The following is a 461,373-nucleotide window of genomic DNA, read 5'->3' as shown; positions in this document are numbered from 1 at the left end:
TATCGTACAGATGATGCGCGATTAACAATTGAAGTTATGAAACGTGCACGTGAATTTGGTGCTGATATCATTAACTATACAAAATCTAACCAATTCTTATACAACAAGAAAAATAAAGTTTCAGGTATTGAAGCTACAGATTTATTACAAAATGAAATTTTCGAAATTAAAGGTAAAAGAGTTATTAATGCAGCAGGACCATGGGTAGATGAAGTAAGAGGTAAAGACTACTCTACAAATAATAAACAACTTAGATTAACTAAAGGTGTACACATTGTTATTGACCAAAGTGTATTCCCATTAAAACAAGCAGTATACTTTGATACTGAAAATGATGGCAGAATGATCTTTGCTATTCCTAGAGATGGTAAAGCATATGTAGGTACAACAGATACTATTTACGATAACGATAAATCATCACCAAAAGTAACTGAAGAAGATCGTTCATATTTAATTGACGCGATTCACTATATGTTCCCAACTGTGAAAGTAGAAGATAAAGATATTGAATCTACTTGGGCTGGTGTAAGACCACTTATTTTCGAAAAAGGGAAAGACCCATCAGAAATTTCTCGTAAAGATGAAATTTGGGAAGGTGATTCAGGATTACTAACAATTGCTGGTGGTAAATTAACTGGATACCGTCATATGGCGCAAGATATCGTGGACTTATTAAGTAAACGTCTTAAAGAAGAATACAAATTATCATTCAAACCATGTGATACAAAAGGTACACATATTTCTGGTGGTAATGTTGGCGGAAGTAAAAACTTCGAAACATTCGTTGAAAACAAAGTTAAAGCAGCAAAAGACTATAATCTTTCAGAAGATGCAGCACGTTATTTAGCTAGAAAATATGGTTCAAATGTTGACGATGTATTTGAAATTGCACATGCTACACAAGTTGCAGATGTTAACTTACCAATCGAAGTGTATGCTGAAGTTATTTACAGCATTCAAAAAGAAATGGTTCATAAACCAACAGACTTCTTAGTAAGACGTTCTGGTCGTTTATACTTTGACATCAATTATGTAATTGAACATAAAGATGCAATTGTTGAAGTAATGGCAAAAGTATTAAACTATGATACAGATACTACACGTGTTTACAAAGATGAATTAGAAAGAGCAATTAAAGAAGCAGTTAATCCTAATGATCAACCTGCAATCGTTAAATAATTTAATTGTTAATCACACGTTTTAAGCATAAGAGAGGCTGGGACATTAATAATGTCTCAGTCTCTTTTAGTATCTTGGCAGTAGATGACTGAGTTAGAAATGCGCTTGTACCAAGTTTTTTTAAACTCTAGTCATCCTTGCCGGGGCGGGACTACGAAATCTTTTTTATAAATTAGATTTCTGTCCCGCTCCCTTTTTTATTGATATAAATATGAAATGATTAAATGAGACTTTATGAATGTTTAAGCGTTCTTGAATTTGATATAATGTAAAAGAATGGAGGCGTATGACTTTGAGAAGAATTAATCATAAAATAACTTTATCAACAGAACAAACTTTAGAAATAACAATTGATAAAACTGATGAAGAACCAATTGGTATCATACATATTCTGCATGGTGTTTCTGAACACAAAGATCGATACGACCTTCTTGCAGAGTATTTATGTAAACGTGGATTTCATATATTAAGACATAATCACCGTGGTCACGGTATAAATATAGAACCTTCTACTAGAGGGCATTTTAATTCGATGCAAGAATTAGTAGATGATGTTAAAGAGATAAATGAAACATTTAAATCTGAACTTAATCCGGATTTACCATATATTTTACTTGGGCATTCTATGGGTTCGCTAGTAGCAAGAAAATATGTTCATGATTATCCTGAAGATGTGGATATTCTTATGTTATCAGGTACGGTTATTTATCCGAAACTTCAAGGTAAATTTAATTACAATGCTTTAAAAGTAGTCAATTTATTTTTAGGAAGTCGTGTGAAGTCCAAATTTATAAATAATATTGCGTTTAAAACGATTAATAGAGAACATAAATCGCTAAACAAGGATCATAATTGGTTGAGTGAAAGTGATGATAATCGAGAATCATATGAAAAAGACCCTTATGCAGGTTTTCCAGTTTCGCATAAAGTATTATACGAAATTGTAAAAGTAGCTGAGCAATCTAAAAAGCGAACATATATTAAAAAACAAAATTCAAAAATGCCAGTGTTATTCGTTTCAGGTAAAGAAGATCATTTCGGTGGATTTGGCGTAGGAATTAAACGTCTCGCATCTTTATATAAACGCGCTGGTGTTAAACACGTGACAGTTCAATTATATAAAAACAAAAGGCATGAAGTGTTGTTCGAAACAAACCAATATGATGTATATGAACACTTGTATCATTGGTTAAATCTACAAATTAAACATTTAGAAAAAGAGGAAATAAAAAATGAGCAATAAACCTTTGATCGCAATAGTTGGACCGACAGCAGTAGGTAAAACAGAGTTAAGCATTAAATTGGCTAAAGCATTGAACGGTGAAATTATAAATGGAGATGCCTTTCAAATTTATAAAGGTCTAGATATCGGAACTGCAAAAGCTACCGAAGAAGAACGTGAAGGTATTCCACACCATTTAATTGACGTTTATGAACCGTGTGAAACATATTCAGTTTATCAATTTAAAAAGGAATTTTCAGAAATTGTTGATGATATTCATAATCGTGGAAAAATACCGATTTTAGTAGGTGGGACAGGTTTATATGTACAATCTGTATTATATGATTATCAATTGGAAGAAGAAGAGATAGATTCTGAAAAAATGGAAATTATTCAAAATAAATTAAAAGAATTATCTAAATTAAATAATATCGAAATGCATGAACATTTAAAGTCGTTTGATCCAGAAACGGCGTCATCAGTGCATCCGAACAATCGCAAAAGAGTTGAACGAGCAATTGAATATTACTTAAAAACAAAAAAAACTTTAAGTGAACGCAAGAAAAGCCAGACTTTTTCTGGAAAATATAGTACAATATTAGTTGGGATAGAAATGTCGCGTGAAACATTATATGAAAGAATTAATATGCGCGTCGACATGATGTTGGAGCGAGGATTATATAAAGAAGTGTCTAATCTTGTTGAGATGGGGTATGAAAATTCACAAAGTATGCAAGCAATTGGATACAAAGAATTAATACCAGTTGTAAGGGGAAAGATAGATATAGAAACTTCTAAAGAACAAATCAAGCAAAATTCTAGAAGATATGCCAAGCGTCAAATGACATGGTTTAAAAATAAAATGGATGTAACTTGGTTTCAACGGGATAAACAGACTTTATCAGAAATCGCGGACAACGTAATCCAATTATCCGAGTGAAGGAGAAAGTCATATGGCAGAGAAAGAAAATATTCAAGAAGTATTATTGGAGAAATTTAAATCAGAAGGTACTGAATTAACAATCTTCTTATTAAATGGTTTCCAAATGAAAGGCAAAATCGTCAATTTTGACGACAAAGTTGTATTATTATATATTGAAGGAAAAGAAAATCTAATTTACAAACATGCTATTTCAACTTTCGTAGATGCACAAGACGAAGAAGAAACTAAAGAAGAAGCTTAATCGTCACGGTGTATAATGTCTAAGAGGTTCTATACGTGTAGTTAAACTACACGTATAGAACCTCTTAAATGTTTATAACAATTCTTCAATTGCACTTCTTAATTGATCTGGACTTTTTTGAGGAGCAAAGCGTTGTACGACTTCACCATCTTTATTAACAAGGAATTTCGTGAAATTCCATTTGATTGCCCCGTTTAATATACCTTTTTTCGCACTCGTTAAATAATCATATAATGGATGTTGTTCAGATCCTTTAACGTTGATTTTCTCGTGCATAGGGAAAGTTACACCATAGTTTAATTTACAATTTTGATATGCTTCGTAAGAATCTCCAGGTTCTTGATTCCCAAATTGATTACAAGGAAACCCTAATACAACTAAGCCGCTATCTTTATAATCTTGATAAAGTGATTCTAATCCTTCAAATTGAGGTGTAAAACCACATTCACTTGCTGTATTTACGATTAATATTACTTTATCTTTATAATCAGATAATGAGTATAGCTCACCATTTGTTTTTGCTACTTCAAAGTCATAGATTGTCATAACGCTCACTCCTTTTCTTAAATTCATTATAATAAAAAAATATTCAATCGCATATTAATATGCATAATCGTTTCTATGTTAAAATAAAATCAAAGAGAGCGTGATATAAATGAAGAACAATTTGAAATCAACAATCAATAAAACAGAAAGAGTCATCTTATTAGCTTATCATGATAAAAAAGTAGACGAAACGACTTTTCAATCAACAGTAGATGAGTTGGCTTCATTAGCGAAAACAAGTCAGCTTGAAGTAGTTGAGATTTTTACACAAAAAAGAGATCGCCCAGATCAACAATATTATTTTGGGAAAGGCAAGATTGAAGAAGTTATAGAATATATTGATTTAAACGAATTAGACGTCGATGCTATTATAGCGAACGATGAGTTGACGACTGGTCAATCGAAGCATCTCGATGAATTGTTTAATACTAAAATAATAGATAGAACGCAATTGATATTAGAAATATTTGCTCAACGTGCATCTAGTCGTGAAGGACAATTACAAGTAGAATTGGCGCAATTAGATTATTTATTACCAAGATTATCTGGCCACGGTAAAAGTTTATCCCGATTAGGTGGCGGTATTGGTACAAGAGGTCCTGGTGAAACAAAATTAGAAACGGATAGACGACATATTCGTACGAGAATGAATGAAATAAAACATCAATTAGAAACGATTGTTTCGCATCGATTTAGATATAGAGAGAGAAGACAGCATAATCAAGCATATCAAGTCGCACTCATTGGTTATACAAATGCAGGGAAATCATCATGGTTTAATCAATTAACCAATGATTCAACATTTGAAAAAGATTTGTTATTTGCTACGTTAGATCCTAAATCAAGAGCAATTTCAATCAATGATGGATTTAATGTCGTTCTATCGGATACAGTGGGATTTATTCAAAAGTTACCGACGACTTTAATTGCTGCTTTTAAATCAACGTTGGAAGAAGCGAAATATGCACAATTACTGATACATGTTGTTGATGCCAGTCATCCACACTATCAAGAACAATATGAAACTGTAATGACTTTAGTGAAACAGTTAGAAATGGATCATATACCAATGTTAGTTGCATTCAATAAGAAAGATAAAATAGATAGTAAAGATATAGCTGTCTCAGAACATTCTATCTTTGTATCAGCAAAATCTAAAGATGATAAGGCGGTATTTAAAGATAAATTAGTGGAAATGATTAAAGAAACAATGTCGTATTATGAAATGACATTACCATCTACAGATTCGGACCAAATTTATTGGCAGAGAACACATACTTTGGTCGAATCAATGGACTTTGATGAAATAGAAGAAGCGTATTTAATAAAAGGATATAAACAAAAATAAGAGGTAGAATAAATGGAACAGAAATTAGAGCAATTAATTAAAGAAGTTGAAACAACTTTAAGACCTTATTTTGATAAAGTTGAACAAAATGCATTTATAGCACAAACACGCGTACTAGATGCATTCCATAAAGTGAAAATTACTGAATCAGATTTAATTGGAACGACAGGATATGGATATGATGATATTGGTAGAGATCATTTAGAAGCTGTTTATAGTGAGGTATTTAGAGCAGAAGATAGTCTTGTTAGACCACAAATTATATCAGGTACACATGCGATTACATTGGCACTAAATAGCCAACTTCAAAATGGAGATGAATTATTATATATTACTGGTACACCATATGACACGTTATTAGAAGTAATTGGCGTTAACGGTAATGGCATTGGAAGTTTTATTGAACAAGGTATTAAATACAATGAAGTTGATTTGAAGGAAGGCGACATCGATATTCAAACTGTATTGGAGAGTATCAATGCACAAACGAAAGTCGTCGCTATACAACGTTCTAAAGGTTATAGTTCAAGACCGTCATTAACAATCAATAAAATAGAAAGTGCAATTAAACAAATTAAAGAAAAATATCCTAATGTGATTATATTTGTCGATAATTGCTATGGTGAATTTGTTGAAGATAAAGAACCAATTGAAATTGGTGCAGATTTAATTGCTGGATCACTAATTAAAAATCCTGGTGGTGGCTTAGCTAAAATTGGTGGATATATTTCTGGGAATGCGGATTTAATAGAAAGATGTGCGTATCGATTAACTGCACCAGGTATCGGTAAAGAGGCAGGTGCTTCACTGGGTAGTTTACCTGAAATGTACCAAGGTTTCTTCTTAGCGCCACATGTTGTGAGTCAAAGTTTGAAAGGTGCATTATTTACGTCACTACTTCTAGAAAAATTAAATATGACAACTACACCACATTATCAAGATGCACGAACAGATATTATACAATCAGTTACTTTTGATAAAAAAGAACAAATGATTGCATTTTGTCAGTCTATTCAACATGCTTCGCCAATCAATGCGCACTTTAGTCCAATGCCGAGTTACATGCCTGGATACGAAGATGATGTCATTATGGCTGCTGGTACGTTTATACAAGGTTCATCAATAGAGTTAACTGCAGATGGCCCAATTAGAGCACCTTATGAAGCTTATATTCAAGGTGGATTAACATATGAACACGTCAAAATTGCAATTATTAGAGCTGTTGAAAATTTAATATCGAATGAACTTGTGCAATTATAATTCTATGTCAGGTTTCCTAACATTTATTTGTTTTCTGAAAATTTGTATGCTAAATTTATTTTAAGTTCTTAATTTAGAGGAGGCGGTCGTGCTGTCAAGAGACATTATTAGAAGAAACATGGCCGTGTTTCCAATTGGTGTAGTCATCAAGTTAACAGAGCTAACAGCTAGACAAATCAGATATTATGAAAGCAATGAGCTTGTCTCGCCAAAAAGGACTGAAGGTAATCAACGGTTATTTTCATTAAATGACCTTGAAAGGTTGCTGGAAATTAAAAATCTTATTGAAAAAGGATTCAACATGAAAGGGATAAAACAAATTCTATTACAAGAACAGAGTGACCTTTCTGAAGATGAACTTAAGATGAGAGAGCGGGTAATTAGAGGAACTTCTAAAACAGAAGGACCACTTAACCGTGGAGATTTATCAAGATTTTTTAAATAAAAACTGGAGGATAATCACATGGCTAAACAATCATTTACAAAAGAGGACATTTTTCGTTTTGCTGACGAAGAAAACGTACGTTATTTAAGATTACAATTTACAGATATTTTAGGTACAATTAAAAACGTTGAGGTTCCAATTGCACAATTGGAAAAAGTTTTAGACAACGAAATGATGTTTGACGGTTCTTCAATTGAAGGATTCGTGCGAATTGAAGAGTCGGATATGTATTTATATCCTGATTTAGATACTTGGGTAATTTTCCCATGGACTGCTGGTAAAGGAAAAGTTGCACGATTAATCTGTGATATTTATAGTCCTGATGGTCAACCATTTGATGGAGATCCACGTACAAACTTGAAACGTGTCATCAATGAAATGAAAGAATTAGGATTTACAGATTTCAACTTAGGGCCTGAGCCTGAATTCTTCTTATTCAAATTAGATGAACAAGGGGAACCAACATTAGAATTAAACGATAATGGCGGATATTTCGATTTAGCACCTACAGATTTAGGTGAAAATTGTCGTCGTGACATCGTATTAGAACTTGAAGACATGGGCTTCGATATTGAAGCAAGTCACCATGAAGTGGCACCAGGTCAACATGAAATTGATTTCAAATATGCAGATGCAATTACTGCATGTGATAACATTCAAACATTCAAATTAGTTGTTAAAACTATCGCACGTAAACATAACTTGCATGCAACATTCATGCCAAAACCATTATTTGGTGTGAACGGAAGCGGAATGCACTTTAACGTATCATTATTCAATGGTAAAGAAAATGCATTCTTCGATCCAAATGGCGAAATGCAATTAACTGATGATGCATATCACTTCATCGCTGGTATCTTGAAAAATGCACGTGGATTTACTGCAGTATGTAACCCATTAGTAAACTCTTATAAACGTTTAGTACCAGGTTACGAAGCACCATGTTATATTGCATGGAGTGGTAAAAACCGTTCACCATTAATCAGAATACCTGTATCACGTGGACTTTCAACTCGTGTTGAGATTCGTTCAGTAGATCCATCAGCAAATCCATATTTAGCGCTTGCTACAATTTTACAAGCTGGATTAGATGGAATTAAAAATAAATTAACTCCACCAGAATCAGTAGACCAAAATATCTATGAAATGGATAGAGAAGAACGCGAAGCAGTAGGTGTACAAGACTTACCGTCAACACTTTATACTGCAATTAAAGCAATGAGAGAAAATGAAGTCGTTAAAGACGCATTAGGTACTCATATTTATCGCCAATTCATTCAATCTAAATCATTAGAATGGGATTATTACAGAACTCAAGTTTCTGAGTGGGAAAGAGAACAATACATGAAGCAATATTAATTGCTTTAACCCTCAAAGCTATATGCTTTGAGGGTTTTTTGATTATTAAATGAGTTTTATTCGAAGTATAGTTTGTGGAGTTCATTTACATTTATCGTATCAGATAAATCAATAAAGTATTTTATTTGCCATTTTTGTGTTTTTATCGCTGTTGGATTTAAATCATCTTCCCATGTTGGATAGACTCTCATAGCCATTTTTCCTGTTGATTGTTCATGACTGATTATTTTTTTCTCTAAAAGTATTTCTTTAGGAATGATAAATTGACCGATATGTTGTTCGTCGTGAACAGTGATAATCAGTTTGTCTGGTGTTTCGCTATATGTATAAGGTCTGTTTTTATTTTCTTCATCTTTGATCCAAAATACGACGAAATATCCTTTTTTATTTGGAGTTTTCTTTGCACGTCTACTTCTATAATAGATGTTATTTATTTCAAAATGACTGCTTTCATACTCTTTATTTAATGGTTCTATTTCGATATTATTTATTGAGGCTGATAAGTGAGATTGTAATAATGTTTGTGTGAATGTTATGGATGAAAACATATTATTATCCTTTCATATATGGTATTTTAATTATAAGTAAACCTTTGACTAATATTTAATTATAGGATATAAATAATCAGAAACGTTCAAAAACGTTTAAAATCATTTAAATTTGTTTTGTTATTTTACAATTAAATTGTACTAATGTCTTTTAGTTATTTTATTACATCAATTCCCTCTAGATTCAATGAATATAGTTTTGTAATATTTATATATTAAGTTTTTTTGGAGGCCGTTATGTTTTTTGATAAAAAGATATTAGTATTTGAGAACTTAGATAATGAATTCAATCAAGAAGATGCGAAAAATATATTTCTCAAACATTCCATTGATTATGATTTTATTACGGTGAGCAGTCAGTCAGTGATATTAGGTGGATTAACTTATCCTACAACGAATGATAAAAAACAATTTATTGCCGAGTTCAATGAATACTTAGGAAATTAAAAAGTTTAATGATATTTACTAAATAATATCATTTTAGACCAATATAAAAAGCTTGAATTATCGTAAAGATGATTCAAGCTTTTATTTGTATGGAATTGTTACAATTTTGTCATTAATTCATGGGAATTATTCTCATTTTTCGGGTATATATAAAGAGAAATTGAATTATTTATGATCATGAAGGAGGGTTACAATGAAAGTAAACAAGTGGATATATATTGCCTTAGCTTTATTACTAGGTGGTTTTGGTGTACATAAATTTTATGCACAAAAACCAATATCAGGATTACTTCATTTAGCATTTGTTTGGACGGGAATTCCACATATTATTGCGATTATTAGTGCAATATTAACGATATTTAAACCTGGAGATGCTCAAGGAAATATCAACGTTTAATTAATAAACCAAGCATTCGGATAAAATCCGAATGCTTGGTTTTTGATTGGTGACAAGCAACATTGAGCATGGCTAACGAGATAGTTCCGCGAAACAATCCTCTTAGAAAATCTAACGAGATAGAAAGTAAAAACAATCTCGTTAGAGCGGAAATGTACACCTCAATATCCCGAATTTTCTACAAAAAATGAGAAAACATGACTCTAACGAGATAGTTCTGAGAAACAATCCGTTAAAAAATCTAACGAGATAGAAAGTGAAAACAATCTCGTTAGCGGGTAAAGAACCCGCACAAAACCCCAAATTTTCTACAAAAAATGAGAAAACATGACTCTAACGAGATAGTTCTGGAAAACAATCCCGTTAAAAAATCTAACGAGATAGAAAGTGAAAACAATCTCGTTAGCGGGAAAAAGGACACCTCAAAAGCCAGTATTTACTACAAAAAGTGAGAAATGAACACGCTAACGAGATAGTTCTGGAAAACAATCCCGTTAAAAAATCTAACGAGATAGAAAATAAAAACAATCTCGTTAGCGGGAAAAAGGACACCTCAAAAGCCAGTATTTACTACAAAAAGTGAGAAATGAACACGCTAACGAGATAGTTCTGGAAAACAATCCCGTTAAAAAATCTAACGAGATAGAAAATATAAACAATCCTGTTAGCGGGACCATTAAATATATTAAGTGTTTAATCATATAATAAACTAAACATTCGGATTTTATCCGAATGCTTGGTTTTAATTTGCATTAATGTCTAAGTACATCATTTTAATTTTGTTTTTTAATAACTTAACTTCAATTGGAGTATTGTTGATGATTTCACCATCAATATCGAGCTTAGCTTCTGGATCAGTAGACAATGATGCAGTTTCACATGCAATGTGCGTGATGCTATTGCTAATTTCATTCCAATTTAAACTATCTTTTACTTTAAAGAAATCATTGATAATACTGAAGTTTTGTTTATCGAAGATGAAGATATTCATTTTTCCATCGTTTGCTGATAGATCTTCTAAAGGTATTTTACTACCTCCAACATGTTGTCCATTAGCAATTAATATCATTGAAGTTTCGCCTGTATATGTCTCACCGTCCGCAGTTAGTTCATAGTTGTAAATTTCAGGACTAGAGACAGTTTTTATAGTTGAGAACACATAGCTGAATTTTCCTAGTAATTGTTTTTGATTGGACTCTACGTTTTCTGCATTTTGAACCATTAAGCCAATGCCTGTAAAGTTCAGCGCATATTTACCATTTACATCTAATACATCAAAAGATTTAATCTGACTATCAAGTAAATCTTGAGATGCTTGCATTGGTTTAGGTGATAAGTTTAATGTTTTTGTGAAGTCATTAAAAGTACCTCCTGGTAGTACGCCAATAGGGATTTGTAGATTGTTTTCTACAACACCGTTAACCAATTCATTTAACGTACCATCACCGCCGAGTATAAATAATACATCATATGCATGTTGTTCAGCTATTTCTTTACAAAGAGATTTGATTTCTCCTTCTTCTTTACTTAATTTAATTGTTAAATCATCGCATAACTGAGTTAGATTTTCTGTAACTTGTCCAAGTTCTTTATATATGTTACCTTGACCAGCTGCGTTGTGATAAAATAAAATTCCTTTATGAAAATGTTGTGCCATTAGTATTTACCTCCTGATTGCTTCCTTCTATTAAATAACCATTTTTAAGAAAATATAAACAATTTCAAGTATATAACTCATGTGTGTTAATATAAAATTAAATAATTTAGTGTTCGTAAAGGGGAGGATAAAGATGAGTGAGAGAAATGATTATATTCATTATGAAATGGATCAAAGAACCAAACCCTTGCTAGGCGTAGTGATTCATAATGACGCAAGTGAATTGAATGCAGATGAATGGAGAGAAACCTTAATAGACGCTCCAGAAAGCCGATATATACAAGGTATCGCGCATTATTATATTGATCGAAATCAACAATGGCAAGCTATAGATACAGAAAATATTGCTTGGCATACTGCGAATCAAATAGGAAACGAACAATATTTAGGATATGAAGTGTTAGAATCACTTTCTAGCACTGATGAAGAATTCTTATTGAATGAACAAGAAACCTTTAGAGTCGTAGCTTCAGATATGTTAGATTACAATTTAACACCAAATAGAGATACAGTTAGATTACATTTGGAGTTTAGTGATACAGAATGCCCACATCGATCAATTGAGCTACACACGAATTGGAGAACAACTGTGGATGGTATGCCAGATGAGTGGATAATAAATGAACTTAAAGATTACTTTATAGAACAAATTAATCAATATATGATGAATTAAAGCAATAGACAGTCAATATATCAACATGATAATATATAAGTGTAAAAAATAAAGAAGGGTAACATGCGCTAACATGTTACCCAAAATGAGCCCGTTAAAAAGACGGTGACTTAGTTTAATTGTTTAAAAATAACCATAACAACCTGGTCAAAGTTGGGAATGGTTATTTTTTTTGGCTGTTGCTAAATAGAACTAAACCGATGATTGATATAACAATCATAAGTAATTCATAATCAGTCATACTATTCCTTTCTAGGAGTAGAAACCAAAATCATAGGCATCACCCCAATTAATTGAGATTAGCCACCATCTATCCAACTTGCTCAACAAATATTATACCAAATTATAAGTGCGATAATGTGTGAACAAATATTGTATTTTACTTATATAAAATGTCATGATAATATATATATGTAGAAAATAAAGAAGGGTAACATGCGCTAACATGTTACCCGAAATGAGCCCGTTAAAAAGACGGTGACTTGTACTATAAGAAGTGAAAAATAACCTCTAGTGACTTGTCAAAGTATAAACTAGATGGTTATTTTTTTTGGCTATTACTAATTAAAAAACGCCTCAAAAGTTAGAATGTTAAATCTAACTTTTGAGGCGTTTTATATTATTATTATAGTTTCATGAAATAGGGTGAACTATAATTATTGTGCGTATTGTTGTTGAATTTGTACTAAAGCATTGTAGAATAATTCTGGTTGTTCAGGGCCGTTATATGTTCCTTGTTCTAATGCAGTTAATGAAGCTTTCTCAGGGTCTGTTAATCCACCTTGATATTTTTGTCTCCAACTAGCATCCATAGAATTTAAGTAAGGGTTAACGCCTGTTTCATTATACATTTGTTGTGCTTGGCTTGCTCCAAATGCAGATGTTGTAGTTGCGTTAGTATTACTTGAATCACTATTACTATTTGCTGCATTGCTTTGATCTGCATTGTTGCTTGAAGTTGCTTGATCTGAATTCGATGCAGCATTTGAATTAGAGGCATCTGAACTGCTTGAATTAGAGCTGTTTTCATTTGAGGCACTGTTAGTTCCATTTGAACTGTTAGAGCTATTAGAGCCATTATTATCAGAATTAGCACTATCTCCACTTGTACTATTTCCGTCTGAACCAGCACTATTTGAAGAACTTCCATTACTATTGCTAGCATTTGAAGAAGAATCACTATTAGCACTGTCATCAGAATTAGCGTTACTATCTGAAGAACCGCCGCTACCATCTTTAGAAGCAGAGTCACTGCCAGAACCGTCTTTACCGCTACCATCTTTAGAAGCAGAGTCACTGCCAGAGCCATCTTTACCGCTACCATCTTTAGAAGCAGAGTCTTTGCCAGAGCCATCTTTGCCACTGCCATCTTTAGAAGCAGAGTCTTTGCTATCTCCTGATTTAGAATCGGATGAATTCTTGCTTGATGAATCATCTTTTTTGCTTTCGTCATCTCCATTACCACATGCACCTAAAACTAGGAATGAAGATAAGAGTAAAGTGTACATTTTCTTCATGTTATAACGCCCCTTTGTAGTTGTATTGTTTGACACTTATGTATCAACAGTTATTCAATACCACTAAATATTAATATGAAACCGAATATATTTAAAAATATTTTAACTTTTCAAACAATTTTTATTAAGAATGTTAATTATTTAGATTTGGATGTTAAACTTTTGTAATTTTTATAAGAAATTATTAGGTTTATTCTTTTAGATTTTTTAGGCAAATAGATATAATGGGGATAATGAGATGAATAATGGAGGGATTTAGATGGTGAAGAAAACGATTGGGTTTGTAGGAACTGGTGTCATGGGTAAATCAATGGCTGGGCATTTATTGAATGCTGGTTATGAAGTAAATGTATACAATAGAACTAAATCTAAAGCGGATGAACTTGTGAATCAAGGTGCAACTTGGTGTGAATCGGTGGCTTTATTATCACATAAGAGTGATGTAATTATTTCAATTGTTGGATATCCAAGTGATGTTGAGTCTATTTACTTAGATGAACAAGGAATTTTAAATCATGCTCAAAGTGGAAGTATTGTAATAGATATGACAACCTCAAGTCCAGAATTAGCAAAGAAGATTTATGAAGAAGGGCTTGCTAAGGGGATTCATAGTCTAGATGCTCCTGTTTCAGGTGGGGATATCGGTGCTAAAAATGCCACACTTACAATTATGGTGGGTGGAGATAAAGATATTTATAACCAAATCGAAGATATATTTAAAGTAATTGGTAAAAATGTCGTATATCAAGGTCAGAGTGGAAATGGACAGCATACTAAATTATCTAATCAAATTGCTATTGCAGCAGGTATGCTTGGTGTTGCTGAAGCTATTATTTATGCAGAAGAAGCTGGATTAAACATTGATCATGTATTTGATTCAATTGAACATGGCGCAGCTGGAAGTTGGTCACTTTCTAATTTAGGACCGAAGATGGTAGAAGGTAATTACGCACCAGGATTTTACGTCAAACATTTTATAAAAGACATGAAAATCGCAATTGAGGAAAGCGAACGCATGGGTCTTTATATGCCAGGATTGCTAAAAGCGAAATCAGTATATGATGCTTTAAGTGAAGCAGGATATGAAAACGAAGGTACGCAATCGGTCATACAGTTATTAAAAGATGCGATCAAAAAGAATTAAATAATTAGATAATAAAGATTATTGAAATAACTTCATAATTTATGTTGGATTAAGTACGTAAAACTGTTAGAATTAATATATGAAAACGTTTTCTTGGGAGGTACTGAATTTGGAAGTAAGCGAACAATATTTACCTTTAGAAGATTTAAAACACTTGATGTCTGACTATCCTTTACAATATATTGTTTGTGGTACTTGTGCGATTGATTTGTTTCTTGATGATTATACGCATACGAGAGAATTAATGGGCCTAACAGTAAGTAGAGATGAGGCTGAAATGTTAGGTGATTATTTTATTTCTAAAAATTATGGTTTGTTTATACAAACGCCATTAAATACTTTTGAAGAGATAAATGTAGATGATATTAAACAATACAATAAATATTACGTACTTGATAAAACAAATAACAGTAAAATTATAAAAGTTTATATTTATGAAACGAAAGATGAAAAATGGCAATTTAGACATGATCAAAACATAGAAATAGAAGACTATAAAATTTATTTCCATTGTTTAAATTATGATGTGGAATATTTAAGACCAGAAATACAAATGATGTACAACCTTTATCACGAATTACGTCAAGACGACATATACCGATACCAACGCTTAGTTCAACACTTAAGTTATTATCAATTCTTTATGTTAAGAAAAGTAATCGGTAAAGAGAAGTTGAACCAAGTAATATTGTCAGATACTTAACTGAGTTCTGTATAACAAAGCAAAATAATAAAACCACTAGAAATGATTAAACATGAACCGTTTCTAGTGGTTTTTATTTTAATTAAAGTTGTGCAGTTTCTTTAGCAAAATACTCATTATAAATTGCTTGTACTGCAATATCAGAGTACTGTTCATTAATGCCGAACATCATTGAAATTTCTGATGATCCTTGGTTAATCATGTTTAAGTTGATGTTATTTCTACTTAATGCAGATGTTGCTCCAGAGGCTGTTCCAATTGCTTTATTCATACCTTCACCAACAATCATTAATATTGCTAAATCATATTCGATTGTAAGTTCATCAACTTTAATTTGTTCTCTAATTTTATTTAATACACGTTTCTCTTTTCCTTCAATTTGGTTAGAACGAATGATAATACTTAAATTATCAATTCCTGAAGGGATATGTTCAATTGAAATATTTTCTTCTTCTAGAATACTTAACACTTTTCTTGTGAATCCAACTTCTCTATTCATTAAGTATTTTTTAATATTGATTGTTGTAAATCCTTTATCACAACTTACACCAGAAATAATGTGAGATAAGTTAGATGTATCTCTTTCACTGAGAATAAATGTACCTTTATCGTCCGGCGCATTTGTATTCTTAATCACAACAGGAATGCGATCTTTATAAAGTGGTTCTAATGCTTCATCATGAAAGACACCGAATCCTGCATACGATAATTCACGCATTTCTCGATAAGTTACTTCCGGAATGACTTCTGGATGGGAAACGACCGTTGGATTTGCACGGAATATGCCAGACACATCTGTGAAGTTCTCATATAAGCTTGCTTTTATTCCTCTAGCTAGAATGGCTCCAGTGATATCCGAACCACCACGAGGGAAAGTGACAATATCATCGTTCTCAGAATATCCGAAAAATCCTGGAACAATAAGTGTTTCTTCATAATCACGTAATTTATAAATCTGTTCGTAAGAAGACTCGAGAATCATTGCATTTCCAGGTTCATCAGTTACGAGGATACCGGCTTCTTTAGGGGATAAATAACGTGTTGGATAACCTAATTGCGTATTATATTGTGCAATAATTTGCGCATTAAAATCTTCACCACAACTCTTTAATGCATCCAATAAACGTTCGGGTTTGTTTTGATAAACGTCAATAAGGCGAAGGATATCATTTCTTAAATTGTCTAATATCTTATCATCCATTTCTAATGCATGAACAATTTCTTCATAACGTTCAATAATTTGTTGAAGTTTATGTGCATAATCAAGTTTGTTTATAACTTTGTCGTATAAACGGATCAGTAGATCAGTTGTCTTAGTATCTTCTTTAAATCGTTTACCAGGGGCAGAGACAACTACAATTTTTCTTTCATCGTCACTATTAATAATGTTTAATACCTTTTTAATTTGTTCACTGTTAGCGACGGAACTTCCGCCAAATTTTGAAACTTTCATTTTATCAGTCCTTTTACTGGGGGTAATGTAATTGTAACTCTTTACAAAGCGCGAAATAGTGATAATATTACTATTAATTCTAATTATTCAAACTTTACAAAAAACTTTAATGAATTTATACTATAATAAAGTTTCGTCTATTTCAAGTAGACATTTGTATTTTTAACAAGAACATTATATTTAAGGTGAGTGAGAAAATGAAAGTATTAAATGTAGCAGTATTAGGATTGGGCACAGTAGGAACAGGTGTCGTGAAGATTATTGAAGAGAATAAGAAACAAATAGAAGACACGATTGGTAAATCTATACATATTAAACATATACTTGTTAGTTCTGTTAACAAGAAACGAGCAATTAATACTTCAAGCTATCATTTAACTGAAAATATTGACGATATTTTAAACGATGATGACTTAGATATCGTAATTGAAGTCATGGGTGGTATTGAACCAACAGTAGAATGGTTAAAAGGATTTCTTTCTAAAGGGATTCATGTAATTACTGCAAATAAAGATTTATTAGCAGTTCATTTGAGAGTATTAGAAGATTTAGCTGAAAAGAATAAAGTAGCTTTAAAATATGAAGCTAGTGTTGCAGGCGGTATTCCTATTGTGAACGCAATAAACAATGGATTGAATGCGAATAACATTAATCAATTCATGGGTATATTTAACGGCACATCGAACTTCATTTTAAGTCAAATGACTAGAGAAGGTAAGACTTATGATGAAGCGTTACAATTAGCAACTGACTTAGGTTATGCTGAAGCTGATCCTACAGATGATGTTGAAGGTGTGGATGCGGCACGTAAAGTAGTGATTACAAGTTATTTATCATTTAACAGAGTGATTTCATTAGATGATGTTGAACGTGTTGGTATATCTGACGTATCTATTGAAGATATTACTGTTGCTGAAAAGCTAGGTTACAAGATCAAATTAATTGGTCAAGGTAAGTATGAAAATGGTAAAGTCGTAGCAAGTGTTAAACCAACATTACTTCCAGACAGTCATCAAATGGCTCATGTCGAAGATGAATATAATGCGATTTATGTTATCGGTGATGCAGTGGGTGACACAATGTTCTATGGTAAAGGTGCAGGTAGTTTAGCTACAGGTAGTGCAGTTGCATCAGATTTATTAAACGTAGCATTACAATTTGAATCTGATTTGCATACATTACCACCACACTTTGAATTGAAGACAGATCGTACAAAAGAAATTGTCGAAGAAGATGTCGTTAAATTCCCATTGAAAAATAGTCATTTTGTTATTGTAGAAAGTAACAATGAAGCAGACGAAATTAAAGAAGAAATAAAATCAACGATCGAATTCCATAGAAGCGTTAAAGTTGAACAAAGAACTGAAAATACTTATGGCGTTGTTATTAGAGGTATTGATGAATTACCTATAGCGCAATTAAAAGAAAATGGCGTAAATATCATCAAATATTATCCAATCGAAGGAGACAAGTAAAATGGGAAGATGGCAAGGACTAATCCACAACTATAAAACATATTTACCAGTTAATGAGAATACACCAGCATTAACTTTAAATGAAGGTAATACACCTTTAATACATTTACCTTACTTATCCGAACAGTTAAATATTAATTTATTTGCTAAATTCGAAGGACTAAATCCTACTGGATCATTCAAAGACAGAGGTATGGTCATGGCAGTGGCTAAAGCGAAAGAAGAAGGTAAAAAAATAGTTATTTGTGCTTCTACAGGTAATACATCAGCATCAGCTGCGGCATATGCAGCTCGTGCAGGTATGAAAGCAATTGTAGTAATACCTGAAGGGAAAATTGCTTTAGGTAAACTAGCACAAGCAGTGATGTATGGTGCCGAAATCGTTTCGATTAAAGGTAACTTTGATGAAGCGTTAAATATTGTTAAGAAAGTAGCTGAAAAGGGTGAAATCGCACTTGTAAACTCAGTGAATCCATATAGAATTGAAGGCCAAAAAACAGGTGCCTTTGAAATTGTTGAACAATTAGACGGACAAGCACCTGATTTATTCGCTATTCCAGTTGGTAATGCAGGAAATATCACTGCATATTGGAAAGGTTTTAAAGAATATAATCAATTAAATCAATCAGGACTACCTGTTATGTGTGGATTCCAAGCTGAAGGCGCTTCTCCAATTGTACAAGGTAAAGTGATTCCGCAACCTGAAACGGTCGCTACAGCGATTAGAATAGGTAACCCTGCAAGTTGGAAATTAGCTGAAGAAGCGAGAGACGAATCAAATGGTCTTATTGATAGCGTGACAGATGAAGAAATTTTAAAAGCCTATAAATTAATGACAAGCAAAGAAGGCGTATTTAGTGAACCAGCAAGTAACGCATCAATTGCCGGTTTAATTAAACTTCATGAAGTGGGCAAGTTAGAGCCGAATCAAACAGTTGTTGCTATTTTAACAGGTAATGGATTAAAAGACCCAGACACAGCAATCAGTTTATTAGACGCACCAATTACGCCATTAGAAAATGATGAACAAGCAATTGTTGATTATATTGAGCGTGCTTTAAAATGAAGAAATTAAAGCTTAAAGTACCTGCTTCAACAGCTAATTTAGGTGTGGGTTTTGATTCTATAGGTATGGCTCTAGATAAATATTTAGAGGTAGAGGCAATACTTTCAGAAGATGGTCAATGGCATTTTGAACATATTGGTCCACATTTAGTAGGTCTACCAAATGATGAGAGTCATTATATAACTAAAATTGCTCAAACAGCCACGCAAAAATTTGATAAAGAGATGCCTGCACTTTCATTAAAAATGTACAGCGATATTCCTTTAGCAAGAGGTTTAGGAAGTTCTGCATCTGCGCTTGTGACGGGTTTATTTTTAGCTAATTATTTTGCAAATTTAAAGTTATCTAAATATGAATTGTTGCAATTGGCGACTGAAATTGAAGGTCATCCAGATAATGTTGCACCAACAATATATGGCGGGTTGGTATTAGGTGTCTATGATCCAGAAGTGAAACAAACAGATGTTTCTTATATCGATATACCAAAAGTAGATGTGATTGCAACTATACCGGAATATGAATTATCGACTAAAAAAGCGCGAGAAGTATTACCAGCATCGTTGTCACTTAAAGAGGCTGTTAAGTACAGTGCTATAAGTAACACGATGATCAGTGCATTGATACAACACAATTATGAACTGGCTGGTAAAATGATGATGAAAGATGGTTTTCATGAGCCATATAGACAACACTTAATTCCTGATTTTCATGAAATTAAGAAATTGTCCTTAAATTATGGTGCATATGCGACTGTCATTAGTGGGGCTGGACCAACTGTACTCACTTTGATTAAAAAAGAGTTAAGTGGTAAACTAGTAAGGGAATTGCAAGAAAAATTCCCTCAATGTGAATCAGAACTTGTAACGATTAATCGTTATGGTGTAAGTCAAAAAATTATTAATTTATAATATTTTAATGAGGGTGAATCAGAGGTCTTTTTTTAACTACATAGACAACTGATTCACTCTTTATTAATGTTAAGGAGATAAATATGTCATATAAATATATTGTAATGGATATGGATGATACATTGTTAACATCTGATAACGAAATAAGTGAAGTCACACTTTCTTATCTAAAAGAAAAACAAAAAGAAGGATTTAAAGTAATCTTAGCATCTGGAAGACCTACAGCAGGTATGATGAAACATGCAGATTTATTAGATTTGAAAAATTATGGTGGCTATGTAGTAAGTTATAATGGTGCATTTGTTATCGATGCAACAAACAATGAAGTTGTGTTTAAACAAACGATAAGTAAAGAAGATGCATTAGAAATTATTGATTTCTGTCGTGAACAAAACTTCTTCTATTTAACTTATTTAGATGACAAAATTGTTCATGATCGCTCACATGAATATATGAATATTGAAAGTGAGTTAACGGGTTTGCCTATGGAACGATTTGAAGATTTAAAAACAGTCATCAAAGAAGATGTACCAAAAATGATGGGTGTAGATTATGAAGAGAATATCGCTAAAATAAATCAAGAACTAGATGGTAAATTTAATGAACAAATTAGTTCAACAATTAGTAAACCTTATTTTCTAGAATTTATGGATCAAAAAGTATCAAAAGGAAAAACATTAAAAAAATTATTGGATACATTAGGTTCAGACTTTTCTGAGGTTATTGCATTCGGTGATAGCTTAAATGACTATGATATGTTAGAGAATGCTGGTATTGGGGTAGCGATGGGTAATGCGAATGATACGATTAAAAATATCGCAGATGTTGTAACAGACGATCATAATCATGATGGCATTGTAACAGCTTTAGAGAAATTATTGATTAAAGAAAAATAATTTTGTACATACAATAAAAACAACTCATTTCACTGATTGATTCAGTTAGAAATGAGTTGTTTTTTTATGTTCTTATACTTGTTTCTTAATGATGTCTATCTTCGTTGAAAGCAATAGAGGTCATTTCAATTACTAATATCGATTTAGCACCAAGTATTTTTAATTGTTGTACTAAATCATCGATTTCTGTTTTATGTCTTAATCTTTCAACAAATACAATGATTTCATCGTATTGATCAATTTCTAAATTATATAAATAATGCGTAATTGTTCTTTCCAATGGTGACATGAAACTGATTTTTTTATTCGAATGTTTAAGCGTACTTGCTTCGAAATTAAAGCGTGTTGTACCTTGGACATTGATTTCTTTTCCTGGTAAGTAACGTGCAATTTGTAATGGAACATATAGGAATTCACCCACGCCAATAACTAGCTTAGGCTTATCGTCTAATAAATCATTGAGTAATTCACCCATTCGTTGGAACAATGACTCAGATATTTGTTGTTCTTTACCGTTTAAAGTAAATCTACCTGTCGAGATAAAGTAAGGATTATCATGAATTGTACCATCTCGTAACATGTTCTGTGCTTTTACAATAAAGTGATCATTAATGATATTTCTAAGAGAGTGATATTGAACTTTCGTTTCATGATTTTCATTAGTTAATAATTCATTCTGAACTAAATTTGCTGTTGATTGTTCTTTATCTTGTATTTCTACATCAAACGTCATTAAAGAGATAATATTGATTTTAATATTTAATGATTGTTCTAAATCTGCAAATGCATCTTGGGCGCTTTTTGATCTTAAGTCAATTGGCGTTAATACAGTATACGTTTCTCTTGATGGATATTTATCATGTATTTTTTTATTAAATTCAAAACTGAACTGCCGTTTAATAAATGATTATCAATAATTGCAATTCGTTCATCATTATCAAAGAAGTCTTTATCTTTTGTATAGAAGAACAAGCGCTCTTGAGAATCTACTAAATCATCATGATCAAGTAGCGGTGGATGAGAAATGACTTTATCTCTAGTTGAAGCTAAAAACATCACATCGTCATCAAATAAGCTAAAGATGGATTGCCCTAAATTGACAGCACGTTCACTAAGACCTATGAAACGCGTAGGCGGATAGTGCCCTAATTTAGATGCTTCGACTTTATTTAAAGCTTGAATCATTTTTCCACGGTTCTTACTGTTAAGTGCTTTTGCAATATTATAAATACGTTCATCTGTTTCGCCAGTTTGAGATTCATGATAAAGAAACCCTAAAAGTAATCCTATGAGCAATGGATGCTCTGGATATAGTCCTCTTGAATAGCCTAAACAAGGGGAAACAGGGATAAATGGGAACTCGGATTGTTCTTCTTGTGTAATTGCAAGCATTTCATCAATTTCGAAATCAAATCGATTTTTTTCTACTTTTACTTCAACTTGCTTTAATTGATCTAAAGGAAATACTTTGCTTATATGAGACATTTGGATGCTCCTTTATTTACTTGTATGTGTCCATTCATGGCTGAATTTTTTGCGTTTAATATGCGCATAAATTTGGTCAGCGGCATAGTCTTGGTTTGTATATACGGTAATATCGAAGAATGCTTGGTTTTCTTCAAAAGGTTCACTTAAATATAAGTCTTTGAGATGATCAAATAATGATTGCATCTGTTCTCTTGTTAAACTTGTATATTCTCGTAAGGTTTTTTTGACAAGTTGCGTATGGGCATCATAAACACTTTGAACAACAATAACAAAACGTTCATCTTGTTCCATAACATCATCGAATAAATTTGTTTGACCAGTCATAGTTACACCTTCTTTATTAATTATTAAATATTTACTTTTATTATACTATATTCATCCTCATAAGAAAAAGTTGATTTCTCTTTTAACAAAATAAAAACACCAACTCATTCTGAAGGCACTGCACCCTTACTAAGGGAGCTCAATAAAAACACTATTTTCTAGGCTGCTAATTTCCTATATTCTATAGGGGATAAGTAGCCTAGTTTTTGTTGAATTCTAACTTTATTATAGTTTTCAATGTAATTTTCGACAATATCTATTACAATAGTATTAGAGCTTCTAAGCTCACTGTTTAAGTAGAATGTTTCACACTTTAGAGAGGCATGAAAACATTCTATTGGGGCATTATCAGCTGGCGTTCCCTTACGGGACATGCTTCTGGTAATGCCTTTTTCTGTACATAGGGCATAGTATTCATAAGAAGTATACACACTTCCTTGATCACTATGTAATATAGCTCCTGGTTCCAATTGAAGTTGTTTTAATGTCTCATTTACTAATTCTTGATTTTGGTTTTTACCAATTTTATATGCCACAATTTCACCATTGTAAGCATCCATGATAGATGAAAGATACAACATTGTATTCCCGAAGGGTAAATAAGTGATATCTGTTAAAAGTACTTCTAAAGGTTTCTCTGCCTTGAAATTTCTATTCAATAGATTATGTGTCTTATAATATGGGTTTCCTGGTCTTTTCGATTTCTTCACGCGTACTTTACAATTTAATTTATGTTTTTGCATAATCCTTTGTACTTTCTTGTGATTAATTTTTTTATTATTTTTTCTATTTAACAAGGCAGTTATTTTTCTATAACCATATGTAAAACGATGTTTCTTACATAGTTCTATAATTTCTCGTTCATCCTCAGATATACTGAAATCTTTGTTTTTCCATCTGTAATAATTTGATTTTGGAATATCTAAAGCTTCTAAAATGACTTTCACTGTATATTTAGATTTCAATTCATTTACTAATTCAACAACTACTTCTGGGACCACTTCCTTTCCAATTCCTTGTACTTTTTTAAAATTTCATTTTCTACTTCTTTGCGCTTTAATTCAATTTTTAGTGTTTCAACAGTGCTAAATTCTTCATTTCCTTTTCCATAGGAATATTGTTTACCTACTTGTTGATTGAATCTATGTGTTTCCCCATTTCTATACCATTTCCACCACACTTTAACTTGAGATTCATTTTTAATATTTAAAGCATCCATTATTTCTCTTGCGCTATATCCTTTAAGTTTCATTTCTACTACTTTATATTTTGTTTCAACTGAATATGCCACTCTTTTCATAGAAAAAACACCTCCGTATAAATTCATTTTAATATGAATTCAACGAAAGTGTTTTTATTTTACTCCCACATCCTGGGGTTAGTGCATGAATGAAGAGTTGGTGTTTTTATATAAGATTATGATTTATTGTTGTATTGATGCTTTGATAAGTCGATATCTTCAAGTTTAATGACTTTTGTTTTCGTAACAAATTTATGAATGAAGTAAACGACGATACCTATGATGATAGGTAAGAATGACTCTATGAGTACTGGATAATTTAATGTGATAATACTATCAAAAGACTGACCTATGATTAAAAATGCAATAACGGCTATGACTAGGATTGGACCTAGTGGATACAAAGGTGCTTTATATTCTAAAGTCTCCGATGCTGAACGGTTTTGCTTTTTAATCGCCATTCTTAGACGAATATGACTGATGATACTCATTAGCCATACGAGTGCAATAAGTGCACCTAACATATTTAATAATCTATAATAACCATCTTCATTTATTGTTGCATAAACAATAGAAACAAAGATAAGCGCAATTGTTACACATAAGGAAACGAAAGGCATATTATTTTTATTTAAATGATTTATAAATTTCGGTGCTTGCTTATGTTGTGCTAATGAATAAAGTAAACGACTCGTTGCATATAACCCTGAATTACCCGCAGAGATTAATGCAGTTAATATAACAGCGTTTATAATTGAAGCAGCGAAGGCAATTCCCACACGGTCAAATACAATTGTAAATGGACTTTGTGTAACTGAATTCGATTTATTCAATAATAAAGGATCTGTATATGGAATGATTGCTGCAATAACAGCAATAGCTAAAATATAAAATAGTAAGATTCTCCAAAATACTTGTCTAATTGCTTTAGGCATTGATTCTTTTGGATTTTCAGATTCGCCTGCTGTTACAGCAATGACTTCTGTTCCTCCAAAGCTAAAGCCTGCGACTAATAATACACCTAAGAAACCTGATATTCCATTTACAAATGGAGCATCTTTAAAAGTATAATTACTAAGTCCTAGTGGCTCATTTCCACCAAGTATACCGATGATTAGAAGTACACCTACGATTAAGAAGATGATGATGGTTGCAACTTTAATGAAACTTAACCAATATTCTGCTTCTCCAAATGCTTTAACAGTAAATGCATTCAATAAAAATAATATAACTAGGAAAATAATGCTCCATATAAATGGATTCACACCATTGAATACATCCCAATAAGTAATAATCTTCGCTGCGGTTAGTATATCTACACTAGTTACAAGCGCCCATATAACCCAATATAACCAACCAACCGTAAAGCCAGCTGACCGATCTATAAATCTACTTGAATATGCGCTAAACGACCCAGAAACAGGATAGAATGTTGCAAGTTCACCAATAGCTGTCATTAGAAAATAAAGCATAACACCAATGATAGAATAGGCAATAAGTGCGCCGCCTGGGCCTGCTTGTGTAATTACGGCACCACTTGCCATAAACAAACCAGTACCAATGGATCCGCCAATTGCAATCATTGATATATGTCTTGTCTTCAATCCACGTTTCATTTCCTCCATAAAACTCACCATACTTTCTTCTTTTACAATGCGATTGAAATTAAAATATACATTACATTTTATTAGTATTTAAGGAAATAAGCAACATAAATTTTAACGCATAAATGCTTTAAAGTGATGAAATATCAAAAATGAATTCGTGTGTACAGTTCTTTCCTATATAAAATAGAGACTAAAACAAATGAATGTTTTAGTCTCTTACTGTATGATATGGAGTGAATAAGATATTATTTCGTTTCACGATGTAGCGTATGGCGACCTAGACGAGGGCTATATTTCTTCATTTCAATACGCTCAGGATTCGTGCGTTTGTTTTTTGTTGTTATATAGTTTCTGTCGCCAGATTCTGTACATGCCAAAGTAATATTTACACGCATTTTGATCAACCTTTCTAGTTAGTAATGATTACGTTTTATAATTTACCATAAATTTTGAAAGTAATCAATAAAGAAATAGCGTTTAGCGTGATTGCGATTTTCAAGATAAAAGCGTATATTTATATAATTGAATTAAGACAAAAGGAGATAAGTAATGAAGAAATCTTTTAAATTAACAGGTATATTGATGGCTTCTATGATTGTAATTTCAGGTTGTGGTAACCAATCATCTAAAAATGATAAATTAAAAATATATGCAACAAATTATCCATATGAAAGCTTTGTTGAACAAATAGGTGGAAAATATGTCGATGTAGATTCGATTTATCCGAGTGGTACAGACTTACATAATTATGAACCGACACAAAAAGAAATGGTGAACGTCGCTAAAAGTGATTTGTTTATTTATTCTTCGGATGAATTAGATCCAGTAGCTAAAAAAATTAGTTCTACTATTAAAAGTGATGATCATAAGTTAGAAACACTGTCAAAATTAAAACAGTCAACATTATTAGAACACCATCACGATGAAGATGAGTCACATGAACACGAATCCGAAACAGAAAGTCATCATGACCCACATATATGGTTAGATCCTATCGTGAATAAAGAAGCGGCTAAATCTATTAAAAATAAATTAATATCTAAAGATGCTAAACATAAAGAAACGTATGAACAGAATTATAAAAAGCTAATCAAAGACATTGATGGTATAGATCATGATCTTAAACAAATTACCGCTCATCCAAAAAGAGATAATGTATTTATTTCACATGATTCGTTAGGATATTTGGCACAAAGATATCATTTTAAACAAACGAGTGTTACAGGAATGAATAACGAAGAACCAAGTCAGAAAGAAATTTTAAATATCATTAAAGAGATTAATAAAACGAAACAACCCTATATATTATATGAACAAAATGTAAGTTCTAAAATCACAGATATTATTAAAAAAGATACGAAAAGTAAACCGCTCAAATTTCATAATTTAGAAGTGTTAACAAAAGATGAAGAAAAAGAAAAAAATATTAGTTATCAATCTTTAATGAAGGAAAATATAAAATCGCTTGACCAAGCTTTGAATAAATAATTATTTAGGTATATTTCGTTTACTTTTTTCATCTAACACTGTATAGTAACTAATGGATTATTATTAATAGTTGTGAAAGAGGTCATTGTTATGAAAATTTTTGATTATGAAGATGTACAATTAATTCCAAATAAATGTATTGTTGAAAGTAGATCTGAATGTGATACGTCTGTAAAATTCGGACCAAAAACGTTTAAACTACCTGTTGTACCTGCTAACATGCAAACAGTTATGAATGAAGAATTAACTGAGTGGTTTGCTAGTAATGAATATTTTTATATTATGCATCGATTTGATGAAGAAGCTCGTATACCATTTATTAAAAAAATGCAAAGTCAAAACTTATTTGCTTCAATATCAGTTGGTGTAAAAGACAATGAATATACTTTTATAGAACAACTTTCAAATGAAGGTTTAATTCCTGAATATGTAACAATTGATATTGCACACGGACATTCTGAACAAGTAATTAGAATGATTAAACATATTAAACAACATATACCAGAAACATTTGTTATTGCTGGTAATGTAGGTACGCCTGAAGGTGTGCGTGAATTAGAAAACGCTGGTGCAGATGCTACTAAAGTAGGAATTGGACCTGGTAGAGTGTGTATCACTAAAATCAAAACAGGATTTGGTACAGGTGGTTGGCAATTAGCTGCAATTAATGCTTGTAGCAAAGCAGCTAGAAAGCCAATGATTGCTGATGGTGGTATTAGAACAAATGGCGACATTGCAAAATCAATTAGATTTGGTGCAAGTATGGTAATGGTAGGTTCATTATTTGCTGCACATGAAGAATCACCAGGTGAAACAGTTGAATTAGAAGGTAAACTTTATAAAGAATATTTCGGAAGCGCGTCAGAATTCCAAAAAGGCGAACGTAAAAATGTTGAAGGTAAAAAAATGTTTGTTGAACATAAAGGATCTTTAAAAGATACTTTAATTGAAATTCAACAAGATTTACAAAGTTCTATCTCATATGCAGGTGGAACAGATTTACATTCAATAACTAAAGTAGATTACGTCATTGTAAGAAATTCTATATTTAATGGTGACCGTGATTAAAAAGTTGTGAGGTGAATGACTTGAGAAAAGTATATTACCTGTTTATATTATTGTTACTGATCACGCTCATCGTACCTGTTCCAGATTCTGACTTGTCTAGACAACTACAACAGAAAGTTATAAACATTCAACATGAATTGTTAAATGAACAAACTGTTAAAAATGTTGAATTAAAGACACCGAATGACCAAGAATTTGCGATTAATAATATTCAAATCAATCAAACAAAAAGTGATGTTGAAAAGCATCTTGGTAAGCCAAAACGCGTAACAGTCAATGAATATAATGAAAAATGGCATACGTATCATAACCAATACCACGAATTTGTAATGGTGAGTTATGATCATGGAAGAGTATCGGGACTATATACAAATCAAGATTTAATCACTTCACAAAAAGGTATTACAAGTAAAATGGACAAAACAAAAGTTCGATCCATTCTTGGAAAGCCTGTTAGTGAAATACAAAAAGATAAAGTAAAACTTATTCAAAATGATCAAGACTATGATGTGTTTAAATTTGATAATATTTATACAACCATTTTTTATGATAAATATGAAAATAATCAAATTAAAGGAATTATGCAAATTGCTGCGAATACTGAGAACAAACGTACAAATCAGTATCGTCCGGCATCTAAAGACTATGAACGTGCTTTAGAATTGCAAAATTATGATCTTGTAAATGCAGAACGGGTTAATTTTGATTTGCCGACACTGACTTATAATGGTGGTGTAAGTCAAACTGCTAGAAAACATAGTCAAGATATGGTCGAAAATGATTATTTTGATCATACGAATAAGCAAGGCTTATCTCCATTTGATAGATTAGACCAAGATGGATTTAATTATATAGCTGCAGGAGAGAATTTGGCTTTTGGTCAAATTAGTAGTGTATATGCACATCATGGACTGATGAATTCAATGGGACACAGAGAAAACATTTTAAATAAAGATTATAAAGAATTAGGTGTAGGCGTCGATATCGGAGAAGATTTACAACCGTATTGGACTGAGAACTACATTACACAACAATAGAAATTAAATAAAATAAAATTTTATTTAAGCAACTTTGATATTATGTAATCAAGTAGCATTATTATTTCATATTTCCTTAAATGTTTAACATGTGTTGTTTCAATTGTACTTTGATTGGTGGAATAACATTTAAAGGGGAAGTTTTACATGGAAAATAAAGAAATAAAACACAAAAATCCAGACGTTTTAGAACGTATAAAAGAATTATTAAATAAAAAAGATGTATCGTAAGATAATGCTAATTAAGAATTAAAGGGAATATGAAAGATGTTGAGAATAATACGCTCAACGAAACAGCCAACAATGTCATTGTTGGCTGTTTTTTATTTTTATGAATAAAAATAAAAAACCACCCCGAACAATTCGGGGTGGTTAAATGTAATTTCATTTACATCTCTCTAAATAGCCCAACAACTTTACCAAGTACAGTAACGTTATCTAAATATATTGGTTCCATTGTACTATTCTCAGGTTGTAATCTATATCTTGTTTCTTCTTTATAAAAACGTTTAACAGTTGCTTCATCTTCTTCAGTCATTGCTACGATGATATCACCATTCTCGGCAATGGATTGACTACGCACGATTACTTTGTCTCCATCTAAAATACCGGCTTCTATCATACTATCTCCGACAACATCTAATATGAAAATGTTACTATTATGTGTTGATGTGAAGTGTGCAGGTAATGGGAAGTACTCTTCGACGTTCTCTACAGCAGTAATCGGAATACCAGCTGTTACTTTACCAATTACGGGAACATGAATGGTATTTTCTTGATTTATATTCTCGCCAACCGTTTCTGTAATTTCAATTGCACGTGGCTTTGTAGGATCACGTTTAATATATCCTTTTTCTTCTAATCTTGAAAGATGACCATGTACTGTTGAACTTGATGCAAGACCAACTGCTAAACCAATTTCACGAACACTAGGTGGATAACCTTTCGTTTGTACTATATGTTTGATGAATTGATATATTTCAGATTGACGTTTAGTTAATTCTTTCATAGTCGCACACTCCCAATTAATTATTTATTTATATTATAGCACATACGTTTCCGGCGAACAAACATTTGTTCGTATTTTTGTTGACTACGAACAGTTGTTCTGTTATTATAAAAATACAAACAAACGTTCTAGGAGGAGTTATTTATGACAATTACAATAAATAAGACGATTTTAGTCTATGTGGCAGTATTCTTATTGACAATTTTAATTGGATATTTATATTTGGCTCAGGCAAATGACATATATAATACAGAACAGACGTACGAAATGACAGATCATCAAATACAACAACACGATAAACACGAAACGAAACAAGTTGCGGATTCTAATACATTAGTAGGTACAATTGAATAATAAAGAAAACACGAGTAAATCCATTTGGATTTACTCGTGTTTTTTGGTATCTTTTAATTATATAGAAAGTGGGGATAGTATGTTAGAAAAAGCAAAAATTGATAGAATAAATGCGCTAGCAAATAAAAAGAAAAGCGAAGGATTAACTGAGTCTGAAGCTAAAGAACAAACTAAATTACGCGCAGAGTATTTACAAGCTTTTAGAGGAAACTTTAAAAGTACAATTGAAAACACAAAAGTGATTGATCCTGAAGGAAATGATGTAACACCTGATAAAGTTAAAGAAATCCAAAAAGACAGAAACATTCGAAAGTAAATATAAAATAAGTAAGAATAATTAATTTTCGGAATATTTTCATGTATAATGGAGAAGGATTATAAGAATAAAGGAGACTACATTTATGTTTAACGAAAAAGATCAACTTGCAGTAGATTCAATTCGCGCCTTAAGTATTGATGCTATCGAAGCAGCAAACTCAGGCCATCCAGGTTTACCAATGGGCGCTGCACCAATGGCGTATGCATTATGGACGCAACATTTAAATTTCAATCCTCAATCAAGCAACTACTTTAACAGAGATCGTTTTGTATTATCTGCTGGGCACGGTTCAGCATTATTATACAGTTTATTACACGTATCTGGCAGCTTAGAACTTGAAGAAGTGAAGAACTTCAGACAATGGGATTCAAAAACACCAGGACACCCAGAATTCAAACATACTGAAGGTGTTGAAGTTACAACTGGTCCACTTGGTCAAGGTTTTGCAATGAGTGTAGGTATGGCTATGGCTGAAAAGCATTTAGCGGGTAAATTTAATAAAGAAAATTATAATGTAGTTGATCATTATACTTATGTATTAGCAAGTGATGGCGACTTAATGGAAGGTATTTCACATGAAGCTGCTTCATTAGCTGGACATTTACAGTTAGATAAATTAATTACACTTTATGATTCTAATGATATTTCACTTGATGGTGAATTAAATAAATCATTCTCTGAAGATGTGAAATCAAGATTCAAAGCATATGGTTGGAGCTACATTTTAGTTGAAGATGGTAATGACTTAGAAGCAATAGATAAAGCAATTACTAAAGCTAAAACATTACAAGGACCAACAATCATCGAAGTTAAAACGGTAATTGGATATGGTTCTCCTAATAAAGCAGGTACAAATGGTGTTCATGGTGCGCCACTTGGTGAAGAAGAACGTGAATTATCATTGAAAGCATATGGATTAGATCCATCTAAACGCTTTAATGTACCACAAGAAGTTTATGATGTATTTAGCCAAACAATGCTTACACGTGCTAATGAGGCTGAAGAAGCTTGGAACAAATTAGTTGAAGATTATTCTAAAGCACATCCTGAATTAGCTGAAGCATTCAAACAAGCAGTATCAAATGAATTACCTGTCGACTATGATAAAGAATTACCTGTATATGAACCAGGTAATAGCAGTGCAACACGTGCTGACTCAGGTGAAGTGATTCAAGCATTAAGTAAATCAGTACCTGCATTCTTTGGTGGATCAGCAGACTTAGCATCATCAAACAAATCAAATGTTAAAGGTGAAGCTGATTTCGATAAAAATACACCTGAAGGACGTAACGTATGGTATGGCGTTCGTGAATTTGGAATGGCAGCTGCTGTGAATGGTATGGCAGTACATGGTGGTGTTAAACCTTATGGTGCAACATTCTTCGTATTTAGTGATTATTTAAAACCAGCAGTTAGATTATCTGCAATTATGGGTGTACCAGCTACATTCGTATTTACACATGATTCTATCGCTGTCGGTGAAGATGGTCCAACACATGAACCAGTTGAACAATTAGCTGGACTAAGAGCAATTCCTAATTTAAATGTGATTCGTCCTGCAGATGGTAACGAAACAAGAGTAGCATGGAAAGTTGCATTAGAATCTAAATCAACACCAACTGCATTAGTTTTAACTAGACAAAACTTAACTGCTTTAGATGTTGAAGAGTCAGAATTAGAAGAAGGTGTTCGTAAAGGCGGATATATAGTGTACCGTTCAAAAGTTGAACCAGAATACTTATTAATCGCTTCAGGTTCTGAAGTATCATTAGCAGTTGAGGCAGCTAAAGATATAGAAGCACAAGGTAAAGGGGTTCAAGTAGTATCATTACCTAACTGGAATGCTTTCGAACAACAAGATGACGCTTATAAAGCATCAGTATTACCACCATCAATTACAAAACGTGTTGCTATTGAAATGGCTTCTTCACTTGGTTGGCATAAATATGTTGGCCTAGAAGGTAAAGTGATTACAATAGATACATTCGGTGCAAGTGCGCCTGGCGACTTAGTAGTTGAAAAATACGGTTTCACTAAAGAAAATGTATTAAACCAAGTATTAAGCTTCTAAATTTAATGTATATAAAGAAGTAAAGCTGAGGTATGTACGAATACCTCAGCTTTATTTATGAAAGATGAAGTTTCATCTTGATAAAATGAAATGAATTTAGTAAACTTTTATAGGATACAGAAAGTGGGTGAAATAATGGCAACGTGGTTAGCAATTTTATTAATCATCGTGGCATTAATAGGTGGAGCTGCACTAGGATTCTTCCTTGCTCGTAAATATATGATGGATTACTTGAAAAAGAATCCTCCAATTAACGAAGAAATGTTACGTATGATGATGATGCAAATGGGTCAAAAGCCATCTCAGAAGAAAATTAATCAAATGATGACAATGATGAACAAGAATATGGATCAAAAAATCAAATAGTCTTTAATCGTTGATATTAAAAGGATTGTCACGCTTTTTTGAAAAGTGTAGCAATCCTTATTTTTTTATTTTATATATTGTCATATAATCATTCACGTATTGTTCAAATTAAGGTAGTTTCATTTCGATGTTATTTGATAAAATAGAATCAAGAGTAGGAGGGATTGAATGGAGTTAACGATTTTTGTTGCGTTCGGAGCAGGAATATTGAGTTTTGTATCTCCTTGCGTATTACCGATATATCCTGCCTTTATTTCATATATTACAGGTATGAGTTATGATGATTTGAAGAATAAAGGTCTTAATCGTAATGCAATCATACATACAGTCATATTTTTGATTGGGTTTAGCTTTATTTATATGATACTTGGTATGAGTATTGGTTATATTTCTAATATATTTATCAGTTACCAAACGCTTATACGACAAATCGGTGCAATTATAATAATTATATTTGGGTTAATGATATTAGGTATATTCCAACCACAATTTTTAATGAGAGATCGAAAGATTAATTTTAAAGTGAGACCATCAGGTTATATTGGAACGTTCTTAATAGGAATGGCTTTTGCTGCAGGTTGGACACCTTGTAATGGACCGATTATTGCAGCAATTGGAACATTAGCTATCACACATTCTTCCCAAGCGATGTTATACATGTTGATGTACGTCCTTGGATTTAGCATACCGTTCTTTGTATTGACTTTCTTCATCACACGTTTACAAGTCATTAAAAAGTACAATGTTGCTATCATGAAGATTGGTGGTATAATTATGATAATTATGGGAGTTTTATTATTTTTCGATTTATTAACAGAAATAACGATTTTCTTCCAATCATTAGGATAAATAAAATATAAATGATTTTGTACTTAAAGGGGTTTTAAACATGTATGTCCTTTTTTCAGTAGTAATCGCTGCATTGATGGGATTAGCTGTAATTGTAGTAAGGATGAAAGCTCAGAATTATCCAACGAATACTAGAAAAATTGTGTTACCACCATTCTTTATGGCAACAGGTGCATTGATGTATGTAGTTCCATATTTCAGATTAGATGGTGGAGAAATTGTAGAGGCAATGTTAGTAGGATTGTTTTTCTCATTATTCTTGATATTTACTTCGAATTTTGAAATTAAAGATAATCAAATTTATATGAAGCGCTCAAAACTGTTCCCGTTTATATTAATTTCATTACTGATTATAAGAACGGTTGGTAAATTTTTCTTGAGTGATTCCATAGATCCAGGTCAACTGGCTGGCATGTTCTTCTTGCTTGCATTCAGTATGATTGTTCCATGGAGAATTGCTATGTATTTCAAATACAAAAAGTTAAAAGATCAATTAGCGATTGTACAATAAAAAATAGAGTGGCTGAGACATTGAATGATGTCCAAGCCACTCTATTTTCTTTTAGCATCTGTGATTGCTTCTTTATGATCAAATATTGAAAATTTGTTTTTCTCATCATCTGCTAATTCGAACAAATTTAAATATGGTGTATAATCAATATTAAGTTCTGTTAACTTCTTCTTCATGAATTTGTGGTCTCTTTTAGGTGTTGCTACGATATATCCACGCATAATATGATCGAGTTCGATTGTAGTTGCATGTTCTTCTAATGCAATTTTAGAAACTCGGCCGCCGATTTTTTCTTTGGCAACATCTCTAAACAATTCCGGTACGGGTGACACTAATTCATTTAAAAGTTCGCGCGCCTCATCGTTCCATAATGGGAGTGCTTTTTGTATATAATAGTCTTGCCAGTCAAGCTCACTCATGCCATTGTCTTTTGGCATACGCTTTAAAAACTTACGGAACATAAAGAATCCACCGATTGCTAGTAATACCATAAAGACAATGCACCAAATCACAATAAAAAATATAAATACATTACTCAATGAAATCACTCCTTAAAGTAAGTATAAATGAAGCTTTTTAACCTGTCTAACACTATTTGTAAAGGAGCAATAATATGAAAATTTTACATACTGCAGATTGGCACATAGGTAAAACGTTAAATGGCCAATCATTAATAGAAGATCAAAAGTATATCTTAAATCAAATATATGAAGCTATAAAAGAACAACAACCGGATTTAGTTGTAATTAGTGGAGATTTATATGATTTACATTATCCAAATAAAGAAGCAATGGTCGTATTGGAAGATGCATTATCGACGATAAACTTAGAACTCAATATACCAATCATCGCAATTAGCGGAAATCATGATGGTAAAGAAAGATTAAATTATGGAGAGAAATGGTTTGAAAAATCAGGTCTAAAAATCGTAACGGGTTATGAACATTTATTAACGCCGATTAGAATCAATGATATTAACTTTTATATAATGCCTTACTTTACACCAGCAGATGTGCGACAAATGTTCAAAGTAAAGGGAATACATACACATCAAGAAGCAACTGAATTTCTGATGAATGAAATAGAAGCGGTTATAAACAAAGATGAAACGAATGTACTCGTCGGTCATTTATTTGTGGCAGGAGGCGCTTCAACGGATTCAGAGAGACCATTATCTATAGGGACAATAGAGACGGTAACAGCACAAACGTTTCAATCATTCGATGCAGTGTTACTTGGTCATTTACATCATCCGTTTGCGATTCAATCTGATTATATATTTTATGCGGGTACACCAATGCAATATTCATTTTCAGAAGCAAATCAAGCTAAAGGTTATCGATTGTTTGATATTGAAAATAAGAGAGTTAAACAATCGTTTATACCTTTACAACCATTACGTTCTTTCCAAGTGATTCAAGCGAGCTATGAAGATGTTATACATGAGAAAGTAACTATACAAAATAAAGAAGATTATTTTCATTTTAAGTTAACGGAAATGGACCGCATTACAGATCCACTCATGAAATTGAGAAGTATCTATCCGAATACATTACAAATATCAAGACAAGACTTCGAAGTGGAACACGATGAAATAAATGTGGATGTACACGCTTTAAGTGATATTGAGATCGTTGATGCATTTTATACACATGTCACGGAAGAACCATTAGATGGTGTGAAGCGGGAGAAAGTTGTTCAATTGTTAGAAGCACAATTAAATCAAGGAGCGGATGAATAAATGAGACCTTTAGCATTACATATGCAATATTTCGGACCGTTTATGAATGAGAAAATTGACTTTACTCAGTTATCGAAGTCACAGTTATTCTTAATTTGTGGTAAGACAGGGTCAGGTAAGACGATGATCTTTGATGCGATGGTTTATGCTTTGTTTGGTAGAACGTCGACAGAATCAAGAGAAGAAGTAGATTTAAGAAGTCACTTTGCAGATCCTAACGAACCAACTAAAGTAGAATTTGAATTTGAAATTAAAGGACATCAATACTTAGTAACTCGTACAGTGAAATATATTAAAGCTGGAAATAAAAATGCTACTAATCCCACGGTTGAAGTTTATAAAAAGAAAGATGATGAATGGGAATTAGAAACAAAAACAATTAACACGAGTAATGATTATTTGAAATCACTATTACATATGAACGTTAAGCAATTTAGACAAATATTGATTTTGCCACAAGGGGAGTTCAAACAATTTCTAGTTTCTAATAGTACAGATAAACGAAGTATATTAAGAACGTTATTTGATAGTGATCGCTTTGAAACGTTGCAATTACGACTAGAAGAGGAAATGAAGAAGGAATTATCTGTTATAGAAGGATACTATCAAACAATAACGCAATACATGAGTGAATTACATGACTATGAAGAAGATGCCCTAATTGAAGTTAAGGATATAGAAGGACATCGATATGAAAAAATATTAAATGCTTTACCACAATTTAAAGAAGTAGGAAATCGTAGTGTAGCGCAAGTTCAAAAGCAAAAAGATGAACAAGAGAAAGCTTTAAGTGATGCTGAATCAAAATTAGCACAGGAAAAACAATTAAAAGAAGACTTTGAAACTTTAGATATAAAGAAAAAAGCATTCGAAACATTAAAATCGGATAAACAAACGATTGATAAAGATAGAGAAACATTGAAATATTTAAAAACAGTTAAATCGATGACTTATCAATATGATCAATTAAAAGAAAAAGAAAGTCATTTACAACAATCACTGAAACATGAAACAGACTTACGTGAACAAATTGAAAAAGTAGAGAAAGCGTATAACCAAGTTATTAATCAGCAGAAGGCAATGGAAGAAAAAGCATCTCATATAGATAGAGATAGAAAGTATGTGCAACAAACGAATCATATCCAAGTGAATGCTGATAAATACAAAGGGATAGAAGCACAGTTACCAGATGCAAAAAAACAAGAACAACAATTGCGTACTTCACTCGATTCAATGCATACCCTATTGAAAGATATACGTAATGAAAGAGATACAATGCATATCGATGAAGCGGAAGCACAAAAACAAATCAAGCAACATGAAGATTTAAGAATTCATGTACAAGATCTGAAGAATAAACAAGTGCAATATAATGAGAAGTGTAAGTTACAGCAAAAACTTGAAGAGACAGAAACGCTAATTAACGAATCTGCAAAAGAGAAAAAGGAATTAGAAGAACAAGTACTACCAAATGAGACTTATGATATTTTAAATGTTAAGGATGAGATATTAAAAATAAAGCAGCATATTCATCATGGAGATGATTGTCCTGTATGCGGTTCTACTGTTAAGCAACTAGATGACGTTATTGATTTTGATATATTAAAGAAAGAAAAAGCATATAAAGAAGAGATTGAAACAAAAATTCAACAAGTAACCAATCAATTAACAAGCTATCAAGAAAGACGCAATATGACAAATGAGCAATTGGAAAAGTATGCTACTATCGTTGACGTAGAAGCGGATATTAAAACGACAGAAAAACAAATTGAACAATTAGCAAGTGATATTCAAATATATCATCAACGCAAAGATAAACTTAATCAGTTGAAAGAACGTATATATGAGAATGAAAAACAATTGTCTCAACAAGAACTTGAATTAAATAATATTAAGCATCAAATCGTAAATGATGAATCAGATATTGCATATTTTAAGAAAGAAACTGGTTTTGAATCTGTAAATGAATTTATGACTCAATATAATGAATATCAATCGAAAGTTGAGCAATTTGATAAAGAAAGTGAAGCGTTAAAATCAAATGCCTCAGAACTTAATGACAGTCGTACAGAGTTACAAATGAAGCAGGCAACCATTCAAGAGAGAAAAACGATGCTAGAAGAACAAATTGTTGTTACACAATCTTATTTAGATTCAGAGATGAAAGAACATAATATATCATCTTATGAACAATTAGATACATTGTTGGCTCAAGTAAAGGATATAGATGAAATTGAATTGCGTATTCACCAGTTCGATAAGAAATATATTGAACATGAAGCGATTGTGACTGAACTAAGTAAAAAGATGAAAAATCAAACTTTACCAGATTTGCAAAATAGTGAAGAAGCAGTAGCACATATTAAGCAATTGTTTAATACGCTTGTTAAAGAGTTGAATCAACTCCAATTAAAAATTGAACAAAACGAAAATAAAATCCATATGATACATGAAATCACAAATAAAATTGAACAAGATTTGAAGGATCAGCAACAAATGATTGCTTTATCTCGTGTGATGAACGGAAAGAATAGTCAAAAGATTTCATTAGAAAATTACGTACTCATATATTATTTAAATCATATACTTGATAATGCGAATTATCATTTTCTTAAAATGACGAATAATCGATATCAACTTGTGCGTAGAAAAGAAAAGTCACAAGGATTAAGCGGACTTGAGATTGAAGTGTTTGATCGATTCTCAAATAGAACAAGACATATTACTTCGTTGTCTGGTGGTGAAACGTTCCAAGCGTCATTATCATTAGCAATTGGTTTATCTAATATAGTGCAGCAAGAAGCGGGTGCAATTCATTTAGAATCGATGTTTATTGATGAAGGTTTTGGAACACTTGATTCGGAAACTTTAGAAACAGCTCTAGATACACTTGTTAATATTCAAATGTCTGGAAGATTAGTGGGGATTATCTCGCATGTGTCAGAATTAAAGACAAGAATACCGAAGATATTAAACGTTAACAAGAATGGATTCTTAAGTACAACTGACTTTACAGATGATTAATTGACACATCAAAGACATAAAATATTTTCATATTGTATTTAAGTTCCGTTTTTTATTTGATATATTTTAGTTAACAGAGTTTTGGGAGTGTTGTTATGAAAAAGGGTATGATATTTAGTTTGTTTATAGTTTTAGCCATGATTGTCAGTGGGTGTAGTAATAATGCGATTGAGCCAGATAGTCAATTCGGCAATAAAATGCAGCCATTTAAAGTAACAGATCAAAATGGAAAACCATTTGCTCAAAAAGATATGAAGGGGAAAGTTTATATCGCAGACTTTATCTTTACAAAATGTGAAACGGTTTGTCCACCTATGACTTATAACATGAGTTCGGTCATTGATGAATTAGAAAAAGATGGCGTTAAAGATTATGGCGTAATCAGCTTCAGCGTTGATCCAGAAAATGATACACCGCAAAAATTAAAAGACTATGTTAAACAGTACAATGCGCCACAGGACAAATGGACATTGGTGACAAATTACGACTTTAAGTTTATTAAGCAATATGCAGAAGATAACTTTAAGTCAATTGTGGCACCTCCACCGAAGGGCAGTACACAAGTGACACATGGGACAAGCTTTTATTTAATAGATCAAAACGGTAAAATAATCAAAACATATAGTGGTCAAGATGCAGGGGATAAGAAATTCCCGAAATCAGAAATTGTATCAGATGTAAAAACACTTGTTGAAGATGGACCTGTTAAGTAAATATAAATAAAAACACCGATTCTATATTGCACTAACCCCAGGATGTGGGAGTAAAATAAAAACACTTTCGTTGAATTCATATTAAAATGAATTTATACGGAGGTGTTTTTTCTATGAAAAGAGTGGCATATTCAGTTGAAACAAAATATAAAGTAGTAGAAATGAAACTTAAAGGATATAGCGCAAGAGAAATAATGGATGCTTTAAATATTAAAAATGAATCTCAAGTTAAAGTGTGGTGGAAATGGTATAGAAATGGGGAAACACATAGATTCAATCAACAAGTAGGTAAACAATATTCCTATGGAAAAGGAAATGAAGAATTTAGCACTGTTGAAACACTAAAAATTGAATTAAAGCGCAAAGAAGTAGAAAATGAAATTTTAAAAAAGTACAAGGAATTGGAAAGGAAGTGGTCCCAGAAGTAGTTGTTGAATTAGTAAATGAATTGAAATCTAAATATACAGTGAAAGTCATTTTAGAAGCTTTAGATATTCCAAAATCAAATTATTACAGATGGAAAAACAAAGATTTCAGTATATCTGAGGATGAACGAGAAATTATAGAACTATGTAAGAAACATCGTTTTACATATGGTTATAGAAAAATAACTGCCTTGTTAAATAGAAAAAATAATAAAAAAATTAATCACAAGAAAGTACAAAGGATTATGCAAAAACATAAATTAAATTGTAAAGTACGCGTGAAGAAATCGAAAAGACCAGGAAACCCATATTATAAGACACATAATCTATTGAATAGAAATTTCAAAGCAGAGAAACCTTTAGAAGTACTTTTAACAGATATCACTTATTTACCCTTCGGGAATACAATGTTGTATCTTTCATCTATCATGGATGCTTACAATGGTGAAATTGTGGCATATAAAATTGGTAAAAACCAAAATCAAGAATTAGTAAATGAGACATTAAAACAACTTCAATTGGAACCAGGAGCTATATTACATAGTGATCAAGGAAGTGTGTATACTTCTTATGAATACTATGCCCTATGTACAGAAAAAGGCATTACCAGAAGCATGTCCCGTAAGGGAACGCCAGCTGATAATGCCCCAATAGAATGTTTTCATGCCTCTCTAAAGTGTGAAACATTCTACTTAAACAGTGAGCTTAGAAGCTCTAATACTATTGTAATAGATATTGTCGAAAATTACATTGAAAACTATAATAAAGTTAGAATTCAACAAAAACTAGGCTACTTATCCCCTATAGAATATAGGAAATTAGCAGCCTAGAAAATAGTGTTTTTATTGAGCTCCCTTAGTAAGGGTGCAGTGCCATATAGAATCGGTGTTTTTATTTATATAGTGATTTATTCAAATCACTATATTAAAGGTTAATCAATATGTAGAACTTACTTTTCACGTAAAGCGTCACGGATTTCTGTAAGTAATACAGTTTGTTCGTCAAGTTCTTCTTCAACTTCACCTTTTTTCATTACAGTATTTGCAATTTTGATAAAGATAAATAATGCAAATGCAACGATGATGAAATCAATGATTGATTGAATGAATAAACCATATTTAATTCCCATAAGTGACCATTTTTCAGCGAAGTCTACTTCACCAAAGATTAAACCAATTAATGGCATGATTACATTCTCTACTAAAGATGTAACAATTTTGTTAAAGGCAGCACCAATAACAACGGCGATTGCTAAATCTAAAACGTTACCTTGTAAAGCAAAGTCTTTAAATTCTTTTAATAATGACATATTAAACACCTCCTCATCGACATTATCATACAGTAATATTTATAAAAATGAAATAGTGAATTTGATTTTAATTATATAATTTGGTAAAGTATTGTCTGTTGTTTTCTATAAATGTATATATATAGGATTAAAAACAATGAAATCGGGAATACATATTTGGACTATGAAAATTGAGAGGAGAATGAAAATGTCTAATTTGCCATCACAACCTAATGGCAGGAAATTATCAAGTGTTTTCACAGCAGCGCTCATTGTAATTGCCATTATAGTAGGCTTAGGTGCAATTTTCCCAGCGAAATTCGGTGAAGTTGCGAGTGATATTAGTAATTGGATTTCTACATATTTTGGTTGGTACTACATGATTATTACAATTGGTATGGTATTTTTCTGTATTTTTATTATTTTTAGCCCAATTGGTAAATTGAAATTAGGTAGACCACAAGATAAACCGGAATTTAATACAGTATCATGGTTTGCAATGTTATTTAGTGCTGGTATGGGGATTGGTTTAGTATTCTATGGTGCAGCAGAACCAATGTCTCACTATTTAACGCCGCCAACAGCGACGCCAGAAACGAAAGCAGCAATGACAGAATCAATGCGTTCTACATTCTTACATTGGGGATTTCATGCATGGGCAATTTATGGCGTAGTTGCATTAGCACTTGCATATGCTCAATTTAGAAAAGGTGAACCAGGATTATTATCAAAAACGTTACGACCATTATTAGGTGATAAAGTTGATGGTCCTATCGGTACGATTATTGACGTATTATCAGTATTCGCAACTGTTGTAGGGGTAGCAGTATCACTTGGTATGGGTGCTTTACAAATTAATGGAGGATTAGAATATTTATTTGGTGTTCCGAATAATATTTTTGTCCAAGGTATCATTATTGTAATTGTTACAATCCTATTCTTAGCTAGTGCTTGGAGTGGATTAAGTAAAGGGATCCAATATTTAAGTAATACAAACTTAGTATTAGCATCTATATTATTAATTGTTACTTTAATCTTAGGTCCGACAATCTTAATTTTAAACATGTTAACGTCTTCTACTGGTGCATTATTTGATACGTTCTTGTTTAATAGTTTTGACGTTGCGCCATTAAATGAACAAAAAAATAAATGGCTTAATTCATGGACACTATATTACTGGGGTTGGTGGATGAGTTGGAGTCCATTTGTTGGTATCTTTATCGCACGTGTTTCTCGTGGACGATCTATCCGTGAATTTATTTTAGGTGTTATGCTTGTACCGACAATCATTAGCTTTATTTGGTTTAGTGTATTTGGTGTAACAGGTATTGAAGTAGGTAAAAAAGTGCCTGAAGTATTCAAAATGTCGACTGAAACACAATTATTCGGTGTGTTTAATGAAATGCCAATAGGAATTGCATTGTCAATCTTAGCTTTAGCATTAGTATGTGTATTCTTTGTTACTTCTGCAGATTCAGCTACATTTGTATTAGGTATGCAAACAACTCATGGTTCATTAAATCCATCGGGAATGGTAAAAGTTATCTGGGGTATCGCACAATCATTGATTGCATTTGTATTATTATTATCAGGTGGAGACACTGGTTTAGGTGCATTACAATCAGCAGCAATCATTTCTGCTTTCCCGTTTAGCTTTATCATAATATTAATGATTATCGCATTCTATAAAGATGCGAACCAAGAAAGAAAATATTTAGGCTTATCAATCACGCCAAACAAGCATCGTATGAAAGAATACGTTGAAAAGTCAAAGCGTGAATATGAACAAGAATTAAAAGAACAAAGACGTTTAGAACGAGAAATGGAAGAATAATGATTGAAGCGTTTATCTTGAGGAAAGGATTCCTTAAGATAAACGCTTTTTTTATTTTGCGAATATTAAAGATTAATTATCAAACAAATCAAAATATAGTTGATAATCATTATCATTTAATAACTAAATTTTATGAATTTCCAAATATACATAAGAAAAACTTATGGTTCCGTATTATAAACTTGAATGGTAAATATACTTATTTTTAAGGGGAATGTGTTGTTTTACTAAAGTATTGATTATACAATTGTAATCGAAGCATTAACTTGCACAATTTTAAAGGGGGAACAAAAATGAGCTCAAGTTTAAAAGAACAATCTAAGAAATCTTTTGAATTGAACGGTAAAACATACACGTTTTATAGCTTGAAAACGTTAGACGAATTAGGATTATCAAACGTTGAAAAGTTACCATATTCAATTCGTGTATTATTGGAGTCAGTTTTAAGACAATTCGATGGACGTGTTATTAAAGAAGAACATATCATGAATTTAGCTAAATGGGGTAAATCAAACGATGCAAATGCAGAAGTACCATTTAAACCATCTCGTGTAATCCTTCAAGATTTCACTGGTGTACCTGCAGTAGTTGATTTAGCATCATTACGTAAAGCAATGAACGATGTTGGTGGAGATGTATCTAAAATCAATCCAGAAGTACCCGTTGATTTAGTAATTGACCACTCAGTTCAAGTAGATAGCTATGGTTTACCAAAATCATTAGAAATGAATATGAAATTAGAATTCGAACGTAACATTGAGCGTTACCAATTCTTAAATTGGGCAACAAAATCATTCGATAATTATCGTGCCGTACCACCTGCAACTGGTATCGTTCACCAAGTAAACTTAGAATATTTAGCAAGTGTTGTACATGTTCGTGAAGAAAACAATGAACTTGTAACATTCCCAGATACATTAGTTGGTACAGATTCACATACAACTATGATTAACGGTATTGGTGTTCTTGGTTGGGGTGTTGGTGGTATCGAAGCAGAAGCAGGCATGTTAGGCCAACCTTCATACTTCCCAGTTCCAGAAGTTATCGGTGTTAAATTAACAAATGAATTACCTCAAGGAACTACAGCTACAGACTTAGCTTTACGTGTTACAGAAGAATTACGTAAAAAAGGTGTTGTAGGTAAATTTGTAGAATTCTTTGGCCCTGGCGTTGAGAAATTACCATTAGCAGATCGTGCAACAATTGCTAATATGGCACCTGAATACGGTGCAACTTGTGGTTTCTTCCCAGTTGATGAAGAATCATTAAGCTACTTACGTCTTACAGGTCGTTCAGAAGAACAAGTAGAAGTTGTTGAACAATACTTAAAAGAAAATAACATGTTCTTTAAAGCTGAAAATGTTGAGCCAACATACACAGATGTTGTGAATTTAGATTTATCAACAATTGAAGCATCATTATCAGGACCTAAACGTCCTCAAGATTTAATTACATTAAGTAACATGCAAAAATCATTCGTTGATTCAGTTACTGCTCCAGCTGGCAACCAAGGTCATGGTTTTGACAAAGCTGAATTTGATAAGAAAATTGATATCGCATTACCAGACGGTAAAAATACTTCTATGACTACAGGTGATATTGCTATCGCAGCAATCACTTCATGTACAAATACTTCAAATCCTTATGTAATGTTAGGTGCTGGTTTAGTAGCTAAAAAAGCAATTGAAAAAGGATTAAAAGTACCTGAATATGTGAAAACATCACTTGCACCAGGTTCTAAAGTTGTAACAGGTTATTTAAGAGATGCTGGATTACAATCATACCTAGATCAACTTGGCTTTAATCTTGTTGGTTATGGTTGTACGACTTGTATCGGTAACTCAGGTCCATTATTACCTGAAATCGAAAAAGCGATTGCTGACGAAGATTTACTAGTAACTTCAGTGTTATCTGGTAACCGTAACTTCGAAGGTCGTATCCATCCACTAGTGAAAGCAAACTATTTAGCATCACCACAATTAGTAGTTGCTTATGCATTAGCAGGTACAGTAAATATTGATTTACAAAATGATCCAATTGGTAAAGGATCAAATGGCGAAGATGTTTATTTAACAGATATTTGGCCATCAATTGAAGAAGTTAAAGATACAGTATTATCTGTTGTAACGCCTGAACTATTCAGAGAAGAATACAATTCAGTATTTGAATCTAATGAAATTTGGAATCAAATTGAAACAACAGATCAACCATTATATGACTTTGATCCAACTTCAACTTATATCCAAAATCCAACATTCTTTGAAGGGTTATCTAAAGAACCAGCGGATATCCAACCTTTAAGCGACTTACGCGTTATGGGTAAATTTGGTGACTCAGTAACAACTGACCATATTTCTCCTGCAGGTGCGATCGGTAAAGATACACCAGCTGGTAAGTACTTACAAGACCATGATGTTGCAATTAGAGACTTTAACTCATACGGTTCTCGTCGTGGTAACCACGAAGTAATGATGAGAGGTACATTTGCTAATATTCGTATTAAGAACCAATTAGCGCCAGGTACTGAAGGTGGTTATACAACTTATTGGCCTACAGAAGAAGTAATGCCAATATTTGATGCATCTATGAAATACCAAGAAAATGGTACTGGTTTATGTGTATTAGCTGGTAATGACTATGGTATGGGATCATCTCGTGACTGGGCAGCTAAAGGTACAAACTTATTAGGTGTTAAAACAGTTATTGCACAAAGTTACGAACGTATTCACCGTTCAAACTTAGTGATGATGGGTGTACTTCCATTACAATTTAAACAAGGTGATTCTGCTGATAGCCTTGGATTAACAGGTAGAGAAGCCATTTCTGTTGATATTCATGAAGGTGTTAAACCACGTGATATTCTTAAAGTGACGGCTACAAGCGAAGACGGTAAAGTAACTGAATTCGAAGCTTTAGCACGATTTGATTCTGAAGTTGAAATTGATTACTACAGACACGGTGGTATATTACAAATGGTATTGAGAAATAAATTAGCATAATACATTATTATGTTGTTATGTAAAAAAGCCAAACTGTGAAAACAGTTTGGTTTTTTTATTTATGTTATGATATGAATAATGATATGAGAAAGAGGGATAAATGAATGATTTATAGTGAAACACCGATAGATGTAAGATATGCAGAAACAGATAAAATGGGTGTTGTATATCATGCGAATTATGCAATTTGGTTTGAGGTAGCACGTACGGATTATATATATAAAGCCGGGTTTAGTTATGCAGATATGGAGAATGCGGGAATCATTTCGCCAGTCGTAGATTTGAATATTAAATATAAACAATCCATCACGTATCCAGAGCGAGTTATTGTGAAGACATGGATTTCTCATTATTCACCGATAAGATCCATTTATTCATATGAAGTGATAAATGAAAATAAAGAAGTCGTTTGTACCGGTACTACAACGCATGTATGCTTGAAAAAAGGAACAAACAGACCTATTAGATTAGATAAAAGCTTCCCAGAATGGCATAATGCTTATTTGAAAATTCATGAAGAAACAGAGCAAGGTATTGACCGTAAATTATAAAAAAAGCAGATAAATGTCGGATGTGTACGACGTTTATCTGCTTTTAAAATTTAATTTGAAGTTCTTGCTACATATTTTATTTCATCGTTATCATTTAAATCAATAACTAAATCATTGCCTTCGAAATACCATAAATCTTTTTCATCGATGAAAAAGGGAATATCGTCCTTCTCGTCTTTAAAGCCTATTTCTGATGTGCTTAGTGGTTCAACTGTAAAAGCAGGTGAGAACCCTTGTTTTAATTGAAATTCGCCACCATAACGTACAAAGAATCTAAGTGCTTGATCATCAGTAAAATCTAATTCATTCTTAAACCAATTCATAGCTTTATCTGTAATTTCTAGATTCATAGTGCATGCTCCTTTACATCCATTTGATTTTTGGTTCATTACCTGCAAATATTCTAACAATATTTGAGCGATGCCTTACAATTAATATAACCATTATAGCGAAAGAAACAATTATAAATGGTATATCTCCTATAATAATAGCACCTATTAAACAACATATACCCGCAATCATACTTGATAATGATACATATTTTGTAAAATATAATACAAGTATAAAAATAAGTGCAAGACTTAAAAGTAATAATGGGTGTACACCAAGTACAGCTCCAGCACTTGTTGCTACGGCTTTACCACCTCTAAATTTCAAGAAAATCGGATATACATGACCAATAACTGCGCATATACCAACGAATATACTTGGTACATCTACGTTAAACCATAACGGAAAGAATACTACAATAAATCCTTTAAAAATATCTAGGAACATAACAATAAATCCGGCTTTTTTACCTAAAACTCTAAATGTATTTGTGGCACCTAGATTGCCACTTCCAAAATTTCTAATGTCTTTTTTATAAAATAATTTACCTAATACAAGGCCACTAGGGAAACATCCAACTAAGTAGCTAAGTATAATAACAACAAATGTCATTATTGAAACACTCCTTTATAGCAGGTACTAATAGTTTACCATAACTGCAATTACGTTACTATTTAAAATATACCCGAATGACCATATTATAAAGTGAAATTGTACCCCTATTACGGATAGGACTTGCATTTTCTAGGGATTTATAACAAAATAACTAATGTATAGCAAAAGAAACGAACGTACGTTTGTAGGAGGAGTAATATTGAATAAACAAGCAAAGGTTCAATATGGTGAAGATTCAATACAAGTACTTGAAGGGTTAGAAGCAGTTAGAAAAAGACCTGGTATGTACATTGGATCAACAGATGTTCGCGGACTTCACCATTTAGTATATGAAATCGTAGATAACTCTGTTGATGAAATTTTAAATGGATTTGGTACAGAAATAGAAGTTACCATCCATAAAGATAATAGTATTTCTATAAGTGATAATGGACGAGGGATGCCAACGGGATTACATAAGACTGGGAAACCAACTCCTGAAGTAATCTTTACAGTTCTACATGCAGGGGGTAAATTTGGCCAAGGTGGTTATAAAACATCAGGCGGATTACATGGTGTAGGTGCATCAGTAGTAAACGCTTTAAGTGAATGGTTAGAAGTAACGATTTATAGAGATGGTCATATTTATAAACAGAAATTCAAAGATGGCGGGACGCCTGTAACAACATTAGAGAAAAAGGGGAAAACACGTAAAACAGGTACTACTGTGCATTTTAAACCAGATGCAAAAATCTTCAAATCAACAACGCATTTTAATTTTGAAACGTTAAGTGAGAGATTACAAGAATCTGCTTTCTTATTAAGAGCGTTAAAAATTAAAATTACGGATTTAAGAGAAGATGAACCAAGAGAAGTCGTCTATCATTATGAAGAAGGTATTAAAGAATTTGTTAAATATTTAAATGAAGGTAAAGATGTACTACATGATGTGGCGATGTTCAGCGGTGAATCGAATCAAATAGAAGTTGATATAAGCTTCCAATTTAACGATCAATATTCTGAAACAATCTTAAGTTTCGTGAATAACGTACGTACGAAAGACGGCGGTACACATGAAACAGCATTAAAAGCTTCTTTCACAAGAGTATTTAATGAATATGCTCGTAAAATTGGGGAGCTTAAACAAAAAGACAAGAATTTAGATGGTAGTGATATCCGTGAAGGATTAACTGCAATCATTTCAGTAAGAATACCTGAAGACTTATTACAATTCGAAGGACAAACGAAATCTAAACTGGGTACTACAGAAGCACGTGCTGCAGTTGATTCAGTTATGTCAGATCAACTTCCATTCTATTTAGAAGAGAAGGGTCAACTTTCTAAATCATTGCTGAAAAAAGCAGTTAAAGCATCACAGGCACGTGAAGCTGCTAGAAAAGCACGTGAAGAAGCACGTAACGGGAAAAAGAATAAACGTAAAGAGACTTTACTTTCTGGTAAATTGACACCAGCTCAAAGTAAAAACACCGAAAAAAATGAACTTTATTTAGTTGAGGGTGACTCTGCAGGTGGTAGTGCTAAACTTGGTAGAGATCGTAAATTCCAAGCTATTTTACCATTAAGAGGTAAAGTAATTAATACTGAAAAAGCGAAACTCGAAGATATATTTAAAAATGAAGAGATCAACACAATTATTCATACAATTGGTGCAGGTGTAGGGGCTGACTTCAATATTGAAGATAGTAACTATAACAAAGTAATTATCATGACCGATGCTGATACAGATGGTGCGCACATTCAAGTCTTATTATTAACATTCTTCTTTAAATATATGCGACCACTGTTAGAAGCTGGAAAGGTTTATATCGCTTTACCACCATTGTATAAGGTAGAAAAAGGTAAAGGTAAGAGCAAACAAGTTGAATATGCTTGGACAGACGAAGATTTAGATGCACTGATGAAGAAAATTGGTAAAGGATTCACCTTACAACGATACAAAGGTTTAGGGGAAATGAATGCTGATCAATTATGGGAAACAACGATGGATCCTGAAACACGTACACTTATTAGAGTGAGTATTGATGATGAAGTGCGTTCTCAACGACGAGTAACAACATTAATGGGTGATAAAGTAGAACCACGTCGTGAATGGATTGAAAGACATGTTCAATTTGGTATGCAAGAAGATCAAAGTATACTTGAAAGTGATGATGTTCAAGTATTAGATGATGAAATTGATAGAACAGAGGAGGAAGTTAAGTAATGGTTGAACAAATACAAAACCTTCCTTTAGAAGATGTAATTGGAGATCGCTTTGGTAGATATAGTAAGTATATTATTCAAGATAGAGCGTTGCCAGACGTTAGAGACGGCTTGAAGCCAGTTCAACGAAGAATATTATTTGCTATGTATAAAGATGGGAATACGTTTGAAAGAAATTTTAGAAAAAGTGCTAAAACAGTTGGTAACGTAATCGGTAACTATCACCCACATGGCGATACTTCCGTTTATGATGCTATGGTTCGTATGAGTCAAGATTGGAAGTTAAGACATGTATTGATAGAAATGCATGGTAATAACGGTAGTATCGATAATGACCCACCAGCAGCAATGCGTTATACAGAAGCGAAGTTAAGTAAATTAGCAGATGTCTTGTTACAAGATATTGATAAAGAGACAGTAGAACACGTTCAAAACTTTGATGATACTGCAATGGAACCAATGGTATTACCAGCTAGATATCCTAACTTATTAGTGAATGGTTCAACAGGTATTTCTGCAGGATATGCAACTGACATTCCTCCACATAATTTAGGTGAAGTTATAGATGCTACATTAAAGCTAATTGATAAACCTAGTGCATCTATTGATGAGTTACTTGAATACATTAAAGGACCTGATTTTCCAACTGGTGGTATTATTCAAGGACTAGACGGTATTAAGAAAGCATATAAAACCGGTAAAGGTAAAATTGTAGTACGTAGTAAGGTAGAAATTGAAACAATCAGAGGCGGTCGTGAACAAATCGTCGTTACGGAAGTGCCTTTTGAAGTGAATAAGGGTACACTTGTCAAAAAAATTGATGAGTTACGTGCGGATAAGAAGATAGAAGGCATTATGGAAGTTCGCGATGAGACGGATAGAGAAGGTTTACGAATTGCAATAGAACTTAAAAAAGATATTAACAGTGAAGGTGTACTTAATTATTTATATAAAAATACAGACCTTCAAGTGCTTTATCATTTTAATATGGTCGCAATTAATAAACGTCGCCCTGAATTATTAGGATTAAAGCAGATTCTCGAAAGTTATATTGAACATCAAAAAGAAGTCGTTACTAAACGTTCTCGATTTGAACTATCTCAAGCAGAAAAACGTATGCATATTGTTGAAGGATTGATAAAAGCATTATCTATTCTTGATGAAGTAATCGAAACAATTAGAGCTTCTAACAATAAACGAGATGCTAAAGAAAACTTAATCGAAAAATATGAATTTACAGAAGCACAAGCAGAAGCAATTGTGATGTTACAATTATATCGCTTAACTAATACAGATATTGTTTCACTTGAATCAGAATACGATGAGTTACAAAAAACAATCGAAAAACTAAAAGACATACTTGGTAATGAATCTTCATTATTGAAAGTGATCAAAAGTGAATTGAGAGCAGTTCGTAAAGAATTTGCAAACGATAGATTAACAATTATCGAAGAGAAAATTTCTGAAATTAAAATTGAAAAAGAAATCCTCGTACCAAGTGAAGAAACAATCGTTTCTGTAACACATGATGGTTATATTAAAAGAACGTCAAATCGTAGTTATCAAGCGAGCGGTGTTGAAGAAGTCGGCTTGAAAGACGGCGATTATTTACTTAAACATGAGCGAATGAATACGCAAGATACGCTTATTGCGTTTACTTCTAAAGGTCACTACTTGTTTATTCCTGTACATGAAATCGTTGATTTGAAATGGAAAGAATTGGGTAAACATATATCTCAAGTAATTCCTATTAGTGATGATGAAAGAATTATTGACGTTTATAAGGAAACGGATTTCAAACCGTCAACGAACTATATCATTGCAACGAAAAATGGCATGATCAAGAAATCAACAAATGATAAATTTAAAGCGACGAGAATTACAAAACCTTTAGTAGCAATTAAATTAAAAGGTGATGACGAAGTTGTTTCAGTCTTGAAAATTCAAGAAGATGAAATCATTACGGTTATTACTGAAAAAGGCATGAGCTTAACTTATGACACAGACGAATTATCGGATATTGGATTAAAAGCTGCGGGTGTTAAATCGATTAATCTTAAAGATGACGATAAAGTAGTAATGACTGAAACATTACCAAGTGATCAATATGTCTTAATTGTTACTGACCGTGGATCAGTGAAACGAATGAAAGCAGACCAATTTGTTCCAGCTAAAAGAGCACAACGTGGTTTAATGATCTTAAAAGAATTAAAATCTCGATCTCATAAAATCGTAAATGCGTTAACAAGTTCTGAAGAAGAAAATTGTATTATTTCGTCAGAAAAAGATAAAACAAAAGTAAATACGAATGAATTTAATTTTAGTGAACGTTATACAAACGGTCGATTTATAGTCGATGAAAATGACTTTGGGCAAGTATTGAATGCATATTTTGAAGCAAAAACAATTGAATAAAAAGATATAGTCAGATGAAAAATCACATGGTAAAATCAGGATAGCGTTTTACTTTGATTATATTATTTAGAATTGAGGGATTTCTTTGAAGAACATTGATAGTTATATCCCAAGTTGGTTTACTAATTTTGTACAATGGGGTAATGATTTAATTTGGACTCAGAACTTAATTTTTCTTTTGCTATTAGCAGGTCTGTTTTTTACATTAAGTTCTAGAGTTGTTCAATTAAGATGGCTACCTGAAATGTTTAGAGTCATCTTTGAAAAACCTGAAACACTTGAAGATGGTAAGAAAGGTATTTCTTCTTTCCAAGCATTTGCTATAAGTGCAGCTTCTCGTGTTGGAACAGGTAATATCGCCGGTGTTGCTACAGCGATTGTATTAGGTGGTCCTGGTGCAGTGTTTTGGATGTGGGTTATTGCATTTATTGGTGCAGCCAGTGCTTTCTTTGAAGCAACATTAGCACAAGTCTATAAAGTAAAAGATAAAGAAGGCGGCTTTAGAGGCGGCCCAGCTTATTACATAGAACGTGGGTTAGGGCAAAAATGGTTAGGTGTTATTTTCGCAATATTAATCACTGTAACATTTGCATTTGTATTTAATACTGTTCAATCAAATACAATCGCTGCGTCTTTAAATGAGCAATATGAATTTTCAAATGTGGCAACAGGGGTAATTCTTGCGATTATTACTGCGTTAGTTATCTTTGGTGGTGTTAGAAGTATTGCTACAGTATCTTCTTTCATCGTGCCTATTATGGCAGTCGGCTATATTATTTTAGTAGGTTATATTCTATTCATGAATATCGATCAAGTTTGGCCAATGATACAAAACATCATTAGAAGTGCATTTGGTTTACATCCTGCATTTGGAGGGGCAATTGGTTTTGCTGTTATGCAAGGTATTAAACGTGGATTATTCTCAAATGAAGCTGGTATGGGTTCTGCAGCCAACGCAGCAGCAACTGCAGCAGTAAGTCACCCAGTGAAACAAGGGTTAATTCAAGCATTAGGTGTATTCTTTGACACAATGATTATTTGTACAGCGACAGCAATCATGTTGTTATTGTATACAGATTTACAATTTGGTCCAACTGCCGACCAAGGTGTAGCTGTTACGCAAAAAGCTTTAACAAACCATGTAGGTGATTTTGGTGGTATTTTCTTAACGATTGCAGTATTTATGTTTGCCTTCTCATCAATTATCGGTAACTACTATTATGGACAATCTAACATTGAATATTTAACAAAGAATAAATTTGTAATGTTCTTATTTAGACTTTTAGTAGTAGGTATGGTGTTTATAGGATCAGTTGTTCAAGTACAAACAGTTTGGGATACAGCAGATTTATTTATGGGTCTAATGGCTATCATTAATATCGTGGCATTATTTGGACTTGCAACTGTTGTATTTGAAGTTACTAAAGATTATAGAGCGCAAAGAAAACGTAAGCTCAATCCTGTATTCAAAATTGAAAACATAAACGCTAACTTCAGAAACATCGAAGCTTGGGGTAACAACCCATATAATAGAGATGAAAAACATAGTAATCAAACAGAAACGAACAAACAAGCAACAACTTTAGATAAAGAACCAAGTGAAGATCACAAAGATAAAGAATTATAAAATTCATATAATCTAAAAACAGCCATACACACTTTATTGTGTATGGCTGTTTTAAATTTATTATTTAAATAAGTTAGCAATTGCGTTGAAGATATCTTTAATTGCGTTTATGATTTTTTCCCAGAAGCTTTCATCTTGGAGTTTATCTTTTACGTTGTTTCCAAGATCTTCTGCTTTTTTCTTTGCATCCTTAAATTCACTTGATTGAGATAAATCACTCAAATATTGTTTTGAATTATTTATGATGTTTTTAGCATTTTGTCCACTAAATGCGCCATCTTGTTGGGCTTGATTAATCACATTAACTATCATGTCAACTTGATTGTTGTTAACGATATTTGTTAATCCGTTGTCTTCGATTTTTTGATTAACGATTTGTTTAATTTCATTTACGGAAACATTACCGGACTTTTCTGCAATCGCTTGTTTAGATTCTGCGATTGTTTTGTTTAATTGTGCTTGTGAAAATCCTTGTTGTTGGCTATTTTCGTCTGAAATTTGATTGATTGTTGATAATTCTTCTTGTGCAACTTGTGTTTTATTCGTATCGATAGACTCACCTTGAGCTTCGAATGCTTTATAAACACCGGCAAGTGCACTTTCACCAGTAACATCTTCACTAGATGCAATCGTTACATCAGCATCGTTTATACCAGCAGTCATTAATGCATTTTTATAAGTATTTTCACTTACTTTAGTGATTTGTCCTTGGTCTTGATTGATCGTTAAATTAAGTCCACTTCCTTTAGAAGTTTTAGTGATACGGATACTGGACTTTAATACATCATCTGAAGATTGCATATTTAAATATTTGTTAAGATCACTTGCGTGAACATACGTCGTTTTATCACTGTTTTTAGTTCCTAATAAATTAGACGTTGAATCTTTAGCTGATGGATTATTCTCAAGTGCAGCTCCATAAACTGTAACTGCATTATCCCATGCTTCTTCAGTTACTGCCTTTGCATGATGCCTAGGTATCAGCATCGTTGTAATAAATAATATAGATAAAACGGTTAATATATGTCGCTTAATGTGCTTCATAATCTTTCCACATCCTAAGGTGTATTGATATAAAAATATCTATCATTATATTAGCATCAATTGTATAATATGTAATAGGTCTTCAGAATGAGGTTTAATATATGGGAAAATACATTATAGAAAAAACACTCAATAATAATGTGTTAGTTGCTAATTATTATGATAAAGAAGTCATTTTAATTGGTAAGGGGATTAGTTTTGGCAAAAAACAAGGTGAAGAAATTAATACGAATTTAATTGAAAAGGTATATTTATTGGAATCTGAGAAAGATAAAGATAAATATAAACAATTAATGGACGGAACAAATGAACAAGTATTTAATATCGTATTAGAAGTTGTAAATGGTATTGATAAACAGTTAGGTGGGACTGTGAGTGAGAAAACGTTAATATCTTTAACGGACCATATCATATTTGCAATTAAGCGAATTAATGAAGGGATACATGTACATAATCCGTTCTTAAAGGAAACAGAGTTACTTTATCCTAGAGAATATCAAATTGCTGAAAAAGCAGTAAAAACATTAAATGAAAAGTTAAATTTACAATTCATTGAGTCAGAAGCAGGGTTTATTGCTTTGCATATACATTCAGCAGAAGTAAAACACTCTATGCATGATATATACAACATTAAGGAAATTATTCAAAAAGCAATTATAATAATAGAAGAAGGCCTAGACGTGAATATTAATAAAGATAGTATTAATTATAGTCGCTTTGTTAGACACCTTCACTTTGCCATTCAAAGAATATTAGCTGACGAAAGAATTCCAGATGCAACTAATATAGAAATGTTATTGAAAGCGCAATATCCATTATGCTATAATATCTCCGTAAAGATAGTGAAAATGATGCAAACACAGTTGAAAAAGCCAGTTTATCAATCTGAATTAGCTTATTTAACAATGCACATTCAACACTTTAATAAAAACTTATAAATCGCGTGTTACTGATACGATCAGGCATGAGCAAATAACTTATCTTAATCAGATATGTTTTATTTGCTCATGCCTTTTTTCATGCGACGATTTATAAGTAAAAAATGAGGAGGTATTTTTAAATGTTCAAGAAGTTTTTTGGTCAATTGCAACGTATTGGTAAAGCGTTAATGTTACCAGTTGCGATTTTACCAGCAGCAGGTTTGCTTTTGGCTTTTGGATCAGCGATGCAAACGCCAAACTTAGTTGAAGTCATGCCGTTTTTAGCAAATGACACAATCGTCATGATTTCAGATTTAATGAAGAGTGCAGGTAGTATCATATTTGATAACTTGCCAATGCTATTTGCTATGGGTGTAGCAATAGGTTTAGCAGGTGGAGATGGTGTTGCAGCAATCGCAGCATTTGTAGGTTATTTAGTATTGAATATGACTATGGGGCAATTCTTAGGTATTACGGCAGATGATATTAATGCTGAAAATCCAGGATATGCATCTGTACTTGGTATTCCAACATTACAAACAGGTGTGTTCGGTGGTATTATCATTGGTGCACTTGCCGCTTGGTGTTATAACAAATTCTATAATATAACGTTACCTTCATATTTAGGATTCTTTGCTGGTAAACGTTTTGTTCCAATTGTAATGGCAGCTTCGTCATTCTTATTAGCATTTTTAATGGCATGGATTTGGCCACATGTACAATTCGGTTTAAATGCATTTTCAACGAGCTTGATTGATGCAAACGGTGGATTAGCAGTATTTCTATTTGGATTTATTAAACGTTTATTAATTCCATTTGGTTTACATCACATATTCCACGCACCATTCTGGTTTGAATTTGGATCATATACAACTGCTGCAGGAAAAGTTGTTCATGGTGATTTATCAATTTTCCAAGCACAAATAGCTGATAACGTGAAGTTAACTGCAGGTAAATTTATGCAAGGTGAGTTCCCTGTAATGATGTTTGGTCTGCCAGCAGCAGCATTAGCAATCTATCACACAGCGAAACCAGAAAATAAAAAAGTTGTTGCAGGTTTAATGGGATCAGCAGCATTAACATCATTCTTAACAGGTATTACTGAACCATTAGAATTTTCATTCTTATTTGTAGCTCCATTATTATTCTTTATACATGCAGTCTTAGATGGGTTATCATTCTTAATACTTTATTTATTAGATTTACATCTAGGTTATACATTCTCAGGAGGATTTATTGATTTCTTCACATTCGGTATCCTTCAAGGAAAAACAGCATGGTGGCTCGTTATTCCAGTTGGATTAGTTTATGCTGTCATTTACTACTTTGTATTTAGATTCTTTATTTCTAAATTCAATTACAAAACACCAGGTCGCGAAGAGAATCAACAACAAGCAAAAGTTGTTTCTACAAGTGAATTACCATTTGATGTATTAGATGCAATGGGTGGAAAAGAAAACATTAAACACTTAGATGCGTGTATTACAAGATTACGTGTTGAAGTGTTAAATAAATCAGAAGTTAACAAAGAAGAGTTGAAAAGTTTAGGTGCTTCAGGTGTACTTGAAGTAGGTAACAACGTTCAAGCAATTTTCGGTCCTAAATCTGACCAAATTAAACATGATATGGCACGCATTATTTCAGGTGAAATCACAAAACCTGAAGAAACAACAGTGACTGAAGAAGGCGATCAAGAAAGCGCAGCAATCTTAGCAGAAGGTGGCGCAACGATTTATTCACCAATTAAAGGTGAAGTAATCAGTATTACAGAAGTACCAGATAAAGTGTTCTCAGAAAAAATGATGGGTGATGGTATTGCAATCATTCCTGAAACTGGAGAAGTTGTAGCACCATTTGATGGCAAATTAAAAATGACATTCCCTACAAAACATGCGATCGGTTTAGAATCAACGGATGGCGTAGAATTGTTAATCCACTTCGGTTTAGAAACTGTTAAACTTGAAGGTAAAGGGTTTGAAATTTTAGCTGAAGCTGATACAGACATCGTTAAAGGTCAACCATTAATGAAAGTTGATTTAGACTATATTAAAGAAAACGCAGACAGCACAGTGACACCAATTGTTGTCACAAACTTAAACGACGCAACATTAAATACACTTGTTATTGGTAAAGTAGAACAAGGTGACAAAATATTAGTCGTTAAGTAATATTAATCGTTTTATAAAGTAAAACAACGTTCACATAATGCAATTGTCATTGTGTGAACGTTGTTTTTAATTATTTTAAAATTCTTATTGTAAGCGCTATATTATATGTGGTATAATCTATCAGGAAAGTAAGTGTGTTTGATATTGGACAGTTTAAATGATGAAATCGAACACTTTAAAAATAACTTATAAATTGCGTGTTACTGATTCGATCAGGCATGAGCAAATAACTTATCTTAATCAGATATGTTTTATTTGCTCATGCCTTTTTTCGTGGCTAAATTTATAAAGTTAAACAAATTGGAGGGTTTTTATATGTTTAAGAAGTTTTTCGGTCAATTGCAACGTATTGGTAAAGCATTAATGTTACCAGTTGCGATATTACCAGCAGCGGGGATTTTACTAGCATTCGGGAATGCAATGCAAAATGATCAATTCGTAGAAATTGCGCCTTGGTTAAAAACAGATGCTATTGTAATGATTGCATCTGTCATGGAATCATCAGGTCAAATTATATTTGATAATTTACCATTACTATTTGCGATAGGTACTGCACTTGGTTTAGCAGGTGGAGATGGCGTTGCAGGTTTAGCAGCACTTGTTGGATATTTAATTATGAATACAACGATGGGTGTTGTAAAAGGTATTACAATTGATGATATCTTTAGTTACGCAGATGGCGTTAAAACTTTAGGTCAAACAGCTAAAGATCCAGCACATGCTTTAGTACTAGGTATACCAACATTACAAACAGGTGTATTTGGCGGTATTATCATGGGTGCACTGGCAGCTTGGTGTTATAACAAGTACTTTAATATTAATTTACCAGCATTTTTAGGGTTCTTTGCGGGTAAACGATTTGTACCAATCATCACTTCATTAGTAGCAATTGTGGCAGGTATCGTTCTTTCATTTGCTTGGCCACCAATTCAAGAAGGATTAAATAACTTATCTACATTCTTATTAGATAAGAACTTAGCATTAACGACATTTATATTTGGTGTTATAGAACGATCATTAATTCCATTTGGTTTACATCATATATTCTATTCACCATTCTGGTTTGAATTTGGTAGTTACGTCAATAAAGCTGGCGAGTTAGTTCGTGGTGACCAACGTATCTTTATGGCACAAGTTAAAGATGGTGTACCATTCACAGCAGGCGCATTTACAACTGGTAAATATCCATTCATGATGTTTGGTTTACCAGCAGCAGCATTTGCAATTTATCGTCAAGCACGTCCAGAACGTAAAAAAATTGTTGGTGGTTTAATGTTATCAGCAGCATTAACTTCGTTCTTAACAGGTATTACTGAACCATTAGAATTCTCATTCTTATTTGTAGCACCAGTTCTATACGGTATTCATGTATTATTAGCGGGTACATCATTCTTAGTGATGCATTTATTACATGTACAAATCGGTATGACATTCTCAGGTGGATTTATTGATTATGTATTATATGGTTTATTAAACTGGGATAGAACAAATGCATTACTTGTTATTCCAGTAGGTATTATTTATGCACTTGTTTACTACTTCTTATTTACATTTGCGATTAAGAAATTCAACTTAAAAACACCTGGTAGAGAAGTTGAAGAAACAGAAACACGTAACAGTACAGTTGCTGAATTACCATTCGATGTATTAGATGCAATGGGTGGAAAAGAAAATATTAAACATTTAGATGCATGTATCACGAGATTACGTGTTGAAGTGTTAAATAAATCAGAAGTAAATAAAAATGAATTAAAAAGTTTAGGTGCTTCAGGTGTACTTGAAGTAGGTAACAATATACAAGCAATCTTCGGTCCTAAATCTGACCAAATTAAACATGATATGGCACGTATTATTTCAGGCGAAATTAGTAAACCTGAGGAAACAACAGTGACTGAAGAAGGCGATCAAGAAAGTGCAGCAATCTTAGCAGAAGGTGGCGCAACGATTTACTCACCAATTAAAGGTGAAGTAGTTAGTATCACTGAAGTACCAGATAAAGTCTTCTCAGAGAAAATGATGGGCGATGGAATTGCAATCATTCCTGAAACTGGGGAAGTTGTAGCACCATTTGATGGTAAATTAAAAATGACATTCCCTACAAAACATGCCATTGGTTTAGAATCAAGTGATGGTGTAGAATTGTTAATCCACTTTGGTTTAGAAACTGTAAAACTTGAAGGTAAAGGGTTTGAAATATTAGCTGAACCTGATACAGACATCGTTAAAGGCCAACCATTGATGAAAGTTGATTTAGATTACATTAAAGAAAACGCAGACAGCACAGTGACACCAATTGTAGTAACAAACTTAAACGACGCAACACTAGAAACATTAGTCACTGGAAAAGTAGAACAAGGTGATAAAATTTTAGTTGTTAAGTAATCAAAACAAAACGCACCATAAAAGAGCGTATAATCTCTTTTATGGTGTGTTTTATTTTTGTATGATTTAAATCATTATAATTATATTATGTAAAGTGTTATTGTTAAAATTTGTTTTTAAAGTTCTGTGAATAGGGTATAATAACTAATACATGTTTATTAGGAGGTCATTTTTTGCAAAGAGATACAAAACAAAGTGATACACTCAATAAAACCACACGTTTTATGAAATTCTTTGGTGGTAGAGATATTTACTTTATATTAGGATTATTAATCTTAATTGGCTTAACAATTTTTATATTCCAAAATGTTTCATTTATTTTTAAACCATTAGTCACAGTAACTACAACATTAATTGGACCTATTATAGTTGCCTTTATAGCTTTTTATTTATTTAATCCCATTATTAATTTTATGGAGAAACTTAATGTACCAAGGCTATGGGGAATTATCATTTTATTACTTGCCATTATTGGTGCAATGACACTTGTTGTAACTTTATTAATACCAGTTGTTCAGGAACAAGTACAAAGTTTGACTAAAAATTTACCTACATATGTTCATGAATTTAGTTTGAAAATAGAAGAGTTTTCTCAGAATTCATTTGTAGCAGATTATATTACTCAAGCTCAAAACTGGTTACAACAAAACTTCAGTGATATTCCTAAAAAGATTTCTAATTCAGTTGGAGATTTTGGTAACAAATTTCATTCATTTGTATCTACGATCACGCATGTCGTTGTCGTAATCATTACATTTCCATTTGTATTATTTTTCTTACTTAAAGATGGAGAAAGATTTAGAAACTACATTATTAGTTTAATGCCTCCAAAGTTTAGAAAAGATACACACGATTTGATTGATAAAATGAATGTTCAAGTAGGTTCATATATTCAAGGACAGATGATTGTTGCTTTATGTATCGGTATATTATTGTTTATTGGCTATTCTATTATAGGTTTAGATTATGCATTAACATTAGCAAGTATCGCTGCTGTAACAAGTGTTGTTCCTTATTTGGGACCTATCATCGCAATTTCACCAGCTATTGTGTTAGCTGCGATTGATTCACCATTTATGTTGTTGAAACTAGCCATTGTATGGGCAGCTGTTCAATTTTTAGAAGGGCATTTTATATCACCAAATATCATGGGGAAAACGATGCAAATACATCCTTTAACAATTATATTTGTTCTTTTATGTGCTGGTAATTTAGTCGGCATATTAGGTGTTATCCTTGGTATTCCAACATATGCGATATTAAAAGTAATTGTTTCACATCTTTTCACTTTATTTAAACGTCGTTATAATAAGTATTATCAAGATGAAGCTGGGCCATATGAATTTGATGATGATGAAATCATAAACGAAAAAGTATAATAACAAACCTTGCTGTCTTTTTATTTGAATACAAAGATAGTAAGGTTTTTTGTTTAAAATTTAATTATTCTTTTAACTATGGTATTATTTGGTAGGGAAAGAAGCTTGAAAGGTGGTTGAGTCACATATTTAATCGAAAGAATCTATTTCAGTTTTTAAAATTTTTATTTATCTGTATTATTTTAGTAATAGTTATTTATACATTACATAACGAGCTTGATAAAATTGACTTTAAAAAGACGATCGTGCTATTAAGAGAAATGAATACTTTTTACTTTGTAGGTATAATCATTTTAGGTGTACTTTCAGTAGGGGTACTGTCTTTATATGACATTATGCTTAAGCAATCATTAAAATTAAAACTACCTATTTTAAAAGTACTTTCAATTAGTTATATCATTAATACATTTAATAGTATATTAGGGTTTGGTGGATTGATTGGTGCTGGTTTACGTGTGTATTCATATCGAAATGAAGCACAAGATAAAAAGGTATTAATCAAAAGTGTATCTTTATTATTAGTTTCTATGTTAAGTGGGTTGAGTTTGCTTTGTGTTTTAATCGTATTACATGTATTTAAAGCAGACTCGCTTTTGACTAATATTTCATGGGCAAAGATTGTGTTATACGTTGGTAGTTTGTTTTTACCTTTGTTTATCGTATTTTCATATTTAAAATCACCGACACCTAAAGATAAATTTTTAGGAATTAAATTTACGATTGTGTCTGCTTTAGAATGGTTAGCAGCGAGTTACTTGTTATATGTGATTTTATTAGCACTTCACATACAAGTGGATTATACACATTTAGTTGGTATTTTTGTTATCGCAGCATTATCAGGACTGATAAGTATGATACCAGGTGGCTTTGGTGCATTTGATTTAGTGATACTACTAGGTATTAAATCTCTAGGTGTACCGGAAGAACAAGTACTCCTTGCTTTACTATTGTATAGAGTAGCGTATTATTTCTTCCCATTTATTATTGCATTAGGATTGTCTACATTTGAATTTGGTAGTACAGCTAAGCAATATATTGAAGAAAGTAAATTTTACACGCCAGCAGTGGATACAACTTCGGTACTTAAATCTATACAAAAAGATTTTGTTGCAAAGATTCCAACATTGTCTTTAGGTTTGTTATCTGGAATAACTGGGTTTGTACTTTACTTTAATCATATCTTTATTTTATACGACGCCATTTATTCTCATCATTACACGTTTTATTCTGTTATTTTAGCATTACATACGGCAGCAACTTTAATGCTATTGATATGTGCAAAAGGTGTAATGTCAGGAACGATGAGATCTATTTTAATGAGTATTATATCTGTAATCATTATGTTAGTTGTTTCTATTATCACGAATAGTACCATAATCTCATTTATTTGGTTAACAATCTTATTAGTACTCTTATTTATTGGTTATAAAAAAGCAGTTAGGGTTAAAAAGATATTAACACCAGTTAAAATTTTGCTAAGTGGTATATTAATCATTACGATGTTTATTTTTAATCGTCTTATAACAATAGATTATTTGAAAATTTATCCACATGAGGTTACTAAGTTTGATAAATATGCTGTATTTTCAATGTTTTGGATTGTATTAGCGTTACTTTGTGTAATTGGTATATTTATTACTTTCGTCTTATCTAAAAAATATCATAAATTATTAGATACAAAAGTGGATCATGAAAAAATTGAAAGTATTATTAATGATTATCAAGGTTCATACGTAAGTCATCTTGCATTTACAGGTGACAAGTCATTTTATTTAAATGAAGACGAAGATGTGTTTCTTATGTATCGTCAGACCATGAATGCGATAATTGTATTAGGAGATCCAGTTGGTAACAGTGATAAATTTAATGAAACGTTAAGTACATTTTATGATCAAATGACATTTTTAGGTCATGATATTATTTTCTATCAAGTACAAAGTAAATTATTATCTATGTATCATGAGTACGGTAATGTATTCTTTAAACTTGGTGAAGAAGCTTTAATAGATTTAGAAGATTTTAGTCTTGCAGGCAAGAAAAAAAGGGGTATGCGTGCAACTTACAATAAATTAGAATCGGATGGTTATTATTTTGAAATGATAGAAGCACCATACAATCAAGAAGACTTTAAGATGTTAGAATCAATTAGTGAACATTGGTTAGGAGATAAGAAAGAAATGTGTTTCTCTGTCGGTGCATTTGAGAAAGATTATTTAAACAAAGCACCAATAGCAGTACTTCGAAATAGTAATCAAGAAATTGCTGGATTCTGTTCATTAATGTATACAAATTATAATCAATCTGTATCTGTTGATTTAATTAGATGGAACAAAGATCTTGATGTAGCAATGATGGATGCATTATATATTCATATGTTGTTATGGGCGAAAGAACAAGGATATCAACAATTTAATATGGGTATGGCTACATTATCGAATGTTGGGTTAAATAAACATGCCTATTTAAGAGAGAAGATAGCATCAAAAGTCTTTGAAAATATGAATGGATTATACAGTTTTCAAGGTTTAAGAAAATATAAACAGAAATTTCATCCTGATTGGGAGCCACGTTATTTAGTTTATAGAAAATATAGTTCACTACTTTGGAACTTGATTAGAGTTTCATTTACGATTAATCATAAATAAATTAATGAACAAAAAATAAGAAGCATTCAACATAAATAGTTGAATGCTTCTTATTTTGTTAACTTGCGTTAGTTGCTTTAATTCGTTTGAACCATAAGTATGCAACATAGATGAGTGCGATGGCAATAATAATAAGGAATACTTTAGAATACATACCAACATATAATAAGATTTCATGCCAGTGATTGCCTAATGCTTTACCTAGTAGAATTAAAAATATATTCCACATACCTGTACCAATTGCTGTTAAAAGAATAAATACTGGGATATTCATTTTAGTAATACCAGCTGGTAAAGAAATGAGCGTTCTAACTATGGGAATAAATCTTCCGATTAGGATCGCCCAATGACCATATTTATCTAACCATTTAATTGTTTTATCTAAATCACTTGTCTTGATTCCAATATATTTACCACGTTTATTAATGAAGCGATATAAGCGTTCTTCTCCAATTAATGCACCGATACCATATAATACGAGGGAACCCAATACTGCGCCGATAACAGCGAGTAAACAAACGATATATATATTCAACTCAGATTGTGAAGTCATAAATCCAGCAAATGTTAAAATGATTTCAGAAGGAAATGGGTGTATCACGTATTCTAAAAATACCAGTACAAAAATCCCTATATACCCATATTGAGTCATAAACTCGGTAATCCATTGTTCCATGTTGTGCTCCTTTAAAAAACTTATTCAGTTATTATTTTTTTAATTGATTTCTTATCTCTTGTTCTTCTTGATATCTTTCTGGGTTTTTCTTGTAGAAGTCTTGATGATAATCTTCAGCTTCATAGAAAGGTTTATATGGTAATAATTTGGTTACTACTGATTTACCTTCTGGAAGTTTCTGATTCAATTCATCGATATATTCTTCAGCAAGTCTTTTTTGATCATCATTAGTATAAAAGATTGCAGTTTGATATTGAGTACCACGATCCTGATATTGACCATACGCATCAGTTGGATCAATGATAGCAAAATAGATTTCTAATAATCTATTGTATGAGAACAATGCAACATCATATTGGATTTCTACAACTTCTAAATGACCTGTTTTACCTTCTTTGACTTCTTCATATGATGGGTTCTCAGTCGTGCCACCCATATATCCTGAAGTAACCTTGTCTATACCCTCATATTCATCGAATGGTTTGACCATACACCAAAAGCAACCACCTGCGAAATACGCTTTATTCATATTCATTATATTTTTACCATCCTTTATTCAGTCTCAAGTCCTATATTTTAAACAGTATTGCAATTTTTCTTGATTTTTAATGCATTAATTGGTTAACTTAATGTATGAGTTTCATTATAATATAATTAGACTCAATTTTGAAGATAAAAGGTTGGTAACAATGACTTCGCAAAATCAATCAGAATCAGATGACAATCGTCAAACAGGAATACCACGAAGAAATAAAAAGCGTAGAATCAAGAAGAGACCTTTTATTATTTTAGGTATTATTTTGCTTTTAGTGGCTTTAGGCATTTATATTAATGTTTCGTATAAATCTGGACTTAAGGTTTCGACAGATAACGGTAAAAAACATCAAATACATAAATTCCACAGTTCAACTAGAAATGATGGCAAAGTAAATGTTCTCGTGTTAGGGGAAGATCGTAAAGTTGATAGTTCACAGCCAAGAACAGATTCAATAATGATTGTTCAATACGATTATTTGAAAAAAGATCTCAAAATTGTTTCAGTTATGAGGGATATTTATTCTGAAATTCCTGGTGGATATCGTAACTATAAAATGAATGCTGCTTATTCTTTAGGTGGTCCAGAGTTGTTACGTAAGACATTAATTAAGAATTTAGATATTGATCCTGAGTACTATGCAATTATTGATTTTGATGGATTTGAAGAAATGGTTGATGAAATTGCGCCAAACGGTGTACCTATCAATGTTGAAAAGGATATGTCTGAAAAAATAGGCGTTTCTCTTAAAAAAGGTCAACATAATCTGAATGGGAAAGAATTATTAGGTTATGCGAGATTTCGACATGATGCAGAAGGTGACTTTGGTCGTGTGAGAAGACAACAACAAGTAATGACTGGACTAAAATCAGAATTACTAAGTTTTAATTCCATTGTTAAAGCACCAAAATTAGCTGGTATTGCAAGAGGTTATGTAAATACGAATTTAGATGACCAAACGATATATAAGACAGGAGCAAGCTTCATAGCTCGTGGCGATAAAAATATACAAACGTTAACAGTCCCAGTTAAAGGATCATACACGAATGCTACTGACATCGAGAGTGGCGATGTACTTAAAATTGATAAAGAAAAAAATAAAAAAGCAATTAAGGAATTCTTGGATGATTAATTTCAATGAATTTACAAGATAATAAGAAATTAAAATCTATGTAAACAAAGCGGCTAGGATACGATATACTAGCCGCTTTGTTTTATATTATTTTATGAATCTGATTTACGTACGCCTGCAACACCATAATGTTCAGGTTTCATTTCTTCAATGATAACTTGAATGCTTTCTTTAGGTGCATTAGCATTTTGATGAACTGCTTCAGTTACATCTTTTACTAATCCTTTAATTTGTTCGTCTGATCTACCTTCAATAAGTTTAATATTTACGATTGGCATTATAAACGCTCCTTGTCATAATTAATATTTGCTGAAGGGCCTGAATCACCATTCCAGTCTTGTTGTCCATCATCTTCAATGAATTCAATGTTTACATCTTCAACATGAGATAATGTTAACAGTTTTAATATAATCCGTTTTCGTATTTCTGACAACTGTTTAAGTGTAAAATTCTGATTTACTTCAAGTAAAGCCTCAACGTGTAAAGACTCTCCTTCTTTAATTACGGCAAGTCTTTTAATATCAGCGATAGATTTATCGTCAAGTATTACTCTAGATGCGTGAATTTCTGTTTCGTGGTCTGCAATACCTAACACACCTTGTGAATTTTCTATAAATATTATGCCAACGATGATGAACATCATAAGTCCGATTAATACAGAGGCAATACCTTCTAACATTCCTAAACCTGTAATTCTGGCGATGATAATAGATAAGACCGCAATCACACCACCACCAGTAGCAACTGTATCTTCCATGAATACTAATTTTGTGGCAGGTTTAGCTTTACTAATAAGTAAATAACTTTTAGTAAATGGTGCTAAAAATCCAGCATGACTTTCTCCAGCTTCTTCTAAAATTTCTTTACCAGCTTTTCTTAAGACCATACCTTCAAGAACAATCCCAATTGCTAGTACGCCAATATTGATCCAGAAAAATAATTGTGGACCGTCAGTGTTATTCGGATGCACAATGTGATGGATACCTTCTTTTACTGTTTCATAAGAAAGAATACCTACAATAATGACGGCGATTAAACAAACAAGGTTAATTAATCTACCATAGCCAAGTGGGAATTTCTGATTAGGGCTTCTTTTTGAGAATGCAGAACCTAAAAAGACGAAAAGTTGGTTTGCAGCGTCACCGAATGAGTGCATCATTTCTGCAAACATCGCAATATTGCCAGTGAAAATGAATGCTACCAATTTCAAACAACCTAATATAAAGTTAACAATGGCTGCAGAAAGGGACGACATACTTCCTTTTTTTAATAAACTTATCAAACTATTCATATGTAACTCCTTTATTTAATTTTATTAGATTATAACACGTAAATACCACAATTTCTCATGTATAACCATATTTTAAAACAAATCATAATATTATTATGTAAACTTTAAATGTTTTTTGAAAATAGCAAAACAAGCATTTAAGGAAATATGTTATACTAATGAAGTGGATATGTTAATTATGTTATACTTTTTAGCGACTAATTTAATGTAATTTAAGTATTATATTAAGAAATTACACCTCGAGAACTGATTGTCACTTTTTTAATGAATCTATAAGGTTTATAATAGAGTTAATACATAGAATATTTCAATAAATTTTATGGACATCTAAACAGTTGAATACGTTAATATTGAAAGGGGCTCTGTAGTTAATTATGAATGCTTTACATAAGAAAACAGATGTAATATTAATTGGTGGGGGCATAATGAGTGCCACTTTAGGTACAATGCTTAAAGAACTATCACCAAATTTGGAGATTAAATTATTTGAGAAATTGTCAAAACCAGCCGAAGAAAGTTCAAATGAATGGAATAATGCTGGTACAGGACACTCAGCATTATGTGAAATGAATTATACGAAAGAAGAGGCGGATGGATCGGTTAATATTGATAAAGCGATTAGTATCAATGAACAATTTCAGCTTTCAAAACAATTTTGGACTTATCTAGTTAATAAAGGTAAGTTGAAACAACCAGAATCGTTTATTCGTCCGGTGCCACATATCAGTTTCGTACAAGGTGAGAATAATGTACAGTTTCTTAAAAAACGTTGTGAAGCATTATCTAGTAATCCATTGTTTCCTGGCATGACTTTTACTGATGATTATGAGACATTAAAACATTGGATGCCACTTATGATGGAAGAACGAGCTAAAGATGAACGTGTTGCAGCAACTAAGATTGAGTCTGGTACAGATGTCAATTTTGGTAATTTAACACGTGCATTATTAGATGATTTAAATAACAATGGCGTTGAACTAAATTATAATCAGTCTGTACAGCATATTAGACAAAACCAAGATAAGACTTGGCAATTGAAGATTTATAATCATGAAACGAAAAAAACAGAATATCACAATGCTAATTTTGTGTTTATTGGTGCAGGTGGCGGAAGTTTACCATTATTGCAAAAAACAGGCATCAAAGAAGCATCTAATATAGGTGGATTCCCTGTAAGTGGTTTATTTATGGTATGTAATAACGAAGAAGTTATTGCTAAACACGACGCGAAAGTATACGGTAAAGCTAAAGTAGGTGCACCACCAATGTCAGTACCGCATTTAGATACACGATACATTGAAGGTAAACGATCATTACTTTTCGGGCCATTTGCTGGCTTTTCACCAAAATTCTTAAAGACAGGATCAAACTTAGACTTAATCGGTTCTGTAAAACCTAATAATATCTTTACGATGTTGTCTGCCGGGTTTAAAGAAATAGGATTAACTAAATATTTAGTAGAGCAAGTGATGTTATCTAATGAAAAAAGACTAGAAGAACTAAAAGCATTTATTCCTACAGCAAAACTAGAAGATTGGGATGTAGTTATCGCTGGACAACGTGTACAAGTGATTAAAGACACTAAAGATGGCGGAAAAGGTACATTACAATTCGGTACAGAGCTTGTAACAAGTGAGGACGGTACAATTTCAGCTTTATTAGGTGCTTCACCAGGTGCATCTACAGCGGTTCATGTCATGTTACAATTACTTGAAAAATGTTTCCCACAAGAATTTGCATCATGGGAAACTGAAATTAAGAAAATGATTCCATCATTTAGACTTAATTTAACAGACAATCCAAGTTTGTTTGATGAAATAAATACATCAACATCTAAGGCGTTAGGATTGTATAAATAAATAAGATATCAGTAAGTTACAATTAAAGAGCATATTTCATTTTAGAAAAATGAAATATGCTCTTTAAATTTTTAAATATAAAGGTTAAACTATCCTTAATGAACAATTAGGAGGATATGATTTATGTTTGAAAAATTACTTACCTCGATTGGTATCGGTAATTTAACCATCGATACACGACTAGAAAAAACTACTTTTAATGAAGAAGAACCTATTAAAGGTAAAGTAATATTTAAAGGTGGATCATGCGATTTAAAAGTCGAATATATTAAATTGTCTTTGATTGAACGTGTGAATAATCAAGATGAGGATAGTGACTTTTCAGAATTTGATCATATTTTACACGAGCATAAAATTAAAAAAGCTTTTCTAATAAAAAAGAAAGATCGTCAAGAGTATGAATTTGAATTCAAATTAGAACATATTGAATTTAAAGGAGAACCCGATGAAATCTTTTTAAAGACACATGTGCATATTGATCAATCCATGGGTGCTGATGACGAAGAAAGATTAGTCATACAGAGATAATATTTTCATTAAATAAATCAAATCTAGACATTTCGAATGCTAAAGGCATTTGAGATGTCTTTTTTTATGAATGAATTCTACTTGAAATAGAACGTATGTTCGTATATAATATAAATACAATTATTCGAAGATGGAAGGTGATTAAATGTATGATGATCGACATAACGTAGACCGGGATATTTTATGCATTAATCAAAAACAACTATTTGCAGATATGTCATGTATAAGTAAGGGGTTAAATCCACTTGAAACGAAATTAGCTGTTGTATCAGATACAAAGCGACAAGGTTCTATCGTGATAGCTGTAACAGAACCTTTAAAGGAAATAGGCGTTAAAGTAGGCTCGAGACTATTTGAAATACCTCATAGAAATGACATCTATATAATTAATCCAAATATGAAATTTTATTCAAACTGTTTTTCTAAAATAATGAAAGTATTATTTAAATACGTTTCCAGTAACGATATTCAACTTCATGATACGGATGAACTATTTATCGATATTACACAGTTTTGTAAGGAGAATAAAATAACTTCAAAAGCAATGTCATATAAATTAATAAAAGAAATTGAAAACGAAACACAGTTAAGTTTATCGATAGGTATTGGGTCTAATATTTTTTTAAGTAAGATGGCATTAAATATAGATGCTGTGAATCAAGATACAATGATTGCTGAATGGAGAACTAAAGAAATAAAATCCAAGCTTTGGCCTGTAAATTCTTTAAGTAAAATGTGGGGTAATAACGAAAGAATACAAAGAGATTTAAATCGTTTAGGTATATTTACAATCGGTGATTTGGCTAAATATCCAAAACAGAATTTAATAGAATTATATGGGGATATAGGAATAAAGTTGCACAGCTATAGTCATGGCATAGATAGTAATTCCATTAATGAAACGCATCCAATATATCAACCTTTGATTCATAATAAAGTTCAATTAGGCGATGGGTATCAATTGCACGAATTAAAAAATATCATACTTGAAAACGTAGAAAAATTATCCATGCAGTTGAGATCAAGAGATATCCTTGCGAAAACAATCATGTTTTCAATTGAAGGAGTAAATCAGGATACTATCGAAAAGAAATATACACTGAAAGATGGCACAAATATTGCGATGGATATCTTCAGAGTAATTTGGAGTTTCACTGAACAAATGTGCGATAAGCAAGCAAATTATCATACCATTTATATTGCACTTGAACAATTTGTTCCTGAACAAGCTAGAGAGTTGAATCATTTTAAACATGAATTTATAAAAGAACGAAATGATATCATTGAAAATTTAAAAATAGAAGAAGGGAATGATACTCGAACAAATCATTTCCTTAAAGTAAGTAATTTGTAAACTATATTAACATTTGACAAAATTTATATGCATTTATATACTTAATTTTGACCCACAATTAAATATAGGGAGTGGTGCATGGTGATTAAACAAGTTACACCTTATCTTTACTTTAACGGTACTTGCGAAGAAGCCTTGGCATTTTATAGTGAAGCGCTAGATGGAAGTGTAAGAGAATCACAAACATATGGAGATGCAGATGTGGGTGCTGCACAAGATTCTAATAGAATTATACATGCACAATTGGACGTAAATGGTCATTTATTAATGTTTTCAGATATTCCGAATGATGATGATTCGTTGCATAAGACGCACAATATATATGTCGTGTTGGAGTTTGAAACAGAAGAAAAATTAACTGAAGTGTTTAATATTTTCAAAGAAGGTGGCCAAGTATTAATGCCACTTGAGAAAACATTTTGGGGTCAAAGTTATGCAAAATTAATTGATAAATTTGGTATTGGTTGGGATTTATGTTTTACACACCAAGAATAAATTAATAATTAAATAAATTCGTTATGAAACAGGGTGCTTTTTGACTCTGTTTCTTTTTTATGACATCCCAATATAATTATATAAATGTTAAAATATTTACATAAATTATTTTACAAAGGGGTAGTTACGTTGAAAATATTAATAGCACCAGATTCATTTAAAGGTAGTTTAGATGCTTTGAATACAGCAAAATCGATTGAAAAGGGAATTTTAACAGTTGATGATACCGTTCAATCGACTTTACTTCCGATGGCTGATGGCGGAGAAGGTACAATGATCAATTTAGTTCAAGCAACAGAAGGAGACGTCGTTTCTGTTCAAAGTATAGATCCATTAGGAAGACCGATGATGGCTGAATACGGTATTACTGGAGACGGTAAAACAGCAATAGTAGAACTAGCAACAAGTTCAGGCATAGATTTATTGAAAATAGAAGAACTCAACCCGTTAATTACAACTTCCTTTGGGTCTGGTCTATTAATAAAGCACGCATTAGAAAGTGGAATTAAACATTTTATTATTTGTTTAGGTGGCAGTGCTACTAACGATGCAGGAGTAGGATTATTACAAGCACTGGGATATCAGTTTTTTGATGATAAAGGACATGAATTACTTTATGGTGGGCAATATTTAAATGATTTATCAACAATTGATGATTCACAAGTATTACCACAGTTAAAAGATGCACACTTTGAGATTGCTTGTGATGTAAAAAATCCTTTCATTGGTGAACAAGGTGCAAGTTATATATTTGGACCTCAAAAAGGTGCAACACCAGAAATGGTTAAACAACTCGATCAATCATTAGAGCATTTCGCTAATATTATTAAAAAAGAAAAAGGTATCGCGATACATCAACTAGAAGGTGCAGGTGCGGCAGGTGGAGCAGCAGGCGGCATGATTGCATTGTTGAATGCTGCATTAAAACAAGGTATCGAACTTGTAAGTGACTTTGTAAATTTAAAGACATTAATAGAGAATGAACAGTTTGATTATATATTTACGGGTGAAGGTAAAGTTGATGGACAAACTGCAGGAGGAAAAGTCATTTCTGGATTATGTCAATTGGCAAGTAAATATCAAATTCCTGTAATTGCATTAGTTGGAGGCGTTGAAAAAGACCTTCATAAATTATATGAGCAAGGATTAACAGCAGCATTTAGTATTACAAATGGACCGATGACTTTAGATAAAGCAATGACTGAAACAGAAATATTATTGGAGCAACAAGCAGAACAAATATATAGAATACTATCGATTAAATAAAAACTGCGATACGTGTTTCAAATTTTCAAACGGCAATAAAGTCATAGACTTTATTGCCGTTTTTTATCTTAAAGTTTATATTTTTGACAAAAATACGTTTAATTTTGACAAGTATAGTTGTCAAAATGACAATAATAATATATATTTAGGGATGTAGGTGGTGGAGAAATGAAAAATAGGGTTAAAGAGTTACGTGCTCGTGAAGGATTTAACCAAACAGAGTTAGCAAAAAGAGCAGGGATATCTAGACAAACAGTATCGTTAATAGAGAGGAATAATTTTATGCCTTCCGTTTTAACAGCTGTAAAGATAGCAAGAATACTTAAAGAAAAAGTGGAAGATGTGTTTATTTTTGAGGAGGATGAATTATGAAGAGAAATAAAATAATGTTTATAGGAAATTTCGTCTTATATTTAATAATCGGAGGCGTTTGTGGGGGATTATTAGCTAGTTTGCTAGATGGAACTTCTAATATATTTGAATTTAAATTGAATAAGTTACAAACAGTTACAACAATTTTAATACTTTTAGGTATTTATATCTTATTTTTATTGATGTTATTAAGTGTATATAAAAAAGCTGATAATTATAGAAAAGTTGAAACAACTACTCAAAATGAAGATGAAATAGAAATGAAATTAGAGAGAACACTCATATATCCTCCAGTTTTAATTGGTTTAATTATGACAGTGGGCCTAATCATGTTGAATATCATAATTAACGTCTCAACTGATTTTAGTGTTATTGCATATCTAATCACAATTATCGCATTAATTGTAACAGCGCCTATATCATTTCTACATATCAAAAAATTAAAGAAATTATATCCAGAACGCAACTATCCACATTTTACAGATAAAAAATTAAATGAAAAATTAATTGATATGATGGATAGTGGAGAACAATATATAACATTAGTAGCACTTCAAAAAACATATACGTTAAACCAGCAATTGATTGTCATCATGATAGCAATAGCATCAATTTTTTCAATGACATCAAATAATAATCAATTTTTCAGTGTCAGTCTGATGATCATATTATATTTAATCAATACGATGTACTACACTAAAAAAGTATCTGAAACTTTATAAAGACTTATTAATTATCACTATAAAAACACCCTTTATTTATACGGAAAAGTATAAATAAGGGTGTTTTTTTAAATATTGATTTTCTACAACGTATAAGAATCAAATGTATTTAATGCTTCTATTGCACGGTCTCTATCATTACTGGACTTAAAGCTTAATCTCAATGCCCCCATGATATCTTCTCGTACTTCTAAAATTCGAATGTTTGTAATTGATATTTCACTTTGACCTAATATTCTCGTAACTTCACTGATCATACCGGGTTTATCTGGGATATCTACATATAAATCGAAAGTCGATGTGAGTGCACCTTGTTCTTTAACGGGCAGTTGATCTCTATATGTCTTTGCTGATTGATAAAAATCATGGATGAGCGCTGGATTTCCTTCTTGAATAAGGTCTTTTGTTTGCTTCATTTGTTCTATCCAGTTCTCCATCAACGTGACTAAATGTACTTTGTTTTCTAATGTAATATCTCTCCACATATCTGCATTACTACTTGCTATTCGTGTAATATCACGAAATCCTCCTGCTGCAAGTGTCTTTACATTCTCGGAAACGTTCGTATTTTCTTGATTCATATGAATTAAACTAGATGCGATTACATGTGGGAAATGACTCACGACACCTGTCACATAATCATGTTCTTTAGCAGACATTTTTAAGAATTTTGCTTTTGTTGGTTCTAAAAGTAACTTAATTTCACTGTATGCTGCTTTATTTTCTTCTTTATCAAATATTAATACGTAGTATGCATTTTCAAACAAATGTTTCTTAGCATTGATTACGCCTGATTTATGACTTCCTGCCATTGGATGTCCGCCAATTAAATGAATATCCTTACTTAAAAGGGCGCATTCTAACGAACTGAGTCCAAGTTTAGTGCTACCTGTATCCGTCACAATTAATCCAGGCTTCGTTTCAATGTTAAGCAATCGTTTACCGTATTCAATTGATTGTTGAACAGGTGTAGCGAGTATAATTAAATCAGCTTGACTAGCCGCTGAATCAAAATTAGTTGCGATTTCATCGATCATGCCCATTGATAGTGCAATTTCTGAATGTTTGTCAAAATAATCATATCCTGTGATATGTATGTTTGGATGATGAAATTTAATATTCTGTATTAAACTTCCTCCAATTAAACCGAGCCCTACGATAAATATGCGTTGCATAAAAATCCCTCCAATACTTTAATAGTTTAAAGCAAGTTAGCGCATGAATGCAAGTGTTATTGATTTATTTTTTTAAAAGTTTAAAATATTAATTAAACTAAGAGGAGTGATTGAAATGACAATTAATATACAAGAAACAATTAAAATGATTGAAGAACTAGTACATATTAATAGTCCATCAGGTTTTGCAGATCCAGCAATAACATACTGTAAGCAATTTGCTGAAGATTTAAACTATGAAACAAGTGTAACAAATAAAGGTGGATTATTTATCAATGTTCCTGGGAAAAATGATACATCACAACGTTTGATTACAGCTCATGTTGATACATTAGGTGCGATTGTAAAAGATATCAATGAAGATGGCCGATTGAAGTTAGATTTAATTGGTGGCTTTAGTTGGAATGCAATAGAAGGTGAGTATTGCACTATTACAACACAAACTGGAAAAGAAATTTCGGGGACGATTTGTTTGCACGAAACAAGTGTGCATGTATATAGAAACAATACTAAAATTCCTAGAGATGCTGAACATATGGAAGTACGGATTGATGAAAAGACATTTAATGTTGATGATACAAGAAATTTAGGTATTGAAATAGGAGATGCTGTGAGTTTTTATCCACGTTTTGATCATACGGATAGTGGATTTGTTAAGTCACGTCATTTAGATGATAAAGCGAGTGTAGCGATCATATTACAATTTTTAAAATATGTAAAAGAGAACAATATTGAATTGCCACATACGACGCAATTTTATATTTCAAATAACGAAGAAATTGGATATGGCGCAAATTCTAGTATTTCTGAAAATATTGTTGAATTAATCGCTTTTGATATGGGTGCTTTAGGCGACGGACAATCATCTGATGAATATACTGTTTCTATTTGTGCGAAAGATGCATCTGGTCCATATCATGTTGGATTAAGAAACCATCTCGTCAATTTATGTAAAGAAAATGATATTAAATTTAAAGTGGATATTTATCCATATTATGCTTCGGATGCCTCTGCAGCATTAACCGCTGGTGCAGATATTAGGCATGGATTGTTTGGTCCCGGCATAGAATCATCACATGCTTTAGAACGTACGCATGAGGATTCTATTAACGAAAGTGGAAAGTTATTAACTGCATATTGTTTATCACCAATAAAACTTTAAATGAAATTGATGGGTTGACATACAGAAATATTTCTCGTATAGTGTTATTTAATTCATCCGAAACAATTATTCGGAATTTGAAAGATAAGTATCTCGTATCGTTTGTAGCAAATAGAAAGCTAATGGTTGATGAAAATTAGCACAGCGTACAATGAGAGAATTGGGCTTTCAAAATAACAATTATATAGTTTTTAAAGTGAACATAAGATTAAATGTTAACTAAGGTGGCACCACGGTAACGCGTCCTTACAGATTGCGTAATTGTGGTGTCTTTTTGTATAAAAAAATATAGTCGGAGTATGAATGATAGGTGTAGCAAATAGAAAGTTAGTGTCTGATGAAAACTAACACACATTCGTTCAGAATTGGGGACTGTATCGTAAGAAAATAAAATATTAAATGAGTGAATAAGTTTAGACTTATTAATCAAGGTGGTACCGCGCATAAGCGTCCTGTTATTTATGGATGTTTATGCGCGGTTTTTTTATTAAGGAGGAATAATGATGGATATTAAATATAAAAAATTAAATGCAGATATAACGCCCGAAGCATTGGGGCAAATTAAAAATCAAAAAATGATACTTGAAAGTGCAAGTACAGATCAAATGAAAGGAAGATTTTCAATTGTCGCTTTTGATGCGATAGGCAAGGTTCAATTATTTGATGAATACTTTAAAATCTTACTCAACAATGAAGAACATATACAATACGAAGCACCGTATGAATCATTAGAGAAATTTATTAATAATATGAAAGTTGAAGAAATACCAGAATCTTTAAGTCATTTGCCTTTCATTTCAGGAATGATTGGTTATTGCAGCTTTGACTTAATTAGATACCAAAATAAAATCTTACAACAAATTGCAGTGAAATCAGAAATACCGGATGCTTCATTTAACTTAGTAGAATCAGCTTATATTTTTGATCATTTTAAAGAAGAATTATTTGTTATTGCTACAAATTTATTTAGTGATAAAAATGAAAATCAATTAAACAACGAAGTAGATCAAATGGTTAACGCCTTGAAAAATGTACCTTTATTCCAAAATAAAATTGAACATCAACAAAGAGGCGAACTAGAAACAAATATTACTGAAGATGATTTCATGAAAGAAGTTGAGCATTACAAATCATTAATTGGAAAGGGAGATATGTTCCAAGTTGTCCCTTCAAGAATATATAAATACAAGCACTTTTTCGATGAAGAAAATCATGAAAATTTAAAACTTCAAATTTATAAAAATTTAAAAAGACAAAATCCAAGTCCATATATGTATTATGTTGACGATGAAGAAAGAACAATCATTGGATCTTCACCAGAAAGCTTTATAAAAAAACAAGGTGATGTTATTACAACGAATCCAATCGCAGGGACGAATAAGCGTGGTCAATCGGAAGAAGAAGATAAACAAAATGAAATCGCACTGTTAACAGATGAAAAAGAATTAGCAGAACATCGCATGCTTGTTGACTTAGGAAGAAACGATTTAAATATGATTGCTCAAACTGGAACGGTGTATATGCCTAAATTGATGACAATTGAAAGATTTGAACATGTTATGCATATCGTAACTATCGTTGAAGGTAAAATCAGACCTGAAGTCACACCGCTTCAAATGATTACCGCACTACTACCAGCCGGAACAGTGTCTGGCGCACCTAAAACTAGAGCAATTTCAAGAATTTATGAAAGTAGAAAACAAAAAAGAGGTATCTATGCAGGTGGCGTCGGTTACATTAATTGCAATCATGATTTAGACTTTGCATTAACGATTCGAACAATGGTTGTCGATAAAGAATATGTCAACGTAGAAGCTGGATGTGGTGTCGTTTATGATTCAAATCCAGAAAAAGAATTAAAAGAAACAATGATAAAAGCTAAAAGTTTATTGGAGGTATCGCCATGATATTAGTTATAGATAATTATGATTCATTTACGTATAACTTAGTTGATTTAATTAAACAATTTGATGAAGTTGTCATTTACCATCCAGATGAAGCACCATTAAATTTAAAAATTGATGGACTTGTCATATCACCAGGACCAGGTCACCCAGAAGATACTGATGATTTAAAGAAAATCATTAATGCTTACCATGATAAACCTATTTTAGGCATATGTTTAGGTGCCCAAGCTTTAACAACATATTATGGCGGAAAAGTTATCGTAGGACAAGAAGTGAAACACGGAAAAGTAGATCAAATCAATTTGATTGAACCATCTGTTTTATATAAAGCGTGTAAGCAACATTTCAATATCATGAGATATCATTCGTTAATTAGTGAAGAAGTAAGTTTTCCAGAAGAACTAGTTGTAACAGGTAGAACAAAAGATGCGATACAGTCATTTGAACATCGCAACAAACCACATTTTGGTATTCAATATCATCCTGAATCTTTTGCTTCTGATTATGGAAATGAAATTATTCATGCGTTTATAAATACGACAAAGGAAGGTGCAAACAATGGACACATTAAAACAACTCATTCAATATCGTAATTTATCACAAGAAGAAATGAAGACTTTTGTAGAAATGATGATGAACGATCAAGTCGATGTTTCATTGAAAGTGGCACATTTAGTTGCATTAAGCATGAAAGGTGAAACATCTGATGAGTTATCTCATTTAACGCAAAGTTTAATAGAAACAACATATAAAGATAGACCATATATAGAAGATAGTATTTGTGTTTGTGGAACTGGAGGCGATCATTCAGGTAGTTTTAATATCTCTACTACCGCTTCATTTATAGTTGCAGCAGCTGGATTGAAAGTATTGAAGCATGGTAATAAAAGCATTACATCTAAAACTGGAAGTATTGATATATTATCCGCTTTAAATATTCATACAACACCAATTGAAGAAGCAACTGATCGAGTAAATAAAACACATTTAGCATTTTTAAGTGCTACAGAAACTTATCCAATAATGAAAATGCTGCAACCTGTTAGAAAATCGATTCCTACGCCGACAACTTTTAATTTGTTAGGACCGATGATTCATCCTTATCGTTTGGATTATCAAGTTATGGGGGTTTATGATGAATCAAAACTAGATACCATTGCGGAGGCATTGTATAAGTTAGGCCGTAAACGTGCCATTGTCGTTCATGGTGCTGGCGGTATGGATGAAGCAACTTTATCAGGGAATAATCAAATCTTTGAAATTACGCAAAATAAAGGTATTGAGCATTATACTGTTCATGCTAAAGATTACGGACTTCAAACGGCAAGTAATGATGAATTAAAAGGTGGAACACCTGAAGAAAATAAAAAAATCACATTAGATATATTAGTAGGTAATGATCAAGGACCTAAAAGAGATGTTGTTGTATTAAATGCAGCACTAGCATTATATGTTGGTGAAAAGGTAGATAGCATTCAAGATGGTGTAACATTAGCTAAAGAAATAATAAATCAAAAAGAAGCATTAAAAATATTAGAATTAGTAGGAGGAACAGTTTATGACAATATTAGATGAAATAGTTGAATATAAAAAAACATTACTTGAAGAAGGTTATTATGAACAAAAATTAAAAACATTAACACCAGTCAATATTCAACATAAAACGACTTTTCTAGATAGAGTAAAAAATGATCAACAACTAAATATTATTGCTGAATTAAAAGCGAAAAGTCCTACGGTATCTGATATCCCTAAGAGAGATATGGAAACACAAATTAAATTGTATGAACAACATGGTGCTTCTGCTATTTCAATATTAACGGATGAGCAATATTTTGATGGTAGTTATGAACGCCTACAACGTTTAACAACTAAAACAACATTGCCAGTGTTATGTAAAGATTTCATTATTGATAAGATACAAATTGATTTAGCGTATCATACAGGTGCCTCTATCGTATTGCTAATCGTTAATATATTATCAAAAGAAAAATTATCAGAATTATATGACTATGCGGTCAGTAAAGGATTAGAAGTACTCGTTGAAGTACATGATCAAGAAGAGTTAGAAATCGCCCATGCAATTGATGCAGCATTAATAGGTGTAAATAATAGAGATTTAAAACGATTTGTAACGGATGTTAAACATACAAATGAAATATTGAAAACAATTAAACCAAATGTCACGTACATTTCTGAAAGTGGCATTAGAACATTAGAAGATGTTGAAAGTATTATTGCCAGTGGTATAGATGGAGCATTAATAGGTGAATCATTGATGAAACATCCACAATTAGATGGATTTCTTCCAAGTTTAAGATTAAATAAACAAGGTGAACATCATGTACATTAAATGTTGTGGATTCCAAGATTCAGAAACAATAACAACAGCAATTCAACATCACGTAGATGCAATTGGATTTATTACATATCCAAAAAGTAAGCGATATGTATCCATAAATGAAATAGCAATACTAACAGTGCAAATACCGAGTAATATAGATCGAGTAGCTGTCGTTGTAAATGTAACTATAGAGGAAATTGAGCGATTAATTGAACATACAAATATAAATACGATTCAATTTCACGGAGATGAAACTTACGATTTTATCAAACAAGTAAAAGAAAAGTATCCGAAGATTAAAATTTTCAAGGCATTGCCAGCAAACGCATCATTAATATCGAATATAAGCATTTATAAAGATGTCGTTGATATGTTCTTAATTGATACACCTTCAAAGGATTATGGTGGAACTGGTCGATCATTTGATTGGCAAATACTCAATGATATTCATGATGTTCAATATTTAATTGCTGGAGGATTAAACGAAGAGAAAATAAAATACATTGAAACACTTCATTTAAATCAATCTGGTTTCGACATATCCAGTGGTATTGAAACAAATGGTAAAAAAAATCACGAAAAAATTAAATCACTATTAAAAAATGTAAAGGGATGATTACTGTGAACAAAGATATTCAGCTAGAAGCAGATGACTTAGGTTTCTTTGGTGAATTTGGTGGACAATATGTACCAGAGACATTGATGCCAGCAATAGAAGAACTTAATGAAACGTATAACCAATTGAAAAATGATCCTGAATTCCATCAAACTTTAAATGCGTATTTAAAAGATTATGTTGGAAGAGAAACACCATTAACTTTTGCGGAACGTTATACAGAGGAATTGGGTGGCGCTAAAATATATTTAAAACGTGAAGACCTCAATCATACAGGTGCGCATAAAATTAATAATGCGCTTGGACAAGCGTTGATTGCTAAAAAAATGGGCAAAAAGAAATTAGTTGCTGAAACAGGCGCAGGTCAACATGGTGTAGCGAGTGCAACAATTGCTGCTTTATTTGATATGGAACTCATCGTATTTATGGGAGAAGAAGATATAGAAAGACAAGCATTAAATGTATTTAGAATGGAATTGCTGGGTGCTAAAGTTGTACCAGTAACAGATGGTCAAGGGACATTATCAGATGCGGTTAATAAAGCTTTACAATACTGGGTATCACATGTTGAAGACACACATTACTTGTTAGGTTCTGCATTAGGACCACATCCTTTCCCAACAATCGTTAGAGATTTACAAAGTGTAATTGGTAAAGAAATTAAAACACAAATTTTAGAAAAAGAATCACGCTTACCTGATGCTATTGTTGCATGTATTGGTGGAGGTTCAAATGCTATCGGTACATTTTATCCATTTATAAAAGATACATCTGTTAAATTATATGGTGTTGAGGCAGCAGGTAAAGGAGTAGATACAACTAAACATGCATTGGCTATTCATAAAGGTAAACCAGGTGTATTACATGGCTCTAGAATGTATTTAATACAAGATGACAACGGTCAAATTGAACTTGCACATTCTATATCAGCTGGACTTGATTATCCAGGTGTGGGACCAGAACATAGTTATTATAATGAAATTGGTCGTGTGAATTATCCGAATGCAAGTGATACAGAAGCTATGGATGCACTTATCAAATTCACGCAACTGGAAGGTATTATTCCAGCAATTGAGAGTGCGCATGCTTTAAGTTATGTAGAAAAGTTAGCACCAACTATGAGTAAAGAAGAAATACTCGTTGTCACTGTTTCTGGTAGAGGTGATAAAGATATGGAATCTATAAGAAATTATATGCAGAGTAAAGAAGGTGAGCAACATGAGTAAACTATTCATACCATATATTATGGGGAACGAAAATTTTATTAAATCTTTAAAATTAATGGATGAAAATGGCGCAGATTTTATAGAAATTGGTTTACCGTTTTCAGATCCAGTTGCAGATGGACCGACAATTATGCGTGCTGGACAACAAGCAATTAAACAAGGTATGAATGTTAACAAAATTATTGATCAATTGATTGAAAATAAAAATGATATCCAAACACCTTATTTATTAATGACATATTATAATTTGATCGATTCATATGGCGTTGATGCATTTATTGAAAGAATTTCAGAAGCAAATGTATATGGATTAATTATTCCTGATTTACCATTTGAATTAGGTGAACGTTTTAAAGAAAAACTGAAAAACACTCAGGTCAAATTAATTTCATTAATCGCAATGACATCAAGTGATAAAAGAATAAAGAAAATTGCCGAAAATGCTGAAGGTTTCATATATACTGTGACGATGAATGCTACAACTGGTGACGGAAGAGGATTCCATGAAGGATTAAAAGATCGAATGGAATTTATTAAGACACATGCCAATGTGCCAGTCGTATGTGGATTCGGAATCAAAACAGTTGAACATGCGAAAGAAATTAAAAGTTTCAGTGATGGAATAGTTATTGGAAGTGAGATTGTTCAAAGGTTAGAATTTGACTCGATTGATAAAACAATCGGATATTTAAATTCTATCAGAACCGCATTAGATAACGATTAAATGAACAAAAAAGCTTCTTAGAAGAATTTATATAAAACATCATGTATAATCGACACTACAAATGATAAAGGAGTGTTTCTAATGAGCAAAAAAGTTCTAATCGTAGTTACTAATGAATCGCAATTCAAAGATGGCAAACCAACTGGACTATGGCTTGAAGAAGCAGCAATCCCATATAAAATATTTATCAAGGCAGGTTTAGAAGTTGATATTGCTTCCGTTAAAGGTGGCAGTGTCCCTATAGATCCAAATTCCACTCAAAATGATGAAGCTAAAGAATACCATGATGTATTAGAGAAAATGCAGCATACACACAATATTAGTGATATTGTATTTGAACAATATGATGGCATATTCTTGCCAGGTGGACATGGTACAGTATTTGACTTCCCAAATAATAGTGATTTAGAAAATATGCTTGCATATTATAAAAATAATGACAAAGTTATCGGCGCAGTATGCCACGGGCCAAGTGCGTTTGTAGGTGCAAAGTTGCCTGATGGTAGCTACTTAGTCAATGATGTTAAATTAACTGCATTTACAGATAGTGAAGAAAAAGCAATGCAACTTGAAAATGATGTACCTTTCTTACTTCAATCTCAACTTGAAAAACAAGGTGCTAGATTTGTTCAAGGTACAGATTTTGAATCTCATACAGTTATAGATGGCAAATTCGTTACTGGACAAAACCCAAATTCAAGTCAAGAAGTTGCTGAAAAATTTGTAAATATTATAAAATAACGCAATAATATTAAAAAACCTACCAAATGGTAGGTTTTTTCTATGTGAAATAATGGTATAGTAATGAGTATTGTTTTAGAATAGAGATAAAATATTGTATAATTGAACAAAATACATAATATTAAGATTGGGAGTATTATATAAATGAAATTTACAAATTTAACTACTGGTGAATTTGAAACGTTTACTAATAAGATGCCTTATGCACATTTTACGCAGGCGGTAGGGAATTATGAATTAAAAGTATCAGAAGGTACATCAACGCATTTAGTTGGTGTTAAAGATGAAAATGAAGAAATTCTTGCTGCTTGTTTATTAACAAGTGTGCCTGTAATGAAAAAATTTAATTACTTCTACTCAAATCGTGGTCCGGTAATGGATTATGATAACAAAGAGCTTGTAGACTTTTTCTTTAAAGAAATTGTAAAGTACTTAAAAAGTTACAACGGATTATTCCTTAGAATTGATCCATACTTACCTTATCAAATGAGAGACCATGACGGTAATATCACAAAATCATTTAATCGGGACGGTTTAATCGAACAATTTGAGTCATTAGGGTATAAACATCAAGGATTTACGACTGGGTTCCATCCAATTCATCAAATAAGATGGCATTCCGTACTTGAATTAGATGGTATGAATGAACAAACACTTATCAAAAACATGGACAGTTTAAGAAAAAGAAATACTAAAAAAGTTCAAAAAAATGGTGTAAAAGTCCGTTTCTTATCTAAAGATGAAATGCCGATATTCAGACAGTTTATGGGTGATACAACTGAGAAGAAAGATTTCGATGATCGTGGAGACGATTTTTACTATAATCGCTTAAAGTATTTCGAAAACGTAAAAATACCATTAGCATATATTGATTTCGAAACGTACATTCCTCAACTTGAAAAAGAGCATGAGCAATACAATAAAGATATTGTTAAAGCTGAAAAAGAGTTAGAGAAAAAACCAGACAATAAAAAAACTGTTAACAAAATCGATAACTTAAAGCAACAAAGGGAAGCTAATGAAACGAAATTAGAAGAAGCGAAACAATTACGTCAAGAACATGGCGATACGTTACCAATAGCAGCAGGATTCTTTATTATTAATCAATTTGAAGTAGTGTATTATGCAGGCGGATCATCAAATGAATATCGTCATTTTGCTGGAAGTTATGCAATTCAATGGGAAATGATTAAATACGCTATGGACAATAATATTAAACGTTATAATTTCTACGGAATCAGTGGAGATTTCTCAGAAGATGCACCTGATGTTGGTGTCATTAAGTTTAAAAAAGGATATAACGCTGATGTGTATGAATATATTGGGGATTTCGTTACACCAATTAATAAACCCGCATATAAAGCTTATTCAACTTTAAAAAAAGTATTAAAAAAATAAATGATTTTCTGTAAGAGAGGGATTTTGATAATATGAAATTTACAGAGTTAACCGTTACTGAATATGATGAATTTGTTTCAGATAGTCAATATGAAAGTCACTATTTTCAAGTAAAAGAAAATATTAAAACGAGAGAAAATGATGGGTTTCAAGTCGTTTTACTAGGCGTAAAAGATGAGGATAATCAAGTTGTTGCAGCTAGTTTATTCTCTAAAATTCCAACGTTAGGTAGCTATGTTTATTACTCTAACCGTGGACCAGTGATGGACTACCGTAATCTTGAATTAGTTGAATTTTACTTTAAAGCACTTGAAAAATATTTAAAACAACATCAATGTTTATATGTAAAAGTTGATCCATATTGGATTTACAACATTTATGATAAAGACATTAAACAACTTAAAGAAGATGGAGCAAATGATGAAATTATAAATTTAATTAAATCATTTGGTTATAACCATCATGGCTTCACAACAAAATATGATCCATCGAGTCAAGTTAGATGGATGGGTGTATTAAATCTTAAAGATAAAACATTGGCAGAAGTTAAAAAAGGTTTTGACAGCCAAAGAAAACGTAATGTAAATAAAGCGCACAATTATGGTGTGAAAGTACGTTTTCTAGAAAGAGATGAATTAGACATCTTCTTTAAATTATATAGAGAAACAGAAGAAAGAGCTGGATTCATTTCTAAAACAGATGACTATTTCTTAAACTTTATCGATACATATGGTTCTAAAGCACTTGTACCATTAGCTTATATCGATTTAAAAGAGTATATAGAAACAACACAAGCAAATTTAAATGATTTAGAATCTAAAAGAGATCAAATGATGTCTAAAGAAAATAAATCAGAAAAACAACTTAAAAAAATTGCTGAAGCTGATAAGCAAATTGATCATGCGCAAAAAGAATTACTTGAGACAAGTGAGTTAATTAAGACAGATGGAGAAATCCTAAACTTAGCATCAGGCGTGTTCTTTGAAAATGCATATGAAATCAATTACTTCTCTGGTGGTTCAAGTGAAAAATACAATCACTTTATGGGACCATATATGATGCATTGGCATATGATTAATTATTGCTTTGAAAATGGCTTTGATCGTTATAACTTCTATGGAGTATCAGGAGACTTTACTGAAGATAGTGAAGATTATGGGGTTTATCGATTTAAACGTGGTTTCAATGTTCAAATTGAAGAATTAATTGGAGACTTCTATAAGCCAATTAATAAGAAAAAATACTTCTTATACAATACGATTCAAAAAGTAAGATCAAAAATTAAGAAATAGTAGCAATAGGGTGAAAGTCAATATTATCCTAAAAATTAACAAATAGTAATTGCGAGAAAATGTGTAAAATGCTATAATTATTTTGTAAACATATCCAGTATATTAACACCGAAGCCCTCACTATGGCAGTAGTGAGGGCTTTATTGGTGTGGCTAGTCGCCTTTATTTTTTTGTACCGTTACGTTTGCTTATTCATCAAGCAATTGTAACGGTTTTTTTATAATCAAGTAATAATACTACATTTTAGTGTAATAATATACCAAAAAATATATCTAAAAAGTAGGGCGCTAAATTTTTTAACTTTATAGCTAATTGAGCAGCAATTTAACTGCTAGAATTGCTTGTTAAGTTTAATGAATTTATAATGCATATGATGATTTGATCTACGTTTTAAAATTACATATCAGAATCAATTAAAATTGATTAAATAACTTATATAAACGTATAGCTAGAATGAACTTTTTAATTTTAGTTAATTAGAGATTTGATTCATGTAATTAAAGCTAAGTGAACAGTAACAATTTAAAACAAAGAATTAATAATAGTTAATTTAAGTTATAATAGCGAATAAAGCATATATGAACGAAAAATACATAAATAAGGCTAAATTCGAGGATATTTAAAAATTAGCATTAATTAGTTTACATAATATATATTATAGGAAGTTATGTATATTGTCTTTAGGGGACGCCTATTCAGTATGTTTATGTGTATTTTCTTTTTATTTTTCTAGATTAATTTATATCATTTGTTCTTTGTGATTTACTAACTTACGTGTCTGGTATTCTATCTAGTTTTTCCATTCGTTTAAACAAATCTGTTGATCAAAATGATTAATCTATAATATCGTTATATTTCTGTACTTAACAGCCAATGCTTAATAATTGGATTTAAGATGTTAATTAAGCTTAAAATCCTTAATTGAGTATCAAAATCTGGTTAGTAATTATATATACAATATAAAGTCTTTAATTGTCATTTAGAGTTCAAATAACTAAATATGTTTATAAACATCACTTAAAATGTGTTTGTTTAATTGATGAATGTACATAATTGTTATTTAAGATGTTTATTCATTATTTTTAGGTACGGATATTTAGTTTTGCACAGATTTATTATAAATAAAAAAACACTTTAAATCATAATTAATACGTTTTAAAGTGTTTTTCTTTCTTCTTAGCATCTATTCATAGTTTTTAACATAAATACTAATTGCTTTGCTAATGAATTCAGCAGTTCCTTCACCAAATTGATCTATATTCTTTGTAAATCTTTCATCTGCAGTATACATTTCACCGAGACTATTAAATATTTCTAATGTGTAATTATAATTGATATTACTATTTAAGTAGTTATACCATCTTTGTACGAGTAATTGTGCTTTTTCTGAATGTGCTGATTCTGTTCTGATTTCAGCAAATGATCTAAAGATATCGTTCATTTCTTCTTCTTTTGCTGACTTTTTATCATTAGACCATTGATTTATTTGTTCATTTGCTTTTTCAACAGTTTGTTCGCCCCACTTGCTACGTGCTTCTGTTTGATACTGATCATCATTGAAGTTAAATCCTTTAAATTTTTCTTCATTAGTCATGTTAATTTCTCCTTTTAAATGTTTTTCAGTTTGTTCTATCGTTTGAATGATTTGTTCTATTTGTGTTTTTTTCTCTAATAACATTCTTTTGTGCATGAACAACGCTTCTTGTTTATCAAACGATGGATCGTCGAGTATGCTTTTTATCTTTTTTAGAGGAAAATCAAGGGCTTTGAAAAATAATATTTGCTGTAGTCGATCTATATTGTCTTCAGAATATAGTCTATAGCCTGCTTCTGATATCATAGACGGCTTTAATAAATTGATTTTGTCATAGTGATGTAGTGTGCGCACACTAATACCTACGAGATTTGATACTTCTTTAACTGTCATTTTCATTTACTTAACCTCCTCATATGAATGAGTTTAATGTCTGACGTAACGTTAGAGTCAATTGTTTATATAAATTTTTTAAATCAAGTTCTAAAATTACATGTTATAGTAGTGATAAGATAATAAGTGAGACAGGAGTTTTAATATGAAGAAAGAACGTACGATTGATTTAACTTTGGAAACATCTCGTTTAATACTATTGGCCGGAGATCAAGTGTTAACATATAAAAGAACAATCATTGATGAAATTATGAAATCTGTAGATACATTAAGTAATTGGATAGCATTTTTTAATAATGATTTTGATTCAAATAAATTAGATGAATTTATTAAAAAAACAACAGATTTACATACTAATGAAAGATATTTGAGATACTTTATATTCGAGAAGGAATCTCATCGATTTGTTGGTTCTATTGTACTTCAAGATATAGATACAAGGCTACCATCTTGTGAAATTGGATATTGGACTGTTGCAGCAGCTCAAGGAAATGGTTACATGACTGAAGCCATTCGCTTTATAACACGTTATTTGATAGAAAAGCAGCACTTCGTTAGAGTTGAAGCATACATAGATGTGAAAAATGTTAAAAGTATAGCAACGATAGAACGATGCGACTTTGAACGTGAAGGTACATTGAAAAATGCAGATTTAAGTGCAGATCAATCTACTTTAATTAATGAAGCGATATATGCGATTACTACACCGGTTTATTTTAAATAAGGGAAATAAATATAAAAGCAGGAACAACACTTTTAGTTGTTCCTGCTTTTATATTGCTATTTATCACGTCGTTTAAGTTCGTTAAATTGACGTCCATCTTCTATTACTTCTTCTTGGCTTTGCTTTTCAGCTAATCTTTTTCGGTTTTTTCTCATTAAGTACCATGTTATTAGACTAACAACTAAACTAATGATTGCCATAAATGCTGCATAACCAAGTAGTGGTTCATATGTAATATCATAAAAATTAGGTAATATAAATGCTATTAGTCCTAATATAATAAATGTTAGCACTGCGCTTATGATATGCTTTTTTAGGATTAATGAAGCTAAGATTGAAAATACAATGACAATTACTGCAGAAATCCATAAATAGTTTGGGAAATCGAATATATTCAAGATGCACGCCTCCTTTATTTCTCTATTTATTATTATACCCGATTATTATTATATCAATTACATTAATTTGTTCAAATACGTAAATAAATTGGTAGATTGCTTTAGATAATTGTATAAAGAAAAGTTAAATATTATAATGAGTATAAGTAATTTTTAGAACATTACAAAATTTTGATTAAAGGGATGGTTGAATGGGACAAGTATTAAGAAATGAAGTACCTACACAGGAAACATGGGATCTTTCAAGTTTGTATCAAAATAATGATGGCTTTTATCAGACGTTAGATGAAGTCGTGAAGAGCGTGACTGCTTTTAACAATAAGTATGTAAATCAATTAACTGAAATTGCTACAATTGAATCAGCATTAAAAGAACAAGGAGATATTATTATTGATATCATCCATTTAAGTACATACGCAGAGTTGTTATATTCAACGGATACAACAGACACGAATAGCCAAAAAGTTGCCGCTCAATTTTCAACTTCATATGGAAAAATTGCTGGTCAACTGTCATTCGTGGAATCAGAAATTTTACAATTAGATGAAGATACATTTAATGCATTAATAAAGCAATCTGAATTCCCGAAATATTTAAGTTTACTCAAGCGTCAAAAGGCGCATACATTACACCCTGAAGTAGAAAAGACATTAGCAACTTTCTCACCTACTTTTGGTGCACCGTATGAACAATATAATATTACAAAGATGTTAGATATAGAATTTGGTACATTTGAAGCAAATGGCGAAGAAATTCCTTTAGATTATGTATCGTTTGAAGGCGATTATGAAGTTGATTCGAATACTGAAGTAAGACGAAATGCATTCAAAAAATTTAGTGAAGCTTTACGTCGATATGAAAATACAACTGCTGCAACATACAATGCACACGTACAAAAAGAAAAAATCGAATCAGAATTACGTGGATATGATTCTGTGATTGATTTCTTATTGGAATCTCATGATGTGACGAGAGAAATGTATGATCGACAAATAGATGTAATTTCTGAAGAATTAGCACCACATATGCGCCGATATGCACAGTTACTTAAACGTACAAATCAATTAGATACTTTAAAGTTTGAAGACTTACGTATTCCATTAGACCCTACTTATGAACCAGATGTGTCCATTGAAGGTTCAAAAGAGTATATTAAAGATGGTTTAAGTATTCTCGGCGAAGATTATATGAACATGGTGAATGATAGCTATGATAAACGTTGGATTGACTTCCCACAAAATAAAGGTAAACAAACTGGTGCATATTGTGCAAGTCCTTATGGAATTAATCCTTTCATCTTTATATCATGGACAAGTAAAATGACTGAAGTGTTTGTATTAGCACATGAATTAGGACACGCTGGTCATTTCAACTTGGCAAATGCATATCAAAATGTTTATCAAGCAGATTGTTCTATGTATTTTGTTGAAGCACCATCAACAATGAATGAAATGTTAATGGCAAATAGCCTGTTGAAGAAATCTGACGACCCTAAATTTAAACGTTGGGTAATTAGTTCAATCATTTCAAGAACGTATTATCATAATATGGTTACGCATTTATTAGAAGCTAAATATCAACGAGAAGTTTATGAAAAAGTAGATAACGGTGAGGCTTTGACTGCCCCACTACTCAATGAAATTAAACGTAAAGTCATTTCAGACTTCTGGGGTGACACAGTTGAAATCACAGAAGGTGCGGAACTTACTTGGATGCGACAACCACATTATTATATGGGATTATATCCATATACGTATTCAGCTGGATTAACAATTGGTACTGTGATGAGCCAACGTATTGAAAACGAAGGACAACCAGCTGTTGACGATTGGTTAAATGTATTGAAATCAGGCGGCTCTAAATCACCTGTTGAACTTGCGGAATTGGCAGGTATCGATATTACTACAGATAAACCTTTAAAAGAAACAATTCAGTATATTGGTAATCTAGTAGATCAATTAGAAACACTGACAGATGAAATAGAATAAAATGTAATGAAAGCTAGGACAAATTCCTTTGTCCTAGCTTTCATTATTTATTGTTGTTAAAAAATTATGATACAATATATACAAACAAATTCGCACTTTTATATAAATATGAGGAGGATATATTGTGAAGCTCAAAGTTGACCGACACAGATTCATCATGAATGAATTAAAGATAGAAAAATCTGTGAAAGTATCTACCCTTTCGAAAAAAATGAATGTCGTTGAAATGACCATTCGTCGAGACTTGAAAGAGTTAGAAAGTGAAGGTTTATTAGTAAGAATACACGGTGGTGCAAAACTGAAAGACGATGAACTATATAATGAAAAATCACATGAAGAAAAGCAAACAATCAATGTTTCAAATAAAATGCAAATTGCGAAAAAATGCGGTGATTTAATTCATAACGAAGATATTATATTCATTGGTTCAGGTTCAACAAATGAACTGATTTATCATTTTATAAAAGATAAAAATTTGAGTATATTTACAAATTCGATTGATATTTTTCTTCAGTATAGAGATTTATCTAATATAGATATTCTTTTAGTTGGCGGTCGTTTTAGAGCTAAAACTGGTACATTCATTGGCCATTTTGCTAATAAAATGATGGAAGACTTCCATGTTTCGAAAGCATTTATTGGTGTTAATGGTATTTATGGACATAAATTAACAACAGCAAACGAAGAAGAAGGAAAAGGCATCCATATTATTCTTGAGAATGCGATGCAAAAATATATTACGGCTGATAGTTCTAAATTTGGTGTTCAAGCATTATATGATTTCTATCATATAGATGATGTGAATGCTGTTATAACAGATAATGAAATTTCAAAAGAAATTAAAGATAAATACGAATCTAAAATAATTTAATAGCTGAATATCAAAGAGGATGGGACATAATGTAATGTCTCATCCTCTTTTAGGTATCTAGTCATCCTAGCCGGGGCGGGACTACGAAATCTTTTTAAAAATTAGATTTCTGTCCCGCTCCCTTTTTATTATTGACATAATTTGTGTTTGGTTTTATATTATAATTAACAAAAACGAACAAATATGAACATAGGAGGAAATTTTATGAAAGTGGTTATTAATAGTATCAGTCGCTCTAAAGATCTTAAGGATAAGATTGTAGCTGCACTTGAACAAATAGATGTTCAAGTAGTTGATTTATATGATTCTTCTCTGAAAGATGATGTTTATAGTGTGACGATAAACACAATTCGTAAGTTAAAAGAAAACGAGGATGCTAAAGGAATTATTATTGATGACAACGGTATTGCACCATTTATCATTGCGAATAAACATAAAGATGTCATTGCTGCGGCTGTATCTGATGACCGATCAGCAATGATGACAACGCGTCATAATAATACCCAATTAATTATTTTAGGTTCTGAAATTGTTGGCCCAGGTTTAGCTATCAATTGTGCGAAGAACTTTAGTCAATCTACTTATGATGCAGGTAGACATCAAATCAGAATCGATATGTTAAATAGTTTGTGTTAAGAGGAGGAATAATAATGAAAATTGCAATCGGATGTGACCATATCGTAACAGATGAAAAAATAAAAATATCGGATTACATAAAATCTTTAGGGCACGAAGTGTTAGATTTCGGAACATATGACCATCACAGAACACACTACCCTATTTACGGTGTTAAAGTTGCTCAGTCAGTAACTAACGGAGAAGCCGATTTAGGTGTTGTATTATGTGGAACAGGTGTTGGTATTAGTGTATCAGCAAATAAAGTGCCTGGTGCACGCGTAGCATTAGTTCGAGATATTACAAGTGCAACATTAGCGAAAGAACAATACAACTGTAATGTGATTGCTGTTGGCGGAACAATTACAGGTATTGATTTAATTAAAGATATCGTAGAACACTTTATAAACGCTAAATATAAAGAATCAGCTGAAAATAATAAACTGATTGAACAAATAGATCACTTATTACCAAGTGATTCGGTTCAATACGAACAAAATATGTTTGATGAATATCTAGAAAAATGGAATAAAGGCGAATATGTAGATTGAGGTGAGACTTTGAAATTATTAACAATCACTTTAAATACATCGATGGACATTGCTTATCAGTTGGATGAATTCAATCTCAACAAGACGAATAGAGTACGTTCAATGAATAAATCAGCAGGTGGGAAAGGACTAAACGTTACGAGAGTGGCTCAAACTTTAGGTATATCTCCCCTTGCAACTGGATTAATTGGAGGTCCAACGGGTGAGTTTATTGTTCAAGACTTAAATAAAGACGGGATAAAGCATCGATTTTTTGATACTGGTGCTGATTCTAGAAGATGTATCGCTATATTATCAGAACATCAACAAACTGAGATTTTAGAAGCTGGTGAAGAAATTGCTCAGAATGTGAATGATGATTTTATAACACATGTTGAACCACTTATAGAAGATTGTGACTTAGTTTCAATTTCTGGGAGTGCGCCTCCTGGTATTGATATATCTATGTATGGAAATCTCATCGAATTATCTAAAAAATATAATAAGCGTGTTTTGTTAGATGTAAATGGCGAAATATTAAATGAAATTTTAAAAAATGACAATATCACTTCCCCATTTTTAATAAAACCTAATAGTGAAGAGTTAGAACAAATCATTTCAAAGCATGAATCACAATCGCTTGAATCAATAAATAAACAACTGAATGCACCAATATTTAAAGATATTCCATGTATCTTACTATCATTAGGTGCAGACGGAGCAATTTATAAATATGAAAATGCACTATACAAAGTGGTCATCCCTACTATTGAACCGGTAAATGCTGTCGGTTCTGGAGATAGTGCTATAGCTGGGTTTAGTTATGGTTTATTAAATAAAAATGATGTCCATTATGCTGTAAAGTGTGCAATGGCTGCCGGTATGGCAAATGCAATTGAATACAAAACAGGATTTATTCAAAAGAAGAACTTTGATAACTTTCTTTCAAAAATTAACATCTCAAAATTGGAGGAATTATAAATGGTTAAAGATTTATCTAAACTTACAAATGACTTAGGACAAATTGCTGCTTTAGCAATTGACCAACGTGGTGCTTTAAAAAGAATGCTAGGATCAACAGCAAATGACGAAGCAATTGAAAATTTTAAAACGCATGTTTCAGAGATACTAACACAATATGCGTCTAGCATTCTTTTAGACCCTGAATATGGTCTACCCGCTTCTGAAGTTAAACATCCTAATTGTGGTTTAATATTGGCATATGAGAAAACAGGATATGACAAAGCAACACCTGGCCGCTTCCCTGATTTATTGAATACATGGTCAGTACATGCACTTAAGGAAAAAGGCGCAGATGCAATTAAATTACTTGTTTATTTTGATGTAGATGAAAGTGATGAAATCAATAAACAAAAAGAAGCATTTGTTGAACGTGTAGGTTCTGAATGTGAAGCAGAACAAATCCCATTCTTTTTAGAAATTGTGTCATATGATGCGAATATTGAAGATAATACATCTAAAGCATATGCAGAAGTGAAACCTAAGAAAGTAAATGAAGCAATGCGACTATTTTCAGAAGATAGATTTAAAGTAGATGTACTTAAAGTTGAAGTACCTGTGAATATGAACTATGTAGAAGGATTTACAAATGAAAATGAAGAAGCGGTTTATACGCAAGAAGAAGCTAAGCAATACTTCAAAGAACAATCAGACGCTACTCACTTACCTTATATCTACTTAAGCGCTGGAGTATCAACGTCATTGTTCCAAGATACATTGAAATTTGCACATGAAGCAGGAGCGAAATTTAACGGTGTATTATGTGGAAGATCTACATGGGCAGGTGCAACTCAACAATTTGTAGAACACGGTGATAAAGGCTGTTCTGAGTGGCTAAACAATGAAGGTGTAAGTAACATACAATCATTAAATGAAGTCATCCAAACATATGCGACACCAATAACTAAATAAAATGATATAACAGAAAAGATCACTTCTCTGAACAATCAGAAGAGTGATCTTTTTATTTGGTTAATTGTTAAATATTAGAGTCTTTATAAGTCCATAAAACATTAGTAATTGCTAATATCTTATCATCTTCTTGTTTAATATATAATATGTCCCTCTTGTCATTCTCTTCTAAATTTATATATTCATCTTCCCCCATTTCCCATATGACTAAATGGCAATTGAATTTAAGATTATATTTAGACTCCAAAAGTTTAATATAATCAGGTTTTTTATCATAATTTTGTTTTGTGAAGTTAAGTTCTAGGTCATTTTCATCAGTTGTTATAATTAAGTGACTACTTAAAGGTTCGTTCTCATCTAATAAATACATAAAATTTGATTTACTAGGGATATTTTTTATTGTGTGTTTAATAAGAAAATTTGATGTTTGATATTGTAATTTCTTTGATTTAATTTCTTTATGAGAGATTTGCGGTACATATATTTCAGCATACCCATCAAAATTTTTAATTTGCTTTTGATATTCATCTAGCGCAGTTTTATATTTTCTTTTTAATCCTCTTATTTTACTCATCTGTTATATTCATTCCTATCAATGTTTAAAGTTTAATTTTTCTACCTTTTACTGCTGGTTTAATCATGCTACCTGTCAATGGATCCATTACTCCGATATGTTTTCCTTTATTATTGTAAACTTCAATTTCTCTATGCCTTTGATCCCATTCATAATATCTTTTGTTTTTACCGGAACCGCTAGTCTTTCTTCCGTTTTTTGCGCTCTTGAATTTTTTCCAAACGGGGCTACTACTTTTGGTTACAGAACTTCTAGCTAATCTAACTGCATTTTTCCCATATTTTTTAATCGCTTGTTTTACCCCATATCTAATAATGGCTGCGATAATAATAGGGTTATTAGCCTTAAGTTCTTTCATTGAGTATAACGCTGTTTCATTAGTTGTTGTATTTCTTACTGAAATTTTATAATCCTCTTCAGAATTAAATTCAAAAATTGAATACTCGTAAATCTCATTTTTTGAATGTTCTTTTAGTTCGATAGAGCCCCACTTTGTTTTAAATCATAATTTAATTTAAAACTTTCATCAGAGGTTTCACCTTTAATATTCAAATGTTCTTTATTTTCTGACTTTACCTCTTTAACATTTATTTCATCTTCTAAATTTTTCATATCATTTTTAGTTAAATTATAATTTTTAATATTTTCTAAATTATAATTATTTGTTTCTGCATGACTTTCAATACCCCCAAATATAGTCAATGTCATAATTTATGATAGAGATGATAAAATCGATTTAGTTATGTAATTTTTCATTTGTAATGACTCCTTTGCCAAATAAATTTTTTTGGTGATAAGGATCATATGAGTGACTTTCTATTATTATTTTATTTTCCATATTGCTCTTATATATATTATAAATATCAATAATTGTCCCTGTTGCATATGCTGTTGCATATGAATTACCTGTAAATATTTTTTCATTTCCTGAATTGTCTTTTACTTTTATATTTACACCTAGTGCAACATAGTCTATTTTTCCTTCACCACTATATCTATGTATATTCCCATTTTTATCGATGGTTCCAATAGAAATAACTTCAGGATATTTTGCTGGATAATCTGTATCATTTAAGTAATTATTTCCTGAAGATGCTATGACTATAATATCTTTTTCTTCCGCTAGTCTTATTAGTTGAGAAATTTCTTTAGAATTATATTTCATACCTTGACTGATATTGATAATATCAACATCATTTTTAACTAACCAATTGAATGCATTAATGAAATCAGACTGTTGAGACTTCCCATTTTTATTGATACTTTTTGCCATATATAACCTAGTATTCTTAGAGCTAGTTTCATTTATTATATTAGTAATAATAGTTCCGTGATTATAGGTATCAAAAATAGATTCGTCTTCTACAAAATTTTTGGACTTATATACTATGTCTTTTTGATAATCACTAATACCGCTATCAATTATTCCGACTTTAATATGTTCTTCTTTGTTACAATGGGCAATTAGAATAAAGAGGAATACAAAAATTATAATATAGGGAATCACATTTTTTTAAACATTTCAATATCACCATAAATAATAATACCACAAATATTCCCATTTTAAGATAAAAATTCAATTATTTTACAAATAACTAAATTTTTATCTTAAGATTGAACTTAGATTTTATAAATAACAAACAAACGCCTAGAACTTAACGATAGCTCTAGGCGTTTGTTTGTTATTTATTGATTATCTATACGTTCTGATATTTCCTTATACCATAATGCGCTCTTTTTAATATATCGTTTCTGTGTTTCGAAATCGATATAGAATAATCCATATCGTTTATTATAGCCATTAGACCAACTGAACATATCTTGTAATGACCATACAAAGTATCCTGTAACATTTGCGCCATCATTAATGGCTTTATTAATACTTTCAAGATGTGCTTCAATATAGTCGATACGTGCTTGATCATCGATGATTGTATCCTCATCAATGAAAGTATCTTTATACCCTAATCCATTTTCAGTTATCATTAATTTCTTATATGCAGGGTAATCTTTCTTAATGCGCATAATCATATCATATAAGCCTTCAGGATAAATGTACCAATCCCAATCTGTTGTAGGTATTTGTTCGTTTTTAACGATTTCTGATATACCTTTCAATCTGAATATTGATGTACCTTTCTCTCCTGTACCATTATGGTGAATATAACTTTCTTCATCGTGGTGTTTTACCCAATTACTTTGATAATAGTTTATTCCTAGAAAGTCTTGTAATGGTGCCGCTTCTTGAATGACTGCTCTCTCGCTATCTGTAATATCCAAAGTGCCATTGTAATTGTTTAATATTTCATTAACTACGTTGAGTTTTTCTTCTGAATATTGTCCTAAGAATGTACCATCTAACATAAAACCATTTGCAAAAATATCATGGACATATGCTGCACGCACATTTTTTGGATCATTATCAATTGGATAGAATTGTGTTAATGCATGAATGATACCAATTTCGCCTTTATACCCTTTGTCTTTAAACAGTTTAACTACTCTACTATGCGCGACAATTAAATTATGTTGCGCTTGCAAACATTTAACAACTTGATATTTCTCCCCTGGTGGAAATGCCCCTGTTACATATTGTCCCATTGTATATGCGATTGGTTCATTTATTGTCATCCAATAAGTAATTTCATCTTTAAATGTTTCAAAGCAAAATTCAGCATAATTTAAAAAATGGTCGATATTTTCTTTGCATAACCAGTCACCTTTTTTGAACAATGTCTCTGGTGTATCAAAATGATGTAGTGTTACATAAGGTTCGACATTGTATTTTCTACATGTAGCAAATACATTTTTGTAATAACATACACCCGCTTCGTTAACTTCTCCAAATCCTTCAGGGAATATACGTGACCAAGCTATAGATATACGCATGGCTTTAATGCCGTGTTCACTTGCTAATTTAATATCTTCTTCATATCTATTATAAAAGTCACTCGCCGGATCTGGACTAAATCGTCCTTGTTGTTCTAAAAATTCATCCCATAACACGCGCCCTTTTCCATCCACTTTGCTTGAACCTTCAACTTGATATGCAGCAGTTGCTGCGCCTAGTACAAATGATTTTGGTAATTGTAACATCTTCATACTCCTTCTTTATTTTTCGTTTGTAGATAATAATTGGTATATTTTTTTGATTGCTGCTTCCCCGTCTCTTGTTAATGCAATATATTCTTTACCAGTCGTTGTCATTAATAATGCATTATATTGATCTGTATATTTTTTCATTTCGTCTTTCATAGAATCCATCTGTGGAGCAAGTATGACTATATCCATATCTTTAATTAAATCCATATCTTGTCCATAAGCTCTTGCCGTTGCATTTAAATTCACTTGTTTCTCAGTTGCTGTTTTGTTTAAAGCGTTAGCTAATATACCGCTTGTTCCACCACCAGCACATACAACTAATACATTTTTTTGTTCTTTTAATTCATAATTCGTTTCTTCTTGTGGTTCTGCTTTATCTGAAGATACTGGTTGTTCATTCGTGATATGTTGGTTTTCTATAGAAACGCACTCTTCTTCTAATTTTATTTTGTCGTATGCTTTAACAAATGGCGTCCAAATGATAAAGTCTAAAATCAATATCACAGCGATAAGCAGTAAAGATAAAGGTGCGAAGTTTGACGCCATGTAAATACCAATTGGACCTGGTGTTGGCCATGGTAAGAAATGCATAAATCCGTTCATGCCTAAATTTTCAACGAAGAACTTTAAAATCCATGAATTTAATATAGGTGTAATAATGAATGGGATCATAAACACCGGATTTAATATAATCGGTGCACCGAATAATAATGGTTCATTTACTGCGAATGTTGTCGGAATAAATGATGCCTTACCTACTGCTTTAAGTTCTTTTGATTTACATAAGAAAATGAATAAATAAGGAACTAATAATGTTGCCCCTGTACCACCTATTAAAGCAACAAAGTCTTGCGTACTTTGTGTTAATGCAATATCCGCTTGTTGACCTTCTCTAAATAAGCGTAAATTCTCAACTTGGTTATTGTACATAATAGCAATGACAGCCGGTCCAACTACTGAAGGACCATGTACCCCGATAAACCAGAAAAATGCCATGAAACCAAAGATTAATGCAAATCCTAAATACCCGTTTGCAGCTGTAAACAATGGGCTTAACAAGATTGTTGCAAGTTCAGCAAGGTTACCACTTGCTACTTGTCGGATGATAATATCTACTATCCAGAAAAAACTCACCGACACTGCGAAAGGAATCATATCTTTGAACGCTTGCGCAATGTTACCAGGTACTTGTGGTGGCATTTTAATTGTTATATTTCTACCTATAAAGAACTTATAGATATTCGGAATAATAAATGCAACGATAAATGATGCGATTAAACCTTTAGTACCTAACATATCAATGCTAATACCATCTTTAACAGGATTCATTGCTACAATTAATAATGATGATTCCGCAGCAACAAATGTTGAAATAACATTAATTTGATTTGTTTTCGGTAATTTTAAGTTTTTATGATCTGTCAGTGACTTCGTTACTGTTCCAGCCATATACAGTGCAAGCATACCCATTGTGAAGGTATAAACTTTCATAATGATTTCTTCGACATGTTTTGGCCAGTGGAATCCCCATACATTTGGGACATAAGCCACTAATATAAATAATGATGAAAATAAGATAACTGGCATCAATGCAACGAAACCATCACGAATAGCTGTTAAATAAGGGTTTGAAGCAACTTTCTCAAAGAATGGTTTCATTTTTTCAATAAATTTAATTACTTTATTCAACTGTATCACCTATTCATTTTTTTAAAGATTGTAATTGCTCGTAAATATCAATGATATAATTTGCAGCATCTCTCAATGCCATCGTCGTCATTAAATGGTCTTGACCGTGAACCATAATAAAGCTGAGTTCTGAAGATTCACCACTGGCTTCTTGAGCAAGACATTGCGTTTGTTCTTTATGTGCTTCTGTTATAAATTCATTGGCACTTTCAATATGTTTGCGCGCTTCTTCAAGTTGACCTTGTTTCGCCTTCTCCATTGCTGACATTACTTCTCTACGCGCATCACCTGCAATTGCGACAATTGTAAAACCTAACATCATATTTTCTTCTCTATTCATAATTTGATTCCCCTTCCTTTTGAGATGATAATATGCGTTCTATATGCAGTTGGATATAGAACAAATGATGTGATTGAATAACAATGTTGAACATATTAGAGATCGAATTTAATAATTCATTGGCATAATGGAATGATTTTGGATAGTGCGTGTGTAAATGCTGTTGCAATGATAAATCAATGTGCTGCTGTACATCTTTACGCTCATCAGTTAAATGCTCTGAGAAATATTTTAAATGTTGCAGAAATCGGTCGTAGTAGTATGCATTGTCTTTATTACGTACAATACCAATATCATTTAAACATTGAATCACTTCATTGAATTTCAATTTCCCATTTAGATGATCATGCTTAAGTTCTGTACCTTTAGGTTGTTCAGCATTGATAAAATGTAATGCAATGTGGTTCGCTTCAGTGATTGGGAATGAAATGTTTAAGTTACGTTGAATGAGCGTTAAAGCGTAAATACTTGCTTCAAATGCACGAGGATGAATTTCTTTAATATCTATCGGTGATGTATGTAGTTTGTTATCCGTTTTATATATATTTATCGCATGATGCAAGTGTTCAGTTAATGTGATGTAGATGTAATCTTGAAAATTAAAATTAAATTTACTTTGCACATCATATATCAGTTCATAACAAGTTGTAATAATTGGTATTGGTACATCGTTAATTAATGATTGAAGATGGCAACCTACTCCCTGATTATCTAACCTAAAGATTTTCTCAGGTGTATGATTGGCAAGAAAATCTCCTTTTTTCTTTTGAAATACAATACCTTTCCCCATAGCAATTACTTCTTCATCACTTTCAGTTCTTGCTATAGCTACATTATTGTTTAGTACTTGTTTGATTATCATTGGCATCTATACCTCCAATAATTTGATATAAAAATACCACAAGACAAGAGGTATATGATTCACCTCGAGTATTGTGGTTTTCGCCTAATTGAATAGTCACGATCCAAATATTCAATTGTGCATTTATGTTCGATATTGTTACATTTATAATTTACAACTTTCCTTAAAATCTGTCAATATTCTTATGGCTATAAATGAAGAAGTGAACAAAAAAGGGAGCGGGACAGAAATATAATCTATCCCGGCAAGGATGACTAAATAGTAAAAATGGCTGAGACATTTTATTATGTCCCAGCCTCTTTTAAAAATGAATTAGTCCTCAGATTTTACTTGGGCCCAACCTTTTTTAGTGATATTGATTTTACCAGTTTCAATTGTAATTAGTTTCTGTTTATACAATCTACCAATTGCACGTTTGAAACTTGCTTTACTCATGTTGAATACTTCTTTAATTGCCTCTGGATCTGATTTATCCCAGAATGGCAATTCTCCATCATATTCCACTAATAAATCGAAAATGACTTGGCCATCTTCATCTAATCTTTCGTGAGCTAATGGTAAAAATGAACCATTTAATTCGCCATTTTCTTTAACGCCAATAATTCTAACGTCCATTGCTTCACCTAATCTAGGTTCATGTCTACGTTCAGATTCATGTACGAAGATTTTATAACCTTCTTCAGATAATAAGAATGTACCCACTCTTAATAATCTATATGGTCTTGCTGTAACATGTTGATGTAATGTTGTCTCTTCTGCAGCTTTAAACATCGTATCTACGATTGTTTCTGTTGCTAAACGTGCAAACATTTGACTATTACTATCTATTCTTAATGTACAGAAAATCATATCACCGTTTTGTGGCCATAATTCTTTGACTTTAGGTAGATCTTCCCAAGGAATTAATACTTCCCTAGGTAAACCAACATCAACAGCAGCACCTTCTCTATCTACTCTTAATACTTTCACCCAATCATAACGGTCTTTAGTAATTGTTGGCATGTTTTGTGTAGCAAATAATTCTCCAGATCGACTTGGATAAACAAAGAAACTATATTCTTCGTTGATTTCTAATTCATCGCCCTCATCTACTTCTGAAGCATTCATTTTAATTTGTTCACTATTTGGTCCTAGCAAATGGTAAGTTGAACCTTCTAATCTATCGACTTTTAAAAAGTCAATACGACCTACAAGTGTATCTTTTTCTTGTGCCATGTCATTCTCCATTCTTATATTATTCGTTTATTTATTATAACATGCATTTTACTTCGTGTAACGACTGTTCAATCTCTTGCCCATTTTTGTTTCATTTATGATATAATTCATCGGTAGAAGTATTAATGAAAAGGAGTCATTTAATGTTACAAGTTACTAATATAAGTTTACGATTTGGTGATCGTAAGCTATTTGAAGATGTAAATATTAAGTTCACGCCAGGTAACTGTTACGGACTTATTGGTGCTAACGGCGCAGGTAAATCAACGTTCTTAAAAGTTTTATCAGGTGAATTAGATTCACAATCAGGTCATGTTTCCCTTGGTAAAGATGAACGTTTAGCAGTTTTAAAACAGGATCACTTTTCTCACGAAGATGAAAAAGTAATCGAAGTTGTACTTAAAGGTCATGAAAAATTATGGAGCGTAATGACTGAAAAGAACGAAATTTACATGAAACCTGATTTTTCTGATGAAGACGGTATGCGTGCAGCAGAACTTGAAGGTGAATTTGCTGAAATGAATGGATGGAATGCTGAAGCGGATGCATCTGTTTTGCTTTCAGGTTTAGGAATTAAAGATGAATTGCATGATAAACAAATGTCAGAACTAGAAAATAATCAAAAAGTAAAAGTCTTACTAGCGCAAAGTTTATTCGGCGATCCAGACGTTCTATTACTAGATGAGCCTACCAATGGTTTAGATATTCAAGCAATTGCATGGTTAGAAGACTTCTTAATCAATTTTGAGAATACAGTTATTGTAGTATCACATGATAGACATTTCTTGAATAATGTGTGTACACACATTGCCGATTTAGATTACGGGAAAATTCAATTATTTGTCGGTAACTATGACTTCTGGTATCAGTCAAGCCAATTAGCTTCACAAATGGCACAAGACCAAAATAAGAAAAAAGAAGAACGCATTAAAGAATTACAAGACTTTATAGCTCGATTTAGTGCGAACGCATCTAAATCAAAACAAGCAACAAGTCGTAAGAAAATGCTTGATAAAATTGAACTTGATGATATTCAACCTTCATCTAGAAGATACCCATTTGTTAATTTCAATATTGAAAGAGAAATTGGTAATGAATTGTTACAAGTACAAAATGTTTCAAAAACAATAGACGGCAATAAAGTATTGGATAATGTTTCATTCACAATGAATCCTAATGATAAAGCAGTATTAATAGGAGAAAGTGAAATTGCTAAAACTACCCTACTTCGTATTTTAGCAGGTGAAATGGAACCTGATGAAGGTTCAGTTAAATGGGGCGTAACTACGTCTCAATCATATTTACCAAAAGATAACTCAGAATTCTTTGAAGGTATCAATATGAGTTTAGTAGATTGGTTAAGACAATATGCACCACCTGAAGAACAAACGGAAACATTCTTAAGAGGATTCTTAGGTCGTATGTTATTTAGTGGTGAAGAAGTTAAGAAAAAAGCAAGTGTCCTTTCTGGTGGAGAGAAAGTAAGATGTATGTTAAGTAAAATGATGTTATCAAATTCTAACGTACTATTATTAGATGAACCAACAAACCACTTAGACTTAGAAAGTATCACTGCAGTGAATGATGGATTGAAGAACTTCAAAGGTTCTTTAATATTCACTTCATATGACTTTGAATTTATTAATACAATCGCAAATCGCGTAATCGACTTAAAAGAAGATGGCGCAGTTTCTAAAGAAATCACTTATGAAGAATACTTAAAAGATCAAGGTGTATATAATTAATTAGTACACTATAAATCTATAAGAGCTGGATCACATATAATTGTGAACCAGCTCTTATTTTTTTCGTAAAGATGTATAGAATTTTTAGAGTTTTTTAATTTATCTGTTTTCTCTCTTTACATGAATATTCATTCTATGTATAATGAATGCATACCAATTGAATATGTTTTTGATGAGGCGCATCAATCATGAGTAACTCCCCTATTAGACTGCAATCTTGGAGGAGCGAAAGGGTGCGATGCCGAAATATAATATTTTTTGCAGAAGTATTATGTTGGACATTCAGGTTAAGAGCTAAGTGTCTGTCATTATCTTAAGAATAATGGAGTGCATCACTTGTATATATAATTTTAAACAAGTTCGCATCCCGAACTTGTTTTTTATTTATATTAAGGCGTTGTCCTCTCGATTTTATAGGAGGAATTATAGTGAATCAAAGTGTTTTAAAATTCGGTGGTACGTCTGTGGGAGATTTTAATAAAATTAAAAATATCGCACATATGTTGAAATTACGGATAGATAATGGAGAAAAATTGATTGTCGTTGTAAGTGCAATGGGTAAAACAACTGATACGCTGTTAGAGAATATTGCTACGCTTACGACTCAGCCTAAAGATGAACATTTGGCTCTACTTTTAACCACTGGCGAACAACAAACCATTTCATATCTGTCTATGGTGTTAAATGATATTGGTGTTAACACTAAGGCAATGACAGGTTATCAAGCTGGTATTAAAACAGAAGGTCATCATTTGAAGAGCAAGATTGTTGAAATTGATGGAGAACGATTTGAAGCGGCATTCGAAACGAATGATGTGCTTGTCGTTGCAGGTTTCCAAGGCGTGAATGATCATTTAGAAATTACGACTTTAGGTCGTGGTGGTTCGGATACAACAGCAGTAGCCATAGCAGCACAAATGGATACGTCTTGTGAAATTTATACAGACGTTGATGGTGTTTATGGTACAGATCCTAGAGTTTATAAAGAAGCTAAGTTGCTAGAACAAGTCTCCTTTGAAGAAATGATGGAGATGAGTGCACTAGGTGCTGGTGTATTAGAATCAAGAAGCGTTGAAATCGCTAAAAATTACAACATTCCAATTTATCTTGGAAGAACATTATCAAACGTGAAAGGAACATGGATTATGCCACAAGCAGAAATATTAGAGAAAAAAGCAGTGACAGGAGTTGCATTAGATTCACATATGATACACGTGACTTTAACATATCCTATGCAGAACTTTGATTTATTACAAAAATTATTTGATTCATTAGAGGCATCATCAATGAATGTTGATATGATATCTCAAATTGAGAATCAACAAGGATTGCAGCTTTCTTTTACAATTAAAGATTCTGATGTTGTAGAAATTGAACAAATTATTGAAGAATTAATGGTGATTTACCCTCACCTTCAGTACAAAATGAAAGATAATTATGCTAAGCTCTCAGTCATTGGAACAGGTATGAGAGACATGTCAGGTATTGCTTCTAAAGCATTTCGTACTTTAATTAGTAATGACATTCATTTTTACCAAACGACGACTTCAGAAATTAGTATTTCATATGTTGTTGATCGAGAATTAGGTGAACATGCCGTTCGAACTTTGAGTAAAGCGTTTAATATATAATTGATAATGGAGTGAATAAAATGACAAAATTAGCAGTTGTTGGTGCAACAGGTTTAGTAGGAGAAAAAGTATTAGAAGTATTAGATAGAAAACAAATTCCATTTGATGAACTCGTATTATTTTCATCACCAAAATCAGCCGGAAAAGAAATTGAATTCCAAGGCAAAACATATATCGTAGAAGCATTAACTGAAGAAAAGACGGGTGGTCAATTTGATTATGTCATCATGAGTGCAGGTGGCGGTACAAGTAAAACGTTCGCCCCACTATTTGAAAAACATGGTGCTATCGTTATAGATAATTCAAGTCAATGGAGAATGCATGAAGGCATTGATTTAATTGTTCCTGAAGTAAACGAACCTAAATTAGATCGTAAAATTATTGCAAATCCAAACTGTTCAACAATTCAATCTGTCGTACCACTTAAACCTTTATTAGATTCATATGGTTTAAAAAGAGTCGCATACACAACTTATCAAGCTGTGTCAGGTTCTGGATTAGCAGGTCGTGAAGATTTATCAAATGGTGAAAAGGGAGAAGCACCGAAGAACTATCCCCACCCTATTTATAACAATGTATTACCACATATTGATGTATTCCAAGAAGATGGTTATACAAAAGAAGAACAAAAAATGATTGATGAAACTAGAAAGATTTTAAGTCAACCATCATTAAATGTTACAGCAACATGTGTACGTGTACCTGTTCAAGACAGTCATAGTGTACACATCAATGTAACATTAGAAAAAAAAGCAACTGTAGAAGATTTAAAACATTTATTTGATGAAGATGCGCGTGTCGTTCTTGTAGATGATGTACAAAATAATCAATATCCATTAGCGATTCATGCTACGGGTAAAGATGAGGTCTTTGTTGGACGTATTCGTAAAGACGAGTCATTAGAGAATACTTTCCATATTTGGTGTACTTCAGATAATTTACTTAAAGGCGCAAGTTTAAATGCAGTTCAAGTATTAGAACAAGTTATGCAATTAAATAAATAAAACAAGGAGTGTCAAGTATGTCACATATTTTTACAGGTGTAGGCGTTGCGCTTACAACACCATTCACAAATGAGGATGTAGACTACGAAGCATTTGAAAATCATATAGAGTTCTTAATAGAAAATGGCGTTAAAAGTATTATTATCAACGGTACTACTGCAGAAAATCCAACTTTAACATCAGAAGAAAGAAATGAATTACTAGAAGTTGGTATTAAAAAAATTAATGGACGTGTACCAGTGATTGCTGGTACAGGTACAAATAACACACAAGCTTCAATTGAGGCATCCATAAAAGCGAAAGAATTAGGTGTTGACGCAATTATGCTCATTACACCTTATTATAATAAGACGTCTCAACGTGGATTAATTGCTCACTTTACAACAATTGCAAATGAAGTTGAACTACCAGTTGTATTATATAATGTTCCTTCAAGAACAAATATGACAATTGAGATTGATACTGTATTGAAATTGAGTGAGCATCCTTATATCGTTGCCTTGAAAGATGCCACTGGTGACTTGGAATATGCAAAAGCTTTAAAAGAGCAATTACCAAGTGATTTTGCATTATATAGCGGTAACGATGATAATATGCTTGACTATTACAAATTAGGTGGAGAAGGACTTATATCAGTAGTTGCAAATGCTGTTCCATTTGAAACACAACAATTATTTGATGAGGTTTCTAATAATCAATTAGAGAACGCTGAAAAGTTAAATCATAATATGTTGACATTATTAGACGCATTAAGTGTCGATGTTAATCCTGTACCTATTAAATTATTAACTTCAGAACTTGGTTTTGGTCATTACGAAGTGAGACTACCACTTGTAACGTTAGAAGAAAATGAACAAAAAGTGTTAAGCGAAGCATTTAATACATTTAAAGATGGTGTAAAACAATGAGAATTTTATTAATCGGTTATGGCGCAATGAATGAACGAGTTGCTAGACTTGCAGAAGAACGTGGAAATGAAATCGTTGGTGTAGTCGTTAAAGATCCAACGAAGGAATATCCCTACCCTGCTTTTAACTCAATGACTTTAGTACCTGAAGCGGATGTTGCTATCGACTTTTCAAATCCGGAATTGTTAGTACCACTATTAGATGAAGATTTTAATTTGCCTTTAGTGATTGCAACAACAGGAGAAAAAGAAGAAATTATTGAAAAGTTAAAAGAAAAATCAACGCAAATGCCCGTATTCTTTAGTGCAAATATGAGCTACGGTGTGCATATTTTAAAAGAAATCATTCAATATGCAGTACCACTATTAGAAGACTTTGATATTGAAATGTTAGAAAAACATCATAATAAAAAAGTAGATTCACCTAGTGGGACACTTGTACAATTATATGATGCAATTAAAGAAAAAAGAGAACAATCAACACCTGTATATGATAGACATGAAAAAAATGAAAAAAGAGAACCCTCTGAGATTGGCATTAGTTCACAAAGAGGTGGTACGATTGTGGGAGAACATCAAGTATTGTTCGCTGGTCACGATGAAACAATTGAAATTACACATCGTGCACAATCAAAAGATATTTTCGCTAATGGTGCAATAAACGTTGCGGATATATTAGTAAATAAAGAAAATGGTTACTATACTTATAACAACTTAAACGAGGAGAGAAATTAAAATGGTCAAAGATTTTACAGCAGAAGAAATTATTCAATATATTAGTGATTCAGAAAAAGTAACACCTTTAAAGGTGTATGCAAACGGGACATTTGATAATGTTGAATTCCCTACTACATTCAAAGTATTCGGGTCAGAAACGTCTAAGACAATTTTCTGTGACGCAAAAGATTGGAAAGCTTTTTATGAGCAAAACGCTTCTATTATAACTGACTTAGAAATCGAACAAGATCGTCGTAATTCAGCAATTCCTTTAAAAGACTTAACAAATACAAATGCACGTATTGAACCAGGTTCGTTTATTAGAGAACATGCAGTCATTGAAGATGGTGCTGTTGTTATGATGGGTGCAACAATTAATATTGGTGCAGTTGTTGGCGAAGGTACGATGATTGATATGAATGCAACTTTAGGCGGTCGTGCAACGACTGGTAAAAATGTTCACGTTGGTGCAGGATCAGTATTAGCAGGTGTTATTGAACCACCTAGTGCTTCACCTGTCATTATTGAAGATGATGTATTAATCGGAGCAAATGCTGTAATTCTTGAAGGTGTTCGTGTTGGTAAAGGTGCGATTGTTGCTGCTGGCGCAATTGTTACTAAAGATGTTCCTGCCGGTGCAGTTGTTGCTGGTACACCAGCTAAAGTAATTAAGCAATCAGCTGACGTAGAAGACGGTAAAAAAGAAATTGTTTCAGCATTACGTAATTTAAATCAATAAAACTAAAAATATAAGAAAAATGAGAGACCGAGACATATATTGTTTCAGTCTCATTTTTCTAAAATCAAAAATAAACACAAAGAATAAAGGACTGAGTTAAATGTCTGAATTAAAATTTGTTAAAGAAACTAGAAGATACTTACATGAACATCCAGAATTAAGTATGCAAGAATATGAGACTACAGAATTTATTGCGTCATTTTTGCAAGATTTAAACATTACATATGAACGCCCTATCGATACAGGGGTTATTGGATATTTAGAAGGAAACTCAAATCAGACAATTGCATATAGAGCTGACATTGATGCCTTACCTATTCAAGAAGCGAATGATATTAGATATAAAAGTAAAAATGATCAAGTGATGCATGCATGTGGTCACGATGGTCATACTACTGCACTTATGTTATTCGCTAAAAGATGTAAATCACTATATGATCAAGGTAAGCTACCACACAATGTTGTATTTATATTCCAACCTTCTGAAGAAACAGAAGCTGGTGCAAATCAATTAATAAAATCAAATGTGTTTGAAAAATATAACATCAATAAAATATTTGGCATACATATCATGCCCTTTGAAGATGTTGGCACAGTTGCATTTAAAAATGATGAAATCACAGCAAGTGCTACTGAGTATAGATTTTATTTAAATGGCTTATCAAGTCATGTAGCAAGCAAAGAAGAAGGAAAAGCAGCATCTGAAGCTTTGATGCATGTGCTAACTCAAGTCAGCCAAATCCAACAATTCCATTTGAATGGTTTAAACAGAAATATCGTACATATCGGACAATTTAACGTTGGAGAAGCGATTAATACTGTGCCACAAAATGGTTATTTAGAAGGTACTATACGTACGTATGATGTACTTGATTTACAAGTAGTTAAAGAACAAATGCAGAAAATTGCTGATAGCGTAGAATTATTATACGGTGTAACGTGTGAAGTGAAATTTGCTGAAGGTTATCCCCCTACTATGAATGATGCACTGTTAAATGATGAAGTTAAACAAGCATTATCACATGTAGGATTAGAACAACATGAATTAGAAAAGCCATACCTGTTCGGTGAAGACTTTAGTTTTTATAAAACACTCGCACCAAGTTACTTTGTATTCTTTGGAACGAAAAATGTCGAAAAAGATTTCGTATATGGTTTGCATACGAATCGATTGAATTTTGACGAAGAAGTCTTAATCTCCGTAGCAGACTACTATATGGCATTATTAACACAAGGAGAGAATGAATAATGGTTGCAAGTATAACAATTGATGAAAGAAAATTTATTCAAAATGTCCACCATGTTGTTAAAGATCAACCTGTTATGGCAGTTGTTAAAAATGACGCTTATCATTTCGGATTAGAATTTGCCGTGACATCATTTATTGAAGCGGGCATTACAACATTTGCAACAACTTCATTACAGGAAGCGATTCGAATACGTCAATTAAGCGATGCAGTATATATATTCTTAATGAATGCTTCTGTTCATTTCGACTTATTAAAACAATATGATATCGCAATGACGATGCCTTCTTTATCATTTTATAACGAATATAAAACACAATTAGCAGGTATAAAGGTACATTTAGAATATGAAAATTTACTGCATCGTTCAGGATTAAAGGATCAAACAGAAATGGAAGTTCTATTGAAATCGAACGATGAACAGCCGTCAGAACAACAACTTATAGTAGATGGCATCTGGACACACTTTGGGTATGCGGATGAATTTGATGTTGAAGAATATCAAATCGAAAGAAATGATTGGTTAACGTGTTTAGAGTATGTATTAAACTTAGGTTATCAATTTAATTATATTCATGCACAAAATAGTGCAAGTTATGTACGCGAAGATGGTATGTTAAACCAACATACACATGCACGATTAGGTATCATATTATATGGATCTAGACCATATAGCACCTTGCCTACTACAATCACGGAACAAAATTTCACCGTAAGTGCGAATGTCATACAAGTACGTGACATTAAACAAGGTGAAACATGTGGATATAGCTTTCAATTTACAGCAGATAAAGATTGTTTAATAGCTGTTGTTGATATTGGCTATGGAGATGGCATACTTAAGACACGTGCTAAGCATGATGCTTTGATTAATGGCAAACGATATCCTATACGTGGATTAATGATGAGTCATATGTTTGTTGAAGTCGATACAACTGTTAAAAGTGGCGACACTGTCACATTGTATAGTAATAATATTAGAATAGATGAATATACATTTAAAGGTGTCGGTGCAAACTCTGAACAAATCAGTGCACTAAACCATCATTCATTAATAAAGGAGATTATAACATGACAGTAAAATATAATAATCAAGGCGAATTAACAATGGGTGGCGTTTCATTAAAGACCATTGCAGCTAGCTTTGGTACCCCTACTATTGTTTACGATGAAGATCAAATTAGAAATCAATGTAGAAGATTTCATCAAGCTTTTAAAGAAAGTGGATTAACATATAATATATCTTATGCTTCTAAAGCATTTAGTAGTATTCAATTATTCAAATTAATGGCTGAAGAAGAAATGGGATTAGATGTAGTTTCTGAAGGAGAATTGTATACAGCATTGGCAAGCGGATTTAATCCAGCAAATATTCACTTCCACGGAAACAATAAAACAAACGAAGAGATAGAATATGCTATTGAAAGCGGTGTTGAATATTTCGTAATAGATTCATTAGATGAAATAAATCGTATCAATCGACTTGCTTCAAGGCCAATTAAAGCTGTTTTAAGAGTCAATCCAGGTGTAGAAGCACATACACATGAATTCATACAAACTGGCCAAGAAGATAGCAAATTTGGCTTATCAATTAAACATGGTACTGCACTTGAAGGTGTTAAAGCGTTACAACAATCTGAGAAGATTGAATTTAAAGGTATACATTTCCATATAGGATCTCAAATCTTTGAAGCGGACGGTACAATCAATACGATACAAATTGTATTTGAATGGTTAAAAGAAAATAATATAAATATTGAAATATTGAACTTAGGCGGCGGATTTAGTATTCAATATACAAATGAAGATAAAAGCTACCCTATTGAAGATGGTATTAAATTAATCACAGATGCACTAAAAGAAAATAGCCAAAAATATGATATGGAAATTCCAGAGATATCAATTGAACCAGGACGATCAATTGTTGGTGAAGCGGGAGTGACATTGTATCAAGTTGGTACAATTAAAGAAATACCAAACGTTAATACTTACGTCTCTATAGATGGTGGTATGAGTGATCATATTAGAACAGCCTTATATAATGCACAATATGAAGCTTTATTAGTTAATCGTGAAGATACAGATACACATGCAGTTACCATTGCAGGTAAATTATGTGAATCAGGAGATTTAATCGGTAAAGATATGCAATTACCAAAATCAACGAAAATTGGAGATTATATTGCAGTCTTATCAACAGGCGCATATCACTATTCAATGAGCTCTAATTATAATCAAATGCTAAAACCATCAGTATTGTTTGTTAAAGATGGAAAAGCAAGAGAAGTTATAAAACGACAAACATTAAAACAATTAATTTTGAATGACGTGAAATAGATAGACGACAAATATAGTACGAATTTAAAACCAGTAATCTTTTCTCAAGTTAAAAGATTACTGGTTTTTGTCTTATGTCTATATAAATTAAAATATTTAAAATTGCGTTTGTTTAAATATTTTTAAAGAAATTAAATAAATGATGGTTGCATAACCAAAAATCAAACATATAATAATCAATATACTAAAGTTAAATTCATTTTGATTACTAATACTATAATGTCCACTTGGTAATAGATACTGAATTTTACCTAAAAGTGTCGATGCCCTGAATAGCATTGCAGATACAATAACACCAATTATTGTAATACCAGTATTAAATTTAGTAGATAATAATAGAGCGATAAATATTAATAAGACTTCTGTGCCTAATGAACTTAATAATTGTAGAATTAATTGTTTGTTATACAATGTGTCTGTGTATAACAAAGTATTTGTTCCCAATCCTTTTCTTACTGCATAAAATTTGAAAACGATATAAGAAGAAATCATCAAATTAGAGATATAAATCACATAAATCAGCATTAAAGAAATTAATTTAGAATCAAATATCTTTTTCCTATTTAAATCCTTAAACAGTATCAATCTACCGGTATTAATTTCATCGAAATATTGCAGACTGAAAACAAATCCTATAATAATTATTGGTAACATAAATTGTAACTGTGTATCGTGAATAGCAAGAAGAAGTTCTATATATGCAATCTTATGTCCATTTGTCGCTTCAAAGGTTATAAAATTACTTTTAGTTAACTCAGCAATGAAAATTAACAATGGATAAATTGAGAATATCAATAATAACCATACAGCTTTTATTTTAAAAATATTTTTTAAAATAGGAATTACTAACATTTTAACTCACCACATTTTCGTCGAATAATTGATATAAATCATTTTGATGAGCTTCTACATTTATCAAATGGTGTGATTTGCTTAATTTATTTAGTATTTGAGACATACCATCGGAGTTTTCATCAATAATGATTTTGTTTTCTTTAATTTCAATAATAAAATCAAATTTATCTGTTAAATCTTTAATAAGGTCATCATTAAAATGTGTATTAAAATAAAGGGTTTTCTTTCTTCGATTGTCCATTTCAAATGCCTTAATTTCTCCATTATTTAAATGTAGGTATCGACTACATACAGCATGTAATTCATTTAATTGATGACTTGAAATTAAAATGGTCATATCATTATCGTTAGCAAATGATTTTAAGGTGTCTATAAGTTTACTAACGCCTTCTGGATCTAAGCCAACAAATGGTTCATCCATTATGACTAAACTAGGTCTAGTTATTAGACATATAGCTAAGCAACATCTTTGTTTCATACCAAAAGAAAATGACTTCACTGGTTTGTTTTTAACGTGTAATAATCCTACTAGATCTAAAATGAAATCAATATCACGTATATATTTGAGTTTATTGTTAATTTCCAAATAAAATTCAATGTTTTCTTTAGGAGATAAATGTGGATAAAATACAGGGTCAACCATGATACCAACATCGTCTAATAAATTAGGTTTTTCATTTAAATTAATTTCATTCAGAAATATAGATCCTTTTGAGGGCTTTCTTGATTTTGCTATTAGCTTCATTAAAGTTGTCTTACCTGCCCCATTAGATCCTACTAAACCAACAATTTCACCTTTATTTATCTGGAAATTAATATTTTTTAAAATAGGTTGTTTTGATTTCTTGAAGGAATAACTAACATCTTTAAATTCAAGCATGTTTAGACCTCCGATTAATTAATAGTACTTTAACAATAAATAAAGTTATAAAGTATAGTGAAAAATTAGTGATTAGTTGAGAGTATGATGTCATATCGAATTGTACATCTATTTGAAAATCACCATTTTTAAAACTTGAATTTTCAATATATTTCTTATATCCAGGCAAATTCATTATATATAAACTATAAAAATAATAACAAACAGTAATAATACAAGAAATAATGAATATTAAAGAAAGGCTGATGTGTTGTTTCATTAAAAATAATAAAGTGCTATTTAAAGTAATAGGTATTAATATTATTAAAATAGTGACGATAAAAACATTTATTTCTAAGCCAATATATCCAAAAATAATAAAGACAATAGAATTTATCAGAAAAAATAAAATTAAATTTTTCATTTTTACTCCCTTTTTAAATAAATTCAACAACTATCAAGTTATAAATCCAATGTGTTGTGATACAAGTGAATAAATTAAACTTACTCCTTAAGAAGTTTAAAAACAGTGCTGAAGGAAATCTGATAATTAAATTTATAAGTAGCGGTTCATTAATATGTAATACAAAGGCAAATAGTATGCTCCCTATAATATATACATAGAGTATAGGGAATTCTTTTTGCAAAATCTTAAATATTATCTCTCTGAATAGATATTCTTCAGCAATAGAAACAACTAGAAAATAGTAAACTACATTTAAGTACAAATCTAAAATTAAAACTAGAATAAGTAATATTGAAATAATAGAAAAGATCTTATAAAATAAGACCTTTTCAAGCTTAAATACTCTGAATTTGTATAAGTGATTTGCGATTACATAAGGTAAAATTATAAATGACAATGCAAAGTTAATACTTATAAATAGTAGTAAATAAATTGGATTTTGTATATTCAATAATGCGAGTAATACAATACCAATTGATAGTGTGAATGTTGCTAAAATTAATAAGCAAATGGATAAAAAAACAACGTGTAATTTTTTATTGAAATGTGAAGTTAATTTTACCATTTAATTTTTCTGCCTTTATATCCAATATGAAATCTACCAATATTTAAATGGTTAAATAGATTAGATAATAAATTCATTTTTCCCCTCCTCCTTTTATGCAATCGCTTACATTTATAGTAAAACTTTTCCTTTTATATGTAAATAATAATTAATGTCAATATTGTTAACTTTGCATTTTAAATCTATAATTATTAAATATGGATTTTATGTAAAATGAGATGTTTGTATTTTTGGTATTTTAGAGGTATCGGTTTATTGGATAGGTATTAATTGAAAATCTAAATTCATTAAAATTTTTATAACACAAAAAAAGAAACCCTAACTGAAGTTAGGGTTTCTTTCTAGTCGTTCAAATTCATATATATTATAGTTTTACAACGTTTGCAGCTTGTGGGCCACGGTCGCCTTCAACTACTTCGAATTCTACTGCTTGACCTTCTTCTAAAGATTTATAACCTTCTTGGTTAATTGCTGAGAAATGTACGAATACGTCATTTTCTCCTTCAATTTCAATAAAGCCAAATCCTTTTTCTGCGTTAAACCATTTTACTGTACCTTGTTTCATAATGTGAAACCTCCAAGACTAAAATTCAATATGCGATATTCGCATATTACAAAAAACACAAATATAATTAATGTTATTTGCAATATGGAATAACGATATTGCTATCACTTATTATACGTCACAAAATATTCAAATGCAATACTATTTAAGATATTTTCAGAATTTATTAATTTGGTAATGGTGTATAAATTGAGTTGTCATTTAATACTAGAATACTATAAAAAATTTGCATGTCTTCTTCGCAATCTTCACAGTATGCTAACTCACAATTATTATAAAATGCATGTATATTATGTTTACCTACGAGTTCATTTGTGAACTTAGTTTGATACTTTTCAAGAAGTTTTTGATATTCAGTTATCATTTGTTCTTGATCGTTACATTCTATTTCTTTGATTATATGTTCTTTCCAATCATCAAACAGCCACCATCCCTCATAATCTGTTCGGATTGTTACGATTTTATACATCTAAAAACTCCCCTATTTATTATCTTGCCCTAGAATTAATTTAAATCTTATTGCTTATTAAATCAAGAAAATAGCTTGTAAAGATGTTTCTAATTATTAGTTTTTTTACTCGGAACCCTTTATAATAGAAGTATGAGGTGATTCAGATGAACGGAAAACATATTAAAGTATATGGCCGTGTCCAAGGTGTTGGATTTAGATTCTTCACAGCTCAATTTGCTAAAAAGCATAATATAGTTGGTACGGTTGAAAATGTCGACGATTACGTTGAAATTTATGCAAGTGGTGATGAACATCATTTGGAACAATTTGTAGATGGTGTGATCAAGGGAGTTGCACCTGCATCTATTGTTGAAAGTTATACAGTTGATGATACGACATTAGAGGATAATATGAAGCATTTCAAAACGTTATAATTAGGAAGATGACAATGAAATATAATTTATCATATGTATTGGGCGCACTACTCGCTGTACCAATATCATTTATCGCATTTTTATTTAGTGTTTTTCAATTGGATTTACATTACTTGATAGATATGGGTGTATTTGTAGGTTCTTATATATTTAGTTTTATGCCTATTCAATGGTTCAGTTCACGAAAGATTTTGAAAGAAATGGGATTAACACGACGTGAATATCATTTTATTAAAAAACAATTAAATGAAGCTCAGCCAAAACTTAAACGTCTTTATAAAAATTACATGCGTGTTAGATCGTATAATGAATTCAAGAATTTAAACGAAGTCGCAAAACTAGCGCGTACAATATATAATACGGTAAAACAATCACCTGAAAAATTCTATACAGTTGAAAGTTTCTTCTATTCTCATTTGGACAATACGGTAAATTTAATTGATAACTACACAATGTTGCAACGTATGCCAAATAAATCTAAAGAAGAAAAAGCTAAATTAAAACAAACAAAGCTTACAATTGATGAAAATAAGAGAACTTTAGTTGCAGATTTAAAACAACTTAATGAATCAAGTTACCATCAACTTGATATTGAAATGGAACTAGCAGATATGGCTAAAGATCGAAATAATTATAGAAAAGCTATTCCAGAAGTTACGAAAGAAAAAGTTAATTTAACTAAGAAAGAACAAAAATATGAATACGAAATGGAGCGTAACAATGACTGAAACGAATAAAAATTTATTTGATGATCTCATAGATGATCCATTTAAAGATACATCTAATGAACAACCTGCATTACAACCAGAAACACAGCAATCAAGTGAAGTCACTTCAACATATGAGAAGAACTTCTCTGAGGAAGATCAAAGAAAAATAAATGAAATTGCGAATCAAATTAAACCATTAGATAACGATGGCCTATTGTTATATGGACAACAAGCTCAAAATAAATTGTCTCAGTTTTCACATCAAATGTTAACTCAAGTTCAATCAAAAGACGTCGGCCCTATTGGTAATTCTTTAAGAAACTTGATGAATAAACTAAAAGAAGTCGACCCAGATGAATTACAAAAGCAAAATAAATCTAAATTGAAACGTTTGTTTAAACGTGCAGAACGTTCAGTTAATGAAATGTTTAGCAAGTATCAGTCAGTCGGTGCACAAGTTGATCGTATTTCAGTAGAACTACAAAAATCACAAAATATGCTGATGAAAGACGTAGGATTATTAGATCAACTATATGAAGAAAACAAAGCCTACTTCGATGCACTTAATATTTATATTGCTGCTGCTGAGAAAAAAAGAGATGAACTTAATAAGAATGAATTAGTGAAACTTGAAAATAAAGTTAGAACATCGAATAATCAAATGGATGCTCAAGAATTGGCTGATTTACAACAATATATTAATCGTTTAGAAAAACGTATATATGATTTACAACTGTCACGCCAAATCACCCTTCAATCTGCACCTCAAATAAGAATGATACAAAATATAAATCAAACTTTAGCTGAGAAGATTCAAAGTTCAATATTAACAAGTATTCCATTGTGGAAAAATCAAATGGCCATTGCATTAACACTATTAAGACAACAAGGCGCTTCTGAAGCTCAGAAGAAAGTGACAGACACGACAAATGAATTATTGTTAAAGAACTCTGAGATGTTAAAACAAAACGCTATAAGAACGGCTGAAGAGAATGAACGTGGTATTGTAGATATAGAAACTTTAAAAACGACACAAACAAACATTGTAGATACAATTCAAGAAACACTGAGAATTCAAGAAGATGGTACGAGAAAACGACAACAAGCAGAGCAAGAGCTACAAACATTAGAACAAGATTTAAAAACAAAGTTATTACAACTGAAAGATGAACAACATCAACTTAGAAATACATTTGAATCCTAATAAAAAGTACCTGTCAATTCAGTTAAAGAATTGACAGGTACTTTTTTTATATTACTTAGCTATATTCAATTGGTGCTTGATTCTTAACTTTACCAATAATGAATCCGATTATAAATCCAACGACAGCAAATGGAATCCATTCCATTTGAAATTGAGCCAATGGTAATTTCGGAATAAATGCAATTTTAGCTAATCCTACTTGGTTTACAACAGATATCAATGAGATAATTGTTACGAATGCAATTGATAGTTGTTGAGCAATTGGCGGTGTTTTAACGTATTTAGCTAATACAATTAATAATACCGCAGTTATTGCTATAGGATATAGTACTAATAATACTGGTAATGATCCTTTAATTACAGTAGTTAAACCTTGGTTAGACAAGATAAAACTAATAATTGTAAAGATAGTAACAAACCATTTATAAGAAATTTTAGGAATGATTTCGTGGAAGAACTCACTCACGGATACGATTAAACCAGTTGCTGTTGTTAAACAAGCAAGTGCAACAATAATACCGATTAAATATTTACCAAATTCACCGAACGCCATGTGCGCGGCTGTTGTTAATAAATACGTTCCGATATTTTGTCCATTAGCATTTAATTCTTTCAAAGTATCGGCTGAAACATTCATATGGTTTCCGATCCAGCCTAATGAAATGTAAATAAATCCTAAAGCGATCGCAGCAATAACTCCTGCTAAAATTGTTTGTTTAAATAGTCCAGTTTCTTTTGTTACGCCCTTACTTTTAATCGCAGTAATTACAATTAATGAAAATGCAATTGCAGCGATTGCGTCCATTGTTAAATAACCTTCAACGAACCCTTTACCAAAACTTGTACTACTACTACTATAAATAGTTGGATCGCCTTCAACTGGTGCAGATCCACTTAATGTAATGAAAGCTTTGATAATTAAAACAGTAATTGAAATTAATAATAGAGGTGTTAATATAGCCCCTACTTTGTCGACCATTTTACTTGAGTTGAAACTTAAGTAAAATACAATTACAAAATAAATTAGTGTAAATATAAATAACGCCATTGAGCTATTTGTATTTAAAATTGGTGTAATACCCATTTCGAATGATGTAGCTGCCGTACGTGGTATTGCAAATAGTGGACCAATTGTTAATGAAATAGCAACTAATAGCACGATTGCAAATACTGGATGAATCTTCCCTAATGAAACTCTGTAACCCTTCTCTTCTATTGAACCTGCAATAACACCGACTAATGGTAAACCGATTCCTGTAATTACAAATCCAAAAATTGCTGGCCAGAAGAAATGACCACTTGATAATCCAAGTGCTGGTGGAAAAATTAAATTTCCTGCACCAAAGAATATCGCAAATAACATAAATCCTACAACAAAAGTATTTTTGTTCATATTTTTACTCCTTTTAACTCATACAATAATTAATATTCTATCACTGCAGATAGTTTTCGTCTATATGAAATTTCTGAAAATTTAAAAAAGAATGTGAATATTTCTTAGTAAATTTATATAGACTGCAATAATAATTTCTTTAATAAAGGAGAAAGTTGGTATGGTAAATTTTCCACACCTTCAACAAATAAGCTTTGTTTACCATATATGTTATTCACGGTCTTTTTAGTGGCTTCATCAATCGTATGTTGATTTAAAAATACATTAAATACATAAATACCTTGTTTATCTGCTTCTATAACAGCTTCGTGTGTATCAATAATACCGTCTTCTGCGTAATCAAATGCGGATGGTTCACCATCAGAGAACACAATTAAGAATTTTTGAGATTCTTGTTTTTGTTTCAAATGTTGTGTAGCAACGCGTATTGCTACTCCATCACGATTATCGTCTTGAGGTTCAAGGGTCATGATTCGTGCATCATTTTGATTAAGTGTTGATTCATTATAGGTGATCAATTCTTCAATTGTATTTGGCTGATTCAATTTATCAGCTTCAAATGCATCTTCACTGAATGCTAATATTTCATGTTTAATTTCTAGATTTTTAAGTGTTTCATGAAATAGTACGACACCTTTTTTAGTTTCTTCCATTTTGTCATGCATACTTGCTGAAGCATCTACTAATAATGTGAATGTCGCATCTAGTTTTTTACTAAATGCGTCTTTTTTATAGAAAAGTTTGTATTGATCGTCAATAAACCAATTGAGTAGATTTTTTTGTAAGCGACCTTTTGTTAAGTTATTTCTTTCGTCACTATATTGATGATTCATAGATTTTTGAATAATACTCGTTAAATCTTTAATTTCAAATTGGACACTATCTACTGCTTCTTTATAGTTCATCACATCTTCAGGTGTAATATCTGGTTTGTTAAATGTAAGGTTTACATTTTGATTGATACCTTTTAGTTGATAAGGATTATGATCTCCTTGAGCACCACCTTCTTCCTTATCTAATGTATCATTTGAGCCTTTACCTTTCTTTTCCATCATATCTGTCATATCATCCGAAGCATCACCTTCGCGCTCGTTGTCTGACAGTACATCACTATTCTCACCTTCATGTAATTCCATTTCTAAATAATGATCATTTTCACCTTTGTTATCCGCAGATTTTGTTTCAATATTTTCAGTAACGATATCTTCTTGGTCTGCTTCACTTTGCTTACTATCATCTGTTTGTGCTGCATCTGTTCGTTTAATATCATCTAGATCCCAAGTTTCTTCATATTCACGGTAAATACGTTCAGGCAAATGATAATATTGATTTAACATGTCTTCTTTTAGTAGATAATCGACGAGAACCATAATACTTACGGATAAGTTATAGCTGTCTTCTGAATTTTTAAGATTGAATATATCTGTTAATCTACCAAATAATTGTGTTAACAAGTGATCATAGGTTTCATTAATTGAAATGTGATCAATGAAGTTTTCATTTAGTATTGCATGTTCAATTGTTAAAAATAACAAATCAGTGTAAGTTGTTTTTGTTTTATAGACTTGTATTTGACTATTATTCTGTTTAAGTTTGACGTTCAATCGATGTTGAAACATTCTTTTAGTCACTGGTCTTTGATCTAGAATGATGTTTGTGAGTCTATATTCCTCGATAAGCATAAACAATTGTTTGAAAAAATCCATATGATCGAAATCTTCATTTAATACATCTTTATAAATACTAGGATCAGTATGATTGAATCCGATTGTATCAAGCATGATATCTGATTTTAGTCCTGCTTTTGTAACGTGTTCTGGTCGATGCAACCAATTAAAACTTACATTACATGTATTTTGAATTGGATCATAGTGCTGGAATTTTTGAAATGAAACATTTACGTTTGGATCTTCAAGTAATAGTTTTGCTAAATCGGTTAACATCATAATTTGTTGTGCATCGATTTGTTCATCATTAAATAATATAAAACGATCACTCATGATATACTCCTTACTCGAAAATTAATTCAATCGCATTTTGTATGGCTTGTTGTTCGCGTTCGTCATCAATTTTATCAATGATGGCACGTTTAATTGCGCGTCTAACTGGTATAACTGTGGCTAAATCAGCTAAGTCAATAAGTGCTCTAATACTTGCAGATTCTTCTGAAATCTGACCTTGACTAGACATTACTCGTAAATCTTTATTGAATTGTATAATTTCATCAATAATTGAATCATCTTTTAAATTACTTTGCTCTTTGATTATCGTTTTTAATGTTTCTCCATCGATATAATCTATATCTAGCACAACAAATCTGTTTTTTAACGCTTCATTCATTGGTAATGTTCCAATATAACCTACATTTATTGCTGCAATTACAGTGAATCCTTCTTTTGCTTGTACTACTTCTCCAGTGAACGGGTTAGTTAAAGAACGTCTAAAATCAAGTACACCATTTAAAATAGGTAAAGTTTCAGGTTTCGCCATATTAATTTCATCTATATAGAGTAATTCTCCATTTTTCATTGCTTTAATAACTGGTCCATCGATAAATACAATTTCTTGATGGCCTTGATCGTTTGTTTCTATGGTTTTAAAACCAAGTAAGCTCTCTGCATCTAAATCGACAGAACAGTTCACTGAATGCATAGGTTTATTAATATCAATTGAAATTGTTTCAGCTAATTTTGTTTTACCTGATCCAGTTGGTCCCTTTAATAAAATATTTTTGTTTAATTCGATCATTGATAAAGCATCTTCATATATTGTTTCGTCATTATTTTTATATTTGTTAAAATTCATCTTCATTTACTCCTTATTTTCACATTTCTACAACTTAAAAAGAGAAAAGATCTATAAATGATATAGAGCTTTTCTCAAATTTGATATTCTGATTATACTTCTTTGAAATACGTTTTGTAGAATCCACCAACACGACCTGAATTGTCGATAATTTGATAATATTCTTCAGTTTCATTAACTACATCATATACTTTGCCGACTGTTAACATATCAGATACTTTAAATTTTGCTGCATCTGTATGAATCACTTCAACCTTTTTAATATTATGATTGTCTTTCCAAGTTTCGTGTAACATTTTTAAACGCTCCTTTAATTCACTGTATCATACGTAATTGTAATAATAATTCCAGTGATATCTCTTATAAATAATGAAATAAGTCCTGCTTCGTGTTGGATGATGTGATGTTCCATTTCAATTTCTTTAACATGATTTACAATGTTCTCGAAATGTTCTAAATCATCTATAGAAAATGCAACTCTTTCTATTGGTGGGTTTAATGATTCAATAGGTTCTGAATGATCTACTAAATGTAACTCTCCACCATTACCACCTGCACCTATTTGGAACACGAGTGTAGCCTCATCTTCTATTGTCTTGTATTCTGCTAATAATTGCAACTCAAAAATATTTTTTAATAATGAACCAGTAGCTTGTGTTTCTGGAGATTTAATCATAACTGGTCCAATACCTTGGATTTGATGGATAGGACTGATTGGACCATTGTCATATGCTGTTCCGAGTGGTACACCTGAATTAAGTTCATCAGAAATGATATGGAAAGCATGTCCGTTATTATCATAAAACTTAAACATATGTTTACCATTTAATTGTTGAACTGATTCATATGTTACTTCATATTTATCAAATTGTTGTTTATATTCATATAATGCAAAGTCAGTCGGCACTCTTAAAGCTATACCGTAGAAATGTGTATCTAATGATTCACTTTCCCCTAGATATTGCTTGAATATCAGTCTTGTACCAGGAGCTAAATCTGCATCACCAACATGTAATATATTTGTGTCTTTATTTAATAAAGTGTTTAGTCCTAATACATCTTTATAAAATGATTCTGTTTCTTCTAAATTAGTAGTCCATAAAGTTACGCTTCTAAGTCCATTCATCAATATCTCTCCTATTGTCAATGTCCTATAAATTATAACAAAATTTCTAAAGCAAACACAAATTAATACAATTTTAGACAAAAGTGAAAAAGCACTTAACCATCGTATGGTTAAGTGCTTTTTACATATAATATTAACTTTCTAATAATAAATCTTCAGGGTTCTCAATTAAATCTTTGATTGTTTTTAAGAATCCAACTGCTTGTTTACCATCGATAATTCTATGGTCATAACTTAATGCGATATACATCATTGGTCTATTTTCCATACGATCTTTATCGATTGCAATTGGACGAGTAACGATTGAATGCATGCCTAGAATAGCAGCTTGTGTACCATTAATGATTGGTGTTGACATTAATGAACCAAATACACCACCATTAGTAATTGTAAATGATCCGCCCATCATATCGTCTAATCCTAATTTTTTATCCTTAGCTTTAACAGCTAAGTCTACAATGCTTTGTTCAATATCTGCAAAGTTCTTTTTGTCACAATCTTTAACGATTGGTACAACTAAGCCTTCGTCAGTAGAAACTGCGATACCGATATCATAGAATTGTTTCAAGATTAAGTCAGTACCATCAATCTCAGCATTTACGTCAGGATATTTTTTCAATGCAGCAACAGCAGCTTTAGTGAAGAATGACATGAATCCTAAACGTGTACCATTATGGTCTTCTTGGAATTTGTCTTTTTTACGTTTACGTAATTCCATTACGTTTGTCATATCTACTTCATTAAATGTTGTTAACATTGCTGTATTATTAGAAACTTCTAGTAATTTTTTAGCAATCGTTTGACGTCTACGTGATAACTTCTCACGAACAACTGGTTTAGAAGGATTGTCATTTGATTTAGTTTGTGCCGGTTTACTTTGTTCAGCTGATTTAGCTGGTTGAGCAGGTTGTGAAGCACGTTCAACATCTTCAGGACGAACAACGTCTCCAGCTTGTGTTTTTACTTTTGCTAAATCAATACCTTTTTCACGTGCTAATTTACGTGCAGAAGGGGTAGCTTGAATTCTTTCATTAGATGTTGAAGTTTCAACTGAAGCTTCTTTTGTTTCTGCCTGTTCAGGTTTTGCGGCATCTTCTTTAGGTGCTTCAACTTGTTTTTCACTTTCTGGTTTTTCATTAGATGCTGGTTGTGCTTCGCCATCCGAAACAACTGCGATAACAGATCCTACTTCTACTGTATCGCCTTCTTCAGCTTTAATTTCTGATAGAACACCAGCTACTTCTGAAATGACTTCAACATTTACTTTGTCCGTTTCAAGTTCTACGATGTTTTCGCCTTTTTCAACTTGGTCACCTACTGATTTTAACCACTCTGAAATTGTTCCTTCTGTTATAGATTCTGCTAATTCTGGTACTTTTACCTCTGACATGATTCATTTCCCCCTAATTATGTTTTAAAGCTTCTTCGATTACTTTGCTTTGTAGTAGTTTGTAAATTTCACCGTCACCTTCAGCAGTTGAAGAACGTACTTTACGACCGTGATATTCAAGTTCTACATTTCTATTATTTAGAATTTCTTGTAATTTTAAGCTAACAAATGTCCATGCACCTTGATTCTTCGCTTCTTCTTGTACCCAGCGAACAGTTTCAAGGTTTCTAAATTCTGATAGAACTTGCTTTATCTCTTCATGTGGGAATGGATAAAGTTGTTCTAAAGCAATTAAACAAAGTTCATCGTTAGGATTTTTTTGTAGTTCAGTTTTTAAGTCAATAAACATCTTACCTGATGAGATAATTACTTTTTTAACTTTAGTCTTTTTATATGGTTCAACTAAAATTGGTTCGAATTTTCCGGTTGTAAATTCTTCGATTGGTTTAGAAACAATTTTATTTCTTAATAAGCTTTTTGGAGACATTAATACTAATGGTCTCATTTTATCTGTATTTAAATATTTCGCATGTCTTCTTAATAAATGATAATAATTTGAAGAACTTGTTAAATTAGCAATAGTCATATTATTTTCACCAGCTAATTGTAAAAATCTTTCTAATCTAGCAGATGAATGTTCTGGTCCTTGACCTTCATTACTATGTGGTAAGAATAAAGCTAGTCCGCTCTTTTCGCCCCACTTCGCATTACTATTTGCCATAAAGTTATCAAATATCATTTGAGCCATGTTTGCGAAGTCACCATATTGTGCTTCCCAAATATTAAATGATTGTGGATGATCTACATTATACCCGTATTCAAATCCAACAACAGCAGCTTCAGATAATGGTGAATTATGAATATCAAATGAAGCTTTGCCATTTGGTACATGATGTAATGGAATAAATAATTTACCATCATTTTCATCATGAAGAACAGCGTGTCTATGTGCGAATGTACCACGTTCTGAATCTTGACCAGTTAATCGAATCGGAGTGCCATTTTGAAGTATAGATGCAAATGCTAATTGTTCAGCATGTGCCCAGTCAACTAGACCATCTTTTTCAAATGGTTCACGACGGCGATCAAGTACTTTGTTTAACTTCTTAAAGACTGTGAAATCTTCTGGATAATCAAACATTGCATCATTTATCGCTTTTAATTGATCATATGTTAGATTTTGCAATTCATAATCTTGACCTTCGCTAATTTTCTCTGGTAGCGCCATTTCTGGGTTATCCATCTCAGCGTTTTTATCAATCTTATCATGTGCATCTCTTAAGCGTTTAGTAACATCATCGAAAATTTGGTTCATTTCTTCTTTAGTAATGATACCTTGGTCTACTAATTTTTGACCATATAATAATTCAATAGATGGATGTTCTTTAATTGATTTATACATCATTGGATTTGTAATAGAAGGTTCATCCATTTCATTGTGACCATATCTTCTATAACCAACTAAATCAATGACAAAGTCTTTATTGAATTTTTCTCTAAAGTCCATAGCCATTTCTATCGCTTTTACTGTAGCTTCAACATCATCAGCATTTACATGGATAATTGGAAGGTCGTATCCTTTTGCTACATCTGTAGAGTAAGTAGTTGAACGACCATCAGCAGCTTCAGTTGTGAATCCAATTCGGTTATTTGTAATGATGTGCAATGAACCACCTGTTGTATAACCATCTAAATTACTTAAATTCATAGATTCAAAGTTAATGCCTTGTCCTGGGAACGCAGCATCACCGTGTATTAAAACAGCAAGTGACTTATTAACATCTTGAGTTGGTCTACCAGCATCTTCAGTTGTATCTTGATTAGCTCTTGCTTTACCAAGTACGACTGGTGAAACAATCTCAAGATGACTTGGATTATTTGCTAATGTAATTGATTGTTCATTACCATATTTACTTGTTGTTTTAGTACCACCAAGGTGATATTTAACATCTCCAGTCCAACCAGCAGTTATCTCTAATGATCCATCTTTTGGTAAGAAAATCATAGGATTTTTATGCATGAACTCGGAAATCATCATTTCATATGGCTTTTCCAACACATGAGTTAAGACATTTAATCTACCTCTATGTGCCATACCTATTTGTATATTCGGAATATTTGCGGCGTTTGTACGTTTTAAGACACGTTGTAACATTGGTACTAATGTGTCTACACCTTCAATTGAGAAGCGTTTTGCGCCAACAAAGTTTTTATGAATGTATTTTTCAAAGCCTTCAACTTCGGCTAAACTTTTCAGTAAGTCGATTTTTTCTTCTTTTGTAATTTCAATTGTTTTTGTTGATTCAATATATCGCTTCAACCATACACGTTCTTCATTGTTATTAATATGCGTGTATTCAAAGGCTATTGGCCCTTGATAACATGAAGTCATATATTCAATCGCTTCATATGCATTATTAAATTCACCATCAAAATGGTCTGAAACAATCACAGATGGAAGTTTTTCCAGTGTTTCTTTAGATAGTCCAAAGTCTTGGTGTGTTAATTTTGGTACGTTTTTTCTTTCTGGACGGTATACCGGATAAATATCTGCAGTTAAATGTCCATACTGTCTGATATTATCGATGAGACGCATTACGCGTTTAACACTAGAGTTGTCCACTCCAGTCGTTGATTGTAGACCATTACCTGTATTGTTGCTACTTAATTCATCGAATAACACTTGCAAGTCTTCTGGTACTGACTGGGGATCATTAACGTAATTATCATACATTTCTAACATTAACCCTAAGTTAGTTCCAAATCTTACAGGTGCTTCGACATGATTATCATTCTTCATGTTCCACCCTCCAAGAAAATTATAAACCGTTTACATTTCCATTTTAGCACTTAACAGTAGTGAGATAAAGGCTAATTTGACAATATACGTAACTATTTGTTGATAAAAGATTCTTTAAACACAACAGATATTTTTGTATATTCATTTACAACACTATCAACTTTTACAATACCATCATAAGAATTAATTAATTTTTTAGCAATCGATAACCCTAATCCATTTCCACCTTCTTTTCTAGAACGTGATTTATCCACTCTATAGAATCGGTCAAATATGAATTCTAAGTCTTTTTTAGGTATACCTAGACCGTGGTCAATGATATCAATTGTGATGTTTCTATTCTTTAAATTTGTGTGAACTTCTATGTTTTTATTTTTTGTATCATATTTCATTGCATTGTCTATAAAAATTAAAAGCATTTGTTCAAAATGATATCGATTGATATTCATTCTGATCGCATTAAAGTTGGATTGAAAGTTGAATGAATAATCAGGATGTAATTTACGTAAAGACTTAATCCTAGATTGAATTTCATAATTGATATCAATGGTATCAAGTTCTTGTCCGGTGTTTGAACGTGAATCTTTAGATAGCAGTAATAATTCTTCTACTAATTTAGTAATTCGAGTCATTTCTTCTATAGAAATATCTAAGGACTCTTCAAGCACTTCGGGGTTATTTTTCCCCCATCTTTGTATTAAATTCAAGTGCCCTTGAATAATTTGTAATGGCGTTCGTAATTCGTGTGATGCATCTTCTACAAACTGTTTCTGCTGGTCAAATGAAACTTCAAGTTGTTCCATCATGTTGTTAAAGGTATGAATCATATCAGATGTTTCTTCATAATTTGTAGGAACTACAAGTTTTTCTTGGAAACCATCTCGACGAATTTGTTTCATTTTGTCAGACAATATCGTGATTGGTTTTGTTATTTGTGAACTAAAAATGTAACTTATAATAGCAATAATGAATAAAGCTGTTAGTCCAAATATCGACGCTAATACAATCATAAATTTAATGATTGAATCATAGTTATCTAAAGGATGAATGATTGCCTCATATCCTGTGAAGTAACTTGTATTAACAGGTACGTAAACGACTATATAGGATTTATTATTATGTTTAGTTTCATAAATTTTTAATTGATTCACTTTTTCAAATTTAGGTGTATAGTCTAAATTGTCATTATGCGTTTCTTCAAATATAGGTCTTCCGAATTTATCATATAAAACGAGTTTCTGTGCATCGGTAATCGCCGCATTTATATCCGTTGAAGTAATTTGTCCTAACGTTTTCGTTTTTAATAAATTTACAGTATCATACGTACTTCTCGTTGCAGTATCTGTTTCTTGGTCCTTTAAATATAAGCTTATAAAATAAATAATAAACATGCTAAATAAAGCAAAGATAATAAATGTAATCGTCGTAGTAAGCATCATCAATTTCGTTTTTAAAGATTGATGTTTCATGATCTAATCACGTACCCTACGCCTCTTACAGTTTCAATAATGTTTTCTTTATTGAACGGCTTTAATTTATTTCTTAAATATCTTATATAAACATCAACAACATTTGTTTCAACTTCTGATTCATAACCCCAAACGTGGTTTAATATTTGTTCCCTTTGTAGTACAAAGTTTTGATTTTCAGCTAGCAGTAGTAATAACTCATACTCTGTTTTTGTTAAATCAACAGATTGGCCATGAATTGAAACTGAAAAAGCATTTTTATCAATAGTTAAGTCATTAACATGTATCGTATTGCTTTTCGTTTCTGTAGTGACATTTCTTCTAATAATGACACGAATTCTTGCAAGTAACTCTTCAATATCGAATGGTTTTACGATATAATCATCCGCACCATAATCTAGTCCGATAACTTTGTCATATGTATCACCTTTAGCGGTAATCATTATAATGGGTGTAGACTTTTCTCTTCTAACACGTCTACAAACTTCTAGACCATTCATTTTTGGCAGCATTAAATCTAGTAGTATACAATTGTAATCCTCTTGTAAGGCTTGTTTAAGTCCGCTTTCGCCATCGTTACAAATTTCTACTTCATAATCTTCATGTTTGAGTTCTAATTCTATAAATCGTGCTAAGTTTTGTTCATCCTCTATAATTAGAATCTTTTTCATATTTACACCTCTATGTATTTTTAAATAACTTCTTTTTATTAATTGACAATGATTCTCAGTTTAGTATAATAGTAATTGAAAATGATTATCAATTAGAAAAGTGATTTTTAATTTGATATTATTTTCATTACGAATAAGTTCATTATATATGAGCATCACTATTTTATCATTTAAAATAGTAATTTTTTTACCTTACTAATTGACATTCATTCTCAATTAGTTATAATAGTAATTGAAAATGATTATCAATCAATTGAAAGAGTTCCCCCTCTGAGCAAAGATTGAACATTTTCTATAACCCCCTTTTATGCCCATAAAAGATAAAGTAGCCGAGTGATTCTGTCCAAATCACTCGGCTATTTTTTGTTTATATTAAGTTGACTTCTTAAATAAGAATAATTTATTTTTCAACATACTTTGTGTAAGGAGTATGCAAATGACGCCTCCGATAATACCAGCAATGATATCTGTAGGATAATGAACGCCTAAGTATACACGAGATGAAGAAATCATTGATATACAAATAACACAAATTCCAATGAGATATGGATTAATCGATTTATCAGCATTTCTGAATATTATATAAATTAATGAGCCGAAAAATGCAGTCGAACCCATCGCGTGTCCACTTGGGAAACTAAATCCTGAAATATCGATTAATCTTAATAAAGTTGGTCGCTCTCTATCAAATACATTTTTAAGTAAAGGATTTAAAACTCCAGATAAAATCATAGTAATCGCGAAAAATAAAGTTTCTATATTATATTTCTTTAATTTCATGTAACATATGACCATTAAAGATAAGGCAATCATTGCCCAAACTTCTCCAATTTTAGTGAAGCCAAGCATGATTGAAGTTGTTATGAAACTTTCAGTTGAATATATAAAGTTATAAACTTCATTATCAATCCATTTACCTAGTCGAGATTCGTGGAAAAACGCGATCACTCCAAAAATAAGACTAAATATAAGTATGAGTAATGTACGATTTGCTTGGCTCATATAAACTTCCCCTTTATTGGATATCTGTTTCAATCTTATTGAATAGTGTTTCTTTCGTATAACTTTCTTTAAAATGATTCATATTTTCTATGATGTTCTCACGATCATTTTCTAACTTGTCTATTGCACTAATAAGATTTGACTGATTAACCTCATCTTCTTGAAGAACTTTGGCATAGCCATTTCTCTCAAATATTTTGGCGTTATCAATTTGGTCACCTCTTGATTGATCTAATCCAAGAGGTATTAATAGCATAGGCAATTTAATTGTAGCGAATTCATAAATTGCGTTTGCACCAGCACGACTAATGACGCTATCAGTTATTGCATAGAAGTGCATGAGTTCGTTTGAAACAAACTCAAATTGAACATAATTTTTGTTCTTTATTGAAGGATCTAAATGTCCTTTACCTGTTAAATGTATAATTTGATATTTTTTAGTTAAATAATCTAGGTTTTCACGAATTGTATCATTAAGTACTTTTGAACCGAGACTACCACCCATTATAAGTAATACAGGTAAATCGCTGTTAAAGCCTGTGAGTTTATACCCTTCTTCTTTTGAACCGTCTCTTAAATCTTCTCTAATGATTGCACCGATGTAATCTGATTTTTCAGCAGGTACATATTTTAATGTTTCTTCGAAAGTGGTATACATTTTATTCGCAAATTTCATTGATATTTTATTAGCTAAACCAGGTGTTACATCAGATTCATGTACAATACTTGGGATTTTTAATGATTTAGCTGCAATAATAACAGGTACACTTACAAATCCACCTTTAGAAAATACTAAGTCTGGCTTTTCTTTTTTTAATACTTTTCGTGCATCTAATACACCTTTCAATACTTTAAAAATATCTTTTAAGTTTTCAAAAGATAAATATCTGCGAAGTTTCCCACTTGAAATAGGAATATATCTTGTACTTTTTGCTGAACTTGTAATCATTTCTTTTTCTATGCCATTTTTTGAACCAATATAAATGGTTTCTATATTTCTTTTTTCAGCTTCTGGTATAAGCGCTAAGTTCACTGCAACATGACCTATTGTTCCGCCTCCAGTAAATGCGATTTTTTTCATTTTTATTTCTCCTTGTTGTCTATCAATTTGTAATATGCATAAAACGGTGCACCTTTATCAAACGGAAATTCATTGGTTTCGTATTCTCCTGCTTTCACGAAATCAAATTTAGTGAAAAGCTGCTGTGCACGATTGTTTAATGAAAATGTATCTGTCAATAGTATAGAAGCATTATCATCAGTAGCTAAATCAATAGCGAATTGCATCATTTTTTGAGCAATCCCTTTATATTCAGGATTCGCTGACATGCGATGTATTACATAAGCATGATCTACAGACATAGGCCATTTTAATTGTTTATACCAGTCTGCTTGACTCTGATTAATACAAATATAGCCGACAACTTCATTGTCTATTTCATATAAATATAAATCTCCATTATCTATATCACTATAAAAATCTTTCTCAATAGGATAACGGTGATCCCACTGTGGATTTTGGTCTGATGCCATAATTGATTTGGCCATTTCTGTTAATTGATTGATATCTTGAATATCATTTCGTGTTGCTTTTCTCAAAGATATTAACCTCCGTTTTATTGATGTATATATTTTATAGCTTGATCTAATTGTTTATCTTCTTTTAGAATTTTTTTGCGTAATAATTCGATGAATTTCTCAGTTGTTTTACCGGAGAAAGTACCATTTGAATTAATATGATAGTCAGATTGGAATGACATCACTGCTTGTTTCAAATCTTCATCAAAAACATCATTTTCATTTTTTATATTATACCCTAAAGCCTTCAATCCAATCTTAATTGAAGATACTTCTTTCGATTGATCATTGATTTGGTATGTTTTTTCAGGGTCTAGTATTTCAATACCTTCATATTTAGGTGCTGAAATCGTTTTGTCAGGTTTAATCCCTTTTTTGTGTATATATGATTTATTAGGTGTTAACCATCGCATATTCGTATATTTTAGTAGACTGTTATCATTAAATTCTTTATGAACTTGTCCAATACCTTTACCAAATGTTGTTGTACCTAATACATCTGCAATTTTGTAATCTTGAAGTGCCCCAGCAAAAATTTCTGCAGCACTCGCTGACCCTTTATTTACTAGTACTGAATATTTCATATCGTTGATACCTGATAACTTGTTATTTTCAGTATCTACAGCTTGAGGTTTATCACCTTTCGTTTCTAAATAAATAACAGGTTTACCTTTGTCGACAAATAGATTCACACTCGTTACAACTTCGTCTAATAACCCACCTGGATTATTTCTTAAATCTAAAACAACATGTTTCACTTTGTCTTTTTGTGCTTGTTTTAATGCTGATTTCAACTCTTTCGTTGTTTCATTTTGGAACTTAGAAATGGCTATGATTCCAGTGTCATTCTTTTTCGTATAATCGACACTTGTGACGTGAATTTTGTCACGTTTAATTTTAATATCGAACGGTTCTTTACCTTCTCGTTTGATTGTCAAAGTAACAGTTGTACCTTTTTTTCCTCTGACTTTACTTACTATTTTGTTGAAAGATTGATTTTTAATAGATTGATGATCGACGTGTGTGATAACATCTAAAGGTTTTACGCCTGCTTTCTCTGCAGGTGATTGTTTCATAGGGCTAGTAATTCTTACATAACCTTTATGTGCTTCCATTTCCGCACCAATGCCTACAAAATCTCCTGAAATTTCTTCATTGTAAGTAGTTGTATCTTTTGAAGATATGTATTCACTATAAGGATCTTTTAAAGACTGTACCATACCTTTGATAGCACCTTCAGTTAATTTATCTTTATTCACATCTTTATAATAATCATTGTCTATTTCTTTATAGGCAGCTTCAATCTTATTTAGGTTCTTCTGTTGGTCATTTCCAAAGTATAGACCAAACTTATATGAAGCGAACGTAACCACAGATGTTAACAATACAATTACAAAAATGAGCATTAATAATTTATAAAGTGGCATTGTGACTTGTTTTTTCTTCATGTTTTTAAAAGGATTCATTTACTCACTACTTTCTCATCAAATATAATTTATTTTACCAGTAAATCCTTTCAAATAAAAACACTTTGGTGTGTTAAACACCAAAGTGTAGTACTTAGAACTTCAACCATTCCTCATAAGATTCATATAGTTCATCAAATACACTCATCGGTTGAATAAACATAGCTTCTGTTTCTAAATAATCCGAAAGTGTATGATAGTCATTTGAAAATTTCGGAAATGATAAGTCTTGGAATATTAAATCCGCAAGTTTACCAAGTTCACTGTTTTCATTTCGTTTTGTTAAAGCGTATTGATAAAAAGAATACTGTTTCATTTATTTCATTTTCACTTCAATTGATTTTGTCGTTCCTTTTACAAGTTGATCTAATGCTTCGATTTTTATATCTTCTGCATCATCAGTATTTGTAATAATAACAGGACTAATTACTGATTTCACTTTAGCTTCAATAGTTTCGATATCAAATTTCAATAATTCATCACCTTTACTAACAACATCGCCAGTATTTACAAGTGCTTCAAAACCTTCTCCACCAAGTTGAACAGTCTCTAGTCCAACGTGTACAAGTACTTCAAGTCCATTAGCAGCTTTTATACCAACTGCGTGATTTGAAGGTTTAAACACGTTTACAACTTCACCATCGAATGGTGCAACAACTACGCCTTCAGATGGTTTAATTCCGAATCCTTCACCCATCATTTTTTGAGCAAATACTGGATCTGGAATATCTTCAATTGCTACATATTCACCTGAAATTGGTGCGAATACTTCTACATTTGTATCTTTTGATTTGTTACCACCGAATAATTTTTTGAACATATCTATCTACTCCTCTATTTGTTAAAATGATTTATTAATGTACCATAACCTAACTCTTCTAATTTATCATATGGGATAAATTGTACTGCAGCTGAATTAATACAATATCTTAATCCACCTGTTTCTTTAGGACCATCATTAAAAACATGTCCTAAATGACTATCTGCATCCTCAGAACGAACTTCAGTTCTAAGCATACCATGTGTTTTATCGACAAGTTCGATAATTTCATTGTCATCTAATGCTTTTGAGAAGCTTGGCCATCCACAATTAGATTCGAATTTTTCTTCAGAAGTAAACAACGGTTTACCTGATAATTTATCAATGTAGATACCTTTTTCAAAATGATTCCAATATTCATTTTGAAAAGGAGGTTCTGTACCATTTTGTTGTGTAACTAAAAATTCCATTTCGCTTAATTCATTTTTATTTTTTTTAAGCATTTTGATTCCCCCAATGTTTTTCTATGAAAGCTTTTCTACCAGAACCATTCTGATATCCTTCGTAATGAGAAGGGTTTTTTAAGTAATAATCTTGATGGTATGTTTCGGCTGGATAGAAATTCTTATAAGGTTTAATTGGTGTGATAATTGGTTTGTCGAAAATAAGTTTCGCATCCAATTCTTTAATCTTTTTAATCGCAATATCTTTCTGTTCTTCATCATGGTAGAAAATCGCAGGTTCATAGCTCTCTCCACGATCAAAGAATTGACCTTTATTGTCAGTTGGATCAAATGTTTTAAAATATATATCTAGAATAGATTCAAAAGATGTTTCATCTTCATTATATTCGATTTGAACAGCTTCTAAATGTCCCGTTTGATTTGTACAAACCTCTTCATAAGAAGGATTTTCCACATGTCCACCACTGTAACCTGACGTAACTTTAATAATACCTGGAAATTCATTAAATGGTTTAACTAAACACCAAAAACATCCTCCAGCTAGTGTTGCATATGCCATTGTTGTCCCTCCTTTGATGAATTACTTTAGCTTAATATCAAAGTACCATTTTTTTGCCAATAAATCTAATGTTTGTATTTGAATATTATCAACATTTTGAATATCTAATTCATCTAATGATAAATAGAAAGATTCATCTTTAGGGTGGATTTGAATATATGGGGGTATATCACCATGATTTTTAATTTGAGAAAGGATAAACGGGTTTGAAATATTCAATTTTCCGATATCTATCGATTTTATATTAAACTTGATTGTTGAACGATCATATTTTTTTGGATGGGTATTAATAGTTACATCTAATTGTTTACCCAAAATTTTTGTTTTTGTATCAAATGATACGGTTTTGTTTTTAATATGTGTTTTAATATCATAGTCCTTTAAAGTTGAATTCATTAAAGTTTGTAATTCATGATTATTAAATGCAATTGTAAAATCTTTGTTGTCCATTTCTTTTTCATGCTTTAATGGTGGCGTATCGTCCGACACAGAAACCGTTATATAAATCATCGCAATTAATATTAATAATATAAGAAAAATAAATGCGTAAAACCAACCGCGATGATTCATCCAATTTTTATTTTCCATAGAAAAAGACACCGATTGCGCCTTCACCCGTATGTGTAGAAACGACAGGTGTTGTTACTGCTGTATCAAAGTGATGAAAATCTTTCTTTTCCTTAATCGTATTCATCAATTTGTTCATTAATTGCTCCGCATTTGCATCAGCAATACCGATTTTTATCAAATCTTTTTTCTCTAAAAATACATCAAGTTCTTTTATTAAATATTTAATAATTGCATTTTGAGTTCGTGCATTATGCATCATTTCTATTTTTCCGTTTATCAATTCACCAATGGGTTTAATTTGCATAAGCGAGCCAAGGAGACCTTTAGCTTTACCGATTCTGCCACCTTTAATTAAGTTATCAATATTTCCAATTACAACAAATAAACGTAAATTTTTCTTGATAATTTCAATTTGTTCAAGAATTTCCGTCATCGATTTACCTTCGTTCACCAATTTTATAATTTCTTCAATTTGGAATCCATAAGCCAATGAAATAAATTTACTATCAACTACTGTAACGTTAGACTGCGTCATTTGAGCAGCTTGTTGTGCAGCACTAAACGTTCCAGATAATTCAGAAGTCATATGTATACTAAGAATTTCTGAACCGTCTTTACCTAACTCGTCATATGCTTCAACAATCTTCCCGATTGCTGGTTGACTTGTTTTAGGTAATTGTTTGGCATCTTTCATCATATCTAAAAATTCTGTTGAAGAAATTTCAGTTTGGTCTTCGTAAGTGACACCATCAATCAAAATATTTAATGGAACAACTGTTACGTTATTTTCTTTAAGATAATCTTGCGATAAATCTGTCGTAGAATCTACAACGATTTTAATGTTTGACATAGTCATTCTCCTTTAATGAATGAACAGCATGACTAATTTTCTCTTGTACATACTGACTCACTTCTTGCATGGTATGATCTTCAAAAATATCTGGTGTAACTGGATCTAAAATGTGTACATAAACATCACTAGGTACAATATTTTTAGAATTTTGTTTCTCCATTATATTTGAAGTACCATATATAGCTATCGGTATAATTTTAACCTTAGCTGATTTAGCTAATTTAAAAGAACCGGCCTTGAATTCTTGCATTGGGCCACCTTTACTCCTACTTCCTTCTGGAAAAATGAGTAATGAATGTTGTTCTTTTAATTTATTTATACCATCTTTAATCATTTGTAAACTAGCTCGTCTATTTGATCTATCTAAGTAAATGCAATTCATTTCTTCCATCCACGGCTTTAAAAATGGAATGTTTTCTACTTCTTTCTTAGAAATAAATCCAAATGGTTGAGGTAAATGTTTAATTAACACTGGGATATCGAAATTACCTTCATGATTTGCAATATAAAGTACAGGTTCATCCAATGGTTCAGTATTTCCGGTTACATGGATATTTGCACCTGCTGATTCTAATATTCTTGATGACCATTTTTGAGCATATAAATGGATCATCTCATCTTGTTTGCGTACATCATTAATTTGATATTTTTTACTTTTCACTTTATTGAGTTGTGAAGTTACCAATGCGGCATAACCAATGATGTATCCAAAAGTTTTCGCCATTCTTAACATGTTACTTTATCCTTTCTAAATGCATATATGTGTGTGGTATTGTATTCTTTTCATCTAGTTCTCCAGCTTCGGAAGAAATAACTTCCCATTCGCCGAATGTATATGGTGGAAAGAATGCATCACCTTGAAACTTATCTTCAATTACAGTGACATACATATCTTCAACTTTGTCCATCATTTGTTCGTAAAGCCCTTGCCCACCAAATATAAAAATATGGCCATCTAATTCGTTTATTTCTTCTAAATTATGAATAACATCAACGCCAGGGTGTTGGAAATTTTTATTAGAAGTTAAGACAACATTTCTTCTATTTGGCAAAGGTCTACCTAATGATTCGAAAGTCTTTCTACCCATAACAATGGTATTACCCGTTGTTAAAGCTTTAACTCTTTTAAGATCATTAGGAAGATGCCAAGGCATCTTGTTATCTAATCCAATGACCCTATTTTGGTCGTGACAAACAATAATTGATTTCATATTACGTTCTCCTTCTTATACTGCAATAGGTGCTTTAATACTTGGATGTGATTTGTAATCTTTAATTTCTAAATCCTCATAATCTATATCAAATAGTGATTTATCTGAATTGATTTCTAAGGTCGGTGCTTCATAAGAATCTCTAGAAAGTTGTTCTTGAATGGCATCGATATGATTTTTATAAATATGAGCATCTCCAAATGTATGAACAAATTCACCTACTTCTAGATTACACTCTTTAGCAATTAAATGTGTTAATAAGCTATAACTTGCTATATTAAATGGCACGCCAAGAAAAATATCTGCACTACGTTGATATAATTGGCAACTCAATTTACCATCTTTAACGTAAAATTGGAACAACGTGTGACAAGGTGGTAATGCCATTGAATCGATTTCTGTTGGATTCCAAGCAGAAATGATATGTCGTCTAGAATTTGGATTTTGTTTAATATTTTCAATTAATGTTTGTAGTTGGTCTACGCTTTGGCCATGTTGATCTTTCCAATCGCGCCATTGTTTACCATAAACGTTACCAAGGTCGCCATATTTCAACATAAATTCATCATCATTGAGTATATTTGATTTAAAGATAGCTAACTGCTCTTTATATTGTTCATTGAAAGCATCATCAACTAAACTACGTCGACCAAAATCTGTCATGTCTGGTCCTTCGTAATCTTCACTTTCAATCCATTTTTTAAACGCCCATTCATTCCAGATATTATTTTTATATTGTAATAGATATCTAATATTTGTATCGCCTTTAATAAACCACAATAGTTCAGTAGCGATTAATTTGAAAGAAACTTTCTTTGTTGTAAGTAGAGGGAATCCTTCTGATAAATCGAATCTCATTTGGTGACCAAATATCGAAATTGTACCCGTACCCGTTCTGTCATCTTTACTGTCACCTTGTTCTAAAACTTTTTTGCATAAATCGTGATATGCATGATCAAAGTTATTCATATATGCACCTCTTATCTCTAAAATCTTTCATATCTATATTAACTAAAAATGCACGAATTTACTACTGATATAATATAGAAAGTTCCTCCATAATTATGTATAATAGAGTCAATCAAAGTAATTCAATTATGTACTACATTTAAAGGAGGCTATTCCAATGAATGAAATATTCGCTGTAATAGGTTTATTCTTATTGTTAAGTTATATGATTAGTATGTGTATCACTGAATAACCCTTATTAAGGGGAAAAGCGACCAAAGTCAGTATCGACTTTGGTCGCTTTTGATTTTATTTCTGTATTTGATTATTTATCGATATGCCATAATGTGTTTTAGATGTCTTTCTTATACAACGAATCGCATTTAATTTTTTGAACAGTTCACTTTTATAATGTGCTTTAATGATAAGCTTTTTATAATTTGAAATGTTTTCTGAAATAATTGTGGAATGCGTTACTCGTGATAATTCTCCCATTCGGTCAGAATCATTTAGCGTTTGTTCAAACATTGGATCTAGATATAAGAAATCTACTATTTCATCCTGTTTATTGATCCACTCTTGAAAATCTGCATGAATGAATTGAATACGACTGTTCATATCTTCATTTAAAAATTGTTTCATTCCTATAGAAATAACGAAATGAATAAGTGGATTTTGTTCTACAGCGTAAACCTTTGCATTTGGGAAAGCTTTTAAGATTAAATAACTATCTCTACCAAAGCCCATTGTACCGTCAACGAAACTGAATTTCGTACCCCTACCTTTTAAATCATTAACCATGTCTACTAAAATAGGTAGTTGATTTTGTTCTAATGCTTTGAGTTTTACTTTCGTAGTATCTAAATGAAAGTAAATCGGATGGTCTGGTGAATAATAAAGTTTCGGACCAGTGCGCTCAAATACAATTATAGGAGTTGTATTCTGCTGGAATAGTTGTTTAATGGTATGTTTTCTTCTTTTAATGATTGTAGCTTGGCCTATTTCAGAAATCGCCGATAATTTAAAATATGCATCCTCTACTTGTTTGTAGAGAGATGCATCAGCTTTTACTGCAGTTGTCAGTCTGACATTAGTCACAATATTCATCAAATGCGTCTTTAATATCCATACAAATTTCTTGGATATCTCTTCCTTCAATATGTTCACGAGGCATAAAGTATTTAAGTTCGTTACCTTTAAACAAAGCCATAGATGGACTTGATGGAACTTGTGCAATAAATTCTCTCATCGTTTCTGTTGCTTCTTTGTCTTGTCCTGCGAACACAGTTGCAACTCTTGATGGTTTTTTATCATTTTGTTGTGCAACGGTAACAGCTGCTGGTCGAGCTAGTCCTGCAGCACATCCACAAACTGAATTTACTACAATAAATGTTGTTTCGTTTTGTTGTGCATTTTCCATATAACTTTTAACGTCCTCAGGAGTTTCTAAACTTTCGAAACCTTGGTCAGTTAATTCTGATCTCATTGGTTGAGCTAATTCTTTCATATATTGTTCGTATGCATTCATATTAATTTTCCTCTCTTTTTCTATTCGCCATTTGTTTCCATACAGATCCTAAAGCTTCTTCACCATTTTCAATTCTTTCAATAGCCATTTGAACTTGTAATTTAACGTCAAATGCTGGATCATCTTGTCTATTTCGTAATGCTTCTAGTGCAGAGTCGTCACCTTCATCAAAAATAAACATAGCTGCTCGCCATCTAACAATTTTGTGAGGATCCTCTAAAGCTTCAATCATTACAGGTAAAGCTTCTCTGAAACCTAAATCACTCAAACAGTCACCTGCCGTTCGTCTTACAGATACAACTTTATCATTCATACCTCTATATAAATACGGTAATGTTTCTTTAGTTTCTATCATACCCAAGAGTACAATAGCCATTCTTCGGACTTGAGGCTTTGTATCATTAAGCGCTAAGTCAAGTAACGGATAATCAGCTTCGGTTGGTGTTGGAAAATCATTCAACATTCTTAATCTAACTTTCCAATCTTGTTCTTGTTCAAAAGTCTCTTTATCAACATGAATAAATTGTTTTTCTGGAATAACAACATCGTTATTTAAAGCATCATCAACTAATTGATTTAATAGTGATTCTGGATACAATGCAAGTACTTCTTCTTGTACAGATTCTAGTACCTCATCAAGTTCACCGTAACGGATACCTAAATCTTTCCATTTTCTTAAAAATACAACATTGTCATCGTCTTTTGTAGCCTTAAGCATACTATCAATATAAATTTCAGGAAGTTGTTTTCTTTTCTCTTCATCTGAAGAAGTTAACTTAATTTGATACGGTATCCCTTTAAATTCTAATACTTCAGCTTTAACTTCGCCAAAATGTTCATTCACTTGATTTAAATCTAAATCATTATTATCCGTTGAACCAGATATTGCTGACGTCACTTCTTTCAATAAAGTATCCCAATTTTCTTTTGGATTTTTATCTACTGCAATAAAATCCATAACATGAAAGACAGATTTAATACCATCAAGTTGTAAGATACGATTTATGAATTCTGGGTTTTGATCATTCGTTTCAGTATATGTTTTTGATGATCGGTCTTCCTTTTTAAATGATAATACTATCTTCATAGTATTAGGGCTTGGTGTTGGTTCAACTCTTACAATTTCCATAATATCCTCCTTATTGCAATGTATTACCTAATTGTTTAATGCGAATTCCAATTGAACATTCGGATATACAATATTGATGGGCTTGATGTTTCCCCTTCGTTTCACGATAATGGGTCTTTAACAAACACCCTTTACAATATGTTTCCATTAATTGATCTATTTGTTTAATCGCTAATTTTTCTTCATGTACTAAAATGAGTGTCACTCCCTTACGTAGACCGTTATTATAACATTCAATATATAAAATGTTTACGATAAAGCTTATTGATTTTTACAACTTTGAACCTTATAATAGGAAAGTTCGATTATTGCGGTTTCTAAACACCCGCTGTATCAAAATTTAGGAGGAACAAAGTTATGTATAACGAATTAGTAGGAATTGGAACATTTTTTGTAACATTTATATTAATGTTAGTTTTATTCCGATTCTTTGGTAAAACCGGCCTGTTTGTTTGGGTTGCTATAGGAACTATTATAGCAAATATACAGGTGATTAAAACAGTAGAACTATTTTCAGTAAGTGCAACTTTAGGAAATGTAATGTTTGCATCCATTTATTTAGCAACAGATATCTTAAATGATATCTATGGTAGAAAACAAGCAAAGAAAGCAGTATGGTTAGGATTTTCTTCAGTAATTGTAATGGTAATATTATTACAATGCTCACTTGCATTTATACCAGCAAGTGAAGATATCTCTCAAAAAGCACTTGAGACAATATTTAATATTGTACCAAGAATTGCAATAGGTTCTATCATTGCTTATATTATTGGTCAACATTTAGATGTATTATTGTTTAGTTTAATCAAAAAAAGATTTTCATCAGATAAGACGTTTTATTTACGTGCATATGGAAGTACAATAATAAGTTCGATAGTAGATACTGCAATATTTGTATTAATTGCATTCTATGGCAATCTACCGAATAACGTTGTATTTGAGATATTTATAACAACCTATTTCTTGAAATTAATTACTACAATTTCAAATGTGCCATTTGGTTATATAGCAAAATCCATGTATAAAAACGGTAAAATCACAGAGTAAATATTAAAACAATACAATAAAATTAAACGCCTGTTTAAAGTTCAATTAACAAATGAATTTTAAACAGGTGTTTTTATTATATAAAATGAGGCCGAGAATTAAATTCTCGGCCTCACCTTTTTAGCAAATATTAATTTTTAGATTGATCTTCTTTTTCTCTTTTACGACGACCAAATAAGAAAATAGAACCAAGACCAGCAAATAATGAACCTATTAAAGTTGAATTATTTAAAGGTTGCTCACCTGTATCAGGTAAAGTGTTTTTATCTGCTTGATTATCTTTTTCGTTAACATTTCCTGAATTATCACTTGAAGTTGTTCCATTAGCAGAGCTAGAGACAATATCAGCATTTAATTCTTTAGTAATATCAGACTTGTTATCTGCAGTAGCATTATTATCTGAATCACTATTAGATGAAGTATTTGCATCAGAATCTAAGTTGATGTTTGAATCGCTAGTTGAACCTGAGTTTGTATCAGCCTCACCTTTATTATGAGAAGTGTTAGCTGAGCCAGTATTCGCGTCAGAGTCAGACTTGTTATCTGAATCACTGTCAGATCCTGAATTCACATCCGAATCAGAGCTGTTGTCTGAATCACTATCAGAACCAGAATTTACATCCGAATCAGAGTTGTTGTCTGAATCACTATCAGAACCAGAATTTACATCCGAATCAGAGTTGTTATCAGAGTCACTGTCAGATCCAGTGTTTACATCAGAATCAGAGTTGTTATCTGAATCACTATCAGAGCCAGTATTAGCGTCAGAGTCTGAAGAGTTATCAGAATCGCTGTCAGAACCTGTGTTTGCATCAGAATCAGAGTTGATATCAGAGTCACTGTCAGACCCAGTGTTAGTGTCAGAGTCTGAAGGATTATCAGATTCGCTATCAGATCCAGTATTCGCATCCGAATCAGAGTTGATATCTGAATCGCTATCTGAACCTGTGTTTACATCAGAATCAGAGTTGTTGTCTGAATCAGTATCAGAACCTGTATTTACATCCGAATCAGAGCTGTTGTCTGAATCACTATCAGAACCAGTGTTCGCATCAGAATCAGAATTGTTGTCAGATTCGCTATCAGAACCTGTGTTTGCATCAGAATCAGAACTGTTATCAGAATCGCTATCAGAACCTGTGTTTGCATCAGAATCAGAACTGTTATCAGAATCGCTATCAGATCCAGTGTTAGTGTCAGAGTCTGAAGGATTATCAGAATCGCTATCAGATCCAGTATTCGCATCCGAATCAGAGTTGATATCTGAATCGCTGTCAGAACCTGTATTTACATCCGAATCAGAGCTGTTGTCTGAATCACTATCTGAACCAGTGTTCGCATCCGAATCAGAATTGTTGTCAGATTCGCTATCAGAACCTGTGTTTGCACCAGAATCAGAACTGTTATCAGAATCGCTATCAGATCCAGAATTTACATCCGAATCAGAGTTGTTGTCTGAATCACTATCAGAACCTGTATTTACATCAGAATCAGAGCTGTTGTCTGAATCACTATCAGAACCAGTGTTTACATCAGAATCACTATCAGATCCTGAATTCACATCCGAATCAGAGTTGTTATCTGAATCACTGTCAGAACCAGTGTTTACATCTGAGTCAGAGCTGTTGTCAGATTCGCTGTCAGATCCTGAATTTACATCAGAGTCAGAGCTGTTGTCAGAATCGCTGTCAGAACCAGTGTTCACATCAGAATCAGACTTGTTGTCAGAATCACTATCAGAACCTGTATTTACATCAGAATCAGAGATGTTGTCTGAATCACTATCAGATCCAGTGTTCACATCAGAATCAGAACTGTTATCAGAATCGCTATCAGATCCAGTGTTCACATCAGAATCAGAGTTGTTATCAGAATCGCTATCAGAACCAGTGTTTACATCAGAATCAGAGATGTTATCTGAATCACTATCAGAACCAGAATTTACATCCGAATCAGAGTTGTTATCAGAGTCACTGTAAGATCCAGTGTTAACATCAGAATCAGAGCTGCTATCTGAATCGCTATCTGAACCTGTATTCGCGTCAGAGTCAGAACTGTTATCTGAATCGCTGTCAGAACCTGTATTCACGTCAGAATCACTATCAGAACCTGAATTTACATCCGAATCAGAGCTGTTGTCTGAATCACTATCAGAACCAGTGTTTACATCAGAATCAGACTTGTTATCAGAATCGCTATCTGAGCCAGTATTCGCGTCAGAGTCAGACTTGTTATCTGAATCACTGTCAGATCCTGAATTCACATCAGAATCAGAGTTGTTGTCTGAATCACTGTCTGAGCCAGTGTTCACATCAGAGTCAGAGTTGTTGTCTGAATCGCTGTCAGATCCTGAATTCACATCAGAATCAGACTTGTTATCAGAATCACTGTCAGAACCTGTATTTACCTCCGAATCAGAGCTGTTATCTGAATCACTATCAGAACCAGTGTTTACATCAGAATCAGAACTGTTATCAGAATCGCTGTCAGAACCAGTGTTTACATCTGAGTCAGAGCTGTTGTCAGAATCACTGTCAGAACCTGTATTTACCTCCGAATCAGAGCTGTTATCAGATTCACTATCAGATCCAGTATTCGCGTCAGAATCACTATCTGAACCAGAATTTACATCCGAATCAGAGCTGTTATCTGAGTCACTATCTGAGCCAGTGTTTACATCAGAATCAGAGTTGTTATCAGATTCACTGTCAGAGCCAGTGTTAGCGTCCGAATCAGAGCTGTTATCAGACTCGCTGTCAGAACCTGTGTTCACGTCAGAATCAGAGCTGTTATCTGAATCACTATCAGAGCCAGTGTTCAAGTCAGAGTCAGAAGTGTTGTCAGAATCACTATCAGAGCCAGTATTCGTGTCAGAGTCAGAAGTGTTGTCAGTATCGCTGTCTGAGCCAGTGTTTACATCAGAATCAAAGCTATTATCTGAATCACTGTCAGAACCTGTATTCACGTCAGAGTCAGAAGAGTTGTCTGAATCACTATCAGAACCAGAATTTACATCAGAATCAGAGCTGCTATCTGAATCGCTATCTGAACCTGTATTCGCGTCAGAGTCAGAACTGTTATCTGAATCGCTGTCAGAACCTGTATTCACGTCAGAATCAGAGCTATTATCAGACTCGCTGTCAGAACCTGTATTTACATCCGAATCAGAGTTGTTGTCTGAATCGCTGTCAGATCCTGAATTCACATCAGAATCAGACTTGTTATCAGAATCACTGTCAGAACCTGTATTTACCTCCGAATCAGAGCTGTTATCAGATTCACTGTCAGAGCCAGTGTTAGCGTCAGAGTCAGAAGAGTTATCAGAATCACTATCAGAACCTGTGTTCAAGTCAGAGTCAGAAGTGTTGTCAGAATCACTATCTGAACCAGTATTCGCGTCAGAATCAGAATCGCTATCTGAATCGCTGTCAGAGCCAGTATTCACATCAGAATCAGAGCTATTATCAGACTCGCTGTCTGAACCAGTGTTTACATCAGAATCAGAGTTGTTGTCTGAATCACTATCTGAACCAGTGTTTACATCCGAATCAGAGTTGTTGTCTGAATCGCTGTCAGAGCCAGTGTTCACATCAGAATCAGAGCCAGTGTTTACAACCGAATCAGAGCTGTTATCAGAATCACTATCAGAGCCAGTGTTTACATCAGAATCAGACTTGTTATCAGAATCGCTATCAGAACCAGTGTTTACATCAGAATCAGACTTGTTATCAGAATCGCTATCTGAGCCAGTATTCGCGTCAGAGTCAGAAGTGTTGTCAGTATCGCTGTCTGAGCCAGTGTTTACATCAGAATCAGAGCTGTTATCTGAATCACTGTCAGAACCTGTATTCACGTCAGAGTCAGAAGTGTTGTCAGAATCACTATCAGAGCCAGTGTTTACATCAGAATCAGAGCTGTTATCTGAATCAGATTCAGAGCCAGTGTTTACATCAGAATCAGACTTGTTATCAGATTCACTGTCAGAGCCAGTGTTAGCGTCAGAGTCAGAAGAGTTATCAGAATCACTATCAGAACCTGTGTTCAAGTCAGAGTCAGAAGTGTTGTCAGTATCGCTGTCTGAGCCAGTGTTTACATCAGAATCAGAGCTGTTATCTGAATCAGAATCAGAGCCAGTGTTTGAATCAGAGTCGGAGCTATTGTCTGAATTACTGTCAGAACCTGTGTTAGCGTCAGAATCAGAATCGCTATCTGAATCGCTGTCAGATCCAGTATTCACATCAGAATCAGACTTGTTATCAGAATCACTATCAGATCCTGTATTTACATCAGATTCAGAGCTGTTATCAGAGTCGCTGTCAGTGCCAGTATTCACGTCAGAGTCAGACTTGTTGTCTGAATCACTATCAGAGCTAGTGTCTACATCAGAGTCGCTTTCAATATTTGTTGGTAATGATACGACTGTTGAATCAGATTCACTTGTATTAGGTGTTTCTGCATCATCAGACGCAACGACTTTAATTGGACCTTCAGGTAATTCTTTGTTAGGTGTAATAATCGCATTACCATTTTCATCTGTTATACCTTCGCCAATCACATTGCCATCTTTATCAACTAATTGTACTTTCGTATTAGGGTCAGTAGTAACTGCAATTTCTGGCTTAGATCCTGCTTTACCTGTTAAATCAGTTTGAATTACTGGTTTTTTAGGCGCAGTTTTGTCCGTTACATTAATTGGGTCAGATTCACTTGTATTAGGTGTTTCTGCATTATCAGACGCAACGACTTTAACTGGACCTTCAGGTAATTCTTTGTTAGGTGTAATGATCGCATTACCATTTTCATCAGTCACACCTTCACCAATCACGTTACCATCTTTATCAAGTAACTGAACTTTCGTGTTCGGATCAGTTGTTACTTCTATTTCAGGTTTAGTACCTGCTTTATCATCTAAGTCAGTAGTAATAACTGGTTTAGTTGGTGCAGTAGTATCTGTTACTTTCTTAGGATCAGAAGCATCAGACGTATTAGGCGTTTCTGCGTTATCCGTAGCTTTGGCAGTCACATTGCCTTCAGGTAAAGGTTTCGTAGGTGTAATCACCGCGTTACCTTCATCATCCGCAACACCAGAACCGATTGGTTCATTATCTTTGTCGAATAATTCAACTTTAGTACCAGGTTCAGCTTTAACAGTAATTGGATCTTTAGAACCCGCTTTACCAGTTAAATCAGTTTCAATGACAGGTTTTTCAGGTGCAGTTTTGTCCGTTACATTAACTGGATCAGATTCACTTGTATTAGGTGTTTCTGCATCGTCAGAAGCAACGACTTTAACTGGACCTTCAGGTAATTCTTTGTTTGGTGTAATGATCGCATTACCATTTTCATCAGTCACACCTTCACCAATTACGGTGCCATCTTTATCAAGTAACTGAACTTTCGTGTTCGGATCAGTTGTTACTTCTATTTCAGGTTTAGTACCTGCTTTATCATCTAAGTCAGTAGTAATAACTGGTTTAGTTGGTGCAGTAGTATCTGTTACTTTCTTAGGTTCAGAAGCTTCAGATGTATTAGGTGTTTCCGCGTTATCTGTTGCTTTCGCAGTCACATCACCTTCTGGTAAAGGTTTCGTAGGTGTAATCACTGCGTTTCCTTCATCGTCTGTAACACCAGAACCGATTGGTTCATTATCTTTGTCGAATAATTCAACTTTAGTACCAGGTTCAGCTTTAACTGTAATTGGATCTTTAGAACCCGCTTTACCAGTTAAATCAGATTCAATGACAGGTTTTTCAGGTGCAGTTTTGTCCGTTACATTAACTGGATCAGATTCACTTGTATTAGGTGTTTCTGCATCGTCAGACGCAACGACTTTAACTGGACCTTCAGGTAATTCTTTGTTTGGTGTAATAATCGCATTACCATTTTCATCAGTCACACCTTCACCAATCACGTTGCCATCTTTATCAAGTAACTGAACTTTCGTGTTTGGCTCAGTTGTTACTTCAATTTCAGGTTTAGTACCTGCTTTATTTTCTAAGTCGGTATTAATAACTGGCTTAGTTGGTGCAGTAGTATCCGTCGCTTTTTTAGGTTCAGAAGCTTCAGATGTGTTTGGCGTTTCTGCGTTGTCAGTCGTTTTCGCAGTCACATCACCTTCAGGTAAAGGTTTACTTGGCGTAATCACCGCATTACCTTCATCATCAGCAACACCAGAACCGATTGGTTCATTATCTTTATCGAATAATTCTACATTTGTACCTGGTTCAGCTTTAACTGTAATTGGGTCTTTAGAACCCGCTTTACCAGTTAAATCAGTTTCGATAACAGGTTTTTCAGGTGCTGTATTATCTGTAACTTTCTTAGGATCAGAAGCCTCAGATGTATTAGGCGTTTCCGCATTATCAGTCGCTTTAGCAGTAACGTCACCTTCAGGTAAAGGTTTAGTTGGTGTAATTGCCGCGTTACCGTCATTGTCCGCAACGCCAGAACCGATTAGTTGATTATCTTTGTCGAATAATTCAACTTTAGTACCAGGTTCAGCTTTAACTGTAATTGGATCAGTTGATCCTGCTTTGCCAGTTAAATCAGTTTCAATGACAGGTTTTTCAGGTGCAGTTTTGTCCGTTACATTAATTGGGTCAGATTCACTTGTATTAGGTGTTTCTGCATTGTCAGACGCAACGACTTTAACTGGCCCTTCAGGTAATTCTTTGTTAGGTGTAATGATCGCATTACCATTTTCATCAGTCACACCTTCACCAATCACGTTGCCATCTTTATCAACTAATTGAACTTTCGTGTTCGGATCAGTTGTTACTTCTATTTCAGGTTTAGTACCTGCTTTATCATCTAAATCAGTATTAATAACTGGTTTAGTTGGTGCAGTAGTATCCGTCGCTTTCTTAGGCTCAGAAGCTTCAGATGTGTTTGGCGTTTCTGCGTTGTCAGTCGCTTTCGCAGTCACATCACCTTCAGGTAAAGGTTTCGTTGGCGTAATTACCGCGTTACCTTCATCATCCGCAACGCCAGAACCGATTGGTTGATTATCTTTATCGAATAACCCAACTGTCGTACCCGGTTCAGCTTTAACTGTGATTGGATCAGTTGATCCCGCTTTACCAGTTAAGTCAGTTTCAATTACTGGCTTAGTTGGTGCAGTTGTATCTGTTGCTTTCTTAGGATCAGAAGCTTCAGATGTATTAGGTGTTTGGGCATTATCTGTCGCTTTAGCAGTAACATTACCCTCTGGTAAAGGTTTCGTTGGTGTAATCACGGCGTTACCTTGATTATTTGCGACTGCATTACCAATAGGTTCATTGTCTTTATCAAATAATTGCACATTAGAACCTGGTTCAGCCTTAACAGTAACTGGATTAGTTGTTCCTGCCTTACCAGTTAAATCAGTTTCAATTACTGGTTTAGTTGGTGCAGTTGTATCCGTAGCTTTAGCTGGGAATGAATATGATGAATTTGGAATTTGTGCATTATCCGTAGCTTTTGCAATCACATTACCTTCTGGAATAGGACGAGTTGGAATGATTGCAGCTATTCCAAATATATTTGTTCTACCTTCACCAATTTTATTGTTATCTTTATCAAATAATTCAATTTTTGTATTATTGTCAGTAACAACAACTATTTCAGATCTCGTGCCCGCTTTACCTCTTAAATCAGTAGTAATAGTTGGTTTATAAGGTGGTGTAGTATCTGTTGCTTTTCTACTATCAGATAATGAAGAATTTGGTCTTACGGCATTATCCGTAGCTTTGGCTGTAATATTTTCTTCAAGTAAATATTCATTAACCTTAATATAAGCTCTACCTTGTTCATCCGTTCTACCTTCACCAAGTTTATTACCACGTGGATCAAATAATTCAACCTTCGTATTAGGATCTGTTGTTACATTGATGGCAGGTCTAGATCCAGTTTTACCAGTTAAATCAGTTGTAATAACAGGTTTCGTCGGAGGAATCGTATCCGTAGCAACTTTAGGATCAGAAGGAACTGACGTATTAGGACGAATCGCATTATCTGTAGCTTTCGCAGTAACATTACCCTCTGGAATAGCACGCGTAGGCGTTATTGTTGCAACACCTTGATCATTAGCTATACCTTCACCTAATTTAGTATTATTCTTATCAAAAAGTTCAACTCTAGAACCAGCCTCTGCGTTTACAGAAATTGGTGTAACCGTATTAGCTTTGTTTCCTAGATCTGTTGTAATAACAGGTTTTGCAGGTGCAGTTGTATCTGAGGCAACTCTAGGGTCTGAATGAACGGACGTATTTGGCCTCATTGCTCTATCTGTAGCAGTTGCTGTTACGTTTCCTTCAGGCAAATCTCGTGAAGGTGTGACATATGCAACACCACGATTGTTAGCAAATGCTTCTCCGATTGGTGTTCTGTCTTTATCATATATAGTTACTTTAGAATTTCTTTCAGCTTGAACTTCAATAACGGGTCTGGTACCAGCTTTACCAGTTAAATTTGTTTGGATTTGGGGCTTTCGTGGAGCAACAACATCTGGTACTATTTCTTCTCTAAATATTACGTAGTTGTTTTCATCTCGTTTACTTTGTTGTCTTGTAGCACTACCGAAGGCAATGTACACTCTCTCATTTCTAGCTTCTGCAATTGAATCCGGTACTATAGCTGTTATAGTAGCGGTATATGATTGTTTAGATGGATTTGTACCTTGCATTAAATAATAAAAATTTTCTGTATTGATTCCAGTTATGCTTTTTAAATGGTTTCTATCACTTTCTGTCATCGATTGATAGACCATTGAATTCATTTCTTGACCTATGAGTGTAGTATCTCTATTATCCCAATTCATCCTTCTGCTAGGTCCTGAATTTTGAAGGACAGAACCTGGACTTAATTGAACTCCTGACGGTGCATATACATAGAATCTTCCACGTGCTTCTGTTGTCTGAGCGTCATTATATTTAATAGTATAAGTTATATGTGTTGAACTACCACGTCTCGTTTGAATTGCATTTACAATCTTTACAAAGCCAGGCACTTTACTTACGTCGTCAGGATTCCCGCCTTTAAATGCTTTACTAAACGTTCCCTGCTCTCCAGCACGTAATGTTGCACTTCTCAACATTGATCGTGATTGATTACCATAACTATCGACATTATTTAAATTTGCATCTAATGAACGTTTTCTTCTAGTTGTTGCTTTATTATTTTGCGCTGCTTCAACAAGGCTTGAATTCTCATTATTTGAAGTTGGTATATCGTAAGTAGGCATCTCTACTTTAGGATTAACAGTTGGTTGTTCATCTGAATCCTGATTAACCTGTTCTTGAATGTTACTTTCATCCGTTTGAGGAAGTGATTCTTCTGGTTGATTAGTTTCTTCGATTTTACCTACATTATTTTCTTTAGGTTGTGATGTCTCTGTTGATTTATTCGTTTCAACAGCTTCAGGTACTTCTTTCAATTCGTGATTGACTGTACTTTGTTTATTACTTTCCGCTGTTTCTACTTTTTCTACTGTTTCAACATTATTATCTTGCTCAGTAGTTACTTCTTTGTCGTTTTGTACGACTTCTTCTTGTTTGTTTTCAATAATTTCCTCGTCTATAGGTGTAGTGTCTTGAGATTCATTTGTTTCTTCGACCTTCTGAGGTTCTGTAACTTCAGAAGTTTGTGAATCTACTGATGTCTGATCATTTAGTTGTGGTTCTGCTGAATCATCTAATGCTGATTCATGTTGTTTAGTAAGCTCAATCGGATTCTCAGATGCCAACACATCTTGATTTGGCTGTCCTAAAAAGATGAGCGTACCTATTAGTATCGAGCAAGTACCAACCGTGTACTTTCGGATACTAAACTTTTGTAATCGTCGTTGCTTATCCATTAGCAATCTCCTTCATTAAATAAATTTCCTTGGAGACCAACTTGACTCATACTTGTGATTCTATTGATTACCTATTTATTTGTTTATCATTAGTAATACATTCCATATCGTTTTTAATTGAATCTCATTATACGAGCGAAGTGTCACACAATTGTTTGTGAATGAATAAATTAAACCCTAACCTCCTATATTGAATTATCCACAAATAAGATATAGAACAAAACTAAATTTTGTTCTGAAATAGTATATCACTTCTAAACTAATATTAAAATAGTATTTCATGAGATTTCTATAAAATATTTATATAATTTTTGGTAAGTAATATAGAATGAATACCTTTCAAAAAACAAATATTTTATTTTCATAATAATCTTACGGAGTTTAATTGAAATGTTAGATGTATTCATGTAAATTAGAACCATAATAATACATTTTGAAAGAGTTGATTAAAGTGCCGCAAATTTATTTTGATGCTGCCAGCAAAGGGAATCCTGGAGAAAGCGTATGTGCTTCAGTGATTATAATAGATAATGATAGGATTCAATTCACGAAAGATTTGGGCATTATGGACAACCATCGCGCAGAATGGGAAGGGTTCATTTATTCGATCGAACGTGCAATTGAATTAGAAGTGAAAAATGCACTCATATACACTGATTCAAAACTCATTGGTGATAGTATTGATAAAGGATTTGTGAAGAATGAAATGTTCAAACCATATTTTCTGAAATTCAAACAATTAGAATCGAATTTCGACCTTATATTTGTGAAATGGATACCTAGAGCTCAAAATAGAGAAGCAAACCAATTAGCTCAAACTAAATTAAGGAAAGTTTTAAAATCAAAAAAATAAGCAAAGACAAAATCTGATTTTGTCTTTGCTTATTTTTATATATCCAACGATATTTTTAAAACATTTAAATGTACAACAGGTATATCATGCATATCTAATTGTTCATATAGTTTAATGTCAGATATATCAATGCCTGTTATATGATGTAAATGTTTATAGGAGATACGTTTGAATTGTCTGGCTGATATTAATGATTGACCAAAGCTTTGTTTGACTGGCATATAGGACACCCTTTCATATTGAAGTACTTAATGCATATTATAAAATAGCGAAGAAGTACTTCAAAATATCTGGGATTATAAATAACACGGTATGTTAGATTAATTAACAAACCCTGTATTGTAAGAATGTTTTCCTTACTAATACAGGGTTTGTGTGGGTTATCTTGTTAAGTAATTTGTAGTTAAATATTTACTAGATACAAATAATTCATGTTCATTACAAACGTCAATTGAGTTTTGAATATGATAATCATACTTCATTTTATTTAATAAATCATCTGTTTCTAATGGTACATTTGTATGAATTTCTGCAAGTCGTTTAGACATTGTTAAATCTTCTTTATATGTGAGAATTTTTTTCTGTTGTCCAGCCGTAAGTTCATTTATATTTTCAATGACATTTTCAACTGACTGGAATTGTTGAATTAATTTAATTGCGGTCTTCTCACCTATTCCTTTTACGCCTGGATAACCATCCGCCGTATCACCCATAAAAGCTTTTACATCGATCAGTTGATGAGGTTCAAGTCCATATTCTTCTCTAAATTTATTAATGTCATATTTGTTGTAAATATTGAACCCTTTTTTAGTTAACCAAATATCAACATTTGTATTGATACATTGTAATAAATCTCTATCACCACTAACAATGTATGTTTCATGCCCTTTTTCTTGAGCTTGTTTACTAATTGTACCTATGACATCATCCGCTTCATAGTTTTTAATGCCAAGATTAAGCATGCCTAATTTCTCGGCAATGTCTTTTGCTCTATCAAATTGAGGAATCATCTCTTCAGGTGGTGCGACACGATTAGATTTATAAGCTTCATATAATTCATTTCTAAATGTCTTTGATCCCATATCCCAACATACTGCAACATGTGAAGGCTGTATATCATTTAACACTGTAAATGTATGTCTTACAAAACCCTGAACAGCATTTGTTGGTATACCTTTCGAATCTCTCATAAATTGTTTGTGTATGCTTGTCGCATAAAAATGTCTAAATAGTAATGCCATGCCATCAATAAGTAATATTTTATTTCCCATGTTGTGCTCCTTTATATCTCTTTTAAGACTGCTTCAATTTGTTCAATCATCTGATTATCAATTTCTACTGATAAATATGAATCAATTAATGCGATGACATCTTCGTTATACGACTTGATAAATCCTTCAGCATCTTTATCATATTCTTCTAAATCTGTTGTTAATGATCGATTGAATGTGACTATCGGTTCATCTATCAAACGCATCGTATCATCAAGAATAGATTGTTGTGTTTCTTTAACACGCGATGACTTAATCAAATCCTTCTTTGAAATGGATTTAACAGATTGATTAATAATTTCTTGTAGATGAATGTTAATCGGTTGTGCTGCTTCATAATTAAATGCGTGTTTATATTTTGAAATTAAAATAGATGCTTCATTTAATTCAACAATCGTTGGTGTTAATAAATCATCAAACGTTTTAGTATAAAAGTTCTTTAACCTTTCGGAAATGAGAGAACTTTCAAGACTTAATTTTTGATTAACCGCATCAACATATTGTTTTGTACTCGTCTGTAACGATTGTTTAAACTCATCTGTAACCGTCGATGTATTGAAATGCTTCTTCACAATATCATTTAATTGTATATGAAGTCTATCTTTTAAATAGTAAAGTTGATCTTGAATTTCTTTTTCTTGTTGATGATGTGTCTTAATGACAATTTGATTCGTGAAGTTTTCTTGTTGTTTATATTTTAATAGTGTATCTTTGCGACTTTCAAATTTTGATTTATCTTGTCGATACGTATGCACCATTTGTTCTAGTTCGTTAATGAGTTGTTTTGTTTTTGATTCAATTTGAGACTGAATGACATGTTTACTTTCAACATTTACAAAATGATCTATGGCAGACATAAATTTAGTGAAGTATGAATCATATTGTTTTAATGCTTGTTTACTTGAAACAGGATAACATTCAGGTTTGATATTCAATTGATCTAATGATGTTTCTACATATGATAATACGGCTTCCTTATCATCATCGGACTCAGCTAGGTCAATGGCATTAATTATAAATTTCATGCCTTGAGATTGTTGTAAATGATTCATATCTCTCATATAAGTTAAGAACTCAGCATCTTTATCTGTGAACGCATGATTGTAATAACTTACATAGAGGATTAAGTCACTTGTTGCTATGATTTGTTCAGTTTCCCTCGTATGACGTTGGTTATTGGAATTTAAACCAGGTGAATCAATAATGATCTTATCTTTCAGCCATTCTTCTTCTAACCTTAAGTTGATTTTGTGTACAAACGCAGCATGTGTATCATCAGCGGTTAACTTCTCTAACTCTTCAATTTCAAATGCTACTGGTTCATGTTGTTTCAAGATAGATGCATATTCATGATAGTTCGATTCGATTGCTTCAAAAAATGCAAGATGATTACTTGATAATGATTTGTTTGTTTTTATTGATTTATCTTCAATAAATGATTCTATAGAAGTATATGATTGATCAACATATTCTGTAATGTGATTGATTTCTTCTAATAATTGTTCATATGTTTTAAATGTCACTTCTTGTGTCGTACCATAACTGATTTCTGTAATACTGGCTGTCGTAGGATTTGGTGAACTTAATAGTATCGGCTTTTGTAATATGGCGTTAATTAAACTACTTTTCCCTGCACTAAAAGTACCAAAAACGGCGATTTTTGTGATGTTTTGCGTCATACGCTCTATCTGACTTTCGATGTGGTTCATTTCAGATTGGTATATTGGTAATGATTTTAATTGATTTAACTGTTGTTTTACTAAATCTAAATTATTTTCTTTCGTTTCGGAAGTATCATTTTCATAATGATGTTTATGACTAGTTTCTTCATCTAATTCTATATCGCTTATATTTATAAAATGTCTATCTATCAATTTATCTATATATTCATTTAGGTGTATATAATAATGTTGAAAATTTTGAGTGACTAATGATGTTTTTAATGACTTATATTCCTTATAACGTTCGTAATCATCTAATAAATTGTTTTGTGTTGATTGATCTTGATTTACTTTACTAGATTCTACAATTTCATCTATTAATTGATTTGTTTCTTGACGAATTTTTCGATTAATTATTTCAGTTATACCTTTAGAATATATAAGTACGTAGTCATTTGTAATCGATGTCTGTGCTTGTACAAAATCAGATAGTTCCTGTTCTGAAATTTCGTATTTTTGATTTATAATTTTCTCAAATAATGATGAATCTTGAATATATTTATTAAGTCGTTCAAGTGATTTGATCCATACTTTAGTAATCTCGTCGTGAATTTTTGAATCTAATTCGACTTTTAAATTACTTAGTTTTTCGCTTTGTAACTGTTCCTTTTTACTACCTTTGTTAAATAGCCCTTTAACTTTGAAATCTTTAGCAGTAGTTTCTAAGTACTGTCTAATCGTCTCTCTCATTTCATAAGGCATCAAGTATGCATTATCTAGTATTTCTTTACGTTCTTCTTTCAAATTAGATTTGAATTGGTCTTTATCTTGTATTAAGGATTGTTCATTTTGTACTTCTGCTTTTTTCTTATATGCTTGATAGTCTTCCTCAAACGTAGCCTCACTTGAATCGATTTCGGATAAGATGTCTTCCATATGCTGACTGATAAAATTCAATTGTTCTTGTGTTATATAATTTGTAACACGTTCAATAAAATGTTGATGATCTGTACGATTTTGGTCAAGATTATGAATGTATTGTTTGAAATCCGCTCGTTCATTATTTGGTGTGTCGTATTTTGATATATAGAATATCTTCTCTAAGTTTAAATGCCAATCTGATACAGCTTTGTTCACTCTTCGTTTATATGTATCAAACGCAATCTCATCTTCATCATGTTTATCAATTTGATTAACTACTAAAATGACCGGAATATCTAACTTATTTAATGACTTAATAAAATTAAAGTTCATATCAGATTGAACATGATTGTAATCTACCGTATAAAATACAATATTAGACGTCAATAAATATTGAAAAGCACTTTCCCTATGATTATCACTCATAGAATCTACGCCTGGTGTATCTTGAAAAGTAAATCCATGATTATATTTATCTGAAGTAAATTCAATTTCTATAGACTCTACTTCTTGATTTTCAGTGTTTAATTTTTTTACTTCTTGTTGAGAATCTACTATTGTATAGCGATTGTCATTTAAGTTTACTGATATGCTATTTTTATTAGATGAAATTAATTGTGCTGTGTTACTCGTTGTCGGTACAGGAGAACTCGGTAATATATCCTGTCCGATTGCGTGATTGATAATTGTTGACTTACCAGCAGAAAAGTGACCAACAAAACTAACCGTATATTGTTCATTGTATACTTTTTTAATCATTTCATTAATTTGCTTTATAAGTGAATGGTTCGACGATTTTTCGATTTCTTTTTTTAGTTTATATAATAAATCTAAAGAAGCTTGATTGCTTTTCATTATAATTCCCCTTCATATGCACAAATAATTTATATAATGTGATTTGTATCACATTATTTTTTTAATCTCTATTCTATTATAAATAATGAAGAGAATATAAGAAAGGATGAATCATATGACATTCCAAAATAATGACCAATTTGAAGAAACGAATCATCAATCTCATGATGACCTCGATTTAAGAGGTACACTCTATTCCGTTTTAACATTGGGAGGAATTTTTACAGTTTTATGGGTAATTTGTTTTATTATATTTTTAGTAAGAATGTAAGGGGTGAAATCTGTGCATAAATACGAAAGATTATGGTTAATTGTGGGAACGAGCTCATTAGTTATTTTTCTTGTCATTTTAATTGTAACTGCATTGCACAATGGACATACGCCAGCAGCATCTGGACGGGAATATGTAAATCCTGAGAAAGTTGATCAAATCGAACCATTTAATAAACCAGGATTACATAAAGTAAACAATAAAGATTATGATTATGAACTCGTATTTGTAGCATCTGCTTTTAATTATCAACCGGGACAAGTAGAAATACCTAAAGGTTCAAAAGTGAAAATCATTGCAACAAGTAAAGATACTTTGCATGGATTTAGTTTACCTGGAACAAATGTCAATATGATGTTAGAACCAGGACATATTAGTGAATTCACTCAAACATTTAATCACAAAGCTGAATATCTGATTATTTGCAATGAATATTGTGGTGTAGGACACGCTGATATGAAGTCTATGATAAAGGTTGTGGATAAAAAATGATTACACGTTTAAATAAATCTGATAGCAAACTTGTTATGGCTCATATGTATGTAGCAATCTGTTGTCTTGTACTTGGTGGTATCGCAGGACTATTACAAACGTTTGTTAGATCTGGCATGTTAGAATTACCAGCTAACATCTCATACTATCAAATTCTTACGGTACATGGGATTATCTTAGCACTCGTGTTAACAACGTTCTTTATACTTGGATTCCAATATTCTGCAGTAGCTAGAACGTGTGGACATTTAACATCAGTGCAAAGAAAGCTTGGATGGATAGGATTTTGGGTCATGCTCATTGGAACTGCGATGGCAGCAACAATGGTGTTGTTAAATAAAGCAACTGTACTTTATACATTCTATGCACCTTTGCAAGCACATGTTATTTTCTATGTTGGTATGGCATTAGTTGTTGTCGGAAGTTGGATTTCTATTGTTGGACAAATTTTAAAATATAGAGAATTTAAAAAGCAATATCCTAATAAAAAATCACCGTTATTAAGTTATATGGTAACTATTAATGGTGTCATGTGGATTGTTTGCTCATTAGGGGTAGCTTCAACTGTTTTATTTCAATTGATACCTTGGTCATTAGGTATCGTTGAAAGAATTGATGTATCGTTAAGTAGAACATTATTTTGGTATTTTGGACATGCACTTGTATACTTCTGGTTACTACCTGCTTACATGTGTTGGTATGCAATTGTTCCAAAAATTATTGGCGGAAAAGCATTCTCTGATAATTTAGCTAGAATGTCATTTATGCTATTCTTATTCTTCAGTATTCCAGTTGGGATACATCATCAACTTGTTGAACCAGGTATCGAAGATTTTTGGAAATACTTGCAAGTTATTTTAACATTTATGGTAGTTATACCTTCATTTATGACTGCATTTAGTTTGTTTGCTACATTTGAAAGTCACGGAAGAAGTCTTGGATATAAAGGACTATTTAGTTGGTTTAAATCATTACCATGGAATGATGCAAGATTTGTGTTACCTTTCTTAGGTATGTTGGCATTTATTCCAGGTGGTGCAGGAGGTTTAGTGAATGCTTCAGCGCAAATGAATGGTCTTGTTCATAATACAATTTGGGTAACTGGACATTTCCATTTAACTATTGCGTCAGCAGTCATCTTAACTTTCTTTGGTATTATGTATTGGTTAATTCCACATTGTACAGGTCGTAAGCTGACTAAATTCACTCAGAAACTCGCTATCATTCAAGGTTATACTTGGGCAATTGGTATGACGATTATGAGTGGTGCAATGCATTACGTTGGTCTATTTAAAGGCGCACCAAGAAGATCAACATATTCTGAATATGGCGGTGCTGAACAAGCTGCAGAATGGATTCCTTATCAAGTATTACAAGCTGTTGGCGGTACAATACTATTTATATCTATTATATTAGTTGTATTTGTATTTATACATTTAGCTTTCTTATCTCCAAAGGGCGAAGAAGAATATCCTGTTGCTGAGGCTTATGATGAACATCAACCAGTAACTAAGTTCGTTGAAAACTGGAGATTCTTGATGGTAATAACTATTGTATTAATTATTGTGGCTTATACAGTACCTATCGGACAAATGTTTATTGATCCACCTCCTGGAGCTAAAGGATTTGGTGAAGGTAAACTTTGGTAATAATCCAAATAAAAAAAGCGCATATACTTAGGATGTCCTAAGTATATGTGCTTTTTAATTTTTATTTACTTCTCTTACCCCAGTATTGGTAATACGTACATTCTATATAACCATTAAACAACTTTCTTCTTTTCGTTGCTTTATGACCAACTAATGGTTCGAATTCTTTGTAGCTTGTTAACATATATAATGAAGCTTCGTTATTCTTCGTTAAGATTTCACCTAAATGTTTATACATTGCTTCTACTTCACTTCGTTCACCGATACGTTCTCCATATGGTGGATTTCCAATTATAGAAACTGGGCCTTCTGGCACTTGTAGATCGTGTATATCTTGTACTTTAAACTTAATGATATCCCCTAAACCAACTTCAATTGCATTGTTTTTAGCAATTTCCACCATTTTTGGATCAATATCACTTGCTACGATATCGATTTCTTTATCGTAAAGTGCTGCTTCATCAGCTTCTTGGCGTAACTCATCATAAAGTCCTTCTGGAATAATGTCCCACATTTCACTAGCAAAGCTACGATTGAAACCAGGTGCTATATTTTGAGCAATTAATGCTGCTTCAATTGCAAGCGTTCCTGAACCACAGAATGGATCTATAAAAGGAGTTTCGCCTTTCCAATTCGTTAATCTAACTAAAGCAGCCGCAAGTGTTTCTTTCATAGGTGCTTCACCTTGAGCTAAACGGTAGCCTCTTTTATGAAGTCCTGGTCCAGAAGTATCAATTGTAAGGAGTGCTTCGTCCTTCAATAAGGCAACTTCTACTTGATATTTACTTCCAGACTCGTCTATCCAACCTTTGATTTGATAAGCATGTTTTAAACGTTCAACGATTGCTTTTTTAACGATTGCCTGACAATCAGGTACACTGAATAATTTTGATTTAAGACTTTTACCTTGTACTGGGAACATGCCTTGAGCACCGATAATATCTTCCCATGGTAATGCTTTTGTCTTTTCAAATAAATCATCAAACGTGATTGCATGGAATCGCCCTACTACAATCTTGACTCTGTCAGCAGTTCTTAACCATAAATTGGCTTTAACGATTGCTGTTTCATCACCTTCAAATAAAACACGACCATTTTCTACTGTCGTTTCATATCCAAGTTCTTGTACTTCTTTAGCTACAATTGATTCTAAGCCCATAGGACTTGTCGCGAGTAATTGGTACATAAATATACTCCTTTAATTTTGTTTAGAATTTTTAATATTTTATGATGTATACAATAAATGGATTAAAGAGTTTTTAATGACACGTTTAATCCGGAAATTTACAAATAAAAAGCTCTCCTACTTGGAGAGCGACACTAGTAAAGTGATAAATCTGTAAGCCATGTTTTGTCCTTTAGTACTACTACCGTGCACTAGTTACACTCGTACGCCAGTGATAATCATCTGTCTGTATGATTACATACCTTCTTATTCCGTTCATTTCCGTCAAAGAAGTGCTCCTACCTATTTTGGATTGCTCACTCGAGGGGTTTACCGCGTTCCACCTTTTACATTTCTGTAAAAGCTACGTCACTGTGGCACTTTCAAACTATTCTAACCATATCAAGATGACTTAGGTTATTTCGTTGCCGTCAATTAATTGCCTTAGCTTATTGTTTCGCCAAGCACGAACACTACATTCATCTCAGAATGTGTGAGCATGGACTTTCCTCTACTTAACGTAGCGATTATCCGAAATACCACTCAACAAAGAATTATAGCATAAACGAATCTAAATAACTATCATTTATTCGCCAAATACAGCTTTTTCAAGATTGGATATTCTCTTTAATATATCAACGTTGTTTGAATTGTATTGTTGTGAACCTTGTGGTCTTCCAGAAGCGACACGGATTCTTAACTGTTCAATTTCTTTGTTTAATTTAGTATTTTCTTCAGTTAATTTAATTACTTCATTGTTTAAATCAGCCATTTTTTGATAGTCTGAAATAATGTCGTCTAGGAATGCATCGACCTCTTCAGTTTTAAAGCCTCTCATACCTTTTTCGAATTCTTTTTCATAAATATCTTTAGCAGATAGCTTCAATGTTACATCAGCCATATTTACACCTCTTCTATTAAGATTCTTTTTCATTATAGTTAAATTCCATAAAGTCTTGTAAATCCATGAATGTAATAACATTATAAGTATAATTTGTCTTTTCTGCAAAATCAACTAACTTACTTTTGAAAAACTTTGGTGACGCCTCTTGCTCATCATCATAAAATAAAATTGTTTTATCTGTGTTGTCTAAAATAAATGCATTCGCTTGTTGAAATTGAAACGCGCCTTCATATTCACTTTGATGAATGGCATTAACATAATCAGCTTGCGAAATAATGTTTTGATATTTTTCCTGATTTGCTTCGTTCCATTTATTATAATGATTTAAGAAAGGCGTTAATATCGCTAATTTTAGTTGAGGATATTTACGTTTCATCTCAATTGTGACTTCAGCAACCCAAAGTTCAAAGCCAAGTTGACCAGAAATGATGATCCATTCCAATCCTTCTTCCATTTCTTGAATAATAAGTGACTTCACGTATGCTTTAATTACTTTTACTTCTTGTTGATCGTCCTTAAAAATATTTAATTCATAAGGCTTATACCCTGTAAAGTAAATAGAAGTCATGACAAATCACCTAAATGTGTGAAAATATAATTTAAATCATGTTGAACCGCTTTATGTTTTTCTAGGAAAAGTTTTTTACTGGTTCTTTTATAATGACACTCAACTGACAATTCTTTGTAGTTATCAATGAGGAGTTGGAATTTCTGCATGTTCATATATTGTAATGTTAGTGCATTTGCTTGTTGTTGACTAAAGGCATCTAACAATATATCAACTGATTCAACAAATGGTACAACATCGTTATAAAAATCATAAACATGATCTTCTTTAGCATTTGTAAATCGTTCATTCATTTCATTAAGTTTACCTAATAATTCTTGTATCATAATTATCCCTACTATCAATGAAGTTTGTAATTTTAAAAGCCTCACGATAAAATGATAACATAACTAGGAAACTTCTAGAATATTTATGTATCATAAAAAACTTTTGTAACTTATAATGAAATAAGGTATAATATTTAAAGTTTTTAAGATACTAATTTAGGTGATGAATTTGAATTATCCAAATGGAAAAAAAGGTTTAAAAAATACTTCTAAAGTCCCAAGCCAAGATACTAAGGAATGTAGTAAAATACAATATGGAAAACGGGGTATGAAACTAGAAGAGGAAATTGATCAGTCAAATCAGTACTTCAGAATAGAGAATATTGCCGTTATACATAAAAAGCCTACACCTATCCAAATTGTAGACGTACATTATCCTAAGCGTCAAAAAGCAGTCATTAAAGAAGCTTATTTTAGGAAACCGTCGACAACCGATTATAATGGCGTTTATAACGGTCGTTATATCGATTTTGAAGCTAAAGAGACAAAAAACAAGACAAGTTTCCCTTTGAATAATATCCACGATCACCAAGTATCACATATGGAACAAGTTTCAAATCAACAAGGAATATGTTTTTTATTGATAAAATTCAGCTATCATGATAGCGTGTTTTTATTGCCTTTTAAGCAATTTATGGTATATTGGGACAGATTTAAATCAGGTGGAAAGAAATCCATTACCCTTCAAGAAATTGAGAGAGATGGCTATTTAATTCCAATCCAATTTAGACCAAGAATAAACTACATAAAAATAGTTGATCAATTGATAACAATGGAAAGTGAGGCGCTCAAATGAGTCAATCAAAAGCTTCTAATAGTAAAAACAGCAAAGAACAACCTAAGAAAAAGAGGAATATCAAGAGAACAATTATTAAGGTGTTTGGTATTCTTATAGCAGCATTTTTAGCAATGGTAATAATAGGTGTTCTCGTATTTGCTTATTATGCTTGGAAAGCTCCTGCTTTCAATGAAAGTGCACTGAAAGATCAGTTACCTTCTAAAATCTATGATAAGAATAATAAGCTTGTAACCACGCTTTATATGGGACAAAAGCGAGAACATGTCAAATTTGATGATGTTCCTGATCGCATGAAAGATGCAGTATTAGCAACTGAGGATAATCGATTTTACGATCATGGTGCGTTGGATTATAAACGTCTATCCGGTGCCGTAATGAAAAACGTTACAGGTGGATTTGGTGCTCAAGGTGCATCCACTTTAACGCAACAAGTTGTAAAAAGATCATTCTTAACTGACAAAAAATCTATAGAAAGAAAGGCTCAAGAAGCTTACCTTTCATATAGACTTGAACAAGAATATTCTAAAGATGAAATTTTTGAAATGTACTTAAACAAAATTTATTATTCTGATGGTGTATATGGTTCACAAACAGCTGCTAAGTATTACTTTGATAAAGATTTAAAAGATCTTAACCTAGCAGAAACAGCTTATTTAGCTGGTTTACCTCAAGTACCAAACCAATACAACGTTTATGACAATCCAGAAGGTGCTGAAAAACGTAAAGATACAGTACTTTACTTAATGGAACGTCATGGAAGAATTTCTAAGAAAGAAATGAAAGAAGCGCAAGATACACCTATCGAAAAGAACTTAGTTAAGAGAACGGTAGAAGAACGAAATGAAGCAATGACACAAACACCAGATAACAAATACGCTTCATATGTAAACTATGTTAAACAAGAACTAACTCAGAGCAAAGCGTTTAAAGGACAATCTTTAAATGACATTATGACAAGTGGTCTTAAGATTTATACAAACATGGACAAAGACGTTCAAGAAACATTACAAGAGTCAGTTGATAATGGTACTTTCTATAAAAATAAAGACCAAATTACTGGTTCATCTATAGTTGATACTAAAACTGGTGATTTAGTTGGTATTAGTGGCGGTAAGAACTATAAAGATGTTGTAGACCGAAATCAAGCTACAGATTTACACCCAACCGGTTCTTCATTAAAACCAATCTTAGCTTATGGTCCAGCTATTGAAAATATGCAATACGCTACAAATCATAAGTTCCAAGATGAAAATGAATATAATATAAATGGAAGTATCTTCAAGAACTATGATGGTCAAGGACATGGTTCAGTAACAATGGCAGATGCTTTAGCAAGATCATATAATATTCCGGCATTAAAATCTTGGCAAGAAACGAATCAAAATGCAGGTGAAAATGCAGTTAAAGACTTCGCTTCTAAAGTGAACTTAAATTATAAAGACGAAATTGGTCCATCAGAAGTACTTGGTGGTTCACAATCAGAATTCTCCCCTACTCAATTAGCTTCTGCATTCGCATCAATGGGTAATGGTGGAACTTATAATGAAGCACGTTCAATTAGAAAAGTTGTTACACAAGATGATGAAACAATTAAATTCTCAAGTAAGAGTCATAAAGCGATGGAAGACTATACAGCATATATGTTAACTGAAATGCTTAAAGGTACATTCCAAGCATATGGATCTGCTTATGGATACGGAATTAACGGATTAAACCTTGCAGCTAAAACTGGTACAGGAACATATGGCGATGAAGTTTATAGCCAATATAACTTACCTGAAAACGCAGCAAAAGACGTTTGGATTACTGGTTATACACCACAATATACAATGTCAGTATGGATGGGCTTCAACAAAGTGAAAGAATACGGTGAAAACTCATTCTTAGGACATGACGAACAAGTTAAACCACAAATACTATTTAATGATGTAATGTCACAAATTTCTAGTTATGATGGTACTGATTTCGAAAAACCAGATTCAGTGTCAGGTAGTGGTAAAAGCTTAAGCGTTGCTGGTAATGCTGATAATAATACAACATCAAGCTCAGCGCCAAATAGTGGTAACAGTAACAATAGCGATAATAACAATAATAATAATAACCAGCAAAATAATTATAATTTTTCTGGTAACAACAATAATGTAACAACAAACGATCCACAAACACGTGCGAATCCGAACCAAAATTCGAATACAACGAATAGTAATCAAACAACACAAAGTAATACACAACAGCAATCAACTACTAATGAACAAGTGAATACTGAAGAAGCAACGACAGAATCCCCTTCTTCATCGTCTGATTCAAAAGACGAATCCAGTTCAAGTAGTGATTCCAGTTCATCCGCTGCTAAAGATGCAGCAGACGAAGCAAAAAATGATTAGATAAAGAGAAGACCTTCTAGAGATTATCTAGAAGGTCTTCTTTTTTGTATGCATATAAGTAAAATAGCGCGGTAGCCGAACCATACAATAAAAAAACCGTTAGCACTTTGCTAACGGTTTTAAAATACCTAATTATCTTTTTGTTCTTTTAACTTTGCTTCTCTTTTTAATTTCAATTGATAACGTGCATTCATTTTGATGAGTTCATCTTTCAATGTAACCATTTGTCGATACCCCATAAAATGATAGATTCGTGCGTTGATATATTCATATCGTTCTTCAAAATTCATTGGTATCACTGGATAATCGTTTATATTTTGAATATCGAACTCATTTATTTGGTTTATTTGTTCTAAATAACGAATAATGAGTTGATAATATTCATCCAGTAGCTCGTGTGCACGATCTGTTTTTAATTGTTTTTGTTTCACAAGTGGCTCAATTTTTTCTTCTAATGCTATAAAATCATCTTTAGTTATCATATTATATTTCCTTTACTAAGCCAGCTTTAAGTCGCTTCTGGCCTTCTCTACAGTCTTTAAGTAACGGACATGTTTCGCATTTTGGTTTACGTGCTAAACAGTGATATCTACCAAAGAATATAAGCTGATGATGGCTTTTCGTCCATCTTTCTCTAGGTATAATATGGCACAAACGATCCTCTACTTGTCTAACGTTATCTTTTAATCTACATATAGCGAGTCTCTTTGACACTCTTTCTACGTGCGTATCAACCGCTAAAGCAGGTTCTCCAAATGCAACACTCATCACGACATTCGCTGTTTTTCTGCCAACACCTGCTAAAGATTCTAATGATTGATGTGTATTTGGAATAACGCCATCAAAATTATCTAATAAAGATTGGCAAAGTTTTTGAATATTTTTGGCTTTATTTCTATATAGACCAATAGAACGTATGTCATCTTGTAATTCTTCTAAACTTACGTTCAAATAATCTTCTGGCGTTTTATATTTTTCGAATAAAGTTTTAGTTACTTTATTGACTAACACATCTGTACATTGTGCGGATAACAATACAGCGATTGTCAGTTCAAACGGATTATCATGAACGAGTTCACATTCAGCATCTGGAAACATTTCATCAATGACATCCATCATTTTTAATGCTTTTTTCTTACTTATCATATGGATTCTCCCCATTTACCCAATCAAACGTTGGTATTGATTTTACATTTTGTTTAACCTTTTTAGTTTGATGGAATTTTTCGCTTTCCACTTTTGATGATTCAACAGTAGTAATGTTTTTCTTTTTCCAATTTAATAATATTCTATCGATATATTTAATACTGAGTTTATTGACACTGTCTGCTTCATTTAACGCACTTTGTATCAAACTATTTGAGTGATGATCAGTATCTATCCAATGATTTAAAGTTTGTACTTCAAGTGATGTTAATGGTCTTCCAAAAGTAGATTCAAATGTTTCAAATAATGTTCTGAATTGACTATTTTGATCTTCTACTTTATCCTCTTGTATTTCTTGATTTAATACAAGGGCAAGTTGATCATATAATGGTTCAAATGAAATGAATTCATTATATTTATGCTGGTCATCTTTTTCAATTTTGATTTCTATACAATTTAATTGTGATAATTGGTTCACGATATGGCTGACTTCTTGTATAGACAAGCTCGTGCCCATCTGTATTTCTTCTAATGGTGGTTGAAGATGACTTTCATTTTCTTGGTCTAACAATTTGATTAATATAACAAATTGTCTTTCGTTAAGACCTAAATCAGCATAATGATTAAACAAAGCACGATGAATAACTACGGGCTTATCTTTTAACATTTCATTTGTATACATCCAAGTTCACCTACTTTACGATTGATTATAAAATGATTCGACGAATAAAATAACGAGGCAGAGACATTAAATTGTCCCAGCCTCGTACGTACTATTTATGGGTATAAACGGTTAAGTAAACGTGGGAATGGTGACGTTTCTCTAACGTGTTCTACACCACTTAACCATGCAACAGTTCTTTCTAGTCCTAAACCAAATCCACTATGTGGCACACTACCATATTTACGTAGATCAGTATAGTAACTATAAGCTTCTGGGTCTAAGCCGTGTTCAATAATTCTTTCATTTAATAAATCTAAATCGCTAATTCTTTCAGAACCACCGATGATTTCTCCGTATCCTTCAGGAGCAATTAAATCTGCACATAAAACTGTGTCTGGATTTTCTGGATTTGGTTCCATGTAGAATGGTTTGATTTTTGTTGGATAATTAATAATAAATACTGGTTTATCATAATGATTAGCAATCGCTGTTTCATGTGGCGCGCCAAAATCATCGCCCCAAACGATATCGTCAAATCCTTCTTTATGAAGAAATTCAATCGCATCATCATAAGTGATTCTTGGGAATGGAGTAGCAATTGCTTCTAATTTACTTGTATCTCTTTCAAGTAATTCTAATTCAAGTTTGCAATTTTCTAATACTGATTTAACGATATGATGAACATAATTTTCTTGAACTTCTAAACTTTGATCATGTTTCATAAACGCCATTTCAGGTTCGATCATCCAAAATTCAATTAAATGTCTTCTTGTTTTAGATTTTTCAGCTCTGAATGTTGGTCCGAAACTAAATACACGGCCGTGAGCCATTGCTGCTGCTTCCATATATAATTGTCCACTTTGTGATAAGAATGCATCTTCGTCGAAGTATTTTGTATGGAACAACTCACTTGTACCTTCTGGTGCACTTCCTGTTAAAATTGGTGGATCAATTTTTGTGAAACCATTGTCGTTAAAGAATTCGTAAGTTGCACGAATGATTTCGTTTCTAATTTTCATAACTGAATGTTGGCGTTTAGAACGTAACCATAAGTGTCTGTGGTCCATTAAGAATTCTGTACCGTGGTTCTTAGGTGTAATTGGATAATCGTGTGATTCTGAAATCACTTCAACTGAATTGACTTGCATTTCATAACCGAAGCTTGAACGATCATCTTCTGTAATTGTTCCCGTAACAAATACTGATGTTTCTTGAGTTAAAGATTTAGCTTGTTTGAACATTTCTTCAGAAACTTCAGCTTTAACTACTACACCTTGCATAAATCCAGTACCATCTCTTAATTGTAAAAATGCTATTTTCCCACTTGATCGCTTATTAGCAATCCAAGCGCCGATTGTCACTTCTTGATTGACGAAATCTTTAGCTTGTTTAATCGTTATATTCATTATTATTTCTCCTATTCAAATAAATTACTTACTGTTATTTTATCAAATTATTCATTCATCTGCTATCTGTTTGGATAATTTCTTAGTTTATCTTGAAATTCAGTTATATCTCCTTCAAGAACTGGAATTTCACCTAAAGCATTAATGAAAAATCGACTATAATGACTATCTAAAATTCTTCGATCAAAGCACACAAGTAGTCCTAAGTCATTTTTATTTCTAATGAGTCTACCAATACCTTGTCTGAATTTAGTTACTGCATCAGGTAATACAAAATCTTTAAATGGATTATCAAACTCATCTTTCATTAAATGGTACCTTGGATCATCTTGATGTATAAATGGTAACTTTGTCATCATGACACATTTTATACCTGCTGATTGATAATCAAATCCTTCGAAGAAAGATAAAGTTCCTAGAAGAATCGTCTTATCGAATTGATTGAATTGTTGTACGAGTTTATAAATATGTGAATGTTGTTGTTGCATTAATACGACGTAATCATTGAATACTTCAAGTTCTTCCATGTATTGATAAGCTTGATATAGCATTGAATAGTTAGTGAATAACACTAAACATTTTTGATTCGTTTCACTTACGAATGTTGATAAATAATGAATGATTGTTTCAATGTAGTCATCCGTATTTTGATAATTGAAATCAGGCATTTGTTTAGGGACAAAACATGTAGCTTGATTCTTCAAATCATATATTTCATTTAAATAATAGGTTTTAAAATCAATGTCTTCTGGAAACATGGACTTAAATGATTTAAATGATTCATTCACTGTCAACGTTCCAGAAATGAAGATATTGCTATTAAACTGTTCAATAAATACTTGATTCAATAAATCTTTCACTTCTGCTTTTTTAACATAAATTGAAAGTGTAGATTTTTGAGACAATTTTTTAATTGAAACATAAGGTAGTTCGCCATTTTTAATGACATTATAAATTTTCGTATATTGATGATAAATATAAATGAGTTCTTTTTTAAATGCTTTTACATGTGCGTGTGTATATGATTTAAAACGTGCTAAAATCTGATTAATAGTACTGATTTGTTGTTTGAATAACTCAGAAATTTCAGTAGTATCAATATCATAAAAATAATGAATTTGGTTTTCATCCATCGTTTGTGATTGATGTTTTTTATTAATTTGAAGCATGAGGTCATCAAATAATAATTCGTTTTGTTCATGTAGTGATTCAATATCTCTTTTTAACTGATAAATATCAATTGGTTGTATAGGATATTGTTCGATAACACGTTTATTTTCTAATTTATCAAGTCGTTTAAATAACTTTTCTTGTTCATTTTTACCAAGTAATCCAAGATGATATTTAATATGCTGGTAACTCAATACATCCGTTACTTGATTTAGCGCATAGTCTTGTATGCGATGTGCTTCATCTACTATGATGTGCTTGAATAATTGATAAACAGTGTCTTCCGTACTATGTTGCAGTAAATGGGCGTGGTTCGTTATACCTATTTCTACACTTTGTGCGCTTTCTTTAACAAATTGATAATAGTGTATATCATTTTTGAAAGGAACATACGTTGTTCGTTTCTGTTCAAAGAAGACCTGTTGTCCACCTTTTAAATGTAACTCTTCGATATCACCTGTCTCAGTTTCCAATATCCAAACTAATAATTGCATTTTTAAAATGGTTGCTTCGTAATTATCGGTGTCATCTTGAAGAATATTCAGTATAAGTCCTAATGAGATATAATGATCTTTACTTTTAATAATCATTGCTTTTAAATCTAAATCTAGTGCATTTAACACCTTGTTAAATTCTTGTTCTAAAAGCTGATTTTGCAGTAGTTTTGTATGTGTAGAAACGAGAATGTGTTCACCAGTTTCTAAATAATAAAGTAAAGCAGCCAAGACGAAACTCATTGATTTACCGCTTCCTAATGGTGCTTCAATCAATGCATTCTCATTATGTAATAATGAATCGAATAATTGTTGTACAAGTTGATATTGTTCTTTTCGATAATCAAAATGATATGTCTTTAGAATTCGCTCATATGCTTCATCTATAGAAATGGTTTCTCGATCACTCGATTTTCTAATAGGTGTTTGTTTTAAGTAATTAATATTTTGATACTTTTTAATTTTACTTGATGGTAATTGTTGTCCTTGATTCCCTCTAACAATTTCAAACAAAATATCTTTCAAATCATACTTTAATGATTTAGATAAGTAATACAATTGTTTAATCGTATCAATAGGTAATTGTGCTATCTTTTGAATTGCTTTTATAAATAGTAGTGCTGTTGCTCTGGCATCTTCATCTGCACTATGTGCTTGATTTAAATCAACTTCTAATGACTGGCTAAGTTCGCTTAATTGATAGCTCTCTTCGTTCGGGAATGCAATTTTAAATAATTCCATCGTATCAATAGTTAATTTTGGCTTAAATGTAAGATTTGAGTTTTCAAAATGAGAAGTTAAAAAATTCAAGTCAAACAAAACATTATGTGCTACGAACACACAGTCTTTTAACATCATAAATAAAGATTCGCTAATTTCTTCAAAATACGGCGCCCCTTGCAAATCGTGTTCATTTATATTTGTTAATGCTTGAATGAAAGATGGAATTTCTAAATCGGTTTTTACATATGTATGGTAAGTATCAACTATCTGATTGTCTTCTATAAATGTAATTCCAATTTGGATGATTTCATCATATTGTATTTGGTTTCCCGTTGTTTCTAAATCGACAACTGCATATCGTTGCGCCATATTATCTCTCCTATATTTCTATATCTGCACTCATAAATTGATGTAATTCACCATCTTCAGATATCACCGTTAAAAATCCATTATCCTGAATATCAATTGCCTTACCTTTTATTTGTTTTTGACCTTCAGTATAAGTGAGTGTTTTATCCCAAATCATACTTTTTTCTTTATATAATGCTTTGATTTCACTAAATGGCATATTTAGAAATTGATTGTATCTTTCTTCGATTGCATGTATTAAATGTTTTAAAAATGTATAAGGATTTATAGTTGAACCATGAGCGATATTGATACTTGTTGCACGATCTTGGTTCACTTGATTAAATTCATCTTGTGTTTGGTTTAAGTTGATGCCGATGCCACAAATAATTGCATTGACGCCATCAGTATCAGCTATCATTTCAGTTAGGAATCCGCAAACTTTTTTATTACCAATATATATATCGTTCGGCCATTTGATTTGGCTCTTGATGGCATAATTGTCTTCAATAACTTGCTGGATTGCTAAACTGATAAATAGATTGAACGTTGACATTCTATGGATAGGAATATTTGGTCTTAATACAACAGACATCCATAAACCTTTACTTTTTAAAGATGACCATTCGCGATTGAATCGTCCTCTACCTTTTGTTTGCTCATCACTTAATACGATGAATGACCCATCATCATGTGTGATTTGAGACTTCGCAAGCAATTGTGTTGAATCAACTTGAGTTTGTACAATGGCTCGATTTAATATTTTACAATCATTTAACTCGATGTTAACGATATCCTCTTGCCACTCAGGAGGTATTTGTACGATCTTATAACCTTTATTTGATTGTGAATCAATTTTAAAGCCATCACTTCTTAATTGATCAATGACTTTTTTAACTGTTACTCGTGAACAATTTAACGTTTCAGCAATGTGTTGTCCTGATAAATATGCATCTTGCTTATATAAATACTTTATAATTTTTTGTTTATACTTAGACATTTTTTTGCACCCATTCTATTAAATCATCTTGTGTGTTATTCACTTTGCGTAAAATAACTGCACGTTCCAATTTATTCAAAATATCTTTAATCCATGGTCCACCATTTTTTTGGAATGTTGACATTAATATTTGACCATTCAAATTAAGTTCTGAATTGTGATATATAGGTAGTTTATCATATATTTCATTGACTAAAATAGGATTCATAATAATTGGTTGATATTGAATGTGAAGATTATTTTCATATTGTTGTATAAATGCCATAATCGTTTTTACTTTTAACGCTCCAAAAGTATAAATAATAACCGTTAAATGTTCTTTTGTTAATGGTTCGAATTTAAATATTTTAAATAGTTGTATATATTCATTTATATTTCTTTTTTCCTGATTACTTAGTTTCATAGCACTTAACTGTGTACTATCTACTTCATTTATAAAGCATAAAGTAGCAATCCAAATTTCAAAGTCAAAGCCTTTTGGTATAAAAATGGTTGATTGATCAAGTTTGTTAAAGAACGGAATGTATTGGAATAATGATAATTGTGTTGTAGTTGCCATAGATTTCTCTATATTTGCACCTGTTACCAATTTTTTTAACTCAACGATGATTCTTTCGATAGCGATTTTATCTAATAAATATGCTGTTTGTTTCATTGCATCTTCCGTTTCGTCCTCAATGGCAAAACCTGTTTGAGATTGAAAGCGAACACCTCTCATAATTCTTAAGGCATCTTCTTCCATGCGGTCTAGCGGCGTACCTACAGCTCTTATGATTTGATTTTTAATATCTTCATAACCTTTAAAATAATCATGTAATTGATACGCGCTATCCATAGCAATTGCATTCATCGTAAAATCTCTTCTCGCTAAATCTTCATATAATTCAGTGACAAATTGGACTGAAGTAGGTCGTCTATGATCAACGTAATCTCCATCTTTTCTAAAAGTTGTCACTTCAAATTGTTCGTCATTTCCAAGCACTATGATTGTGCCATGTTCTTTTCCAATCGGTAACGTTCGATCGAAGATTTTTTCAACTTCCTCAGGTAATGCATTTGTAGTAATATCTACATCAGAAATTGATTTTTTCATTAAATAATCTCTCACTGACCCACCTACAAAATAAGCTTCGTGTCCATGATTTACAAGTTGGTCAATGACCCACATCGATGTTTCGAAATGTTGATTTTCACACATATTATTCTCCTAACATCTCTTTGTAACAATTTTCATATTGATCTGCAATGACTTTCGAAGCGAAACGTTTGTTTACATCTTCAATCATTGCTTTTTGCATTTTTTGATACAGTTCATTATTAGTTAATAACTCAATTGCGCGTTTGCTAGCAGTATCAACATCTCCTACGTCTACTGTATAACCTGTAATCCCGTCTTTAATTACTTCTTTAATACCGCCTGCAGTACTGCCAATTGGAACGACACCTGTTAGCATAGCTTCAAGTAAAACTAAACCGAAACTTTCTTTTTCACTCAATAGTAATGTTAAGTCTGACATTTGATAAAAGATATTTACTTCATCTTGTTTACCTAAGAATAGTACTTGATCTTCAATCTTTAATTGTTTAATTTGTTCTTTTGCCGTTTGTAATTCAGGTCCATCACCGATTAACAGTAATTTGGATTTCACTGATTGATTTAACTTATAAAATGTATCTACTACATCATGAACACGTTTTACTTTTCTAAAGTTAGATACGAATGTAACGACCTTCTCATCTTCTTCTATTCCATAGCTCGCTCTTAAAGATGTGTTATAAGCTTGTGGAAAGTTGGCTTCTTGTACAAAATTATAAATTGTTTTAATTTCTTTATCCGGATTAATGATTTCATAAGTTTCTTTTTTTAAACTATTACTCACACTTGTGACAACATCACTATTTTCAATACCGAATCGTATCGCACTTTGTAAAGATGTGTCATATCCTAATACAGTAATATCCGTACCATGTAATGTTGTCATGATTTTAACATCTTTACCTGAAATTTGTTTTGCTAAAATGCCACATATTGCATGTGGTACGGCATAATGCATATGTAGAATTTCTAAATCATAATCGTTTATGATGTCAGCAATCTTAGCACTTAATGTAATGTCATATGGTGGGTATTGGAAGACTGAGTATTGATTTACATCAACTTGATGGAACGTTACATTTGGCACATGTTCCCTCATTCTAAATGGCATATTGGAAGTGATAAAGTGAACTTCATGTCCTCTTTTAGCCATTTCAAGACCTAATTCTGTTGCCACTATACCTGATCCACCCATTGATGGATAACAAGTGATACCGATTTTCATACTATTCCTCCATAATGTTTTTAGTTACGTTCAAATCTATCTTTATCACGTACGTTAAATTTATTCATTGATTGTTCAAAACTTTGATTTAAATCTATATTTAATGAATTTGCTAAACAAATTAATACGAATAAATTATCACCTAGTTCAGCTTCAATTGTATTTTCTTCTTCAGTAGATTTCTTTTTCTTTTCACCATGATAATGGTTTATTTCTCTCGCTAGTTCTCCAACTTCTTCAGTGAGTCTAGCTAAGTTAGCTAAAGGTGAAAAGTATCCCGTTTTAAATTGAGAAATATATGCGTCTACTTCCTTTTGCATTTCTTGCATATCCATATATTTACCTCCTCATTTGCATTTAATCTACAGTAATATTAAATCACATATACTAAAATTATATATGATTCGTGGATATAAAGACAATCTTATCAACTTACTTGTATATGTATGATTACTTTCCTATTATATTATTCCTTAAAAAGAAAAATAGAGGCCGGGTATATATACCCAACCTCTATCAGTATTAATCACCACTACGTGCAATTAATATAAATCTAAGTAGTTCTGCTACTGCTACTGCAGTTGCTGCAACATACGTCATCGCAGCTGCTGATAAAACTTTCTTAGCATGTCTATATTCTTGTTGATTTACGATATTCAACTTCTCTATTTGTCGCATTGCCCGTTTACTTGCATCGAATTCAACAGGTAATGTTATGATTGAGAATAATACTGCGAATGACATAAATACAATACCAACCCATAATAGTGTAGTACCAAAAGTATTACTTAATGCTGTTAATACGATACCAGCTAAAATGATGATATATGATAATGAACTACCAATATTAGCTAATGGTAACAATACAGTACGGAATTTTAAGAAACCATAACCATGTGCATGTTGAATTGCATGTCCAACTTCATGTGCTGCAATTGCTGTCCCGGCTACACTTGGTTGTGAATAGTTTGCTGGTGATAGTACAACACGCTTTTTAGATGGATCGAAATGGTCAGTTAAAAACCCTTCTCCCTGTAATACTTCTACATCATGAATGCCATTTGCCGCTAAAATTTCTTCAGCTACTTGTTTACCCGTCTTCCCACTTGTTGAGCGTACTCTTGAGTATTTATTGTAAGTTGATTTTACTCTAAATTGGAAGTACATAGGGACAATCATAATGATAATAAAATATATGATGTATGAAAACAAATTACTTCCTCCTTTATATCCCTGATATTTATAATATTACGTAGTGACAACCATTACGTCAAATAATTTGAATGCGATTTGATGGTTTTTTGTAAATATATCAGTAATAGGAAAGAAATAATACTAAGCCAAAATGCAAAGTAACCAATATGCGATTCATATTGACTGAGCATGCTATAAACAGGATATTGATGATATACATAATCAATGACATCATTATGGAATACCCAAATCATCGTAACAATGATGTGCCAAGGCTTGATTTTAAATAATGGATAGAACATTATCGCTTGAATGGCCATTATTCCATGTGAAGTCATTAGCATAATCGCCATAGGTACGAGTTGTTCATAGTGAATCATTACGAACGTGTTCATAAATACTGCCCAAACACCGTATTTGATTAGTGTAATAAAAGCTAAACATTCGAATAATCCTAAATGCTTTTTAAAATATATAGCTGCAATTGCTATTATTAAAAAGAAAGTAGCTGTTGGACTATCTGGTATAAATGGCCAGAAGTACCACTTACTTTCAGCTAATTGTGAGCCGTACCAAATATAGCCATATATCGTTCCTAATAAATTAGCGATAAACAACGTAATTAATATAGGCTTCTGACGCATAAAATAACTCCAAAATACCATGATAAGTCTCCTTCAAAAAAATAGACTGGGAATGCGTCCCAGTCTATCATTCATTTATTATTTTTTTAATTCTTTACCGTTTGCATCTGTTTCGTGTAAATCAGCAACGTATTTAGATACTTTGTCGATTTCATCCTTAGATAGTGTATCTTTAAAGGATGGCATTTTTCCTGCACCCTTTTCAACAAATCCTTGAACACCCTCTTTAGGTAATTTAGACTCTACTAAATTTGGCCCTTGTCCACCTGTTAATTCTCCACCATGACAACTTGTACAGTTTGACTTGATGATGTCTGTATAAACAGGATCAGATTTATCTAAGTTAGAGAAAACAATTTCACCTTGTTTCGCTTGTTGTTTCCAGTCATGATAGTAACTAGATTCCCAAGTTGTATAGAATAAAATTGCAATCGCGATTAGCATAAAGCCAGAAGCGAAAGGTCTCTTTGTCCATTTACGTTCTGGACCACGATCTAACCAAGGTGCAAGTAATAAAGCTCCAAAAGCGATACCTGGTAAGATAATTGCTCCGAATGTATTATAAGGACCTGATGCAAATGAATATTTAAGAATTTGGTATAAGAATAAGAAATACCAGTCTGGTAAAGGTGTATAACCTGTATCAGATGGATCTGCCACACGTTCTAGTGGCGATGGATGCGCAACTGTTAAACATAAATATGCGATTAAGAATACCGCACCTGTCATCCATTCTTTCAATAGAAAGTCAGGCCAGAAACTTTCTGTACGACCTGGAAATTCTGAATAGTCTCTATTTAACTTTGGTTTGTCGTATGACTTAATTCTTGAGTCACCAACAAATTTCATCCCTTTTCCGCGATGCATGTCGCATGACCTCCTTTTTCATTTATTCACGTTAATTTTATAGTGGACCTGAAATACCTTGTTTTCTGATCATTATAAAGTGTGCTGCCAGTAACGCGAATAGTGCAGCTGGTAGGAAGAATACATGTATCGCAAAGAAACGAGTTAACGTTTGAGCACCAACTATTTCTGCATCCCCTGCAAGTAATGTTTTAACCCATGGTCCAATGATTGGAACTGATTCTGCAATTTGTAGACCTACTTTTGTTGCAAATAATGCTTTCATATCCCAAGGTAATAAATAACCAGTAAAACTTAAACCAAGCATAACAAAGAATATTAAAACACCTACAACCCAATTTAATTCTCTTGGTTGTTTATAAGATCCAGTGAAGAAAACACGTAGCGTATGTAAGAACATCATGACTACTACTAAACTTGCTCCCCAATGGTGCATGCCACGTACGATTACACCTGCAGCAACATCATGCTGTAGATAGTAAACCGACTTCCAAGCATTGACGATATCTGGTACGTAATACATTGTTAAGAACATACCTGATAATACTTGTATTACAGTAATGAAAAATGTTAATCCACCAAAACAATAAACGAAAGCTGAAAAGTGATAAGCAGGGTTAACATGCTCTGGCACTTCATGATCAGCAATATCTCGCCAAATTGGTGTAATATCAAGTCTGTCATCGACCCAATCATAGATTTTATCTATCATTGTTAATCCCTCCTTATTTAGCTAACTCGTTATCGTGCTTTTTACCAATTTGAATAATACCATCTTTAACTTTGACTTCATATTGGTCAAGTGGTGCCAATGGTGGCGTACCTGGTATATTTTTTCCATTCTTTTCATAACGACCATTATGACATGGACAATAGAATTGATTTGGATTTGAGTCATCGCCATTCCACGTAACTGTGCATCCCAAATGTTTACAAACAGGTGATAACGCTACAATATTCTGCCCATCCTTGTATACCCAAGCAAATTCTGTTACTTCACTTGTGTACCATGCGTCTTCTTGTTCAAATTTAAAGTCTACTTTGATTGGTTCTTTACCAAGTTCAGACTCCTTTACACCTGTTGCGATTAAATCACCTTGTGCATCAGCTTTAAATACAGGATCAAGCGCAAATCTACCCATAGGTAAAATCATACCAGCAGCCATAAATGACCCAACACCCATTAATGAATAGTTTAAAAATTGGCGTCGTGTGACACGTTGGCTCATTCAGATTCCCCCCTCTATTAATCGTTCTTTTATAACTAGGACAACTTAATTTTAGCCTATTATTTCCAGACGGTCAACGCTTTGTCACAATTTAAATCTTTAATTATTAAGGATTTCTCTTAGAATAATCAAAAAATTGAAAGGGCTTTTATAACTACTAAAAAATACGAGTGATTCACATATAAAAACCCCCCTAAAACGTAAAAATCCGTTTTAGGGGGTTTGACTAAATTATGATTTATTCCATGTTGTGATGATAAATTTCATAAATCGTTTTACTTCATCTTCTATAAGCGTACGTTTCATTTCTTCATCCAAATCACCCATAGGTATTGTATTCACAGAGAATGTTTCAAAATCTAAATTTAGTTCTGATTTTTCTCCTGACAATAAAATGATGTGAGATAAGCCATATGCTTTTAAACTTTCTATAAAACGTTCGACGTGTTCATAGTGATGATCGCTCGTGAAAAATGTTGGCGTCAATAACAATCTACCTTTGAATTGTTTTTCTGCTAACATCCCTACAAGTTGTACCGTTTCATTTTTATCACAAGAAGACAATAATTGTTGATTCATATCGATATTAGCAATTGGAATAATAGCTGTATCAATATACTCTAAATTATTTTTTAATTCTTTTAAATCTACATGATTAAATAACATGATTAGTGTTCCTCCAACTCATGAATGAATTGTAAAATTTTAGACATTTCTATAAAGGTTGGTTGATCATTTCGATCTAATGCTAAATCTATTTCGTTTCTTATGAGATGTTCCCAATGATTGATATTGTGATTACTGGTTCGATTTATGAGACTCAAGTCTTTATCTTCACCATAAAAATCAACTAACATTTGCAGTAACATCAATCGATTAAGGCGGTCATCTCTTCGATTTAAATATAATAATACATTTAAGTGCGTCGTATCTAAACGTATATCATGAAAAATTTGTCGACCATTATCAATACAAAAATTCGATTTACAATATAATAATGGCAATTGATTTGATTGTATTGTACTTATAGAAAGTATACGATCTTCAGATGTTTCTCGAACGAATGATATATTTCCAAGATACGTTGGATTACTTTTTAGTAAGTTCAATATCCAAACACTTTCAGGGTTTTTAAAGTCGTATTTGTAAAGAACGTATTCAATAAACCGTTGCTTTTCATAAATAAGCCATGAATGGTTCATAAAATCCCTACTTATAATAAGCTTTCAAATTCTTGATCCCAATATGGATTTTCAGGATCAAGTTTGCGTACTGATGCTAAAATGTTTTTAGCTTGTTCGATATTACCTATTTCAATTAAATAATGGTAGTAATCGTTTAAGTAATCTACATTTTGAGATAAGTCTGGATAAGCTAGTTCAAAGAAGTGTTGTGCTTCTTTATCTCTTTCTTCTACTCCAAATCCATAAGCAATGTGCCAAGAGACAACTGGATCGATATCATCTTCATCTATATATGTTAATAAATTAATGAGACCAGTTGTATTATCTTTTTCACGATAATAATCAGCTAATATGATGGCAGCTTCAGTATATGATGGATCTACTGTTAATGCATCTTGTAATAGAATTGCACCATGTTCATCATTTGTAGATAACATTAATCGTGCAGTATCTGTCATCAATTCTTTATAATAAGCATTTAAACGAAGACCTTCTTTACCGATTTCAATAGCTTTTTCATAATCTTTTTCAGATTCATGAATTTGAAGTAAATAATGATATGCCTGCATAAAGTCAGGGTCTTTTTGTAATAATTTTTCTAATTGTTTAATTGCTTCACGTGTTAAATCATTTTTTTGGTAGCTGATTGCTTGTTTGAAATAATCTTCAGCAGTCATATCCATTTCAGAAACATTTTCATAATATTGAATGGCTTCCTCATATGCACCACTTTGTAAACTTGCATCCGCCATACGTGCATATATTGAAATACCATTTATAATATCTTCACCTGTTTGGGTAATAGATTCATAATGTGTCATTGCTTTTAAATACTGACCATCGAAGTAGTACATTTCTGCCAACGCAAATGTGATAATCATGTCATCTGGTTCAATTTCTTTAGCTTCGATTAGCTTCTCAATACCGACCTCAAATAAACCTTGTTGTTGATATAAGTCTGCTTCTAGTAATAACTTTTCAGTTGAAGGCGGACTGTTATATAGTACTTCGTGTGCTCTATCTAAATCATTTTGATCGATAAGGCCCTCGATATAATAAACAAGTAATTCATTTTCATCAGGATATAACAAATATAGTTCTTCGAATATTTTTACACCTTGATCAACGATACCATATTTATATAGTGTTTCACCTAGCATAAATAACGCATCATGATCATCAGATTGCAATACTCTATTTACTTTTTCATCTAATTGATCGATATTTTTCATATGAATATCATCAATTACTTTATATACATCTTCCATTAGTAGGACTCCTTCTAATCGTTTATTAGCGCTTTTAGTTCGCTAAATGCTTTTATGACTTCGTCTTTAGAAACGGATTCAATTGTAAACGATGATTCTCCGGTTTGTAAAACCATTTGAATTGTTTGTCCAATATTCTTTTTATCTTTTTTCATATAGTCAAATATCAATTCTATGTCTGCTTGATTAATAATATTAAGTGGATAACCTAATTCTTTTAAATAATTGATGAAAATAAAAATACTATCACAGTTATCATATAAACTTTTATTTTTATTGATTACTTTTTGGAATAGTATACCAATCATCACAGCTTCACCGTGTGCAATTTTAGTTAAGTATTCTAAACCATGTCCAAATGTGTGACCTAAATTTAAATGTTTACGTACGCCACCTTCAAACTCATCTTCTACTACAATTTTCAATTTAGTTTCTATACCCATTTTTAAAAATGAAGCGATGTCTTCTAATTGAACGAGCTCTTTGATAGATGGGTATACATCCATTAATTTATGCTGTTCTGCTTCACCATTTAAAATTGCGTGTTTATATATTTCACCATATCCACTTCTAACTTCAACATGTGGTAGTGTATCAAGAAACTTCAGGTCGTAAATAACAGCTTGTGGTCTATGGAAGGCACCTATTAAATTTTTACCAACTGATGCATTGATGCCTACTTTTCCACCTATTGCAGAATCATGTGCAAGTAATGTCGTTGGAATTTGTATAAAATCAAGACCTCTTAATAATGTAGATGCTAAAAATCCAACAAAATCTCCAGTTGCACCACCGCCAATTGCAATTAATTGTGATTGGCGTGTGATGTTAAGAGATAATAGCTTTTCACTTATAGATTCGAAGTATGAGAGTTGTTTACATGCTTCACCACTCATAATCGTTAAATATTTAATATCAAGTTGACCTAGATGTTCTTTAATATAGTCTTTATGATATCTATAAACATCTTGATCAATTAAAACGATATTTTGTTCATTTTCTTTTAAGTAATGTTTCAATTCAGCTAAAGCATTTTGTTTTAATATTATAGGATAGTTATTATCTTTATATGTCGTTTCGAATTTCATTTCATCACCTAGAAGTTCAAATTCCAATTACGATGATTCTGAATCGCTTCTTGTAATTGGTCGATATGATTTGACTGATATTCTTCAGTTAGTGCTTTTGCAATTTCAAATGCAATAACGTGCTCACATACAACACTTGCTGCAGGAACTGCACAACTATCTGAACGTTCGATTGTCGCTTTAAAGCTTTCCTTAGAATCTATATCTACAGAATTTAAAGGTTTATAAAGTGTAGGTATTGGTTTCATTACACCATTAATTACAATTGGCATACCATTAGACATACCACCTTCTAGTCCACCAAGATGATTTGATAAGCGATGGTAACCTAGTTCATTATCGTAAGCAATTTCGTCTTGTATTTCGCTTCCTGGTTTTTCAGCTGCTTTGAATCCTTCACCAAAACTTACACCTTTGAAAGCATTAATACTAACAACTGCTTGAGATAATCTACCATCAAGTTTACGGTCGTAATGAACATAGCTACCGATTCCTGCTGGCATATTTTCTACGACAACTTCAACGATTCCACCAATTGAATCGCCATCTTTTTTCGCTTCATCAATTCTGTCTCTCATTTTTTGTGCGACATCATCATTGATACAACGCACATCATTATGATCGATGTTCTCTTTCACTTCATCAAGTGTGTATTCAAAATCGTCTTTAACGCCACCAATTTCAATTACTCTTGAATAAATATCAATATTAAGTTCTTTTAATAGTATTTTAGAAACTGCACCTACTGCAACTCTTGCCGCTGTTTCTCGAGCTGAAGAACGCTCAAGTACATTTCTTAAATCTCTATGATTGTATTTCATACCGCCAACCAAATCTGCATGTCCGGGACGAGGTTTAGTTATTACGCGTTTCATATTATCTAATTCTTCTTCAGTTAATGGATCTGCACCCATTATTTTCCTCCAGTGTTTAAAGTCATCATTTTTTACGATGAGTGTAATAGGGCTACCTAATGTATAACCATGTCTCACACCTGAAACAATTTCAACAGCATCTTTTTCAATTTGCATACGACGTCCACGTCCGTAACCGCCTTGACGTTTAAACATTTCTTCGTTAATTTCATTGACGTCTATTTTTAAATTTGCTGGAACACCTTCTATAATGACAGTTAGTTGTGGTCCATGTGATTCACCAGATGTTAAGTAACGCATATTATCTCTCCCTACTGTTATATAAATATAAGACTAATCATATCATATTTAACGCGTTAAATTAACAAAAAGAAAGGAATAGTTCAACAAAATTTTTGTTGAACTATTCCTTAATATGTATTACTCGTAAACCCATATTTCATTATTTAGTTTATAATCAATCAGTTCAGATTCTTTGAACCATAAACCAATTTCACGTTCAGCTGATTCATTTGAATCTGATCCGTGAATTACATTTCTACCTAAATCGATACCATAATCGCCTCTAATAGTTCCAGGTGATGCTTGCGTAGGGTTTGTTGTACCAACGATTGTTCTTGTTACTTCTACGACATCTTTACCTTCAACTACCATTGCAAATACTGGTCCTGAAGTTATAAAGTTTACAAGTTTATTAAAGAATGGTTTCTCTACATGTTCAGCATAATGTTCTTTAGCTAATTCTTCGTCAGCTTGATATAACTTAGCAGCTACAAGTTTTAATCCTTTACTTTCAATTCTTGTAATTACTTCACCGATTAAATTTCTTTGTACTGCATCAGGTTTAATCATTAAAAAAGTTCTTTCCATTACGTAATCCCTACCTTTGTTTTAGTAAATCCAAAATAAGTTTATCACTGTAATGATATACTTGCAAGCGCTTTCTAATGGTTTCTATCACTAATTTTACTAATAATTTCGCGCAACATTTTTTTGCCGAAATCATTGTCTAAAGAATCAATGAGCTTTTCTGCTTTATGTAAATATTGATTACTTACTGATTTTGCTTTTTGTAATTCAGGTGAAGTAATAATTTCATCAACCAGCGCATCAAAAGTTTCATCTGAACTTTGAGCATTGAGTTCATTAATACGATTTTTAAATTGAGGTGACTGTTTCATTCTCAATAAGACAGGTAAAGTCAAATGACCATTTCTTAAATCTGATCCAACAGGTTTACCGAGTTTCTTTTCACTACTTGTAAAATCTAATATATCATCAACAATTTGATAACTCATACCAATGTAGTAACCAATTTTCGTCAATTTATTGACAGTTTCTTCATCTGCTCTAGCACTATATGCACCTAGTTGAGTTGATAAAGATATTAACAGTGCCGTTTTACGTTTTATACGTCGTAAATAGTTTGTGATGGATTGATTAGAAACAAATTGGTCTTCAAATTGAAACAACTCGCCTATACACACTTCCAAAATACCATTCGCCAAATGTTCATGTAGTTTAGGATGTTCAATCGTACTAACAGCATTTAAAGATTGAGACAGTAAATAATTGCCTGTTAATACTGCAGTTTGGACATCCCACTTTTTTGCAATTGTTGGATTTCCTCTACGTTTATCACTTTTATCAATTACATCATCATGAACTAGGCTAGCCATGTGGATGAGCTCAAGTGTTGTTGCAATAGTAATGACATCCTTAGAGTAGCTGTTACCAAATTGACTCGCAATTAAAGTGAATAATGGTCTTATGCGTTTACCACCCGATGAAAGTAAGTATTGGCAAGCTTCATTGATTGTCTTCTGATCACTATCAATATACTTATTAATTTCTTTTTCTATTTCTTTAACTTCTCTATTTAAATGAATTTTTGTCTTGTCATACATGTAATCACCTTGTTATTTAGGTTTATAAGCTAAATGCATTGCTGAAACGCCACCGGTAAAGCTTTTAACTTTAATTCTTTCATAACCAACATCGGCGAACATTTCGGCTAGTTCCTTTTTACCAGGAAAACTTTCAGCAGATTCTTGTAACCAATTATATTCCTTTAATGATTTTGCAAATAACTTACCGAATAACGGCATGATATTTTTAAAGTAAAACTTATATAGCTGTTTGAATACTGGTAATGTAGGTTGACTCGTTTCTAGACATACTACCATACCACCTGGTTTTACTACTCTTTTTAATTCGCTAAGTACATGCTTATAGTCTGGCACATTTCTTAGGCCAAATCCAATTGTAACGTAATCAAATTCATTATCTTCGAATGGAAGTTGCATTGCATCTCCATGTATCAAATGTATATTTGCCATATTATCAGTTTTTTCTTTACCGACTTCAAGCATGTTTTCACTGAAATCTATACCTACTACTTCTCCGTATGGACCAACTGCGTGACTCAATTGTATTGTCCAATCTGCTGTACCACAACAAACGTCCAAAGCTTTTGATCCTGGTTGAACGTTCATTTGTTTCATTGTATATTTGCGCCAACGTTTATGTTGTTCAAAGCTAATGATATTGTTTAATGTATCATACTTACCTGAAATATTTTGAAAAACATCATGTACATGTTCTGACTTAGATTTATTATCCAATTTATATTCATTCCTTTAAATTTAAAAATATTGTTCTTTAATTGTAATGTGCGAAGATTTCTTCTTTTATTTGGTCTTTATTAAAATCAATATTATAGTAATCGATCATTGTGATTATAAAAATTGATTCTATGTCTTTAATTAATGTTTCTTTATCAATACCAATTTCATGCTGTAATGTTTGTTTAAGTTCATTTTGTTTACTGATTGCCTGTGTCATTACATCTAAAAATTGTAAGTCTTGATTTAAAGTGGCACATTTATAAAAATATGCACTTACAAGATCACCAATTAATATATTTTGATAAGAGACGTTACTTTCTCCAATTTGATCCAAAAAGCGCATTGAGGCATCAATAGATAAAGTAGCCAATTTTGCATATGTATCGACTGGGATATCATTTAATGCTTTAGCAATAATAGGATTAGTTGCTGGGATTTGGCTGTTTTTAACGCCCTTTAATAAATTTGCAATTTCTTTATTATAAATTTTTTCAATCGTATCCATCTTATCACCTCAATATTATCACCTATATATCTTAACACTAAGTGATATGAAATGAAAATGCAGAGTTAACAAAACATATAAAAAAGACTGTCAATAAAGTCCAATGACCTTATTGACAGTCTTTGCCTTTTAGAAAGGCATTGATGCGTTTAATTATTTAACAGCATCTTTTAATGCTTTACCTGCTTTAAAAGCTGGAACTTTGCTTGCAGGGATATCAATCTCTTTACCAGTTTGTGGGTTACGTCCTTTACGAGCAGCTCTTTCGCGTACTTCGAAGTTACCGAAACCAATTAGTTGAACTTTTTCACCGTCAGATAAAGATTTTTGAATTGATTCGAACACTGCGTCTACAGCAAGACCGGCTTCTTTTTTAGTTAAATTAGCTTTCTCACTTACTGAATTGATTAATTCTGTTTTGTTCATTTCAATTTCACCTCCCAAAAGGTTATCTAATGATATGTATAAATACCATTATGATAAGACTTTAACACAACAACTACTGTCACTGCAACGATTTAAAGGCCATAAATCAGCATTTTCTCTATTTTTATTAATATTTTTTCACTTTTGATTTAAAAATAGGTTCATTTTTGTCATTAATTGTAAATTCAGGTGAATAAGCCGGCAATATTGGAGAATCCTTATACAATAAGTATCGAATATCCGTTCCAGGCTTCGGAAGATTTTTTTCCTTTTTAATTGCTTTTGCTAAGTCCAATCGATAATCAATGACAAAGTCATTACCACCATTCATATATACTGGTAGGCGTTCGTTACTATATGGACTTGGAACTGTTGGTTTTTTCTTGAAACCATATTTCTTATATTCAATTTCGTATACATTAGGCGCGACTTTCTTACCAAGTTGTAATGGTTTTCCACTTGCGTCTATACGTATTCTAATATCTTTTAAAACTTCTGAAGTTCTTAAATCAATTAAATTCACGGTTGGATCTTTATCTACATTCATAATGACATATTGATAAATGCCACCATTTTCAAATGAATTGCCAGGCAATTGAGATAAAAATTTCGGTTTTAATTTATTAAAATCTACAGGGTGTTTTAAATAAATTGAATAACTATCATTTCGTTCTTTTATTGGCAACAAACCTTGGTTTGACTTATGGTATTCATCAACTGCGGTTTGAACCATGTTAAGTTGATCTTTAGCAGGTACTTGATTTTCCGCCTTTTCTTTATCAGGAAAAGCACAGGCACTTAGGAAAGTCGTACATATTATAATGAGTGATATTATCTTCTTATATTTAAGCATGACTTGAACCACCTAATACGACAATCATAAAGATACCAGCTGCTATTAATGAAATAACAGCAAGTACCATAGTTATACTACTTAGTATTCTGTTTTTTAATTTAAATCTTGATAAATAAACGAGTATCATGGCTAATATCATAAATCCAATTGAATAAAATGATACCCACATTAAATCCATTCTTGAAATATCAAACATTTAAATACCCCTCTTGCTTAAATATTCTCTGACTTTTTGTCTCTTTCCATTAGTTCTTTAACACCTTCAGAAACAGGATAATCTTCGAATAACACTCTATATAAGCTAGATGTAATTGGCATTTCTACATCATATTCTTTTGCTAAGTTGTATGCTGCTTCTGTCGTTCTTACACCTTCAACAATCATGTTCATTTCTTCTAATGCTTCGTCTAAAGTCGCCCCTTGACCTAACATATTTCCACATTTCCAATTTCGTGAATGAACAGATGTACAAGTTACGATTAAGTCACCTATTCCACCAAGACCTAGGAATGTCATTGGATCTGCACCCATTTTTACACCTAAACGTGTAATTTCAGCTAAACCTCTAGTAATTAACGCTGCTTTAGCATTATCTCCATAGCCAATACCATCAGTAATACCAGCAGCAAGTGCGATAATATTTTTAAGGGCACCACCGATTTCAATACCAACTAAATCATTATTAGTATATACACGGAAATAATCAGTCATAAATAAGTCTTGTGCAAGTTTTGCTACTTCATTATTCACAGAAGAAACTGAAACAGTAGTTGGATGTTTAATGGCAACTTCTTCAGCATGACTTGGACCTGATAATACGGCAATACCTCCATTAATTTTAGAATCAATAGACTCATCAATCATTTCAGAGATACGTTTGAATGTGCCTGGTTCAATTCCTTTAGAAACATGAATAAATACTTTTTTACCATAAGCAATTTGGTTAATGTTTTCAGTTACTTCACGAATTGCTTTTGTAGGTACGGCAATAATGTATATAGAAGCATGATGTACAGCGTCTTTCAACTCTGTCGTTGCTTTTATGTTTTCATTAAAAACGATATCCTTTAAGTATTTACTATTCATATGATTGTTATTAATATCATTAATTGTTTCTTCAGTTTTACCCCACATTAATACACTATGTTGGTTATCTGCTAACACATTTGCTAAAGCAGTACCCCAACTTCCTGTACCAAACACCGTTATATTTGTCATTGTCATCATTCCTTTGCAATTAGTTTCTTTTTCTTGAAATTAAATGAACAGGCGTACCTTCAAATCCGAATGCATCTCTTATTCTGTTTTCTAAGAAACGTTTATATGAGAAATGCATTAGTTCTACATCATTTACAAACACTACAAATGTAGGAGGCTGTATAGCAACTTGAGTTGCATAGAAAATGTTTAATCGTTGACCATTACTAGTTGGTGTCGGATTCATAGCTACTGCATCTGTAATAACTTCATTTAATGTTGAGCTTTGAACACGTTTTCTATGGTTTTCATTCGCCATTGTGATTAATGGGAATAATGTTTTTAAACGTGATTTTTCTAATGCTGAAACAAATGCGATTGGCGCATAGTCTAAGAATTGGAAGTTATCTCGAACTTTTTCTTCGAATTTCTTCATTGTCTTAGAATCTTTTTCTACTGTATCCCACTTATTCACGACAATAATAATTGCTTTACCTGCTTCATGAGCATATCCGGCAACCTTTTTGTCTTGTTCGATGATACCTTCTTCAGCATCAATCACGACAAGTACAACATTTGATCTTTCGATTGCTTTTAAAGCTCTTAAGACTGAATATTTTTCAGTGCTTTCATAAACTTTACCTTTCTTACGCATACCAGCAGTATCAATCATCACATATTCTTGTTCGTCATAAGTATATAGTGTATCAATTGCATCTCTTGTTGTTCCTGCTATTGGTGAAACAATGACTCTATCTTCACCTAAAATGGCATTGATTAAACTTGATTTACCAACGTTTGGTCTACCTATTAGAGATAATCTAATTGTTTCGTCATCGTAATCAGGTTCGTCATCTTCAGGAAAATGTTTTGCAGCTTCGTCTAATAAATCTCCAAGTCCTAAACCATGTGATCCCGAGATAGGGAATGGTTCACCGAATCCTAATGAATAGAAATCATAAATTTCACTTCTCATTTCAGGATTGTCGATTTTATTTACAGCTAGTACGACAGGTTTATTAGATTTGTATAGTATTTTCGCAACCATTTCATCTGCTTGCGTTACACCTTCTCTACCGTTAGCCATAAAGATAATAACATCCGCTTCATCAATGGCTACTTCTGCTTGTGCTCTAATTTGTTGTTGGAATGGTTCATCTCCTAAATCAATACCACCTGTATCAATTAAATTAAAATCATGTGTTAACCATTCACCACTTGAATATATTCTATCTCTTGTTATACCTGGTGTATCTTCAACTATTGATACGCGTTCACCAATAATTCTATTAAAAATTGTAGATTTCCCTACATTAGGCTTACCTACAATTGCTATAATGGGTTTCGTCATAAACCGTCTTCCTCTCATTCATAATCTTTTTTATTTTAACATAACATCACTGATTAGCCTATGAAATTAAAAGGACTGTATTACATTTCAAATAAAAACAGCTTTCATTATTAGGATTCACCTTTATAATGAGAGCTGTTTGATAATTGAGCAAGTTATATCTCAGGTTTAATATTTTTAAATTACTTTAATTTAAAGTCTTTTAATTTATCTCCAAATACATCACCTAAAGTTGGATTATCTTCATCATTGTCTTCTTGATTTAAGTATGATTCATCATAATCATTTTCTTGTTCGATTGTATCTTTTATTGATAATGAAACACGTTGATCATCTTTATCAATTGCTAATATTTTAACTTGTACGTCTTGACCTTTTTCTAAAACTTCTTCAGGGTTACCAATATGCTCATGGCTAATTTGTGAAATATGCACTAAACCTTGAATACCGTTTGCGATTTCTACAAATGCACCGAATTGTGCTAATCGTACTACTTTACCTGGAACAATGTCACCAACATTAAATTGTGAATCAATTTGTTCAAATGGACTTGGTAAAGTATCCTTTATTGATAATGAAATACGTTCAGCTTCTCTATCAACTGCGCGCACTTTAACTTTAACTTTATCGCCGACTTTAACAACTTCTTCAGGTGTCTTCACATGATCGTGAGAAATTTCAGAAACATGTACTAAACCATCTACGCCACCTAAATCAATAAATGCACCGAAGTTTGCTAAACGTGCGACTTTACCTTCTAACACATCTCCTTGAGAAATGTTATTTAATAATTCTTCTTTTTTAGAACTTAATGCTTCTTGTTCTACTTTTTTATGACTTAAAATTACTCGATTGTTTGTTTGATCTAATTCTTCAACTTTAAGATCTAACACTTTACCTAAGTAATCAGAGAAATCATCTATATAATTTACTGAGATTAAAGACGCAGGAATAAATCCGCGTATACCAGCATCAACAACTAAACCGCCTTTAACTACTTCAGTTACTTCAGCACTAATGACTTCATCTTTTTCTAATATTTCTTGTAATTTTTCATATGATAGATTTTCATCTAATTGACGTTTAGAAAGTATATAGTGACCACTTTCTTCGTTTTGTTCTATTTTTGTTACAAAGGCTTCTATTTCGTCACCAATATTGACGACTTCATTAGCTGTTTCGATGTGTTGAGTTGACAGTTGGCTAATTGGTATGATGCCATCAAATTTACCACCTACTATGTGCACCACTACGTGCTTATCTTCTATTTGTTGCACAGTACCTTTTACTTTGTCACCTTCTTGCACTTCATTTATCATGGATTCGTTGAATTCTTCCGTCATCAAAATTGCCTCCTTTAAATAAATTTCATATTATTAACTTCTTATAAAGAAGCTAAATTGTCAAGAAATTCGTACTATTTACACCATTTTATCTTTTGCTAAAGCAACAATCTCATTTGTTACTTCTTCAATTGATAATCCAGTTGTATCAATACTGATTGCATCAACTGCTTTAACTAGAGGTGAAATCTCTCTATTCATGTCGTACTGATCACGACGTTCAATATCAAGTTTCAAACTTTCTAGGTCTGATTCAATGCCTCTTAATTCATTATCTTTCAATCTTCTTTGTGCACGTTCTTCTACTGAAGCAATCATATAAACCTTTAATTCTGCGTCTGGTAATACAGTAGTTCCAATATCTCTACCATCCATAACGACATTCTTTTCGTCTGCTAATCTTTGTTGTTCATCTACTAGAAAAGATCTTACAGGTTCTTTAGAAGCAACGTATGATACTTTTTCAGTAACATCGTTTTCTCTAATTCTTTCAGATACATCTCTACCATTTAATAATACACGTTGTCCATTTTTTAAAACAATTTTCAAATCAATTTCTTTAACAAGACGGTCAAAATCTTCAGTTGCTTGTTCTATGTAATAAAGTGTAATCGCTCTATACATCGCACCAGTATCCACATATATCATTTTAAAACGTTCTGCTACAAGTTTAGCAATTGTACTCTTTCCAGCTGCTGCTGGTCCATCTATTGCAATATTTATTTTTTTCATTTTAATAACCTCTCTTGTTCTTTAATCTTATATATTTTATCATAAATTATAAACATATGAATAGGAGGAAAGAAATGAAGAGAATATTAGTGATACATACAGGTGGCACAATCAGTATGTCAGAAGACAAAGATACAGGTAAAGTAGAAACAAATGAAGAACATCCAATGTACAGACATCAAGCATTCATTCAATCTTTAGGGGATATTACCGAAATTAATCCATTTCAAGTACCTTCTCCACATATGAACAATGAATATATCATCAAATTAAAAGACATTATTAGCCAATCTATCGAAAATAATGAATATGATGCCTTCGTAATTACACATGGTACAGACACATTAGAAGAAACAGCATATTTGCTAGATTTAACGCTAGATACAGAATTGCCAATCATTTTAACTGGTGCAATGCGTTCTTCAAATGAAATTGGTTCTGATGGCTTATACAACTATGTTTCCGCACTTAAGGTTGCTTCATCCGAAGATGCGAAAAACAAGGGTGTCATGGTTGTATTTAATGATGAGATTCACACAGCGAAGAATGTTACTAAAACACATACTTCAAATACAAGTACCTTCCAAAGTCCAAATTATGGACCAATAGGCAGTGTTACGAAAACTAATGTTACGTTCCATCATCAGCCTTTCCATAATCGTAAATTACCAGAAATTGATCCTTCAATTAAAATTGCGATTATAAAAGCACATATGGATTTATCTAGTGACATTTTCAATTTCTTAGTAGAACAACAATATGATGGCGTCATCATAGAAGCACTTGGACAAGGTAACATGCCTCCAACAGCTTTAGAGGGTATCAATAATGTACTAACGGCGCAAATACCTGTAGTTATGGTCTCAAGATCATTTAATGGCGTTGTAGAAGGTACATATGCCTATGACGGTGGCGGATATCAGTTACAACAAATGGGGATTATCTTATCTAATGGTTTAAATGGTCAAAAAGCACGACTAAAACTATTAGTAGGACTAAGTAATCATTTAAACAAAGAAGGATTAATTAAATATTTTGCTTAATTCAAAAAACCTTATTTGTTGATATTGATCAACAAATAAGGTTTTTAATTATGATTCTAAAGGTGTTTGCTTTTTACGTTCGATATCTTGTGCAATTGTTCCACCGTGAAACTTGCCATTCTCAATAAATATTGTATTCGCATCATTACCTGCTGCGATTACTCCGGCAATATATAAATTGTCCACATTAGATTCCATTGTATCCTTATTAAATGACGGCGCTGTGCCAAATTCATTAGTGATTGTTTCTACACCACATGATTCTAAAAATTGATAATCAGGATGATATCCAATCATTGCGAATACAAAATCATTTTTAATGGTATAAGATTGACCGTTTTTACTAAATGTTAATGTATCTTCATCAATACGTTCTACTTCACTGTTAAAGTGCATTGAAATCTTCTCGTGTTTCGCAAGAGATTCGAAGTTTGGTAGAATCCATGGTTTAATACTCTTAGAATATTCAGACCCTCTATAAAGTACCGTTACATTCGCCCCGGCTTTTTCTAATTCTATCGCTGCATCTACTGCGGAGTTCTTCCCGCCGATAATAACGACATTTTGATTGAAATATGGATGCGCTTCTTTAAAATAGTGCATGACTTTACTAAGTTCTTGTCCTTCGACTTCTAGCTTGTTTGGTTGACCGTAGTAACCCGTAGCAATCGTTAAGAATCTAACTTTATATGTTTGTTTAGTAGTTGAAACGAGAAATCTATTATCTACTTTTTTTACTGTTAATACTTCTTCAAAAGTACGTATATCTAACTGATGATGTTTCACTACTTCTCTATAATATACAAGTGCTTGATTTCTTTTCGGTTTCAAATCTTCAACAATAAAAGGAACATCACCTATACCAAGCTTATCGCTTGAAGAGAAAAATGTCTGGTGCGTCGGATAATTATATATCGCATCAACGACATTACCTTTTTCAATTACTACTGTTTGAATACCTTTTCGTTTTTGTTCAATTGCGGCACTTAATCCACATGGTCCGCCACCGATGATTAGACTTTCAAATTCTTGCATAACGTTCACTCCTTATAATATCCTCAATCATTATATCAAGAAATATTAAATAGTAAAACGAATTGAAAACATGACTTTGCTTTAATTGTACATAAATACATAAAAAAACAGCATGCTATATTAATATAGCATGCTGTTTTTTTATTTTATTGTTCTTCATTTACATCTAGAACTTTAAAACCATTTTTAGATAAATACTTAATGAATTTCTTAATATTACTTGATGGTGCTACTTTAATGATCATTCGACGATACATTTTATCTGTCTCATCAAATGTAACAAAAGAAATCGTGTTTAATTTGTACTTTGCAATGATACTAGATAATCGTTTAATACGACCTTCAGCCTCTACAGATGTGATTGCAATTCTTACACCTTTCTGTTTCATACCAAATGCGGATTTAAACTGTTCCATTACATCATATCTCGTCACAACACCAAGAAAATCATTTTCATCATTTGTAACAGCGATTATAGGAAAGTCTTGTAAGTTTAACAATGACTCTTCTACAACTAGATTTTCATTTAAAGAATATAAGTCTAATGTTAATATTTCTTCAATGAGTGCGCCTTCGACGAATTCATCTCTCGAAACATTTTCTTTCTTAAAGAAATAATGTCTAAATATATTGTAACGTGTGACCATTCCAATATATTTACCATTTTGAACGACTGGTAGACCATCAATCCCGTGATGTTCTAGTTTATCCAGTGCAGATTCTACAGTGTCTTTTGGATTTGCAATATAACACTTTTCTTTCGGTATCATGATATTCGTCAAATACATAAATCCATCCCCTTTTGTTTATGTCTATGGTATTACTAAATCCTGACCTTGTGAAATATCATTGCCAGAAATACCATTTGCTTGTCTGATTTTTTCTACATTCTCTGGTGAACCACTACCATAGTATTGAATTGCGATACGATATAAATTCTCTTTACCAGTTACAGTATGAGACTCCTGTGACTGATTTTGAGATTGTGATTGACTTTGATCAGTTGCGCTTGATTGGTTGCTTTGGTTATTTGCAGCATCTTCAGCAGCGTTTTGAACGTCTTCACTTTGTAAAGTATTACTATTTTGATTTGTATTCTGATCTTGCGTTGAAGCTTGATCTTGGTTTGTTGCTTGGCTATTATCTTCAGTTGACGCGTTATCTGTAGTGTTTTGATCAGTTGAATTATTCGCTGATTGTTCACTATTTTGTTTGTCTTGTTCTTCTTTAGCTTGTTTATCTTTTTGTTCTTGTGCTTTATCTTTCTCTTCTTGCGCTTTGTCTTTTTCTTTATTTTCTCTATCTTTTGCAGCTTGTTCATCTGCTTTTTTCTTAGCAGCACTATCTGTTTGTTCAGTTTTTTCAGCAAGTTCTTTTCCATTATCTTTGTTCGCACCATTTAAATACATACCTAAGAATAATGCTAAAGCACCTAAAATAAGTATTGCTGCAATAATTGGAATGATTGCTTTCTTGAATTTATTAGAATCGCCATCGTTTCCGCTACCATTTCCATCACTTGGAGGTGTACCACCGCCAGCAGCTCCAGCTCCTACACCAGCAGCGCCAACGCCACTTGCAACTGCTGCACCTTTTTTACGGCTTGATTTATCGTTTTTATCTTGCTTATTGTTATCAGTATTCTTATTTCCTTTTTTCGATGCTGCTAATCCAGCTGCACCTGCTCCGGCTGCAGCAGTTCCAGCAACAGCGGCTTTTTTACCTTTAGAACCATCTTTAGGTTGGTTCTCTTGGTCTTTTGATTGATCAGAATTGTCTTGCTTGTTATTATCAGGATTTTTATCTCCTTTTTTCGATGCTGCTAATCCAGCTGCACCTGCTCCGGCTGCAGCAGTTCCGGCAACAGCGGCTTTTTTACCTTTAGAACCATCTTTAGATTGGTTCTCTTGGTCTTTTGACTGATCAGCGTTATCTGGCTTATTGTTATCAGTATTTTTATTTCCTTTTTTTGATGCTGCTAGTCCAGCGGCACCGGCACCTGCTGCGGCAGTTCCAGCAACAGCGGCTTTTTTGCCATTAGAATCATTATCTGATTTATTATATTCTTCAGGTTTATCAGTTAATGATTTTTTACGACGCTTTTTATTTTTATGTTGATCATTTTCTTTAGCATGATTAGTTTCTTTAGAATGTTTAGTTGAAGAAGCTGGTGTAATTGGTGCCGACGCTTGTTTAGTCGGTTCCTTTTCTTGTACATCATTATTCTTATTGTCAACTTCATTCGTTTCTTTATTTGGTTCTTTAACATCTTCAGGACTAGTTTGTGCTTTTCTTTGCTTGTTTGCTTCTTCTTTTCGTCGTTGTCTTCTTAAAGCACCTCTAGGTGGATACTGTTGATCTTGCTTATTCCTTTGCTTATCATCTTGTTTTGTTTCTTCTAAATCTTTCCGATTTGATTGACTGTTCAAGTTTGTCTCTTCGGTGTTTTTAACTTCATCATTTACCTTGTCTTCAGGTTTTCCTATCGGTTGACGACTTTTTTCAAATTCGTCTTTAAAATTATCTTTAGACAATAAACTCACCTCATCATTATCTGTTTTATTTAAAATATAAATCTCATATTGAATTATACTTCATTATATCCCTGTTCAACTTATCAAGTAAAGCAATCCTAACAAAATATTGCATTTAACCTATTTTCATATGTTGTTCTTCGTTTTACCTCAGCAATATTAGGTTCTTTTAATAAATTTACATTTTCACAATTGTCACAACACGATTCATTTTGGACAATATTTTCATTAAAATAGTTCATTAAGTATGTTCTTCGACATTTATCTAAATATGCATAGTTTTTCATATATTGATAGGCATACAATTTTTGATTTTGTTCTGCTTGTATTTTTGATTTTAATTGATTTAAAGGATAAAGTTCAAGGAGATACTTAATACTTTGCGTTGCCTCCTCATTTAACTGATACCCTTGTTCATAAAGATTAAGCATATCAATATCAAATGCATGGTCGTTTGCTAGATGTTCTAAAATTGCTAGATCCCTAGCAGTAAATAAACTGATTGCCTGCGAGGAAAAACCATCTCTACCAGCTCTGCCTACTTCTTGTACATATTTAGAAGGTGACGTTGGTAAATGATAATGAATAACAGTTCGTACATCGGGCTTATTTATTCCCATACCAAAGGCACTCGTTGCGACGATTATTTTGATATCATTACTTATGAATTGTGTTTGAACTGTCGTTCTTTCTTGATAATCTAAATCCCCATGATATATCCCAGTAAGATAACCTTGATTATAAATACGTTCAGCTAATTCGTGACATTTTTTCTTAGAGGATACATAAATGATGGTAGGACCAGATTCTTTTATCATGTTCAATAAATAACTATCTTTATCTTCTTCATTTTCAAAATTAAAATGATGATAAGCAATATTTTGACGGTTTAAAGTTTCAACATGTGTAATAAATTCTCTTTTAGTTATTTCTTTAATGTCTTCCATCATTTTAGAAGTTAACGTCGCAGATAATGCTATAACTTGTGAGCTATTGAAGAATGTTGTCACTTTAGACACAAGCGCATAATGTGGTCTAAAATCAAACCCCCATTCACTTAAACAATGTGCTTCATCTAGAACAATATATTGAAATGCCAAACGCTTAAAATGTTTGAAATTATGTTCTTCATATATAAATTCTGGACTACAAAATATAAATTGATATTTATCTAACTGATTAAATATTTCTTGTTTTTCATCTCTTTCTAGTGCTGAGTGAATTGCGACTACATTTTTCTCGCCATTTAATTTCATTTGTACAACTTGATCATCCATTAATGAAATTAAAGGTGAGATAATCAGTACTCTTCCACCAGTGATATATGCTGGTAATTGATAGCACAAACTTTTTCCGGCACCAGTTGAAAGTACGCTTAACACATCATTTCCGTCTAATATACTTGTAACAGTTTCTTCTTGTCCTTGCCTAAAAGTTTCATAACCAAAATATTTTTTTAGTTCTTCATGTAACATTTAAACCCTCCATTGCATATATGGCATACATCAATTTAAGTTCAAAATAATCTATGTCGTTCGTGTTTTCATAATAATATTTTAATGATTGATTGGGCATTTGTTCAAACACTTTTATAAATTGATTGTATTTTTCATTACTGATAAACAGATTTTTATTTGTTAAGTAACCTTTAATATACATTTCAACAATATGATCATGTATCGTATGTGTCTTTACTCTTTTTATATCTGCTAATTGAGCAATATCTTGTGTTTTCTGAAGTAATTGATATGTAGTTACCGTTTGTTGATGAAGTAAAGGTAAATGTTTTATTTGAGAAAGTACTGGATATTTCATTTCATCACTTATACTCACTTGCACAAACTGATATTCTTCTAACAAGTGACACCCCAACGAATGTAATGATATATCTTCCAATAAAGCAATTTGTTCAAGTGTATAAGGTGTTTCACGATAACCAGCAAGTAAGTAATGCAAGTACACATGATTAAATTCATCATTGCTGTCTTTAAAGAGTTGATATACTTCATTTATAAAATCATCTTCACGATGATCTTTAATTGCTATGTAAATTTTCTTTGCTTCATGTTGAATTGATTTATTGTTAAATAAAGGTTGATAAGTCGTTTGTTCATGCTTTTTTTGACTCACCATTTGAATTAATAGTAATAAAGTACCCACTGTTTCAACAGCCTGACTATAAAAGTAATTCCCGATTATAGGCTGAACTTGATTGTTACTAGATTGTTCAACAATATTTTCGAAATCATCATATTTTAAATTAGGTAAACATCCATAATATAATTTTAAATGTTCTATAGTAGCATCGAAGTATGTTTGATGCGTCTTCTTGCCAACCAAAATGTTGTAAATACTTTTATCCGTTTTTTGTTCGTGTTTCATTGAAAGAGCTTTTAAAACTATTTCTTGCACAGTTCTCACCTCATTTGATATAAAAGTGTTGAAAAAAAGAATGGTTATCACTAAAATAGGTATGTATGATAAGTGTAGCACGTTTTTTAAAGGAGGCGAAAATTTTGGCTAAATACACAATTGTAGATATGGATACGTGTATCGCATGTGGTGCATGTGGTGCAGCTGCCCCTGATATATATGATTATGATGATGAGGGTATCGCCTATGTGATATTAGATGATAATAAAGGAATCGAAGCTGTCCCTGAAGAATTACTTGAGGATATGGAAGATGCTTTTGAAGGTTGCCCTACTGACTCAATTAAGATTGCAGATGAATCGTTCGATGGAGATGCACTTAAATTCGAATAACATAGATTACTTTAAATTATAACACCAAACCGTAGTATACAAACTGACGATTTGGTGTTTTTGTTATATGAAAATATAAAACCGCCAATGACATTAAACAGTTTTAAAGTCATTGGCGGTTATTTTATTTATGGATGACCGTTCTCAATTTATCGATAATAAGGATAAATATCACCGATATGATAATACCTTTTATTAAATTGAAAGGTATAATACCAGCAGATACAATCATTTTTAAATTATTTGCTACATCAGCTAAATTCATTATTTGACCATATAAAGGTAATAACACAAAATAGTTCATGATACTCATAAATAAAGTCATTAATAATGTCCCGATGATTAATCCATATCCCATAAACGATTTCGTTTTTTTGATTTTATAGAAATAATATGTTGGTAACAACAAACAAACTGAAGCTAAAAAGTTAGCTGTATTTCCAACGGGTTCGTGTGAAACGATTAAAAAGTTTAAAATATTTTTAAATAAAGCCACTAATATTCCTGATACTGGTCCAAATGCAAATGTTGCTACAAGGACAGGTACATCACTAAAATCCATTGTTAAATATGGTGGAATAAATGGAAGTGGGAACTTCAAAAACATTAGTATAAAGCTAATTGCAATTAACATACTTACAGTGAGTAAGCGTTTCGTACTGTTTTGGTTTGACATGATAGACTCCTCCTATTCATCTCGCAAGAATAGGAGGAAAAAATCGCAAAATAAACCTAACAGCAGTTAGATTTTTTCCTCCATCTTCTCCCATCCAGACTTTAACTGTCGGCCTTAGATTTTCACTAAGTCAGCCATTTTGTTTTCACAAATTGGGTCGCGGGCTATAACCGCCGGTATGGAATTTCACCAAACCCCGAAGATGAATGTTATTAAATTTTTATTTTACGTATAGTATATTAGCATACCATGCAATTTTTTACATTAAATAAACTCATGAATTTAAAATTTAGGTAATTTTATTATAAATTGAGTACCTTTACCTTCAGTACTTTCTACATGAATCGTACCATTATGAGCATCTGTTATTTTTCTAACTATAAATAATCCTAACCCTGTACCGTGTTTCCCTCGCGTGCGAGAAGCATCTACTTTATAGAAACGATCGAAAATTTGTTCCAAATGTTCTTTCGCTATACCTACACCAGTATCAGTAACAGTGATTTTGAAATGATCGTCTGCAGTATCATTAAATACCACATTAATCGCATCATCTTTATGTGTATAACGGATGGCATTATCAATTAAATTCGTTAATATTTGTTCAATTCTATCACTATCACCAAACCAATTTTCTGCTTCACCGACATGCTTCACATTCAAATTCAATCCATTTTCTCTTGCTTGTGGTAAGAATTTCGTATCAATTTTGTTAATGAGACTCGTAATATTAAATGATTCTAAATTAACTTTAATACCTTCTGCATCCATTTTCGCTACTTCTAATAATTCATTAATTAAACGACTTAAACGTTTTGATTCATCTAAAATAATATACAAGAAGTCATCGACGTCTTTTTTATCAGTCACAACACCATCGACAATTGCTTCAGTATAACCTTGTAACATAGAAATTGGCGTACGCAATTCATGTGACACACTCGCGATAAAGTCTTTTTTCATTTGATCCATATGATGTTCTTCTGTCATATCTCTAATGATGACCACGATTCCTGAAGAACCGTCATTTTGAATACTTTCGATATAAGTTGAAATAACAACATAGTATTTATGACCTAACTCATACTCATGAAATTGAGTGTTTTTCGTTCTAAATGTATCGTTTCTTTGAATTGATAAATCAATATGATCGAATTCTTTCACTTCATTTAAAAATACATCGGCCTTAGTATTTGAGATGATAATCTCATTTTTATTATTGATACCTAGTACACCATCTATCATTGAATCAATTAACTTTTCTTGAATGTTGTTTTTCGATTTAACATCATCGATATTTTTTCTAATATCTTTACTCATCTTGTTAAATGCTAGTCCGAGTTCTCCAATTTCATCTCTTGAATTAACAGGTACTTTTTCAGTGTAATGCCCTTTCGCTACTTTGAACGCAGCATGCTTCAATTGAATGAGTGGTTTTGTAATTTTACTTGATAAGAAGAAAGCAAATACTGTACTAACTATTAATAATATAATAGCTGCTATGAGTATACTCAGTGTAACTACATGTTGCGCTTCATTGATTGAATTGATATCTTGAAATAAAAATATACCTGCATTATCACCATGAAAAGCTTGTGATGGATAACCTAGTAATAAATAGCGATGTTTTTCACCGTTATAACTTAAATTAATTTCTTTTATAACATGTTTATCACTTGTAAACACTTTATCAAATGCGTGGTTTGTTTTTATTTCATGATTCATCACTTCTTTTAAAGGATCATCTGAACTTTTCGTTAAATCATTTCTATCTTTAACAATGATGAGTCCAGCTGGATCTTCAACTAATACTTTTGCGTAATCGATAGCAGAGTCTTTTTCGTGAGAATTAAGAAGTAGCCTTTCAATTTTCGTAGCGTCATTATATAAATTTTCACCGGTTGAAGATGTATTATAAGATTGTAAAAATGTAATAAGAAAGCCACTTAATAAAAGTAAAACTGTCGTTACTATTAAAATAATAGATAACCACAGTTTTACAACAACACTATTTAACCGATTCATTATTCAGGAACCTCAAATTTATATCCAACGCCCCATACAGTATGAATCATTTGCGCTGCTTCTTCAGATACACGATTTAATTTCTCACGTAATCTCTTAACATGTGTATCTACAGTTCTTAAATCCCCATAAAATTCATAATGCCATACTTCTTTCAATAATTGTTCTCGATCGAAGACTTTGTCAGGCGATTTTGCTAAATACAATAATAATTCATATTCTTTAGGTGTTAAATTCACTTCTTTTTGATCAGCTAACACGCGATGTGCATCGTTATCAATAACTAAGTTTTCAAAGACAATTAAATCTTTGGCAGTATTCGATTGACTAACCATCGTGTGATTTGTAGCACGTCTTAATAGTGCCTTAACGCGTAACACAACTTCTCTTGGGGAGAATGGCTTAACGATATAATCGTCTGCTCCTGTTTCGAATCCTTCGACTCTATTATTTTCTTCACCTTTTGCTGTAAGCATAATAATTGGTGTCGATTTAGATTCTCGAATTCTTTTGCATACTTCCAGACCATCCATTTCAGGTAACATTAAATCTAATAGTATACAGTCATAATTTTCATTTAAAGCTTTATCCAGTGCAACAACACCATTTTCAGCTTCATCTGTTTCGTAACCTTCTCTTTCGAGATACATTTTTACTAATTTTCGAATTCTATCTTCATCATCTACAACTAAAATACGATCTGTCATACTTGTGTAACTCCTTCCAAGCCATTTTTAAGCATATGAATGTAAACCAGATACAATTAGATTAACAGCTATAACATTAAATAGAATGATTGCAAGGCCACCGACAGCTAACCATGCCGATTTTCGACCTTCCCAACCTTTGCCTAATCGTAAATGTAAAAATATCGCGTAATATAGGAAAGTTATAAGCGCCCATACTTCTTTAGGGTCCCAGCCCCAATATCTACTCCAAGCCATTTGTGCCCATATACTAGCGAATAAAATACCACCAAGAGCAAATAAAGGGAATCCGATAATTACAGATCGATAACCTATTTCATCCATTAAGGATAGGTTTACTTTTTTTGTTAACGGTTTTATAAGGCTAAATAATGTTCTACCTCTCAAAATCAACCTTATTATAGCATATAATATAGAACCTACGACTATAGACCAAATAACAGTATTGAATTTTTGAGCATTTATAACTGCCGGCAATTGCACTTTACTCCAACTTAGAATATCTGTACGTTGGATAGGTTCATAATCACTACCTGATACATTTTTTACGAGTAGACTATCTTGTTGTGTTACAAATGCAGGTAAATGATAATGCTGTACCGAGTTATTGTCATTCTTATCTACGAAGAAATATGTATCATCGTAACCGACAATATCCTTCATTATAATTGTTGTTAATATAAACCCAATAACTATAACTACGAAATACATAATCACTTCTACAAAGAAACTATGTATCGTTTTTTCTTTAGGATTTACTGCTGCTAATAAATAAATAAGTCCAGCAACACAACTAATAGATAATATACCATAAGATATTGTAACAGTTATAACATGAATGGCTAACCAACTTGATTGTAATGCAGGAATAAGTGGTGAGACATCTCTTGAAAACATGCTCGCATATGCGATGAGTAACATAGCAATCGGCAATACGAATAACGCTAAAATAGGCGTGCGGTATAAAGCATAAATAACTAAGAATCCTCCAACCATCATGATTCCAAACATCGTCAAGAACTCATACATATTACTTACCGGTGCATGACCTGCAGCAATCCATCTTGTAATAAAATAAACGATTTGCAAAACAAATCCAACAGCCGTTAATATTACACCAATCTTTTCTGCATTTTTCTTAGTAGCTCTTACAGAGAATGAAAAAGGAACTATAGCTATCAAGTATAATATAAACGCAGAATACAGAGCGAAATTACTGATATTTAATACAACTGAACTATCCATTATTTTCCTCCTTACTATCGTGTATCTTACCTTTTGAATCAACTATATGTGTTAAATGATATTGATCTAATACAGTATTAATTTCTTTACTAAATCCATAGTAGTTCTTATTTGTATGACCCGCAATATTAAACTTACCATTTTCTTTAGAGATCCAAATTCGTCTATGGTTAATATATGAACCAACAGTTAAACCAATTAAGAAAATAACAAACCCTGTAAATAATATAGGTAATGTTAAATCTTTTTTAACGGCTAACACAGTTGCCCATTGATTCGTTGCATTAGAAAATTTAACTTCATATTGATTGTTTTTCGAAATTTCTTGAGATTCTTTGATTCTCAAGAAACTGAATTCTGGTTTTTCTCCAGATTTTTTCACTTCGAAAACAAATGCTGGATTATTTGGATCTGGTGATTTAGTAGCGAGTACACCATTTTCAATTTTTTCATAATCTGGTGCATAACTTCTTAGTTTCACAGTTAAATCATCACTGATTTTAAATTCTTTTTTTGGATTTTCTAGATTGACTGTGAATGGTTTACCTAATGCTTTGCCATCTTTAGTCTTCAAATTAAATGTCATATCTTTTAACACTGAGTTATCAAAACTACTTTGGTAAAATCGTAAGTGGTCATATTTTAATGGTTGATTCACTTTTATAGAATCTGAAGTAACTTCTTCAAGATTCGTACCTGTTCCAATTACATCTTTCTTACTATTTTTATATAGTGTTGCTTTTGTTTCATAATTTTTAGCAATTTTATTTAGACTTGGATCAATAGATTCGGCATTGCTATTTGATTGTGATTTTTGATTATATTCTTCATAAATAAAATCATTATTTTTAATATAATATTCACTGTCTGTACCTGGAACAGGTTTAGTGTCGCCCTCTTTAACATAGAGCGTTTCATCCAAATAAAAACCAGGTATAAATCTAAGCATTGCACCAAATAATAAAATGATTAAGCCAGTATGATTGATATAAGGACCGTATCTAGATAGTCGCCCTTTTTCAAGCAATATATGATTGCCATCTTGTTTAGCTTTATACCGCTTCTTTTTAAATGAAGCACTTAGTTCAGATAAATCTACATCTTCATCTGTTGTTGAATGTAATCTTTGTCGCTTATAGAATGATTCATGTTTTTTCGTTCTTTGATTTTTCAAAGATTTATGTAATGGAATACCTCTATCAATACTTGATGTAATAATTGAGAAAGCTACAAGTCCAAGTAGTATTAAGAACCACCATGAGCTATATAGATTGTGTAAGCCTAATTTATAATAAAGTAAACCTAACGATCCGTAATGTTCATAATAATATTGTTCAGGATTAACATTCATTGGTATAAAGTATTGCTGTGGGAAGATCGTCCCAATTGATGCAGCAATTACTGTAATGACCAATAGTGTTACTCCGGTTTTAACAGATGCAAAGAAGTTCCAAATACGGTCGAGAATCGTCTTGTTTTTCGTCTTGGAACGTATCGCTTGTCCATCATAACGCATGACATCTGTGGTCTTTTTCTTATCATAAGTATCATTAATTAAGCGTCCACAGTTCAAACAAAGTTGTGTCCCCTCTGGATTCTCATAGCCACATTTACAAACAATTTTGTTGTCGTCCACTTAAATCCCCCCTTATTTACTTTTAACCTTTTCCATTTCTTCGATGATTTGCTTTTTAGATAATTCCCCTGTATGTTTCGTTACTATTTTTCCATTTTTATCTACAGTTATCGTTGTTGGTAAAGGATTAACACCATAAGCGTCAGTTACTAAATTATCGTTATCCATTACAACTTTAAAAGTTGGTGTTTCTTTTAACGAACTTAAGTATTGCTTAATTTGTTGTGGATTTTTTCTAACATGAATGGCAACGACTTCTATACCTTGATCTTTATATTCTTGGTATTGTCTTTCTAATTCTGGCATTTCTCGTTTACAAGGTTCACACCAAGTTCCCCAGAAGTTAATTAATACACCTTTACCACGCAAATCTTTCAAGTTTACAGTTTTACCATCTACTGTTTCTAATTCAAATAACGGTGCTTCGTCTCCTACTTTTGCAATCTTATCGTTATCTTTTGTAAGACTAGACCAGACTGTGAATACAATTGCGAGAAGAATTACGACCGTGATAATAATTTGAATTATCGTCTTTTGTTTCTTCTTCATTTAATATCCTCCCTAACACAATAAAAAAACCATACATTTACAATGTTATGGTGTTTTGTTAAGTATATCATGACTAAAAAGCTGTTTAGTGGCATTATTGTGAACGTTTACAGCTTACTTTCCATCTTGAGCTAAAACTCTTAATGTTTTGATTTCATGTGGTGATAAAGTTCTGCCTTGACCAGCGTTTAGACCTTTTAAATTTAAAGGTCCATACTCAACTCTTGATAATTTAACAACTTCATGTCCGAAATGACTAAACATACGACGAACTTGTCTGTTTCTACCTTCTGTAATTGTGATTTCAACATGTGTGACATTTCTATCTCTATCTTGACTTTTCACTTTAACAATAGCAGGTTGAGTCATTCCATCTTCTAATTGAATACCTTTTTCAAGTTGTTTAACTTCTTCTCTTAACAGGTAACCTTTTAATTTAGCGACATATTTTTTTTGAATTTTATAACGTGGATGTGTCATTAAATTAGTGAATTCCCCATCATTCGTTAAAATAAGTAATCCAGAAGTATCGTAGTCTAATCGCCCAACAGGGAAAATTCTAGCTTTAATGTCTTTAAAGAAATCCGTTACAACCGCTCTACCTTTATCATCAGAAACACTTGTGATTACTTTAGTTGGCTTATGGAATAAGATATAAAGTTTATCAGGCATTTCTAATGGAATTCCTTCAACTTCAATATAATCAGAGTCTTTCACTTTCGTACCTAATTCTTTTACTTGTTTATGATTAACGTATACAAGTCCTTCTTCAATTAACTTTTCTGCTTTTCTTCTTGAAGTATAACCGCTTTTAGCAATGACTTTCTGTAATCTTTCTAATTCTTCACTCATATATTATTGCTCCTCATTATTGGTTTGATCGTTCATGCTACTAAAAAATAAATCCATTTCTTCTTGTTCATTTTCTTCATTTGTAGATTTAGGTAATTCATCTAATGATGTTAATCCAAAAACATTTAAGAAATAATCAGTTGTAAATAATAATTGACTTCGTGACTGTTCATTATGTTTCGATTCTATAACACCTTTAGCGATTAACGTCTTAACTGAAGCATCAGAATTAACACCTCTGATCATTTCAATATCACTACGTGTTACTGGTTGATTATATGCAATGATGGACAATGTTTCTAGTGCTGCTTGAGATAACTTTGTATTCATATTATCTATCATTAACTGTTCAAGATAAGGATGCATGATAGGTTTAGCAGTTAAAATACATTTACTTCCGTAAAATGTGATTTGTAATGTTTCTCTTTCATATGTTTCTGCTAATTCTTTCAATTGTACAGGTGTTAACTCTAAAATTTCACACAATTGATTAGTATCAATACCTTCATCACCTAATGAATATAATAATCCTTCTAATAAACCTAATTTACTAACTTCCATAATTCACGCCTCGATTTATAGTAATTTCTCCAAATTGTTGTTGTTGAAACACATCTATTTGTCTTAATTTCATCATTTCTAATATTGCTAAAAACATTGTAACTAACACATTGACCGTTAAGTCTGGTGGTAGACTTTCAAAAAAATTATAACTTTTCTTTTTTGAAAGTTGTGATTCAATACTTGCAGTTGCCATTTCTATTGTGTAACTATCCTCACTAACAGTTACTTGTTGTGGCTGATTAAATCGTTGTCTCTTTTTAGTACGCTGATATGCAACAATTAAATCTGTCATATTCAAATCTAATGGTGCACGTTTATCATACATAGCTTCAAAATTTGATAAATCTGCAGGTTTTTTAATGAAAATTTGTTCGCGATCACTTTTCATGTCATTTAATAATTCTGCATAAGCTTTATAGTTTTGATATTCTATTAATTGTTTAACCAAATCGTCTCTTGGATCATCTTCATATTCATCTAAATCAGAAGGTTGTGTCGGCAATAATAATTTACTTTTTATCATTAAAAGTTCTGATGCCATAACCAAATATTCACTTGCAACATTTATTTCTAAAATTTTCATTTGATGTATATAGCTTAAATATTGTTCAGTCAGTTCCTTCATTGGAATATCATAGATATCTATTTCGTATTTTTGTATCAAATGAAGTAATAAATCCAATGGTCCTTCAAAGGCGTCAAGTTTTACTTCATACATTTAAAACTTCCTCATTTCTATTCCTTTTGCGTGCATAAACCTAAAAATTATTATACCATGTTTAGGTATAAAGATACTATGATGTGAGGGATTTAAAATGGAAATAGACGTGATAAACTTTCATTACAACTTCCATGTCCATAGACATTACTTTGAATGTCATGACATATTAGAGGAATATTGGAAAGCACAACCGCATTTCAGCAAAAATGATGCAGTAGTAAGTTTAATATTATTTTCAACAGCTTGCTATCATTACAGACGAGAGAACATCAAAGGTGCACTTAAAACCTTTAATAAATCCTTACAAATCGCCATCCTTAATCCTTCATTTGAATATCTAGGTGTTGAGAGAGAAGCTTATATTTCTGTGATTCAATCTCAAATATTAAAAATAAACCAAAATAAAAAATATAAAAGTATTCAACTACCACTAACAGATGAATGTTTATATGCCTTAAATCAAACATTTACTGATTTTGAATACAACACGCTACCAGATGTTTCAGACTATATTAAACATCATCACTTATTAAGAGATAGAACGGAAGTGATTGAACAGCGTAATGCTGCTTACCTCAATCGTCGTTCTAAACGATAAATAACCAGTATACAAGTCCCCAAATAACAACAAAAGCACTTAACAAGAATAATGTTTTATACTTGTTCTTTTCGTTATATTGATTTTTGTTACTCATTTTCTTACTCCTTCTTTGCTCTTGGATGATACGTTAAGTACATATCACGTATTTGTTTTTTCGATATATGTGTATAGAGTTGTGTCGTTGAAATGTCTGAATGTCCTAACATTTCTTGTACCGCTCTCAAATCCGCGCCATTTTCCAATAAATGCGTTGCAAATGAATGTCTTAGCGTATGTGGTGTCAACGTCTTCGTTATCCCTTTTTCTAATCCAATTTTCTTTAATATTTTCCAAAATCCTTGTCGCGTCAAAGCGCCACCTCTTGCGTTTAAAAATAGTACATCCGTAATTTGTTTTTTTAATAAATTTGGACGAACTTCTTGTATGTAGTACTTCAATATATTCATTAATTGATCGCCTAGCGGTACGATACGTTCTTTATTCCCTTTACCAAATACTCTTACGAACCCCATCGTTAAGTTAACATCTTCTACTTTAAGTTGGATCAGTTCAGAAACCCTGACACCAGTTCCATACAATAATTCTAACATTGCGCGGTCTCGCTCATCTCTCGCATTTGTAATGTGCGTAAAGGTTAACAACTGATTAACTTCTTGTTCACTAAGTACGTCAGGTAATTTTTGTTCATATTTTGGTGTTTCTATTAATATTGTTGGATCTTTGACTGCATACTTTTCTCTAATCGCAAATTGATGAAAACTTCTAATCGTTGCAGCAAGTCTTGCAATTGTTTTAGAAGATTTACCTTCATCTTTTAATGTAGCAAAGTACTTTTGAATAACCATTCTATCTACGTTATCGATATGCTTTAATTTTTGTTCACTTAAATAGTCATGATATTGTGTTAAATCTCTTTTATAAGATTGGATGGTGTTTTGACTCAATCCTTTTTCAAGTCTTATAAAATCTATAAATTCATTGATAATTTGCTCCATATACTCACCTCGTTCTTAAATGTATTTTACCATAAAAAAAGACGTTACTAAATTGAGTTTAACCTTCATTTAGTAACGTCTCTTTAAATTGAATTAATCTTTTTGACATCTATGACACACGCCATGAAATGTTAGGCGATGATCTAAAATTTTAAATGCAAAATCTTTCTCTACGCGTCTTTCCACATCATCCAATAAATCTTCTTCAATTTCATCAACTGCACCACATTCCATACAAACCATATGATGATGAAAATGTTTTGCCCCTTCTTTTCTCAGATCAAATCGAGCGACACCATCACCGAAATTGATTTTGTCGACTACTTTTAACTCAGCTAAAAGTTCTAATGTTCGGTATACCGTTGCTAAACCGATCTCTGGTGCCTTATCTTTTACTTTTAAGTATACATCTTCTGCACTTAAGTGGTCAGATTCATTCTCAAGTAATACTCTAACAGTCGCTTCCCTTTGAGGTGTTAACTTATAAGAAGCTTTGTGCAATTGCTCTTTCACACGTTGTATACGTTCTTCCAACATGACACCTACTTTCTTAAATAAAATCATTATCAATTAGAATCATATTCGTATATTAAAATACCAATATTCCCTGTAAAAAGCAAGTGAAAATGCATTGTTATTTAGAATTATTATAATTTAAAGCAAAATGTTGAAATGCAATTAAAGTTTTAGCGTCTTCTATCTTACCAGATGATAATAAACTTTGAATTTCACTCACTGGAATTTTAGTGACATTTAAAAATTCATCTTCATCTAAATTAATTTTCCCGACTTTTAAATCTTTTGCTATGTATATGCTTACTTTTTCATTACAGAAACCTGGACAACCATATACTTCACCAATTAATTCTAATTGATCAGCAATATAACCCGTTTCTTCTTCTAATTCTCTAATCGCTGCTTCTTCTCTATCCTCGCCAATTTCTAGTTTACCAGCAGGAATTTCAATTAATGTTTTCTCCATTGCTTTTCTAAATTGTTCCACAACGAGTATCTCTTCTTCAGGTGTAACTGCTAATACAGATACGGCACCATTATGTAATATGATTTCTCTTTCACTTGTTTCTCCATTTGGTAGTGATACTTGATGTTTTTCTAAATCAAAAATACGTCCTTTGTATATAACTTCTTTAGAAATCGTTTCTTCTGTTAATTTCAATTGAGTGTGCCTCTTTTCATTTAATTTGTGAATCTGATAAACTTAATATGTAAAGTGTAGCGAAAGGAGCTTTAATATGCAAAAAAACAAATTAAAAAGTGGTATCGAGATTTCCGAAGTCGGTTTAGGTTGTATGAGCCTTGGCACAGATTTAGAACATGCAGAAACAATTGTTGATGAAGCAATCCAACAAGGTATCACGTATTTTGATACAGCTGATTTATATGACTATGGTCATAATGAAGAAATTCTAGGTAAATTACTTAAAAAATATCAAAATGACATCGTTATTGGTTCAAAAGTTGGTAATCATTTTAACAAAGAAAAGCAAACACATTTTTGGGATCCTTCTAAAGAACATATTATGAATAGTATTAAAGATTCTCTACATCGTTTGAATTTAGACCAACTGGATTTATACATGTTACACGGCGGAACGATTGAAGATGATAAAGATGAATCGATTGAAGCTTTTGAAAGATTAAAAGAAGAAGGACTCATTCGTGCTTACGGAATATCTTCAATACGACCTAATGTGATTCGCTATTATTTAGAGAATAGTAATATTGAAACAATTATGATGCAATTTAGTTTAATTGATAACCGACCTGAAGATTTAATTGAAGAAATTGATGAACATGGCGTTAAAATTTTAGCGCGTGGCCCATTATCGAAAGGTTTATTAACTGATAAATCAACTAAAGTTCTTCAAAATAAATTTAATGATGGATTACTTGATTATAATTATAATGATTTATCAAGTACAATTGAAAAGTTAAACACTGAATTTGACCAACTATCTGCAGTGACTTTAAATTATTTAAAATCATTCGACGCACTTGGTTCGATTATTACAGGTGCAAGTTCACGTGAACAACTCAAAGACAGCATTCAACATTACAACACAACAATGACAGAAGAACAAATTAAACACGCGCGTGCCATTGTTAAAGATATTCAATATCAAAATCACACGTCATAAAAATAACAGAAACGGGACAGAAATCTTTTTAATCTAAATTAGATTTCTGTCCCGCTCTCTTTGTTTATTTATAATTTCTTGCTAAGAAAATATTTTTTGAATAATTTTTCGAACGTTCTAGGTGCTAGTTGATAAAATTTAAGCCCTGCAAACATCCATTTTGGTGCATTAATTTCTATTTTTTTATGGATCATACCACTAATAATTTGTTCACTTAAATCATCAGTATCTAACTGAATATCACCCGTTAGATTTTGGAAATGTCCAGTTGGATCTGCTTTAATGTGAAAATCAGATTTAAAAGGTCCAGGATTAACAAGTAATATATGTAAATCTTCTCTTTCCATTCTTAACGAATTTGTAAAATGACTGAGCGCTGCCTTCGAAGCTGCATAATGACTGCTATATGGTGTCGTAACTATACTAGATATTGATGAAATGTTTACAATTGAAGCACCTCTTCTTAAATGAGGCATCATTTTATTAAGTAGCAAAATTAAATTCACAAGATTTATGCGGTATACCTCTTCGATATCTTGCTGTGTATGATGATCATTTGATTTAAAATAACCTAATCCTGCATTGTTAATGATGCCGTCATATTTAATGTCGTTATTTAATTCAAACGTTTCTAATTGTTTAGTTTCATTCATGTCCAAAATATGTGTATCAACAATATTTTTATATTTTTGTTTTAATTTTTTTGCTTTTTCATTATTGCGAATAATCACTGTCACCTTAGCACCACGTTTATCTAATGAACGAATTAAAGATTCACCTAGACTTCCTGTAGCGCCGGTTAAAATGTAATGTTTCCCTAGCATATTTATGCCCCTTTCCAGATAATTATTTATATTATATATTAAATTTTGAATAATAATCATTTGTTAAGCATTTTTGACATAAGATTTAATTACTTTATAATTAAAATGAATTCATACGGAAGTGAGTGGTATTATTATGAAAATCGTGTTTTATGGTTCTGGAAATATGGCAAATGCAATATTCACAGGTATCGTTAACAGTAAATCAGTCGAGCCTGAAAATATTTATTTAACAAACAAATCAAATCGAGATTTATTACAAGGTTATCATGATACATTAGGTGTTAATTATAGTTATGATGATGAAGCATTACTTAAAGATGCAGATTATGTCTTTTTAAGCACTAAACCTTATGATTTCTTGAAACTAGCAGATCGTATTAAACCTTATATTACAAAAGAAAACAAATTTATTTCAATTATGGCTGGTTTACCTATCAGTTATATTAGAGAACATTTACAAGTAGAAAATCCAATCGCAAGAATTATGCCGAACACTAATGCACACGTTGGGCACTCTGTGACAGGAATTAGCTTTTCTACTAATTTCGGTGCAACTTCAAAACAAGATGTCATTACTTTAATTGAAGCATTTGGTACCGCATTAGAAGTTAAAGAAGATCATTTACATCAAGTGACAGCAATAACAGGAAGCGGTCCTGCTTTCTTATATCACGTATTCGAACAATATGTTAATGCCGGTACAAAGCTTGGTATTGAACAATCTCAAGTTGAAGAATCAATTAAAGAATTAATTATTGGTACTGGTAAAATGATTGAACGATCTGATTTGAAAATGGACCAACTTAGAAAGAACATTACTTCTAAAGGTGGTACAACACAAGCAGGATTAAATGCATTAAGCAATCATGATATAGAAGCTATTTTCTTAGATTGTTTAAATGCTGCAGTAAACCGAAGTGTTGAATTAGCTGAAAACGAAGATGATTAATAAAAATAAAGCATGAGGCTGGGACATAAAATAATGTCACAGCCTCTGCTTTTTTATATTTGAAACGCATCAAAATCTTTTACAAAGTAAAAGTCGTTTTTATATTTAGATTTCAATTCTTCCTCTATCATCTGAACGTCTTCTAGTTCATATCTATTAGATAAATGTGTAAATAGCCCTCTCTTAACATTCATTTCATCCATTAAATTGAGTACATCTTCAATATGACTATGATAATAATCATTTGCTAAATGTTTTTCACCTTCAATATAAGTTGTTTCATGGACAATGACATCGGCTTGATCAGCTAAGATGCGTTCATTTTGGCAAGGCATTGTATCACCAAATATAGTGATGACTTTCCCTTTTTTCTTTTCGCCTTTAAAGTCTTTCGACTGATAAGTTTGGTTATTATATTCAAAAGTTTCATTTGCTTTAACTTCCTGATATTTTGGTCCAGGTTCCATTCCTAATCTTTTTAATTTATCTACCTCTAACTTCCCTTCGATATCTGGAGCAGTTATTCTATAACCGACAGATAATATCCCATGTTTTAAAGGGAGCGCTTGAACGTGAAAACCATCAATGTTTAATTCCGTTTCCGTATTAAACTCATTAACTGTAATTGGATAATTAAGATTTGATTGAGAAATATCTAGAGCAGTTTGTATAAATTTAGCAATCCCTTTAGGACCTATTATCGTAAGTGGCTTATCTTTACCACCTTGGAAGGAACGACTTGTTAACAAACCAGGTAATCCAAATATATGATCACCATGTAAATGCGTGATAAATATATGGCTCACTTTACCTAATTTAACACCTGTATGTAAAATTCTATGTTGCGTCGCCTCACCCACATCAAATAGCCAAATTTGATTTTCATATGGTAAACAATTAAAGGCAATCGCTTGCGTATTTCTTTCTTTAGTTGGTAGCCCGGCACTTGTGCCTAAAAATGTGAGTTCCATCGTCTTCCTCCTTACGCAATAATTATAACACGTTCGCTAAATTAAAATTAAAAAAATCAAAAATTTAGCATGTTTGAATCAAATTACAGAATTAATTGAAAATTTAACAAGTCAAATTGAAGAATATCAAAGATTATCATGTTATAATGAATGATATTGTAAATTGTGAAAAAGTTATAGAATCGAGGTAATTATATTGACAAGCGAAACAAAAAATATCCCATGTTTAATTACAATATTTGGGGCTACAGGTGATTTAAGTCATCGTAAACTGTTCCCATCTATTTTTCATTTATACCAACAAAATCAACTAGACGAACACATTGCTATAATTGGTGTAGGTCGTAGAGATTGGACAACTGATAAGTTTCGAACTGAAATAAAATCATCTATTAAAAAACACGTTCAAAATACAGAAAAATTAGATGCATTTATGGAACATGTCTTTTATCAATCTCATGATGTTAGCGATGCTTCTAGTTACCAAGAGTTATTAGAATTTGCAAATGACTTAGATTCACAATATCAATTAGAAGGCAATAGATTATTCTATTTAGCAATGGCGCCTCAATTCTTTGGTACAGTCACAGATTTCCTTAAATCTTCTGGATTAACTAAGACATCTGGATTTAAGAGACTAATCATTGAGAAACCTTTTGGGAATAATTTATCTTCTGCTGAAGAATTAAACGAACAAATCAGAAGATCATTTAAAGAAGAAGAAATATATAGAATAGACCATTATTTAGGTAAAGATATGGTTCAAAATATCGAAGTTTTAAGATTCGCAAACGCTATGTTTGAACCATTATGGAATAATAAATATATTTCTAATATACAAGTCACATCATCAGAAATTTTAGGTGTAGAAGATCGTGGCGGCTATTATGAAAATAGTGGTGCCCTTAAAGACATGTTCCAAAACCATATGTTACAAATGGTTGCTTTATTAGCAATGGAACCACCAATTAGTCTGAACAGTGAAGATGTACGTAATGAAAAAGTTAAAGTTTTACGTTCAATTCGTCCTTTAGATGAATCAGAAGTAAAACAAAACTTTGTACGCGGACAATATGACAAAGGACAAATTGATGGTGAACACGTTAAGAGTTATCGCGAAGAAGATAAAGTCGCTGATGATTCAAACACCCCTACTTTTGTTGCCGGCAAATTACTGATCGACAATTTCAGATGGGCTGGCGTACCTTTCTTTATTCGTACAGGAAAACGTATGAAGAAAAAAGGAATACAAGTTATCGTTGAATTTAAAGAAGTACCTATGAATTTATATTATCAACGTGATTCACAATTAGATTCCAATTTATTAGTCATTAATATTCAACCTAATGAAGGTATCTCATTGCATTTAAACGCTAAAAAACAAGTACAAGGTATTGAAACTGAACCTGTACAATTATCATACGCTATGAGTGCGCAAGATAAGATGAATACAGTTGATGCGTACGAGAACTTAATATTTGATTGTCTAAAAGGCGATTCAACTAACTTTACGCATTGGGAAGAATTAAAAGCTACATGGAAATATGTGGATGTAATTCAAAATGTATGGGACAATGATAAAGCACCATTCCCGAATTATAGATCTGGTACGAATGGACCTATTAAGAGTCAACTATTATTGTCAGTTGATGGATTCAAATGGTGGGACGATATTAATTAATCTTTCTACCCACAGGAGTGACAGAACATTGGAAGCAATTAAAGTTTTACAAAGAGCGATTGTCTATATCGAAGACCACTTGTTAACAGATATTGATTTACAAACATTAAGTGAACATGTGGGACAATCGCCATATCATTTAAATCAAACTTTCACAATGGTTATTGGCATGACACCTGAAGAGTATCAACTCGCTCGAAAAATGACAGAAGCTGCATATGACATATTAAGTGGACATAGTAGAATATTAGATATTGCACTTAAATATGGTTATTCAGATGCACATGCATTTGCGCATAGTTATAATACATATCATGGTATAAGCCCTCTTCAAACGAAGACACACCAATCATTGTTGAAAATTAAAAAGCGTGTTTCAATCAAATTAACCGCTACAGAAACTGAACCTCTAAATTATTCATTACAATATAAAGATGAAATTAATTTAGTAGGAAAAAATCATCATTATCATTCTAATGAATTAGCGAATCATTTTTTAGTTCCTGATTTATTAGAAATGTTAATTGATAACAAATATATTGAAGACTTTGTTAGATATAACGACACAAAACCAAATCAATTATTTGTCATACGCAAACCCCTTGTTGATGGATTAGAAGTATTTGTAGGGGTACCTAGCAATCGTTATCCTGGTCACTTAGATAATTACAATTTGCCCGGTCATCATTGCGCAACTTTCAATCTACAAGGTGAACTTGATTTTGTTGTAAGCGAAGCTTGGCATCATATAGAAAATCAATGGCAATTAAAAATGCCTTTTATTCATGATGATTTCTATGTAGAAGTTTATCCCTTGGATGTTAACTTTAATCAAGAAATTTCTAAAGTTCAATTATGGGTACCTGTCGATCATAGATCATTAAATACTTAAATAAAAACCCCTGTAAAGCGCTTAGTAAACTGCTTTACAGGGATTTTGTTATTCTATCATTTATTAAATTAAATTATTTTGTCCACTCTGTGTGATAAACGCCATCTGTATCTTTACGTTCATAAGTATGAGCTCCGAAATAATCACGTTGTGCTTGAATTAAGTTTGCTGGTAAATCTTCTGAACGGTAGCTATCGAAATAGTTAATAGCAGAAGAGAAACCTGGAGTTGCAATACCTGCTTTAATTGCCGTTGCAGATACTTCTCTTAATGAACCTTGATATTTAGCAACGATATCATTAAAGTATGGGTCTAATAATAAGTTCGTTAACGCTTTGTCGTTATCATAAGCTTCTTTGATTTTTTGTAAGAATTGTGCACGAATGATACAACCTTCTCTCCAAATCATTGCTAATTCGCCTAATTTCAAGTCCCAACCATTTGTTTCACTAGCAGTTTTCATTTGAGCAAATCCTTGAGCATAACTACAAATCTTACTCATGTATAATGCTTGTCTAATTTGTTCTAAGAATGCTTCTTTATCGCCAGTAAATTCAGTTACTTCAGGATTGAATGATTGACTTGCTTTAACTCTTTCATCTTTAAATGATGAAATAAATCTAGCAAATACTGACTCAGTAATAATTGTTAATGGTACACCTAATTCTAAAGCATTAATTGATGTCCATTTACCAGTACCTTTTTGTCCAGCTTTGTCCATGATTTTTTCTACTAATGGTTCGCCATCTTCGTCTAATTTATTGAAAATTTCACCTGTAATTTCAATAAGGTAACTTTCAAGCTCACCTGTATTCCATGATTTAAATGTATCTGCTATTTCTTTATGATCCATGTGAAGTACACGTTTCATTAAGTCATAACTTTCAGCAATTAATTGCATATCTGCATATTCGATACCATTATGTACCATTTTAACGTAATGTCCTGCGCCATCTGGACCGACATAAGTTACACATGGTGATCCATCGCTCGCTTTAGCAGAAATACTTTCAAGAATTGGTGCTACTAATTCATAAGCTTCTTGTTGTCCACCTGGCATAATTGATGGTCCAGTTAATGCACCTTCTTCACCGCCAGAAACACCAGTACCAATAAAGTTAATACCACTTTCATCTAAGTATTGATTTCTACGTATTGTATCTAAATAATTTGTATTTCCGCCATCGATTAAGATGTCGCCTTTATCTAATAATGGTAATAAACTGTCGATTGTTTTATCAGTTGCTTCTCCAGCTTTAACCATTAATAAAATTTTTCTAGGTTTTTCTAATGAATCTACAAATTCTTCAATTGAATAGTTTGGATGTATATTTTTACCTTTTGATTCTTCGACCATTTGATCGACTTTCTCTTTTGAACGGTTATATACTGATACTGAGTAACCACGTGATTCAATATTCCAAGCTAAGTTTTTACCCATTACAGCTAAACCAACTACGCCTATTTCTTGTGTCATGAAATTAACCTCACTTTTTATCATTTTCTATTACATTTTAACACAGTTTATTATTAATCATCTTCTAATAACATTTTAATTTCAAATGAATACGTTTACATTTGCAAAATTTACGCAAGTTCTGAAATAGCGACGATTTGTTCTGTGATTTTTTGCAATTCTTCAACAGGCATACGTTCATTTTTGGTATGAATAAACTCATATCCTACGCCTAAAATAACAGTCGGAATACCGAAACCATTAATGACGTTGCCGTCTGATCCTCCACCTGTTACAACTAATTCAGATTGACGACCAATCTTCTTCGTTGCATTAACTGCTAGTTGTACAACTTCATCTTGTTCAGTTAAATTGATATTTGGATACATAATTTTCACATTAACATCAGCTGTACAACCAAACTCTTCAGCTGTTTTTTCAAATGCTTCTTTCATATGTGCTACTTGTTGTTGCATTTTTTCTTCATCAATTGATCTTGCCTCACTTAAAATATAAACATGATCACTTACAATATTCGTTGCAGTTCCACCTTCAAATCGCCCAATATTTGCGGTAGTTTCTTCATCTATTCTGCCTAAATTCATATGACTAATTGCTTTAGCAGCTATATTAATTGCAGAAACACCTTTCTCAGGTTCTAATCCAGCATGAGCTGTTTTACCAGTGATAATTGTTTCTATTTTCGCTTGTGTTGGCGCACCAATAACAGTTGTACCTACTTTACCAGGTGCATCAATCGCATAACCAAATTTAGCAGTAATGTCTTCAGGATTTAATGCTTTAGCACCTACTAATCCCATTTCTTCGCCGACAGTAATTACAAATTCAATATCCCCATGTTGAACATCTTGTTCTTTCATCACTTCGATTGCTTCTAATATAGCTGCTAATCCAGCTTTATCATCAGAACCTAATATTGTTTCTCCTTTAGAATAAATATAACCATCTTCACGTAGCTCAGGTTCAATACCGTTACCTGGATTGACTGTATCCATATGGCTCGTAAAATAGATTGCTGTTTTTTGATTATCTTTAGCATTCAGTTTACAAATGAGGTTCCCTGCACCATATCCTGTATCTTTTTGTGAATCATCCTCTTTAACTTCTAAACCTAGATCTCTGAACTTTTGAATTAATAAGTCAGCGATTTGTCTTTCGTTTTTAGATTCAGAATCGACCTTAACTAATTCTATAAAAGTATCTAACAATCTTTGCTTGTTTATCATGCTATTCCCTCATTTCAATTATTTAAATATCTCACTATCTAGTGTATAATAGTTAATAAATATATACAAAATTATTGTTCAAAGTGAGGTTTATTATGGGTAATAAGAAACTCCGCAAAATAGTAATCATAGTGATGCTTGTAGCAATTGTTGCGTCACTTATTCTATCAGGTGTACTACCATTTTTATTAACAAATTAAGTTAAAACTGAATATGTTTGAATAACACAAAAACCATCTGTGAAGTCCACAGATGGCTTTTTGTTATTTTTTTAAACTACCAAATTGAGATTTAATACGTAAATACTCTTCAACTTCATTAAGTAATTGGAATAAAGCTGCAATACTTTCGAGTTCTTCTTGTGTTTTTGGTAATTCAATAGACTGTAGTTTGATTTTTATTTCATATAAACTATGCAATCTCATAAGTGTATAATCTTTACTTTGTACATTTTGTGAAACGTCAAACAGCAATTGACTACATAAAAAATGTGCGTGTTGACTATGTTGCATAGATTCAATTAATTTCTTCATTCGTTTTAATAATGTGAGTTGTTCTTCTCTCATATCAAAATAATGATAGTACGAATTTTCATTTCTTACAAAATGATTTTTTACTTCCCTAAACGCTAAAGATTTAGCTTGTTTAATATTTTGGGATACTTTCTCAAATGAAGGAATGTTTAATTGTTTATTCGGGTCCATTAACCCTTTACTAAATACATACGTAATCAAAATAAAATCATCTTCAATTTTTCGTTTATATTGGTTGAGTTTATGATCTAAACTTGGCATAAACATGTTCATAATTAACGCGATACCAATACCAATTATAAGTAGTAATATTTCGTTGATTATTAAATGTAAATCAATAGATTCTGCTAAGAATAAATGCAAAATGATTACACAACTTGTTACGATACCTTCTTGTACACCAATCATTACCGTAATTGGTATGAATAAGAGCACCATTAACCCTAATACAAGCGGTGTGCTGCCTAAGTAAGTAAAGAATAACGATGCACACATAATCGCAATAAAACATGCGATAAAACGATAAATTGCCGCTTCAAATGATTTCACTCTCGTATCTTTAATACAAAGGACGACTAAAATAGCACTTGACGCATAATTTTCTAAACCTATTAACTGAGAAAGGATGACAGCTAATGTCATCCCTAAAGCAGTCTTTAATGTTCTATAACCTATTCTATACGGTTTTATTTGCATAAGAATCTAATCAATCCTTTATATTTCTTTACAATGCTCTTCAAATAACGCTTGAATATTTGTGATGACACTCATTGGATCATGTCCTTCTATTTCGTGTCTTTCTATCATTTTTACAATTTTACCATCTTTAAGAAAAGCAAATGATGGACTTGAAGGCGGATATCCTTCGAAGTAATCTCTTGCTGTTGCTGTAGCTTCTTTATCTTGTCCTGCAAATACAGTTACGAGTTGGTCTGGTAATTTATCATAGTGTAATGCATGTTGTGCTGCAGGTCTTGCGATGCCACCTGCACAACCACATACTGAATTAACCATAACAAATGTTGTACCAGGTTTATTAAAAGTAGACTCAACATCTTCTTTAGTTGTTAATTGCTTATATCCTGCCGCTTCTATCTCGTTTCTTGCTGAATTGACAACATCATTCATATATAAATTAAAATCCATTTCCATAAAAAAAGCCTCCTGTAATAATAGATAAGTCTATTTTACAGGAGAATGTATTGTAAAACAATGAGAAGGTTTTGTTAATAGATTGATGTATTCTCAATTGTCATACTTTGTAATCTTTCTTTCACATATTTCAGAAATTCACCAGCCATTAAGCCATCTAAAATTCTGTGGTCAATAGACAGTGATAAATTAACCATATCTCGAATGCCGATCATGTCATTTACAACGACTGGCCTTTTAACAATTGATTCAACTTGTAGTATAGCTGCTTGTGGGTGATTAATAATTCCCATTGATGATACAGAACCGAATGAACCAGTATTATTAACTGTAAATGTTCCACCTTGCATATCTTGTGAAGTTAATTTATGTTTTCTACCTCTTGTAGCTAGATCATTAATTTCTTTTGCAATACCTTTAATAGATTTATCGTCTGCATTTTTGATTACTGGTACATACAATTTATCTTCACTAGCAACTGCAATAGAAACATTTATATCTTTATGAATTTTAATTTCATCGTTTGACCAAGTGCTATTAAGCATTGGATATTTTTTCAAGCCTTCTGCAACTGCTTTAACAAAGAATGCAAAGAATGTTAAATTAAATCCTTCATTTTGTTTAAATGATGATTTGTGATGTTGTCTTGTTTTAACAAGATCAGTAGCATCTACTTCAACCATCATCCATGCATGAGGGATTTCATTCACACTTTGTACCATTTTATTTGCGATTGCTCTTCTCACACCATTAACAGGTATAGATTCACCAATATGTTCAGTAGATGTATCTGCTTCAATTTGATTGCTTTGTTCAACAGGCGCCTCTTTTACAACACTTTCTTTAGGTTGTGATTGCGTTTGTTCTACATTTTCATCTTGTTCTATCGCATTTAAAATATCTTTCTTAGTGACACGTCCTAAATGGCCTGTACCTTTAACACCATCTAAATTAATGCCATTTTCACTCGCTAATTTAAATACAACTGGTGAGAATTGACCATTATTTTGTTTTTCTGTTTTATCGTTTGACTCTGCAGTTTTATTTGATTCTTTTGCTTGCGTAGGTTCTTCAGCCGTATTTTCTTCAGGCTCTTCTGATGAAGTCGTTGCTACATCTCCTGAATCGCCTTCTACATCCATACGACAAATAATTGTACCAACGTCTACTGTTTCCCCAGCTTCTACAACAAGTTCTTTGATGACGCCGCTGAATGTAGATGGTACTTCCGCTGTTACCTTATCTGTAATTACTTCACATAATGCATCATATTCTTCGATTGTGTCACCTGGTTTAACAAGCCATTGTTCAATCGTTCCTTCATGCACACTTTCTCCAAGCTTTGGCATTTTAACGTCCATCATTATACCTCCTAAAATTCAGCTAATGTTCTCATTTTTTGTTCGATTTTTTCTGGATTCATCATAAAGAAATCTTCCATAGGTGGTGAGAATGGCATTGCCGGTACATCAGGTCCAGCCAATCTTGCTATTGGAGCATCTAGGTCAAATAAACAGTTTTCTGCAATGATTGCAGACACTTCACTTATAACACTACCTTCTAAATTATCTTCAGTGATTAACAATACTTTACCAGTCTTTTTAGCACAATTGATAATTGTTTCTTTATCTAATGGATATAAAGTACGTAAATCAACAATTTCAGCATTGATACCTTCCGTTGATAATATTTCAGCTGCTTGCAAAGCATAATTAACACATAAACCGTATGTGAATACTGTAATGTCTGTACCTTCACGTTTTACATCTGCTTTGTCTAATGGCACTGTATAATATTCTTCAGGCACTTCTTCTTTTAATAATCGATATGCTTTCTTATGTTCAAAGTACAACACTGGGTCATTATCTTCAATTGACGCTAATAAAAGACCTTTTGCATCATATGGTGTTGATGGGATAACGACTCTTAATCCAGGTGTCGAACAGAATATCGTTTCAATACTTTGTGAATGGTAAAGTGCACCATGAATCCCGCCTCCAAATGGACTACGGATAGTCATTGGACAATCCCAGTCATTATTAGAACGGTATCTAATTTTTGCTGCTTCATTGATAATTTGATTTGTCGCTGGAACAATATACTCTGCAAATTGTATTTCAGCAACTGGGCGTTTCCCCATCATAGCTGCACCAATAGATGCACCAACGATATTGGATTCCGCTAATGGTGAGTCCATAACTCTTCCAGCACCATATTTGTCATATAAATTTTTAGTAGCGCCAAATACGCCGCCTTTTAACCCAACGTCTTCACCAATGACAAATACATTTTTATCTTTTTCCATCGCTTGATCCATCGCTTGATTAATTGCGTCTAGATAAGATAATTTAGGCATTTTGTTCGCCTCCTTGATCATATACATGTGTTAAAGCTTCTTCAGGCAATGGATAAGGTGCCTTTTCAGCATTCTTTGTAGCTGTATTGATTTCTTGTTTAATTTCATCATCTAATTGTTTGAACCAAGCTTCGTCACCAATTTCATTATCAACTAAATATGATTTAAATTTAATAATACAGTCATTTTCTTTTTCTTCTTTCATTTCTTCTGCCGGACGATAGTTATCGTCATCATCAGATGAATGAGGTGTTAACCGACTACATAAAGCTTCAATCAATGTTGGACCTTCCCCATTGATTGCACGTTCTCTTGCACGTTTCACTGCTTCATAAACTGCAATTGGGTCATTACCATCTACTTGCTCACCAAAAGCGCCATATCCAGCTGCTCTTGAAGATAGATCATCAGTAGCAAATTGTAGATGGCTCGGTACAGATATCGCATATTTATTGTTTTCAATGATACAGATGTAAGGCAGTTTGTGAACGCCGGCAAAGTTCATCGCTTCATGAAAATCACCTTGGCTCGTACTTCCCTCACCTAAAGTTGCAAGTGCAACACTTTTCTTTCCATCCATTTTTATAGATAAACTTGCACCAACTGCATGTAATACTTGTGTCGTTACACAAGAACCCTGTGTTAAGATACCCAAATCTTTTTTACTAAAATGAGAAGGCATTTGTTTACCACCACTTGACGTATCACCTTGTTTAGCAAATGCAGCTAACATTGATTCCTCAGCTGTAATACCTCTAGCTGTTACTAACGCTAAATCTCTATAGTATGGTGCTAAAATATCTTCATCTTTAAGTGCGAAATATGTACCTATTTGTGTAGCTTCTTGACCTTGGCAGCTAATAACAAAAGGCAATTTCCCAGCTCTATTTAAAAGCCACATTCGTTCGTCAATCTTACGTCCTAACAACATCCATTTATACATTTGTTTTAAGTCTTCATGCGTTAATCCGACAGTCTTATAATCTAACATCTAATCTCTCCTCTTTAGACGTGAATAGCACGATTCTCAGATTTCAATCCTAATTCCATAAGCACTTCCCCAATTGAAGGGTGCGCATGTACAGTAGTAGCTAATTCTTCAGTAGAACCATTCATAAATGTAAATAACGCGGCTTCATTAATTAGTTCAGTTACTTTAGCACCAATCATATGAATACCTAATACTTTATCATTTTCAACATCTTTAATTAATATACATTCACCTAAACCATTATTTTCGATTACAGATTTACCAATCGCTTTAAATGGTACTTTAAACTTCTTATATGAAATTCCAGTATTTTTTGCATCTTGTTCGGTCATACCAATGGATGCCACTTCCGGATTTGTATAGATACATCTTGGAACTGTTAAGTAATCCAGTAAAATCGGATTTAAATCAAACATATGCTCAACAGCAATTGTACCTTCCTTCGTTGATACATGTGCTAATTGATAATTTCCGATTACATCACCAACTGCATAAATATGTTTATCATCAGTTTGGTAAACATCATTAGTGATGATGTATCCTTTATCATCTGTTTTAATCTTTGTATTATTCAAGCCTAAATCATCGGTATTTGGTTTTCTGCCGACAGCTACTAATACTTTATCAAATCGTTGTTGTTCACCTTGAATCTGTACATCGACACATTCATCATCGATTTGAATATCTGATTCAGATAAAGGTAATCCTTCTATGATTTTAATTCCTGATTGCTCAAATTGTTTCTTCAATGTTTTACTTATTTCTTGTTGCTCATTTGGAATGATTGAAGGTCCAGCTTCTACCACAGTAACGTCTACTGATAAATCATTAAGTAATGAGGCAAATTCTAAGCCAATAACACCGCCACCAACAATTAAAATGTTTTTCGGCAATTGTTCTAATTGCATCATATCATCACTAGAAATGATCGTTTGATGATTAAATTTCAGAAATGGCAATTCAACAGGTCGTGATCCAGTCGCTATTAATACGTTTTGGTTCACAAGTAATTCTGATTCACCATTTTCAAACTCTACTGAAACAGTCCCAGCTTGTGGTGAAAATAATGATGGCCCTAATATTCTGCCATTACCTTCATAAACATCAATTTTATATTTTTTCATCAAGGATTGTACACCTTGATACATCGTATTTACTGTTTCATCTTTTTTACTTACAATATCTTTCATATCAAAATCTGCTGAAGCGGTCTTAATACCATAATCATTTGCATGATTAATGTATCTTAAAATTTCAGCGGTTTTTAAATATGATTTGGTTGGAATACATCCTTTATGTAAGCACGTTCCACCAACCTTAGATTTCTCTACTAATGCTACACTTTTTCCAAGTTGTGACGCTCTAATTGCAGATACATAACCTGCAGTTCCACCACCAAGAATAACTAAATCATAGTCTTTAGACATAGTATTACTCCTTATTCATATGACTTGGTACTAATTTTACCGTATAAGAGGTCCATAACGCCAGTATTTAAGGCGTGCATTTCTTTTTCTCCTGCATATATAGTAACATTTTGTATCCAAGATACATATTGTTTTACTTTATTTATTAAATATTTTGAATAACTAAGGCCACCAGTTAAAATGATTTGATCAACATCTCCTTCTAAAGAAGCAGCACAAGCACCAATATATTTTGCCACTTGATAACACATTGTATCTAATACAAGTTGCGCTTTTTGATCACCATTTTCCATTAACTTTTCAATTTCTAAACAATTATTTGTTCCGAAATATGACATTAATCCAGCGTGTTTAGATAATTCATTCATTGCTTCATGTACGGTAAATTCATTTTCTATAAGCCATGTTATCAATACATCGTTTGGTATAGATCCTGCTCTTTCAGGACTTAATGGTCCTTCGCCTAATAATCCATCATTAACTTCAATGACACGACCTTTTCGATGTGCACCAACAGTAATACCGCCACCTAAATGCGCAACGATAACATTAATATCTTCATACTTACGATTGACCGATTTAGCAAATTCTTTAGCTACTGATTTCTGATTTAAAGCGTGGAAAATACTTCTTCTTTCCAATCCTTTAATACCAGTTAAACGTGCTTCTGGCATAAGTTCATCTACAACTACTGGATCTACAATGTAAGATTCGATATTTAATTCTTTTGCAATTTCATAACCAATCACACCGCTTAAGTTAGATGCATGAAACCCATATTTAAACGTCTTTAAATCATTGTACATTTTCTTATTTATTATGTATGTGCCGCCTTCAATCGGCTTTAAAACACCACCTCTACACGCAATAGCATCTATTGCGTGTAGAGAAATATGGTGAAGGTTTAATGCATTCTTGATACTTTCAAGTCTAAAATCAACTTGATCATTTAATGGAAGATTCGTTTGTTCAATGTCGTGTCTAATAACATCTTCAAATTTCATATCATATTCAGTAAAAACTGCGATTTTGGATGACGTGCTCCCTAAATTAAGTACAAGAATTTTTTTCATTACTTTTTACCTCTAGATATGATTGATCTTTCAGTTTTTAAGAAATTACTTCTAACATTCTTCAATTGTTCAATACGTTCTTCTGCTAATATTTCAGCAGCACGTGCAGTTGTAATGTGATCGCGTTTACTGATTTCAAAAACTTTATCCATTTGATCGTAAATTTTTTCGATATTAGAAACGGCTCTTACTTCGTTATAACCATCTAATTCATCTGCTACGTTAATTACACCACCTGAATTAGCTACAAAGTCAGGTGCATACACAATGCCTTTGTCTTCTAATTGGCTACCGTGATTATCTATATCTTCTAATTGGTTATTTGCACTTCCGCAAACAACTTTTACTTTTAATCTTTCGATTGTATCGTCGTTTAATACGCCACCTAATGCACATGGCGCAAATATATCTGCTTCAACATCATAAATATCATTAATACCGACAGCTGTTGCATTAAAGTCATTAACAACTCTATCGACTGCTTCTTGGTTAATATCTGTAACGATTAATTTTGCTCCAGCTTCATGTAAATAACGACATAAGTCATAAGCGACGTGACCAACACCTTGTACAGCTACAGTTTTACCAGATAAATCATCTGTTCCAAAAGCTTCTTTAGCTGCTCTCTTCATTGAAACGTATACACCTAAAGATGTTTTAGGACTTGGATTACCACTTGATTGGTGACTTTCAGAAAGTCCAACAACATAATCAGTTTCTTCAAAAATTAAATCCATATCAGCTTCTGTAGTACCAACATCTTCAGCAGTAATATATCTACCATTTAAACTTTCAACATATCTACCTAAAGCTCTAAATAAAGCTTCTGATTTATCTTTTTTTGGATCACCGATAATTACAGTTTTTCCGCCACCTAGATTTAATCCAGCTGCAGCGTTTTTATATGTCATACCTCTTGAAAGGCGTAATGCATCATTAATTGCTTCTTCTTCATTTTCGTATGGCCACATTCTACATCCACCTAATGCAGGCCCTAAAGTTGTATCGTGGATTGCAATAATTGCTTTTAATCCAGAGCTCTTATCATGGCAGAATACAATTTGTTCATAGTCATATTTCTCTATAGTTTCGAATAACATATAAATCCCCTTTTCATCCATAAATTAATTAACTTCATTTCTAATTTTACATCAAAAGTTTTATTTATCAAATAAATTGACGATAAATGACAGCGCTTTCAAAAAGTAAAACTTTTTAGAAAATTCAAAATAAATTGATTTATAAGCCTTGAAACCACTTTCATTTTATCGCTTTAAAGAGTATAGTTATTGATTTATTATTATAATATACTAAATGAGCATTAAAGCACTACAAATGGAATGAAATTTGTCACGTGAGTTATCTGAACGTGATGTTAAAATTATTGGTATTTTTGCACCTATTATTATAGATGCAACATCTGCATGTGATAAATAAACCAGTGATTTGTATAATATATTACCACTTTCTATTTGTGGCACGATTAATCCATCTACATTACCTGAAATATTTGAGTCAATATTTTTAATGATTGATGCTTGTTTATTAATTGCTGCATCAAAAGCAATTGGTCCTTCAATCATTACATCAGTACTCATATTTTTGAAATGAGATACAACAGCATGCGCATCTACAGAAGATTGCATTTTAGGATTAACATTTTCAATTGCGGATAATACTGCAATATTTGGTTTTTCTATTCCGAGTATGTGTAAAGTATCAATTAAATTTGAAGTGATTTCAATTTTCTCTTCTGTATTCGGTGCAATATTCATTGCTACATCTGAGATAGCTAGCATCTTATGATATTCAGGTACATTAAATAATGCAACGTGACTCATTCTGTTTGATGTTTTTAATTGATATTTATCATTTAATATTTCTTTTAATAAGGTTGAAGTTGAAATGATACCTTTCATAATTAAATCTGCTTCTCCTGTTGTTACTGAATTTACACATTCTGAAACGGTATGTTGTTCATCTCTAGTTTGTACAATATGAATTCTCTTGAATTCTGTTGCGCTTAAATTAAAAGAACGAATTAATTCATCTTGTGGCTCTTCATCAAATAAAATAAAGTTCACATTCGTTTCTTTAATTGCCTTAACCACTGATTTAATAACACTTTCGTCATTAGATTTACAAACTGCGATCGTTGCTTTAACTTGTTTGCCTTTTTCAATGATTTCGTTAAATTGCATGTCATCCCCTCCATTTACTATCATAATCAAATTTATAATATTATTCCATTTTTTGAATGTTTACTTTTAAACAATAACTCATATATAATATAAGTAATTCAATTATAGGGGTTTATTCTTATGCAAAAGTACGTTGCGTTACTTATATTAATTATTCCTGGCATACTTGCTGGACTAGGTATTAAGTGGATGAGAGATGCTGTCTTTGGTGTACTCGTACCACAATTACATTTTATTTGGGTTCAATTCTTATTAGGATTCATATTTTTTGTATTTGGTATTGTATTTATTGGTGGCTACATATTGCATCGAGAGAAGAAAAACAAACGCGCACAGGAACAATTTTTAAAGAAAAATTCAAAAAATAAAAACAACTGACAAATTTATTCACTTAGTCAGTTGTTTTTATTTTGAGATTCATTATAAATTTTAAATAAGTGACCCATTAATTCACCATTTGTAGGCTTCATATATGATTTCTCAGTATTGTACCAGTACAATTTCAATTCTTTATCCCACGCCAATTTGATGGCGTGTCTAATTGATCTTTCTACACTATTCGCTTGAACACCATAGTGTTCAGATATAAGTGGATAAAGTTCTTTAGTTAATTGCATTTTATGTGAATGATTTAGCATTAAATGTATACCATATTTAATATAGTGATAACCATTCAAGTTATTTGATATACCTATATTTTCTAGTAATGAATCAACTGCATCTGCTTCTTCGGGACTCACTTCACTTGTCTCAAGAACACGATGGATAGTATTCAGTAATACATCAAACTCCACAGGTTTAATTAAGAAGTAATCAACACCTAGAGATACAGATTCTTTTAAAATATCATCACTGACAAATGCGCTCATACAAATGACTTTATATTCTTTATCAGGCTTAATATAATTTTTTAACAATGTTAACCCATCTATATGAGGCAATATTAAATCTAATAAAAGTACATCAAAATTCTTTTCATTAAGGAAATCGAGCGCTTCTTTCCCATTATAGCCAATATTAACAATTTCAATATTTTGTTTCTTTAAGAATTGTGTAACTTCACTCACATATGCTTTTGAGTCTTCTATTATTGCTAACTTAATTACCATATTGAACACCCTACCGAATCTTTCTATTTTAATTCTTATTTTGTAATATCATTTCTTTTGCATGTTGTCTTGTTAATTCTGTCACTTCAACACCAGAAATCATTCGTGCGATTTCATCGATTTTTTCTTCTCCATCTAGTTGCTTAATTGAAGTAGTGGTACGATCATTTATTGTTTCTTTAGTGATATATAAATGATTGTCACAAATCGCTGCTACTTGAGGTAAATGAGATATACAAATCACTTGTAATGATTGAGATATTTGATACATTTTTTCTGCCATTTTTTGAGCTACTCTACCCGATACACCTGTATCCACTTCATCAAATAGAATTGCAGTTTGTCCTTTAGAAGATACAAAAATGCTTTTTAATGCGAGCATAATTCTGGAAAGTTCACCACCAGATGCAATTTTATTTAAACTTTTAAGTGGTTCACCTTTATTTGGGCTTATTAAAAACTCAACTTCTTCTAAACCATTTTTATTCGGCGCTGTTTTAGTAAATGTAATTTCAATATTGGCATCTTGCATATGTAAGTTTTGTACTTCATCTACAAGACGGTCTCTTAGTTGTAAAGCAACTTTACGTCTTTGTTTAGAAAGTGCTTGGCCACTCTTCAAGACAGATTCATTTAATTCATTAATTTCCTCTCTTAGCTGTGAAGTGCTTTGTTCGTAATTTTCAATTTTAAAAATTTCATCTTCAATTTTATCTCTATATTTAATTAATTCAGGAATACTCTTACCATACTTTCTATTCAAATCTGAAAGTACATTCAATCTTGATTCATATTCATTTAACAGAGATTCATCGAAATCATTAGATGTTAATTCATTATATAGTTCATGTTTATAATCTTCTAATGTGTAATACATTTGATCTAACTCTTCACTAAAAGAAGTATATTTATCAGGAATAATATCATTGATGTGTTGAATCTCTTGATTAAGTTCATATATTTTGTCAGTAATGTTTTCTTCACTACTTAATAATAAATGTGCTTTATTTAAGCTTTCGTTAATCTTTTCATGATTTTGTAACTTCTTAATTTCTTGATTTAAGAATTCAAGCTCATCTTCTTTAAGATTTGCATCTTGCAATTCGTCTCTTTGAAATTTAATCAAATCTAATCGTTGTAATAGAGCTTGATCTTGTGACTCTAACTTATCAAGTTCTTGTTTTTTTAATTGGTAGGATTTGAAGTTAGAAGTATATTGCTCAATTTCTTTATCATATAAACCATCTGCAAAATCATCTAAAAGTGATAAATGATACTTAGGTTTTAACAATACTTGCGTTTCATGTTGTCCATGAATATCTAACAATTCCTGCATAACGAGTTTCAAATCCGTTAATGTTACGTTTTGATTATTTAATTTACAAATACTTTTCCCAGAAGCAAATATTTCTCTTTTAACAAAAAGGAAATCTTCGTCAAATTCAATATCCAATTCTTTTAAAATTTTGTTAACGTTAGGTACATCATCAATATCAAATACACCTTCGATAATCGCTTTTTGTTCCCCATGTCGAACAAAACTTTGAGATGCTCTTGCGCCAACTAATTGCCCGATTGCATCAATGATGATAGATTTCCCTGCTCCTGTTTCACCACTTAATACAGTGAGACCATCTGCAAAGTTGATTTCTAATGATTCAATTATAGCGAATTGTTTTATTGTAAGTGCTTGTAACATTGTATATTAAATCTCCTTTAAAGCATATTGAAAATTCTGTCAGTAATAATCTCAGCAGACTCAACATCTTTACAAATAATCAAACATGTATCGTCACCACAAATAGTGCCAATTACTTCTTTCCAATCAATCTGATCAATAATTGCACCAATGGATTGTGCATTACCCGGAAGTGTTTTCAATACTAATAAATTACCTGCTCCATCAATTTTAACGAATGAATCCATAAGATATCTTCCCAATTTATCTATAGGATGGTACTTACGATCTCTTGGCAAACTATAAATATATTGCCCTGATGGCGCTGGTACTTTTATAAGTTGTAACTCTTTAATATCTCGCGAAATCGTCGCTTGGGTAATATTCAAATCATATTCATTTAACCTTCGAACAAGTTCTTCTTGAGTCTCTATTTGTTCATTTGAAATGATTTCTCTAATCTTAATTTGACGCATTGTTTTATTTGCCATATTTAACACCTCTATCACTGAATATTTATACAATAATAATAGCATATAATGTTTCAAAATAATAATTTAACCATTAATATGCTCATTTACCGTAATTGGATAATATAAATAATAAATACATTTTTATACGCTCATTTATTATTTATACATTTTATGTTTAAAACCGTTAAAAAAGCCAAATTACAAATTCAATTTGGCTTTTTAATGTTACTTTAATTTATTTGATTGATTTTATTAATGAAATAATATTTGCTTTGGAAATACCTATGTCTTCTAATAATAGATCTACATCACCATGTTCTATATATTCATTGTTAATACCTAATCTTCTTAACATATTTGTATAATCATGGTCTTTTAAAAATGTAGCTATTTGACTGCCTAAACTAGAAGTTAACATAGATTCTTCAACAGTTATAATTGGAATGTTTGATGTTCCAAGCTCATGAAGCATCTTTGTATCCATTGGTTTTATAAAACGCGCATTTACAACTTTTACATGAATATCTTCTTTTAATAATTCATCTGCAATATCCGTAATAAGTTCGACAGTCGGACCATAACTGATTAATACAACATCATGTCCTTGTCGTTCGTATGTCCACGTTCCAATTTCTAAAATATTTTGTTGTGCACTTTCATCAAGTGCTGGTGCATTTCCTCTTGGATATCTGATAGCCATTGGTCCATGTTCAGTTTCAAATGCTGTTTTGACCATATCTAGCGCTTCGTTCCCATCTTTAGGCATCATGACAATAAAGTTTGGAAATTGGCATAAAAACCCTATATCAAATACACCTTGATGAGTTTCACCATCCGCGCCAACTAATCCAGCACGGTCAACACCAAATAATACATTTAAATTTTGTCTATCTACATCGTGTAACAATTGATCATAGGCTCTTTGCATAAATGTAGAATATATAGCTACGTAAGGTTTCATTCCTTGAGTTGCTAATCCTGCTGCCATCGTTACTGCATGTTGTTCAGCGATACCAACATCGAAGAATTGCTCAGGTAACGCTTGTTGAAATTTTGTGAGTTTTGAACCAACAGGCATAGCCGGTGTTATTGCTACAACTCTTTTATCCGTTTTAGCATATGATAATACTTGATCACTCATTAAAGCACTCCATGCTGGTCCTTTTGAATGGTCATTAATGACTTCACCAGTTTCTAATTTATACGGTCCAAGACCATGCCATGTCCCAATCGTATCAATTTCAGCTGGTTTATAGCCTTTACCTTTTTTAGTAACAACATGAATAATAACTGGCTTGTTTATTTGCTTTGAAGTAGAGATTGCTTCATCTAATTCTTTGAAATTATGTCCATCAACGGGACCGATGTATTTAATACCTAATTCTTCAAAAAATATACCATCAACAACTAAATATTTTAAACTGTCTTTGATTTTATCGGCTGAATCTCTTAATAACGGACCACCCGGTAACCTATTAATAAAACTTTGCGCATCAAATTTAAATCTATTGTAATTGTGATTCATTCTGATGCGACCAAACATATTATGCATCGCACCTACATTTGGAGCAATACTCATTTCATTATCGTTTAATATGATTGTTAAATTGGTCTTATCATGACCAATATGATTTAACGCTTCCAGTGCCATACCACCAGTTAATGCACCATCACCAATAACTGGTACAACATGATGATTACCACCTTGAATATCACGTGCTTTAGCCATCCCCATAGCTGCAGATAGAGAAGTAGAACTGTGTCCTGCTTCCCACACGTCGTGTTCAGACTCTTTCATTTTAGGAAAACCACATAATCCTTTATATTGTCTTAAAGTATCAAATTCATGTACACGACCTGTTAAAATTTTATGTATATAAGCTTGGTGACCTACATCCCATATTATTTTATCAGTCGGACTATTAAAATGTTTATGCAAACTAATTGTTAGTTCAACTACACCTAAATTTGCACCAATATGCCCGCCCGTGATCGAACAAGTTTCAATTAAAAACTTTCTGATATCAGTACTTAATTGTTCAAGTTCGGAATGAGATAAGTCTTTAATAAAGGAAGGGTTTTTAATTTTTGAAATTTCCATATTCTAACCACCTTAAGCCCATTTTCGACGAAGTTCTCATTAGCATTAGTTTAATAATTTATTTATCTCTACTTGCAAATAATTTTGTAAGTGATTTGAGTTCTTCTGTTTGATACTTTTCATCTAATTGATCAAGTAAGTAAAGTGCTTGATTAACATGTTGTTCAAGTGCAATTTTTGTATTTACTTTACCAAGTATCGAAATATAAGTGCTTTTATTGTTGATTTCATCACTACCGACAGCTTTACCAATTTTATCGAAATCACCTTCGATATCTAGCAAATCGTCTTTAATTTGGAAAATCATTCCTAACTCTTGACTAAATGCATCTAATAATAAAAATGTTTTACTATTTGCTTTAGCAATCGTACATGCAGCAACTACTGAAAAACGAATCAAAGCGCCAGTTTTATATCTATGAATTTTTCTCAATGTATCTAAAGTGATTTCTTTATCTTCACTGTCCATATCTAATACTTGGCCACCTACCATGCCTTGATGTCCAGATGATTCTGACAGTAATCTGATAAGTTTAATTTTGTCTTCAGCTTCTATATTTGCATCTTTTGTAATTAATTCGAATGCTTTTGTTAATAATGCATCACCTGCTAAAATCGCAATCGCTTCTCCATAAACTTTATGGTTTGTTTGTAAACCACGTCTATAATCATCATTGTCCATCGCTGGTAAATCATCATGTATAAGTGAATATGTATGAATCATTTCAAGCGCTTTAGCCGTTTCGATTCCTTTTTTTAGGTCTGTATGTAACATTGATAATGTCATCAGTAATAAAACCGGACGAATACGTTTACCACCAGCAGAAAGTGAATACTTCATACTTTCTTCAAGTTTAGTATTCACTACTTGATCAAAAAATGTACGATCTAATGAATCATTAAAGATATCAACGTATTTATTCATGATTTGACTCATCTGATGCACCCTCTTTTTGAACAAGTTTGTTTACTTTATCTTCGGCTTCTTTAAGCTTAAGTTCACATTTACTACTTAATTCAATACCTCGTTGATAAAGTTCAATAGACTCTTCTAATGATATATTTTCTTCGTCTAATTTACCGACTACTTTTTCTAATTCAACCATCATTTCTTCAAAACTTTGTTCTTTAGCCATTATTGTCACCTAATTTCTTTAACATTAGCATTTATTTTACCATCTTTTAAATTAATCGTAATTTCATCATCAACTTGCAAATCATTTTTACTTGTTATTATTTTATCATTTTTTTCTATAATTGAATAACCTCTTAGCATGGTTTGCGTAGGACTTAATGTATCTAATTGTACAACTTGTCCTTTAAGTAGTTGTTGCTTTTGAGTTAGTATACGATTCATTAATTGTGTTTGCATTATGTTCAGTCTATTAAAATCTTGTCTGAATTGATTTTTTTTATTAATAATCGGACCAATTGAAAGTTTGTTGTGCAATATATTTAAGCGATGTTTTTCACTTAAGAATAATTGTTCCATTGATCGATTTAATTGTTTTTGATAGTCATCTAATTTTTGTGTTTCTTGATCATATAATAAAGTTGGCGTTTTCAACTTGTAATATGAAGATAATTGCTTTAACTGTTGTTTATCACGTTGAATCTTCTGTGCGATATGCTTCGTAATATATTGGCGACCATTATTTATCAATTGATATAGCGCCTGAATATCTGGAGTTGCAATAACAGCAGCTTGTGTTGGCGTTGCAGCTCTTACATCACTCACAAAGTCACTGAGCGTTGTATCTGTTTCGTGACCAACTGCTGAAATAACTGGAGTAGAACAATTGTAGATAGCTTCAACGACTTCTCTTTCATTGAAACTCCAAAGGTCTTCAATTGATCCACCACCACGACCAACGATAATAACATCAACACCCATAGCGTCTGCTTTTTCAATATTGTTAATGATATTATCCTTAGCTTCTTTACCTTGTACTAGTGTACTTATTAATACTTGTTCTGCAAGTGGATAACGTTTATCTAAGGTAGAACATATATCTCTTATTGCAGCTCCAGTTGAAGCAGTTAATACTGCTATTTTTTGTGGGTATTTTGGAATACTTAATTTATGTTCTTCTTTAAAATATCCTTTTTCAGCTAATTCTTTTTTTAATGCTTCAAATTTTTCATATAATAAACCAACACCATCTAATTGCATTGATTGAACATAAATTTGATAGGCGCCTCTCGTTTCATACAAACCTATTCTACCTTCGATTAAGACTTGGTCGCCTTCTTTTGGATTAAATGATAGTTGGCTCGCATTAGACTTAAACATCATCGCACTTAAGACACCTTTATTATCTTTTAGCGCGAAATAAAGGTGTCCACTTGAATGACGTTTAAAATTTGAAATTTCACCTTTTATGAACACATTTTGCAGATGTGGGTCTTGATCAAATTTGTATTTAATATATTTAGTTATAGCTGTAACTGATAAATATTTATCCATGATATCACTCTTTATTATTTTGATAGGCTACTTAAAACACCATTAATAAATTTATAATGTTCATCATCACTATAAATTTTTGCAATTTCAACCGCTTCGTTGAAAATTACTTTATCAGGTGTATCTGTATATTTTAATTCGTATGTTGCCATTCTTAAAATGATACGATCAGTTTTTAACAATCTCTCTAAAGTCCAGTTTTTCAAATGTGGTTTATATGCTTCGTCTAACTCATCTTTGTTTTCAATTACTGATTTAACAAAGTTTTTCACATATAAAAATTGTTCACCTTTAAAATCTTCAACCAAATAATTAATTGCTTCTTCAATTGTTAATTCAGTTTTATTATTTTCTAATTGATATAAAGTCTTAAAAACGAGTTCTCTTAATTCTGTTCTATTCATATTCTTCTCCTTCAAAGAATAAGAGGATGCATGCATCCTCTTAATTAATCATTTTTTATTGGAATTGTATATTGACGATATGAACATTAACTTCTTTCGGTGTTAATGCTGTCATAGTATTTAATGCTTGTTTAATTTCAGATTGAACTTTTCTAGCTGTTTCTGAAATTTTTGTACCATAGTCAAATGAACAATAAACATTAATATATATGCCGTCTTCTTTAATATCGACTTTAATACCTTTACCAAAATTCTTTTTCCCGAATTTTTCTATGGAATTCTTATTAAAAACGGATTGCATATGAGATACACCTTTAATATCTGTTGTAGCAATACTAGCTATAACTTCAATTACTTCTGGTGCGATTTCAATCTTACCTAAAGAAGGCTTTTCATTTTCAATTGTTTTAGCCATTCGAATCCCTCCCTATTCATCTTCACTATTCATAATATCATGAATCTCTAGGAAATTGGTATTAAAATCACCTAACTTAAACACTTGATTGTCTAATAATCTTAAATGGAATGGGATAGTTGTATCTATGCCAGTTACTAGGAATTCTGCCAACGCACGTTTACCAATTTGAATGGCATCTGTACGATCTTTACCATAAACAATAAGTTTAGCAACCATTGAATCATAGTAAGGTGGAATCGTATAACCTGTATAACAAGCAGAATCGATACGAACACCAAATCCACCCGGTGTTAAATATTGGTTGATTTTACCTGGTGAAGGCATAAAGTTTTTCATTGGGTTCTCAGCGTTTATTCTGAATTCAATTGCATGTCCAGATAATTTTACTTGATCTTGAGTTACTGGCAATGCTTCGCCGCTTGCTACTTGTAATTGAAGTTTTACTAAATCCATATTTGTAACCATCTCAGTTACAGGATGCTCAACTTGAATACGCGTGTTCATTTCCATAAAGTAGAAAGCATCTGCATCTAAATCATAAATAAATTCTATTGTACCTGCATTTTCATATTGCACAGCTTTTGCGGCTCTTATTGCAGCTTCACCCATATCTTTACGCATTTGTTCTGATAATACTGGAGATGGTGATTCTTCGACTAATTTTTGCATACGTCGTTGGATTGTACAGTCACGTTCACCTAAATGAATGACATTTCCAAAAGCATCGCCCATAACTTGTATTTCAATATGTCTAAAGTTTTCAATGAATTTTTCTAAATAAAGCCCTTTGTTACCAAATGCTGTTTCTGCTTCTTGTTGTGTCATTCTAAATCCAGTAACCAATTCTTCTTCGTTACGTGCAATACGGATACCTTTACCGCCACCGCCTGCAGTTGCTTTAATAATTACAGGATAACCAATTTGTTTGGCACATTTTTTTGCTACTTTAACAGTATCTACTAATCCTTCACTACCAGGAACAACAGGTACGTTCGCTTTAATCATCTCATCCTTGGCCACATCTTTGATACCCATTTTTTGAATGGATTGATAACTAGGTCCAATAAATTTAATTTGACAAGCATCACACATTTCTGCAAAGTCACTGTTCTCAGCCAAAAATCCGTATCCTGGATGTATGCCGTCACAACCTGTTGATTTTGCGATAGAAATTATATTTGGAACATGTAAGTATGAATCTTTAGATTGCGTTGGTCCAACACAATATGCTTCATCAGCAATTTGAGTATGTAATGCATCTTTATCAGCTTCTGAATAAATTGCGACTGTTTGAATATCCAACTCTCTACAAGCTCTAATAATTCTTACTGCAATTTCTCCTCTATTAGCGATTAATACTTTTTTCATATTACTTCACCTTGAATAACGGTTGGCCATACTCTACCATTTGTCCGTCTTCAACTAGAATTTCAGTGATTTCACCAGATACTTCAGCTTGAATTTCATTAAATAATTTCATTGCTTCTAAAATACATACTGTTGAATCAGCATCTACATGTGATCCTACTTGTACATAAGGACCTTCATCAGGTGATGGTGATTTATAAAAAGTACCAACCATTGGTGCATTTATTGTTAAACCTTCTATTTTTTCTGTTTCAGTAGTTTGTTGAACAGATTGCACTGGTTGTGCTTGTGTTTGTTGCGTTTCTGCGACTACATTATTTGCACCTTGTGCATATACAATTTCTTGTTTAATATCTTTTTTTAAAGTTAATTTAAATTCTTTATCATTAATATCGATTTCAGTTAAAGAAGAATTGTCTAATACTTCAACAAGTTCTTTTATTTGTTTCAAATTCATTTGAAAAACTCCTTTTAAATTCAAATTCGTTACACTTCATACATTTTACTTTAGTGGTCATACCAATTCAAGCGATTTTAATATTTTATTTGAAAAGGAAAATAATCTCTTGATTTAAAAATTGTTTTTATTACACAAAAAAGGAGAGTCTGGCAAGTTAATGTCCAGACTCATAACATCAAATATTAAATTTGATTAACCTCTTGAAACGTAACTACCATCAGTAGTATTGATAACAAGTAAATCTCCTTCATTTACAAATAAAGGAACATTTAAGCTATAGCCAGTTTCTACTGTTGCTTGTTTTGTAGCACCTGTTGCTGTATCACCTTTAATACCAGGTTCAGTTTCAGTAACTTGAAGTGTTACTGTATTTGGTAATTCAACACCAAGTGTTTCACCTTCATATGATTGAATATGAACTTCCATATTTTCTTTTATAAATTTAAGTTCATATTCTAAAGCTTCTTCTGGTAATTCTAATTGATCATATGTTTCATTATCCATGAATACATGGCTATCTCCGTTTGCATATAAGTATTGCATACGGCTATTGTTAATTTGAGCTTTTTCTACTTTTTCACCAGCTCTGAATGTTTTTTCTTGAATTGCACCAGTTCTTAAATTTCTTAATTTAGAACGTACAAATGCGGCACCTTTACCTGGTTTTACATGTTGGAAATCTAATACTTTCCAAATGCCGTTATCTACTTTTACTGTTAAACCTGTTTTAAAATCATTAACTGAAATCATTCATTTTCCTCCTAAATATACCTTCTTATAAAATAATAAGGTCTTTTGAAGATTTAGTAAAGCGCTGTAAGCCATTTTTCGTAACTAATACATCATCTTCTATTCTGACGCCACCTAGTCCTTCTACATAAATACCAGGTTCAAGTGTGACGCACATATTTTCTTCAAGTACAATATCTGATTTCTGAGATAGCCCAGGACCTTCATGTACTTCTAATCCAATACCATGACCTAAAGAATGACCAAATGCATCCCCGTAGCCATAACCTTTAATAATATCACGTGCAATCGTATCTGCTTCTTTACCTGTCATCCCAGGTTTAATTTGGTTTAGAGCGGCAAGTTGTGCTTCTAAAACAATGTTATATATTTTTTTCATTTCTTCTGCAGGTTCACCAATTGCAAATGTACGTGTTACATCACTTACATAACCATCATATAGTGCACCATAATCTAATGTGATCATATCACCTTTTTCAATCACTTTATCACTTGCCACACCATGTGGTAACGCACCACGATGACCAGAAGCGACAATAGTATCAAAGGAAGAACATGTAGCACCCTTGCTTCTCATAAACATTTCCATTTCATTGTTAACTTCATTTTCTGTCATACCCGGTTTTACCCAATTTAAGATATGCTCGTATGTCTCATCAACAATGTCAGCAGCTTTTTGAATTTTTTCAATTTCAAATTCATCTTTAACCATACGGATTTTTTCAATTTCACCTTCAATTGTCGATAGTGTAACTTTACCACTATTTAACGCTTGATAATCATTGTATGTAATTAAATTCGTTTCGACACCCATAGATTTGATTTCATCTGCTTCAGCCAGTTCATTGACTTTACTTAACATAGGGCCACCTTGATTTACAATTTCAAACGCTTCTGATTGTGTTGTAGCTTGTTGAATATATCTGAAATCTGTAATTAACTTTGCAGAAGTTTGTGTAATATATAAACACCCACTTGATCCCGTGAATCCAGATAAGTATCTTCTATTATATGGAGAAAGTACAACTACTGCTTCTAAGTTCTTTTCTTGCATGACTGATCTTAATTTATTTATTTTCATGTTTTTTCCCCTTTCTGTTTGTGCAATAAATCTTTATACATTAAAATAATAGCATACATATTAAAAATTTTTCATAGTAAAACATTAGGAGTTCAAAATCATGAAAAAAATCTTTTTTACAATTTTAACAGGTACGGTCATTTTGTCAGCTTGTGGCAATGACAAAGTACAACAACTTGAACAGAAAAAATCATCATTAAAAAGTGAAAATAGTAAAGTCAAAAAAGAAGTATTAGACCTAGAAGATAAAAACAAAACATATAAACAAAAAGAAACAAGCACTCAAAGCTCAATTGATCATTTAAAAGATGAATCTAAAGCGCAATTCGCTACTGAATACTTAAAATCCTCAACACAATTTGTAAATGATACAAAAACTAATATTGCTTCATATAATAAAATTCATCATCAACTTCAAACAAAATTTGATGATACGCATACTAAATCTGAACTTGAAAATATCGTTAATAGCCAAAAAGATGCAACTCAACAATATAAAGATTCATTGAAAGATAAAACAATACCTAAAAAATACAAAGACTTACATAAAAACATGTTAAAACTCACGGATGATTTTGAAAGTGTATTTAAAGAATTACAGCAATCATATGACAAAAAAGATAAAACTGCTGTTAAAAAAGCAATGGATAAACTTAAAGGACTAAATACCGAAATCAGTCAAATTATGTGAGTAAATGCCTGAAATATGCTATATTAAAAGAACTACTAACTTAAGGTGAGATACAATGAAAAATGTTTTATTTTATTTAATTATTGCTGTTGCACTATTCGGGTTAATTATGAATTTTGATTTCTTCATTATGGGATTTATTAGAATGATTGTTTCATTAATCATATTTGGGTTAATCATTTATTTGATTTACTATTTCTTCTTTTTAACACCGGATCAAAGAAAATATAAAAAAGCAATGCGTAAACAGAAACGCAGAAAATAAAAAACTAAGCCATTTACTTGGCTTAGTTTTTTTATTTTCTATAAGTCCACTCATCAGATTTATATTTATCTTCAATTTCTTTTATTTCAGCTAGCTGTGCTTCATTAAAAGTTAAAGGTTTAAAATCAATATCTAGACCTTTTTTGAATCCCTCGTAAAAAGCTTCTTCCATTTCAGGAATAGTAATTTTTCGATCAGTTAAATCATTAATTGCAACTGCTTTGTCTACAAAGGCTGCTTTCATTTTATCTTTTAGTCTATCATTTTTATAAATGAACATATCAAACAATTCATCTACATCAATATCTTGTAATATTGAGCCATGTTGTAAGATAACGCCTTTTTGTCTTGTTTGTGCACTCCCCGCAATTTTTCTTCCTTCTACAACGAGTTCATACCAACTAGGTGCATCAAAACAAACAGAACTTCTAGGCGTCTTCAATTTATCACGTTCTTCTTTCGTTTTCGGAATTGCAAAGTATGCATCAAAACCTAATGATTTAAAGCCCTCCAATAGCCCTTCAGAAATCACTCTATATGCCTCAGTTACCGTTTTAGGCATATTTGGATGTGATTCAGGTACGATAACGCTATATGTTAATTCTTTGTCGTGTAGCACGCCTCTACCACCTGTAGCTCTCCTAACAAGTCCATATCCTTTTTCTTTCACTTTTTCTATATCTATTTCTTTTATTAACTTTTGAAAATATCCTATAGAAAGCGTTGCAGGATTCCATGTGTAAAAGCGAATAACTGGATCTATTTCCCCTCTGCTCACAAAATTCATTAGTGCTTCGTCGACTGCCATATTATAGTATGGATCATTAGATTTTGTATTAATAAAGTACCAAGTTTCATTCACAACAAAAACTCCTATTCAATTCATTATGTATACTTTACCATTTTAGCAAAAAAATTTTGATAAATCTCACAAGAAATCTTATAATAGTAATATAGAGTTGAATTGGGAGGAATTAGACCATGAATTTTTGGTATATCGCGCTCATAATCCTAGTCTTGATTATCATTTATATGGCAATTAACTATTTAATTAATAAGCGCGCAGTAACAGAATTAGAACAAAACGAGTTTCACAAGGGATTAAGAAAAGCTCAAGTCATTGATTTACGGGAGAAAGCTGATTATGATTACGGTCATATTATAGGAGCAAGAAATATTCCTATGAGCGTCTTTCGTACGAGATACCAAGGATTGCGTAAAGATCAGCCAATATACTTTTGCGATGCCAATGGTGTAGCAAGTTCAAGAGCTGCACGAATTATGAAGAAAAAAGGCTACAAAGATTTATATATGCTTAAAGGCGGATATAAAAAATGGACTGGCAAAGTAAAATCTAAATAATTTTATAAAGAAAAGCAGGAAATCAAATGATTTCCTGCTTTTCTTTATATTTCATTTTAATTCATTTTAATTCTTTTCTTCTTTAAGCAATTCAAATTTTAATACTGGTTTTCTAGCTGCTTGTGTTTCGTCTAATCTTCCAATTACAGTTGTATGTGGTGCATCTAATACCATTTCTGGATTCTCTTCTGCTTCTTTTGCAATTTGAATCAATGTATCACAGAATGCATCTAAAGTTTCTTTAGACTCTGTTTCAGTTGGTTCAATCATCATACATTCTTCAACATTAATTGGGAAGTAAATTGTAGGTGGATGGAAATTAAAGTCTAAGAGTCGTTTCGCAATATCTAACGTTCTTACTCCTAATTTCTTCTGTCTAGATCCACTAATTACAAACTCATGTTTACAATGTTGTTTATATGGTGTTTCAAAATGATCTTGCAATCTTCTCAACATATAATTAGCGTTTAATACAGCCGTTTCTGATACTGCTTTCAAACCGTCCGGCCCCATAGTTCTGATATAAGTGTATGCTCTTAAATAGATACCAAAGTTTCCGAAGAATGGTTTTACTCTTCCGATTGATTTTGGCATATCATGATCAAATTTAAATGTATCATTTTCTTTGATAACTGTTGGTTTTGGTAAATAAGGTACTAAGTCAGCTTTGACACCAACTGGACCTGAACCAGGACCTCCACCACCATGTGGACCTGTGAATGTCTTATGCAAATTCAAATGTACAGCATCGAAGCCCATATCACCAGGTCTAACTTTGCTCATAATTGCATTTAAATTGGCACCATCATAATACAATTTACCACCAGCTTGATGGACAATCTCACGTATTTCTAATATATCTTCTTCAAATAAACCTAATGTATTAGGATTTGTTAACATTATTGCTGCCGTATCTTCTCCAACTACACGTTTTAAATCGTCAATATCGACTAAACCTTTTTCATTAGATTTTACAGTAACTGTATCGAATCCTGCTACTTTAGCAGATGCAGGATTTGTACCATGTGCAGAATCAGGAACAATAACTTTAGTTCTATTAAAATCACCATTCGCTTCGTGGAATGCTTTGATCATTAGAAGTGCTGTCCACTCACCATGCGCTCCTGCTGCAGGTTGTAATGTTACTTCATCCATTCCTGTGATTTCTTTTAAATGTTCTTGTAAATCGTACACAATTTCTAGAGAACCTTGCACAGTTTCTTCGCTTTGTAATGGATGAGCATTAGCAAATCCTGACATTCTCGCTACTTTTTCATTTATTTTTGGATTATATTTCATAGTACATGAGCCTAAAGGATAAAAACCTGTATCGACACCATGGTTTTTATTAGAAAGTTCCGTATAGTGTCTCATTAAGTCAAGTTCACTTACTTCAGGTAATTCTGCTTTTTGTTTTCTAGTAAATTTATCGCCAAGTAATGATTTTACATTTTGATTTTCTACTTCTTTTTCTGGTAATGAGTATGCAAATCGGTCTTCTCTTGATCTTTCAAATATTAATTCACTTGATGGCTTACGCATAATATTCACCTACTTTTTGTATAAATGTATCCATTTCTTCTTTAGTTCTTAATTCAGTAACCGCAATCAACATATGATTCTCAAACTGTTTATCTACAAATCCTAAGTCAAAGCCACCAATAATGCCATCTTCTAACAAACGTGCATTAATGTCTTTAATTGGGTGTTCAAATTCAACTACAAATTCATTGAATGAAATACCATCAAGAACATTGAAACCATGCTCTTTAAATTGATTCTTCATGTAAGTTGTATTTTCCATATTTAATTCTGCCATTTCATAAACACCATTTTTACCTAATGCACTCATACATACTGATGCAGCTAATGCATTAAGTGCTTGGTTAGAACAAATATTTGAAGTAGCTTTATCTCTTCTAATATGCTGTTCTCTTGCTTGTAGCGTCAATACAAAACCTCTATTTCCTTCATCATCTTGTGTTTGACCTACTAGTCTACCTGGTAATTTTCTCATCAATTTCTTAGTAGAAGCAAAGTAACCACAGTGTGGTCCTCCATATTGTGCCGGAATACCAAATACTTGTGCGTCACCAACTACGATATCTGCTCCAAATTCACCTGGAGGCGTAATTAAGCCTAATGCTAAAGGATTACTTGAAACAATGAATAAAGCTTTTTTATCTTCGATTAATTGTTGTATAGCTTCTAAATCTTCTAATGATCCAAAGAAATTAGGATATTGTACACAAACTGCTGCTGTTTCATCATCGATGACTGACTCTAATTTTTCTAAATCAGTAACTGTTCCATCTAAATCAACTTCTACGACTTCTATATCTTGGGCTTTCGTATATGTCTTAAGAACTTCTATAGATTGATAATGCACTGATTTTGATACGATAATTTTGTTCTTCTTCGTATGCCCTGCAGCTAAAACAGCCGCTTCTGCAAAAGCAGTTCCTCCATCATACATTGAAGAGTTAGCTACATCCATTCCCGTTAATTCACAAATTAAAGTTTGAAACTCAAAAATCGCTTGTAATTCCCCTTGTGATATCTCAGGTTGGTAAGGTGTGTAAGCTGTGTAAAATTCTGATCTAGAAATCACATGATCAACAACAGTAGGAATATAATGATCATATACACCAGCACCTAAGAATGATGCATGTGTTTCACTTGTAATATTTTTATTTGAAATCTGAGATAGTTCTCTTAATAAAGTGGTTTCTGATTTTTTCTCTTTAATATTCAATGCTTGATCAAATCTAACGCTCTCTGGTATATCTTTAAATAATTCGTCTACAGATTCGATGCCTATTACGTTTAGCATTTCTGATTTGTCTTTTTCAGTTAAAGGTATATAACGATGTCCCATTCGATTCACTCCTATGATTTAAAAGATGATTTTTTAACTATTTTTGCTTTTACTTGTCTCTTTCTAACTTGAATAAGTACTTCTTTCTCTAATTCAAATGCGTCTTTATCTATTAATCCCATTGCAAACGATTTACCAGTTGAAGGTGATTGTGTTCCCGAAGTAACATAGCCTATTTTGTTTCCATCAAGATCTAAAATGTCATAGTCTGTTCTTGGTATACCTTTATCTATCATTTCAATACCAATTGATTTACGAGGTGCACCATTTGTCTTTTGTTCTTTTAATACGGATTTACCAATGAAATCATCTTCAATAAGTGGTTTAACTGCAAAGCCAATTCCTGCTTCATAAGGCGTAATTGATTCTGATAAATCTTGACCATGTAGTGGCAGTGCCGCTTCAAGTCTTAATGTATCACGTGCTCCTAAACCACAAGGTATTGCACCTTGCTCTATCAATTGATCCCAAATCTCTTTAGCATCTTTTGCATCACAGTAAATTTCAAATCCATCTTCACCTGTATAACCTGATTGAGATAGAATAATTTCTTTACCAAACAGTGTTACATTTTGTATGAATTCAAACATTTTCATTTCACTAATATCAATTTCTAAAACTTCTTGTAATAGTTTTCTTGCATTAGGTCCTTGTATAGCTAATTGACCATATTCAGTTGATTTATTTTCAACAGTTACATTAAAACCTTTAATACTTTGTATCCATTCAAAATCAATATCTGTATTTCCAGCATTAACAACTAAAAAGTAAACTTTGTCTTGTAACTTATAAATAACAAGATCGTCAATGACACCACCCTGTTCATTACATAGTGCTGTATATTGCGCTTTTGTTTCAGTTAAATTTGAGGAATCATTTGTTAAAATATACTGAACGAATTCATCAGCATCTTCCCCGGAAATGATAATCTCTCCCATATGACTAACATCAAATAATCCTACATTTTCTCTTACAGCATTATGTTCTTCTTTAATACTTGAAAATTGAACTGGCAATGCCCAACCAGAAAAGTCAATTACCTTTGCCTCTTGATCTAGATATGTTTGATACAATGGCGTTTTCTTTAATTCAGTCGTCATCGATATTCTCCCCTTCTAAATATGTATAATAAAAAAACAGGGTAGCTTATGCTACCCTGTTGAAGTGCTCTTCAGGAATGCGTCACAAAGTTATCCTTTTGCCTGAGAGATTCACTCAAATATGGCTTGCTCCTTCGGCGATGAAGATAATTTCATTCTCTCTAACTTTGATCATTCGCAAATTTATAGAATTATAGTGATTCAATAATCTCTTGTTTAACAGTTTCAATTGACTTGTTTGCATCAATTTTCTTGAATGCGATTTCATTATAACTTAATTCTCGATTTAAATACAAGGCTTTTAATTCATTAAATGTTCTACCGTTAGCATTTGGTCTATTACTATCATGATTTATCCTATTAAATAAGACTTCAAGATCACAATATAACCAAAATGTATGATTATTTTCCTTTAGTATCTCTCTGGAATATTCAGATTCAATGATACCGCCACCCGTTGAGATGATAACATCTTGATCAATCCATTTTTTTAATGATTCTGTTTCTAAATTTCTAAAATGAGATTCACCGTAATCATTAAATATTTGAGGAATCGACAATTGTGTTGATTCAACTATATAAGTATCTATATCTATCAATGGGATGTCATAATGATCGCTTAATAAGCGTCCAATTGTTGTCTTTCCAACACCCATAAAACCAACTAACACAATCGACATGCTATCTTCTCCTTAACTACTTCTATTCAACTTATCCCTTATTCTATCTCATTATTCAGAAAATAAAAAGAAAAATTTATTTATCCATAAGCAATTTTATTTCACTTTGATAGTAATCTTCTAAATTACGATAGGTCATTAACTTGTAATGGTATTGAACGAGATAGTAAGAAATAAAGGCAGAATATATAAATAGTACACAAAGTAAAAACGGTAATATGAATCCATCTTGATTAAAAATAAATTTCTTCACGAATGACTTTATCCGCCTTTCTAATTGAAATCAACATTTTATATGTCTTATTTGAAATTTTTTGTACTGTAATGTCTTCTACATTATTTAATAAAGTAATATGTCCTTTCCCATTGATACTTTTAAATATCTTAGAATTTAACAACGTATATTCAGTAGTATTACTGTTATGATCAAATTTTATTACTTGATTAAATGCTTTAATTTCGACTTTTGCATCCTTAACTTCGCTAGACAAATCTTTTCTGAACATGAGAAGTTCATAATCAGAATGATTTAACGCATATTCTTTGAACGTATATATACTTTTAAACAAAAATGGAATGATTGATACTATAATCAGCAAAAACAGTATCGATAATAGCATTTCTATCATCGTAAACCCTTCATTATTTTTTAACACACACTTTTTCATTTCTTATAACATCTTCCAAACATATTTGATTATTTTTTCTGTTCAATTTAAATTTATCAGTATTAAACTTCAATTCATTATCCTTACTTTGTAAGGTTTGATACACCATTTGATAAAGTTTGATTTTGTAATGTTCTTTTTCAATTGTTTTATTCAATGTATGTACCAGTGGCATTAAAGTCCCACTTAACATAACTAATATGAAAATGGATAGTATAAAATCAATAAATACATACCCGTTGTTATTCTTCAACGACTCTATACCTTCCTTTCTCAATACGGAATACAATATTATATTTCTTCTTATTAAATACCATTTTCAATGTGCCGAATTGATTGATATTCCCTTCTCCATCAAATACCAAAGTTGTAAATTGATTGTCGTTTGAAACGTGTCCTTTATATAAACTAAGTGTTTGGATATCATTTCGTTTAATCTGATATTCAATTTGACTCGAATTGGGTTTGAACCACACGAGTATCGGTCGTTTGCTTGCAATAGACTTCGTTTCTAAATATTCTAACTTCACTTCGAAATCTTGTAATCCTTTGTTTAGATTTACATTTTCAATCGTATTCTTTGATAGTATCATGGAAATCAACATAATTAGGCTAACGATAGACATGACGAAAATCATCTCTATCAAAGTAAATCCATGTACTTTCATTAATTTGCAACTACTTCGCCATTTTGAATCGTTATTCTTTCGCCGGATTTACAAGTAAGTTGTTTATCATTGATATATCCATCACTTACCAAATCATTAACTGAGTTTGGCTTTGATTCGTGTTTAAGTGTATAAGCTTCTACTTGACCTGCCACCATTTTAACTTGAGCTTGGCATCCAGTAGATTTAACAGTCTCAGATTGCTTTGAAATGTTAGGAATAATAATGATTAACAAAATACTGATTATCAAAAGTACAATTAACATTTCGATTAAAGTGAAACCTTCCTTTTTACTTATGAACAATAGTTTTTTCAATTAAAACACCCCTTTCATTTTATGCCTTCAACCATCTGTAGCATTGGCAAAATAATTATTAAATATAAAGTAACGATTAATAACGCCAATACACCAAATACGATTGGTTGAATCCATTTCATCTGCTTAATAAATGTTTGTTCTAATTTATCTAACATATAAATACTAAAGTAATAGAGTTCCAAATCTAACTTAGATTTATTTTCGCCGTGCTGAATATAATGGATCAAATTATCATCTAAACAATTGATTGATTTAATTGATTCCGGAAATGAATGACCTGCTTCGATTGACTGATTAATCGATAAACCTATAAACCTTAATAAGTCATCTTTTGTTTGCATCATATATATTTCGATAATTTTATTTAGAGTAATACCATTCTGAATAAAAAACGAAAAATCTCTAGAAATTCTATACGAGTTATACATCGTGATATAACTATTTATTATTGGCGTACGCTTGAAATAAGTAATTTTTTTAGATATATCCGCGCCAAGATATTTAAAATAAATAAGTAAAGATAGAAGTATACAAATTAAGGCGCCTGTAATGATTGAAATTGGCAGATAAGAAAAAATAGTCGTTATTAATTTTAACGAGGAAGATATTTCTACGTTCATAGATTCATAAATTTCACGAAATTGAGGAATGATTGTCTGATTAACTGCCGTGAGAAGCATAAAAAATACAAAGAATAGTACTGCTGGGTATTGAATTGTTTTTATAAACTTAGCTTTTACTTGTTCAATCTTTTTTAAATACATTATCGAATGATCTAATGACTCAATTAAATTACCGTATTGCTCACCAAAATATATTTGCGTAACAATGACTTGAGGGTACTTTAAAAATGATAAAATTTCATGTAATTGCCCCGTTGATACAATGATTTCTATTAATGTTGATTTAACCTTTGAATGAGATAATTGTTGAAATTGATCGGACAATAATTGAATAGATTCAAGTAGAGTAAAACCTTGTTTCATCATGTCAGATAATCGCATTAAAAATAGCACATTATCTTTCTTTAAAATGCACGCTTTACGCATTTTATTCACTCATTTCTATCTGATTGATTTCTTCAGTAAAGATGTACGACATCTCACGCATACGGTCACCTATTTTTGATGTAATTAACCTTTGATTCGCGATACAAGATACACCTTGCCTAATTTGTTCCCGAGTTATCCCTAACTCCAGCAATCGATAAATTGCACCTATATTATTTCTAGCATGCATCGTTGAAAGTACAAGATGGCCACTCAAACTTGCTTGAATCACATGATTAGCTGTAATTTCATCGCGTATTTCACCTATCATAATCACATCAGGATCACATCTTAAAATCGCTTTAAAAGCATGTTGGTAAGTAATATTCGCTTTTTCGTTTACTGAAACTTGCACAATACCGTGTAAATGTTGTTCAACAGGATCCTCGATTGTAATGATATGTTTGTTCTGTTCTTTCTTCAATGTAAATAATAATTCATACATTAGTGTCGATTTTCCGGAACCAGTTGGACCTGTAAATAAAAATAACCCTTCCGATTCAAACATTCTATTACGTATGTTCTGAAAGTCCCTATCATTATCATTTATTTGTTCTCTCGTAAAATCTTTAGGTGTTAGTCTAATAGCACATGATTCTAAGCCTAAACTAATAGGAAGTGTAGATATCCTTAAATAAAATTTCGAATCATTACTATAAATCAATTGACCACTTTGAGCTTTATTTCGTTCACTCACATCTAAGTGAGATATAAATTTCATATAAATGAGTAGTTTTCCGTATAAAGCGTTATCCAATTTCGTTTCATAATAACTATTAATACCATTCATTCTCATTTGAATTAGTGTTTTGTTATTTTGAACGGGAACAAAATGAATGTCTGTTGCGCATAATTTAATTGCATCATCAATAAGTGTTTTAAATAACTTTTCCATAATCTCCTCCTACTTTATATAAACGCTTTCAATATTGATAATTACTCATTTGTAAGAAAAGATTTTTACTGTATCTGGCTATTTACTTTTCTACATAGTAACTTTATAATTATATGTGAATAAGAAAGTAAACAAAGAGGGGGTTCATTAGAAGATGGATAAAGTTTACAAAACTCTAGGCTTCTGGACTGCTATATTTGCTACAATGTTTTATGTAGGCGGTATGGACATGATGGCATATTTCTTTGTAGCTCAAACAGGATTTTTTGTATTGTTGGGATACTTAAAATTAACTGAAAGAATGTATATGTATATATTCGCTTTATATTTAGTATTGTGCTTTGTAGGATTTACATATTATTCAACATTCTTGTTAGAGCCTAGCTTCGGTCATCATTAATAAATAGAGATATGGAGTTAAATGGCCATTCTCTAAAAAAAAGACACTACATTTTATGTAGTGTCTTTTTTATTTTTATTTTCATTTAAAACCATTTAGATATGGATTCGTCATTTCCTCTTCTTGGATTGTAGATTCTGGTCCATGCCCAGGAAAAATTGTTGTATATGGATCTAAATTTAATAATTTTTCTTCAATGGCGTTCATGAGTGTGTCTGTATCGCCTCTATATAAATCAGTACGACCTATTCCACCTTTGAATAATGTATCTCCTACAATTGCAAAATCACCGAAAACATAACTTAAACTACCTGGCGAATGTCCAGGAGTATGCAATGCTTCGAATTCAAATTCTCCAATCTGATGTGTACCTTCTTCGATTACTTCTGGTACAGTTTTTTGAACAACTGGAGGCATTTGATACATTTCGAATTTCTTCGATCCATTTTTAACTGTATCTGTTAGCCATGATTTTTCTTCTTTGTGTACATAAACTTTTACATCATGTTTCTTAACTACTTCATCAACTGCACCAATATGATCAAAATGTGCATGTGTTAACAAAATACCTACTACCTTTTTATTAAATTTTTCGATTTTCTTATTAATAAATTGTCCATTATCAGATGGATCTATCACGAGTAATTCATTGTCACCTTCAATGATATAACAATTTGTTTCTACTAATCCTAGTGAATAACTATATACCTTCATTTTAACGCTCCTCTTTTAAAAAGTATCTCGACAAAACTACATATTAATTATACAATTAATATGATAATAAAAGAAATATGTATTGGGGGTATTGGAATGCCATTTATCGACACAGGGGAATTATTTGATTTGTTTGGAGTAAAAATACATATTGGTGTTAATATCTTTTCATTATTAATGCTTGCTGTATTTATACTTGCTATTTTCGGTTTGATTTCAGCATTTAAAAACAAAAACATTTTAGGCATCCTCTTTGGTGCTATAACTGTGGTATCTTTTGGCTTTTTCTCATTAGCTACCATTTTTACTTATGGTTATCCAATTTTACATCATTAATGAAATCAAATCACAATTGGAACGAGGCTGAGACATATAAGTGTCTCAGCCTCGTTCTTTTATTTTTTTAAATGCTTATTAACAGCATCTAATTTATCATTCATCTTTCTTGATTTATCACGTCTATCATCTATTCTAATATTTGTACATACACGATCTAATCCTTTATTAAATGGACTTTCATGAATTTCTTGAATGATATTAAGTAAATCTTTTAAGTCGCCTTCTATCAATGTATTCATTGGTGTTAATTGATAGTCAATTTTACCTGTTTCTTTATGTTTCTCTAAAATAACTTGTATTTCAGCAATATATTCACTTACACTTGGTCCATTTGTTCCAACTGGTATAACGACAACATCAACGATAGCCATTAGTTATTCCCCTTATCTAATACATATGTTTTAATTAAGCCTGCTGCACCGATAATACCTGCATCATTACCTAATTCGGCAACTTTAATATGTGTATCATCTTGTGCTGGTCTAAATGTCATTTTTTCGTAGTGCTTTTTAATATATGTCAACAATATATCGCCTGCTTTACTTACGCCACCACCGATAATGATATATTTCGGATTTGTCATAACACTAATAACACTTGCCGCATATGCTATGTATCCTGCAACTTTATCTATAATGAACAAACTAAATGCATCGCCTGCTTTAGCTGCATCAAAAACATCTTTTGCAGTAACATTTTTACTTGAAATTAAATCATGTAAACTTGATTTTAAATTCATATTTGTATAGTAATGATGTACTAGATTGATTACACCAGTAGCTGAAGCTACAGTTTCTAAACAACCTTTCATGCCACAATTACATTGAAATCTTTTCTTTTGATCAACTAAAAAGTGACCAATCTCTGCGCCTGAACCATTGTGTCCGTGGATCAATTCACTATTAGATACGATACCACCACCAACACCTGTACCAAGTGTTATACATACGACGTCACTTTCATTTTGTCCAGCACCTTTGTACTTTTCTCCCAATGTTGCAACGTTGGCATCATTATCCACGAAAATTGGTCCATCAAAATACTGTTTCATATGTTTACTTACTTCGATATTACCAGTCCAATTTAAGTTAACTGCACCATGTACAACACCATTTTCAAAATCAATTGGTCCTGGGACGCCAATACCCATACCGATAATGTTTTTAATATCTATATTTTTACGATTTAAATGTACAATAAACGAATCATATATATTTTCTAATATACCTTCGCCTGTTTTATTAGTAGAAATTTCCCATTTTTCTTCTATATTTAAAGATTTGTCAAATATACCTAATTTGCATGTTGTTCCGCCGATATCAGCTGATAAAATATGTGTCATTTATTTTCAACCCTTCTTTGATTAATGATTAGTCTTGCTTGTAAAAATGTGTCACGATCAATAAGCATTGCTTTATACATAGAAGTAATTTCTTGCTCCATCATCTCTAATTGATCATCTTCATTTTTAAAGTATATAATATATCCAAATTTTTTTAATAATTGTTGTACATCGTATAAGTTTTTCATAGATTAACTCCTAAATGCAGTTATTTCTTTTTCTAATGCTTTATAATGTTTATTATTTTTATCAATTTTAATTGCCTTGTCTATAAACTTCTTAGCTTTGTCATAGTCGTTTTTTGCTCTGTAACCTAAAGCTACTTGATAGTTTAATTTAGCTGAATCCGGAAATACTTTGAGCCCTTTTTCCCATTCTAATATGGCTTCATCTAATGACTTGTTACTCGCAACAATTAAACCACTATGAATATATGTCTTATCTGATTCAAAGTGCTTATCTTTGATTTGAGTAATCATTTGTTCTGCTTTTCCAAAATCACCCTTATCCATTGCACTTTCAGTTAATTCATCATAAATGTAATGTTGTTGCCTACTAAAAATGATGATGATGAGCAATAGCGTCAAAGCAATAAAACCAGCTACATAATACCATTTTGCTTGTTTTTGATTCATCCATAAATGGATAATATACATAATAAATGCACCACTAATAAAACCGCCTAAATGTGCAAAGTGATTCACATTATTCATAAATAAAGCTAACAATGAAATGATTAATATACCGATAAATGTTTGCAATACAAATTGCTTATTTGTATGTTTTCTCGTAAATAAGAATACGATAAATGCGCCAATTAATCCAAAGATTGCACCACTTGCACCAATTGAGATTGAAACGGTATCTATACTTAATGAGAGTAACCCAGCAAATAAACCAGATATCATATAAATACTAAACATCTTAATTGAGCCGAGTGCGCCTTCAATTAATTTACCAAATATAATCAGAGAGAACATATTCATCATTAAGTGCGTAAAGTCTGCATGTAAGAACATAGATGTTAATAATCTATACCATTCTCCATGAACAACATTAAAATGCACTAATCCACCAAAATCAACCAGATCAATTTGTGCAATGTGGTTGAATACAAGTACTAAAGATAACCATATAATAACATTCAATGCAACAAGTGAATAAGTTACTGGTGAAAATTTCAACATAAAACGGTCTATAAAACTCGCGTTAAATAGTTTGTTCTTATATGTTGCTACAGGTGATGTGTTTGCTCGCTTTATTTGCTGCTTTGCAACAATATGTTCTGTTGTATTTTGAAAATCACTTACTTCACTTAAAGCGTAATATTTAATTCTTGGTCGTTTAAAGTGGTTGAATTCTGTGAAGTCAATTTCTTTATCTGTAATATAATAAACATCTAAATATTCAAAACTAAATCCTGTATTTTCTATATGTATGTCTAAGTGGTCAGTTAATTTTTCCAAATCAAATTCTACTTCTTGATGTGTAGGTGTTTTATTGATGAATCTTTTAACTCTCTTTTTAGATTCGTGCGTTAGCCAAATTTCTTTTTCATTATCATCAATAGATAATATTTCATAACCTTCTGTATATACTAAATAATATATGGACTTCCACATTTGTTTAATTTTATCCATTACAATTCTCCATCAATTTCTTTTGCTATTAGTATTTCATCTACTGGTACATCGTGTTCCTCAATTTCAAAGTGTTGAACTTGAAATTTATAAGCTAAACTTAATGTGTCTCCTTCATACTGTGACAAATATTTATCATAGTAGCCGCCACCATAACCTATACGATAACCATCTTTTCTATAAATGACACCAGGCACGATTATTAAATCTAAATCATCGCAGACTTCTGTCTTATCATTTATATATTTTATACCTTTTTCATCTTTTGAAATAGTATCTAAATTAATTAATCGTTGAAAAACCATATTCTTCTTTTCATAATCTGTTTGTGGTACGTATACTTTTTTATTTTCTTTCAACATTTGTTTAATTATTGGTAATGTATCTACTTCATGATCCATGCTCATCACAATTGCTACACGATTAGCTTGCTTATATTTATTATGATTGAATAACTGTTGTCGTAAATTCAAATCATATTTGTGTTTACTATTTAAGTTTAGTTCTTTCATCTTTGTTAGTATGTTGTTCCTCAAAGTTTTCTTTTCATTCATGACTTCAACACATCCCAAAAGTGATTTCATTAAATACAAATTATATATTAATAATAACATATGGAATACGGTCATAGGTAGTTGAAGCACCTCAAATTGTAAATAAAAAGCATATTACCAACATTGGTAATATGCTTTCGTTCGTTGTATTATTTTGTTTCTCTATGAAGAGTGTGTTTACCGTCACGAGCACAATATTTTTTCATTTCAATTCGCTCTGGGTTATTACGTTTATTCTTTTTAGAGATGTAGTTTCTTTCACCACAATCAGTACATGCTAAAGTTACATTTACGCGCATGATGAACCCTCCTATTCTTATTTCAATTAATATACGACCTTATTATAATACCATCTATGACTGTATAATTCCAGTACTATTTTTCAATAGGTTCATAGTGTTCGCCCGTAATATAATAATAACAGCTTTCACTGACATTTGTAATATGATCGCCTATTCTTTCTAAATAACGTGCAGCTAATTGTGCTTGTGTAGAAATAAACGGATCATTATCAATTAAATACGATGAATTACTGATTTCTCTGTATAGATCATCAATATCATCATCTCTTTCAATGATTTCTTTTATCAACAAAATATCTTTTTTATTAACCGCTGTTTCTAGGTCTCTTAACATTAACATGGCTAGTTTACCCATCGTTTTCAAACGCATCGTAATAAAGTAATCTGTTACTTTAGTTCTTTTACGAATTTGAGCAATGTTAGTAGCGTTATCAGCCATACGTTCTAATTCGGATGCAATTTTCAATGCAGAAATCATCACGCGTAAATCTGTAGCCATAGGTTGTTGTTTAGTAATGAGCATTACTACCTTTTCATTAATATCAACTTCCATTTGATTAATTTTTTTATCATAAGCAATGAGTGATCTAGCATTATCTTTATCTTCATCACTTAATACCGTTACGGATTGTTCAATCATATGATAGACTTCTTTACCCAGTTTAAACAAGTCATCAATAAGTGATTTTAATTCACCTTCATATTTCTCTCTTATAACCATATTATCCGAATCTCCCTGAAATATAGTCTTCTGTTTTCTTATCAGCTGGGTTAGAGAAGATTTTATCTGTATTATCATATTCATTTACATAACCATTTAAGAAGAATGCTGTTTTATCAGAAATTCTTGCCGCTTGTTGCATGTTATGCGTCACAATAATGATTGAGTATTTTGTTTTTAGTTCTTGAACAAGTTCTTCAACTTTTAAAGTTGAAATAGGATCTAATGCAGAAGTAGGCTCATCCATTAATATAACATCTGGTTCAATTGCTAAACAACGTGCGATACATATTCTTTGTTGTTGTCCACCAGATAAACCATATGCATTCTTATCAAGACGATCTTTACATTCATCCCAAATTGCTGCACCTTTTAATGAACGTTCAACAATTTCATCTAAAACTTTTTTATCAGTTATACCATGAATTCTCGGACCGTACGTTATATTATCATAAATTGATTTTGGAAATGGATTTGGCTTTTGGAATACCATTCCAACATTTGTACGTAATTCTTCAACGCTATACTTCTTGTCAAAAATATTTTTATCTCTATATAAGATTTCACCAGAAGTTTTAACACTTGGAATTAATTCGATCATTCTATTTAGTGTTTTAATGTATGTGGATTTACCACAACCTGAAGGACCAATAATAGCTGTCACTTCATTTTCTGCAATATCTAAATTGATATTTTTCAAAGCATGGAAATCTCCATACCATAAATCTAAGTTATTCGTTTTATAAACAATATTTTTATCTTCAGTTATAATTTTATTTGTTGATTCAGTTTCGTTTGAAGAAATATTTTGAGATAAATCTCTCATTTTTAATTCTGTCATAATGATGACCCCTCTTCATTTTGATTTTTTATAATTTTCTTTGATATTTATTTCTAATGTATATCGCAATTGAGTTCATTAATATTAAGATAATAAGCAACACGATGATTGCAGCAGATGAAACATTTTGGAAATCTGCTTGCGGTAATTTAGCCCAATTGTATATTTGCATTGGTAAGGCTTGGAATGATTCAAATATACTGTTTGGTGTTTTCATTAAAATTGCTGGAATACCTATTACTACTAATGGTGCTGTTTCACCAAGTGCTCTAGATAATGCCAATATAGTACCCGTTAAAATACCTGGTATCGAAGCTGGTAAAACAATATTTTTAATTGTTTGCCATTTCGTTCCACCTAATCCTAATGATGCTTCTCTAATTGATGAAGGAACAGCCTTAATCGCTTCCTGACTCGCAACGATAATAATTGGTAGAATCATAAGTGACATCGTTAATGCCGCTGCTATTACTGTCTTACCTAATGATAAATTTTCAAATCCAGCACCACGAACAAATATCGTTAATCCGAGTAAACCAAACACAACTGAAGGTACGCCGGCTAAGTTAGAAATATTAACTCTAATAAATTTTGTGAGCCAATTTTCTTTAGCATATTCAACCATATAGATTGCTGTACCAACACCTAAAATAATGGATATAGGCGCAATCGTCATCATCAGCCATAATGTTCCTATTAGTGCACCTTTAATACCTGCACTACTTGGTGTTGTTGATGAAAAATTCGTGAAGAATTCAAGGTTTAAATATGGTATACCTTTACTAAATATGTCAAAGAGTAAAATAGCAAGTACAACTAAACCTATTAATGTACACGCAAAAAATATTGATTTAATGACTTTATTCTTCGTCAGTCTTTTTGGTAATTTCTTTTGGACTACTTTTTGATTAATTAAATTTGTTTCTGACATATTAATACTCCTCTCTAAAGCGTTTAGTAACCCATTGAGAGATAATATTCATAATGAATGTGAATATGAACAATGTGAATCCAACCGCATATATACTGTAATAAATATCAGATCCATATGTTGCATCACCTGTTGCAACTTGAACGATAAATCCGGTCATCGTTTGTATAGATCCTATCAAACTAAAGCTTGAATCTGGCGTACTACCTGCAGCTAATGAAACAATCATCGTTTCTCCAATTGCTCTTGAAATTGCAAGAACAACGGAAGCTATAATTCCAGATAATGCTGCTGGGAATACGATTTTTGTAGCTAATTCAAATTTAGTTGCACCTAATCCAAGTGCACCTTCTTTAATTGATTCAGGTACTGAACTCATAGCATCTTCACTCATACTTGTAATCATTGGAATAATCATGACCCCCACGACTAATCCAGGACTAATTGAGTTAAAACTACCTAAGTCAGGGAATATACCTCTTAAAATTGGTGTAACGAAAGTTAAAGCAAAGAAACCATATACAATCGTTGGAATACCCGCCAATATCTCTAATATTGGTTTGATGATTCTTCTAGATCTATCTGAAGCGTATTCGCTCAAATATAATGCCGCACCTAATCCAACTGGAACTGCAAATATTGTAGCAACGGCAGTTACTTTTAAAGTACCTAAAACTAAAGCGAATATACCGTACTTAGGATCAGATGAGAATGGTGCCCAATCTTTTGTAAATAAAAATTCTAATGGATTAACTCTTGTGAAAAATGTTGCTGTTTCTGTAATTAAAGTAAATAAAATCCCGATAGTAGTAAGTACAGAAACAGATGCAATAATGAGTAATATAATTGGTACTGCCTTGTCAGCGAGTACTTTTCCTTTATTCTTATTATTCCGTTTTATAAGTTCCTGTACTGAAGATTGTTCTTTCATACAAATAACTCCTTCATTTTGAAAAAGGGCGACATGTGTGCGCCCTTTGCATTGTTAGATTGATGATTATTTTTTAAGTTTCTTTAATTCTTCTTTATCTTTTTTGTATTCACTATCATTTAATGGTACATAGCCAGCGTCTTTAGAAGCTTTAGGCGCTTTGTCTACCACAAATTCCATGAAACCGTGGAAGGCTTTGTTATCCTCTAAAGATTTGTTTTTAGCGTATACGAACAATGGTCTACTTAAAGCATAAGAGCCATCTTTAACTGATTTTTCACTTGGTTTAACAGCTTTACCGTCTTCACCTTTAATTTTCACTGCTTTTAGTGAATCTTTATTTTCTTGGTAGAAGTTATAACCAAAGAATCCTACTGAATCTTTGTTATCTTGTACAGATTTAACAATGACATTTGTGTCAGCGTTTTTCTCAGATTGAAGATCTTTCTTGTCCATTACTTCTTCACTGAAGAAATCATAAGTTCCGTGAGATTGGTCTGGTGAAAATGCTTTGATTTTTTTAGCTGGGAATTTTGGATTTACATCTTTCCAAGTTTTCGCTTTACCGCTATAAATTTTAGCAAGTTCATCCATGCTCAACTCATTAACAAATTTATTATCTTTATTGACTGCAACTGTTAAGCCATCTTGTGCGACTTTAAAAGCTGTGTAGTCTATTTTTTCTTTTTTCAACTTTTCTTCTTCTTCTGGTTTAATTTCTCTTGATGCATTTGCAAAGTCTGTTTCACCGGCGATGAATTTTTCAAATCCTCCACCTGTACCTGATACCCCGATAGATACTGAAACGTCTGGTTGTTCAGAAGAAAATTCTTCATTAATCTTCTCCATTACAGGTGCTACTGTTGATGACCCGTCACCTTTAACTTCACCGCTTAATTTATCTCCTGAAGATTTAGTATCCCCTGAATTTGCTTTTTCAGCTGCGCCTCCACAAGCTCCTAATAATAGTACTGAACTTAGTGCAGTCGTTGAACCGATTATTTGCCATTTTTTCATGTTAAATCCTCCTAATTAATAACGCCTTAATCTTTATTACACCTTAACTTTACAATTACTTTATTAATTACGAATTAAGCAATTGTAAAGTTTTCGTTAACATGTAATGTAAGCGTTTAATTTAGCGGTTTTATAGGGATGCTTGTGATCATTTTTCTGTAAATAATAAAAAAACACAGCAAATGGTATGACCATTTGCTGTGTTTGAATCAATAATTACTTTTTATCTTTAAAGTAATAGTTAATTATATCTCTACCTAGATCTCCACCTGGTAACCAAGGTTCTGGTACTGGTTGGTTAGTATAAGTAATAGAGAATGATAGTTCTGGATTTTTAGCAGGTGCATATCCAATGTATGTTGAATTTACTTTTGGTTTGCCATCTTTAAATACTTCGGCTGTACCTGTTTTACCTGCTGATCTTACAACTGTATCTTTAAAGCTTGTATAACCTGTTCCTTCTGGTTTATTAAATGCCATGTCAAAGCCTTTTTGTACTTCTTTAATTTCTGAGTCACTATTATTCACTTTATTCATGACTTCACCTTTGAATGACTTTTTAATTGGTCCAAGTGAATCTTCGTTTGTTGAATTTCTTATTTCTTTTGCTAAATGTGGTTTTAATCTATAACCATCATTAGCGATTGTTGCAACGTATTGTGAAAGCTGTATTGGCGTATAAGTATCAAACTGACCTATCGCTAAATCAATATAGTTACCTGGATTATCTTTGATTGTTTCAATTTGTCCAGCTGATTCGTTTGGTAAATCAACACCTGTTTTAACACCAAGACCAACTTGATTTAAGCCTTTACGTAATTTAATACCTGCTTGCTCAACATCACTTGGTAATGACATTCCACTATTATATGGTGTTCCAGCTAATAAGAGTGCTGTTTTATACATATATACGTTTGATGAATGCATCAGTGCTTCTGCATCTGTTATCGTTTTCTTACCATCTTGGTTGAAGTAAGATCGTTTAGTCAATCCACCATTAAATTTCAATGGCTCATCGACCATCGTATCGCCAACTTTTAATACGCCGTTTTGATAGCCTGTTAGTAATGTTGCACCTTTAACAGATGAACCAACCGTGTATTGACTTGTGAAGTTTCCAATGTGATCATCAGTGATGTCACCATCTTTATCGATATCACGTCCGGCCATTGCTAATATATCTCCATTTCGAGGATCTTGTACAACAACCATCACTCTATCCATATCAGTTGCACCTTCAGCTCTAAGTGATTCTATATGTTTATCTATATATTCTTCGACCTTTTTCTGCAAATCAATATCTATTGTTAATACTAAGTCGTTCCCTCTAGAACCTTCCGATACAACTTCAGAACTTGTGATTTTTCCTGATTTATCTGTGACATATTTCATTTTTTTCTTAGAGCCACGTAATATATCTTCATATTGATATTCTAAATATGATTTACCGACTCTATCATTTCTAGAGTAGCCTTTTGCTAAGTAATCATTGACTAACTCTTTAGGTAATCCTTCTTCTTTACTTGAAACAGTTCCAAATAAAGTTCTTAAAGTGTTTCCATATGGATAACGTCTATCCCAGTCCATTGTTGTATTTACACCAGGTAATTCTGATAAATGTTGAGATACAGCTGCGTATTCATCATTCTTAACGCCATCATTTTTAATTACGACTGGACTCATTTGTGAACCGGCATTCATTTCTCTAAAAATAGCCAATACTTGCATATCTTTTTTAGTTAATTTATCTGTATATTTAGATGTTACTTTCTTATACAACGATTTATCATAATCATCTTGGCTAATATTTCCGTCAGAGAATAGTGCTTGCTCATCTTTCATTAATTTTTGAACTTTGTCTGGATTTTTTATGATCCAATAATCTTGCTTATCTCGATCTGTAACTTTGGATGTATCCATTTTCATCAAGTGTGATAATTTTTCAGCTATCTCTAAAATCTCATCTTGACCCGTTCTTCTGTCCCTCGTATATGTAATTGCTTTTTTCGATTCATTATCAACTAATACTTTACCATTGCGATCATAAATACGACCTCTTGGCACAGATTCATTAACTGTAATGGATTCAGTACTATCAATCGTTCTCTTATACTCGTCGCCTTTAACAATCTGTAAATAGCCTAACCTCATAATCAGAACAGAAAACAAAATCACTACAACAGCTAATATGAGACTAACTCTTTTGTTCATTAAAAGGCGAAATGCTTCTTCTTTAGATTTCTTTTTTACTCGTTTCAACAACTAAACCTACCTTTTTAACTCTATTCTAATAATTTCATCATATATGATTATAAGAAACATTGCTATTGATAATGTGATTTTTTATAAAAAAAGGACGACTTCTATTTAAAGAAGCCATCCAATATCAAAAAGTTTGAATTATTTAGCAGCTTGGTATAATTCGTTTACTTTTTCCCAATTTACAACATTCCAGAATGCATTGATATAATCTGGACGTTTGTTTTGGTAATTTAAGTAGTATGCATGTTCCCAAACGTCTAATCCTAATACAGGTAATTTACCTTCAGAAATAGGATTGTCTTGGTTTGGTGTTGAAACGATAGCTAATTCACCATTATCAACAACTAACCATGCCCAACCTGAACCGAAACGACCAGCAGCCGCTGCAGCAAATTCTTCTTTGAATTTATCTAATGAACCGAATGTTGAAGCAATCGCGTCAACTACTTCACCAGCTGGTTCAACAGCGTTTGGAGTTAATAGTTCCCAGAATAATGAGTGATTATAATGTCCACCACCATTGTTTTGCACTGCAGTACGAATATCATCTGGAACTGAATTTAAGTTCTTAACGATTTCTTCGATAGATTTACTTTCTAAATCTGTACCTTTTACTGCATCGTTTAATTTTGTTACATAAGTGTTATGGTGTTTCGTATGATGAATCTCCATAGTTTCTTTATCGATGTGTGGTTCTAATGCATCATACGCATATGGTAATTTTGGTAATTCAAAAGCCATAATAAATCATCCTCCTCATTTGTTTTACATACCTATCTTATCAAGATTAAAGTTGTATAACAAACAATTTGTTTAATTTGTATTTCAAAAATTTTATTTTGCATTATATCATGTTGCAACTCTACAAATTTATCCTTATTATGAATACATAAAGAGGTGAAATCATGCAGTATATAAACACTTTAAAACGATTATTTAATCATCCAAGTAAGTATCCAATGTTTAGAATTACGAAATTAAGATATATTTTTCTACATATGCTGTTGCTTAGTGTCATTTTAATCCTACCAAATTCAATACAATACATACAAGTTACAAAACATTTATCAACGTTAGTTCATGAACACGTAGATGAAATTCCAGATTTTAAAATAAAAGATAACAAGATGGATTTAACCCATAATAAAACAATCCAACTCAATGACGCTCAATCAATGGTATTTACGCAATCCAATCAACACAAAATGAGCGACAAACATCTCGTTATTTTCAAACCTGATCATATAGAATTATCAAATTATAACAATCATACAAACATCAGTTATGGTTCGCTTTCATCCATAATACAAAACAAACAAGATTTAATCTCATTTATAGGAACAATAAATGCTTCAAAATATTTCTTTTTAGCAATTATCATACTGTTCCTTTTATTCATTCAATTTATAAGTATTTCATTTAAAATCAGTATCCTTGCCTTTATCGGTCACATTATTAGCAAATGCTTTAATAGAAAAACTAGATTCATGACTTGGTTAAAAATGATTACTTTTGTTATAACCCTTCCTACTTTAGTCTTATTGTTAGGAATAGTTACGTCGAATGCTTTATTAATGATTCTCTCTTGGTGTATAATTATTATTGCAATACTTACATTGATTATTTATTTACCAAAAGGAAAACAGCAATCCAATTAAATATATAATGTTTTTTATAAAGGAGTCTTATCATGGCAGAAATTACTCATCGTACTAATACTAGACCCGTTAAAGTTGGCGATTTAACTATTGGCGGTTCAGATGAAGTCGTTATTCAAAGTATGACAACAACTAAAACTTATGATGTTGAAGCAACTGTAGCAGAAATTAAGAGATTAGAAGAAGCTGGTTGCCAAATTGTACGTGTTGCATGTCCAAACGAAGAAGATGCTTATGCAATTAAAGATATCAAAGAACAAATTAATATACCTTTAGTTGTTGATATCCATTTCAATTATAAATTAGCATTAATCGCTATTGAAAATGGAGCAGATAAGATTCGTATTAATCCTGGAAATATTGGAAGAAGAGAAAAAGTAGAAGCAGTAGTCAATGCATGTAAAGAAAAAGGTATCCCTATCAGAATAGGTGTTAATGCTGGTTCATTAGAAAAGCATATCATTAGAAAATATGGTTATCCGACTGCTGATGGCATGGTTGAAAGTGCCCTACATCACATTAAAATATTAGAAGATTTGGATTTCCATGATATTATCGTTTCAATGAAAGCAAGTGATGTCAATCTTGCTATTGAAGCATATACGAAAGCAGCTCAAGCATTTGATTACCCACTACATTTAGGTATTACTGAAAGTGGTACATTATTTAATGGTACGGTCAAATCCTCAGCAGGTTTAGGCGCAATTTTAAGCCTTGGTATTGGTAATACTTGTCGCATTTCACTTTCAGCAGATCCTGTTGAAGAAGTTAAAGTAGCCAAATCATTGCTGAAAGCATTCGGTTTAGCAAGTAATGCTGCTACGTTAATTGCATGTCCTACTTGCGGAAGAATAGAAATTGATTTAATATCTATCGCAAATGAAGTTGAGGACTATATTTCTAAGCTTCAAGTTCCATTAAAAGTAGCTGTACTAGGTTGTGCTGTAAATGGCCCTGGAGAAGCACGTGAAGCAGATATAGGTATTGCTGGTGCCCGTGGCGAAGGATTGCTATTTATGAAAGGCAAAACAGTACGAAAAGTACCAGAAGACACGATGGTAGATGAATTAAAACTCGAAATAGATAAGCTTGCATCTGAAATGGAAAAAAATAAAGAAAATCAACAAGCATAAAGCAAAGGTGATATTATGAATCAAAAACCAAGACTAGGTATAGATATTGATGGAACAGTTACATGTCCAAAAACATTCGTACCCTATTTACAAAGAGATTTCAATCAACAATTAAAATATGAAGATATAGTTGAGTATAATTTAGCAAATGTATTAGATTGTAACGAAGAAGATGTATTTAATTGGTTTAAAACAAACGAATCATACATTTATCAGCACTCACCTGTTGCTAAAGGTGCTAAAGAAATATTAAATCAACTGCAACAAGATTATGAACTATATTACATTAGTGCGCGACACAACTATTTAGAAGATATTACTAAAGAATGGTTTTCAAAACATGATATTCCATTTGATCAAATCACTTTAACAGGTAGTCATGATAAATTAGAAGTAACTAAACATCAAAATATCGATATATTCTTTGAAGATAAATTAGATAATGCTGAAGATATTAATCAACAACTTAATATCCCTGTATTTTTATTCGACACACCTTACAATCAAAAAACATTAAATGATGGCATTCATCGTATAAATAATTGGTATGATGTTTCAAACATTTTAGCTAAACTATAAAAAACGTTATTGTTACACTTTAATGTGTAACAATAACGTTTTTTTATACTGTCTTACAATTTTCACAATAGCCATAAACTTCTAACTTATGCGCTTTAATTTCTACATTTGGAATCTGTTGTTGTATTGAATCCATTGGACAAAAATCTATTACTTTTGTCGTCCCACATGATTCACAAATAAAATGATGATGATGATGACTTTGACACGAAATACGGAATTTCATTTCTCCATCTATTTCTGTACTTTCAATAATGTTTAAATCTTTAAACAAGTATAAATTACGATATATCGTATCAAATGATAAACCTGCATAATCATCCTTTAATGCTTCTTGTATGAATTTAGCTGAAATATATTTATCTTCATTTATAAATAATGAAATTATGTCTCGTCTTTTATTTGTATATTTATGACCATCATTTTTCAAAATTTGAATTGCTTCCTCCACTTTCAAGATGATAGCCTCCTTTTTTAATCAATAGTTTACTATATGCAATACTTCCTAATAGCTCTATAATCAATAATCCTACTATAATACCACCCGGTGAGATATTCAAATAGAACGATAAGATCAGACCAATAATCACTGAAATTTCTCCAAAAATAATACTTAAAGCAATCAATTGTTTGAATCCTTTTGCTAATCTCATACTCGTAGCAACTGGTAAAGTCATTAAACTACTAACCAGTAAAATTCCCACTACTCTCATTGAAGCCGATATGACTAAAGCAACGATGACAATGAATACTAATTGTATCCATTTTGGCATGCCGATGACTTTTGAATATTCTTCATCAAATGATAATACAAACAAGGATTTATACAATGTAATTACAAAAACAAGTACGATAATCGTAATTACGATTATTGTAAATAAGTCACTTAAATTGACTGCACTAATTGATCCGAATAAATAACCAAATAAATCTTGATTAAATCCATTAGCCAATGAAATGAATATGACACTTACACCAACGCCTCCACTCATAATAATTGGAATAGCAATTTCTTGATAATGTTTATATTCAGTTCTTAATTCTTCTATTAATAATGCCCCTGCAATTGAAAATATAATACCAAACCAAATGGGATTGACTGAAGCAAATATGGGACTGACACTTACTAAAAATAATCCCATAGATATGCCACCTAAAGTGACGTGACTTAATGCGTCAGCAATTAAAGATAATCTACGAACAACGATAAAGGCACCGATTAATGGTGCAATAAAACCTACTAACACACCACTTATAAAAGAATACCTGATAAAGTCAAAGTTTAAAAACGCCTCTACCATTAATATAACACTCCTTTGATTAGGAGCTGTTTATTACTTAGCTTATTTAATTTATTATTTAACATCTCGAATCTCCTATTATTTTATACTTTTCATAAAAATACGCATTTTTTCTCACTTATAGTAGTTTAAATCGTATTCATTCCTAAATCAACTACTTATGCTCAAAAATAATAATTCATTAAAATCTATATTGACAATGTCATTCTATTAATATATTATTAATTACCATAATTACATTTATCTAATAATTCACATTATTAAATACATTGATCATTTTTAAATTTGATTTGTGTTTATTTTTTTACCCCTTATTCCGAGTAAACAAATCAGTTTAATATACTAATTAGATATCCGTACGACAAATACATAATAATAAGGAGCAGGATAAAATGAGAAAAATTATTATTTTTGCACTTGCAGGATTTTTAGCACAACTTGTAGATGGTTCACTTGGTATGGGATTTGGTGCATCATCCTCATCCGTCTTACTAACATTTGGCGTAGCACCAGCAATCGCATCAGCAACGATTCATTTTTCAGAAATATTAACAACCGCCGCTTCAGGTGCTTCACATCTTAAATTTAAAAATGTACATAAACCTTCAGTATTAAAGTTAGCAATACCTGGTGCTATTACAGCATTTATTGGCGCTTCGTTTTTAAGTAATATTCATAGTGAAAATATAAAACCTTTCATCTCTCTGTTCTTACTTTCGTTAGGTGTTTATATAATTTATCAATTTATCGTTAAAAATACTAAAACGCAACAATCTGTAAAAGGCGTAAAACCAATTTCTAACTTAATCTTAATACCACAAGCTGCGCTTGCAGGATTTTTAGATTCAGTTGGCGGCGGTGGCTGGGGTCCAGTAAATACACCATTACTATTAGCTTCAAAAAAATTAGAACCAAGATATGTTATCGGAACAGTATCAGCAAGTGAGTTTTTTGTTACTATCTCCGCTTCACTTGGATTCCTCATTTTTCTCGACTGGAGTTCAATTAATTGGTTATTAGTTATTTCATTAAGTGTTGGTGGTGTTTTAGCCGCTCCTCTATCTGCTTGGTTAGTTAAATCTTTACCATTGAATGTATTAGCAGTTGGTGTCGGTGGTTTAATCATTTTCACAAACATCAATGTATTACTTGGTATATTTATTGAAAGCAGTTTAGCAATCAGTATTATCAAATCATTAGTTGTTATTGCTTGGATTTCATTAGTCATAACTGTATTTATTAAACAAAAACGTTTATCCATTAAACAATCTAACGTTAATGCTTAATCACCATTAAAAATGGGAGCAGGACAGAAACCTAATTTATAAAAAGTGGCTGAGACATCATATTATGTTTCAGCCACTTTTCTTATTTTATTTAAATCATTTATATACTGTTTTCTACGAGTTGTTCCTGACAACAGTCTCTGTCATGTTGATGATCAACAAATTGAACTGGATGTCCATAAATTTTAGAAATAGATACTTCATCTAATGATTTAAATGATTCGCTCGTACCATGGAAATGGATATGTTGATTTAAACAAGCTACTTTACTTGCTGTATCTGCAACTACACCGATGTCATGCGTTACGAGGATAATCGTAATACCTTCTTCTTTTAATTGTGTTAATAATTGATAAAACTCTGATACGTGCCTTGCATCTATACCTACTGTAGGTTCATCTAAAATTAAAATGCTTGGCTTTGAAATTAGTGCTCTTGCTATAAAGGTTCTTTGTTGTTGTCCCCCTGATAATTGAGCAATGTTTTCATATTTTAAATTGCTAATATTGAGTCTTTCCAATATTTCATCTACTTTTGCTTCATCTTCTTTATTAAACCATTTGATTAAACTTTTGTTTTTAGTTAAACCGCTCATGACAACTTCTTTCACAGTTGCTGGGAATCCAGAGCTAAACGCATTTGATTTTTGTGATACGTAACTGATTTTCTCCCAGAATTTATATTGGTTAATTTTTTCGCCACTGATGAAGATGTCGCCTTTTTGTAATGGTAATAAGCCAAGTATCAGTTTCAATAATGTAGATTTTCCTGATCCATTCGGACCGACTATTGCTAGGAAATCGCCTTTATAGATTTGTATATCAATATGGCTAAGTGCCAATTTATTTGGATAACTATAGCTAATGTCTTTTAATTCAAATATTGGTGTTTCTTTTTCCACGTATATCACCTCGTCAATAGAATACTATACAATGAATTAAACAAAATGTAAATAGTAATGCTTACGAATAAAAAAGAGGCTGGGACATAATAAATTGTCTCAGCCTCATCTAGTTTATTATTGATTAAAGATTTTATCTTTTAATTCAGGATCAAAAGTTCCATTTTTAATCATTTCAATTTCATATTTATATGGTGCTTTTTTATTCTTTTTATCATCGCCTACATATGGCGTTTCTAAAATTTTTGGCACTTCTTTAAATGCTTCGTGATTTACAATATAGTGTAAAGCGTCGAATCCAATTGATCCAAAGCCAATGTTCTCATGTCTATCTTTTCTAGCGCCTTGTGGGTTCTTACTATCATTGACATGTAGAACTTTAATTCTATCAATACCTACAATTTTATCGAACTCATTTAATACGCCATCAAAGTCTTCTCTCACATTATATCCAGCGTCATTCGTATGACATGTATCAAAACATACAGATAATCTTTCGTTATTATCTACACCATCTATAATTTGAGCAATTTCTTCAAATGTTTTACCACATTCAGAACCTTTACCTGCCATTGTTTCTAAAGCGATTCTTACATCATTATTGTTTGTTAATACTTCGTTTAGGCCTTCGATTATTTTTTGAATACCTTTCTCTTCCCCAGCGCCTACATGTGCACCTGGATGGAGTACAATATCTTTCGCACCTAACGCTTCAGTACGTTCAATTTCAGATTGTAAAAATTCTACACCTAGATTAAAGACTTCTGGTTTTGTTGTATTAGCGATATTAATAATATATGGCGCATGTACAACAATATTAGATAAACCATATTCTTTCATAGCGGCTTTACCATTTTCTATATTTAAATCTTCAATCTTCTTACGTCTCGTATTTTGAGGCGCACCTGTGTAAATCATAAATGTTGAAGCATTATAACTCGCCGCTTCTTCTGCTGCTTGAAGCAACATTTTCTTCCCACTCATAGAAACATGTGATCCGATTAACATATATGACACCTATCCTTTTCTGCTTTGTCTTTTAGTTCTCTTAGAATGAGCTTTCTTTTCTTTAAACTTCATCTCATCTAATTCTCTCTTGAATTTCTTTTTATAACCAGGTTTAACTTTGTTTTTATTTTTTCTTTTAATCTTTTGTTTTAAATCATTTTCGATATTATCTTCTTTTTTAACACGTCTTGTACGTTTTTGACGATCTTTAATCTCAACGAATTCGTCATTTTTAATATCAACGTGTTTAAATTTGTAATTATTCTTCTCAATTTGCGTGATTAAATTATCTTCATCTGGCGTATATAAAGTAATCGCAATTCCTTTATAGTCACCTCGACCAGTTCTACCAACTCTATGTGTAAAGAAATCAATTTCTTTAGGTAAATCATAATTGATAACATGACTTACACCTTCAATATCTATACCACGAGAAGCTAAATCACTTGCAACTACAAATTCAAAATCTAATTGTTTGATACGTTTCATTTGTTGCGTTCTTTCTCTTGGTGATAATCCACCATGAATAACACCAACTTTATATCCTTCTTCAGAAAGATGAGCGACTAATTCATCTGCTCTTTCTCTACTATTTGCAAAAATAATTGCTAAATATGGATTAATCACTTTCATTACACGTAATATTTTTGCTTTCTTTTCTTCACCTTTAGTAGGTATTAAATAGAAATCAATATTATCTTTATTAGAAGTTGCCGTTTCAATTTCAACAAATTCAGGATTACTCAAGTATTTGTTTAAAAATGGATGTAGTGCTTTTGGAATTGTTGCACTAAATACTGAAATTTGTGCAGATGCATCTAAACGACTTGCAATGCTATCTACTTTTGGCATAAACCCTAGATCAATCATTAAATCTGCTTCATCTATAACTACTGATTTAGCAAGATGAAGGTCTAATGCTTTTTCCACTGCCATGTCATCAATTCTATTCGGTGTACCTACAATCACTTGTGGTGTGTTTTTAGATTTATCAATATCTCTTGATTTATCTGTTCCACCGATGTACAGGCTTACTTTAACACCTTGTTTAAACTGTGCTAAATGTGAAGCTGCATCATATAACTGTTTTGCCAATTCTCTCGTTGGCGCCAAAATAATTACTTGTGGTTCTTTAAGTTCAACATCTATTTTATCAAATAATGGTAATAAGAATGAATGTGATTTACCAGTACCTGTTTGAGATTGTCCTATAATATTAGACCCTTTTTTAATTTTTGGTATAACTCTTCTTTGTACTTCTGTCGGCTGATTAAAATGCAAATCTTTAACCGCGTCTACTAATACATTTTCTAATTGAAAATGTTCAAACGGATGCTTTGTCATAAGCGACCCTCCTCGTTTCTTTTTCACTTCATACATTATATAGTAAATGTTTACAATATGATAGGTTTTATAGTTTATTTTGAATTTTAATTTAGTTTCATTCATTCTTGCCAGTTGTTATAATAGGTATAAATAAGGAGGGCTATTAATGGAAATTATAAAAATTACCCCTAGAGGCTATTGTTATGGTGTTGTCGATGCAATGGTCATAGCAAGAAATGCTTCTATGGATAAGTCTCTACCTCGACCGATATATATTTTAGGTATGATTGTCCATAACAAACACGTTACTGATGCCTTCGAATCAGACGGTATCATTACTTTAGATGGCCCTAACAGGCTTGAAATATTAGAACAAATCAATAGCGGTACCGTGATATTTACCGCACATGGTGTATCACCTGAAGTTAAAAAACGCGCAAAAGAAAAAGGACTTGTCTGCATAGATGCAACTTGTCCAGATGTAGAAAATACACATCAATTAATTAGAAATGTTAAAGCTGATGGTTATCACGTTATTTATATAGGTAAAAAAGGACACCCCGAACCAGAAGGCGCTGTCGGAGTAGCACCTGATATCGTTCATTTAGTACAAACGTTAGAAGATATCGAAGCGCTACCACCTTCATTAAAAGACAAAAAATTAATCGTAACGAATCAAACGACTATGTCACAGTGGGATGTAAAACATTTGATAGATGAATTGAGTGACAAATATCCTCATATAGAAGTACATGAAGAAATTTGCTTAGCCACTCAAGTAAGACAAGAAGCAGTAGCAAATCAAGCTACACAAGCAGATTTACTAATTGTCGTTGGCGATCCAAAAAGTAATAACTCTAATAGACTTGCACAAGTTTCTAAAGAAATCGCACATACAAATGCCTATCGTATATCCGATTTGAGTGAATTAAAATTAGAATGGCTACAAAATGTAAATACAGTAGCTGTGACAGCTGGTGCATCAACACCAACGTTGATTGTTAAAGAAGTTATTGATTATATTAAGAACTTTGATCCAGTGAACATCACTCAATCTGAATTAAAGAGCAATGTCCCATTAGAAAAAATACTACCAAAAATCAAATCACCAAAACCTGTAGAAATTATGAAAGATTAAGTGGTAATTTAATAGCTGAAAAGATAGGCTTTCATAATATAATGAAAGGCTATTTTTTCATATAAATTTTACCTCTTAATCCAACATCTATTGCCAGAACAATACATTCATCATCCTGGATATTAACAATCACTCTATATTTACCTATCCTATATCTTCACATTCCAGAAAACTCACCTTGCAATGCTTTTCCATGTTGCCTTGGATTTTCTGTATTATGAATGTGATTGAATAACCACTTTAATATTATATCTCTTGAAAGTTTGTCTAGCTTACTTAGAGATTTATTTGCTTTTTTAGTGAAATTTAGTGCATAATTCATTTTACTTTCCATTGTTTCATTACCTCTTCAATTGAAACAGTGTCGTTGCTTGATTTTTGATATTCTTTAAATGCAATATCTCCAACTTTAGAATCATAAATATCTTCAAGTTCATCAATAGTATAATCTTTTATCAATTTACTTAAACTTATACCTAAGAATTCAGACATATATTCTAGGAACTTTTTTTCATCATCGCTAACACATATTGTAATTGTAGCCATAAATGATTCCTCCCTAATAGATTATTTACAGTAACTTTACCACATTTATATACACATTATGTATTCAAAATACTAAATAAGGCTGAGACATTACATTATGTCCCAGCCTTATTTCATATTAAATTATATAGACAACTTTTACTTACATATATTCGTAAGGATCTGTATTAATTTTTGATGATTGTATATTAATAGGTTCAGCTATCCATGTTTTTAATAAGTTTTTTAGTCCGTCTTTCATAACGTATTCACTATAGTGATTAACATCTAAAATATTAATGCCATCCATTTTAGCATCTAATGCTTCATGGTGTTTAACATCGCCAGTTAAAAATAAATCAGCTTGTTTATTCTTAGCTAATTGTGCATATTCTACTGCTGCTCCACCAACGATGGCTACTGTTTTAATACTTTGTTTTAAATCACCTATATATCTAACTGCAGGCATTTGTAATTTCTCTTTAAACTCTGCTACAAATGATTGTATTGATTGTTCATTGTCTAATTCACCTATGATACCAAGTCCAGTTGGTGCTGATTTTTTCATTTCTATACAGTCATACACTGGTTCTTCATATGGATGATAGTCATTGATTAATTTTTTCACTAATTGTATCTCATGGGATTCAACCATAAATTCTAATTTAGTTTCATATACTATTTCTGTCTCATTTGCTTGTCCGATATGTGGTTGTGCATGTTCAGATGGTTTAAATTGTCCTTTACCTTGTGATTGAAAGAACACTTCACTATATTCATTTGTTTGTGCCAATTGATGTTGGTTAAAGATAGATTTCATCTTTTCCACATCTTTATCAGGTACGAAGATTTGTACTTTATAATATGGAATTTCTTGTTCTTCTAGTAAACGCATATGTTTAAGTCCAATGTGTTGACCTATCATATAACTTACACCTTGTGGATGAACATCAAGATTCGTGTGTAAAGCGATTAAATTAATGTCATGTTGAATGAGTTTCTTAATAATCGGACCATAACTATCGTCAGTGATATTTTTAACGCCTTTAAATATAAGTGGATGATGTGCAACAATTGTATTGATACCTTGTTCGATTGCTTCATCTACAACTTCCATTGTGCAATCTAACGCAGTTAAAATGCCACTTGCCTCAATTTCTTTTGATCCAATCAACAATCCAACATTATCCCAAGATTCACTACTAGCAAATGGGACTTTTTCATCTAAAGTATTCAATAATTCTCGAATAATCATGCTAACACCTCTTTAATTTGTTGAATCTGCAAATTAATTTCATGATATCTTGTTTGATCATCATGATTTTCAAGTTGTTTACTTATTTTCTCTAAAGATTCTAATTCCCTATTCCATTTTTCTGCAAACAATTCATTTTTATTTTTCAATAAAATTGGACCGAATTTCATTTCTTTATCTGTTAATTGCATGTTCCCTTTTTTAGCAACAATAATTTCATAGATATGTTTTTTCTCTTTAATTATACATTCATCTTCAATTTTATATTCTAACTTTTGAAGGTTTTCCCTAATTGGCAACGCATGTATATTGGCTTGCAGTATTAAGTCTGGGAAATGGGTTAATTTACTTTTACCTTCATCAATGATTTGTGCAATTAATGGGCCACCCATTCCACAAATCGTGATGACATCAACAGTTTCATCGACAACTTCTAAGCCATCGCCTAGTTTCACTTCAATTTGATCAGATAACGCATAATTTTTAGTATTTTGTTGTGCTGCTAAAAATGGACCTTTTACAACTTCTCCAGCAATAGCAGTATTAATCAATTGATTTTGTATTGCGTAAATCGGTAAATATGCATGATCTGATCCTATATCAGCTAATTTACGATGGTTAAGATATTCACTCACTTTAGTTAAACGCTTATTCAAATGGATCATTATATATTCCTTTCATTAAAAAAATCTTTTGCAATTGCAAAAGATTTTTTTGTATTATTTAGCTCCGTCTTTTAAGTACTTTACAAGTGTGTCTAAATCTTTATCTGAAATAGTAGCTTCATCATGGGCAGGCATTGAGCCTTTACCATCACGGATGATTTTTTTCATATCATCTGCCCCTTTAGATGAACCGGCTAATTTAGGTCCCATTCCACCTTCAAGATTTTGTCCGTGACAACTTGTACAATTGTCTTTAGCAAAAGTAGCTGCATCAAACTTTTCAGTTTTAGCACCGCTACCTCCTTCTTTTTCATCTTCTTTGTTAGCACCGTGTGCTGACATGAAGAAAATTAATCCTACACCGAGTAATAATATTAAGACAAACGGAATAACAGGATTACGATTCATTCATACAACCTCCCTTTTGTTAAACCTTCATACACTTATATTTTATATTAAAACAAGGCATTGTCAAAGGCTTTTTGGGATATTAATATGAAGTTTTGAACATTAGTCCATGAAATCTTTTAAACGCTTACTTCTAGATGGATGTCTCAACTTGCGTAATGCTTTTGCTTCTATTTGACGAATACGTTCTCTAGTCACGCCGAACACTTTTCCTACTTCTTCAAGCGTTCTTGTTCTTCCATCATCTAAACCAAATCTTAATCTTAAAACATTCTCTTCTCTATCTGTTAATGTATCTAATACATCTTCTAATTGTTCTTTCAATAATTCATAAGCCGCATGATCAGATGGACTTTGCGCATCTTGATCTTCGATGAAATCACCTAAATGACTGTCATCTTCTTCACCAATTGGTGTTTCTAATGATACTGGCTCTTGTGCAATTTTTAGGATTTCGCGAACTTTTTCAGGTGGTAAATCCATTTCTTCACCGATTTCTTCTGGTGAAGGATCTCTACCTAAATCTTGTAGTAATTGACGTTGTACACGAATAAGTTTATTAATTGTTTCTACCATATGCACTGGGATACGGATTGTACGTGCTTGGTCAGCAATTGCTCTTGTAATTGCTTGACGAATCCACCAAGTTGCATAAGTAGAAAATTTAAATCCTTTGTTAAAGTCGAATTTTTCAACGGCTTTAATAAGACCCATATTACCTTCTTGAATAAGGTCTAAGAATAACATTCCTCTACCTACATAACGTTTTGCAATACTTACAACAAGTCGTAAGTTTGCTTCAGCAAGGCGTGATTTTGCAACTTCATCACCTTGTTCGATTCGTTTAGCCAATTCAATTTCTTCTTGAGCTGATAATAAGTTCACACGCCCAATTTCTTTCAAATACATTCTAACTGGGTCATTTATTTTCACACCTGGAGGAGCACTTAAGTCATTTAAATTTAATTTATCATTTGTATCCGTAGAATCTTTTTCGTTGATAAGATTGATTTCGTTATCGTTAATTTGATCAAAGAAATCATCCATTTGATCTGAGTCTAATTCAAAGTTTTGCAATTTATCTGCAATTTCTTCATGACTCAAGTGTCCTGCTTTTTTACCTTGTTCAATTAATTGAACTTTTACTTGTTCTACAGTAAGTATTGCTTCATTAGCACTATTAATTTTATTTAATTCTTTATCAGACATGAATAGGCCTCCCGGGTTATTAACTCTTACATTCTATTTCGATTATATTGCACAATTTCTTGTAAATATTTGCTTTGCAAGTCTTTATCTCCTGCACGTATTGCATAATTTAATTGTTCATTTAAATATTCGATTGTTTGTTCTTCACGTTCATTTGGACTGATGATTCGAATATAATCTTCCATTTCTTCCGACTCGGGTTCATCATTAAGTAACAATGAATCTAAATACATTACTGATTCCATAATGTGATGGTCTTCAATATAACTAGAAAAATCACTAATATTGAAGGCATCATTATTCTTATAATACCCGTTTAAACGTGAAAAAATCACTCTATTATTCAATGAAGTAAAATCTTCTTGATTAATCCTAGAATGATATTCTAAAAATAACTGTTTATGATTCATAAAATGTTTCAACAACGCTTGCTCTGCTCTGCCGATTTTATCTACTTTTTTTTCCTTAAATTCTGGAACGATATAATCATAATCAGCATTATTTTGAACAATATTCGGTGTAAGTCGATTTTTTAGACTGTTAACATCTACTTTATACAAATCAGCTACTTGTTGCAATACCTTTTTTCTTAAAAATTCAGATCGGACCAGATTTATGTCTTGAACTAATTCTTCTAAATGTTGTTCGTGCTTTAAATCATTGTTTTCGTTGGCATAATAAAGATGTTGCGCTTTGAATGCAACATATGATTGTTTTTGTCCATCTACAAACGATTTAAATGCTTCATTTCCGTTCTGTGTTATATAGTCATCTGGGTCCATTTGCTTAGGAAGATTCACAACATAAACATTTAATCCCTCATTAAGAAGGGTCTTACCAACGTTTATTGCTGCTTCTTGACCTGCGAAATCTCCATCATACAGTAAAGTAACATTAGATGCCAGTTTTTTGACCATAACTATATGTTCTTTTGATAATGCTGTACCCATTGTAGCGACAACTTGTTTGATATCAGCTTCTGAAGATTTAATCACATCCATAAATCCTTCTAAGAGAATCACTTCATCATTTTGTCTAATAAATTTACGCGCACGGTCAATGTTATATAACATTTTTCTCTTTTGGAATATTGGCGTTTCTGGACTATTTAAATACTTCGGTGATTGGTCAGTGTATGTTCTTCCTGAAAAACCAACTGTCTTACCTTGGAAATTTAACAGTGGAAACATGATTCTATCTCTAAATCGGTCATAATAATCAAATGTTTCATCATTTCTACTTAACAAACCAGCTTCGTATGATAAAACTGCATCATAACCATTTTTCTCGAGGAAATCATGTGTAAACTTAGGTTGATTGGGTGCATATCCTATTTTTCTATCATTTATAAGTTCGTCAGTAAAGCCTCTTGACCTTAAATAATTTAAGGCCGCTTCACCTTCTTCTGTATGTTTCAATATATAATGAAAATTATTTGCCATTAACTCGTGCATATCAATCATCTTAATATGATCGTCAACCATGCCTTCAGTTGGAGCGGTTTGTTGTTTTTCAACATGAATGTTAACTTTCTCGCCTAATTCACTTACAGCGTCTATAAAAGAAACACCTTTAATCTCTTGAATAAACTGAAAAACATTACCGCCTTTTTTACAACCAAAACAATGACAGATTTGTTTATCTTCTGATACAGAAAATGATGGTGTCTTTTCATCATGAAATGGACATAAACCGATGTAATTGCGGCCTCTTTTTTCCAATTTCACATATTCACTCACAACGTCTAATATGTCATTTTTCTCTCTAATTTCATTTATTGTTTCTTGTTCTATTCGCATTATTTCACCCTTTAGCGATTTTGTTGAGTAATTATTTTAATAATGTCATTAGCAGTTTCTTCTATCGCTTTATCTGAAACGTCTAATACAGGGCATCCAATTTTTTCAACAATTTCTTCAAAGTATTTTAATTCTTCTTCAATTCGATCATCTTTCGCGTAATTTGCATCATCACTCAAACCGAGTTGTAACAATCGTGCTCTACGAATTGCGTTTAAATTCTTTTGATTAATTTTTAAAGCAATACATTTTTTAGGATCTATTTCAAATAATCCTTCAGGTGGCGCAACTTCTGGAACTAATGGTACATTCATCACTTTATATCGTTTATGTGCTAAATATTGTGAAAGAGGTGTTTTTGATGTTCTTGATACACCAATAAGTATAATGTCTGCTTTAGGTAAACCTCTAGGATCTCGACCATCATCATACTTCACAGCAAATTCAATTGCTTCAATCTTCTTAAAATAATCTTCATCAAGTTTATGAATATTGCCAGGCTCATTAAGTGGCGTTTCATTTAATTCATTGCCCAATATACTCATTAAAGGACCCATGATATCGACATTTTCAATATTATTTTCTTCTAATTTTTCTTTCAAATAAAGTCGCATTTCTGGTTTTACTAATGTGTAAACGACGATTGATTTTTGTTCTAAAGCTAACGATACGACCTCGTTAATATTACTTTCATTCTCTATGTAAGGTAATCTTACGATATCTAGAACATTACCTTCTGTTTTATATTGTGATGTACATGCTTTCGTTACGAGTTCAGCTGTCTCTCCTACTGAATCAGATGCTATAATTATTCTTATTTCTTCCATTACCTATTCCTCCTACTCATCTTCAATAAGTGAAACAAATGCTCTTGTTATAGTAGTCTTAGTAATTCTACCTTTCACTTTCATCTTATCGCCTTTTAATTTTTTAACTACAGGTATCGAATCTATTTGTTTATCAATTAATAATTTTGCAGCATAAATTAACAAATCATCTTCTAGACAAACTGTGATGTTTGGCATACGACTCATATTTATACTTACTGGCGTGTCTTTTAAACTTTGTCCTCCAATTGCTGCTCTCAAGAGATCTTTTCTTGAACAAACACCAATTAAAAAACCTTCTTTATTCGTGACAAATAATGTACCCACATCATCTAAGAACATTTTACATATAGCTTCATAAACTGACATGCTTTCTTCTATAACAACCGGTATTGCCATAGATTCTTTAATTGTCATTTTCTTAATAGAATCACTTAATAATTGTGTACTTGATTTACCTGTATAAAAATAGCCCACTCTCGGTCGTGCATCTAAGTAACCTGCCATTGTTAAAATAGCTAAGTCCGGCCTTAAAGTTGCTCTAGTTAAATTCAAGCGTTCTGCTATCTTTTCGCCTGTAATAGGTCCATTATTTTTAACAATTTGAACAATTTGTTCTTGCCTCTGATTTAATTCGATTGCTCTCACCCCTTCAAACACAATTCAGTTAGATTAATTATAACATGTATCATGAAAATTACTCAATTTGAATACTTGTTTTTACTTGATAACTCCGTTATACCGTGCTATATTTTAATTAACTTTGAATTTAAAAGCGAGTTAAGGTCGGTGAAAGCTTAACACTAAAGTTTTGGCTTATATAATTTTAATAAAAAGTGAGTGGCTACACTAATTTGGGTGGAACCGCGGGTAATATACTCGTCCCAAGGCATTATTTAATGATGTCTTGGGGCTTTTTTAATTTAAATGAGGAGTGAATATTAATGGCAAATGATATGGACAAAGTTGTAACATTAGCAAAACACAGAGGATTTGTATTCCCTGGTAGTGACATTTATGGAGGTTTAGCAAACACTTGGGATTACGGCCCACTTGGAGTTGAACTTAAAAACAACATTAAAAAAGCTTGGTGGCAAAAATTCGTTCAACAATCTCCATATAACGTTGGATTAGATGCAGCAATTTTAATGAATCCTAGAACTTGGGAAGCTTCAGGTCACTTATCAAACTTTAATGACCCTATGATCGATAACAAAGATTCTAAAATTCGTTACAGAGCAGATAAATTAATTGAAGATTATATGCAAAATGTTGAAGGCGACGAAAACTTTATCGCTGATGGCATGAGCTTTGATGAAATGAAACAATTAATCGATGACAAAGGTATTACATGTCCAGAAAGTGGTACAGCTAATTGGACTGACATTCGTCAATTCAATTTAATGTTCAAAACATTCCAAGGTGTAACAGAATCATCAACAAATGAAATCTTCTTACGCCCTGAAACTGCACAAGGTATCTTTGTAAACTATAAAAATGTACAACGTTCAATGCGTAAAAAATTACCATTCGGTATTGCTCAAGTAGGTAAATCATTCAGAAACGAAATTACTCCAGGTAACTTCATTTTCAGAACAAGAGAATTCGAACAAATGGAATTAGAATTCTTCTGTAAACCAGGTACTGAAATCGAATGGCAAAACTATTGGAAAGAATTCGCTGCAAAATGGTTAAAAGATTTAGGTATTAAAGAAGAAAATACTAAATTACGTGACCATGACGAAGACGAATTAAGTCACTACTCTAATGCTACAACTGATATCGAATATAAATTCCCATTTGGTTGGGGCGAATTATGGGGTATCGCATCTAGAACTGATTTCGACTTAAAACAACATAGTGAATTCAGTGGCGAAGACTTCAAATACCACGATCAAGATACAAATGAAAAATTCATTCCATATTGTATCGAACCATCATTAGGTGCTGACCGTGTAACTTTAGCATTCTTATGTGACGCTTATGAAGAAGAAAACGAAGGTGAGAAAGAACAACGTACAGTATTACATTTCCACCCTGCTTTAGCACCTTATAAAGCAGCAATCTTACCATTAAGCAAAAAATTATCACCAGATGCAATTAAAGTTTATGAAAAATTAAGCGAAAGATTTGCAATCGACTTTGATGAATCTCAATCAATCGGTAAACGTTACCGTAGACAAGATGAAATTGGTACTCCATACTGTATCACTTTCGACTTTGATTCATTAGAAGATAATCAAGTGACAGTACGTGACCGTGACACTATGGAACAAGTTCGTATGCCAATTGATGAAGTTGAAAACTTCTTAGCTGAAAAAGTTAGATTCTAAAAATATAATAAAAAAGAGACTGGATATCCAGTCTCTTTTTTATTATATTTTTAAATTGTCTAGTTGCTTTAATAATTTTTTTGATCTAAAGACCACACCGACATATTCGTCATACATATTATCAATTAAAGTTTGAATTTCTTTCTTTATATCATCACTTATGTTGAAGCTATTTAGATTCTGTATTGGTAATTGATACATTAAATTCATAAAGTATAATGCTTTATTTGATATACGGTACGCATGTTCATCACTGCTTAATGCTTGATTACTAATTGGTCCATTATATTTAAAGCTATAAGCATTTAACTGCTGTTGATTCATATCACCTGTAATTACACAAGCATTAAACATAGGTTCATAGCCGTATTTAGGCATGCATTTCAATGCAACAATCATACTCATTGTATCTGCGTCTACGCCCTTTTCTACTGCTTGAAACACACCTAACAACAATTCATAGAAGAATACATCATGTTCTTCCTCTTCTAATGCTTTATCCACAACTTCAATACAATATGCACCGTACGCACTTTTATATAAATCGCTTTGCATCATTCGGTGACTATTGATTATATCTGCAGAAGACAGTGTGCCCATTCCTTTAAACTTCGAAAAAATAAACAAGCCATGTACAAAGGGCTGTGTTGCCCCTTGTAAAGGATGACTTGTTTTTTTAGCACCACGTGCCATTAATGGTACTTTATGACCATGTTCATTTAATATGGTTATGATTTTATTATTTTCACCATAGTTTACTGAGCGAATGACAAATCCTTCTTGTTTATAAAGCATATTATCATCGCCTCCATTCTATTAATACTCGTCTTCACGGTAACCGATTTGTTTAATAAAGTTCGGCTTATTACGCCAATCTTTTTGAACTTTTACCCATAAGTCTAAATAAACTTTAGAGCCAAGTAACATTTCAATATCACGGCGAGCACGTTTGCCTATTTCTTTAAGCATTTTTCCACCTTTACCGATGACGATACCTTTTTGTGAATCTCGTTCAACATAGATAGTTGCTTCTACATGAACTTTCTCATTTTCAGCTTTAGTCATTTTATCTACTTTAACACCAATTGCATGCGGTATTTCTTGGTTCGTTAAGTGTAATGCTTTTTCTCTAATTAATTCCGCCACAACAAATTGTTCAGGGTGATCTGAAATTTGATCTTTAGGATAATACATTGGACCTTCTTCCATGTATTTTTTAAATTGAGTTAACAATGTTTCAATATTTTGACCTTGTAATGCAGAAATAGGAACGATTTCAGCGAACTCTAATTTCTTTTGATACTTTTCGATTTCAACGATTAGTTGATCTGGATGAATTAAATCTATTTTATTCAATACTAAAAAGACAGGTGTCTTTGTCTGTTGTAGTAAATCAATGATATATTCATCACCTTTACCAATACTTTCATCAGCATTAACCATAAACATGATTAAATCTACTTCTTTTAAAGTATTTTTAGCGATTTTCATCATATAATCACCTAACGCATGTTTAGGTTTATGAATACCTGGTGTATCAATAAAGATCATTTGTGCATCATCAGTCGTAAGTACACCTTGTACTTTATTTCTTGTTGTTTGTGCTTTGTCAGACATAATTGCAACTTTATGACCAATGACTTTGTTCATAAAAGTTGATTTACCAACGTTGGGTCTACCTATAATGGATATAAACCCTGATTTAAATTCATTCATTTATTCTAAATCCTTTCCTGAGAAACCTAAAGGTAATAATTCATTAACTGTAGTTTCAATTCTTTCATTTGTTTGATTTGTTAAATATACTGGCATGTCATCATCACAAAGTTCTTTCATTACTTGTCGACATGTGCCACAAGGTGATGATGGTGCATCAGCGTCAACTGTTATTGTAATACATTTGAAGTCTCCCGGTCTATAGCCATCTGATATTGCTGCAACAAGTGCAGACCTTTCTGCACAAATCGTAGAAGGATATGCCGCGTTTTCAACGTTTGCCCCGTAAAATACTTTATCATCTTTCGTAATTAAATATGCCCCAACATTAAATTTTGAATATGGTGTGTATGCTCTTGTTTGTGCTTCTCTAGCGCCATCATACCATTCTTGTTTAAATTCCATAATCTCTTCCCCTTAAAAAATATTTATTATTTTCGGTAAAAATATCAATACACCAATTAACACCGCCATAATTGATGCTAATAATACAGCAAATGCAGCAGTATCTTTCGCATGCTTTGCTAGCGGATGATATTCGTCAGTATATAAATCAACCACATATTCGATTGATGTATTAATCACTTCAGTTATTAGTACCATGCTTATTGCTAAAATCATCCATAGCCATTCATTAATATTTAATTTGAATAGCAATCCCATAATGATAACGATGATTCCAGCAATTAAATGCAAAATAAAATTACAGTCTTTTCTTAAAATCGTAATAAAACCTGCTAAAGGAAATTTAAAGCGATTGATCAGTTTATTCACGTGTAAGTCCAAATGCATTTAATATTTCATCTTGTCGAGAAAACATTTCTTTTTCATCTTCTTCTGTCATGTGATCATAACCTAGAAGATGTAAAAATCCATGTAATGCAAGGAATCCAAGTTCTCTACTCAAACTGTGATTATAAGACTCAGCTTGCTCTTTAGCCACTTCAAGACAAATAATAATGTCACCTAACACTCTTGGAATATCCAAACCTTCAATTTCAGGTTCATCTTCTTCAAGTGAAAATGAGATTACGTCTGTTACTTTGTCTTTGTCTCTATAGTCACGATTGATTGCTTGAATTTCTTCTTCATCAACAAATGAAATAGATAATTCTGCTTCTTCAGTAATATCTTCCTTTTCAGCAGCAAATCTTAATAACGATTCAATTTGATCTTTCGTTTCTTGTTCAATAACTTCTTGTTCATCAATAAAATCTATCGTTAGCATATTATTTCTCCTCTTCGTATGCATTTATTATTTTTCCAACTAGTGGATGTCTCACTACGTCTGTTTGTTCTAAATATGAAATTGCTATTCCCTTAACACCACTTAATCTTTGATCTGCTTCTATCAGACCACTTTTCACACCTTTAGGTAAATCAATCTGAGTTCTATCACCGGTTACGACCATTTTTGATCCAAATCCAAGCCTAGTTAAAAACATCTTCATCTGTGGATGTGTCGTGTTCTGCGCTTCATCAAGAATGACAAATGCATCATCCAGCGTTCTACCTCTCATATATGCAAGAGGTGCTATTTCAATTGTTCCTCTTTCGATTAATCGTGTTGTCTGTTCTGTTCCTAATACTGTATGTAAACCATCATATAGTGGTCTTAAATAAGGATCGACTTTCTCTTTAAGATCGCCAGGTAAAAATCCTAATGATTCACCAGCTTCAACTGCAGGACGCGTCAATACAATACGTTTAACTTGACCAAGCCTTAACGCTCTCGCTGCCATAACTACAGCTAAGAATGTTTTACCTGTACCTGCAGGACCTATACCAAATACTAAATCGTTATTTTTAATATGATTGATATAAACTCTTTGACCCATCGTTTTTGCTCTTATTATTTTACCGTTGCTATCTTTTGTAATTTCTTCATCATATAAATTGATTAACTCATTTATTGTACCTTTATCTGCCATTTTCACAGCTGCTTGTACATCATTTATCGAAATTGTTGCGCCACTTTCAATTACTTTTAACAAATTAAGCAATATACTTTCGGCTTTTTCAACATTTTCTAGTATTTTGCCGCGAACACTAATTTCTTGTCCTCGTGTTAAAATATCCACCTCGAGTTCATTTTCAATATATTTTATGTGCTCATCTCCATTACCTAGTAATGCTTGAGCTTGATCCATATTCTCGATTTGAATTAATGTAGGCATTAAATGTCTCCTTTGTAAGTTGAATTGTTAACACTTTAAATGTACCAAACCTTATTATCACGTGCAATCTTATGCACTTTATTTTGCATATTATTTACGTTTTCTTGTCTTGTGAGTATTTTATTAATTTTATTGAACTCATATAATCGGTTACTATTATTCAGTTTTATTTTAGGATTAATACGAATCAGTGTGATGATAAATTCTCTTTCTTTTATAGGCGATACTTTTTCAACTATTTGACCTTTAGAAACGATTTCTAACATACTCGTTCCTTCTATCGTTTTAGTCATATTAATTTGTTCAATATCAAAAATATTATAAGTGGTTTTGAATAATCCTCTTCTAACCATTAAAAAATGTTCTTGAACAATGTACCTTTCAACTAATATGTTAAATATAATTAAACCTACAAGTACAAAAGTTATAATGATCAAATATTGATTACTAATAAAAAGTGGTATTAACGCGATTAAAAATAATATAAATGAAATCACAATTGAAAATAAGCTTTGTTTCTTCTTAAATTTCATCATCATCACACCTTCTTGATATCTACTTTTATTGTAATTCGAAAGATTTATTTTGTGAATAAAAACAACTTTTCATCTCGTCTATATGTATTCAACCCTCTTACTATTATTATACTGCTAAATATTTACATTATCCTTACAAAAGAACAATATTTTATTAACTTTGTTTTGATAAGCTTAAAGCGTAATGAATACATATTAGGAGGCATTTTAATTTATGAAATTCCAACGAAAAATCGGGACGACACTTGCAGCAAGTTTATTATTAACGACAACAGCAATGGGAACAGCATTTGCTTCAGGTACACCAGATTCACAAGCATCCAGTAATGTTTCAGTAACTGGTAACACTAAAAATCCTAAAAATATAATTTTTATGGTTGGTGATGGTATGGGACCGTCTTATAATTCAGCTTATCGTCATTTTGCTGATAACCCTGACACACAAGAAATAGAAGAAACTGCTTTTGATCAATATTTAAAAGGACAACAAAAAACAGATCCTAAAGATGCGAAAGAAAATGTAACCGACTCTGCTGCTGGTGCCACAGCCTTCAGTACTGGCGTAAAAACATATAACGGTGCTATTAGTGTCGATACTAATAAGAAAAAAGTAAAATCAGTTTTAGAACAAGCTAAAGAAAACGGTAAATCTACAGGTCTAGTAGCAACTTCTGAAATTACAGATGCTACACCTGCTGCGTATGCGGCTCACGTTGATAGTAGAGATAAAAAAGATGAAATCGCGCAACAATTTTACAACCAAAAAATCAATGGTCAACATACTGTCGATGTTCTATTAGGTGGTGGCGATAAATACTTTGGCGAATCAAATGGTAATTTAAAACAAAAATTCGCTAAAGATGGATATGATGTTGTAGATAATAAAAATGCATTACTTAATTCACAAAGCGACCAGGTGCTAGGACTATTCTCTGAAGAGAACATGCCTTTACAAATTGATGCACCAAACGATGATCCAAAATTAGCAGAAATGCAATCAGTAGCGTTACAAAAACTAGAACAAAATGATAAAGGATTCTTCTTGATGGTTGAAGGTTCATCAATAGATAAATCTGGTCATCCAAACGATATCACAGGTGTTATGTCTGAAATGTCAGGTTTTGAAGATGCATTTAAACAAGCAACGAATTATGCTAAATCACATCCTGATACGCTTGTTGTAGCAACTGCCGATCATTCAACTGGTGGTTTAACAATCGGTAAAGGTGAAGACTACTTATGGGATCCAAAACCAATTCACCAAATGAAACACTCTGGTAGTTATATGACTACACAAATAGCTGAGGGCAAAGATATCCAAACAGTAATACAAGAAGGTTATGGATTTGATGTAGACAATAACACAATCAAATCAATTGAAAAACAAGCTAAAAAATTAAGCAAATTAAGTGAAGATGACGATGCTTATGAAAAACAATATCAAGCGTTACAAGATGCTATCCAAAAACCAATAAATGATAAATCACATACAGGTTGGACAACGACAGGACATACTGGAGAAGACGTAAATAGCTATGCATTCGGTCCAGGTTCAGATAATTATAGAGGTGTTATCGAGAATACAGACAACGCTAATTTCATTTTCAACTTCTTACAAAGTGAAAAATAAAAAGTAAGTAAATTTAACACCGCAAATTGTTTAGGCAATTTGCGGTGTTTTGTTATATACGAGGTATGTCGTTATTTTCATGTTTATTTACTCTTGCTAATATAGGCGCCCTTATTTGCATGTTTACCCATTCTTGCTAATATAGACACGCTTATTTGCACGTTTGCATACTCTTGCTAATATAGACACCTCTTTCATTGAAACACCTAATAACGATACAAAAAAACCAACGAAGCGGTATGCTTCGTTGGTTTTATGAATTATAGTTCTTTTGGTCTTTTTAAAATTTCTGACCAGATAATCCCATTAACAATTTGATTCTCATCAATATTTATTGCTTCATCATTAAATTTATGTTTGCTATTTAAATAAAGTTGTTTAATCATTGAACGTCTAGTTCTCTCAGAAAGCTGTGTATTGTAAATAATTTCATTCGCTTCTTCTTCAACTTTAGAAATATTTTCTTTTTGAATAGCAGTTAAAGATTTTTTCTCTTCATTGTTAAATTCAATCAAACTACTGATGGCTTCTTGTTGTTTTTTAGGTCTACCTTTTTGAACCACTTCTTTTTCATGATTTAAATATGCATTATCGTGTTTTGTGTGTGCATCTTGTACTGGTTGAACTGTTGCTTTCTTTTGTTGAACAGGCTTGTTTTTAACAGGGCGCTGTACATCAATATTATGCTGTTTAAGATGCTTTTCTAGTTTGTTGGCTAAATCATGGTAATGATCTGACATTCGCTTTGTAGAGCTTGCTTCTGCCTTCTGAACATATGCTTCGTATTTCTTTTTTAAATTTTGTAATTCTTGTTGTGAAGTCCCTTGCTTTTCAACAGGATTCTGTTGCTGATTCGGGCGTGGTATTTTGTTGTTCTTTTTATTATTCTTAGATTTACCTTCAATGATACCACTCACTATACTAAACAATACATAGATTACAAAAATAATTATGCCTATTTCCATATTAAATCACCTTTCTTATTGGTTCGGTGAATTAGAATCTTGTGGCTTAGTGCTCTTATTAATTGCTTCTCTCATACCAGTGTCAGCTTCGATATTTTTAAGATTATAATAATCTTTAACACCAATGTTACCTGATTTTAATGCTTCTGCCATTGCAAGTGGTACTTCTGCTTCAGACTCAACAACTTTAGAGCGCATTTCTTGTACTCTTGCTTTCATTTCTTGCTCAGTTGCTACAGCCATTGCACGACGTTCCTCTGCTTTAGCTTGTGCGATATTTTTATCCGCAAGTGCTTGTTCAGTTTGTAAATCTGCACCGATATTTTTGCCGATATCTACGTCAGCAATATCAATGGATAAGATTTCGAATGCTGTACCTGAATCTAATCCTTTGCTTAATACGGTTTGAGAAATACTATCTGGATTTTCAAGTACTTTCGTATGATGTTGACTTGAACCGATTGTTGATACAATACCTTCACCTACACGTGCGATGATTGTATCTTCACCAGCACCACCTACTAAACGATCAATGTTCGCTCTAACAGTGATTCTAGCTTTCGCTTTTACTTCGATACCATTCATTGCTACACCAGAAATAAATGGTGTTTCGATTACTTTAGGGTTAACTGACATTTGTACTGCTTCAAGTACGTCACGACCAGCTAAATCAATTGCTGCCCCTCTTTCGAATGCTAAGTTAATTTCAGCTCTTTGTGCTGCGATAATTGCGTCTACAACTCTATCAACGTTACCTCCTGCTAAATAATGAGATTCTAATTGATTCGTTGTTAATGCTAAACCTGCTTTATGTGCTTTAATTAGCGGGTTAATAACACGTCTAGGTGATACACGTCTTAAACGCATACCTACAAGTGTACCAATCCCTACTTTAACTCCTGCTGCAACTGCTGATATCCATAATCCTACTGGTACAAATGAGAATAAAATCATTAACAGTACAATTAATATAACAGCTATAATAACAAATGCTATTAAACCTGAAATCATATGCTTCGCGCTCCTTTTCTATTTTATATTTCTCTTACTACTACTCTTGTACCTTCAACTTGTACAATTTTGACTTGTTGATCCTTTTGAATAAACGTACCATCCGATACTGCATCTATTCTTTCATCATCAACTATGATAATACCTGAGGGTCTTAAAGCAGTATATGTTACACATAGTTTGCCAATCAAATGACTTCTATCATCATGAGATGTGTAGCCTGATTCTTTGTTTGTTGAATCTCGAAGAATGACCTTATCAAAGAATGGTATTTTCCGATTAAATCCTTTCACTAATATCACCCACTCTATCGTTGTTAAAATTAAAGCGATAGCAATTATCATTCCCATTGTAAGGATATTTTCCCCAACTAGTATAAAACTAGCAATAATCGCTATAAAACCAAGAATGCCTAGTATTGCACCAATTACAAATAATTCAATGATTACAAGCAGTACACCTACACCAAATAGTAAAACGGAAATCAAACTAATTTCATCGATAATAACATATCCTATGAAGAAGATAAGTGTACAAATAATACTCAGGATGCCTGCAAAGTTAATATGTTTTGAATAAATTTGATAAAGCGCACCTAGAAAAATAATACAAGTCAATACTAATGTAACTATAGGTAATGAAATAAAATCTCCAATAGATGAAAGACTTTCATTTGAAATAATACCTAAATTCAATTGATGTTGAATAAACGTTACTATGTATCCATATGCTGAAAACAATAATCTCACCCCTCTATATTATTATACAATAAATTTAGCCCGAACTAAAATCTAAATCAATATGATTCTGATTTTATATTTTATTACCATCTATATAATAAAAAAAGAGGTAAAGACTAAAGTCTTTACCTCTTTCATCACAGTTTAACTGTAAATTTCGTTCATTATAATTAATTAATATTCATTGAGGGAGTTCAATAAAAAATTAATTATTTAAATTTACGTTTACGAGCTGCTTCTGATTTCTTTTTACGTTTAACGCTTGGTTTTTCATAGAACTCACGTTTACGTACTTCTTGAATCGTACCGCTTTTTGAAACTGTACGTTTAAAGCGACGTAACGCATCTTCGATTGATTCGTTTTTACGAACTACTGTTTTAGACATGTGTATTTCCCTCCCTCCAAATATCAACAAAGCTTTATAGGTCATTTACATAGTATATAAATTACTATGTACTTTAACATTATAAAATAAGTCATTTTTTAAGTCAATAATCATTTGTTATGAATATTAAAACGCAACTATTCTTTCGTCCTTATTAGTTGCATGATTGACTACTTTTACAAGTTTTCCTTCATTAATTGGATAACCAGGTGTTGTTACTTTAACTTTTACAAGTTCTCCAATTAATGTTTCATCGCCTTCAAATTCTATCTTCATGTAATTATCGGCATATCCTACTAATTTTCCATCCGTTGAGCCCTTTTCTTCTGGAATCACTTCAAGAACCGTCTGATCAAATTTAGAAGCATAATCTTTCGCAAGTTGGTTAGATAATTCGATTAAACGATGCACACGATCATTCTTAACATCTTCATCCACTTGGTCAGTCATTCTTGCCGCAGGTGTACCTGTACGCATTGAATATGGGAAGACATGTAATTCTGAGAATTGATGTTTAACGATAAAGTCATACGTTTCTTGGAATTCTTCTTCAGTTTCACCAGGGAATCCTACGATTACATCACTTGTAACTGCCAATCCTGGTAGAGCTTTATGAAGTTTCTGTAGTCTCTCAGAAAAATGTGCCATCGTATACTTTCTTCTCATACGTTTTAATACAGTATCCGAACCTGATTGTAATGGAATGTGTAAATGACGGACAACTTTAGTTGATTGGTCTATAACATCGATTACTTCATCAGTTAATTGGCTCGCTTCTATAGATGAGATACGAATGCGTTCTAAATTCTCAACTTGCTCTAAATCTCTTAATAATTGAGCTAAGTTGTAATCTTTTAAATCTTCACCGTAACCACCAGTATGAATACCTGTTAATACTATCTCTTTATAACCTGAATTAACTAGTGTTGTTGCTTGGCTAACAACTTGTTCAGGGTCTCTTGATCTCATTAGACCTCTTGCCCAAGGAATAATACAGAATGTACAGAAGTTATTACAACCTTCTTGTATTTTCAATGATGCACGTGTTCTATCCGTAAAGTATGGTACTTCTAATTCTTCATACTTTCTGTTCTTCATGATGTTGCCAACACCATTTATTGGTTCTCTACTTGCCTTATAATCTTCGATATAAGAAATTAGTTTATGTCTATCTTGCGTACCAACTACAATATCTACCCCAGGAATTGCCATGATTTCTGCAGGAGAAGTTTGCGCATAACATCCTGTTACACACACAACTGCATTTGGATTTTTACGAATGGCACGTCTTATTACTTGTCTACTCTTCTTATCGCCAGTATTTGTTACTGTACAAGTATTTATAATAAACACATCAGCATTTGTTTCAAAATCCACTCTTTCATAATCATGTTCCTTAAATAATTGCCAAATTGCTTCAGTTTCATAATGATTCACTTTACATCCTAAAGTATGGAATGCTACAGTAGCCAATTATATTCACCTCATTAATTCTAATTGATAGCTCAAGGCAGATAGAGCATATAAAGGCGCGGTTTCTGCTCTTAAAATTCTCGGTCCGAGACCTACTTTCTCTGCACTTTCAAATAGATTGACTTCATTTTCAGTTAATCCACCCTCTGGTCCAAAGATAAGTAGTATTTTCTGACCTTGCTCAAGTTGAGTAATCACTTTGTGTAAGTTACTCGTTTCGCCGCGTTTAGCCTCTTCTTCATAAGCTATTAATACATAATCATATTCATTCATATTATCATAAACCGCTTTAAAATTCGACTGATACTTTACGTCAGGTATCGTCAATCGCATACTTTGTTCACTAGCTTCTTTAACGATTTTTTGCCATCTATCAATCTTTTTGTCGCGCTTTTTTTCGTCTAATTTAATAACCGTACGTTCAGATTGAACAGCAATAAAGTGATGTGCGCCCATTTCAGTAGCTTTCTGAATCATCCATTCATATTTATCGCCTTTAATCATGCCACTTGCAATTGTAATCTCAACAGGCAGTTCTGTAAGTCTCGTTGTATCTTCTATTGTCTCTAGTTCAATGTTATCTGAATTAAAGGCAATTATTTTCGATATTAAAGACTTTTGATCTTTAAACGTTAATATTAATTTTTGATCAACTTGCATACGCATTACATTTTTAATGTGATGTATATCATCCGTATTATGTATAAAAAAACGCTGATTTAACTCAGCGTTTTCGAGTAAGAAATATCTTTGCATCATTTCTCCTACTTTCTAGCTCTTATTGAAACCCAACCATCTTCTCTTAAAACTTTTTCAATTGTGTAACCATAGTGCTCTAATTTATCAATAATTTCTTCTGACTTTTCATCTATTATACCAGAAGTAATAAAATATCCACCATCATTTAAACGATTGTAACTATCTTCAATCATTAAATCTATAATGTGAGCTAAAATATTAGCAATTATCACATCATATTGTTCTGTTTCTTCAGTCAATAAGTTACCTGGAACAGCCAAAATATCTTGATCACAATCATTTTTTATAAAGTTTTCTTTAGCTACATTAACTGCTAAATCATCTAAATCTACTGCTTTTATTGATCTAACACCAAGCAAGTGACAAGCAATACTTAAAATACCTGAACCTGTTCCTACATCAATGACTTTGTGTGTAGGTTCAACAACTTCTTCTATATGTTTTAAGCACATGCTTGTCGTTGGATGATCACCTGTACCAAATGCCATTCCTGGATCAAGTTCGATGCATAAATCTTCATCATTATTTTCATATTCTTCCCAACTTGGAACAATTGCAAATCTTTCAGAAGCCTTAAATGGGTGAAAGTAATTTTTCCATTCATTCTCCCAGTCTGATTCTTTAATAATTGTCTTAGAAAAAGAAAGTATTTCAGCATTAATGCCTTCTACTTTTGAAATTGTATCTTTAATTTCTTGCTCTAATTCTTCTGTAAACACAAGCTCATTAAAATAACATTTCACTCTAATATCATGATCAGGGTAGTCTTCAGGATTTAATTCATATATTTCACCATAAACATCTTCGTGCTCTTTATCTAATTCTGCTGAATCTTCAATAACAACACCATTTGCACCTAAATCATTTAATAATGCAGTTACAACGTGTTCAGCTTCCTTATTAATCATGATTGCATACTCAATCCAGTTCACAGGCTATTCTCCTTTAAAAAACTTTTTAGCTCTATCTTTTAAGCTAGAAGGTTGTTCTGTTAGTTTCTCTCCGCCAATTTCAGCAAATTCACGTAAAAGCTCTTCTTGTCGTTCAGTTAATCGATCAGGTGTTACTACTCTCACTGTTACAAAGTAGTCGCCTTTTCCGTATCCATGTACATTTTGAATACCTTTTTCTCTAAGTCTAAATTGCTTACCAGTTTGAGTTCCTGCAGGTACTGTTAATGCAACACTGCCATTTAAGGTAGGTACAGTTACTTCATCTCCTAGAGCAGCTTGTGGGAATGATAAGTTCAATTCATAGAAAATATCGTCTCCATCACGTCTAAACTTACTATCTGGTTTCACTCTGAACACAACATATAAATCACCTGCTGGTCCACCGTTTACGCCTGGACCACCTTTACCTGCTAAGCGAATTTGTTGGTCATTATCTACACCAGCTGGTACTTTAACTTTAATTGTTACTTTTTTGTTTTGTGTACCTTTACCGTGACAATCTACACATTTCTCTTCAAATACTTGTCCTGAACCTTCGCACTCTGGACATACTTTTTGCGTTTGCATTCTACCAAGAATAGTATTTTGTTCAACTGTTACATGACCTTGTCCATTACAATATGAGCATGTCTTTTTCTTAGTACCTGGTTTCGCACCATTACCATCACAAGTATCACATTCTACATCTTTACGAACAGTAATATCTTTTTCCGTACCAAATACTGCTTCTTCAAAAGTTAATGTCATACTATATTGTAAGTCATCACCTTGTCTAGGGGCATTAGGGTCTCTTCTAGAACCTCCACCACCAAAGAATGAGCCAAAGATATCTTCAAATCCACCAAAGCCAGAGAAGTCTTGTCCTCCAAAGCCTTGTGACCCTCCAAATCCTTGTTGTGGTCCATTATGTCCAAAACGGTCATATTGCGCACGTTTATTTTCATCACTTAAGTTTTCATATGCTTCTGAAATCTCTTTAAACTTAGCATCTGATCCCTCTTCCTGATTAATATCAGGGTGATATTTTTTTGATAATTTTCTATAAGCTTTTTTAATTTCATCTTTTGAAGCATCTTTGGATACACCAAGCACTTCATAATAATCTCTCTTTGCCAAAAAAATCTCTCCTTTACACACTGATTTATAATACTGATAAGAACTAAAAAAGTCAAAGCCAATCACATTGACTTTGACTTTTTAAAAATAGTATTATTTTTTATCGTCTTCGTTAACTTCTGTATATTCAGCATCAACTACGTCTTCTTTATCAGAAGTTGCTTGTCCTTCTGCTCCTTCAGCACCTTGTTGTGCTTGAGCTGCTTGCTCATACATTTTCACTGATAATTGTTGAACAATTTCTTGAAGTGCATCTTTCTTAGTTCTGATATCTTCAATATCAGTACCTTCTAATGCTGTTTTCAATTCTTCTTTAGCTTCTTCAGCTTTAGCTTTTTCGGCTTCATCAACATTTTCGCCTAAATCAGTTAACGTTTTTTCAACTGTAAATACCATTTGATCAGCTTCGTTTCTTACATCTATTTCTTCACGACGTTTTTTGTCTTCTTCTGCATTTTTCTCTGCATCTTGAACCATACGATCGATTTCTTCATCAGATAATGATGAGCTTGATTCGATTGTGATTTTTTGTTCTTTATTAGTACCTAAATCTTTTGCAGTAACATTTACAATACCGTTTTTATCGATATCAAATGAAACTTCAATTTGAGGCATGCCACGTGGTGCTGGTGGAATATCAGTTAATTGGAAACGACCTAACGTTTTATTATCCGCTGCTAATTGACGTTCACCTTGTAATACGTGAATGTCTACTGCTGGTTGGTTATCCGCTGCAGTTGAGAATACTTGTGATTTAGATGTTGGGATTGTTGTATTTCTTTCGATTAATACTGTAGAAACGCCACCCATTGTTTCAATACCTAATGATAATGGTGTTACGTCTAATAATACAACGTCTTTAACATCACCAGTGATTACGCCACCTTGGATTGCAGCACCCATTGCTACAACTTCATCTGGGTTAACACCTTTGTTAGGTTCTTTACCGATTTCTTTTTTAATAGCTTCTTGAACTGCTGGGATACGTGTAGAACCACCAACTAAGATAACTTCATCAATTTCAGAATTTGATAAACCAGCATCTTTCATTGCTTGTCTAGTAGGACCCATTGTTCTTTCTACTAATTCGCTAGTTAATGATTCGAATTTAGCTCTTGAAAGTGTTGTTTCAAGATGTAATGGACCATTTGCTCCACCAGAAATAAATGGTAATGAAATTTGAGTTGATGATACGCCTGATAAATCTTTTTTAGCTTTTTCAGCAGCATCTTTCAAACGTTGTACAGCCATTTTATCTTGAGATAAGTCTATGCCATTTTCTTTTTTGAATTCTTCAACTAAATATTTAATGATAACATCATCGAAGTCATCCCCACCAAGTTTGTTGTCACCTGCTGTAGCTAATACTTCGAATACACCGTCACCAAGTTCAAGGATAGATACGTCAAATGTACCACCACCAAGGTCAAATACTAATACTTTTTGGTCAGTTTCTGTTTTATCTAAACCGTAAGCTAATGCTGCTGCAGTTGGTTCGTTAATGATACGTTCAACTTCTAAACCAGCAATTTTACCAGCATCTTTAGTTGCTTGACGCTCTGAGTCATTAAAGTAAGCTGGAACAGTAACAACTGCTTTAGTAACTGTTTCACCTAAATAGCTTTCAGCTGTTGCTTTTAAATTTTGTAAAATCATAGCTGAGATTTCTTGTGGTGTATATTCTTTATCTTCCACTTTTTCTTTATGATCAGTACCCATATGACGTTTTACTGATTGAATTGTATTTGGGTTAGTAACTGCTTGACGCTTAGCTACTTCACCAACTTGTGTTTCGCCATCTTTGAATGCTACAACTGATGGTGTTGTTCTGTTACCTTCAGGATTTTGAATAACTTTAGGCTCTCCGCCTTCTAATACTGAAACTACTGAATTTGTTGTCCCTAAGTCTATACCTATTACTTTACTCATAAGAATAATTCCTCCAATATATATTTACGTTTTAATTTCAATTATTTATTCATTTACTTTAACCATTGCTGGTCTTAAAACGCGGTCTTTTAATTTATAACCACTTTGTAATTCTTCAGTAACGACACCTGATTCAAAATCAGGATTGTTATCTTGCATAACTGCTTGATGAATATTTGGATCAAATGCTTGATTGTATGATTCAATTTCTTCAAGTCCATTATCTTTTAATGATCTCAATAAATCATCATAAACCATTTGAACGCCTTTTTTAAATGTTAAGAAGTCTTCTGAATCTCCTTCTTGTTTTAAAGCGCGATCCATATTATCAAGTGCCGGCAAGACATCAGTCAATACTCTTTGTGATTGATAATTTTTTATAATGTCTGATTCTTGTTTCATTCTACGTTTATAATTTTCAAATTCTGCATATAAACGTAAATATTTTTCTTCTTCTTGTGTTGCTTTTTCTTTTAATTGTTCGAGTTCAGCTTCCGGAATTTCGACAACCTTCTCCTCTACTGTCTCTTCAACATTTTCAGATGTTTCTGTTTCATTTACTTCAACATCTTCAGTTGCAACAGATTGAGCATCTTGATTCGACTCGTCGAATTGTTCATTTTGCTTTTCTTCCGTCATTTCATGCCCTCCATTTTCTTTCCTTATTTAAAAATGATTCAGTAATTGAATCACTTTATTATAATGCATTGCAGTTGGACCTATAACAGCTAAATGGCCAGTTATATCGCCGGAAATTTCATAATTTGTACTGACAATCGAAATACCTTGTAAGTCTTGATTAATTTCCTGTCCAATTTTGACACTTATAGAATCACTAGATGTTTCATTTAAAAATTGAGCGATGCGTTCAGATTCTAAATATTTTAATATTGATTGAATCATCGTTACGTTATTTACATCCAACGCTTCAATAAGGTGCATCTTTCCACCTAAAAACATCTCTTCACTTTGATCATTAATTTGCGTTAATAGCGCGTGTCTAAACTTCTTAATGAAGTCTTGATCAATAAAGGATAACGTTAATGATTCTAACGTGTTTATCATTGTAGTTAAAGCATTTTGCTTAAAGTGTTCATTTAAATAGTTCATCATCTTCTCAAGTTGTTCTTGTTTGAGTGATTCACTAATTTGAACATGAACCTTCTCAACATAGCCATCAGAAAATACAATGACGCTCATTAGATGAGTAGGATTGACTCTTACGAAATGAATTTCAAATATATGTCTCGAAAATTTATTTGGCCCCAGTACAACAGTCGTATAATGTGAGCGATTTGAGATTTCAAGCGCTAGCCATTTAAGCATCGCATTCACATCATATTGATGTTCATCATGATATTCATTAAACCAATTTATATTTTTCTTACTTTGGGACTTTGACTTTAGTAATTGATTTACATAGTACCTTATCCCTATTTCAGATGGTACACGACCAGAAGATGTATGTGTCTTCTCTAATAGGTCTAATGATTCAAGTTGTTTCATCTCATTTCTAACTGTAGCTGGACTGATTGGCAATTGATGCCTTTCAATGATCGACTTAGAACCAATTGGTTGTCCTAACTCAACATAATCCTCAACAATTACATTAAGTAATTGCAATTGTCTCTCAGTAATCATGTCATCACCTCGATTAGCACTCTCTAACTCCAAGTGCTAATTACAATTTATCAAATTGGTCAAAGAAAGTCAACGTTAAACCTTTGATTTTTTAAAATCTTTTATTCTAACTTAATAAAAAGCGTTCAAACACTTCATTCCCAATGACTTGTCCTCTTTCGGTCAAAAATAAATAGTCATTTTCATCCGCTAAAAGTCCTTGAGTAACTAATTCATTAATCTGATTACCGAATACATCATTAATAGTTTGATCAAATTTTTGATTGAATTTTGATTTAGATACACCCTTCGTCATACGAAGTCCTAAAAACATCTCTTCTTCCATTTGATCTTTCAAAGTTACTTCGCTACTTTGTAATCTCGGCAATTCTTTATTTGTCACTTTTTTAATATATTGATTAACTGGATTTATGTTTCCGTATCTAACACCATCTATATAACCATGTGCACCGGCACCAAACCCATAATAAGATTCATTTTTCCAATACACCATATTATGCAATGATTCATGACCCGCTTTAGCAAAATTCGATATTTCATATTGTTCTAATTGAGATGATTGCATCTTTGCTTTTAAATGTTGGTACATTTCTTCACCTAAATCTTCATTAGGCAATTTTAACTTTCCTTTTCTATAAAGATTATAGAATTGAGTCTTCGGTTCTAGAATCAACGCATAACTAGAAATATGATCAACATTTAATGCTAATGCTTTATTTAATGAATCATCGAATTGCTTTAATGTTTGCCCTGGCAAATGAAACATTAAATCTAGACTGACTGAGCCTATATTATGTTTTCTAGATAAGGACACTGCTTTTTCTATATCATTACTTTGATGTGTTCTACCTAATACTTTTAACAGTTCATCATCAAATGTTTGCACACCAAGAGAAAGTCTATTAACACCATATTGTTTTAATAATTTAATTTTTCCTTCAGTTAATTCATCTGGATTTGCTTCGAAAGTATATTCTTTAGTAATTACAAACAACTCATTAATCGCTATTAATAACCGTTCTAATTGTTCTTCTGAAAGTGCAGTCGGTGTTCCCCCACCGACAAACATCGTTTCAACAACTTCATCTGTTCTCGAAGACATTTCTTCAATTAAACAATCTAAATATTCATCAACAGGTTGGTTTGCAATATAAAATTTATTAAAGTCACAATAAGTACAAATTCTCACGCAAAATGGTATATGAATATATACACTTTTAGCCATTTTAAATGCTCCTTTTAAAAATAGAGGCTGGGACACATGTATTGTCTCAGCCTCAATATCTTCTTATTCTTCGTCCATTTTAAGTACAGCAAGAAATGCATCTTGTGGTATTTCTACATTACCAACAGATTTCATTTTAGCTTTACCTGCTTTTTGTTTTTCAAGTAACTTACGTTTACGACTAATGTCACCACCGTAACATTTTGCCAATACGTTTTTACCCATAGATTTAATATTAGTACGTGCTACAATCTTATTTCCAATTGCCGCTTGTACTGGTACTTCAAATTGTTGTCTAGGGATTAAAGTTTTTAATTTATCTACGATTGCTTTTCCACGATCATAAGCAAAGTCTTTATGAACTATGAAACTCAATGCATCAACTTTATCCGCATTTAATAATATATCCATTTTAACTAATTTACTTTCTTGATAACCTATTAATTCATAATCAAAAGATGCATAACCTTTAGTGTTTGATTTTAATTGGTCAAAGAAATCAAATACAACTTCAGATAATGGAATTTCATAAATAATATTCACACGAATATCATCTAAATAATCCATAGTTTTGAAATTACCACGTTTCTTTTGGCATAATTCCATAACAGCACCAACATAATCATTTGGTACCATCATCGTTGCTTTTACAAACGGTTCGTAAATTGTATTAATTTTTTGTGGATCAGGGAATTGTGACGGATTATCAATTTGTACTTTCTCACCATCTGTTAATTCACACTCATATATAACTGAAGGTGCCGTAGCTATTAATTCAATATTAAATTCTCTTTCAATTCTTTCTTGAATAATCTCCATATGAAGTAATCCTAAGAATCCAGTTCTGAAACCAAAACCTAAAGCTTGTGATGTCTCAGCTTCGAACTCTAAAGAAGCATCATTTAATTGAAGTCTTTCTAATGCTTCTCTCAAATCATTGTATTTACTATTGTCTATTGGATATAGTCCACAGAATACCATTGGGTTCATTTTTTTATAACCTTTTAATGGCTTTTCAGCTGGTCTATCCGCTAATGTAATTGTATCACCGACGTTAGAATCCCCAACATTTTTAATAGATGCAACAATATAACCAACATCCCCGACAGATAACGATTGTACTGGCAATTGTTTAGGTGTATTTATACCTACTTCATTTACTTCAAACGTTTTACCAGTAGACATCATTTGAATCTTATCTCCAGCCTTCACCGAACCTTCAACAACTCTTATTGATGAAATTACACCTCTGTACGCATCAAATGATGAATCAAATATAAGCGCTTGTAATGGATTATCAGGGTCACCTTCAGGAGGTGGTACCATTTCCACTACTTTTTCTAAAATATCTTCTATTCCGATATTAGCTTTCGCACTTGCTAATACAGCATCACTTGCATCCAAACCAATAACATCTTCAATTTCTTGTTTTACTCGCTCAGGTTCAGCAGCAGGTAAATCAATTTTATTGACTACAGGAATAAGTTCCAAATCATTATCTAATGCTAAATAAACATTCGCTAACGTTTGTGCCTCGATACCTTGGGCAGCATCAACAACTAAAATAGCCCCTTCACAAGCTGCTAATGAACGTGAAACTTCATATGTAAAATCGACATGCCCCGGTGTATCAATTAAATGTAAAATATATGTTTCTCCATCTTTAGCTGTATAATTCAGTCTTACAGCGTTTAGTTTGATGGTAATACCACGTTCTCTTTCAAGATCCATTGAATCCAACAATTGATCTTTCATATCTCTTGTTTCGACACTTTTCGTGTTTTCTAAAATTCTATCAGCTAATGTTGATTTTCCATGATCAATATGAGCTATGATTGAAAAGTTTCTAATTTTATTTTGGCGCTCCAGGCGTTTAGTTCTGTCCATTTGAACTCCAACTTTCTCATTAATTTTACATTTCTAGAATGTAATACGCATCTTTGATATGATACCGTCTTTACGAAATAATTGCAAACGTATTATCAAACCACCAATAAAGTGGTATGCTATACAAGGAATGTGTAAATAATGATTGCACTTATGCCCCACATTTGATAAAATATTTTTTGTTGCAATCAAATAATCTTTGATCACGGACAACATATTTAGGAGGTGACTCTCATGCCAAACATTAAATCTGCAATTAAACGTGTTTCTACAACTCAAAAGAAAGACGCTGCAAACATTTCACAAAAAAATGATATGCGTTCTGCTGTTAAAGCTGCAAGAACTGCTATCGAAGATAATGCTGATAACAAAGGTGAATTAGTTTCATTAGCTGTTAAGAAAGTTGATAAAGCTTCTAAAAAGAACCTTATTCATTCAAATAAAGCTGATAGAATTAAATCAAGCTTAATGTCAAAAGCTAACTAATTAATAAAAGTCTGGCGCATGTTATACATGCGTCAGACTTTTTTATATTCTTAAAATAAAAAGTTCTAAAATAAGGACTTTATCCATATATGATGACTTTAAGTCATAATCAGTTTCTGCACATAAATCAATTGTAGATAATAGTCTATCTAATGATAAGTTTCTAACCATCCTAAGCGCAAGTTTGACTCTATATGGATGTACACCTATTGTTTTAGCAATTTGCTGTTCACTATAATGTTTATTAGCTAATATTTTACACTGATAATACAATCGATAATTACTAGTAATCAATGCCAATAATTTAATTGGTTCTTCTTTCATATTGATTAAATCTTTTAGTAAATTAATTGATTGTTCTTTTTTACCTTTTTGAATATATTCAGTAAGTAAAAAGACATTTTGTTCTAATGAGCGACTAACAATATCTTTCACATCTTGTTTATTTATAACTGCTTCGTCCCCTATAAACAAAATCAATTTATCTAGTTCAGCTTTTATAATATTAAATTGAATCCCTGTAAGTTCAATAAAAGTAACTAAAGCATCTTCTTTAATATCCTTATATTGTTCGTTCAAATACGATTTTATCCACTGCTTCATTTCTTGTTCAGTCATTTGTTCGATCTTATTTAAACGCGCATTTTTTTTAACTGTTTTAACTAATTTTTTTCTTTCATCTAACTTCTCATTAAATACATCTAGTACTACTAAAGTTTCTCCATCATATTGTTCAATAAAATCGATAAATTGATCAACATTTTGGTTAATATTATTCGTTACTTTTTCACCCGTGAAAAGATAAGCATTTTTAATATGTACTACTTTTTTATCTGAGAGGAAAGGCAAAGTCAACGCTTCTTCAATAGCATTTGAAATTGGAGTTTCATACAAATCAAATTTCACATAGTTAAACTCATCACGTTCACCCTTTAAATATTGGTTAATAACCTCTTCTGATTTCTTCTCAATTAATGAATGAACAGCGCCATAATTCAACACAAGATTGTCTTTCAAGTTAAGTCTCCCTCTCTTATAATGTTCTAAATAAGTATAGCATTTTTAAAGTTAATATCATATAATGAATGTAAGTATAGGAGGGAGTCATATGAACAGATTTGAAGGTAAGAATACTCAAGGGCGTAACAATGATGTTAAAGACTCTGGATTTGGATTTATAGTTGCTTTCTCATTCTTTGCGGTAATTTATATTATTGCACAAGTCTTTAGTCTACTTCCAAATTAAATAATAAATGACGACATCATTTATTTTAAAAACACACAAAAATCTCAATGATTTTTGTGTGTTTTTTTATTATATTCGATTACACCTGTAGTCATCATCATATGATTTCGTTCGAATGTAAAAGTGATCATCCCTACATCTTGCGTGTTGTATATTTTACATTGATTCGCTTTAAGTGTATTAATTGTTTCTATTTTAGGCAAACCATATTTATTGTGTCTACCTGCGCTAATGATGCACATTTTCGGTCTTATATGCGATATAAATGACTCACCTGAACTCGTTAAACTACCATGATGACCAACTTTAAGCACATCATATTGATTACTTAATTGATCTTGTATATGATTTTCAACTTTCTGCGTTGCATCTCCAGTAAATAATAACTTTTTATTAAATACATTCATTTCGGTTACTATAGATGTTTCATTTTTATCTTCATGATTTTCACTTTGCTGATTAAAGAAACGATAAGTTGTTTCCCCTACTTTTAAAGTCTCAAGTTGTTTACTATCAATGATTTTCGTATTTGATTTTACAACATTTTGTAAAATCATTTGGAGTTCTTTTGTATTCCAAGTATTTTCATTAATAATTAGGTTCTTAATGATAATTCTTTCACTAAGTTTTTGTAGTTCACCCATATGATCTAAATGAGGATGAGTAATAATAAGATAATCTATCGAATTGAATCCTTGTTCATTTAGCTCAGGTACAATCACAGAATCTGTATAATTACTTTGTTTCAATCTTTGTTTCCACTCTTCTTTAGGTGATTTTAATTTACCACCAGTATCAATCATTACTACTTTATTAGTATCAAAATGATAATTAATCATTGCATCACCTTGTCCTACATCTAAAAATTTGACCATAACTTTATCGGATTTAAAGTTGATAGACACACACATCAACATAACTAAAAATAGAACAACAGCTATAAACAACCGTTTTTTCACAATAAAATAACACATTACAATAATAGTAACTAATAGGATAAAATAACTAAAGCTGTTCAAATTTCGAACGACAAAGTCTTTAATTGGCAATAAGGCTATCCATTCAATTAAGGAAATAGTTTCACTTAATAATGATTCAACAATGAAAATGATAAAAGATGGTACATTACCAAAAATCACAAATAAGATCATAAAAAACATTACAATCGGAAAAATAATCAATTCAAATAGTGGGATAAAAAGAAAGTTAGTGATAAAACCGAGCCATTGAAAAGCATTAAAATGTAGTATTAAAATAAATAGCGAGGATAATTGACATATAAGATTAACGATTAGAATTTTATAGAATAAATTAAATGGTTTAATTATAGGAATTGCAAGAAGTAAAAAAGTTGAAATAATATATGATAATTGAAAACCAATATCGTGGATTGTATTTGGAGAAATAATTGTAAATAAAATGAATGTTATTGATAGAATCTGTAATGAATCAAGATATGTCATTTTTCTTATAATCATAAATAACATAACAACACCGACCGCTCTCAATACACTCGGACTCATTCCCGTCATAACTGCATATATCGGCAACAAGAAAAACACTATCAGCTCTGCATGTTCATATTTAATATTGAATTTTAGCAATAGCCTAAATAAAAATACATTCACTAATGCGACATGTGAGCCACTCACTGCATATAAATGATAAATACCTAATTTTTTTAATTGTTCCCTTCTTTCATCGGTTAAATATCGTGTTTCACCCAAAGATAGAGCAATAATATCATCGATATGTTTCATCGATGACTTTTTCAATTTTAAAATGAGTTGCTCTCTATATTGTTGTATATGTTCAATTATGTTTAAAGATCTTGAAGAACAGTCTGCAATAAAAGCATTCTTCACATTTAAAACACCATCAATTTGATTTTGAATAAGATATTCATTGAAATTGAATTTCAGTGCATTTGTATTAGGTAATATTTCGCGTTGATTGTAAGTTATATAACAATTTTTAAAGATAGGTGGCGCTTGCTGAAATTGCTTCTTTTCTTGTGGTGATTTAAAGGAGTAATATACTTTATAAGTCTTCCCTTTAATATCACCTATCATTTCTAATAAATCACCATTTATTTTAACTTGATCATTAAATTGAATCATATTTGAAACACTAATATTTTTAGAATCTTTATTAAAACTTTCCATCTCAGATAAAGATATTTTCGGATAAATATACAAACCTAACACTAAGAATATAAAACATGTAACAATCATATTTAAGTCTCGAAACTTTATATAACAACTCGTCAGAATACAAATTATAATAGATAGACTTACATACAAATTACTATGCATTAAATAACCGGTAAGGAGAAATAATGCAAAATAAAACCACATTTGTTTTATTAATCCTTAGTTTAAGTATTTAACAATGTCTTCTGGATGAAAATTAATTTTCTCCACGTGGACACCAGATTGTTTCAATAATTGAACTGCATATGTATGGTTATGATAATCATCTGCATAATAAATTCTCTTAATACCTGCTTGAATAATTGACTTTGTACAATTCAAACATGGGAAGTGCGTCACATAAATCGTTGCTCCTTCTGCAGAAACACCTAATTTCGCACATTGAAGGATTGCATTCATTTCGGCATGAATCGTTCTAATACAATGCCCTTCTACGACTAAACAGCCATTATCTATACAATGTTCTTCACCAGAAACGGAACCATTGTAACCGCCGGCGATAACACGATTATCTTTCACGATTGTTGCTCCAACAGAAAGACGCTCACATGTAGATCTTAACGATAACAAATGACTTTGCGCCATAAAATACTCTTTCCATTCAATTCTTTCCATAATGTATCATCCTGCCTTTCATATACTTTCATTGTAATGAGAAATATAGTCAAATGCAATTTCAATTTAATACAATAAATTCTTTTAAAGATTCTATCGTTTTGTCACCAAAGCCTTTAACTTTCTTCAAATCTTCAATTGATTTAAACTCTCCTTCAGCTTCTCTTGTTCTCACAATCGATTCTGCCTTACTCGGACCTATTCCAGGAAGTTTCTCAATTTGTTCTTTCGTTGCTGTATTGATATTCACTTCTAATTTATTTGATTGCTCTGATGCTAATTGTGTAGGTGGCGCTGATTCCCCAACTATTGGTATATAAATATACATTTGATCTTTAAGTTTTTCAGATAAATTAATTTTCGATAAATCAGCATTTGATTTTACTTGTGCTTTCTGCAACACATCATTAATTCTATCTGTCGTTGTCATCTTATAGGTATTTGGAAATGATACTGCACCTTTAACATCTACGACAACATCTTTCACTGTATCTTCATTTTTAGAAATATGCTCTGTTTCTTTGTTAGATTTCGATATTTGATTATTTTCTATTTTGCTATCTTGCGCTTGATTCATTGAAATCATATTCTCATCTTCATTGTCAGCATTTCCTATTCCAAATAAGCCTTTAATGATTACAAAAACTAATATTATGCCTACAAAAACAAAATGCTTATACATTTTAATCCATTCTATTATTTTTTTAACGTTATCCAAAAAAACACCTCCTACATAATTATGCACTAACCCCAGGATGTGGGAGTAAAATAAAAACACTTTCGTTGAATTCATATTAAAATGAATTTATACGGAGGTGTTTTTTCTATGAAAAGAGTGGCATATTCAGTTGAAACAAAATATAAAGTAGTAGAAATGAAACTTAAAGGATATAGCGCAAGAGAAATAATGGATGCTTTAAATATTAAAAATGAATCTCAAGTTAAAGTGTGGTGGAAATGGTATAGAAATGGGGAAACACATAGATTCAATCAACAAGTAGGTAAACAATATTCCTATGGAAAAGGAAATGAAGAATTTAGCACTGTTGAAACACTAAAAATTGAATTAAAGCGCAAAGAAGTAGAAAATGAAATTTTAAAAAAGTACAAGGAATTGGAAAGGAAGTGGTCCCAGAAGTAGTTGTTGAATTAGTAAATGAATTGAAATCTAAATATACAGTGAAAGTCATTTTAGAAGCTTTAGATATTCCAAAATCAAATTATTACAGATGGAAAAACAAAGATTTCAGTATATCTGAGGATGAACGAGAAATTATAGAACTATGTAAGAAACATCGTTTTACATATGGTTATAGAAAAATAACTGCCTTGTTAAATAGAAAAAATAATAAAAAAATTAATCACAAGAAAGTACAAAGGATTATGCAAAAACATAAATTAAATTGTAAAGTACGCGTGAAGAAATCGAAAAGACCAGGAAACCCATATTATAAGACACATAATCTATTGAATAGAAATTTCAAAGCAGAGAAACCTTTAGAAGTACTTTTAACAGATATCACTTATTTACCCTTCGGGAATACAATGTTGTATCTTTCATCTATCATGGATGCTTACAATGGTGAAATTGTGGCATATAAAATTGGTAAAAACCAAAATCAAGAATTAGTAAATGAGACATTAAAACAACTTCAATTGGAACCAGGAGCTATATTACATAGTGATCAAGGAAGTGTGTATACTTCTTATGAATACTATGCCCTATGTACAGAAAAAGGCATTACCAGAAGCATGTCCCGTAAGGGAACGCCAGCTGATAATGCCCCAATAGAATGTTTTCATGCCTCTCTAAAGTGTGAAACATTCTACTTAAACAGTGAGCTTAGAAGCTCTAATACTATTGTAATAGATATTGTCGAAAATTACATTGAAAACTATAATAAAGTTAGAATTCAACAAAAACTAGGCTACTTATCCCCTATAGAATATAGGAAATTAGCAGCCTAGAAAATAGTGTTTTTATTGAGCTCCCTTAGTAAGGGTGCAGTGCCATTAAACGTAAGAAGTGCTTTTTATTTCTTATTTTTGAGCCACAAAAAAGTGTCTATCTCCATTTTCATCGAATGTATTGATATCAAAATCAGTAAAAGTATGTTTAACTTCAAAACCAGCAAACTCTAGTAACTGCTTATAAAGTGATGGTTCATACGTACATTGATAATGTTCTTCATCAAATCGTTCATACAAGCCATCTTCTCGTTCAACAAAGAATGACATTTGATGATATACACTATTTGGCTCATCACCTGAAATTGCTTGCCATGTTAACATTAATTGTTCTGTTTCATCAATATAATTTTGATTATTAAATTGATGGTTCATTTTATTAATTGAATGCACATCAAAAATAAGTAAACCGTCATCCTTTAAATATTGATTTACATAGTTGAACACTTGTAAAACATCTTCCGGATCAGTTACATAATTAAGGCTATCACAAAAAATTGTAATCACATCATATTGTTGTGGTAAATCTAAATCTCTCATATCTTGACAATACCATTTAATATCAGGATTTCGTTTCTCTGCAATATTTAACATATCTTCACTCAAATCAAGTCCACTTACATGTCCGAATTCAGTGAGTTGTGCAGTTAGTCTCCCTGTACCACACCCGATATCAAGAATTTCGTTAGTCGGATTTACTACGTAATGTCCAACAATTTCTTTCCATTTATCATAAGGTTGATCGTTAGTTAGAAGGTCATAATAATCGCTCATACGATCATAAGCCATTAATGTGATACCTCATTTAATGTAATAAGTGGTGCATCTTTATATAATCTTTCAAGATTATAGTAATCTCTTTCTTCTCTATGGAAGACATGTACAACAACGTTACCTAAATCAATTAAAATCCATCTTGCTTCATTAAATCCTTCTAACCTTTTTACTTGAACATCATTCATTTCTGCTTCGTCTTTTACGTTTCTAGCAATTGCTTGAACTTGTTTATCACTATTTCCGTGACAAACAACAAAATAGTCAGTTATATCACTAATACCTTGCATATCAATTGCTATAATATCTTCAGCGCGTTTATCATCACACGCGATTAAACTTTTTTCCATTAATTCTTGAGCGTTCATTTAACCATTCCTTTATTGTTCTGAATGTAAATTATAATAATTTAAACATTCAATAGTTTTTAAATGTACAGTTTTATCTTTACTAACAAGATGTAAAACAGTATTTTTTGAAATTTCGTATACTGCTTTATCTAAACTTTTTTCTTTGAATACAATATCTCTGATTTCATCAACACCAGGTTGTGTGCGTTTAGGTTCAATATAGTCAGCTATAAAAATAATTTTTTCAGTTTTATTCATTTGCGCTCTGCCTGTTGTATGGTTATAGATCGCATAATATATCTCTTCATCATCGATTTCATATAAGTCTTTCAATCGTGCTGCAGCAACTGGCCCATGTAATATTTCTGAACCATAACTTAATAAGTCTTGGCCTAAGTCATATTCTGTCACACTTTGATACAATTTAGAAAGTTCTTCATATTTACATAGATCATGTAGAATACCTGCCAGTTCGACTTTCTTTGCATCACCATCGAACATTTCGGCTATCTTTTTTCCTGTTTCTGCAACTCTCATAGAATGATTATATCTTTTAGAAGGTAATGTATCTTCAACTAATTTAACTGCTTTTTTAATTTTCATACAATCGTCCCCTTTTTATATATGCTTCAATTCTTGGTGTCACAAACATCTTGATTGATTGACGATTTTTACATCTTTGACGTATTACAGTAGAACTTATATCAATTCTCGGCATATTTAAAGCAATCATACCTTGATTGACGTTTTGAGTATCAACTTCCCTATTTACAACTATGAAAATGAGCATTTCTTTTAATTCTTCAATGTGTTTCCATTTGTGTAAATGTTCGAATTGGTCTGTACCAATAACGAAATAAATTTGATAATCCGGGTAGTCTTGTTTAATTGATAGAATTGTATCGAATGTATAACTCGTGCCTTTTCTATTAATTTCACGTTGATCTATCTGACCAAATCCTAAATCTTCAATGGCTAATTCTAGCATTTTAACACGTTCTGACTCAATTAAATATGATTCATTATGTTCCTTCAATGGTGATTGATAACTAGGTAAGAACACAAACTCATCTGGTTTAATTAACTGATAAGCCTCACTCGCAACTAACATATGTCCAATGTGTATAGGGTTAAACTGACCGCCATATATCACTAATTTTTTCATTTTTTATGGTAATTCTATTTTTTTATTTTCTTGAGATTCTTTATATAAAACAATAATGTTACCTATTAATTGAACGAGTTCACCTTCAGTGTGATCAGCAAGTGAAGTAGCTATTTCTTTATGGTCATCCATATTATTTTGTAAGATGTGAATTTTGATTAGTTCTCTCTTCTCTAAAGCTTCTTTTACTTGTTCTATCATATTTTCATTTAATCCACCTTTACCGATTTGAAAGATTGGATCCAAATGATGAGCTTCTTTTCTTAAATATCTCTTTTGTTTACCTGTTAACATAATTATCTCCTTTTAAGTTCTTCTTGAACTTTATTTCTCATTGTATTTATATTTGCTTCTTGTTTCGTCCATATTTTAAAGCTTTCTGCACCTTGATACACAAACATGTCTAGTCCATTATAGATAGATAGACCTTCTTGTTCGCATGCTTGTAAAAATGGAGTTTTCTCTGGAATATAGATAATATCACAAACTAATGCGTTCTTATTTATATGTTCAACAGGGATTATTAATTCACTTTCAGTTTCATTCATACCTACTGGCGTTGTATTAATAATAATGTCAAATTGATTTAAAATAGGTTTAATTGCATTTAAATCTTTCGCATCAATTGCTAATTGCCAATTGTCAAAACGATTTAATGATCTATTCGCAACAGTTATTTTAGAATCAGTAAATTTCATCATTTCAGATACGATGCCTTTACTTGCTCCACCAGCACCTAACACTAAAATCTTTTTATCTTTTATTGATCCATACTTGTTAATTAGACCATTTACAAATCCAATACCATCCGTATTATATCCGATCCATTTCCCATCTTGGATTACAACCGTATTCACTGCACCAATATGTTGGGCACTAGTTGATACTTCATCTAAATATGGAATAATCGATTCTTTATGGGGAATTGTAATATTAAACCCATCTAACTCTTTCTCAGAAATTATATCTTTAATATGGTTAAAATTTTGCGGCGGTATATCTAACGCAATATATTGATCGTCTCTTTCTAATGCCTCAAAATTACTTGCATGCATAATAGGCGAAAGAGAATGGCCAATTGGATGGCCAATAACGCCAAAGTTCATAGCTTTCACCTCTTATAAAATTGAAGTTCTTAAAGTGACTTCTACTTCTTTTGGAGCGACGATATTAATTTCAGCGCCTGCATCAACTGTAACAAATCCTAATCCGGATATCATAATATCTTGTCTTTCACCATTTGATTTGATATTTGTTGTTTCTAAACGATTAAAATCAAAGTTTGATGCATCATATGGAGGTTTTAATAGTTCTCCAATTTGACGCTCCCATAAATCTTCAGCATTGCTTAATTTTGTTCTATGAATATGCAAATCGTTAGATACGAAACATGTTAAAGAACGGCGGCCGCCTTTCACATAATCCACGCGTACTAATCCACCTATAAACAATGACTGTTCTTCGTTTAATTGATAAACTTTTGGCTTAATTTCCTTTTTAGGCATGATGACTTTTAATTCTTTATCTGTAACATAATGTGTCATTTGATGACTTTGAATAATTCCCGGAGTATCAAACATATATGAATCATCATCTAAAGGTATATCTATCATATCTAAAGTTGTACCAGGAAAATGACTTGTCGTAATGACTTCTTTTTCTCCAACACTTTTTTCAATCAATCGATTGATTAACGTTGATTTTCCAACATTTGTTGTACCAACTACATAAACGTCTTTTCCTGCTCTAACCTTTTCAATTGTCGTTAACAATTCATCAATACCTTGGTTTTTATGAGCAGAAATCAAAGTAACTTCGTCAGGGTTCAAGCCGAAATCTTTTGCACGATTACGCAACCATATTTCAACTCTTCTTTTATTTATTGCTTTTGGTAAAATGTCCATTTTATTTGCAACGAGAACAACTTTCTTTTTACCGACGATGTCTTTTAATCGATGTATCATAGATCCTTCTAAATCAAAGACATCTACAACATTTACAATAAGTCCATCTTCGTTATGCAAAGATTTCAACATATTTAAGAAATCTTCACTTGTTAATTCGACATCTTGAACTTCGTTATAATTTTTAAGTCTGAAACATCGTTTACAAATAACATCTTCTTTATTCAAACTTGATTGTGGGACAAATCCCGCTTCATTAGGGTTGTCTGATTGAAGTGTTGCACCACAACCGATACATTTCGCTATCTCTGTCAAATTTATTCCTCCCAATTAATTAAACCTTTTCTTTTAAAGTAATTTAAAAATCGTCTTTCTATAATTCTATTGAATTTCGTAATAAATCCATCTGTTTTTTTCACTGGTACGACCATAATTGTATATAGACCATTTCTATTTCCACCAAATACGTCTGTCATCATTTGGTCACCTATAACTACAATCTCTGATTTTTGTACGTTCATTAATTTTGAAGCTTTTCTAAAGGCTTCTCCTCTAGGTTTTCTTGCTTTGAAAATAAAGTCTATTTCCAATGAAGATGAAAACGATGCGACACGTTGTTCATTATTATTTGAAACGATTGTTACAGTAATATCGTTTGCTTTCATATCTTCAAACCAAGCTCTTACTTCATCAGTAGGATCTTTAACATCCCAACCAACTAATGTATTATCTAAATCTGTTATAATTGCTTTTATATTTTTAGACTTTAAATGGTCTGGTTTAATATCAAATATAGTTTGTACATATTCATTTGGTAAAAAGTATTTCGTAAAAATTCCCATTATTAACACCTCAATATTATTTCTTATTTTAACATAAATACATGTTACATACCTTTAACTGCACACAAAATAAAAGTGTTGCAAATCGAATTAGATTCGCAACACTAAATATTATTCAGTAATTTCGCGGTCAGATGATTTTTCAACATCTGTATTTGCATAAATTACAAAACCAACAAGTGCTGTAGCAATGACAGCGATAGCCATTAATATTAACATGTAACTGCCTCCTTATGCCACTCTATTTAATAATAATTTTACAATTTTACTTGAATTCACGCAAGCTACTTTTAAGAATTCTTCAAATGCGACGTCAGATTCTTTATCAGCTAAGTCTGAAACTGCTCTTGTCACAATAATCGGAACTTCATAATGGTAACACGTTTGCGCGATAGCCCCTGCTTCCATTTCAACGACACTAGCATTAGGGAAGTTTTCTTTAACTACTTTACGTTGATCAATTGATCCCACAAAACTATCCGCAGTCGCAACTTCTCCAACAATACCATTTAATTCTAAATCTTCAATTACAGACTTAGCACTTGATATTAAATTTTCGTTTGTTTCATAAAATTCTGGCATTCCTGGTATTTGACCAAGTTTATATCCAAATGCTCTAGCATCTGCATCGTGATAATAAACTTTACTACTCACGATGATATCACCGATATTTAATTGTGGATCAACTGAACCCGCTGAACCTGTATTGATGATTAACGTTGGGTTGAACTCACTGATTAATAATGTTGCAGTAATTGCAGCATTGACTTTACCAATTCCACTTTGAGCGAGTACAACTTCTTTGTCTTCTAATTGACCTTTATAAAATACAACATGTGCTTTGTGTATTGTTTCTCTATTTTTAATTAAATCTTTTAATATCTCAACTTCTTCTTCCATAGCTCCGATAATACCAATCATGTTTTATCACTCCGTCATTTTGATTCTTATATATCGTAACATAATTAGCATACTTTGAAACTATTTTTTAGTTATTCCATAAGTCTTGTAAACCTTGTAGTGATAATATCCCGGCAATTAATGTCGTAACAACTGCGATTACACCCATAACAAGCATCCACATTGGGTGTTTGTAATCTCCAACGATGCTTTTTTTACGAGATGCAATCAGTATTGTACCTAGTGTGACAGGTAATATTAACCCATTTAACGCACCGGCAATAATTAATAATTTGACTGGTTTACCTATTGTCAAAAATATAATTGATGAAACGACTATAAATAATATTATGACTAAGTTTCGATGGTTCTTAATAGCAGGATGTAATGATTGAATGAAAGTCGTACTTGTATATGCACAACCAATCACTGATGATAATGCTGCTGCAAAGAGAACCACACCAAATACTTGTTTACCAATCGGACCTAGCACGTGTTCAAACACAGATGCGGGTGGATTATCTGGATTTAATGTAAAGCCAGTTACTACTACACCTAAAACTGCTAAAAATAAAAATGTTCGCATTATACCAGTCGTTAATATACCAGAAATTGCAGCGCGGTTCACAAACGGTATGTATCTTTTTCCTGTGATACCTGCTTCTAGTAATCTATGCGCACCAGCAAAAGTAATGTATCCACCTACAGTACCACCAACTAAAGTAATAATTGGAACAATGAGTTTATTAATATCATCGGGCATTATCATTTTTTGTGCTGCGTCTAATACTGGTGGTTTCGTAAGAACCATGACATATGCAACAATCGCAATCATTAATACCCCTAGTATTTGTGTAATGATATCTACGACTTTTTGTGCATTTCTAACAACGAATATGAGAATAGCTAATACGCCAGTTATTCCTGCACCAATCCTAACATCTATTCCAAATATGGCATTGAGCCCTAGACCAGCACCTGCAACATTCCCAATGTTAAATGCAAGTCCTCCAATCGCAATAAGGATAGCGATGAATGTACCTAATCCTTTAAATACATCATTAGCTATATCTTGCCCACCTTTACCTACTACTGTGATTACACGCCAAATATTAATTTGCGCACCAATATCAATAAGTATTGAGGCAAGAATAGCAAATGCAAAACTCGCTAAAAATTGTTCTGTAAACACTGCAGTTTGTGTCAAAAATGCAGGACCAATGGATGAAGTAGCCATTAAGAAAACAGCACCCCATAAAATTCTTCTATGCTTATTAGTAAACTCAAATGGTTTATCTAAATCTTCGTACCCCTTGTTTTTATTCATACTTTCATCCCCTCCTAGTTCAGCGCTTTAATTTCAATGCCTTCAGATTCAAATTTAGAAATAATCTCTTTAACAAAATCAAGTGCGTGTTCTCCATCACCATGAACGCAAATGGTATCAGCATCAATAGAAATTTCATTTCCATTTATCGTTTTTACTTTTGAATCTTTAACCATTTTAACGACTTGGTTTACTGCGCTTTCTGTATCTTTGATTAAGGCGCCTTCTTTTTTTCTTGAAACCAATTGTCCATTGTCTTCATAAGCACGATCAGCAAACACTTCACTTTTGTAAGTTAAACCATGTCGTTTACAAGATTCAATCAACTCACTCTTTGATAATCCAACAAACAACAATTGATCATCAAAGTCTTTAACTGCTTTTACGATTGCATCTGCAATGGCAGGGTCTTTTGCTCCCATTTGATATAAAGCGCCATGTGGTTTAACATGATAAATTTTCGTATCGTAAATATGACAAAATCCTGATAATGCACCGAGTTGATAAATCACTAAATCATATACTTCTTCCGGTGTTACGTCCATATTTCTTCGACCAAATCCATTTAAATCTTGAAAACCAGGATGTGCACCAATTTGAACACCTTTTTCAACGGCCATTTTTACCGTTTTATGCATGACATGCTGATCACCGGCATGAAAGCCACATGCAATATTTGCTGACGTTATTAGTGGTAATATACGTTCATCATTACCAAGTTTATAATTACCAAAACTTTCTCCTAAATCACAATTCAAATCTACTTGTACCATATGAAACACCCCTTAAACGATTTTATGTTCATGTAAGAATTTAATTGAAATATCATTTGAAATATACGGTTGATAGCTTAATACGCGATATAAGAAATCGATTGTAGTTGGAAAACCATCGATAACTGTTTCCTCAAGTACACCTTTCATTTTTGCGATTGCTTCTGATCGATTTTCACCTTTAACTAGTATTTTCGCTACTAACGAGTCATAAAATGGTGGTATGACATATCCTGAATAAAGCATACTATCTATTCTTGTATTACAGCCATTTGGTAAGTGTAATGCCTCCACTTTACCAGCAGCTGGTCTGAATTGTTTCTCAGGATTTTCAGCATTTATTCTACATTCAATAACGTGTCCATCAAAACGTACATCCTCTTGTTTAATAGATAATCGTTCACCATTCGCGACTAAAATTTGTTGTTTAATGAGGTCTACACCAGTTAGTAATTCTGTAACTGTATGTTCCACTTGAATACGTGTGTTCATTTCTAAAAAGTAATAACCTTCATCAGTTAATAAAAACTCTATTGTCCCAGCACTTTCATACTGACATGCTAATGCGGCTTTCACTGCGTCAGCATGTAATGAAGCTCTCGTTTTATCATCCAAAGCTGCACAAGGCGCTTCTTCTATTAACTTTTGATTTTTTCGTTGTATCGAGCAATCACGTTCACCTAGATGTATCGCTTCACCATGTTGACTACCTAATACTTGCACTTCTACATGTCGGGCTTTATCTATAAATGTTTCGACATAAACGCGTTTATCTCCAAAATATTTTTCACCTTCAGATTGTGCTTCTTTGAAATATTTTTCTACTTCAGATTCATCATTAACAATACGAATACCTTTTCCACCACCACCACTAGCTGCTTTAAGCACAAGTGGATAACCTATATCTTCAGCTATTTCATATACTTCATCTAAAGTTTTAATTTCACCAATCGAACCAGGAATGATTGGTACGTTAGCTTTATACATCGTTTCACGTGCTTTGATTTTATCTCCCATTAAATTCATTGTATTAAAAGTTGGTCCAACGAATGTAATGTCCTCTTCTTCGACTCTTTTTCTAAAAGTCGTTGATTCAGATAAGAATCCATAGCCAGGATGAATTGCATCCACGTTTTTTAATTTACATGCTTCTAACAAGCGATCAATGTCCAAATAACTTTCTGTAGAATGATTTGGACCTATACAAATTGATTCATCAGCTAATTGAACATGCAAACTATTTTTATCCGCTTCAGAGTAGACTGCAATCGTTGTAATATCCATCATTCTACAAGTGCGTATAATTCTGACAGCAATTTCCCCTCTATTTGCGATTAATAATCGTTTAAACATGAGAATCCCCCTTTATTTTAATGTAATGATAGATTGACCATATTCAACCGGTTCACCATGTGAAATATGGATTTCTTCTACCGTTCCATCAAAATCACTGACCACTTCATTTAACACTTTCATTGATTCAATGTAGCCCACTAGTTGCCCCTTTTTCACAGCGTCTCCAACTTTAATTAGTGGTTGTTTAAGTTCTTCTTCATCTTGTAAATAAAATGTACCTAATATTTCAGCATCAATAGTAGTTAAATTACTATTATCTGCATGTGTATTCTCTTGCGGTGTATTCGAGTGTGTAGCAGCATTCGAAATTGGTGCCGGTGATTCTTTTCTATTTAAATCCAACTCTAACTCAATATTTTCATCTTTATATTTCATAAAGTACACGTTATTTGATTTCATTAATTGGATTGCTTGTTCAATTTTTTCAATGTTCACGTTTTATTCCCCTTTAATAAGTTTCGCTATTTTTTTAGATTTTGGTCTTATGTTTGACAAATCTTTATATTTCTTTTGTTTAATTGCATGTATGTCATTATCTATTTGGTTCATATACGTTTTAAAATTCGTAATTGCTTCTTCATATGATACCCATTTAAACTTTAATGTGTCATTTGCTTTTAAATTCGCGAGTTTTTCTCTACCAATAAATGTTACTGTTGCTATTTTTGTATATCCACCTATTGTTTGCCTATCATTCAATAAAATAATCGGTTGTCCATCCGTTGGTACTTGCACACTACCAGCTGCAATTGGTTCTGAAATAATATCTGCTGTGTCTTTATGTATCAATTTTTCATCACCATTCAATCTATACCCCATTCGATCAGACATATCCGAAATACAATACCTTTGTTCTGTCAGTAATTTTTGGGAAGATGGATCAAACGAATCAAATTGCAAACCTTCTAGAATAGGAATTTCATCATAAGATTCATCCCTATCAATGTGAAAAGTATTACCAATTAAATCATGATTCATTGGTTTATCCTTGAATTGTAAAATATCACCTTTGTTTAACGTTCTACCTTGATATCCACCAATACCGCTTCTCGTATGTGTAGATACACTTCCTAATACAGGTTCAATATCTAGTGATTTATAAAATGATAAGTATCCTCTTGCACCTTTAGTAATTTTTTTAAGATTAAGTATTTGTCCCTTATCGACATAAATTGCTGTATTGACCAGTACTGGATGTTCATCTACAAATATTTCTGCATCGTAAGCGACAAAAGCAAAAATGTTTGGCTCATTAAATTTGAGTTGAGGACCATTAATTGTAATTTCAAATACAGGAGCATCATCATTACCAACGAGTGCATTGGCTATTTTATAAAAATATTGATTCATGACACCCGCCACTGAAAACCCATCTTTTTCATATTGATATCTACCCATATCTTGTATCGTTGTAAATAGACCTGGTTTTAAACATTTCATTAAAGTTCACCTACTAACTGTCGATAATCAAAACGGCCATCATTAATTTCTTTCTCAATATTATCGAATTCTTCATTTGATATCGCTTTAAATGCTATATAATCTCCAGCTTCATATAAGATCATCGGATTTCTATCCAAGTTAAATACATCTATTGGGGTACGACCTATAATCTGCCATCCTCCAGGTGATGATTTAGGATATAATCCAGTTTGATTATTTGCTATGCCCACAGATCCTTGAACAATTTTTGATCGTGGTGTTTCTTTCCGAGGAGTAAATATTTGTTTATTCAACCCTCCTAAAAATGGGAATCCTGGTAAGAAGCCTATTGCGTATATCAAATAATTAGGTTCTGTATGTAATTTAATAACTTCATCTTCTGATAAATTGGCATGATTAGATACTACATTCAAATCTGGTCCATATGCCCCTCCATATGCAACAGGTATCGTAATTAACCTCTTAGACTGCTGACTATTTAACTCATCATGCTTTAAATTATTTAGACCTAAATCATCCAACAATACTTCTAATGTAATTTGAAGTACATCGTACGTGACCATTATCGATCTGTATGATGGCGTTACACTAATAATTGCTGGGTGATCTTGTGAATCAATCAAATTTGCTATTGATGAAATTTTACTCTTAATTTCGGTATCAATGACATTTTCTTCGTAAATCATGAAATGCGTTTCATCAATTGGTTTAATTTCCATTTGTACCTCCCCTTTGTTTTTACTTTTCATTAGTCAGACTATTGAAAATTTTTAATACCATTCCATCATACTATGAGAAAATATAAAAAAAAAGAGCAAAAAAAATAAAAATATGTAAGATTATTTTATTCTAAATACATATTATTTTTCACATAAAAACAGCGCATATATATCGAATAAACATACTCGAAATATATGCGCTGTTGCTTTAATTTTATCTCAATAAAATCTTAATCTATTTTTACGATTTTAACTTTCATTTCATTACCATTTGGCAATGGAACATTTACTTCATCATTAATTTTCTTTCCAATTAATGCTTTTGCAATTGGTGATTCATTTGAAATTTTACCTTCAAATGGGTCCGCTTCAGCAGAACCAACAATTTTATAGCTTTCTTCATCATTACCTGGGATTTCTGTAAAAGTAACAGTTCTACCTATTTGAATATCATTTTTAGAACCGTTATCTTCGATGATATGTGCATGACGAATCATGTTTTCGATTTTTTGAATCTCTTGTTCAATAAATCCTTGTTCGTCTTTAGCTGCATCATACTCAGAGTTCTCAGATAAGTCTCCGAAGCTACGCGCTACTTTTATTTTCTCAACGACTTCTGGTCGCTTAACTGTTTTTAATTCTTCTAATTCTTTTTCTAATTTGTTATAGCCTTCCTGTGTCATAGGAAATTCTTTTTGTGTTTCCATTCTTCCATCTTCCTTTACTTTGTAATTATTTAAATATCTTGTACTAATGATTGGATCTTCGTTGTCATGATATCAATTGCTACTTTATTGCTACCACCTTCAGGGATGATGATATCCGCATATTTTTTAGTTGGTTCTATAAATTGGATATGCATCGGTCTAACAACTGATAGGTATTGATCAATGACTGATTCCATCGTACGTCCGCGATCTTGTATATCTCTTACTAATCGACGAAGTATTCTTAAATCAGCATCTGTATCAACATATATCTTAACATCCATCAAGTCTCTTAAATCTTCATTTTCTAAAGCGAATATACCTTCCAGTATAATTACATCTTTAGGTTCAAATCTAATCGTCTTGTCACTTCTCGTATGATTAGAATAATCATACGTTGGTACTTCAATCGCTTGTCCTTCTTTTAAGTTCTTTAAGTCATGCTTTAATCTTTCGTTGTCGAAAGCAAATGGATGATCATAGTTTGTTTTTAATCTATCTTCAAACGACATATGAGATTGATCTTTATAATAATAATCTTGCTCTATTAATGCAACACTATATCCATTTAAATTTTTCATTATTTCGGATGTTACAGAAGTCTTTCCAGATCCAGAACCCCCTGCAATACCTATGATTGTAGTCTTTCCCATCAAACGATTCCCTTTCTCATCATGTTATTTGGATAAATCGGGCGATCCACTTTAATTTGAATCACTTGCAGCGGATGTCTTGCTGCGTCTAATTCCTCACCGTTTTCATCATAGATATGATCAATGATTTGTGTGAAATTATCAATTTCAGGACCGAAAAATTCGATTTCTTGACCTGGTTTAAAATGGTTCCTTTGTTGAATAGTAGCAATTTGTGATTCTGCGTCATAGTCTAACACTAATCCACAAAAATCAAAAGGTGTTTTTTTATTTGACTCTTGGCCAAACATTTGTTCCTCATATTGTGGAACACCTTCAAAGAATGCTGGTGCAGTATCTCTATTCGCACATTTATCTAACTCAATCAACCATCTAGGATCGATTTTAAAGTTTTCTGGGTCTTCAGCATAACTATCAATTACTTTACGATATACTGATACAACCGTAGCAATATAATGGATAGATTTCATACGACCTTCAATCTTTAACGAATCAATACCAATGTCCATCATTTTAGGTATAGATTCAATTAATTTCAAGTCTTTTGGACTCATTGCGAATGATGTAACATCTTCATTTGCATAATATGGCTCCAATTCACCATCATCTTCGACAGAAATTAAATCATAATCCCATCTACAACTTTGGCAACAACCACCTCTATTTGAGTCTCTTGCAGTCATATGATTACTTAATGTACATCTACCAGAATAAGCAATACACATCGCACCATGAATAAATGTTTCTATTTCGATATCAACTTTTTCTTTCATTTCTAACATTTCTTCTGCACTTGTTTCACGTGCTAGTACGACACGTTCGAGCCCTTCTTCTTTCCAATATTGAACCGCTCTATAATTAGATAATGATTGCTGTGTACTTAAATGAATTTCTAAATTTGGTGCGACACGTTTACAAGTTTCAATGATTAATGGATCAGCAACAATAATACCGTGTGCTCCTGTTTCATTTAAATCTTTTAAATACTTGTCTAATCCTGGAATGTTTTCATCATGTGCAAAAATATTAGTTGTAACATATATTTTTGCTCCATATTTTGCAGCAAATTCAACGCCTTCTTTAATCTCTTCCATCGTAAAATTATCTGCATTAGATCTTAATCCATACTCTTGTCCACCTAAGAACACTGCATCAGCGCCATAATGAACGGCAATTTTAAGTTTCTCTAAATTGCCAGCTGGTGCTAGTAATTCTGGTTTTTTAATTTTTGTTTCTCTTCTAGCTCCCATTGGTTCTAATACTTTCATGTTATCATTCCTTTAATTAAACTAATAAACTGTTTGTTTGAACAAGAATCCTTGGTCCATTGGGCGATGTGTAGGTTGAATATCTTCAATAGGCTCTAACAACATAAATTTCTCATCTTCATATAATTCAGGATCCTCATTATACAAATCAATCGCTTCTCGATATTGTTCAGTAACAACGTTTATATATGCTTCCGTTTGTAATACACCATCTATTTTTATAGCGTCTATATTAGCTTCTAATAACGACTCTAAATCTTCAATTAGGCAAATATCATTTGGACTCATAATATGTGTCCCATTGCCGTCTTCATAGATTGGGTATTTATTACTACGTTCTTCATCGTATAAAAGCATGTCTTTGTTTTCTTGTCTGTTCTCAATTTTCATTACTTTATCTTGATACATAAAATAATTACCTAATAATTGTCTTTTAGATTGGAACATACATGTCATTCCATGAACTTGTACTTCAATTTCAACATCGCTATTTTCTTTGATTTCTAAAACTTCTTCAATACTTAATTCACGTGCTAGTACAGCTCTTGCTGAACCTCTTTGTCCCCAATAATTACATTGGAAATGATTCGTAACAATGGTTTCAGCACTCCAGTTTAGCGGTATCGGATTTTCACGATGTTTCATAGACATAACTACAGCAGGATCACCGAAAATAATTCGATCAACCTTTAATTCATGTAATAAATCTATATATGTTTCTAAATCATCAATATGTTCATTGTGAAATATGCCATTTACTGCTACATATGCTTTCTTGCCATGTTGATGAATGATTTTTATTGCTTCACGAAGTTCGGGTTCTTTAAATTCACCAGCTAATCTTAATCCGAATTTTTCTTCACCAATAACAAATGCATCTGCACCTAATTCTATTAATTTCTCAATATGTGTCACTGATTTAGGTGTCACTAATAATTCCGTCATCAATTATGCTCCTTCTTTGAAATTGCCATTCCATCCCCAATATTAATAAATGTTGTCTCATAGTCTTTATGTTGCATGAGCCATTCATTATATTTTTGAACTTTTTTAACCATTTGTCTTACATTTCTAGTTCGAACAACATCAATGTCACTGACAAATCCATGATATAACACATTGTCAGTAATAATTATGCCATCATCACTTAATAGATCTTCGTATAACTCAAAGAATTTTTGTGATTGTGCTTTAGCCGCATCGATAAAAATCAAATCAAACTTTTGTTGATTTGGTAATAATGGTTTAGCTTCTTTAGCATCTGAATAAATGACATTAATTTGCGTTTCAAAATTATAATCTTTTATATTTTTGCTAGCTAGCTGATACATTTCTTCATTTCTTTCAATGGTCCAAATACGAATGTCTGAATCACAAGAAGCGAAATGCATGGAACTATACCCGATTGCAGTACCAATCTCGAGTATATTTTTAACACTTTTAACTCTTATCATTTGCTTTACAAATTCTGTTGATATTTTGTCCATTATAGGGACACTATGCTCTGAGGCATATAATCTAAGCGCATCTATCGGCGAAGATTTTTGAAAAAGCAATTCTTCGATATATTTAATATCTTTTTCCATGTTACAACTTCCTTACACTTCAATATAATAAAAAACCCAACTAGTACTCTGACCAGTTAGTATGCATCGCTCATATACGCAATATGGTTTAATAAACATTAAATATTTTACCATATTTCAGACTAAATAGTAAGTATAAATAAAAAACAAGCGCATTTTCCTCGAAATTTCATGCGCTTGTTTTCTTTGTTATTGTTTTTCTTTATTTTTTTCTTGTTGACTGATGGTATCAGCAAAGAGAACTTTCCCACTTTTCGTAGTTGTATAATAATAATAATCTGTTTCAGGTGGATGTATCGTTGTTCTTGCCGTTTCATCAGAAAAATTATTAATTGGACCTATTGGTAAGCCTTTTTGTCCATAAGTATTAAATGGTGAATGTGTTGAATAATCTTTTTCAGATAACCGCTCAGATGGTTCTTTTTTCAGAGCATATCGCACAGTAGCATCTGAATTTAATGCACTTTGTGGATTATTCTCAAGTCGATTTACAATTAATGATGTATATCTAGATTTATCTGTCATATTTTTCATTTCAGCTTCAACAATTGAAGACATTGTTAAATACTCATGAAACGACAGCGTTTTTAATTCATAGTTCTCAGTCAACTTTAATGGACCTTCTTCTTCGTATAACTTATACGTCGTATTTGTCGTCTCTTGTAACATTTTTTGAACAATTTCATCTACGGACACGTTGCTATTTGTAAATTGATATGTAGCTGGCGCTAAATATCCTTCTAAAGGGTATCTTAAATCTTTATTTAATATTTCATTTGAAAGCATTTTTGGATATTGCTTTTGATATTTTTTAATGAAATCTCGATCTTTCATCTTTCCTAGGAATTCTTCTCTTGATATAGACGTGTTTTCTTCAACTATTCCTGCAATGAGTTCGATATTAGATCCTTCTTTTACATCAAATTGAACTGCAGTTTTAATATATACTTTTCCGGTCTTAAGACTTGTTGCAATATCTTTTAAAGACATGGATGGTGAGAATTTATATTCTCCAGCTTGAAAACTTGATATGTTATTTAATTTTAAATAATATTTAAAAATCGTTTCATTTCTAATGAGTTTATCTTCAGCTAATTGTTGGCTGATGATTTCTGTTGTATCGTTTGGGTTAACTTTAAAAATAATTTGCTCTTGGCTATCTGCATTGACCGGCCTCCCATTAATGCCGATTACACATAAACCAATTAGTGTAATCAATAAAAATAATAAAAAGAGGATACTGATTATACCTAAACTAATGTACTTAGATAATAACCTCGCATCTTTATATATACTATTTTTTCCCATATGTGACTCCTTATGTAAATAAAATACCCCTAATGATTATATCACATTAGGGGTACGGTGTACTATTACATATTAAATTTTAAACGTCGTCCATTTCAGTGTTTACGATTTCTTCAATCATATCCCACTCTTCATCAGTTTCAACAGGTAATAATTTACCGCCTTCACCATCATCATTCGCTTCATTAATCATAGGAATTAATTCGATTTCTTCATCGTCAGCTGTTCCTTCTTCAGCAAGAATGATATATTCTTTCTTAAATTCAGGGTGATAGAATTCTAATACTTTACGATATAAAACCTCATTGTTGTTTTCATCAATAAGTGTTAATAATTCTTCCTCATTATTAATTTCTAAATGTCCTTCATGATTATGTTCAGTCATTATTCATTCTCCTTATCTTTATTTAATAGAATCCAAGTACCCCTGTAATATAAATACAGCTGCCATTTTATCTATTACTTTTTTTCTTTTTTTGCGAGAAACATCCGCTTCTAAAAGCGTTCTTTCTGCACCTACAGTACTTAAACGTTCATCCCACATGACCATTTTCAAGTCAGGTTTTGCTTCGGAAAGCAATGTTTTAAAGTGCATAGATGCTTCTCCACGCGGTCCAATAGAATTATTCATATTTTTAGGTAATCCAATAATGACAGTATCTACATCATATTGATCTATAATTTTGATTAATTCATCAATACCAAATTCTTCATTCTCTTCGTTAATACGGAGTGTATCTATTCCTTGTGCAGTCCAACCCATCGCATCACTGACTGCTACACCTATCGTCTTACTACCTACATCTAAACCAATGATTCTATGTTTAAGCATCGAATTCATTTTCTTGCTTTAAATAATTTGATACGAGTTCTTCCATAATATCATCTCTATCTAAGCGTCTAATTTGATTTCTTGCTTCATTGTGTCTAGGTATATATGCGGGGTCACCGGACAACAAATAACCAACAATTTGGTTAACAGGATTATAGCCACGTTCTTCTAACGTACGATAAACATTTTGTAGTACTGTTTTGACATCTTCTTTAGGAAAATCATCATAGCTAAATTTCATCGTTTTATCAAAATTATTCATCTTTTTACACTCCCTAACTCCATTAACTTAATATTAATTATATCATATTCGATTAGTACTTGAAATTATAGAGATTTAACGTAGTTTTTAACAAACTGTAAAGCTTCTGTTACTTTAGAAGGATCTGTACCGCCACCTTGTGCCATATCCGGACGACCGCCACCTTTACCGTTTGTAATTTGTGCTGCTTCTCTAATAATATCTCCAGCTTTAATTCTATCTGTAAGTTCTTTTGGAACTGCAGATACAAGTGATACTTTCTCGCCATTAACACTAGCTAATAACAATACTGTATCTTGCATTTTAGATTTATAATCATCCATGATTGTTCTTAATACTTTTGGATTTTCTGCTTCAACTAATGTCGCAAGTACTTTAATACCATTGATTTCCTCAACACTATCTTCAATATTGCCTGATTTCAATTCTGTAATTGTTTTATTTTTTTGTTGAAGTTCTTTTTCTAATTCTTTGTTGCTTTGTTGAATTTGATCAATTTTTTCAATCGTTCTTTCTTGGTCCTTCACTTTCACATGTTGCATTACTTCTTCAAGGATAGACTCAGAGTGTTTTAAAGTTTCATAAGCTTTCTTACCAGTTACTGCTTCAATTCTTCTTACACCTGCACCTGTACCTGACTCAGATACGATTTTAAATAAGCCAATTTCACTTGTATTACGAACATGGATACCACCACATAATTCGATTGAATAAGATGACATTTCAACTACTCTTACTACATCGCCATATTTTTCTCCGAATAATGCCATTGCACCTTTTTCTTTCGCTTGTTCAATAGCCATTTCTTGAATTTCTACAGGAATATTTACCCATATTTTTTCATTTACAATTCTTTCAATTGTTTTTAATTCTTCAGCTGTTACTTGTCCGAAATGAGAGAAATCGAATCTAAGTCTTTCACTTTCAACTAGTGAACCAGCTTGATTTACATGTGTGCCTAGCACTTCTTTTAATGCTGCATGTAATAAATGTGTCGCAGAGTGATTTTTGATAATATCTTTTCTATCATCTTGGTTCACAATTGCCTCAACTGTCTCGCCGATATGCACTTGTCCAAATTTGATTTGCCCAGCATGTAAATTTTGACCATTTGGCGCTTTAATGACTTCTGTTACTTCAATTTCGAATTGATCATGTCTGATAATTCCTGTATCTGCAACTTGTCCACCAGATACAGCGTAGAATGGAGTCTCACGTAAAATAAATTGAATTTGTTCGCCACTTTCAGCTTCTTCAACTAATTGACCGTTAACAATAATATCAGTGATCTCAGTTTGAATTTCAGTTTGTTCATAACCAACGAATGTACTTGGAGATGTAATCTTACCTAACACTTCATTTTGAACTTGCATAGACTGTGTTTGTTGACGTGCTGCTCTTGCTCTATCTCTTTGTTGTTGCATTTCATTTTCGAAGCCTTCATTATCTATTTCTATACCTTCTTGAGCTGTAATTTCTTCTGTTAACTCAATTGGGAAACCATACGTATCGTATAATTTGAAAGCATCAGAACCTGATAAAATATTTCCTTTTGATTTCGCAGAAGCCATCATTGTATTAAGAATAGCTAAACCTTCTTCAAGTGTTTCATGGAAACGCTCTTCTTCAGATTTAATTACTTTTTTAATAAAATCACTTTGTGCTTTAACATTTGGATAATAAGGTTCCATAATGTCAGCCACGATATCAACTAATTTGTATAAGAATGGTTCATTAATATTTAATGATTGACTGAAACGTACTGCTCTACGTAATAATCTTCTTAAAACATAACCTCTACCTTCATTTGCAGGTAAAGCTCCGTCACCAATAGCAAAACTAATCGTTCTAATGTGGTCAGCAATTACTTTAAATGCAATATCTTGCTCTTTAGAAGATAAATATTTTTGTCCACTAACCGCTTCAACTTCTTGAATGATCGGGATAAATAAATCAGTATCATAATTGGTTGGAACATCTTGAGCAATGGAAGCCATACGTTCAAGTCCCATTCCAGTATCTATGTTTTGATTTGGAAGTGGTGTATACGTATGATCCGCATTATGATTAAATTCACTAAATACAAGGTTCCACACTTCAAGGTAACGTTCATTTTCTCCACCTGGATACATTTCTTCAGCAGGATCTTCTTTACCGTACGTTTCGCCTCTATCATAGAATATCTCTGTATTTGGTCCTGATGGTCCTTCACCAATATCCCAGAAGTTACCTTCTATCCTAATAATACGAGATTCTTCTAAACCAATACCATCATGCCATAAGTCATACGCTTCAGTATCTTCAGGGTGAATTGTTACGTATAATTTTTCAGGATCCATTGCCATCCATTTTTCACTTGTTAAGAATTCCCATGCAAAAGCGATCGCTTCTTTCTTGAAGTAATCACCAATTGAGAAGTTTCCTAACATCTCGAAGAAAGTATGGTGTCTCGCTGTAAATCCTACATTCTCAATATCATTTGTTCTGATTGCTTTTTGAGCATTAACGATTTTTGGATTTTTAGGAATTTCTCTTCCGTCAAAATATTTTTTCAATGTTGCTACACCTGAATTAATCCATAATAACGTATCGTCATCAATTGGTACTAAAGGTGCTGAAGGTTCTACCATATGTCCTTTTTCAACAAAAAAGTCAATATACATTTGTCTAATTTCACTTGCTTTTAAATTCTTCATTCCATTCACTCCTCAAATAAAATAAAAAACGCCCATCCCTAGAAAAAGGGACGAACGTATCGCGGTACCACCCTAGTTATGACATTATGTCATCACTTTAAGTTTATTTAATTCATAAAAAGAAGTAGCGTTCAATATATATTGTCATGCTTTTCACCAACCAGCATGTCTCTATAACAAATCTATATTTACTCGTCTTCTCTTTTTGTATTCTACTAGATTATAAGCACTGCTATTTTAGATGTCAATTATTTCATAAAATCATACGGTGTTTTATCTTGCATATTGATCATAGGATCAATCTCATACATATTTTCTTCTGTAAGGATGAGATGACGTTCCTTTTCAGGCTCAACTTGATCGTCCGTTTGAAAGTACATTTTCAATTTTGTATCAAAAGAAGTCATACGACCATGTCCAAGTGTTTGTATTCCTTGATTAAATGCCTGTTCTTCACCACACACGACTAATGATTGTTTCGCTCGTGTTAATCCAGTATATAATATGTTTTTCTGCAACATTCTAAAATATTGCTTAACTATCGGCATAATGACAATTGGAAATTCAGAACCTTGTGATTTATGAATCGAACAACAATACGCGTGTGTAATTTCTGATAAATCTTGTTTTGTATACGTAATATCATTGCCCTCATAATCAACGATGACGACATCTTTACCTAATGCGTTCTCTTCTGCTTTATACACACCTGTAACGACACCTATATCACCATTAAAAACATTATCATCTGGTCGATTAACCAGCTGTAGTACTTTGTCATTTTCTCGGTATTCAATATCGCCGTATTCTAAGTAACGCATATCTTCATCTTTAGGATTGAGAATATCTTGCAGTAGCTGGTTGAGTTTATTTATACCCGCTGGTCCTCGATAAATAGGTGCTAATACTTGAATATCTTGCATATTGTATCCCTTACTTACAGCACCTTGAACGACTCTTTCTACTACAGATGCAATTTGATGACTCGTACAGCTTATAAAGGATCGATCATGATGTTTTTCACTAATTGACACAGGTAATCCATTTTTTATTTTATGGGCTAAATCAATAATAGATGAGCCTTCTTGTTGTCTATATACTTCAGTTAAATTGACTCTTGGAATAACTTTTGAATCGATCAAATCTTTAAAAATTTGTCCTGGTCCAACTGAAGGCAATTGGTCTTCATCACCAACAAAGATAATTTGTGCATAATCAGGCACTGCTCTTAAAAATTGATACATCAACCAAGTATCTACCATGGACATTTCATCCAAGATTATTAAATGTGCATTAATTTCATTATCTAATACATCATCAGGCTGAGTATCTTTACTCCATCCGATTAATCTATGAATGGTCATTGCTTCCAAACCAGTAGATTCGCTCAACCTTTTCGCTGCTCTTCCTGTAGGTGCTGCTAAAACGATTGGAAAATCTGAATTCTCGTCATAATCATCATAATTTAAGCTCACACCATGGATTTCAGAATATAATTCACATATCCCTCTTATTACTGTTGTTTTACCTGTACCAGGTCCACCCGTTAACAACATCATTTTATTGTTAATGGCTGTTTCCAAAGCATGTTTTTGTCCATCAGCATACGAAACATCATTCATATCTTCAATTTGTCCAATATGAAGTTGTAAATCGCTTGTTTCTATATCTTTTAATTCATCTTGATGTTGATATAATCGATGGATAATTTGAACACTTTTTGCTTCTGAGTAATATAAAGAAGGTAAGAAGCAATGTTGATCTTCAATAATAATTGCTTGTTCCTCACTCATCTCAATGATTACATCGTTAATTTGATCTTTATTCACCACATTTGGCTGTTGATGATTCAACAGTTCATATACGCCATTCACTAAAATATCTACTGGCAAATATGTATGTCCGTTCTGTAATGATTGTTGATTTAAATAATAACTAATTCCTGCGACAAAACGATCATGATGATCTTTCGAAATCCCTACTTGTTCAGCAATTTGGTCTGCTCTTTGAAATCCTATGCCATTAACATCCATTACTAATCGATATGGTGTTTGTTTCAGTACATTTAGAGTTTCTTCTTTATATACTTGGTAAATTGACATCGCAAGTTTTGGACCAAAACCAAGTTCATTCAATTTAATCATTATTTGTTCAATCACTTGATTCTCACGGATTGATTCAGCGATTGTTTCTCTCTTTTGTTGATTGAGTTTAGGAATTTGTTTAAGTACATCTGGATCTTCTATAATCTTCTTAAGTGCATTTTCTCCTAAAATTTCAACGATCGATTCTGCCGTTTTCTTACCAATTCCCTTAAATAAATCACTTGATAAGTAATGGATAACGCCTTGCTTTGTTTGTGGTAATTCTTTCTCAAACGTTTCTGCTTGCAGTTGTTTTCCGTATTTCGGATGATTAATGACTTTACCTTTAAACAAATACGTTTCACCTTCAACAATTTGCGGCAGATAACCAACAATGGTAACCTCTTGGTCAAAATCTTCATTTGATTCCATCACATCAACTTTAATCACAGTATAATAGTTATCACTATTTTGGAATAAGATTCTAATCACTTCACCTTTAACATGTGAAAGATCAAATAAAGATAAATTTTCCATTGTTAGTCCTCCTCTTCTGCTAATTGTTCAAACATTTTTATCGCATGACCGCTCAATAAATGGTCTGGTTGTATTTCTACTGCTTTTCTAAAATATGTTAATGCTTCATGTGGATTTTCATTTTTCATATATTTTGCTAATCCTAAATTATACAATGCATCTACATGTTTATCATCGTTACTTAATACGAGCTCTAATTGTTGAATGGCTTCATCGAACATTTCAAGTTGGCATAAAGTTAATCCATATTGGAAACCAATTTCTATGTCCTTTTCATTAAGTTCGTGTGCACGCATTACATAAGGTAAAGCTTCTGTATGTGCACCTAATTCATTAAAACTCATGCCTAGCATAAAGTTTGTATCCGCATCATTCAAGCCTCTTTTCAATGCATGTTGATACAATTTAATTGCTTCTTCAAATCGTTGTTGGTTGTAATATAAATTTGCCAAACTATAATATGCCCCACCATGATTTTCATTTACAGTAATTGCTTTTTGGAAGAATTTCTCTGCTCTTTCAAGGTCATTTGCTTCAGATAAAATCGTACCAGCATTAATATAATTCGTCACTTCGTTTGGATCTTCTTCTATATTTTCAAACAAATATGTAAGTGCTTGGTCGAATTTTTTGTTTTGTATAAGTGTTACTATTTCTTTTTCGTTATGCATGTTGTAACTCCTTTAAATATCATTAAATGTAATTATAACAAAAATAAATAGAGTCTGGGACACAAATAGATGTCGCAGACTCTATGAAATTTAAACCATATAATCTAATTGTTTTTCTGTTTTATAAACTTCATCAATTGTTGCGCCGCCTAGACATACTTCGCCATCGTATAACACTACTGCTTGTCCTGGTGTAATTGCGCGAACTGGTTGATCAAAAGTCACTTTAATTTGATTGTCTGAAAGTTTTTCAACGGTCACGTTTGTATCTTTTTGTCTATATCTAAATTTAGCAGAACATTTTACTGGCTGACTAAAATCAATATCGTTTACAAAAGAAATATCTGACGCGATTAAATAATCACTGTATAAAGCATCATGATGGAAACCTTGTTCTACATATAAAATATTTTCTTTTAAATTTTTCCCTACTACAAACCAAGGATCTCCGTCTCCGCCGATACCTAAACCATGTCTTTGTCCAATCGTATAATACATTAAACCTGAATGTTCACCCATATCTAGACCATCAAGTGTTTGCATTTTACCATTTTGCGCAGGTAAATATTGTGATAAGAAAGTTTTAAAGTTCTTTTCTCCGATAAAACATATACCCGTTGAATCTTTTTTCTTAGCTGTTGCTAAATCTTGTTCTTCTGCAATTCTTCTTACTTCACTTTTTTCTAATTCACCGATTGGGAACATTACTTTAGATAATTGTTCTTGTGTTAATTGGTTTAAGAAATACGTTTGATCTTTATTATTATCAACACCACGTAACATTTCTACTTTATCACCATCACGATTTACACGTGCATAATGACCCGTAGCCACATAATCTGCACCTAATTTTAAAGCATGGTTTAAAAATGCTTTGAATTTAATTTCTTTATTACACATTACATCTGGATTTGGTGTTCTACCTTTTTTATATTCGTCTAAGAAATAAGTAAATACTTTATCCCAATATTCTTGTTCGAAATTCACCGCATAGTACGGGATGTCGAGTTGGTTACATACAGCAATTACATCATTGTAATCTTCTGTCGCTGTACAAACCCCGTTTTCGTCAGTATCGTCCCAGTTTTTCATAAATATGCCTACTACATCATATCCTTGTTCTTTCAATATATGAGCTGTAACAGAACTATCTACGCCTCCGCTCATTCCGACAACGACACGTGTAGATTGATTATTCATTTTCTTCCTCCTTAAATTGATTATATATTTTCATAATTTCACTTACGATATAATTGATTTCTGCTTCGGTTGTTAAAGCACTAAAACTAAATCTCACTGATTGTTTAACACGTTCATCCTCGCCGTACATTGCTTCAAGCACATGCGAAGGTAACGTCGAACCTGCTGTACAAGCCGATCCACTAGATACATATATATTGGCCATGTCTAATAATGTTAACATCGTCTCTACTTCAATAAACGGGAAGTATAAATTTGTAATATGTCCAGTTGTATCAATCATGCTTCCGTTTAACTCAAATGGAATTGCACGTTGTTGTAAGCCGACAATGAGTTTTTCTTTCAAATTCATTAAATGGATATTGTTTTCGTCCATATGTTCATATGCATCTGTTAAAGCAGTTGCCATTCCACATATATAAGGGACGTTCTCAGTTCCCGCTCTTCTCTTTAACTCTTGCTCTCCACCATGCACAAACGTGTCCAATTGAATGCCTTTTTTCATAAGCAATGCACCAATGCCTTTTGGACCGCCAAATTTATGTGCTGTAATGCTTAATAAATCAACTGGCATATCATTAAAATCAATTGGCATATGTCCTATCGCTTGCACAGCATCAACATGAAATGCAATTTCTTTATCTTCAATGATTTCAGCGATTTCATACAATGGTTGGACTGTTCCTACTTCATTATTAACTAACATTATTGATACTAATGTCGTTTCTGGCGTAATAGCTTGTTGTAATTCAGTTAAATCAACACGGCCATCTTCATCGACATTAATATACGATACATCAAAACCTTCACGTTCAAGTTCTTCAAACACATGTAATACAGAATGATGCTCAATTCTACTCGTTATAATATGGTTACCTTGATGTTTTCTCTTTCTTGCTATTCCTTTAATTGCTGTATTATTAGATTCTGTTGCTCCACTCGTGAAAATAACTTCATTTGGGTTTGCACCTAATATTGAAGCAACCTCTCTTCTTGATTGATCTAAATACTTTCTACCATCTCTTCCAATAGTATGGATAGATGATGGATTACCATAGTGTTCAGATAATATTTCTGTAATCTTCTCTGTCACAATAGGTTTTACTGGAGTAGTTGCTGCATAGTCTGCATATACTTTCATGTTGAACGTCCTTTCTTAGTTTTCAATGTACCTATTCTAGCACCATTTTTGTAAAATGACTAGAACTCTGTTTCTTTGTTTCTTTCATCTGTATATTGTTCTAATTCATTTAATTGATTTTTCATATTTTCAGCATTTAAAGGTATATTGACTTGAAGATTTTCGTGTATAAGCGTTTTGTCTTTTATCGTCCAAACTTGGTCTTTAACTTGTTCTTTAAAATATTGATCATGTGAAATAATTAATGTTGATCCCTGGAATGATTGAATAAGTTGAATGATTTTTTCTTGCATTTCAATATCAAAATAATTGGTAGGTTCATCAAGTATGAGTATATGAGGATTTGAAAAATATAATTTCACAAATTGTAATCTGCATTTTTCTCCCATAGACAAATGACCTACTAAATCATTGATTCGCGTTTTGTCAAAATGAAAGCTGGCTAAAATTGTTCTCGCATCTGCCTCTTTTAATCCATCAATCGTTAATATTTCTTCTAATACAGTATGCGTCATGTTGATATTACTAAAATCTTGAGAAAAATATCCAATCTCTAATTCAGGATGAACAGTTATTTCTCCGTCACTTGGTTTCAGTTGACCTATTATCAATTTAATTAAAGTTGATTTCCCCGAACCGTTATGTCCGTCAATAATTACATTTTGATTTCTTTCTATATGAAAATACATATGCTCAAATATGGACGTTTGTTCATAAGAGAATGAAACATCTTCAAACTTCATTAAAAAACGAGATTTAAAATCATGATGTTCCATTGAATAAGATTGTGTTTGTTCAACTGGTTGTTTCAGTTGATTCCCTTCAAGTTTGTTCTCAAGTTGCTTTTCTTTCGATTTGAATTTTTTAGCAAGTTTACTGAGCTGCTTTTGCTGATATGGATTTCTTACTGATGCTTTTTGAGCTGATTGTTGATACCATTCTTTATATTTTTTTATTGTATTTTCAATTGCTTGCTGTTCTTTCTTTTGTTTTTCATACTGATGTATAAGCGTTTCTTTTTCGATATCTTTTTGTTCTTTATATTGATCATAAACACCTGAATATTTTTTAGCTCCTGTTGAACTAAGTTCTAAAATTGCATCAGGTGTTTCATTTAAAAATTGTTTATCATGCGATACGAATAAGATTGCACGCCGCTCTTGTTTAAATGCTTTTGTGAGCCAGACTTTCATTTCTTGATCCATATGATTCGTCGGTTCATCAATTAACAATAGCGGTGCTTGCTCCAATCTAACTTTTAAAAATGAAACTTTCGTTTGTTCTCCGCCACTTAGTGTCGAGATACGTTGTTCAAAATGACTTTCATTTAAACCTAATTTCTTTCCCTCAGTGACCATTTCTTGTTCTATACCATAACCATCTAATTCAATGTATCGACTGAGGTTGTCCATATCATCTAAGTTAGATTTTAATTTTGCTAGTTCAGGATAACTCAACATGACATAATCCATAACATTTAATGAATTATATTTTGTTAAGTCCTGTTCCATCATTGCGGTTTCAATGGACGTATTCAAATGAATTTCTTTTAATAATGTAGACTTTCCAACACCGTTTACACCTGTAATTGCCAAATGTTCGAAATCTTCAATAGTAAAAGTTAACGAAGGAATAAGTACTTTACCTTCTACTTCTAGTGATTTTTCTTTAAATAAAAATAGCATAATGTTGCCTCCTCTTTCCATGCATTACACAGGAAGACGCACCATTACACTATTTAAAAAATGCAACGGTAACATCATATTATAGACAGACTCATCCAATTCTCATTGTGTAACACAATGGTATTTTTACGTTATTTCTTTAACTCGTAAAAATTATTGGATATCCATGCCTATTATTGATGCCACCTCTCTCTAAATTTGGATTCATTATATCTTTAATACACTGAGGAGTCAAATTTTGTTGAGCAATAAAATAGTGCATTGAGATAACGATTGATATACTTCCATTATATAAATTAGTAAGGAGAGTCATAAATGAAATCTAAATTTCCAGTCTCTGCGTTAAATCTCGTACCATTACGCAAAGGAGAAACAGAACAAGATGCTATTAAAAATATGGTGTCACTTGCACAAAATGTAGAGAAACTTGGCTATGAAAGATATTGGATCGCAGAGCATCATAATGCACCGAATCTCGTAAGCTCAGCAACTGCATTACTTATTCAACATACATTAGAACATACTGAATCTATTCAAGTAGGTTCAGGTGGAATTATGCTTCCAAACCACGCGCCACTGATTGTTGCTGAACAATTTGGTACTATGGCTACAATGTTTCCAAATAGATTGAATTTAGGTTTAGGTAGAGCACCAGGGACAGATATGATGACCGCTTCAGCATTAAGACGTGATTCTCACAAAGGTGTCTATACTTTTGGTGATGATATTAAGCAATTATTGCAATATTTCGGACCTGAAGAAAAACAATCATACGTTAGAGCTTATCCTGGCGTTAACACAAACATTCCATTATATGTTTTAGGATCATCTACAGACTCTGCTCATTTAGCAGCACGATTAGGATTACCTTATGTATTTGCTGCACATTTCGCACCAGAGCAAATGTCTCAAGCCATTGAAATTTACAGAGATTTATTTGAACCATCAGAATATCTTGATAAACCATATGTGACTGTTTGCTTGAATGTCATCGTTGGTGATACAGATGAAGAAGCAACTTATTTATCTTCAACAATGCATTTAATGTTCTTAGGCATTATTAGAAACTCACGTATGCCTTTACAACCACCTACTGATCAATTAGAAAATATTTGGTCTGAACAAGAGAAATACATGGCACAATCTAAAACAAATACGTCATTTATAGGAAGTAAAGATACAGTTAAACAACAATTATTAGCATTCCAAGATAAATATAATGTAGATGAAATTATGTCTGTAAGTTATATCTATGATTTAGACAAACAATATAAGTCATTCGAATCTTTCAAACAAATTGTTGATGACGTCTACGGTGAATAAATATTAAAACAAATGCCCAATCTTACGGAATTGTTTCCAAGAACTATCTCGTTAGCCACAAATCCCAAGCAATTTTTTGCGCTGACTCCTGCGAGAACGGCATGATTCGAAGACTACAGGCTGATAACATGCCCGCGGAAAGCATGCGCAAAAATTGCTGACGATGTATATAACTTTCTAAACAAAAAAGCATGACACCCTACTCAATAAGTAATGTGTCATGCTTTTTTGTTTAATTAGAAATAATTTTATTTTAATTGGCTGTTTATATAATCTTGAACACTTGCATTGAACAGTACACCACTATTGTGACTGTCTGGAACGCCACCATAGTGTAACCCAATCACTTCATTATTTGCATTAAAAATTGGTGAACCTGAATTACCGCCGTATGTACTTAAATCGTAAGTTACGCTACTACCGGAAGCAGATAAGATTTTACCTTTACTTTCCCATAAAGTAGCAAGTGGTTTATCTCCAGGATAACCAGTAACCGTAATTGCATCTCCTTTTTGAACTGATGAAGTATCACCAATAACAGAAGGTTGTACAGCATCACCAATAGATTGACCGTCACTGTTTTTACCTACATGTACGACTGCTAAGTCTTCACCACCTGGTGCAGTAGTAAAATCAGTTGCTGTAAATGTTCCAGCAGGATAATTGCCATATCCATTTGCACCTGGTGAGAATTTGAGTACTGATGCATCTCCGTTTGTAGCATTAACAACATGTTTGTTAGTAAGGACTGTATTTTTACCGATTACAACGCCTGATGCTATTGACGTTCCACCAACATCAGCGAACGCAATCGACTGATAATGACCAGATGTAGTGTTTGTAATTTGTGTTCTATCATTATTTGGCAGTATTACCTTTGATGAAGGTACATCTGTTTTAGCTTCCGCTTGGTGAGGTAATGCGACAACGCTTAATAGTACAATTGCGACTAATGTAAAAATGTGCATTTTGAATTGTTTCATATAATCTCCCCTTTCAAATGTATACTCATCATAATATGAATACTAATGTAAAAGAACAGATCACTCTACAATAACAAAATAAATGCCTAACTGTATTTACAATTCAATTTGTAAACAGTTAGGCATTCATTTATAACACTTGAGCATAATGATTTAAATGTAGAACATGTAACCTTCTAATTCTTCCTGGCTCGTATAATTCGCTAAATATTCTAAAGTAGTGTTATCTAACACTTCTTTAACAGCATCACGAATTCTTATCCATAATTGTTGCTGTGCTGGTGGTTCATCTTCAATTCCTTCAACAGGTGTTATTGGACCTTCTAGTAATCTAATAACATCGCCTGCAGTAATTTCAGAAGGTGCTTTCTGTAATTGGTATCCACCCTTTGCACCTCTTACGCTTTTAATTAAGTCAGCATTACGCAATGGCCCAACTAATTGTTCTAAATATAAATCACTTAAATTATTTTCCTCAGCGATAGACTTTAACGATGTACATCCTTGACCGTAACGCTTCGTCAAGGATATCATAAGAGTTAAGCCGTATCGTCCCTTAGTAGAAATTTTCATATCCTACACCTCTTATTTCCTATAAAAAATATTGTTACCTTATTTTATCATTTTTTGTACAATTTGAGTAATTAGAAAGGTTGAATACAAATGAAAAACGAACCATTAGCATATAGAATGAGACCTAAAACAATAGATGAAGTAATTAGTCAGGCCCATTTAGTTGGTCCGAAAGCCATTATTAGAAGAATGGTTGATACAAAAAGATTATCGTCTATGATTTTTTATGGACCTCCAGGAATTGGAAAAACTAGTATAGCACAAGCTATCGCAGGAAGCACACAATATAAATTTAGACAGCTTAATGCTGTTACAAATACAAAGAAAGATATGCAATTAGTCGTTGAAGAAGCAAAAATGTCAGGACAAGTTATCCTTCTTCTCGATGAAATTCATAGATTAGATAAAGCGAAGCAAGACTTTTTACTTCCACATTTAGAATCCGGAAAAATTGTACTCATAGGTGCGACAACATCAAACCCTTATCATGCAATTAATCCAGCCATTCGAAGTAGAACACAAATATTTGAACTATATCCTTTAGAAGAAGATGATATCATTACAGCATTAAAGCGCGCTTTAGCAGATTCCGAAAATGGATTGGCAGAATATAATCCTGAAGTTTCTGACGAAGCCATTCACCACTTTGCAATGGCCAGTTATGGAGATGTTCGTAGCGCATTAAACGCACTAGAACTTGCAGTATTAAGCGCTGAACAAAATGATGATAAACGACAAGTAACACTCGAAGATGCTAAAGTATGTATACAAAAAAATACATTCCAACACGATAAAGACGGCGATCAACATTATGACGTTATGAGTGCATTTCAAAAATCTATACGAGGCAGCGATGTAGATGCAGCATTACATTACTTAGCAAGATTGATAGAAGCTGGTGATTTACCAACGATAGCACGAAGATTGCTAGTCATCAGTTATGAAGATATCGGTTTAGCATCACCAGGTGCCGCTGCAAGAACACTTTCAGCGATAGAAGCCAGTGAACGTTTAGGATTTCCTGAAGCACGTATTCCACTTAGCCAAGCAGTGATAGAACTATGTTTATCACCAAAATCAAACTCAGCCATTACGGCAATTGATCAAGCATTATCTGATATTCGAAACGGTAAAGCCGGATTAGTACCCAAACACTTAAAAGATGGACACTATCAAGGCGCGAAAGAATTAGGAAATGCAATCGGTTATAAATATCCACATAACTATGAAAATAGCTATGTTGAACAACAATATTTACCAGACACATTAAAAAACAAACAATACTATGAACCAAAATTAACATCTAAATCCGAACAAAAATTCGCTGAAATATACAATAATTTAAAAAGTAATAAAAAATAAGGCTTATCGAAAGTCTTATTTTTTTATCTATTTGGGGCGTTCTTGGATTAACTTCGGAGTTAACTCACGACTTGGCTCTTTTCTTGGATTAACTTCCGAATTAACTCACGACTTGCCTCTTCTCTTGGATTAACTTCGGAGTTAACTCACGACTTTGGCTTTCTCTTGGATTAACTTCGGAGTTAACTCACGACTTGGCTCTTTTCTTGGATTAACTTCCGAATTAACTCACGACTTGCCTCTTCTCTTGGATTAACTTCGGAGTTAACTCACGACTTCGGCTTTCTCTTGGATTAACTTCGGAGTTAACTCACGACTTCGGCTTTCTCTTGGATTAACTTCCGAATTAACTCACGACTTGCCTCTTCTCTTGGATTAACTTCCGAATTAACTCACGACTTCGGCTTTCTCTTGGATTAACTTCGGAGTTAACTCACGACTTCGGCTTTCTCTTGGATTAACTTCCGAATTAACTCACGACTTGCCTCTTCTCTTGGATTAACTTCGGAGTTAATCTACGACTTTGACCATCTTGTCGCTTAATTCATCAGTTAATCTACGACTTCAACCATCTCGTCGCTTAATTCAAAAGTTAATCTACGATTTCAACCATCTCGTCGCTTAATTCATCAGTTAATCTACGACTTACCCAATCTTGTCGCTTAACTACAGAGTTAATCTACGACTTTGACCATCTCGTCGCTTAATTCAAAAGTTAATCTACGACTTTGACCATCTCGTCGCTTAACTACAAAGTTAATCTACGACTTTACCCATCTTGTCGCTTAATTCAAGAGTTAATCTACGACTTTGGCCATCTCGTCGCTTAACTACAAAGTTAATCTACGACTTTAACCATCTCGTCGCTTAATTCAAAAGTTAATCTACGACTTCACCCAACTCGTCGCTTAATTCAAGAGTTAATCTACGAATTTCTCCAAAATAAAAAAGTCCACGACACAATTTGTATCTTAGACTTTTTCATATCGTTTATTTTATTTATCTTTTACTCGTTTAACTGGAATATCTTTTAAAATGTCATTTATAACATAACTTGCACAGATTAAACCAACGACACTTGGAACGAATGCATTCGATGATGGTGGCATTTGTGCTTTTCTAACTTTCGCATTTTTATCGCCAACTACTTCTTTAACATCTTCACGTATCATGATTGGACTTTCATCACTGAACACAACATTGATGCCTTTATGAATACCCATTTTTCTTAATTTAAGTCGGATAATTTTAGCCATTGGATCAGTGTGTGTCTTTGAAATATCTGCAATTTCAAATTTAGTTGGGTCTGTCTTATTTGCAGCGCCCATACTTGAAATCACGTCAATGCCTCTTTCCAAACACTCTTTCATTAAATGTACTTTATACATGATTGTATCACTCGCATCAACAAAATAATCGATGTCATATTCGTTAAACAATGCTTCATAAGTTTCTTCAGTATAGAACATATGCAATGATGTCACTTTACAATCTGGATTAATCAATTTGATTCGTTCTTCCATTAAATCTACTTTTGATTGACCAATTGTTGTTGTTAAAGCATGTAATTGTCTATTTACATTTGTAATATCTACATCATCTTTATCAATCAAAATGATGTGACCAATATTCGTTCTTGCAAGTGCTTCAGCTGCAAAAGAACCTACGCCACCGACGCCTAAAACGACTACTGTTTTACTTTTCAATAAATCTAATCCTTCTTTACCAACTGCTAATTCATTTCTTGAGAATTGATGTTTCATATTATTTACTCCTTTACACAAAAATACGCAAGACATAAAGTCTTGCGTACCGATAGAATCCAACTGTGCCGTAATATATAGTGCTAGATCATTTTGGCCTGCTAAATACAGGTGGGTGCCCTGTTTCTTATTTTGCATGTCCTCCAATGAGGCGTATGCGCTATTAAGAAAACCTATTAAGCTCCCTGATCAAAAAGTGTTAGGTCAAAATATAAAAAGCGTATTACGAACACTTCAGATGACTACCTTATAAACACATTTTATCATAATTATTTTAAATAACAAGTATTTAAACTTTTAATTATTTTTCATCTAAATCAAGTTGCAAATGTAATTCATGTAGCTGACTATTTGACACTTCACTAGGTGCATCTGTTAATAAACAAGAAGCACTTGCAGTCTTAGGAAACGCAATAACATCTCTTAAATTTGTTCTGCCTGAAAGCAACATAACAAGTCTATCCAATCCTAATGCAATTCCGCCATGTGGTGGTGCACCATATTTAAATGCTTCAATTAAGAATCCAAATTGCTCTTGAGCTTGTTCTTCAGAGAAACCAAGTGCTTTAAACATTTTTTCTTGAAGTTCTGCTTTATGAATTCTTATTGATCCTCCACCTAATTCGAAACCATTTAATACGATATCATATGCATTAGCTTCTACATTTGTTGGATCTGTTTCTAACATGCTTTCATGGTCTTTTTTAGGTGCTGTGAATGGATGATGTGCTGCAACATAACGGTCTGCATCTTCATCATATTCAAACAACGGCCAATCTGTTACCCATAAGAAATTATATTTATTAGGATCAATTAATCCACGTTCTTTACCTAATTTATTTCTTAATTGAGCTAAACTTGCTGCCACAACGTCTTTCTTATCTGCTACGAATAACACAAGATCTCCAGCAGTAGCTTTTGTAGTACTTAATAATTCAGATACATTTTCTTCTGTGAAGAATTTGCTTATTGGACCATTTAATCCTTCTTCAGTCACTTTTACCCAAGCTAATCCTTTAGCACCATAAATACTTACAAATGATTGTAATTGGTCAATATCTTTTCTTGAGTAGTCGTTAGCAGCGCCTTCAACAACGATTGCTTTAACTTCTCCACCATTTTCAACGGCTGATTTAAACACTTTAAAGTCCATATTTGAAGCTAATCCTGATAAATTGATCAATTCCATATCAAAACGTGTATCAGGCTTATCAATACCGTAACGGTCCATTGCTTCCGCGTAAGTCATTCTTGGGAATGGCGTAGTAATATCGATACCTTTAACATCTTTCATAATACGTTTCATTAATCCTTCATTCATCTTCATAACATCTTCTTGATCAACGAAACTCATTTCGATATCTATTTGTGTAAATTCAGGTTGTCTATCCGCTCTTAAATCTTCATCTCTAAAACATTTAACAATTTGATAGTACTTATCAAATCCACCAATCATAAGTAATTGTTTAAATATTTGAGGTGATTGTGGTAACGCGTAAAATTCTCCATCATGCACACGAGAAGGTACAAGATAGTCACGTGCTCCTTCAGGTGTTGATTTTGTTAAAACTGGCGTTTCTACTTCATAGAATTCACCTTCGTCCAAGTAATTTCTAACTGAACGTGTAATTTGATGTCTCATTTTGAAAGTTTGTGCTAAACTTTCTCTTCTTAAATCAATATAGCGATATTTTAAGCGAACATTTTCATCGATATCATTCATATCAGTAATTGAAAATGGAGGTGTCTCTGATTCATTTAAAATCGTCATTTCTGACACTTGTACTTCTACTTTACCTGTTTTAATTTTATCATTAACAGATTTTTCGTCTCTTTTCGAAACTACACCTTTAATTTGGATCACATATTCTGTTCTCACTTTATCAGCAATGTTTAATGCTTCTTCTGAAAAATCAGGATTAAATACAACTTGTACAACGCCTTCTCTATCACGTAAATCAATAAATATTAATCCGCCTAAGTCACGACGTTTTTGTACCCAACCATTTAATGTAACGGTTTCTCCGATAAATGATTCTGTTACTTGCCCGCAATATGTTGTTCTTTTATTCATTATGATTCCACCTTTAAATAATTCTCTAATTCTGAAAATGCCACAAGTGTTTGCTCACCTGTTTCCATGTTTTTCACTTCTACTTCTTTGTTAGCTAATTCATTATCGCCTAACACGATTGTATGTTTTGCATTTAATCTATCAGCTTGTTTCATCTGACCTTTCAACTTTCTACCTAAATAATCTTTATCACTGCTTATTCCAGCTGATCGTAATTGATTAATCAATTGTACAGAATATTTATCAGCTTCTTCACCCATTGTCGCAATAAAGAGCTCGATTGAATCTTCTTGTTCAATTTCAATTCCTTCTGCTTCTAAAGCAAGTAATAAACGTTCAATACTTAATGCGAAGCCAATACCTGTTTCTTTTGGTCCATCTAATAACTCTAGTAAGCCATTATATCTACCGCCACCACATAAAGTAGTAATCGCACCAAATCCTTCAGCATTACTCATAACTTCAAATGCAGTATGTGTATAATAATCTAGACCTCGTACTAAGTTTGTATCCACTTCATATTCAATGCCGATTTGATCAAGCAATTGCTTAACATCATCGAAATATTGCTTAGAGTATTCATTTAAATATTCGGTAATTTTAGGTGCATTTTTAACCGCTTCTTTATCTCTATCAACTTTACAGTCGAGAATACGCATTGGGTTTGTGTGCAATCTACTTTGACAATCACTACAGAATGTATCGATGACTGGTTCAAAGTGTGCTTTCAAAGCTTCAGTATAATTCGCTCTCGTTTCTGCATCACCAATACTATTGATAACGAGCTTTAAATTTTTAAGTCCAAATGATTTATAAATGTGCATCAACATTGAAATGATTTCAACATCAATTGCTGGGTTTTCAGAACCAATTGCTTCAACACCAAATTGAACGAATTGACGATATCTACCTTTTTGCTTTCTTTCGTATCTGAACATCGGACCGTTATAATATAATTTTAGCGGTTGGTTTGGTTCACCTTGCATTTTGTTTTCGATATAACTTCTTACAACACCCGCTGTTCCTTCAGGTCTTAATGTGATACTTCTATCACCTTTATCTTTGAACGTATACATTTCTTTTTGAACAACATCTGTTGAATCGCCAACACCTCTACTAAACAATTCTGTACTTTCAAAAATAGGTGTTCTAATTTCTTTATAATTATAAATTTTCATTAATTCATGTAATTTATTTTCAATGTACTGCCATTTATAACTATCTTTCGTCAAAATATCTTGAGTACCACGTGGTATATTTATCATAAAATTTTCCTCCTTTAAAATAAAAAAAGCCCCTTGTATGCACTATGCATACAAGGGACGAAATTTCCGTGTTGCCACCCTAATTAGTATTCAAAATATATGAATACTCACTTTACAACATTGTAACGGGTGTTAACCGACTTTACTTTCATAAAGTTCCCTCTTCTTGTGTTCAAAAGTATGCGAAGTCTACATATAACTCTCAGCCAATGTTATACTCTCTGTCTTCAACTTATATTGCACACTATTCAAGAATATGCGGTGTATAATTCTATTTAATAATTTATACTAATATTAACCCTATAAATTATCTGAGTCAATAACTAATTTGAAAAGTAAACTTTCAATCCATCAACAATACCTGTTTCTACAATATGTCGATATTTTCGATCAACGATTAAATCTTCATCTGTTGGATTACTTATATATCCTAACTCTAACAATACAGCAGGTAGTTTCGTTTGTCTAATAACTTGGAAGTTTTCGCTTCTAACGCCTCTATCTGAAAGTATTGATTTTTGATTTATCGAAGTGTGCAACGTATTAGCGAAATCTTTTTGAGAATCGTGATGATAATAAACTGTTAATCCATGTGGATTTGAAGAATCAAGTGCGTCGTTGTGAATACTGATAAACACATCCCCGTCTGCTTGGCGATCTTTCAATTTAACATAATCATCATTTGAACGTGTCATTTTCACTTTAGCGCCTTCATCTTCTAACATCGATTTAAGCTCTTTCGCTGTTTTTAAAGTGATCACTTTTTCAGTAACATCTTTATGTTTAGAACTAGATGCACCTTGATCACTTCCGCCATGTCCTGGATCTAATATTATCACTTTACCTTTAAGTGGCTTAGCTACTGGATTTACGTCTTCTTTAATATCTAAGTTCGTATGCCATCCTGCTATCCAGCCTTTTTCGTTATCTTTATTACTCACTTCAAACCACTTACCTTGACGGTCCGTGATTTCAAATTTATCTCCATCTTTCACTTCAAAGATAATTGGATAATATGCAGCTGGTCCAGTTCTAAGTTCACCATCTTCTTTCATAGATAGTGTTTTAGGATCACTACCATCAGGTGTTAGTGCATTAATGAGCACTATTAGCAATATAATCACGATTGCAGCTGCACTGATAACCGGGATAGGTTTTAGCTTATTCTTTTTAAACCATAAGCGCAATTGGTTCATTGAATGTTACCTTCCTTACTTTCAAAAATAATCGTAATAGGTCCATCATTTGTTAATGAAACATCCATATGTGCACCAAATTCACCGGTCTTAACATTAATATTATATGATTCTAATTGTTCATTAAAATACTCATAAATTTTTAATGCTTCTTCCGGTCGCTTCGCGTTTGAGAATCCTGGTCTATTCCCTTTTTTAACAGATGCATAAATTGTAAATTGCGATATTGATAATATTTCACCATTAACTTGATGAATATCTAAATTCATTTTGCCATTTTCATCTTCAAATATTCTTGTTTTTGCAATTTTCTTTGCCAAAACTTCTGCATCTGAATATGTTGATGATTCTCCGATACCGACTAATAACAAGTAACCTTGGTTAATTTCATTTTGTATATTTCCTGATGTAACCTTAGCTTGGCTTACTTTTTGTAAAACAACTTTCAAATCATTCACCTCTTAATTCCAAACACGGCTAACTGTATAAATGTCACCTAATTGTTTGATTCTATCAACGATTCTATAAACATCATTTACATTTTTAACCATGACACTAATATTAATCACTGCGTTTTTATCTATATCTGCTTTACCAGAAACCTTAACAAGCTGAACTTTGATTGCATTCACAACTTGTAACACTTCATTAAGCAAACCATTTCTGTCATATCCAGTGATTTCTAAATCAACTTGATAATTTTTTTGTTCATTTGAATTTTTAACCCATTCAACATCAATTAATCTTTCTGTTTCATTAATAATATTTGGACAATCTTTACGGTGAACTTTCACGCCATGGCCTTTTGTAATATAGCCAATAATTTCATCACCTGGAATTGGATTACAACATTTAGATAGCTTAATAAGCATATTATCTAAGCCTTCAACGTATACTCCCGTATCTGTTTGTATATCCTCTTTAATCGGCATCGATTTACTTACTTCTTGTACTTGATTTAAAGACTGTTTCTTACGTTCGATTCTTATCTTCTCAGAAAGTCTATTAACGGCTTGTAATGAAGTAATACCCCCGAATCCAACTGCAGCATATAAATCATCTTCATTTGAAAAATTATATTTATCATTTACGATTTTTATATTTTCATCAGTAAGTACATCATCAACATTGAATCCTTGTTCTTTAATTTCAGATTCAATCATGAATTTACCTTTTTCTATATTGGCAGAACGGTCTTGTTTTTTGAAGAAACTACGAATTTTACTTTTAGCACTTGAAGATCGGACAATTTTCAGCCAATCTCTACTTGGTCCATATGAGTGCTTACTCGTACGTATTTCTACAATATCACCTGTCGATAATCGGAAATCAATCGGTACAATTTTACCATTAACCTTAGCACCAATCATTTTATTACCGACTTCACTATGAACTGCATATGCAAAGTCTATCGGAACTGCACCGTATGGTAATTCGACAACATCACTATCTGGTGTGAATACGTAAACTTTATCGCTTTGCAAATCATATTTTAAAGATTCCATAAATTCTTCAGCATCAGGTGACGTGTTATCAGTTTCAGCAATTTCTTGTAGCCAGCTCATTTTTTGTAAATATTCTTCAGATTTATTGCTTAAATTCTTACCTTCTTTATATGCCCAGTGTGCTGCCACACCGTGTTCAGCAATCTCGTGCATTTCATACGTTCTTATTTGAATTTCAAGTGGATCCCCATTAGGTCCAACTACAGTCGTATGTAATGATTGATACATATTTTGTTTAGGCATCGCAATATAGTCTTTAAATCTACCTGGCATAGGCTTCCATAAAGTATGTACAAGGCCTAATACAGCGTAACAATCCTTAATAGAAGGCACAATTACTCTAATGGCTAATAAATCAAAAATTTGCTCAAATTGTTTCTTTTGTTTAACCATTTTTCTATAAATGCTGTAGATATGTTTCGGTCTACCATTTATTTCACCAGCGATATCCATATCTTCCATTTCTGATTCAATATCCCGAATCGCATTAGAAATATATGTCTCACGGTCACTTCTTTTCTTCTTCATTAAGTTTACAATTCTAAAATACTGCACACTATCAATATAGCGTAAAGAAATATCTTCTAATTCCCACTTAATTGTATTGATACCTAATCTATGCGCAAGTGGTGCATAGATTTCTAAAGTTTCTTTCGCAATCCTTTTTTGTTTTTCTTTAGGCATTGCTTTTAAAGTTCTCACATTATGTAGTCTATCTGCTAATTTAACTAAAATAACGCGAACATCTTTCGCAATTGCAATAAACAATTTACGATGATTTTCTGCTTGTTGCGTTTCTTTAGATTTATATTTAACTTTTTTTAATTTAGTTACACCATCAACGATAATCGCGACTTCTTCATTAAACATTTCAACTAAATCATCATACGTATAAGGTGTATCCTCAATAACATCATGTAGAAATCCAGCTACGATTGTTGGTCCATCCAATTTCATTTCCGTCAAAATTCCAGCGACTTGAATCGGATGCATAATATAGGGTAAATTATTCTTCCTAATTTGTCCTTGATGCGCTTTAAAAGCTAAATCATAACTCTTCACAACAAGTCGATATGCATCTTCAGATAAATAACTTTTAGCTTTATATAGGACATCATCAGCACTATAAGGATATTCTTTATTCATAGGGACACCACCTCATCATATAAATTCTCATTAATATTGCTATTATACCAATTAATAACTGTATTATGCCACAGTTATTTAAAGATAATTAAACAGGCTGGAGCATAAATGCCTCAGCCTTGTTTTTATTGTTATATTCTATTCATCGTATGATATTAATGAAACAACATCATATCCTTCAAGTTTATCAATACCATTTAAATATTTCAATTCAATCAAGAATGCGATACCTACTACAATACCACCTAATGATTCTACTAAATGAATTGCCGCTTCAATTGTACCACCAGTTGCTAATAAATCATCCGTGATAAGTACACGTTGACCTGGTTTAATAGCATCCTTGTGCATTGTAAGTACATTTGATCCGTATTCTAAATCATATTCGTAACGAATGACTTCACGTGGTAATTTACCTTCTTTACGAACAGGTGCAAAACCAATACCCATTGCATATGATACTGGACAACCAATAATAAATCCTCTCGCTTCAGGACCTACTACGATATCAACTTGTTTGTCTTTTGCATAACTCACAATTTGATCTGTAGCATATTTATATGCATCACCATTATCCATAATTGTTGAAATATCTTTAAAATTAACGCCAGCTTTCGGCCAATCTTGTACCTCTGAAACATATTGCTTTAAATCCATTATACTTCCTCCTCAATGTTGCTTATCAACGATTGAACCCACGCAATTAACGATTGGCTATCATTGTACAACAAAGTCTTCTCTATTTCTATTTGTTGTTGTTTTGCTTTATATAACGGTGCGGTATGAATGTCATGCTTCTCCGCATCTTTATTTATATTAATTATACCATCTTTTATTGTAATAAACTTCAACTCATAAAAGCAATTCAGTATAAATTTCAATTCATCAGGTTTAATTTTCAAGTAATTGCACAATGGCATACCTTCAGTTTGAATATTTGTATCTGGCTTACTATATAAAGCTTTATATACCGCTTTGAATTTCTGATCATTCGGTATGCCTTCAAAGTATGCACTCGCATTTCCTTTAAAGACTAAGTATACTTTTTGCGCCTGAATTTGACTTAATGTCTGTTTAAACGCTTCTATGTTTTTTGGTAAATCTCTCAGTACACACGTTTCAATGTCACCATCAAATTGTTCACCATAATAAATATAATTGTCGTTAAGTTTTTCCTCATTTTCGTTTATGAAAAATACAGCATTTGTTTGATTAATTTTCAGCAAATCATGCTTGTTTTTACTTCTGTAATCAAAAAATGTCTGTTCGTTACTGAAATCAATATCTTTTATGATAATTTGAGGTGATTGATGACCATTCCACTCATTAACATTTAAACTGCCGGCAACATGAATTTGCATGTCATTTGATATATCAGCAACTAGATGACCGTTATTCCAATGTAATGCCGCTATATTTTTATCTGTTAAAGCTAATTTAAGATGTTTTTCACCTTGGCCAATGCCCTTTGCAGATTGTACTTGGACATTGTTTATAGAAAACAGTGGTGACGTTAAATCTGTGCCAAATGGTCGTAATCTTTCTAAATCAAATATATTATCAACAGTTACGTCAGAAATATCAATTTGTGCATCAACAGTAAGTTGTGGTAATAAAGGTATACCTGAAGTCAATTCATGCATATCTTTGTTTAATGCTTGTTTTAACGATTCTATTGCATCGATTTCTAAAGTCATACCTGCAGCCATATGATGACCACCAAACTTTTGAATCAATTCAGAATGATTTTGAAGAAATTCAAACATAGATACTTGTTCAATACTTCTTGCAGAACCTTTAGCGTGATTTTTTTCAAGATCTACATTTAGAACAATTGTAGGTAAATGATATTTCTCTACAATTCTAGATGCGACAATACCAAGCACACCTTCGTTCCAATTTTCTTTAGCTAATATCAAGAATTGAACATTTTGTTGTACTTCTTCTTCAGCTAGTTCAATCGCTTCTTCGGTAATCTCTTCTACGATAGCCTTACGTTCAATATTAAATTGATCCACCTCTTCAGCTAAGAAGGCAGCTTCATCCAAATCTTCACTCATAAGTAATTCGCCAGCAAGTCGAGCATCATCTAATCGACCGACTGCATTTAGTCTAGGACCAATAATAAACCCTACTGTTTGTTCACTTACTTCATCAGTAAATTCTGCAACATCTAGTAATGCCTTTATACCTGGTGATGGTTCTTCATTTAAATATCTTAAACCCTTTTTAACCATAGAACGATTCTCATCAGTTAAACTCACTAAATCAGCAATCGTACCAATTGCTACTAAACCGAGAAAAGACTCAGGTATATCATTATTTAATGCTTTAGATAACTTATAAGCAACACCTACACCAGCTAAATATTTAAATGGGTAGTTAAAGTCAGGATGTAAAGGATGTACAATTGCAAATGCATTAGGTTTCGTTTTACCAAATTCATGATGATCTGTAACAATGACATCAATACCAAGATCATTAGCAACATCTATTTCATGATGTCCTTGAATACCATTATCTACTGTTATGATCAATGAGACACCTTCATCATAAGCATTTCTAAATGCAGCTTCACTCGGACCATATCCTTCTGTGAACCTATTTGGTATATACCAACCAACAATAGCACCTAATGACTCTAAAGTTTTCACTAAAATAGTCGTCGATGTTACACCATCAGCATCATAGTCACCGTATACTAATATCTTTTCTTCATTTTCAATTGCTTTATTGATTCTCGTCACTGCTTTATCCATATCACTTAACAGCATCGGGTCATGAAATAATGATGATTTAGATAAAATAGAAGTGATATCTTCTTCGGATGTATATCCTTTAGAAATCAAAGTTTTTTCTAAAAGCGGAGAAATATTAAATTTCTTAATGATTTTCTGTTCAATGGTTTCTTTGTTATCAGAAACTGTCCATTGATAACGTGCTTTAGCCATAACTCATCTCCTCATTTCTACTCAAAATATTATACATGAAAATCAATCGTTTCTCTACCAAACACTTTCAATTGAACTAATTAAAACAAATAAAGTCTGAGACATTTATTTCTGTCTCAGACTTTATTTTTAATTGATATTCAATTTATCATTTTAGATTTGATTAGTTCAATCTATTATACAAGTATTTTTTCGTCATTTGATTTTTTCTCTTCATAAACAACTAATTTACCATTTTCACTTTTCTTAAGTTGTCTCTTCTTCAACATACCCCATAAAGGTACAGCAACGAAGACTGATGAGAATACACCTGATATTAAACCGATTAATAGTGCAAGTGAGAAGTTAAAGATACTAGGTGAGCCAAGTATCAACAATGCAACAACAACAATAACGACGGTTAGTACTGTATTGATTGATCTCGTCATCGTTTGTCTGATTGATGAATTAACTATCATGTCGATTGTTTCTGGATCTTTAATCACTTTAACTTTACGTAAATTCTCACGAACCCGGTCGAACGTAACAATGGTGTCATTAATAGAATAACCGATAATGGTTAATACCGCAGCTATAAATGTGATATCCACTTCTAACCTGAATAAACTAAATACAGCTACAATCATGAATACGTCATGTAATAAAGCTAATACAGCTGTTGTACCCATTCTCCATTCGAATCTGAAGGAAACATAGATAACTATACCGAGTGCCGCGTAGAACATTGCTTTTAAAGCATTCATAGCAAGTTCTTGACCAACTACTGGTGAAACTGTACTTACATTTGGATCGTGGCCTAATTTTTTATCAAAGGTCGATTTTACATCTTGAATTTCAGATTTATTTAAAGCATCTTTAAATTGTACAGTAGCCATCTTATTACCTGAACCACTCGTTGTTACTTGTGATGGATCTAAGCCCATATCTTTCATTGTTTTCGATACTTGTTCAGTTTTAATCGCTTGATCGGACTGTAAATCCACACGCGTACCACTTGTGAAATCAATTCCTAAGTTCAATTTAAATATAGAAACAATTATTGCCCCTACTATTATTGTTATGATACTGAATGTTAATAGTGGTTTTGCTAATTTCACAAAATTAATTTTATCATACTTCGTACTTAAGTCATGAACTTCTAATCTTTCACTAATATCATGTCTATCTTTTTTACCGACACCAAACCAACTATATTTTTTCTTGAAGTAGTTTGAATTGATAAGTAAGGAAAGTAGTACTCTAGTAAAGAACACTGACGTCACAAAACTCATTAATATTGCTAATAATAACATTGTGGCGAAACCTTTAACGGAACTTTCACCAAATACGAATAGTACTAAAGCAGCTAAAATAGTCGTTAAATTGGCATCAAGAATAGTGATAAATGATGATCCAGAACCTTTTTTAAATGCTTGTTGTAATGTCCTACCTATCCGCAGTTCATCTTTAATCCGTTCGTACATAATAATATTCGCATCAACTGCCATACCGACACCTAATACAAGTGCCGCAAGTCCAGGTAACGTTAATACACCTGAAATAAAGTTAAACGCTAATAATGTTAAATACACATATGCACTTAGTGTAATTACTGCTACTAAACCTGGTAAACGATAGTATATGAGCATAAACAAGAATATAATTCCTACACCAATTGCTGAAGCAAGAATCGTTTCATGTAATGCATCTTTACCAAATTGTGCACCTACAGATGTAGAATAAACTTCATCTAATTTAACTGGTAATGAACCTGAATTTAATAAGTCAGCGATTTGTTTGGCATCTTTCACGCCATCTTCACCTTTAAATCCACCTGAAATTTCAACATTTTCAGAATTGATTGGTTGGCTAACTGTTGCAGCTGAAATATATTTCGGTTTCTTACCTTGTTGTTCTTTTTTCGCTTCTTTCGCGTAACTGTCACCTTTTTGATAATCCATCCAAATTACCATTAGATTAGGATTCATTTTGGATACTTTTTCAGTTACTTCTTTAAATTTCTTAGCATCTTTCAGTTTAAGCGTCACGGCAACTTCGTTTGTATTGTCTTTGAAGCCTTGTTTCGCTCCACCTTGAACTAAGTCTTTACCTGATAATAACACTCTGTCTTTAGCATCTCTGATTGTTAAATTCGCTTGTGTTGAAAGTACTTTACGTGCTTCACTTTGGTCTTTAATACCAGCTAATTGAACACGAATACGGTTACCTTCCTCGACTTGAATCTTCGGTTCAGAAACACCTAATACGTTTACACGTGATTCTAAAGTCTTTGCAGTCGATTTAACAGCATCCTTATCAATCTTATCTCCTTTATCTAAAGGATTAACTTGATAAAGTACCTCAAATCCACCTTGTAAGTCTAAACCTAAATTTACATTCTTCGTAATATCTTTTGTAGTTGATCCTATTAAACTAAAAATCAACACTGCTAGAAGTAAAAAGGCTATGATTCTACTCCGCTTTTTCACGATAACACCTCTTACATTTTTTAGTTCACTATATATGTTATAGCATACATCTACAGTGATTGAATAGCCATAACATTCATGTATCAAAAAAAGACATGGATAACCATGTCTTTTAAGAATAAATATGTTAAATAATAATATACCAAAATCAATTAAAAGTAAACTATTTTATGATGGGTCTACTTGTTTGATTGCTGGTTTTTCAAATGTAATTTCTTGACCTTTATCGTTTACAGATACAACAACGATTGACTCATCAACTGCTCTAACTGTACCTTTGATTCCGCCAATTGAAGTTACTTTTTGACCTACTTCTAAACGATTTAATAATTCGCGATGTTCTTTTGCTCTTTTTTGTTGTGGTCTAATCATTAAGAACCAAACAAGTGCAAAAATTAAAATAATTGGTAATAATTGTACTAACATGTCCATATTGATACTCCTTTAAAAGTTTTTTGGGTTTTCTACGTTTAGCCCATACTGCTCAAAAAATTCATCTTTGAAATCTAGTAATCGATCTTCTCTTATTGCTTGACGAACATTTTCCATCAGTTTTAATAAGAAATGTAAATTATGATAAGTAGTAAGACGAATTCCAAAAGTTTCATCTGCTTTAATCAGATGACGCAAATATGCTTTCGTATAGTTTTTACAAGTATAACAATCACATTCTGGATCAAGTGGTGATAAATCTTGTTGATACTTCGCATTCTTTATCACTACTCTACCTTGAGAAGTCATACATGTTCCATTTCTAGCGATACGTGTTGGTAATACACAATCAAACATATCGATACCTCTAATAGAGCATTCGATTAATGCATCAGGCGATCCAACACCCATTAAATATCTTGGCTTATTAAATGGCATTAATGGTGTTGTATGTTCAACCATTCTGTACATAACAGGTTTTGGTTCCCCTACAGACAAACCACCAATTGCATAGCCAGGGAAATCTAATGAAACTAAATCTTTGGCACTTTGCTCTCTAAGATCATTATATTCTCCACCTTGGATAATGCCGAATAAGGCTTGATCTTCTGGACGGCGATGCGCTTCAAGACATCTCTCTGCCCATCTAGATGTTCGCTCGATAGATTTCTTAACATAATCATATTCAGAAGGCATAGGCGGGCATTCATCAAATGCCATCATGATATCTGAACCTAGATCATTTTGTATGTGCATTGCTTTTTCTGGGCTTAAGAACAATTTAGATCCATTTAAATGGTGTCTAAAATGTACACCTTCTTCTTCAATTTTTCTCATATCACTCAAACTAAAAACTTGAAATCCACCAGAATCAGTTAGAATAGGTCCATCCCAATTCATAAACTTATGTAATCCACCCACTTTAGAAATGATATCACTTCCAGGTTGTAACCACAAATGATAGGTATTACTCAATATGATTTTCGCTTCCATTTGTTTAAGTTCTTCAGGACTCATCGTCTTAACTGTTGCTTTAGTACCAACAGGCATAAACATAGGTGTTTCGAATGACCCATGAGGTGTATGCACAATTCCTAATCTTGCACCAGATTGTTTACACGTTTTAATGTGTTCATATGTTACTGCAGGCATAGTGTAACTCCTTTTCTATATTATTATCATTGCATCTCCAAAACTGAAGAAACGATATTTATTTTCTACAGCATGATTGTATGCATTAAGAATATTATCTCTTGTCGACAGTGCTGAAACTAACATAATCAATGTTGATTTTGGTAAATGGAAATTTGTTATAAGCCCATCAATCGCTTTGAATTCATAACCAGGATAAATAAATATATCCGTCCATCCACTTGCTTCAACGAATTGATCATTTTTAGAGCGAATCGTTTCAAGTGTTCTCGTAGAAGTTGTACCAACTGAAATAATTTTATTGCCCTGTGATTTTACTCGATTAAGTAAATCAGCTGTCTCAGCTGTCATTTGATAATATTCAGAGTGCATCTCATGATCATCGATATTATCTACACTCACTGGTCTAAATGTACCTAAACCGACATGAAGTGTAATAAATGCAATATGGATGCCTCTTTCTTTAATTTCTTTTAATAAAGCTTCAGTGAAATGTAAGCCCGCTGTTGGAGCTGCTGCAGAACCAACTGCTTTTGCATATACAGTTTGGTATCTATCTTGATCATCTAAACGCTCTTTTATATATGGTGGTAAAGGCATTTCACCTAGTTCATCTAATCTTTCTTGTAATATACCTTCATAAGAAAGTTCCATGATTCTTCCGCCCTGTTCTAACTCTTCCAAACAAGTCGCAATAATTTTACCTTCACCAAAGCTAACAGATTGTCCTTTTTTAATACGTTTTGCTGGCTTAATCAGGACTTCCCATTGATTTTCTTCATGTTGTGTAAGCATCAACATTTCAACCTTTGCACCAGTTTCTTCCTTCAACCCAAATAATCTTGCTGGCATTACTTTAGTATCATTCAAAACTAAGCAATCACCTGGTGAAAGTTGATTGACTATATCTTTAAATGTTAAATCTTCTAGTTGTCCAGTCTTTCTATCACACTTAAGTAATCGACTACTTTCTCGATTTAACAGTGGAGTTTGGGCGATTAAAGATTCAGGTAAATTAAAATCAAACTCTTCAATATTCACTTACTTGTCCTCTTTCCTAATCCGTTTTAAATTTGAAGTGATCATAACTCAATGCAGTTGCTCGGCGTCCACGTGGCGTTCTTTCTATAAACCCTTTTTGTATTAAATAAGGTTCATATACATCTTCCAACGTAATGCGTTCTTCACCAATTGTCGCAGCAATTGCATCCAAACCAACTGGACCACCTTTATAATTATTCAATATGCAATGCATAATTTTATAGTCAATATGATCTAAGCCTTCTTTATCTACTTGTAATAAGTTAAGCGCATGCTCAGTGACTTTCATCGTGATATCATCATTGCCTTCTACTTGTGCAAAGTCTCGCACTCTACGCAATAATCTGTTCGCAATACGAGGCGTTCCTCTACTTCGTTTAGATAACTCTTGTGTACTAAGGTCATCGATATCGACTTCAAATACGTCAGCCGTACGTTTAATGATTTGTTCTAAACTCTTATCGTCATAGTACTCTAATCTTAAATGAACACCAAAACGATCTCTTAAAGGCGCTGATAAACTTCCGACTCTAGTTGTTGCACCCACAAGCGTAAATGGTGGTAAATCAATACGAATACTTCTCGCTTCTTCACCTTTACCAACAACAATATCCAAGAAAAAATCTTCCATTGCTGGGTATAATACTTCTTCTACAACGCGACTTAATCTATGAATTTCATCAATGAACAAAACGTCTCCGGGTTGTAATGCAGACAGTATCGCCGCTAAATCACCCGGTCGCTCTATGGAAGGACCACTTGCTGTTCTTAAATTAACATCCATTTCATTAGATATAATATGCGCTAAAGTCGTTTTACCTAATCCAGGTGGACCATATAATAAACAATGATCTAAAGGTTCTTCTCTTAATTTAGCTGCTTTTATAAAAATATCTAAATTTGATTTAATTGTATGTTGTCCAATATATTGTTGTAATGTATCAGGTCTTAATGACAATTCACTATGAATATCTTCATTGTGTTCATGTTCATCAACTAATCTCTCATCCAAAAAATCACCTCATTTACTGAATAAGTAAAGCTAATCCTCGTTTAACACATGCATCTACAGTTTCAAATGATTCTTTTTCTAACTGTTTCTTCACTTTAGTTAATTCTCGTTTAGAATATCCTAATGCTTCTAATGCTAACAATGCTTCATCTAATAAGTCTTGATGTGAGTCATTATCTTCAAAGAATAATTCTGATTCTTCTGTGATAATCAATTTACCTTTTAAGTCTAATATAATTTGTCTTGCAGTCTTTTTACCGATACCTGGAAACTTAGTTAAATATGTTTCGTTTTCATTCTCAATGGCAATCGCAACTTCATTTGGCGTACTTGATGCTAAGATTGCTAACGCAGACTTAGGACCAATACCCGTAACTTTGATTAAGCTGAGGAACATATCTTTCTCCTCTAAGTTACTAAATCCAAACAATAATTGTGCATCTTCTCTAACAATAAGTTGAGTGAAGACTTGTGTTTCTTTGTCTAATTGTGATTGAAAACGGTATGAATTCGGTGTTTGAATTTCATAACCTATTCCATTCGTTTCAACAACGATATGAGAAGGATATAATTGTGTTACTTTCCCTTTTATATATGCATACATTTTGTTAACTTCCTTTACATACTCATTCCGATTATTTCAACTTCGTCTACAAATGGACTTTCTTTTATAGCATCCATTAATTCTTCTAATGTTAGATCAATATTTGCAGCATTTAACGAAATTGTTATTGTCGCTCGATCTTTCATTGGTAAACTTTGATGTATCGTTAACACTGAACCATTTACCTCAGCGATTTTGTTTAATACTGTCGCAAGCATTCCCACTTCATCATGAACATATAAAATCAATGTTAAATTTCGTGTTTCTGCTTCTAATCTATCTATTGGAAATATTGTATCTTTATATTTGTAAAATGCACTTCTGGATAAATTGAAAGTTTTAACGGCATCATAAATTGTAAGATTGCTATCTTTTAATAATGCATCTTTAACTTTAATTGTTTTTTGAACAGATTCTGGTAATACATCTTCTCTAATTAAATAAAACCTTTTTGTTGATTCATTTGATTTTTTCAATTGGAACACGCCCTATTCGACAAATTCAAATTCTCCACCTAGAATTCTAACGATATCACCGTTAGATGCACCACGTTCTCTTAAAGCATCATCGATACCCATTGAACGCATTTGTCTTGCAAATCTTCTTACTGCTGCATCACGATTAAAGTCAGTCATCTTGAATAATCGCTCAATAGAGTCACCTGAGACAACGTAAGCTCCGTCATCATCTCTTGTAATAACAAAGTGATCTCTTGCTTTTTCATGTTTATAAACTACACGGTGAACACCAGTTTCTTCTTCTACACTATCAAAATCCATTCCTTCTGTTGCATCTAATAAATCTGCAATTTCATACATTAATTGGTCTACATTTTTACGAGTTACAGTACTGATAGGAATAATTTTTACTTCTTCTTCTAATTGTTCTTTAAACATATCTAATTGTGTTTCTGAATCTGGTAAATCCATTTTATTCGCAACAACAATTTGTGGTCTTCTTGAAAGATTTTCGTTATATGATTTTAATTCTTGATTAATTGTAACATAATCCTCATAAGGGTCTCTTCCTTCTAATCCACTCATATCAATGATATGAACAATTACTCTCGTTCTCTCGATATGTTTTAAGAATTGATGACCTAAACCAATGCCTTCTGAAGCACCTTCAATCAAACCTGGTAAATCGGCCATAACAAATCCTCTACCGTCATTTGTTTGAACGACACCTAAATTAGGTTTAATTGTAGTGAAATGATATGCCCCAATTTTCGGCTTAGCTTTAGAAACGATTGATAATAATGTAGACTTCCCAACACTTGGATAACCTACTAATCCAACATCCGCCATCAATTTCAATTCAAGCATAACTTCTAATTCTTCACCTGGTTCACCATTTTCACAAAAATCTGGTGCTGGGTTACTTGGTGATGCGAATCTTGAGTTACCACGACCACCACGGCCACCTTTTGCTACTGTAGCTCGTTGTCCATTTTCTACTAAATCTGCTAAAACTTCTTCATTTTCAGCATTTTTAATAATTGTACCAGGTGGTACTTTTAATACTAAATCGTTTGAACCTCTACCGTGCATATTACTACTTTGTCCATTTTCACCTTTTTCAGCTTTAAATTTACGTTGGAATCTGAAATCTAATAGTGTACGTAAACCTTCATCTACCTCAAACACTACTGATGCACCTTTACCACCGTCTCCACCTGCTGGACCACCAAATGGAACATACTTTTCACGACGAAAAGCAACTAAACCGTTACCGCCATCACCAGCTTTCAATGATATCTTGACCTGATCTATAAACATGCTTACACCTCTAATTCATTTATATTAATTAAAAATTCTATTTCTTTCTCTTTATTATCATGTGTGACTATATCATAATGATACCCTTTGAAAATTCGATTTAACTTCAATTCATCTATTGAATAACCAGTTAAATTAACGCCCAAAATGACATATTCTTGTTCAACCGCTAAAGCTAGTTTAACATGCTTATCGTCATTTTGATTCTCGATTTCTGTTTTCAAAATTTGATAAATGCGATATAGTACGTCATCTGACAATTTAAGATTTGTTTGATAATAATCTTTGGATGACCACTCAATTTCAAATGTCCATTTAGAGCCTGATATTTCTATTTTGTGTTCAAAAACCGCTTGTACAAATTTTCTACAAGGCGCATTCAAAAATAATTGTTCTTGTTTCAAATCCGCATACATTTCTTCAATTAAAGCACTGACTTCATCTTCTTTACCTAACTGTTTATATGTATATAACAATTGGAATTGGTTCACAAAATCATGTCTCGACTTTAAATACACATTTAAATTATTCATTCAACCACCTATATTATCCGTATTCATAAAAACCATTATACCATTATCTATATACGTTTAAAAAAAGAAACACCAGAAAAAATTCTGGTGTCTCAATTTAGTGATTATTCAGCAGCTGCATATACAGATACTTTCTTTTTGTCACGACCAAAACGTTCGAATTTAACAACGCCGTCGATTTTAGCGAACAATGTATCGTCACCACCGCGACCTACGTTTTCACCAGCGAAAACTTTAGTTCCACGTTGACGATAAAGGATAGAACCACCTGAAACGTATTGACCGTCAGCACGTTTAGCACCTAAACGTTTTGATTCAGAGTCACGACCGTTCTTTGTAGAACCTACCCCTTTTTTCGATGCGAAAAATTGTAAGTTTAATTTTAACATGAGTTACACCTCACTTGTAATTTAGTTTAATATATTGGCCATATTCTTCTTCGATAGTCTTCAAAGAAATGATGAGCCCTTGTAATAACGTTTGCGCTTGTTCATTATCTAAGTTTACACTACGTATATGAAAATATCCACCATCGTCACTGTAATCAATGTCAGGAGTTTCATCAGTTAAACCAATGATTGCATTTGCAGAGCCAAAGACTACTGCAGATGCCCCGGCACAGACTAAATCTTTACCATATTCACCTGAATCGGCATGTCCAGACATTTCTACATCTGTGACTTGCCCTTCTTGATTCAAAGTAATATCAACGTTAATCATTGATTATGCGTTGATTTTTTCGATAGTTAATTTAGTGTAAGGTTGACGATGACCTTGTTTACGCTTGTAGTTTTTCTTAGCTTTGTATTTGAATACAGTGATTTTTTTACCGCGTCCTTGTTTTTCAACTTTAGCAGTAACAGTAGCACCCTCAACAACTGGTGATCCTACTTTAACTGAATCTCCACCTACAAATAATACTTGGTCAAAAGTGAATGAATCACCTTCGTTTACGTCTAATTTCTCAACCCAAACTGTTTGACCTTCTTCTACTTTAACTTGCTTTCCGCCAGTTTCAATTATAGCAAACATACTTGCACCTCCTAATTTTTTAAGTCACGCCATTCATAGGTGACATACGTCCTTATAAAACCTATGATTGAGCGGTTGTATGTAGCCTGAAACTACTCAACTTCAATAGATTACCATCTACAACAGTTGATGTCAATAACCTCAACCTAATTTGTGTTTCTTTCTAGTAATTTTAGAATGAATGGGAAAATAATAACTAAACAAATTGAATTAAATATAACAGTTGGTATGAGTCTAAAGAATAATATCTGTCCTAAGTTAATAGAACTCATTCCCAAGAACCCATAAAAAATCATTACCCATATCTCTAACAACACAACTGAACTGATAAGTAAGATAACCATCATTAAAATATCTCTATAGAATACTTTAAATAATTTATCCATCATGATTACGAAGATGGCATAGCCAAATGTATATATGCCATATATACCTCCGAAATAAATATCAGTAAATATACCGGTAACTATTGCTAGTACAATGGCCACTTTAGGATTTTTATACACAGCAATAATCAATAAATATAAAAATGTTAGTCTCGGTACAAAAATGAACGTTTCATTAAACAAATGGATGGGTGACAATCGTGTTAATAACACATCCAAATAGAATAGTACGACACCGATTAATGGTATAACATAAAACCTCACTATTCCTCACCACTTTCATCTGATGAAGGTATTGTTTGAGGATCACGTTTAGCTACATAAACATGATTTAAATCTTTAATATTCGTTGATGTCTTTATGTATGCCACTTTAGACAATCCATACTCATCATTTTCTACTTTTTCCACTTTACCTACTAATATACCTTTAGGTAATTGGTCACCTAAACCATTCGTCACAACTTTAGAACCCTTTTGAATATTATATTTGTTATCGATATCACTAATGACAAGTAAATCTTTATCCTCATCATAACGATCAATCATACCAAAAATATTTTCAGAATCCTGTTGTATATCGACAGATAGCTTACTTGTTTTAACACTTGTAGAAATCAATTCAACTTGTGAAGAAAACTGGTTCGCCTTTTTAATACGACCAACTAAACCTTCACTTGTAATAACAGCCATATTTTCTTTGAATCCACTTTTCTTACCTTTATCAATAATGATTGTATTCATCCATTGATCAGGACTTCTACCGATAACAGTTGCTGATATCGGATTAAATTGCGAAATATCTTTCATATCTAATTCTTTTTTCAAAGCTTTATTCTCTTTTTCTAAACGAGATTTGTCAGCTTTAATTTGATCTGTGCTTTTTACTTCTTCTTTCAACTTATTTACATCATCATCGGAAGTAAATACTCCAGAGAAGAAACTAGAAACTACATTTACCGGATATGAAACGATTCTTCCTCCAAACGAGGATGTATCACTTGCATATTGTTCACTAAGCGATGCAGATTGCGCTCTCACAGAATAACCAACAATCACAATCAATAAAACCATTGAAATCAGAAAAAATACTAACTTATTATTTTTAAAAAAATTCGACAATCCAAACACCTCTTAATTTTCAAATGTCTAAAACAACAATGTTATTTACTATTTTATCTTACAGCTCCATTTAAATAAAGTAAGAGCGTGCCGAAATTAAAAATTAATATGAAGTTTTTGGTAATAGCTTAATATTAGAGTTCATTTCTTGAAGATCGTTTAATAAATCTTGTTCGGTTTGATAAACATACATCTTTGGTTCACCAAATTTATATAAAATATATTCCGTACCACGTTGACCAGCAACATAGTTATCGTCATACCCCATACGTTCTAATCCAGAAACATCCATAAATTCACTTTTACTTATCCACTTAAAAGCTTGTTTTGTTTGTCCAAGTGGAACGTTTTGTAATAATGGATTATCTTCAACAGTATAAGTAGAATTAGCTCTTTGTGGCGCTACAGACTCAGTATTTTTATCAGAGCTGTGATCGAATGGATTCAATTCACTTATAGCTGGTACATTTTTATATACAATCACTATTAAAATGATGATCATCACTAATGCAAGTAAATTTCTAATCAACCTAAACAACCATCTCATATTTTTGTCCACCTCTCATTATTTTTCATTATACAAAATCACTGCAAATTACTCATCGGACTTAGGACCGAACTGTATAATCATTCTGTAGTCTGATGCATTTTCAAGCATTCTCATTTATAATTTGATAAAGAGGTGAAATGATGTGGAATTAATATATATATTTTTAGCAATCCTGTTTTTAATTATCTTTTTCAGATTTTTTGTTGGTGTTTTAAGATTTGTCATAAAACTCGCAATCATCGCATTAGTGATTTACTTTATATATCAAGGTGTCATGTACTTGATGTGACCATAAAAAAATAAAAACCATTTGAAACGACTTAAATCGTTCAAATGGTTTTTATTGATTTCTAAACGCTTTATTCTAATGAAAGTGATTGCATCTGGTACATATTATGATACTGTCCTTCTAACTGAATTAATTCATCATGTGTCCCTTGTTCTATTATTTCACCTTTATCAAGAACAATGATTTGATCAGCATTTTTAATAGTTGAAAGACGATGTGCAATGATAAATGATGTACGATCTTTAGACAATACTGTCATTGCCTTTTGTATGACCGCTTCTGTTTCAGAATCAATACTTGAAGTAGCTTCATCTAATATGAGTATTTCCGGATTAAATGCTAAAGCTCTGGCAAAGGAAATAATTTGTCGTTGACCTGAACTTAATGTTCTACCTCTTTCAATGACAGGCTCATCTATTCCTTTTGTAAAGTGTTCTAACACACGATCTCCACCAACAGCATTTAAACTAGCAATTGCTTGTTCTCTAGTAATACGCGGGTCATCCAAAGTAATGTTAGATAAGATCGTCCCTGTATATAAATATGGATCTTGTAAAACAATGCCCATATGTTTTCTCATATCTCTTTTATCCATTTGGATTGTTGGTATTCCATCTATTTCAATCGTTCCATGAGTAGGATCATAAAATCTAAATAATAAATTCATAATTGAACTTTTACCGGAACCTGTATGCCCTACTAATGCAATTGTTTGTCCTTGTTTCACATTTATATTAATGTTCTGCAACACATAGTCGTCATCTTTATACGCAAATGAAACATCTTTGAAATTAACCGTTCCATTTATTTTTTGAGGTAACTTAATAAGGTGTTTAGGAATTTCTTCTTTTTCAACATTCATCATTTCAAATACTCGAACACAAGAAACTCTCGCTTGTTCTAATTGTCCTAATACATTCAATACACCAAATAGTGGATCAAATAATCTTGTTATATAATTGACAAGAATATATAACGTTCCGACTGATATTGCTACAGAAGCATTTAAGAATTGTGTTCCAAATACAACTATGAGTAACAAGAATATTATACTTCTAATCGTTCCTAATAAATTATGTTCTGTAAGTGAGTCAAATTGAATGATTTTTTTATAGTTATTTAAATACGTGTCATTCATTTTATCAAAATCACTCATAATTTGTTTTTCTTGTTTAAATGCTTGAATGATATTCATACCATTAATCGATTCGTTTATTAATGCATTCATGTCACTGTTTTTTTCTCTAATTACATAATTATATTTACCTGTCACTTTTTTATACCAAACCAACCAAAGCATGACAAATGGTATTGTAACGAGTGCAATAAATCCTATTTGCACATTTATAAAGAATATCGCAATGATCACACCTGCCATAGTTATAAACGCAGATAAAAAGTTTGGCAAAATCACTGTGAATAATTCTAAAATCATTTGTGTATCATTTGTAATTCTTGCGACTACTTTCCCAGCTGGTAAATTATCAAAATATTTAATTGGTAGCTGTTGCACATGTTTAAATAATTTAATTCTCAATTCTTTAATTACATCAGAACCAGCTCTCTGTAACACAATCGTTTGAAAGTAACTTAATACTGCATGTATGAATGAAACCGCGAAAAAGAGACTCAATAACAACAATACAGGTCTTAGTTGTATTATTTGTTCAGCAGAAGTTTTGACATAATGATCAATAATATACATTGCTATCAATGGGCCAGTTAGTTCAAATAGAACTGCAAAAACTAATATAATCGTTCCAATTATAAATTTACTTTTATATTTACTCACATATGGAGTTAATTGTTTAATTACGCTCACTGATTATACACCTCTTTCAATCTTTGACGTTCAAATTGAGATTTATACCATCCTTTACTATTTAATAAATCTTCGTGTGTTCCTTGTTCTATAATTTCACCATGATCCATGACCACAATTTCATTTGCATGTTTTACGCCTGAAAGTCGATGCGTTGAAATAATAGTTGTTTTACCTTGTCTGAAAGCTTGTATATTTTCAATAATTTGTTTTTCTGTTTTAGCATCTACTGCTGATAATGCATCATCCAGTATGAGTATTTTAGGATTTTTAATTAAAGCTCTCGCTATCGCAATACGTTGCTTTTGACCTCCGGAAATCGCTATTCCCTTTTCTCCTACGAGTGTATCTAATCCTTTAGGTAAACGTGCAATATCTTTGTCAAAATGTGCTAACTTAATAGCTTCATTAATTTCAGCATCCGTCGCATCTACTTTTCCAAATTTAATATTTTCTTTTATCGTTCTTGAGAAAAGTATATTTTCTTGAGATACATAACCAATAAGCGCTCTTAAGTCATTTTTAGAAATAAGATTTATATTTGTATCTCCTAATATAATTTCACCTTCACCTGTTGGATACTCTTTTAAAATTTGCTTTATCAGCGTTGTTTTTCCAGAACCAGTCGCACCAACAATTCCTAAAGTTTCACCTTTATCTAAATAAATATTAATGTTATTAAGATTTACAGTTTCACTTGAAGGATATTTAAACACAACTTCATTCATGCCTATTTCATGTGAAGGAATACTTTTATCTTCGACATCAACGACTGTTTCCACTTCATTTAACGTCTCATTTACACGATCAATCGATGCATTCCCTCTTTGCATAATATTGATGAGAATACCAACTGAGAACATTGGCCAAACGAGCATATTCAAGTAAACTGTAAATGAAATTAATCCACCAATTGTCATCTCTCCTGTGTTAACTAAATATGCTCCGTAGCCAATTCCAATCACTTGGCTCATCGCTGTAATAATTATTGTAATGGGTTGGAAGAATGCATCCATTCGTTCCACACTCATAAATTTTTCTACTACACTTTCTGTCATTTCTTTAAAATCATTATTTAATTTATCTTCTTGTACATAAGCACGTGCAACACGTACACCTTCTATTGATTCTAATACGCTATCATTCATATCACCGAATGACTGTTGTGATATAAGGTATCGCTTATGAATTCTTTTCCCTAATTCAATTTCTAAAATTGCTAATAGTGGAAGTGGAATTAATGCGAGTAATGTTAATTTCCATGAAACTGTCACCATCATCGTGGCAATAATAGTCGCCATAAACGTTGTTGAATCAATCAATGTTAATATACCTATGCCTGCTGTCATTCTAATTTGGTTTAAGTCATTCGTTGACTTTGCCATCAAATCTCCGGTTCTATTTTTCTCGAAGAATGTAGGACTCATCGCTAAAAATTTCTGCATCAACTTTCTTCTCATCAATGACTCTAATATTTGTGAACCTGAAAATATAAGTGTTCTCCATATATAATTCACGATATAAGCTACAATGATCACTATTAAAAATGTAATGATCAGCAAATAAAGTATACGTTCATTTAAAGATTGATCACTTATTTTATCGATTGCTTGTCCTACAAGCCATGGTGGTATAACCTCCACGACATTTGCGATTAATAATAAAACTACCGCAATGGTATATCTCTTCCAATGTAATTTAAAAAACCATATTAACTTTTTTAATGCTTGAAACATGTTTGTTCCCCCGTTCGCCCCTTAAAATTAAACACAAAAATGCACACGCATCCATATAGAACGCGTGTGCATAAAGTAAACATTCTAGATGAAGTAGATACACTACTCCCTAGATATTTTTAATTAAATTTAAGGGTAGTGATTATTTTTGAAGTTGTTAGTTGTTGTATATTTCTTCTGACTTGTCTCATAGTCACTACCTCCTTTTCTTGTAAATTTATTCTAATCATAACTTTATAATATTAAAGTGTCAATAAAACTTTTGAAATATCGCAAATAAATTTATTTGTTTAATAGTTTCTTCAAAAATAATACTGTAATACAAACTAATATCCCCCAAATAATACTTGCACCTAATGCACCGATGATATATACAAACGTCAATGATTCACCCTTACTCACGACTGTAATTAATATTGATGCAATAAACACACCTAACACACTTAAGCCCATCAATATCCCGAAATCTTTCTTTAATATCTTTCTGTTCTTTTTACTTTGAACAATTGAAATTAAATAAAGAAGCGGCATGATAACTAAAATAAAAGTAATAATTTGCAAAACAAAAACTCCTGACTCAATTTTTTTATTTTATTATACCATTGAATCAATGTTTAAGTTCATTTATTTATATCTCATCAGACATCATATCTTCACATTCAAATAAACTTGTAAACTGCCCATCTCCTATAATGATATGATCAAGTAAATCTATTCCCATTAAATCACAGCAATACAACATTCGTTTCGTTGTTTTTATATCTTCAATTGATGGCGTCGGATCTCCACTCGGATGATTATGTGCAATGACAATAGATGCCGCAGAATGTTTTACCGCTTCTCTAAGTAAATCTCTTGGATGAACAACTGCCATATTTAATGAACCGATAAATATGGATTGTTCATGGATAATTTGATTCTTAGAGTTTAAAAATAATGCTACAAAGTGTTCTTGTTTTAAATACCTTAACTTCTCCATTAAATAATTTGCAACATCCTTAGGTTCATTTATTTCTATTCTATCTAATACCGTATTACTATGCATACGTTTAGCTAACTCAATAACGGCTAATATCGTAATCGCCTTTGATTCACCAATACCTTTTACTGTTAATAACTCTGACATTGTTAAATATCTTAATTCTCTCGTATTTTCAACTAAATTTAACACTTGATTTGCACAAGCTAAACTCGAACAGGCTTTACTTCCTGAATTAATAATAATAGCCAATAATTCTCTATTCGTTAATTTATCTGCGCCGTAAGATTTTAATCTCTCTCTTGGCTTATCTTCGTGTTGTAAATCTTTAATTTTAATACCCATAATGGCCTCCTAGAAAATATTGTTCAAATTGTTGATTAAAGAATAATACGATCAACATCGCAATCGTTATAAAAGGTACAAGCGGGACTTTCGTTATTTGTCTTTTAGTAATTAACACATAAAATAGGACAAATATTCCTGAAGTCATAAATGAAAGCATAAAAGTAAACAAAAATTGATTTACTGATAATAAAACACTTAAAATTGAAAATAATTTAATATCTCCATAGCCGATACCGCCTTTGGATAAAAAATATATCAAATGTAAGACCACAATCATCAACCAACTATATGTAATATTAAGGTTTTGAACATCAAAAATAATCACCATAGTAAATATCATAATCATTAACATATGATTGGGTATGATCCAATTGAAAATATCATAGATAGATAAAGGAATAAGAAAGAAAATTAAATAATAATATAAAGTAAGATTAACGCTTATATGTAATAAAAAAGGAAGGACAAATAACACTGCCAAACATAACTCAACATAAAATAAGTCTCTTGGAATCATACATTTACAGAACCGACATTTCCCCTTTAAACATATAAAACTTATGATTGGTATTAAATCAATAATATGTAATCTCTTATGACAACTCTGACATTTTGAGCGATTAAAAATTGCTTTTAAATTAATTTTATCCATACTTGTTAACTGATACATAAAGCTAGCGAATACTGAACCTAATATAAAATATGTAACCATCCCGATTAGCTCCTTTAGTAATATAAATTAATATATCAAAAGGAACACAAAATCTTATAATGCCCAAATTTAAGCAATTACATCTCAAATTTAACATTTATTACCTTGAATTAAAAAAACTTGAAATTCATCATTCATTCGCAATGATTTTTTCAAGTTTTTTAAAATTTATTAAATTAATATCCTAAAGATAAAGCAATAAAAATGCCAGCCATACATATGACAACCCAGATTAATAATAACTTCCAAATAAATTTAACCCATGTTGTATATGATATACCTGCTACTGCCAAACCACCCATTAATGAAGCAGAAGTTGGGAATATACTATTACTTACTGCATCACCATACTGAAAGGCAAGAACAGCCATTTGTCGATTTATACTTAAAATATCAGAAATTGGAACCATTAATGGCATTGTTGTCATTGCTTGACCAGATCCAGAAGGAATAAAGAAGTTCAACACCATTTGAATGACAAACATCATACCAACAGTCATACTTGCTGGTAAATCTTGAATCGTATTAGTTAAATAAAATACAATTGTATCGATAATTTTGCCATTTTCTAATATAACAACGATTGCTTTCGCAAATCCGACAATGAGTGCACCAAAGAGAATAGATTTCATTCCCTCAACTAATGCATCAAATGTACCATTAAATCCAAGCCCACCTATAAAACCTGCGATGAGTCCAACAAATAAGAAGTTTGCACTCATTTCATTAAATGACCAACCAAATTTAAATATGCCAAAAACGTTGAAACAAATTGCACTTACTAATAAGACTAAACACAACGCTTGTCTTTTTGTAAATCTACCTATCTGAGTTTGTGTTACATCATTATTTATTTCTGAACCCTCTAAATCATATACAAGACTCTTCTTAGGATTCTTTTTTACTTTTCTAGCATAAAACATGACATACGCAATACCTGTGATTAAAACACAAATATAAATAATCGTTCTAAATCCCCATCCAGAGAATAGTGGAATTTCAGCAATCTTCTGTGCTACACCTACCGTAAATGGATTGAGCATTCCCCCTAGGAAACCTGCCGCAGCACCCATTATGATCATTGCAGCTCCTGTCATTGCATCATATCCAACTGCTCGAGCAATTGCGATCCCGATAGGAACAAATATGATTGTTTCTTCAGCTAAACCAATAGAAAATCCTAACACTGAAAAAATTAACATCGTAAATGGAATCATTAATTTGCCGTTGTTTCCTAATTTGTTCATTGCGGCATTTACACCATTAGTAATGGCACCTGTCTTATGTATGATTCCGAATGCGCCACCTACTAAGAAAATATAAAAGATAATATCAGCACCACTAATTAAACCTTCTGGTATCGCTCTGAAAATATCTAAAATACTAGATGGCTCACTATGTACTAGATGATATGTGCCCGAAACGACTTCCTCACGATCATTTACTGTCTTACGTTTAAATTCTCCTGAAGGCACAATATAAGTCAACACATAACTAATTGCAATAATAAACATTAAGATTGCATATGTATGAGGATTTTTAAACTTTAGTATACGATTCTTTTTTTCCCTCATATTATCTCCCCCTTATATATTTCATTCATACCCTACTTTTCAGAATATAAAGAATATTTATTCCAAAAAATAAAATATCAATAAAAAAGGGAGCGGGACAGAAATCTAATTTGAATGAAAAAGATTTCGTAGTCCCGCCCCGGCAAGGATGACTAGAGTTGAAAAAGCTTGATACAAGCGCATTTTCAACTCAGTCATCTACTGCCAAGATACTAAAAGAGACTGAGACATTATATAATGTCCCAGCCTCAATAATAGGTTTATATTATTTAACAAAAAGCTTTCTAGCTTCACTTATAAAGTATAAACTTCCGGTGATAACAAGTAATTCACCGTTATATTCTTTTATAAATTTTTCATAGTTCTGTACTTTTTCTATATGGTCATGTTCTAAATGATCATAAACTGCTTCAATTGGTAAAGCTTTCGGAAAATTAAACGTTGTAACGTAAAATCGAGACGCAATTTCTTCTAATCGATTCATCATTTTACCGATTGGTTTACCGTCTATTGCAGCAAAGAGTATGTCTATCTTTTTCTCTGGATAATATTGTTTTAACGTGCTAACTAGTGCATCTATACTTTCTTTATTATGTGCACCATCTACCAATATTAAAGGTTGATCTTGTACTTGTTCTATTCTTCCAGACCAAGTTACTTGTTCAATTGCATCTATCATTTTGTTGAAATCAAGTTGAATAATGCCTCTTTGATACATTTCTATCAAAGTTGTTATGGCAAGCGCTGCATTTTCATGCTGATGTTGACCAATCATCTTTAATTGAATGTTTTCGAGCTCATATTGTTCATATCGATACGTAAATTCTGAATCATCAGAAATGACATGGATATCTCTATCGAGTTCTAAACCTTTATTATGATGACTTTCTACAATCTCTCTGACAAAACTCAATGCTTCTTTTGGCTTTATTGCATAAATGAGAGGTACAGAAGGTTTAATGACACCCGCTTTTTCTCGAGCGATATCTAAATACGTATCCCCTAATATATTTGTATGATCTAAACCAATACTTGTGAGCACAGTCATAATAGGTTGAAAGACATTAGTAGAATCGTTCAATGCACCTAATCCAGCTTCAACGACAACAAAATCAACTGGATGAACAGTACCAAAGTATACAAACATAATTAGCGTAATAATTTCAAATTCTGTTGCTGGTCCTAAATCCGTTTCCTCTGCTAATCGTTCTGAAATAGGCTTTACAATTTGAACGAGTTCAACTAATTCATCGTTTGTAATTGGAACACCGTTAATACTAATTCGCTCATTGAATGTGACAATATAAGGTGATGTAAATGTACCAACTTCATAGTTATTAGCAATTAACGCATCTCTAATATAACTAACTGTTGATCCTTTACCATTCGTCCCTACAACATGAATACCATGTATATTATCTTCAGGATGATCGAGTTGTTTTAGCATCCATTTCATACGTTTTACGCCAGGTTTAATCCCGAATTTAGTGCGTTCATGTATCCAATGTAAACTATCTAAATAATTCATATGCTTTCCTAGCCTTTCAATTGTTCAATTCGAGCTAATACGCCATCATATTTTTCTTGATAATTAACTTTCTTCTCTTTCTCTTCGTTAATTACTTTTTCAGGCGCTTTAGCAACAAATTTCTCATTGCTCAATTTTTTATTTACACGATCTAATTCTTTTTGCCATTTACCTAATTCTTGTTCTAATCTTTCAATCTCTTTATCCATATCAATTAAACCTTCAAGAGGTAACACAACTGTCGCACCAAATACAACGTCAGTCATAGCTTTTTCAGGAATTTCTATTGTCGTATCGATGATTAACTCACTTGGGTTACAGAAACGAGTTAAGTAATCTTTGTTTTCAATAAGTTGTGCTTTTACTGTTTCATCTTTAGCTTCAATATGAATAGGCACTTCTTTAGACATTGGTGTATTTACTTCACGTCTTGCTTGTCTTACTGATTTAATGATTTCAACTAGAAGTTGCATTGATACTTTACTATTCTCATTAGACAATTCAGGTTTAACTTCTGGCCATGAAGCTTGAACGATTGTTTCACCTTCATGTGGAAGTGATTGCCAAATATGTTCAGTTACGAAAGGCATAAATGGATGTAACATTCTCATTGTTTGATCTAATGTATACGAAAGTACTGAACGTGTCATTTGTTTTTTAGTTTCATCTTCACCGTTCATTGGTATCTTACTCATTTCAATATACCAATCACAGAATTCATCCCAGATAAAGTTGTAAAGTACTCTACCTACTTCACCAAATTCATATTTTTCACTTAGCTCTGTTACATTTGCGATTGTTTCATTTAATCTTGTTAAAATCCACTCATCTGCAACTGATTTTTCTCCTGATAAGTCTATATCTTCATATTTGAAAGATTCTCCAATATTCATAATACTGAAACGAGATGCATTCCAAATTTTATTAATGAAGTTCCAAACAGATTCTACTTTTTCAGTCGAATATCTTAAATCGTGTCCTGGTGATGATCCAGTAGCTAAGAAGTATCTCAAGCTATCTGCACCGTACTCATCTATTACGTCCATTGGGTCTACACCATTACCTAATGATTTACTCATTTTTCTACCATCTTCAGCTCTTACTAAACCGTGTAAAAGTACATCGTTAAATGGTTTTTGATCAGTAAATTCTAGACCTTGGAATATCATTCTAGCTACCCAGAAGAATATAATATCATAGCCAGTTACTAATGCATTTGTTGGATAATAACGTTTGAAATCTTCGTTATCTACATCCGGCCAACCTAATGTTGAAAACGGCCATAATGCAGAACTAAACCAAGTGTCTAATACATCAGCATCTTGCGTCCAGTTTTCTGAATCTGCTGGTGCTTCTTCGCCAACATAAATTTCACCAGTTTCATTATGGTACCAAGCAGGAATTTGATGACCCCACCATAATTGTCTAGATATTGTCCAGTCACGAATGTTTTCCATCCATCTATTAAACGTACCTTCAAAACGGTCTGGTACAAAATTAATTCTTTCATCAGTATCTTGATTATCAAGTGCACGTTTCGCTAAAGGTTCCATTTTAACAAACCATTGTGTAGATAAATACGGTTCAACAACAGCGCCACTTCTTTCAGAGTGACCAACAGAGTGTTCATGCTCTTCAATTTTAATTAATTCGCCAGTTTCTTTTAAATCTTCAATTAATTGCTTACGACATTCAAAACGATCTAAGCCATTATATTTACCAGCAAGTTCATTCATAGTGCCATCTTCATTCATAACGTTAATTTTTTCTAAGTTATGTCGTTCACCGATTTCAAAGTCATTAGGATCATGTGCAGGCGTAACTTTCATTGCACCACTACCAAATTCAATATCTACATACTCATCACCTATAATCGGTAATTCGCGACCTAAAATTGGTAATATAACTGATTTACCAATGATATCTTTATATCTATCATCATTTGGATTCACAACGATAGCCGTATCACCTAACATTGTTTCAGGTCTTGTAGTTGCAATTTCAATTGAACCTTCTTCATCTTTAAATGGATATTTAATATGATAAAAATGACCAGTAATATCTTCATGAATTACTTCAATATCAGAAATAGCTGTTTTTGTTTGAGGATCCCAATTTATTATGCGTTCCCCACGATAAATGAGCCCTTTATTATACATATCTACGAATACTTTTTTAACTGCTGCTGAAAGACCATCATCTAAAGTGAATCTTTCACGGCTATAGTCTAGACCTAAACCTAATTTAGCCCATTGTGCACGAATGAAATCAGCATATTCTTCTTTCCAAGACCATGCTTGTTCAAGGAATTTTTCACGTCCTAAATCTTGTCTAGTTAGTCCTTGTTCTCTTAATTTACCTTCTACTTTAGCTTGTGTTGCAATTCCCGCGTGATCCATACCTGGTAAGTATAAAGTATCATAACCTTGCATACGCTTCATTCTTGTTAATATATCTTGTAACGTTGTATCCCAAGCATGACCTAAATGTAATTTACCCGTTACATTTGGTGGTGGAATAACAATCGTATATGTTTCTTTCTCTTTATTCTCACTTGGTTTAAAATATCCTTTTTCTAACCATTGATTGTATCGACCTTCTTCAACCGCTTTAGGGTTATATTTAGGTTCCATTTCCATGTTAATCACTCCTTGATAATATTAAAAACCCGTCCTATAAAAATAGGACGGGTTTAACCGTGGTACCACCTAAATTCAATATAATTGCTTATATTGCACTTTAACGATTATCGCTCGCTCACGCATTAATCTACTTAATTTCAATTAACGTTCAACATGAGGCTACCTTCAACTACCATTAATATGCATTCACACCAACATGCACTCTCTAAAATTAATTAATAGCATACTCTTCCTCTACAAATATTTGATTACTTTAATAATATAAGCAGTTTATAGATAAGTCAATATTGATACAAGTTAATTTCTATATTTTTTTGATTTGTTTGTTAAAAATATTTTAATTAACGGTGCGATAATTAATAATATGAAAAATATCCTAAAAATATGATAACTTGAAATCATAGCGACATCGCCACCAGTTTCTAATGCTACAACAATAATTTGTGCCATACCTCCAGGTGCTGCGCTTAAAAATAAGTCATTAATATTATAATCAATAAACAAATTGAAAATAAACACGAGAATGAAGGCACCCATGATTAATGCAACATTTTGAAATGCAATGGCGACAATAATTTTCTTATTGAGTTCATTAATTAAATTTGAAATTTGAACACCTATTCTAACGCCAAATAATATTTGCGCAACGATAATCAATGGATAATCTAATGTAAATACTTGTCCAGTATATAAATTCCAAGTCAACAAAATAAAGATTGGTGCTAACAATTGTGGAACTGGGAATTTTATTTTATAAAATAATAAGTACAGCACTGTTATTCCAATAATTAATATTAAAAATCCTGGTATATTTAACACATCAAATACAGATGGTGCTGTCGTAATATGACTAGATTGTGAATCATGATCTCCAAAGATTGAAGAAATGATTGGAACAATAATGACAACAAACATTATTCTAGAAGTTTGTGTCAATGTCACAATTAAGATGTCAGCTTTTTTGTTTTCTTCGGCCATAACAATCATTTGACTTAATGCCCCAGGAATCGCACTTAACAATGCCGTTTCAAAGGTAACATTTGCAATTTTTTTAAATACAATCGAAACAAGTAAAGCAATGCCAATAATTAATACTGACATTAAAACAATTTGTAACCATTCTTCCTTTATGTCATTTAGTACATGAGGCGTAAAAGTCGACCCCATTTGAATACCTAATATGATTAAACCTGCATTACCTAACCAAGTTGGCCAAATAATTTTTCTTTTCAACAATTTAATCATTATGACACTTGCAAAGATTGGTCCAAATAACCACGGTAAAATCATATGAATACTTTGCAGAATTAAGCCTAAAATAATTGCAAGTAAACAGACGCTTATAATATTTATTCTATTTCTATTCATTTATAAACACCTCAATAACATAATAGCACGACAAATTTGAGGTACTGTTCACTATTTAGCAATTCTTGAAAGCGCTGAATCAAATGCTTGAATTGTTTTTTCAATATCTTCTTTCGTATGTGCTGTAGATAAGAATGTCCCTTCAAATTGGGATGGTGGTAAGAATACGCCTTCTTTAGCCATTTCTCTGTACATTTGACTAAACATTTCTAAATCAGATGCATTTGCTTGATCAAAGTTTGTTACTGGACCTTCATTTAAGAAATAGCCTATCATTGATCCCGCACGATTCACTGTAATTGGCACATTGTGTTTAGCGAAAACTTCTTTCAAACCTGCTTCAAGAATATCTCCTAATTCATTAAAGTAAGTATAAGTGTCTTCAGTGAGTTCATTTAATGTTGCATAACCACTCGTCATTGCTAATGGATTACCAGATAAAGTACCTGCTTGATATACATTACCTACTGGCGCGATTTCTTCCATAATATCTCTACGTCCACCAAAGGCACCTACTGGAAGACCACCGCCGATTACTTTACCTAGACATGTTAAATCTGGTGTAACACCGAAATAACCTTGCGCACAATTGTAACCGACTCTAAATCCTGTCATAACCTCATCAAATATTAATAATGAATCATATGATTGTGTAATTTCACGTAATCCTTCTAAGAAACCTTCTACGGGTGGTACAACACCCATATTCCCAGCAACTGGTTCAACGATGACTCCTGCAATATCATCTCCAAAATGTTCAAAAGCTACTTTTACCGCTTCAATATCGTTATAAGGTACAGTTACAGTGTTCTTAGCTGTACCTTCAGGAACACCAGGTGAATCTGGTAAGCCTAAAGTCGCAACACCAGAACCAGCTTTAATTAGAAGTGAATCACTATGTCCGTGATAACAACCTTCAAATTTTAATATTTTATTTTTACCAGTAAATCCTCTTGCTAGTCTTAAAGCAGCTAATGTCGCTTCAGTACCTGAAGATACCATTCTCACCATTTCAATTGATGGCACGCGATCGATTACAAGTTGCGCCATTTTGTTCTCTAATTCTGTTGACGCACCAAATGAAGTTCCTTTATCTACCGCTTCATGCAATGCAGCTTTAACTTTTTCATGCGTGTGACCTAAAATAAGTGGCCCCCAACTTAGTACATAATCAATATATTCATTACCATCCATATCGTATATCTTAGATCCTTTACCATGATCCATAAATATAGGTGGTGTATCTACTGATTTAAATGCACGTACTGGACTGTTTACACCGCCTGGCATTAAATCTACTGCATCTTTGTATGCTTCAATGGATTGTTGATATCTAGTCATATTAATTTGCTCCTTTATCTAAATATTTACAAATATCTTTAGCGAAGTAAGTAATAATCATATCTGCGCCTGCACGTTTCATAGATGTCATTTGTTCCATTACGATTTTCTCTTCATCTATCCAACCATTTAGTGCTGCAGCTTTCGTCATGCTATACTCGCCACTTACATTATATGCAACGACTGGCATATCTGTTCTATTACGAACATCTCTAATAATATCTAAGTAACTTAAAGCAGGTTTAACAATCATCATGTCACAGCCTTCTTTAATATCACTTTCTAATTCTCTAAATGCTTCCAAACGATTACTTGGATCCATTTGATACGTCTTGCGGTCACCAAATGAAGGCGCACCATCTGCAGCTTCTCTAAATGGACCATAGAAACTAGATGCATATTTAATACCGTAACTCATAATTGGAATGTTTTTAAATCCTGCTAGGTCAAGACCATTTCTAATTTCAGCAACAAAACCATCCATCATATTACTTGGCGCGATTATATCTGCACCTGCATTAGCTTGTGATACTGCAGTCTTAACAAGTAATTCTAATGATTGATCATTATCAACATCATGCGTATGCTCATCAATCACACCACAATGACCATGATCTGTGTATTCACATAAGCATGTATCTGCAACAACTAATAAATCAGGGAATTTTGATTTTGATAATCGTGTTGCTTGTTGAATAATTCCATCATCAATAAATGCGCCTGTACCACATGCGTCTTTCTCTTTTGGTATACCAAAGAACATAACACCTCTCACACCTAAATCATATGCTTCTTGAAGCTCTTGTTCTAATAAATTCAAGCTTAATTGATATATACCCGGCATAGATGATATTTCATTTTTTATATTATCTTCTTCAATCACAAAGATTGGATAAATTAAATCTGATTTGTGAACGTACGTTTCTTTCACCATATTTCTCATTACTTCTGAAGATCTTAATCTTCTATGTCTATCAAATTTCATTTTTATACCTCTTCCACTATTGTATTTACCATACCTTCTAAACTTGGCTTGTTAGCTAATTTTGAAGGTTGATGATATGTATTTAATGTTGCTTGCGTAATTTCACCTATTGCTAAAACTTCAATCGATGGATCGATTGGTCCATAAACATCAAAGTAGCTTCTTACTGCTGATGAACTAGAAAATGTAATGTGCGTTATTTCTTTGTTCTCGATGAATTGATGAACTTGATGTATATGCTTTTCAACAGTAAGTGGTTCATATATATGCAATCGTTGAACACGATTTTGCCATTTACTCAATTGATCAGTTAACTTATCTCTCGCATATTTACTACAAGGGATGAGTATATTTTGCTGTGACATTTGCTTTTTAAAAGATTCAATTAAACCCTCTTGTGTATAGGTTTCTGGCATTTTATCAACTGAAATATTAAGTTGTTCGGCCATTTTCTTTGTATTCGCACCAATAACCGCAATATGATCCACATTTATTTCTTTTAAAAATGGTTCAAATATTTGAATTGCATTTACAGACGTAAAAATAAGCCAATCATAATGTGTGCGTAAGTTAGACTGGTCAATTGGAATCGGAACAATATCTATAAATGGATAATGTCTTATCTCTACGTCTTCACGTTGAACAGTTCTTGTACTTGTCACCACTATAATCGGCTTCATTTTAACTACTCCTTATTCTGCTTCTTCATTTAATTTCTTAATAATTTCATATGCACCTTGTGATTTTAATTCCTCTGATACTTGTTTACCTATTTCAATTGGGTTCGTACCAACTTTAGTAGATTCGTATCTCTCTTGACCATCTGGCGACATAATTAATCCTGTAAATGAAATTTCATTTCCTTGTTTTGTTGCATATCCCGCAATCGGAACTTTACAGCTACCGTCCATTTCATTTAAAAATGTACGTTCGCATGTCACACATGATAATACTTCTTCATCATGTACAGATTTTAAGATATTCAGTAACTCCGTATCATCACTTCTACATTCAATACCCAATGCACCTTGACCAATAGCTGGAAGCATCGTTTCTTGATCTAAATACTCAGTGACAATATCATCACTCCAGCCCATTCTTCTTAATCCAGCTGCTGCAAGGATAATGGCATCATAATCTTCAGTTTCTAATTTATTTAATCGTGTATCAATATTACCTCTAATCCATTTAATCTCTAAATGAGGATATTTTGCTAATATTTGTGCGCCACGTCTTAAAGAACTTGTCCCTACAATACTACCAGGTTTTAATTCTGATAATTTAACATGACCTTTTGCAATATATGCATCAAATGGAATTTCTCGTTCTGGTATACAACCAAGTGTTAATGCTTCTGGCAATTCACTTGGGACATCTTTTAATGAATGAATTGCAAAATCAATTTCTTCATTAAATAATGCTTGTTGTATCTCCTTAACAAACAATCCTTTTCCGCCAACTTTTGATAATTGAACATCAACAATTTTATCACCTTTAGTGACGATTTCTTTGATTTCAATATCTAAATCAGGATATTTCTCTTTTAATTTATCAATAAATTGCTGACTTTGTGTCATCGCTAATTTACTTTTTCTAGATCCTACAATAATTTTACGCATAATTTCCTCCATTATTGTTAATTAAACCATTGGTGAAAACCTGAATACTTTGAAACGATTAAATAATTAATCATACATACTAAAAATATCATAATATTTGCTATGACCAAAGTTTTAGAATTGATTGTCTTCCTCACACGTAAGAATAAATATATACCGTATAAAACGAGTACAAATAACGAACCGATTACTTTCCAGTCATACCAAATCTCGCTACCTATTATAATTAAGCCCCATTGAACACCTAGTATTAAACTAATGAGCAATACTAAAAAGCCAATTAAACTAAATCTAAATACGTTTTGTTCTAACTGTTCAATACTATCCATTCTAAAAAATTTTTGGTCAAATTTCTTTTCTTTTAAATTTTTTCTTTGAATTAAATACAGTACTGCATATGATGTACTCAATGCAAAAAGGACATAACTTAAAATTGCTAAAGATATATGTATGAACAGTAGTTCGTTCATCAATTTTGCTGCTGTATTATCTGTATCATATTGTTCAGGTCTAAAGGTATGAATAACAGAAAATACAAAACCAATCAAGTTAATTATAAATACTGTTAAATCTGTTGATTTAAAATAGTTTAAAATTAATGAAACAGTAATAATCATCCATGTATAGAAATAAAATCCTTCAAATAAAGTTAATATAGGAAATTGTTTCGTTGTAATGATATACATGCACAAAAAGATTGTTTGAAATATCCAAACAATCCCTAGTGTATAATAACCAAACTTTCTAACTTTATAATTCTTTTGTATAAAGTCGTAGAAATAACAACCTAAACAAATCATGTAAATAATTAATACCATTTCATGCAATCGTACTGTAATTACTTCATGCATAGCATCACCATTTATTCTAATTAAGATTCAATTGGACTTGCTGACAATTGAACTTTATTTGTTTCTCTCTTTGTTTCATTTATACGTTCTACTTCATTTGTGATATTAAATATTTCTTGGAATAGTTCTAATTTTTCTTTAGACTTTTTGTCTGTAGATAATTCTTTTGCTTGTGTGATTGGATCTTTAAGCAATTGGTTAACAATACTCTTCATATGCTTAGAAATCACTTTGCGTTCTCTATCTGTCATATCTGGGAGTTTACGTTCTACGCTAGTCATTGTATCTTGTTGTATGTGTGATGCTTTCTCTCTAAGTGCTGTAATAACAGGTACAACACCAAGCATATTCACCCATTCTGCATGTTTGTCTATTTCTTGCGCAATCATTAATTCAATTTCACGTGCTGCTTGTTCACGTTCTGCTAAGTTTGCATCGACAAGTCCATTTAAATCATCAACATCATAATTAAACATTAATTCTAAATCGTTGACTGCAGGATCAATATCTCGTGGAACGGCAATATCAATTAATACAAGCGGTTTGTTTCTTCTAAAACGTTCTACATCTTTCATCATATCTTTAGTTAAAACATAATGTTCTGCACTTGTAGAACTTATAACAATATCTGCTTCCATTAATGAACACTGTAATTCGTTCATACTTTTAGCAGTACCTTTGTATTGCATTGCTAATGCTTCTGCCTTCGCAACTGTTCTATTTAAAACGGTAATATCATTAACGCCACTACCATTTAAATTCGCAACTGCTAATTCTGCCATTTCACCTGCACCGATGATCAATGCTTTTTTATTATCTAATTTACCAAGTACTTTCTTTGATAATTCAACTGCAGCATAAGATACAGATACAGCATTCGAAGCAATATCTGTTTCATGATGTGCACGTTTTGCTAAAGTTATGGCTTGTTTAAATAATCTATTAAACATTGTTCCTGTTGTTACTTCAGTTTGTGCAACTTGGAATGCATCTTTCATTTGGCCTAATATTTGTGTTTCACCTAGAACCATAGAATCTAATCCAGATGTTACTCTAAATAAATGATCTACTGCTTCATTCTCAGTTAGAACATTCGTATAGGTTTTAATAGTGTCTAACGATTGACCAAACCAATCTGCTAAAAATGACTGAATGTAGTATCTACCTGTATGTATTTGATCTACAACAGCATATACTTCAGTTCTATTACAAGTTGATAAAATGACACATTCTAATATTGATTTCTTATTACTAAGAGTTACAAGCGCGTTTTCTATTTCTTGATCATTAAATGCTAACTTCTCACGCATCGCAACGTCTGCAGTCTTATAGTTTACACTTACTACAACTACATGCACTTCTAACGCCCCCATTAATTTATATCCAATGCTCAAATTATAACATTTCTAATCTAGGAATGTGAGTTATTTGCTTAAATAAATTGTGACAATAATGACCAAATTTGATCCGTCTTATCTTTATTTAATGATGAATAACTTACTAATTGATCATCTGGATCGACTTCTAATGTTTGTCTGATGATTTTTAAATGTTTTTGTACTTTCCCTTTTGGAATCTTGTCTTCTTTTGTAGCAATGATAATCGTAGGGATTCCAAAATGTTTCAAATAGTTATACATTAAAACATCATCTTGTGTTGGTTTATGACGAATATCTACAAGTTGAACAACACATTGCAACGATTGTCTCGTCGTTAAATATTGTTCTATCATCTTACCAAATTGTTCTCTTTGTTTCTTACTGACTTTCGCGTAACCATAACCAGGTACATCTACGAATACAAGTTGTTCGTCGATATTAAAGAAATTTAATGTTTGTGTCTTCCCTGGTTTAGATGACGTTCTCGCCACTTTCTTCCTTGAAATTAAGGTATTTATAAATGTAGATTTTCCTACATTTGAACGACCACTTAATGCTATTTCAGGCAATCCTGTTTCAGGATATTGTTTAGGGTCTACTGCGCTTATTATTATGTCTACATTATTTGGATTTATTTTCATATTAATCTCCTACACATTCGTTTCTTCTATTATAGCTTACTTGCTAATGATTTTAAACATAACTAAATGATAGAGGCTGAGACAATTATGTCCCAGCCTCTATCATTCATTAGTGATTATGCTGATGTTTTCTCATCATTTATTAAATTACCTTCACTATCATATAAGTTCGGTTGTTTGTTATCTCTTATTGTAGCTTCAGTGATAACGACTTTACTTATTTCATCGCTTGAAGGAATATCAAACATAATATCAATGAGTGCTTCTTCAATAATAGAACGAAGTCCACGTGCACCTGTTTTACGCTCAATTGCCATTTCACTAATTGCATTTAAAGCTTGCTCGTCAAATTCTAATTCAACATCATCAAGTTCAAGCATTTTAGTGTATTGTTTTACAAGGGCGTTTTTAGGTTGTGTTAAGATATTTTTCAATGCTTCAACATCTAAAGTTTCTAAATTAGCTACAATTGGAATTCTACCGATAAATTCTGGTATTAATCCATAAGATTGTAAATCTTCAGGTCTAATTTGAGACAATAATGATGCTTCATCATTGAAATCTTCACTCGCACTACTAAATCCGATTACTTTTTCACCTAATCTACGTTTGATTACTTCATCAATTCCGTCAAATGCACCACCTAATATAAATAGAATATTAGTTGTATCAATTTGAATGAATTCTTGGTTTGGATGCTTTCTACCGCCTTGTGGTGGAACACTTGCAGTAGTACCTTCTAATATTTTAAGAAGTGCTTGTTGTACACCTTCACCTGAAACATCACGTGTAATTGAAGTGTTTTCAGATTTACGAGCGATTTTATCAATTTCATCTACATAAATGATGCCTTTTTCTGCACTTTCAACATCAAAATCTGCAGCTTGAATTAATCTTAATAATATATTTTCAACATCTTCACCAACATAACCAGCTTCAGTTAAACTTGTCGCATCTGCAATAGCAAATGGTACGTTTAATGATTTAGCTAATGTTTGTGCTAATAATGTTTTACCGCTACCTGTAGGTCCGATTAATGCGATGTTACTCTTTTGTAAATCCACACCATCTTCGCTATCTGTCGGTTGTTGTACACGTTTATAATGATTATATACAGCAACTGCTAATGATTTTTTAGCATTTTCTTGACCAATAACATAATCATTTAATTGTTCCAATATCTCTTTAGGTGTAGGAACTTCAGTAAATTGTTCTGGTTCTTGTGACTTCAATTCTTCCTCAACGATTTCTGAACAAAGTTCAATACATTCGTTACAGATATATACGCCACTCCCAGCAACAAGTTTTTTAACTTGATCTTGTTCTTTTCCACAGAAAGAACATTTTAAGTTTTCTTCACCATCGTTAAATTTAAACATTTTTACACCCCTATTCTTTTTAGACTATACTAAATCTGTTTTATTATTTCAAATTAAACGGTTTATAAAAAGAATTCAGGCTGGGACATTAATGCCTCAGCCCAAATTCTTAGTATTTAATTTAGTAAGTTCTAAACAAATATTATTCGCCTTTTGATTCAGAAACCAATAAGTCGATTACTTTTTGGATTTTAAGGTCATTGACTAAGATGTCATTGTTACCTAATGTTGATTTAATATCTTCAACAGATAAACCAAATTGTTCGCTCATTTTAGTTAATTCAGCATCAACATCAGCGTCAGAGATTTCAATGTTCTCTGCATCAGCGATTGCTTTAAGTGTTAAGTTAGTTTTAACACGTTTTTCAGCGTCTTCTTTCATTTGCGCTTTAAGTTCTTCTTCTGATTGACCTGAGAATTGATAGTATAACTCAAGGTTTAAACCTTGTTGAGAAATACGTTGTTCAAATTCTTGCATCATACGATCTAATTCAGTAGTAACCATTGCTTCAGGAATTTCTACTGTAGCATTGTCAGAAGCTTTTGTGATCGCTTCTTCTTTTTCAGTTGCTTCAGCTTGATTCAATTTAGCATCTTCTAAATCTTTACGTAATTTTGCTTTATATTCGTCAACAGTTTTAACTGATTCGTCAAGCTCTTGAGCTAACTCATCATCTAATTCTGGAACTTCTTTACCTTTAACTTCATTTACATCACATTTGAATGTAGCTTCTTTACCAGCTAATTCTTCAGCATGGTATTCTTCAGGGAAAGTAACAACAACATCTTTGCTATCATTAGCTTTAAGACCAATAAGTTGTTCTTCGAATCCTGGAATGAATGATCCAGAACCAATTTCAAGGTCATATCCTTCAGCTTTTCCACCTTCAAATGCTTCTCCATCAACGTAACCATCAAAGTTAATGTTAACTACGTCGCCTTCAGCGATTTCGCCTTCTTTAACTGATAATTCAGCTTGACGACTTACAGCATCGTTTAAAGCTTTGTCGAATTCTTCTTCAGTAACTTCGCGGTCTTGTTTTTCAATAACTAAACCTTTATAGTCACCTAATTCAACTTCTGGTTCTACAGTTACAGTAGCTTCAAAGATAAGTTCTTTACCTTGTTCCATTTGAGTAACGTCAATTTCAGGACGATCAACTGGATTGATTTCTGCTTCTTCAACTGCATTACCGTATGCTTCAGGTAAAATGAAATCTAATGCATCTTGGTATAAAGATTCAACGCCAAATCTTTGTTCAAATAATGGTCTTGGCATTTTCCCTTTACGGAAACCAGGTACATTAATTTGTTTAACGACTTTCTTGAATGCTTTATCTAAACCTTTATCTACTTCTTCTTTAGGAACCGTTACTGTTAATAAACCTTGGTTACCTTCTTTCTTTTCCCATGTTGCTGTCATGAATAAAAACCTCCGTGATTATCCTAATTTATAAATTTTCAACTCTTTAATTATAACATAGCTTTCTGATGTTTCAACTATAGTGTTTATATTCATGTTAATTTCTGAATAAATTCAATAAAAACATCCCAATCTTCTTGGTCAACACTATTATAGTTAGCGTCTATATTAAGGCGTTCCGTCAAAAGTTTCAAGTAACATGCAATAATTTTTTCATCATCCATGGATTCTATTGATAATGGATACATCATAATCGCATGTTGATTTAATAAACTTGTAGCTAATTCAATCGATGACGGACTGTCATTTTCAAGTTGGTCTATAACTTTAGGAATGATTTTTGTTTTAAAATGTGTTCGTTCTATACCTTCAAGTTCAGTTGGACATACAGTTATCGTTTCTTCTAACTTTTCAAAAGTGACATCTGCAGACCATTCACTTAGTCTCAAGTACTCTAATATTAAACTTTGAACATTCGTATGCAATGTTTCATTTTCAATAATTTGAGCTAAAGTTAAATTAAATATGCCTAAGTGATTTTCAATTAAATCGATTAGCAATTGAATTTGTTCTTCAAATGCTGTCTTCTGAAATATCGCTAATATTTCAGATGCTTTCATTTGTCTTTGGTCAAGTTTAGCTTTTGCCATATCTTGTATCGGCAGTAAAGCCATTCTTGTACTGTGTTCAATGTTTTCGTCTTTAATTTGATTTATAATTTCTACTACAGTTTGATATTGTTCAAGATGGAATAAACTTTCTACAAAGTATATGACTATTTGATCATAATATTCGTGACCTTGATTTAACAATATACTTGCTTCTTCTCTTAATTCCAAATAATGACCACATGATTTTAATACTTCGCACTTTTTCAGCGATAACACTTCGTCCATCACAAAGTGTTGCTCATATTGTTCAAACAATCGATACGCTTCATCGAAGTCCTCTGCTTGAATCGCATGGTTAATATTCGTGATAAGTTGTTTTTTCAATTTTGGAAACGGAATAATTTCACTCAAGGCTATTCACCTCTTTTATAAATGCCATCAATAATAAGACTACTCCATGTTTCATAATTGTTATTTGAAGCTAATTCAGATTGCTTAACCCAGTTAATTCTAAGTGTATCTGTTTCTTTCGCTTCAACACTTGATTTTTTAACTTTTAATTTAAACACAACACCAATATGAACTTTGCCAACTTCATTCTGATCGTCATTAATAAATCCGATTAAGTCTAATTGAGCAACGTCTTCTTTATTCAAACCTACTTCTTCTTGTAACTCTCTAGCTGCATTTTCTCGTATAATTGCATCAACATCTGATGCATCAGGCACGTCATTCATATGACCACCAACGCCGATCGAACTCAGGCCATGCAATCTACCTTCTCCACCACCGGTTAATCGTTCATATACAAGTACGTCATTATCTTCATTTTCTAAAATACAATATGAAATCAATTGTTTATATGAAGGATCTTCTTCCATGTCACCACGACGTTTGATTTCATATTGATTAATTGTTTCATAAACATATTTCATTTCTTCATCTTCAATAGATTTAAATCCATTGAATTGATATGCTTCATTATTAAAAATTTTAGCTCTTGGTACTACTGTAATCATTTCATCAAATTTAGACATAGTTCTCTCCTTATTTGTTTTACTATACTAGTTTATCAAAGCGTTTAAATGGCGTAAAGGAGTTGAAATCTCAATTGTTAATTTATATAAAAAAATGACTTGAACAATTCATTGTTCAAGTCATTTTTAAAATACTTATTTAGCTAAAGCGTCTTTTGCTTTAGTCGCTAATTCTGCGAAAGCTTTCTCGTCTGAGATAGCAATTTCAGAAAGCATTTTACGGTTGATTTCAATACCTGCTACTTTAAGACCATTCATTAAACGGCTATAGCTGATATCGTTTTGACGTGCTGCCGCATTGATACGTGCAATCCATAATTTACGGAATTCACGTTTCTTCTGACGACGGTCACGGTAAGCGTAGTTACCTGATTTCATTACTTGTTGCTTAGCAACTTTATATAATGTATGTTTTGATCCAAAGTAACCTTTAGATAATTTTAAGACTTTTTTACGACGAGCTCTCGTCACTGTTCCACCTTTAACACGTGGCATGATAATTCCTCCTTAAATTGGACCTTCAGTCCCATATAATTATTATTTTACGTACGTTAACATTTGTTTTACGCGTTTAGAATCTGATTTAGATACTAATGATGCTTTACGTAATTTACGTTTTGCTTTTGTAGATTTGTTTGCGAATAAATGTGAAGTGAACGCTCTAGAACGTTTTAATTGTCCTGAACCAGTTCTTTTAACACGTTTAGCTGCTCCACGATGAGTTTTCATTTTAGGCATTGAATTTTTCCTCCTATTATTTCGGTTTATTTGTCGTTTGAAATTGGCGCTAACATTAAGAACATTGAACGCCCTTCCATTTTAGGTCTTTGTTCAACAGTTGCTATGTCTTTACAAGATTCTGCAAAGCGTTCTAACACACGTTGACCAATTTCTTTATGCGTAATGGCACGCCCTCTAAATCTGATAGATACTTTAACTTTATCTTCTTTAGATAAGAATTTTTGAGCATGCTTTAATTTAGTTTCAAAGTCATGTTCTTCAATTGTTGGACTTAATCGAATTTCTTTAACATTAACGATTTTTTGCTTCTTACGCATTTCTTTTTCTTTTTTCTGCTGTTCGAATTTGTATTTACCGTAATCCATGATTCTTGCAACAGGTGGTTTAGCATTAGGTGCTACGATTACAACGTCTAAATCTACTCTTTCAGCCATTTCAAGGGCTTCAAATTTAGATTTAACACCTATTTGTTCACCATCTTGGCCAATAAGGCGTAGTTCTTTTGCACGAATTTTGTCGTTAACTTGAGTTTGATCTTTAGCTATGGTTGACACCTCCTAGAATTTTACGAAGTCGTCCAAGAAAAAAAGAACGAATGCACAATGCACCCGCTCTTATCCATAAACATTAAAGGTTTATTTTTACCTGCTAACTGCATTTCGCGTCACTACAGGTGAGAAGCGGGTATGCTTCTACTTGGTCCGTTTCGTATTCAACAAAAACTATCATACCAAGTATAAACCGTCATGTCAATGTTTATTTAATATTCTTTTCGAATTGTTCCATATCAACGTCTTGACTTAAGTCAACTTGTTTAAGTGGAATCATTTTCGTTTTATATTTTACTTTATGGAAGATATAAAATACTAAGAACACTGGTATACCCATATAAGTGATAAAGAATCTGCGAGGATCGAAATCACCTGTTTGAATAAAATCAACATCTTGGCCAACTATAACAATTGCACATAATGCAAAAGCAAATAACGGACCGAATGGGAACCACTTAGCTTTATATTTCAGTTTCGATTTATCATAATTTTGAAGATCGAACGCTCTTCTAAATCTATAATGACTAATCGCGATACCTAACCATGCGATGAATCCAGTCATACCTGACGCAGCGATGATATATTCATATGCACCACCACTTAAATGTTCAATTGCAAAGATTAACACAACAACTAACGCAGTTGCAAATAATGCCATATATGGTACACCAGATTTGTTTGTTTTAGAAAATACTGGTGACGCCAATTTATCTTTACTCATTGAGAATAACATTCTTATTGAAGCATACATTCCTGAATTACCTGCTGATAATACAGAAGTTAAAATAACTGCATTCATAAATGAAGCTGCGAAGACAAGTCCAGCATTTTCAAATACAAGTGTGAATGGGGATTTTGCAACTTCATCTCCACCCATTAAATTCGGATTAGTATAAGGAATAATCATTCCAATAACAAATATTGCTAAAATGTAAAACAATAATATTCTCCAGAATACTTGTTTAATTGCTTTCGGAACAGCTCTTTCTGGATTTTCAGATTCACCTGCTGTTATTCCGATTAATTCTGTACCTTGGAACGAGAATCCGGCAACTAAGAACACACCTAATACTAATAAGAATGTATTAACATTAGAATGTCCTAAGAACGGCGCATCCCCTGCTACAAAGTTTTCAAATCCTAAGTATTGACCACCGAGTATACCGAATATCGTCAATAATCCAATACCAATAAATATAATTACCGTTGCTACTTTAATAAAAGCAAACCAATATTCGCTTTCCCCGTATACGCGAACAGAAAGTGCATTCAGACCGAATATTATCAGCATGAATATAACGCTCCATAACCACGATGGTAGAATTTCTAATGGTTGCCAATAACTAACCACTTGTGATGCAATCGTAATGTCCGCTGCAACTGTGATTACCCAGTTAAACCAGTAATTCCAACCTAATGCAAATCCTAATGAAGGATCAACAAAACGTGTTGCGTACGTACTAAACGAACCAGATACAGGAAGATACGTCGCCATTTCTCCTAATGAAGTCATAAGGAAGAATACCATCAAGCCAACAATAGCATATGCTAACAAGGCTCCCCCTGGCCCAGCATCTCTAATCGCTCCGCCTGAAGTCATAAACAAACCTGTTCCGATACAACCACCAATAGCTATCATCGAGATATGTCTGTCTTTCAATTTTCTTTGTACATTGTTCGTTGAATTTTCTTGAGACATGTTTTTTTCCTTTCTCCATTCCACAATCGAGCCACTAAAAAAGCCGCATATCTATTTGAGATATGCGACCGATATATGATCATTCCATATGGTAGCACATCACTTAGTGTGACAGTTCAACACTTATTAAATGCTGACCCAACGAATAATACTATGGTTACTATTCGTTTCGGCAACATCCCCTTTCTTCATTTCAACATACGCGCCATAACGCTTCTGAATGATTACTGATGAATATTGCAACCTCTAACTCATTACTGAGGAATATTTAATTAAATTTCACTATTAAAACTATACCCGATGACTCATCGAATTTCAATAGTATATTACTTTTTCAACCTAATATCATCAACTAAACTCCAAATGAATTCATCTTTTTCTACTGTTTTTGAATCTTTTGAGCCATATTGACGAACATTCACTTCTTGATTTTCTACTTCTTTATCGCCTACAACGAGTTGATAAGGAATTTTTTGCATTTGCGCTTCACGGATTTTATAACCCATTTTTTCGTTTCTATCATCAATATGCACACGAACACCTTGAGATTTCAATTCATCTTGTAATGATCTTGCATATTCATAATGCATATCTACATTAACAGGAATGATTTCTACTTGCTTAGGTGCTAACCAAACTGGGAATACACCTTTAGTTTCTTCTATTAAGAATGCAGTAAAACGTTCCATTGTAGAAATAACACCTCTATGAATTACAACTGGACGATGTTCTTCCCCATCATTTCCAATATAATTCAAATCAAAACGTTCTGGTAATAAGAAGTCTAACTGAGCAGTTGAAAGTGTTTCTTCTTTACCCATCGCAGTCTTCACTTGAACATCTAATTTAGGACCGTAGAATGCCGCTTCACCAATTGCTTCTTCGTATGGTATTTCCATTTCATCGATAACTTCTTTAAGTACAGCTTGTGCACGATTCCACATTTCATCGTCATCGAAGTACTTTTCTTTATCTTCTGGATCACGTAAACTCAATCTAAATGTATAATCTTCAAAACCAAAGTCTTTGTATACATCAAGTATCATATTTACTACGCGTTTAAATTCTTCTTTAATTTGATCAGGTCTTACAAATATATGCGCATCGTTTAAAGTCATTCCACGAACACGTTGAAGCCCTGAAACAGCACCACTTGCTTCATATCTATGCATCATACCTAATTCTGCAATTCTAATTGGCAGTTCACGATATGAGTGGCGACTGTTTTTATAAATCATCATATGATGCGGACAGTTCATTGGTCGAAGTACAAGTTCTTCATTTCCTAAATCCATAGTTGGGAACATATCTTCTTGATAGTGATCCCAGTGCCCTGATTTTTTATAGAAGTCTACATTCGCCATGATTGGTGTATACACATGGTCATAACCCATTTCTACTTCTTTATCTACAATATAACGTTCTAATTCGCGTCTAATTGTAGCACCATTTGGTAACCATAAAGGTAATCCAGCACCAATATCTTGATTTGTAGTGAATAATTCAAGCTCTTTACCAATTTTTCTATGGTCACGTTCTTTTCTTTCTTCTAATACTTTTAAGTGCGCTTTTAATTCTTTCTTATCGAAGAAAGCTGTACCATATATACGTTGTAACATTTTATTATTTGAATCTCCACGCCAATACGCACCAGCTGTAGAAAGTAATTTAAATTCTTTGATTTTTGAAGTTGATGGTACATGTACTCCGCGACAAAGATCTGTAAATTCGCCTTGTGAATATAAAGTAACATTTTCATCTTCAGGAATTGCATCAATCAATTCTAATTTATATTCATCGTTACTGAAAAATGCTTTCGCTTCATCTCTACTTACGACTTTACGTTCAACTTTGAAGTTTTCATTTATAATTTGTTTCATTTCTTTTTCAATCGCTTCAAAATCATCGCTAGAAATTTTGTGTTCTGTATCTACATCATAGTAGAATCCACCTTCAATTACTGGACCGACACCAAACTTAACATCTCCATATAATCTTTGTAAGGCTTGTGCCATAAGGTGAGCTGTAGAGTGTCTTAACACTTCTAATGCTTCATTACTACCTGGTGTAACGATTTCGATATCCCCATCGCTTTCCAATGGTCTAGTTAAATCTACTAATTGTTGATTAAATTTACCAGCAACAGCTTTTTTTCTTAAACCAGGACTAATAGATTGAGCGATTTCTTCAGTTGTAGTGCCTTGCTCAAACTCTTTTACATTACCATCTGGAAACTTAACATTTATAACACTCATAATGACATCCTCCTCAATATTAATAAAGAACATAAAAAAGAGACCTCATCCAAAGGGACGAAATCTCTCGCGGTACCACCCTCATTAACGTACATAAAAACGCGTACGATAACTCTACATAAGATAACGGTCTTGAGCCGAATGTGGATTAACACACCATGTATGAGGGAGTAACCATATATATTGCAATATCTCAATTCCAGCAAGATGAGATTCTCTGTGATTGCGCCATAGACGTCATGTCCTCTAAATTTTTATATTCATTTATGATAATACAATTATACAACGCTCATTTAAAATATCAAGTTTAAATTATGCTCTATAATTTTTACCTTCAAGCATCATCTCTTCAGAAAGTGTTTTAACTCTTTCCATAATTCGACTCGCTTTCGTCAGTTCGACACCTTGTCTCGTCTTGCTTAAATGCTCTTCTAATTCATTCAAATTGAAGTTTGAACTAAAGAACGTCGGCATTTTATGAACCATTCTATAATGCAGTAATGGTCCTAATATTTCGTCCCTTACCCATGCGGTTAACTCTTCTGCACCAATATCATCTAATAATAATACTTCTGCTTCACGAACTGCTTCAAATCTCGCACTAAATGAACCATCATTAAATCCATTTTTTAGAACGCGAATAAATTCTGGTAAATAAATAATCGTAGAGGATTGTTTTTTAACTTTTAATTGGTTAGAAATTGCACCTAGTATAAATGATTTACCAGTACCAAATGGACCATGAATATATAAACCTTTTGTTTCTTCACCAGATACAATATGATTACAAATTTCCATAGCTCTTTTGATCACATTCATTCTCGATTCATTATCGACATGGATATCTTTAATCGTTGCATTTAATGTTTCTTCAGGCATTTGGAATGCAGTGACAAGGTTTGATTCAAACTTCTGCTCATCATATGCAACTTTATTTGGACATGGCAAATAACGGGTCTTTATATGATCGTTTTGAATATACAATTCTGGTCTATGTCCTTTAACAAAGTTGATGCATTTGCCATAGCTTTCACATTTTTCACAGCATTTAGATTGATCCTTATATGCTTGTAATTGATCCAAATCAGTATCAATGATACTATTCGTCAGTTCAGAACGATGTTCAGTTAAGAATGCCTTAACATCTTTATCTGCTAACGTCTCTTTTTTAATTTGGTCTAATTTTTTCTGAAATTCTTTATTTTGCTTTAAATGTTGGCCTAATGGTTCCATTATTTTTCACCTTCATTCCAAAAAGCTTCCATTTCTTTTTGGAGCTCTCGTTTTCTTTTTTCAAAATCTGGATCATGTTCTTGCTGTTGTTGTGTATCTTCTTTATTAGCATCTGCTGCTTTTTGTTTCAGAAGCCACTCTGGCGTTTTTTCAATAGATCTCAATTTATAACCACCAGTTGATTTTTGACTACGTTCAGATTTCTTCTCAGCAATTTCTTTGTCACGTTTCTTAGTATAATTATACGCTTCTTCAGCAGATTTTAATTTTAATTTTTTCCAATTCGAAGCAATTTCTTCTGTATATGCTCTAGGCAATTGCATACTTTGAGAGAACATCACGTATTGCAACAGAATATTCATTACGCCATAAGGTAATTTTTCGCGATTGACTATATCCTCAACTAATCGTTTTTGAGCCACAGTTGGTTCTGATTCTGTAAAGGAAGACAACATTTCTATTGGACTCGTCGTATCCAGTAATTCAAACCAAGATACTAGCGAATCTACTTCCCCACTTGATTCTGTCGTGTTTTTCTTAATTGTTCCTTGTTTCAATTCTAATGATGGATACATGCCATCATGTTCAATTTGATAAATTGAACGTGCATGCTTTCTTAAATCTTGAAGGGAAATCGTTTGATTACTTGTGATAGATTTCAATATTATTGACTTCATCTCTACCGGTGTAATGCCATATAGTGTTGCAATTTGTGTAATGACTTCTTTCGTTTGTTTATTCAACAATTCTTTTGAAATCAAATGATTACTTAACAACATTTCTAACATTTCAAAATCAAATTTAACATCCGATAAATCTAAACCTGTATTTTTACTGTCTGGCTTAATTTGAATCGAATCATCTGTACTGATATCTGAAAGTTTAGGTACTTTAAATACATCGGTAAAACTTTTAGTCACTTCATTATATCCATTTGTTGAGATCGAATGATCCTTATATCTATTTTTTAAAGCGATAAATCTTGATTGACCAATTTGTTGATATAAATATACAGAAAGTAACGGGTCATTAAAGAATTGTTCTGCAGTTGCTGGTTGTTTCAACATATATATAAACATTTGTTCATCTGTATTCGTCTTATGAAATGTTCTCATCAAACCTATACCTTCTAATAAGTCTAACGCATCTCTAAAACTTGATAGATTAACTTTCAAATCGTTCATTATTGTATAATGATTATTTGCTAATGGCTCATTATGGTAATTAAATTGCGATAGATATAAATAAACCCCTATTGCATCTGTACCAATTAATGGCGTGTATAAACTTGTTAAAATATCTTGATGAATATGTGTGTAATTATAATTCGATTTAACGTAAAAACCATCACTTGGTTTTATACCATTAAAATATTCCGCCATTATGTTCACCTTACTTTCGATCTTTCAAAATACCTTGCATAGATTTTAATAGTTGATCTACATCTTTAAATTCACGATAAACTGATGCAAATCTTACGTAAGAAACTTGATCCACTTCCATTAAATGTTCCATCACTTTCTCACCTATATCATTCGAAGAAATTTCTGTAATTCCTTCAGACCTTAACTCTTTTTCAACTTGATTTGTTATATCTTCTAATATTTGATATGCAACAGGTCTTTTTTCGCATGAACGAACTAGACCGTTTAATATTTTATCACGATTAAACGCTTGTCTTGCACCATCTTTTTTTACAACGATTAAAGGTGTTAATTCCACTCTCTCAAAAGTTGTGAAACGAAAACCGCATGATTCGCATTCTCTTCTTCTTCTAATTGCAACCATATCATCTGCATGTCTCGAATCTACTACTTTAGAATTTTCATACTTACAATTTGGACATCTCATTCGTTTCACCTCTTATCGTTTTATTGTCTCACGTAGATTATACAGTAGTTTCGCATATTTTTAAACGTTCACCCGTTCCTTTACGGCATATAATCATACAACAAATCACTAGTAAAATAAAATTAAATGTAAAATAATGAAGCTGGGACATAACATTCTGTCCCAGCTTCATTCCAATCAATTTATATTAAGATATTTTTTGTTCTCTCGTAGCTGATAAAATACTCGCAACTTGTTCTGCTAGTTCAACCACTCTCATTGAATAGCCCCACTCATTGTCGTACCAAGCAAGTACTTTCACTTTATTTGAACCGATAACCATTGTTGTTTGCTCATCAACAATTGCTGAATGTGGGTTTGTATTAAAGTCGATTGAAACTAATGGTTCATCACTAATGTCTAAGATGCCTTTTAACGCACCTTGACTTGCACGTCTTAAAGCTTCATTCACTTGTTCTACAGAGACATCTGTTTTTAAATCTACTACTAAATCTACAAGTGAAACATTCGACGTTGGTACTCTTAATGCCATACCATGCATTTTACCTTCAAGTTCAGGTAATACGAGTGATAAAGCTTTTGCAGCGCCAGTTGATGTAGGTATAATGCTATCTGCACATGAACGCGCTCTTCTTAAATCTTTATGTGGATTATCTAAATTTTTCTGATCGTTAGTAAATGCATGTACTGTTGTCATCAATCCATTTTCAATACCGAATTCATCATTGAGTACTTTTGCAACTGGACTTAAACAGTTCGTCGTACAAGAAGCATTCGATATAATATCAAATGAATTTAAATCTAAATCACAGTCATTTACACCGCGAACTATCGTTTGAACTTCTCCACCTTTAGATGGACCAGTTAATATCACTTTTTTAGCACCTGCATTTATATGTGCTTGTGCTTTATCTCCGTGATTAAACTTTCCAGTTGCTTCTATAACAATATCAATATTTAAAGTCTCCCACGGTAATAAATTTGGGTCTCTCTCAGAAACGAGTAGTATTTTATGGCCATTAATCACAATACCATCATCAACAGCTTTAATTTCATCTTCTAACTTGCCATGAGTTGAGTCATATTTAATTAAGTGTGCAATCGTTTCAGCAGGATAAGAAGCATTTATTGCGACAATATTTAAATGATCTGATTTCAATGAACCCCTTAACACCATTCTTCCAATTCTTCCTAAACCATTAATTGCAATATTTTTCTTCATAATCGAGAACCCCTTTTAATGTGATATACTATTTATTGCAATTAGTATATCACATTAAAAGTTTATTGAAAACGTTTTCCACAATAAATTTCACAAATGTTAAATACCCTTAAAATCCTTTGCTTTCAAGAAAAGTTTTTAAGGTTTTCTTTAAGTCATCTAACGATTTATTATTATCTATAATTTCATCAGCACGTAATTTTTTATCCTCAATTGAAAGCTGCGACTTTATTCTAGACATCGCTTCGGTTTCACTTAAGTTATTTCTTTTCATTAAACGTTGCTTTTGTATTTCTTCCGTCGTATAAACTAACCATGTTTCATCAACGGTATCTTCAAGTTTATTTTCGAAGAGCAATGGAATATCCATGATGACATTTTGATTATTACTTAAACCAATATTTTTTTCTTCTTCCATAATGTTTCTTACAATAGGATGTATAATTTGATTTAACTTTTCTCTCATTTGTTCATCATTAAATACAATAGATCCTATATAGGGTCTATTCATTTCACCATTTAATATCGCTTGTTCTCCAAAAGTATCTTTCACTTGCTGAAGTCCTTCGCTTCCTTTTTCAACTGCTTTACGACTTGCAACATCAGCATCTACGATATAGAAATTATAATCTTCTAATAATCGTGAAACGGTAGATTTACCAGTTGCAATACCTCCTGTTAAACCAATTACTTTAGTCATCTTTTCCACCTACTTTTGACAATTTGGACAATAATGTGTATTTCGTGTAGCAATGACTTGCTGGTGGACTGTACCTCCACATTGACCGCAGATTTTCTTACCATAAACCAAATGTTTTTCTTGCATCGTACCTTTTTCACCATCTGCGTTATAGTAATCTGAGATACTCGATCCACCACTATCTATACCATCTTGTAGCACTTGAACAACTTCTTTAAATACTCTTTTCAGTTCAATTTGAGTTAAATCACTCACTATTCTTGTCGGTAACACACCTGCTCTTATTAAAGCTTCACATGCATAAATATTGCCACATCCTGCTATAACAGTGTGATCCAAAATTCCTACTTTGATAGGTTTTGAAATGAATTTTTTAGATAATATTTTATCTAAATAATGATCATAAGCTTCTGTAACAAATGGTTCAGGTGCAATCTTTAATACTGAAGGATATTCATGCAAATCCTCTAGCGCTCTTATTTCACCAAATCTTCTTATATCTGTATAAATGAGTTTTAGACCATTATCTAATTGAAATATGACATGCCAATGTTTCTTATGTGTCTCTATTCCTATATCTTCTAATTCAGGAACAGTAAAGAATGCACCGGTCATACCAAAGTGACACATCATTATTTTAGTTTCGTTGTTCTTTTCCAACTCAAAGAATATATATTTACTTCTTCTATATATTTGAACGATTTTATATTGATTTGTTCTTTCTTTAAATGTTTCTAACGATGTGCCTTTTATGATTGTTGCTTTTCCACTATTCTTACCCGCTATAACTTTTTCTGAAAAAGTAACGTCTGTAATTGTTGCACCTAATATTTTAGGTTCGATTCCTCTTTTTACATTTTCTACTTCTGGTAATTCAGGCATATTGAGTCTTCCTTTTATTCATTATTTTGCATCGTACCATGTCTCACCATAGCTAGACTCGACACTTAAAGGCACTGATAAATCTAATGCGTGATTCATAATCTCTTCTACAAATGGCTTAAATGCTTCTATTTCTCCTTCAGGTACTTCAAATATCAATTCATCGTGTACTTGTAATAATAATGTTGCATTAAAATCTGCATCTTTCATTTTTTGAGAAAATTGAACCATAGCTAGTTTTATAATATCCGCTGCGCTACCTTGAATTGGTGTATTCATGGCTGTTCTTTCAGCAAAACTTCTTAAGTTAAAGTTTCTATTTGTAATATCCGGTGTGTATCTACGTCTATGAAGCAACGTTTCAACATATCCTTTTTGCTTTGCATCTTGAACGATGGTATCCATGTATTCCTTAACTTTAGGAAAACTATCTAAATAATCATCTATGAATTTTTTAGCTTCTTTACGAGTAATGCCTAAACTTTGGCTTAATCCATAGTCACTAATACCATATACAATTCCAAAGTTAACCGCCTTTGCTTGTCTTCTCATATTTGATGTTACGTCTTCTTTTTCTACATTAAATACACGCATCGCTGTCGTTGTATGAATATCTTCTTGTGCAGTGAAGGCTTCTTTCATATGCTCGTCACTAGTAATATCCGCTAACACTCTTAATTCAATTTGAGAATAATCGGCAGCAAATATGACATGATTCGGCTTACTAGGTCGAAACGCTTTTCTAATTTTTCTACCTTCTTCTAATCTAATTGGTATGTTTTGTAGATTTGGTTCAATTGAACTTAATCTACCTGTTTGTGCCAACGTTTGATTAAATCTTGTATGAATTTTACCTTCGTCAGTTATCATCTTCTGCAATCCTTCAATATAAGTAGATTGTAATTTAGATAACTGTCTATAAACTAAAATGTCTTCGATAATCGGATGTTCGTTTCTTAATTGTTCTAAAACGTCAACAGCAGTTGAATATCCAGTCTTTGTTTTTTTAATAATTGGTAATTTTAGATCTTCAAATAATACAACACCTAGTTGTTTAGGTGAATTGATATTAAAGTCTGACCCTGCATGTTCATGGATTTGTTCAATCAATTTATCTAAACGCACTTTTAAATCAGTTTGCATTTCAATTAACGTTTCTTTATCAACTGATATACCGATGTACTCCATCTCTGCTAATACACTTGCTAAAGGCAATTCAAGATCATCATGCAAGCGCAATTGATTTCTTTCTTCTAATAATTCAATCATTTTATCTTTTGTTTCAAAAATAGCCATCACTTTTTTCGCGATATTTTCAAATAAGATATCATTTTCTGGAACGTGTAACTTTTTGCCTTTTCCATAAATACTTTCATCATTATTTACATAAAAAATGCCATATTCAGAAACGACAGAATATATATCATCTATCGTTCTAGATGGGTCTAATATATAACTTGCTAACATCGTATCAAAATGAACTTGATTCAATTTAATACCTAGTCTCTTACATAATATGATTGTCTTTTTAGCATCATAAGTTGAAAACTCAACATTAGCACTTTCCAACCAATCACGAAGCTGGGTATTATTTTTCAACTCATCTTCAGTAACAACAAATGTTTTGTCTGTTGTTTGAATCGCAAATCCAAGAATATCTGCTTTCAAATAATTATTTTCGTTTGTTTCAAAATGAATTGAAGCACTTGTTGTTTTTTCAAAATCAAAATCTTGTAAATCGTTTTTATATTCTATAACGCGATCATCTGATGCTTCTGTACTAGCATCCATTTGATCAAGTAATTGTTTAAACTCTAATGTTTTAAATAGTTTAATTTTCTCTTCATTATCAGTTTCTATTAATTTCAAATCATCTATCTTCACTTCTATAGGGCTATCTCTATTAATTGTAGCTAATGCCTTACTTAACTTGGCACTTTCTTCATTTTCAATCAATTTTTCTTTCATTTTTGATTTTTTCAATTCATCTATGTGTTCATAAACACCTTCAACCGTTTCAAATTGTTTAAGTAATTTTATCGCTGTTTTTTCGCCTATTCCAGGAACACCAGGAATGTTATCGGATTTATCCCCCATTAGACCTTTCATATCAATGATTTGGTCAGGAACTAAACCGTCATATTTTTCAGCAATAAAAGTAGGCGTGTAATGATCAATATCTGTAACACCCTTTTTAGTATAATAAATTGTTACATGTTTACTCGCTAGTTGTGTTAAATCTCGATCCCCAGTAATGATAATGGTTTGTAGCTTTTGCTCATCCGCTTGTTTTGAAAGCGTACCTATAATGTCATCCGCTTCATAATTTTCCAATTCATAATGTTTAATATTATAACTTTCTACCAGTTGTCTAATATATGGTAACTGGCTTCTTAATTCATCCGGTGTCTTTTCACGACCACCTTTATATTCACTATACATATTATTTCTAAAAGTCGTCTTCCCAGCATCAAATGCAACCATAAAATGCGTCGGCTCTTCTTCTTTAATAATTTTATCTAATATCATTGTAAAACCATAAATTGCATTCGTATAAACACCTGCTTTATTTGTCAATAAAGGCAATGCAAAAAACGCTCTAAATGATAAGCTATTACCATCAATTAATACTAATTTTCCCACTGTATAATACCTCCATCATTTTATTGATTTCATTTTATCATATTCAACTCAATAAATAGATTGAAAGGCATAATAAAAAGCGAAATACCGAAGTATTTCGCTAAATCATCAAAATGAAGGGGTCTACCTATATTCTAACTATCGTTGATTAATTCAATGTGAATACAATGTAAATTTTATATGAAGATGTCGAATAATCTAAATATTTAATTCGTGTTATTTATCAAATAATTTCACAATGAAATTCGACCCTTCACCTAATGTAGATTCTACTTTAATTTGTCCATTATGTGCCTCTACGATGTGTTTAGTGATAGATAATCCTAACCCTGTTCCACCTGAATCTCGACTTCTTGCTTTATCTACTCTATAGAATCTTTCAAATATTCTTTTTTGCTCATCTTCAGAAATACCAATGCCGTTATCTTTAACAGATATGATTTGTCCATCTGATTCTTCTTTAATCGTTAATATCACTTCACTTGATTGAGGGGAATAACTGATTGCGTTTGATAATAAATTAATAAGCACTTGCGTAATCTTACCTTTATCACCTAATGCGTTTACTTCTGATGTTATGTTATTCGTTAATTGAATCTCTTTTTTCTCAGCTAATGTGGATACTGCTTTTAATGCATGTTCACCTAAATCAGATAGATTCATACATTCTTTAGGTATTTCTGTATTTTGCTCAATCTTAGATAAATCGAGTAAATCTTGTACTAGCGATTGAATTCTATTTGATTCTTCTAAAATGATATTTAAAAACATATCTAATGATGCAGGATCATCCTTTGCACCATCCATTAGAGTTTCAGCAAACCCTTTAATTGAAGTTATAGGCGTTCGCAACTCATGTGAGACATTCGCTACAAAATCTTTTCTCATATGTTCTAATTTTTTCAACTTTGTAATATCATGCATAACAACAACTAGACCAAGTAATCTGCGTTTGCGCCTCGTTAATACTGGTATAACCGATACTTCAAAGAATTTATTATGAACATTATTGATATACAATTCTATTTGCTCAAAAACAGGTTTCTCTAGTTTCATTGCTTCGTTCATCATTTGTGTGATTTCAATATTAGGCATAACATCTTTAAACAACTGTCCTTCTGCATTTTGCATGCGTCCAAATAACTCATGGTACGTTTTATTAGCAATGACAATTATGCCTTCTTTATCAACCATTAATGTTGCACTTGGAATGTTTTCTAAAGTTGTCTCTAACCTATTTCTTTGTAATTTTTGCTCGTTATTTAAATCATCTAATGTTCTCGCTAAATTATTCGTATTAATAAATAATTCCTTAGTTTCTTTCACATTACTTTCTGGGACTCTTACACGGTATTTACCAGATGCCAGTAATTTCGTCGCATATGTTACTTCGTTAATTGGATGTATATACGACGTATTAATATATCGCACGATAAAATATATTAACGGCAGCGTAAAGAATAAAACAAGTAATAAATACTTCCAGATTTCTTTTTGTAATGATGAAATAGTTGTCGAATGTTTTGCTAAGACGACAGTATAACCATTATATTTTTTAGCATATATCACGTCAGCATTTCTTTTACTTACTTCGTAAAATTCATCAAATGTTTGTGCATCGGATATAGCTTCTTTTCTCTTTTGATTAAACAGATGTGTATCTACATTTGAAGAACTAAATACTTCACGTCCATTTTTCTCAATTAATACATCTTGTTCAAAAATATTTAAAATTTGATTTAAATTTTCAGGATCTTTTTTAACTATTTTGTAGATTTTATCTGATTCATCTTCTAATAGTTTTTGTTGTTGTTTGGAAATTAAATCATAACTAGAATTATGAAGGAAGAAACCTAATACAAGAAAACTTACAACAGTTACAGTTGTAAGTATAATTAATAGCTTATTATAAAATTTAATCATTATTTTTCGGTCTTTCTAACTTATACCCTAAACCCCTTACAGTTTTTATAAATTGCGGTTGTTTAGGATTTTCTTCAAGTTTATCCCTCAAATGACTAATATGTACGTCAACAATTCTAGAATCACCAGCAAATTCATAATTCCATACTGAATTCAGCATATGTTCTCTCGTAATCACTCGACCTTGTCTTTCAATCAGATATAATAACAATTCGAATTCTTTAGGTGTTAATTCTAATAATTCATCATTACGATATACTTCGAAATAATCTGGTCTAATTCTAATAGCACCTAAAATAATATCCTCATCGTCGTCTAATTGATTACTTTCAACTTGGCCAACACGACGTAAAATTGCTTTAACACGTGCAACAACTTCTCGTGGCGAGAATGGCTTCGTCATGTAATCATCTGCACCAAGTTCAAGTCCTAATACTCTATCAAACTCGTCATCTTTTGCAGTTAACATCAGAATTGGTACTTGATTCTTATCTGAACGTATCGTCTTACAAACTTCAATTCCATCCTTTTCAGGTAACATCACATCTAACACTACCAAATCAGGTTTTTCATCATTTACTTTCTCAAGTGCTTGCACACCATCATATGCTACGATTACTTGGTAACCAGCTTGTTCTATATTATATTTAAGCAATGTAACGATTGATTGTTCATCGTCTACTACCAATACCTTTTGTGACATGAAAGATCCTCCTTAAGCGAATTAACCTAATTATAACGTAATTTATTTAAAAAATAATGCATATTTAGAGAACTTTACAAAAAGTTAACATTACCTTCATAAAAGAAAGTGAACGAATATGAAATCTACCATTTCTATTAGGTTTCATATATTCGCTCACTTAGTCATGAATTTAAAATTACTTATTTACTATTTTAATTTATTGTAAGATATCTCTAACTACTTTAACTGATTCTGCAGATTCATCTAATAACTGCTTCTCATCAGTTGTTAAATCTAATTCTATAATTTTTTCTATACCATTTTCACCTAAAACAGTAGGTACTCCTAAATATATATCTTCATAACCATATTCACCATCTAAATAAGCAATTGACGGTAATACGCGTTTTTGATTTTTAAGGATAGCTTCAGTCATTTCAACTAACGCAGCAGCCGGAGCATAATATGCTGAACCATTGCCTAACAAGTTCACAATTTCTGCGCCACCTGTTCTTGTACGATCAACAATTTCATTGATCTTATCTTCAGATAATAAGCTTGTTAAAGGTACGCCCCCAGCAGCTGAATATCTAATTAACGGAACCATCGTATCACCATGACCACCTAATACAAATCCAGTAACATCTTTCACTGATAAATTAAGTGCTTCAGCCACAAAAGTTCTGAATCTTGCTGTATCTAATACACCAGATTGTCCAATAACTCTTTCTTTAGGGAAACCTGATGTTTTATAGACTGTATAAGTCATAGCATCTACAGGGTTAGTTAAGACAATTATAATCGCATTCGGTGAATATTTAACAATTTCTTCAGTTACTGATTTCATAACACTTTGATTTGTTTGTACTAAATCATCTCTTGTCATACCAGGTTTTCGTGCTACACCGGCAGTTATAATTACTATATCTGAGTCTTTTGTATCTTCATAACTTGAAGTACCAGTTACTTTTGAATCAAATCCTAGTACAGGTGCACTTTCTGCGATATCTAATGCTTTACCTTTAGTTGGATTTTCTGATTGTGGTCTATCAACAAGTACAACATCGCCTAATTCTTTCTGAGCCGCTATAAAAGCCGCCGTCGATCCTGTAAATCCTGCACCAATAATAGAAATTTTCTTTCTTGTCACTTTAATCATCTCCTTATAATAAAAGGAAGGTTAACAAGTAACCTTCCTCATTTAATGCTATATTATGGTAAATTTTTGATTAATTCATCAGCGAACTCTGAAGATTTAACTTCAGTAGCGCCATCCATTAAGCGAGCGAAGTCATATGTTACTACTTTAGAAGCAATTGTAGCTTCAACTGATTGAGTTACTTTGTCAGCAGCTTCTTGCCAACCTAAGTGTTCTAACATTAATACACCACTAAGTAATACTGAAGATGGATTAACTTTATCTAATCCAGCATATTTAGGAGCTGTACCATGTGTAGCTTCAAAGATAGCGTGTCCTGTTTCATAGTTAATATTAGCTCCAGGTGCAATACCAATTCCACCAACTTGTGCAGCTAATGCATCTGAAATGTAGTCACCGTTTAAGTTCATTGTTGCTACTACATCAAATTCAGCAGGACGCGTTAAAATTTGTTGTAAGAAAATGTCGGCAATTGAATCTTTAACAAGTAATTTACCTTCTGCTTCAGCATCTGATTGTGCTTTATCAGCAGCTTCTTTACCTTGTTCTTCAACAATTTTATCGTATTGTTGCCAAGTGAAGACACGATCTCCAAATTCACGTTCAGCTAAATCATAGCCCCATTTTTTAAATGCACCTTCAGTAAATTTCATAATATTACCTTTATGAACTAAAGTAAGGTTACGACGGTTATTATCGAAAGCATAATTAATTGCTGCTCTTACTAAACGTTCTGTACCTTCTTTAGATACTGGTTTAACACCGATACCTGAAGTTTCTGGGAATCTAATGTTTTTAGCACCCATTTCATCTTGTAAGAAGTCTACTACTTTTTTAGCTTCTGGTGTACCTTCTTGGAATTCAATACCAGCATAGATATCTTCTGTATTCTCACGGAAGATTACCATATCAGTATCTTCTGGACGTTTAACAGGTGAAGGAACCCCTTGGAACCAACGTACTGGGCGTAGACAAGTAAATAAGTCTAACTCTTGACGTAATGCCACGTTTAATGAACGAATACCGCCACCAATTGGTGTAGTTAATGGCCCTTTAATCGCAATTAAATATTCTCTAATTGTTTCTAAAGTTTCGTTAGGTAACCATTCTCCAGTTTCATCGAATGCTTTTTGACCAGCAAGTACTTCTTTCCATTCGATTTTCTTTTCACCGTTATATGCTTTTTCAACTGCAGCATCTAACACTCTGCTTGCTGCATTCCAGATATCTGGACCAATGCCGTCCCCAATAATAAACGGTATAACTGGATTGTTCGGAACATTTAAAACACCTTGGTTTGTAGTAATTTTTTCTGCTGTCATTATAAAATTCCTCCATCTAATTTGTAGTTTATAAATTTCAAAATGATACTATACTATACTATCTATTTTCAATAGAATCGTATTTGCGATCACGTTCACCAGTGTATTCTGCTCTTGGTCTCATAATTCTATTTGTTCTGTATTGTTCTAGAATATGTGCTGTCCAACCAGACATACGACTAATAGCAAATATTGGTGTAAATAAATCATGATCAATACCCATACTATGATAAACGGTCGCACTGTAGAAATCTACATTTGGAAGTAAACCTTTCTCTTCTTTCATGATTTCAGCAATACGCATTGAAATTTCGAAAAGTTCCTTCTGACCAGTTTCATCAGTAATTCGGCGACTCATTTCTTTCAAATATTTCGCTCTTGGGTCACCATTTTTATATACTCTGTGACCGAATCCCATGATTTTTTCTTTGTTTTCTATTTTTTGCTTAATGTAATCATCTGTTTTATCTAATGAACCAATTTCAGTTAACATATTCATAACTTGTTCATTTGCTCCACCATGTAATGGCCCTTTAAGTGCTCCAGCCGCCGCTGTTACACCTGAATACATGTCAGATAAAGTTGAAACTGCAACTCTTGCTGTGAAAGTTGATGCGTTGAATTCATGGTCAGCATGTAAAATCAATGCTTTATTGAAACCTTCAACTTCAACGTCAGTTGGCTCTACACCTCTTAACATGTACAAGAAGTTTGCTGCATAACTATAATCTTTCTTAGGTTTAACAACTTCTTTGCCTGATCTTACACGTGAGAATGAAGCTACTAATGAAGCCACTTTAGCTTGAATTCTAATAGCTCGCTCATAATTTGATTCTTCATCAAATTCCTCCGCAGTTGGATCAAAATGCGCTAAATAAGATAAAGATGTTCTTAGCCCTGTCATAGGATGTACTTTATCTGTTGCATAATCCTCAAAGTGACTATACATTCTTGGATTTAAAGTCATATAATCATATAGTTTTTCATTTAATTCTTTTAACTCTTCTTTGTTTGGTAATCTTAAATTCCAAAGTAAAAACATTACCTCTTCAAATAAAGCATTTTCAGTTAGATCATCTATTTCATAACCTGCGTAAGTTAATTGATTATCTATTATTGAACTAATTTGAGTTTCAGAAGCAACAATGCCTTCTAACCCTTTTGCTACTTGTGCCATAATATTATCCCCCTTACTTAATAATTGCCCATATATGTAATGGCTTTCATATTCCATTATATATAATTTCTCTCCATTTGTGAATGCGTAGAGCATTGAAACATGAAAATAGTTAGCTTTTAAATTAAGATAATAATTCGCGAATGTAATTTTATAATTTTTATTTTTTTCATATAATACATTGCAAAATATGCCTTGAAGACTATGAATTCAAGTCTTTGCGTTCATTATATCTTACTATGTATCTCAGATATATTCATAACCAAAATTCTATCCATTCATTTTTATTATTATATATGATAAAAACTATAAATCATGATTACGTTCTCAAAATAAGCATATAACATTCATTTTTTAATTGCTATTTTATTACAGTAAGTTCATAATAAAAACATAAAAAAAATGAATATGAAAGAAGGAATTAATGTTTATGGCTAACAATTTACAAAGGGAGTTAAGCAATAGGCATGTTCAGCTTATTGCTATAGGTGGAGCCATTGGTACCGGATTATTCCTCGGTGCCGGTGAAACAATTCACTCAGCTGGACCTTCCATATTGCTTACCTATATCATTATAGGGTTAATATTATTTTTATTTATGCGTGCTTTAGGGGAAATCTTACTTTCAAATACAGGATTTCACTCATTCGCTGATGTAACACATACATATATCGGGCCATTTGCCGGTTATGTTACAGGTTGGACATACTGGTTCTGTTGGATTGTTACTGGTATGGCTGAAGTTACAGCAGTTGCAAAATACATAAGTTTTTGGTTCCCAAACATTCCTACTTGGATTACAGCACTATTTACTATTCTAGTATTAATGTCGATGAACTTAATGACAGCAAAATTATTCGGGGAATTAGAGTTTTGGTTTTCAATTATTAAAGTAACAACGATTGTCGGTTTAATTGTTGTAGGTGTAATTATGATTGTTATGGCATATGAAACACCATATGGCACTGCATCTATTACGCATATATGGGATCATGATGGGATATTTCCTAATGGAATGAATGGGTTCTTCTTATCATTCCAAATGGCAGCCTTCTCATTCGTTGGTATTGAGTTAATCGGTGTTACAGCGGCAGAAACGAAAGATCCACATAAAACAATACCAAAAGCAATTAACAATGTACCGATTCGTATTATGCTTTTTTATGTTGGTTCATTAATTATCATCATGTCAATTACACCTTGGGATAAAATTGATCCAGCAGAAAGTCCATTCGTAAAATTATTTGGATTAATTGGTATCCCTATCGCAGCTGCAATTATTAACTTCGTAGTATTAACAGCAGCAGCGTCATCTTGTAACAGTGGGATATTCTCAAATAGTAGAATGCTTTATGGATTATCACAAAATGGACAGGCAAACAAAGGGTTTGGCCAAACGAATAAAGCCGGTGTACCTTATAAAGCAACATTATTTAGTTGTTTATTACTTATGATTTCAGTGTTATTAAACTACATCATCAAAGATGCTGGCGAAGTATTCAAATACGTAACATCTGTATCTACAGTTCTATTTTTAGTTGTATGGTCACTTATCGTAATAGCTTATATTAGATACCGTAAAATTGCACCCGAATTAAATAAAGCATCTAAATTTAAATTACCAGGTGGCGTACCTGTTGCTTGGATTACATTAATATTCTTTATATTTGTATTTGTATTATTAATGATTGAAAAAGTCACTCTAATTGCGATATTAATTACACCAATTTGGTTTATCATACTCACATTGATGTACTTTTATCAAAAGAAGAAAATATTTAAATAGAGCATTAATAAAGAAGTGATACAACATTTGTTGTATCACTTCTTTTATTTCTACTTCTGATTCATCTAGATCATTATGATATTATTTTCAAATAATATCTTATACAAAAAAACAACTTTCAATATTAGCACTTTTGCTAACATTGAAAGTTGTTAAATGTTTATATATTATAGTACGTTTGCATAACCTTCATAAACTTTATGTTGTTTAGGATCTAAAGTGATAAGTGTACCATCAACAATTTTTTGACGTGCATTTTCAACGCCAACGATTGTAGCAACACCTAAGTTTAATCCAACTACAGCTGCATGTGAAGTTAATCCACCTTCTTCAGTTACGATACCTTTTGCTGTTTCAAGATAAGGAACCATGTCAGCATCAGTAGATTGAGTAACTACGATAGACTCACTTAAGTCTTTACCTTTTAAATCTTCTGCAGAGTTAACTACTACTGCTTTACCTACTGCTGAATGATGACCGATACCTTGTCCTTTAACTAATTCGTCACCTACTAAATGAATTTTCATTAAGTTTGTAGTACCAGTTTCACCAGTTGGAACACCCGCAGTGATAATAATTAAATCACCATTATCTACTAAACCAGTATTAACTGCTGTAGATACTGCATTATTTAATAATTCATCAGTTGTTTGTTTACCTTTTTTAACTACTGGTAATACACCCCATACTAATGACATATGACGAGCAGTTGATTCGTTAGGAGTCACTGCAATAATATGTGAATGTGGTCTGTATTTAGAAATCGTTTGTGCTGTAGCACCACTTTCAGTTGCTGCAACAATTGATTCTACATTTAAGTTTAATGCTGTATGTGCTACTGAAACACCAATCGCATTTACTAAGTTTGTATCAATCATTTTAGAACGATCTGATAATAATTTTTTGTAATCTTGAGCATCTTCAGCCGCAACTGCGATGTTTTGCATTGTACGTACTGCTTCTTCTGGGTATAATCCAGCAGCTGTTTCACCTGATAACATAACTGCATCTGAACCATCATAGATAGCATTTGCTACGTCACTTGCTTCGGCTCTTGTACAACGAGGGTTTCTTTGCATAGAGTCTAACATTTGTGTTGCAGTAATAACTGGTTTACCTAATTTATTACATTTTTGAATTAATTGTTTTTGAACCATTGGTACTGCTTCAGGTAAAATTTCAACACCCATGTCGCCACGTGCAACCATTAAACCGTCTGAAACTTGAAGGATTTCATCGATATTTTCGATTCCTTCTTCGTTTTCAATTTTAGGAATAATTTTAATTGTATTTGTATTTTTTTCTTCTAAGATTGCGCGGATATCAAGAACATCTGAAGGACGTCTTACAAAACTTGCAGCAATAAAGTCTACGTTTTGTTCGATACCGAAACGGATATCACTTGCATCTTTGTCTGTAATACCAGGTAGGTTTACTTTTACGCCAGGTAAGTTAACACCTTTTTTATTTTTTAATTCTCCAGTATTATCAACTGAACAATGTACTTCACCTTTGCCGATATCTACAGATTTAACAGTTAATTCAATTAAACCATCATCTAAAAGAATTGTAGATCCTACTTCAACATCTTCAGCTAATTTTTCATAAGTTACAGAGAAAGCTTCAGGTGTTCCTTCAACTTCTGTTGTTTTGATTGTAACTTCAGTACCTTTAGTTAATTCAATCAAACCATTTTTCATATTATGAGTTCTGATTTCAGGTCCTTTAGTATCTAAAAGAATACCAATATTTTTATTTAATTTTGCACTTATTTTTCTGATTGAGTCGATACGGCCTTTATGTTCTTCATGACTACCATGTGAGAAGTTTAATCTTGCTACGTTCATACCTGCAAGCATTAATTTTTCTAACATTTCTTCTGATTCTGAAGCTGGTCCGATCGTACATACAATTTTTGTCTTTCTCATTTTAAAATGACCTCCATAGTTTTTACTTAATTAAATAGATAATTGATGCGCTAATTCATACATGTTCTTGTCGATATTATGTTCTGCTTGGAATATTTCGTCAAAATGCGTACATGTTAATTCATTTTGTTGAATACCAACTGCTTTTGCACTTTCACCTTGCATAAGCAATTCTACAGCATAACCACCTAATCTAGATGCTAACACACGATCCATTCCAGTAGGTGTACCACCTCTTTGAATGTGTCCTAAACAAGACACACGTGTATCAATATTGATGTATTTCTTCAACTCTTCACCACATTGATTACCAGTCATAACACCTTCGGCACAAACAATGATAGAGTGTTTCTTACCACGTTCCATACCTTGTTGAATTTTTTCAGCAATCTCTTCAATATCTGCTTTCACTTCAGGAATTAAAATAGTTTCAGCTCCTGCAGCTAATCCAGACCATAAAGCTAAATCTCCAGCATCTCTACCCATAACTTCAATGATAAAAGTACGTTCATGGCTTGATGCCGTGTCTCTAATTTTATCTACTGAATCAATAATTGTGTTAAGTGCTGTATCAAAACCAATTGTAAAGTCAGTACCATTAATATCATTATCAATTGTACCTGGCACACCAATTGTTTTAAGATTTTTAGCTTCTTCACTTAATCTTTGAGCGCCTCTATAACTTCCGTCTCCACCAATAACAACTAACCCTTCAATGCCTCTTTTTTCAAGGTTACTGATTGCTTTAGCGCGGACTTCTTTATCTTTAAATTCAGGACACCTTGCAGAATAAAGGAATGTTCCACCTCTTTGAATCATGTCACCAACTGATCCTAATTCAAGCTTCTGAATATTATCATTGATCAGTCCTAAGTATCCTTGATAGACACCATAAACTTCGATTTCATGATAAATAGCTTTACGAACAACCGCACGAATAGCTGCGTTCATACCTGGAGAATCTCCACCACTCGTTAACACTGCAATTTTTTTCATAAATATACAGACCTCTCTTGTAATATGATTGTTTATTTAAAAATAACACAAATAATAGCTTGATTCCATTAAAACTAACGTTATTTAAATATGTAAACGTCTTCTTTATGCATCGTTTATAAATTTGTAATATTCTCCAAATTGAAAACGTTTTAAAATCTCTTCATCCGAATCAAATTATTTGCATAAAAAAAGAAGGCAGTAAGTACAAATCTAAAATCCGTTTAGACTTAAATCACTTACCCCTTCTAGTTTATTTTTTAATCTATAAAACTACCAATGTTACGATATTTGTTAAATCGATCTTCAACTAAACTTTCTGGTGAAAGTTGTTTTAATTCCTCAAGATGATTAACTAATGATGTCTTAATGGTAGCAGCTTGATTTTCTAAATGACGATGTGCGCCACCAGATGGTTCTTTAATTACTTCATCAACAACATCTAATTCAAATAAATCAGGTGCTGTGATTTTCATCGTTTCTGCCGCCATTTGAGCTAAACCAGAATCTTTCCATAACAGTGCAGCTGCACCTTCTGGAGAAATCACTGAATAAGTACTGTTTTCGAGCATTAATAAACGGTTAGTAACACCTAATCCAAGTGCACCACCACTACCACCTTCGCCAATTACGATTGATATCACTGGTACTGATAATGAAGCCATTTCAACTAAATTTTTAGCTATAGACTCACTTTGTCCTCGTTCTTCTGCCGCTTTACCTGGGTAAGCACCTTTCGTATCAATAAAGGTAATAATTGGTCGATTAAATTTTTCAGCTTGTTTCATTAGTCTTAGTGCTTTACGATACCCTTCAGGATGCGCCATACCGAAGTTACGATAAATATTATCTTTTGTATCTTTACCTCTTTGATGTCCAATAACTGTTACTGGCACACCATTGAAATATGCTAATCCGCCTATTAAAGCTGGGTCATCTCTAAAGTTTCGATCGCCATGTAATTCAATAAATTCATCAAAAATATACGGAATATAATCTAAAGTTGTCGGTCTTTCTTGTAACCTAGCAACTTGGACTCGATCCCAAGGTTTTAAATTTTCATATATGTGTTTCGTTTCTTTTGTTAAAGTTGCTTCTAAAATTTCAATCTCATCCGCAAGATTAACATCATGTTTTTCTTGATATGCTTTTAATGATTCAATCTTTTCTTTAATTTCTTCTAATGGCTTTTCAAATTCAAGCATTGTCTTTCACCTCATTATAATGCATCTTAAGGACTGTACTTAATGTATGATACATATCTTGTCTATGTACAACTTTATCAAGTTGACCATGCTCTAAAAGGAACTCCGCAGTTTGGAAATCATCAGGAAGTTTCTCGCTAATTGTTTGTTCGATAATTCTTCTACCTGCGAATCCTATTAATGCTTTAGGTTCAGCAAAGTTTAAATCACCTACTGATGCGAAACTAGCAGAAACGCCTCCAGTTGTAGGATGTGTCATATATGAGATGAATAACAATCCGTTATCACTATGTCGCTTAATCGATACACTTGTCTTAGCCATTTGCATTAGTGAAATAATACCCTCTTGCATTCGTGCACCACCACTTGCTGTAAATAAGACAAATGGCAAGTGATTTTCAGTACAATAATCTACAATTCTACAAATTTTCTCACCAACTACTGCACCCATACTCCCCATTCTAAATCGAGAGTCCATGACACACACACCATAAGGGATACCATCTATTTTAGAGATACCTGTTACAACCGCGTCGTTCAGACCAGTCTTTTTACGATCTTTTTCTAGTTTATCTTCATATCCAGGAAAATTTAATGGATTAGATGCTGTCATACCTACATCAAATTCTTTAAATGAACCTTCATCACTAATCGCTCTAATTCTATCATGAGCTGAAAGTGCAATATGATGATCACAGTTGAAACAAACATTTAAATTTTGTACTAATTCTTTTGTGTACATTATTTTTTTACATTTTGGACATTTCGTCATTATACCTTCTGGAACATCGTTGTCTTTACTATTCTGAACAGTTACATATTTTTTCTTTTTATGGTTTCGATTGAACAAGTCTTTAAACATGTCACTATCCCCCTAACCTTTTTTACAATTATCTCTTTCAAATCTATCACTATATTGAGAGAGTAGTTTCCAAATCATGTACATAATGTGATTATTGTTAGAAGAAACAAGTTCTTCTTTGGATTGTATTTCACGCGTACTATGCTCTTCACAGAAGGATTCAATCATCCATTTAATTTCATTAATTTCATCTAGTTGCGATTCATTATGAATTAAGAACCTTCCGATTAAATCAAAAAGCTGGTGCTGGTACATATCACTTAGAAACGTACCTTCACCTCTTCTAGTATGTATAACACCTAGTAGCTCTAAAGCTCTAAGTGCTTCTCTTATACTTGATCGTCCTACATTTAATGTTTCACTTAAAAACCTTTCGGAAGGTAACTTTTCGCCCACTTGAATATTTTCTTCAACAATAATTGATTGAATTTGTTCGACAATCTTGATTAATCCTTTTTGCTTTTCTTTATCCAATGTGGTGTCTCCCTTCAAAGTTATGACAAGTCAGCTAACTCATATGTTTTACGTTCGATTTCATCGATATCCGCATCAATACGGGCAACACCTGACTCCATACCTGCCTTAGCTACTGCTTTAGCCACGTATGGTGCCACTCTAGGATCAAATGGACCAGGAATAACATAATCTGCATTACGTTCATCTTCACCAATCAAATTAGCAATAGCTTCAACAGCCGCACGTTTCATTTCTTCATTGATATGTGTAGCTCTAATATCCAATGCACCTCTAAAGATACCTGGGAATGCTAATACATTGTTGATTTGATTTGGGAAATCTGAACGACCAGTTCCGATTACTTTTGCACCCGCTTCTTTAGCAATATCAGGCATAATTTCAGGTTCTGGATTAGCCATCGCAAATATAATTGGATCTTCGGCCATTGATTCAACGTGTTCTTTTGTTAAAGCACCAGCTACTGATACCCCAACAAATACGTCTGCATCACGAATAACATCTTCTAAGTTACCCTCGATTTTATCTTCATTCGTCCATTTCGCAACAAAGTCTTTTGTTGGATTCATTCCATATGGACGATCTTCATAGATTGCGCCTCTTGAATCACACATAATCATATTTCTTACGCCATAACTATATAATAATTTAATAATTGCGATACCAGCAGCGCCGGCACCATTTAATACTACTTTTATATCAGATAATTTTCTGTCAGTAATTTTAAGCGCGTTAATTAAACCAGCTACTGTTACAATAGCTGTACCGTGTTGGTCATCATGAAAAACAGGTATTTTAGTTTCTTTTTTTAATCTTTCTTCAATTTCAAAACATCTAGGTGCTGAAATATCTTCTAAGTTTACGCCACCATAATTTGGTTCTAATAATTTTACTGTATTTACGATTTCATCTACATCTGTTGTATTTAATGCGATAGGAATACCATCTACACCAGCAAAACTTTTGAATAGGACAGCTTTACCTTCCATTACAGGTATACTTGCTTCAGGTCCAATATCTCCAAGTCCAAGTACTGCTGTACCATCAGTGATTACAGCGACTGTATTTGATTTCATAGTGTAATCATAAACTTTTCTTACATCTTCATGAATGTCTTTACATGGTTCTGCAACACCTGGAGAATAAGCTAAACTTAATTCTTCTTTATTAGTTACTTTAACTTTTCCATAAACACCTAATTTACCTTGATTCTCTTTATGCATATATAAAGCGTCATCTCTTAGTGACAAAATAATCATCCCTTCATTGTATATATCTATTTATACATTATACATGAAATTTTAATTTTTAAATGAATAAATTCTTCACAGTGGTCAGACCACCATGAAGAATACTATATCACAATTTATTTAATTAATAAAGACTATAAAATACGCACATTTTCATATCCGATATGATTAATAAACGCCTCTAGATCAACGGCATCTAAATTCAAATATCCAAGTGATTCAGAATGATAATTCTCATCATTAAAGTATGTCACTTTTATCCCACTAGAATTTGATTGCGTAATCCATTCTTCTTTATCTGATATCTTTCTAATCACAATTTCTTTCACTGAATTAAGTTTTTGTTGTTTATAATTATCGAGTGTCTCTATTTGATTGATAATCATTTGAACTTTACCATTTCTTTTTTCAAACTTTCCAAGGACAACTATTGGTATTTCAGTTATGTTTAATGTTTCAATATTTCTAAATACGTCCGGAAATATCACACCTTCAACTTCATTTATACCATCAATCAAATTAACAAAAGCCATATTTTGCCCTTTTTTAGTTCTGATTTTACGTAATGACGCTATCATGACTAACATATGCTTATCATTTTGAGAAGCTGTGATTGGGTAAACAGACAAATATTGATGTTGTTTAAATAAAGTACGAATTGGATGTTCAGTTGCATAAAATCCTAAATATTGCTTTTCAAGTTCACTTTTTTCCAGCAAGGACATTTCTTCAACTTGTTTGAACTCTTTTTTCACATTCAACCCTAGCTCAACTAGCAAGTGGTTGGCGTCGCCTACTGAATCACCACTATCATAAACATCATCAATGGACTGTAGCATTGAAGCTCTGTTTTGGCCAAATTCATCTAAAGCGCCAACATAAATTAATGCTTGAATTAATTTTTTGTTTTTCACTTTACTTGGCAAACGATGAACTAAATCATACATATCTTTAAAAGGACCGTGTTCTTTCCTCTCATTGACAATGGTTTTTACACTTTGAAATCCGACACCTTTTATAGAACCTAAAGATGTATATATACCGTTTGATGACGCTTTATAATACCATTCACTTTTATTAATTGAAGGTGGATATATTTGCACACCAATACGTTTCAATTCTGTAACCATTTGTTCAGTTTTCACTTCATTACCGATCACATTCGATAAAATAGAAGCATAAAAATAAGTAGGATAATGAACTTTTAAGTATGTCATTATGTAGGCAATCTTACTATATGCCACTGCATGTGCTTTCGGATATCCATAATCAGCAAATTTCAATATTAAATCGAATATTTTAATTGCAGTATCCTCTTTATAACCTCGTTGTAAACTACCATCTACAAAATGCTTTCTTTCGCTCTCTAATACTTCTCTATTTTTCTTACTCATCGCTCTTCTAAGTATATCCGCTTCACCATAAGTAAATCCGGCAAATGTACTCGCTATTTGCATAATTTGTTCTTGATAAATAATGACTCCATAAGTAGACTTCAGAATATTTTCTAAATCTGGATGTAAATATTCAATTTGTTCATTTTGACGTCGACGTTTGATATATGTTGGTATTTCTTCCATTGGACCTGGTCGATATAAAGATGTCACTGCAACAATGTCTAAAAAGTGATCCGGTTTTAACCTTTTCAAGACACTTCGCACACCTTGTGATTCAAGTTGGAATATACCTGTTGTTTCACCTTTAGATAACAATTGAAATACTTTCTTGTCATCAAATGGTATTTCTTCAATATTAACAGAAATCTTTTCCTGATATTTCACTTGATTAACCACTTGTTGAATAATTGACAAATTTCTTAAACCAAGAAAGTCTATTTTTAAGAGACCAATTTTTTCAGTTTCAGTCATCGTCCATTGGGTTAACATGCCCGTATCGCCCATCATTGTCGGTACAAATTCATGTAATGGCTGATCGTTTATAATGATTCCGGCAGCATGGGTAGACGTATGTCTTGGTAGTCCTTCAAGTTGTTGACACAGTTGGAACCACTTTTCATGCAAATGATTTTGCGTTACAAATTGCTTAAATTCATCACTTTCAAACGCCTCATTAAGTGTAATACCTAATTTGTGCGGTATCAGTTTTGAAATATAGTTTAATGTCGCATCATCAAATTGTAATATTCTACCAACATCCCTTGCAACAGCTCTAGCTTGTAAGTGCCCATAAGTTACAATACCTGAAACACGATTATCTCCATATTTGTTCTGTACATATTCAATCACTTTATCCCTTTTTGTGTCTTGAAAGTCGATATCAATATCGGGCATCGTTACACGTTCAGGGTTTAAGAATCGTTCAAATAACAATTCAAATTCAATCGGATCGATTGTTGTGATGTTCAATATATAACTGACAATTGAACCACCTGATGAACCACGGCCTGGACCAACGAGTATGTCATTATCTTTCGCAAAATGAATTAAATCACTCACAATTAAGAAGTAATCTGCAAAGCCCATGCTTGTAATAATGTCATATTCATACTTTAGTCGTTGCTCATATCGCGCATCGAACTGTGGGTATTTTGATTTGTTCTTCATCAATAAATCCCAGAGATATGCATCACTTGTCTGATTATCAGGTGTTTCATATTTAGGTAATAAATCTTGGTGGTAATTAATTTCAACGTTACATTTTTTGGCGATTTCATCTGTATTGCGTATACTTTGTTCATCTATATTCAATGCATCTATATCTTCCTGTGAGAAGAAATGACGGTTTGTTGACTGATTAAAATCAGACATGATGAGCTTTTCATTGTTTTTTATCGCATTTAAAGCGATTAAACTATCACTGTCTTCTTTATTTAAATATAAAGCAGATTGAATATATACATGCTGATATCCAAATTGAATATCAGCATCATGGGAAATATACTTATCATCTTGTTCTATTTTTATATCCTGAAATAAATATTGATTTTCTGAATTCAATTGCTTGGCTATAACGATTAAACCTTCTGCATAAGTGTTAACCCAATCAATCGGCGTTGAATAGCGTGACTTGATTGAAATTGCAGAAGATAATTTTATTAAATTGTGGTAGCCTGTTGTATTTTTCGCTAGTAATACACACTCTAATTGATTCAATTGATCATCTAAATATATCGTCAAACCGAATATTGGTTTGATTTCTGCTTTCTTACATTCATCATAAAACTGTAAAGCTCCGTGCATCACATTTAAATCTGTAAGAGCAAGCGCCTGATAATTTTCATTTTTCGCTTTTTTCACAACATCAGATATTCTAATGCTTGAATTTAACAAATCATATGACGAATGAATATTTAAATGACTTACCATGCGCTTTTCCTCCTAAATTTCAGATTTAATGTCTGCTGCTAATGACTCAAATTCTTCCCAACTATAAACAGATGCGCCCGAAGCATTTGGATGTCCGCCACCGTTGTATTTCGCAGCAATATGATTAATTTTAATACCTTTAGAACGGATACGACATCTTATTTCTTTACCTTCATCTACTGCAAACACCCATGCTTTAAGACCTTTAATATCTGCTACAGTATTAACAAATAATGATGCTTCGTTCGGTTGTAATTGGAATGACTCTAATATTTCTTTCGTTATCTTGATGTAACAGAAACCTTCACCATCGTAATTAAAGTTTTGAAGAATATAACCTTGAAAATGTAATAAATCTGGATCTCGTTCACTTAATTGGTTTAGTAATTTATTTCTTTCGAAATCTTTCTTCATTAATTCTCCAGCAACTGCCATCGTATGTGGTGTTGTATTATTAAATAGGAATCTACCTGTATCCCCTACAATCCCAAGATATAATACACGGCTAGCTTTTTCACTAATTTCAGTGTTATTTAAATTCCACTCATGAATTAAATCTACAATGATTTCACTAGTAGATGAAGCATTTGTATTTACATAATTAATATCTCCATATGAATCTACAGGTGGATGATGATCAATTTTAACTAATTCTTTCCCTTGATTATATCTTTCATCATCTATTCTTGGCGCATTTGCTGTATCACAAACGATAACAAGTGCATCTTTATATTGTTCATCAGCAACATTATCCAAATCGCCTATAAAAGCTAATGTCGGTTCTGGTTGACCAACTGCATATATCTCCTTATTTGGAAATGCTTCTTGTAATGAATATTTCAAACCTAATTGTGATCCATATGCATCCGGATCTGGTCTCACATGCCTATGTATTATAATAGTTTCATATTGCTTTATTTTATTTAATATTTCTTCCATTGTTATCCTTCTTTCTATATATTTACTTATAATTTATTAATTGATATAATTCGATTTGGTAGGAGGTTAAAATAATGACACCTGAAATCATGTCTACATTAGTTGCTATAGCAGTGACAATGATGATAATTACATTAATATTTGCGATATTAAATATTGCACGTGCTTTTAGAACAAAAAGAGACGTTAGAAAAGCTTATCATAAAGCGCGTTCAAGATTCTATTTTGGACTATTTATGATTGCCTTTATGCTTGATCAAGTATTATTGTTCCCTACTTTAGTAACATACATAATTGCTCTTGTTTTATTATTTTTCGGTATTTTAAATATCATGTATGGTCACAAAGCAAGTAAATATTTCAAAGGTAATCTACCAATTGAGAATAAAGCTTGGGAAGAATTCGAACAGCAAAAACGCAATTAAATATTTACCGGGGCGGGACAACGAAATCTTTTTGTATAAATTAGATTTCTGTCCCGCTCCCTTTTATTTTTCAAGCAATTGGCACATAAGTAATGCTTTAGCGACAGTATCATTCCCACTAACCATAGTAACTTCGAACTTAGCAAAAAGTCGACCTACATCTAGCGTTGATATTTGCACCTCAACATCTGCATCAATTTGTACAGTTGTTAAATAATAAATATCAATATGTTCAATCATGATTTCAGATTTTCTTATTTTTCTCACTTCATATCTTAATGCTTCTTCAATGACTGCTATGTATACCGACTTCGTCATCATACCAAATTGATTTGTGAGTTGTGGCGATATATTCACTACAACATTACCATTTTCCATAGTAATTTGTTTAGCAATTTGATCATGAATGGTTTCACCAATTTGTGGTTGTCTACTCATCAATTGCATCGTTTTTAAAACATCTTCTCTTGAAATAATTCCTATCAATTCTTTACTGTTATTTACTACTGGCAGTAATTCTATACCTTCCCAAATCATTAAATGTGCACACGTTGCAATCGTAGTATTTAAATGTGCCACTATTGGTGATTTAGTCATAACTGTTTTTATTAATTTATCTTGTTCTAAATTGACAATATCCTTACTTGTCACGATACCAACAACTTTTCTTTCACTATCAACAACAGGAAATCTTGTGTGAGACGTTTGTTGTGATAATTCATGCCAGTCTATTACTTTTTGCATATCATCTAAATATGAAGTTTTATCAATTGGAATCATAATGTCTTCAACCATTAAAATTTCTTTTTTAATCATTTGATCGTAAATGGCTCTATTAATGACATTTGCTACTAAGAATGTATCGTAATTAGAAGAAATAATAGGCAATTCATACTCATTGGCATATTCTATAATTTCTTCATCCGCTTCAAATCCCCCAGTGATAAGAACTGCAGACCCTCGTTTTAAAGCTTCCATCTGAACGTCTGATCTATTACCAACTATAAGCAACGTATTCTTCGTTAAATAACGAACAACATCTTTCAATTCCATTGCACCTATCGCAAATTTAGATAATGTTTTATATAAACCTTCTTTGCCACCTAAAACTTGTCCATCGACAATTTTTACAATTTCATTAAAAGTAAGATTCTCAATTTGTTCTCTAGACTTTCTTTCAATCCTCACGGTGCCCACTCTATCTATTGATGCAACAAGTCCTTGATTGTCAGCTTCTTTTATCGCTCTATACGCAGTTCCCTCTGACACATTCAAATCTTTAGCAATCTGTCTGACAGAGATTTTATGGCCAACTGATAACGACTCAATATATTTAATTATTTGTTCGTGTTTCGTCATATTTATACCCTCTATCACTATTAATGTATTACTTACTATTATACATTTTTCATACATTAAATGATATGACAATATAAGAAGGGAGCGGGACAGAAATCTAATTTATTAAAAAAAGATTTCGTAGTCCCGCCCCGGCAAGGATGACTAGAGTTGAAGAAAGCTTGATTCAAGCGCATCTTCAACTCAGTCATCTACTGCCAAGTTACTAAAAGAGGCTGAGACATTACATTATGTCCCAACCTCTTCTAATAGATTTCACTCAAATTTATAGTTTTACAGACTCACCTGGTTTTAAAATATTCACTTCAGCTTCAGTTACTGCTTGCTTAAATTCTTCAGGATCCTGCTTAATATAATCAAATGTATCGTAATGAATAGGTACGACTTTTTTAGGTTTGATAAATTCATTAATCGCATAACTTGCATCATCAATACCCATCGTAAAGTTATCGCCTATTGGAATAAAGCATAAATCAACTGGATGTCTATCAGCAATAAGTTTCATATCACTAAAGAGTCCTGTATCACCTGTATGATAAATCGTTCCTGCCTCAGTTTCTAATACAATTCCTGTAGGCATACCTAGATAAACGATTGTCCCATCTTCTTCTGTAAAGCTATTACTATGGAAAGCTTGTACGAATTTTACTTTTCCGAATTCAAAAGCAACATTACCCCCAATATTCATTGGGTGTACATTTTCTAATCCATGTTTATTAGATAAATAATCAATAATTTCCGGTAATGCAATGACAGTTGCACCTGTTCTTTGAGCTATTTTAACTGTATCGCCTAAATGATCGCCATGACCGTGAGTTAAAATGATATAATCTGTCTCTAATTGACTTGCATCTAAATCTGAAAGTGGATTTCCAGAAATAAATGGATCTACGATTACTTTATGTCCTTTACTTTCAAAATAGATTACTGATTGTCCATGAAATGATACCTTCATGAATTTCCCTCCTCACATTGTCTTATCCACATATTATATACCCTAAATTTGAATTTATGAATCAAGAAGTCTAAAATAATGTAGTAAGAAAGATAATTGGGAGGCAGAACAATGAATCATAATGAAATTACTACATTTTTAAATGACAATAACGTCGATGCGGCATGGATAACGACACCGTTAAATATTTTTTACTTAACAGGATACTTATCTGAGCCACATGAACGCCTATTTAGTTTATTAATTACAAAAGATGGCGAAGAAACTTTATTTTGTCCAAAAATGGAAGTTGAAGAAGCGAAAAATGCCGGCTTTAAAGGGAATATCGTCGGATATTTGGATACAGAATCTGCTTTTGACTTAATCGAACAAAGGGATTATGCAACATTTGCGATTGAGGCTGAACACTTATCAGTTAAACGATTACGTGAAGTTGAACAAGCATTTAATGTTCAACAAATAGAAGATATTGATCAAGTATTAAAAGATGTAAGAAACGTTAAGACGGATGAAGAAATTGAGTTACTTCACGAAGCGGCAAAATACGCTGACCTTGCTATTCAAGCTGGTGTAGAAAAATTAGCTGAAGGTGTAACTGAAATTGAAGTCTTAAATCATATTGAAACAACAATGAAGCAACATGGTATCTCTAAAATGAGTTTTGACACAATGGTACTTTTCGGTGATCATGCCGCTGCACCACACGGTACACCTGGAGATAGACAACTTAAAAACAATGAATTTGTACTATTCGATTTAGGTGTCATCTATAAAGGTTATTGTTCAGATATAACGAGAACTGTAGCATTTGGTACGCCTACAGATAAAGCAAAAGAAATTTATAACATTGTTTTAGAAGCAAATAAACAAGCAATTTCAATAATCAAACCTGGCGCTAAAATTTCTGAATGCGACAAAGTTGCACGAGATATTATAAGTAATGCCGGTTTTGGTGAATACTTCCCACATAGACTTGGTCACGGACTCGGTTTAAGTGTGCATGAGTTCCCTGATATTTCGAGCGCGAATAAAGATGAATTCAAACCAGGTATGGTGCTTACAGTAGAACCAGGTATTTATGTTCCAGGTGTAGCTGGCGTAAGAATTGAAGATGATATCGTTGTTACAGAAGATGGACATCGCATCTTAACAGGATATCAAAAATGATTAAAGAAGCATGCGTTGAAACGATTGAACAAATAGAATACGCAATTAATAATGGCGCTAATAGAATTGAGCTATGTGACAATCTATCTGTTGGTGGAACCACTCCTAGTTATGGATTTGTTAAAGTAGCGACAGAATTATGTCATCAAAACAACGTTGAAATTGCTGTAATGATTCGACCACGTGGCGGAAATTTCATTTATAATTTTTTCGAATATGAAATCATGAGAGAAGATATCATCCAATTAAAATCATTGAATGTAGATGCTTTTGTATTCGGATGTTTAGATGTACACAATCAATTAGATGAGTGGAAAATGCAAAGTTTGAAAGATGCCTGCGGAAATATAGAAGCCGTTTGTCATATGGCTTTTGATCAAATCAATCCCTATCGTCAACTCAAATCATTAGATTGGTTAATTGATAATCAATTTGCACGATTATTAACACATGGTGGAACTGAAGATACGATTATTTTTGATAACATTAATCATCTAGCTAAACTACTCATCCATTCAAAAGGCAGAATCACTATTATGCCAGGAGGCGGATTGAATAAAGATAATTTAGCAAAATTAATCGAAGACATCCCCTTTGATAACGTGCACGGTACAAAAATAGTATAGAAAATGTAAAACCAGAATCGACCTAAACAAGGTTCGGTTCTGGTTTTTGGTATATGTGATGGGTGGCGGATGGGCTTGGCTAACGGACTCTTCTCTTTAGTTTTGTCCGTTATACTACTCTAATGGACAGTTCTTCTGCTTTTTGGGTGTTAGCCTCTGCCTAATGTGCTATCCATTCCAATACTGTACTTTATATTCAATTAAAGTGAACTTTTCTCAGTCATTGGATATTACAACTGACTTTAAACCAGCTATTACTTATAATCTATATTTCTTATACCTAACATCATCTGATTTAAATCTTTTTGCACAAATCCTTTGAACTGATTTACCACTCACATTCTCACACCATGCTAGTGCTTCTTTCATTGAAAATGGCGCCTGCTTCAAAGTGTAAAGTTCCTTCAAATTGAAATACAATACTTCTTCGGTGTTTGTCCGTGCATGACAAGAGTAGCAATCAAATTTCTTTTGTCTCTCTATCCGTTTCACCGTAAACATTTTCCGGCAGTTCGGGCACTTTAATCCTTTTTTGATTTTTCAAATTCTACGTATATTTCTTTCTGATAATATTTTGAATGGATATTCTCAAATTGCTGTATTGTTCTGATTACCGCTTGATCTTCAATGGATTGATTTGGGTGGATAATTTTGAAAAGTTTATCTAGTTCATGTGGAAGTAGTACTTGAATTTCGCGAGGTCTATTACCTATTAATGAAAAATGGGGATTTGTAAAAATGATAATTGGTTCTATAACTCTATTTATTTCTGTTTTATAAAATATTTCTTGTAATTCGTTTCTAATACGCTGTATTTGTAAAACTGGAGATTGATATTTCATACCGAATGTATTTTTTATATAATCTCCATCAAAGTACCATTCATTGTTATAATGTTTGATTTCAAAGACGAATACTTTGTTGGAAGATGTGACGATGAAGTCTGCTTGAATGTGGTTGCGGCTGCCAAATTCAAAATCTCTCAACATGTTTTCAACTCCAATATTATTTAATACTGATTGAAAATATTCTTCACCTTCTCTCCCTATCGAGATAGAAGTTAAATCTTTACGTTGTTCATTAGTTAGTGGATGTCTTCCTTCTAATGATTTTAAATAACTGATATATTCTTTCTCTTTCATTCATTGACTCCTTTCTTCAATGTGTATTCTCTATGTAAAATGATTATATAAAATTCACATTCAATTTTCTATACAAAAAAGAAGCTGAGACATAACATTATGTCCCAGCCGCCGCTATTTAAATTATAAAATTTCTTTATAAGATGTGAATGGTTTATCGAAGGCTTTTGCTACTTCTTCATAAGTTAATTTACCTTGAATTGTATTCAAACCTTTTGCCAACGCTTCATTATCTTGACACGCTTTAACGTATCCTTTATTTGCTAATTGAATCGCATATGGTGTAGTTGCATTATTTAATGCGATTGTTGAAGTTCTTGGAACCGCACCTGGCATATTCGCAACTGCATAATGAACAACATCATGTTTTACATAAGTTGGTGCATCATGTGTAGTAATACGATCAGATGTTTCAAATGAACCACCTTGGTCAATGGCTATATCAACGAGTACTGAACCTGGTTTCATTTTCTTAACCATATCTTCTGTAACTAATTTTGGTGCTTTAGCGCCTGGAATAAGAACTGATCCTATCACAAGATCACTTTCAACTACTGCTTCTTCAATGTTTAACGGTGAAGACATCATTGTTTGAACTGTTGAACCAAACAAATCATCTAATTGTTGTAAACGTGTTGGATTTAAATCGATGATTGTTACATCTGCACCTAAACCAACTGCCATTTTAGCAGCATTTGTTCCAGCTTGACCGCCACCAATAATTGTTACTTTACCGCGTTTAACACCTGGTACGCCTGATAGTAAAATACCGATACCGCCATGTGTTTTTTGTAAAAATTGAGCCCCTATTTGAGTTGACATTCTACCTGCCACTTCACTCATTGGTGCAAGCAATGGTAATGAACGATCACTCAATTGTACTGTTTCATATGCAATTGCAGTCACTTCATTCTCTAACAAAGCATCTGTTAAAGATTCTTCTGCTGCTAAATGTAAGTATGTAAATAAGATTAAATCTTTCTTGAAAAATTTATATTCTTCTTTAAGTGGTTCTTTAACTTTCATGACCATATCCACTTGCCACGCTTCTTCTTGACTTACAATTTCAGCTCCTGACAATTTGTAGTCTTCGTCTGTAAATTGCGAACCGATTCCTGCGCCAGTTTCAACTTTAACGACATGATTTTGTCCAATTAAACTCGCTACGCCCCCTGGTGTTAGCGCCACTCTATTTTCGTTGTTTTTAATTTCTCTTGGTAACCCTATAATCATATTTCATTCCTCCTCGATACAATTCTAACGCCGCTAAATTGAAAGCGCAATCATATTATTCAATTTTTATATTATCTTTTTATTCTTAATTTTTAAAATATTCTAACTTCACTAATACTGTAACATATTTACAACAAAAAAGGTCAATATTTTCTATCTTTTAATAGTTAATATTTTAATTTTTTCAGAAAATTATGATATAATTAAATAAACGAACTAGGAGGCGATTTATATGTTAAGTTATAAAAATATTTTAATAGCTGTAGACGGTTCTACTGAATCAGAATGGGCATTCAACAAAGCTGTTGCCGTTGCTAAACGTAATGATGCTAAATTAACAATCGTAAATGTAGTGGATTCACGATCTTATGCAAGTGTCGAAGCCTACGATACACAAATTGTAAATAAAGCTACTAGTTTTGCAGATAGTTTATTATCTGGATATAAAGATTTCGCTGAGTCAAACGGCGTTACCAATGTAGCGACTAAACTAGAATTCGGTTCTCCAAAGACAGTTATTCCTAAAAAATTAGCCGTCGATTTTGATGTAGACTTAATTATGTGTGGTACTTCTGGATTAAATGCAGTGGAACGATTCATCGTAGGTTCGGTATCTGAATCAATCGTTCGAAACTCTCCATGTGACGTATTAGTTGTAAGAACTGAAACTATGCCAGAAGATTTCGAACCTGTTGTAGCTACTCAAGAATTATTCGACGAACATCATGATAAATAAACTTTCATAAAAAGGGAGCGAGACAGAAATCTAATTTATACAAAAAGATTTCGTAGTCCCGCCCCGGCAAGGATGACTAGAGTTGAAAAAAAGCTTGATACAAGCCCATTTTTAACTCAGTCATCTACTGCCAAGATACTAAAAGAGACTGAGACATTATTATTGTCCCAGCCTCTTTTTTATATAGTAAACATTATTTCTTTTGTTGATTCTCTCTTTTTTGTTTCTTCGCTTGTTCTCTACTTACGCTTTTAATGATTATTCTAATTAAACGCATTAATGCTCTTTCAGGTCTCATGAATTATCCTCCTTAATTTAGGGCATTAGTATGTTATAACCACTACATTAATAATTAAACATAGAAAAAAGTCTGAGACATAACATTATGTCCCAGACCTTATTGAATATTTAATTAACCTAAGTTACCGAACTTTAATACGTCTCTAGCAATCATAACTTCTTCATCAGTAGGAATAACAATTACTTTTACAGGTGAATGTGGATAGTTTATAAATGCTTCTTCACCGTGTAAACCATTGTTTAAACGTGGGTCCCAATAAACACCCATAAATTCTAATCCTTCTAATACTTTAGCACGTACTGTATCAGAGTTTTCACCTACACCAGCAGTAAATACAATTGCATCTAAGCCGTGCATTCTTGTTGCATAAGAACCCATATATTTATGAATTCTAGAAGCAAATACATCTAAAGCTAATTTCGCACGTTCATTACCTTCATTTGCATCTTGTTGAATGTCTCTTAAATCACTTGAAGAACCTGAAATACCTAGTAGTCCTGATTCTTTGTTAAGAATATTTAATACTTCTTCAGCATTTTTACCTGTTTTTTCCATAATATATGGAATTAACGCAGGGTCAAGGTTACCTGAACGAGTACCCATTGTAACACCAGCTAAAGGTGTGAAGCCCATAGAAGTATCTACAGATTTACCGCCATCAATTGCAGCGATTGACGCACCATTACCAATATGACAAGAGATAATTCTCAATTGATCTAATGGACGATCTAACAATTCAGAAGCTCTTTCTGATACATATTTATGACTTGTTCCGTGGAAACCATATTTACGAATACCAAAATCTTTATAGAAATTATATGGCAAACTGTATAGGAATGATTCTTCTGGCATCGTTTGATGGAATGAAGTATCAAACACTGCAACATGTGGAATGCTAGGTAATAATTTTCTAAATGCAGTAATACCCATTAAGTTTGCTGGGTTATGCAATGGTGCTAAGTCAGTTAATGATTCAATTTTATTTAATACTTCATCAGTTACAAGTGCTGATTCTGGGAATAATTCTCCACCATGTACAACACGGTGTCCTGTACCTTGAATATCGTTGATGTCATTAATAATGTTGTGTTTTTTCAATGCTTCTAACATGATATTAACTGCTACTTCATGATTTTCAATATCTAATGTTTCAGTAATTTTCTCCCCGTCTACTGAAATTGAAAATATTGAGTTCTTTAAACCGATTCGTTCGATTAGACCTTTTGTAATTACTTTTTCTTCAGGCATTTCAAATAATTGAAACTTTAAAGACGAACTACCGGCATTAATTGCTATAATTTTTGTCATTTAGACTTCCTCCTGATAATACTTTTCTATACTATTTAAACACTAATACAGTTACGAATCAAGTATTAATACAGTTTATGAAGAATGATTTTCTTTCATCCATTCATCAACTTCAGTTAAGAATGTTTGTAGCTGTGCTTGTGCCTTAAAGTCTGGAATATTTGCTAGCAATACCTCTACACTACGAGTGTTTCCAGGATCTTTTTTCTGTAGGATTAATAACGACTTACGTGATTGTTCTGTTTTAAACAATGCTTTCGGGAAATTCAAGAAAGCTTGCATTTCCGTTTCTGTTGCAATGTATTTTTGTAACTGTTTCACTTCTTCGCCTTCAAATAATTGACTTGGAACAATTAAAAATACGAATCCACCCGGTCTTGTCGCCGCTACAGCTTGTTCTAATAATAAATAATGACTATAGCTATGACCTTCTTCAAATCCTAATTTCATTTCTTTACTACGATCATCAAGTGGATAATAACCAACTGGTAAGTCCCCTACAACTACATCCGCATCTTCTAAAGGTAGTGGCATAATTGCATCTTGTGGGTATACATCAAATGGAATTTCTAAGAAGTTCGCTAAATGAATACTCACGCGTTGTAATACAGGATCTACTTCAATAAGATGATGCATTACAGTTTTTGCTTTATTTTGTTCATTAATTGTCGCACTTAGATGACCAGTACCACTTGCAATGTCAACAATATTAAGTGATTCCTTTTCTTTAGTAAACACATCTACTAAATAACTCAATATAAATCCAATTGAATCTGGCGTCATTTGATGATTAGGTTGAATGACTTCTTCTTTTAATAAACTTAAGTAAGCGAATTGAAAAGCTTTTCTACGCTCTTGTAAAGTTGATTGTTCTAATAAATCTCTTTGGTTGATATAAATATCTTCCATTGCTAGGCCTAAGTTCTCTATATAACTTTGCCCATTTTCGTCGTGGAGGTCTTTGCTTTTTACATCAAGTTTTTCAAATAATATTTCCATTATATTCTTTTCTTCAGTCATAATTGCCCTCTTTCGTATAAAAAGCTGCCCATTCAAATGGACAGCAATCTATGGTTGTTGATTAGTTTAAATTTTTGAATGCTTCTAATGCTTTGTCGTAATCAGGATGATTTGTTCCTTCACTTACGATTTCAGCATAAACTATTTTATTATCTTTATCCAATACAAATACTGAACGTGCTAATAAACGAAGTTCTTCCATTACTACACCAAAGTTTTGACCGAATGATAAATCACGGTGATCACTTAATGTAATTACGTTATCTAAGCCTTCAGCTGCACACCATCTTTTTTGTGCGAATGGTAAGTCATTTGAAATTGTTAAAACAACGCCATCTTGTTCATTAGCTGCTTCTTCATTGAATTTACGTGTTTGTTGACTACACACGCCTGTATCTAAAGAAGGTACGGCACTAATAAGTTTCTTTTTACCTTCATAGTCTTTTAAAGTTTTTTGAGATAAATCGTTTGCTAACACAGTAAAATCAGGTGCAATAGAACCTACTTTAACTTCCTCACCTAAAATTGTAACTGGTTCATTCTTGAATGTAACTTGCGCCATAAAAAAAAGCCTCCTTATTCTTGATATGTATATTTTATCAGAATTAAAGAGACTTTAAAATTCATTTGATTGTATTATCGTTATTTGAACGCTTTTTGAAAGTCATTTCTTAAAGAAATGTACTTATTTTTCAATACAACTGTTTCACCAAAGTAATCATGGATGCCTTTATGCTTCTTAGTAAAGGCAACAACAATGTATGGTAATCCAAGTAATGCACCAGAAATAATTCTGCCGATCCACTCTCTAAATAGTACATCAGTAAACTTGAGCTTACGTGCATCTTCTCGATATACACTTATACCGAGAATCATTTTCCCTAATGTTGCTTTAAAATAATAAGTCATAAGCACAAAGTATAAATAGAAAATGATTGCCGTTAACATGTTTTCTACACTGAAATATGGCGTTAACACATATTTATCTTGTATTGGTACTAATTTAAATAATGGAACTAAGATTATTGCTTTAAAACCTGCAAGCGCCAAAGTATCAATAACAAAGGCGATAAGGCGTATCCAAAAACCAGCAAATACAATAGATTTAATCTCAGACATATGTTTATTTACAATTCGTTCAACATCACTTTGTTCTCGAGAAGTAGCAACTTGTTCGAAACTCATATCAGCCATTTAAACACCCTCCTTATTCACCATACAAATACATTGGTTGTGGCGATTTATTTGCTTTAACTAATGATTCATATTTACTCAAATCATTCATTCCAAACATTGCTGACATTTTACTTTTTGCAGCAAGTGGTAAGTTAAAGAAGTTTCCTGATGTATCATAAGTAACAACCTGAGCATTTTTTGCTTTAATATTGTTTCTTAAATCTTTAATTGCATCATCTTCATATCCGATTTCATCAATTAAACCATTTGCTTTTGCTTGTTGTGCAGAATAAATTCTTCCATCTGCTAATTTCTTAACGTCTGCTTCTGACATATGTCTACCATTTTTAATGACATCTACAAATTGTTTGTAACTATCATCAATGATTGATTGCATAATATTGCGCTCTTCTTTAGACATATCTTTCATTGGATTCAGGATTTGCTTATGTTTACCAGAAGTTACAGATTCATCTTTAACACCTAAATCATTCGCTAACTCTGAATAATTAATGCTTGAAATAATAACACCTAAAGAACCTGTTAAAGTTTGTGAACCCGCATAGATTTTATCCGCTGGTGTTGAAATATAATATCCACCTGATGCGGCCATATTTTTCATTTGGACATACACTTTTTTATCTTTAGCTTTAATTTCTTCTAATTTCTTATGTATTTCGTCACTTTCATATGTACCGCCACCTGGTGAATTCACTTCTAATAGCACACCTTTAACGCTACTATCTTTTTTGATTTTATCTAGTTGTTTCAGAAATGCTTGATGGTCATATCCTCCACCACTAAATAATGAGTCTGATTCTCCCGTATCTTGAATTGTGCCGTTAACAGATAGTTTTACAATTTTGTTATTACTATCAGACCCGGATTGCACAGATTCACTAATTCCATCTGTATCAGTCACGCTTTTTTTCAATGAATCATCAAACATAAGGCCGACTGTACTAACAACTACACCACCAATTACTAACACTAGAGCAATGATAATTGCTATGATTCGCTTTGACATCGTATCTCCCTTTCTATTTTAAATATTTACATATATAATAATAACAGACTTTAAACATAGTGTAACTTTTGGGAGGAATTATTTATGCGTTCAAATCACCATATTTACCTTTTCACGTCAAAAGACCGGGATGTATTAGAGATATGCAAAAAAATACAAAGTGAAATGGAACCACATGGATTTGTATTTGTATCAAACTATAAAGAAGCAGATATCATTGCTTCAGTCGGAGGAGATGGCAGTTTCCTTCAAGCTTGTAGAAAGACCAATTTTAATAAAGATAAAATATACATTGGTATAAAAACAAAGTTAGATCAAAATTACTTATATGCCGATTTTAGTGTCGACGCGATTAAACATTTGATCAATTCTATTGATTCTAACGATGTTGAAGTAAGAAAGTACCCTGTACTAGAAGTAAACTTAAACGACCAAATGACATATATGTGTCTAAATGATTTTTATATTAAATCTAGTGTCATCAAACCAATGAAGATGGAAATCTATATTGACGATGAATATTTTGAAGCATTTAACGGAGATGGTTTACTAATTTCAACGCCAACGGGATCAACAGGTTATAATAAATCTTTAGATGGCGCCATCATTGACCCTAAAATTAGAAGCATGCAATTAACAGAGATTGCCTCATTAAATAACAATAATTTCAGAACAGTGAGTAGCTCAATCGTATTAGGTGATACACGTACACTTAAAATCACATTGGATAAAGAAGGTAATTATTATCCGATTATGGGCTTAGATAATGAAGCACTCAGCATTCAAGAAACAGACTTTATCACATTAAACATTAAAGACAAATATATACGTACGTTGAAACTACCTCAAAATTCATTTTGGAGTAAAGTACAAAGAAAGTTTTTATAAATATATTAAAAGCGCATTGCCTAGAATTTAATCTATACAATGCGCTTTTTTCGTTATATCGATATTATAAAATATGACTCGTAACGTAATCATAAACATTCTTTAATATTAATGAAATTGTTACGACAATAAATAAAACTTTGACGTATGATACGCCTTTTCTAATTGCAAATGTAACTCCTAAATATGAACCTACTACCATTGCGCCAGCCATACTTAAACCGTAAATGTAATTGACTTGTCCTAAAACCATAAATAAAATTAATGCTCCTAAATTAGATGCAAGATTTAAAAACTTCGCATTCCCAGCCGCATGTAAAAAATCTAAGCCGATTAATAACAATACAAACAAGAAGAACGATCCAGTTCCGCCACCTATGAAGCCATCATAATATCCAATAACAACGACGCCGACGATAAATAATATGGCTTTTTTAAGTGATAATTTTTTATATTGGTTAATGTCTCCCCAGTCTTTTTTCAAAATGGAGTAAAACGTGACAAGTGTTAATATAATAATCGCCAAAGGTTTAAAATACTCTGGTGGTAAATATGTAGCCGTTATAGCACCAAGTATCGAGCCAATAAAGCTTAATGGAAACAATTTACCTACAATATCAAAATCTACTTTCTTCGCTTTAACAAATTTCAACGTGCTTGTTAACGTTCCAAATGAACTTGCCAATTTATTCGTTCCTAAAGCTACAGCTGGATCCATTCCAACTGCAAGTAATGCTGGAAATGATATTAATCCGCCACCTCCAACAACTGAATCTATAAAAGAAGCGATTAATCCGAATAAAATAATAATAAGCAATGTATTTAAATCAAATTCCATTTGCAATTCTCCTCTACTTTATAAATAACGACATCCCAACGTCATTTTTAAAGTAGGTCATCCATCCACTCATCTTCTTGATTTTCAATTCGATCGTGTTTTGAAATAACTATCGTTTCCACGTTTGCAACAGCTTCGTCGATTAATGGTTCAAAATCAAATTTCGATTCAAAATATTCAACTTTTTCAAGTTTAGGATTTGTTTTTGGATTCTTAGGTGTGAAAATTGTACAACAATCTTCAAACGGTTGAATCGATAAATCAAATGTTTGAATTTCTTTCGCTTTTTTAACGATATCTTCTTTATCAAATGTTAATAAAGGTCTAAGTATCGGCATTGATGTCACACTATTAATCGCATACATACTACCAAGTGTTTGACTTGCAACTTGACCTAGATTTTCACCATTTACTATTGCTTGTGCATCTATTTGATGTGCAACTTTTTCAGTTACCCGTAACATCATACGTCTTGTACTTGTCATTGTAAAACTTTCTTCTACTACTTTATGAATTTGTTTTTGAAGCGCAGTAAAAGGAACAATATGAAGTTTAATATCGCCAGTTAAATGAGCTAATTGTTGAGTTAAATCAATGACTTTCTGTTTCGCTTGATCACTCGTATATGGTGGACTATGGAAATGAATCGCTTCAATAGTAACGCCGCGTTTCATTACTTCCATACCTGCAACAGGAGAATCAATACCGCCTGATAACATTAATAATGTTTTTCCACCTGTACCTACAGGAAGTCCGCCAACACCTTCAATCACTCTATTGTACATATAAATCGCATCTTTACGTACTTCAACTTTTATTTTGTGATCAGGTGTTTTTACATCTACAGAAATATGATCTGTATTTTGTAATACGTGTCCACCTAATGTCTGTTGTAATTGGAACGTATCATATTCAAATGTTTTATCTGCTCTTTTAACATCAATTTTGAAAGTATCGCCTTCTTTAAAATCTTGAGCAAATAATAAAGATACTTCTTTCATTACTTCGATATCTTTTTCTATTCTAACTACTGGGCTCACTGAATGAACACCAAATACAGATGAAATACGATTCATCATTTCTTCAATATCTGAACCTTCATGGACATCAATATACATTCTGTCTCGGTTTGCTCTTACTTTATATCCTTGTAACGGCATTAATCTACTTTTAATGTTTGATTTTAATTTGTTCACAAACATATTTCTGTTACCGCTCTTTAATGTTAACTCACCATATCTTACTAATATATGATCATAATTCATTGACTAATAACTCCCTTACTTCTTTATATACTTTATCAAAAGCCTCTTTAAATGATTCAACTTGTTCGTCAGTTAAATCTGATGCAATACTGATTCTTATACTACCTTCAATTCTTCGATTACTCAATCCCATTGCTTTTAACGTTTCATTATGTGAACTTTTTTTAGATGAACAAGCACTTGTTGTAGATAAATATATATCATACTTAGAAAATGCATTCACCAATACTTCACCTTTCACTCCAGGGAAGGAAACATTCAATATATATGGTGCAGCATCTTTAGGGGAATTTATTAAAATACTATCATATGTTTCTATAAACCCGCGAAGTTGATGACCCTTATCCGTTAATGTTTTAATGTGCGTTTCTTTCTGATCGTCCATTTGTCTCATTGCTTTCGCTAATGATACATTGATTGGTGCATTTACTGTACCGCTTCTCACACCAAACTCTTGTCCGCCTCCAAATATAATTGGTTTCAATGTTCTTAATTGATTGGTTGCGAGAATGCCAGAACCTTTAAGTCCATGGAATTTATGTCCACTTAAACTGTAACTATCAACAAGATTGATATTAAGAGGTATCTTTCCGTACCCTTGCACACCATCAACATGAAAATGTACTTTCGGATAATCTTTTAATATTTGGCTAACTTCTTCTATCGGTTGAATTTGGCCCATAACGTTATTTACATGCATACACGTAACAAGTATGACATCATCATTCATCAATGCTTTTAATGATGCTATATCTAACTTGCCATCTGAAGTCGTTTTAATATATTTCAAATTAAAACCTTGTTCTTCTAATGCGCGCATCGTTTCTAATACTGATGGATGTTCCATTTTAGTCGTTAAAATAGTTGAACCAAACCTTTTCTTTGTTTGAGCCATTCCTTGCAATGCCAAGTTATTAGATTCAGTTGCACCACTTGTAAAGATAATGTCGAACTTATCATCTAAATTTAAATATTGTTTTATGTTGTCTCTTGCTTTATCAATTAAATGCGCAATTTTCACACCTGCACTATGTGGACTATTCGGGTTAAAATAAAATTCTTTATTCATTTGATTAAATGTTTGAATAACTGCGTCGTCAGGTTTTGTAGTTGCTGCATTATCAAGATATATCATACGGTCACCTCTTTTTTTCATTCTACAATAATACCATAACTATCAGAAAAAAATAAGAGACTGAGACATGGATGTCTCGGCCTCTTATTAAATATGCAATTTAAGATTGTTTATGTACGTCTTCTTCTATTTTTACACTAATACCAGGTTCAACTTTATCAAGTGCAGTTTCTGCAATTTCAATCGCACGTTTGTATCTGTTATTAGCAAATAATCGTTCTGCTTCATTTAAGCTCTTATTCAATTCGTTATTTTCTTTTCTATATCTATTACCGTATTGAATAAGCGTTTCTGCATGTACAGCATTGATTAAGACGTCAGTCGTTTCATCTTCAAATTTGTTCATTTGTAATACAATGTTACTTACTTTATCTTTCACATATTGAACATTAATTGGACGTTGGCTAAAGATTTTATTCACTTCACGTATTTCATGATCGATTTCATTCTTCATAATAATGAATCTTTCAGGAACACTTGGTAAATTAGAAGCCAATAAGTTTCTGTAGATTTCTTCTTTTTTAGATTGTACACGCAACGTATTTTGTTGAGCTGTTGCTTCATCTTCTCTTAATGATACTAAGTGATTTTGAATTTTCTCTTGATTATCATTGATGACTTTAACATGTTCTTCTATATAAAGTAAGTTATCTTCTACTTCACTATAGCGAACATTCGTCTTAGCCATTTCTCCTAAGATTTCATCATAAACACTGATAAGATTTTGAATTTCATTCTCATATTGTCTTACTTTGTGTACATCTTCTTCAGAAATATAATAGTTTTCTTTAACGTATTCAATTTCTGTTTGTAATGTATAGTTCATGTCTTTTGCATGGAACAATTCATCTGTAATAATTTCTTTTGATTGTTCGACTGTATTTTTAGATTTAACTTCATGTTCAATTAAATCGTACATATCGTCTAATGAATCATTGATTTCATTTATAAGGTTTTCTGCTTTCGTTAATTCTAATCGACCGATTAATGGTTCAACTAAATTAAGTTTACCTCTTAACGTTTGTAAAGTACCTTCTACTTTAACATGCTCTAAATTGTAACCTTCTACTTTTAAATCTCTGCATCCAAATTTCAAATCTTGGAATTGACCTGGCAATTCCTTTTGAACGTCTTTAATTAATAACGGAATTTCTTCCATGTCTTCTTGCATACGTTTCATATCTGTATTTAATTGATCGATATGTCCACTAGCTTTAATATAATGTCCTTCTTCAACTAGTTCTTCGTACTGTTCTAGTCTCGGTAAAAATGCTTCTATATTTTTCTCGATTAAATCTGCTGCATCCCCAAATTGATGTCTATTCGCAAGCACTTCACGTTTTGTTTCTCTATAAACTTGTTTAGATTCATTGTAAAGTTGATCACTATTTTCCACTGATGTCATTAATTCTGTAACACTTTGAGTTAAACGCGTATATTTCTTTTCGATGCCATCCATAACTTTGTTGGCGTCGGCGATACTTTCCTCTGACTGTGAAAACTTAAATTTATCTAATTCTGCATCTGCATCATGAATCTTTGCATCTACAACCTTTAAATCTTCGTTTAGAACGGTTTGCCATTCTCTTTTAAATTGGTCATACTTGTCCTTAGCTTCACCATGGATGTTTAATTTTTTAAGCTTAGCTAATTCATCTTGAAAAGGTAGCTGTTTAATCTTTTGCTTACGCTGCTCAGTCTCAGTAATCAAATTTCGCTTTGATGTACGCAACCATAACATTATACCAATACCAATTAATATAATGATAATAATTGCAAGTGTTATATAAATTGCCATTATGTATTCTCCTCCTAAATCGTTCTCTTTATTATAACGTAAAATAATTATCCAACAAACCTTTTTCTATGCAAATCACATTCAAAATCTTAAAATAGATTTATAAACTATAAAATTATTGAAATGAGGAACATAAAATGGAACAAAATCAACCAAATTATGATTTATTAAATAGACAATTAGATGGCCTATTATCTGGTGAACAAGATTTCATCGCTAACTTAAGTAATACGTCAGCATTTATTAATCAATTTTTACCTAATATCAACTGGGTAGGATTTTATCTTATTAAAAACGATGCTTTAAAACTTGGACCGTTTCAAGGATTACCTGCTTGTGTAGATATTGAAATTGGAAAAGGTGTATGTGGTACTGCAGTATCTAAGAAAGAAACGCAACTTGTCGCAGATGTGAATGCATTCCCAGGACACATCGCATGTGACGCAAACAGTCAATCTGAAATTGTTGTACCTGTTTATTATAACAATGAAATTATTGCAGTGTTAGATATTGATGCACCTATTAAGTCTAGATTTAATAGTGAAGATCAAGAAGGATTGGAACAACTCGTTAAAACATTAGAGAATCATATTCATCTTTAAATTACAAATTGACATCTTTAGATCCAAACTGTATAATAGCCTTTGTGTGAATTAACGGAAGTAGCAGTTAAATATTGTAAGGCTCTATGTTATTCCCAGAGAAGGTGTGTTGTGTAACCGCGGCTGCAAGGTGAAGACACAAAAATATAACATATCCATATGAGCATTTAACATTGTTTCTTGTTTCTTCATAACATTCAAACAAGAAAAAGGAGGAACTTCAAATGGCAAGATTTAGAGGTTCAAACTGGAAAAAATCACGTCGTTTAGGTATTTCATTAAGCGGCACAGGTAAAGAATTAGAAAAACGTCCTTACGTACCAGGTCAACATGGTCCTACTCAACGTAAAAAATTATCTGAGTACGGTCAACAATTACAAGAGAAACAAAAATTACGTTTCATGTACGGAATCAACGAACGTCAATTCCGCACTATCTTTGAAAAAGCTGGTAACATGAAAGGTGTTCACGGCGACAACTTTATGGCACTATTAGCTTCTCGTTTAGATGCAGTAGTTTACCAATTAGGTTTAGCTCGTACACGTCGTCAAGCACGTCAATTAGTTAACCACGGTCATATCACTGTAGATGGCGCTCGCGTAGATATCCCATCTTACACATTAAAAGCTGGTCAAACTATTGGTGTTCGTGAAAAATCACAAAAATTAAACATCGTATTAGAATCAGTTGAAATTAGTCATCACGTTCCTGACTACTTAACATTCGATGCTGACAAATTAGAAGGTACTTTCGTACGCGTTCCAGAACGTAGCGAATTATCTGCTGAAATCAATGAACAACTTATCGTTGAGTACTACTCTCGTTAATATCATTGTAATGAAATCCCCTTTCCTTTTAGGATTGGGGATTTTTTATTTATCATTTATTCAATTTCCTCTAATAAATTAACCGCATCCGTAATTAAACCATCCACACCCATCTTAAGTAATTTATCCATCGATGCTTTATCATTTACTGTATATGGCAAGACCTTTAATTGATATGCATGTGCATGATCAATCATTTTACTTGTAGTAATCGTATAATTAGGATTGAAATACTGTGCATATTCACTTATTTCTTCTATTGCATGTTTACTGATAAATCTGTTTCGTTTACTTAATAATACACCGAGTTCTATCGTTTTATTTATATCTCTAATCTTCTTCATGCTGGTTTTATTGAATGACTGTATGATCACTTGTTCTTCACGTAAACCATTCGCTTTAATTTCATCTAACACTTCTTGTTCTATACCTTCATAACGCTCTGGTTTTTTTATTTCAATTAACAATTTAACTTCATAAGATTGAATCAATTTAAGAACATCTCGAAATAAAGGTATCCTTTCACCTACAAATGCTTCACCTTTCCATTTACCTACATCATATTCAAGTAACTCATCATAAGTTAACGCTGCAACCTCTCCGTTCTTTAGAGCTGTTCTATCAGTCGTTGGATCATGAATTACGACTAATTGGTCATCTTTCGTACGATGAACGTCGATTTCTAACATATCTATATTGAATTGCAATGCATATTTAAATGATGCCATCGTATTCTCCGGAACTTGCGTTGGTACACCTCTATGCGCCACTTTTAAAAAAGTACGTTTGTTATTATTCAGATTCATTGTCTACTCCTTAATAATCCGTCATACTATAGATTATAACCAAATATTTTTTATAAAAGGAAGGATAATGAATATGACAACACATATATTTGATTTAAAAGGAACATGGACGAAAGGGAGAAATACTTCAGGACACATTACAACAAAAAATTTATCAACACGTGTTTCAATCCCAGAAGTTATGGATGGTCCAGAAATCGGTACAAACCCTGATGAAATGTTATTAGGTGCAGCTTCAACTTGTTATATGATAACTTTAGCAGCAATGATTGAGAGATCAGACATCGATATTGAAAGAATCGAAGTAAATTCTAAAGGTCATGTTGAAGTAGAAAATGAAGTAATTACTTATAAAAAAATAGAACACTTCCCTGTTATTTTTTTACAAGAAGAACCAGATGAAAATACATTAAAAACATTAAACCGATTTGTACAAAAATCAGAAGAATCATGTATGATTACACGTGCATTAGCTGGAAATGTCGAAGTTGTGGCAGATGGTGAAATAAGATTTTAAAATGAAAGCGTTTTAATCAGAATTTTCAATATATTCACTATTATTTTACTATTTTATTTGCTACAATATAGAACATAAATTCAGTTAAGGAGTGTATATAAATATGTATCAACACGATTCTTTATTACTCGCACCAGGTCCTACGACTGTCCCTAGGGAGATTTTGGAAAGTATGAATCTTCCTATGACAGGTCATAGAACTAAGGAATTTAGTCAAATCATTCATCAAGCATCAAGAGATCTACAAACTATCTTTGGAGCTAAACATCCTGTAGCTATTCTTACTTCGTCAGGAACAAGTGCTTTAGAAGCAGCAATGGTCAACACAGTTAATCCAGATGATCATATTGTAATTATTGTATCTGGAGCATTTGGCGATAGGTTTAGAAAAATAGCTTCTTCCTACCCTTTCAATGCACATATTTTTGAAGTTGAATGGGGTAAAGGTGTCGATTTAGAAGAATTCGAAGCATATTTAAAATCACTTAATGTAGATATTAAAGCCGTATTTACACAATTTTGTGAGACTTCAACTTCAGTTAAACATCCTATCCACGATTTAGGACAATTAGTTAAAAACTTTAACCCGGACATTTATTTCGTTGTAGATGGTGTAAGTATCATCGGTGCAGTTGAAGTAGACATGGAAAATGACCAAATCGATGTATTAGTATCTGGTAGTCAAAAAGCAATCATGTTACCACCAGGTGCTGCGTTCGTTGCATATAACGACAGAGCGATAGAACGATTTAAAGAAGTTAAAACGTCTAGATTCTATTTAGATTTAAATAAATACATAACTTCATTAAACGATGATTCTACTCCATTTACACCTGCCGTTTCACTTATTCGTGGTGTTCAAGCATACTGTGATTTAATTTCTGAAGAGAAATTCGAAAATACGATTAAACGTCACGAAGTATGTAAAGAAGCAGTTAGAGAAAGTTTAAAAGCTTTAGATATAGACTTATTAGTTGAAGATCAATTCGCTTCACCTACTGTTACTGCTTTTGTACCTAAAAAAGAAGAAGTTAAACAAATTAAAGATGACCTACTTCAAAGGTTTAATATTACAATTGCTGGTGGACAACAACACCTTAAAGGCACAATTCTTAGAGTTGGACATATGGGTAAAGTATCCCCAAATGACATGTTGCAATTTGTTAGTGCATTAGAAATTATTTTATCAGAATTACGCGGTCAATCTGTACTCGGTAAAGGTGTATCTAAATTCCAGGAGGTAGTCAATCAATATGTTTAAAGTAATCGTAGTTGATCCAATATCAGAAGAAGGTTTAAAAAGTTTACACGACCATCAAGATTTTCAAATTGATGTAAATACGGATTTAAGTCAATCAGAGTTAATCAATATTATTGGTGACTATGATGCCCTTATTGTACGAAGCCAAACACAAATCACACCACCTGTTCTTGATGCAGCGAAGAACTTACGCGTTGTAGCTCGTGCCGGTGTAGGTGTTGATAATATAGATGTCGACCATGCGACTAAACAAGGTATATTAGTCATTAATGCGCCTGATGGAAATACAATTTCTGCTACTGAACATTCAATGGCAATGATCTTAGCGATGGCACGAAACATACCTGAGGCACATCGTTCTTTACAAGAAGGTAAATGGGATAGAAAAACATATCGCGGTACTGAATTATACCAAAAAACACTTGGTGTTATCGGTGCAGGCCGAATCGGTTTAGGTGTTGCTAAACGTGCCCAAAGTTTCGGCATGAATATATTAGCATTTGACCCTTACCTATCAAGCGATGATGCACAACGTTTAGATGTAACAAGAGCAACTGTTGAAGAAATAGCTGAACAAGCTGACTTCATCACTGTACATACACCTCTTACACCTAAGACAAAAGGATTAGTTGGAGAAGAGTTCTTCAATCTTGCTAAACCAAACTTACAAATCATTAATGTTGCACGTGGTGGTATCATAGACGAAGAAGCACTCATCAATGCATTAGATGAAGGTAAAATTGCTAAAGCAGCGCTTGATGTATTTACAGAAGAGCCAGCTAACAATACACCACTTACACAGCACGACAAAATCATCGTTACGCCACACTTAGGTGCATCAACTATTGAAGCACAAGAAAAAGTAGCCGTGTCTGTAGCAAATGAAATTATTGATATTTTTGAAAATAATAATGTATTACACGCAGTAAACGCACCACAAATGTCTGGTGAAGTTGAAGCGGAATTAAAACCATTCGTTGAATTGAGTAGAACAACTGGTGAAGTTGGTATTCAATTATTCGAAAAAGGACCAAGAGAATTGAAAATTAAGTATCATGGTGATATCGCCTTAGATGATACAAGTTTAATTACAAGACAATTGGTTAAAGGTGTATTGCAACAAGATTTAGGCGATCACGTTAATATCATTAACGCATTAGTGTTATTAAACGAACAAGGTGTCACTTATCAAATCGAAAAAAATAGTAAAAAACACGGTTTCAGTAACTACATCGAATTAGAATTAGTAAATAAAGAACATTCTATTAAGATTGGTTCAACTGTATTAAATGGATATGGTCCAAGAATTGTACGTATTAATGACTATCCAGTAGATTTCAAACCAGAAAAGCATATGCTTTTAATAAACCATAATGACCAACCAGGTATTGTCGGTAAAATGGGACAAATCTTAGGAGAACATAATATTAATATTGCATCAATGCACTTAGGACGACATTCAATTGGCGGCGAAGCATTAATGGTACTTTCAATTGATGATGAACCAACAGAAGAAACAATCGAAGATTTATTTAACATTGATGGTTTCCAAAGCATTAAAAAAGTAGAACTTAATCAATCACTATAATAATAGATGCCCCACGCAAAGACTTGATCTCTTGCGTGGGGTTTTATTTATGATTTGAAATAATAAAAGGGAGTGGGACAGAAATCTATTTTATATAAAAAGATTTCGTAGTCTCGCCCCGGCAAGGATGACTAGAGTTGAAAAAAGCTTGATACAAACTCATTTTTAACTCAGTCATCTACTGCCAAGATACTGAAAAAACACCCCTAAAGTTGAATTTTTAGGTTCAACTTTAGGGGTGCACTTCAACATATGTTATGTCCCAGCCTCTTATCGACTTTATAATAATACTTTTCTTATTTCTAATACATTATCTACGATATAGTTCGCATCGTAATCTTCTAACTCAGCTCTTGCTGATTGACCTTTTAATCCTGTCAGAGTACCGATGAATGTTGCACCCGTTTTTTTAGCGCTTAATAAATCTGCTAATGAATCTCCGACGATGAAAATATCTTCATTTTTAAAAATATCTTCTTGATTCTTAATATAAGTTAAGTAATTCTCAGCGTCGTTTCCTCCATTTGCTATAAGATAACTAAATGGATTTGGTTTGCCTAATGGTTTGAATTCAGGATAAGTTGTTTCAGCTTCAAGCACTTCTGAAGCAGTACCAATATGGAATTCGTCGAACTGTTTTAACCACCCTATCGTTTCAAATGGCACTAATGTTTCAGTTCTCGGTCTACCCGTAGCAATTCCGATTTGATAGCCTGCTTGTTTTAAATCTTCAAGTAATTGTGTTACTTCATCAACATCCGCTAACACAACTTCTTCTTTAATATATCCATTTTTAAATTGAGTTCTCGGTGTTTTATGTTCAACCTCTTCGTATAAATCTTTTCCTAAGTACCATTCTTGATACACTTCTTGTGCGATATCCCAGAATTTACTTTTAAGTTCGAATATAGAAGCATCTTCAAGATTAAGTTCTGCTTTCGCAAAAGCAATTAAATCTTGATAAATATTTTCTTTACCAGATGTTGCTTGAGATAAAAATTGAAGCGGCGTTTCAAAATTAATTTTTGCGCCATCTATATGATTAGCAAATGCTTTTAAAGTCGATTCGCTGAAACGATCCTTACTTAAATCTAAATCAGACACATTTGCCTTTTTAAGTAATTCAATTAAATGTGTGCTAGCAACAATGAAAAGCATATCCCAATTTGAATTTAAGCCTAGTGACTTTAATTGATTCAGAATCTTATCATTGATAAAAATGTCTTTTCTAATTTGTTCTATGTCATTTTCTTTTAACTCATTTAAGTTGATAGAACCATCTAAATTTAGGAATAATTCACTATGTAACAATTCATAAACCGTTAATGCTGATACATCAAAACATCTTTCTTCACTTAAAAATACGCCATCTACATCAAACAATACTTGTTTCATCATATGCCTCCATTTGTTAGAACATTCTGATTATAATTTTAGCATATATTACATAGGATTACAGTATGAATAGCAGAACTATCAAATGTAAACGTTTTAAAAATCGACTTCGATAAACTCGTAGTTTGATTCGAAAGTTAATCTACGAATTGGACGATCTCGTCGCTTAATTCGGAAGTTAATCTACGACTTGGGGCATCTCGTCGCTTAATTCAGGAGTTAATCTACGACTTGGACGATCTCGTCGCTTAATTCAGGAGTTAATCTACGACTTTGGGGAACTCGTCGCTTAATTCAGGAGTTAATCTACGAATTGAGGCATCTCGTCGCTTAATTCTAAAGTTAATCTACGACTTTGGACGATCTCGTCGCTTAATTCGGAAGTTAATCTAAGACTTTGGGGAACTCGTCGCTTAATTCTAAAGTTAATCTACGACTTGACCCTTCTCTTGGATTAACTCCAACGTTAACTCACGACTCACACTTTCTATGACAATCCATCCACCAACTCTATACAAAAAAGCCTAGAAGTTTTATCTTCTAGGCTCTCACTTATCTTATTTATCTCTTTTTAACTTGCTCAGCGATATAAGTTACTTCTTCTTGTAATTTATTCGTTCTTTCTTCAAGTAATTCCATTACTTTAGCGATTTTTTCACTTTTCTTTAATTCTTTTGGAAATTCATTCGGATCAATTGGTTCTCCAAATTTAATAAATGACTTTTCTCTAAATGTAAATATTGATTTTACTTCTTTTGGTCCTTCAAACGCTGCTGGAACAATTGGTTTATTACTTAATACTGCAATTGTTGCTGCACCTCTTTTTAATGGTGCTTCTCCTGTTGCCGCGCGTTGACCGGATGGGAATATTCCAACACTCTTACCTTGATTCAATAATTTCACTGGTATCTTCAATGTACTTGGGCCTGGTTTCTCTCTATCTACTGGAAATGCGTTTAATGAATGGAAAAACTTATTAGACCAATCTTTAGAAAATAATTCTTTCTTTGCCATATAATTTATTTCTGTTGGATATAAACTTAAAGCGAGCATAATAACTTCTACATAACCCGTATGTGTGCATGTAACAATATAAGGTTCTTCGGGAACTTTTTCTTTATTTATAGTTACGATTTGCTTACCGAATTTTTGAAAAACATTATGTAATAATGAACTTGCGAATTTATACATTTAATAACCACTCTCTTCTTAATGATATACATATTTTATCACTCTCATAGTTGTGTCACAAGTTATCATACAAAAAATTGTAACATTTAGAAAACATCATATTATTGGCATTTTCTCTTAATATCTATAATAATTATTTTATGTATTGTATTAAGGAGGCATTTAATGAATATGAATCAAAACGGAGAAAACCAGCATTCAACATTTAATGAATCGACTTCAAATAATTTTTATTATAAGAAGAAAAACAAAATTCCTTGGTATCAAAGTTGTCTTATCCCCTTTTTATCCGGTATATTAGGTACCGTTCTCGTCTTAGCATTATATTTTGGGGGCACTAAGATTATTGATGTATTTGGATCAAATAATGATGATGCAAAGGTTACGAAAGCGCCAGCAAATGAGAAAGGTGGAAATATTAAAGATAATTTATCTAGTAATCAATCTGTCTCAAGCATGATTAAAGGTGTATCTCCTTCAATCGTTGGTGTAATCAACAAACAAAAAGCGAGTGGCATTGAATCTTTCTTTAGTGATAAAGACTCAAATGAATCACAAGAAACAGGTACTGGTACTGGCGTCATTTATCAAACTGATAAAAATAGTACATATATCGTAACGAATAATCACGTTATCGAAGGTGCAAGTGAAATTGAAGTTCGACTTCATAATGATAAATCTGTAAAAGCACATCTCGTTGGTAGAGATGTTATGACTGACTTAGCCGTTTTAAAAATAGAAGGCAATTATAATATCAAACCTATTAAATTTGCAGATTCGTCAAAAGTTAAAGCCGGAGAAACTGTATTCGCACTTGGTAATCCACTAGGTGTAGAATTTGCTAACAGTGTAACTCAAGGTATCATTTCTTCTGAAGAAAGAACAATGAATGTTGAGACATCAGAAGGTGCGACTGAGGCAACTGTAATTCAAACAGATGCAGCAATTAACCCTGGTAATTCTGGTGGTGCACTTGTTGATTTAAATGGTAACTTAATTGGTATCAATTCAATGAAAATATCAAGACCTGATGTTGAAGGTATTGGATTTGCTATACCAAGTAATGAAGTTGATAACATTATTAAAGATATAATGAGTGACGGAAAGGTTACGAGACCTTATATTGGTATCGGCATGATTTCAATTGAAGATATCCCGAATGAGTATAAGAAAGAATTAAACTTAACTGAAGACAAAGGTGTTTACGTTTCTGAAGTCGATCGAAAAGCAAATAATGGCTTGAAGAAAGAAGACGTCATTACTGAAATCGATGGCAAAAAAGTACATTCCGTTTCTGATATTAAGAATTATTTATACAACAAGAAAAAACCTGGTGATAAATTAACGCTTAAAATCGTTAGAAATGGTAAAACTCAAACCGAGAAAATCACACTTAAAGAACAAAGTTAAAAGCACAAAAATAAGAGTCTCAAGTATTTGCAATTGAATACTTGAGACTCTTTTTTAAAATTGGATTAGAAACCTCTGCCTGCGCCGCCGCCGGAAAATCCGCCGCCACCGCCAAAGCCGCCACCTCCGGAGAATCCTCCACCAAAACCACCTGATGAAGATCCTCCAGATATATATGGCCCGGCCATTCCACGTCTTCTACCTCTTCTACTTCCACCTTTAGGAGGTTTACCCCCACCTTTGAAGAAGTAAATAATAAAGTAGAAAATGATTAAAATTAAGAATATGATAAATGGTCCTTTACCCAGTCCACTACTTTGTGGTTCTTTTTCAGTAAACTTCTTTCCATCATATCCGTAACTGTCTGCAATTTCATCCCAAACTGCATTATATAGCGCTGTTAATCCTTCGCTATAGTACATTTTGGCTTGTTTTGCATCTTTCGCGTTGGCTGCTTTTTTCTGGTATGGCATAAAGTGTTCATCAATCAATGCACCTACTTTTGAATCATTGAGCACACCTTCTAAACCATCACCAACAGCGATTTCTATACCACGATTATTATATTCATTACCATTATCCATATTAAGTAGAATAACGATACCTCTATTATGCTTTTGGTCGCCGACTTTATAATGTCGACCCGCTTCTAAAGCATAATCTTGTCGAGGTGTTTGACCGACAGATTTCATAGTCATTAATAAAATATCTGCATCCGTACCTGATTGTAGCTTCTGCCCTTTTTTATTAATTTTATCTTTATCTGCTTGATTCATTAACTTTGCATGATCTTGAACAAACACAGGTTGTTCAAGTTTAGGGAATTTCGCTTCTGCCGCTTGTGCTGTAGAACTTAGTGAAATTAAACTTACGATTAGCAAGATGCAAAATCGTTTAACCCCTTGTTTCATTAAGACTCATCTCCACCGAAATCTACTTTTGGTGCATCTTTAGCCCCATCTTTAGCTTGAAAATACTCTTTCTTATCAAAATTAAATAGTCCTGCTACTATACTTGATGGGAATCGTCTAGTTGATTGATTATATTCATTAATTGATTCGTTATAATCTTTTCTAGCAACTGCAATACGATTTTCAGTACCCGCAAGTTCATCTCTTAATCCTGTGAATTGTTTATCTGCTTTTAAATCAGGATATTTTTCACTTATTGCTAATAAACGGCTTAATGCGCTGTTCACTTCACCATTTGCTTCTGCTTTATCTTGTGGTGTTTGCGCGCCAGATAATTTGCTTCGCGCATCTGCTACATCTTTAAATACTTTTTCTTCATGCTTTGTGTAACCTTTAACTGTATCGACTAAATTAGGAATTAAGTCTACACGTCTTTGTAATTGATTATCAATGTTTGATAATGACTCATCAGACTTTTCTTCCAAGCCAACAAGCCTGTTATATGGTCCAATCATTAATAGACCGATAACAGCAATTACAGCTACAACTGCAATAATTGGTCCTAAATATTTCTTCATTCTAAGTCTTCCTTTCTGTGACAACATTGTATATCTTAATTATACATGATTGACTCTGACTTTTCTTAAGAGAACTTAACCATTGTATATTTTTTCTTACCTCTTCTTACAATTGTAAATTCGTCATCAATTTTGTCATCTGAAGTAATTTCATGGTTTACATCTTGGATACGTTCACCATTTAAGTAAATTGCACCATTATTAATGTCTTCTCTCGCTTGTCTCTTAGAAGGAGAAACACCTGCTTCAATAATGAAATCAACAAGTTGAACTGTTTCTGGATTAACTTGAATAGTTGGTACATCTTTAAATCCTGCTTCAATTTCAGCTTTAGTTAAAGATTTAATATCACCTTTGAATAATGCGTCTGTAATTCTTTTAGCTTCTTCAACCGCTTCTTCACCGTGAATAAAACCAACCATTTCTTCTGCAAGAACTTTTTGCGCTTCTCTTAAATGTGGCGCTTCTTCAACAGTTTTCTCTAATCGTTCAATTTCTTCTTTATCTAAGAATGTAAAGAATTTCAAGTATTTGATTACGTCTGCATCTTGCGCATTAATCCAAAATTGGTATAACTCATAAGCAGATGTTTTACTTCTATCTAACCAAACTGTACCTGATTCTGATTTACCAAATTTTTTGCCATCAGCTTTTGTAACAAGAGGAATAGTAAAGCCATATGCTTCTGTATCTCCATTCATTCTTCTCATTAAATCAAGTCCAGTCGTAATGTTACCCCACTGATCAGACCCACCAATTTGCATTTTACAATCGTAATTTTTATTCAAGTAACCAAAATCGATTGCTTGTAATATCATGTACGTAAATTCAGTGTATGAGATCCCTGTTTCTAAACGTGTCTTAACCGAATCTTTCGCTAACATGTAATTCACACCAACATGTTTTGCGTAGTCTCTTAAGAATGAAATTAAATCAATTTCTTTTAACCAGTCTTTATTATTTACAAGAATTGCAGCGTCTTCACCTTCAAAATCAAAAATCTTGTGCATTTGATTCATTAATCCATTAACGTTTGCTTCAACTTGCTCGTCAGTTTGTAATTGTCTCTCGTCAGAACGACCAGATGGATCACCAATCATCCCTGTGCCTCCACCTACTAAAACGATTGGTGTATGACCATGATTTTGGAATCTTCTTAAAGTTAAGTAAGGTAATAAATGACCGATATGTAAACTATCAGCCGTTGGGTCCGCACCACAATAAATTTTAACTGATTCTCTATTTAATAATGCTTCAATTTCAGCTTCATCTGTTTGTTGATAAATTAACCCTCTCCATTTTAAATCCTCTAAAAGTGCATTTGCCATAATTTTTTCCTCCTCAAAAATTTAAATATAAAAAAGCACCCTCACATAAAAATGTAAGGGTGCTTGAATACACGGTACCACCATACTTATGATGTTAAAAACATCATCGCTCATTAATGTTACGTACATTAAAAACGCAGAACTTCTATACAAGGTGTATTCATCATTATCACTTTATCAGTTCGCAGCACCACTGACTCTCTTAAAAAGTAAATAACCATTACTTCTCCTCTAGTTCTTACCATATGTAATTATTTACAAAGTATAAGGCTTACTTTTTTAAAAGTCAACACTATGTAATTATGTTATAATAGCTATGATTAGATTGGAGGTAAAAATTTGAGTTCAAATCAGTCTAAAAATAAATTCAAAGATCAATTTAATCGTTCAAGTAAGAAAGTAAAAGATACTTTTAAAGAAACAAAATGGTCTCCAAGATTAATATTCCATACAACTTACAATGTGATAAGCAATTTATTCTTTATTATTGTTTTTATAAGTTGCCTATTACTCGCATTAGGTTTGGGTATTGGTGGCGGATACTTTGCAGGACTTGTCAAAGATGAAAAAGTGATGTCTAAAAAGGAAATTAAGCAACAACTTTATTCAATGACCGAAAGTACATCTGTTTATTTTGGTTCTGGAGAGTCACTTGGTCGATTAAAAAGTGATGTCCAAAGGGATGTTATCAAAGGAAGCGATATGAGTGATAATGTTAAAAATGCACTGATATCAACAGAAGATGAAGATTTTTATAAACATAACGGAATTGTACCTAAAGCATTCATACGAGCTTCCGTACAAGAAGTGCTTGGAACACCAAATTCATCTGGTGGGAGTACATTAACGCAACAACTCGTTAAAAACCAACTACTTACGAATGAAACTTCATTCGAACGTAAAGCAAAAGAAATGCTGCTTTCAATGAGAGTTGAGAAAAATTTATCTAAAGATGAAATCATTACAAGCTATCTCAATGTCGTTTCATTTGGCCGTAATTCAAATGGTTCAAACATTGCAGGTATCGAATCAGCTGCTCAAGGTGTATTTGGTAAATCAGCTAAAGATTTAAATGTTGCACAATCAGCATATCTTGCAGGATTACCACAAAACCCTTACACATATACGCCTTTCCTTCCTAACGGTGATCTAAAGGATGATGATTCATTACAATATGGCTTCAATAGACAACATTATGTATTAAAACGTATGTATCAAGAAGAAAAAATTGATAAAAAGACATACAAAGATGCATTAAAATTTGATTTAAAGAAATCATTTGTTGAAAAAATTGAAGAGCCAAATCAAAAATATCCTTACTTAACCGAAGAAGTAGAAAAACGTACGATCGATATACTTAAGTATCATTTAGCGAAAGAGGATAATATATCTAAGAACGAATTAGATCAAACGCCTGTGCTAATGACTAAATA

Annotated in this window: 454 protein-coding genes, 2 other RNA genes, 4 riboswitches and 4 other annotated features (2 of these 464 cut by a window edge); of the genes, 124 read left to right on the top strand and 332 right to left on the bottom strand. The window is 32.3% G+C overall.

Going from position 1 to position 461,373, the window contains the following annotated elements:
* The 4 genes from P3U32_RS07545 to hfq form a co-directional block, all read left to right on the top strand.
* Nucleotides 1-1,179, top strand: the 3' portion of a protein-coding gene (locus P3U32_RS07545) for a glycerol-3-phosphate dehydrogenase/oxidase (RefSeq protein ID WP_323702503.1). The gene continues 498 nt to the left of window position 1, outside the view; the window shows 1,179 of its 1,677 coding nt (coding positions 499-1,677); the start codon falls outside the window, past its left edge; its stop codon occupies nucleotides 1,177-1,179.
* A 292-nt stretch (nucleotides 1,180-1,471) separates the two neighbouring features.
* The gene (locus P3U32_RS07540) at nucleotides 1,472-2,422 is read left to right on the top strand and encodes an alpha/beta fold hydrolase (RefSeq protein WP_323702502.1); all 951 of its coding nucleotides are present in this window, start codon (nucleotides 1,472-1,474) and stop codon (nucleotides 2,420-2,422) included.
* Entirely contained in the window at nucleotides 2,412-3,341 is a 930-nt protein-coding gene (gene miaA, locus P3U32_RS07535) for a tRNA (adenosine(37)-N6)-dimethylallyltransferase MiaA (RefSeq protein WP_323702501.1), read from the top strand. The genes P3U32_RS07540 and miaA overlap by 11 nt, the downstream gene beginning before the upstream one ends.
* Before the next feature lie 13 nt (nucleotides 3,342-3,354).
* On the top strand, nucleotides 3,355-3,585 hold the full coding sequence (hfq, locus tag P3U32_RS07530; protein ID WP_323702500.1) for an RNA chaperone Hfq: 231 nt from the start codon (nucleotides 3,355-3,357) through the stop codon (nucleotides 3,583-3,585).
* Between the two features lie 72 nt (nucleotides 3,586-3,657).
* Here the strand turns inward: hfq and P3U32_RS07525 are convergent, their stop codons facing one another.
* Nucleotides 3,658-4,131 carry a glutathione peroxidase gene (locus P3U32_RS07525; protein ID WP_323702499.1) on the bottom strand — a complete coding sequence of 158 codons (474 nt, stop codon included), beginning with the start codon at nucleotides 4,129-4,131 and terminating at the stop codon, nucleotides 3,658-3,660.
* 109 nt (nucleotides 4,132-4,240) lie between these two features.
* Between P3U32_RS07525 and hflX the strand changes: the two genes are divergently transcribed.
* From hflX to glnA, 4 genes are all read left to right on the top strand, one after another.
* Nucleotides 4,241-5,479, top strand: coding sequence for a GTPase HflX (gene hflX, locus P3U32_RS07520; protein WP_323702498.1), 1,239 nt, complete (start codon nucleotides 4,241-4,243; stop codon nucleotides 5,477-5,479).
* A 12-nt stretch (nucleotides 5,480-5,491) separates the two neighbouring features.
* Nucleotides 5,492-6,739: a methionine gamma-lyase family protein gene (locus P3U32_RS07515; RefSeq protein WP_323702497.1), complete on the top strand. Its 1,248-nt coding sequence runs from the start codon at nucleotides 5,492-5,494 to the stop codon at nucleotides 6,737-6,739.
* A gap of 91 nt (nucleotides 6,740-6,830) precedes the next feature.
* Nucleotides 6,831-7,184, top strand: a complete 354-nt coding sequence (locus P3U32_RS07510; RefSeq protein WP_323704855.1) for a MerR family transcriptional regulator — start codon at nucleotides 6,831-6,833, stop codon at nucleotides 7,182-7,184.
* Between the two features lie 18 nt (nucleotides 7,185-7,202).
* Nucleotides 7,203-8,543, top strand: coding sequence for a type I glutamate--ammonia ligase (gene glnA / locus P3U32_RS07505; RefSeq protein ID WP_323702496.1), 1,341 nt, complete (start codon nucleotides 7,203-7,205; stop codon nucleotides 8,541-8,543).
* Between the two features lie 56 nt (nucleotides 8,544-8,599).
* Here the strand turns inward: glnA and P3U32_RS07500 are convergent, their stop codons facing one another.
* Nucleotides 8,600-9,091 carry a MepB family protein gene (locus P3U32_RS07500; protein ID WP_323702495.1) on the bottom strand — a complete coding sequence of 164 codons (492 nt, stop codon included), beginning with the start codon at nucleotides 9,089-9,091 and terminating at the stop codon, nucleotides 8,600-8,602.
* A gap of 237 nt (nucleotides 9,092-9,328) precedes the next feature.
* On the opposite strand from P3U32_RS07500, the gene P3U32_RS07495 reads away from it, so the two are divergent.
* Entirely contained in the window at nucleotides 9,329-9,538 is a 210-nt protein-coding gene (locus tag P3U32_RS07495; RefSeq protein WP_323702494.1) for a hypothetical protein, read from the top strand.
* Nucleotides 9,539-9,731: 193 nt separating this feature from the next.
* The gene (locus P3U32_RS07490) at nucleotides 9,732-9,935 is read left to right on the top strand and encodes a TM2 domain-containing protein (RefSeq protein ID WP_323702493.1); all 204 of its coding nucleotides are present in this window, start codon (nucleotides 9,732-9,734) and stop codon (nucleotides 9,933-9,935) included.
* 742 nt (nucleotides 9,936-10,677) lie between these two features.
* Here P3U32_RS07490 and P3U32_RS07485 read toward each other — a convergent pair.
* On the bottom strand, nucleotides 10,678-11,592 hold the full coding sequence (locus P3U32_RS07485) for a diacylglycerol/lipid kinase family protein (protein WP_323702492.1): 915 nt from the start codon (nucleotides 11,590-11,592) through the stop codon (nucleotides 10,678-10,680).
* Nucleotides 11,593-11,725: 133 nt separating this feature from the next.
* Between P3U32_RS07485 and P3U32_RS07480 the strand changes: the two genes are divergently transcribed.
* Nucleotides 11,726-12,265, top strand: a complete 540-nt coding sequence (locus P3U32_RS07480) for an N-acetylmuramoyl-L-alanine amidase (protein ID WP_323702491.1) — start codon at nucleotides 11,726-11,728, stop codon at nucleotides 12,263-12,265.
* A 656-nt stretch (nucleotides 12,266-12,921) separates the two neighbouring features.
* Here the strand turns inward: P3U32_RS07480 and P3U32_RS07475 are convergent.
* Nucleotides 12,922-13,782, bottom strand: coding sequence for a hypothetical protein (locus P3U32_RS07475; RefSeq protein WP_323702489.1), 861 nt, complete (start codon nucleotides 13,780-13,782; stop codon nucleotides 12,922-12,924).
* A 262-nt stretch (nucleotides 13,783-14,044) separates the two neighbouring features.
* Here P3U32_RS07475 and P3U32_RS07470 point away from each other — a divergent pair, with 262 nt between their 5' ends.
* Both P3U32_RS07470 and P3U32_RS07465 read left to right on the top strand, forming a co-directional pair.
* Nucleotides 14,045-14,926 carry an NAD(P)-dependent oxidoreductase gene (locus P3U32_RS07470; RefSeq protein ID WP_323704854.1) on the top strand — a complete coding sequence of 294 codons (882 nt, stop codon included), beginning with the start codon at nucleotides 14,045-14,047 and terminating at the stop codon, nucleotides 14,924-14,926.
* 109 nt (nucleotides 14,927-15,035) lie between these two features.
* Complete coding sequence (locus P3U32_RS07465) at nucleotides 15,036-15,629, top strand: hypothetical protein (protein WP_323702488.1); 594 nt, start codon at nucleotides 15,036-15,038, stop codon at nucleotides 15,627-15,629.
* 82 nt (nucleotides 15,630-15,711) lie between these two features.
* Here the strand turns inward: P3U32_RS07465 and P3U32_RS07460 are convergent, their stop codons facing one another.
* The gene (locus P3U32_RS07460; RefSeq protein WP_323702487.1) at nucleotides 15,712-17,082 is read right to left on the bottom strand and encodes an aspartate kinase; all 1,371 of its coding nucleotides are present in this window, start codon (nucleotides 17,080-17,082) and stop codon (nucleotides 15,712-15,714) included.
* Between the two features lie 197 nt (nucleotides 17,083-17,279).
* Between P3U32_RS07460 and P3U32_RS07455 the strand changes: the two genes are divergently transcribed.
* From P3U32_RS07455 to P3U32_RS07440, 4 genes are all read left to right on the top strand, one after another.
* Complete coding sequence (locus P3U32_RS07455) at nucleotides 17,280-18,557, top strand: homoserine dehydrogenase (protein ID WP_323702486.1); 1,278 nt, start codon at nucleotides 17,280-17,282, stop codon at nucleotides 18,555-18,557.
* A gap of 1 nt (nucleotide 18,558) precedes the next feature.
* Nucleotides 18,559-19,623, top strand: a complete 1,065-nt coding sequence (gene thrC, locus P3U32_RS07450) for a threonine synthase (protein WP_323702485.1) — start codon at nucleotides 18,559-18,561, stop codon at nucleotides 19,621-19,623.
* The gene (gene thrB, locus P3U32_RS07445) at nucleotides 19,620-20,531 is read left to right on the top strand and encodes a homoserine kinase (RefSeq protein ID WP_323702484.1); all 912 of its coding nucleotides are present in this window, start codon (nucleotides 19,620-19,622) and stop codon (nucleotides 20,529-20,531) included. The genes thrC and thrB overlap by 4 nt, the downstream gene beginning before the upstream one ends.
* Before the next feature lie 83 nt (nucleotides 20,532-20,614).
* Nucleotides 20,615-21,427: a Cof-type HAD-IIB family hydrolase gene (locus P3U32_RS07440; RefSeq protein ID WP_323702483.1), complete on the top strand. Its 813-nt coding sequence runs from the start codon at nucleotides 20,615-20,617 to the stop codon at nucleotides 21,425-21,427.
* 85 nt (nucleotides 21,428-21,512) lie between these two features.
* Here the strand turns inward: P3U32_RS07440 and P3U32_RS07435 are convergent, their stop codons facing one another.
* The 6 genes from P3U32_RS07435 to rpmG (P3U32_RS07410) all read right to left on the bottom strand — a co-directional run bounded on the left by P3U32_RS07435 (nucleotide 21,513) and on the right by rpmG (P3U32_RS07410) (nucleotide 26,481).
* Complete coding sequence (locus P3U32_RS07435) at nucleotides 21,513-22,160, bottom strand: TRSP domain-containing protein (RefSeq protein ID WP_323702482.1); 648 nt, start codon at nucleotides 22,158-22,160, stop codon at nucleotides 21,513-21,515.
* 89 nt (nucleotides 22,161-22,249) lie between these two features.
* A complete protein-coding gene (locus P3U32_RS07430; protein ID WP_323702481.1) occupies nucleotides 22,250-22,912 on the bottom strand; it encodes a phosphoribosyltransferase domain-containing protein in 663 nt (220 codons plus the stop codon).
* A 12-nt stretch (nucleotides 22,913-22,924) separates the two neighbouring features.
* Nucleotides 22,925-23,239, bottom strand: coding sequence for a hypothetical protein (locus P3U32_RS07425; protein ID WP_323702480.1), 315 nt, complete (start codon nucleotides 23,237-23,239; stop codon nucleotides 22,925-22,927).
* Nucleotides 23,240-23,397: 158 nt separating this feature from the next.
* Nucleotides 23,398-24,539, bottom strand: a protein-coding gene (locus tag P3U32_RS07420; RefSeq protein WP_323702460.1) for an IS3 family transposase whose coding sequence is annotated in 2 segments (ribosomal slippage) — nucleotides 23,398-24,269 and nucleotides 24,269-24,539 — 1,143 coding nt in all. Because the reading frame shifts where the segments join, the coding sequence is not laid out codon by codon here.
* A 116-nt stretch (nucleotides 24,540-24,655) separates the two neighbouring features.
* Nucleotides 24,656-26,104 (bottom strand): amino acid permease, encoded by a 1,449-nt coding sequence (locus P3U32_RS07415; protein WP_323702479.1) that lies wholly within the window; start codon nucleotides 26,102-26,104, stop codon nucleotides 24,656-24,658.
* A gap of 227 nt (nucleotides 26,105-26,331) precedes the next feature.
* Nucleotides 26,332-26,481 carry a 50S ribosomal protein L33 gene (gene rpmG, locus P3U32_RS07410; RefSeq protein ID WP_323702478.1) on the bottom strand — a complete coding sequence of 50 codons (150 nt, stop codon included), beginning with the start codon at nucleotides 26,479-26,481 and terminating at the stop codon, nucleotides 26,332-26,334.
* Between the two features lie 154 nt (nucleotides 26,482-26,635).
* Between rpmG (P3U32_RS07410) and P3U32_RS07405 the strand changes: the two genes are divergently transcribed.
* The 3 genes from P3U32_RS07405 (at nucleotide 26,636) to P3U32_RS07395 (ending at nucleotide 29,679) form a co-directional block, all read left to right on the top strand.
* Nucleotides 26,636-27,574, top strand: coding sequence for a metal ABC transporter solute-binding protein, Zn/Mn family (locus tag P3U32_RS07405; protein WP_323702477.1), 939 nt, complete (start codon nucleotides 26,636-26,638; stop codon nucleotides 27,572-27,574).
* Between the two features lie 90 nt (nucleotides 27,575-27,664).
* Complete coding sequence (gene guaC, locus P3U32_RS07400) at nucleotides 27,665-28,642, top strand: GMP reductase (RefSeq protein WP_323702476.1); 978 nt, start codon at nucleotides 27,665-27,667, stop codon at nucleotides 28,640-28,642.
* Between the two features lie 20 nt (nucleotides 28,643-28,662).
* A complete protein-coding gene (locus P3U32_RS07395; RefSeq protein WP_416361219.1) occupies nucleotides 28,663-29,679 on the top strand; it encodes a CAP domain-containing protein in 1,017 nt (338 codons plus the stop codon).
* A gap of 388 nt (nucleotides 29,680-30,067) precedes the next feature.
* On the opposite strand, the gene lexA is transcribed toward P3U32_RS07395, so the two are convergent.
* Nucleotides 30,068-30,688: a transcriptional repressor LexA gene (gene lexA, locus P3U32_RS07390; RefSeq protein ID WP_323702474.1), complete on the bottom strand. Its 621-nt coding sequence runs from the start codon at nucleotides 30,686-30,688 to the stop codon at nucleotides 30,068-30,070.
* A 144-nt stretch (nucleotides 30,689-30,832) separates the two neighbouring features.
* Here lexA and sosA point away from each other — a divergent pair, with 144 nt between their 5' ends.
* The 6 genes from sosA (at nucleotide 30,833) to P3U32_RS07360 (ending at nucleotide 35,158) form a co-directional block, all read left to right on the top strand.
* Nucleotides 30,833-31,042 carry a DNA damage-induced cell division inhibitor SosA gene (gene sosA, locus P3U32_RS07385; RefSeq protein WP_323702473.1) on the top strand — a complete coding sequence of 70 codons (210 nt, stop codon included), beginning with the start codon at nucleotides 30,833-30,835 and terminating at the stop codon, nucleotides 31,040-31,042.
* Between the two features lie 79 nt (nucleotides 31,043-31,121).
* Nucleotides 31,122-31,358, top strand: coding sequence for a DUF896 domain-containing protein (locus P3U32_RS07380; RefSeq protein ID WP_323702472.1), 237 nt, complete (start codon nucleotides 31,122-31,124; stop codon nucleotides 31,356-31,358).
* An 85-nt stretch (nucleotides 31,359-31,443) separates the two neighbouring features.
* Entirely contained in the window at nucleotides 31,444-33,432 is a 1,989-nt protein-coding gene (tkt, locus tag P3U32_RS07375; RefSeq protein WP_323702471.1) for a transketolase, read from the top strand.
* A gap of 135 nt (nucleotides 33,433-33,567) precedes the next feature.
* On the top strand, nucleotides 33,568-33,798 hold the full coding sequence (locus tag P3U32_RS07370; RefSeq protein WP_323702470.1) for a YneF family protein: 231 nt from the start codon (nucleotides 33,568-33,570) through the stop codon (nucleotides 33,796-33,798).
* 168 nt (nucleotides 33,799-33,966) lie between these two features.
* Nucleotides 33,967-34,647 carry a cytochrome c biogenesis CcdA family protein gene (locus P3U32_RS07365; RefSeq protein WP_323702469.1) on the top strand — a complete coding sequence of 227 codons (681 nt, stop codon included), beginning with the start codon at nucleotides 33,967-33,969 and terminating at the stop codon, nucleotides 34,645-34,647.
* Nucleotides 34,648-34,687: 40 nt separating this feature from the next.
* The gene (locus P3U32_RS07360) at nucleotides 34,688-35,158 is read left to right on the top strand and encodes a CcdC family protein (RefSeq protein ID WP_323702467.1); all 471 of its coding nucleotides are present in this window, start codon (nucleotides 34,688-34,690) and stop codon (nucleotides 35,156-35,158) included.
* A gap of 41 nt (nucleotides 35,159-35,199) precedes the next feature.
* Here the strand turns inward: P3U32_RS07360 and P3U32_RS07355 are convergent, their stop codons facing one another.
* Complete coding sequence (locus P3U32_RS07355; RefSeq protein WP_323702465.1) at nucleotides 35,200-35,697, bottom strand: DUF2621 family protein; 498 nt, start codon at nucleotides 35,695-35,697, stop codon at nucleotides 35,200-35,202.
* A gap of 74 nt (nucleotides 35,698-35,771) precedes the next feature.
* On the opposite strand from P3U32_RS07355, the gene sbcD reads away from it, so the two are divergent.
* From sbcD to P3U32_RS07335, 4 genes are all read left to right on the top strand, one after another.
* On the top strand, nucleotides 35,772-36,899 hold the full coding sequence (sbcD, locus tag P3U32_RS07350; RefSeq protein ID WP_323702464.1) for an exonuclease subunit SbcD: 1,128 nt from the start codon (nucleotides 35,772-35,774) through the stop codon (nucleotides 36,897-36,899).
* A complete protein-coding gene (gene sbcC, locus P3U32_RS07345) occupies nucleotides 36,900-39,923 on the top strand; it encodes an exonuclease subunit SbcC (RefSeq protein ID WP_323702463.1) in 3,024 nt (1,007 codons plus the stop codon).
* A 95-nt stretch (nucleotides 39,924-40,018) separates the two neighbouring features.
* Nucleotides 40,019-40,636 (top strand): SCO family protein, encoded by a 618-nt coding sequence (locus P3U32_RS07340; RefSeq protein WP_323702461.1) that lies wholly within the window; start codon nucleotides 40,019-40,021, stop codon nucleotides 40,634-40,636.
* A gap of 113 nt (nucleotides 40,637-40,749) precedes the next feature.
* Nucleotides 40,750-41,891 (top strand): IS3 family transposase gene (locus P3U32_RS07335; protein WP_323702460.1). Its coding sequence is split into 2 segments (ribosomal slippage): nucleotides 40,750-41,020 and nucleotides 41,020-41,891, totalling 1,143 coding nucleotides; the frame shifts between segments, so codons are not numbered across the junction.
* A gap of 119 nt (nucleotides 41,892-42,010) precedes the next feature.
* Here P3U32_RS07335 and mscL read toward each other — a convergent pair.
* Nucleotides 42,011-42,370, bottom strand: coding sequence for a large conductance mechanosensitive channel protein MscL (gene mscL, locus P3U32_RS07330; RefSeq protein WP_323702459.1), 360 nt, complete (start codon nucleotides 42,368-42,370; stop codon nucleotides 42,011-42,013).
* 187 nt (nucleotides 42,371-42,557) lie between these two features.
* Here mscL and P3U32_RS07325 point away from each other — a divergent pair, with 187 nt between their 5' ends.
* From P3U32_RS07325 to menI, 3 genes are all read left to right on the top strand, one after another.
* On the top strand, nucleotides 42,558-44,183 hold the full coding sequence (locus P3U32_RS07325; RefSeq protein WP_323702458.1) for a BCCT family transporter: 1,626 nt from the start codon (nucleotides 42,558-42,560) through the stop codon (nucleotides 44,181-44,183).
* Between the two features lie 293 nt (nucleotides 44,184-44,476).
* On the top strand, nucleotides 44,477-47,182 hold the full coding sequence (acnA, locus tag P3U32_RS07320; protein ID WP_323702457.1) for an aconitate hydratase AcnA: 2,706 nt from the start codon (nucleotides 44,477-44,479) through the stop codon (nucleotides 47,180-47,182).
* 104 nt (nucleotides 47,183-47,286) lie between these two features.
* On the top strand, nucleotides 47,287-47,733 hold the full coding sequence (gene menI / locus P3U32_RS07315; RefSeq protein WP_323702456.1) for a 1,4-dihydroxy-2-naphthoyl-CoA hydrolase MenI: 447 nt from the start codon (nucleotides 47,287-47,289) through the stop codon (nucleotides 47,731-47,733).
* A 50-nt stretch (nucleotides 47,734-47,783) separates the two neighbouring features.
* Here the strand turns inward: menI and P3U32_RS07310 are convergent, their stop codons facing one another.
* A complete protein-coding gene (locus P3U32_RS07310; RefSeq protein WP_323702455.1) occupies nucleotides 47,784-48,083 on the bottom strand; it encodes a HesB/YadR/YfhF family protein in 300 nt (99 codons plus the stop codon).
* 13 nt (nucleotides 48,084-48,096) lie between these two features.
* Nucleotides 48,097-48,678 carry a glycerol-3-phosphate 1-O-acyltransferase PlsY gene (gene plsY / locus P3U32_RS07305; protein ID WP_323704853.1) on the bottom strand — a complete coding sequence of 194 codons (582 nt, stop codon included), beginning with the start codon at nucleotides 48,676-48,678 and terminating at the stop codon, nucleotides 48,097-48,099.
* Between the two features lie 154 nt (nucleotides 48,679-48,832).
* On the opposite strand from plsY, the gene parE reads away from it, so the two are divergent.
* The 3 genes from parE (at nucleotide 48,833) to P3U32_RS07290 (ending at nucleotide 54,922) form a co-directional block, all read left to right on the top strand.
* On the top strand, nucleotides 48,833-50,881 hold the full coding sequence (parE, locus tag P3U32_RS07300) for a DNA topoisomerase IV subunit B (RefSeq protein WP_416361218.1): 2,049 nt from the start codon (nucleotides 48,833-48,835) through the stop codon (nucleotides 50,879-50,881).
* The gene (gene parC, locus P3U32_RS07295; protein WP_323702453.1) at nucleotides 50,881-53,295 is read left to right on the top strand and encodes a DNA topoisomerase IV subunit A; all 2,415 of its coding nucleotides are present in this window, start codon (nucleotides 50,881-50,883) and stop codon (nucleotides 53,293-53,295) included. Before parE ends, parC begins: the two co-directional genes overlap by 1 nt.
* A gap of 85 nt (nucleotides 53,296-53,380) precedes the next feature.
* On the top strand, nucleotides 53,381-54,922 hold the full coding sequence (locus P3U32_RS07290) for a glutamine transporter AlsT (protein WP_323702452.1): 1,542 nt from the start codon (nucleotides 53,381-53,383) through the stop codon (nucleotides 54,920-54,922).
* 60 nt (nucleotides 54,923-54,982) lie between these two features.
* Here P3U32_RS07290 and P3U32_RS07285 read toward each other — a convergent pair whose 3' ends face one another.
* On the bottom strand, nucleotides 54,983-55,966 hold the full coding sequence (locus P3U32_RS07285; RefSeq protein ID WP_323702451.1) for a DUF1002 domain-containing protein: 984 nt from the start codon (nucleotides 55,964-55,966) through the stop codon (nucleotides 54,983-54,985).
* A 101-nt stretch (nucleotides 55,967-56,067) separates the two neighbouring features.
* Between P3U32_RS07285 and glcT the strand changes: the two genes are divergently transcribed.
* The 5 genes from glcT (at nucleotide 56,068) to mprF (ending at nucleotide 65,460) form a co-directional block, all read left to right on the top strand.
* Nucleotides 56,068-56,904, top strand: coding sequence for a glucose PTS transporter transcription antiterminator GlcT (glcT, locus tag P3U32_RS07280; protein WP_323702450.1), 837 nt, complete (start codon nucleotides 56,068-56,070; stop codon nucleotides 56,902-56,904).
* 122 nt (nucleotides 56,905-57,026) lie between these two features.
* A complete protein-coding gene (ptsG, locus tag P3U32_RS07275) occupies nucleotides 57,027-59,054 on the top strand; it encodes a glucose-specific PTS transporter subunit IIBC (RefSeq protein WP_323702449.1) in 2,028 nt (675 codons plus the stop codon).
* A gap of 315 nt (nucleotides 59,055-59,369) precedes the next feature.
* Nucleotides 59,370-61,436 (top strand): glucose-specific PTS transporter subunit IIBC, encoded by a 2,067-nt coding sequence (gene ptsG / locus P3U32_RS07270; protein WP_323702448.1) that lies wholly within the window; start codon nucleotides 59,370-59,372, stop codon nucleotides 61,434-61,436.
* Between the two features lie 224 nt (nucleotides 61,437-61,660).
* Nucleotides 61,661-62,815, top strand: coding sequence for an AI-2E family transporter (locus P3U32_RS07265; RefSeq protein WP_323704852.1), 1,155 nt, complete (start codon nucleotides 61,661-61,663; stop codon nucleotides 62,813-62,815).
* Between the two features lie 116 nt (nucleotides 62,816-62,931).
* A complete protein-coding gene (gene mprF, locus P3U32_RS07260) occupies nucleotides 62,932-65,460 on the top strand; it encodes a bifunctional lysylphosphatidylglycerol flippase/synthetase MprF (protein WP_323702447.1) in 2,529 nt (842 codons plus the stop codon).
* A gap of 58 nt (nucleotides 65,461-65,518) precedes the next feature.
* Here the strand turns inward: mprF and P3U32_RS07255 are convergent, their stop codons facing one another.
* Nucleotides 65,519-66,136 (bottom strand): DedA family protein, encoded by a 618-nt coding sequence (locus tag P3U32_RS07255; RefSeq protein ID WP_323702446.1) that lies wholly within the window; start codon nucleotides 66,134-66,136, stop codon nucleotides 65,519-65,521.
* 31 nt (nucleotides 66,137-66,167) lie between these two features.
* Nucleotides 66,168-66,671: a peptide-methionine (S)-S-oxide reductase MsrA gene (gene msrA, locus P3U32_RS07250; RefSeq protein WP_323702445.1), complete on the bottom strand. Its 504-nt coding sequence runs from the start codon at nucleotides 66,669-66,671 to the stop codon at nucleotides 66,168-66,170.
* Between the two features lie 154 nt (nucleotides 66,672-66,825).
* On the opposite strand from msrA (P3U32_RS07250), the gene P3U32_RS07245 reads away from it, so the two are divergent.
* Nucleotides 66,826-67,803, top strand: a complete 978-nt coding sequence (locus P3U32_RS07245) for an LCP family protein (protein ID WP_323702444.1) — start codon at nucleotides 66,826-66,828, stop codon at nucleotides 67,801-67,803.
* 92 nt (nucleotides 67,804-67,895) lie between these two features.
* Here P3U32_RS07245 and P3U32_RS07240 read toward each other — a convergent pair whose 3' ends face one another.
* Nucleotides 67,896-68,081 (bottom strand): 2-hydroxymuconate tautomerase, encoded by a 186-nt coding sequence (locus P3U32_RS07240; protein ID WP_323702443.1) that lies wholly within the window; start codon nucleotides 68,079-68,081, stop codon nucleotides 67,896-67,898.
* Nucleotides 68,081-69,094: a cation diffusion facilitator family transporter gene (locus tag P3U32_RS07235; RefSeq protein WP_323702442.1), complete on the bottom strand. Its 1,014-nt coding sequence runs from the start codon at nucleotides 69,092-69,094 to the stop codon at nucleotides 68,081-68,083. Before P3U32_RS07235 ends, P3U32_RS07240 begins: the two co-directional genes overlap by 1 nt.
* 374 nt (nucleotides 69,095-69,468) lie before the next feature.
* Between P3U32_RS07235 and mqo the strand changes: the two genes are divergently transcribed.
* The 7 genes from mqo to P3U32_RS07200 all read left to right on the top strand — a co-directional run bounded on the left by mqo (nucleotide 69,469) and on the right by P3U32_RS07200 (nucleotide 75,690).
* Nucleotides 69,469-70,953, top strand: a complete 1,485-nt coding sequence (gene mqo / locus P3U32_RS07230; RefSeq protein WP_323702441.1) for a malate dehydrogenase (quinone) — start codon at nucleotides 69,469-69,471, stop codon at nucleotides 70,951-70,953.
* Nucleotides 70,954-71,076: 123 nt separating this feature from the next.
* Nucleotides 71,077-71,481: a sporulation protein gene (locus P3U32_RS07225; RefSeq protein WP_323702440.1), complete on the top strand. Its 405-nt coding sequence runs from the start codon at nucleotides 71,077-71,079 to the stop codon at nucleotides 71,479-71,481.
* Between the two features lie 145 nt (nucleotides 71,482-71,626).
* A complete protein-coding gene (locus tag P3U32_RS07220) occupies nucleotides 71,627-72,835 on the top strand; it encodes a Y-family DNA polymerase (protein ID WP_323702439.1) in 1,209 nt (402 codons plus the stop codon).
* A gap of 78 nt (nucleotides 72,836-72,913) precedes the next feature.
* Nucleotides 72,914-73,330 carry a VOC family protein gene (locus tag P3U32_RS07215; RefSeq protein ID WP_323702438.1) on the top strand — a complete coding sequence of 139 codons (417 nt, stop codon included), beginning with the start codon at nucleotides 72,914-72,916 and terminating at the stop codon, nucleotides 73,328-73,330.
* A gap of 129 nt (nucleotides 73,331-73,459) precedes the next feature.
* Complete coding sequence (locus tag P3U32_RS07210) at nucleotides 73,460-74,596, top strand: glycerate kinase family protein (protein WP_323702437.1); 1,137 nt, start codon at nucleotides 73,460-73,462, stop codon at nucleotides 74,594-74,596.
* 168 nt (nucleotides 74,597-74,764) lie between these two features.
* Nucleotides 74,765-74,968, top strand: a complete 204-nt coding sequence (locus tag P3U32_RS07205) for a helix-turn-helix transcriptional regulator (RefSeq protein ID WP_323702436.1) — start codon at nucleotides 74,765-74,767, stop codon at nucleotides 74,966-74,968.
* Nucleotides 74,965-75,690: a DUF3169 family protein gene (locus P3U32_RS07200; protein WP_323702435.1), complete on the top strand. Its 726-nt coding sequence runs from the start codon at nucleotides 74,965-74,967 to the stop codon at nucleotides 75,688-75,690. The genes P3U32_RS07205 and P3U32_RS07200 overlap by 4 nt, the downstream gene beginning before the upstream one ends.
* A gap of 83 nt (nucleotides 75,691-75,773) precedes the next feature.
* Here the strand turns inward: P3U32_RS07200 and P3U32_RS07195 are convergent, their stop codons facing one another.
* Nucleotides 75,774-76,865, bottom strand: coding sequence for a prephenate dehydrogenase (locus tag P3U32_RS07195; protein ID WP_323702434.1), 1,092 nt, complete (start codon nucleotides 76,863-76,865; stop codon nucleotides 75,774-75,776).
* Nucleotides 76,866-76,980: 115 nt separating this feature from the next.
* Between P3U32_RS07195 and P3U32_RS07190 the strand changes: the two genes are divergently transcribed.
* The 11 genes from P3U32_RS07190 (at nucleotide 76,981) to P3U32_RS07140 (ending at nucleotide 88,275) form a co-directional block, all read left to right on the top strand.
* Nucleotides 76,981-78,027, top strand: a complete 1,047-nt coding sequence (locus tag P3U32_RS07190) for a M42 family metallopeptidase (protein WP_323702433.1) — start codon at nucleotides 76,981-76,983, stop codon at nucleotides 78,025-78,027.
* Nucleotides 78,028-78,530: 503 nt separating this feature from the next.
* Nucleotides 78,531-79,934, top strand: coding sequence for an anthranilate synthase component I (locus P3U32_RS07185; RefSeq protein WP_323702432.1), 1,404 nt, complete (start codon nucleotides 78,531-78,533; stop codon nucleotides 79,932-79,934).
* Complete coding sequence (locus P3U32_RS07180) at nucleotides 79,931-80,527, top strand: anthranilate synthase component II (protein WP_323702431.1); 597 nt, start codon at nucleotides 79,931-79,933, stop codon at nucleotides 80,525-80,527. Before P3U32_RS07185 ends, P3U32_RS07180 begins: the two co-directional genes overlap by 4 nt.
* Nucleotides 80,493-81,509 carry an anthranilate phosphoribosyltransferase gene (gene trpD / locus P3U32_RS07175; protein ID WP_323702430.1) on the top strand — a complete coding sequence of 339 codons (1,017 nt, stop codon included), beginning with the start codon at nucleotides 80,493-80,495 and terminating at the stop codon, nucleotides 81,507-81,509. Before P3U32_RS07180 ends, trpD begins: the two co-directional genes overlap by 35 nt.
* Nucleotides 81,493-82,287 (top strand): indole-3-glycerol phosphate synthase TrpC, encoded by a 795-nt coding sequence (trpC, locus tag P3U32_RS07170; protein WP_323702429.1) that lies wholly within the window; start codon nucleotides 81,493-81,495, stop codon nucleotides 82,285-82,287. Before trpD ends, trpC begins: the two co-directional genes overlap by 17 nt.
* Nucleotides 82,277-82,894 carry a phosphoribosylanthranilate isomerase gene (locus P3U32_RS07165; RefSeq protein WP_323702428.1) on the top strand — a complete coding sequence of 206 codons (618 nt, stop codon included), beginning with the start codon at nucleotides 82,277-82,279 and terminating at the stop codon, nucleotides 82,892-82,894. The genes trpC and P3U32_RS07165 overlap by 11 nt, the downstream gene beginning before the upstream one ends.
* Before the next feature lie 5 nt (nucleotides 82,895-82,899).
* Nucleotides 82,900-84,120: a tryptophan synthase subunit beta gene (gene trpB / locus P3U32_RS07160; RefSeq protein WP_323702427.1), complete on the top strand. Its 1,221-nt coding sequence runs from the start codon at nucleotides 82,900-82,902 to the stop codon at nucleotides 84,118-84,120.
* On the top strand, nucleotides 84,113-84,844 hold the full coding sequence (trpA, locus tag P3U32_RS07155; RefSeq protein WP_323702426.1) for a tryptophan synthase subunit alpha: 732 nt from the start codon (nucleotides 84,113-84,115) through the stop codon (nucleotides 84,842-84,844). Before trpB ends, trpA begins: the two co-directional genes overlap by 8 nt.
* An 81-nt stretch (nucleotides 84,845-84,925) precedes the next feature.
* Nucleotides 84,926-85,585 carry a type 1 glutamine amidotransferase domain-containing protein gene (locus tag P3U32_RS07150; protein WP_323702425.1) on the top strand — a complete coding sequence of 220 codons (660 nt, stop codon included), beginning with the start codon at nucleotides 84,926-84,928 and terminating at the stop codon, nucleotides 85,583-85,585.
* A 144-nt stretch (nucleotides 85,586-85,729) separates the two neighbouring features.
* Nucleotides 85,730-86,983, top strand: coding sequence for an aminoacyltransferase (locus P3U32_RS07145; protein WP_323702424.1), 1,254 nt, complete (start codon nucleotides 85,730-85,732; stop codon nucleotides 86,981-86,983).
* Nucleotides 86,984-87,015: 32 nt separating this feature from the next.
* Entirely contained in the window at nucleotides 87,016-88,275 is a 1,260-nt protein-coding gene (locus P3U32_RS07140) for an aminoacyltransferase (protein WP_323702423.1), read from the top strand.
* A 1,183-nt stretch (nucleotides 88,276-89,458) separates the two neighbouring features.
* Here P3U32_RS07140 and P3U32_RS07135 read toward each other — a convergent pair.
* Nucleotides 89,459-90,208 (bottom strand): MerR family transcriptional regulator, encoded by a 750-nt coding sequence (locus tag P3U32_RS07135; RefSeq protein ID WP_323702422.1) that lies wholly within the window; start codon nucleotides 90,206-90,208, stop codon nucleotides 89,459-89,461.
* A 139-nt stretch (nucleotides 90,209-90,347) separates the two neighbouring features.
* Here P3U32_RS07135 and P3U32_RS07130 point away from each other — a divergent pair, with 139 nt between their 5' ends.
* Entirely contained in the window at nucleotides 90,348-90,926 is a 579-nt protein-coding gene (locus tag P3U32_RS07130; RefSeq protein WP_323702421.1) for a GNAT family N-acetyltransferase, read from the top strand.
* 56 nt (nucleotides 90,927-90,982) lie between these two features.
* Here P3U32_RS07130 and P3U32_RS07125 read toward each other — a convergent pair whose 3' ends face one another.
* Nucleotides 90,983-91,324, bottom strand: a complete 342-nt coding sequence (locus tag P3U32_RS07125) for a DUF2651 family protein (RefSeq protein WP_323702420.1) — start codon at nucleotides 91,322-91,324, stop codon at nucleotides 90,983-90,985.
* Between the two features lie 191 nt (nucleotides 91,325-91,515).
* On the opposite strand from P3U32_RS07125, the gene pepF reads away from it, so the two are divergent.
* From pepF to lacD, 6 genes are all read left to right on the top strand, one after another.
* Nucleotides 91,516-93,312 (top strand): oligoendopeptidase F, encoded by a 1,797-nt coding sequence (gene pepF / locus P3U32_RS07120; protein WP_323702419.1) that lies wholly within the window; start codon nucleotides 91,516-91,518, stop codon nucleotides 93,310-93,312.
* A gap of 124 nt (nucleotides 93,313-93,436) precedes the next feature.
* A complete protein-coding gene (locus tag P3U32_RS07115; RefSeq protein ID WP_323702418.1) occupies nucleotides 93,437-94,183 on the top strand; it encodes a DeoR/GlpR family DNA-binding transcription regulator in 747 nt (248 codons plus the stop codon).
* Nucleotides 94,184-94,387: 204 nt separating this feature from the next.
* On the top strand, nucleotides 94,388-94,819 hold the full coding sequence (locus tag P3U32_RS07110) for an RpiB/LacA/LacB family sugar-phosphate isomerase (protein WP_323702417.1): 432 nt from the start codon (nucleotides 94,388-94,390) through the stop codon (nucleotides 94,817-94,819).
* 14 nt (nucleotides 94,820-94,833) lie between these two features.
* Nucleotides 94,834-95,349 carry a galactose-6-phosphate isomerase subunit LacB gene (lacB, locus tag P3U32_RS07105; RefSeq protein WP_323702416.1) on the top strand — a complete coding sequence of 172 codons (516 nt, stop codon included), beginning with the start codon at nucleotides 94,834-94,836 and terminating at the stop codon, nucleotides 95,347-95,349.
* A 9-nt stretch (nucleotides 95,350-95,358) separates the two neighbouring features.
* Nucleotides 95,359-96,309, top strand: a complete 951-nt coding sequence (locus P3U32_RS07100; protein WP_323702415.1) for a hexose kinase — start codon at nucleotides 95,359-95,361, stop codon at nucleotides 96,307-96,309.
* Nucleotides 96,310-97,260, top strand: coding sequence for a tagatose-bisphosphate aldolase (gene lacD / locus P3U32_RS07095; RefSeq protein WP_323702414.1), 951 nt, complete (start codon nucleotides 96,310-96,312; stop codon nucleotides 97,258-97,260).
* 67 nt (nucleotides 97,261-97,327) lie between these two features.
* Here the strand turns inward: lacD and P3U32_RS07090 are convergent, their stop codons facing one another.
* The 9 genes from P3U32_RS07090 to P3U32_RS07050 form a co-directional block, all read right to left on the bottom strand.
* Nucleotides 97,328-97,834, bottom strand: coding sequence for a hypothetical protein (locus tag P3U32_RS07090; protein WP_323702413.1), 507 nt, complete (start codon nucleotides 97,832-97,834; stop codon nucleotides 97,328-97,330).
* Between the two features lie 25 nt (nucleotides 97,835-97,859).
* On the bottom strand, nucleotides 97,860-98,192 hold the full coding sequence (locus P3U32_RS07085; RefSeq protein WP_323702412.1) for a colicin E3/pyocin S6 family cytotoxin: 333 nt from the start codon (nucleotides 98,190-98,192) through the stop codon (nucleotides 97,860-97,862).
* A gap of 113 nt (nucleotides 98,193-98,305) precedes the next feature.
* Nucleotides 98,306-98,536, bottom strand: coding sequence for a hypothetical protein (locus P3U32_RS07080; RefSeq protein WP_323702411.1), 231 nt, complete (start codon nucleotides 98,534-98,536; stop codon nucleotides 98,306-98,308).
* Nucleotides 98,537-98,570: 34 nt separating this feature from the next.
* Nucleotides 98,571-99,341 carry a S8 family peptidase gene (locus P3U32_RS07075; RefSeq protein WP_323702410.1) on the bottom strand — a complete coding sequence of 257 codons (771 nt, stop codon included), beginning with the start codon at nucleotides 99,339-99,341 and terminating at the stop codon, nucleotides 98,571-98,573.
* A 179-nt stretch (nucleotides 99,342-99,520) separates the two neighbouring features.
* The gene (lacG, locus tag P3U32_RS07070; RefSeq protein WP_323702409.1) at nucleotides 99,521-100,930 is read right to left on the bottom strand and encodes a 6-phospho-beta-galactosidase; all 1,410 of its coding nucleotides are present in this window, start codon (nucleotides 100,928-100,930) and stop codon (nucleotides 99,521-99,523) included.
* A 15-nt stretch (nucleotides 100,931-100,945) separates the two neighbouring features.
* Nucleotides 100,946-102,625, bottom strand: a complete 1,680-nt coding sequence (locus P3U32_RS07065; RefSeq protein ID WP_323702408.1) for a PTS lactose transporter subunit IIBC — start codon at nucleotides 102,623-102,625, stop codon at nucleotides 100,946-100,948.
* 13 nt (nucleotides 102,626-102,638) lie between these two features.
* Nucleotides 102,639-102,965 carry a PTS lactose/cellobiose transporter subunit IIA gene (locus P3U32_RS07060; RefSeq protein WP_323702407.1) on the bottom strand — a complete coding sequence of 109 codons (327 nt, stop codon included), beginning with the start codon at nucleotides 102,963-102,965 and terminating at the stop codon, nucleotides 102,639-102,641.
* Nucleotides 102,958-103,833 (bottom strand): CAT RNA binding domain-containing protein, encoded by an 876-nt coding sequence (locus tag P3U32_RS07055; protein WP_323702406.1) that lies wholly within the window; start codon nucleotides 103,831-103,833, stop codon nucleotides 102,958-102,960. The genes P3U32_RS07060 and P3U32_RS07055 overlap by 8 nt, the downstream gene beginning before the upstream one ends.
* Before the next feature lie 306 nt (nucleotides 103,834-104,139).
* On the bottom strand, nucleotides 104,140-105,042 hold the full coding sequence (locus P3U32_RS07050; RefSeq protein ID WP_323702405.1) for a CvfB family protein: 903 nt from the start codon (nucleotides 105,040-105,042) through the stop codon (nucleotides 104,140-104,142).
* 143 nt (nucleotides 105,043-105,185) lie between these two features.
* On the opposite strand from P3U32_RS07050, the gene P3U32_RS07045 reads away from it, so the two are divergent.
* From P3U32_RS07045 to lysA, 9 genes are all read left to right on the top strand, one after another.
* Nucleotides 105,186-106,787, top strand: a complete 1,602-nt coding sequence (locus tag P3U32_RS07045; protein ID WP_323702404.1) for an ABC-F family ATP-binding cassette domain-containing protein — start codon at nucleotides 105,186-105,188, stop codon at nucleotides 106,785-106,787.
* Between the two features lie 164 nt (nucleotides 106,788-106,951).
* Nucleotides 106,952-107,128: riboswitch (Lysine riboswitch) on the top strand.
* 87 nt (nucleotides 107,129-107,215) lie between these two features.
* A complete protein-coding gene (locus tag P3U32_RS07040) occupies nucleotides 107,216-108,418 on the top strand; it encodes an aspartate kinase (protein WP_323702403.1) in 1,203 nt (400 codons plus the stop codon).
* 20 nt (nucleotides 108,419-108,438) lie between these two features.
* Nucleotides 108,439-109,422 (top strand): aspartate-semialdehyde dehydrogenase, encoded by a 984-nt coding sequence (locus tag P3U32_RS07035; RefSeq protein ID WP_323702402.1) that lies wholly within the window; start codon nucleotides 108,439-108,441, stop codon nucleotides 109,420-109,422.
* A gap of 17 nt (nucleotides 109,423-109,439) precedes the next feature.
* Nucleotides 109,440-110,330, top strand: a complete 891-nt coding sequence (gene dapA, locus P3U32_RS07030) for a 4-hydroxy-tetrahydrodipicolinate synthase (protein WP_323702401.1) — start codon at nucleotides 109,440-109,442, stop codon at nucleotides 110,328-110,330.
* Nucleotides 110,327-111,064 carry a 4-hydroxy-tetrahydrodipicolinate reductase gene (gene dapB / locus P3U32_RS07025; RefSeq protein ID WP_323702400.1) on the top strand — a complete coding sequence of 246 codons (738 nt, stop codon included), beginning with the start codon at nucleotides 110,327-110,329 and terminating at the stop codon, nucleotides 111,062-111,064. Before dapA ends, dapB begins: the two co-directional genes overlap by 4 nt.
* Before the next feature lies 1 nt (nucleotide 111,065).
* Entirely contained in the window at nucleotides 111,066-111,785 is a 720-nt protein-coding gene (gene dapD / locus P3U32_RS07020) for a 2,3,4,5-tetrahydropyridine-2,6-dicarboxylate N-acetyltransferase (protein WP_323702399.1), read from the top strand.
* Nucleotides 111,786-111,885: 100 nt separating this feature from the next.
* The gene (locus tag P3U32_RS07015; RefSeq protein WP_323702398.1) at nucleotides 111,886-113,034 is read left to right on the top strand and encodes a M20 metallopeptidase family protein; all 1,149 of its coding nucleotides are present in this window, start codon (nucleotides 111,886-111,888) and stop codon (nucleotides 113,032-113,034) included.
* Nucleotides 113,034-114,107, top strand: a complete 1,074-nt coding sequence (gene alr, locus P3U32_RS07010; RefSeq protein WP_323702397.1) for an alanine racemase — start codon at nucleotides 113,034-113,036, stop codon at nucleotides 114,105-114,107. Before P3U32_RS07015 ends, alr begins: the two co-directional genes overlap by 1 nt.
* A complete protein-coding gene (gene lysA, locus P3U32_RS07005; RefSeq protein WP_323702396.1) occupies nucleotides 114,104-115,369 on the top strand; it encodes a diaminopimelate decarboxylase in 1,266 nt (421 codons plus the stop codon). Before alr ends, lysA begins: the two co-directional genes overlap by 4 nt.
* Before the next feature lie 96 nt (nucleotides 115,370-115,465).
* Here lysA and P3U32_RS07000 read toward each other — a convergent pair whose 3' ends face one another.
* From P3U32_RS07000 to P3U32_RS06985, 6 genes are all read right to left on the bottom strand, one after another.
* Nucleotides 115,466-116,221 (bottom strand): hypothetical protein, encoded by a 756-nt coding sequence (locus P3U32_RS07000; RefSeq protein ID WP_323702395.1) that lies wholly within the window; start codon nucleotides 116,219-116,221, stop codon nucleotides 115,466-115,468.
* 1 nt (nucleotide 116,222) lies between these two features.
* Nucleotides 116,223-117,104, bottom strand: coding sequence for an ABC transporter ATP-binding protein (locus P3U32_RS06995; protein ID WP_323702394.1), 882 nt, complete (start codon nucleotides 117,102-117,104; stop codon nucleotides 116,223-116,225).
* Nucleotides 117,097-117,507 (bottom strand): Msa family membrane protein, encoded by a 411-nt coding sequence (locus P3U32_RS12810; RefSeq protein ID WP_416361217.1) that lies wholly within the window; start codon nucleotides 117,505-117,507, stop codon nucleotides 117,097-117,099. Before P3U32_RS12810 ends, P3U32_RS06995 begins: the two co-directional genes overlap by 8 nt.
* Before the next feature lie 13 nt (nucleotides 117,508-117,520).
* Nucleotides 117,521-118,114, bottom strand: a complete 594-nt coding sequence (locus P3U32_RS12805) for a CPBP family glutamic-type intramembrane protease (protein WP_416361216.1) — start codon at nucleotides 118,112-118,114, stop codon at nucleotides 117,521-117,523.
* A 364-nt stretch (nucleotides 118,115-118,478) separates the two neighbouring features.
* Nucleotides 118,479-118,679 carry a cold shock protein CspA gene (gene cspA, locus P3U32_RS06990; protein WP_016912585.1) on the bottom strand — a complete coding sequence of 67 codons (201 nt, stop codon included), beginning with the start codon at nucleotides 118,677-118,679 and terminating at the stop codon, nucleotides 118,479-118,481.
* Nucleotides 118,680-118,845: 166 nt separating this feature from the next.
* Nucleotides 118,846-119,148 carry a DUF1033 family protein gene (locus tag P3U32_RS06985; protein WP_323702388.1) on the bottom strand — a complete coding sequence of 101 codons (303 nt, stop codon included), beginning with the start codon at nucleotides 119,146-119,148 and terminating at the stop codon, nucleotides 118,846-118,848.
* 146 nt (nucleotides 119,149-119,294) lie between these two features.
* Between P3U32_RS06985 and P3U32_RS06980 the strand changes: the two genes are divergently transcribed.
* From P3U32_RS06980 to P3U32_RS06970, 3 genes are read left to right on the top strand one after another with little or no spacing between them, the layout of a single operon-like run.
* Complete coding sequence (locus P3U32_RS06980) at nucleotides 119,295-119,564, top strand: acylphosphatase (RefSeq protein ID WP_323702387.1); 270 nt, start codon at nucleotides 119,295-119,297, stop codon at nucleotides 119,562-119,564.
* Between the two features lie 14 nt (nucleotides 119,565-119,578).
* On the top strand, nucleotides 119,579-120,292 hold the full coding sequence (locus tag P3U32_RS06975; protein WP_323702386.1) for a 5-bromo-4-chloroindolyl phosphate hydrolysis family protein: 714 nt from the start codon (nucleotides 119,579-119,581) through the stop codon (nucleotides 120,290-120,292).
* On the top strand, nucleotides 120,285-121,478 hold the full coding sequence (locus tag P3U32_RS06970) for a toxic anion resistance protein (RefSeq protein WP_323702385.1): 1,194 nt from the start codon (nucleotides 120,285-120,287) through the stop codon (nucleotides 121,476-121,478). The genes P3U32_RS06975 and P3U32_RS06970 overlap by 8 nt, the downstream gene beginning before the upstream one ends.
* Before the next feature lie 55 nt (nucleotides 121,479-121,533).
* Here P3U32_RS06970 and brnQ read toward each other — a convergent pair whose 3' ends face one another.
* The 26 genes from brnQ to P3U32_RS06840 form a co-directional block, all read right to left on the bottom strand.
* Nucleotides 121,534-122,871 (bottom strand): branched-chain amino acid transport system II carrier protein, encoded by a 1,338-nt coding sequence (brnQ, locus tag P3U32_RS06965; protein WP_323702384.1) that lies wholly within the window; start codon nucleotides 122,869-122,871, stop codon nucleotides 121,534-121,536.
* A 113-nt stretch (nucleotides 122,872-122,984) separates the two neighbouring features.
* Nucleotides 122,985-124,871, bottom strand: coding sequence for a vWA domain-containing protein (locus P3U32_RS06960; RefSeq protein WP_323702383.1), 1,887 nt, complete (start codon nucleotides 124,869-124,871; stop codon nucleotides 122,985-122,987).
* 10 nt (nucleotides 124,872-124,881) lie between these two features.
* Entirely contained in the window at nucleotides 124,882-125,676 is a 795-nt protein-coding gene (locus tag P3U32_RS06955) for an ATP-binding protein (protein WP_323702382.1), read from the bottom strand.
* Nucleotides 125,677-125,768: 92 nt separating this feature from the next.
* Nucleotides 125,769-125,972 carry a DUF6501 family protein gene (locus tag P3U32_RS06950; RefSeq protein ID WP_323702381.1) on the bottom strand — a complete coding sequence of 68 codons (204 nt, stop codon included), beginning with the start codon at nucleotides 125,970-125,972 and terminating at the stop codon, nucleotides 125,769-125,771.
* Between the two features lie 14 nt (nucleotides 125,973-125,986).
* Entirely contained in the window at nucleotides 125,987-126,802 is an 816-nt protein-coding gene (locus tag P3U32_RS06945; RefSeq protein WP_323702380.1) for a VOC family protein, read from the bottom strand.
* A gap of 133 nt (nucleotides 126,803-126,935) precedes the next feature.
* A complete protein-coding gene (gene odhB, locus P3U32_RS06940; RefSeq protein ID WP_323702379.1) occupies nucleotides 126,936-128,192 on the bottom strand; it encodes a 2-oxoglutarate dehydrogenase complex dihydrolipoyllysine-residue succinyltransferase in 1,257 nt (418 codons plus the stop codon).
* 13 nt (nucleotides 128,193-128,205) lie between these two features.
* Complete coding sequence (locus P3U32_RS06935; RefSeq protein WP_323702378.1) at nucleotides 128,206-130,992, bottom strand: 2-oxoglutarate dehydrogenase E1 component; 2,787 nt, start codon at nucleotides 130,990-130,992, stop codon at nucleotides 128,206-128,208.
* Between the two features lie 92 nt (nucleotides 130,993-131,084).
* Nucleotides 131,085-132,461 (bottom strand): HAMP domain-containing sensor histidine kinase, encoded by a 1,377-nt coding sequence (locus P3U32_RS06930; protein ID WP_323702377.1) that lies wholly within the window; start codon nucleotides 132,459-132,461, stop codon nucleotides 131,085-131,087.
* Nucleotides 132,458-133,132 (bottom strand): response regulator transcription factor, encoded by a 675-nt coding sequence (locus P3U32_RS06925; RefSeq protein WP_323702376.1) that lies wholly within the window; start codon nucleotides 133,130-133,132, stop codon nucleotides 132,458-132,460. The genes P3U32_RS06930 and P3U32_RS06925 overlap by 4 nt, the downstream gene beginning before the upstream one ends.
* Before the next feature lie 372 nt (nucleotides 133,133-133,504).
* Nucleotides 133,505-134,134 (bottom strand): phosphatase PAP2 family protein, encoded by a 630-nt coding sequence (locus P3U32_RS06920; RefSeq protein ID WP_323702375.1) that lies wholly within the window; start codon nucleotides 134,132-134,134, stop codon nucleotides 133,505-133,507.
* Nucleotides 134,135-134,147: 13 nt separating this feature from the next.
* Nucleotides 134,148-135,215, bottom strand: a complete 1,068-nt coding sequence (locus P3U32_RS06915; protein ID WP_323702374.1) for an undecaprenyldiphospho-muramoylpentapeptide beta-N-acetylglucosaminyltransferase — start codon at nucleotides 135,213-135,215, stop codon at nucleotides 134,148-134,150.
* Nucleotides 135,216-135,217: 2 nt separating this feature from the next.
* Nucleotides 135,218-135,733 carry a GNAT family N-acetyltransferase gene (locus P3U32_RS06910; protein ID WP_323702373.1) on the bottom strand — a complete coding sequence of 172 codons (516 nt, stop codon included), beginning with the start codon at nucleotides 135,731-135,733 and terminating at the stop codon, nucleotides 135,218-135,220.
* Nucleotides 135,734-135,750: 17 nt separating this feature from the next.
* Nucleotides 135,751-137,178, bottom strand: coding sequence for a S41 family peptidase (locus P3U32_RS06905; protein WP_323702372.1), 1,428 nt, complete (start codon nucleotides 137,176-137,178; stop codon nucleotides 135,751-135,753).
* Nucleotides 137,179-137,272: 94 nt separating this feature from the next.
* Nucleotides 137,273-137,494, bottom strand: coding sequence for a YozE family protein (locus tag P3U32_RS06900; RefSeq protein ID WP_323702371.1), 222 nt, complete (start codon nucleotides 137,492-137,494; stop codon nucleotides 137,273-137,275).
* Nucleotides 137,495-137,998 carry a PTS sugar transporter subunit IIA gene (locus tag P3U32_RS06895; RefSeq protein WP_323702370.1) on the bottom strand — a complete coding sequence of 168 codons (504 nt, stop codon included), beginning with the start codon at nucleotides 137,996-137,998 and terminating at the stop codon, nucleotides 137,495-137,497.
* 14 nt (nucleotides 137,999-138,012) lie between these two features.
* Nucleotides 138,013-138,441 (bottom strand): peptide-methionine (R)-S-oxide reductase MsrB, encoded by a 429-nt coding sequence (gene msrB / locus P3U32_RS06890; RefSeq protein WP_323702369.1) that lies wholly within the window; start codon nucleotides 138,439-138,441, stop codon nucleotides 138,013-138,015.
* Complete coding sequence (gene msrA / locus P3U32_RS06885; RefSeq protein WP_323702368.1) at nucleotides 138,434-138,961, bottom strand: peptide-methionine (S)-S-oxide reductase MsrA; 528 nt, start codon at nucleotides 138,959-138,961, stop codon at nucleotides 138,434-138,436. The genes msrB and msrA (P3U32_RS06885) overlap by 8 nt, the downstream gene beginning before the upstream one ends.
* Before the next feature lie 21 nt (nucleotides 138,962-138,982).
* Complete coding sequence (locus P3U32_RS06880) at nucleotides 138,983-139,549, bottom strand: DUF2140 family protein (protein ID WP_323702367.1); 567 nt, start codon at nucleotides 139,547-139,549, stop codon at nucleotides 138,983-138,985.
* Entirely contained in the window at nucleotides 139,539-140,381 is an 843-nt protein-coding gene (locus tag P3U32_RS06875; protein WP_323702366.1) for a DegV family protein, read from the bottom strand. Before P3U32_RS06875 ends, P3U32_RS06880 begins: the two co-directional genes overlap by 11 nt.
* Entirely contained in the window at nucleotides 140,368-141,117 is a 750-nt protein-coding gene (locus P3U32_RS06870) for a lysophospholipid acyltransferase family protein (RefSeq protein ID WP_323702365.1), read from the bottom strand. Before P3U32_RS06870 ends, P3U32_RS06875 begins: the two co-directional genes overlap by 14 nt.
* A 1-nt stretch (nucleotide 141,118) precedes the next feature.
* Nucleotides 141,119-141,595, bottom strand: coding sequence for a dihydrofolate reductase (locus P3U32_RS06865; protein WP_323702364.1), 477 nt, complete (start codon nucleotides 141,593-141,595; stop codon nucleotides 141,119-141,121).
* A 15-nt stretch (nucleotides 141,596-141,610) separates the two neighbouring features.
* Nucleotides 141,611-142,564, bottom strand: coding sequence for a thymidylate synthase (locus P3U32_RS06860; protein ID WP_323702363.1), 954 nt, complete (start codon nucleotides 142,562-142,564; stop codon nucleotides 141,611-141,613).
* Between the two features lie 288 nt (nucleotides 142,565-142,852).
* A complete protein-coding gene (locus P3U32_RS06855) occupies nucleotides 142,853-143,650 on the bottom strand; it encodes a class I SAM-dependent methyltransferase (protein ID WP_323702362.1) in 798 nt (265 codons plus the stop codon).
* On the bottom strand, nucleotides 143,634-144,071 hold the full coding sequence (locus P3U32_RS06850; RefSeq protein ID WP_323702361.1) for a BrxA/BrxB family bacilliredoxin: 438 nt from the start codon (nucleotides 144,069-144,071) through the stop codon (nucleotides 143,634-143,636). The genes P3U32_RS06855 and P3U32_RS06850 overlap by 17 nt, the downstream gene beginning before the upstream one ends.
* A 1-nt stretch (nucleotide 144,072) precedes the next feature.
* A complete protein-coding gene (locus tag P3U32_RS06845) occupies nucleotides 144,073-145,200 on the bottom strand; it encodes a conserved virulence factor C family protein (RefSeq protein ID WP_323702360.1) in 1,128 nt (375 codons plus the stop codon).
* 10 nt (nucleotides 145,201-145,210) lie between these two features.
* Nucleotides 145,211-145,405 carry a zinc-finger domain-containing protein gene (locus tag P3U32_RS06840; protein ID WP_323702359.1) on the bottom strand — a complete coding sequence of 65 codons (195 nt, stop codon included), beginning with the start codon at nucleotides 145,403-145,405 and terminating at the stop codon, nucleotides 145,211-145,213.
* Nucleotides 145,406-145,557: 152 nt separating this feature from the next.
* Between P3U32_RS06840 and P3U32_RS06835 the strand changes: the two genes are divergently transcribed.
* The gene (locus P3U32_RS06835; protein ID WP_323702358.1) at nucleotides 145,558-146,247 is read left to right on the top strand and encodes a queuosine precursor transporter; all 690 of its coding nucleotides are present in this window, start codon (nucleotides 145,558-145,560) and stop codon (nucleotides 146,245-146,247) included.
* 130 nt (nucleotides 146,248-146,377) lie between these two features.
* Here P3U32_RS06835 and P3U32_RS06830 read toward each other — a convergent pair whose 3' ends face one another.
* Nucleotides 146,378-156,079, bottom strand: coding sequence for a YSIRK-type signal peptide-containing protein (locus P3U32_RS06830; RefSeq protein ID WP_323702357.1), 9,702 nt, complete (start codon nucleotides 156,077-156,079; stop codon nucleotides 146,378-146,380).
* Nucleotides 156,080-156,530: 451 nt separating this feature from the next.
* Between P3U32_RS06830 and P3U32_RS06825 the strand changes: the two genes are divergently transcribed.
* Entirely contained in the window at nucleotides 156,531-156,932 is a 402-nt protein-coding gene (locus P3U32_RS06825) for a ribonuclease HI family protein (RefSeq protein ID WP_323702356.1), read from the top strand.
* Nucleotides 156,933-156,967: 35 nt separating this feature from the next.
* On the opposite strand, the gene P3U32_RS06820 is transcribed toward P3U32_RS06825, so the two are convergent.
* The 3 genes from P3U32_RS06820 to P3U32_RS06810 form a co-directional block, all read right to left on the bottom strand.
* A complete protein-coding gene (locus P3U32_RS06820; RefSeq protein ID WP_323702355.1) occupies nucleotides 156,968-157,153 on the bottom strand; it encodes a hypothetical protein in 186 nt (61 codons plus the stop codon).
* A gap of 159 nt (nucleotides 157,154-157,312) precedes the next feature.
* The gene (locus P3U32_RS06815) at nucleotides 157,313-158,203 is read right to left on the bottom strand and encodes a 5'-3' exonuclease (protein WP_323702354.1); all 891 of its coding nucleotides are present in this window, start codon (nucleotides 158,201-158,203) and stop codon (nucleotides 157,313-157,315) included.
* An 11-nt stretch (nucleotides 158,204-158,214) separates the two neighbouring features.
* Nucleotides 158,215-161,640, bottom strand: coding sequence for a dynamin family protein (locus tag P3U32_RS06810; protein ID WP_323702353.1), 3,426 nt, complete (start codon nucleotides 161,638-161,640; stop codon nucleotides 158,215-158,217).
* A 283-nt stretch (nucleotides 161,641-161,923) separates the two neighbouring features.
* Between P3U32_RS06810 and P3U32_RS06805 the strand changes: the two genes are divergently transcribed.
* The gene (locus P3U32_RS06805; RefSeq protein ID WP_323702352.1) at nucleotides 161,924-162,403 is read left to right on the top strand and encodes a cupredoxin domain-containing protein; all 480 of its coding nucleotides are present in this window, start codon (nucleotides 161,924-161,926) and stop codon (nucleotides 162,401-162,403) included.
* Nucleotides 162,400-164,052, top strand: a complete 1,653-nt coding sequence (locus P3U32_RS06800; protein WP_323702351.1) for a b(o/a)3-type cytochrome-c oxidase subunit 1 — start codon at nucleotides 162,400-162,402, stop codon at nucleotides 164,050-164,052. Before P3U32_RS06805 ends, P3U32_RS06800 begins: the two co-directional genes overlap by 4 nt.
* Before the next feature lie 61 nt (nucleotides 164,053-164,113).
* On the opposite strand, the gene P3U32_RS06795 is transcribed toward P3U32_RS06800, so the two are convergent.
* From P3U32_RS06795 to P3U32_RS06775, 5 genes are all read right to left on the bottom strand, one after another.
* Nucleotides 164,114-165,238 carry a THUMP domain-containing class I SAM-dependent RNA methyltransferase gene (locus tag P3U32_RS06795; RefSeq protein ID WP_323702350.1) on the bottom strand — a complete coding sequence of 375 codons (1,125 nt, stop codon included), beginning with the start codon at nucleotides 165,236-165,238 and terminating at the stop codon, nucleotides 164,114-164,116.
* Nucleotides 165,239-165,387: 149 nt separating this feature from the next.
* An RNA gene (gene rnpB, locus P3U32_RS06790) (RNase P RNA component class B) lies at nucleotides 165,388-165,756 on the bottom strand.
* 47 nt (nucleotides 165,757-165,803) lie between these two features.
* Nucleotides 165,804-166,118, bottom strand: coding sequence for a cell division regulator GpsB (gene gpsB, locus P3U32_RS06785; protein WP_323702349.1), 315 nt, complete (start codon nucleotides 166,116-166,118; stop codon nucleotides 165,804-165,806).
* Between the two features lie 16 nt (nucleotides 166,119-166,134).
* Complete coding sequence (locus tag P3U32_RS06780) at nucleotides 166,135-166,689, bottom strand: SLOG family protein (protein WP_323702348.1); 555 nt, start codon at nucleotides 166,687-166,689, stop codon at nucleotides 166,135-166,137.
* The gene (locus P3U32_RS06775; RefSeq protein WP_323702347.1) at nucleotides 166,686-167,015 is read right to left on the bottom strand and encodes a DUF1798 family protein; all 330 of its coding nucleotides are present in this window, start codon (nucleotides 167,013-167,015) and stop codon (nucleotides 166,686-166,688) included. The genes P3U32_RS06780 and P3U32_RS06775 overlap by 4 nt, the downstream gene beginning before the upstream one ends.
* Before the next feature lie 169 nt (nucleotides 167,016-167,184).
* On the opposite strand from P3U32_RS06775, the gene recU reads away from it, so the two are divergent.
* Entirely contained in the window at nucleotides 167,185-167,811 is a 627-nt protein-coding gene (gene recU, locus P3U32_RS06770; RefSeq protein WP_323702346.1) for a Holliday junction resolvase RecU, read from the top strand.
* The gene (locus tag P3U32_RS06765) at nucleotides 167,808-170,198 is read left to right on the top strand and encodes a transglycosylase domain-containing protein (RefSeq protein ID WP_323702345.1); all 2,391 of its coding nucleotides are present in this window, start codon (nucleotides 167,808-167,810) and stop codon (nucleotides 170,196-170,198) included. Before recU ends, P3U32_RS06765 begins: the two co-directional genes overlap by 4 nt.
* A gap of 128 nt (nucleotides 170,199-170,326) precedes the next feature.
* Here the strand turns inward: P3U32_RS06765 and P3U32_RS06760 are convergent, their stop codons facing one another.
* The 30 genes from P3U32_RS06760 to cmk form a co-directional block, all read right to left on the bottom strand.
* Nucleotides 170,327-170,680 (bottom strand): YpoC family protein, encoded by a 354-nt coding sequence (locus tag P3U32_RS06760; RefSeq protein ID WP_323702344.1) that lies wholly within the window; start codon nucleotides 170,678-170,680, stop codon nucleotides 170,327-170,329.
* A gap of 1 nt (nucleotide 170,681) precedes the next feature.
* Entirely contained in the window at nucleotides 170,682-171,344 is a 663-nt protein-coding gene (nth, locus tag P3U32_RS06755) for an endonuclease III (RefSeq protein ID WP_323702343.1), read from the bottom strand.
* Complete coding sequence (locus P3U32_RS06750; protein WP_323702342.1) at nucleotides 171,334-172,026, bottom strand: DnaD domain-containing protein; 693 nt, start codon at nucleotides 172,024-172,026, stop codon at nucleotides 171,334-171,336. The genes nth and P3U32_RS06750 overlap by 11 nt, the downstream gene beginning before the upstream one ends.
* A gap of 95 nt (nucleotides 172,027-172,121) precedes the next feature.
* Nucleotides 172,122-173,414 carry an asparagine--tRNA ligase gene (gene asnS / locus P3U32_RS06745; RefSeq protein WP_323702341.1) on the bottom strand — a complete coding sequence of 431 codons (1,293 nt, stop codon included), beginning with the start codon at nucleotides 173,412-173,414 and terminating at the stop codon, nucleotides 172,122-172,124.
* A gap of 62 nt (nucleotides 173,415-173,476) precedes the next feature.
* Nucleotides 173,477-176,170 (bottom strand): helicase C-terminal domain-containing protein, encoded by a 2,694-nt coding sequence (locus tag P3U32_RS06740; protein WP_323702340.1) that lies wholly within the window; start codon nucleotides 176,168-176,170, stop codon nucleotides 173,477-173,479.
* 10 nt (nucleotides 176,171-176,180) lie between these two features.
* Complete coding sequence (locus P3U32_RS06735) at nucleotides 176,181-177,149, bottom strand: biotin--[acetyl-CoA-carboxylase] ligase (protein ID WP_323702339.1); 969 nt, start codon at nucleotides 177,147-177,149, stop codon at nucleotides 176,181-176,183.
* A complete protein-coding gene (locus P3U32_RS06730) occupies nucleotides 177,142-178,347 on the bottom strand; it encodes a CCA tRNA nucleotidyltransferase (protein WP_323702338.1) in 1,206 nt (401 codons plus the stop codon). The genes P3U32_RS06735 and P3U32_RS06730 overlap by 8 nt, the downstream gene beginning before the upstream one ends.
* Before the next feature lies 1 nt (nucleotide 178,348).
* Entirely contained in the window at nucleotides 178,349-179,470 is a 1,122-nt protein-coding gene (bshA, locus tag P3U32_RS06725; protein WP_323702337.1) for an N-acetyl-alpha-D-glucosaminyl L-malate synthase BshA, read from the bottom strand.
* Between the two features lie 20 nt (nucleotides 179,471-179,490).
* A complete protein-coding gene (locus tag P3U32_RS06720; RefSeq protein WP_323702336.1) occupies nucleotides 179,491-179,805 on the bottom strand; it encodes a nucleotide pyrophosphohydrolase in 315 nt (104 codons plus the stop codon).
* A gap of 187 nt (nucleotides 179,806-179,992) precedes the next feature.
* Nucleotides 179,993-180,682, bottom strand: a complete 690-nt coding sequence (locus P3U32_RS06715; protein ID WP_323702335.1) for a zinc metallopeptidase — start codon at nucleotides 180,680-180,682, stop codon at nucleotides 179,993-179,995.
* 53 nt (nucleotides 180,683-180,735) lie between these two features.
* Nucleotides 180,736-181,329, bottom strand: a complete 594-nt coding sequence (locus P3U32_RS06710) for a DUF1405 domain-containing protein (protein WP_323702334.1) — start codon at nucleotides 181,327-181,329, stop codon at nucleotides 180,736-180,738.
* Nucleotides 181,330-181,386: 57 nt separating this feature from the next.
* Entirely contained in the window at nucleotides 181,387-182,175 is a 789-nt protein-coding gene (locus P3U32_RS06705; RefSeq protein ID WP_323702333.1) for a menaquinol-cytochrome c reductase cytochrome b/c subunit, read from the bottom strand.
* A 37-nt stretch (nucleotides 182,176-182,212) separates the two neighbouring features.
* Nucleotides 182,213-182,887 carry a menaquinol-cytochrome c reductase cytochrome b subunit gene (gene qcrB / locus P3U32_RS06700; protein WP_016912349.1) on the bottom strand — a complete coding sequence of 225 codons (675 nt, stop codon included), beginning with the start codon at nucleotides 182,885-182,887 and terminating at the stop codon, nucleotides 182,213-182,215.
* A gap of 13 nt (nucleotides 182,888-182,900) precedes the next feature.
* The gene (locus P3U32_RS06695) at nucleotides 182,901-183,404 is read right to left on the bottom strand and encodes a Rieske (2Fe-2S) protein (protein ID WP_323702332.1); all 504 of its coding nucleotides are present in this window, start codon (nucleotides 183,402-183,404) and stop codon (nucleotides 182,901-182,903) included.
* A gap of 231 nt (nucleotides 183,405-183,635) precedes the next feature.
* The gene (locus tag P3U32_RS06690) at nucleotides 183,636-184,070 is read right to left on the bottom strand and encodes a DUF2487 family protein (protein WP_323702331.1); all 435 of its coding nucleotides are present in this window, start codon (nucleotides 184,068-184,070) and stop codon (nucleotides 183,636-183,638) included.
* Nucleotides 184,071-184,072: 2 nt separating this feature from the next.
* Nucleotides 184,073-184,606, bottom strand: a complete 534-nt coding sequence (locus tag P3U32_RS06685; RefSeq protein ID WP_323702330.1) for a YpiB family protein — start codon at nucleotides 184,604-184,606, stop codon at nucleotides 184,073-184,075.
* A gap of 11 nt (nucleotides 184,607-184,617) precedes the next feature.
* Complete coding sequence (locus tag P3U32_RS06680) at nucleotides 184,618-185,856, bottom strand: tetratricopeptide repeat protein (protein ID WP_323702329.1); 1,239 nt, start codon at nucleotides 185,854-185,856, stop codon at nucleotides 184,618-184,620.
* Between the two features lie 14 nt (nucleotides 185,857-185,870).
* Complete coding sequence (gene aroB, locus P3U32_RS06675; protein WP_323704851.1) at nucleotides 185,871-186,944, bottom strand: 3-dehydroquinate synthase; 1,074 nt, start codon at nucleotides 186,942-186,944, stop codon at nucleotides 185,871-185,873.
* Nucleotides 186,945-186,952: 8 nt separating this feature from the next.
* Complete coding sequence (aroC, locus tag P3U32_RS06670) at nucleotides 186,953-188,119, bottom strand: chorismate synthase (RefSeq protein ID WP_323702328.1); 1,167 nt, start codon at nucleotides 188,117-188,119, stop codon at nucleotides 186,953-186,955.
* A 120-nt stretch (nucleotides 188,120-188,239) separates the two neighbouring features.
* A complete protein-coding gene (gene ndk / locus P3U32_RS06665) occupies nucleotides 188,240-188,689 on the bottom strand; it encodes a nucleoside-diphosphate kinase (RefSeq protein WP_323702327.1) in 450 nt (149 codons plus the stop codon).
* A 74-nt stretch (nucleotides 188,690-188,763) separates the two neighbouring features.
* Nucleotides 188,764-189,726 (bottom strand): polyprenyl synthetase family protein, encoded by a 963-nt coding sequence (locus P3U32_RS06660; RefSeq protein ID WP_323702326.1) that lies wholly within the window; start codon nucleotides 189,724-189,726, stop codon nucleotides 188,764-188,766.
* A gap of 12 nt (nucleotides 189,727-189,738) precedes the next feature.
* Nucleotides 189,739-190,443, bottom strand: coding sequence for a demethylmenaquinone methyltransferase (locus P3U32_RS06655; protein ID WP_323702325.1), 705 nt, complete (start codon nucleotides 190,441-190,443; stop codon nucleotides 189,739-189,741).
* Nucleotides 190,444-190,480: 37 nt separating this feature from the next.
* Entirely contained in the window at nucleotides 190,481-190,951 is a 471-nt protein-coding gene (locus tag P3U32_RS06650; protein ID WP_323702324.1) for a hypothetical protein, read from the bottom strand.
* A 153-nt stretch (nucleotides 190,952-191,104) separates the two neighbouring features.
* The gene (locus tag P3U32_RS06645) at nucleotides 191,105-191,377 is read right to left on the bottom strand and encodes an HU family DNA-binding protein (protein WP_016912122.1); all 273 of its coding nucleotides are present in this window, start codon (nucleotides 191,375-191,377) and stop codon (nucleotides 191,105-191,107) included.
* Between the two features lie 127 nt (nucleotides 191,378-191,504).
* The gene (locus P3U32_RS06640; protein WP_323702323.1) at nucleotides 191,505-192,230 is read right to left on the bottom strand and encodes a YphF family lipoprotein; all 726 of its coding nucleotides are present in this window, start codon (nucleotides 192,228-192,230) and stop codon (nucleotides 191,505-191,507) included.
* Nucleotides 192,223-192,429 carry a DUF2768 domain-containing protein gene (locus P3U32_RS06635; RefSeq protein ID WP_323702322.1) on the bottom strand — a complete coding sequence of 69 codons (207 nt, stop codon included), beginning with the start codon at nucleotides 192,427-192,429 and terminating at the stop codon, nucleotides 192,223-192,225. The genes P3U32_RS06640 and P3U32_RS06635 overlap by 8 nt, the downstream gene beginning before the upstream one ends.
* A gap of 17 nt (nucleotides 192,430-192,446) precedes the next feature.
* Nucleotides 192,447-193,451, bottom strand: coding sequence for an NAD(P)H-dependent glycerol-3-phosphate dehydrogenase (locus P3U32_RS06630; RefSeq protein WP_323702321.1), 1,005 nt, complete (start codon nucleotides 193,449-193,451; stop codon nucleotides 192,447-192,449).
* Nucleotides 193,452-193,470: 19 nt separating this feature from the next.
* Complete coding sequence (gene der, locus P3U32_RS06625) at nucleotides 193,471-194,781, bottom strand: ribosome biogenesis GTPase Der (protein WP_323702320.1); 1,311 nt, start codon at nucleotides 194,779-194,781, stop codon at nucleotides 193,471-193,473.
* Nucleotides 194,782-194,963: 182 nt separating this feature from the next.
* Complete coding sequence (rpsA, locus tag P3U32_RS06620) at nucleotides 194,964-196,124, bottom strand: 30S ribosomal protein S1 (RefSeq protein WP_323702319.1); 1,161 nt, start codon at nucleotides 196,122-196,124, stop codon at nucleotides 194,964-194,966.
* 78 nt (nucleotides 196,125-196,202) lie between these two features.
* A complete protein-coding gene (gene cmk / locus P3U32_RS06615) occupies nucleotides 196,203-196,856 on the bottom strand; it encodes a (d)CMP kinase (RefSeq protein ID WP_323702318.1) in 654 nt (217 codons plus the stop codon).
* Nucleotides 196,857-196,930: 74 nt separating this feature from the next.
* On the opposite strand from cmk, the gene P3U32_RS06610 reads away from it, so the two are divergent.
* Complete coding sequence (locus tag P3U32_RS06610; RefSeq protein ID WP_323702317.1) at nucleotides 196,931-197,899, top strand: asparaginase; 969 nt, start codon at nucleotides 196,931-196,933, stop codon at nucleotides 197,897-197,899.
* A 48-nt stretch (nucleotides 197,900-197,947) separates the two neighbouring features.
* Here P3U32_RS06610 and P3U32_RS06605 read toward each other — a convergent pair whose 3' ends face one another.
* The 5 genes from P3U32_RS06605 to P3U32_RS06585 form a co-directional block, all read right to left on the bottom strand.
* The gene (locus P3U32_RS06605; RefSeq protein WP_323702316.1) at nucleotides 197,948-198,934 is read right to left on the bottom strand and encodes a YpdA family putative bacillithiol disulfide reductase; all 987 of its coding nucleotides are present in this window, start codon (nucleotides 198,932-198,934) and stop codon (nucleotides 197,948-197,950) included.
* A gap of 146 nt (nucleotides 198,935-199,080) precedes the next feature.
* Complete coding sequence (locus P3U32_RS06600; RefSeq protein WP_323702315.1) at nucleotides 199,081-199,722, bottom strand: CBS domain-containing protein; 642 nt, start codon at nucleotides 199,720-199,722, stop codon at nucleotides 199,081-199,083.
* 24 nt (nucleotides 199,723-199,746) lie between these two features.
* The gene (locus P3U32_RS06595) at nucleotides 199,747-201,468 is read right to left on the bottom strand and encodes a LysM peptidoglycan-binding domain-containing protein (RefSeq protein WP_323702314.1); all 1,722 of its coding nucleotides are present in this window, start codon (nucleotides 201,466-201,468) and stop codon (nucleotides 199,747-199,749) included.
* Between the two features lie 98 nt (nucleotides 201,469-201,566).
* Nucleotides 201,567-202,943: a RecQ family ATP-dependent DNA helicase gene (locus P3U32_RS06590; protein WP_323702313.1), complete on the bottom strand. Its 1,377-nt coding sequence runs from the start codon at nucleotides 202,941-202,943 to the stop codon at nucleotides 201,567-201,569.
* Nucleotides 202,933-203,880 carry a helix-turn-helix domain-containing protein gene (locus P3U32_RS06585; RefSeq protein WP_323702312.1) on the bottom strand — a complete coding sequence of 316 codons (948 nt, stop codon included), beginning with the start codon at nucleotides 203,878-203,880 and terminating at the stop codon, nucleotides 202,933-202,935. Before P3U32_RS06585 ends, P3U32_RS06590 begins: the two co-directional genes overlap by 11 nt.
* A gap of 104 nt (nucleotides 203,881-203,984) precedes the next feature.
* Here P3U32_RS06585 and P3U32_RS06580 point away from each other — a divergent pair, with 104 nt between their 5' ends.
* Nucleotides 203,985-204,233: a ferredoxin gene (locus P3U32_RS06580; protein ID WP_016913182.1), complete on the top strand. Its 249-nt coding sequence runs from the start codon at nucleotides 203,985-203,987 to the stop codon at nucleotides 204,231-204,233.
* A gap of 124 nt (nucleotides 204,234-204,357) precedes the next feature.
* On the opposite strand, the gene P3U32_RS06575 is transcribed toward P3U32_RS06580, so the two are convergent.
* The 9 genes from P3U32_RS06575 to P3U32_RS06535 form a co-directional block, all read right to left on the bottom strand.
* Entirely contained in the window at nucleotides 204,358-204,909 is a 552-nt protein-coding gene (locus P3U32_RS06575; RefSeq protein ID WP_323702311.1) for an ECF transporter S component, read from the bottom strand.
* Between the two features lie 78 nt (nucleotides 204,910-204,987).
* A riboswitch (FMN riboswitch) is annotated at nucleotides 204,988-205,117 on the bottom strand.
* A gap of 74 nt (nucleotides 205,118-205,191) precedes the next feature.
* Nucleotides 205,192-206,934 carry an ATP-binding protein gene (locus P3U32_RS06570; protein ID WP_323702310.1) on the bottom strand — a complete coding sequence of 581 codons (1,743 nt, stop codon included), beginning with the start codon at nucleotides 206,932-206,934 and terminating at the stop codon, nucleotides 205,192-205,194.
* Nucleotides 206,934-207,641 (bottom strand): response regulator transcription factor, encoded by a 708-nt coding sequence (locus P3U32_RS06565; RefSeq protein WP_323702309.1) that lies wholly within the window; start codon nucleotides 207,639-207,641, stop codon nucleotides 206,934-206,936. Before P3U32_RS06565 ends, P3U32_RS06570 begins: the two co-directional genes overlap by 1 nt.
* A gap of 27 nt (nucleotides 207,642-207,668) precedes the next feature.
* Nucleotides 207,669-208,886 (bottom strand): c-type cytochrome biogenesis protein CcsB, encoded by a 1,218-nt coding sequence (gene ccsB / locus P3U32_RS06560; RefSeq protein ID WP_323702308.1) that lies wholly within the window; start codon nucleotides 208,884-208,886, stop codon nucleotides 207,669-207,671.
* Nucleotides 208,879-210,522, bottom strand: coding sequence for a cytochrome c biogenesis protein ResB (gene resB, locus P3U32_RS06555; RefSeq protein WP_323702307.1), 1,644 nt, complete (start codon nucleotides 210,520-210,522; stop codon nucleotides 208,879-208,881). The genes ccsB and resB overlap by 8 nt, the downstream gene beginning before the upstream one ends.
* A 12-nt stretch (nucleotides 210,523-210,534) precedes the next feature.
* Nucleotides 210,535-211,071 carry a thiol-disulfide oxidoreductase ResA gene (resA, locus tag P3U32_RS06550; RefSeq protein WP_323702306.1) on the bottom strand — a complete coding sequence of 179 codons (537 nt, stop codon included), beginning with the start codon at nucleotides 211,069-211,071 and terminating at the stop codon, nucleotides 210,535-210,537.
* A gap of 114 nt (nucleotides 211,072-211,185) precedes the next feature.
* Entirely contained in the window at nucleotides 211,186-211,923 is a 738-nt protein-coding gene (locus P3U32_RS06545; RefSeq protein WP_323702305.1) for a pseudouridine synthase, read from the bottom strand.
* Between the two features lie 3 nt (nucleotides 211,924-211,926).
* Nucleotides 211,927-212,484: an SMC-Scp complex subunit ScpB gene (gene scpB, locus P3U32_RS06540; protein ID WP_323702304.1), complete on the bottom strand. Its 558-nt coding sequence runs from the start codon at nucleotides 212,482-212,484 to the stop codon at nucleotides 211,927-211,929.
* Nucleotides 212,474-213,205: a segregation and condensation protein A gene (locus P3U32_RS06535; RefSeq protein WP_323702303.1), complete on the bottom strand. Its 732-nt coding sequence runs from the start codon at nucleotides 213,203-213,205 to the stop codon at nucleotides 212,474-212,476. Before P3U32_RS06535 ends, scpB begins: the two co-directional genes overlap by 11 nt.
* A gap of 97 nt (nucleotides 213,206-213,302) precedes the next feature.
* Between P3U32_RS06535 and P3U32_RS06530 the strand changes: the two genes are divergently transcribed.
* Nucleotides 213,303-213,806: a DUF309 domain-containing protein gene (locus P3U32_RS06530; RefSeq protein WP_323702302.1), complete on the top strand. Its 504-nt coding sequence runs from the start codon at nucleotides 213,303-213,305 to the stop codon at nucleotides 213,804-213,806.
* A 101-nt stretch (nucleotides 213,807-213,907) separates the two neighbouring features.
* Here P3U32_RS06530 and xerD read toward each other — a convergent pair whose 3' ends face one another.
* From xerD to P3U32_RS06515, 3 genes are all read right to left on the bottom strand, one after another.
* Complete coding sequence (gene xerD, locus P3U32_RS06525; RefSeq protein WP_323702301.1) at nucleotides 213,908-214,804, bottom strand: site-specific tyrosine recombinase XerD; 897 nt, start codon at nucleotides 214,802-214,804, stop codon at nucleotides 213,908-213,910.
* Between the two features lie 93 nt (nucleotides 214,805-214,897).
* Nucleotides 214,898-215,338: a ferric iron uptake transcriptional regulator gene (locus tag P3U32_RS06520; RefSeq protein ID WP_323704850.1), complete on the bottom strand. Its 441-nt coding sequence runs from the start codon at nucleotides 215,336-215,338 to the stop codon at nucleotides 214,898-214,900.
* A 100-nt stretch (nucleotides 215,339-215,438) separates the two neighbouring features.
* Nucleotides 215,439-215,981, bottom strand: a complete 543-nt coding sequence (locus P3U32_RS06515) for an NUDIX hydrolase (protein ID WP_323704811.1) — start codon at nucleotides 215,979-215,981, stop codon at nucleotides 215,439-215,441.
* A gap of 76 nt (nucleotides 215,982-216,057) precedes the next feature.
* Between P3U32_RS06515 and P3U32_RS06510 the strand changes: the two genes are divergently transcribed.
* Nucleotides 216,058-216,963 (top strand): aldo/keto reductase, encoded by a 906-nt coding sequence (locus P3U32_RS06510; protein ID WP_323704810.1) that lies wholly within the window; start codon nucleotides 216,058-216,060, stop codon nucleotides 216,961-216,963.
* Between the two features lie 68 nt (nucleotides 216,964-217,031).
* On the opposite strand, the gene P3U32_RS06505 is transcribed toward P3U32_RS06510, so the two are convergent.
* Nucleotides 217,032-217,787, bottom strand: coding sequence for an SDR family NAD(P)-dependent oxidoreductase (locus P3U32_RS06505; RefSeq protein WP_323704809.1), 756 nt, complete (start codon nucleotides 217,785-217,787; stop codon nucleotides 217,032-217,034).
* Between the two features lie 136 nt (nucleotides 217,788-217,923).
* Here P3U32_RS06505 and proC point away from each other — a divergent pair, with 136 nt between their 5' ends.
* Nucleotides 217,924-218,739, top strand: coding sequence for a pyrroline-5-carboxylate reductase (proC, locus tag P3U32_RS06500; protein ID WP_323704808.1), 816 nt, complete (start codon nucleotides 217,924-217,926; stop codon nucleotides 218,737-218,739).
* Nucleotides 218,740-218,792: 53 nt separating this feature from the next.
* On the opposite strand, the gene rnz is transcribed toward proC, so the two are convergent.
* Nucleotides 218,793-219,710 carry a ribonuclease Z gene (gene rnz, locus P3U32_RS06495; protein WP_323704806.1) on the bottom strand — a complete coding sequence of 306 codons (918 nt, stop codon included), beginning with the start codon at nucleotides 219,708-219,710 and terminating at the stop codon, nucleotides 218,793-218,795.
* Between the two features lie 196 nt (nucleotides 219,711-219,906).
* Here rnz and zwf point away from each other — a divergent pair, with 196 nt between their 5' ends.
* Both zwf and P3U32_RS06485 read left to right on the top strand, forming a co-directional pair.
* Nucleotides 219,907-221,391 carry a glucose-6-phosphate dehydrogenase gene (gene zwf, locus P3U32_RS06490; protein ID WP_323704805.1) on the top strand — a complete coding sequence of 495 codons (1,485 nt, stop codon included), beginning with the start codon at nucleotides 219,907-219,909 and terminating at the stop codon, nucleotides 221,389-221,391.
* A gap of 28 nt (nucleotides 221,392-221,419) precedes the next feature.
* Nucleotides 221,420-222,283, top strand: coding sequence for a helix-turn-helix domain-containing protein (locus P3U32_RS06485; protein WP_323704804.1), 864 nt, complete (start codon nucleotides 221,420-221,422; stop codon nucleotides 222,281-222,283).
* A gap of 73 nt (nucleotides 222,284-222,356) precedes the next feature.
* Here the strand turns inward: P3U32_RS06485 and gndA are convergent, their stop codons facing one another.
* Together gndA and P3U32_RS06475 are read right to left on the bottom strand one after the other, a co-directional pair.
* On the bottom strand, nucleotides 222,357-223,760 hold the full coding sequence (gndA, locus tag P3U32_RS06480) for an NADP-dependent phosphogluconate dehydrogenase (RefSeq protein ID WP_323704803.1): 1,404 nt from the start codon (nucleotides 223,758-223,760) through the stop codon (nucleotides 222,357-222,359).
* A 110-nt stretch (nucleotides 223,761-223,870) separates the two neighbouring features.
* The gene (locus P3U32_RS06475) at nucleotides 223,871-224,986 is read right to left on the bottom strand and encodes a M20/M25/M40 family metallo-hydrolase (protein WP_323704802.1); all 1,116 of its coding nucleotides are present in this window, start codon (nucleotides 224,984-224,986) and stop codon (nucleotides 223,871-223,873) included.
* Nucleotides 224,987-225,081: 95 nt separating this feature from the next.
* Between P3U32_RS06475 and prli42 the strand changes: the two genes are divergently transcribed.
* Nucleotides 225,082-225,186: a stressosome-associated protein Prli42 gene (prli42, locus tag P3U32_RS06470; RefSeq protein ID WP_323704801.1), complete on the top strand. Its 105-nt coding sequence runs from the start codon at nucleotides 225,082-225,084 to the stop codon at nucleotides 225,184-225,186.
* A 63-nt stretch (nucleotides 225,187-225,249) separates the two neighbouring features.
* Here prli42 and P3U32_RS06465 read toward each other — a convergent pair whose 3' ends face one another.
* The 9 genes from P3U32_RS06465 to P3U32_RS06425 all read right to left on the bottom strand — a co-directional run bounded on the left by P3U32_RS06465 (nucleotide 225,250) and on the right by P3U32_RS06425 (nucleotide 234,719).
* Nucleotides 225,250-226,215, bottom strand: coding sequence for an aromatic acid exporter family protein (locus P3U32_RS06465; protein ID WP_323704800.1), 966 nt, complete (start codon nucleotides 226,213-226,215; stop codon nucleotides 225,250-225,252).
* Between the two features lie 18 nt (nucleotides 226,216-226,233).
* Nucleotides 226,234-226,671 (bottom strand): BrxA/BrxB family bacilliredoxin, encoded by a 438-nt coding sequence (locus P3U32_RS06460; protein ID WP_323704799.1) that lies wholly within the window; start codon nucleotides 226,669-226,671, stop codon nucleotides 226,234-226,236.
* Between the two features lie 74 nt (nucleotides 226,672-226,745).
* Nucleotides 226,746-228,032, bottom strand: a complete 1,287-nt coding sequence (locus tag P3U32_RS06455) for a dihydrolipoamide acetyltransferase family protein (protein WP_323704798.1) — start codon at nucleotides 228,030-228,032, stop codon at nucleotides 226,746-226,748.
* An 11-nt stretch (nucleotides 228,033-228,043) separates the two neighbouring features.
* Complete coding sequence (locus tag P3U32_RS06450; protein WP_323704797.1) at nucleotides 228,044-229,027, bottom strand: alpha-ketoacid dehydrogenase subunit beta; 984 nt, start codon at nucleotides 229,025-229,027, stop codon at nucleotides 228,044-228,046.
* A complete protein-coding gene (locus tag P3U32_RS06445; RefSeq protein WP_323704796.1) occupies nucleotides 229,020-230,018 on the bottom strand; it encodes a thiamine pyrophosphate-dependent dehydrogenase E1 component subunit alpha in 999 nt (332 codons plus the stop codon). Before P3U32_RS06445 ends, P3U32_RS06450 begins: the two co-directional genes overlap by 8 nt.
* A 14-nt stretch (nucleotides 230,019-230,032) precedes the next feature.
* On the bottom strand, nucleotides 230,033-231,445 hold the full coding sequence (lpdA, locus tag P3U32_RS06440) for a dihydrolipoyl dehydrogenase (protein WP_323704795.1): 1,413 nt from the start codon (nucleotides 231,443-231,445) through the stop codon (nucleotides 230,033-230,035).
* Nucleotides 231,446-231,456: 11 nt separating this feature from the next.
* A complete protein-coding gene (gene buk / locus P3U32_RS06435) occupies nucleotides 231,457-232,518 on the bottom strand; it encodes a butyrate kinase (protein ID WP_323704794.1) in 1,062 nt (353 codons plus the stop codon).
* Nucleotides 232,518-233,618 carry a Glu/Leu/Phe/Val dehydrogenase dimerization domain-containing protein gene (locus P3U32_RS06430; RefSeq protein ID WP_323704793.1) on the bottom strand — a complete coding sequence of 367 codons (1,101 nt, stop codon included), beginning with the start codon at nucleotides 233,616-233,618 and terminating at the stop codon, nucleotides 232,518-232,520. The genes buk and P3U32_RS06430 overlap by 1 nt, the downstream gene beginning before the upstream one ends.
* A 210-nt stretch (nucleotides 233,619-233,828) precedes the next feature.
* A complete protein-coding gene (locus P3U32_RS06425; protein WP_323704792.1) occupies nucleotides 233,829-234,719 on the bottom strand; it encodes a phosphate acyltransferase in 891 nt (296 codons plus the stop codon).
* 120 nt (nucleotides 234,720-234,839) lie between these two features.
* Between P3U32_RS06425 and P3U32_RS06420 the strand changes: the two genes are divergently transcribed.
* The gene (locus tag P3U32_RS06420; protein ID WP_323704791.1) at nucleotides 234,840-235,097 is read left to right on the top strand and encodes a DUF2627 family protein; all 258 of its coding nucleotides are present in this window, start codon (nucleotides 234,840-234,842) and stop codon (nucleotides 235,095-235,097) included.
* Between the two features lie 17 nt (nucleotides 235,098-235,114).
* Here the strand turns inward: P3U32_RS06420 and P3U32_RS06415 are convergent, their stop codons facing one another.
* From P3U32_RS06415 to P3U32_RS06355, 13 genes are all read right to left on the bottom strand, one after another.
* Nucleotides 235,115-235,828, bottom strand: a complete 714-nt coding sequence (locus tag P3U32_RS06415) for a sporulation initiation factor Spo0A C-terminal domain-containing protein (RefSeq protein WP_323704790.1) — start codon at nucleotides 235,826-235,828, stop codon at nucleotides 235,115-235,117.
* A gap of 28 nt (nucleotides 235,829-235,856) precedes the next feature.
* Nucleotides 235,857-237,527, bottom strand: a complete 1,671-nt coding sequence (recN, locus tag P3U32_RS06410) for a DNA repair protein RecN (protein WP_323704788.1) — start codon at nucleotides 237,525-237,527, stop codon at nucleotides 235,857-235,859.
* A 17-nt stretch (nucleotides 237,528-237,544) separates the two neighbouring features.
* On the bottom strand, nucleotides 237,545-237,997 hold the full coding sequence (gene ahrC, locus P3U32_RS06405) for a transcriptional regulator AhrC/ArgR (RefSeq protein ID WP_323704787.1): 453 nt from the start codon (nucleotides 237,995-237,997) through the stop codon (nucleotides 237,545-237,547).
* A 217-nt stretch (nucleotides 237,998-238,214) separates the two neighbouring features.
* Nucleotides 238,215-240,080 (bottom strand): 1-deoxy-D-xylulose-5-phosphate synthase, encoded by a 1,866-nt coding sequence (dxs, locus tag P3U32_RS06400; protein WP_323704786.1) that lies wholly within the window; start codon nucleotides 240,078-240,080, stop codon nucleotides 238,215-238,217.
* 58 nt (nucleotides 240,081-240,138) lie between these two features.
* Complete coding sequence (locus P3U32_RS06395; RefSeq protein ID WP_323704785.1) at nucleotides 240,139-241,017, bottom strand: polyprenyl synthetase family protein; 879 nt, start codon at nucleotides 241,015-241,017, stop codon at nucleotides 240,139-240,141.
* A complete protein-coding gene (gene xseB, locus P3U32_RS06390) occupies nucleotides 240,998-241,216 on the bottom strand; it encodes an exodeoxyribonuclease VII small subunit (RefSeq protein ID WP_323704784.1) in 219 nt (72 codons plus the stop codon). Before xseB ends, P3U32_RS06395 begins: the two co-directional genes overlap by 20 nt.
* Before the next feature lie 5 nt (nucleotides 241,217-241,221).
* Nucleotides 241,222-242,547: an exodeoxyribonuclease VII large subunit gene (xseA, locus tag P3U32_RS06385; RefSeq protein ID WP_323704782.1), complete on the bottom strand. Its 1,326-nt coding sequence runs from the start codon at nucleotides 242,545-242,547 to the stop codon at nucleotides 241,222-241,224.
* A gap of 14 nt (nucleotides 242,548-242,561) precedes the next feature.
* Nucleotides 242,562-242,951 carry a transcription antitermination factor NusB gene (gene nusB / locus P3U32_RS06380; RefSeq protein ID WP_323704781.1) on the bottom strand — a complete coding sequence of 130 codons (390 nt, stop codon included), beginning with the start codon at nucleotides 242,949-242,951 and terminating at the stop codon, nucleotides 242,562-242,564.
* Between the two features lie 55 nt (nucleotides 242,952-243,006).
* Nucleotides 243,007-243,366 carry an Asp23/Gls24 family envelope stress response protein gene (locus P3U32_RS06375; protein ID WP_323704780.1) on the bottom strand — a complete coding sequence of 120 codons (360 nt, stop codon included), beginning with the start codon at nucleotides 243,364-243,366 and terminating at the stop codon, nucleotides 243,007-243,009.
* Nucleotides 243,367-243,378: 12 nt separating this feature from the next.
* On the bottom strand, nucleotides 243,379-244,737 hold the full coding sequence (gene accC / locus P3U32_RS06370; protein WP_323704779.1) for an acetyl-CoA carboxylase biotin carboxylase subunit: 1,359 nt from the start codon (nucleotides 244,735-244,737) through the stop codon (nucleotides 243,379-243,381).
* Between the two features lies 1 nt (nucleotide 244,738).
* Entirely contained in the window at nucleotides 244,739-245,194 is a 456-nt protein-coding gene (gene accB / locus P3U32_RS06365) for an acetyl-CoA carboxylase biotin carboxyl carrier protein (protein ID WP_323704778.1), read from the bottom strand.
* Between the two features lie 195 nt (nucleotides 245,195-245,389).
* Nucleotides 245,390-245,947 carry an elongation factor P gene (gene efp / locus P3U32_RS06360; protein ID WP_323704777.1) on the bottom strand — a complete coding sequence of 186 codons (558 nt, stop codon included), beginning with the start codon at nucleotides 245,945-245,947 and terminating at the stop codon, nucleotides 245,390-245,392.
* Nucleotides 245,948-245,972: 25 nt separating this feature from the next.
* Complete coding sequence (locus tag P3U32_RS06355; RefSeq protein ID WP_323704776.1) at nucleotides 245,973-247,028, bottom strand: M24 family metallopeptidase; 1,056 nt, start codon at nucleotides 247,026-247,028, stop codon at nucleotides 245,973-245,975.
* A 100-nt stretch (nucleotides 247,029-247,128) separates the two neighbouring features.
* On the opposite strand from P3U32_RS06355, the gene P3U32_RS06350 reads away from it, so the two are divergent.
* Complete coding sequence (locus P3U32_RS06350; protein WP_323704775.1) at nucleotides 247,129-247,719, top strand: hypothetical protein; 591 nt, start codon at nucleotides 247,129-247,131, stop codon at nucleotides 247,717-247,719.
* Between the two features lie 55 nt (nucleotides 247,720-247,774).
* Nucleotides 247,775-247,984, top strand: a complete 210-nt coding sequence (locus P3U32_RS06345; protein WP_323704774.1) for an SA1362 family protein — start codon at nucleotides 247,775-247,777, stop codon at nucleotides 247,982-247,984.
* 31 nt (nucleotides 247,985-248,015) lie between these two features.
* Here the strand turns inward: P3U32_RS06345 and P3U32_RS06340 are convergent, their stop codons facing one another.
* On the bottom strand, nucleotides 248,016-248,846 hold the full coding sequence (locus tag P3U32_RS06340) for a lipoate--protein ligase family protein (RefSeq protein ID WP_323704773.1): 831 nt from the start codon (nucleotides 248,844-248,846) through the stop codon (nucleotides 248,016-248,018).
* A gap of 119 nt (nucleotides 248,847-248,965) precedes the next feature.
* On the opposite strand from P3U32_RS06340, the gene P3U32_RS06335 reads away from it, so the two are divergent.
* Nucleotides 248,966-249,346 (top strand): rhodanese-like domain-containing protein, encoded by a 381-nt coding sequence (locus tag P3U32_RS06335; RefSeq protein ID WP_323704771.1) that lies wholly within the window; start codon nucleotides 248,966-248,968, stop codon nucleotides 249,344-249,346.
* 66 nt (nucleotides 249,347-249,412) lie between these two features.
* On the opposite strand, the gene gcvPB is transcribed toward P3U32_RS06335, so the two are convergent.
* From gcvPB to comGA, 11 genes are all read right to left on the bottom strand, one after another.
* On the bottom strand, nucleotides 249,413-250,888 hold the full coding sequence (gene gcvPB, locus P3U32_RS06330) for an aminomethyl-transferring glycine dehydrogenase subunit GcvPB (RefSeq protein ID WP_323704770.1): 1,476 nt from the start codon (nucleotides 250,886-250,888) through the stop codon (nucleotides 249,413-249,415).
* Entirely contained in the window at nucleotides 250,881-252,224 is a 1,344-nt protein-coding gene (gene gcvPA, locus P3U32_RS06325) for an aminomethyl-transferring glycine dehydrogenase subunit GcvPA (protein ID WP_323704769.1), read from the bottom strand. Before gcvPA ends, gcvPB begins: the two co-directional genes overlap by 8 nt.
* 11 nt (nucleotides 252,225-252,235) lie before the next feature.
* The gene (gene gcvT, locus P3U32_RS06320; protein ID WP_323704768.1) at nucleotides 252,236-253,324 is read right to left on the bottom strand and encodes a glycine cleavage system aminomethyltransferase GcvT; all 1,089 of its coding nucleotides are present in this window, start codon (nucleotides 253,322-253,324) and stop codon (nucleotides 252,236-252,238) included.
* Between the two features lie 80 nt (nucleotides 253,325-253,404).
* Nucleotides 253,405-253,499: riboswitch (glycine riboswitch) on the bottom strand.
* A gap of 16 nt (nucleotides 253,500-253,515) precedes the next feature.
* A complete protein-coding gene (locus tag P3U32_RS06315; RefSeq protein WP_323704767.1) occupies nucleotides 253,516-254,004 on the bottom strand; it encodes a shikimate kinase in 489 nt (162 codons plus the stop codon).
* Between the two features lie 76 nt (nucleotides 254,005-254,080).
* Nucleotides 254,081-254,257: a hypothetical protein gene (locus P3U32_RS06310; protein WP_323704766.1), complete on the bottom strand. Its 177-nt coding sequence runs from the start codon at nucleotides 254,255-254,257 to the stop codon at nucleotides 254,081-254,083.
* On the bottom strand, nucleotides 254,238-254,633 hold the full coding sequence (locus P3U32_RS06305) for a competence type IV pilus minor pilin ComGF (protein ID WP_323704765.1): 396 nt from the start codon (nucleotides 254,631-254,633) through the stop codon (nucleotides 254,238-254,240). The genes P3U32_RS06310 and P3U32_RS06305 overlap by 20 nt, the downstream gene beginning before the upstream one ends.
* Nucleotides 254,634-254,646: 13 nt before the next feature.
* Entirely contained in the window at nucleotides 254,647-254,925 is a 279-nt protein-coding gene (comGE, locus tag P3U32_RS06300) for a competence type IV pilus minor pilin ComGE (protein ID WP_323704764.1), read from the bottom strand.
* Nucleotides 254,915-255,340 (bottom strand): competence type IV pilus minor pilin ComGD, encoded by a 426-nt coding sequence (gene comGD / locus P3U32_RS06295; RefSeq protein ID WP_323704763.1) that lies wholly within the window; start codon nucleotides 255,338-255,340, stop codon nucleotides 254,915-254,917. Before comGD ends, comGE begins: the two co-directional genes overlap by 11 nt.
* Complete coding sequence (gene comGC, locus P3U32_RS06290) at nucleotides 255,340-255,657, bottom strand: competence type IV pilus major pilin ComGC (protein WP_323704762.1); 318 nt, start codon at nucleotides 255,655-255,657, stop codon at nucleotides 255,340-255,342. The genes comGD and comGC overlap by 1 nt, the downstream gene beginning before the upstream one ends.
* Nucleotides 255,658-255,671: 14 nt before the next feature.
* Nucleotides 255,672-256,709, bottom strand: a complete 1,038-nt coding sequence (comGB, locus tag P3U32_RS06285; protein WP_323704761.1) for a competence type IV pilus assembly protein ComGB — start codon at nucleotides 256,707-256,709, stop codon at nucleotides 255,672-255,674.
* A 1-nt stretch (nucleotide 256,710) separates the two neighbouring features.
* Nucleotides 256,711-257,604 carry a competence type IV pilus ATPase ComGA gene (gene comGA / locus P3U32_RS06280; RefSeq protein ID WP_323704759.1) on the bottom strand — a complete coding sequence of 298 codons (894 nt, stop codon included), beginning with the start codon at nucleotides 257,602-257,604 and terminating at the stop codon, nucleotides 256,711-256,713.
* 154 nt (nucleotides 257,605-257,758) lie between these two features.
* Between comGA and P3U32_RS06275 the strand changes: the two genes are divergently transcribed.
* On the top strand, nucleotides 257,759-258,004 hold the full coding sequence (locus P3U32_RS06275; protein WP_016911887.1) for a DUF2626 family protein: 246 nt from the start codon (nucleotides 257,759-257,761) through the stop codon (nucleotides 258,002-258,004).
* An 81-nt stretch (nucleotides 258,005-258,085) separates the two neighbouring features.
* Here the strand turns inward: P3U32_RS06275 and P3U32_RS06270 are convergent, their stop codons facing one another.
* Nucleotides 258,086-258,718 carry an MBL fold metallo-hydrolase gene (locus tag P3U32_RS06270; protein ID WP_323704758.1) on the bottom strand — a complete coding sequence of 211 codons (633 nt, stop codon included), beginning with the start codon at nucleotides 258,716-258,718 and terminating at the stop codon, nucleotides 258,086-258,088.
* Between the two features lie 96 nt (nucleotides 258,719-258,814).
* On the opposite strand from P3U32_RS06270, the gene P3U32_RS06265 reads away from it, so the two are divergent.
* The gene (locus tag P3U32_RS06265; protein ID WP_323704757.1) at nucleotides 258,815-259,054 is read left to right on the top strand and encodes a DUF2759 domain-containing protein; all 240 of its coding nucleotides are present in this window, start codon (nucleotides 258,815-258,817) and stop codon (nucleotides 259,052-259,054) included.
* Between the two features lie 59 nt (nucleotides 259,055-259,113).
* Here P3U32_RS06265 and P3U32_RS06260 read toward each other — a convergent pair whose 3' ends face one another.
* The 13 genes from P3U32_RS06260 to P3U32_RS06200 form a co-directional block, all read right to left on the bottom strand.
* Nucleotides 259,114-259,428 (bottom strand): MTH1187 family thiamine-binding protein, encoded by a 315-nt coding sequence (locus P3U32_RS06260; RefSeq protein ID WP_323704756.1) that lies wholly within the window; start codon nucleotides 259,426-259,428, stop codon nucleotides 259,114-259,116.
* A complete protein-coding gene (locus tag P3U32_RS06255) occupies nucleotides 259,428-260,399 on the bottom strand; it encodes an ROK family glucokinase (protein ID WP_323704755.1) in 972 nt (323 codons plus the stop codon). The genes P3U32_RS06260 and P3U32_RS06255 overlap by 1 nt, the downstream gene beginning before the upstream one ends.
* Nucleotides 260,396-260,587: a YqgQ family protein gene (locus tag P3U32_RS06250; protein ID WP_323704754.1), complete on the bottom strand. Its 192-nt coding sequence runs from the start codon at nucleotides 260,585-260,587 to the stop codon at nucleotides 260,396-260,398. Before P3U32_RS06250 ends, P3U32_RS06255 begins: the two co-directional genes overlap by 4 nt.
* 3 nt (nucleotides 260,588-260,590) lie before the next feature.
* The gene (locus tag P3U32_RS06245; RefSeq protein WP_323704752.1) at nucleotides 260,591-262,039 is read right to left on the bottom strand and encodes a rhomboid family intramembrane serine protease; all 1,449 of its coding nucleotides are present in this window, start codon (nucleotides 262,037-262,039) and stop codon (nucleotides 260,591-260,593) included.
* On the bottom strand, nucleotides 262,039-262,593 hold the full coding sequence (locus tag P3U32_RS06240) for a 5-formyltetrahydrofolate cyclo-ligase (protein WP_323704750.1): 555 nt from the start codon (nucleotides 262,591-262,593) through the stop codon (nucleotides 262,039-262,041). The genes P3U32_RS06245 and P3U32_RS06240 overlap by 1 nt, the downstream gene beginning before the upstream one ends.
* A gap of 149 nt (nucleotides 262,594-262,742) precedes the next feature.
* A complete protein-coding gene (rpmG, locus tag P3U32_RS06235; RefSeq protein WP_016911879.1) occupies nucleotides 262,743-262,892 on the bottom strand; it encodes a 50S ribosomal protein L33 in 150 nt (49 codons plus the stop codon).
* A gap of 76 nt (nucleotides 262,893-262,968) precedes the next feature.
* Entirely contained in the window at nucleotides 262,969-263,616 is a 648-nt protein-coding gene (phoU, locus tag P3U32_RS06230) for a phosphate signaling complex protein PhoU (RefSeq protein ID WP_323704749.1), read from the bottom strand.
* 1 nt (nucleotide 263,617) lies between these two features.
* Nucleotides 263,618-264,457 carry a phosphate ABC transporter ATP-binding protein PstB gene (gene pstB / locus P3U32_RS06225; RefSeq protein ID WP_416361238.1) on the bottom strand — a complete coding sequence of 280 codons (840 nt, stop codon included), beginning with the start codon at nucleotides 264,455-264,457 and terminating at the stop codon, nucleotides 263,618-263,620.
* Nucleotides 264,458-264,485: 28 nt separating this feature from the next.
* Nucleotides 264,486-265,388 carry a phosphate ABC transporter permease PstA gene (gene pstA / locus P3U32_RS06220; protein WP_323704748.1) on the bottom strand — a complete coding sequence of 301 codons (903 nt, stop codon included), beginning with the start codon at nucleotides 265,386-265,388 and terminating at the stop codon, nucleotides 264,486-264,488.
* Nucleotide 265,389: 1 nt separating this feature from the next.
* On the bottom strand, nucleotides 265,390-266,319 hold the full coding sequence (pstC, locus tag P3U32_RS06215; RefSeq protein WP_323704747.1) for a phosphate ABC transporter permease subunit PstC: 930 nt from the start codon (nucleotides 266,317-266,319) through the stop codon (nucleotides 265,390-265,392).
* Nucleotides 266,320-266,385: 66 nt separating this feature from the next.
* Entirely contained in the window at nucleotides 266,386-267,336 is a 951-nt protein-coding gene (locus P3U32_RS06210; protein WP_323704746.1) for a PstS family phosphate ABC transporter substrate-binding protein, read from the bottom strand.
* A 216-nt stretch (nucleotides 267,337-267,552) separates the two neighbouring features.
* On the bottom strand, nucleotides 267,553-269,598 hold the full coding sequence (locus P3U32_RS06205) for a peptidoglycan D,D-transpeptidase FtsI family protein (RefSeq protein WP_323704745.1): 2,046 nt from the start codon (nucleotides 269,596-269,598) through the stop codon (nucleotides 267,553-267,555).
* Between the two features lie 138 nt (nucleotides 269,599-269,736).
* Nucleotides 269,737-270,339, bottom strand: a complete 603-nt coding sequence (locus P3U32_RS06200; RefSeq protein WP_323704744.1) for a superoxide dismutase — start codon at nucleotides 270,337-270,339, stop codon at nucleotides 269,737-269,739.
* Nucleotides 270,340-270,503: 164 nt separating this feature from the next.
* Between P3U32_RS06200 and P3U32_RS06195 the strand changes: the two genes are divergently transcribed.
* The 3 genes from P3U32_RS06195 to P3U32_RS06185 are packed head-to-tail and all read left to right on the top strand — an operon-like array spanning nucleotide 270,504 to nucleotide 272,968.
* On the top strand, nucleotides 270,504-271,256 hold the full coding sequence (locus tag P3U32_RS06195; RefSeq protein WP_323704743.1) for a DUF1189 family protein: 753 nt from the start codon (nucleotides 270,504-270,506) through the stop codon (nucleotides 271,254-271,256).
* 41 nt (nucleotides 271,257-271,297) lie between these two features.
* Complete coding sequence (ispG, locus tag P3U32_RS06190) at nucleotides 271,298-272,389, top strand: flavodoxin-dependent (E)-4-hydroxy-3-methylbut-2-enyl-diphosphate synthase (protein ID WP_323704848.1); 1,092 nt, start codon at nucleotides 271,298-271,300, stop codon at nucleotides 272,387-272,389.
* A 15-nt stretch (nucleotides 272,390-272,404) separates the two neighbouring features.
* Nucleotides 272,405-272,968, top strand: coding sequence for a hypothetical protein (locus tag P3U32_RS06185; protein ID WP_323704742.1), 564 nt, complete (start codon nucleotides 272,405-272,407; stop codon nucleotides 272,966-272,968).
* A gap of 43 nt (nucleotides 272,969-273,011) precedes the next feature.
* On the opposite strand, the gene P3U32_RS06180 is transcribed toward P3U32_RS06185, so the two are convergent.
* Nucleotides 273,012-273,425 (bottom strand): Fur family transcriptional regulator, encoded by a 414-nt coding sequence (locus tag P3U32_RS06180; protein ID WP_323704741.1) that lies wholly within the window; start codon nucleotides 273,423-273,425, stop codon nucleotides 273,012-273,014.
* Nucleotides 273,388-274,269: a metal ABC transporter permease gene (locus tag P3U32_RS06175; RefSeq protein ID WP_323704740.1), complete on the bottom strand. Its 882-nt coding sequence runs from the start codon at nucleotides 274,267-274,269 to the stop codon at nucleotides 273,388-273,390. The genes P3U32_RS06180 and P3U32_RS06175 overlap by 38 nt, the downstream gene beginning before the upstream one ends.
* Nucleotides 274,270-274,661: 392 nt before the next feature.
* On the opposite strand from P3U32_RS06175, the gene P3U32_RS06170 reads away from it, so the two are divergent.
* Complete coding sequence (locus P3U32_RS06170) at nucleotides 274,662-275,555, top strand: sulfite exporter TauE/SafE family protein (RefSeq protein ID WP_323704739.1); 894 nt, start codon at nucleotides 274,662-274,664, stop codon at nucleotides 275,553-275,555.
* 100 nt (nucleotides 275,556-275,655) lie between these two features.
* On the opposite strand, the gene P3U32_RS06165 is transcribed toward P3U32_RS06170, so the two are convergent.
* The 3 genes from P3U32_RS06165 to P3U32_RS06155 all read right to left on the bottom strand — a co-directional run bounded on the left by P3U32_RS06165 (nucleotide 275,656) and on the right by P3U32_RS06155 (nucleotide 278,808).
* Nucleotides 275,656-276,456 carry a metal ABC transporter ATP-binding protein gene (locus P3U32_RS06165; protein ID WP_323704738.1) on the bottom strand — a complete coding sequence of 267 codons (801 nt, stop codon included), beginning with the start codon at nucleotides 276,454-276,456 and terminating at the stop codon, nucleotides 275,656-275,658.
* A gap of 117 nt (nucleotides 276,457-276,573) precedes the next feature.
* Entirely contained in the window at nucleotides 276,574-277,464 is an 891-nt protein-coding gene (locus tag P3U32_RS06160) for a deoxyribonuclease IV (protein ID WP_323704737.1), read from the bottom strand.
* A 9-nt stretch (nucleotides 277,465-277,473) separates the two neighbouring features.
* Entirely contained in the window at nucleotides 277,474-278,808 is a 1,335-nt protein-coding gene (locus P3U32_RS06155) for a DEAD/DEAH box helicase (protein ID WP_323704736.1), read from the bottom strand.
* Nucleotides 278,809-278,956: 148 nt separating this feature from the next.
* Between P3U32_RS06155 and P3U32_RS06150 the strand changes: the two genes are divergently transcribed.
* The gene (locus P3U32_RS06150) at nucleotides 278,957-279,928 is read left to right on the top strand and encodes a 4-hydroxy-3-methylbut-2-enyl diphosphate reductase (protein ID WP_323704735.1); all 972 of its coding nucleotides are present in this window, start codon (nucleotides 278,957-278,959) and stop codon (nucleotides 279,926-279,928) included.
* Between the two features lie 157 nt (nucleotides 279,929-280,085).
* On the opposite strand, the gene P3U32_RS06145 is transcribed toward P3U32_RS06150, so the two are convergent.
* From P3U32_RS06145 to P3U32_RS06105, 9 genes are all read right to left on the bottom strand, one after another.
* On the bottom strand, nucleotides 280,086-280,262 hold the full coding sequence (locus P3U32_RS06145; protein WP_323704734.1) for a type II toxin-antitoxin system RelE family toxin: 177 nt from the start codon (nucleotides 280,260-280,262) through the stop codon (nucleotides 280,086-280,088).
* On the bottom strand, nucleotides 280,247-280,474 hold the full coding sequence (relB, locus tag P3U32_RS06140; protein WP_323704733.1) for a type II toxin-antitoxin system RelB family antitoxin: 228 nt from the start codon (nucleotides 280,472-280,474) through the stop codon (nucleotides 280,247-280,249). The genes P3U32_RS06145 and relB overlap by 16 nt, the downstream gene beginning before the upstream one ends.
* Before the next feature lie 142 nt (nucleotides 280,475-280,616).
* Nucleotides 280,617-281,708, bottom strand: a complete 1,092-nt coding sequence (locus P3U32_RS06135; RefSeq protein WP_323704731.1) for a Nif3-like dinuclear metal center hexameric protein — start codon at nucleotides 281,706-281,708, stop codon at nucleotides 280,617-280,619.
* Complete coding sequence (locus tag P3U32_RS06130; RefSeq protein WP_323704730.1) at nucleotides 281,705-282,373, bottom strand: tRNA (adenine(22)-N(1))-methyltransferase; 669 nt, start codon at nucleotides 282,371-282,373, stop codon at nucleotides 281,705-281,707. Before P3U32_RS06130 ends, P3U32_RS06135 begins: the two co-directional genes overlap by 4 nt.
* 54 nt (nucleotides 282,374-282,427) lie before the next feature.
* Nucleotides 282,428-282,781, bottom strand: coding sequence for a c-type cytochrome (locus P3U32_RS06125; protein ID WP_323704729.1), 354 nt, complete (start codon nucleotides 282,779-282,781; stop codon nucleotides 282,428-282,430).
* 102 nt (nucleotides 282,782-282,883) lie between these two features.
* Nucleotides 282,884-283,990 (bottom strand): RNA polymerase sigma factor RpoD, encoded by a 1,107-nt coding sequence (gene rpoD / locus P3U32_RS06120; RefSeq protein WP_323704728.1) that lies wholly within the window; start codon nucleotides 283,988-283,990, stop codon nucleotides 282,884-282,886.
* Nucleotides 283,991-284,016: 26 nt separating this feature from the next.
* On the bottom strand, nucleotides 284,017-285,789 hold the full coding sequence (gene dnaG, locus P3U32_RS06115; RefSeq protein WP_323704727.1) for a DNA primase: 1,773 nt from the start codon (nucleotides 285,787-285,789) through the stop codon (nucleotides 284,017-284,019).
* Nucleotides 285,790-285,800: 11 nt separating this feature from the next.
* On the bottom strand, nucleotides 285,801-286,616 hold the full coding sequence (locus P3U32_RS06110) for a pyruvate, water dikinase regulatory protein (RefSeq protein WP_323704726.1): 816 nt from the start codon (nucleotides 286,614-286,616) through the stop codon (nucleotides 285,801-285,803).
* Nucleotides 286,617-286,628: 12 nt separating this feature from the next.
* On the bottom strand, nucleotides 286,629-287,264 hold the full coding sequence (locus P3U32_RS06105) for a transcriptional regulator CcpN (protein WP_323704725.1): 636 nt from the start codon (nucleotides 287,262-287,264) through the stop codon (nucleotides 286,629-286,631).
* Nucleotides 287,265-287,560: 296 nt separating this feature from the next.
* Between P3U32_RS06105 and P3U32_RS06100 the strand changes: the two genes are divergently transcribed.
* Nucleotides 287,561-288,949 carry a glycine--tRNA ligase gene (locus tag P3U32_RS06100; RefSeq protein WP_323704724.1) on the top strand — a complete coding sequence of 463 codons (1,389 nt, stop codon included), beginning with the start codon at nucleotides 287,561-287,563 and terminating at the stop codon, nucleotides 288,947-288,949.
* Between the two features lie 42 nt (nucleotides 288,950-288,991).
* Here P3U32_RS06100 and recO read toward each other — a convergent pair whose 3' ends face one another.
* The 7 genes from recO to P3U32_RS06065 are packed head-to-tail and all read right to left on the bottom strand — an operon-like array spanning nucleotide 288,992 to nucleotide 293,378.
* Nucleotides 288,992-289,744: a DNA repair protein RecO gene (recO, locus tag P3U32_RS06095; protein WP_323704723.1), complete on the bottom strand. Its 753-nt coding sequence runs from the start codon at nucleotides 289,742-289,744 to the stop codon at nucleotides 288,992-288,994.
* Nucleotides 289,745-289,765: 21 nt separating this feature from the next.
* Nucleotides 289,766-290,665: a GTPase Era gene (gene era / locus P3U32_RS06090; protein WP_323704722.1), complete on the bottom strand. Its 900-nt coding sequence runs from the start codon at nucleotides 290,663-290,665 to the stop codon at nucleotides 289,766-289,768.
* Nucleotides 290,666-291,070 (bottom strand): cytidine deaminase, encoded by a 405-nt coding sequence (gene cdd / locus P3U32_RS06085; protein WP_323704721.1) that lies wholly within the window; start codon nucleotides 291,068-291,070, stop codon nucleotides 290,666-290,668.
* A 12-nt stretch (nucleotides 291,071-291,082) separates the two neighbouring features.
* Entirely contained in the window at nucleotides 291,083-291,439 is a 357-nt protein-coding gene (locus P3U32_RS06080) for a diacylglycerol kinase family protein (protein ID WP_416361237.1), read from the bottom strand.
* Nucleotides 291,432-291,893, bottom strand: coding sequence for an rRNA maturation RNase YbeY (gene ybeY / locus P3U32_RS06075; RefSeq protein ID WP_323704720.1), 462 nt, complete (start codon nucleotides 291,891-291,893; stop codon nucleotides 291,432-291,434). Before ybeY ends, P3U32_RS06080 begins: the two co-directional genes overlap by 8 nt.
* 1 nt (nucleotide 291,894) lies before the next feature.
* Complete coding sequence (locus tag P3U32_RS06070) at nucleotides 291,895-292,842, bottom strand: PhoH family protein (RefSeq protein WP_323704719.1); 948 nt, start codon at nucleotides 292,840-292,842, stop codon at nucleotides 291,895-291,897.
* A gap of 35 nt (nucleotides 292,843-292,877) precedes the next feature.
* A complete protein-coding gene (locus tag P3U32_RS06065) occupies nucleotides 292,878-293,378 on the bottom strand; it encodes a PH domain-containing protein (RefSeq protein WP_323704718.1) in 501 nt (166 codons plus the stop codon).
* Nucleotides 293,379-293,592: 214 nt separating this feature from the next.
* Here P3U32_RS06065 and P3U32_RS06060 point away from each other — a divergent pair, with 214 nt between their 5' ends.
* The gene (locus tag P3U32_RS06060; RefSeq protein ID WP_323704717.1) at nucleotides 293,593-295,008 is read left to right on the top strand and encodes an alkaline phosphatase; all 1,416 of its coding nucleotides are present in this window, start codon (nucleotides 293,593-293,595) and stop codon (nucleotides 295,006-295,008) included.
* A 260-nt stretch (nucleotides 295,009-295,268) separates the two neighbouring features.
* Here P3U32_RS06060 and P3U32_RS06055 read toward each other — a convergent pair whose 3' ends face one another.
* From P3U32_RS06055 to lepA, 13 genes are all read right to left on the bottom strand, one after another.
* Entirely contained in the window at nucleotides 295,269-295,973 is a 705-nt protein-coding gene (locus P3U32_RS06055) for a hypothetical protein (RefSeq protein ID WP_323704716.1), read from the bottom strand.
* Nucleotides 295,974-295,988: 15 nt separating this feature from the next.
* Nucleotides 295,989-296,984: a flotillin-like protein FloA gene (gene floA / locus P3U32_RS06050; RefSeq protein WP_323704715.1), complete on the bottom strand. Its 996-nt coding sequence runs from the start codon at nucleotides 296,982-296,984 to the stop codon at nucleotides 295,989-295,991.
* A gap of 23 nt (nucleotides 296,985-297,007) precedes the next feature.
* Nucleotides 297,008-297,679 (bottom strand): NfeD family protein, encoded by a 672-nt coding sequence (locus P3U32_RS06045; protein WP_416361244.1) that lies wholly within the window; start codon nucleotides 297,677-297,679, stop codon nucleotides 297,008-297,010.
* 254 nt (nucleotides 297,680-297,933) lie between these two features.
* Nucleotides 297,934-298,110, bottom strand: coding sequence for a 30S ribosomal protein S21 (gene rpsU, locus P3U32_RS06040; RefSeq protein ID WP_016998564.1), 177 nt, complete (start codon nucleotides 298,108-298,110; stop codon nucleotides 297,934-297,936).
* Nucleotides 298,111-298,236: 126 nt separating this feature from the next.
* The gene (gene mtaB / locus P3U32_RS06035) at nucleotides 298,237-299,583 is read right to left on the bottom strand and encodes a tRNA (N(6)-L-threonylcarbamoyladenosine(37)-C(2))-methylthiotransferase MtaB (protein ID WP_323704713.1); all 1,347 of its coding nucleotides are present in this window, start codon (nucleotides 299,581-299,583) and stop codon (nucleotides 298,237-298,239) included.
* 6 nt (nucleotides 299,584-299,589) lie between these two features.
* Nucleotides 299,590-300,339, bottom strand: a complete 750-nt coding sequence (locus tag P3U32_RS06030) for a 16S rRNA (uracil(1498)-N(3))-methyltransferase (protein WP_323704846.1) — start codon at nucleotides 300,337-300,339, stop codon at nucleotides 299,590-299,592.
* A gap of 8 nt (nucleotides 300,340-300,347) precedes the next feature.
* Nucleotides 300,348-301,274 (bottom strand): 50S ribosomal protein L11 methyltransferase, encoded by a 927-nt coding sequence (gene prmA, locus P3U32_RS06025; protein WP_323704712.1) that lies wholly within the window; start codon nucleotides 301,272-301,274, stop codon nucleotides 300,348-300,350.
* Between the two features lie 3 nt (nucleotides 301,275-301,277).
* Nucleotides 301,278-302,411 (bottom strand): molecular chaperone DnaJ, encoded by a 1,134-nt coding sequence (gene dnaJ / locus P3U32_RS06020; RefSeq protein ID WP_323704711.1) that lies wholly within the window; start codon nucleotides 302,409-302,411, stop codon nucleotides 301,278-301,280.
* A gap of 93 nt (nucleotides 302,412-302,504) precedes the next feature.
* Entirely contained in the window at nucleotides 302,505-304,340 is a 1,836-nt protein-coding gene (gene dnaK, locus P3U32_RS06015; RefSeq protein ID WP_323704710.1) for a molecular chaperone DnaK, read from the bottom strand.
* Nucleotides 304,341-304,385: 45 nt separating this feature from the next.
* Complete coding sequence (gene grpE / locus P3U32_RS06010; RefSeq protein WP_323704709.1) at nucleotides 304,386-304,979, bottom strand: nucleotide exchange factor GrpE; 594 nt, start codon at nucleotides 304,977-304,979, stop codon at nucleotides 304,386-304,388.
* Nucleotides 304,980-305,006: 27 nt separating this feature from the next.
* Nucleotides 305,007-305,981 carry a heat-inducible transcriptional repressor HrcA gene (gene hrcA, locus P3U32_RS06005; RefSeq protein ID WP_323704708.1) on the bottom strand — a complete coding sequence of 325 codons (975 nt, stop codon included), beginning with the start codon at nucleotides 305,979-305,981 and terminating at the stop codon, nucleotides 305,007-305,009.
* Nucleotides 305,982-306,087: 106 nt separating this feature from the next.
* On the bottom strand, nucleotides 306,088-307,206 hold the full coding sequence (gene hemW, locus P3U32_RS06000; protein ID WP_323704707.1) for a radical SAM family heme chaperone HemW: 1,119 nt from the start codon (nucleotides 307,204-307,206) through the stop codon (nucleotides 306,088-306,090).
* Between the two features lie 63 nt (nucleotides 307,207-307,269).
* Nucleotides 307,270-309,093, bottom strand: a complete 1,824-nt coding sequence (gene lepA, locus P3U32_RS05995) for a translation elongation factor 4 (protein ID WP_323704705.1) — start codon at nucleotides 309,091-309,093, stop codon at nucleotides 307,270-307,272.
* A gap of 234 nt (nucleotides 309,094-309,327) precedes the next feature.
* On the opposite strand from lepA, the gene rpsT reads away from it, so the two are divergent.
* Nucleotides 309,328-309,579 carry a 30S ribosomal protein S20 gene (gene rpsT / locus P3U32_RS05990; protein ID WP_323704704.1) on the top strand — a complete coding sequence of 84 codons (252 nt, stop codon included), beginning with the start codon at nucleotides 309,328-309,330 and terminating at the stop codon, nucleotides 309,577-309,579.
* A gap of 42 nt (nucleotides 309,580-309,621) precedes the next feature.
* Here rpsT and holA read toward each other — a convergent pair whose 3' ends face one another.
* Nucleotides 309,622-310,596, bottom strand: a complete 975-nt coding sequence (holA, locus tag P3U32_RS05985; RefSeq protein WP_323704703.1) for a DNA polymerase III subunit delta — start codon at nucleotides 310,594-310,596, stop codon at nucleotides 309,622-309,624.
* A 91-nt stretch (nucleotides 310,597-310,687) separates the two neighbouring features.
* Between holA and P3U32_RS05980 the strand changes: the two genes are divergently transcribed.
* Entirely contained in the window at nucleotides 310,688-310,825 is a 138-nt protein-coding gene (locus P3U32_RS05980; RefSeq protein ID WP_323704702.1) for a YqzM family protein, read from the top strand.
* A 44-nt stretch (nucleotides 310,826-310,869) separates the two neighbouring features.
* On the opposite strand, the gene P3U32_RS05975 is transcribed toward P3U32_RS05980, so the two are convergent.
* The 3 genes from P3U32_RS05975 to P3U32_RS05965 form a co-directional block, all read right to left on the bottom strand.
* A complete protein-coding gene (locus P3U32_RS05975) occupies nucleotides 310,870-313,059 on the bottom strand; it encodes a DNA internalization-related competence protein ComEC/Rec2 (protein ID WP_323704701.1) in 2,190 nt (729 codons plus the stop codon).
* A 138-nt stretch (nucleotides 313,060-313,197) separates the two neighbouring features.
* Nucleotides 313,198-313,653 carry a ComE operon protein 2 gene (locus P3U32_RS05970; protein WP_323704700.1) on the bottom strand — a complete coding sequence of 152 codons (456 nt, stop codon included), beginning with the start codon at nucleotides 313,651-313,653 and terminating at the stop codon, nucleotides 313,198-313,200.
* A 61-nt stretch (nucleotides 313,654-313,714) separates the two neighbouring features.
* The gene (locus P3U32_RS05965; protein WP_323704699.1) at nucleotides 313,715-314,371 is read right to left on the bottom strand and encodes a helix-hairpin-helix domain-containing protein; all 657 of its coding nucleotides are present in this window, start codon (nucleotides 314,369-314,371) and stop codon (nucleotides 313,715-313,717) included.
* A 108-nt stretch (nucleotides 314,372-314,479) separates the two neighbouring features.
* On the opposite strand from P3U32_RS05965, the gene P3U32_RS05960 reads away from it, so the two are divergent.
* Nucleotides 314,480-315,621, top strand: a protein-coding gene (locus tag P3U32_RS05960; RefSeq protein WP_323702460.1) for an IS3 family transposase whose coding sequence is annotated in 2 segments (ribosomal slippage) — nucleotides 314,480-314,750 and nucleotides 314,750-315,621 — 1,143 coding nt in all. Because the reading frame shifts where the segments join, the coding sequence is not laid out codon by codon here.
* A 72-nt stretch (nucleotides 315,622-315,693) separates the two neighbouring features.
* Here the strand turns inward: P3U32_RS05960 and P3U32_RS05955 are convergent.
* The 30 genes from P3U32_RS05955 to sal form a co-directional block, all read right to left on the bottom strand.
* Nucleotides 315,694-316,410: a class I SAM-dependent DNA methyltransferase gene (locus tag P3U32_RS05955; protein ID WP_323704698.1), complete on the bottom strand. Its 717-nt coding sequence runs from the start codon at nucleotides 316,408-316,410 to the stop codon at nucleotides 315,694-315,696.
* Nucleotides 316,410-316,763, bottom strand: a complete 354-nt coding sequence (gene rsfS / locus P3U32_RS05950) for a ribosome silencing factor (RefSeq protein WP_323704697.1) — start codon at nucleotides 316,761-316,763, stop codon at nucleotides 316,410-316,412. Before rsfS ends, P3U32_RS05955 begins: the two co-directional genes overlap by 1 nt.
* Nucleotides 316,764-316,775: 12 nt before the next feature.
* Nucleotides 316,776-317,348, bottom strand: a complete 573-nt coding sequence (gene yqeK / locus P3U32_RS05945; RefSeq protein WP_323704696.1) for a bis(5'-nucleosyl)-tetraphosphatase (symmetrical) YqeK — start codon at nucleotides 317,346-317,348, stop codon at nucleotides 316,776-316,778.
* Nucleotides 317,338-317,910, bottom strand: coding sequence for a nicotinate (nicotinamide) nucleotide adenylyltransferase (gene nadD, locus P3U32_RS05940; RefSeq protein ID WP_323704695.1), 573 nt, complete (start codon nucleotides 317,908-317,910; stop codon nucleotides 317,338-317,340). The genes yqeK and nadD overlap by 11 nt, the downstream gene beginning before the upstream one ends.
* 3 nt (nucleotides 317,911-317,913) lie before the next feature.
* Nucleotides 317,914-318,204, bottom strand: coding sequence for a ribosome assembly RNA-binding protein YhbY (gene yhbY, locus P3U32_RS05935; RefSeq protein WP_323704694.1), 291 nt, complete (start codon nucleotides 318,202-318,204; stop codon nucleotides 317,914-317,916).
* Nucleotides 318,205-318,206: 2 nt separating this feature from the next.
* A complete protein-coding gene (aroE, locus tag P3U32_RS05930) occupies nucleotides 318,207-319,016 on the bottom strand; it encodes a shikimate dehydrogenase (RefSeq protein ID WP_323704693.1) in 810 nt (269 codons plus the stop codon).
* A 12-nt stretch (nucleotides 319,017-319,028) separates the two neighbouring features.
* Nucleotides 319,029-320,129 carry a ribosome biogenesis GTPase YqeH gene (gene yqeH, locus P3U32_RS05925; RefSeq protein WP_323704692.1) on the bottom strand — a complete coding sequence of 367 codons (1,101 nt, stop codon included), beginning with the start codon at nucleotides 320,127-320,129 and terminating at the stop codon, nucleotides 319,029-319,031.
* 2 nt (nucleotides 320,130-320,131) lie between these two features.
* Nucleotides 320,132-320,656 carry a YqeG family HAD IIIA-type phosphatase gene (locus P3U32_RS05920; protein WP_323704691.1) on the bottom strand — a complete coding sequence of 175 codons (525 nt, stop codon included), beginning with the start codon at nucleotides 320,654-320,656 and terminating at the stop codon, nucleotides 320,132-320,134.
* A gap of 231 nt (nucleotides 320,657-320,887) precedes the next feature.
* A complete protein-coding gene (locus P3U32_RS05915; protein WP_323704690.1) occupies nucleotides 320,888-321,577 on the bottom strand; it encodes a 5'-methylthioadenosine/adenosylhomocysteine nucleosidase in 690 nt (229 codons plus the stop codon).
* A gap of 67 nt (nucleotides 321,578-321,644) precedes the next feature.
* Nucleotides 321,645-322,883: an NRAMP family divalent metal transporter gene (locus tag P3U32_RS05910; protein ID WP_323704689.1), complete on the bottom strand. Its 1,239-nt coding sequence runs from the start codon at nucleotides 322,881-322,883 to the stop codon at nucleotides 321,645-321,647.
* 14 nt (nucleotides 322,884-322,897) lie between these two features.
* The gene (gene pxpA / locus P3U32_RS05905) at nucleotides 322,898-323,656 is read right to left on the bottom strand and encodes a 5-oxoprolinase subunit PxpA (RefSeq protein ID WP_323704688.1); all 759 of its coding nucleotides are present in this window, start codon (nucleotides 323,654-323,656) and stop codon (nucleotides 322,898-322,900) included.
* A 12-nt stretch (nucleotides 323,657-323,668) separates the two neighbouring features.
* Nucleotides 323,669-325,009, bottom strand: a complete 1,341-nt coding sequence (gene accC / locus P3U32_RS05900; protein WP_323704687.1) for an acetyl-CoA carboxylase biotin carboxylase subunit — start codon at nucleotides 325,007-325,009, stop codon at nucleotides 323,669-323,671.
* A 12-nt stretch (nucleotides 325,010-325,021) separates the two neighbouring features.
* Nucleotides 325,022-325,447 (bottom strand): acetyl-CoA carboxylase biotin carboxyl carrier protein, encoded by a 426-nt coding sequence (locus P3U32_RS05895; RefSeq protein ID WP_323704685.1) that lies wholly within the window; start codon nucleotides 325,445-325,447, stop codon nucleotides 325,022-325,024.
* Nucleotides 325,448-325,450: 3 nt separating this feature from the next.
* Nucleotides 325,451-326,452 carry a 5-oxoprolinase subunit C family protein gene (locus P3U32_RS05890; protein ID WP_323704684.1) on the bottom strand — a complete coding sequence of 334 codons (1,002 nt, stop codon included), beginning with the start codon at nucleotides 326,450-326,452 and terminating at the stop codon, nucleotides 325,451-325,453.
* Complete coding sequence (pxpB, locus tag P3U32_RS05885; RefSeq protein WP_323704683.1) at nucleotides 326,452-327,174, bottom strand: 5-oxoprolinase subunit PxpB; 723 nt, start codon at nucleotides 327,172-327,174, stop codon at nucleotides 326,452-326,454. Before pxpB ends, P3U32_RS05890 begins: the two co-directional genes overlap by 1 nt.
* Before the next feature lie 230 nt (nucleotides 327,175-327,404).
* Nucleotides 327,405-327,881 (bottom strand): transcription elongation factor GreA, encoded by a 477-nt coding sequence (gene greA, locus P3U32_RS05880; protein WP_323704682.1) that lies wholly within the window; start codon nucleotides 327,879-327,881, stop codon nucleotides 327,405-327,407.
* Between the two features lie 29 nt (nucleotides 327,882-327,910).
* The gene (gene udk / locus P3U32_RS05875; RefSeq protein ID WP_323704681.1) at nucleotides 327,911-328,534 is read right to left on the bottom strand and encodes a uridine kinase; all 624 of its coding nucleotides are present in this window, start codon (nucleotides 328,532-328,534) and stop codon (nucleotides 327,911-327,913) included.
* On the bottom strand, nucleotides 328,534-329,802 hold the full coding sequence (locus P3U32_RS05870; RefSeq protein WP_323704680.1) for a peptidase U32 family protein: 1,269 nt from the start codon (nucleotides 329,800-329,802) through the stop codon (nucleotides 328,534-328,536). The genes udk and P3U32_RS05870 overlap by 1 nt, the downstream gene beginning before the upstream one ends.
* A 21-nt stretch (nucleotides 329,803-329,823) precedes the next feature.
* Nucleotides 329,824-330,747 (bottom strand): peptidase U32 family protein, encoded by a 924-nt coding sequence (locus tag P3U32_RS05865; protein WP_323704679.1) that lies wholly within the window; start codon nucleotides 330,745-330,747, stop codon nucleotides 329,824-329,826.
* A complete protein-coding gene (locus P3U32_RS05860) occupies nucleotides 330,747-331,388 on the bottom strand; it encodes an O-methyltransferase (protein WP_323704678.1) in 642 nt (213 codons plus the stop codon). Before P3U32_RS05860 ends, P3U32_RS05865 begins: the two co-directional genes overlap by 1 nt.
* 189 nt (nucleotides 331,389-331,577) lie before the next feature.
* Nucleotides 331,578-332,696, bottom strand: a complete 1,119-nt coding sequence (mltG, locus tag P3U32_RS05855; protein WP_323704677.1) for an endolytic transglycosylase MltG — start codon at nucleotides 332,694-332,696, stop codon at nucleotides 331,578-331,580.
* Between the two features lie 79 nt (nucleotides 332,697-332,775).
* Nucleotides 332,776-333,081 (bottom strand): DUF1292 domain-containing protein, encoded by a 306-nt coding sequence (locus P3U32_RS05850; RefSeq protein WP_025904237.1) that lies wholly within the window; start codon nucleotides 333,079-333,081, stop codon nucleotides 332,776-332,778.
* Nucleotides 333,082-333,099: 18 nt separating this feature from the next.
* Complete coding sequence (gene ruvX / locus P3U32_RS05845; RefSeq protein WP_323704676.1) at nucleotides 333,100-333,528, bottom strand: Holliday junction resolvase RuvX; 429 nt, start codon at nucleotides 333,526-333,528, stop codon at nucleotides 333,100-333,102.
* The gene (locus P3U32_RS05840; protein WP_323704675.1) at nucleotides 333,521-333,790 is read right to left on the bottom strand and encodes an IreB family regulatory phosphoprotein; all 270 of its coding nucleotides are present in this window, start codon (nucleotides 333,788-333,790) and stop codon (nucleotides 333,521-333,523) included. Before P3U32_RS05840 ends, ruvX begins: the two co-directional genes overlap by 8 nt.
* Nucleotides 333,791-333,855: 65 nt before the next feature.
* Nucleotides 333,856-336,486, bottom strand: coding sequence for an alanine--tRNA ligase (alaS, locus tag P3U32_RS05835; RefSeq protein WP_323704674.1), 2,631 nt, complete (start codon nucleotides 336,484-336,486; stop codon nucleotides 333,856-333,858).
* A gap of 43 nt (nucleotides 336,487-336,529) precedes the next feature.
* Nucleotides 336,530-336,694, bottom strand: a binding site (T-box leader).
* A gap of 40 nt (nucleotides 336,695-336,734) precedes the next feature.
* The gene (locus tag P3U32_RS05830; protein ID WP_323704673.1) at nucleotides 336,735-339,107 is read right to left on the bottom strand and encodes an SF1B family DNA helicase RecD2; all 2,373 of its coding nucleotides are present in this window, start codon (nucleotides 339,105-339,107) and stop codon (nucleotides 336,735-336,737) included.
* A gap of 2 nt (nucleotides 339,108-339,109) precedes the next feature.
* On the bottom strand, nucleotides 339,110-339,778 hold the full coding sequence (locus P3U32_RS05825) for a tetratricopeptide repeat protein (protein ID WP_323704672.1): 669 nt from the start codon (nucleotides 339,776-339,778) through the stop codon (nucleotides 339,110-339,112).
* Between the two features lie 90 nt (nucleotides 339,779-339,868).
* On the bottom strand, nucleotides 339,869-340,978 hold the full coding sequence (mnmA, locus tag P3U32_RS05820) for a tRNA 2-thiouridine(34) synthase MnmA (protein WP_323704671.1): 1,110 nt from the start codon (nucleotides 340,976-340,978) through the stop codon (nucleotides 339,869-339,871).
* Nucleotides 340,971-342,119 carry a cysteine desulfurase family protein gene (locus P3U32_RS05815; protein WP_323704670.1) on the bottom strand — a complete coding sequence of 383 codons (1,149 nt, stop codon included), beginning with the start codon at nucleotides 342,117-342,119 and terminating at the stop codon, nucleotides 340,971-340,973. The genes mnmA and P3U32_RS05815 overlap by 8 nt, the downstream gene beginning before the upstream one ends.
* A 59-nt stretch (nucleotides 342,120-342,178) precedes the next feature.
* Entirely contained in the window at nucleotides 342,179-343,804 is a 1,626-nt protein-coding gene (sal, locus tag P3U32_RS05810; protein WP_323704669.1) for a Sal family ABC-F type ribosomal protection protein, read from the bottom strand.
* A gap of 315 nt (nucleotides 343,805-344,119) precedes the next feature.
* Here sal and P3U32_RS05805 point away from each other — a divergent pair, with 315 nt between their 5' ends.
* On the top strand, nucleotides 344,120-345,127 hold the full coding sequence (locus P3U32_RS05805; RefSeq protein WP_323704668.1) for an LLM class flavin-dependent oxidoreductase: 1,008 nt from the start codon (nucleotides 344,120-344,122) through the stop codon (nucleotides 345,125-345,127).
* Between the two features lie 248 nt (nucleotides 345,128-345,375).
* Here P3U32_RS05805 and P3U32_RS05800 read toward each other — a convergent pair whose 3' ends face one another.
* Together P3U32_RS05800 and cymR are read right to left on the bottom strand one after the other, a co-directional pair.
* Complete coding sequence (locus P3U32_RS05800) at nucleotides 345,376-346,110, bottom strand: trypsin-like serine peptidase (RefSeq protein WP_323704667.1); 735 nt, start codon at nucleotides 346,108-346,110, stop codon at nucleotides 345,376-345,378.
* A 153-nt stretch (nucleotides 346,111-346,263) separates the two neighbouring features.
* Nucleotides 346,264-346,683, bottom strand: a complete 420-nt coding sequence (gene cymR / locus P3U32_RS05795; RefSeq protein WP_323704666.1) for a cysteine metabolism transcriptional regulator CymR — start codon at nucleotides 346,681-346,683, stop codon at nucleotides 346,264-346,266.
* A 90-nt stretch (nucleotides 346,684-346,773) separates the two neighbouring features.
* On the opposite strand from cymR, the gene P3U32_RS05790 reads away from it, so the two are divergent.
* The gene (locus P3U32_RS05790) at nucleotides 346,774-348,045 is read left to right on the top strand and encodes a replication-associated recombination protein A (RefSeq protein WP_323704665.1); all 1,272 of its coding nucleotides are present in this window, start codon (nucleotides 346,774-346,776) and stop codon (nucleotides 348,043-348,045) included.
* Nucleotides 348,046-349,040: 995 nt separating this feature from the next.
* Here P3U32_RS05790 and P3U32_RS05785 read toward each other — a convergent pair.
* The 61 genes from P3U32_RS05785 to P3U32_RS05485 all read right to left on the bottom strand — a co-directional run bounded on the left by P3U32_RS05785 (nucleotide 349,041) and on the right by P3U32_RS05485 (nucleotide 416,361).
* Nucleotides 349,041-349,808, bottom strand: coding sequence for a tRNA threonylcarbamoyladenosine dehydratase (locus P3U32_RS05785; protein ID WP_323704664.1), 768 nt, complete (start codon nucleotides 349,806-349,808; stop codon nucleotides 349,041-349,043).
* A 52-nt stretch (nucleotides 349,809-349,860) separates the two neighbouring features.
* Nucleotides 349,861-350,052: non-coding RNA, 6S RNA (gene ssrS, locus P3U32_RS05780), on the bottom strand.
* Between the two features lie 57 nt (nucleotides 350,053-350,109).
* On the bottom strand, nucleotides 350,110-351,882 hold the full coding sequence (gene aspS, locus P3U32_RS05775; RefSeq protein WP_323704663.1) for an aspartate--tRNA ligase: 1,773 nt from the start codon (nucleotides 351,880-351,882) through the stop codon (nucleotides 350,110-350,112).
* Nucleotides 351,882-353,147 (bottom strand): histidine--tRNA ligase, encoded by a 1,266-nt coding sequence (hisS, locus tag P3U32_RS05770; RefSeq protein ID WP_323704662.1) that lies wholly within the window; start codon nucleotides 353,145-353,147, stop codon nucleotides 351,882-351,884. The genes aspS and hisS overlap by 1 nt, the downstream gene beginning before the upstream one ends.
* A gap of 323 nt (nucleotides 353,148-353,470) precedes the next feature.
* On the bottom strand, nucleotides 353,471-354,343 hold the full coding sequence (locus tag P3U32_RS05765; RefSeq protein ID WP_323704661.1) for an N-acetylmuramoyl-L-alanine amidase family protein: 873 nt from the start codon (nucleotides 354,341-354,343) through the stop codon (nucleotides 353,471-353,473).
* Nucleotides 354,340-354,792, bottom strand: a complete 453-nt coding sequence (gene dtd, locus P3U32_RS05760; RefSeq protein WP_323704660.1) for a D-aminoacyl-tRNA deacylase — start codon at nucleotides 354,790-354,792, stop codon at nucleotides 354,340-354,342. Before dtd ends, P3U32_RS05765 begins: the two co-directional genes overlap by 4 nt.
* A gap of 12 nt (nucleotides 354,793-354,804) precedes the next feature.
* The gene (locus tag P3U32_RS05755; protein WP_323704659.1) at nucleotides 354,805-356,994 is read right to left on the bottom strand and encodes a RelA/SpoT family protein; all 2,190 of its coding nucleotides are present in this window, start codon (nucleotides 356,992-356,994) and stop codon (nucleotides 354,805-354,807) included.
* A 138-nt stretch (nucleotides 356,995-357,132) separates the two neighbouring features.
* A complete protein-coding gene (locus P3U32_RS05750) occupies nucleotides 357,133-357,651 on the bottom strand; it encodes an adenine phosphoribosyltransferase (protein ID WP_323704658.1) in 519 nt (172 codons plus the stop codon).
* On the bottom strand, nucleotides 357,651-359,945 hold the full coding sequence (gene recJ, locus P3U32_RS05745; RefSeq protein ID WP_323704657.1) for a single-stranded-DNA-specific exonuclease RecJ: 2,295 nt from the start codon (nucleotides 359,943-359,945) through the stop codon (nucleotides 357,651-357,653). Before recJ ends, P3U32_RS05750 begins: the two co-directional genes overlap by 1 nt.
* Before the next feature lie 176 nt (nucleotides 359,946-360,121).
* The gene (gene secDF / locus P3U32_RS05740; protein ID WP_323704655.1) at nucleotides 360,122-362,413 is read right to left on the bottom strand and encodes a protein translocase subunit SecDF; all 2,292 of its coding nucleotides are present in this window, start codon (nucleotides 362,411-362,413) and stop codon (nucleotides 360,122-360,124) included.
* Nucleotides 362,414-362,581: 168 nt separating this feature from the next.
* Nucleotides 362,582-362,845, bottom strand: coding sequence for a preprotein translocase subunit YajC (gene yajC / locus P3U32_RS05735; protein ID WP_323704654.1), 264 nt, complete (start codon nucleotides 362,843-362,845; stop codon nucleotides 362,582-362,584).
* A gap of 12 nt (nucleotides 362,846-362,857) precedes the next feature.
* Nucleotides 362,858-363,997: a tRNA guanosine(34) transglycosylase Tgt gene (gene tgt / locus P3U32_RS05730; protein WP_323704653.1), complete on the bottom strand. Its 1,140-nt coding sequence runs from the start codon at nucleotides 363,995-363,997 to the stop codon at nucleotides 362,858-362,860.
* A gap of 15 nt (nucleotides 363,998-364,012) precedes the next feature.
* Nucleotides 364,013-365,038, bottom strand: coding sequence for a tRNA preQ1(34) S-adenosylmethionine ribosyltransferase-isomerase QueA (queA, locus tag P3U32_RS05725; RefSeq protein WP_323704652.1), 1,026 nt, complete (start codon nucleotides 365,036-365,038; stop codon nucleotides 364,013-364,015).
* 16 nt (nucleotides 365,039-365,054) lie between these two features.
* On the bottom strand, nucleotides 365,055-366,050 hold the full coding sequence (gene ruvB / locus P3U32_RS05720; protein ID WP_323704651.1) for a Holliday junction branch migration DNA helicase RuvB: 996 nt from the start codon (nucleotides 366,048-366,050) through the stop codon (nucleotides 365,055-365,057).
* Between the two features lie 13 nt (nucleotides 366,051-366,063).
* A complete protein-coding gene (gene ruvA, locus P3U32_RS05715) occupies nucleotides 366,064-366,654 on the bottom strand; it encodes a Holliday junction branch migration protein RuvA (protein WP_323704650.1) in 591 nt (196 codons plus the stop codon).
* A gap of 14 nt (nucleotides 366,655-366,668) precedes the next feature.
* Nucleotides 366,669-367,130, bottom strand: a complete 462-nt coding sequence (locus tag P3U32_RS05710) for an ACT domain-containing protein (RefSeq protein WP_323704649.1) — start codon at nucleotides 367,128-367,130, stop codon at nucleotides 366,669-366,671.
* Nucleotides 367,131-367,142: 12 nt separating this feature from the next.
* Complete coding sequence (gene obgE / locus P3U32_RS05705) at nucleotides 367,143-368,432, bottom strand: GTPase ObgE (protein ID WP_323704648.1); 1,290 nt, start codon at nucleotides 368,430-368,432, stop codon at nucleotides 367,143-367,145.
* Nucleotides 368,433-368,434: 2 nt separating this feature from the next.
* Nucleotides 368,435-368,965, bottom strand: a complete 531-nt coding sequence (locus P3U32_RS05700) for a Spo0B domain-containing protein (protein ID WP_323704647.1) — start codon at nucleotides 368,963-368,965, stop codon at nucleotides 368,435-368,437.
* A gap of 104 nt (nucleotides 368,966-369,069) precedes the next feature.
* Nucleotides 369,070-369,354 carry a 50S ribosomal protein L27 gene (gene rpmA, locus P3U32_RS05695; protein WP_323704646.1) on the bottom strand — a complete coding sequence of 95 codons (285 nt, stop codon included), beginning with the start codon at nucleotides 369,352-369,354 and terminating at the stop codon, nucleotides 369,070-369,072.
* 10 nt (nucleotides 369,355-369,364) lie between these two features.
* Nucleotides 369,365-369,685 (bottom strand): ribosomal-processing cysteine protease Prp, encoded by a 321-nt coding sequence (locus P3U32_RS05690; RefSeq protein ID WP_323704645.1) that lies wholly within the window; start codon nucleotides 369,683-369,685, stop codon nucleotides 369,365-369,367.
* A 3-nt stretch (nucleotides 369,686-369,688) separates the two neighbouring features.
* Nucleotides 369,689-369,997, bottom strand: a complete 309-nt coding sequence (gene rplU, locus P3U32_RS05685) for a 50S ribosomal protein L21 (protein ID WP_323704644.1) — start codon at nucleotides 369,995-369,997, stop codon at nucleotides 369,689-369,691.
* Nucleotides 369,998-370,009: 12 nt separating this feature from the next.
* Nucleotides 370,010-370,084 (bottom strand) — a sequence feature (ribosomal protein L21 leader region).
* Between the two features lie 59 nt (nucleotides 370,085-370,143).
* Nucleotides 370,144-370,647, bottom strand: coding sequence for a rod shape-determining protein MreD (gene mreD, locus P3U32_RS05680; protein ID WP_323704643.1), 504 nt, complete (start codon nucleotides 370,645-370,647; stop codon nucleotides 370,144-370,146).
* Nucleotides 370,647-371,504, bottom strand: a complete 858-nt coding sequence (gene mreC, locus P3U32_RS05675; RefSeq protein ID WP_323704642.1) for a rod shape-determining protein MreC — start codon at nucleotides 371,502-371,504, stop codon at nucleotides 370,647-370,649. Before mreC ends, mreD begins: the two co-directional genes overlap by 1 nt.
* Nucleotides 371,505-371,607: 103 nt before the next feature.
* Nucleotides 371,608-372,051, bottom strand: a complete 444-nt coding sequence (locus tag P3U32_RS05670; protein WP_323704641.1) for a DUF4930 family protein — start codon at nucleotides 372,049-372,051, stop codon at nucleotides 371,608-371,610.
* A gap of 362 nt (nucleotides 372,052-372,413) precedes the next feature.
* Nucleotides 372,414-374,165 (bottom strand): ABC transporter ATP-binding protein, encoded by a 1,752-nt coding sequence (locus P3U32_RS05665; protein ID WP_323704640.1) that lies wholly within the window; start codon nucleotides 374,163-374,165, stop codon nucleotides 372,414-372,416.
* Nucleotides 374,162-375,901, bottom strand: coding sequence for an ABC transporter ATP-binding protein (locus P3U32_RS05660; RefSeq protein ID WP_323704639.1), 1,740 nt, complete (start codon nucleotides 375,899-375,901; stop codon nucleotides 374,162-374,164). The genes P3U32_RS05665 and P3U32_RS05660 overlap by 4 nt, the downstream gene beginning before the upstream one ends.
* A gap of 282 nt (nucleotides 375,902-376,183) precedes the next feature.
* Nucleotides 376,184-376,462: a hypothetical protein gene (locus tag P3U32_RS05655; RefSeq protein WP_323704638.1), complete on the bottom strand. Its 279-nt coding sequence runs from the start codon at nucleotides 376,460-376,462 to the stop codon at nucleotides 376,184-376,186.
* 67 nt (nucleotides 376,463-376,529) lie between these two features.
* Nucleotides 376,530-377,225 carry a RadC family protein gene (gene radC / locus P3U32_RS05650; protein WP_323704637.1) on the bottom strand — a complete coding sequence of 232 codons (696 nt, stop codon included), beginning with the start codon at nucleotides 377,223-377,225 and terminating at the stop codon, nucleotides 376,530-376,532.
* Complete coding sequence (locus tag P3U32_RS05645; protein WP_323704636.1) at nucleotides 377,215-377,940, bottom strand: prepilin peptidase; 726 nt, start codon at nucleotides 377,938-377,940, stop codon at nucleotides 377,215-377,217. The genes radC and P3U32_RS05645 overlap by 11 nt, the downstream gene beginning before the upstream one ends.
* A 176-nt stretch (nucleotides 377,941-378,116) precedes the next feature.
* The gene (locus tag P3U32_RS05640) at nucleotides 378,117-379,514 is read right to left on the bottom strand and encodes a YfcC family protein (RefSeq protein ID WP_323704635.1); all 1,398 of its coding nucleotides are present in this window, start codon (nucleotides 379,512-379,514) and stop codon (nucleotides 378,117-378,119) included.
* 265 nt (nucleotides 379,515-379,779) lie between these two features.
* The gene (locus P3U32_RS05635) at nucleotides 379,780-381,042 is read right to left on the bottom strand and encodes a bifunctional folylpolyglutamate synthase/dihydrofolate synthase (protein ID WP_323704634.1); all 1,263 of its coding nucleotides are present in this window, start codon (nucleotides 381,040-381,042) and stop codon (nucleotides 379,780-379,782) included.
* Nucleotides 381,043-381,050: 8 nt separating this feature from the next.
* Nucleotides 381,051-383,681, bottom strand: a complete 2,631-nt coding sequence (locus P3U32_RS05630; protein ID WP_323704633.1) for a valine--tRNA ligase — start codon at nucleotides 383,679-383,681, stop codon at nucleotides 381,051-381,053.
* 40 nt (nucleotides 383,682-383,721) lie between these two features.
* Nucleotides 383,722-383,933, bottom strand: a binding site (T-box leader).
* A gap of 48 nt (nucleotides 383,934-383,981) precedes the next feature.
* Entirely contained in the window at nucleotides 383,982-385,052 is a 1,071-nt protein-coding gene (locus P3U32_RS05625) for an AbrB family transcriptional regulator (protein ID WP_323704632.1), read from the bottom strand.
* A gap of 51 nt (nucleotides 385,053-385,103) precedes the next feature.
* Nucleotides 385,104-386,393 (bottom strand): glutamate-1-semialdehyde 2,1-aminomutase, encoded by a 1,290-nt coding sequence (gene hemL / locus P3U32_RS05620; RefSeq protein WP_323704631.1) that lies wholly within the window; start codon nucleotides 386,391-386,393, stop codon nucleotides 385,104-385,106.
* A gap of 1 nt (nucleotide 386,394) precedes the next feature.
* Complete coding sequence (hemB, locus tag P3U32_RS05615; protein WP_323704630.1) at nucleotides 386,395-387,378, bottom strand: porphobilinogen synthase; 984 nt, start codon at nucleotides 387,376-387,378, stop codon at nucleotides 386,395-386,397.
* 2 nt (nucleotides 387,379-387,380) lie between these two features.
* Nucleotides 387,381-388,058 (bottom strand): uroporphyrinogen-III synthase, encoded by a 678-nt coding sequence (locus tag P3U32_RS05610; RefSeq protein ID WP_323704629.1) that lies wholly within the window; start codon nucleotides 388,056-388,058, stop codon nucleotides 387,381-387,383.
* A 12-nt stretch (nucleotides 388,059-388,070) separates the two neighbouring features.
* Nucleotides 388,071-388,997: a hydroxymethylbilane synthase gene (gene hemC / locus P3U32_RS05605; protein ID WP_323704628.1), complete on the bottom strand. Its 927-nt coding sequence runs from the start codon at nucleotides 388,995-388,997 to the stop codon at nucleotides 388,071-388,073.
* Nucleotides 388,998-389,014: 17 nt separating this feature from the next.
* The gene (locus P3U32_RS05600) at nucleotides 389,015-389,848 is read right to left on the bottom strand and encodes a cytochrome C assembly family protein (protein WP_323704627.1); all 834 of its coding nucleotides are present in this window, start codon (nucleotides 389,846-389,848) and stop codon (nucleotides 389,015-389,017) included.
* 20 nt (nucleotides 389,849-389,868) lie between these two features.
* The gene (gene hemA, locus P3U32_RS05595) at nucleotides 389,869-391,206 is read right to left on the bottom strand and encodes a glutamyl-tRNA reductase (protein ID WP_323704626.1); all 1,338 of its coding nucleotides are present in this window, start codon (nucleotides 391,204-391,206) and stop codon (nucleotides 389,869-389,871) included.
* A 74-nt stretch (nucleotides 391,207-391,280) separates the two neighbouring features.
* A complete protein-coding gene (yihA, locus tag P3U32_RS05590) occupies nucleotides 391,281-391,868 on the bottom strand; it encodes a ribosome biogenesis GTP-binding protein YihA/YsxC (RefSeq protein ID WP_323704625.1) in 588 nt (195 codons plus the stop codon).
* A 116-nt stretch (nucleotides 391,869-391,984) separates the two neighbouring features.
* Complete coding sequence (clpX, locus tag P3U32_RS05585) at nucleotides 391,985-393,247, bottom strand: ATP-dependent Clp protease ATP-binding subunit ClpX (RefSeq protein WP_323704624.1); 1,263 nt, start codon at nucleotides 393,245-393,247, stop codon at nucleotides 391,985-391,987.
* A 142-nt stretch (nucleotides 393,248-393,389) separates the two neighbouring features.
* The gene (tig, locus tag P3U32_RS05580; protein WP_323704623.1) at nucleotides 393,390-394,670 is read right to left on the bottom strand and encodes a trigger factor; all 1,281 of its coding nucleotides are present in this window, start codon (nucleotides 394,668-394,670) and stop codon (nucleotides 393,390-393,392) included.
* 92 nt (nucleotides 394,671-394,762) lie between these two features.
* Nucleotides 394,763-395,692, bottom strand: a complete 930-nt coding sequence (locus P3U32_RS05575; RefSeq protein WP_323704622.1) for a hypothetical protein — start codon at nucleotides 395,690-395,692, stop codon at nucleotides 394,763-394,765.
* 2 nt (nucleotides 395,693-395,694) lie between these two features.
* A complete protein-coding gene (locus P3U32_RS05570; RefSeq protein ID WP_323704621.1) occupies nucleotides 395,695-396,318 on the bottom strand; it encodes an NUDIX domain-containing protein in 624 nt (207 codons plus the stop codon).
* 135 nt (nucleotides 396,319-396,453) lie between these two features.
* Entirely contained in the window at nucleotides 396,454-396,813 is a 360-nt protein-coding gene (gene rplT / locus P3U32_RS05565; RefSeq protein ID WP_025904294.1) for a 50S ribosomal protein L20, read from the bottom strand.
* Between the two features lie 42 nt (nucleotides 396,814-396,855).
* A complete protein-coding gene (rpmI, locus tag P3U32_RS05560) occupies nucleotides 396,856-397,056 on the bottom strand; it encodes a 50S ribosomal protein L35 (RefSeq protein WP_323704619.1) in 201 nt (66 codons plus the stop codon).
* Nucleotides 397,057-397,082: 26 nt separating this feature from the next.
* Nucleotides 397,083-397,613: a translation initiation factor IF-3 gene (gene infC, locus P3U32_RS05555; protein WP_323704618.1), complete on the bottom strand. Its 531-nt coding sequence runs from the start codon at nucleotides 397,611-397,613 to the stop codon at nucleotides 397,083-397,085.
* Between the two features lie 23 nt (nucleotides 397,614-397,636).
* Nucleotides 397,637-397,763 (bottom strand) — a sequence feature (ribosomal protein L20 leader region).
* A 52-nt stretch (nucleotides 397,764-397,815) separates the two neighbouring features.
* Nucleotides 397,816-399,309, bottom strand: coding sequence for an amino acid permease (locus tag P3U32_RS05550; protein ID WP_323704845.1), 1,494 nt, complete (start codon nucleotides 399,307-399,309; stop codon nucleotides 397,816-397,818).
* Between the two features lie 84 nt (nucleotides 399,310-399,393).
* A riboswitch (Lysine riboswitch) is annotated at nucleotides 399,394-399,566 on the bottom strand.
* 69 nt (nucleotides 399,567-399,635) lie between these two features.
* Entirely contained in the window at nucleotides 399,636-401,564 is a 1,929-nt protein-coding gene (thrS, locus tag P3U32_RS05545) for a threonine--tRNA ligase (RefSeq protein WP_323704617.1), read from the bottom strand.
* A gap of 312 nt (nucleotides 401,565-401,876) precedes the next feature.
* Nucleotides 401,877-402,797, bottom strand: a complete 921-nt coding sequence (gene dnaI, locus P3U32_RS05540; RefSeq protein ID WP_323704616.1) for a primosomal protein DnaI — start codon at nucleotides 402,795-402,797, stop codon at nucleotides 401,877-401,879.
* A complete protein-coding gene (locus P3U32_RS05535; RefSeq protein WP_323704615.1) occupies nucleotides 402,797-404,179 on the bottom strand; it encodes a replicative helicase loading/DNA remodeling protein DnaB in 1,383 nt (460 codons plus the stop codon). Before P3U32_RS05535 ends, dnaI begins: the two co-directional genes overlap by 1 nt.
* Nucleotides 404,180-404,189: 10 nt before the next feature.
* Nucleotides 404,190-404,648: a transcriptional regulator NrdR gene (nrdR, locus tag P3U32_RS05530; protein WP_323704614.1), complete on the bottom strand. Its 459-nt coding sequence runs from the start codon at nucleotides 404,646-404,648 to the stop codon at nucleotides 404,190-404,192.
* A 187-nt stretch (nucleotides 404,649-404,835) separates the two neighbouring features.
* On the bottom strand, nucleotides 404,836-405,870 hold the full coding sequence (locus P3U32_RS05525) for a glyceraldehyde-3-phosphate dehydrogenase (RefSeq protein ID WP_323704613.1): 1,035 nt from the start codon (nucleotides 405,868-405,870) through the stop codon (nucleotides 404,836-404,838).
* A 109-nt stretch (nucleotides 405,871-405,979) separates the two neighbouring features.
* A complete protein-coding gene (coaE, locus tag P3U32_RS05520; RefSeq protein ID WP_323704612.1) occupies nucleotides 405,980-406,570 on the bottom strand; it encodes a dephospho-CoA kinase in 591 nt (196 codons plus the stop codon).
* Nucleotides 406,571-406,579: 9 nt separating this feature from the next.
* The gene (gene mutM, locus P3U32_RS05515) at nucleotides 406,580-407,452 is read right to left on the bottom strand and encodes a bifunctional DNA-formamidopyrimidine glycosylase/DNA-(apurinic or apyrimidinic site) lyase (RefSeq protein ID WP_323704611.1); all 873 of its coding nucleotides are present in this window, start codon (nucleotides 407,450-407,452) and stop codon (nucleotides 406,580-406,582) included.
* 21 nt (nucleotides 407,453-407,473) lie between these two features.
* Nucleotides 407,474-410,095, bottom strand: a complete 2,622-nt coding sequence (gene polA / locus P3U32_RS05510) for a DNA polymerase I (protein ID WP_323704610.1) — start codon at nucleotides 410,093-410,095, stop codon at nucleotides 407,474-407,476.
* Nucleotides 410,096-410,311: 216 nt separating this feature from the next.
* The gene (gene pnpS, locus P3U32_RS05505) at nucleotides 410,312-412,018 is read right to left on the bottom strand and encodes a two-component system histidine kinase PnpS (RefSeq protein WP_323704609.1); all 1,707 of its coding nucleotides are present in this window, start codon (nucleotides 412,016-412,018) and stop codon (nucleotides 410,312-410,314) included.
* On the bottom strand, nucleotides 412,011-412,721 hold the full coding sequence (locus P3U32_RS05500) for a response regulator transcription factor (protein WP_323704608.1): 711 nt from the start codon (nucleotides 412,719-412,721) through the stop codon (nucleotides 412,011-412,013). The genes pnpS and P3U32_RS05500 overlap by 8 nt, the downstream gene beginning before the upstream one ends.
* A gap of 199 nt (nucleotides 412,722-412,920) precedes the next feature.
* The gene (mdh, locus tag P3U32_RS05495; RefSeq protein WP_323704844.1) at nucleotides 412,921-413,859 is read right to left on the bottom strand and encodes a malate dehydrogenase; all 939 of its coding nucleotides are present in this window, start codon (nucleotides 413,857-413,859) and stop codon (nucleotides 412,921-412,923) included.
* Nucleotides 413,860-413,915: 56 nt separating this feature from the next.
* Complete coding sequence (gene icd / locus P3U32_RS05490; RefSeq protein WP_323704607.1) at nucleotides 413,916-415,184, bottom strand: NADP-dependent isocitrate dehydrogenase; 1,269 nt, start codon at nucleotides 415,182-415,184, stop codon at nucleotides 413,916-413,918.
* 58 nt (nucleotides 415,185-415,242) lie between these two features.
* Nucleotides 415,243-416,361 carry a citrate synthase gene (locus tag P3U32_RS05485; protein ID WP_323704606.1) on the bottom strand — a complete coding sequence of 373 codons (1,119 nt, stop codon included), beginning with the start codon at nucleotides 416,359-416,361 and terminating at the stop codon, nucleotides 415,243-415,245.
* A gap of 430 nt (nucleotides 416,362-416,791) precedes the next feature.
* Between P3U32_RS05485 and P3U32_RS05480 the strand changes: the two genes are divergently transcribed.
* The gene (locus tag P3U32_RS05480; protein WP_323704605.1) at nucleotides 416,792-418,147 is read left to right on the top strand and encodes an amino acid permease; all 1,356 of its coding nucleotides are present in this window, start codon (nucleotides 416,792-416,794) and stop codon (nucleotides 418,145-418,147) included.
* Between the two features lie 167 nt (nucleotides 418,148-418,314).
* Here the strand turns inward: P3U32_RS05480 and pyk are convergent, their stop codons facing one another.
* From pyk to P3U32_RS05440, 8 genes are all read right to left on the bottom strand, one after another.
* Nucleotides 418,315-420,075, bottom strand: a complete 1,761-nt coding sequence (pyk, locus tag P3U32_RS05475) for a pyruvate kinase (RefSeq protein WP_323704604.1) — start codon at nucleotides 420,073-420,075, stop codon at nucleotides 418,315-418,317.
* Between the two features lie 30 nt (nucleotides 420,076-420,105).
* Nucleotides 420,106-421,071, bottom strand: coding sequence for a 6-phosphofructokinase (pfkA, locus tag P3U32_RS05470; protein ID WP_323704603.1), 966 nt, complete (start codon nucleotides 421,069-421,071; stop codon nucleotides 420,106-420,108).
* 260 nt (nucleotides 421,072-421,331) lie between these two features.
* Nucleotides 421,332-422,276 (bottom strand): acetyl-CoA carboxylase carboxyl transferase subunit alpha, encoded by a 945-nt coding sequence (gene accA, locus P3U32_RS05465; RefSeq protein WP_323704602.1) that lies wholly within the window; start codon nucleotides 422,274-422,276, stop codon nucleotides 421,332-421,334.
* Nucleotides 422,269-423,138, bottom strand: coding sequence for an acetyl-CoA carboxylase, carboxyltransferase subunit beta (accD, locus tag P3U32_RS05460; RefSeq protein ID WP_323704601.1), 870 nt, complete (start codon nucleotides 423,136-423,138; stop codon nucleotides 422,269-422,271). The genes accA and accD overlap by 8 nt, the downstream gene beginning before the upstream one ends.
* A gap of 12 nt (nucleotides 423,139-423,150) precedes the next feature.
* Nucleotides 423,151-423,612, bottom strand: a complete 462-nt coding sequence (locus P3U32_RS05455) for a FadR/GntR family transcriptional regulator (protein WP_323704600.1) — start codon at nucleotides 423,610-423,612, stop codon at nucleotides 423,151-423,153.
* A 20-nt stretch (nucleotides 423,613-423,632) separates the two neighbouring features.
* Nucleotides 423,633-424,862 (bottom strand): NADP-dependent malic enzyme, encoded by a 1,230-nt coding sequence (locus P3U32_RS05450; RefSeq protein WP_323704599.1) that lies wholly within the window; start codon nucleotides 424,860-424,862, stop codon nucleotides 423,633-423,635.
* 134 nt (nucleotides 424,863-424,996) lie between these two features.
* On the bottom strand, nucleotides 424,997-428,188 hold the full coding sequence (locus tag P3U32_RS05445; RefSeq protein WP_323704598.1) for a DNA polymerase III subunit alpha: 3,192 nt from the start codon (nucleotides 428,186-428,188) through the stop codon (nucleotides 424,997-424,999).
* 12 nt (nucleotides 428,189-428,200) lie between these two features.
* Complete coding sequence (locus P3U32_RS05440) at nucleotides 428,201-429,127, bottom strand: DHH family phosphoesterase (RefSeq protein WP_323704597.1); 927 nt, start codon at nucleotides 429,125-429,127, stop codon at nucleotides 428,201-428,203.
* A gap of 74 nt (nucleotides 429,128-429,201) precedes the next feature.
* On the opposite strand from P3U32_RS05440, the gene P3U32_RS05435 reads away from it, so the two are divergent.
* Nucleotides 429,202-429,552, top strand: coding sequence for a YtpI family protein (locus P3U32_RS05435; protein WP_323704596.1), 351 nt, complete (start codon nucleotides 429,202-429,204; stop codon nucleotides 429,550-429,552).
* A gap of 63 nt (nucleotides 429,553-429,615) precedes the next feature.
* Here P3U32_RS05435 and P3U32_RS05430 read toward each other — a convergent pair whose 3' ends face one another.
* On the bottom strand, nucleotides 429,616-430,911 hold the full coding sequence (locus tag P3U32_RS05430) for a DRTGG domain-containing protein (protein ID WP_323704595.1): 1,296 nt from the start codon (nucleotides 430,909-430,911) through the stop codon (nucleotides 429,616-429,618).
* A gap of 265 nt (nucleotides 430,912-431,176) precedes the next feature.
* Nucleotides 431,177-431,866 carry a metal-dependent hydrolase gene (locus tag P3U32_RS05425; protein ID WP_323704594.1) on the bottom strand — a complete coding sequence of 230 codons (690 nt, stop codon included), beginning with the start codon at nucleotides 431,864-431,866 and terminating at the stop codon, nucleotides 431,177-431,179.
* 111 nt (nucleotides 431,867-431,977) lie between these two features.
* Here P3U32_RS05425 and P3U32_RS05420 point away from each other — a divergent pair, with 111 nt between their 5' ends.
* Together P3U32_RS05420 and P3U32_RS05415 are read left to right on the top strand one after the other, a co-directional pair.
* Nucleotides 431,978-433,033: a M24 family metallopeptidase gene (locus tag P3U32_RS05420; protein WP_323704593.1), complete on the top strand. Its 1,056-nt coding sequence runs from the start codon at nucleotides 431,978-431,980 to the stop codon at nucleotides 433,031-433,033.
* Nucleotides 433,030-433,659: a copper homeostasis protein CutC gene (locus tag P3U32_RS05415; protein WP_323704591.1), complete on the top strand. Its 630-nt coding sequence runs from the start codon at nucleotides 433,030-433,032 to the stop codon at nucleotides 433,657-433,659. Before P3U32_RS05420 ends, P3U32_RS05415 begins: the two co-directional genes overlap by 4 nt.
* A 258-nt stretch (nucleotides 433,660-433,917) precedes the next feature.
* Here P3U32_RS05415 and P3U32_RS05410 read toward each other — a convergent pair whose 3' ends face one another.
* From P3U32_RS05410 to ald, 3 genes are all read right to left on the bottom strand, one after another.
* Nucleotides 433,918-434,049 (bottom strand): hypothetical protein, encoded by a 132-nt coding sequence (locus P3U32_RS05410; RefSeq protein WP_323704590.1) that lies wholly within the window; start codon nucleotides 434,047-434,049, stop codon nucleotides 433,918-433,920.
* A 131-nt stretch (nucleotides 434,050-434,180) separates the two neighbouring features.
* Nucleotides 434,181-434,801: a nuclease-related domain-containing protein gene (locus P3U32_RS05405; protein WP_323704589.1), complete on the bottom strand. Its 621-nt coding sequence runs from the start codon at nucleotides 434,799-434,801 to the stop codon at nucleotides 434,181-434,183.
* Nucleotides 434,802-434,924: 123 nt separating this feature from the next.
* A complete protein-coding gene (gene ald / locus P3U32_RS05400) occupies nucleotides 434,925-436,034 on the bottom strand; it encodes an alanine dehydrogenase (protein ID WP_323704588.1) in 1,110 nt (369 codons plus the stop codon).
* Nucleotides 436,035-436,266: 232 nt separating this feature from the next.
* Between ald and P3U32_RS05395 the strand changes: the two genes are divergently transcribed.
* The gene (locus P3U32_RS05395) at nucleotides 436,267-436,770 is read left to right on the top strand and encodes a universal stress protein (protein ID WP_323704587.1); all 504 of its coding nucleotides are present in this window, start codon (nucleotides 436,267-436,269) and stop codon (nucleotides 436,768-436,770) included.
* A gap of 412 nt (nucleotides 436,771-437,182) precedes the next feature.
* On the opposite strand, the gene P3U32_RS05390 is transcribed toward P3U32_RS05395, so the two are convergent.
* From P3U32_RS05390 to sppA, 5 genes are all read right to left on the bottom strand, one after another.
* Nucleotides 437,183-438,379 (bottom strand): acetate kinase, encoded by a 1,197-nt coding sequence (locus P3U32_RS05390; RefSeq protein WP_323704586.1) that lies wholly within the window; start codon nucleotides 438,377-438,379, stop codon nucleotides 437,183-437,185.
* A 75-nt stretch (nucleotides 438,380-438,454) separates the two neighbouring features.
* Nucleotides 438,455-439,399, bottom strand: coding sequence for a class I SAM-dependent methyltransferase (locus P3U32_RS05385; protein WP_323704585.1), 945 nt, complete (start codon nucleotides 439,397-439,399; stop codon nucleotides 438,455-438,457).
* 61 nt (nucleotides 439,400-439,460) lie between these two features.
* A complete protein-coding gene (tpx, locus tag P3U32_RS05380) occupies nucleotides 439,461-439,961 on the bottom strand; it encodes a thiol peroxidase (RefSeq protein ID WP_323704584.1) in 501 nt (166 codons plus the stop codon).
* A gap of 80 nt (nucleotides 439,962-440,041) precedes the next feature.
* Nucleotides 440,042-440,593 carry an RDD family protein gene (locus P3U32_RS05375; protein WP_323704583.1) on the bottom strand — a complete coding sequence of 184 codons (552 nt, stop codon included), beginning with the start codon at nucleotides 440,591-440,593 and terminating at the stop codon, nucleotides 440,042-440,044.
* Between the two features lie 13 nt (nucleotides 440,594-440,606).
* Nucleotides 440,607-441,602, bottom strand: a complete 996-nt coding sequence (gene sppA, locus P3U32_RS05370) for a signal peptide peptidase SppA (RefSeq protein WP_323704582.1) — start codon at nucleotides 441,600-441,602, stop codon at nucleotides 440,607-440,609.
* Nucleotides 441,603-441,686: 84 nt separating this feature from the next.
* Between sppA and P3U32_RS05365 the strand changes: the two genes are divergently transcribed.
* Nucleotides 441,687-442,490: an NAD kinase gene (locus P3U32_RS05365; RefSeq protein WP_323704581.1), complete on the top strand. Its 804-nt coding sequence runs from the start codon at nucleotides 441,687-441,689 to the stop codon at nucleotides 442,488-442,490.
* Between the two features lie 64 nt (nucleotides 442,491-442,554).
* Here the strand turns inward: P3U32_RS05365 and P3U32_RS05360 are convergent, their stop codons facing one another.
* From P3U32_RS05360 to ezrA, 4 genes are all read right to left on the bottom strand, one after another.
* Nucleotides 442,555-443,328 (bottom strand): sulfite exporter TauE/SafE family protein, encoded by a 774-nt coding sequence (locus tag P3U32_RS05360; protein WP_323704580.1) that lies wholly within the window; start codon nucleotides 443,326-443,328, stop codon nucleotides 442,555-442,557.
* A 47-nt stretch (nucleotides 443,329-443,375) separates the two neighbouring features.
* A complete protein-coding gene (gene thiI / locus P3U32_RS05355; RefSeq protein WP_323704579.1) occupies nucleotides 443,376-444,593 on the bottom strand; it encodes a tRNA uracil 4-sulfurtransferase ThiI in 1,218 nt (405 codons plus the stop codon).
* Nucleotides 444,583-445,728 (bottom strand): cysteine desulfurase family protein, encoded by a 1,146-nt coding sequence (locus P3U32_RS05350; protein WP_323704578.1) that lies wholly within the window; start codon nucleotides 445,726-445,728, stop codon nucleotides 444,583-444,585. Before P3U32_RS05350 ends, thiI begins: the two co-directional genes overlap by 11 nt.
* A gap of 100 nt (nucleotides 445,729-445,828) precedes the next feature.
* Nucleotides 445,829-447,526 (bottom strand): septation ring formation regulator EzrA, encoded by a 1,698-nt coding sequence (gene ezrA / locus P3U32_RS05345; RefSeq protein WP_323704577.1) that lies wholly within the window; start codon nucleotides 447,524-447,526, stop codon nucleotides 445,829-445,831.
* A 137-nt stretch (nucleotides 447,527-447,663) separates the two neighbouring features.
* On the opposite strand from ezrA, the gene P3U32_RS05340 reads away from it, so the two are divergent.
* Together P3U32_RS05340 and rpsD are read left to right on the top strand one after the other, a co-directional pair.
* Entirely contained in the window at nucleotides 447,664-448,128 is a 465-nt protein-coding gene (locus P3U32_RS05340; RefSeq protein WP_323704576.1) for a GAF domain-containing protein, read from the top strand.
* A gap of 224 nt (nucleotides 448,129-448,352) precedes the next feature.
* Nucleotides 448,353-448,955: a 30S ribosomal protein S4 gene (gene rpsD / locus P3U32_RS05335; RefSeq protein ID WP_323704575.1), complete on the top strand. Its 603-nt coding sequence runs from the start codon at nucleotides 448,353-448,355 to the stop codon at nucleotides 448,953-448,955.
* 56 nt (nucleotides 448,956-449,011) lie between these two features.
* Here the strand turns inward: rpsD and P3U32_RS05330 are convergent, their stop codons facing one another.
* A complete protein-coding gene (locus tag P3U32_RS05330) occupies nucleotides 449,012-449,761 on the bottom strand; it encodes a glycerophosphodiester phosphodiesterase (protein WP_323704574.1) in 750 nt (249 codons plus the stop codon).
* Between the two features lie 73 nt (nucleotides 449,762-449,834).
* Here P3U32_RS05330 and P3U32_RS05325 point away from each other — a divergent pair, with 73 nt between their 5' ends.
* The 3 genes from P3U32_RS05325 (at nucleotide 449,835) to serA (ending at nucleotide 453,127) form a co-directional block, all read left to right on the top strand.
* Nucleotides 449,835-450,278, top strand: a complete 444-nt coding sequence (locus P3U32_RS05325; RefSeq protein ID WP_323704573.1) for an SACOL1771 family peroxiredoxin — start codon at nucleotides 449,835-449,837, stop codon at nucleotides 450,276-450,278.
* A 103-nt stretch (nucleotides 450,279-450,381) separates the two neighbouring features.
* Nucleotides 450,382-451,539 (top strand): pyridoxal-phosphate-dependent aminotransferase family protein, encoded by a 1,158-nt coding sequence (locus P3U32_RS05320; RefSeq protein WP_323704572.1) that lies wholly within the window; start codon nucleotides 450,382-450,384, stop codon nucleotides 451,537-451,539.
* Complete coding sequence (serA, locus tag P3U32_RS05315; RefSeq protein ID WP_323704571.1) at nucleotides 451,532-453,127, top strand: phosphoglycerate dehydrogenase; 1,596 nt, start codon at nucleotides 451,532-451,534, stop codon at nucleotides 453,125-453,127. The genes P3U32_RS05320 and serA overlap by 8 nt, the downstream gene beginning before the upstream one ends.
* A gap of 279 nt (nucleotides 453,128-453,406) precedes the next feature.
* On the opposite strand, the gene P3U32_RS05310 is transcribed toward serA, so the two are convergent.
* Together P3U32_RS05310 and P3U32_RS05305 are read right to left on the bottom strand one after the other, a co-directional pair.
* The gene (locus P3U32_RS05310; protein ID WP_323704570.1) at nucleotides 453,407-454,522 is read right to left on the bottom strand and encodes an HAD family hydrolase; all 1,116 of its coding nucleotides are present in this window, start codon (nucleotides 454,520-454,522) and stop codon (nucleotides 453,407-453,409) included.
* 561 nt (nucleotides 454,523-455,083) lie between these two features.
* On the bottom strand, nucleotides 455,084-455,713 hold the full coding sequence (locus P3U32_RS05305; RefSeq protein WP_323704569.1) for a lysophospholipid acyltransferase family protein: 630 nt from the start codon (nucleotides 455,711-455,713) through the stop codon (nucleotides 455,084-455,086).
* A gap of 171 nt (nucleotides 455,714-455,884) precedes the next feature.
* Here P3U32_RS05305 and P3U32_RS05300 point away from each other — a divergent pair, with 171 nt between their 5' ends.
* The gene (locus P3U32_RS05300; protein WP_416361243.1) at nucleotides 455,885-457,123 is read left to right on the top strand and encodes a S1C family serine protease; all 1,239 of its coding nucleotides are present in this window, start codon (nucleotides 455,885-455,887) and stop codon (nucleotides 457,121-457,123) included.
* Nucleotides 457,124-457,188: 65 nt separating this feature from the next.
* On the opposite strand, the gene P3U32_RS05295 is transcribed toward P3U32_RS05300, so the two are convergent.
* From P3U32_RS05295 to tyrS, 3 genes are all read right to left on the bottom strand, one after another.
* Nucleotides 457,189-458,034: a TPM domain-containing protein gene (locus P3U32_RS05295; protein ID WP_323704567.1), complete on the bottom strand. Its 846-nt coding sequence runs from the start codon at nucleotides 458,032-458,034 to the stop codon at nucleotides 457,189-457,191.
* Nucleotides 458,034-458,612, bottom strand: a complete 579-nt coding sequence (locus P3U32_RS05290; RefSeq protein ID WP_323704566.1) for a LemA family protein — start codon at nucleotides 458,610-458,612, stop codon at nucleotides 458,034-458,036. The genes P3U32_RS05295 and P3U32_RS05290 overlap by 1 nt, the downstream gene beginning before the upstream one ends.
* A 65-nt stretch (nucleotides 458,613-458,677) precedes the next feature.
* On the bottom strand, nucleotides 458,678-459,940 hold the full coding sequence (gene tyrS / locus P3U32_RS05285; RefSeq protein WP_323704565.1) for a tyrosine--tRNA ligase: 1,263 nt from the start codon (nucleotides 459,938-459,940) through the stop codon (nucleotides 458,678-458,680).
* A gap of 339 nt (nucleotides 459,941-460,279) precedes the next feature.
* Between tyrS and P3U32_RS05280 the strand changes: the two genes are divergently transcribed.
* A protein-coding gene (locus tag P3U32_RS05280; protein ID WP_323704563.1) for a transglycosylase domain-containing protein crosses the window boundary here: on the top strand, nucleotides 460,280-461,373 show its 5' end (the start). It continues 1,345 nt past the right edge of the window; 1,094 of the gene's 2,439 nt are visible here — the first part of the coding sequence; its start codon is at nucleotides 460,280-460,282; its stop codon lies off the right edge, out of view.

The organism is Mammaliicoccus sp. Dog046 (assembly GCF_034039665.1).
Lineage (GTDB): Bacteria > Bacillota > Bacilli > Staphylococcales > Staphylococcaceae > Mammaliicoccus.
The sequence above is the reverse complement of the archived record's forward strand: the minus strand, read 5'-3'. Positions and strand labels throughout refer to the sequence as shown.

Bases quoted from the DNA above. Each gene is read 5' to 3' on its own strand.
- lacG (WP_323702409.1), bottom strand. From the start codon at position 100,930: ATGTTACAATTACCAAAATCATTTGTACTAGGCGCAGCAACTGCTGCA.
- proC (WP_323704808.1), top strand. From the start codon at position 217,924: ATGAAAATCGTGTTTTATGGTTCTGGAAATATGGCAAATGCAATATTC.
- P3U32_RS05660 (WP_323704639.1), bottom strand. From the start codon at position 375,901: ATGTTTCAAGCATTAAAAAAGTTAATATGGTTTTTTAAATTACATTGG.
- P3U32_RS06630 (WP_323702321.1), bottom strand. From the start codon at position 193,451: ATGACAAATATAACGGTGTTTGGTACAGGAAGTTGGGGTACTGCTTTA.
- P3U32_RS06690 (WP_323702331.1), bottom strand. From the start codon at position 184,070: ATGTTATTTAATCATGTAGATTTAAAAGAATTAAAAAATAATTTAGAG.
- ndk (WP_323702327.1), bottom strand. From the start codon at position 188,689: ATGGAAAGAACTTTTTTAATGATTAAACCTGATGCAGTACAAAGAAAT.
- accC (WP_323704779.1), bottom strand. From the start codon at position 244,737: ATGAAAAAAGTATTAATCGCTAATAGAGGAGAAATTGCAGTAAGAATT.
- P3U32_RS06505 (WP_323704809.1), bottom strand. From the start codon at position 217,787: ATGCTAGGGAAACATTACATTTTAACCGGCGCTACAGGAAGTCTAGGT.
- lysA (WP_323702396.1), top strand. From the start codon at position 114,104: ATGACAGTAAAATATAATAATCAAGGCGAATTAACAATGGGTGGCGTT.
- P3U32_RS06315 (WP_323704767.1), bottom strand. From the start codon at position 254,004: ATGTCGATTGTGTTAGTTGGTTTTATGGGTGTTGGAAAGACAACAATT.
- P3U32_RS06905 (WP_323702372.1), bottom strand. From the start codon at position 137,178: ATGAATCCTTTTAAAAACATGAAGAAAAAACAAGTCACAATGCCACTT.
- yhbY (WP_323704694.1), bottom strand. From the start codon at position 318,204: ATGTTAACAGGTAAACAAAAGAGATATTTAAGAAAAGAAGCTCATCAT.
- P3U32_RS06695 (WP_323702332.1), bottom strand. From the start codon at position 183,404: ATGAGCCAACGTGTCACACGACGCCAATTTTTAAACTATTCATTAATG.
- icd (WP_323704607.1), bottom strand. From the start codon at position 415,184: ATGACAGCAGAAAAAATTACTACAAACCAAGGTGTTTTAAATGTTCCG.
- nusB (WP_323704781.1), bottom strand. From the start codon at position 242,951: ATGAATAGAACAGAATTAAGAGAACTCGTTTTTAAGACTTTATATCAA.
- tpx (WP_323704584.1), bottom strand. From the start codon at position 439,961: ATGGCGCAAGTTACATTCAAGAATGAACCAGTTACAATTTTAGGTGAG.
- P3U32_RS06465 (WP_323704800.1), bottom strand. From the start codon at position 226,215: ATGCAAATAAAACCGTATAGAATAGGTTATAGAACATTAAAGACTGCT.
- P3U32_RS06145 (WP_323704734.1), bottom strand. From the start codon at position 280,262: ATGGAAAGTAAAATGAATTATGCACTAAATTTCACTAAAAAAGCAAAT.
- gcvPB (WP_323704770.1), bottom strand. From the start codon at position 250,888: ATGCGTAAGCCATCAAGTGAATTAATATTTGAAAGATCAAGAGAAGAC.
- recN (WP_323704788.1), bottom strand. From the start codon at position 237,527: ATGTTACAAGCACTTACAATAAAACAATTCGCTATAATTGAATCATTA.
- odhB (WP_323702379.1), bottom strand. From the start codon at position 128,192: ATGTCAGAGGTAAAAGTACCAGAATTAGCAGAATCTATAACAGAAGGA.
- P3U32_RS07180 (WP_323702431.1), top strand. From the start codon at position 79,931: ATGATATTAGTTATAGATAATTATGATTCATTTACGTATAACTTAGTT.
- P3U32_RS05865 (WP_323704679.1), bottom strand. From the start codon at position 330,747: ATGACGGAATTATTAGTGACACCTAAATCAGTGACACATATTGAGAAA.
- P3U32_RS06730 (WP_323702338.1), bottom strand. From the start codon at position 178,347: ATGTGTGAAAATCAACATTTCGAAACATCGATGTGGGTCATTGACCAA.
- P3U32_RS07055 (WP_323702406.1), bottom strand. From the start codon at position 103,833: ATGCCAATGATAATCAAACAAGTACTAAACAATAATGTAGCTATAGCA.
- P3U32_RS06740 (WP_323702340.1), bottom strand. From the start codon at position 176,170: ATGGCGCAACGATATGCAGTTGTCGATTTAGAAACAACGGGAAACCAA.
- P3U32_RS05800 (WP_323704667.1), bottom strand. From the start codon at position 346,110: ATGAAACAATTCAAAATGCACATTTTTACATTAGTCGCAATTGTACTA.
- P3U32_RS07265 (WP_323704852.1), top strand. From the start codon at position 61,661: ATGAAATTCTTTGGTGGTAGAGATATTTACTTTATATTAGGATTATTA.
- hisS (WP_323704662.1), bottom strand. From the start codon at position 353,147: ATGATAAATATACCACGTGGTACTCAAGATATTTTGACGAAAGATAGT.
- P3U32_RS07205 (WP_323702436.1), top strand. From the start codon at position 74,765: ATGAAAAATAGGGTTAAAGAGTTACGTGCTCGTGAAGGATTTAACCAA.
- P3U32_RS05785 (WP_323704664.1), bottom strand. From the start codon at position 349,808: ATGAAACATCAATTCTCAAGAAATGAATTAGCAGTTGGTAAAGAAGGA.
- P3U32_RS07500 (WP_323702495.1), bottom strand. From the start codon at position 9,091: ATGTTTTCATCCATAACATTCACACAAACATTATTACAATCTCACTTA.
- P3U32_RS07135 (WP_323702422.1), bottom strand. From the start codon at position 90,208: ATGAAAATGACAGTTAAAGAAGTATCAAATCTCGTAGGTATTAGTGTG.
- trpA (WP_323702426.1), top strand. From the start codon at position 84,113: ATGAGTAAACTATTCATACCATATATTATGGGGAACGAAAATTTTATT.
- P3U32_RS07060 (WP_323702407.1), bottom strand. From the start codon at position 102,965: ATGAATAGAGAAGAAAATATGATGTTAGGTTTTACAATTGTCGCAATT.
- rpsD (WP_323704575.1), top strand. From the start codon at position 448,353: ATGGCAAGATTTAGAGGTTCAAACTGGAAAAAATCACGTCGTTTAGGT.
- cymR (WP_323704666.1), bottom strand. From the start codon at position 346,683: ATGAAAATTTCTACTAAGGGACGATACGGCTTAACTCTTATGATATCC.
- P3U32_RS06765 (WP_323702345.1), top strand. From the start codon at position 167,808: ATGAGTCAATCAAAAGCTTCTAATAGTAAAAACAGCAAAGAACAACCT.
- nrdR (WP_323704614.1), bottom strand. From the start codon at position 404,648: ATGAGATGTCCAAATTGTAAGTATGAAAATTCTAAAGTAGTAGATTCG.
- rpmA (WP_323704646.1), bottom strand. From the start codon at position 369,354: ATGTTAAAATTAAACTTACAATTTTTCGCATCGAAAAAAGGGGTAGGT.
- der (WP_323702320.1), bottom strand. From the start codon at position 194,781: ATGACGAAACCCATTATAGCAATTGTAGGTAAGCCTAATGTAGGGAAA.
- hemW (WP_323704707.1), bottom strand. From the start codon at position 307,206: ATGGCTAAAAGTGTATATATTCATATACCATTTTGCGTGAGAATTTGT.
- P3U32_RS07150 (WP_323702425.1), top strand. From the start codon at position 84,926: ATGAGCAAAAAAGTTCTAATCGTAGTTACTAATGAATCGCAATTCAAA.
- P3U32_RS06100 (WP_323704724.1), top strand. From the start codon at position 287,561: ATGGCAAATGATATGGACAAAGTTGTAACATTAGCAAAACACAGAGGA.
- P3U32_RS06850 (WP_323702361.1), bottom strand. From the start codon at position 144,071: ATGAATGCATACGAACAATATATGAAAGAATTAGCTCAACCAATGAGA.
- asnS (WP_323702341.1), bottom strand. From the start codon at position 173,414: ATGAATATAACGATTAAACAAGCTAAAGATTTCGTCAATCAAGAAGTG.
- P3U32_RS06065 (WP_323704718.1), bottom strand. From the start codon at position 293,378: ATGATGAAATTTAAGAAGAAACAAAGCTTATTTTCAATTGTGATTTCA.
- sppA (WP_323704582.1), bottom strand. From the start codon at position 441,602: ATGTCAAAGCGAATCATAGCAATTATCATTGCTCTAGTGTTAGTAATT.
- P3U32_RS06150 (WP_323704735.1), top strand. From the start codon at position 278,957: ATGGAAATTATAAAAATTACCCCTAGAGGCTATTGTTATGGTGTTGTC.
- P3U32_RS06900 (WP_323702371.1), bottom strand. From the start codon at position 137,494: ATGAAACAGTATTCTTTTTATCAATACGCTTTAACAAAACGAAATGAA.
- P3U32_RS05430 (WP_323704595.1), bottom strand. From the start codon at position 430,911: ATGACGAAACACGAACAAATAATTAAATATATTGAGTCGTTATCAGTT.
- recJ (WP_323704657.1), bottom strand. From the start codon at position 359,945: ATGGCTAAAGCACGTTATCAATGGACAGTTTCTGATAACAAAGAAACC.
- P3U32_RS05390 (WP_323704586.1), bottom strand. From the start codon at position 438,379: ATGACAAAAATTATAGCAATTAATGCCGGTAGTTCGTCTTTAAAGTTT.
- rpmG (WP_016911879.1), bottom strand. From the start codon at position 262,892: ATGCGCGTAAATGTAACTTTAGCATGTACTGATTGTGGTGAAAGAAAC.
- P3U32_RS06855 (WP_323702362.1), bottom strand. From the start codon at position 143,650: ATGAATATTGTGACTAATGTCAGACTGACAACTGCAGTAAAAGCTGAT.
- P3U32_RS05890 (WP_323704684.1), bottom strand. From the start codon at position 326,452: ATGAAATGTTTAAAACCAGGTCTATTTACAACGATACAAGATATGGGT.
- P3U32_RS06575 (WP_323702311.1), bottom strand. From the start codon at position 204,909: ATGTCAAACCAAAACAGTACGAAACGCTTACTCACTGTAAGTATGTTA.
- thrC (WP_323702485.1), top strand. From the start codon at position 18,559: ATGGGAAGATGGCAAGGACTAATCCACAACTATAAAACATATTTACCA.
- P3U32_RS07145 (WP_323702424.1), top strand. From the start codon at position 85,730: ATGAAATTTACAAATTTAACTACTGGTGAATTTGAAACGTTTACTAAT.
- P3U32_RS06125 (WP_323704729.1), bottom strand. From the start codon at position 282,781: ATGAATCGTAATCCTGTTATTCCGTTTGTCTTAATATTATTACTCGGT.
- P3U32_RS05425 (WP_323704594.1), bottom strand. From the start codon at position 431,866: ATGAAGGTATCATTTCATGGACAATCAGTAATCTATTTTGAAAGTAAA.
- P3U32_RS06845 (WP_323702360.1), bottom strand. From the start codon at position 145,200: ATGGAAATTGTAAGAGTTGAACCAACACCAAGCCCTAATACTATGAAG.
- P3U32_RS06760 (WP_323702344.1), bottom strand. From the start codon at position 170,680: ATGATAACTAAAGATGATTTTATAGCATTAGAAGAAAAAATTGAGCCA.
- P3U32_RS06270 (WP_323704758.1), bottom strand. From the start codon at position 258,718: ATGAAGGTATATAGTTATTCACTAGGATTAGTAGAAACAAATTGTTAT.
- P3U32_RS06355 (WP_323704776.1), bottom strand. From the start codon at position 247,028: ATGAAAATAAATAAATTAAGATCAGTCATGCAAGAAAAGAACTTAGAA.
- dnaI (WP_323704616.1), bottom strand. From the start codon at position 402,797: ATGGAACCATTAGGCCAACATTTAAAGCAAAATAAAGAATTTCAGAAA.
- comGB (WP_323704761.1), bottom strand. From the start codon at position 256,709: ATGCGTAAAGCGTGCATTTTAAAGAAAGATAATGTGCTATTTTTAATG.
- P3U32_RS06345 (WP_323704774.1), top strand. From the start codon at position 247,775: ATGAAAAATGTTTTATTTTATTTAATTATTGCTGTTGCACTATTCGGG.
- pxpA (WP_323704688.1), bottom strand. From the start codon at position 323,656: ATGGTACAAGTAGATTTGAATTGTGATTTAGGAGAAAGTTTTGGTAAT.
- P3U32_RS07495 (WP_323702494.1), top strand. From the start codon at position 9,329: ATGTTTTTTGATAAAAAGATATTAGTATTTGAGAACTTAGATAATGAA.
- P3U32_RS06800 (WP_323702351.1), top strand. From the start codon at position 162,400: ATGATTACACGTTTAAATAAATCTGATAGCAAACTTGTTATGGCTCAT.
- P3U32_RS05910 (WP_323704689.1), bottom strand. From the start codon at position 322,883: ATGAATAAAAACAAGGGGTACGAAGATTTAGATAAACCATTTGAGTTT.
- P3U32_RS06865 (WP_323702364.1), bottom strand. From the start codon at position 141,595: ATGAAATCAATTATTGTTTGTCACGACCAAAATAGGGTCATTGGATTA.
- alaS (WP_323704674.1), bottom strand. From the start codon at position 336,486: ATGAAGAATTTAAAAGCAAGTGAAATTAGACAAATGTATATTGACTTT.
- P3U32_RS05955 (WP_323704698.1), bottom strand. From the start codon at position 316,410: ATGGCTTATGATCGTATGAGCGATTATTATGACCTTCTAACTAACGAT.
- P3U32_RS05870 (WP_323704680.1), bottom strand. From the start codon at position 329,802: ATGAAAGTATTAGAACCAATGGGAGCTAGAAGAGAAACAAAAATTAAA.
- P3U32_RS07085 (WP_323702412.1), bottom strand. From the start codon at position 98,192: ATGAAAGAACTTAAGGCTAATAACCCTATTATTATCGCAGCCATTATT.
- P3U32_RS06830 (WP_323702357.1), bottom strand. From the start codon at position 156,079: ATGGATAAGCAACGACGATTACAAAAGTTTAGTATCCGAAAGTACACG.
- P3U32_RS05975 (WP_323704701.1), bottom strand. From the start codon at position 313,059: ATGATTGTTACATGTTTTATATTCTTAGTGTTAGGTTTGTATATTTAT.
- mnmA (WP_323704671.1), bottom strand. From the start codon at position 340,978: ATGAATAATCAATCTACACGTGTCGTTGTCGGAATGAGCGGAGGCGTA.
- radC (WP_323704637.1), bottom strand. From the start codon at position 377,225: ATGGGTATTAAAATTAAAGATTTACAACACGAAGATAAGCCAAGAGAG.
- miaA (WP_323702501.1), top strand. From the start codon at position 2,412: ATGAGCAATAAACCTTTGATCGCAATAGTTGGACCGACAGCAGTAGGT.
- P3U32_RS05310 (WP_323704570.1), bottom strand. From the start codon at position 454,522: ATGAAACAAGTATTGTTTGATGTAGATGGCGTATTTTTAAGTGAAGAA.
- greA (WP_323704682.1), bottom strand. From the start codon at position 327,881: ATGGAAACACAAAAAGAATTTCCTATGACACAGGAAGGCTATAACAAA.
- trpD (WP_323702430.1), top strand. From the start codon at position 80,493: ATGGACACATTAAAACAACTCATTCAATATCGTAATTTATCACAAGAA.
- P3U32_RS06070 (WP_323704719.1), bottom strand. From the start codon at position 292,842: ATGCCTACATTAATTCAAATCGAGAATATGGATCAAGCTCAAGCATTA.
- P3U32_RS06510 (WP_323704810.1), top strand. From the start codon at position 216,058: ATGCAAAAAAACAAATTAAAAAGTGGTATCGAGATTTCCGAAGTCGGT.
- aroC (WP_323702328.1), bottom strand. From the start codon at position 188,119: ATGCGTTACTTAACATCTGGTGAATCACATGGACCACAACTAACTGTC.
- P3U32_RS05415 (WP_323704591.1), top strand. From the start codon at position 433,030: ATGATTAAAGAAGCATGCGTTGAAACGATTGAACAAATAGAATACGCA.
- P3U32_RS05860 (WP_323704678.1), bottom strand. From the start codon at position 331,388: ATGGAAAAAGATATTAAATATATCGAAGAATTGCTTTTTCAAAAATCT.
- P3U32_RS07370 (WP_323702470.1), top strand. From the start codon at position 33,568: ATGGCAACGTGGTTAGCAATTTTATTAATCATCGTGGCATTAATAGGT.
- phoU (WP_323704749.1), bottom strand. From the start codon at position 263,616: ATGGTTATAAGAGAGAAATATGAAGGTGAATTAAAATCACTTATTGAT.
- ahrC (WP_323704787.1), bottom strand. From the start codon at position 237,997: ATGGCAAATAAAACAATGCGTCAAATTAAGATTAGAGAAATCATTTCA.
- P3U32_RS07485 (WP_323702492.1), bottom strand. From the start codon at position 11,592: ATGGCACAACATTTTCATAAAGGAATTTTATTTTATCACAACGCAGCT.
- P3U32_RS06460 (WP_323704799.1), bottom strand. From the start codon at position 226,671: ATGGAAATGGATTTTAATTTATATATGAATGATGTTGTCAATTCAGCA.
- rpoD (WP_323704728.1), bottom strand. From the start codon at position 283,990: ATGTCTGATAAAGAATTAAATAAAATTAATAGTGCTAATGAAGCAATA.
- hemL (WP_323704631.1), bottom strand. From the start codon at position 386,393: ATGACTAGATATCAACAATCCATTGAAGCATACAAAGATGCAGTAGAT.
- P3U32_RS06245 (WP_323704752.1), bottom strand. From the start codon at position 262,039: ATGGATAAAATTAAACAAATGTGGAAGTCCATATATTATTTAGTATAT.
- xseA (WP_323704782.1), bottom strand. From the start codon at position 242,547: ATGGATAAATATTTATCAGTTACAGCTATAACTAAATATATTAAATAC.
- P3U32_RS07190 (WP_323702433.1), top strand. From the start codon at position 76,981: ATGACAATTAATATACAAGAAACAATTAAAATGATTGAAGAACTAGTA.
- resA (WP_323702306.1), bottom strand. From the start codon at position 211,071: ATGAAGAAGAAACAAAAGACGATAATTCAAATTATTATCACGGTCGTA.
- P3U32_RS07310 (WP_323702455.1), bottom strand. From the start codon at position 48,083: ATGAATCTAGAAATTACAGATAAAGCTATGAATTGGTTTAAGAATGAA.
- tyrS (WP_323704565.1), bottom strand. From the start codon at position 459,940: ATGGCAAATGCACTTTTAGAGGATTTAAAATGGAGAGGGTTAATTTAT.
- trpC (WP_323702429.1), top strand. From the start codon at position 81,493: ATGACAATATTAGATGAAATAGTTGAATATAAAAAAACATTACTTGAA.
- P3U32_RS06975 (WP_323702386.1), top strand. From the start codon at position 119,579: ATGAAATATAATTTATCATATGTATTGGGCGCACTACTCGCTGTACCA.
- lexA (WP_323702474.1), bottom strand. From the start codon at position 30,688: ATGAAAGAATTAACTAAACGTCAATCTGAAATATATCAATTCATCAAA.
- P3U32_RS06110 (WP_323704726.1), bottom strand. From the start codon at position 286,616: ATGGAAGAAATAAGAATAATTATAGCATCTGATTCAGTAGGAGAGACA.
- guaC (WP_323702476.1), top strand. From the start codon at position 27,665: ATGAAAATTTTTGATTATGAAGATGTACAATTAATTCCAAATAAATGT.
- P3U32_RS06995 (WP_323702394.1), bottom strand. From the start codon at position 117,104: ATGCTTGAATTTAAAGATGTTAGTTATTCCTTCAAGAAATCAAAACAA.
- P3U32_RS07130 (WP_323702421.1), top strand. From the start codon at position 90,348: ATGAAGAAAGAACGTACGATTGATTTAACTTTGGAAACATCTCGTTTA.
- xerD (WP_323702301.1), bottom strand. From the start codon at position 214,804: ATGGAGCAAATTATCAATGAATTTATAGATTTTATAAGACTTGAAAAA.
- rplT (WP_025904294.1), bottom strand. From the start codon at position 396,813: ATGCCACGTGTTAAAGGTGGAACAGTGACGAGAGCTCGTCGTAAAAAA.
- rplU (WP_323704644.1), bottom strand. From the start codon at position 369,997: ATGTTTGCTATAATTGAAACTGGCGGAAAGCAAGTTAAAGTAGAAGAA.
- P3U32_RS06195 (WP_323704743.1), top strand. From the start codon at position 270,504: ATGCAGTATATAAACACTTTAAAACGATTATTTAATCATCCAAGTAAG.
- P3U32_RS12805 (WP_416361216.1), bottom strand. From the start codon at position 118,114: ATGGTAAAATTAACTTCACATTTCAATAAAAAATTACACGTTGTTTTT.
- hemB (WP_323704630.1), bottom strand. From the start codon at position 387,378: ATGAAATTTGATAGACATAGAAGATTAAGATCTTCAGAAGTAATGAGA.
- P3U32_RS06635 (WP_323702322.1), bottom strand. From the start codon at position 192,429: ATGTTTGATATTTCAAGAATGGATTTAATGTGGGTATCATTTTATTCA.
- P3U32_RS06275 (WP_016911887.1), top strand. From the start codon at position 257,759: ATGGATAAAGTTTACAAAACTCTAGGCTTCTGGACTGCTATATTTGCT.
- P3U32_RS05435 (WP_323704596.1), top strand. From the start codon at position 429,202: ATGACACCTGAAATCATGTCTACATTAGTTGCTATAGCAGTGACAATG.
- glnA (WP_323702496.1), top strand. From the start codon at position 7,203: ATGGCTAAACAATCATTTACAAAAGAGGACATTTTTCGTTTTGCTGAC.
- P3U32_RS07045 (WP_323702404.1), top strand. From the start codon at position 105,186: ATGTTACAAGTTACTAATATAAGTTTACGATTTGGTGATCGTAAGCTA.
- P3U32_RS06185 (WP_323704742.1), top strand. From the start codon at position 272,405: ATGAATCAAAAACCAAGACTAGGTATAGATATTGATGGAACAGTTACA.
- rpmI (WP_323704619.1), bottom strand. From the start codon at position 397,056: ATGCCTAAAATGAAAACTCATCGTGGAGCAGCTAAACGTGTTAAAAGA.
- hrcA (WP_323704708.1), bottom strand. From the start codon at position 305,981: ATGATTACTGAGAGACAATTGCAATTACTTAATGTAATTGTTGAGGAT.
- P3U32_RS07255 (WP_323702446.1), bottom strand. From the start codon at position 66,136: ATGGAACAATGGATTACCGAGTTTATGACTCAATATGGGTATATAGGG.
- P3U32_RS05915 (WP_323704690.1), bottom strand. From the start codon at position 321,577: ATGATTGGTATTATCGGAGCTATGGAAGAAGAAGTTGAGATATTAAAA.
- accC (WP_323704687.1), bottom strand. From the start codon at position 325,009: ATGTTTAAACGATTATTAATCGCAAATAGAGGGGAAATTGCTGTCAGA.
- P3U32_RS05670 (WP_323704641.1), bottom strand. From the start codon at position 372,051: ATGAGATGGTTGTTTAGGTTGATTAGAAATTTACTTGCATTAGTGATG.
- P3U32_RS05920 (WP_323704691.1), bottom strand. From the start codon at position 320,656: ATGGGAATTTTTACGAAATACTTTTTACCAAATGAATATGTACAAACT.
- P3U32_RS06455 (WP_323704798.1), bottom strand. From the start codon at position 228,032: ATGGACGTTAAAATGCCAAAGCTTGGAGAAAGTGTGCATGAAGGAACG.
- mutM (WP_323704611.1), bottom strand. From the start codon at position 407,452: ATGCCTGAATTACCAGAAGTAGAAAATGTAAAAAGAGGAATCGAACCT.
- aspS (WP_323704663.1), bottom strand. From the start codon at position 351,882: ATGAATAAAAGAACAACATATTGCGGGCAAGTAACAGAATCATTTATC.
- P3U32_RS05805 (WP_323704668.1), top strand. From the start codon at position 344,120: ATGAAATCTAAATTTCCAGTCTCTGCGTTAAATCTCGTACCATTACGC.
- pyk (WP_323704604.1), bottom strand. From the start codon at position 420,075: ATGAGAAAGACAAAAATTGTATGTACGATCGGACCAGCTTCAGAATCA.
- P3U32_RS06600 (WP_323702315.1), bottom strand. From the start codon at position 199,722: ATGTATTTGACGAATATCATGATACCGAAAGAAAAGTGTTATATTGCA.
- dapA (WP_323702401.1), top strand. From the start codon at position 109,440: ATGTCACATATTTTTACAGGTGTAGGCGTTGCGCTTACAACACCATTC.
- P3U32_RS05640 (WP_323704635.1), bottom strand. From the start codon at position 379,514: ATGAGGGAAAAAAAGAATCGTATACTAAAGTTTAAAAATCCTCATACA.
- ptsG (WP_323702448.1), top strand. From the start codon at position 59,370: ATGTTTAAGAAGTTTTTCGGTCAATTGCAACGTATTGGTAAAGCATTA.
- P3U32_RS05525 (WP_323704613.1), bottom strand. From the start codon at position 405,870: ATGAAGAAAAATATTGCAATTAATGGTTTAGGAAGAATTGGAAGAATG.
- thrB (WP_323702484.1), top strand. From the start codon at position 19,620: ATGAAGAAATTAAAGCTTAAAGTACCTGCTTCAACAGCTAATTTAGGT.
- udk (WP_323704681.1), bottom strand. From the start codon at position 328,534: ATGGGAAAGACTACAATCATAGGTATTGCAGGGGGTTCTGGATCTGGA.
- cspA (WP_016912585.1), bottom strand. From the start codon at position 118,679: ATGAAACAAGGTACAGTAAAATGGTTTAACGCAGAAAAAGGATTTGGC.
- P3U32_RS06535 (WP_323702303.1), bottom strand. From the start codon at position 213,205: ATGTATGAAGTAAAACTTGACGCCTTTGAAGGACCATTGGATTTATTA.
- P3U32_RS06425 (WP_323704792.1), bottom strand. From the start codon at position 234,719: ATGCAATTTAACGAAATCATTGAAAAAGGCAAACAAGTTAAAGCAACG.
- brnQ (WP_323702384.1), bottom strand. From the start codon at position 122,871: ATGAACAAAAATACTTTTGTTGTAGGATTTATGTTATTTGCGATATTC.
- P3U32_RS05610 (WP_323704629.1), bottom strand. From the start codon at position 388,058: ATGAAGCCGATTATAGTGGTGACAAGTACAAGAACTGTTCAACGTGAA.
- P3U32_RS07140 (WP_323702423.1), top strand. From the start codon at position 87,016: ATGAAATTTACAGAGTTAACCGTTACTGAATATGATGAATTTGTTTCA.
- P3U32_RS05840 (WP_323704675.1), bottom strand. From the start codon at position 333,790: ATGAATAATTTTGATAAAACGATGAAATTTAGCTATGATGATTTTCCT.
- P3U32_RS05325 (WP_323704573.1), top strand. From the start codon at position 449,835: ATGACAACACATATATTTGATTTAAAAGGAACATGGACGAAAGGGAGA.
- P3U32_RS05485 (WP_323704606.1), bottom strand. From the start codon at position 416,361: ATGGCACAAGTAGCAAAAGGGTTAGAAGGCATTGTTGCTTCTGAAACT.
- P3U32_RS05405 (WP_323704589.1), bottom strand. From the start codon at position 434,801: ATGAAAGAGAAAGAATATATCAGTTATTTAAAATCATTAGAAGGAAGA.
- nadD (WP_323704695.1), bottom strand. From the start codon at position 317,910: ATGAAAAAATTAGTGATATATGGCGGTCAGTTTAACCCTATACACATT.
- P3U32_RS05830 (WP_323704673.1), bottom strand. From the start codon at position 339,107: ATGGAAAATTTATCTTTATTTGATCTTTCACATGTTAAAGGTGAAGTG.
- P3U32_RS06930 (WP_323702377.1), bottom strand. From the start codon at position 132,461: ATGAAACATCAATCTTTAAAAACGAAATTGATGATGCTTACTACGACG.
- P3U32_RS06605 (WP_323702316.1), bottom strand. From the start codon at position 198,934: ATGCAAGAATTTGAAAGTCTAATCATCGGTGGCGGACCATGTGGATTA.
- lpdA (WP_323704795.1), bottom strand. From the start codon at position 231,445: ATGTCTAAAGACTATGATTTAGTTATTCTTGGTGGTGGAACTGCAGGT.
- P3U32_RS05420 (WP_323704593.1), top strand. From the start codon at position 431,978: ATGAATCATAATGAAATTACTACATTTTTAAATGACAATAACGTCGAT.
- P3U32_RS07090 (WP_323702413.1), bottom strand. From the start codon at position 97,834: ATGAGTAAAATAAGAGGATTAAAAAGAAAATATAAAACTGCGCTAGAT.
- P3U32_RS05570 (WP_323704621.1), bottom strand. From the start codon at position 396,318: ATGTCTAAATTTGATGAAATGATTACAGTAGTACCAAGAGCTAAAATT.
- parC (WP_323702453.1), top strand. From the start codon at position 50,881: ATGGTTGAACAAATACAAAACCTTCCTTTAGAAGATGTAATTGGAGAT.
- P3U32_RS07225 (WP_323702440.1), top strand. From the start codon at position 71,077: ATGTTTGAAAAATTACTTACCTCGATTGGTATCGGTAATTTAACCATC.
- P3U32_RS06935 (WP_323702378.1), bottom strand. From the start codon at position 130,992: ATGAAGAATGATAATCATGTCGAAGCACCTGTAAGATTTGGAACTAAC.
- P3U32_RS06645 (WP_016912122.1), bottom strand. From the start codon at position 191,377: ATGAACAAAACAGAATTAATCAATTCAGTAAGTGAGAAAGCTAATTTA.
- P3U32_RS06610 (WP_323702317.1), top strand. From the start codon at position 196,931: ATGAAGAGAATATTAGTGATACATACAGGTGGCACAATCAGTATGTCA.
- P3U32_RS06265 (WP_323704757.1), top strand. From the start codon at position 258,815: ATGCCATTTATCGACACAGGGGAATTATTTGATTTGTTTGGAGTAAAA.
- msrB (WP_323702369.1), bottom strand. From the start codon at position 138,441: ATGCTTAAAAAAAATAAAAATGAATTAAGCGAAATGGAATTTTTAGTT.
- accD (WP_323704601.1), bottom strand. From the start codon at position 423,138: ATGTTTAAAGACTTGTTCAATCGAAACCATAAAAAGAAAAAATATGTA.
- P3U32_RS06200 (WP_323704744.1), bottom strand. From the start codon at position 270,339: ATGGCTTTTGAATTACCAAAATTACCATATGCGTATGATGCATTAGAA.
- bshA (WP_323702337.1), bottom strand. From the start codon at position 179,470: ATGAAAATCGGTATCACTTGTTATCCATCAATGGGTGGATCAGGTATA.
- P3U32_RS05825 (WP_323704672.1), bottom strand. From the start codon at position 339,778: ATGCATAACGAAAAAGAAATAGTAACACTTATACAAAACAAAAAATTC.
- P3U32_RS06565 (WP_323702309.1), bottom strand. From the start codon at position 207,641: ATGACAGATCGTATTTTAGTTGTAGATGATGAAGATAGAATTCGAAAA.
- scpB (WP_323702304.1), bottom strand. From the start codon at position 212,484: ATGGAAGTTAGTAAATTAGGTTTATTAGAAGGATTATTATATTCATTA.
- P3U32_RS06780 (WP_323702348.1), bottom strand. From the start codon at position 166,689: ATGACTTCTATTTACTTTACAGGGTATAAGCCTTATGAATTAAATATT.
- P3U32_RS12810 (WP_416361217.1), bottom strand. From the start codon at position 117,507: ATGAAAAATTTAATTTTATTTTTTCTGATAAATTCTATTGTCTTTATT.
- P3U32_RS06815 (WP_323702354.1), bottom strand. From the start codon at position 158,203: ATGGGAAATAAAATATTACTTATTGATGGCATGGCATTACTATTTAGA.
- P3U32_RS05445 (WP_323704598.1), bottom strand. From the start codon at position 428,188: ATGGTAAGTCATTTAAATATTCATTCGTCATATGATTTGTTAAATTCA.
- dnaK (WP_323704710.1), bottom strand. From the start codon at position 304,340: ATGAGTAAAGTAATAGGTATAGACTTAGGGACAACAAATTCAGTAGTT.
- xseB (WP_323704784.1), bottom strand. From the start codon at position 241,216: ATGGCTAAAGAACAAAGTTTTGAAGAAATGATGGTTGAATTAGAAAAA.
- P3U32_RS05350 (WP_323704578.1), bottom strand. From the start codon at position 445,728: ATGATATATCTTGATAATGCAGCAACTACAAAACCTGACGACGCAGTT.
- P3U32_RS05790 (WP_323704665.1), top strand. From the start codon at position 346,774: ATGAAAAACGAACCATTAGCATATAGAATGAGACCTAAAACAATAGAT.
- rpsU (WP_016998564.1), bottom strand. From the start codon at position 298,110: ATGTCTAAAACAGTAGTTCGTAAAAACGAATCAATCGAAGATGCGTTA.
- aroE (WP_323704693.1), bottom strand. From the start codon at position 319,016: ATGAACTTTGGCGTTATTGGCCATCCAATTGGCCATTCTCTTTCGCCT.
- P3U32_RS06375 (WP_323704780.1), bottom strand. From the start codon at position 243,366: ATGGCTAAAACAATTGAAAATGAAAAGCCTTCTTTAGGTAAGATTGAA.
- dxs (WP_323704786.1), bottom strand. From the start codon at position 240,080: ATGGAAATTTCAAAAATTAAAAACCCTTCCTTTATTAAAGACTTATCT.
- P3U32_RS06705 (WP_323702333.1), bottom strand. From the start codon at position 182,175: ATGCATCGCGGAAAAGGGATGAAATTTGTTGGTGACTCAAGAATTAAG.
- P3U32_RS07415 (WP_323702479.1), bottom strand. From the start codon at position 26,104: ATGGAGGAAATGAAACGTGGATTGAAGACAAGACATATATCAATGATT.
- P3U32_RS06915 (WP_323702374.1), bottom strand. From the start codon at position 135,215: ATGAAAAAAATCGCATTTACTGGAGGCGGAACAATAGGTCATGTTGCA.
- P3U32_RS06660 (WP_323702326.1), bottom strand. From the start codon at position 189,726: ATGTATGACAAGACAAAAATTCATTTAAATAGAGAAGTTAAAGAAATA.
- prli42 (WP_323704801.1), top strand. From the start codon at position 225,082: ATGGGTAATAAGAAACTCCGCAAAATAGTAATCATAGTGATGCTTGTA.
- P3U32_RS07340 (WP_323702461.1), top strand. From the start codon at position 40,019: ATGAAAAAGGGTATGATATTTAGTTTGTTTATAGTTTTAGCCATGATT.
- ezrA (WP_323704577.1), bottom strand. From the start codon at position 447,526: ATGGCAATTTATATAACACTTGCAATTATTATCATTATATTAATTGGT.
- yihA (WP_323704625.1), bottom strand. From the start codon at position 391,868: ATGAAAATAAATCCAAATAATGTAGACATAATAATAAGCGCAGTAGAC.
- P3U32_RS06970 (WP_323702385.1), top strand. From the start codon at position 120,285: ATGACTGAAACGAATAAAAATTTATTTGATGATCTCATAGATGATCCA.
- P3U32_RS05550 (WP_323704845.1), bottom strand. From the start codon at position 399,309: ATGTCTCAAGAAAATTCAACGAACAATGTACAAAGAAAATTGAAAGAC.
- P3U32_RS07455 (WP_323702486.1), top strand. From the start codon at position 17,280: ATGAAAGTATTAAATGTAGCAGTATTAGGATTGGGCACAGTAGGAACA.
- P3U32_RS05635 (WP_323704634.1), bottom strand. From the start codon at position 381,042: ATGAATTATTTAGATAGTTTACATTGGATACATGAACGCACTAAATTC.
- P3U32_RS05600 (WP_323704627.1), bottom strand. From the start codon at position 389,848: ATGCATGAAGTAATTACAGTACGATTGCATGAAATGGTATTAATTATT.
- P3U32_RS05480 (WP_323704605.1), top strand. From the start codon at position 416,792: ATGGCTAACAATTTACAAAGGGAGTTAAGCAATAGGCATGTTCAGCTT.
- P3U32_RS06445 (WP_323704796.1), bottom strand. From the start codon at position 230,018: ATGTTAGATTATAAGACTGTCGGATTAACGCATGAAGACTTAAAACAA.
- P3U32_RS06530 (WP_323702302.1), top strand. From the start codon at position 213,303: ATGGAAATAGACGTGATAAACTTTCATTACAACTTCCATGTCCATAGA.
- P3U32_RS06735 (WP_323702339.1), bottom strand. From the start codon at position 177,149: ATGTCTAAGTATAAACAAAAAATTATAAAGTATTTATATAAGCAAGAT.
- P3U32_RS06720 (WP_323702336.1), bottom strand. From the start codon at position 179,805: ATGGATATGCAAGAAATGCAAAAGGAAGTAGACGCATATATTTCTCAA.
- P3U32_RS05765 (WP_323704661.1), bottom strand. From the start codon at position 354,343: ATGAACCAATTGCGCTTATGGTTTAAAAAGAATAAGCTAAAACCTATC.
- ruvA (WP_323704650.1), bottom strand. From the start codon at position 366,654: ATGTATGCATATATAAAAGGGAAAGTAACACAATTATATCCTTCTCAT.
- gcvPA (WP_323704769.1), bottom strand. From the start codon at position 252,224: ATGGGACATCGTTATATACCTTTAACTGAAAAAGACAAATCAGAAATG.
- P3U32_RS06650 (WP_323702324.1), bottom strand. From the start codon at position 190,951: ATGGATACGATTGAAAAAATTTATAATAAAGAAATTGCAAATTTATTA.
- P3U32_RS05320 (WP_323704572.1), top strand. From the start codon at position 450,382: ATGTATCAACACGATTCTTTATTACTCGCACCAGGTCCTACGACTGTC.
- cdd (WP_323704721.1), bottom strand. From the start codon at position 291,070: ATGGAATTTAAACAAGAATGGTATGATGGCGCTAGAGAAGCACAAACA.
- pfkA (WP_323704603.1), bottom strand. From the start codon at position 421,071: ATGAAAAAAATTGCAGTGTTAACGAGTGGTGGAGATTCTCCAGGTATG.
- P3U32_RS06240 (WP_323704750.1), bottom strand. From the start codon at position 262,593: ATGAATGAAAAGAAAACTTTGAGGAACAACATACTAACAAAGATGAAA.
- P3U32_RS05850 (WP_025904237.1), bottom strand. From the start codon at position 333,081: ATGACTGAACATAATCATGAAGGACATTTAGAAATTAATAATGAGGAA.
- P3U32_RS06860 (WP_323702363.1), bottom strand. From the start codon at position 142,564: ATGAATAACTTTGATCATGCATATCACGATTTATGCAAAAAAGTTTTA.
- nth (WP_323702343.1), bottom strand. From the start codon at position 171,344: ATGATAAGTAAGAAAAAAGCATTAAAAATGATGGATGTCATTGATGAA.
- thrS (WP_323704617.1), bottom strand. From the start codon at position 401,564: ATGAGTGTTATAAATGTTAAGTTTCCAGATGGTAATGTAAAAGAGTTT.
- gpsB (WP_323702349.1), bottom strand. From the start codon at position 166,118: ATGGCTGATGTAACATTGAAGCTATCTGCTAAAGATATTTATGAAAAA.
- efp (WP_323704777.1), bottom strand. From the start codon at position 245,947: ATGATTTCAGTTAATGATTTTAAAACAGGTTTAACAGTAAAAGTAGAT.
- pstC (WP_323704747.1), bottom strand. From the start codon at position 266,319: ATGAAAGAACAATCTTCAGTACAGGAACTTATAAAACGGAATAATAAG.
- P3U32_RS06590 (WP_323702313.1), bottom strand. From the start codon at position 202,943: ATGTTACATGAAGAACTAAAAAAATATTTTGGTTATGAAACTTTTAGG.
- dapD (WP_323702399.1), top strand. From the start codon at position 111,066: ATGGTCAAAGATTTTACAGCAGAAGAAATTATTCAATATATTAGTGAT.
- grpE (WP_323704709.1), bottom strand. From the start codon at position 304,979: ATGACGGAAGAAAAGCAAAATGAACAATTCGACGAGTCGAATCAAGAT.
- P3U32_RS06130 (WP_323704730.1), bottom strand. From the start codon at position 282,373: ATGATCCATTTGAATAAGCGTTTAACTAAAGTGAGTGAATATCTTAAC.
- P3U32_RS07185 (WP_323702432.1), top strand. From the start codon at position 78,531: ATGGATATTAAATATAAAAAATTAAATGCAGATATAACGCCCGAAGCA.
- relB (WP_323704733.1), bottom strand. From the start codon at position 280,474: ATGGCTACAATTACAATATGTGTTAGCGATGATGAAAAAAAGTTCCTA.
- P3U32_RS07000 (WP_323702395.1), bottom strand. From the start codon at position 116,221: ATGTTAGTAATTCCTATTTTAAAAAATATTTTTAAAATAAAAGCTGTA.
- P3U32_RS07015 (WP_323702398.1), top strand. From the start codon at position 111,886: ATGTCTGAATTAAAATTTGTTAAAGAAACTAGAAGATACTTACATGAA.
- P3U32_RS06925 (WP_323702376.1), bottom strand. From the start codon at position 133,132: ATGAAAAAGATTCTAATTATAGAGGATGAACAAAACTTAGCACGATTT.
- mscL (WP_323702459.1), bottom strand. From the start codon at position 42,370: ATGTCATTATTAAAAGAATTTAAAGACTTTGCTTTACAAGGTAACGTT.
- lacD (WP_323702414.1), top strand. From the start codon at position 96,310: ATGGTTAAAGATTTATCTAAACTTACAAATGACTTAGGACAAATTGCT.
- P3U32_RS07425 (WP_323702480.1), bottom strand. From the start codon at position 23,239: ATGACTGGTCAAACAAATTTATTCGATGATGTTATGGAACAAGATGAA.
- pstB (WP_416361238.1), bottom strand. From the start codon at position 264,457: ATGACAGAATTAAAAATGAGAGATTTATCTCAAAATATTTCTTCAAAC.
- tgt (WP_323704653.1), bottom strand. From the start codon at position 363,997: ATGCCTGCAGTAACATATGAACACATTAAAACGTGTAAACAATCTGGT.
- hemC (WP_323704628.1), bottom strand. From the start codon at position 388,997: ATGCGTAAAATTATTGTAGGATCTAGAAAAAGTAAATTAGCGATGACA.
- P3U32_RS06980 (WP_323702387.1), top strand. From the start codon at position 119,295: ATGAACGGAAAACATATTAAAGTATATGGCCGTGTCCAAGGTGTTGGA.
- comGD (WP_323704763.1), bottom strand. From the start codon at position 255,340: ATGAAAGTACATGGATTTACTTTGATAGAGATGATTTTCGTCATGTCT.
- P3U32_RS06475 (WP_323704802.1), bottom strand. From the start codon at position 224,986: ATGATAAACAAGCAAAGATTGTTAGATACTTTTATAGAATTAGTTAAG.
- dapB (WP_323702400.1), top strand. From the start codon at position 110,327: ATGAGAATTTTATTAATCGGTTATGGCGCAATGAATGAACGAGTTGCT.
- P3U32_RS05970 (WP_323704700.1), bottom strand. From the start codon at position 313,653: ATGGAAAGAATTGAATGGAAAGAGTATTTTATGGCGCAAAGTCATTTG.
- P3U32_RS06170 (WP_323704739.1), top strand. From the start codon at position 274,662: ATGAGAAAAATTATTATTTTTGCACTTGCAGGATTTTTAGCACAACTT.
- accB (WP_323704778.1), bottom strand. From the start codon at position 245,194: ATGAATTTGAAACAAATAAAAGAACTTGTTGAAGTATTAGACAATTCT.
- P3U32_RS05755 (WP_323704659.1), bottom strand. From the start codon at position 356,994: ATGAATAAAGAATATCCTTATAGTGCTGATGATGTCCTATATAAAGCT.
- P3U32_RS07405 (WP_323702477.1), top strand. From the start codon at position 26,636: ATGAAGAAATCTTTTAAATTAACAGGTATATTGATGGCTTCTATGATT.
- qcrB (WP_016912349.1), bottom strand. From the start codon at position 182,887: ATGATAGATAAAATCTATGATTGGGTCGATGACAGACTTGATATTACA.
- P3U32_RS07195 (WP_323702434.1), bottom strand. From the start codon at position 76,865: ATGCAACGCATATTTATCGTAGGGCTCGGTTTAATTGGAGGAAGTTTA.
- P3U32_RS06640 (WP_323702323.1), bottom strand. From the start codon at position 192,230: ATGCTTAAATATAAGAAGATAATATCACTCATTATAATATGTACGACT.
- P3U32_RS07435 (WP_323702482.1), bottom strand. From the start codon at position 22,160: ATGACGTTTGATGTAGAAATACAAGATAAAGAACAATCAACAGCAAAT.
- P3U32_RS07035 (WP_323702402.1), top strand. From the start codon at position 108,439: ATGACAAAATTAGCAGTTGTTGGTGCAACAGGTTTAGTAGGAGAAAAA.
- P3U32_RS07240 (WP_323702443.1), bottom strand. From the start codon at position 68,081: ATGCCAATCGTAAATATTAAACTTATTGAAGGTAGATCAGACGAACAA.
- P3U32_RS05290 (WP_323704566.1), bottom strand. From the start codon at position 458,612: ATGAAGAAATATTTAGGACCAATTATTGCAGTTGTAGCTGTAATTGCT.
- P3U32_RS06210 (WP_323704746.1), bottom strand. From the start codon at position 267,336: ATGAAAAAATGGCAAATAATCGGTTCAACGACTGCACTAAGTTCAGTA.
- msrA (WP_323702368.1), bottom strand. From the start codon at position 138,961: ATGGCATATGCAACACTAGCTGGAGGATGTTTTTGGTGTTTAGTTAAA.
- gndA (WP_323704803.1), bottom strand. From the start codon at position 223,760: ATGACACAAGAAATAGGCGTAGTTGGTTTAGCTGTAATGGGTAAAAAC.
- P3U32_RS06955 (WP_323702382.1), bottom strand. From the start codon at position 125,676: ATGAATTTTAACAAATATAAAAATAATGACGAAACAATATATGAAGAT.
- gcvT (WP_323704768.1), bottom strand. From the start codon at position 253,324: ATGACGACTGAATTAAAGAAAACGCCATTGTATCAAACATATCTAGAT.
- P3U32_RS06775 (WP_323702347.1), bottom strand. From the start codon at position 167,015: ATGATACAAGAATTATTAGGTAAACTTAATGAAATGAATGAACGATTT.
- P3U32_RS06335 (WP_323704771.1), top strand. From the start codon at position 248,966: ATGAATTTTTGGTATATCGCGCTCATAATCCTAGTCTTGATTATCATT.
- buk (WP_323704794.1), bottom strand. From the start codon at position 232,518: ATGAAAAAAATTCTTGTACTTAATTTAGGGAGCACGTCATCCAAAATC.
- yqeK (WP_323704696.1), bottom strand. From the start codon at position 317,348: ATGAAAATTAAAAAAGCAGTTAAATTAGTTGAAGATACATTACCTTCT.
- P3U32_RS05330 (WP_323704574.1), bottom strand. From the start codon at position 449,761: ATGAATCTGAATAATAACAAACGTACTTTTTTAAAAGTGGCGCATAGA.
- P3U32_RS06420 (WP_323704791.1), top strand. From the start codon at position 234,840: ATGCAAAAGTACGTTGCGTTACTTATATTAATTATTCCTGGCATACTT.
- hfq (WP_323702500.1), top strand. From the start codon at position 3,355: ATGGCAGAGAAAGAAAATATTCAAGAAGTATTATTGGAGAAATTTAAA.
- ptsG (WP_323702449.1), top strand. From the start codon at position 57,027: ATGTTCAAGAAGTTTTTTGGTCAATTGCAACGTATTGGTAAAGCGTTA.
- aroB (WP_323704851.1), bottom strand. From the start codon at position 186,944: ATGAAATTCGAAACGACATATAAAGATAATAACTATCCTATAATATTA.
- P3U32_RS07380 (WP_323702472.1), top strand. From the start codon at position 31,122: ATGTTAGAAAAAGCAAAAATTGATAGAATAAATGCGCTAGCAAATAAA.
- P3U32_RS07165 (WP_323702428.1), top strand. From the start codon at position 82,277: ATGTACATTAAATGTTGTGGATTCCAAGATTCAGAAACAATAACAACA.
- P3U32_RS07480 (WP_323702491.1), top strand. From the start codon at position 11,726: ATGAGTGAGAGAAATGATTATATTCATTATGAAATGGATCAAAGAACC.
- obgE (WP_323704648.1), bottom strand. From the start codon at position 368,432: ATGTTTATAGATCAGGTCAAGATATCATTGAAAGCTGGTGATGGCGGT.
- P3U32_RS06415 (WP_323704790.1), bottom strand. From the start codon at position 235,828: ATGGTAATTAAGTTAGCAATAATAGAAGACTCAAAAGCATATGTGAGT.
- P3U32_RS05815 (WP_323704670.1), bottom strand. From the start codon at position 342,119: ATGAAAGTATATGCAGACTATGCAGCAACTACTCCAGTAAAACCTATT.
- P3U32_RS06350 (WP_323704775.1), top strand. From the start codon at position 247,129: ATGAAAAAAATCTTTTTTACAATTTTAACAGGTACGGTCATTTTGTCA.
- P3U32_RS05690 (WP_323704645.1), bottom strand. From the start codon at position 369,685: ATGATTAACGTTGATATTACTTTGAATCAAGAAGGGCAAGTCACAGAT.
- P3U32_RS06960 (WP_323702383.1), bottom strand. From the start codon at position 124,871: ATGAGTGATCGTTTTATATTATTTAATGATGAACAAATCGATGCACAA.
- acnA (WP_323702457.1), top strand. From the start codon at position 44,477: ATGAGCTCAAGTTTAAAAGAACAATCTAAGAAATCTTTTGAATTGAAC.
- P3U32_RS06880 (WP_323702367.1), bottom strand. From the start codon at position 139,549: ATGGAAAATAAAAATTGGATGAATCATCGCGGTTGGTTTTACGCATTT.
- P3U32_RS07440 (WP_323702483.1), top strand. From the start codon at position 20,615: ATGTCATATAAATATATTGTAATGGATATGGATGATACATTGTTAACA.
- glcT (WP_323702450.1), top strand. From the start codon at position 56,068: ATGGGAAAATACATTATAGAAAAAACACTCAATAATAATGTGTTAGTT.
- P3U32_RS05625 (WP_323704632.1), bottom strand. From the start codon at position 385,052: ATGAATAGAAATAGAATAAATATTATAAGCGTCTGTTTACTTGCAATT.
- P3U32_RS05645 (WP_323704636.1), bottom strand. From the start codon at position 377,940: ATGGTTACATATTTTATATTAGGTTCAGTATTCGCTAGCTTTATGTAT.
- P3U32_RS05395 (WP_323704587.1), top strand. From the start codon at position 436,267: ATGTTAAGTTATAAAAATATTTTAATAGCTGTAGACGGTTCTACTGAA.
- lacB (WP_323702416.1), top strand. From the start codon at position 94,834: ATGAAAATTGCAATCGGATGTGACCATATCGTAACAGATGAAAAAATA.
- accA (WP_323704602.1), bottom strand. From the start codon at position 422,276: ATGCTTGAATTTGAAAAGCCATTAGAAGAAATTAAAGAAAAGATTGAA.
- rpsT (WP_323704704.1), top strand. From the start codon at position 309,328: ATGCCAAACATTAAATCTGCAATTAAACGTGTTTCTACAACTCAAAAG.
- rsfS (WP_323704697.1), bottom strand. From the start codon at position 316,763: ATGAACGCTCAAGAATTAATGGAAAAAAGTTTAATCGCGTGTGATGAT.
- P3U32_RS05750 (WP_323704658.1), bottom strand. From the start codon at position 357,651: ATGGATTTAAAGCAATATGTTTCAGAGGTACAAGATTGGCCGAAAGCT.
- comGA (WP_323704759.1), bottom strand. From the start codon at position 257,604: ATGGAAAAGTTATTTAAAACACTTATTGATGATGCAATTAAATTATGC.
- sal (WP_323704669.1), bottom strand. From the start codon at position 343,804: ATGCTATTTTTATTTAAAGAAAAATCACTAGAAGTAGAAGGTAAAGTA.
- tig (WP_323704623.1), bottom strand. From the start codon at position 394,670: ATGACAGCAACATGGGAAAAGAAAGAAGGTAACCAAGGTTTATTAACA.
- thiI (WP_323704579.1), bottom strand. From the start codon at position 444,593: ATGAATTATGATCATATATTAGTAAGATATGGTGAGTTAACATTAAAG.
- pstA (WP_323704748.1), bottom strand. From the start codon at position 265,388: ATGTCAGAAACAAATTTAATTAATCAAAAAGTAGTCCAAAAGAAATTA.
- floA (WP_323704715.1), bottom strand. From the start codon at position 296,984: ATGATTTCAGGTTTAATAGCATTTGTTATTATAGCTGTTATATTAATT.
- serA (WP_323704571.1), top strand. From the start codon at position 451,532: ATGTTTAAAGTAATCGTAGTTGATCCAATATCAGAAGAAGGTTTAAAA.
- P3U32_RS05375 (WP_323704583.1), bottom strand. From the start codon at position 440,593: ATGGCTGATATGAGTTTCGAACAAGTTGCTACTTCTCGAGAACAAAGT.
- P3U32_RS06680 (WP_323702329.1), bottom strand. From the start codon at position 185,856: ATGGAAGATGTATATAAAGTAATTGATGATATTCATATGAAAAATATC.
- era (WP_323704722.1), bottom strand. From the start codon at position 290,665: ATGAATGAATTTAAATCAGGGTTTATATCCATTATAGGTAGACCCAAC.
- P3U32_RS07525 (WP_323702499.1), bottom strand. From the start codon at position 4,131: ATGACAATCTATGACTTTGAAGTAGCAAAAACAAATGGTGAGCTATAC.
- P3U32_RS05300 (WP_416361243.1), top strand. From the start codon at position 455,885: ATGAATCAAAACGGAGAAAACCAGCATTCAACATTTAATGAATCGACT.
- P3U32_RS05365 (WP_323704581.1), top strand. From the start codon at position 441,687: ATGCGTTCAAATCACCATATTTACCTTTTCACGTCAAAAGACCGGGAT.
- pepF (WP_323702419.1), top strand. From the start codon at position 91,516: ATGGGACAAGTATTAAGAAATGAAGTACCTACACAGGAAACATGGGAT.
- P3U32_RS06250 (WP_323704754.1), bottom strand. From the start codon at position 260,587: ATGAAAAACTTATACGATGTACAACAATTATTAAAAAAATTTGGATAT.
- P3U32_RS07215 (WP_323702438.1), top strand. From the start codon at position 72,914: ATGGTGATTAAACAAGTTACACCTTATCTTTACTTTAACGGTACTTGC.
- P3U32_RS06570 (WP_323702310.1), bottom strand. From the start codon at position 206,934: ATGAATCGGTTAAATAGTGTTGTTGTAAAACTGTGGTTATCTATTATT.
- P3U32_RS05305 (WP_323704569.1), bottom strand. From the start codon at position 455,713: ATGTATAAATTCGCAAGTTCATTATTACATAATGTTTTTCAAAAATTC.
- P3U32_RS05980 (WP_323704702.1), top strand. From the start codon at position 310,688: ATGAACAGATTTGAAGGTAAGAATACTCAAGGGCGTAACAATGATGTT.
- P3U32_RS06155 (WP_323704736.1), bottom strand. From the start codon at position 278,808: ATGACAAAGCATCCGTTTGAACATTTTCAATTAGAAAATGTATTAGTA.
- P3U32_RS07460 (WP_323702487.1), bottom strand. From the start codon at position 17,082: ATGAAAGTTTCAAAATTTGGCGGAAGTTCCGTCGCTAACAGTGAACAA.
- P3U32_RS06545 (WP_323702305.1), bottom strand. From the start codon at position 211,923: ATGAGTGAAGAATTAGAAAGATTACAGAAAGTCATTGCTAAAAGCGGT.
- ccsB (WP_323702308.1), bottom strand. From the start codon at position 208,886: ATGGATAGTTCAGTTGTATTAAATATCAGTAATTTCGCTCTGTATTCT.
- menI (WP_323702456.1), top strand. From the start codon at position 47,287: ATGATTTATAGTGAAACACCGATAGATGTAAGATATGCAGAAACAGAT.
- P3U32_RS06395 (WP_323704785.1), bottom strand. From the start codon at position 241,017: ATGAGTCAAATCATGAATAAATACGTTGATATCTTTAATGATTCATTA.
- P3U32_RS05295 (WP_323704567.1), bottom strand. From the start codon at position 458,034: ATGAAACAAGGGGTTAAACGATTTTGCATCTTGCTAATCGTAAGTTTA.
- dnaG (WP_323704727.1), bottom strand. From the start codon at position 285,789: ATGCGAATAGAACAAGAAACAATAAATGAAATTAGAGAGAAAAATGAC.
- alr (WP_323702397.1), top strand. From the start codon at position 113,034: ATGGTTGCAAGTATAACAATTGATGAAAGAAAATTTATTCAAAATGTC.
- P3U32_RS05630 (WP_323704633.1), bottom strand. From the start codon at position 383,681: ATGGAAATGGAACCTAAATATAACCCTAAAGCGGTTGAAGAAGGTCGA.
- P3U32_RS07285 (WP_323702451.1), bottom strand. From the start codon at position 55,966: ATGAAGCACATTAAGCGACATATATTAACCGTTTTATCTATATTATTT.
- lepA (WP_323704705.1), bottom strand. From the start codon at position 309,093: ATGGACAGAACTAAACGCCTGGAGCGCCAAAATAAAATTAGAAACTTT.
- sbcD (WP_323702464.1), top strand. From the start codon at position 35,772: ATGAAAATTTTACATACTGCAGATTGGCACATAGGTAAAACGTTAAAT.
- P3U32_RS06305 (WP_323704765.1), bottom strand. From the start codon at position 254,633: ATGATAGAAATGCTATTATCGATACTGTTTTTGCTGATTATAGTATCA.
- P3U32_RS05440 (WP_323704597.1), bottom strand. From the start codon at position 429,127: ATGGAAGAAATATTAAATAAAATAAAGCAATATGAAACTATTATAATA.
- P3U32_RS07515 (WP_323702497.1), top strand. From the start codon at position 5,492: ATGGAACAGAAATTAGAGCAATTAATTAAAGAAGTTGAAACAACTTTA.
- P3U32_RS06750 (WP_323702342.1), bottom strand. From the start codon at position 172,026: ATGTATACAAATGAAATGTTAAAAGATAAGCCCGTAGTTATTCATCGT.
- P3U32_RS06835 (WP_323702358.1), top strand. From the start codon at position 145,558: ATGTATAACGAATTAGTAGGAATTGGAACATTTTTTGTAACATTTATA.
- recO (WP_323704723.1), bottom strand. From the start codon at position 289,744: ATGCTTTATAAACAAGAAGGATTTGTCATTCGCTCAGTAAACTATGGT.
- P3U32_RS07050 (WP_323702405.1), bottom strand. From the start codon at position 105,042: ATGGCACAAGAAAAAGATACACTTGTAGGTCGTATTGACTTTTTAAAA.
- P3U32_RS06895 (WP_323702370.1), bottom strand. From the start codon at position 137,998: ATGTTCAAAAAATTATTCGGTGGTAACAAATCAAAAGATACAAATGTA.
- P3U32_RS07220 (WP_323702439.1), top strand. From the start codon at position 71,627: ATGTATGATGATCGACATAACGTAGACCGGGATATTTTATGCATTAAT.
- P3U32_RS06135 (WP_323704731.1), bottom strand. From the start codon at position 281,708: ATGATTATTCGAGAATTATTGAATACTTTAGATGAAAAAGTCCCATTT.
- cmk (WP_323702318.1), bottom strand. From the start codon at position 196,856: ATGAAAAAAATAAATATTGCAATAGATGGACCAGCAGCAGCTGGAAAG.
- P3U32_RS06945 (WP_323702380.1), bottom strand. From the start codon at position 126,802: ATGAATGGACTTAGAAGCGTAACTTTATGGACTACTAATTTAGAAGAA.
- rpmG (WP_323702478.1), bottom strand. From the start codon at position 26,481: ATGCGTGTAAATATTACTTTGGCATGTACAGAATCTGGCGACAGAAAC.
- ybeY (WP_323704720.1), bottom strand. From the start codon at position 291,893: ATGCTAACGATAGATTTTATTGATGAACAAGAAGTTATTGAACAAGAA.
- P3U32_RS06055 (WP_323704716.1), bottom strand. From the start codon at position 295,973: ATGGAAATAGGCATAATTATTTTTGTAATCTATGTATTGTTTAGTATA.
- clpX (WP_323704624.1), bottom strand. From the start codon at position 393,247: ATGTTTAAATTTAACGATGGTGAAGAAAACTTAAAATGTTCTTTCTGT.
- pnpS (WP_323704609.1), bottom strand. From the start codon at position 412,018: ATGATTAAATTTTATAATAAGCTATTAATTATACTTACAACTGTAACT.
- P3U32_RS07200 (WP_323702435.1), top strand. From the start codon at position 74,965: ATGAAGAGAAATAAAATAATGTTTATAGGAAATTTCGTCTTATATTTA.
- ruvX (WP_323704676.1), bottom strand. From the start codon at position 333,528: ATGCTTAAACATAGAATCATTGGTTTAGATGTAGGTAGTAAGACGATA.
- yajC (WP_323704654.1), bottom strand. From the start codon at position 362,845: ATGGACATGTTAGTACAATTATTACCAATTATTTTAATTTTTGCACTT.
- tkt (WP_323702471.1), top strand. From the start codon at position 31,444: ATGTTTAACGAAAAAGATCAACTTGCAGTAGATTCAATTCGCGCCTTA.
- P3U32_RS07325 (WP_323702458.1), top strand. From the start codon at position 42,558: ATGTCTAATTTGCCATCACAACCTAATGGCAGGAAATTATCAAGTGTT.
- parE (WP_416361218.1), top strand. From the start codon at position 48,833: ATGTATAGCAAAAGAAACGAACGTACGTTTGTAGGAGGAGTAATATTG.
- P3U32_RS07235 (WP_323702442.1), bottom strand. From the start codon at position 69,094: ATGAATAGTTTGATAAGTTTATTAAAAAAAGGAAGTATGTCGTCCCTT.
- P3U32_RS06685 (WP_323702330.1), bottom strand. From the start codon at position 184,606: ATGAACCATTCATGGCTTATTTATGAAAAGCAACGGTTTATTGAATAC.
- P3U32_RS05360 (WP_323704580.1), bottom strand. From the start codon at position 443,328: ATGGAATTTGATTTAAATACATTGCTTATTATTATTTTATTCGGATTA.
- P3U32_RS07475 (WP_323702489.1), bottom strand. From the start codon at position 13,782: ATGAAGAAAATGTACACTTTACTCTTATCTTCATTCCTAGTTTTAGGT.
- P3U32_RS05700 (WP_323704647.1), bottom strand. From the start codon at position 368,965: ATGAATAATTTAAATGTGTATTTAAAGTCGAGACATGATTTTGTGAAC.
- P3U32_RS07430 (WP_323702481.1), bottom strand. From the start codon at position 22,912: ATGTCTCATATAAGCAAAGTATTTCCTTTAGATCAATTAAAGCAAGTT.
- mltG (WP_323704677.1), bottom strand. From the start codon at position 332,696: ATGGGAAAAAATAGTATATATAAAGATGCGAGGTTATTATCTAAGTAC.
- P3U32_RS06795 (WP_323702350.1), bottom strand. From the start codon at position 165,238: ATGTACCAATTACTCGCGACAAGTCCTATGGGCTTAGAATCAATTGTA.
- P3U32_RS06260 (WP_323704756.1), bottom strand. From the start codon at position 259,428: ATGGCTATCGTTGATGTTGTCGTTATACCAGTTGGAACAAATGGACCA.
- P3U32_RS07360 (WP_323702467.1), top strand. From the start codon at position 34,688: ATGTATGTCCTTTTTTCAGTAGTAATCGCTGCATTGATGGGATTAGCT.
- P3U32_RS06810 (WP_323702353.1), bottom strand. From the start codon at position 161,640: ATGAAAAGCAATCAAGCTTCTTTAGATTTATTATATAAACTAAAAAAA.
- P3U32_RS06820 (WP_323702355.1), bottom strand. From the start codon at position 157,153: ATGCCAGTCAAACAAAGCTTTGGTCAATCATTAATATCAGCCAGACAA.
- pxpB (WP_323704683.1), bottom strand. From the start codon at position 327,174: ATGGAAATTAAACCAATTGATGAAACGCATTTCATGATTTACGAAGAA.
- P3U32_RS07365 (WP_323702469.1), top strand. From the start codon at position 33,967: ATGGAGTTAACGATTTTTGTTGCGTTCGGAGCAGGAATATTGAGTTTT.
- P3U32_RS06710 (WP_323702334.1), bottom strand. From the start codon at position 181,329: ATGGTATTTTGGAGTTATTTTATGCGTCAGAAGCCTATATTAATTACG.
- P3U32_RS06030 (WP_323704846.1), bottom strand. From the start codon at position 300,339: ATGCAAAGATATTTCTTACTCGAAAACGCTGAGTTAAATCAGCGTTTT.
- P3U32_RS06175 (WP_323704740.1), bottom strand. From the start codon at position 274,269: ATGGTAGAGGCGTTTTTAAACTTTGACTTTATCAGGTATTCTTTTATA.
- hflX (WP_323702498.1), top strand. From the start codon at position 4,241: ATGAAGAACAATTTGAAATCAACAATCAATAAAACAGAAAGAGTCATC.
- P3U32_RS06255 (WP_323704755.1), bottom strand. From the start codon at position 260,399: ATGACACATATTTTATCAGCTGATATCGGCGGAACAACATGCAAATTA.
- P3U32_RS07490 (WP_323702493.1), top strand. From the start codon at position 9,732: ATGAAAGTAAACAAGTGGATATATATTGCCTTAGCTTTATTACTAGGT.
- rnz (WP_323704806.1), bottom strand. From the start codon at position 219,710: ATGGAACTCACATTTTTAGGCACAAGTGCCGGGCTACCAACTAAAGAA.
- rpsA (WP_323702319.1), bottom strand. From the start codon at position 196,124: ATGACGGAAGAATTCAACGAATCCATGATAAATGAAGTGCAAGAAGGT.
- P3U32_RS06160 (WP_323704737.1), bottom strand. From the start codon at position 277,464: ATGTTAATCGGATCACATGTTTCTATGAGTGGGAAGAAAATGTTGCTT.
- P3U32_RS06950 (WP_323702381.1), bottom strand. From the start codon at position 125,972: ATGTTACACGAAACTTGGAAAGACAATCATAATATTAAAAAGGTTGAA.
- P3U32_RS06430 (WP_323704793.1), bottom strand. From the start codon at position 233,618: ATGTTATTCGAAACTATAGAGAAATATGACTATGAACAAATTGTATTC.
- P3U32_RS06875 (WP_323702366.1), bottom strand. From the start codon at position 140,381: ATGTCAAACATTAAAATCGTTGTAGATTCTACGACAGATTTATCGCAA.
- P3U32_RS05535 (WP_323704615.1), bottom strand. From the start codon at position 404,179: ATGGCGGAATATTTTAATGGTATAAAACCAAGTGATGGTTTTTACGTT.
- P3U32_RS06920 (WP_323702375.1), bottom strand. From the start codon at position 134,134: ATGAGCCAAGCAAATCGTACATTACTCATACTTATATTTAGTCTTATT.
- P3U32_RS05500 (WP_323704608.1), bottom strand. From the start codon at position 412,721: ATGTCACAAAAGGTATTGGTAGTAGACGATGAACAATCAATCGTTACA.
- P3U32_RS06870 (WP_323702365.1), bottom strand. From the start codon at position 141,117: ATGTTAAGAATGGCGAAAACTTTTGGATACATCATTGGTTATGCCGCA.
- P3U32_RS06060 (WP_323704717.1), top strand. From the start codon at position 293,593: ATGAAATTCCAACGAAAAATCGGGACGACACTTGCAGCAAGTTTATTA.
- msrA (WP_323702445.1), bottom strand. From the start codon at position 66,671: ATGAATATGAATAAAGCGTATTTCGCAGGTGGTTGCTTTTGGTGTATG.
- P3U32_RS05385 (WP_323704585.1), bottom strand. From the start codon at position 439,399: ATGACTGAAGAAAAGAATATAATGGAAATATTATTTGAAAAACTTGAT.
- sbcC (WP_323702463.1), top strand. From the start codon at position 36,900: ATGAGACCTTTAGCATTACATATGCAATATTTCGGACCGTTTATGAAT.
- sosA (WP_323702473.1), top strand. From the start codon at position 30,833: ATGACAATTACAATAAATAAGACGATTTTAGTCTATGTGGCAGTATTC.
- mqo (WP_323702441.1), top strand. From the start codon at position 69,469: ATGAATGCTTTACATAAGAAAACAGATGTAATATTAATTGGTGGGGGC.
- P3U32_RS06450 (WP_323704797.1), bottom strand. From the start codon at position 229,027: ATGCCTAAATTATCTTATCTAGACGCAATTAATCAAGCGATGGATCAA.
- P3U32_RS06985 (WP_323702388.1), bottom strand. From the start codon at position 119,148: ATGTATAAAATCGTAACAATCCGAACAGATTATGAGGGATGGTGGCTG.
- P3U32_RS05340 (WP_323704576.1), top strand. From the start codon at position 447,664: ATGGAACAAAATCAACCAAATTATGATTTATTAAATAGACAATTAGAT.
- P3U32_RS07110 (WP_323702417.1), top strand. From the start codon at position 94,388: ATGAAAGTGGTTATTAATAGTATCAGTCGCTCTAAAGATCTTAAGGAT.
- coaE (WP_323704612.1), bottom strand. From the start codon at position 406,570: ATGACTAAAGTAATTGGTTTAACAGGAGGTATTGCAACTGGTAAATCT.
- P3U32_RS07245 (WP_323702444.1), top strand. From the start codon at position 66,826: ATGACTTCGCAAAATCAATCAGAATCAGATGACAATCGTCAAACAGGA.
- ald (WP_323704588.1), bottom strand. From the start codon at position 436,034: ATGATTATAGGGTTACCAAGAGAAATTAAAAACAACGAAAATAGAGTG.